Origin of the sequence: Pseudoalteromonas sp. SD03 (genome assembly GCF_040937955.1) — a bacterium.
Taxonomy (GTDB): domain Bacteria; phylum Pseudomonadota; class Gammaproteobacteria; order Enterobacterales; family Alteromonadaceae; genus Pseudoalteromonas; species Pseudoalteromonas tetraodonis.
Genome location: NZ_CP162514.1, coordinates 1,555,492 through 2,016,864 on the forward strand (window position 1 = coordinate 1,555,492; position 461,373 = coordinate 2,016,864).

General features: G+C 40.1%; 424 protein-coding genes, 3 tRNA genes and 5 pseudogenes (2 of these 432 cut by a window edge). 208 read left to right on the forward strand and 224 right to left on the reverse strand.

Translation table 11 applies throughout. The features are described from left to right. On the forward strand, nt 1-92 hold the 3' end of the coding sequence (locus ABZP26_RS07235) for a 50S ribosome-binding protein YggL (protein WP_350606650.1). Its footprint begins 235 nt before the window's first position; 92 of the gene's 327 nt are visible here — the last part of the coding sequence; the start codon falls outside the window, past its left edge; the stop codon is at nt 90-92. A gap of 316 nt (nt 93-408) precedes the next feature. Here ABZP26_RS07235 and ABZP26_RS07240 read toward each other — a convergent pair whose 3' ends face one another. Then, a complete protein-coding gene (locus ABZP26_RS07240; protein ID WP_350606651.1) occupies nt 409-1,590 on the reverse strand; it encodes a PQQ-dependent sugar dehydrogenase in 1,182 nt (393 codons plus the stop codon). Between ABZP26_RS07240 and ABZP26_RS07245 the strand changes: the two genes are divergently transcribed. Beyond that, nucleotides 1,575-2,039, forward strand: a complete 465-nt coding sequence (locus tag ABZP26_RS07245) for a hypothetical protein (protein WP_350606654.1) — start codon at nt 1,575-1,577, stop codon at nt 2,037-2,039. The two genes, ABZP26_RS07240 and ABZP26_RS07245, sit on opposite strands and share 16 nt — an antisense overlap. Before the next feature lie 74 nt (nt 2,040-2,113). On the opposite strand, the gene ABZP26_RS07250 is transcribed toward ABZP26_RS07245, so the two are convergent. Together ABZP26_RS07250 and ABZP26_RS07255 are read right to left on the reverse strand one after the other, a co-directional pair. After that, nucleotides 2,114-3,313 (reverse strand): Nramp family divalent metal transporter, encoded by a 1,200-nt coding sequence (locus ABZP26_RS07250; RefSeq protein WP_350606656.1) that lies wholly within the window; start codon nt 3,311-3,313, stop codon nt 2,114-2,116. Nucleotides 3,314-3,714: 401 nt separating this feature from the next. Beyond that, nucleotides 3,715-4,977, reverse strand: coding sequence for a valine--pyruvate transaminase (locus tag ABZP26_RS07255; protein ID WP_368485547.1), 1,263 nt, complete (start codon nt 4,975-4,977; stop codon nt 3,715-3,717). A gap of 234 nt (nt 4,978-5,211) precedes the next feature. Between ABZP26_RS07255 and ABZP26_RS07260 the strand changes: the two genes are divergently transcribed. The 4 genes from ABZP26_RS07260 (at nt 5,212) to ABZP26_RS07275 (ending at nt 11,498) form a co-directional block, all read left to right on the forward strand. Continuing rightward, entirely contained in the window at nt 5,212-6,225 is a 1,014-nt protein-coding gene (locus ABZP26_RS07260) for an endonuclease/exonuclease/phosphatase family protein (RefSeq protein ID WP_368485548.1), read from the forward strand. A 355-nt stretch (nt 6,226-6,580) separates the two neighbouring features. Beyond that, nucleotides 6,581-7,585: an HlyD family secretion protein gene (locus tag ABZP26_RS07265; protein WP_128583623.1), complete on the forward strand. Its 1,005-nt coding sequence runs from the start codon at nt 6,581-6,583 to the stop codon at nt 7,583-7,585. Beyond that, a complete protein-coding gene (gene rbbA / locus ABZP26_RS07270; protein ID WP_368485549.1) occupies nt 7,585-10,374 on the forward strand; it encodes a ribosome-associated ATPase/putative transporter RbbA in 2,790 nt (929 codons plus the stop codon). Before ABZP26_RS07265 ends, rbbA begins: the two co-directional genes overlap by 1 nt. A 2-nt stretch (nt 10,375-10,376) precedes the next feature. Next, nucleotides 10,377-11,498: an ABC transporter permease gene (locus tag ABZP26_RS07275; protein WP_368485550.1), complete on the forward strand. Its 1,122-nt coding sequence runs from the start codon at nt 10,377-10,379 to the stop codon at nt 11,496-11,498. A 301-nt stretch (nt 11,499-11,799) separates the two neighbouring features. On the opposite strand, the gene ABZP26_RS07280 is transcribed toward ABZP26_RS07275, so the two are convergent. After that, on the reverse strand, nt 11,800-12,972 hold the full coding sequence (locus tag ABZP26_RS07280) for a DUF3103 family protein (RefSeq protein WP_368485551.1): 1,173 nt from the start codon (nt 12,970-12,972) through the stop codon (nt 11,800-11,802). Nucleotides 12,973-13,242: 270 nt separating this feature from the next. On the opposite strand from ABZP26_RS07280, the gene ABZP26_RS07285 reads away from it, so the two are divergent. Then, a complete protein-coding gene (locus tag ABZP26_RS07285; protein WP_138764069.1) occupies nt 13,243-13,662 on the forward strand; it encodes an MAPEG family protein in 420 nt (139 codons plus the stop codon). A 52-nt stretch (nt 13,663-13,714) separates the two neighbouring features. On the opposite strand, the gene yddG is transcribed toward ABZP26_RS07285, so the two are convergent. From yddG to ABZP26_RS07300, 3 genes are all read right to left on the reverse strand, one after another. Continuing rightward, on the reverse strand, nt 13,715-14,617 hold the full coding sequence (gene yddG / locus ABZP26_RS07290; protein ID WP_368485552.1) for an aromatic amino acid DMT transporter YddG: 903 nt from the start codon (nt 14,615-14,617) through the stop codon (nt 13,715-13,717). A 181-nt stretch (nt 14,618-14,798) separates the two neighbouring features. Beyond that, nucleotides 14,799-16,646, reverse strand: coding sequence for an ABC transporter ATP-binding protein (locus ABZP26_RS07295; protein ID WP_090492793.1), 1,848 nt, complete (start codon nt 16,644-16,646; stop codon nt 14,799-14,801). Between the two features lie 110 nt (nt 16,647-16,756). After that, complete coding sequence (locus ABZP26_RS07300) at nt 16,757-17,212, reverse strand: phosphate-starvation-inducible PsiE family protein (protein WP_013464778.1); 456 nt, start codon at nt 17,210-17,212, stop codon at nt 16,757-16,759. Nucleotides 17,213-17,492: 280 nt separating this feature from the next. On the opposite strand from ABZP26_RS07300, the gene ABZP26_RS07305 reads away from it, so the two are divergent. Together ABZP26_RS07305 and ABZP26_RS07310 are read left to right on the forward strand one after the other, a co-directional pair. After that, nucleotides 17,493-18,887 carry a M28 family peptidase gene (locus tag ABZP26_RS07305; RefSeq protein ID WP_368485553.1) on the forward strand — a complete coding sequence of 465 codons (1,395 nt, stop codon included), beginning with the start codon at nt 17,493-17,495 and terminating at the stop codon, nt 18,885-18,887. Between the two features lie 119 nt (nt 18,888-19,006). Further along, nucleotides 19,007-19,453 carry a DUF4826 family protein gene (locus ABZP26_RS07310; RefSeq protein ID WP_290172928.1) on the forward strand — a complete coding sequence of 149 codons (447 nt, stop codon included), beginning with the start codon at nt 19,007-19,009 and terminating at the stop codon, nt 19,451-19,453. A 98-nt stretch (nt 19,454-19,551) separates the two neighbouring features. Here the strand turns inward: ABZP26_RS07310 and ABZP26_RS07315 are convergent, their stop codons facing one another. Genes ABZP26_RS07315 through ABZP26_RS07330 form a run of 4 tightly spaced genes read right to left on the reverse strand, consistent with a single transcriptional unit; the run spans nt 19,552 to nt 22,461 of the window. After that, nucleotides 19,552-20,019, reverse strand: coding sequence for a glycine zipper 2TM domain-containing protein (locus ABZP26_RS07315; protein WP_368485554.1), 468 nt, complete (start codon nt 20,017-20,019; stop codon nt 19,552-19,554). Nucleotides 20,020-20,034: 15 nt separating this feature from the next. Further along, the gene (gene lpoB / locus ABZP26_RS07320; protein WP_350606683.1) at nt 20,035-20,655 is read right to left on the reverse strand and encodes a penicillin-binding protein activator LpoB; all 621 of its coding nucleotides are present in this window, start codon (nt 20,653-20,655) and stop codon (nt 20,035-20,037) included. Nucleotides 20,656-20,662: 7 nt separating this feature from the next. Continuing rightward, entirely contained in the window at nt 20,663-21,088 is a 426-nt protein-coding gene (locus ABZP26_RS07325) for a YcfL family protein (protein ID WP_016899910.1), read from the reverse strand. Nucleotides 21,089-21,096: 8 nt separating this feature from the next. Beyond that, a complete protein-coding gene (locus ABZP26_RS07330; protein WP_335674724.1) occupies nt 21,097-22,461 on the reverse strand; it encodes an adenine DNA methylase in 1,365 nt (454 codons plus the stop codon). Between the two features lie 216 nt (nt 22,462-22,677). Here ABZP26_RS07330 and ABZP26_RS07335 point away from each other — a divergent pair, with 216 nt between their 5' ends. Beyond that, the gene (locus ABZP26_RS07335; protein WP_335674725.1) at nt 22,678-23,553 is read left to right on the forward strand and encodes a DMT family transporter; all 876 of its coding nucleotides are present in this window, start codon (nt 22,678-22,680) and stop codon (nt 23,551-23,553) included. Here ABZP26_RS07335 and ABZP26_RS07340 read toward each other — a convergent pair. From ABZP26_RS07340 to ABZP26_RS07370, 7 genes are all read right to left on the reverse strand, one after another. Beyond that, nucleotides 23,540-24,235: a M15 family metallopeptidase gene (locus tag ABZP26_RS07340; protein WP_350606686.1), complete on the reverse strand. Its 696-nt coding sequence runs from the start codon at nt 24,233-24,235 to the stop codon at nt 23,540-23,542. The two genes, ABZP26_RS07335 and ABZP26_RS07340, sit on opposite strands and share 14 nt — an antisense overlap. After that, the gene (dapE, locus tag ABZP26_RS07345; RefSeq protein WP_350606689.1) at nt 24,235-25,365 is read right to left on the reverse strand and encodes a succinyl-diaminopimelate desuccinylase; all 1,131 of its coding nucleotides are present in this window, start codon (nt 25,363-25,365) and stop codon (nt 24,235-24,237) included. Before dapE ends, ABZP26_RS07340 begins: the two co-directional genes overlap by 1 nt. Further along, on the reverse strand, nt 25,365-25,709 hold the full coding sequence (locus ABZP26_RS07350) for an ArsC family reductase (RefSeq protein WP_013464787.1): 345 nt from the start codon (nt 25,707-25,709) through the stop codon (nt 25,365-25,367). Before ABZP26_RS07350 ends, dapE begins: the two co-directional genes overlap by 1 nt. Before the next feature lie 4 nt (nt 25,710-25,713). Next, nucleotides 25,714-26,211: a PTS glucose transporter subunit IIA gene (locus ABZP26_RS07355; protein ID WP_013464788.1), complete on the reverse strand. Its 498-nt coding sequence runs from the start codon at nt 26,209-26,211 to the stop codon at nt 25,714-25,716. A 3-nt stretch (nt 26,212-26,214) separates the two neighbouring features. Next, nucleotides 26,215-26,601, reverse strand: coding sequence for an ACT domain-containing protein (locus ABZP26_RS07360; protein ID WP_029609972.1), 387 nt, complete (start codon nt 26,599-26,601; stop codon nt 26,215-26,217). Nucleotides 26,602-27,079: 478 nt separating this feature from the next. Beyond that, nucleotides 27,080-29,242, reverse strand: coding sequence for a phosphate acetyltransferase (gene pta / locus ABZP26_RS07365; RefSeq protein ID WP_350606692.1), 2,163 nt, complete (start codon nt 29,240-29,242; stop codon nt 27,080-27,082). 1 nt (nt 29,243) lies between these two features. Continuing rightward, nucleotides 29,244-30,458 (reverse strand): acetate kinase, encoded by a 1,215-nt coding sequence (locus tag ABZP26_RS07370; RefSeq protein WP_350606693.1) that lies wholly within the window; start codon nt 30,456-30,458, stop codon nt 29,244-29,246. A gap of 253 nt (nt 30,459-30,711) precedes the next feature. Between ABZP26_RS07370 and yfbV the strand changes: the two genes are divergently transcribed. Beyond that, entirely contained in the window at nt 30,712-31,158 is a 447-nt protein-coding gene (gene yfbV / locus ABZP26_RS07375) for a terminus macrodomain insulation protein YfbV (protein WP_016899917.1), read from the forward strand. Here the strand turns inward: yfbV and rlmA are convergent. The 3 genes from rlmA to xthA are packed head-to-tail and all read right to left on the reverse strand — an operon-like array spanning nt 31,142 to nt 33,401. Next, nucleotides 31,142-31,945: a 23S rRNA (guanine(745)-N(1))-methyltransferase gene (gene rlmA / locus ABZP26_RS07380; protein ID WP_368485555.1), complete on the reverse strand. Its 804-nt coding sequence runs from the start codon at nt 31,943-31,945 to the stop codon at nt 31,142-31,144. The two genes, yfbV and rlmA, sit on opposite strands and share 17 nt — an antisense overlap. Continuing rightward, entirely contained in the window at nt 31,942-32,589 is a 648-nt protein-coding gene (locus ABZP26_RS07385; protein ID WP_033102502.1) for an energy-coupling factor ABC transporter permease, read from the reverse strand. The genes rlmA and ABZP26_RS07385 overlap by 4 nt, the downstream gene beginning before the upstream one ends. A 5-nt stretch (nt 32,590-32,594) precedes the next feature. After that, entirely contained in the window at nt 32,595-33,401 is an 807-nt protein-coding gene (xthA, locus tag ABZP26_RS07390; protein ID WP_368485556.1) for an exodeoxyribonuclease III, read from the reverse strand. A gap of 240 nt (nt 33,402-33,641) precedes the next feature. Here xthA and ABZP26_RS07395 point away from each other — a divergent pair, with 240 nt between their 5' ends. From ABZP26_RS07395 to rluB, 4 genes are all read left to right on the forward strand, one after another. After that, nucleotides 33,642-34,073 (forward strand): hypothetical protein, encoded by a 432-nt coding sequence (locus tag ABZP26_RS07395; protein ID WP_013464796.1) that lies wholly within the window; start codon nt 33,642-33,644, stop codon nt 34,071-34,073. Nucleotides 34,074-34,275: 202 nt separating this feature from the next. Continuing rightward, nucleotides 34,276-34,797, forward strand: coding sequence for an EF-hand domain-containing protein (locus ABZP26_RS07400; protein WP_028835840.1), 522 nt, complete (start codon nt 34,276-34,278; stop codon nt 34,795-34,797). 151 nt (nt 34,798-34,948) lie between these two features. Further along, complete coding sequence (gene scpB / locus ABZP26_RS07405) at nt 34,949-35,539, forward strand: SMC-Scp complex subunit ScpB (RefSeq protein WP_013464798.1); 591 nt, start codon at nt 34,949-34,951, stop codon at nt 35,537-35,539. After that, a complete protein-coding gene (rluB, locus tag ABZP26_RS07410) occupies nt 35,536-36,405 on the forward strand; it encodes a 23S rRNA pseudouridine(2605) synthase RluB (protein ID WP_008110001.1) in 870 nt (289 codons plus the stop codon). The genes scpB and rluB overlap by 4 nt, the downstream gene beginning before the upstream one ends. Before the next feature lie 61 nt (nt 36,406-36,466). Here rluB and ABZP26_RS07415 read toward each other — a convergent pair whose 3' ends face one another. Continuing rightward, the gene (locus ABZP26_RS07415) at nt 36,467-37,213 is read right to left on the reverse strand and encodes a YciK family oxidoreductase (RefSeq protein WP_028835839.1); all 747 of its coding nucleotides are present in this window, start codon (nt 37,211-37,213) and stop codon (nt 36,467-36,469) included. Nucleotides 37,214-37,420: 207 nt separating this feature from the next. On the opposite strand from ABZP26_RS07415, the gene ABZP26_RS07420 reads away from it, so the two are divergent. Then, nucleotides 37,421-39,856: a VolA/Pla-1 family phospholipase gene (locus tag ABZP26_RS07420; RefSeq protein WP_368485557.1), complete on the forward strand. Its 2,436-nt coding sequence runs from the start codon at nt 37,421-37,423 to the stop codon at nt 39,854-39,856. Nucleotides 39,857-39,956: 100 nt separating this feature from the next. Beyond that, nucleotides 39,957-40,973: a protease SohB gene (sohB, locus tag ABZP26_RS07425; RefSeq protein WP_036956513.1), complete on the forward strand. Its 1,017-nt coding sequence runs from the start codon at nt 39,957-39,959 to the stop codon at nt 40,971-40,973. An 83-nt stretch (nt 40,974-41,056) separates the two neighbouring features. Here sohB and ABZP26_RS07430 read toward each other — a convergent pair whose 3' ends face one another. Beyond that, complete coding sequence (locus ABZP26_RS07430) at nt 41,057-42,388, reverse strand: dicarboxylate/amino acid:cation symporter (protein ID WP_013464802.1); 1,332 nt, start codon at nt 42,386-42,388, stop codon at nt 41,057-41,059. Between the two features lie 185 nt (nt 42,389-42,573). On the opposite strand from ABZP26_RS07430, the gene ABZP26_RS07435 reads away from it, so the two are divergent. Beyond that, the gene (locus tag ABZP26_RS07435; protein WP_138764082.1) at nt 42,574-45,285 is read left to right on the forward strand and encodes an Ig-like domain-containing protein; all 2,712 of its coding nucleotides are present in this window, start codon (nt 42,574-42,576) and stop codon (nt 45,283-45,285) included. Nucleotides 45,286-45,538: 253 nt separating this feature from the next. Continuing rightward, nucleotides 45,539-48,247, forward strand: coding sequence for a type I DNA topoisomerase (topA, locus tag ABZP26_RS07440; RefSeq protein ID WP_138686560.1), 2,709 nt, complete (start codon nt 45,539-45,541; stop codon nt 48,245-48,247). Nucleotides 48,248-48,413: 166 nt separating this feature from the next. On the opposite strand, the gene ABZP26_RS07445 is transcribed toward topA, so the two are convergent. Beyond that, complete coding sequence (locus tag ABZP26_RS07445) at nt 48,414-48,656, reverse strand: hypothetical protein (RefSeq protein ID WP_016899532.1); 243 nt, start codon at nt 48,654-48,656, stop codon at nt 48,414-48,416. A 243-nt stretch (nt 48,657-48,899) separates the two neighbouring features. Here ABZP26_RS07445 and ABZP26_RS07450 point away from each other — a divergent pair, with 243 nt between their 5' ends. Then, nucleotides 48,900-49,454 (forward strand): TIGR00645 family protein, encoded by a 555-nt coding sequence (locus tag ABZP26_RS07450; RefSeq protein WP_016899531.1) that lies wholly within the window; start codon nt 48,900-48,902, stop codon nt 49,452-49,454. 52 nt (nt 49,455-49,506) lie between these two features. Here ABZP26_RS07450 and ABZP26_RS07455 read toward each other — a convergent pair whose 3' ends face one another. Beyond that, nucleotides 49,507-51,147 carry an alpha-glucosidase family protein gene (locus ABZP26_RS07455; RefSeq protein ID WP_016899530.1) on the reverse strand — a complete coding sequence of 547 codons (1,641 nt, stop codon included), beginning with the start codon at nt 51,145-51,147 and terminating at the stop codon, nt 49,507-49,509. A 658-nt stretch (nt 51,148-51,805) separates the two neighbouring features. Here ABZP26_RS07455 and ABZP26_RS07460 point away from each other — a divergent pair. From ABZP26_RS07460 to ABZP26_RS07505, 10 genes are all read left to right on the forward strand, one after another. Further along, a complete protein-coding gene (locus tag ABZP26_RS07460) occupies nt 51,806-54,598 on the forward strand; it encodes a TonB-dependent receptor (RefSeq protein ID WP_016899528.1) in 2,793 nt (930 codons plus the stop codon). 118 nt (nt 54,599-54,716) lie between these two features. Beyond that, the gene (locus ABZP26_RS07465) at nt 54,717-56,210 is read left to right on the forward strand and encodes a tryptophan halogenase family protein (RefSeq protein WP_368485558.1); all 1,494 of its coding nucleotides are present in this window, start codon (nt 54,717-54,719) and stop codon (nt 56,208-56,210) included. 150 nt (nt 56,211-56,360) lie between these two features. Then, a complete protein-coding gene (locus tag ABZP26_RS07470) occupies nt 56,361-58,217 on the forward strand; it encodes an alpha-amylase family protein (RefSeq protein ID WP_368485559.1) in 1,857 nt (618 codons plus the stop codon). Continuing rightward, nucleotides 58,214-59,704, forward strand: a complete 1,491-nt coding sequence (locus tag ABZP26_RS07475) for an MFS transporter (protein WP_368485560.1) — start codon at nt 58,214-58,216, stop codon at nt 59,702-59,704. The genes ABZP26_RS07470 and ABZP26_RS07475 overlap by 4 nt, the downstream gene beginning before the upstream one ends. A 14-nt stretch (nt 59,705-59,718) precedes the next feature. Next, entirely contained in the window at nt 59,719-62,124 is a 2,406-nt protein-coding gene (locus ABZP26_RS07480; protein ID WP_368485561.1) for a glycoside hydrolase family 15 protein, read from the forward strand. A gap of 70 nt (nt 62,125-62,194) precedes the next feature. Then, nucleotides 62,195-63,907, forward strand: coding sequence for an alpha-amylase family glycosyl hydrolase (locus tag ABZP26_RS07485; RefSeq protein WP_368485562.1), 1,713 nt, complete (start codon nt 62,195-62,197; stop codon nt 63,905-63,907). A gap of 499 nt (nt 63,908-64,406) precedes the next feature. Beyond that, nucleotides 64,407-64,892 (forward strand): hypothetical protein, encoded by a 486-nt coding sequence (locus tag ABZP26_RS07490; protein WP_024601772.1) that lies wholly within the window; start codon nt 64,407-64,409, stop codon nt 64,890-64,892. Nucleotides 64,893-65,085: 193 nt separating this feature from the next. Beyond that, nucleotides 65,086-65,649 carry a DUF2971 domain-containing protein gene (locus ABZP26_RS07495; RefSeq protein WP_368485563.1) on the forward strand — a complete coding sequence of 188 codons (564 nt, stop codon included), beginning with the start codon at nt 65,086-65,088 and terminating at the stop codon, nt 65,647-65,649. A gap of 11 nt (nt 65,650-65,660) precedes the next feature. Then, nucleotides 65,661-65,786 carry a hypothetical protein gene (locus ABZP26_RS07500; protein ID WP_268745519.1) on the forward strand — a complete coding sequence of 42 codons (126 nt, stop codon included), beginning with the start codon at nt 65,661-65,663 and terminating at the stop codon, nt 65,784-65,786. Nucleotides 65,787-65,941: 155 nt separating this feature from the next. Next, nucleotides 65,942-66,556, forward strand: a complete 615-nt coding sequence (locus ABZP26_RS07505; RefSeq protein ID WP_024601775.1) for a protein kinase — start codon at nt 65,942-65,944, stop codon at nt 66,554-66,556. Between the two features lie 533 nt (nt 66,557-67,089). On the opposite strand, the pseudogene ABZP26_RS07510 reads toward ABZP26_RS07505, so the two are convergent. The 3 genes and pseudogenes from ABZP26_RS07510 to ABZP26_RS07520 form a co-directional block, all read right to left on the reverse strand. Beyond that, a pseudogene (locus tag ABZP26_RS07510) lies at nt 67,090-67,438 on the reverse strand (transposase); the annotation flags it as partial. A gap of 269 nt (nt 67,439-67,707) precedes the next feature. After that, complete coding sequence (locus tag ABZP26_RS07515; RefSeq protein WP_024601776.1) at nt 67,708-69,615, reverse strand: S9 family peptidase; 1,908 nt, start codon at nt 69,613-69,615, stop codon at nt 67,708-67,710. A 68-nt stretch (nt 69,616-69,683) separates the two neighbouring features. Continuing rightward, nucleotides 69,684-72,866, reverse strand: coding sequence for a TonB-dependent receptor (locus ABZP26_RS07520; protein ID WP_024601777.1), 3,183 nt, complete (start codon nt 72,864-72,866; stop codon nt 69,684-69,686). A 964-nt stretch (nt 72,867-73,830) separates the two neighbouring features. Here ABZP26_RS07520 and ABZP26_RS07525 point away from each other — a divergent pair. From ABZP26_RS07525 to ABZP26_RS07535, 3 genes are all read left to right on the forward strand, one after another. Next, the gene (locus ABZP26_RS07525) at nt 73,831-74,481 is read left to right on the forward strand and encodes a YidC/Oxa1 family membrane protein insertase (RefSeq protein ID WP_368485564.1); all 651 of its coding nucleotides are present in this window, start codon (nt 73,831-73,833) and stop codon (nt 74,479-74,481) included. Nucleotides 74,482-74,508: 27 nt separating this feature from the next. Continuing rightward, nucleotides 74,509-74,934, forward strand: coding sequence for a GNAT family N-acetyltransferase (locus ABZP26_RS07530; RefSeq protein WP_368485565.1), 426 nt, complete (start codon nt 74,509-74,511; stop codon nt 74,932-74,934). A 109-nt stretch (nt 74,935-75,043) separates the two neighbouring features. Next, complete coding sequence (locus ABZP26_RS07535; protein ID WP_058154535.1) at nt 75,044-75,283, forward strand: DUF3955 domain-containing protein; 240 nt, start codon at nt 75,044-75,046, stop codon at nt 75,281-75,283. 9 nt (nt 75,284-75,292) lie between these two features. On the opposite strand, the gene ABZP26_RS07540 is transcribed toward ABZP26_RS07535, so the two are convergent. Further along, nucleotides 75,293-75,925 carry a trimeric intracellular cation channel family protein gene (locus ABZP26_RS07540; RefSeq protein WP_058154536.1) on the reverse strand — a complete coding sequence of 211 codons (633 nt, stop codon included), beginning with the start codon at nt 75,923-75,925 and terminating at the stop codon, nt 75,293-75,295. Nucleotides 75,926-76,210: 285 nt separating this feature from the next. Beyond that, complete coding sequence (locus ABZP26_RS07545; RefSeq protein WP_013464820.1) at nt 76,211-77,227, reverse strand: LacI family DNA-binding transcriptional regulator; 1,017 nt, start codon at nt 77,225-77,227, stop codon at nt 76,211-76,213. A gap of 291 nt (nt 77,228-77,518) precedes the next feature. Between ABZP26_RS07545 and glk the strand changes: the two genes are divergently transcribed. The 6 genes from glk to ABZP26_RS07575 all read left to right on the forward strand — a co-directional run bounded on the left by glk (nt 77,519) and on the right by ABZP26_RS07575 (nt 84,676). Further along, a complete protein-coding gene (gene glk / locus ABZP26_RS07550) occupies nt 77,519-78,517 on the forward strand; it encodes a glucokinase (RefSeq protein WP_016899969.1) in 999 nt (332 codons plus the stop codon). Between the two features lie 29 nt (nt 78,518-78,546). Continuing rightward, on the forward strand, nt 78,547-79,560 hold the full coding sequence (locus tag ABZP26_RS07555) for a LacI family DNA-binding transcriptional regulator (protein ID WP_008110549.1): 1,014 nt from the start codon (nt 78,547-78,549) through the stop codon (nt 79,558-79,560). Between the two features lie 340 nt (nt 79,561-79,900). Further along, nucleotides 79,901-81,751 (forward strand): phosphogluconate dehydratase, encoded by a 1,851-nt coding sequence (gene edd, locus ABZP26_RS07560; RefSeq protein WP_058155483.1) that lies wholly within the window; start codon nt 79,901-79,903, stop codon nt 81,749-81,751. A 33-nt stretch (nt 81,752-81,784) separates the two neighbouring features. Next, nucleotides 81,785-82,417: a bifunctional 4-hydroxy-2-oxoglutarate aldolase/2-dehydro-3-deoxy-phosphogluconate aldolase gene (gene eda / locus ABZP26_RS07565; protein ID WP_013464823.1), complete on the forward strand. Its 633-nt coding sequence runs from the start codon at nt 81,785-81,787 to the stop codon at nt 82,415-82,417. Further along, complete coding sequence (gene gap / locus ABZP26_RS07570; RefSeq protein ID WP_013464824.1) at nt 82,414-83,418, forward strand: type I glyceraldehyde-3-phosphate dehydrogenase; 1,005 nt, start codon at nt 82,414-82,416, stop codon at nt 83,416-83,418. The genes eda and gap overlap by 4 nt, the downstream gene beginning before the upstream one ends. A 133-nt stretch (nt 83,419-83,551) precedes the next feature. Continuing rightward, a complete protein-coding gene (locus ABZP26_RS07575) occupies nt 83,552-84,676 on the forward strand; it encodes a sterol desaturase family protein (protein ID WP_058154537.1) in 1,125 nt (374 codons plus the stop codon). A gap of 45 nt (nt 84,677-84,721) precedes the next feature. Here ABZP26_RS07575 and ABZP26_RS07580 read toward each other — a convergent pair whose 3' ends face one another. From ABZP26_RS07580 to ABZP26_RS07595, 4 genes are all read right to left on the reverse strand, one after another. Further along, on the reverse strand, nt 84,722-85,999 hold the full coding sequence (locus tag ABZP26_RS07580) for a protein kinase (protein WP_368485566.1): 1,278 nt from the start codon (nt 85,997-85,999) through the stop codon (nt 84,722-84,724). Between the two features lie 73 nt (nt 86,000-86,072). Next, nucleotides 86,073-86,786 (reverse strand): YebC/PmpR family DNA-binding transcriptional regulator, encoded by a 714-nt coding sequence (locus ABZP26_RS07585; protein WP_013464827.1) that lies wholly within the window; start codon nt 86,784-86,786, stop codon nt 86,073-86,075. 198 nt (nt 86,787-86,984) lie between these two features. Then, nucleotides 86,985-89,063, reverse strand: a complete 2,079-nt coding sequence (locus ABZP26_RS07590) for a M13 family metallopeptidase (protein WP_024601059.1) — start codon at nt 89,061-89,063, stop codon at nt 86,985-86,987. A 195-nt stretch (nt 89,064-89,258) separates the two neighbouring features. After that, nucleotides 89,259-91,049 carry an ABC transporter ATP-binding protein/permease gene (locus ABZP26_RS07595; RefSeq protein ID WP_028835312.1) on the reverse strand — a complete coding sequence of 597 codons (1,791 nt, stop codon included), beginning with the start codon at nt 91,047-91,049 and terminating at the stop codon, nt 89,259-89,261. Nucleotides 91,050-91,162: 113 nt separating this feature from the next. Here ABZP26_RS07595 and ABZP26_RS07600 point away from each other — a divergent pair, with 113 nt between their 5' ends. From ABZP26_RS07600 to ABZP26_RS07625, 6 genes are all read left to right on the forward strand, one after another. Next, a complete protein-coding gene (locus tag ABZP26_RS07600; protein ID WP_028835311.1) occupies nt 91,163-91,624 on the forward strand; it encodes a hypothetical protein in 462 nt (153 codons plus the stop codon). A 108-nt stretch (nt 91,625-91,732) separates the two neighbouring features. Further along, entirely contained in the window at nt 91,733-93,571 is a 1,839-nt protein-coding gene (secD, locus tag ABZP26_RS07605; RefSeq protein WP_368485567.1) for a protein translocase subunit SecD, read from the forward strand. Next, nucleotides 93,564-94,493: a protein translocase subunit SecF gene (gene secF, locus ABZP26_RS07610; protein ID WP_368485568.1), complete on the forward strand. Its 930-nt coding sequence runs from the start codon at nt 93,564-93,566 to the stop codon at nt 94,491-94,493. Before secD ends, secF begins: the two co-directional genes overlap by 8 nt. A gap of 101 nt (nt 94,494-94,594) precedes the next feature. Further along, nucleotides 94,595-95,071, forward strand: a complete 477-nt coding sequence (locus ABZP26_RS07615) for a GreA/GreB family elongation factor (RefSeq protein ID WP_013464833.1) — start codon at nt 94,595-94,597, stop codon at nt 95,069-95,071. Nucleotides 95,072-95,175: 104 nt separating this feature from the next. Next, nucleotides 95,176-95,634, forward strand: coding sequence for a hypothetical protein (locus ABZP26_RS07620; RefSeq protein WP_368485569.1), 459 nt, complete (start codon nt 95,176-95,178; stop codon nt 95,632-95,634). A 244-nt stretch (nt 95,635-95,878) separates the two neighbouring features. After that, nucleotides 95,879-96,220 carry a hypothetical protein gene (locus ABZP26_RS07625; RefSeq protein WP_231485830.1) on the forward strand — a complete coding sequence of 114 codons (342 nt, stop codon included), beginning with the start codon at nt 95,879-95,881 and terminating at the stop codon, nt 96,218-96,220. Between the two features lie 147 nt (nt 96,221-96,367). On the opposite strand, the gene ABZP26_RS07630 is transcribed toward ABZP26_RS07625, so the two are convergent. Beyond that, the gene (locus ABZP26_RS07630; RefSeq protein ID WP_013464836.1) at nt 96,368-96,703 is read right to left on the reverse strand and encodes a zinc ribbon domain-containing protein YjdM; all 336 of its coding nucleotides are present in this window, start codon (nt 96,701-96,703) and stop codon (nt 96,368-96,370) included. A gap of 315 nt (nt 96,704-97,018) precedes the next feature. Here ABZP26_RS07630 and ABZP26_RS07635 point away from each other — a divergent pair, with 315 nt between their 5' ends. Genes ABZP26_RS07635 through ABZP26_RS07645 form a run of 3 tightly spaced genes read left to right on the forward strand, consistent with a single transcriptional unit; the run spans nt 97,019 to nt 100,087 of the window. Beyond that, nucleotides 97,019-98,413, forward strand: a complete 1,395-nt coding sequence (locus ABZP26_RS07635) for a RimK family protein (RefSeq protein ID WP_028835308.1) — start codon at nt 97,019-97,021, stop codon at nt 98,411-98,413. Further along, entirely contained in the window at nt 98,413-99,558 is a 1,146-nt protein-coding gene (locus ABZP26_RS07640; protein WP_368485570.1) for a peptidase C39 family protein, read from the forward strand. The genes ABZP26_RS07635 and ABZP26_RS07640 overlap by 1 nt, the downstream gene beginning before the upstream one ends. 16 nt (nt 99,559-99,574) lie before the next feature. Continuing rightward, complete coding sequence (locus ABZP26_RS07645) at nt 99,575-100,087, forward strand: MgtC/SapB family protein (RefSeq protein ID WP_013464839.1); 513 nt, start codon at nt 99,575-99,577, stop codon at nt 100,085-100,087. A gap of 12 nt (nt 100,088-100,099) precedes the next feature. Here ABZP26_RS07645 and ABZP26_RS07650 read toward each other — a convergent pair whose 3' ends face one another. Then, entirely contained in the window at nt 100,100-101,329 is a 1,230-nt protein-coding gene (locus tag ABZP26_RS07650; protein ID WP_368485571.1) for an EAL domain-containing protein, read from the reverse strand. A gap of 230 nt (nt 101,330-101,559) precedes the next feature. Between ABZP26_RS07650 and ABZP26_RS07655 the strand changes: the two genes are divergently transcribed. Both ABZP26_RS07655 and ABZP26_RS07660 read left to right on the forward strand, forming a co-directional pair. Beyond that, nucleotides 101,560-102,135 (forward strand): hypothetical protein, encoded by a 576-nt coding sequence (locus tag ABZP26_RS07655; RefSeq protein ID WP_368485572.1) that lies wholly within the window; start codon nt 101,560-101,562, stop codon nt 102,133-102,135. Next, nucleotides 102,128-102,604 (forward strand): GGDEF domain-containing protein, encoded by a 477-nt coding sequence (locus ABZP26_RS07660; RefSeq protein WP_368485573.1) that lies wholly within the window; start codon nt 102,128-102,130, stop codon nt 102,602-102,604. The genes ABZP26_RS07655 and ABZP26_RS07660 overlap by 8 nt, the downstream gene beginning before the upstream one ends. On the opposite strand, the gene ABZP26_RS07665 is transcribed toward ABZP26_RS07660, so the two are convergent. Then, on the reverse strand, nt 102,593-103,603 hold the full coding sequence (locus tag ABZP26_RS07665; protein ID WP_008110511.1) for a GlxA family transcriptional regulator: 1,011 nt from the start codon (nt 103,601-103,603) through the stop codon (nt 102,593-102,595). The two genes, ABZP26_RS07660 and ABZP26_RS07665, sit on opposite strands and share 12 nt — an antisense overlap. A gap of 128 nt (nt 103,604-103,731) precedes the next feature. Here ABZP26_RS07665 and ABZP26_RS07670 point away from each other — a divergent pair, with 128 nt between their 5' ends. The 3 genes from ABZP26_RS07670 to ABZP26_RS07680 all read left to right on the forward strand — a co-directional run bounded on the left by ABZP26_RS07670 (nt 103,732) and on the right by ABZP26_RS07680 (nt 107,807). Further along, nucleotides 103,732-105,639, forward strand: a complete 1,908-nt coding sequence (locus tag ABZP26_RS07670; RefSeq protein ID WP_058154549.1) for a beta-ketoacyl synthase — start codon at nt 103,732-103,734, stop codon at nt 105,637-105,639. A gap of 353 nt (nt 105,640-105,992) precedes the next feature. Then, the gene (locus tag ABZP26_RS07675; RefSeq protein ID WP_368485574.1) at nt 105,993-107,573 is read left to right on the forward strand and encodes a DNRLRE domain-containing protein; all 1,581 of its coding nucleotides are present in this window, start codon (nt 105,993-105,995) and stop codon (nt 107,571-107,573) included. A 12-nt stretch (nt 107,574-107,585) separates the two neighbouring features. Then, complete coding sequence (locus ABZP26_RS07680; protein ID WP_368485615.1) at nt 107,586-107,807, forward strand: family 16 glycosylhydrolase; 222 nt, start codon at nt 107,586-107,588, stop codon at nt 107,805-107,807. A gap of 148 nt (nt 107,808-107,955) precedes the next feature. Here the strand turns inward: ABZP26_RS07680 and ABZP26_RS07685 are convergent, their stop codons facing one another. Together ABZP26_RS07685 and ABZP26_RS07690 are read right to left on the reverse strand one after the other, a co-directional pair. After that, nucleotides 107,956-109,140, reverse strand: coding sequence for a DUF1624 domain-containing protein (locus tag ABZP26_RS07685; RefSeq protein ID WP_020476964.1), 1,185 nt, complete (start codon nt 109,138-109,140; stop codon nt 107,956-107,958). A gap of 126 nt (nt 109,141-109,266) precedes the next feature. After that, nucleotides 109,267-109,683 (reverse strand): MgtC/SapB family protein, encoded by a 417-nt coding sequence (locus tag ABZP26_RS07690; RefSeq protein WP_013464847.1) that lies wholly within the window; start codon nt 109,681-109,683, stop codon nt 109,267-109,269. 271 nt (nt 109,684-109,954) lie between these two features. Here ABZP26_RS07690 and ABZP26_RS07695 point away from each other — a divergent pair, with 271 nt between their 5' ends. Continuing rightward, entirely contained in the window at nt 109,955-110,287 is a 333-nt protein-coding gene (locus ABZP26_RS07695; protein WP_013464848.1) for a hypothetical protein, read from the forward strand. Here ABZP26_RS07695 and fghA read toward each other — a convergent pair. Together fghA and ABZP26_RS07705 are read right to left on the reverse strand one after the other, a co-directional pair. Then, nucleotides 110,241-111,083, reverse strand: coding sequence for an S-formylglutathione hydrolase (fghA, locus tag ABZP26_RS07700; protein WP_013464849.1), 843 nt, complete (start codon nt 111,081-111,083; stop codon nt 110,241-110,243). The two genes, ABZP26_RS07695 and fghA, sit on opposite strands and share 47 nt — an antisense overlap. Nucleotides 111,084-111,149: 66 nt before the next feature. After that, entirely contained in the window at nt 111,150-112,271 is a 1,122-nt protein-coding gene (locus ABZP26_RS07705) for an S-(hydroxymethyl)glutathione dehydrogenase/class III alcohol dehydrogenase (RefSeq protein ID WP_008110499.1), read from the reverse strand. Nucleotides 112,272-112,401: 130 nt separating this feature from the next. Here ABZP26_RS07705 and ABZP26_RS07710 point away from each other — a divergent pair, with 130 nt between their 5' ends. The 7 genes from ABZP26_RS07710 to ABZP26_RS07740 all read left to right on the forward strand — a co-directional run bounded on the left by ABZP26_RS07710 (nt 112,402) and on the right by ABZP26_RS07740 (nt 120,152). Next, nucleotides 112,402-113,274 carry a LysR family transcriptional regulator gene (locus ABZP26_RS07710; RefSeq protein WP_171046528.1) on the forward strand — a complete coding sequence of 291 codons (873 nt, stop codon included), beginning with the start codon at nt 112,402-112,404 and terminating at the stop codon, nt 113,272-113,274. A gap of 136 nt (nt 113,275-113,410) precedes the next feature. After that, nucleotides 113,411-114,628, forward strand: coding sequence for a lipoprotein-releasing ABC transporter permease subunit (locus ABZP26_RS07715; RefSeq protein WP_024601043.1), 1,218 nt, complete (start codon nt 113,411-113,413; stop codon nt 114,626-114,628). Further along, the gene (lolD, locus tag ABZP26_RS07720; protein WP_013464853.1) at nt 114,621-115,319 is read left to right on the forward strand and encodes a lipoprotein-releasing ABC transporter ATP-binding protein LolD; all 699 of its coding nucleotides are present in this window, start codon (nt 114,621-114,623) and stop codon (nt 115,317-115,319) included. Before ABZP26_RS07715 ends, lolD begins: the two co-directional genes overlap by 8 nt. Beyond that, a complete protein-coding gene (locus tag ABZP26_RS07725) occupies nt 115,309-116,553 on the forward strand; it encodes a lipoprotein-releasing ABC transporter permease subunit (RefSeq protein ID WP_368485575.1) in 1,245 nt (414 codons plus the stop codon). Before lolD ends, ABZP26_RS07725 begins: the two co-directional genes overlap by 11 nt. Nucleotides 116,554-116,651: 98 nt before the next feature. Next, nucleotides 116,652-117,125 carry a DUF1456 family protein gene (locus ABZP26_RS07730; RefSeq protein ID WP_368485576.1) on the forward strand — a complete coding sequence of 158 codons (474 nt, stop codon included), beginning with the start codon at nt 116,652-116,654 and terminating at the stop codon, nt 117,123-117,125. Between the two features lie 387 nt (nt 117,126-117,512). Then, the gene (gene gdhA, locus ABZP26_RS07735; protein WP_368485577.1) at nt 117,513-118,865 is read left to right on the forward strand and encodes an NADP-specific glutamate dehydrogenase; all 1,353 of its coding nucleotides are present in this window, start codon (nt 117,513-117,515) and stop codon (nt 118,863-118,865) included. 180 nt (nt 118,866-119,045) lie between these two features. After that, nucleotides 119,046-120,152, forward strand: a complete 1,107-nt coding sequence (locus ABZP26_RS07740) for a GGDEF domain-containing protein (RefSeq protein WP_368485578.1) — start codon at nt 119,046-119,048, stop codon at nt 120,150-120,152. 45 nt (nt 120,153-120,197) lie between these two features. Here ABZP26_RS07740 and ABZP26_RS07745 read toward each other — a convergent pair whose 3' ends face one another. Beyond that, nucleotides 120,198-121,931: an AMP-binding protein gene (locus ABZP26_RS07745; RefSeq protein WP_368485579.1), complete on the reverse strand. Its 1,734-nt coding sequence runs from the start codon at nt 121,929-121,931 to the stop codon at nt 120,198-120,200. Nucleotides 121,932-122,262: 331 nt separating this feature from the next. Further along, nucleotides 122,263-122,709: a DUF3010 family protein gene (locus ABZP26_RS07750; RefSeq protein ID WP_008110482.1), complete on the reverse strand. Its 447-nt coding sequence runs from the start codon at nt 122,707-122,709 to the stop codon at nt 122,263-122,265. Between the two features lie 565 nt (nt 122,710-123,274). Between ABZP26_RS07750 and thrS the strand changes: the two genes are divergently transcribed. The 10 genes from thrS (at nt 123,275) to ABZP26_RS07800 (ending at nt 133,711) form a co-directional block, all read left to right on the forward strand. After that, nucleotides 123,275-125,185, forward strand: a complete 1,911-nt coding sequence (thrS, locus tag ABZP26_RS07755) for a threonine--tRNA ligase (protein WP_024601037.1) — start codon at nt 123,275-123,277, stop codon at nt 125,183-125,185. A gap of 59 nt (nt 125,186-125,244) precedes the next feature. Next, complete coding sequence (gene infC / locus ABZP26_RS07760) at nt 125,245-125,805, forward strand: translation initiation factor IF-3 (RefSeq protein WP_368485580.1); 561 nt, start codon at nt 125,245-125,247, stop codon at nt 125,803-125,805. 212 nt (nt 125,806-126,017) lie between these two features. Continuing rightward, a complete protein-coding gene (rpmI, locus tag ABZP26_RS07765) occupies nt 126,018-126,218 on the forward strand; it encodes a 50S ribosomal protein L35 (RefSeq protein WP_004587840.1) in 201 nt (66 codons plus the stop codon). 15 nt (nt 126,219-126,233) lie between these two features. After that, a complete protein-coding gene (gene rplT / locus ABZP26_RS07770; RefSeq protein ID WP_008110477.1) occupies nt 126,234-126,596 on the forward strand; it encodes a 50S ribosomal protein L20 in 363 nt (120 codons plus the stop codon). 287 nt (nt 126,597-126,883) lie between these two features. After that, nucleotides 126,884-128,701 (forward strand): M14 family metallopeptidase, encoded by a 1,818-nt coding sequence (locus tag ABZP26_RS07775; protein ID WP_368485581.1) that lies wholly within the window; start codon nt 126,884-126,886, stop codon nt 128,699-128,701. Nucleotide 128,702: 1 nt separating this feature from the next. After that, on the forward strand, nt 128,703-129,344 hold the full coding sequence (locus ABZP26_RS07780) for an MBL fold metallo-hydrolase (RefSeq protein WP_128583582.1): 642 nt from the start codon (nt 128,703-128,705) through the stop codon (nt 129,342-129,344). 84 nt (nt 129,345-129,428) lie between these two features. Next, nucleotides 129,429-129,887, forward strand: coding sequence for an Lrp/AsnC family transcriptional regulator (locus tag ABZP26_RS07785; protein WP_008110469.1), 459 nt, complete (start codon nt 129,429-129,431; stop codon nt 129,885-129,887). Between the two features lie 114 nt (nt 129,888-130,001). Beyond that, entirely contained in the window at nt 130,002-131,558 is a 1,557-nt protein-coding gene (locus tag ABZP26_RS07790; RefSeq protein ID WP_008110467.1) for a SulP family inorganic anion transporter, read from the forward strand. 258 nt (nt 131,559-131,816) lie between these two features. Continuing rightward, nucleotides 131,817-132,890, forward strand: a complete 1,074-nt coding sequence (locus ABZP26_RS07795; protein WP_008110465.1) for a sensor histidine kinase — start codon at nt 131,817-131,819, stop codon at nt 132,888-132,890. Then, nucleotides 132,887-133,711 carry a LytTR family DNA-binding domain-containing protein gene (locus ABZP26_RS07800; protein ID WP_008110464.1) on the forward strand — a complete coding sequence of 275 codons (825 nt, stop codon included), beginning with the start codon at nt 132,887-132,889 and terminating at the stop codon, nt 133,709-133,711. The genes ABZP26_RS07795 and ABZP26_RS07800 overlap by 4 nt, the downstream gene beginning before the upstream one ends. A 60-nt stretch (nt 133,712-133,771) precedes the next feature. Here the strand turns inward: ABZP26_RS07800 and pyk are convergent, their stop codons facing one another. After that, nucleotides 133,772-135,208 (reverse strand): pyruvate kinase, encoded by a 1,437-nt coding sequence (gene pyk, locus ABZP26_RS07805; RefSeq protein WP_008112452.1) that lies wholly within the window; start codon nt 135,206-135,208, stop codon nt 133,772-133,774. A 350-nt stretch (nt 135,209-135,558) separates the two neighbouring features. Between pyk and gndA the strand changes: the two genes are divergently transcribed. Further along, nucleotides 135,559-136,932, forward strand: coding sequence for an NADP-dependent phosphogluconate dehydrogenase (gene gndA, locus ABZP26_RS07810; protein ID WP_013464864.1), 1,374 nt, complete (start codon nt 135,559-135,561; stop codon nt 136,930-136,932). A 66-nt stretch (nt 136,933-136,998) separates the two neighbouring features. On the opposite strand, the gene ansA is transcribed toward gndA, so the two are convergent. Continuing rightward, the gene (ansA, locus tag ABZP26_RS07815; RefSeq protein ID WP_008112456.1) at nt 136,999-138,009 is read right to left on the reverse strand and encodes an asparaginase; all 1,011 of its coding nucleotides are present in this window, start codon (nt 138,007-138,009) and stop codon (nt 136,999-137,001) included. A gap of 70 nt (nt 138,010-138,079) precedes the next feature. Then, nucleotides 138,080-139,945, reverse strand: a complete 1,866-nt coding sequence (gene sppA, locus ABZP26_RS07820) for a signal peptide peptidase SppA (protein WP_368485582.1) — start codon at nt 139,943-139,945, stop codon at nt 138,080-138,082. Nucleotides 139,946-140,267: 322 nt separating this feature from the next. Here sppA and ABZP26_RS07825 point away from each other — a divergent pair, with 322 nt between their 5' ends. The 6 genes from ABZP26_RS07825 to ABZP26_RS07850 all read left to right on the forward strand — a co-directional run bounded on the left by ABZP26_RS07825 (nt 140,268) and on the right by ABZP26_RS07850 (nt 145,067). Beyond that, complete coding sequence (locus ABZP26_RS07825; RefSeq protein ID WP_368485583.1) at nt 140,268-142,229, forward strand: FAD-dependent oxidoreductase; 1,962 nt, start codon at nt 140,268-140,270, stop codon at nt 142,227-142,229. A 394-nt stretch (nt 142,230-142,623) separates the two neighbouring features. Next, on the forward strand, nt 142,624-143,172 hold the full coding sequence (locus ABZP26_RS07830; RefSeq protein ID WP_335675053.1) for an NAD(P)H nitroreductase: 549 nt from the start codon (nt 142,624-142,626) through the stop codon (nt 143,170-143,172). A 203-nt stretch (nt 143,173-143,375) separates the two neighbouring features. Next, nucleotides 143,376-143,753, forward strand: a complete 378-nt coding sequence (locus tag ABZP26_RS07835; protein ID WP_368485616.1) for a hypothetical protein — start codon at nt 143,376-143,378, stop codon at nt 143,751-143,753. A 98-nt stretch (nt 143,754-143,851) separates the two neighbouring features. Next, nucleotides 143,852-143,942 (forward strand) — tRNA-Ser (locus ABZP26_RS07840). 114 nt (nt 143,943-144,056) lie between these two features. Continuing rightward, entirely contained in the window at nt 144,057-144,380 is a 324-nt protein-coding gene (locus ABZP26_RS07845) for a hypothetical protein (protein ID WP_013464868.1), read from the forward strand. 69 nt (nt 144,381-144,449) lie between these two features. Beyond that, nucleotides 144,450-145,067, forward strand: coding sequence for an FKBP-type peptidyl-prolyl cis-trans isomerase (locus ABZP26_RS07850; protein ID WP_008112467.1), 618 nt, complete (start codon nt 144,450-144,452; stop codon nt 145,065-145,067). A 78-nt stretch (nt 145,068-145,145) separates the two neighbouring features. On the opposite strand, the gene ABZP26_RS07855 is transcribed toward ABZP26_RS07850, so the two are convergent. Beyond that, nucleotides 145,146-147,536: a TonB-dependent receptor gene (locus tag ABZP26_RS07855; protein ID WP_368485584.1), complete on the reverse strand. Its 2,391-nt coding sequence runs from the start codon at nt 147,534-147,536 to the stop codon at nt 145,146-145,148. Between the two features lie 173 nt (nt 147,537-147,709). Next, entirely contained in the window at nt 147,710-148,099 is a 390-nt protein-coding gene (locus tag ABZP26_RS07860) for a YkgJ family cysteine cluster protein (protein ID WP_008465669.1), read from the reverse strand. A gap of 208 nt (nt 148,100-148,307) precedes the next feature. Between ABZP26_RS07860 and ABZP26_RS07865 the strand changes: the two genes are divergently transcribed. The 3 genes from ABZP26_RS07865 to ABZP26_RS07875 all read left to right on the forward strand — a co-directional run bounded on the left by ABZP26_RS07865 (nt 148,308) and on the right by ABZP26_RS07875 (nt 149,966). Continuing rightward, on the forward strand, nt 148,308-148,733 hold the full coding sequence (locus ABZP26_RS07865) for a tetratricopeptide repeat protein (RefSeq protein WP_008112472.1): 426 nt from the start codon (nt 148,308-148,310) through the stop codon (nt 148,731-148,733). 135 nt (nt 148,734-148,868) lie between these two features. After that, nucleotides 148,869-149,342: a hypothetical protein gene (locus ABZP26_RS07870; protein WP_368485585.1), complete on the forward strand. Its 474-nt coding sequence runs from the start codon at nt 148,869-148,871 to the stop codon at nt 149,340-149,342. Nucleotides 149,343-149,369: 27 nt separating this feature from the next. After that, nucleotides 149,370-149,966, forward strand: coding sequence for a DUF1287 domain-containing protein (locus tag ABZP26_RS07875; RefSeq protein ID WP_368485586.1), 597 nt, complete (start codon nt 149,370-149,372; stop codon nt 149,964-149,966). Between the two features lie 98 nt (nt 149,967-150,064). Here the strand turns inward: ABZP26_RS07875 and yfaE are convergent, their stop codons facing one another. From yfaE to ubiG, 5 genes are all read right to left on the reverse strand, one after another. After that, entirely contained in the window at nt 150,065-150,337 is a 273-nt protein-coding gene (gene yfaE / locus ABZP26_RS07880) for a class I ribonucleotide reductase maintenance protein YfaE (protein WP_013464872.1), read from the reverse strand. Continuing rightward, nucleotides 150,337-151,467, reverse strand: coding sequence for a class Ia ribonucleoside-diphosphate reductase subunit beta (gene nrdB, locus ABZP26_RS07885; RefSeq protein ID WP_013464873.1), 1,131 nt, complete (start codon nt 151,465-151,467; stop codon nt 150,337-150,339). Before nrdB ends, yfaE begins: the two co-directional genes overlap by 1 nt. A 73-nt stretch (nt 151,468-151,540) precedes the next feature. Beyond that, complete coding sequence (gene nrdA / locus ABZP26_RS07890; protein WP_368485587.1) at nt 151,541-153,823, reverse strand: class 1a ribonucleoside-diphosphate reductase subunit alpha; 2,283 nt, start codon at nt 153,821-153,823, stop codon at nt 151,541-151,543. 411 nt (nt 153,824-154,234) lie between these two features. After that, entirely contained in the window at nt 154,235-154,915 is a 681-nt protein-coding gene (locus tag ABZP26_RS07895; RefSeq protein ID WP_368485588.1) for an HAD family hydrolase, read from the reverse strand. Beyond that, nucleotides 154,915-155,625 carry a bifunctional 2-polyprenyl-6-hydroxyphenol methylase/3-demethylubiquinol 3-O-methyltransferase UbiG gene (ubiG, locus tag ABZP26_RS07900; RefSeq protein WP_368485589.1) on the reverse strand — a complete coding sequence of 237 codons (711 nt, stop codon included), beginning with the start codon at nt 155,623-155,625 and terminating at the stop codon, nt 154,915-154,917. Before ubiG ends, ABZP26_RS07895 begins: the two co-directional genes overlap by 1 nt. 178 nt (nt 155,626-155,803) lie before the next feature. On the opposite strand from ubiG, the gene gyrA reads away from it, so the two are divergent. From gyrA to ABZP26_RS07950, 10 genes are all read left to right on the forward strand, one after another. Next, nucleotides 155,804-158,503, forward strand: coding sequence for a DNA topoisomerase (ATP-hydrolyzing) subunit A (gyrA, locus tag ABZP26_RS07905; RefSeq protein ID WP_008465686.1), 2,700 nt, complete (start codon nt 155,804-155,806; stop codon nt 158,501-158,503). A gap of 98 nt (nt 158,504-158,601) precedes the next feature. Next, a complete protein-coding gene (serC, locus tag ABZP26_RS07910; RefSeq protein WP_368485590.1) occupies nt 158,602-159,684 on the forward strand; it encodes a 3-phosphoserine/phosphohydroxythreonine transaminase in 1,083 nt (360 codons plus the stop codon). After that, a complete protein-coding gene (gene aroA, locus ABZP26_RS07915; RefSeq protein WP_368485591.1) occupies nt 159,684-160,961 on the forward strand; it encodes a 3-phosphoshikimate 1-carboxyvinyltransferase in 1,278 nt (425 codons plus the stop codon). The genes serC and aroA overlap by 1 nt, the downstream gene beginning before the upstream one ends. 107 nt (nt 160,962-161,068) lie before the next feature. Next, the gene (gene cmk / locus ABZP26_RS07920; RefSeq protein ID WP_016899929.1) at nt 161,069-161,779 is read left to right on the forward strand and encodes a (d)CMP kinase; all 711 of its coding nucleotides are present in this window, start codon (nt 161,069-161,071) and stop codon (nt 161,777-161,779) included. A gap of 95 nt (nt 161,780-161,874) precedes the next feature. Continuing rightward, nucleotides 161,875-163,542 carry a 30S ribosomal protein S1 gene (gene rpsA / locus ABZP26_RS07925; protein ID WP_002961176.1) on the forward strand — a complete coding sequence of 556 codons (1,668 nt, stop codon included), beginning with the start codon at nt 161,875-161,877 and terminating at the stop codon, nt 163,540-163,542. A 67-nt stretch (nt 163,543-163,609) separates the two neighbouring features. Beyond that, nucleotides 163,610-163,897: an integration host factor subunit beta gene (gene ihfB, locus ABZP26_RS07930; RefSeq protein ID WP_008114744.1), complete on the forward strand. Its 288-nt coding sequence runs from the start codon at nt 163,610-163,612 to the stop codon at nt 163,895-163,897. A 21-nt stretch (nt 163,898-163,918) separates the two neighbouring features. After that, on the forward strand, nt 163,919-164,200 hold the full coding sequence (locus ABZP26_RS07935; protein WP_008114742.1) for a lipopolysaccharide assembly protein LapA domain-containing protein: 282 nt from the start codon (nt 163,919-163,921) through the stop codon (nt 164,198-164,200). A gap of 2 nt (nt 164,201-164,202) precedes the next feature. Next, the gene (lapB, locus tag ABZP26_RS07940; RefSeq protein WP_024600986.1) at nt 164,203-165,339 is read left to right on the forward strand and encodes a lipopolysaccharide assembly protein LapB; all 1,137 of its coding nucleotides are present in this window, start codon (nt 164,203-164,205) and stop codon (nt 165,337-165,339) included. A 33-nt stretch (nt 165,340-165,372) separates the two neighbouring features. Next, a complete protein-coding gene (gene pyrF, locus ABZP26_RS07945; RefSeq protein WP_368485592.1) occupies nt 165,373-166,077 on the forward strand; it encodes an orotidine-5'-phosphate decarboxylase in 705 nt (234 codons plus the stop codon). A gap of 90 nt (nt 166,078-166,167) precedes the next feature. Further along, nucleotides 166,168-166,542 (forward strand): hypothetical protein, encoded by a 375-nt coding sequence (locus tag ABZP26_RS07950; RefSeq protein ID WP_368485593.1) that lies wholly within the window; start codon nt 166,168-166,170, stop codon nt 166,540-166,542. Nucleotides 166,543-166,597: 55 nt separating this feature from the next. On the opposite strand, the gene ABZP26_RS07955 is transcribed toward ABZP26_RS07950, so the two are convergent. Both ABZP26_RS07955 and ABZP26_RS07960 read right to left on the reverse strand, forming a co-directional pair. Further along, nucleotides 166,598-167,428: a S1 RNA-binding domain-containing protein gene (locus ABZP26_RS07955; RefSeq protein WP_010389931.1), complete on the reverse strand. Its 831-nt coding sequence runs from the start codon at nt 167,426-167,428 to the stop codon at nt 166,598-166,600. 2 nt (nt 167,429-167,430) lie between these two features. Next, a complete protein-coding gene (locus tag ABZP26_RS07960; protein WP_368485594.1) occupies nt 167,431-168,753 on the reverse strand; it encodes a DEAD/DEAH box helicase in 1,323 nt (440 codons plus the stop codon). Nucleotides 168,754-168,959: 206 nt separating this feature from the next. Between ABZP26_RS07960 and ABZP26_RS07965 the strand changes: the two genes are divergently transcribed. Beyond that, nucleotides 168,960-169,967, forward strand: coding sequence for a rhodanese-related sulfurtransferase (locus ABZP26_RS07965; protein WP_028835275.1), 1,008 nt, complete (start codon nt 168,960-168,962; stop codon nt 169,965-169,967). A 56-nt stretch (nt 169,968-170,023) separates the two neighbouring features. On the opposite strand, the pseudogene ABZP26_RS07970 reads toward ABZP26_RS07965, so the two are convergent. Then, a pseudogene (locus tag ABZP26_RS07970) lies at nt 170,024-170,420 on the reverse strand (hypothetical protein). 220 nt (nt 170,421-170,640) lie between these two features. On the opposite strand from ABZP26_RS07970, the gene ABZP26_RS07975 reads away from it, so the two are divergent. From ABZP26_RS07975 to ABZP26_RS07990, 4 genes and pseudogenes are all read left to right on the forward strand, one after another. Beyond that, the gene (locus ABZP26_RS07975; protein ID WP_368485595.1) at nt 170,641-171,657 is read left to right on the forward strand and encodes an efflux RND transporter periplasmic adaptor subunit; all 1,017 of its coding nucleotides are present in this window, start codon (nt 170,641-170,643) and stop codon (nt 171,655-171,657) included. A gap of 2 nt (nt 171,658-171,659) precedes the next feature. Next, nucleotides 171,660-174,739 (forward strand): annotated as a pseudogene (locus tag ABZP26_RS07980) (efflux RND transporter permease subunit). An 86-nt stretch (nt 174,740-174,825) separates the two neighbouring features. Next, nucleotides 174,826-176,721, forward strand: coding sequence for a putative nucleotidyltransferase substrate binding domain-containing protein (locus tag ABZP26_RS07985; RefSeq protein WP_016899937.1), 1,896 nt, complete (start codon nt 174,826-174,828; stop codon nt 176,719-176,721). Nucleotides 176,722-176,724: 3 nt separating this feature from the next. Then, nucleotides 176,725-177,426, forward strand: coding sequence for a 3'-5' exonuclease (locus ABZP26_RS07990; RefSeq protein ID WP_013464886.1), 702 nt, complete (start codon nt 176,725-176,727; stop codon nt 177,424-177,426). 78 nt (nt 177,427-177,504) lie between these two features. On the opposite strand, the gene ABZP26_RS07995 is transcribed toward ABZP26_RS07990, so the two are convergent. The 4 genes from ABZP26_RS07995 to pxpB all read right to left on the reverse strand — a co-directional run bounded on the left by ABZP26_RS07995 (nt 177,505) and on the right by pxpB (nt 183,439). After that, on the reverse strand, nt 177,505-179,085 hold the full coding sequence (locus tag ABZP26_RS07995; RefSeq protein ID WP_013464887.1) for a BCCT family transporter: 1,581 nt from the start codon (nt 179,083-179,085) through the stop codon (nt 177,505-177,507). A 799-nt stretch (nt 179,086-179,884) separates the two neighbouring features. Continuing rightward, a complete protein-coding gene (gene asnB, locus ABZP26_RS08000; protein WP_368485596.1) occupies nt 179,885-181,549 on the reverse strand; it encodes an asparagine synthase B in 1,665 nt (554 codons plus the stop codon). A 295-nt stretch (nt 181,550-181,844) separates the two neighbouring features. Then, a complete protein-coding gene (locus ABZP26_RS08005; RefSeq protein ID WP_128583572.1) occupies nt 181,845-182,786 on the reverse strand; it encodes a biotin-dependent carboxyltransferase family protein in 942 nt (313 codons plus the stop codon). After that, a complete protein-coding gene (gene pxpB / locus ABZP26_RS08010) occupies nt 182,783-183,439 on the reverse strand; it encodes a 5-oxoprolinase subunit PxpB (protein ID WP_013464891.1) in 657 nt (218 codons plus the stop codon). Before pxpB ends, ABZP26_RS08005 begins: the two co-directional genes overlap by 4 nt. Before the next feature lie 360 nt (nt 183,440-183,799). Here pxpB and msrA (ABZP26_RS08015) point away from each other — a divergent pair, with 360 nt between their 5' ends. Continuing rightward, on the forward strand, nt 183,800-185,086 hold the full coding sequence (msrA, locus tag ABZP26_RS08015; RefSeq protein ID WP_128583571.1) for a peptide-methionine (S)-S-oxide reductase MsrA: 1,287 nt from the start codon (nt 183,800-183,802) through the stop codon (nt 185,084-185,086). Between the two features lie 642 nt (nt 185,087-185,728). On the opposite strand, the gene ABZP26_RS08020 is transcribed toward msrA (ABZP26_RS08015), so the two are convergent. From ABZP26_RS08020 to ABZP26_RS08060, 9 genes are all read right to left on the reverse strand, one after another. Beyond that, nucleotides 185,729-186,607 (reverse strand): LysR family transcriptional regulator, encoded by an 879-nt coding sequence (locus ABZP26_RS08020; protein ID WP_013464894.1) that lies wholly within the window; start codon nt 186,605-186,607, stop codon nt 185,729-185,731. A gap of 247 nt (nt 186,608-186,854) precedes the next feature. Beyond that, on the reverse strand, nt 186,855-187,511 hold the full coding sequence (locus tag ABZP26_RS08025) for a 3-oxoacid CoA-transferase subunit B (RefSeq protein ID WP_013464895.1): 657 nt from the start codon (nt 187,509-187,511) through the stop codon (nt 186,855-186,857). Between the two features lie 15 nt (nt 187,512-187,526). After that, nucleotides 187,527-188,225: a CoA transferase subunit A gene (locus ABZP26_RS08030; RefSeq protein WP_036956468.1), complete on the reverse strand. Its 699-nt coding sequence runs from the start codon at nt 188,223-188,225 to the stop codon at nt 187,527-187,529. 29 nt (nt 188,226-188,254) lie between these two features. Further along, complete coding sequence (locus ABZP26_RS08035) at nt 188,255-189,151, reverse strand: hydroxymethylglutaryl-CoA lyase (RefSeq protein WP_013464897.1); 897 nt, start codon at nt 189,149-189,151, stop codon at nt 188,255-188,257. Beyond that, entirely contained in the window at nt 189,151-191,142 is a 1,992-nt protein-coding gene (locus tag ABZP26_RS08040) for an acetyl/propionyl/methylcrotonyl-CoA carboxylase subunit alpha (protein ID WP_215522118.1), read from the reverse strand. The genes ABZP26_RS08035 and ABZP26_RS08040 overlap by 1 nt, the downstream gene beginning before the upstream one ends. Nucleotides 191,143-191,150: 8 nt before the next feature. Then, complete coding sequence (locus ABZP26_RS08045; protein WP_016899945.1) at nt 191,151-191,921, reverse strand: enoyl-CoA hydratase/isomerase family protein; 771 nt, start codon at nt 191,919-191,921, stop codon at nt 191,151-191,153. Nucleotides 191,922-191,933: 12 nt separating this feature from the next. After that, the gene (locus ABZP26_RS08050) at nt 191,934-193,541 is read right to left on the reverse strand and encodes a carboxyl transferase domain-containing protein (protein ID WP_033103471.1); all 1,608 of its coding nucleotides are present in this window, start codon (nt 193,539-193,541) and stop codon (nt 191,934-191,936) included. A 10-nt stretch (nt 193,542-193,551) separates the two neighbouring features. Further along, a complete protein-coding gene (locus ABZP26_RS08055; RefSeq protein ID WP_013464901.1) occupies nt 193,552-194,727 on the reverse strand; it encodes an isovaleryl-CoA dehydrogenase in 1,176 nt (391 codons plus the stop codon). 37 nt (nt 194,728-194,764) lie between these two features. After that, nucleotides 194,765-195,199, reverse strand: coding sequence for a MerR family DNA-binding transcriptional regulator (locus ABZP26_RS08060; RefSeq protein WP_008114692.1), 435 nt, complete (start codon nt 195,197-195,199; stop codon nt 194,765-194,767). A gap of 330 nt (nt 195,200-195,529) precedes the next feature. Here ABZP26_RS08060 and ABZP26_RS08065 point away from each other — a divergent pair, with 330 nt between their 5' ends. From ABZP26_RS08065 to ABZP26_RS08110, 10 genes and pseudogenes are all read left to right on the forward strand, one after another. After that, nucleotides 195,530-196,711, forward strand: coding sequence for an acetyl-CoA C-acyltransferase (locus ABZP26_RS08065; protein WP_215522119.1), 1,182 nt, complete (start codon nt 195,530-195,532; stop codon nt 196,709-196,711). Between the two features lie 70 nt (nt 196,712-196,781). Continuing rightward, nucleotides 196,782-198,272, forward strand: coding sequence for a CoA-acylating methylmalonate-semialdehyde dehydrogenase (locus ABZP26_RS08070; protein WP_368485597.1), 1,491 nt, complete (start codon nt 196,782-196,784; stop codon nt 198,270-198,272). A 118-nt stretch (nt 198,273-198,390) separates the two neighbouring features. After that, nucleotides 198,391-199,548, forward strand: coding sequence for an acyl-CoA dehydrogenase family protein (locus ABZP26_RS08075; protein ID WP_368485598.1), 1,158 nt, complete (start codon nt 198,391-198,393; stop codon nt 199,546-199,548). A 10-nt stretch (nt 199,549-199,558) separates the two neighbouring features. Beyond that, entirely contained in the window at nt 199,559-200,338 is a 780-nt protein-coding gene (locus ABZP26_RS08080) for an enoyl-CoA hydratase (protein ID WP_013464905.1), read from the forward strand. After that, nucleotides 200,338-201,495 (forward strand): enoyl-CoA hydratase/isomerase family protein, encoded by a 1,158-nt coding sequence (locus tag ABZP26_RS08085; protein ID WP_368485599.1) that lies wholly within the window; start codon nt 200,338-200,340, stop codon nt 201,493-201,495. The genes ABZP26_RS08080 and ABZP26_RS08085 overlap by 1 nt, the downstream gene beginning before the upstream one ends. A 4-nt stretch (nt 201,496-201,499) precedes the next feature. Next, nucleotides 201,500-202,399: a 3-hydroxyisobutyrate dehydrogenase gene (mmsB, locus tag ABZP26_RS08090; protein ID WP_368485600.1), complete on the forward strand. Its 900-nt coding sequence runs from the start codon at nt 201,500-201,502 to the stop codon at nt 202,397-202,399. A 9-nt stretch (nt 202,400-202,408) separates the two neighbouring features. Continuing rightward, nucleotides 202,409-203,179 (forward strand): SDR family oxidoreductase, encoded by a 771-nt coding sequence (locus ABZP26_RS08095; protein WP_013464908.1) that lies wholly within the window; start codon nt 202,409-202,411, stop codon nt 203,177-203,179. Nucleotides 203,180-203,706: 527 nt separating this feature from the next. Next, a complete protein-coding gene (locus ABZP26_RS08100; RefSeq protein ID WP_058154572.1) occupies nt 203,707-204,990 on the forward strand; it encodes a hypothetical protein in 1,284 nt (427 codons plus the stop codon). Between the two features lie 125 nt (nt 204,991-205,115). Beyond that, nucleotides 205,116-205,340, forward strand: a complete 225-nt coding sequence (locus ABZP26_RS08105; protein WP_058154575.1) for a hypothetical protein — start codon at nt 205,116-205,118, stop codon at nt 205,338-205,340. A 112-nt stretch (nt 205,341-205,452) separates the two neighbouring features. Continuing rightward, nucleotides 205,453-206,566 (forward strand): annotated as a pseudogene (locus tag ABZP26_RS08110) (transposase). Between the two features lie 206 nt (nt 206,567-206,772). On the opposite strand, the pseudogene ABZP26_RS08115 reads toward ABZP26_RS08110, so the two are convergent. Continuing rightward, nucleotides 206,773-206,895 (reverse strand): annotated as a pseudogene (locus ABZP26_RS08115) (IS110 family transposase); the annotation flags it as partial. 349 nt (nt 206,896-207,244) lie between these two features. On the opposite strand from ABZP26_RS08115, the gene ABZP26_RS08120 reads away from it, so the two are divergent. Continuing rightward, the gene (locus ABZP26_RS08120) at nt 207,245-207,607 is read left to right on the forward strand and encodes a hypothetical protein (RefSeq protein WP_232311349.1); all 363 of its coding nucleotides are present in this window, start codon (nt 207,245-207,247) and stop codon (nt 207,605-207,607) included. A gap of 64 nt (nt 207,608-207,671) precedes the next feature. Next, on the forward strand, nt 207,672-208,115 hold the full coding sequence (locus ABZP26_RS08125) for a hypothetical protein (protein WP_058154580.1): 444 nt from the start codon (nt 207,672-207,674) through the stop codon (nt 208,113-208,115). A gap of 144 nt (nt 208,116-208,259) precedes the next feature. Here the strand turns inward: ABZP26_RS08125 and ABZP26_RS08130 are convergent, their stop codons facing one another. Then, entirely contained in the window at nt 208,260-208,472 is a 213-nt protein-coding gene (locus ABZP26_RS08130; RefSeq protein ID WP_368485601.1) for a hypothetical protein, read from the reverse strand. A gap of 447 nt (nt 208,473-208,919) precedes the next feature. Between ABZP26_RS08130 and ABZP26_RS08135 the strand changes: the two genes are divergently transcribed. Continuing rightward, nucleotides 208,920-209,471: a cytochrome b gene (locus ABZP26_RS08135; protein ID WP_058154583.1), complete on the forward strand. Its 552-nt coding sequence runs from the start codon at nt 208,920-208,922 to the stop codon at nt 209,469-209,471. A 49-nt stretch (nt 209,472-209,520) separates the two neighbouring features. Here the strand turns inward: ABZP26_RS08135 and ABZP26_RS08140 are convergent, their stop codons facing one another. Together ABZP26_RS08140 and ABZP26_RS08145 are read right to left on the reverse strand one after the other, a co-directional pair. Next, nucleotides 209,521-211,068 carry a methyl-accepting chemotaxis protein gene (locus ABZP26_RS08140; RefSeq protein WP_058154585.1) on the reverse strand — a complete coding sequence of 516 codons (1,548 nt, stop codon included), beginning with the start codon at nt 211,066-211,068 and terminating at the stop codon, nt 209,521-209,523. Between the two features lie 183 nt (nt 211,069-211,251). Continuing rightward, entirely contained in the window at nt 211,252-212,769 is a 1,518-nt protein-coding gene (locus ABZP26_RS08145; protein ID WP_058154587.1) for a leucyl aminopeptidase, read from the reverse strand. A 240-nt stretch (nt 212,770-213,009) separates the two neighbouring features. Here ABZP26_RS08145 and ABZP26_RS08150 point away from each other — a divergent pair, with 240 nt between their 5' ends. Together ABZP26_RS08150 and ABZP26_RS08155 are read left to right on the forward strand one after the other, a co-directional pair. Beyond that, the gene (locus tag ABZP26_RS08150) at nt 213,010-214,827 is read left to right on the forward strand and encodes a phosphotransferase (RefSeq protein ID WP_058154588.1); all 1,818 of its coding nucleotides are present in this window, start codon (nt 213,010-213,012) and stop codon (nt 214,825-214,827) included. 57 nt (nt 214,828-214,884) lie between these two features. Further along, nucleotides 214,885-215,316, forward strand: coding sequence for a DUF3859 domain-containing protein (locus ABZP26_RS08155; protein ID WP_013464918.1), 432 nt, complete (start codon nt 214,885-214,887; stop codon nt 215,314-215,316). A gap of 63 nt (nt 215,317-215,379) precedes the next feature. Here the strand turns inward: ABZP26_RS08155 and ABZP26_RS08160 are convergent, their stop codons facing one another. The 3 genes from ABZP26_RS08160 to ABZP26_RS08170 form a co-directional block, all read right to left on the reverse strand. Continuing rightward, on the reverse strand, nt 215,380-215,796 hold the full coding sequence (locus ABZP26_RS08160) for a VF530 family DNA-binding protein (protein ID WP_008114664.1): 417 nt from the start codon (nt 215,794-215,796) through the stop codon (nt 215,380-215,382). 72 nt (nt 215,797-215,868) lie between these two features. Further along, complete coding sequence (locus ABZP26_RS08165; protein ID WP_058154590.1) at nt 215,869-216,861, reverse strand: MDR family oxidoreductase; 993 nt, start codon at nt 216,859-216,861, stop codon at nt 215,869-215,871. A 49-nt stretch (nt 216,862-216,910) separates the two neighbouring features. Then, nucleotides 216,911-217,546 (reverse strand): TetR/AcrR family transcriptional regulator, encoded by a 636-nt coding sequence (locus tag ABZP26_RS08170; RefSeq protein ID WP_368484731.1) that lies wholly within the window; start codon nt 217,544-217,546, stop codon nt 216,911-216,913. A 363-nt stretch (nt 217,547-217,909) separates the two neighbouring features. Here ABZP26_RS08170 and rmf point away from each other — a divergent pair, with 363 nt between their 5' ends. Beyond that, nucleotides 217,910-218,080 carry a ribosome modulation factor gene (gene rmf / locus ABZP26_RS08175; RefSeq protein WP_008114656.1) on the forward strand — a complete coding sequence of 57 codons (171 nt, stop codon included), beginning with the start codon at nt 217,910-217,912 and terminating at the stop codon, nt 218,078-218,080. A gap of 63 nt (nt 218,081-218,143) precedes the next feature. Here the strand turns inward: rmf and fabA are convergent, their stop codons facing one another. Next, nucleotides 218,144-218,659: a bifunctional 3-hydroxydecanoyl-ACP dehydratase/trans-2-decenoyl-ACP isomerase gene (fabA, locus tag ABZP26_RS08180; RefSeq protein WP_008114654.1), complete on the reverse strand. Its 516-nt coding sequence runs from the start codon at nt 218,657-218,659 to the stop codon at nt 218,144-218,146. Nucleotides 218,660-218,854: 195 nt separating this feature from the next. Between fabA and ABZP26_RS08185 the strand changes: the two genes are divergently transcribed. Genes ABZP26_RS08185 through ABZP26_RS08195 form a run of 3 tightly spaced genes read left to right on the forward strand, consistent with a single transcriptional unit; the run spans nt 218,855 to nt 220,963 of the window. Beyond that, nucleotides 218,855-219,712, forward strand: coding sequence for a 6-carboxytetrahydropterin synthase (locus tag ABZP26_RS08185; protein ID WP_368484733.1), 858 nt, complete (start codon nt 218,855-218,857; stop codon nt 219,710-219,712). Continuing rightward, nucleotides 219,705-220,523, forward strand: a complete 819-nt coding sequence (locus tag ABZP26_RS08190; RefSeq protein WP_368484734.1) for a M23 family metallopeptidase — start codon at nt 219,705-219,707, stop codon at nt 220,521-220,523. Before ABZP26_RS08185 ends, ABZP26_RS08190 begins: the two co-directional genes overlap by 8 nt. 5 nt (nt 220,524-220,528) lie before the next feature. Further along, nucleotides 220,529-220,963: an acyl-CoA thioesterase gene (locus tag ABZP26_RS08195; RefSeq protein WP_368484735.1), complete on the forward strand. Its 435-nt coding sequence runs from the start codon at nt 220,529-220,531 to the stop codon at nt 220,961-220,963. A 181-nt stretch (nt 220,964-221,144) separates the two neighbouring features. Here the strand turns inward: ABZP26_RS08195 and ABZP26_RS08200 are convergent, their stop codons facing one another. From ABZP26_RS08200 to ABZP26_RS08340, 29 genes are all read right to left on the reverse strand, one after another. After that, entirely contained in the window at nt 221,145-222,467 is a 1,323-nt protein-coding gene (locus ABZP26_RS08200; RefSeq protein WP_368484736.1) for a Na+/H+ antiporter family protein, read from the reverse strand. Further along, the gene (locus tag ABZP26_RS08205; RefSeq protein ID WP_368484737.1) at nt 222,464-224,437 is read right to left on the reverse strand and encodes a DUF3488 and DUF4129 domain-containing transglutaminase family protein; all 1,974 of its coding nucleotides are present in this window, start codon (nt 224,435-224,437) and stop codon (nt 222,464-222,466) included. Before ABZP26_RS08205 ends, ABZP26_RS08200 begins: the two co-directional genes overlap by 4 nt. After that, nucleotides 224,430-225,419 carry a DUF58 domain-containing protein gene (locus ABZP26_RS08210; protein WP_368484738.1) on the reverse strand — a complete coding sequence of 330 codons (990 nt, stop codon included), beginning with the start codon at nt 225,417-225,419 and terminating at the stop codon, nt 224,430-224,432. Before ABZP26_RS08210 ends, ABZP26_RS08205 begins: the two co-directional genes overlap by 8 nt. A gap of 4 nt (nt 225,420-225,423) precedes the next feature. After that, entirely contained in the window at nt 225,424-226,329 is a 906-nt protein-coding gene (locus tag ABZP26_RS08215; RefSeq protein WP_368484739.1) for an AAA family ATPase, read from the reverse strand. Nucleotides 226,330-226,337: 8 nt separating this feature from the next. Further along, entirely contained in the window at nt 226,338-226,721 is a 384-nt protein-coding gene (locus ABZP26_RS08220; protein ID WP_368484740.1) for a response regulator, read from the reverse strand. A 526-nt stretch (nt 226,722-227,247) separates the two neighbouring features. Further along, on the reverse strand, nt 227,248-228,390 hold the full coding sequence (locus ABZP26_RS08225; RefSeq protein WP_368484741.1) for a phage minor head protein: 1,143 nt from the start codon (nt 228,388-228,390) through the stop codon (nt 227,248-227,250). Between the two features lies 1 nt (nt 228,391). Further along, nucleotides 228,392-228,934, reverse strand: a complete 543-nt coding sequence (locus ABZP26_RS08230) for a hypothetical protein (protein ID WP_368484743.1) — start codon at nt 228,932-228,934, stop codon at nt 228,392-228,394. Between the two features lie 2 nt (nt 228,935-228,936). After that, nucleotides 228,937-229,380 (reverse strand): hypothetical protein, encoded by a 444-nt coding sequence (locus ABZP26_RS08235; protein ID WP_368484744.1) that lies wholly within the window; start codon nt 229,378-229,380, stop codon nt 228,937-228,939. Nucleotides 229,381-229,390: 10 nt separating this feature from the next. Beyond that, nucleotides 229,391-230,005, reverse strand: a complete 615-nt coding sequence (locus ABZP26_RS08240; RefSeq protein ID WP_368484746.1) for a DUF3164 family protein — start codon at nt 230,003-230,005, stop codon at nt 229,391-229,393. Next, nucleotides 229,998-231,500 carry a DUF935 family protein gene (locus tag ABZP26_RS08245; RefSeq protein WP_368484747.1) on the reverse strand — a complete coding sequence of 501 codons (1,503 nt, stop codon included), beginning with the start codon at nt 231,498-231,500 and terminating at the stop codon, nt 229,998-230,000. Before ABZP26_RS08245 ends, ABZP26_RS08240 begins: the two co-directional genes overlap by 8 nt. Further along, nucleotides 231,493-233,232: a hypothetical protein gene (locus ABZP26_RS08250; protein ID WP_368484748.1), complete on the reverse strand. Its 1,740-nt coding sequence runs from the start codon at nt 233,230-233,232 to the stop codon at nt 231,493-231,495. Before ABZP26_RS08250 ends, ABZP26_RS08245 begins: the two co-directional genes overlap by 8 nt. Then, nucleotides 233,232-233,738, reverse strand: a complete 507-nt coding sequence (locus ABZP26_RS08255; RefSeq protein WP_076921176.1) for a DUF1804 family protein — start codon at nt 233,736-233,738, stop codon at nt 233,232-233,234. The genes ABZP26_RS08250 and ABZP26_RS08255 overlap by 1 nt, the downstream gene beginning before the upstream one ends. After that, nucleotides 233,738-234,076 (reverse strand): hypothetical protein, encoded by a 339-nt coding sequence (locus ABZP26_RS08260; RefSeq protein WP_055012195.1) that lies wholly within the window; start codon nt 234,074-234,076, stop codon nt 233,738-233,740. Before ABZP26_RS08260 ends, ABZP26_RS08255 begins: the two co-directional genes overlap by 1 nt. A gap of 9 nt (nt 234,077-234,085) precedes the next feature. After that, the gene (locus tag ABZP26_RS08265) at nt 234,086-234,529 is read right to left on the reverse strand and encodes a hypothetical protein (protein WP_368484749.1); all 444 of its coding nucleotides are present in this window, start codon (nt 234,527-234,529) and stop codon (nt 234,086-234,088) included. Further along, entirely contained in the window at nt 234,519-234,773 is a 255-nt protein-coding gene (locus ABZP26_RS08270; protein WP_039036983.1) for a hypothetical protein, read from the reverse strand. Before ABZP26_RS08270 ends, ABZP26_RS08265 begins: the two co-directional genes overlap by 11 nt. A gap of 159 nt (nt 234,774-234,932) precedes the next feature. Next, nucleotides 234,933-235,154: a hypothetical protein gene (locus ABZP26_RS08275; RefSeq protein ID WP_368484750.1), complete on the reverse strand. Its 222-nt coding sequence runs from the start codon at nt 235,152-235,154 to the stop codon at nt 234,933-234,935. Continuing rightward, nucleotides 235,151-235,342, reverse strand: a complete 192-nt coding sequence (locus ABZP26_RS08280; RefSeq protein WP_368484751.1) for a hypothetical protein — start codon at nt 235,340-235,342, stop codon at nt 235,151-235,153. The genes ABZP26_RS08275 and ABZP26_RS08280 overlap by 4 nt, the downstream gene beginning before the upstream one ends. Then, entirely contained in the window at nt 235,329-235,574 is a 246-nt protein-coding gene (locus tag ABZP26_RS08285) for a hypothetical protein (RefSeq protein WP_368484752.1), read from the reverse strand. The genes ABZP26_RS08280 and ABZP26_RS08285 overlap by 14 nt, the downstream gene beginning before the upstream one ends. A gap of 16 nt (nt 235,575-235,590) precedes the next feature. Next, nucleotides 235,591-235,770 carry a hypothetical protein gene (locus ABZP26_RS08290; RefSeq protein ID WP_368484754.1) on the reverse strand — a complete coding sequence of 60 codons (180 nt, stop codon included), beginning with the start codon at nt 235,768-235,770 and terminating at the stop codon, nt 235,591-235,593. Between the two features lie 15 nt (nt 235,771-235,785). Further along, nucleotides 235,786-235,932: a hypothetical protein gene (locus ABZP26_RS08295; RefSeq protein WP_368484755.1), complete on the reverse strand. Its 147-nt coding sequence runs from the start codon at nt 235,930-235,932 to the stop codon at nt 235,786-235,788. A gap of 9 nt (nt 235,933-235,941) precedes the next feature. Next, on the reverse strand, nt 235,942-236,349 hold the full coding sequence (locus ABZP26_RS08300) for a Mor transcription activator family protein (RefSeq protein ID WP_368484756.1): 408 nt from the start codon (nt 236,347-236,349) through the stop codon (nt 235,942-235,944). Beyond that, nucleotides 236,346-236,543, reverse strand: a complete 198-nt coding sequence (locus ABZP26_RS08305; RefSeq protein ID WP_368484757.1) for a hypothetical protein — start codon at nt 236,541-236,543, stop codon at nt 236,346-236,348. Before ABZP26_RS08305 ends, ABZP26_RS08300 begins: the two co-directional genes overlap by 4 nt. Next, on the reverse strand, nt 236,544-236,942 hold the full coding sequence (locus tag ABZP26_RS08310; RefSeq protein ID WP_368484758.1) for a phage protein GemA/Gp16 family protein: 399 nt from the start codon (nt 236,940-236,942) through the stop codon (nt 236,544-236,546). Next, nucleotides 236,939-237,298 carry a hypothetical protein gene (locus tag ABZP26_RS08315; RefSeq protein ID WP_368484759.1) on the reverse strand — a complete coding sequence of 120 codons (360 nt, stop codon included), beginning with the start codon at nt 237,296-237,298 and terminating at the stop codon, nt 236,939-236,941. Before ABZP26_RS08315 ends, ABZP26_RS08310 begins: the two co-directional genes overlap by 4 nt. Nucleotides 237,299-237,334: 36 nt before the next feature. Beyond that, complete coding sequence (locus tag ABZP26_RS08320; protein WP_368484760.1) at nt 237,335-238,579, reverse strand: AAA family ATPase; 1,245 nt, start codon at nt 238,577-238,579, stop codon at nt 237,335-237,337. Then, a complete protein-coding gene (locus ABZP26_RS08325; RefSeq protein WP_368484761.1) occupies nt 238,569-240,233 on the reverse strand; it encodes a Mu transposase C-terminal domain-containing protein in 1,665 nt (554 codons plus the stop codon). The genes ABZP26_RS08320 and ABZP26_RS08325 overlap by 11 nt, the downstream gene beginning before the upstream one ends. A gap of 9 nt (nt 240,234-240,242) precedes the next feature. Further along, nucleotides 240,243-241,163, reverse strand: coding sequence for a hypothetical protein (locus ABZP26_RS08330; RefSeq protein ID WP_368484762.1), 921 nt, complete (start codon nt 241,161-241,163; stop codon nt 240,243-240,245). Nucleotides 241,164-241,179: 16 nt separating this feature from the next. Next, nucleotides 241,180-241,608 carry a hypothetical protein gene (locus tag ABZP26_RS08335; protein WP_182798275.1) on the reverse strand — a complete coding sequence of 143 codons (429 nt, stop codon included), beginning with the start codon at nt 241,606-241,608 and terminating at the stop codon, nt 241,180-241,182. A 41-nt stretch (nt 241,609-241,649) separates the two neighbouring features. Then, on the reverse strand, nt 241,650-241,961 hold the full coding sequence (locus ABZP26_RS08340; RefSeq protein ID WP_182798276.1) for a helix-turn-helix transcriptional regulator: 312 nt from the start codon (nt 241,959-241,961) through the stop codon (nt 241,650-241,652). Nucleotides 241,962-242,106: 145 nt separating this feature from the next. Here ABZP26_RS08340 and ABZP26_RS08345 point away from each other — a divergent pair, with 145 nt between their 5' ends. The 3 genes from ABZP26_RS08345 to ABZP26_RS08355 all read left to right on the forward strand — a co-directional run bounded on the left by ABZP26_RS08345 (nt 242,107) and on the right by ABZP26_RS08355 (nt 245,809). After that, the gene (locus ABZP26_RS08345) at nt 242,107-242,589 is read left to right on the forward strand and encodes a hypothetical protein (protein WP_368484763.1); all 483 of its coding nucleotides are present in this window, start codon (nt 242,107-242,109) and stop codon (nt 242,587-242,589) included. A 17-nt stretch (nt 242,590-242,606) separates the two neighbouring features. Then, the gene (locus ABZP26_RS08350) at nt 242,607-243,095 is read left to right on the forward strand and encodes a hypothetical protein (protein WP_368484764.1); all 489 of its coding nucleotides are present in this window, start codon (nt 242,607-242,609) and stop codon (nt 243,093-243,095) included. 83 nt (nt 243,096-243,178) lie between these two features. Then, nucleotides 243,179-245,809 (forward strand): ATP-binding protein, encoded by a 2,631-nt coding sequence (locus tag ABZP26_RS08355; protein WP_368484765.1) that lies wholly within the window; start codon nt 243,179-243,181, stop codon nt 245,807-245,809. Here the strand turns inward: ABZP26_RS08355 and ABZP26_RS08360 are convergent. Both ABZP26_RS08360 and ABZP26_RS08365 read right to left on the reverse strand, forming a co-directional pair. After that, nucleotides 245,802-246,512: a hypothetical protein gene (locus ABZP26_RS08360; protein WP_368484766.1), complete on the reverse strand. Its 711-nt coding sequence runs from the start codon at nt 246,510-246,512 to the stop codon at nt 245,802-245,804. The genes ABZP26_RS08355 and ABZP26_RS08360 overlap by 8 nt on opposite strands. Before the next feature lie 247 nt (nt 246,513-246,759). Beyond that, complete coding sequence (locus ABZP26_RS08365) at nt 246,760-247,134, reverse strand: hypothetical protein (protein WP_368484767.1); 375 nt, start codon at nt 247,132-247,134, stop codon at nt 246,760-246,762. Nucleotides 247,135-247,269: 135 nt separating this feature from the next. Between ABZP26_RS08365 and ABZP26_RS08370 the strand changes: the two genes are divergently transcribed. The 20 genes from ABZP26_RS08370 (at nt 247,270) to ABZP26_RS08465 (ending at nt 268,160) form a co-directional block, all read left to right on the forward strand. Continuing rightward, nucleotides 247,270-248,196 carry a hypothetical protein gene (locus ABZP26_RS08370; protein WP_368484768.1) on the forward strand — a complete coding sequence of 309 codons (927 nt, stop codon included), beginning with the start codon at nt 247,270-247,272 and terminating at the stop codon, nt 248,194-248,196. Beyond that, nucleotides 248,165-248,686, forward strand: coding sequence for a hypothetical protein (locus ABZP26_RS08375; RefSeq protein WP_368484769.1), 522 nt, complete (start codon nt 248,165-248,167; stop codon nt 248,684-248,686). Before ABZP26_RS08370 ends, ABZP26_RS08375 begins: the two co-directional genes overlap by 32 nt. A gap of 397 nt (nt 248,687-249,083) precedes the next feature. Then, the gene (locus tag ABZP26_RS08380; protein WP_368484770.1) at nt 249,084-250,229 is read left to right on the forward strand and encodes a hypothetical protein; all 1,146 of its coding nucleotides are present in this window, start codon (nt 249,084-249,086) and stop codon (nt 250,227-250,229) included. Between the two features lie 4 nt (nt 250,230-250,233). Then, a complete protein-coding gene (locus ABZP26_RS08385) occupies nt 250,234-250,629 on the forward strand; it encodes a hypothetical protein (RefSeq protein WP_368484771.1) in 396 nt (131 codons plus the stop codon). 41 nt (nt 250,630-250,670) lie between these two features. Then, complete coding sequence (locus ABZP26_RS08390; RefSeq protein ID WP_368484772.1) at nt 250,671-251,606, forward strand: capsid protein; 936 nt, start codon at nt 250,671-250,673, stop codon at nt 251,604-251,606. Between the two features lie 76 nt (nt 251,607-251,682). Further along, nucleotides 251,683-252,150 carry a hypothetical protein gene (locus tag ABZP26_RS08395; RefSeq protein WP_368484773.1) on the forward strand — a complete coding sequence of 156 codons (468 nt, stop codon included), beginning with the start codon at nt 251,683-251,685 and terminating at the stop codon, nt 252,148-252,150. A 1-nt stretch (nt 252,151) separates the two neighbouring features. Beyond that, on the forward strand, nt 252,152-252,574 hold the full coding sequence (locus ABZP26_RS08400; RefSeq protein WP_368484774.1) for a phage virion morphogenesis protein: 423 nt from the start codon (nt 252,152-252,154) through the stop codon (nt 252,572-252,574). A gap of 11 nt (nt 252,575-252,585) precedes the next feature. Continuing rightward, on the forward strand, nt 252,586-253,029 hold the full coding sequence (locus tag ABZP26_RS08405; protein WP_368484775.1) for a hypothetical protein: 444 nt from the start codon (nt 252,586-252,588) through the stop codon (nt 253,027-253,029). Then, nucleotides 253,026-253,229 (forward strand): hypothetical protein, encoded by a 204-nt coding sequence (locus ABZP26_RS08410; protein ID WP_368484776.1) that lies wholly within the window; start codon nt 253,026-253,028, stop codon nt 253,227-253,229. Before ABZP26_RS08405 ends, ABZP26_RS08410 begins: the two co-directional genes overlap by 4 nt. Beyond that, entirely contained in the window at nt 253,226-254,125 is a 900-nt protein-coding gene (locus tag ABZP26_RS08415; protein ID WP_368484777.1) for a hypothetical protein, read from the forward strand. The genes ABZP26_RS08410 and ABZP26_RS08415 overlap by 4 nt, the downstream gene beginning before the upstream one ends. A 37-nt stretch (nt 254,126-254,162) precedes the next feature. Next, complete coding sequence (locus ABZP26_RS08420) at nt 254,163-254,489, forward strand: hypothetical protein (RefSeq protein ID WP_368484778.1); 327 nt, start codon at nt 254,163-254,165, stop codon at nt 254,487-254,489. Nucleotides 254,490-254,509: 20 nt separating this feature from the next. After that, complete coding sequence (locus ABZP26_RS08425) at nt 254,510-254,854, forward strand: hypothetical protein (protein ID WP_368484779.1); 345 nt, start codon at nt 254,510-254,512, stop codon at nt 254,852-254,854. Next, nucleotides 254,814-257,696 carry a tape measure protein gene (locus ABZP26_RS08430; protein ID WP_368484780.1) on the forward strand — a complete coding sequence of 961 codons (2,883 nt, stop codon included), beginning with the start codon at nt 254,814-254,816 and terminating at the stop codon, nt 257,694-257,696. Before ABZP26_RS08425 ends, ABZP26_RS08430 begins: the two co-directional genes overlap by 41 nt. A 56-nt stretch (nt 257,697-257,752) precedes the next feature. Continuing rightward, nucleotides 257,753-258,637, forward strand: coding sequence for a hypothetical protein (locus ABZP26_RS08435; protein ID WP_368484781.1), 885 nt, complete (start codon nt 257,753-257,755; stop codon nt 258,635-258,637). An 83-nt stretch (nt 258,638-258,720) separates the two neighbouring features. After that, nucleotides 258,721-259,326: a hypothetical protein gene (locus ABZP26_RS08440; RefSeq protein ID WP_368484782.1), complete on the forward strand. Its 606-nt coding sequence runs from the start codon at nt 258,721-258,723 to the stop codon at nt 259,324-259,326. Then, nucleotides 259,326-259,916 (forward strand): hypothetical protein, encoded by a 591-nt coding sequence (locus ABZP26_RS08445; RefSeq protein WP_055012157.1) that lies wholly within the window; start codon nt 259,326-259,328, stop codon nt 259,914-259,916. The genes ABZP26_RS08440 and ABZP26_RS08445 overlap by 1 nt, the downstream gene beginning before the upstream one ends. Next, the gene (locus ABZP26_RS08450; RefSeq protein ID WP_368484783.1) at nt 259,900-260,310 is read left to right on the forward strand and encodes a hypothetical protein; all 411 of its coding nucleotides are present in this window, start codon (nt 259,900-259,902) and stop codon (nt 260,308-260,310) included. Before ABZP26_RS08445 ends, ABZP26_RS08450 begins: the two co-directional genes overlap by 17 nt. Continuing rightward, the gene (locus ABZP26_RS08455; protein ID WP_368484784.1) at nt 260,303-266,068 is read left to right on the forward strand and encodes a phage tail protein; all 5,766 of its coding nucleotides are present in this window, start codon (nt 260,303-260,305) and stop codon (nt 266,066-266,068) included. The genes ABZP26_RS08450 and ABZP26_RS08455 overlap by 8 nt, the downstream gene beginning before the upstream one ends. A 25-nt stretch (nt 266,069-266,093) precedes the next feature. Further along, a complete protein-coding gene (locus tag ABZP26_RS08460) occupies nt 266,094-266,591 on the forward strand; it encodes a hypothetical protein (RefSeq protein ID WP_368484785.1) in 498 nt (165 codons plus the stop codon). Between the two features lie 3 nt (nt 266,592-266,594). Next, nucleotides 266,595-268,160, forward strand: coding sequence for a hypothetical protein (locus ABZP26_RS08465; RefSeq protein ID WP_368484786.1), 1,566 nt, complete (start codon nt 266,595-266,597; stop codon nt 268,158-268,160). 763 nt (nt 268,161-268,923) lie between these two features. On the opposite strand, the gene ABZP26_RS08470 is transcribed toward ABZP26_RS08465, so the two are convergent. From ABZP26_RS08470 to ABZP26_RS08495, 6 genes are all read right to left on the reverse strand, one after another. Further along, nucleotides 268,924-269,349: a DUF1090 domain-containing protein gene (locus tag ABZP26_RS08470; RefSeq protein WP_368484788.1), complete on the reverse strand. Its 426-nt coding sequence runs from the start codon at nt 269,347-269,349 to the stop codon at nt 268,924-268,926. A 27-nt stretch (nt 269,350-269,376) separates the two neighbouring features. After that, nucleotides 269,377-270,345 (reverse strand): ATP-dependent 6-phosphofructokinase, encoded by a 969-nt coding sequence (locus tag ABZP26_RS08475; protein ID WP_368484789.1) that lies wholly within the window; start codon nt 270,343-270,345, stop codon nt 269,377-269,379. Nucleotides 270,346-270,536: 191 nt separating this feature from the next. Next, a complete protein-coding gene (locus tag ABZP26_RS08480; protein ID WP_013464932.1) occupies nt 270,537-271,109 on the reverse strand; it encodes a tRNA-(ms[2]io[6]A)-hydroxylase in 573 nt (190 codons plus the stop codon). A 74-nt stretch (nt 271,110-271,183) separates the two neighbouring features. Beyond that, on the reverse strand, nt 271,184-271,816 hold the full coding sequence (locus ABZP26_RS08485) for a sulfotransferase (protein ID WP_368484790.1): 633 nt from the start codon (nt 271,814-271,816) through the stop codon (nt 271,184-271,186). 6 nt (nt 271,817-271,822) lie between these two features. Then, nucleotides 271,823-272,722, reverse strand: coding sequence for a hypothetical protein (locus ABZP26_RS08490; RefSeq protein ID WP_368484791.1), 900 nt, complete (start codon nt 272,720-272,722; stop codon nt 271,823-271,825). 6 nt (nt 272,723-272,728) lie between these two features. Then, entirely contained in the window at nt 272,729-273,097 is a 369-nt protein-coding gene (locus tag ABZP26_RS08495; RefSeq protein ID WP_024602502.1) for an MAPEG family protein, read from the reverse strand. Between the two features lie 120 nt (nt 273,098-273,217). On the opposite strand from ABZP26_RS08495, the gene ABZP26_RS08500 reads away from it, so the two are divergent. Further along, entirely contained in the window at nt 273,218-274,579 is a 1,362-nt protein-coding gene (locus ABZP26_RS08500) for a DUF2254 domain-containing protein (protein ID WP_028835242.1), read from the forward strand. An 86-nt stretch (nt 274,580-274,665) separates the two neighbouring features. On the opposite strand, the gene ABZP26_RS08505 is transcribed toward ABZP26_RS08500, so the two are convergent. The 3 genes from ABZP26_RS08505 to ggt all read right to left on the reverse strand — a co-directional run bounded on the left by ABZP26_RS08505 (nt 274,666) and on the right by ggt (nt 279,331). Continuing rightward, on the reverse strand, nt 274,666-275,376 hold the full coding sequence (locus ABZP26_RS08505) for an SIMPL domain-containing protein (RefSeq protein ID WP_368484792.1): 711 nt from the start codon (nt 275,374-275,376) through the stop codon (nt 274,666-274,668). 113 nt (nt 275,377-275,489) lie between these two features. Continuing rightward, entirely contained in the window at nt 275,490-277,184 is a 1,695-nt protein-coding gene (locus tag ABZP26_RS08510; RefSeq protein ID WP_028835240.1) for an NAD-dependent malic enzyme, read from the reverse strand. Nucleotides 277,185-277,552: 368 nt separating this feature from the next. Continuing rightward, complete coding sequence (gene ggt / locus ABZP26_RS08515) at nt 277,553-279,331, reverse strand: gamma-glutamyltransferase (protein WP_058154608.1); 1,779 nt, start codon at nt 279,329-279,331, stop codon at nt 277,553-277,555. Between the two features lie 97 nt (nt 279,332-279,428). On the opposite strand from ggt, the gene rrtA reads away from it, so the two are divergent. Beyond that, a complete protein-coding gene (gene rrtA / locus ABZP26_RS08520; RefSeq protein ID WP_368484794.1) occupies nt 279,429-280,022 on the forward strand; it encodes a rhombosortase in 594 nt (197 codons plus the stop codon). A 38-nt stretch (nt 280,023-280,060) separates the two neighbouring features. Here the strand turns inward: rrtA and ABZP26_RS08525 are convergent, their stop codons facing one another. The 7 genes from ABZP26_RS08525 to ABZP26_RS08555 form a co-directional block, all read right to left on the reverse strand. Further along, nucleotides 280,061-282,562 carry a prolyl oligopeptidase family serine peptidase gene (locus ABZP26_RS08525; protein ID WP_290208048.1) on the reverse strand — a complete coding sequence of 834 codons (2,502 nt, stop codon included), beginning with the start codon at nt 282,560-282,562 and terminating at the stop codon, nt 280,061-280,063. Between the two features lie 105 nt (nt 282,563-282,667). Next, complete coding sequence (locus ABZP26_RS08530) at nt 282,668-283,837, reverse strand: endonuclease/exonuclease/phosphatase family protein (RefSeq protein ID WP_033103442.1); 1,170 nt, start codon at nt 283,835-283,837, stop codon at nt 282,668-282,670. Next, entirely contained in the window at nt 283,837-284,766 is a 930-nt protein-coding gene (locus tag ABZP26_RS08535) for a YeiH family protein (protein ID WP_368484795.1), read from the reverse strand. Before ABZP26_RS08535 ends, ABZP26_RS08530 begins: the two co-directional genes overlap by 1 nt. A gap of 4 nt (nt 284,767-284,770) precedes the next feature. Continuing rightward, nucleotides 284,771-284,995, reverse strand: coding sequence for a DUF2798 domain-containing protein (locus tag ABZP26_RS08540; RefSeq protein WP_013464944.1), 225 nt, complete (start codon nt 284,993-284,995; stop codon nt 284,771-284,773). A 69-nt stretch (nt 284,996-285,064) separates the two neighbouring features. Next, the gene (locus ABZP26_RS08545) at nt 285,065-286,210 is read right to left on the reverse strand and encodes a 5-(carboxyamino)imidazole ribonucleotide synthase (protein ID WP_368484796.1); all 1,146 of its coding nucleotides are present in this window, start codon (nt 286,208-286,210) and stop codon (nt 285,065-285,067) included. A 2-nt stretch (nt 286,211-286,212) separates the two neighbouring features. Beyond that, complete coding sequence (gene purE / locus ABZP26_RS08550) at nt 286,213-286,695, reverse strand: 5-(carboxyamino)imidazole ribonucleotide mutase (RefSeq protein WP_013464946.1); 483 nt, start codon at nt 286,693-286,695, stop codon at nt 286,213-286,215. A 153-nt stretch (nt 286,696-286,848) separates the two neighbouring features. Then, complete coding sequence (locus tag ABZP26_RS08555; RefSeq protein WP_214552433.1) at nt 286,849-288,435, reverse strand: ABC-F family ATPase; 1,587 nt, start codon at nt 288,433-288,435, stop codon at nt 286,849-286,851. A gap of 618 nt (nt 288,436-289,053) precedes the next feature. Here ABZP26_RS08555 and ABZP26_RS08560 point away from each other — a divergent pair. Next, complete coding sequence (locus ABZP26_RS08560) at nt 289,054-290,262, forward strand: porin (RefSeq protein WP_368484798.1); 1,209 nt, start codon at nt 289,054-289,056, stop codon at nt 290,260-290,262. Between the two features lie 95 nt (nt 290,263-290,357). On the opposite strand, the gene ABZP26_RS08565 is transcribed toward ABZP26_RS08560, so the two are convergent. Next, a complete protein-coding gene (locus ABZP26_RS08565) occupies nt 290,358-290,540 on the reverse strand; it encodes a hypothetical protein (protein ID WP_368484800.1) in 183 nt (60 codons plus the stop codon). Nucleotides 290,541-290,651: 111 nt separating this feature from the next. Here ABZP26_RS08565 and ABZP26_RS08570 point away from each other — a divergent pair, with 111 nt between their 5' ends. Then, a complete protein-coding gene (locus tag ABZP26_RS08570) occupies nt 290,652-291,173 on the forward strand; it encodes a TetR/AcrR family transcriptional regulator (protein WP_028835232.1) in 522 nt (173 codons plus the stop codon). A gap of 333 nt (nt 291,174-291,506) precedes the next feature. On the opposite strand, the gene ABZP26_RS08575 is transcribed toward ABZP26_RS08570, so the two are convergent. Both ABZP26_RS08575 and ABZP26_RS08580 read right to left on the reverse strand, forming a co-directional pair. Beyond that, the gene (locus ABZP26_RS08575; protein WP_368484801.1) at nt 291,507-292,379 is read right to left on the reverse strand and encodes an alpha/beta hydrolase; all 873 of its coding nucleotides are present in this window, start codon (nt 292,377-292,379) and stop codon (nt 291,507-291,509) included. Further along, nucleotides 292,376-292,885: a GNAT family N-acetyltransferase gene (locus ABZP26_RS08580; protein ID WP_290190988.1), complete on the reverse strand. Its 510-nt coding sequence runs from the start codon at nt 292,883-292,885 to the stop codon at nt 292,376-292,378. Before ABZP26_RS08580 ends, ABZP26_RS08575 begins: the two co-directional genes overlap by 4 nt. A 99-nt stretch (nt 292,886-292,984) precedes the next feature. On the opposite strand from ABZP26_RS08580, the gene ABZP26_RS08585 reads away from it, so the two are divergent. Further along, complete coding sequence (locus ABZP26_RS08585) at nt 292,985-293,188, forward strand: hypothetical protein (RefSeq protein WP_013464954.1); 204 nt, start codon at nt 292,985-292,987, stop codon at nt 293,186-293,188. A 15-nt stretch (nt 293,189-293,203) separates the two neighbouring features. Here ABZP26_RS08585 and ABZP26_RS08590 read toward each other — a convergent pair whose 3' ends face one another. The 3 genes from ABZP26_RS08590 to ABZP26_RS08600 all read right to left on the reverse strand — a co-directional run bounded on the left by ABZP26_RS08590 (nt 293,204) and on the right by ABZP26_RS08600 (nt 294,581). Continuing rightward, nucleotides 293,204-293,674, reverse strand: a complete 471-nt coding sequence (locus ABZP26_RS08590; protein ID WP_290190989.1) for a GNAT family N-acetyltransferase — start codon at nt 293,672-293,674, stop codon at nt 293,204-293,206. A 17-nt stretch (nt 293,675-293,691) separates the two neighbouring features. Beyond that, nucleotides 293,692-293,886, reverse strand: a complete 195-nt coding sequence (locus ABZP26_RS08595; protein WP_036956501.1) for a CPXCG motif-containing cysteine-rich protein — start codon at nt 293,884-293,886, stop codon at nt 293,692-293,694. Between the two features lie 95 nt (nt 293,887-293,981). Further along, a complete protein-coding gene (locus ABZP26_RS08600) occupies nt 293,982-294,581 on the reverse strand; it encodes a MepB family protein (protein ID WP_368484802.1) in 600 nt (199 codons plus the stop codon). Between the two features lie 123 nt (nt 294,582-294,704). On the opposite strand from ABZP26_RS08600, the gene msrA (ABZP26_RS08605) reads away from it, so the two are divergent. Further along, nucleotides 294,705-295,301, forward strand: a complete 597-nt coding sequence (msrA, locus tag ABZP26_RS08605; protein WP_090492574.1) for a peptide-methionine (S)-S-oxide reductase MsrA — start codon at nt 294,705-294,707, stop codon at nt 295,299-295,301. Between the two features lie 143 nt (nt 295,302-295,444). Here msrA (ABZP26_RS08605) and ABZP26_RS08610 read toward each other — a convergent pair whose 3' ends face one another. Next, a complete protein-coding gene (locus tag ABZP26_RS08610) occupies nt 295,445-295,612 on the reverse strand; it encodes a hypothetical protein (RefSeq protein WP_167380509.1) in 168 nt (55 codons plus the stop codon). A gap of 394 nt (nt 295,613-296,006) precedes the next feature. On the opposite strand from ABZP26_RS08610, the gene ABZP26_RS08615 reads away from it, so the two are divergent. From ABZP26_RS08615 to bktB, 3 genes are all read left to right on the forward strand, one after another. Continuing rightward, nucleotides 296,007-296,888 carry a LysR family transcriptional regulator gene (locus tag ABZP26_RS08615; RefSeq protein ID WP_033103433.1) on the forward strand — a complete coding sequence of 294 codons (882 nt, stop codon included), beginning with the start codon at nt 296,007-296,009 and terminating at the stop codon, nt 296,886-296,888. A gap of 182 nt (nt 296,889-297,070) precedes the next feature. After that, entirely contained in the window at nt 297,071-298,528 is a 1,458-nt protein-coding gene (locus ABZP26_RS08620) for an aerolysin family beta-barrel pore-forming toxin (protein WP_273179921.1), read from the forward strand. Nucleotides 298,529-298,759: 231 nt separating this feature from the next. Continuing rightward, the gene (gene bktB, locus ABZP26_RS08625; protein ID WP_368484804.1) at nt 298,760-299,953 is read left to right on the forward strand and encodes a beta-ketothiolase BktB; all 1,194 of its coding nucleotides are present in this window, start codon (nt 298,760-298,762) and stop codon (nt 299,951-299,953) included. Nucleotides 299,954-300,193: 240 nt separating this feature from the next. On the opposite strand, the gene ABZP26_RS08630 is transcribed toward bktB, so the two are convergent. From ABZP26_RS08630 to ABZP26_RS08650, 5 genes are all read right to left on the reverse strand, one after another. After that, nucleotides 300,194-300,502 (reverse strand): DUF6419 family natural product biosynthesis protein, encoded by a 309-nt coding sequence (locus ABZP26_RS08630; RefSeq protein WP_368484805.1) that lies wholly within the window; start codon nt 300,500-300,502, stop codon nt 300,194-300,196. A gap of 163 nt (nt 300,503-300,665) precedes the next feature. Then, nucleotides 300,666-301,244 carry a cold shock domain-containing protein gene (locus ABZP26_RS08635; protein WP_368484806.1) on the reverse strand — a complete coding sequence of 193 codons (579 nt, stop codon included), beginning with the start codon at nt 301,242-301,244 and terminating at the stop codon, nt 300,666-300,668. A 113-nt stretch (nt 301,245-301,357) separates the two neighbouring features. Next, complete coding sequence (locus ABZP26_RS08640) at nt 301,358-301,591, reverse strand: hypothetical protein (RefSeq protein WP_368484807.1); 234 nt, start codon at nt 301,589-301,591, stop codon at nt 301,358-301,360. A 72-nt stretch (nt 301,592-301,663) separates the two neighbouring features. After that, nucleotides 301,664-301,972: a hypothetical protein gene (locus ABZP26_RS08645; protein WP_368484808.1), complete on the reverse strand. Its 309-nt coding sequence runs from the start codon at nt 301,970-301,972 to the stop codon at nt 301,664-301,666. A 167-nt stretch (nt 301,973-302,139) separates the two neighbouring features. Further along, a complete protein-coding gene (locus ABZP26_RS08650; protein ID WP_368484810.1) occupies nt 302,140-302,889 on the reverse strand; it encodes a hypothetical protein in 750 nt (249 codons plus the stop codon). Nucleotides 302,890-303,264: 375 nt separating this feature from the next. Between ABZP26_RS08650 and gloA the strand changes: the two genes are divergently transcribed. Then, a complete protein-coding gene (gloA, locus tag ABZP26_RS08655) occupies nt 303,265-303,792 on the forward strand; it encodes a lactoylglutathione lyase (RefSeq protein ID WP_368484811.1) in 528 nt (175 codons plus the stop codon). 73 nt (nt 303,793-303,865) lie between these two features. Here gloA and htpX read toward each other — a convergent pair whose 3' ends face one another. The 5 genes from htpX to bioB all read right to left on the reverse strand — a co-directional run bounded on the left by htpX (nt 303,866) and on the right by bioB (nt 308,636). After that, nucleotides 303,866-304,729, reverse strand: coding sequence for a protease HtpX (gene htpX / locus ABZP26_RS08660; protein WP_368484812.1), 864 nt, complete (start codon nt 304,727-304,729; stop codon nt 303,866-303,868). 139 nt (nt 304,730-304,868) lie between these two features. After that, on the reverse strand, nt 304,869-305,552 hold the full coding sequence (gene bioD, locus ABZP26_RS08665) for a dethiobiotin synthase (RefSeq protein WP_096038438.1): 684 nt from the start codon (nt 305,550-305,552) through the stop codon (nt 304,869-304,871). An 18-nt stretch (nt 305,553-305,570) separates the two neighbouring features. Then, nucleotides 305,571-306,389 carry a methyltransferase domain-containing protein gene (locus ABZP26_RS08670; protein WP_096038439.1) on the reverse strand — a complete coding sequence of 273 codons (819 nt, stop codon included), beginning with the start codon at nt 306,387-306,389 and terminating at the stop codon, nt 305,571-305,573. Beyond that, nucleotides 306,386-307,540 (reverse strand): aminotransferase class I/II-fold pyridoxal phosphate-dependent enzyme, encoded by a 1,155-nt coding sequence (locus ABZP26_RS08675; RefSeq protein WP_368484813.1) that lies wholly within the window; start codon nt 307,538-307,540, stop codon nt 306,386-306,388. Before ABZP26_RS08675 ends, ABZP26_RS08670 begins: the two co-directional genes overlap by 4 nt. Before the next feature lie 55 nt (nt 307,541-307,595). Then, nucleotides 307,596-308,636: a biotin synthase BioB gene (gene bioB / locus ABZP26_RS08680; RefSeq protein WP_368484814.1), complete on the reverse strand. Its 1,041-nt coding sequence runs from the start codon at nt 308,634-308,636 to the stop codon at nt 307,596-307,598. A 95-nt stretch (nt 308,637-308,731) separates the two neighbouring features. Between bioB and bioA the strand changes: the two genes are divergently transcribed. From bioA to ABZP26_RS08705, 5 genes are all read left to right on the forward strand, one after another. Continuing rightward, a complete protein-coding gene (gene bioA, locus ABZP26_RS08685) occupies nt 308,732-310,033 on the forward strand; it encodes an adenosylmethionine--8-amino-7-oxononanoate transaminase (RefSeq protein ID WP_368484815.1) in 1,302 nt (433 codons plus the stop codon). Nucleotides 310,034-310,213: 180 nt separating this feature from the next. Continuing rightward, complete coding sequence (locus tag ABZP26_RS08690) at nt 310,214-311,026, forward strand: hypothetical protein (protein WP_096038914.1); 813 nt, start codon at nt 310,214-310,216, stop codon at nt 311,024-311,026. Further along, entirely contained in the window at nt 311,027-312,073 is a 1,047-nt protein-coding gene (locus ABZP26_RS08695; protein ID WP_033103420.1) for an extracellular solute-binding protein, read from the forward strand. Beyond that, entirely contained in the window at nt 312,073-313,572 is a 1,500-nt protein-coding gene (locus ABZP26_RS08700) for an iron ABC transporter permease (RefSeq protein ID WP_013464979.1), read from the forward strand. The genes ABZP26_RS08695 and ABZP26_RS08700 overlap by 1 nt, the downstream gene beginning before the upstream one ends. A 13-nt stretch (nt 313,573-313,585) precedes the next feature. After that, on the forward strand, nt 313,586-314,596 hold the full coding sequence (locus tag ABZP26_RS08705; protein WP_016900368.1) for an ABC transporter ATP-binding protein: 1,011 nt from the start codon (nt 313,586-313,588) through the stop codon (nt 314,594-314,596). Between the two features lie 57 nt (nt 314,597-314,653). Here the strand turns inward: ABZP26_RS08705 and ABZP26_RS08710 are convergent, their stop codons facing one another. After that, a complete protein-coding gene (locus tag ABZP26_RS08710) occupies nt 314,654-315,088 on the reverse strand; it encodes an AAA family ATPase (RefSeq protein ID WP_013464982.1) in 435 nt (144 codons plus the stop codon). Nucleotides 315,089-315,379: 291 nt separating this feature from the next. Here ABZP26_RS08710 and asnS point away from each other — a divergent pair, with 291 nt between their 5' ends. Further along, entirely contained in the window at nt 315,380-316,777 is a 1,398-nt protein-coding gene (gene asnS, locus ABZP26_RS08715) for an asparagine--tRNA ligase (protein ID WP_013464983.1), read from the forward strand. A gap of 57 nt (nt 316,778-316,834) precedes the next feature. Here asnS and ABZP26_RS08720 read toward each other — a convergent pair whose 3' ends face one another. From ABZP26_RS08720 to ABZP26_RS08730, 3 genes are all read right to left on the reverse strand, one after another. Further along, a complete protein-coding gene (locus ABZP26_RS08720; protein WP_016900370.1) occupies nt 316,835-317,914 on the reverse strand; it encodes an acyltransferase family protein in 1,080 nt (359 codons plus the stop codon). A gap of 187 nt (nt 317,915-318,101) precedes the next feature. Then, the gene (locus ABZP26_RS08725) at nt 318,102-319,028 is read right to left on the reverse strand and encodes an electron transfer flavoprotein subunit alpha/FixB family protein (protein WP_013464985.1); all 927 of its coding nucleotides are present in this window, start codon (nt 319,026-319,028) and stop codon (nt 318,102-318,104) included. After that, nucleotides 319,029-319,778 (reverse strand): electron transfer flavoprotein subunit beta/FixA family protein, encoded by a 750-nt coding sequence (locus ABZP26_RS08730; protein WP_013464986.1) that lies wholly within the window; start codon nt 319,776-319,778, stop codon nt 319,029-319,031. It abuts the gene before it with no gap. 219 nt (nt 319,779-319,997) lie between these two features. Between ABZP26_RS08730 and ABZP26_RS08735 the strand changes: the two genes are divergently transcribed. The 5 genes from ABZP26_RS08735 (at nt 319,998) to ABZP26_RS08755 (ending at nt 325,761) form a co-directional block, all read left to right on the forward strand. Then, on the forward strand, nt 319,998-321,644 hold the full coding sequence (locus ABZP26_RS08735) for an electron transfer flavoprotein-ubiquinone oxidoreductase (RefSeq protein WP_368484816.1): 1,647 nt from the start codon (nt 319,998-320,000) through the stop codon (nt 321,642-321,644). 101 nt (nt 321,645-321,745) lie between these two features. Further along, nucleotides 321,746-322,210 (forward strand): acyl-CoA thioesterase, encoded by a 465-nt coding sequence (locus ABZP26_RS08740; protein ID WP_013464988.1) that lies wholly within the window; start codon nt 321,746-321,748, stop codon nt 322,208-322,210. A 250-nt stretch (nt 322,211-322,460) separates the two neighbouring features. Further along, nucleotides 322,461-323,030 (forward strand): outer membrane beta-barrel protein, encoded by a 570-nt coding sequence (locus tag ABZP26_RS08745; protein ID WP_013464990.1) that lies wholly within the window; start codon nt 322,461-322,463, stop codon nt 323,028-323,030. Nucleotides 323,031-323,202: 172 nt separating this feature from the next. Further along, complete coding sequence (gene tsaA, locus ABZP26_RS08750; protein WP_013464991.1) at nt 323,203-323,907, forward strand: tRNA (N6-threonylcarbamoyladenosine(37)-N6)-methyltransferase TrmO; 705 nt, start codon at nt 323,203-323,205, stop codon at nt 323,905-323,907. A 129-nt stretch (nt 323,908-324,036) separates the two neighbouring features. Further along, a complete protein-coding gene (locus ABZP26_RS08755) occupies nt 324,037-325,761 on the forward strand; it encodes a proline--tRNA ligase (protein ID WP_013464992.1) in 1,725 nt (574 codons plus the stop codon). Between the two features lie 161 nt (nt 325,762-325,922). Here the strand turns inward: ABZP26_RS08755 and ABZP26_RS08760 are convergent, their stop codons facing one another. From ABZP26_RS08760 to ABZP26_RS08770, 3 genes are read right to left on the reverse strand one after another with little or no spacing between them, the layout of a single operon-like run. Then, the gene (locus tag ABZP26_RS08760; protein WP_013464993.1) at nt 325,923-327,131 is read right to left on the reverse strand and encodes an ABC transporter permease; all 1,209 of its coding nucleotides are present in this window, start codon (nt 327,129-327,131) and stop codon (nt 325,923-325,925) included. Further along, complete coding sequence (locus tag ABZP26_RS08765) at nt 327,124-327,912, reverse strand: ABC transporter ATP-binding protein (protein WP_013464994.1); 789 nt, start codon at nt 327,910-327,912, stop codon at nt 327,124-327,126. The genes ABZP26_RS08760 and ABZP26_RS08765 overlap by 8 nt, the downstream gene beginning before the upstream one ends. After that, complete coding sequence (locus tag ABZP26_RS08770; RefSeq protein WP_013464995.1) at nt 327,909-328,721, reverse strand: DUF3025 domain-containing protein; 813 nt, start codon at nt 328,719-328,721, stop codon at nt 327,909-327,911. Before ABZP26_RS08770 ends, ABZP26_RS08765 begins: the two co-directional genes overlap by 4 nt. A 107-nt stretch (nt 328,722-328,828) precedes the next feature. Here ABZP26_RS08770 and ABZP26_RS08775 point away from each other — a divergent pair, with 107 nt between their 5' ends. Both ABZP26_RS08775 and ABZP26_RS08780 read left to right on the forward strand, forming a co-directional pair. Further along, complete coding sequence (locus ABZP26_RS08775; RefSeq protein WP_013464996.1) at nt 328,829-330,457, forward strand: M28 family metallopeptidase; 1,629 nt, start codon at nt 328,829-328,831, stop codon at nt 330,455-330,457. Between the two features lie 85 nt (nt 330,458-330,542). Next, nucleotides 330,543-331,712: a putative manganese transporter gene (locus ABZP26_RS08780; protein WP_013464997.1), complete on the forward strand. Its 1,170-nt coding sequence runs from the start codon at nt 330,543-330,545 to the stop codon at nt 331,710-331,712. An 80-nt stretch (nt 331,713-331,792) separates the two neighbouring features. Here ABZP26_RS08780 and ABZP26_RS08785 read toward each other — a convergent pair whose 3' ends face one another. From ABZP26_RS08785 to seqA, 6 genes are all read right to left on the reverse strand, one after another. Then, nucleotides 331,793-333,361 (reverse strand): dihydrolipoyllysine-residue acetyltransferase, encoded by a 1,569-nt coding sequence (locus ABZP26_RS08785; RefSeq protein WP_013464998.1) that lies wholly within the window; start codon nt 333,359-333,361, stop codon nt 331,793-331,795. An 8-nt stretch (nt 333,362-333,369) separates the two neighbouring features. Continuing rightward, on the reverse strand, nt 333,370-334,347 hold the full coding sequence (locus tag ABZP26_RS08790) for an alpha-ketoacid dehydrogenase subunit beta (RefSeq protein ID WP_013464999.1): 978 nt from the start codon (nt 334,345-334,347) through the stop codon (nt 333,370-333,372). Continuing rightward, complete coding sequence (locus ABZP26_RS08795) at nt 334,347-335,561, reverse strand: thiamine pyrophosphate-dependent dehydrogenase E1 component subunit alpha (protein ID WP_013465000.1); 1,215 nt, start codon at nt 335,559-335,561, stop codon at nt 334,347-334,349. Before ABZP26_RS08795 ends, ABZP26_RS08790 begins: the two co-directional genes overlap by 1 nt. A gap of 265 nt (nt 335,562-335,826) precedes the next feature. Further along, nucleotides 335,827-336,879: a succinylglutamate desuccinylase gene (gene astE, locus ABZP26_RS08800; RefSeq protein WP_013465001.1), complete on the reverse strand. Its 1,053-nt coding sequence runs from the start codon at nt 336,877-336,879 to the stop codon at nt 335,827-335,829. A 79-nt stretch (nt 336,880-336,958) separates the two neighbouring features. Then, nucleotides 336,959-338,596 carry a phosphoglucomutase (alpha-D-glucose-1,6-bisphosphate-dependent) gene (gene pgm, locus ABZP26_RS08805; protein WP_368484817.1) on the reverse strand — a complete coding sequence of 546 codons (1,638 nt, stop codon included), beginning with the start codon at nt 338,594-338,596 and terminating at the stop codon, nt 336,959-336,961. Between the two features lie 9 nt (nt 338,597-338,605). Then, nucleotides 338,606-339,190, reverse strand: a complete 585-nt coding sequence (gene seqA, locus ABZP26_RS08810; protein ID WP_008113782.1) for a replication initiation negative regulator SeqA — start codon at nt 339,188-339,190, stop codon at nt 338,606-338,608. A gap of 489 nt (nt 339,191-339,679) precedes the next feature. Here seqA and ABZP26_RS08815 point away from each other — a divergent pair, with 489 nt between their 5' ends. From ABZP26_RS08815 to fur, 5 genes are all read left to right on the forward strand, one after another. Further along, nucleotides 339,680-340,447 (forward strand): alpha/beta fold hydrolase, encoded by a 768-nt coding sequence (locus ABZP26_RS08815; RefSeq protein WP_013465003.1) that lies wholly within the window; start codon nt 339,680-339,682, stop codon nt 340,445-340,447. 95 nt (nt 340,448-340,542) lie between these two features. Beyond that, the gene (locus tag ABZP26_RS08820; RefSeq protein ID WP_008113777.1) at nt 340,543-340,764 is read left to right on the forward strand and encodes a DUF2788 domain-containing protein; all 222 of its coding nucleotides are present in this window, start codon (nt 340,543-340,545) and stop codon (nt 340,762-340,764) included. 2 nt (nt 340,765-340,766) lie between these two features. Then, on the forward strand, nt 340,767-341,045 hold the full coding sequence (gene ybfE, locus ABZP26_RS08825; RefSeq protein ID WP_008113775.1) for a LexA regulated protein: 279 nt from the start codon (nt 340,767-340,769) through the stop codon (nt 341,043-341,045). A 13-nt stretch (nt 341,046-341,058) separates the two neighbouring features. After that, on the forward strand, nt 341,059-341,586 hold the full coding sequence (gene fldA, locus ABZP26_RS08830) for a flavodoxin FldA (RefSeq protein ID WP_008113772.1): 528 nt from the start codon (nt 341,059-341,061) through the stop codon (nt 341,584-341,586). Between the two features lie 183 nt (nt 341,587-341,769). Continuing rightward, nucleotides 341,770-342,213 (forward strand): ferric iron uptake transcriptional regulator, encoded by a 444-nt coding sequence (fur, locus tag ABZP26_RS08835; RefSeq protein ID WP_013465004.1) that lies wholly within the window; start codon nt 341,770-341,772, stop codon nt 342,211-342,213. Between the two features lie 71 nt (nt 342,214-342,284). Here the strand turns inward: fur and glnS are convergent, their stop codons facing one another. Next, nucleotides 342,285-343,949, reverse strand: a complete 1,665-nt coding sequence (gene glnS / locus ABZP26_RS08840) for a glutamine--tRNA ligase (protein WP_013465005.1) — start codon at nt 343,947-343,949, stop codon at nt 342,285-342,287. A gap of 214 nt (nt 343,950-344,163) precedes the next feature. Between glnS and ABZP26_RS08845 the strand changes: the two genes are divergently transcribed. Then, complete coding sequence (locus ABZP26_RS08845; RefSeq protein WP_013465006.1) at nt 344,164-345,234, forward strand: DUF3083 family protein; 1,071 nt, start codon at nt 344,164-344,166, stop codon at nt 345,232-345,234. A gap of 78 nt (nt 345,235-345,312) precedes the next feature. Here ABZP26_RS08845 and sucD read toward each other — a convergent pair whose 3' ends face one another. From sucD to sdhC, 8 genes are all read right to left on the reverse strand, one after another. After that, nucleotides 345,313-346,185, reverse strand: a complete 873-nt coding sequence (gene sucD, locus ABZP26_RS08850) for a succinate--CoA ligase subunit alpha (RefSeq protein ID WP_013465007.1) — start codon at nt 346,183-346,185, stop codon at nt 345,313-345,315. Then, nucleotides 346,185-347,351 carry an ADP-forming succinate--CoA ligase subunit beta gene (sucC, locus tag ABZP26_RS08855; RefSeq protein ID WP_013465008.1) on the reverse strand — a complete coding sequence of 389 codons (1,167 nt, stop codon included), beginning with the start codon at nt 347,349-347,351 and terminating at the stop codon, nt 346,185-346,187. The genes sucD and sucC overlap by 1 nt, the downstream gene beginning before the upstream one ends. Before the next feature lie 176 nt (nt 347,352-347,527). Continuing rightward, nucleotides 347,528-349,045 carry a 2-oxoglutarate dehydrogenase complex dihydrolipoyllysine-residue succinyltransferase gene (gene odhB, locus ABZP26_RS08860; protein ID WP_013465009.1) on the reverse strand — a complete coding sequence of 506 codons (1,518 nt, stop codon included), beginning with the start codon at nt 349,043-349,045 and terminating at the stop codon, nt 347,528-347,530. Nucleotides 349,046-349,048: 3 nt separating this feature from the next. Next, nucleotides 349,049-351,868, reverse strand: coding sequence for a 2-oxoglutarate dehydrogenase E1 component (sucA, locus tag ABZP26_RS08865; protein ID WP_013465010.1), 2,820 nt, complete (start codon nt 351,866-351,868; stop codon nt 349,049-349,051). Nucleotides 351,869-351,955: 87 nt separating this feature from the next. Beyond that, on the reverse strand, nt 351,956-352,672 hold the full coding sequence (locus ABZP26_RS08870; protein WP_008112091.1) for a succinate dehydrogenase iron-sulfur subunit: 717 nt from the start codon (nt 352,670-352,672) through the stop codon (nt 351,956-351,958). A 10-nt stretch (nt 352,673-352,682) separates the two neighbouring features. Next, complete coding sequence (gene sdhA, locus ABZP26_RS08875) at nt 352,683-354,455, reverse strand: succinate dehydrogenase flavoprotein subunit (RefSeq protein ID WP_013465011.1); 1,773 nt, start codon at nt 354,453-354,455, stop codon at nt 352,683-352,685. Continuing rightward, nucleotides 354,456-354,803, reverse strand: a complete 348-nt coding sequence (sdhD, locus tag ABZP26_RS08880; protein WP_013465012.1) for a succinate dehydrogenase, hydrophobic membrane anchor protein — start codon at nt 354,801-354,803, stop codon at nt 354,456-354,458. Continuing rightward, entirely contained in the window at nt 354,794-355,171 is a 378-nt protein-coding gene (sdhC, locus tag ABZP26_RS08885) for a succinate dehydrogenase, cytochrome b556 subunit (RefSeq protein ID WP_076916082.1), read from the reverse strand. The genes sdhD and sdhC overlap by 10 nt, the downstream gene beginning before the upstream one ends. A gap of 406 nt (nt 355,172-355,577) precedes the next feature. On the opposite strand from sdhC, the gene ABZP26_RS08890 reads away from it, so the two are divergent. The 3 genes from ABZP26_RS08890 to ABZP26_RS08900 all read left to right on the forward strand — a co-directional run bounded on the left by ABZP26_RS08890 (nt 355,578) and on the right by ABZP26_RS08900 (nt 358,631). Continuing rightward, nucleotides 355,578-356,864, forward strand: coding sequence for a citrate synthase (locus ABZP26_RS08890; RefSeq protein WP_013465014.1), 1,287 nt, complete (start codon nt 355,578-355,580; stop codon nt 356,862-356,864). Between the two features lie 111 nt (nt 356,865-356,975). Next, complete coding sequence (locus tag ABZP26_RS08895; RefSeq protein ID WP_368484820.1) at nt 356,976-358,202, forward strand: aminotransferase class V-fold PLP-dependent enzyme; 1,227 nt, start codon at nt 356,976-356,978, stop codon at nt 358,200-358,202. Between the two features lie 12 nt (nt 358,203-358,214). Further along, a complete protein-coding gene (locus ABZP26_RS08900) occupies nt 358,215-358,631 on the forward strand; it encodes a SufE family protein (protein WP_024603040.1) in 417 nt (138 codons plus the stop codon). Nucleotides 358,632-358,667: 36 nt separating this feature from the next. Here ABZP26_RS08900 and tcdA read toward each other — a convergent pair whose 3' ends face one another. From tcdA to ABZP26_RS08935, 7 genes are read right to left on the reverse strand one after another with little or no spacing between them, the layout of a single operon-like run. Further along, nucleotides 358,668-359,465, reverse strand: coding sequence for a tRNA cyclic N6-threonylcarbamoyladenosine(37) synthase TcdA (tcdA, locus tag ABZP26_RS08905; RefSeq protein ID WP_058154675.1), 798 nt, complete (start codon nt 359,463-359,465; stop codon nt 358,668-358,670). After that, complete coding sequence (locus ABZP26_RS08910; protein WP_058154677.1) at nt 359,466-360,146, reverse strand: TIGR01621 family pseudouridine synthase; 681 nt, start codon at nt 360,144-360,146, stop codon at nt 359,466-359,468. It abuts the gene before it with no gap. Beyond that, nucleotides 360,139-360,903, reverse strand: coding sequence for a 3-deoxy-manno-octulosonate cytidylyltransferase (gene kdsB / locus ABZP26_RS08915; RefSeq protein ID WP_058154678.1), 765 nt, complete (start codon nt 360,901-360,903; stop codon nt 360,139-360,141). Before kdsB ends, ABZP26_RS08910 begins: the two co-directional genes overlap by 8 nt. Next, nucleotides 360,891-361,088: a Trm112 family protein gene (locus ABZP26_RS08920; RefSeq protein ID WP_008112074.1), complete on the reverse strand. Its 198-nt coding sequence runs from the start codon at nt 361,086-361,088 to the stop codon at nt 360,891-360,893. The genes kdsB and ABZP26_RS08920 overlap by 13 nt, the downstream gene beginning before the upstream one ends. Next, nucleotides 361,078-362,058: a tetraacyldisaccharide 4'-kinase gene (gene lpxK, locus ABZP26_RS08925; protein WP_064662498.1), complete on the reverse strand. Its 981-nt coding sequence runs from the start codon at nt 362,056-362,058 to the stop codon at nt 361,078-361,080. The genes ABZP26_RS08920 and lpxK overlap by 11 nt, the downstream gene beginning before the upstream one ends. Continuing rightward, nucleotides 362,055-363,800 (reverse strand): lipid A export permease/ATP-binding protein MsbA, encoded by a 1,746-nt coding sequence (gene msbA, locus ABZP26_RS08930; RefSeq protein WP_058154681.1) that lies wholly within the window; start codon nt 363,798-363,800, stop codon nt 362,055-362,057. The genes lpxK and msbA overlap by 4 nt, the downstream gene beginning before the upstream one ends. A 60-nt stretch (nt 363,801-363,860) precedes the next feature. Beyond that, complete coding sequence (locus ABZP26_RS08935) at nt 363,861-366,128, reverse strand: DNA internalization-related competence protein ComEC/Rec2 (protein ID WP_368484821.1); 2,268 nt, start codon at nt 366,126-366,128, stop codon at nt 363,861-363,863. On the opposite strand from ABZP26_RS08935, the gene ABZP26_RS08940 reads away from it, so the two are divergent. Continuing rightward, entirely contained in the window at nt 366,108-366,614 is a 507-nt protein-coding gene (locus ABZP26_RS08940; RefSeq protein WP_215521697.1) for a DUF2062 domain-containing protein, read from the forward strand. The genes ABZP26_RS08935 and ABZP26_RS08940 overlap by 21 nt on opposite strands. Nucleotides 366,615-366,711: 97 nt before the next feature. On the opposite strand, the gene ABZP26_RS08945 is transcribed toward ABZP26_RS08940, so the two are convergent. The 21 genes from ABZP26_RS08945 to ABZP26_RS09045 form a co-directional block, all read right to left on the reverse strand. Continuing rightward, nucleotides 366,712-368,451, reverse strand: coding sequence for a DUF3466 family protein (locus ABZP26_RS08945; RefSeq protein ID WP_368484823.1), 1,740 nt, complete (start codon nt 368,449-368,451; stop codon nt 366,712-366,714). 11 nt (nt 368,452-368,462) lie between these two features. Further along, nucleotides 368,463-370,376, reverse strand: coding sequence for an ABC transporter ATP-binding protein (locus ABZP26_RS08950; RefSeq protein WP_368484825.1), 1,914 nt, complete (start codon nt 370,374-370,376; stop codon nt 368,463-368,465). Nucleotides 370,377-370,391: 15 nt separating this feature from the next. Further along, nucleotides 370,392-370,631 (reverse strand): glutaredoxin family protein, encoded by a 240-nt coding sequence (locus ABZP26_RS08955; RefSeq protein ID WP_036954640.1) that lies wholly within the window; start codon nt 370,629-370,631, stop codon nt 370,392-370,394. Next, the gene (gene rlmKL, locus ABZP26_RS08960; RefSeq protein WP_024603050.1) at nt 370,624-372,741 is read right to left on the reverse strand and encodes a bifunctional 23S rRNA (guanine(2069)-N(7))-methyltransferase RlmK/23S rRNA (guanine(2445)-N(2))-methyltransferase RlmL; all 2,118 of its coding nucleotides are present in this window, start codon (nt 372,739-372,741) and stop codon (nt 370,624-370,626) included. The genes ABZP26_RS08955 and rlmKL overlap by 8 nt, the downstream gene beginning before the upstream one ends. Nucleotides 372,742-372,831: 90 nt before the next feature. Beyond that, nucleotides 372,832-373,362: a cell division protein ZapC gene (locus tag ABZP26_RS08965; protein WP_368484827.1), complete on the reverse strand. Its 531-nt coding sequence runs from the start codon at nt 373,360-373,362 to the stop codon at nt 372,832-372,834. A gap of 131 nt (nt 373,363-373,493) precedes the next feature. Beyond that, the gene (pyrD, locus tag ABZP26_RS08970; RefSeq protein WP_368484828.1) at nt 373,494-374,504 is read right to left on the reverse strand and encodes a quinone-dependent dihydroorotate dehydrogenase; all 1,011 of its coding nucleotides are present in this window, start codon (nt 374,502-374,504) and stop codon (nt 373,494-373,496) included. A 106-nt stretch (nt 374,505-374,610) separates the two neighbouring features. Beyond that, nucleotides 374,611-379,452 (reverse strand): NAD-glutamate dehydrogenase, encoded by a 4,842-nt coding sequence (locus ABZP26_RS08975; protein WP_368484829.1) that lies wholly within the window; start codon nt 379,450-379,452, stop codon nt 374,611-374,613. Nucleotides 379,453-379,662: 210 nt separating this feature from the next. Beyond that, the gene (locus ABZP26_RS08980; protein ID WP_058154688.1) at nt 379,663-381,984 is read right to left on the reverse strand and encodes an RND family transporter; all 2,322 of its coding nucleotides are present in this window, start codon (nt 381,982-381,984) and stop codon (nt 379,663-379,665) included. Beyond that, entirely contained in the window at nt 381,984-382,979 is a 996-nt protein-coding gene (locus ABZP26_RS08985; protein WP_368484830.1) for a WD40/YVTN/BNR-like repeat-containing protein, read from the reverse strand. Before ABZP26_RS08985 ends, ABZP26_RS08980 begins: the two co-directional genes overlap by 1 nt. A gap of 124 nt (nt 382,980-383,103) precedes the next feature. Further along, nucleotides 383,104-384,468 carry a DUF1329 domain-containing protein gene (locus ABZP26_RS08990; RefSeq protein WP_008112052.1) on the reverse strand — a complete coding sequence of 455 codons (1,365 nt, stop codon included), beginning with the start codon at nt 384,466-384,468 and terminating at the stop codon, nt 383,104-383,106. 13 nt (nt 384,469-384,481) lie between these two features. Then, nucleotides 384,482-386,578: a DUF1302 domain-containing protein gene (locus ABZP26_RS08995; RefSeq protein ID WP_028835176.1), complete on the reverse strand. Its 2,097-nt coding sequence runs from the start codon at nt 386,576-386,578 to the stop codon at nt 384,482-384,484. Between the two features lie 253 nt (nt 386,579-386,831). Beyond that, nucleotides 386,832-387,053 (reverse strand): DUF2835 family protein, encoded by a 222-nt coding sequence (locus tag ABZP26_RS09000; RefSeq protein ID WP_016900377.1) that lies wholly within the window; start codon nt 387,051-387,053, stop codon nt 386,832-386,834. A gap of 3 nt (nt 387,054-387,056) precedes the next feature. Further along, entirely contained in the window at nt 387,057-389,651 is a 2,595-nt protein-coding gene (gene pepN / locus ABZP26_RS09005) for an aminopeptidase N (RefSeq protein WP_368484831.1), read from the reverse strand. 51 nt (nt 389,652-389,702) lie between these two features. After that, nucleotides 389,703-391,166, reverse strand: coding sequence for a Na+/H+ antiporter NhaC (nhaC, locus tag ABZP26_RS09010; RefSeq protein WP_028835174.1), 1,464 nt, complete (start codon nt 391,164-391,166; stop codon nt 389,703-389,705). A 178-nt stretch (nt 391,167-391,344) separates the two neighbouring features. After that, a complete protein-coding gene (gene prc / locus ABZP26_RS09015; protein ID WP_368484833.1) occupies nt 391,345-393,369 on the reverse strand; it encodes a carboxy terminal-processing peptidase in 2,025 nt (674 codons plus the stop codon). Between the two features lie 27 nt (nt 393,370-393,396). Then, entirely contained in the window at nt 393,397-394,035 is a 639-nt protein-coding gene (gene proQ, locus ABZP26_RS09020) for an RNA chaperone ProQ (protein ID WP_090492478.1), read from the reverse strand. A 16-nt stretch (nt 394,036-394,051) separates the two neighbouring features. Next, on the reverse strand, nt 394,052-394,330 hold the full coding sequence (locus tag ABZP26_RS09025) for a hypothetical protein (RefSeq protein WP_008112039.1): 279 nt from the start codon (nt 394,328-394,330) through the stop codon (nt 394,052-394,054). Continuing rightward, a complete protein-coding gene (locus ABZP26_RS09030) occupies nt 394,330-394,788 on the reverse strand; it encodes a GAF domain-containing protein (protein WP_368484834.1) in 459 nt (152 codons plus the stop codon). Before ABZP26_RS09030 ends, ABZP26_RS09025 begins: the two co-directional genes overlap by 1 nt. 128 nt (nt 394,789-394,916) lie before the next feature. Beyond that, a complete protein-coding gene (locus ABZP26_RS09035) occupies nt 394,917-395,297 on the reverse strand; it encodes a hypothetical protein (RefSeq protein ID WP_008112036.1) in 381 nt (126 codons plus the stop codon). Between the two features lie 174 nt (nt 395,298-395,471). Next, a tRNA-Ser gene (locus ABZP26_RS09040) sits at nt 395,472-395,562 on the reverse strand. Between the two features lie 51 nt (nt 395,563-395,613). Continuing rightward, nucleotides 395,614-395,704, reverse strand: a tRNA-Ser gene (locus ABZP26_RS09045). Nucleotides 395,705-395,956: 252 nt separating this feature from the next. Here ABZP26_RS09045 and ABZP26_RS09050 point away from each other — a divergent pair. From ABZP26_RS09050 to ABZP26_RS09075, 6 genes are read left to right on the forward strand one after another with little or no spacing between them, the layout of a single operon-like run. Then, nucleotides 395,957-396,622, forward strand: a complete 666-nt coding sequence (locus ABZP26_RS09050) for a Bax inhibitor-1/YccA family protein (protein WP_008112034.1) — start codon at nt 395,957-395,959, stop codon at nt 396,620-396,622. A gap of 55 nt (nt 396,623-396,677) precedes the next feature. After that, on the forward strand, nt 396,678-397,031 hold the full coding sequence (gene tusD, locus ABZP26_RS09055) for a sulfurtransferase complex subunit TusD (protein ID WP_368484836.1): 354 nt from the start codon (nt 396,678-396,680) through the stop codon (nt 397,029-397,031). Further along, a complete protein-coding gene (gene tusC, locus ABZP26_RS09060) occupies nt 397,028-397,384 on the forward strand; it encodes a sulfurtransferase complex subunit TusC (RefSeq protein ID WP_008112028.1) in 357 nt (118 codons plus the stop codon). Before tusD ends, tusC begins: the two co-directional genes overlap by 4 nt. Next, complete coding sequence (locus tag ABZP26_RS09065; RefSeq protein ID WP_368484837.1) at nt 397,381-397,647, forward strand: DsrH/TusB family sulfur metabolism protein; 267 nt, start codon at nt 397,381-397,383, stop codon at nt 397,645-397,647. The genes tusC and ABZP26_RS09065 overlap by 4 nt, the downstream gene beginning before the upstream one ends. Before the next feature lie 3 nt (nt 397,648-397,650). Then, complete coding sequence (locus ABZP26_RS09070; protein WP_008112024.1) at nt 397,651-397,980, forward strand: TusE/DsrC/DsvC family sulfur relay protein; 330 nt, start codon at nt 397,651-397,653, stop codon at nt 397,978-397,980. Next, nucleotides 397,980-398,645 (forward strand): pseudouridine synthase, encoded by a 666-nt coding sequence (locus ABZP26_RS09075; RefSeq protein ID WP_109874582.1) that lies wholly within the window; start codon nt 397,980-397,982, stop codon nt 398,643-398,645. Before ABZP26_RS09070 ends, ABZP26_RS09075 begins: the two co-directional genes overlap by 1 nt. 13 nt (nt 398,646-398,658) lie before the next feature. Here ABZP26_RS09075 and ABZP26_RS09080 read toward each other — a convergent pair whose 3' ends face one another. Beyond that, nucleotides 398,659-399,933 carry a diguanylate cyclase gene (locus tag ABZP26_RS09080; RefSeq protein ID WP_075169159.1) on the reverse strand — a complete coding sequence of 425 codons (1,275 nt, stop codon included), beginning with the start codon at nt 399,931-399,933 and terminating at the stop codon, nt 398,659-398,661. Nucleotides 399,934-400,287: 354 nt separating this feature from the next. Here ABZP26_RS09080 and mnmA point away from each other — a divergent pair, with 354 nt between their 5' ends. From mnmA to ABZP26_RS09105, 5 genes are all read left to right on the forward strand, one after another. Continuing rightward, entirely contained in the window at nt 400,288-401,388 is a 1,101-nt protein-coding gene (mnmA, locus tag ABZP26_RS09085) for a tRNA 2-thiouridine(34) synthase MnmA (RefSeq protein WP_008113585.1), read from the forward strand. Continuing rightward, the gene (gene hflD / locus ABZP26_RS09090; RefSeq protein WP_008113587.1) at nt 401,388-401,990 is read left to right on the forward strand and encodes a high frequency lysogenization protein HflD; all 603 of its coding nucleotides are present in this window, start codon (nt 401,388-401,390) and stop codon (nt 401,988-401,990) included. The genes mnmA and hflD overlap by 1 nt, the downstream gene beginning before the upstream one ends. A 31-nt stretch (nt 401,991-402,021) precedes the next feature. Further along, entirely contained in the window at nt 402,022-403,392 is a 1,371-nt protein-coding gene (purB, locus tag ABZP26_RS09095; RefSeq protein WP_013465045.1) for an adenylosuccinate lyase, read from the forward strand. A gap of 80 nt (nt 403,393-403,472) precedes the next feature. Beyond that, nucleotides 403,473-404,615, forward strand: a complete 1,143-nt coding sequence (locus tag ABZP26_RS09100) for a cupin domain-containing protein (RefSeq protein ID WP_028835166.1) — start codon at nt 403,473-403,475, stop codon at nt 404,613-404,615. Nucleotides 404,616-404,624: 9 nt separating this feature from the next. Continuing rightward, entirely contained in the window at nt 404,625-405,083 is a 459-nt protein-coding gene (locus tag ABZP26_RS09105) for a GNAT family N-acetyltransferase (RefSeq protein ID WP_058154700.1), read from the forward strand. 33 nt (nt 405,084-405,116) lie between these two features. On the opposite strand, the gene ABZP26_RS09110 is transcribed toward ABZP26_RS09105, so the two are convergent. Both ABZP26_RS09110 and ABZP26_RS09115 read right to left on the reverse strand, forming a co-directional pair. Further along, the gene (locus ABZP26_RS09110) at nt 405,117-406,334 is read right to left on the reverse strand and encodes a pyridoxal phosphate-dependent aminotransferase (protein WP_016900382.1); all 1,218 of its coding nucleotides are present in this window, start codon (nt 406,332-406,334) and stop codon (nt 405,117-405,119) included. 128 nt (nt 406,335-406,462) lie between these two features. Next, nucleotides 406,463-406,807, reverse strand: a complete 345-nt coding sequence (locus ABZP26_RS09115) for an Hpt domain-containing protein (protein ID WP_013465049.1) — start codon at nt 406,805-406,807, stop codon at nt 406,463-406,465. Nucleotides 406,808-406,940: 133 nt separating this feature from the next. Between ABZP26_RS09115 and ABZP26_RS09120 the strand changes: the two genes are divergently transcribed. Further along, a complete protein-coding gene (locus ABZP26_RS09120; RefSeq protein WP_368484838.1) occupies nt 406,941-407,534 on the forward strand; it encodes a tRNA-uridine aminocarboxypropyltransferase in 594 nt (197 codons plus the stop codon). 25 nt (nt 407,535-407,559) lie between these two features. Beyond that, nucleotides 407,560-408,345, forward strand: coding sequence for a CLCA_X family protein (locus ABZP26_RS09125; RefSeq protein ID WP_368484839.1), 786 nt, complete (start codon nt 407,560-407,562; stop codon nt 408,343-408,345). A 17-nt stretch (nt 408,346-408,362) separates the two neighbouring features. On the opposite strand, the gene dcd is transcribed toward ABZP26_RS09125, so the two are convergent. Both dcd and apbC read right to left on the reverse strand, forming a co-directional pair. After that, nucleotides 408,363-408,947, reverse strand: coding sequence for a dCTP deaminase (gene dcd, locus ABZP26_RS09130; RefSeq protein WP_013465052.1), 585 nt, complete (start codon nt 408,945-408,947; stop codon nt 408,363-408,365). A 2-nt stretch (nt 408,948-408,949) separates the two neighbouring features. Next, nucleotides 408,950-410,026: an iron-sulfur cluster carrier protein ApbC gene (apbC, locus tag ABZP26_RS09135; RefSeq protein WP_368484840.1), complete on the reverse strand. Its 1,077-nt coding sequence runs from the start codon at nt 410,024-410,026 to the stop codon at nt 408,950-408,952. A gap of 177 nt (nt 410,027-410,203) precedes the next feature. Here apbC and metG point away from each other — a divergent pair, with 177 nt between their 5' ends. Then, nucleotides 410,204-412,228 (forward strand): methionine--tRNA ligase, encoded by a 2,025-nt coding sequence (gene metG, locus ABZP26_RS09140; protein WP_013465054.1) that lies wholly within the window; start codon nt 410,204-410,206, stop codon nt 412,226-412,228. A gap of 112 nt (nt 412,229-412,340) precedes the next feature. On the opposite strand, the gene ABZP26_RS09145 is transcribed toward metG, so the two are convergent. Together ABZP26_RS09145 and ABZP26_RS09150 are read right to left on the reverse strand one after the other, a co-directional pair. Beyond that, nucleotides 412,341-412,982 carry a hypothetical protein gene (locus ABZP26_RS09145; protein WP_368484841.1) on the reverse strand — a complete coding sequence of 214 codons (642 nt, stop codon included), beginning with the start codon at nt 412,980-412,982 and terminating at the stop codon, nt 412,341-412,343. Nucleotides 412,983-413,206: 224 nt separating this feature from the next. Next, nucleotides 413,207-413,380, reverse strand: coding sequence for a hypothetical protein (locus ABZP26_RS09150; protein WP_167380510.1), 174 nt, complete (start codon nt 413,378-413,380; stop codon nt 413,207-413,209). A 135-nt stretch (nt 413,381-413,515) separates the two neighbouring features. Between ABZP26_RS09150 and ABZP26_RS09155 the strand changes: the two genes are divergently transcribed. Continuing rightward, the gene (locus tag ABZP26_RS09155) at nt 413,516-414,058 is read left to right on the forward strand and encodes a DUF3365 domain-containing protein (protein ID WP_368484842.1); all 543 of its coding nucleotides are present in this window, start codon (nt 413,516-413,518) and stop codon (nt 414,056-414,058) included. Between the two features lie 14 nt (nt 414,059-414,072). Here ABZP26_RS09155 and ABZP26_RS09160 read toward each other — a convergent pair whose 3' ends face one another. From ABZP26_RS09160 to ABZP26_RS09170, 3 genes are all read right to left on the reverse strand, one after another. Continuing rightward, entirely contained in the window at nt 414,073-414,594 is a 522-nt protein-coding gene (locus ABZP26_RS09160; RefSeq protein WP_058154708.1) for a DUF2937 family protein, read from the reverse strand. Between the two features lie 91 nt (nt 414,595-414,685). Continuing rightward, nucleotides 414,686-415,165, reverse strand: coding sequence for a nucleoside deaminase (locus tag ABZP26_RS09165; RefSeq protein WP_368484843.1), 480 nt, complete (start codon nt 415,163-415,165; stop codon nt 414,686-414,688). 64 nt (nt 415,166-415,229) lie between these two features. Continuing rightward, a complete protein-coding gene (locus ABZP26_RS09170; protein WP_368484844.1) occupies nt 415,230-415,763 on the reverse strand; it encodes a heme-binding protein in 534 nt (177 codons plus the stop codon). A 240-nt stretch (nt 415,764-416,003) separates the two neighbouring features. Between ABZP26_RS09170 and ABZP26_RS09175 the strand changes: the two genes are divergently transcribed. Continuing rightward, nucleotides 416,004-416,504, forward strand: a complete 501-nt coding sequence (locus ABZP26_RS09175; RefSeq protein ID WP_368484845.1) for a fasciclin domain-containing protein — start codon at nt 416,004-416,006, stop codon at nt 416,502-416,504. A gap of 155 nt (nt 416,505-416,659) precedes the next feature. Next, nucleotides 416,660-417,373: a flagellar brake protein gene (locus ABZP26_RS09180; RefSeq protein ID WP_013465062.1), complete on the forward strand. Its 714-nt coding sequence runs from the start codon at nt 416,660-416,662 to the stop codon at nt 417,371-417,373. Between the two features lie 74 nt (nt 417,374-417,447). Here the strand turns inward: ABZP26_RS09180 and lepB are convergent, their stop codons facing one another. From lepB to aceK, 4 genes are all read right to left on the reverse strand, one after another. Further along, entirely contained in the window at nt 417,448-418,056 is a 609-nt protein-coding gene (lepB, locus tag ABZP26_RS09185) for a signal peptidase I (protein ID WP_368485617.1), read from the reverse strand. A 430-nt stretch (nt 418,057-418,486) separates the two neighbouring features. After that, the gene (locus ABZP26_RS09190) at nt 418,487-418,741 is read right to left on the reverse strand and encodes a DUF2999 family protein (RefSeq protein WP_008113615.1); all 255 of its coding nucleotides are present in this window, start codon (nt 418,739-418,741) and stop codon (nt 418,487-418,489) included. An 86-nt stretch (nt 418,742-418,827) separates the two neighbouring features. Next, complete coding sequence (locus tag ABZP26_RS09195) at nt 418,828-419,790, reverse strand: zinc-binding dehydrogenase (RefSeq protein ID WP_368484846.1); 963 nt, start codon at nt 419,788-419,790, stop codon at nt 418,828-418,830. A gap of 395 nt (nt 419,791-420,185) precedes the next feature. Next, entirely contained in the window at nt 420,186-421,967 is a 1,782-nt protein-coding gene (aceK, locus tag ABZP26_RS09200) for a bifunctional isocitrate dehydrogenase kinase/phosphatase (protein WP_368484847.1), read from the reverse strand. 117 nt (nt 421,968-422,084) lie between these two features. Here aceK and ABZP26_RS09205 point away from each other — a divergent pair, with 117 nt between their 5' ends. Together ABZP26_RS09205 and ABZP26_RS09210 are read left to right on the forward strand one after the other, a co-directional pair. After that, nucleotides 422,085-423,032: a LysR family transcriptional regulator gene (locus ABZP26_RS09205; protein WP_368484848.1), complete on the forward strand. Its 948-nt coding sequence runs from the start codon at nt 422,085-422,087 to the stop codon at nt 423,030-423,032. 109 nt (nt 423,033-423,141) lie between these two features. Next, nucleotides 423,142-423,588 carry a hypothetical protein gene (locus tag ABZP26_RS09210; protein WP_368484849.1) on the forward strand — a complete coding sequence of 149 codons (447 nt, stop codon included), beginning with the start codon at nt 423,142-423,144 and terminating at the stop codon, nt 423,586-423,588. A gap of 11 nt (nt 423,589-423,599) precedes the next feature. Here the strand turns inward: ABZP26_RS09210 and icd are convergent, their stop codons facing one another. From icd to ABZP26_RS09240, 6 genes are all read right to left on the reverse strand, one after another. After that, entirely contained in the window at nt 423,600-424,850 is a 1,251-nt protein-coding gene (icd, locus tag ABZP26_RS09215; RefSeq protein WP_368484850.1) for an NADP-dependent isocitrate dehydrogenase, read from the reverse strand. A 263-nt stretch (nt 424,851-425,113) separates the two neighbouring features. Then, entirely contained in the window at nt 425,114-425,854 is a 741-nt protein-coding gene (locus ABZP26_RS09220) for a glycosyltransferase family 2 protein (RefSeq protein WP_013465070.1), read from the reverse strand. A gap of 97 nt (nt 425,855-425,951) precedes the next feature. Next, on the reverse strand, nt 425,952-428,636 hold the full coding sequence (locus ABZP26_RS09225; RefSeq protein ID WP_368484851.1) for a 7TM diverse intracellular signaling domain-containing protein: 2,685 nt from the start codon (nt 428,634-428,636) through the stop codon (nt 425,952-425,954). 15 nt (nt 428,637-428,651) lie between these two features. After that, nucleotides 428,652-430,922, reverse strand: coding sequence for a TonB-dependent receptor (locus ABZP26_RS09230; protein ID WP_368484852.1), 2,271 nt, complete (start codon nt 430,920-430,922; stop codon nt 428,652-428,654). Nucleotides 430,923-431,009: 87 nt separating this feature from the next. Next, the gene (locus tag ABZP26_RS09235; protein WP_368484853.1) at nt 431,010-433,259 is read right to left on the reverse strand and encodes an NAD(P)-binding protein; all 2,250 of its coding nucleotides are present in this window, start codon (nt 433,257-433,259) and stop codon (nt 431,010-431,012) included. A gap of 20 nt (nt 433,260-433,279) precedes the next feature. Beyond that, nucleotides 433,280-434,215: an acetoacetate decarboxylase gene (locus ABZP26_RS09240; protein WP_368484854.1), complete on the reverse strand. Its 936-nt coding sequence runs from the start codon at nt 434,213-434,215 to the stop codon at nt 433,280-433,282. A gap of 413 nt (nt 434,216-434,628) precedes the next feature. Here ABZP26_RS09240 and ABZP26_RS09245 point away from each other — a divergent pair, with 413 nt between their 5' ends. Further along, a complete protein-coding gene (locus ABZP26_RS09245; protein ID WP_007375427.1) occupies nt 434,629-434,796 on the forward strand; it encodes a hypothetical protein in 168 nt (55 codons plus the stop codon). Nucleotides 434,797-434,918: 122 nt separating this feature from the next. Next, complete coding sequence (locus ABZP26_RS09250; protein WP_036954547.1) at nt 434,919-435,752, forward strand: transporter substrate-binding domain-containing protein; 834 nt, start codon at nt 434,919-434,921, stop codon at nt 435,750-435,752. 50 nt (nt 435,753-435,802) lie between these two features. On the opposite strand, the gene ABZP26_RS09255 is transcribed toward ABZP26_RS09250, so the two are convergent. The 5 genes from ABZP26_RS09255 to ABZP26_RS09275 form a co-directional block, all read right to left on the reverse strand. Continuing rightward, complete coding sequence (locus ABZP26_RS09255; protein ID WP_013465075.1) at nt 435,803-436,384, reverse strand: YceI family protein; 582 nt, start codon at nt 436,382-436,384, stop codon at nt 435,803-435,805. A 1-nt stretch (nt 436,385) separates the two neighbouring features. After that, nucleotides 436,386-436,937, reverse strand: a complete 552-nt coding sequence (locus ABZP26_RS09260; RefSeq protein WP_058154732.1) for a cytochrome b — start codon at nt 436,935-436,937, stop codon at nt 436,386-436,388. Between the two features lie 147 nt (nt 436,938-437,084). Beyond that, nucleotides 437,085-437,927, reverse strand: coding sequence for a ScpA family protein (locus ABZP26_RS09265; RefSeq protein ID WP_368484855.1), 843 nt, complete (start codon nt 437,925-437,927; stop codon nt 437,085-437,087). 2 nt (nt 437,928-437,929) lie between these two features. After that, complete coding sequence (locus ABZP26_RS09270; protein ID WP_013465078.1) at nt 437,930-438,550, reverse strand: L-threonylcarbamoyladenylate synthase; 621 nt, start codon at nt 438,548-438,550, stop codon at nt 437,930-437,932. Then, a complete protein-coding gene (locus ABZP26_RS09275) occupies nt 438,547-439,401 on the reverse strand; it encodes a PHP domain-containing protein (protein WP_368484856.1) in 855 nt (284 codons plus the stop codon). The genes ABZP26_RS09270 and ABZP26_RS09275 overlap by 4 nt, the downstream gene beginning before the upstream one ends. A 443-nt stretch (nt 439,402-439,844) precedes the next feature. Here ABZP26_RS09275 and ABZP26_RS09280 point away from each other — a divergent pair, with 443 nt between their 5' ends. The 6 genes from ABZP26_RS09280 to trpA are packed head-to-tail and all read left to right on the forward strand — an operon-like array spanning nt 439,845 to nt 446,432. Further along, a complete protein-coding gene (locus ABZP26_RS09280) occupies nt 439,845-441,413 on the forward strand; it encodes an anthranilate synthase component 1 (protein ID WP_013465080.1) in 1,569 nt (522 codons plus the stop codon). Nucleotide 441,414: 1 nt separating this feature from the next. Next, nucleotides 441,415-442,017 (forward strand): aminodeoxychorismate/anthranilate synthase component II, encoded by a 603-nt coding sequence (locus tag ABZP26_RS09285; protein WP_028835140.1) that lies wholly within the window; start codon nt 441,415-441,417, stop codon nt 442,015-442,017. Nucleotides 442,018-442,027: 10 nt separating this feature from the next. Continuing rightward, a complete protein-coding gene (trpD, locus tag ABZP26_RS09290; RefSeq protein WP_028835139.1) occupies nt 442,028-443,065 on the forward strand; it encodes an anthranilate phosphoribosyltransferase in 1,038 nt (345 codons plus the stop codon). Continuing rightward, entirely contained in the window at nt 443,058-444,422 is a 1,365-nt protein-coding gene (gene trpCF, locus ABZP26_RS09295; protein WP_368484857.1) for a bifunctional indole-3-glycerol-phosphate synthase TrpC/phosphoribosylanthranilate isomerase TrpF, read from the forward strand. Before trpD ends, trpCF begins: the two co-directional genes overlap by 8 nt. 7 nt (nt 444,423-444,429) lie before the next feature. After that, a complete protein-coding gene (trpB, locus tag ABZP26_RS09300) occupies nt 444,430-445,614 on the forward strand; it encodes a tryptophan synthase subunit beta (RefSeq protein ID WP_010390233.1) in 1,185 nt (394 codons plus the stop codon). Continuing rightward, nucleotides 445,611-446,432 carry a tryptophan synthase subunit alpha gene (trpA, locus tag ABZP26_RS09305; RefSeq protein ID WP_368484858.1) on the forward strand — a complete coding sequence of 274 codons (822 nt, stop codon included), beginning with the start codon at nt 445,611-445,613 and terminating at the stop codon, nt 446,430-446,432. The genes trpB and trpA overlap by 4 nt, the downstream gene beginning before the upstream one ends. A gap of 73 nt (nt 446,433-446,505) precedes the next feature. On the opposite strand, the gene ABZP26_RS09310 is transcribed toward trpA, so the two are convergent. Both ABZP26_RS09310 and ABZP26_RS09315 read right to left on the reverse strand, forming a co-directional pair. Continuing rightward, the gene (locus ABZP26_RS09310) at nt 446,506-447,084 is read right to left on the reverse strand and encodes a type 1 glutamine amidotransferase domain-containing protein (RefSeq protein ID WP_028835136.1); all 579 of its coding nucleotides are present in this window, start codon (nt 447,082-447,084) and stop codon (nt 446,506-446,508) included. A 222-nt stretch (nt 447,085-447,306) separates the two neighbouring features. Continuing rightward, on the reverse strand, nt 447,307-447,576 hold the full coding sequence (locus tag ABZP26_RS09315) for an HU family DNA-binding protein (RefSeq protein ID WP_058154739.1): 270 nt from the start codon (nt 447,574-447,576) through the stop codon (nt 447,307-447,309). Nucleotides 447,577-447,807: 231 nt separating this feature from the next. Between ABZP26_RS09315 and ABZP26_RS09320 the strand changes: the two genes are divergently transcribed. Then, nucleotides 447,808-448,449, forward strand: a complete 642-nt coding sequence (locus ABZP26_RS09320) for a CPBP family intramembrane glutamic endopeptidase (protein WP_024603097.1) — start codon at nt 447,808-447,810, stop codon at nt 448,447-448,449. A gap of 53 nt (nt 448,450-448,502) precedes the next feature. On the opposite strand, the gene ABZP26_RS09325 is transcribed toward ABZP26_RS09320, so the two are convergent. Next, nucleotides 448,503-449,927: a sodium-dependent transporter gene (locus tag ABZP26_RS09325; RefSeq protein ID WP_013465088.1), complete on the reverse strand. Its 1,425-nt coding sequence runs from the start codon at nt 449,925-449,927 to the stop codon at nt 448,503-448,505. 188 nt (nt 449,928-450,115) lie between these two features. On the opposite strand from ABZP26_RS09325, the gene ABZP26_RS09330 reads away from it, so the two are divergent. The 5 genes from ABZP26_RS09330 to ABZP26_RS09350 all read left to right on the forward strand — a co-directional run bounded on the left by ABZP26_RS09330 (nt 450,116) and on the right by ABZP26_RS09350 (nt 453,251). Further along, nucleotides 450,116-450,418, forward strand: coding sequence for a YciI family protein (locus ABZP26_RS09330; RefSeq protein ID WP_016900387.1), 303 nt, complete (start codon nt 450,116-450,118; stop codon nt 450,416-450,418). 163 nt (nt 450,419-450,581) lie between these two features. Further along, nucleotides 450,582-450,842, forward strand: a complete 261-nt coding sequence (locus tag ABZP26_RS09335; RefSeq protein WP_016900388.1) for a PepSY domain-containing protein — start codon at nt 450,582-450,584, stop codon at nt 450,840-450,842. A 3-nt stretch (nt 450,843-450,845) separates the two neighbouring features. Beyond that, nucleotides 450,846-451,520, forward strand: coding sequence for a response regulator transcription factor (locus ABZP26_RS09340; protein ID WP_008109187.1), 675 nt, complete (start codon nt 450,846-450,848; stop codon nt 451,518-451,520). Further along, the gene (locus tag ABZP26_RS09345; protein WP_028835133.1) at nt 451,514-452,851 is read left to right on the forward strand and encodes an ATP-binding protein; all 1,338 of its coding nucleotides are present in this window, start codon (nt 451,514-451,516) and stop codon (nt 452,849-452,851) included. Before ABZP26_RS09340 ends, ABZP26_RS09345 begins: the two co-directional genes overlap by 7 nt. Then, nucleotides 452,838-453,251: a hypothetical protein gene (locus ABZP26_RS09350; protein ID WP_033103343.1), complete on the forward strand. Its 414-nt coding sequence runs from the start codon at nt 452,838-452,840 to the stop codon at nt 453,249-453,251. Before ABZP26_RS09345 ends, ABZP26_RS09350 begins: the two co-directional genes overlap by 14 nt. 119 nt (nt 453,252-453,370) lie before the next feature. Here the strand turns inward: ABZP26_RS09350 and ABZP26_RS09355 are convergent, their stop codons facing one another. The 3 genes from ABZP26_RS09355 to ABZP26_RS09365 form a co-directional block, all read right to left on the reverse strand. Then, nucleotides 453,371-453,721: a VOC family protein gene (locus ABZP26_RS09355; protein ID WP_013465093.1), complete on the reverse strand. Its 351-nt coding sequence runs from the start codon at nt 453,719-453,721 to the stop codon at nt 453,371-453,373. 268 nt (nt 453,722-453,989) lie between these two features. Then, nucleotides 453,990-454,778, reverse strand: coding sequence for a hypothetical protein (locus ABZP26_RS09360; RefSeq protein WP_290191048.1), 789 nt, complete (start codon nt 454,776-454,778; stop codon nt 453,990-453,992). A gap of 139 nt (nt 454,779-454,917) precedes the next feature. Then, nucleotides 454,918-455,577 carry a hypothetical protein gene (locus ABZP26_RS09365; RefSeq protein ID WP_290191049.1) on the reverse strand — a complete coding sequence of 220 codons (660 nt, stop codon included), beginning with the start codon at nt 455,575-455,577 and terminating at the stop codon, nt 454,918-454,920. Between the two features lie 698 nt (nt 455,578-456,275). Here ABZP26_RS09365 and ABZP26_RS09370 point away from each other — a divergent pair. Beyond that, complete coding sequence (locus tag ABZP26_RS09370) at nt 456,276-457,358, forward strand: FAD-dependent oxidoreductase (RefSeq protein WP_058154749.1); 1,083 nt, start codon at nt 456,276-456,278, stop codon at nt 457,356-457,358. Nucleotides 457,359-457,397: 39 nt separating this feature from the next. Here the strand turns inward: ABZP26_RS09370 and ABZP26_RS09375 are convergent, their stop codons facing one another. Beyond that, nucleotides 457,398-458,441, reverse strand: a complete 1,044-nt coding sequence (locus ABZP26_RS09375; RefSeq protein WP_013465095.1) for an AI-2E family transporter — start codon at nt 458,439-458,441, stop codon at nt 457,398-457,400. Between the two features lie 168 nt (nt 458,442-458,609). Between ABZP26_RS09375 and ABZP26_RS09380 the strand changes: the two genes are divergently transcribed. Together ABZP26_RS09380 and ABZP26_RS09385 are read left to right on the forward strand one after the other, a co-directional pair. Beyond that, on the forward strand, nt 458,610-459,500 hold the full coding sequence (locus ABZP26_RS09380) for a TIGR01777 family oxidoreductase (protein ID WP_368484860.1): 891 nt from the start codon (nt 458,610-458,612) through the stop codon (nt 459,498-459,500). 135 nt (nt 459,501-459,635) lie between these two features. Then, nucleotides 459,636-460,814: a GGDEF domain-containing protein gene (locus ABZP26_RS09385; RefSeq protein ID WP_028835127.1), complete on the forward strand. Its 1,179-nt coding sequence runs from the start codon at nt 459,636-459,638 to the stop codon at nt 460,812-460,814. A 62-nt stretch (nt 460,815-460,876) separates the two neighbouring features. Here the strand turns inward: ABZP26_RS09385 and ABZP26_RS09390 are convergent, their stop codons facing one another. Next, on the reverse strand, nt 460,877-461,373 hold the 3' portion of the coding sequence (locus ABZP26_RS09390; protein WP_368484861.1) for a DUF2987 domain-containing protein. It continues 172 nt past the right edge of the window; 497 of the gene's 669 nt are visible here — the last part of the coding sequence; the start codon falls outside the window, past its right edge; the stop codon is at nt 460,877-460,879.

A 461,373-nucleotide genomic window follows, 5' to 3' on the forward strand; every position in this document is an offset into this window, starting at 1 on the left:
ATAGAGCAGACGTTGAGCTTTGGTTAAAGTCTAAAGAAAACATTTCAAATATTGTTGTTAGTCAACTAGTTGATGCAAACTACGCAGTGTAATGATTTATTTAAAGATTATTTGGTTGAAGACCAAAATGAGCAAATATTAACTTCACATATCAGAACTTAAATTTACAAAAGCGACTTAAAAGCCGTTATATTGCATATTAAGCACAGCATGATAAATCGGGTTGCCCCAAGTAAATTCATCATTTTTGTCGGATGGCGTGGCTTCGCCACTTATCCGACCTACGTTAAAAAGTAGGTTGGTTAAGCAGAAGGCGCCACCCAACAGAGTTCTTAAAGTTATTAAAGCGGCTTAATTCAAGCCGCTACTTTCCTCTAAAAGCGCAGCGTCTCTTATCCTCTTTGTAAATTAATTTGCTTTAAACAACATTAACTTTGCCTCTTTTCCATCCGTTAATATCGCTACATTACCTTCAGCAGTGACAAACACATCTCTGAGCCTGCCTGTGGCTTCTGGAAAAATATGAGTCTGGGTGTATTCACCATTCGCTAAATTAATACTGTAGAGCTTTTTATCGACCAATGTAGTAATAAGCACGTGGCGTTGCAGTGAAGGGAAGGCTGTATGCTTAGAGCCATAATATGCCATGCCTGATGGGGCGATTGAGGGCGTCCAATCTACGGCTGGTTTAGCCATTCCAGGGTAATCTCTAAAGGGGGAAATACGTGCTTGTGAATAATCGTCACCGTTGGTTATTACTGGCCAGCCGTAATTGGTGCCAGCTGTTAAATAATTGAGTTCGTCACCGCCAGCGGGGCCGTGTTCGTGGCTAATAATTTGCTGTGTATCGTGATCATAAACCAAGCCTTGCAAGTTACGGTGCCCGAGTGAATAAATGGCATGCGAGTTAGCGTTTTTGTGACTAATAAACGGGTTATCGCTTGGTATTGTGCCGTTTAAGTTTATGCGTAATGTTTTGCCAAGTTGACTGGTAATAACCTGTGCTTGCTCGCGGTAGTCAAAACCATCACCACTTGAAAATAATAAGGTATTATCAGGCAGCACAAGCGCGCGGCCAGAATAATGCTGCGGTGTGCCTTTATCGGTGGCGACTTTATAAATAATTTTTGGCGTTGAAAATTGCGCACCATCAAACGTGGCTTTGGCTATTACTAGCCTGTTTGCATCAAGCTCACCTTGGGCGTAAGTGAATATAATTTCTTTTGATTCACTGTAATTTGGCGAAAGCACTACATCAAGTAAACCACCTTGCCCTGCAACGTATAAGCCCTCGAAGTTTATTTTAACTCGGGTTTGTTGGTTGTTTTTAATGATAACAACATGGCCATCACGCTCGGTGATTAACCAGGTATTGTTTGGGAGTTTAACCATGCTCCACGGTGAATTGAGCCCTGTTGCTAAAGTACTAGCTGTGTATTGCTGTGTTGGTAACTCTGCACTGGCGTGACAAGAAAACGCTAAAAGTGACAGTAGCGTAATACAATATAGAGATTGTTTACCCTGCAAGCCTTTGCTAGTGTAAGGAAAAAGTTTTATTTTAAGTTGAGATAACCATGCAGTTTTTAACACGTATACTCCCGTCATTTTTAGTTTCTTGGTTACTTACATTCACTCTTGCTAGCTTGTTTCATAGTCAATACGTTGTCAATCAATTAGTTAATGTAGGTGTTGTAGTGAGTCTTAATGACCGTGTTAACTTAATCCTTGAAGATTGGCTTGGCTTGCTACCGACCTATGGCGCTATTATTGCTGTAGCACTTGCCATCGCGTTTTTATTAGTTACTTGGTTTATTGCTAAAAAAATGAACAAGCAAGGTACACAACTATTTGTTATTGCTGGTGTGGTGGCGTTTGCAACGGCGTTAATTGCGATTGAATCTATTATGAATATTACTATTATTGCAGGTGCAAGAGGTTGGGGTTTTTATGCGCAATTATGTGCAGGTGCAGTAGGGGGTTATGTATTTGCAAAACTTATTAAGGAAAATAAGCACAAGGCAGCGCATCACGGCTTTTAAGTCAGTATTGGTCTGCAATGTAAAAAGCCGCTATTAATATAGCGGCTTTTGTGTGAATAAATTGCGTCGTGATATCAAAAAATCAAACTAAACAGCTTGTAACCACTTAAGCCAAAAATAAGCACTAACATCGGTAAAGTAAGTAAGTTTACCAACATTGAGTTGGTGTATTTGCCCATTACTGATTTTTGGTTAACCAGCCACACTAGGTAGGTGGTTACAATAGGCAGTAATAGGCCATTAGCTGCTTGGGCAAAAATTATCACGGCAACAGGGTCTAAACCCAGAGATGCTACCGCCGCACCAAATAATAAAATAACAATGGCGACACTTTTAAAGCGGGTGTTATCCATTTTATTTGACCAACCTAACATGCCACATACTGCATATGCACCGGCAAGGGGAGCTGTTATTGCGCTGGTTAAACCTGCTGCAAATAAGCCAATAGCAAAAAAGTAATGGGCAGCATCGCCAAGTAATGGCTCAAGTTGTACCGCCATGTTGGCAGCGCTAATTTGCCCTGCATCTGTGCCATAAAATGCCACTGACGCGGTTGATAAAATTGCCAGCGTGATCACGCCACCTAAGGTGATAGACACACCCGTATCTACATTAGTTTGCTTAATAACTTTTTGCTTATCACTTTTGCTGTCGTGTCTTGCAGCTAAAACACCTGAGTGTAAAAATAAGTTATACGGCACTATGGTGGTGCCCACTAATGCCAATACGGTGGTAATTGAACCCTCAGGCATACTAGGAATAAACCCTGCTAACACATCACTCAGCGAGGGAGCAGCCATAACAAGTGTAGAGATAAACACTAGGCTCATTAAAATCACTAATAAAATAAGCGCGTTTTCAACGACTTTGTGTTTACCGCTGTAAAGTAACACCGCACTTAAAAATGCAATGAGTGGCGTCCAAAGCTGGGCATTAACATGAGGGAATATTTCAATTAATCCCATGCTGGCACCGCTAAGGTTGCCAGCCTCGTAGGCGGCACTACCTACTCCAATGGCGCTGATCACTAAAAATATAGCGAGAGATTTAAATAGGGGCGTTTCAATGTGAGCTCTTAGCGCTTGCGCTAAATCTTGCCCGGTGGCTACGCCAAGGCGCGCCGCCATAGATTGTAATAATATGGTGGCAATAACTGAAAACAGTAATGTCCATATTAGTGCAAAACCAAAGTTTGCACCTGCCACGCTGGCAGTCGTAATAGTCCCTGGTCCAATGAAGGCAGCGGTGACGAGTAGTCCTGGTCCTAATCGCATAATTGACCTTAATAGTACTTTTGTATATTGCTATTTAAAGTTACATCTAACGTTTTATAACGCGATGCCTGTATTATTGCTGCCACTTATATTAAGTGCCTTGCAGCGATAGCCGCCCCTTGGCAAACCCTTTTTTGATGATAATCATATGTTAAAAAAGGTCGCGTAGCATACCAACTTATGTATAAATTTAAAGGGGGTGTGGCGCGTTTGCACAAAATTAGTACAATCAACAAATAAAAGTAATAACTGCTTACCTCAGTTTAGGACTTATTTAACGACTTAAAGAATGACTGAATAACCTTAAATTGTTCACAGGTTTATGCCAATAACTATAGGCACTATAAACGCTTTGCACGCACTGTATTCAAGCAAAGGGTTTGAATGCCCTAAATATCAATTCATGCCATCACGGCTTTAATGGCCTCTAAGCCTTTTCGCAAAGTGCTGGCATCGGTTGCATAATTAATGCGAATACACTGGTGTTTGTGTGCCCAAGCATCATCAATACCAATAAAAAAATTATGCCCGGGAATAATATAAACATCCTGCTCTTTGAGCTTTTGGTAAAGTTGTTCGCTGGTTATTTTTGCCTCTTTAAACCACAGCCACATAAAAAATGCGCCTTCTACTTTGTGTAAGTAAACGGGGAGGTGGGCAAATATTTCATCAAACAAGTTCATTGCTGTTTGTGCTTTTTCTCGATAAAAAGGCAGCACTGAATTTTTACACAGCGGAAGGAGTTCATCTTCATTAATAAGGCGCGTTACTAAACTTGGGCCAAAACTGTTTGGCGATAAAACCATACTGCCATTTATACGGCCAATGGCTTTAATTATGTCATTGTTAGCCACTACAATACCGGTTCGCAAACCCGGTAGGCCAAGCTTTGAAAGTGACATGCATAAAATAGTGTTTGAGTTCCAGGTTAAGTTTGCGTCGGTATAAATACACCCAGGGAATGGGTCGCCGTAGGCGTTATCAATGATCAGTGGGATATTATATTGCTTAGCCAATAAATCGAGATGCTGTACTCCTTCATCAGTAATGACATTGCCTGTTGGGTTAGTCGGGCGCGATACACACAGTGCGCTAATGCTGCTGTCGCTTGCTAATACTTGCTCAACAGCTTTAAGATTAATGGTATATTTAAATTGGTTTGAGCCACTTTCAGTATTTAAAATTTCGATATCGGGCTTTATTGCTACAAACATATCGTCAGTTAAGCCTTGATCTGCATAGCCTACATATTCAGGTGCCAGCGGAAATAAAACCTTTTTATGGCCTCCATCAGGCATACTGCCAGCTAACAGATTAAATAACACAAAAAAATTGGCTTGGCTGCCATTACCAAGCGCTATATTATTTGCGGTTAAATCCCATGAGTATTCACTTTTTAGTTGCTTGGCCAGAGCTGCACGAAATGCATCATTACCCGTAGGGCCATCGTAAAGTCCAAATACGTTGGAAAGTGTATTATTAGCAACAAGCTTTTGTAACTCATTGATAAAAATATTATTAACCTCAGGCACTAAGGCCGGATTACCACCACCGAGCATAACAATATTTGGATTGTTACTGTTTTTAGCATCGCCTAAATCTTCCATTAACTGAGTAATACCATTAGGTTGAGTAAATTTAGTGCCGAAGTTTGAGTAATCCATAATGACCGTGTGCCTTAAAAAATGATAAGTTAGTGTAAATTAACACTATGAATTTGATATTGAAAAATTTTCACCGCTTAGATTACTATAGCCATAACCCGCTATAATCGTTTTTCATATTTTAAGTAGGGCAGCCTTATCAGCAACCTTGAATCACACACTAAAACACTTTTAAACACCACAGCAGACGATTCGGTTATTACTGATACGATTCTTAAAATTGCCACTTTTAACTTGTTTAATTACCTTGAGCCGCCTAATGCCTATTATGAATTTGAACGCATATACACCGCAGAGCAGTGGGCTAGGAAGCAGCGTTGGCTTGTAAATTACTTAACCGAACATCAGCCTGATGTGATTGGTTTTCAAGAAGTATTTAGTATTGAGTCGCTTAAAGAATTAGTTAAAGAGCAAGGTTATGCGTACTTTGCCGTGGTAGATGAGCCCCAGGTAATCGACGACTTTATTTACAAACGCCCTGTTGTGGCAATAGCCGCAAAATACCCAATTGCTGAAGTGGCAAGTGTTGAGCATGACCATGAGCTTGCTGAAACCCTTGGTTTAACTGAGGATTTTACATTTAGCCGAAAGGTGCTTAGAGCTACAATAACCTTACCGCATATCGGCAACACGGATTGTTATGTGGTGCATTTTAAGTCTAAGCGCTCAATGATAGAGCTTGATGAGCAAAACAAAGACCTCACACCCGAAAAAAATATTATCGAGCTATTAAAAGCCGATATAGCAGGGAGTTGGGGCTCAACTATTCAGCGCGGCAGTGAAGCCACATTACTGATGATGGACATCATTGCACGCCGCGAATCTTCACAAAACCCAATGGTTTTAATGGGCGATTTTAACAACGACTTAGCTGATGGCGTTTTAAGCCATTTACTAACAAATACACTGCGCTTTGCCCCCACGTTTGACAGTAAAACTTACCTTGCAAAATATTGCCTTAACGACGCATGGCAGTTATTTGCAAAGTCGCAATTAAATTTGGCTAATCAAAATAATGAAAATACAGTGGATTTAAAGCGAAAGCCTACCCATTATTTTGGCGCGAGCAGCTCAGTGCTTGACTACATTTTGTTGTCTTGCGAGTTTGACTCAAGTTACGACGATAGCTTTTTTGAGGTGAGCCATTACCATACTTACGATCGTCATTTAATTAACCCTGAATTTGAGCGTGATGATTTAAGCACAGATCATGGCGTGGTATTGATTAGCTTAGCATTAAGGTCGTAGCGGGTTTTGTTACTATAAATAGTAAGCTAATCTGCCGCTGACATAATTAATATTAAGGCGCTCAGTTGGTGCCTTGATGTTTTCTCTTTCTTTTATCCTGCTGTTTTAAAAAATCACTAATAATTAGTGCATTAACTCTAATTTATATTGATCCACATCATCTTTATTAACGGTGAGAGTGGTAGATTAGTGACGCTGGATTTTTAAGTTCGTTTAAATCGCTTATTACAACTACCCTTGTTGTACTTACAAAGCAGGGTTGCTTTTATATAACAAATAGCGTGCTGTATCCTAAAAATTTTTACCTTGACTACCCTCACTTACATTACTTTATACATACATGGAGTTTTAGCACATGACAATTAAATCAACGTTCAAATCTTTGAGTAAGCTCGCTGTTTTGGTCATTGTGGGGGGGGCTGGCTGGTATGCTTGGCAAACCTTGCAGCCTACATCATTTGCTGAACAACTCCCTGACAGTGTTGCCTATGGGAATGGGCGAATTGAAGCGACTGAGTACGATATTGCTACAAAATTACCGGGCCGCTTAGTTGACGTTATGGTGCAAGAAGGCGATATGGTTAAAGCGGGTCAAACGCTAGCGGTTATTGACACTGATGATTTAAATGCACAGTTACGTGAAGCTCAGGCGGGACTTCGTGTTGCCAATGAGTCTCGTAAATACGCATTAGCGATTGTAGAGCAGCATAAAAGTGAGCTTAATTTTGCACAAACTGAATTGCGCCGCTCTGCAAAATTATTGGAAAAAGGCCATATTTCAAAAGAAGTGGTAGATCAACAACGAACCACCTCTGCTATTGCGCAAGCTGCTTTAACCGCGGCAAACGTAAAAGTTGTGCAGTCGGATGCTGAAATAGAAGCAGCGCAGGCACGTATTGAGCGATTACAAAGCAACATAGCCGACAGCACGCTCACAGCACCAATCAATGGACGTATATTGTATCGATTAGCTGAGCCTGGCGAAGTGCTTGGCAGTGGTGGCAAGGTTTTATCGTTATTGGATTTAACCGATGTTTATATGAGTATATATTTACCAACAGCGCAAGCGGGCAAGGTAACAATAGGCTCACAAGCGCGCATTGTTATTGATGCTGTTGCCGAGTATACATTGCCGGCTAAAGTGACGTTTGTATCTGCACAGGCGCAATTTACCCCTAAATCGGTAGAAACCCGAAACGAGCGCGATAAACTGATGTTTAGAGTTAAGGTAAAGCTCGATTCGCAGTTATTAAAAGATCATATCAAACAAGTAAAAACAGGGGTGCCAGGGCTTGCTTATGTGTTGTTAGCGCCTGAAAAAAATTGGCCTACGTCATTACAGGTACGAGTGCCTGAATAATGGATAACGACGATAAAAACATTCAACAGCCACCAAGTGAAAGTGTGGTTACGCTTACTAAGGTGAGCCATCGCTATGCTAATAATCGCGTGCTGGACAACATTAGTATTTCATTACCTGCCGGGAAAATGGTCGGGTTTATAGGCCCTGATGGCGTAGGAAAATCAAGCTTGCTGGCACTTATAGCGGGGGCAAGGGCGATTCAAGAGGGGGAGGTTGAGGTATTAAACGGCAATATGCGCAGCAGTGGTTTTCGTAATACGGTGTCGCCACGCATTGCTTACATGCCTCAAGGGCTTGGCAAAAATGTGTATCCAACACTTTCTGTGTTTGAAAATATAGATTTTTTTGGTCGTCTATTTTCTCAAAATAAAGCCGAGCGAAAACAACGAATTAATAATCTTTTAAAAAGTACAGGCTTAGAGGCATTTGCCGATCGCCCCGCAGAAAAGCTCTCTGGTGGGATGAAACAAAAACTCGGTTTGTGCTGCGCACTGATCCATGACCCTCAATTATTAATTTTAGATGAGCCAACTACCGGAGTTGATCCGCTATCGCGTCGTCAATTTTGGCAATTAATAAACAGTATTCGCGCTGAAAATACTCAGATGAGCGTACTGGTTGCGACCGCCTACATGGAAGAAGCCGATGATTTTGATTGGCTAGTTGCTATGGACGATGGAAAAGTAATCGGTACGGGCAGCCCACAAAATCTAAAAGCACAAACTAACAAAGAATCGCTTGATGAGGCGTTTATAGCATTACTTTCTGAAGAAAAACGCCATGATCATCAGCGGTTAGTTGTGCCACCTCGTAAACAAGACTTAAGCACAACCCAGTTCGCTATAGAAGCAAATGGATTATGTAAAACATTTGGTGATTTTACCGCTGTTAACAAGGTGAGCTTGAGTATTGAACAAGGTGAAATTTTTGGCTTTTTAGGCTCAAATGGCTGTGGAAAAACCACCACAATGAAAATGCTTACCGGGTTACAACCGGCAACCAGCGGCGAAGCAAAATTGTTTGGTGAAAAGGTCGATGCCAATAACATAGAAAGCCGCAAACGCGTTGGTTTTATGTCGCAAGCATTTTCGCTTTATAACGAGCTTACAGTGAAGCAAAACTTGGTATTACATGCGCGTTTATTTCACTTAGCCGCAAAGAAAATAGAGCCGCGCGTTAAAGATTTAATTACTCGGTTTAACCTTAAAAAATACAGTGACGATTTTCCTACCGATTTGCCCCTAGGTATTCGCCAGCGTTTATCGCTTGCTGTTGCGGTAGTACATAGCCCTGAAATGCTCATACTTGATGAGCCCACATCGGGGGTAGACCCCGTTGCAAGGGATGACTTTTGGCAGCTACTCATTGAGCTTTCGCGCGAACAAGGCGTGACTATTTTTATTTCGACTCACTTTATGGATGAAGCGGCTCGTTGCGATAGAATTTCGTTAATGCATGCAGGTAAAATACTTGCCAGCGATACGCCAGCTGCACTGTGCCAAGCGCGTAATACCGACACACTAGAAGCTGCCTTTATTGAATATTTAGAAGAGGCGGTAAATGCAGCGGGAGCAAGCTCGGCGATACAAGCATCGATAACGGATAAACCCAAAGCTTTGGCTACAGCGCCCGCTACTCGTAAGAATAACACTAACCCCGCATTTAGTTTGTTGCGGTTATTTGGTTATGCGCATCGCGAAACGCTAGAGTTATGGCGCGATCCTATTCGCCTAACGTTTGCTTTACTGGGCTCGATAATTTTGCTGTTTATTTTAGGTTACGGCATTACATTTGATGTTGAAGATCTAAGCTTTGCGGTACTAGATCAAGACCAATCGCCCGAGAGCCGCAACTACATTCAAAATATGGCAGGTTCACGTTATTTTATTCAAAAAGCAGATATTAAAAGCCCGCAAGAACTTGATAAACGAATGCGCAGTGGCGAGTTAAGCGTGGCCGTTGAAATTCCACCTAACTTTGCTCAGCAATTTAAACGCGGCCGTAAACCTGAAATTGTAGTGTGGATTGATGGTTCTATGCCGTTTAGGGCAGAAACGATTAATGGTTATATGAGCGGCGTGTATTACAGCTATTTAACCAACTTATCTTTGCGCACTTATGCACAAGTACCAAACTTAGTGCCAGCTAATATTGAATCTCGCTATCGTTATAACCAAGATTTTAAAAGCATTGAGGCCATGGTGCCGGCGGTTATTCCACTACTATTGGTGTTTATTCCTGCAATATTGATGGCGCTTGGCGTAGTGCGCGAAAAAGAGTTGGGTTCAATCATAAACTTATATGTCACACCGGTTAACAGGCTGGAATTTATTATTGGCAAACAGCTGCCTTACATTTTAGTGAGTATGATCAGCTTTTTTGGCTTAGTCGCACTTGCTATTACCGTGTTTGGTGTGGCGCTAAAAGGCAGCTTTTGGGCGCTTAGTTTGGCTGCATTATTATACGTTACAGCGACTACGGGGGTGGGGCTGTTAATTTCGGCTTTTACAAAAACACAAATTTCAGCACTGGCAGCCACTACGGTAGTTGTGTTGATGATTGCCGTTAACTTTTGTGGGCTAATTGACCCTGTTTCTTCCTTGGAAGGGTTTGGAGCGATTATTGGCAAACTGTTTCCAACCACCTACTTTTTAGAGGCGTGTCGGGGGGTCTTTAATAAAGCGCTTAATTTTTCTGATTTATCAGCCCAGCTACTGCCTTTATTCGCTTTTATACCCGTGCTGACTCTGGCCAGTGTATTTTTACTTCCAAAGCAGGACAAATAGCCATGCAACGTCGCGGAAACATTATTAATTTAGGTATTAAAGAGTTGCGTAGTTTATGGCGTGATAAGGTTTTACTGCTATTCGTTTTTTTTGCTTTTACTGGGCTGATTTATGTGGTGGCTTCAGCCACGTCGATAGAGTTAAATAATGCGCCGATTGCAGTTGTTGATCACGACCAATCGCAATTATCTAAGCGTATTATTAATGCCTTTTATGAGCCTTACTTTAAAACGCCAGACAGTCTTTCATTAAGCGATGTTGACTCAGCTATGGATAATGGACGTTATACTTTTGTGCTTAATATACCGCCTTATTTTGAGCGTGATGTACTTGCAGCTAAGCAACCTACGATTCAAGTAAATATAGATGCTACGCGTATGTCGCAAGCATTTATTGGTGATAACTATATTCAAACCATTATTAACGGCGAAGTAAATGAGTTTGTGCAAGGTTATCGAACCGTTTATTCACTGCCAATAATGCAATCGGCGCACATTATGTTTAATCCAAACATGACAAGTGTATGGTTTGGTAGCGTGATGGAATTGATGAACGTGATCACAATGATTTCGATTATTTTAACTGGCGCCGCGGTGATCCGTGAACGCGAACACGGCACATTAGAGCATTTATTAGTGATGCCATTAAGCCCCTTTGAAATAGTGATGGCGAAAATTTGGGCTAATGGTTTAGTGATTTTATTACTGACTGCATTTTCATTATTTATTGTGATCGAAGGTTTGTTACAAGTGCCTATTCATGGCTCGCCAGGCTTATTTTTATTTGGCGTTGCTATTCATTTATTTGCGACCACATCGCTGGGTATATTGTTAGGCACACAGGCGCGCACCATGCCGCAACTCGGGTTATTGATGATCTTAATTTTATTACCATTACAAATGCTCTCTGGCGGTGTTACGCCGCGTGAAAGTATGCCTGAGGTAGTGCAAAATATTATGTTATTGGCGCCAACAACGCATTTTGTAAAATTTGCTCAAGCAATTTTATACCGAGGAGCAGGGTGGGATGTAGTTTGGCCTTACTTTTTAGCATTAACTGTTATTGGCAGTGTGTTTTTTATTGTTGCATTAATGCGCTTTCGTAAATCAGTGGCACAAGGTTAGGGTAATATACCAACCTGCATAAATATTTGAACAATTTAACGAATTAAATCACCCTATAACGTTGTTAAAAATTTTTCATTTAGAACAACTAGATATCAAAAATTTTGCCTAGTTATAGAGCAATTTTCTTATCGTTAAAATAGATCCCATATCCAAGCAGATTGGTATTAAATATAACGCGTGTTTTCAAAAAATGACTTTAAGATAAAGCCACCCGTTAACGTTAAAGCGCTAATGGGTGGCTATTGAAGTATGGGGGAGTGATACCATCCGCAATAATAATTAAGCGAATGGGGATGACTTAGTTTAGTCTTGGGTTAATTTCTAAAGGAGACAGCGTAATGGTCGCATTACTGCTTGCTCCTTTATATTCTTGATAGTCTTTGTTTTCAAACAGCGTGTAAAAAACATCAACATAATCGTCATTATTAGTAAACCACTCATCCGGCATTGCTTTAAGTAGTTCATTGGTCAGCTTAGGAATAATGGCATAACCTTGCGCTTGTAAATCAGGAATGCTCGCCATTACTTGCTCTGATATTTCTAATAATTTTATTGCTAGAGTTTTATAGTTGGTGTTGTCATCTTGTTCCATTAAGAGTAAATCAACCGCCTGCCAACGATAACGCTGCCAATGAATTAGCACCTGATTAGGGCTGTAATCGGTTTGATCATGATCTAAATACGGTAAATCAACGATATCTAATATTGGTTCATCTCGGGTGGGGTCGATACCCGTTACAATGGCATAAATTTCAGCACCACCTGAGATCCATGGTTCTTTGTCATCTTCTAAGCGTATTTTTTTCAATACACTGGTTTGCAGGGGTTGTTCATTGCTTAACTGGTTTTTTGGACTAACCGTGCTTTTACTGAATTTGTTAGCAGATAAAATTCCTCTCATTACTGCAATACCCGCATCTTGTACTTTTTGTTGATCTAATTCGACAATAAAGACAGGTTGGGTCGGCATTTGGTCAACACTAAGATAATGAATGTCACCATACTGATCGAACGCTTCAATCTCGCTCCATTGCGTATCGTCACCAGCGGGTGCAAATGCAAATAAAGGGCGTTCGCCTTGCTGCCAAGCGCTAAGCATTTTATCGCTTGCCAAACGCACTTGTAACAAACTACCGGTGTTGTGTGGTAAACCTTTCAGTTGTTGTAACGCGTTGTTTGCTAAACGAGTATTTTGTTGTGTGTGCATACCTAAAGACGGTAGCTGATCCGCATTCAAAACCAGTTTATATTGGCTTAGTGTTTGTTTAAGATCAGCGTTTAATACACTGTAATTAAGCGCTATTTGTTTTGCGAAATTGCGTTTAATGGTGGCTACGTCTTTGTATTGCGCCAACTTAGCCAAGTTTTCACCTTTTTCGATTTCATATTGAGCTGAAAAAGCGGGCGCTGATACACAGTTCAATAGCGCTAAGGTTACCAAGCATTTGGTTATTTTATTCATCATATTCATTTTACCGTTCCGTTATCAGTAACACTATAAAACAACACCTAGAATAAATACTCAAATAAAAATTATAAAATACGTAATTAGTACTGGTTTTAAGTTTCGCTCAGACTCTAAAAAAATACCAAGACGCTGTGATAGAGTAAGTTTTATATAAAGAATGAATCTATTACAAAAAATTATTTTACTAAAAAGTAATTACTATATACATCAGTGGCTTATCTTTGGCTTGATAGTTGCTGTAACTACTACTCTAACAACACAAAGGATTAAACAATGACCGATATAGCACATTCAGCGTTTATAGCATTTTATTTATATTTAATTATGATGTTAGCTCAGTGGGCAGTGGCGACGTTTAGTAAAGCCAAACAGCCTGGGGCTGTACCAGGAAAAATTGATAAAGACCTATCTCATGAGAGTTTTATATTTAGAGCGCATCGCACCTTTCATAACACATTAGAAAACAGTGCGTTATTTATAGGAACGGTTTTATTTGCCTTTGTGATTAATTACCACAGTTCGGTTTTTGCAATTTGTATTTGGCTATATGTGATTGCACGTTTAATTCATATGGCACTGTATTACGCCATTGCCACCGAGAAAAACCCCAGCCCGCGTAGTTACTTCTTTTTGATTGGTGTGATTGCAAACATTGTGATGTTAGTGCTGTTAGGACTGCGATTAGCAAGCTAATTAAATGATTAAAGCGAAAAGCAGACAGCCTCTAGCTTTTCGCTTACTTATTTTATTGGGCTGGCTTTGTTTTTCGGGTTACCATAAAACACATTAATGAGCCTAATGTAACTAATACTACGCCTTGCCAAAATGCGTTGGTGAGCGATAGTGATAAGTAAATAGAGGCAAATAGCGTAGACAATACAGGGATAAAGTAAGACAAGGTGCCTAACAACACTAAGTTACCGCCAATGATTGCTTGGTTCCATAGTGCGTAACCTCCACCAATAACCACCCCTGCCAGCAATAAAGTAAAACTAGAATATACGTTAAACTCAAAGCTGGGTTCATTACTCAGTCCGTAACTTATCCATAAAGAAATTGCCGTGGCTGCAAAAAACACATTAATGGCATTTTTACCCTCGCTAAGTTTAACCGTTACACTGCAATACACAGCCCAAATAAACGCTGCTGCAAACGCCATAGAGTAGGGTAATGGGTTGTCGCTAATATTAGCGGTTAATACAGCCATAGATAAACCACTGTTGCCAGCAATACACCATGCAACGCCTAAAAACGCAATCAGTATGCTCGGGTAGACTAATACGCTTACTTTAGTGCGGTTAATAATAATCGAAAATAAAATGGTTAACGCTGGCCAAAGGTAGTTAATAATTGCCATTTCTAACGCTTGCTGGCGACTATTTGCAAAGCCGAGGGATAACGCTAAACACATTTCGTAAATAACAAATAAGCTGCCACCAAAGACTAAATAGCGTTTTGGGTAATTGCTTAGTCTTGGTACACCCATGACAAACATTAAAAAAATCGCACTGACGCTGTAAATTAAAGCAGCACCGCCAATAGGGCTAAATAACTCTGATAAGTCACGAATAAAGGCAGTTAAACTGCTCCAGAGCAAAATTGCGAGCACCCCAAACAGGGTGTATTTGTGTTTACTTAATAAAGACATAATAAAATTCAAAGCGTGATGATAAAACACGGGGAATGTGGCATTTTATGATTTAAAGAACAAGCATATGTATCAAAATACCGACTAAATGCTTATAAATTATATTTAAGATCAATAGCTAAGGACAGAATGTAGCATTAAGCAGGGCAAGCTTAATATTCAGCTTGCCCTGTTAACCTAATTACTCAACGCCAATAAAGCCGCCGGTTTGATGTGCCCAAAGAGCAGCATAAATGCCGCCTTGAGCAATTAATTCATCGTGACTGCCTTGCTCTACAACGCCGCCTTCATCAAGCACGATAAGTCTGTCCATTTGTGCAATGGTTGATAATCGATGGGCAATGGCGATTACCGTTTTGCCTGTCATTAAATCATCTAAGCTTGCTTGAATAGCCGCTTCTACCTCTGAGTCTAAAGCGCTGGTGGCTTCATCAAGTATGAGGATTGGTGCGTTTTTAAGTAGTACGCGTGCAATAGCAATACGTTGGCGCTGACCGCCTGACAGGGTGACCCCTCGTTCGCCAACTTGCGCATCAAAGCCTTTGTTGCCTTTGCTATCTTCAAGGTCGGTTATAAAATCAAGGGCTTTGGCTTGCTTAGTCGCATCGAGCATTTCGGCTTCTGTGGCATCGGGTCTGCCGTATAAAATGTTATCTTTTACTGAGCGGTGCAGTAGGGATGTATCTTGGGTAACCATAGCAATATAGCGGCGAAGGCTTTCTTGGCTTACATCCGTAATATTTTGGCCATCAATACTAATGCTGCCTTTGTCGGTGTCGTAAAAGCGCAGCAACAAGTTAACTAATGTGGATTTACCCGCGCCAGAACGACCCACTAAGCCGATTTTTTCACCGGGTTTAATGTTTAAGTTTAATCCGTTTATTACGGGGCCACGGTTATTTTCATTCGCGGCTTTACCGTAGTTAAAATGTACATTATTAAAGTCGATTGCCCCTTGGGTGACCTTTAACGTTTCGGCTTCTGGTTTGTCAGCAACCGCAATAGGATTAGAAAGGGTGCGCATGCCATCAGCCACGGTGCCAATGTTTTCAAACAAGCTGCTAATTTCCCACATGATCCATTGGGCCATACCATTAAGCCTTAACGATAAACTCAATGCCACGGCAATCGCTCCTGCACTAATGGCGCTTAACGACCATAAATACAAAGACACTGCTGCTACCGAAAACACTAACAAATAGTTTAAGCTTTGAATAACCACGTTTAAGCTGGTGACCAAGCGCATTTGTTTATAAACAGGCTGTAAAAATACATCCATACTTTGTTTAGCGTATTGTTCTTCGCGTTGGGTGTAAGAAAACAGCTTAATGGTTGAAATATTTGTGTAGCTGTCGACGATACGGCCGGTCATTTCTGAGCGTGCATCAGCTTGTGAACTTGCAATACTTTTTAATCGGGGTACAAAGTAAATTTGCACGCAAATATACAATGCTAACCACACTAATAATGGCAACATTAAACGCCAGTCTGAGGCGGCCACTAAAAACACCATTGAGCCAAAATAAACAGCAATGTACATAAGTACATCAAGTAACTTAGTGACTGACTCACGTACTGCTAATGAGGTTTGTAATACTTTTGTAGCGATACGCCCAGCAAATTCGTTTTGATAAAAGCTGACACTTTGACGCAGTAGATAACGGTGTGCCAACCAACGAATCGACATCGGATAGTTGCCCAATAGCGATTGATGTAAAATAGCCGATCTAAAAAATACGACTACAGGCATGACGACTAAAAGCATTAAACCCATTTTTATTAGCGCGGATTGTTGCTGCGAAAACAGCTCTTCAGGTGTGTACTCGCCAAGCCAGTCAACCAGTTGACCCATATAACTAAATAAAGAGACCTCTAAAATAGCGAGTAATGCGGCACTGAGCGACATAAGCACTAACGACAATTCCATGCCTTTAGTGTAGTGGCGACAAAATGCAAAAAGGGTTTTAGGAGGCTGAGATGGAGAACGCTCTGGGAACGGTTTAGTCATCCGTTCAAATAGTCGATACATATTAACTGCTTAATTAAATATTTATAAAGATGTCCCACTATACCATTGTAAAACACAAAGGCGCAGTGGGAATAAGGTGTACGTCAGTTAACTCAAGTTGAGTTAACCGTTTATAGCTTAGTGTGGCCGGTTTTATTTTTTACCAGCCAATACGATATACCCAGTGCTAAGGTAACTAACGCAAGGCCAACAATTTGCTCTGAGGTCACTAATTTTAAATCGAGGACAATAATTTTACGCGCCACAGCCATCAGTGCGGTAGCAATAACCAGTTCAACGGGCAGCGAGCTAGAGCCCAAATATAACCGAATGTTAGTAAATATTTCTACCGCAATTAGCACCACCATAAAGGCACCAAAGGTTTGCAGAATGTCTTCAATATTTAATAAAAAATAAGGCGGAGAACTTAACCGCATGTATAAAACATACACTACATCAGCAATACTCCAAAAAATAACCAGCACCATGAGCACTGCCAGTATTTTAATTGCAAAGCGAATAGCATGATGTAAATACTGCATCAGGGGATCAACATGATCCTCTGGTAATTCTTCGTGTTTCTTCATGTTATTTCAGCACCTTATTGATTAAATTAGCCTTTATAAAATAATAGCTGATTAATTATGTTTAGCACTATATACGGTCAAAACAGTATAAGTGATTATTTTTATTAAAATAGTGTGCTTGAACAGGGGACTTGTTTGGTGAGGGTTAAATTCTAAGTAAAATTCAAGGTGTTAATAATATGTAATTAAGCGTGTGATTTTTAGTGTCTATCTCAAAAGGTTTGCGGTTATTGGTTTCTGCTGTCATGTTGGTGGCATTCATTATGAGGATAACAATGCTATGTCTAATTTAGGTTTAAAGTTAGTTAATCGACTTATAAAGTATGGTGTGTTGGCATCATTAAGTTCTGTAACGCTTACAAGCTTTGCTGGCGAGTCTACACAACAAGCATCATTGCATAAAATTGCACAAGAAATTTCGGCGCAGCGTATTGAGAGTGATATTCAAACGCTGGTGGGTTTTGGTACGCGACATACGCTATCAGAGACTAAGTCTGATACACGTGGTATTGGCGCGGCAAGGCGTTGGATTAAAAAAGAATTTGAAGCGATTTCGGCACAATGTGGTGGCTGCTTAGAAATAATAGAAGTAAAACAAACCATTTCAGGAGAAAAGCGTATTCCTAACCCTGTAGAAGTGGTTAACATAATTGCGATTCAGCGCGGCGGTACTGAGCCTAATCGTATGGTGATGATGTCGGGTGATATAGACTCGCGTGTTAGTGATGTAATGGATTTTACCAGCGATGCGCCAGGGGCAAATGATAACGCTTCAGGGGTTGCCGGTGTTATTGAGGCAGCGCGTGTTTTATCGAAATATACATTTAATGGCTCGGTTGTTTACGCGGCGCTCTCAGGTGAAGAGCAAGGTTTATTTGGCGGTAAAATTTTAACCGCTTATGCGCAAAAAAATAATTGGCAGGTTCATGGTGTTTTAAATAACGACATGATTGGTAATATTACCGGTATTAATGGCGTAACCGATAACACCACTGCACGCATTTTTTCAGAAGGGACGCGAGTGGTTGAAACCAAAGAGCAAGCGCGTACTCGTCGTTTTACAGGTGGCGAAGTTGACTCAGCGAGTCGTAATTTAGCGCGTTACATAGACACCATTGCCGATAAATACATTGAAAATTTAGACACTATGCTGGTATACAGACTCGACCGATTTGCTCGAGGAGGGCATCATCGCCCATTTAATGATGCGGGCTTTGCGGCTGTACGTATAATGGAAACTAACGAGCATTACGACCGTCAACATCAAGACCTACGCACCGAAAATGGCATAGTGTACGGTGATACCATCGATGGGGTTGATTTTGATTACGCCGCAAAACTCACGTCATTGAATGCGGTGAGCCTAGCGTCAATGTCATGGGCACCAGCGCCACCGAAAGAAGTGAAAATTAGTGGTGCCGTACGCGCCAGTACCACACTTTCTTGGCAACCATCGGATGATAAAAATATTGCCGGTTACAAAATTTACTGGCGCTATACGAGTGAGCCACAATGGCAATACAGCCAATGGGTTGATAATGTTAGCGAGTTTACGCTTAAAAATGTGGTTATTGATAACTACTATTTTGGCGTTGCTAGCGTGAATAAACAGGGTGTTGAATCGCCAGTGGTGTTCCCCGGTGATGTGGGGTCGTTTGATCACAACATAAAATAATCGGTTTGCTTAAAAACCCAGCAAACAGCTGCGAATAAGATGTTAAGTACGCTATTTATGCTTGCGCCTTATTTGTTATGCCCTTAAAGTGTAAACAAAGAAGTAAAAAGGTTATTAAAATGCAGCAACAAGAACATAAACCATTAACACCAGAGCAGCAAGCTGAACTTCAGCAACAAGAAATTCAATGGCAGCGCGAATGTTTTCAAAATGCGCAAAAACATTTAGCTGAAAAAGGCATTATGCCCAAAACATTGCTTGAAAAAGAAAGCCGCTTTTTAGCGCCTTTATGCGCGCTATGGAAATTTAAAGCGCAAAACGGTAAAAGCTACTGGGTGATCACCGGTCGTTTACCAACCGATCACGCTGAAGCATCTGCAGCAAAAGATGCACGCGATGCTATGCGTTATTTTTCACTGCAGTGGCAGTTAAAGGCCGATCAAATTATTACCGCAGGTGCGCGAGATAAAACCCAAGCTGATTTTGCAAATTTACTGATTAACCGTGCTCATGGCTTATATGAAATGCATGAAAACGAGCAGCTGTGGGCAAAAGAACCCGCTTAATAAGTAAAAGTGAATACATTTAAAAAAACCTAACTTTGTGACCTAAGTTAGGTTTTTTGTTGGAACTTTCAGAATTAAGCTCGAAACATAAATAGACTCTAATAAGCGCTATCTACGCGCACTGTGTTGTTGGTTAAATAAATAAGGCGTACATTATCACCTTGGTGAAAACGCATAGCGGGATCGCTATCTTGTACCACCATAAATTGTTCACCACTTTCTACTTGTATAAGTAGTTCAACTAATTGGAGGTTTTCATAGCGTTGTGTCTGTTGCTGATTATGCGCAACATTACCACCAATCACTGATCCTAAAATAGTCGCTACCGTGCGACCGCTGCCACCACCAAACTGGTTACCAATAACACCGCCTAATAGGGCACCGCCAAAGGTTTTCCAACCGTTACTTTTATCGTGAACCAATTGTTGCTCTGTAATGTTGCGCACCGACTTCACTTTACCAAATAGTACTTGCTGTACAGGAACGGCTTTATTGCGTTCGTACTTGGCAAACGTTGGGGTACTTACTACTAATAAAGCGCATAAAATTAAGCTAAGCGTTTTCATAATTCGCTCCTGTTATTACCAACCAAACGTTGATTTTTCACGCGTTTTACGAATTTCAGTTTCGTCAGCCCATTCAACAAGGCCGCTTTGCATATCCATTAAACGCATTGTAAATTTGTAGTACACATCGGCTTTATCTGCATTAGATTTAACAATGCTTGATAGGTTACCGTACAGCATATATTGCGCACCAATTTGCTTACCAAAAGCCACCGCAGTACTTGGGTTGACTAAGGCGTCTTCGTTTTGAAATGTAATTTGCTCACGAACCGCCTCTACACGGGTCATATCAACAAATCTAAATTTGCCGCTACGCAGTAATTGAGTAGAGATTGAGTCGGTGATTGATTCTGTATCTATGTGTTCACTGGTTTTATTTTTAATACGCTCTACAAATACCACAGGGCGTGTATTGGCGGTCATAGTACCAACCACAGGCGAACTAAGCAGAGAGTCGGTCATTTGCGAGGCAACTTTTTGTAAGTCAGTAGAGCCAAAGTTTATATCTGTGGTTTCTACGGCTTGGGCATCACCATAGCTGACAACCGCTTTGTTGGCACAGCCGGTTAGTGTGAGTGCGGCTAAGCCAAAAATTGCATAGCCAGAGAGTGATTTAAATTGTTTATTGATCATCATGGTTTCCTTAATCTTTAAATTCTTGTGCTTCAGTAGACACTTCTCTTACAGCTAAAGAGAAAGTAACGGCATTAGGGCTAGGTGCTAGTCCTGCAAGCTGAGTTTTAGCAAAGCCAAATAATGTTAGGGCTTGCCACGGTGAGTGGTTGCCTTTAATAACAAAGCCATCTTTATCAAACCAGTTAAATTGATACTGTAAGTATTGCGACTTTTTATAGGTACTCGCTAAAGTAACCACTACATCGGTCAGGTTATTTGTTTGACGCGTTTTTACATCACTAATTAAAAGCTTTTTAGCTAATTGCGGGTTATTAACGTTGAGCTGCTCTTTGTAGGCGTTGGTAGTTTGTTCAACTCCAATGCCTGAGGTTACAGGTCGGCTGCTACATGCACTAAGCATAAACAACGCAATAATGGGGAGTATGTATTTCATGATGGCTCCTAAAGTTGCACTACATGGGAGTTAAAATAGTTATTAACAGAGGTTAGGTAGATTAACGTTAACCTTTGCTTACTAACGGTAAAATTTATTGGCGGTTGTGAGCCAACATTTAAGGTATGTTCGCCTGCAGTCACTGCACTGCGGGCAAGACTAATTTGATTGGGTAAGGTAAGCCAGCTGCGGGTATCGGCTTGCTCAGAAGCAAGATTATATAAGTTTGCTAAAATATTCCCCACATCACCGCCACTGCGGGCAAGCTCAGCGCGCAGCTTTTCTTTCGCCACTAAGCGCAATATTTGCCTCGATACGCGCCCAGCAACTTGCTGCTCTAACGTTTTAGCGGCCAGTGCTTCTAAGTGCACTAGCGGGCTTAGTGATAATAAATGGTCATTAATTTTGACGTTGTTAACGGTGCTTACATAAGCATTATTTATATAAATGGGCATGGCGAGACTATAAAAGCGGGCGTCTCCTTGTGAAGTATAAATGGGTAATCGTAATTTAAATTCGTGTTGTTTTGGTATCAGGCCTTGTTCGAATAATATAACCACTTCGCCTTGGTTTTTTTCTAAGCTGTTAACTTCACCAAACTGGCGTTTAAATTGGCTATAGTCATCGGCAAAACCTTGCTGCTTAGCAAGACGCAGTACATCGTGTTGTAAATACGGATTGTTAGGTTGTATTTCGAGCGCTTTTTTATAGTCTATGTAGGCATCATCACCTTGCTTTGCCGTTTCATATAGTAACCCTGATAAATAAAACGTGTACGCATTTTGAAAGCCATTTTTGACCGAGCGAATTAAGTTATCCATATCGGGATAGTGTTGCTGTGCTTGGGCAACCGCATTATCAAATTCGCTTTGATTACTTAATAGTTCATCAACTTGTACTTTATTAGCACGGCGTATTTCAACTAAGGCGCTTTCAATATCATGTTTATAAACATAATTGAGCGCTTTGTAGCTATGCAACATACTCATTTCGTAGGCGGGCGGTGTATAACCAATAGCTGAGTCGTTGGTTAACAGCGCATTACTTTGCTCAAGCCCAGCACTTACTTGTATTTTTGCAGCTTGGCGCTTAGATTGCATTTGTTGATAGACAGTTTCAAAATGAACTTGTGGGTTATCGGGGTTATTGGCTAAATCCGCGATACGGCCTTGTTCTAATTGGCTCAATAAATAATTACTGTGTGTTTTGCTGTTTTTGCTTATTAAGGAGCGTGCACTCTCAATATTATTATTCGTAATGGCTTGCCTAATAGGGGTGGTATTAGTGGCGTAATCATTAAAGAGATCGTCAAAGCCAATGGTGCTGCAACCACTTACAATAAAGCAAAGACTAAAAATTAAAATGTGACGCACGCGCACTCCTTCTTATTTATTCTGTAAGGTTAACATACTGCCAATAAATACAAGTGTGAAAGATTGTAAAAAAGCGTAGTGTATAAACATAGAACAAAAACCCTTAATAAAAACTTTATCATTTAAAAAATAACCATGGTAACGTTTACAACATTGGACGTTAATTTAATCGGTATATAAATACGGTACATATTTATCAATACGTTAGGAATTAATTTGAAAGCAACACTGTTTACTATTATCGCGTTAGTTGCCTTTGCTGCAAATTCGTTATTATGTCGGTTAGCGTTGGCGCAAGGCTACATTGATGCGTGGAATTTTACCGTTATTAGGTTACTGAGCGGGGCAGTGTGTTTGACCATTATTATGCTGCTCTATACTAGGCAGTTAAGTAAAAAAGCGCAGTTAAGTAATCCTATTATTAACGATACTGGCAGTTGGCGAAGCAGTGCTAGCTTATTGATATATGCGCTGTGTTTTTCTGTTGCTTATATCGAGCTTGATACCGGCATGGGGGCGCTTATTTTATTCTCGGCGGTGCAATTTACAATGATTGGCTGGGGCATATATAAACAAGAGCGTTTAAGTGCTGTGCAATGGCTTGCATTTATAGTGGCGTTTGCGGCATTTGTTTACTTAATGCTGCCCTCACAGACAGCCCCACCGCTGATGGCTGCATTATTAATGAGTATAAGTGGCATTGCGTGGGGAATTTACAGTATTCGTGGCAAGGCGTGTGTGTCGCCGCTAAGAGCCACTGCCTTTAATTTTATTCGTAGTTTATTAGTGCTACCTATTTTAATTGTGGTGGGAATGAGCCAGCTTAAAAATATTCGTATCGAAGGGGCATTACTCGCAATAGCCTCAGGTGCCATCGCATCTGGCGTAGGGTACAGTATTTGGTATGTGGCTATGCCACTATTAAAGAGCACGCATGCAGCCATAGTGCAGTTATGCGTGCCCGTTTTGGCGGCTATTGCAGGGGCAGTGTTTTTATCAGAGACATTAACTCTGCAATTTATGCTCCCCAGCAGTATCATTTTACTAGCGGTATTGGTTTTTACTTTAAATAAAAAGACTAAAACTGCTTAGCTGGTGGACTTACATTGATCACAAAGCGTTCATACAATGCAGGTAAGTGGGTTAAAATAGCGTCTTTACCTAATAAATCACTGTGCTTAATGCAGTCGTGCAACACTTCTGGCGTAAGGTGACGAACAAGCTGCGCTGATTGCGCTATGTGGCTAATATGCCAAAGCTCAGGAGCTACCCCGCCCAAGTCGTACTGGTAAGGTCGATAAAATCCAAATTCTGCTAGATGAGTGTCTAGCCATTGGCTTAGTTTAGCAAAAGGCCCACCTTGCTGATATTCATTAGGGCTCAATTGCAAAACATAATCGTCACTCACTGCGCCTTTATCGTAAATATCTAAATCAGTCCCTAAATGATGGCGACTTGCCCCCGGTAGCGCAGAATAAAGCATAATGGCAATGCATTTCTCAATATCACTGAGCGAATTAATATCAACGTGTTGCTGCGCTTTGTTTAATACCGGCCGCTTAGCGGAAAATTTAGCGTTCCAAATAGCTGATTGACGGTTAAAATCCCGAAAACTTGATGCAATACATAAATCAAAGCCTGCTGATGCAGCCGCTGTTTGCAGTGCAATAAAGTCATTTACAATATCGGCATGCAAAAAGTGATTTTGTATGGCAACTAAATGTGCATCACTTTGGCCAGTGATGCATTGTATGAGTTCTTTATTTGCAGTCATTAAGTTAACAGGTGCTCTAATATTTGTTCGTAAATATCGGCCAGCGCGATTAGATCGTCGGTGCTAACACACTCGTCCACTTTATGAATAGTGGCATTACGTGGCCCTAATTCAATAACTTTAGCACCCGTTTGTGCGATAAAACGACCATCTGAGGTGCCACCTGTTGTTTCTAAGTTAGTGGTTAACCCCGTTACCGATTTAATGGCGGCTACGGTGGCATCAACCAATGGGCCGTGATCGGTTAAAAACGGCAAGCCATTCACAATCCAATTGAGTTTATAATTTAAATTGTGTTTTTGTAAAATGGAATTTACTTTTTGTTGTAGTTGTTGATAAGTAACTTCGGTACTAAATCTAAAATTAAATTGTACCTCAAGCTCCCCAGGGATCACATTGCCTGCGCCCGTACCGCCATTAATATTAGAGATTTGAAAGCTGGTGGCTGGAAAAAAGTCATTACCCATATCCCACACAGTTTGGCTTAACTCGGTTAAAGCTGGCGTGGCTAAATGAATTGGGTTTTGTGCTAAATGTGGATAGGCCACATGACCTTGCACGCCTTTTATAGTTAAAAACCCCGTGAGTGAACCACGGCGGCCATTTTTAACCACATCACCAAGTACATCGCGAGAAGAGGGTTCACCTACAAGGCACATATCTATTTTTTCACCGCGCTCCTCTAAAGTATCAATCACGCGGGTAGTGCCGTTAATAAACGGGCCTTCTTCATCTGAGGTAATTAAAAACGAAATGGAACCTTTGTGATCTGGATGCTTAGTCACAAAGCGTTCGGTTGCCACAATCATCGCTGCTAATGAGCCTTTCATGTCGGCAGCGCCACGGCCATGTAATAAGCCGTCTTCAATTAGGCCTGCAAAAGGCGGGTGCTGCCAGTTTTTTTCAGGCCCAGTGGGCACCACATCAGTATGACCGGCAAAACAAAAATGCGGTGATTGCGTGCCTTTTCGTGCCCAAGTATTGAGCGTGTCAGTAAAAAAGAGCGATTCAATATCAAAGCCAATGGCGCTTAGGCGTTCATTCATCATATGTTGGCACCCGGCATCTTCAGGTGTAACCGACTTTCGCTGAATTAAGGCTTGGGCTAGGGTAATTACTGGATGGGTCATTATTTAAAAATCTCATCGTATTGTGCTGCTTTAAAGCCTAAGTGATATTGCCCGTTATTAACAAGTACAGGGCGTTTGATCATCGCCGGTTGTTCAACGAGTAAATCTATGGCGGTTTGTTTGGTTAAGCTTTGTTTTTGCTCATCAGTGAGCGCTCTGTACGTTGTGCCACGTTTATTAACCAATTGTTCCCAATCAATATGTTCTGCAAAGTCGCTTACCATGTCGTTATTAACGCCGTCTTTGCGGTAGTCATGGAAAGTGAATGCGATGTCGTTATCGCTTAGGTATTTTTTTGCTTTTTTAATTGTATCGCAGTTGCTAATGCCATAGAGAGTGATCATAAATCTACTTCTTTTTAATAATAGTTAATAAGGTATCTACACCGGCATTAACTTGCGGGTGAGAATAATGAAAAGTGCCTAAATTATGGCCATTGAGAATTATAAGGCTGGCTAAAATAGGCGAGTCGAGCTCACGTAAATCAAAATAAGCAAGGCGTTGGCCTTTGGTTATTTTGCTGCCGTTAAGCTGAGCAATATGAGTATGCGTAAGTGTTTGTGAATCGGGAACCGCTAGGTTTATTAATACTTTTAAGCCGTTATTGGCTTTTAAAATAAATTCACAACCGGCACTTTTTACCTGCAGTAAGGTGCCATTGAAGGGCGCTAATACTTTATGACTCGATAAACTAACAACAATACCTGGGCCGAGTGTGCCAAAACGAAAAAAGGGTTGTGGATGCTCTTCCATTGGCATCACTTTACCACTGAACGGACTCGTGATTTGTATCGCGTTTCGGCCAATTTTATTTTTAGTTAAATAGCTAACGTCTTCAGATTTCATTATTTATTGAGTTACCACGTTGTAGCCATCGGCTTTAAGGGCTGTAATTGCTTTGGTGACCGTTTGTTTTTTTACTAAAATATAGTCGGTATCGTAGGTCGATATCGAAAAAATGGACACGCCGGCTCTGGCTAATACGCCTGACAGGTTTGCCATAATGCCAGTTAACGAAAACCCTAAAGGACCTATTACTTCCAGTGCTTGCCAATTAGATTCAGTATCTTGGCTATCAATAATAAAGTCGACAGGGCAAACAACTGACAGTTCATCATGCGTTTTTGAGATAAAAAATAACGGTTGTTTTAACAGCGCAGGCGGTATGTCAGCATCAAGGGCTAAACTATGAATAGATAACACGGTGCTGTGTAATTGTAATGTTTGTTTTGACATTAAACGTATCGCCAGCAGCAAAATAATAGCTTTATAGTATAGAGTATTGAAGCTAAATTAAAGGCTCAAGTTTAGGGTCTGTTGACCTTTCAAGGTTAAATTTGCAGCAGTCTGTTTGGTATTTAGGCAAGGCAGCGCCTATGTGGTGTGGTTATTCCCCATAAATAGGCAATAACGCAGCATCAATGCCAAACAGGCGCTGCCCGAAGGGTTCTGCCTAGGAGCGATTTACTCTTTGTTGCTCGGTTTTTACTTAGCCCACTAGGTTACAAACCTCGCGCCGCGATTAAACCGCTCCTAGTTTGAACAAATTGTAATCCGCAAAGGTCAACAGACCCTAGGCAGTGCTATATTTTTATTAGCTAAAAAATAATTGTCCACAATTTCTGTGGATAAGCTTGGGGGTTGTGAGGTATAAATAGCCTAACCAGTTAATTATTAAATAAAAAATGGCTAGGCTATAAAAAGGGCATGTTAATTACAGCCCTTTATTAAGCGCTTCTACTTGCGCCGCCTGAATGGCTGTTAAAGCAATGGTATACACAATATCGTCAACTAACGCGCCACGGCTTAAGTCGTTAACAGGTTTGCGCATCCCTTGTAACATAGGACCAATACTGATCAAATCGGCGCTTCGTTGCACTGCTTTGTAGGTGGTATTACCCGTATTTAAATCAGGGAAAATAAACACGGTTGCTTTACCGGCAACCGGGCTATCTGGCGCTTTTTTAATAGCTACACTTTCCATAATGGCCGCATCGTATTGCAATGGCCCATCGATAATGAGATCAGGACGCTTTTGTTGGGCAATTTTTGTTGCTTCGCGGACTTTTTCTACATCAGCTCCACTGCCCGAATTACCCGTGCTGTAACTTATCATTGCTACACGAGGTTCTATGCCAAATGCGGCAGCAGAATCGGCAGATTGAATTGCAATGTCGGCTAGTTGTTCAGCATTAGGATCAGGGTTAATAGCGCAATCACCATAAACCAAAACCTGATCAGGCAATAGCATAAAGAATACAGAAGACACTAATGATGAACCTGGCGCGGTTTTAATTAACTGTAACGGTGGGCGAATGGTATTGGCAGTGGTGTTTACCGCACCCGATACCAGGCCATCAACTTTACCTTGCTCTAGCATCATAGTACCAAGTACGACGTGATCTTGAAGTTGCTCTTGGGCAACTACTTCGGTAAGACCTTTATTTTTACGAATTTCCACCATAGGTGCTACGTAATCATTTATGATACTGCTTGGCTCAATTACGGTTACATGCTCGTTAAGCTCAATGCCTTGCTGCTCGGCGATACGCAATATTTCATCGCGATCGCCAAGTAAAATTGTTTTAGCTATACCGCGCTGGCCACAAATGGCAGCGGCTTTAATGGTACGAGGCTCGTTACCCTCAGGCAACACAATCGTTTTATCCGCTTTACGGGCTTTATCGGTTAATAAATACCTAAAGGCAGGGGGGGATAACTTGCGGGTTTTTCCCACACTTTTTGCTAATGTGTCCAGCCAATAAGAATCGATATGTGCAGCGTTATGATCTTTTACTTTTTCTATGCGCTGTTCATCATCGCTTGGCACTTCTAGGTTAAAGTTATGCAGTAATAACGAGGTGCGCCAAGTGTCGCCTTCGGTTGCTAAAATAGGCAGCCCTGTTTGCATGGCTTGTTCGCACAGCGCCATGATGCGCGGCTCAGGCTCAAAGCCACCGGTGAGCAAAATAGCGCCTAGTTTAGTACCATTCATAGCAGACAAGCAGGCTGCAACCAATATATCTGAACGATCGCCTGGGGTGACCAATAACGCACCTGGGGTAAAATAATTTAGAATATTTGATACCGTGCGGGCGCAAAAAGTAATGCGTCTTAGTCGACGATGTACCATGTCACCTTCGTTAATAATAGTGGCTTTTAAATAGGCACTTAAATCTTTAACGCGCGGCGCTACCAGCTCAAAATCCCACGGAATGGCACCAAGTAACATAAAAGGATTTTTTCTAAAAATAGGTAAAGAGGCCAGGCGGTTAAGCTCGTTATCAAGCGCTTCTGGCTTGTAAGTATCGACTAAATCAGCGCGAGCGCGACCTTCTTCATCTAGAGGGGCATTTACTTTATTGAAAATACAACCCAGCACACGAGGGTGATCTATGCCACCGTAATTTCCAGCGGCTATTTCAAGTCGGTCTTCAATTTGAGTAATGTTGTAATTGCCAGGGGTAAGTACAAAAACGATATCCGCCCCTAAAGTTTGTGCGATTTCGCGATTAACTCTCCCCGCATACGGTTGGCGACGAGTAGGCACCATGCCTTCAATAATAGCCACTTCATCATCGTTAATTTTACTTTGAAAACGCTCTACAATTTCTTCTAGCAGGTCATCGCCTTTGCCATCGCCAATCATTTGCTCGGCGTAATCCAGCGCAAATGACGTGGGTGGATCAATAGGTGAGCCTTGGGTAACAATTTGTGTTGACTTTTCTGGGCCTGTTTCACCCGCGCGTGGTTGGGCTATAGGTTTAAAAAAATTAACTTTAACAGTTTTTTGTTCCAGCGCCCTTACCAAACCCACCGATACTGAGGTTAAACCAACCCCAGTAGAAACGGGGATCAACATAATACGACGAGCCATATTATAACTCCTTGGTGATGTTTGCGGCATCAAGTGCGATCACCCATTCTTCGTTAGTGGGCATAACAACCGCTTTGCTACGTGAATCAGCTGTACTAATTAACCCAGCTTGGCCAAAACGTGCATCAAGGTTTGCTTGTGGGTCTAAATTAATACCTAAAAAGGCCAATTGTTTAAGTACTTTATCACGGATAATATCGGAATTTTCGCCAATACCGCCGGTAAAAATAACTGCGTCTAGCTGTTGCAGCGGAACCATGTAAGCGGCTATTTGTTTTGCGAGGCGGTAACAAAACATATTAAGTGCCAGCATAGCTTGCTGGTTGCCTGCAATAGCGGCTTCTTCTATGGTGCGACAATCGTTAGACAACTCGCTTATGCCTAATAAACCACTTTTTTGATTGAGTAAGTCATCAATTTGCTGAGCAGTGTAATCGAGTTGCGTGGTTAAAAAGTTAAATAGGCCCGGATCAATGTCGCCACAGCGCGTACCCATAACAAGCCCTTCAAGCGGGGTTAACCCCATACTGGTATCAACACTTTTGCCATTTTTAATCGCACACACTGAACAGCCGTTTCCTAAGTGGGCGCTAATAAAGTTACTGTTTTCAATAGGAAGTGCCAACAACTTCGCAGTTTGTCCTGCCACATAAAAATGGCTGGTGCCATGAAAACCATAGCGCCTAACACCAAAGTCTTTATAAAGCTGATAAGGAAGGGCATAAAGATAAGCGACTTCATCCATCGTTTGATGAAATGCCGTGTCGAACACGGCTACTTGCGGTAAATTTTTAAATGATGCTTGCGCTGATGAAATACCCAGTAAGTTAGCGTGGCCATGCAAAGGTGCTAGCGTAGCTGCTTGCGTGATACCTGCAATAACGCGTTCGTCAATTAATACTGATTGGGTAAAATGCTCACCACCATGCACAACACGATGACCAACAGCAACTAGTTGCTCATCAAGATTGTGATCTTTTATTAAATCAACCAGCGTATCAATGGCATGGGCATGTGCCTGATTAGCAGCAAGTTTAATGGTGGTCTTTTCTCCCTTAAATTTATATTTTATTGAGGGAGCATCTGCACCTAGGCGCTCAGCTAAACCTGAAATAATGTCGTTTCCTGTGTTTGCATCAATAATTGCAAACTTTAAACTTGAGCTTCCACAATTAAGTACCAAAACATGGTTTGTTTTTTTTGGGAGAGTTGGCATAGATTCATTTTCCATTTAAATATTAATCAGTACACTTGGTTGATATATAAGCATTGTAAGCTTAAATGGGTATAGACTAAAGTGTAGTTGACTTTATTAAAAGGGCTTTGTGGAATTCTTTCGATAATTTATGCTTTTTGTGAGTTTTACTAATGAAATTAAGCATTTTTACCGATAAAGTGAGAGTTGTGTTACACTTTTATAAGCAAGATGCTTTTACAAGTGTTAAATGCCGTGATTGTGAGGATTTATAATGCAAAAAAGTGTGATATCACAAGTTCAATTAGGGCGCGCTTATGCTAAAACATGGCCTATGCGTAAAGAGGTCGCGCCATTATTTGCCGAGTTTAAAGTGATCAGAGCAACCGAGCTTGCGATTACAGTAATGCCTATTTTAGCCATGCTAACTTTGTTTTTTCAGCTTAATTATTTAGGCCCTGATTTTTTACCTCAAGCTATTGCCAGTAGTCTATTTTTTATCTCCTTGCCGTTACAAGGGCTTTTATGGCTAGGTAAACGTGCGCAAACAGAATTAGAACCCGCTATGCTGCAATGGTACAACGAGTTGTTTGCAAAAATGATCGCCAACGGTTACGACGCACAAATGGGGAAAAACAAGCCCCGCTATTTGGAGCTTGCTGAATTGTTAAAAGACATGTTTGATAAAATGGATAAAACCTTTACTAAAGAGCAGTTTTAACAAACTGGCTAATATAAAATGACAAGGTAACCTTGTGATGCTGTTTTTGTTCAAGTGCCTGCCAATGCTCGGGTCTGAACTTCCATGCAAAGGGTGTCATCATTATTAAATTTCTTACGTCGCTAAATGTGAGTGACACTTGCTCTGTAATGAGCTGTTGCGATGATTGTTTAAAGCCTGTTGGCGTAGCAACTTCAGTATGCTCATTTACCGTATTATAGATATATTTCTTCAACTCTTTGAGGTGCATAGGCCCAGGGCTTGCCACCACTAAACAGCCATCCTCTTTAACAAGGCGAGAAAGTTCATCGTCAAACAAAGGGGCAAACACGCTAATTAACACATCAGCAAGGTGATCATTAAAGGGCGCGTGGCTTATTGATGCCACGCTAAATTGACATTGTTTGTATCGTTTTGCTGCGTATTTTACCGCCGACTTAGATATATCAACTCCATACACAGTAGCTTGCGTGTTATTTGCTATAGCATGGGTGTAAAACCCCTCGCCACACCCTAAATCAATCACTATATTTGCATTGAGCGGTTTGACTAAATTAGCTAAGGCTGTCTGTAAAAATGCATAATGGCCTTGCTCTAAAAAAGAACGCCTGGCTTGTACCATTTCTAAAGAGTCACCGGGCTGTTTAGAGTTTTTATTTTGCACGGGGAGTAAGTTTACATAGCCTTCTTTGGCAAAATCAAAGCTGTGGTTATTATCACAGCATAATGTTTTTTCATTAAGTGCCAATGGAAGTTTGCAAATAGGGCAATGGTAATGAAGACTCATGAGCCTAAATAGTCCTTATCAAAAAAAGTTTTTACCCAGTGCGGGCGATAGGTGATCATAACAGTTATTGCCATACCGTTTAGCATTGCTTCAGGAAACGCTAAAATAGGACTGAGATAAATGTAGTTTTCTGTTAGCTGATGCCAATTATATTCGCCAATTGCGTAATAAAAAACACCCCCGAGTATAATGTTAACGCAAGCAACGACACCAGCCGTTAAAAAGCTACAAACAAATATATAGATAAAAAAGTGCCGCGCTAAGTAGTGGTAACAAAGCATAAATACAAAGTAGCTTAATAATACTGGAATAAACGCACTTATTAGTAATTTTACCGCAATCAGCTCGAATGCTATTTGTCCAAAAGCAGTTAGCAGGGCTGTTGCTAATACACAACTTAAAATAGCCAGACGCCAGCCTAAAATCAGCGTAACAGCAGTAATGCCCAATATATGAAGATCAAGACCAGGTAAAATACCGGCTTTTATACGCCATAGTAAAGCGAGCACCAGCGCGCAGGCAAACACGCCGGTTTGCCTAGCTGGCGTATTAAATAAATTGGCGTATGTTGATTTATTAACACTTAAAAAGCCAATAGCAATAACACCAATCCACAGTAATGCCTGTAATTGCACGCTTAGCATAATCGTTAATTAAACTCAGACCAAATAGGCGCATGATCTGAAGGCTTGTCGATAGCACGTAATTCGTAATCTATACCGGTGTCGATACAGCGAGCTGCTAAGTCATGCGTTGCCAGAACCACATCAATCCTTAGTCCACGATTTTCAACAAAACCCTTAGAGCGGTAGTCAAACCATGAGTATTGATCGTTAGTTTCTGGGTTTTGCTCCCTAAAGGTGTCTTTAAAGCCCCAGTTTAATAACGTTGCTAGCCATTCACGCTCAACGGGTTGAAATGAACATTTTCCGGTTTTTAACCAGCGTTTTGCGTTTACCTCACCAATACCAATATCTAAATCGGTTGGAGAGATATTAATATCGCCCATTACAATTACATCTTGATCAGGCGTGTAATGACTATTTAGGTGAGTCATTAAGTCTTGATAAAATTGACGTTTATAAGGGAATTTAGTTTCGTGGTTGATATTATCGCCTTGCGGGAAGTAGCCATTCATGACATGCAGGTCACGGCCATTTTCTTGCTCTACGGTAACGCCGATCATTCGCTTTTGCGACTCATCTGTGTCGGTGGAAAAGCCTTTTAATACCGACTTAGGCTCTTTTTTGCATAACATTGCCACACCGTAATGCGCTTTTTGTCCATGAAAATAAACGTGGTAACCCATTTTTTGTACATCGTCTAGCGGAAATGCTTCATCGTGCACTTTTATCTCTTGAAGACCAATAATATCTGGCTGGTGTTTATCAATAATAGCTTGTAACTGATGTAGGCGAGCACGCAGGCCATTGATATTAAAAGAAATCACTTTCATAAAGTTTACCTTCAAATTTATTTTCATTGTTAGCTAAATTGTATCAGTATTTGGAGCGACATAACATGACTGAAACGAGAAAATAGCTGCACAAATGTTGATCAATTTTTGCTTAATGTTTAAACATTGTAAATGCAATATTAAATAATAAAATAAATAAAATATTCAATTGATATGTTAAAAGTTGTCTATATAATGCGCAAAAATCGTTTGTTTAACTCGTTCAAATAGGACTACCTGATGAAAACTCAATTACTTTTAGCCGCCTCTCTTTTTGTTTCTGTAACTGCTACTGCGCAAAGCAATACGTATTACAGCCAAGACAACAAATTAGAATCTAACTTATGTGTAGTAAGCGCCAATGAGGGGTTTTCGGCTGCTCGTAAAATGGCAGCAAAGCACGGTGTATATTTATCGCGTTATTCAAAAAGTATCCTATGTAACGGTCAAGACATCCGTGACATTGCAAAAAAAGAAGCAGCAACTCAATCAGTTGTGTCTAAAGTAGAAGTATTTGCAAAAGATTCACACCAAGAAACACAGTTATGTATGACTGCATTAAAGCAAGGCTTACAACCAGTACGTAAGCAAATTGGTAACTTAAATTCATTAAAGTGTAATGGCCAAAGCGTTACTGATTTTGTTAAGCGTTACCAAAACGCTGCAATCTAAATTACCGTATTAGATATAAATAGCTCGGTTCTTACCGAGCTTTTTTTTTGCAAAAATTACCAGAGTAGCTTGCAAAAATTGCATTATTAAATATCGTAATAGAAGTTGTTCTTGGTTAATTGTTTGATTTTAATGGTTTATTTTTTTTGGCATCGTATTTGTATTACTAGATTTGAAATTTATTAATACAAGGATACGTCTGATGAAAAAATTAACGATAGCTTCTACTGTTTTAGCCGCATTGAGTTTAGCCGCTTGTTCTTCAAATCAAGGTTTAGAAAAAATCGACAGTGATTTTGCAAGCTTAGATAACGACAGCGATGGCTTTATTTCTAAAACAGAAGCCGACGATGATAGTATTTGGCAGCACTTTTCAAATATAGATACAAATATGGATAACCAAATAAGCCGTAATGAATATGATGCTTATATGCAGCTAAATGCTGGGAAAGTTGCTACAGATAGTGAAGTGAGTGAGTCTGCATTTAAGGCTGATATTGCGAAGTTTGATAAAATAGAAAATGACTTTAAAAGCTTAGATAATGATAGCAACGGTTTTATTTCAGTTTCTGAAGCTGACGATGATGATATTTCAAATCATTTTGGTTACATGGACAGCAATAAAGATAAACGAGTAAGTAAAAAAGAGTTTAATAGCTATATCAAAAAGCATGGTGATTCTGTTGCAGAGGACGATGCACTTGAGCAATTTAAAAATAGCTAAATTACATTATTAAATACACTTGATACCAAGCCAGTGTTTTTCACTGGCTTTTTTATACCTATAAAATGTTATTTTATTAATATGTTTTCCTAGTTTGCCGTTGTTCTGTCATAATAGATGGCTGTGTGTTTTTATTAACTTTAGAGTGATTATGGTTGGTCGGCGAATTAGTGATGAACAATTAATTGAAATCATTGAAGCGGCGATTTTTGTGGCAGGCAAACCCGTATCAAAACGTCATCTTAAGGACACGGTTTTAAACGACTTAGCAATTTCTATGGCGCGCATTAATGATGCTGTAGAGGCCATTCAAGTTCACTATCAGACGCGTGGAATACGTTTAGTTGAAGTAGGCAGTGGCTATCGTTTTCAAGCGTGCAGTAGTTTAAGCCCATGGTTGAGTAATTTATGGCAAGAACGTGCCCCTAAATACTCGAGAGCTTTACTCGAAACCCTGTCGTTAATTGCATACAAGCAACCCATTACCCGTGGTGAAATTGAGCAAGTGCGGGGTGTAGCAACTGGCTCAAATATTATTAAAACTCTGCTTGAAAGAGAGTGGATTAAAGTAGTTGGGCATAAAGAAGTACCAGGTAAACCGGCACTTTATGCAACGACTAAACAATTTTTAGATTATTTTTCGATAACGGGACTTCATGATTTACCCGCATTGCCAGAGCAACAGCAAAGTAAAATTACCCAGTTATTAAGTGATCCTTCTGTGAGAGAACCATCCGAATGAGTATACAAGGTGAAAAGTTACAAAAAGTCCTAGCCCGTGCAGGCGTAGGCTCACGCCGTGAAATGGAAAAATACATTGATGCAAATCGTGTGAGTGTAAATGGTAAAGTAGCTAAGTTAGGCGACAGGGTTGAAGAAACCGATTTAATTCGTGTTGACGGCCATACCGTTAAAATAGAAGAAAAAGCAGACAGAATTTGTCGTGTAATTATGTATAACAAACCAGAGGGTGAGTTAAGTACGCGTAAAGACCCTGAAGGCCGTAGAACCGTTTTTGACCGCTTACCTCGTATTGATGGCGATCGCTGGATAGCAGTAGGCCGATTAGACGTTAATACCTCAGGCCTAATGCTGTTTACCAATGACGGTGAATTGGCAAACCGCTTAATGCACCCAAGCTATGAAGTTGAACGCGAATATTCAGCACGTGTATTTGGTGAAGTCACTGACGAAACAATGAAAAACTTACTGCGTGGCGTAGAACTTGAAGATGGCCCCGCAAAGTTCACTGGTATCAAGCCTATGGGCGGTGAAGGTATTAATCGTTGGTATAATGTAACGCTTAACGAAGGTCGTAACCGTGAAGTGCGTCGTTTATGGCAATCACAAGATGTGGAAGTATCACGTCTTATTCGTATTCGTTACGGTAAATTAGAGCTTGATAAGCGTGTACCGCAAGGTGGCTGGATTGAGTATGATTTAGATACGGTTAACTATTTACGTAAAACAGTAAAGCTTGGCAAAGAAACACAAACTAAGCTGTCGGTTATTCCTGAAAAGCGTAAAGACAAGCGCGCTAAAATAAACCAAATTCGCAAGGCGGTTAAAAAGCACAATCAACGTGTAAAACCGACTAAACGTAAGTAATTAAAGCATAAAACAACAAAGCCGCTTTTTATAGCGGCTTTTTTACGTTTAAAACTAAATATTACTTTTTAGCTTGTGCGTCTAACGATTGGCCATTGATATTTTTTGAGTCATCACTCATTAAATACAGGTAAGTTGGCATTAAATCTTCAGGTGTTGCTAGTAAATCACGATCTTCACCTGGGAATGCACTTGCACGCATTGATGTACGTGTTGCGCCTGGATTGATGCAGTTAACACGGATTGGCGTTTTTTCAACTTCACACGCCCATGTTTGCATCATACCCTCTACCGCAAACTTAGAAATAGCGTAAGGTCCCCAAAACTCTCTTCCTTTACGACCTACACCCGATGAGGTAAATACCACTGAAGCACTTTTTGACTTACGCATTACAGGGAACAACGCTTTGGTGATCATCGCTTGTGCTGTTACGTTTACTTTCATTACATTTTCGAATGTTGATGAACAAAAGTGCTCCAACGGCCCTAAAGTACCTAAAATACCAGCGTTATTTAATAGTCCATCAAGGCGGCCAAATTGGCTCTCGATAGTTGCAGCAAGGTCGCGGTAGTTTTGTTTAGTTGCACCTTTTAAGTCCATAGGCACAATCGCTGGCTGTGGGTAGCCTGCATTGACGATTTCGTCATACACACATTCTAGTTTATTAGTTGTTTTTCCTAATAAAATAACGGTTGCACCATGTTTAGCATAAGTAATTGCTGCAACACGGCCGATACCATCACCTGCGCCTGTTATCAAAATTACTTTATCTTTAAGTGCGTTTTCAGTTGCTTGATAGGTATGCATAAAAGTACCAATGTTTAAATTTTTTTTGATTTTAACATAGCAAATCGACAAGTAATCGAATTTATTACAAATTTAGGTGGCGAAACTAGAAAGTTTACGTTAAGTTTAACTGGTCTAATGTCTCATTAATATACTAGCTACATTATTTTAACTTAATTACACTGACTATAAACACACTATAAAAATAAGATTTGTGCGGAGAACACTATGAAAAAAATGCTACTCTCGCTCTCAGTTGCAGCTGCATTAGCAGGCTGTGGCGGCGGAGAAACGTTAGAAGATGTTAAAAACGATTCAGTTACAGTTATTCCAAAAGCTACGGTAAAATTTGACCCTGCAAATGGTGTAATTTCGGTTCCTAATGATTTATTGATGAGCGGTACGCGCGATGGCACATTAAACATTCCTGGTGAGCTAAATGACGAAAATGTTTCTATCCCTCGCGCTGCGTATGCGGATCCGCAACTTGCACTAGGGGCACTTGATGGCTGGTCTACGCAAGTTCCTTTTAAAATAGATTTAACGTTTCCACCGGGCATTAGCCTAGATGAAACGTCTGCAGCTTCACCAGGCTCAGTACGTATTTTTGAAGTGATCATGGGTGCAAGCCTAACAGATGCCGAATGCTCACAAGCACCAGCCGGTGCTGCATGTAAATTAGTGGGCGAATTAACCTTTGGTGTTGATTTTGTTACACAAGGCTCTGGAGACGCGGTTGCAATTATTCCACTTAAGCCATTTAAGGCTGGTAGCTCGTACATTAATGTATTAACGACTGGGCTTAAAGATTCAGAAGGTCGCTCAATTGAGCCATCATCAACATATGCGACTGTTAAACAAGAAGCGCCGTTAGTAACGCCATCACAACTTGCGCTGCAAGGGGCTGTTAACAGCTACGAAAACGTAGTGGTAAGCTCAGGAAATATCACCAAAGACGATATTATTTACTCAGCTGCCATGACAATGCAATCAGCAGGTCCTGTGCTTGGCACAATCAAAAAGATTTTAGCAGCAAGCTTAACAGAGCCAACAATTCCAACGCCTGCGTTGCAAATTCCAACACAGCCTATGGCTAATGTACAACAAGCGTTTGCAATACAAGGTGTAACGGTGCCTGACGTATTCCAAGTAGCACAGTACCAAAAGGGCAGTATTCAGTTACCTATGTATTTAGGTACGCCGAAGGGTAAAGAAATCAGTGATTTAAATGATACTTACTGGCAAGGTATGTGTGATAACGCAGTGGCTATCATGGGTTATAAAGCGCAAGCGGGTGAAGCGTTCCCAACTGATCCTATTAGTGTTAACGATGCAACATGTGCAGCGTTAAGTGATGGACAGCTTCGTGATTTAGGTTTAGATAGCACGCGTCATTTAACCAAGTATAACGTTATTCCTAAAATGCAAAGTATGGCGACTGTGCCAGTACAAATTACTAAGCCTATTTTACCGGTTGTGAATGCATACCGTGCAGGCTTAGGTTTAGAGCCTTTTGCTGCTATGCCAGAAAATGGCTGGCCAGTGGTTATTATGCAACACGGTATTACCACACAAAAAGAAAGCATGTTGACACTAACAGCACAGCTTTCACTTCAAGGCTTTGCAACGGTTGCAATTGACCATCCTCGTCATGGCGAGCGTGGAATAGATGTTGATGTTGATGGCACAGATGACTTTAACGCAACATCAGGCTCTGTACTTAGTTACATGAACCTAAGCTCGTTATTGGTCGCTAGAGACAGCTTACGCCAGTCAAGTGCTGACTTACTTGGTTTACGTTTAGGCTTAAACTTCAGTGGTGATAGTTCACTCAATTCTAGAGATGTATCTTATATTGGCCATTCACTGGGCTCAATTGTAGCGCCTGCATTTATTGCACAAGCGAATAGCCCATTGGCTGATCAAGTAGACCCACTCTTTAAAGTTAATGCTGTTGCATTGGCAAGCGGCGGTGGCGGTATTGCTAGCTTCTTATTAGAGTCAGCCGCGTTTGGTCCATTTATTCAAGGCTCTGTACTTTCTCAAGCTGGAACTGCTGAAGCTGACGAGTTTAATGCATTCTTAAATGCTGGTGCGTTATCAAACTGTGGCGCCTTGTTACCAGACATGCAGGACTTCTTAAGCTGTGGCTTTAATGAATTTGCAGCATCGCTAACGATGGCGGGAGAAGCTGATAAATTGGCTAACATTAAGGGCGTGATGACGCAGTTTGTATTTGCAGCTCAAACCGCATTGGATAGTGGCGACCCGACTAACTATGCAGCAACGGTTAAAGCACTAGAAACACCTGTGTATATGAATGTTGTTGTTGGTGATGGTACTGATAGTAACAAGCCAGACCAAGTTATTCCGCCGATGACTGCTAACAATCCAATTGCAGGTACACTACCTCTAGCTAACTTTATGGGGTTAGAAACAGTGAGTACAACTCAAGCACCAACAGAGATGGGCGCTAGCTATTTAGTTAAATTTAACACAGGTCATCATGGCTCGGTATTGACACCGGCGCAAGATGAAAGACAGTCGTCTACAGCAGCGGGCAGCGCAGCAGCTAATGCAGAAATGCAATTGCAAATTGCAACTTATCTAGCATCGCGTGGACGTTTATTATCTGTATCAGATACTGACATTGTGACTAATTAATAATCAACCACTCAATTAAGTCTAAAAAGCCACTGTATAGTGGCTTTTTTTTATTTTAAAGCATGCTAAATTGGCTGAAATTTATAAACGGAGAACACAGTTGGAATTTTTATACGAGTACGGCTTATTTTTTGCAAAAACCATTACCTTTGTTATTGCTATTGCTGTGATTTTAACCTTAATTGTAAGCTCGGCTGTTAAGCCAAAAGCGAAAAAAGGTGAGATTGAAATTGATGACCTATCAGAGCAGCTGACCAATATAAAAGAAAGCTTTTTAAATAATACGCTAGGTAAAAAAGAGTTAAAAGCCTATCAAAAACAACAAAAAGCAGAGCAAAAAAAAGCGGACAAAGAAGCGCCTAAATCACGACTCTATGTTATTGACTTTAAAGGCAGTATGGACGCACATGAAGTAGAAAGCTTGCGCGAAGAAGTGACCGCGATAATTTCGATAGCGGATGCAAAAAAAGATAAAGTGTTAGTTCGCCTTGAAAGTGGTGGTGGCGTGGTACATGGCTATGGTTTAGCCGCATCACAATTACAACGTTTAAAGTCAGCCGGTATTGAGTTGACTGTATCAATAGATAAAGTCGCCGCCAGTGGTGGTTACATGATGGCTTGTGTGGCTGATCATATTATTGCAGCACCGTTTGCAATTGTTGGCTCTATTGGTGTTATTGCACAAATTCCAAATTTTAATAAAATTTTAAAGAAAAATGATGTCGAGTTTGAGCAAATTACGGCGGGTGAATTTAAACGCACGTTAACTTTATTTGGTGAAAATACCGATAAAGCCCGTGAAAAGTTCCGCGAAGAGATAGAGCAAACTCATGTATTGTTTAAAACTTTTGTGAGCACTCAGCGCCCAAGTTTAAATATGGATTTAGTGGCAACGGGTGAACATTGGTTTGCAACCCAAGCAATTGAAAAAGGGTTAGTCGATACTATTAAAACCAGCGATGATGCGTTGTTAGAGCAACAACAGCAATATCAAATTTATAAAGTGCAATACAAGATTAAAAAAGGATTAAGTGACAAGCTGGCAATGGGTTTGAGCCATGGTGTGAATAAAGCGGGTGTAAGTTTAATGTCAAAGTTTAAGGCGTTAAACCCTTAATAATTTAATCACTTAAACCCAACAAAAAAGCCTTGTTACTTAACGAAGTAGCAAGGCTTTTTTTATGACTATTGTCAGAAATACTAATCAATAGATTTGTGGTAGTCCTCTAAATCTTTTGCTGCATTTGGGTCGTTAAAGATACTTTCATCTAGTTCACCTTCGCTTTTAGCGACGACACACGTAACCATACAGTCACCCGTTACGTTTACTGCTGTACGGGTCATATCAAGCAATCTGTCTACACCAATAATAATGGCGATGCCCTCAACAGGTAAGCCAACTTGGTTAAGTACCATGGCTAGCATAATTAAACCAACACCAGGTACACCCGCCGTACCAACAGAGGCAAGCGTTGCAGTTAGTATCACCATTAAGTAATCAGAAATAGTTAAGTCAACACTAAATACCTGAGCGATAAATACCGTAGCCACACCTTGCATAATTGCGGTGCCATCCATGTTAATGGTTGCACCAAGCGGAATAGTAAACGAAGCGACCGAATTATTAGCGCCAAGCTTTTTAGTTGCCGTTTCAAGTGTAATAGGCATAGTCGCGCTTGAACTTGAGGTACTAAAAGCAAATAAACAAGTGTGCTTCATTTTAGCCAAGAAAGTGAGCGGGTTTAGACCCGTGAGTATTTTTAGCAGTAGGGTGTAGTTTACAAATGCGTGTAGTAATAAGGCTAATACAACCACGCCAAAGTACTTAGCTAAACTCACAATTAAGTTTAGTTCAATGGTAGTGAACAATTTAGCCATTAAGAAAAATACGCCGTAAGGGGCAATGTTCATTAGCAAAGTAACCAGTTTTAAGATAACGGTGTTTAAGTCTTCAAATACAGTAGCGACACGTTTACCTGCTTTTCCGCTAAGTGCCATTGCAATACCGAATAATAGAGCAAACACAATTACTTGTAACATGTTGCCCTTTGCCATTGCTTCAAAAGGGTTGGTAGGGAACATATCAATAATTACGCGAGCTAAAGTAGGCGCTTCTTTGGCATCATAACTTGCTTGAGAGGGTAACCCAATGCCTTCACCTGGGTTAAATAGTAACGCTAAGGTAATCGCGACTGTAATCGCTATTGCCGTTGTAACTAAGTATAAACCAATTGATTTACCGCCTAAACGGCCTAGTTTCTTCGGATCGCTTAAACTGCAGGTACCACATACCAGCGATACAAATACTAAAGGCACAACCAGCATTTTCAAACTGGCTATAAATATTTGCCCACCTACATGGAAAAGGCCATCAACAAAAAAGGCTTTAATTGGCAAAGAGAATAACCCAAGAGGAATTAGGTAATCGTCTTCACCAGCTAATATAGCCTGAAATATAAAGCCTACTGCAACACCAAGCACCATACCAATCATGATGCGAGTAGTTAAACTCATTGAACGGATTTTAGACATATTTCCAATCTATTTTTTATAAATTTGGCATAGACTAACAGCATGTAATTTTTTTTACAGAAAAAACGTCAACTTTTTAAAAATTTTTATCAAAAAAAGGAGTAAAAAACTGAGATTTTAGACTAAGTTATAGGTTAACATTAAGTAAATAAGTTTAACTTAGTAATAGCGCAACGGAGAAACCTATGCCTTTAACTCGTTTGCTCAGCATTATATGGCTCAGCACATTACTCATAGCCTGTGGCGGTGGTGGCTCACTGGAAAAAGAAAGTGGAACCGTTGGCGGTGATACTGGAGGCACCGGTGGAGACGTTGTCGAACAAGCAATTCAAGTTGAACTTGATTTTGAAGATAGAATTGTTACTGCTGATAACCCGCTAGAGGTGGTTGCAACGGTAACCGGAAGTGATGGTCAACCTGTTGTGCGTCAAGAGGTAAGCTTTACCACAACACTGGGTTCTTTTATACCGGCTACAGGTAGCGCTTTAACAAATTCCAGCGGTGTTGCAACTATCGAGCTTAGCGCGGGTAGTGTTGAAGGAGCAGGAACCATTGTTGCAAGTTACGAAGATGCCACAAGTAAACTTGGCTTTTACACGGCAGGTGATGAGCCTCAATCGAATGACTCAACCGCAAATATTGACATTAAAATTTTACAAAACTGCCCTGATAGCTGGTTAAATATAGACAGAGATTCTATAGAGCTTGATCCATCTGAATGTTCTCAAAATAGTAATTTACTCGGGCAACAAGCTATTGTATACGCAAAAATCACCAAACCTGGCAGTAATACGCCAGCAAGTAATGTACTTGTTCAAGCTACAACAACGCTAGGTATTTTATTACCTGAAAGCTTAACGGCTAAAACGGATGCGTTTGGTGTTGCTATTTTGAATTTATTGCCTGGCAGCAGCTCAGGTGTTGGCCAAGTTGAGTTAACCGCTCAGGGCGGCGTTGCGAGTGCTTTATTTGAAATTAACGCTGTTCAAGTAAATGTCAATTTAAGCGCGGGTATTGCAACTGGTGATGTGTTGTCTGCAGGTTCTACTACTATTATTACCGCTCAGATTGTAGATAGCAGCAATAACTTATTCACCACTCCACTTGAAGTACAATTTAACTCGGCATGTGCAGAAGAATCTACTCCTAGAGCCACTATCGATAGTGTGGTAACTAGCATTGGCGGCACGGCAAGCGCAACTTATAAAGCGGATGGTTGTAATGGTATAGATACGATTACAGCAACCGTGGTTACCGGTGGCAACGTTGCCACTAAAACAATTAATATTAATGTAGCTGCCGCTCAAACGGGTTCAATCGCGTTTATGGGTGTGACCAATCAAGTGTTAGCTATTAAAGGAGCTGGCGGTCAGACTCTCACTGAAAACTCAGAGCTTACCTTTAAACTTTTAGATATTAATGGTAACCCTGTTGGTCAAAAGCAGATTGATTTTGCTCTTTCGCAAAACCCCGGCGGCGCGTTGCTAGACAGTGCATTTCAGTTTACCAATAACGAAGGTTTAGTAACTGTAAATGTCCGCTCAGGAAGAGCCGCAGGAGTTTTATCTGTTATTGCATCACATCAAGTTGTGAGTGGCGATACATCACAAAATAATGTGATTTCTATTGTGTCAAATGACATAACCATTACCACTGGTGTGCCAGATCAAGACAGTTTTACGCTTGCAGTGCAAACATTTAATACCGAGTCATTAAATGAAGCCGGGGTGACAACAGACTTAACTGTATTTGCAGCCGATCACTTTAATAATTTTGTTCCTGATAACACGGCAATTTATATAGCCAGCGAAGGTGGTGCAGTAGGCACAATAGATGATCAACAATTTACACCTTTATTACTTTGTCGCACCATAGATGGTGTGTGTAAAGCGCAGTGGCGTAGCCAAAACCCAATTCCTTATCATTACAGCATTTATAAAAACTCTGTGGCTGATAAGTGTGACCGTTTTTTTGGTCAAGCAGCACCTTGTACATTAGGTATCAGAGAGTCACAACTAGACACAAACGGCAATCTACTTACCTATCTTGATAGTAGTGGTAACCCGATATCACTTGCGGATGCGCCAAGTAATGCGCCAATAGATTATCCATTAGGTGGTCGTGTAAGCTTGCTAGCATACTCAGTGGGTGAAGAATCATTTAATGATGTATCTGCTAACGGTGAATTTAATCAAAACGAGTTTGATTCTACATTACAAGATTTACCTGAAGCATTTATAGATTTTAATGAAAACGGTATTTTTGACGGAAATTTACCCGCACCTGCGAACCCTGTAAATTCTAATGGCGGTGAGGATGAGTGGTATGTGGAGCGCTCTGGTGCACTAAATAATGGTCAGTTTGATTCCGGCGATGGCATTTACAATGGCTTGTTATGTAGTGACGAGGCGCTTGCTGCAAATGCATGTACGCGTGAAACAGTAAATGTACGCGATCGTTCAGAGTTAGTGATGTCTGGAAGTACACCTTACATTAGAGCTGTAACGGCTTTAGATGACTGTAGTTTAAGTGATGGTATTCGCTTAGAAGCTTCCGATATGGCGGGTATGTGTGACATAAACCTTATTGATATTAGCAATTCCACACCTTACAGCGCGATTTCAGTGACTATCTTCTTCAGTGATATTCATAATAATCCATTGCCTGCAGGTACTACAGTTACTGTCACTGCCGACAATGGTGTGTTAAGAGGGTTAACAGATTACACCGTTGTGAATACTGCTCAACAAGTGCCTATCTCTGTTTCAGTAAATATTACAAAAGAGGCTGAGCCAAATGATGTTGATTCTGGCTTTTTATACATCGAATTTGTGACCCCTGGTGGAGTGAAAACTCAATATACCGTGATGTCGATTTTAGACGAGCCTAAGGTTTAAAATTAATAAAGCATAGAAAATGCCAACCAATAAGGTTGGCATTTTTGTTTCTATTCTATATATTCCACATCAATTATTCAAAAAGCACTGGTTTGATTAAATTTACAACAGAAATTGTTTGTTTATTCAGTAAATACTGAAAAGTTTGTATTAAAAGCTTGTAAGAACTAGTGTTTGTAGATATACCTATAAATATTCGCGCCGCATGAGTCGGCTAAACACATTTAAAAAACTAGGTTAGAAATAGGCAACTATGGGCAAATCGCTAGTAATTGTAGAGTCACCTGCTAAGGCTAAAACAATTAATAAATACTTAGGTAATGATTTTATCGTTAAGTCCAGTATTGGACACGTACGAGATTTACCTACTTCAGGTTCTGGCAAAAACAAAGCACCAGCAAGCAAAACGCCTGCTGAGGTGCGTAAAATGCCACCTGATGAGAAAGCAGCGTATAAACAGCAACGTGACTATACTAACTTAGTCGCGCGAATGGGTATCGATCCTGAAAAAGGATGGGAGCCACATTACGAAATATTGCCGGGTAAAGAAAAGGTTGTTCAAGAATTACAAAAGCTTGCCCAAAATGCTGATCAAATCTATCTCGCAACGGATTTGGATAGAGAAGGGGAAGCTATTGCTTGGCACCTTCAAGAAATTATTGGTGGCGAGCCAGAAAAATATAAGCGTGTTGTTTTTAACGAAATCACTAAAAATGCAATACAACAAGCATTCGAAACCCCAGGTGAGTTAAACACCGACATGGTTTATGCACAGCAGACCCGTCGCTTCTTAGACCGTGTTGTTGGCTTTATGGTATCGCCCCTATTGTGGGCTAAAGTAGCGCGTGGTTTATCAGCGGGTCGAGTTCAATCTGTTGCAGTGCGTTTATTAGTTGAACGCGAACGTGAAATTAAAGCATTTATTCCTGAAGAATTTTGGGATATTCATGCCGATGTTAAAAATAGCGAGTCTGACCTACGTTTAGAAGTCACTAAACAAGCAGACAAGCCATTTAAGCCAGTAAATGAAGCTCAGGCTAGTGCAGCAGTTAAAAGCCTTGAGAATGCCGAATATAAAGTTGTCAGCGTTGAAGAGAAACCAAGTAAGAGCCGTCCAAGTGCGCCATTTATTACTTCAACAATGCAACAAGCAGCAAGTACCCGATTAGGTTATGGCGTTAAAAAGACCATGATGCTTGCCCAGCGTTTATACGAGGGGGGTTATATTACTTATATGCGTACCGATTCAACTAACTTATCGAAAGATGCGGTTGAAATGTGTCGCGAATACGTAACCAATGAGTTTGGTGCCAAGTATTTACCTGCTGATCCGATTAACTATAGCTCTAAAGGTAATGCACAAGAGGCGCACGAAGCGATTCGTCCTTCTAGCGTATCAGTGCTTTCTGGGCATGTTGAAGGTGTGGATGCCGATGCGAAAAAGCTTTATGAGCTTATTTGGCGTCAGTTTGTGGCCTGTCAAATGGTGCCAGCTGAGTACGATTTAACCACCTTAACGGTCGCTGCCAACGATTTTACATTGAAAGCAAAAGGACGTGTTTTACGTTTTGATGGTTGGACTAAAGTGCAACCGGCAGTACGTAAAAAGAATGAAGAAGATCAATCGCTGCCTGCTGTTAAGCATGGCGAGGTGCTCACGTTAGTTGAGCTTGATCCTAAGCAGCACTTTACTAAGCCACCGGCTCGTTTTAGTGAAGCAAGCTTAGTTAAAGAGCTCGAGAAACGTGGGATTGGTCGTCCATCTACGTATGCCTCTATTATATCAACGATACAAGACCGTGGTTATGTACGAGTAGAAAATCGTCGCTTTTTCGCTGAAAAAATGGGGGAGATTGTCACCGATCGCCTTGTTGAAAACTTTACCGATTTAATGAACTTCGATTTTACCGCTAAAATGGAAGGCCGTTTAGATGATATCGCCGAAGGTGAGCGTGTTTGGACGCAAGTTCTCGATAAATTTTACGCTGATTTTTCAACGCAATTGAATATTGCCAAAGGTGAACCCGATGAAGGCGGTATGCGTCTTAATCAAATGGTAGAAACCGACATTGACTGCCCAACGTGTGGCAGAAAAATGGGTATTCGTACTGCTTCAACGGGCGTATTCTTAGGATGTACTGGTTATAACCTGCCACCTAAAGAGCGCTGTACTACCACTATGAACTTAGTGTCGGGTGATGAAGCGGTTGCAGCTGATGTTGAAGACGTTGAAACAGAAACATTAATGCAAATGAAGCGCTGTCCAATTTGTGAAACAGCGATGGATTCATACCTTATCGATGAAACCCGTAAACTACACGTGTGTGGTAATAACCCAGCGTGTCATGGGCATGTGGTTGAAGAGGGTACGTTTAAAATTAAAGGTTACGACGGCCCTATTATTGAATGTGATAAATGTGGCGCTGATATGGAATTAAAATCAGGTCGATTTGGTAAGTATTTTGGCTGTAACAATGACGAGTGTAAAAATACCCGTAAGTTATTAAAAAATGGCGAAGCCGCTCCACCAAAAGAAGATCCCGTTCATATTCCTGAATTAGAATGTGAAAAGTCTGAAGCCTATTTTGTATTACGTGATGGTGCTGCAGGTATTTTCTTAGCAGCAAATACGTTCCCTAAATCACGAGAAACACGCGCCCCCAAAGTAGAAGAGTTACAGCGTTTTAGAGATCGTATTTCGCCTAAGTTTTACTACTTAGCTGATGCACCAGCTAAAGATCCTGATGGTAATCTTGCTATTGTGCGTTACAGTCGTAAGAATAAATCACAGTATGTAATGACTGAGGTTGATGGCAAAGCAACTGGTTGGACGGCACACTACGAAGGTGGTAAATGGGTAGAAGAGGCAAAGAAAAAAGCCGCGCCTAAAAAGAAAGCCGCCGCTAAAAAAGCGCCTGCTAAAAGTAAAGCGAAAGCAAAAGTAAAAAAAGACGATGAATAATTAATTATTCACCGCTTTAAGTAATAAAAAACCGGAATGCACAGCCTGGACAGTTCCGGTTTTTTTTGTCAAATCAAACCTATCGCAATGGCATTTCTAATCTGTTTTTTTACTTTACAGGATTAAAAAATGTAACCAATTTAGGTTCAATTCACTCAATTATTCATTAAATTTTAACAGCAGTGACTTTGTTATAGCCTTCAGATGTTAGTTCATCATTCACACACTTTAAAACATAGTTATAAAGCTCTTCATTGCTTACGTCGTCTTCTTTAGCCCAACTAACACACATTTCTGTGAATTCTTGAATCGTCTCAGCTGAAGCGTCTGTAGCATCGTTTGCCACTGCATTAGCAGCAGATAAAACGAAAAATGGTGCAACGATTAACGCGAGTAATGCTTTATTCATTTTCTTATTCCTAAAAATGGAGTAACAATCGAGTTATGCATTCATACAATGCCTACATAAAACAAGTGTAACCAAGCCAGAACATCTCTGTTGGTATATTGATTTTTAATCGAATATAAAATAAAGGGAAACGAAATATTTTTATCGTCAAGATGAGCGTATCGCGTAAAAGTGTTTAACCTTAACTAATTGTGTTACAGCTAAATTTAGGCTAATGTCGCGTTTTAATTTTTAGGTGTTCTTATGTCAGAGCCAGATACAAATAATATAAATAAAAAAATACAACCTGTTCATAAAGTAGAGCATGCTCTTGAGTCGTTTATATTCAAAGGACGCTGGTTATTAGCCCCATTTTTTGTCGGTTTACTATTTGCTGTGGTTTTATTACTAATAAAATTTTTTAAACAGCTGTATTTGATGGGGATCGCAACGTTTACTGCCAGTAATCAAGAGTTGTTGGTGGGTATATTAACTTTGGTTGATACCGCTTTGTTAGCTGGACTTTTATTAATTATTATATTCAGTGGCTACGAAAACTTTGTCTCTAAGCTTAATATAGAAAATCATGAGGACCGTCCCGTATGGATGGGAAAAGTAGGGTTTTCTGGTTTAAAAATGAAACTGATTAGTGCAATAGTCGCCATTTCAGCCGTTGAGCTACTAAAGGTGTTTATAAGCTCTGCATCTCATTCAAGTGATGAATTACTCTGGAAAGTGCTCATACACGTTACCTTTGTTGTGTCGGGTGTACTGTTTGCATTTACTGATTACTTAAATAGTAAAACAATTAGCCATTAAAAATGCTAAAAAAACCCGAGCAGTGCTCGGGTTTTTTATAATAATATAAATATTAACTGCAGTGGGCGTAATAACAACCAAATGGCTCAACTGTCAGTGTTTCATTATCAAGCTTTGCGTTGTGATGAGAAAGGTCGCTATGTTCATTTTCAACACTTGCATTAATAGTAAGTTTTGCTTGTGAAGCACTCAAATTGAATACACACAACATTTTTTCATCGTTTAGAGTACGGTAAAACGCTAAGATTGGCTCTTTGGTTTGTAAAAACTCAATATCACCTTCAAGTAATACCGGCTGGTTTTTACGCCATGCCATAAATTCACGGTACGCATTTAATATTGAGTTTGAATCATTCTCTTGTTCAGCAACTGCTTGCAGTCTATGTTGTTGATCAACAGGTAACCACGGTTTTACTTCACTAAAGCCCGCATTGTGAGCATTGGCATGTGAGCTATCAAGGTTTTCCCAAGGCATTGGGGTACGACAACCATCACGGCCTTTAAAGTTTGGCCAAAACGTAATGCCGTATGGGTCTTGTAAATCTTCAAACGCAACACTGGCTTCACCTAGCCCGAGTTCTTCACCTTGATACATACACACGCTACCACGTAACGAGGCCAATAGGGCGGTTAACATCTTACATTGCGCAGGGTTTACTTCACCCGTTTCGCTCCAACGACTTGCAACGCGCTCTACGTCATGGTTACTAAATGCCCAGCAAGGCCAGCCTTCAGTCATACGTTGTTCAAGTGTAGTAACGGTGTTTCTTATATATTCACTCGAGTAGTCATCAGTTAGTAGCTCAAAGCTGTAACCCATGTGCAGTTTATCGCCGCCTTGGGTGTATTCTGCCATGGTGGCTAATGAATCTTCAGATGAAATTTCACCTAGTGACACGGTTCCTGGGTATTTATTGAGCAAGGTGCGAATATCACGCATAAACTCAATGTTTTCTGGCTGTGTGTTGTTGTAGTAGTGATACTGAAAAGCATACGGATTATCTTCACTAAAACCACGGCCCTGACGCTTTTCTTTTGGTTTTGCAGGGTTATCACGAAGCTGTGCGTCATGGTAGCAAAAGTTAATTGCATCTAACCTAAAACCATCAACGCCTTTTTTAAGCCAAAACTCAACATTATCTAATACAGCTTGGCGAACATCAGGGTTATGAAAGTTAAGATCTGGCTGTTCCGTGAAAAAGTTATGTAAGTAGTATTGTCCACGACGCGGCTCCCATTGCCATGCACCGCCACCAAAAATTGATAACCAGTTGTTTGGTGCTGTTCCGTCTTCTTTAGCATCGGCCCATACATACCAATCAGCTTTATCGTTGGTTAAATCTTCACGGCTATCAATAAACCATTGGTGTTGATCTGAGGTGTGACTAAGCACTTGGTCTATAATAATTTTAATATCGCGTTGATGTGCTTGCGCAATGAGCTCATCAAAATCATCTAAGTTACCAAAAAGGGGGTCGATATCGCGATAGTCGCTAATATCATAACCAAAATCTTTCATAGGTGATTTAAAGAAAGGTGAGATCCAGATAGCATCCACCCCTAAGCTTTTAATGTAATCAATGCGATTAATTATCCCTTTTAAGTCACCAATGCCATCGTTGTTGCTATCTTGAAAGCTACGCGGATAAACCTGATAAATAACCGCACCTTTATACCATTGCTTTTGGGCCATGCCTTTCTCCGTTTTCACACTGTCTTTGTGTTGTTCTTTTTTAGAGGTGTTAATCCTCGTTTATTTGAAAAAGCATACTTGAAGCCCGTCATACTGTAAAAAGTCTGCATACGTATGCACCGTTTTAAGGCCATTAAAAGAGGTTAAATCAATCGCTTATTTCATCGATTTTAACGCCGGTTTATTGAATATCTCTTTACCAATTTGGTTTGTTAAATTGTTAATTTATTGTTTGCGTTATTTAGGTGCTTAAAAATAAGGGGGTGCACTAAATTGGTGATTATTAATATTGGTCTTACCAATTGTACATAAATAAATGTTCTCCATAATAATAAATTAGAAAATAAAATAGCGTCGTGTCACTTTATTTATGTTTACTGACACACTTATTTTATCAAAAAATAAATAATGACTATCATTAAAGCTATAAATGCTAATTGCACTAAAATAACTCATAATAAAACAGTCACTTATAAAATAGTGTGTAAATTTAATGTTAACTTAATGCGTGTGGTGTAACTTTGAATACGTATGCATAAAGTTGTTAATAAAATAATACGAGCGTTAATATTCATCCTGACAACAAAATAAGCTCGCAGGCTTAACTATCACTTAAGCAAGTAAGCGGGTATCACATTATGGGTAACGGGAAAACATTATGGCTATGTTCAAACCAAGTATACTAACGCTAGCATTAACTGCTGCCGGACTATCAAGCTTTGCCACCACTGCGGCACAAGAAGAAACAATAAAAAATGATGATGTAGAAATCATCGAAGTAAAAGGTTTTCGCGGTAGTGTTGTTGAATCAATTAATACTAAGCGTTTTTCAACACAGGTGGTTGAGTCAATTTCTGCAGAAGACATTGGTAAACTTCCAGATACATCTATTGCTGAGTCAATTGCACGCTTACCTGGTTTAACAGCCCAGCGTCTTGATGGCCGTGCTAGTCGTGTAAGTGTTCGTGGTTTTAGCGAAAACGAAAGCGCAACCACATTTAATGGTCGTGAGCAAGTATCGATTGGTGACAACCGTGGTGTTGAGTTTGACCTTTACCCATCAGAAATAATGAGCGGCGTAACCGTTTATAAAACACCAAGTGCTAGCATTGAAGCAGAAGGTATTGCCGGTGTAATCGACATGCAAACGGTAAAGCCTTTAAGTAAAGGCGAGCGCGTGATCATGTTTAATGGTCAGTTAGAGCAGTCAGGTTTTGATAAGCTAAACCCTGATGGTGATGATAAAGGCTTTCGTGGCACGGTTTCATACATTGATCAGTTTGCAGATGACACTATAGGTGTTGCATTTGCTTACAACACAATGAGCTCACCAAATCAAGAAAAACGCTGGAATTCTTGGGGATACCCTGAATTCGACGTTGATGGACAGAATTATTCAATCTTAGGCGGCGCTAAACCATTCGTACGTTCATCAACACTTGAACGTGATTCAGCGATGCTAGTAGTGGAAGCTGCACCAAATGATCGTCTAAACATGACGTTTGATGCGTTATATGTAGATTTTAACGATGAAAAAATCTTACGTGGTATTGAAGTACCTTTCGCCTGGGGTCAAGGTAGCATCGACCCGAATAGTGTTACTGTAGATGAACAGTCTGGCTTTATCACCAGTGCAACAACGCAAGGTCAACGCGTTGTAGTTCGCAATGATGTTGAAGAACGTGATGCTGAATTAACGCAATTTGGATTTAATACTAAATATGACATTGACGATTCATGGTCGGTAGAGTTTGATGCGAGCTTATCTGAAGTTGAGCGTAAGGACTGGAGCTTACAAAGTTATTCTGGCACAGGCCGTGGCGATGCAAACGGTATTGCTGACAACATTGGTTACTCACTTGATGGCGGCAATACCGGCGCCAAATTTAGCCACGAGTTAGATTATAGTGATTATGCTTTAATTCAGTTAGGTGGTCCTTTGTCATGGGGAACCAGCTCAGCGCTAAATAATAAGTACGGCTTAAATGATACGGCTTATCAAAACACCGCACAAGATGGCTTTATTAATGCACCTGAAGTTAATGATGAACTACATACTTTAAAACTAGCAGCAAGCAAGCTATTAGAAAACGATTACTTAAGCAAAGTAAGTTTTGGTATGTCATATCGCGACCGCGAGAAGAGTAAAAAGTCTGAAGGGTATTACTTAACATTAAGCGATTTCTCATTAGATAATCCTGGTACGCTTGTCGTTCCAGATCAATATCGCCTCGGAACAGCTAGCTTAGGCTTTATCGGTATGGGGGATATGATTGCCTATGATACCCGTGCACTAGTTGACGATGGATATTATGACTCAATTCAAGAAAGTTTAACGGATATAAAACACACTACGCAGTCGTACACAGTTCAAGAAAAAGTTACGGCTTTTTTTGTTCAAGCTGATATTAATGCTGAAGTAGGTGAACTACCATTAACAGGTAACTTTGGTGTTCGCTATGTTAGAACTGAGCAATCTTCGCAAGGTTTTGCGGCTGTGCCGAATGACGTGACTGGTCTAGTTGACGCCGTTCCTAACAATGTGTCACACGATTATAGTCATGTTTTACCTAGTCTTAATTTATCTTTAGCGCTAGATGAAAATCAAACTGTGCGTTTTGGTGCCGCTAAAACTATCTCACGAGCCCGCCTAGATGAAATGAATGCTTCTGTTAATGCGAGCTACAATTCTGAGCGTCCTGATGAGAATGGCAACTATTGGTCAGTATCTGGTGGTAATCCTACACTTGAACCAAAAGAAGCAACGGGTTTTGATTTTACTTATGAAAACTACTTTAGTGCAGAAGGATACTTCTCAGCGGCTGTATTTTATAAAGACTTAAGCCAATGGATATTTGATGGTGTATACGAAGTTGATATGTCAGGAGTTGCTAACCCTTCAACGGGTGAGATACCAGAGAATAGTACCGGTACTGGATCAGGTAAAGTGAATGGCGGTGGTGGAGATCTTTGGGGCTATGAATTGTCTCTTGCTCTACCGTTTAATATTTTTAGTGATTCATTAGAAGGTTTTGGTTTAATTGCCAGCCATACAGGAATTGAACAAGATATTGAAGATCAAAACGGTAATGAATACGAATTACCTGGTTTGTCGGATAAAATTGAAAGCATAACTTTTTATTATGAAAACTATGGCTTCCAAGCACGTACTAGTATGCGTAAGCGTAGCGACTTTAAAGGTGATATTTACAACGCAGGTTATGAAACTCAGCAAGTGAATATCTTAGGTGAAACAATTTGGGACGTACAAGTTGGTTACGATTTTGGCGAAGCAGGTGTTGAGAGCTTAGATGGCTTAAATGTGACATTCCAAGTACAAAATATCACTGAAGAACCATTCACAACACTAAGTGGTGATAATGCTTTACAAGTGCGTGATTACCAAGATTATGGGCGTAACTTTATTCTTGGATTTAGCTACAAGCTTTAACTGAAATTTAGTTAAGTTATTAGCCCTTGTAATTAGTTTTACAAGGGCTTTTTTATAACTACCTTACCTAAGTTTTATCAAACTTTTTAAATTCTGATTTAAAAAAGTGAGCAATAATATGAAGCCAATAAAACACGTCGTCATTGCAGGCGGTGGTACAGCTGGATGGATAGCCGCTGCACTGTTAAATAAAGTATTAGGTAAAGTAATTAATATTACCCTAATAGAATCAACTCACATTGGCACAGTGGGCGTAGGGGAAGCCACTATACCCCCTATAATGCAGCTAAATAATGCATTGGGTATCAATGAACAACACTTTATAAATGCCACTAACGCGACGATTAAGCTTGGTATTGAGTTTGAAAACTGGAAAAGCTCAGCACACAGTTATATGCATGCGTTTGGCACTTTGGGTAAAAACTTCCCTTTTTGTGACTTTTATAATTTTTGGCTTAAAGGCCAAACGCAAGGCAACAAAGATGATTTTTGGGATTTTTCATTAAATTATCAGGCTGCGAAAAACAACAAATTTGCTCCACTGAATACCATTTCTAACACGTCGTTGCCAGGATTAAGCTACGCGTATCATTTTGACGCCAGTTTGTATGCTGAGTTTTTAAAGCACTTAGCCACAGAGCGGGGGGTAAAACATCTAGATGCTAAAATTAATGAGGTCATGCAGTGCCCAACCAGTGGCAATATTCAGAGCCTAACCCTTGATGATGGCAGCAGTATCAGTGGCGATTTATTTTTAGATTGTACGGGCTTGCGTGCCTTATTGATTGAGCAAACACTCAATACTGGGTTTGTAGATTGGTCGCACTACTTACCCTGCGATAGCGCCATTGCAGTACAAACAGCATCAAATGATGAATTAAAACCTTATACACGTTCAATTGCGCACAGTGCCGGTTGGCAGTGGCAAATTCCATTACAGCACAGAATGGGGAATGGCTTAGTATATTGTAGCCGCTATATATCTGATGACGATGCAAAACAATTATTACTCAATAATCTTCCTGCAGAGCCTATTACTGAACCCCGATTAATTAAGTTTAAAACGGGTCGTCGTTTAAAACAGTGGCATAAAAACGTCGTTGCCATTGGCTTATCGAGTGGGTTTTTAGAGCCACTTGAATCAACCAGTATTCACCTAATACAAAGTGCTGTGACGCGTTTAATTAAGTTATTTCCTCACCATGGGGTTAGTGATGCGTTAGTAACAGAATTTAATAAGCAAAGCATCACCGAAATCGAGCATATTCGTGACTTCATTATTTTGCACTATAAGCTAACTGAGCGGGAAGATACTCCATTTTGGCGTCAATGTAAGCAAATGGAAATTCCGCAATCGTTAGCGTATAAAATGGATTTATTTAAACAAACGGGCAAAGTAGTGCGCGAAAACGATGAGTTATTTGCCGAAGTGGCGTGGCAACAAGTCATGATAGGTCAAGGCCTAATACCTGATGACTATAACAGTATTGTTGATTCGTTAAGCAGTGAACAGCTAACAGATTTATTCTTAACTTTAAAAACACTAATAAATTCAACGGTAGAGCAACTGCCAAGTCACACCGTATTTTTAAGTAGTTTAAAACCAAAATAAGTGCCTTGGCTAGTAACATGCTTAGCAGTTTAATTCTTGGGTTAACAGGGTCTGAATATAGCTGTGAATACGTATGCAGCAACTGTAACCAAACTACAGTTAGCTTTAGTATAAACCAATGACAACACTGAAATAAAAATGACACACACAATGAAAAAAAGATTTTACATACCCTTGCTGCTATCAAGCACATTAGTTGTGCAAGGCTGCAGTGATGATAATGAAAGCACGCAAGCAAAAACGGTTGTAAATAAGACAGAGCCTGTAAAGCCAGTTGTTTATCAAGTGTTTACTCGTTTATTTGGTAATACGCAAACAGCTAATATTCCGTGGGGTACTAAAGAGCAAAATGGCGTGGGTAAGTTTGCTGATTTTAACGATGCTGCGCTTAAAGGTATTAAAGAGTTGGGTACTACGCATGTGTGGTATACCGGCGTTTTACATCATGCCTTAGTGGGTGATTACACCGAATATGGTATTAGTCAGGATGATCCAGATGTGGTTAAAGGGCGTGCAGGCTCGCCCTATGCAATTAAAGATTATTACGATGTAAATCCTGATTTGGCGGTAAATGTAACTAACAGGCTCGAAGAGTTTAGCGCGCTTATTGAACGTACCCACGATCATGATATGAAAGTGATAATAGACATTGTGCCCAATCACGTTGCACGTGATTACTACTCAACGGCTAAGCCTTATGGCGTTAAAGACTTTGGTGAACAAGACGATACCAGCAAAGACTATGATGTTAATAATAACTTTTATTATGTACCTGGTGAGTCATTTCAAGTGCCTTCGAGCGACAGTTATCAAGTGCTTGGCGGAAATTCTCATCCCTTAGCTGATGGTAAATTTAATGAAACACCGGCTAAATGGACAGGAAACGGTGCACGCTCTCCACAGCCTAATATAAACGACTGGTACGAAACAGTAAAAGTAAACTACGGTGTTAAACCCGATGGTAGCCTAGATTTTCCAACTTTACCTAAGGCGCTAGAAAACCAAGACTACCGCGCTCATTACGCCTTTTGGCAAGATAAAGAGTTGCCTAATAGCTGGTATAAATTTAGAAATATTGCGCTTTATTGGTTAGATAAAGGCGTGGATGGCTTTCGCTATGATATGGCTGAAATGGTGCCGGTTGAATTTTGGAGCTTTTTAAATTCATCGATAAAAATGCATAAACCCGATGCATTTTTACTTGCAGAAGTGTACAACCCATTGATGTACCGAACTTATATTCACCAAGGTAAAATGGATTACTTGTATGACAAAGTAGGCTTTTACGACACCTTAAAAGCCATAATGCAAGGCAAGCAAGCCGCAAGTAGTATTTTTAATGCTCAGCAAAAAGTGGCTGACATAGAACAACATATGCTGCACTTTTTAGAAAACCATGACGAGCAACGTATCGCAAGTCCTGATTTTGCCGGCGATGCCGCGTTGGGCAAGCCAGCAATGGTGGTCTCTCACTTAATCAGTCGCTCGCCAAGCTTGCTTTATTTTGGTCAAGATGTGGGTGAAGATGGCTCAGAAAACGCGGGGTTTGGTAGCCCAACTCGCACCAGTATTTTTGACTATATTGGTGTTCCTGCTCACCAAGCGTGGATGAACAACGGTAAATTTGATGGCGGTCAGTTAACAACTGAACAAGCGCAATTACGCCAATATTACATTTCAATTATGGCACTTAACGATTTACCAGCGATTGTTGCCGGCGAAATGGCGCAACTGATGATCACGGGGAGTGACAGCGTGGTTGGTTTTGTGCGTACCTTAGGCCAACAATCATTATGGGTGCTGAGTAACTTTAGCCAAAAATCGCAAACGGTTACCGTTACACTTAGCCCGCACCAAGCTTTAACTCTCAAACCTAATTCAACGTTAAATGACCTGTTAGAGGCGCATAACGGTATTTTGGTTAATCACGATCAACAAAACGCCACCTTTACACTGACCCTTGATGCATTTAGTAGTGCGGTTTTAATTAATAAGGCTGAAAAATGAATAACAATAAAAACAAACCAGATTTAAGTTTTTGGCAAATTTGGAACATGTGCTTTGGCTTTTTAGGCATTCAATTTGGCTTTGCACTGCAAAACGGTAACGTAAGTCGGATTTTTCAAACCCTTGGCGCTAATGTCGACGATATTCCTATTTTGTGGGTAGCAGCACCACTTACCGGTTTAATTGTACAGCCAATTATTGGTTACTGGAGCGATAAAACCTGGGGCAAATTAGGCCGCCGTCGTCCGTTTTTTTTATACGGCGCTATTTTAACCACATTATCGTTATTTATTATGCCAAACTCACCAACACTTTGGATTGCAGCGGGCATGTTATGGATCATGGATGCATCGATTAACGTCACCATGGAACCATTTCGCGCCCTTGTAGGCGATAACCTACCAAACAAACAGCGTGCTACGGGCTATGCAATGCAAAGCTTTTTTATAGGCGTAGGCGCCGTGGTTGCTTCTGCACTGCCTTGGATGATGACAAACTGGTTTGATATTGCCAACACCGCCGCTGCAGGGCAAATTCCTGATTCAGTAAAGTACTCATTTTACTTTGGTGCAGTTGTATTGCTGGTCGCAGTGGGATGGACAATTATAACCACCAAAGAATATTCACCTGAAGAATTGGCCGCATTTAATCAACAAGAGCAAGCTCAAGTTGAACAGACGGTTTGTGCACAAATTAACTTTAGTAAAGGCGGCAGTGTATTTACCGTGCTAGGGCTTGCCGTACTTGGTTTAGTCACGGGATTAAACCTAGAAAAAGAGCTGTACCTATTAGCAGCTGGCTTAGTGAGTTTTGGCGTTATTCAATTTATTGCAGCCGCACTTCAGGCAAAAAACCACACCAGCGGTGGCTTTTACCAAGTCGTTAACGATGTATTCACCATGCCAGAGGCGATGAAACAACTTGCTTGGGTACAGTTTTTTAGCTGGTTTGCTTTATTTGCCATGTGGATTTACACCACCTCAGCGGTAACCAGTTTTCATTATGGTAGCAGCGACACAAGTTCAGCGGCGTATAACAATGGTGCAGACTGGGTGGGTATTTTATTTGCGGCTTACAATGGTTTTGCTGCATTGGCGGCTTTATGTATCCCGATCATCGTTAAGCGTGTTGGTTTAAAACTAGCACATGCACTTAACCTTATTTTAGGTGCGTTAGGTTTGGCGAGCTTTATGTTTATACAAGAACCGAGCTTACTTATTTGGCCAATGATAGGTATTGGTTTTGCGTGGGCGTCTATATTGTCGTTGCCTTACGCCATGTTAAGTACCTCAGTACCGAGTCATAAAATGGGTGTGTATATGGGAATATTTAACTTTTTTATTGTGATTCCACAATTATTAGCCGCCAGTGTACTTGGCCTGATACTTCGTCACTTTTTCCAAAATCAACCTATTTACGCATTGATGCTAGGTGCTGTGTCTTTTGTACTTGCAGCGGTTGCCGTACTGCGTGTTAAACAGTCTTAATTTAAGGGGCTAAAATGAAAAAATATAACCTAATTACCGCGACAATATTGGCCGCAGGCCTTGTAGGTTGTGGCGTGCAAAATACGCAAACCAGTGCAGTAACGCAAACATCAGTGAGTGCGCCAGGCGCACCAGGCGAAGCCCCATTTTGGGCATACGCAGGCAAAACTGGGATAGGCACGTCTTTTGAGCAATACCAAAATGGCCATTACAGTGACGAAGCACCTACAGGTAAAGTGTCAAAAGTATGGTTTTCGATTGCCAAAGGGATGATCACCGAAACCATGTTCGGGCTTATTCATCAAGCGCAAATTAAAGACATGCAATTTGTTGTAGTCGGAAAAGATTTTACAGTCACTGAAGCTGACGATTTAGACGTTACCATTGATTACTTATACAAAGACGATAAAGGCCGCCCGTTATCATTAGTATACAAAGTAGTAAGCAAAGATAAGCAAGGTCGCTTTAGCCTCGAAAAACATATATTTACCGACCCAGACGGTCAAAGCTTATTTGTACGCAGTATTTTTAATACCCAGCTTGACGGTGTAAAAGCATATGTAACAGTTAACCCGTATATAAACAACAACGGCTTAGATGACTTTGCAAAAACCACCGAGCAAGGATTGGTAGCGTGGCAGGGCGATAATTACTTGTCATTGCAAGGTGCACAGCCATTTAAACAAACAAGTGTTGGTTTTACAGGTGTGAGCGATGGTTTAAGCCAGCTTAAAACAACTCAGCAGCTTACCCGAGTTTATAAAACTACCGGTGAAAAATCGGGTAATGTTAGCCTACTTGCAGAGCTGGGTGAAATTGGTAAAAACAGCCAGTTCGATTTAACCCTAAGCTTTGGTAACAACCAGCAATCAAGCTTTAAACAAGGGCAAGCTACGCTAGCCAAAGGTTACCAAGCTGTGCTTGATAATTACAACGGTAAAGGCGAAGCGCTTGGTTGGCAAGACTACCTGCAAAGCCTTGCACCGCTAAACAACATGAGCGAACAAACCGCTGATAACGGCAAGTTACTTTACACCAGTGCTATGGTGTTAAAAGCCCAAGAAGACAAAACTCATGCTGGGGCACTTATTGCCTCTTTATCTAACCCATGGGGTGAAACCGTATCGGCGAAAACCGGCTCTACCGGTTACAAAGCGGTATGGGTGCGCGACTTTTATCAAGTTGCCATGGCATTTATGGCACTAGGCGATACCGCAACAGCCAAAACCGCATTTGAATACCTTGAAAAAGTACAAGTAAACAGCAAAACCCCGGGCAACAAAGGCGACACAGGGTGGTTTTTACAAAAAACACACGTAGATGGCGAACTTGAATGGGTAGGCGTACAGCTAGACCAAACCGCTATGCCTATTATGCTAGCGTGGAAGCTTCATCAGGCAGATTTGTTAAGTGATGCTGAGCTAACTGATTGGTATACCCGCATGTTAAAACCGGCCGCTGACTTTTTGGTAGACGGTGGGCGCGCTAAAATCCTATGGAACGACATGCAAATAACCCCACCTGCGACTCAACAAGAGCGTTGGGAAGAGCAAGAAGGGTATTCGCCATCAACCACTGCTGCTGTTGTTGCCGGTTTAATTACCGCCGCTGATATTGCAAAAATGGCAGGTGATGAGGTGAATGCTAAACGCTACCTTGCAACGGCAAAAAGTTACAACGCCGATATAGAAAGCATGATGTTTACCACCGCAGGTAATTTAGAATCAAACGCATCAGACGGCGAATATTTTATACGTATTGGTCAAGACAAAGACGCCAATTCAAATACTAAAATTAACGCTAATAATGGCCGTGAAGGGTTTAATAAAAAGCAAATACTTGATGGTGGCTTTTTAGAGTTGGTTCGCTATGGCGTACGTGATGCGCTAGCGCCTAGCATAGTAAAAACACTGCCAGAGTATGATGACGAAACCCTAACAGATAACTTACAAGTTAAATACAGCTTTGAGTTTACAGATGGTAGCGGCACATTTGCAGGCTACCGCCGTTATGGTAACGACGGCTACGGTGAAGACGAAGTAACTGGCGCTAATTATGCGCAAGGTGGAAAAAATAGCCCAGGGCAACGTGGGCGAGTTTGGCCATTTTTTACCGGTGAACGAGGTCATTACGAAATTGCCGCCGCGAATGCCAATAATACGTTAGATGCAACTAAACAGCAGGCTATTAAAAATAGCTATGTAAAAGGGCTAGAGCAATTTGCTAACGAAGGTATGATGCTACCAGAACAAGTATGGGATGGCGTAGGCGTTAATAAAGCGGGTTACACTTTAGGCGAGGGTACAAACTCGGCCACACCACTGGCGTGGACACATGCGGAATACGTAAAGCTAGTGCGCTCATTAAGCGACAAACAAGTATGGGATCATTACCCGGTGGTAACTAAAGCACTAAAATAACCGCAAACTAATTAACATAGCCGTAGTAAAATACGGCTATGTTATTTGTTACAATAATAACGAGGCTGAAATGAAAACATTTACCTTGAGCGCATTAGCATTAGCAATCATGCTAACAGGCTGCCAAAGCGCACCATCATTAAATAACAACACGAATAACACCGAAACATCGCTACTAAATACTGAACAACAAGCAAGCCCTTGGTGGGAAAGCGCCATTTTTTACCAAATTTGGCCCCGCAGTTTTTACGACAGCGATGCTGATGGCCATGGCGATTTTAATGGTATGACCCAAAAGCTCCCGTATTTACAAGAGCTCGGCGTAAATGCACTGTGGTTAACCCCCATGTTTGAAGCACCGTCGTATCATGGCTATGATTTTACTGAATTTTACCAAGTAGAAAACGACTACGGCTGCATGGCCGAGTTTGAAGCCTTTATAAAAGCCGCTGATGATAAAGGCATGAAAGTCATACTTGATTTAGTTATAAACCATATATCAAGTAACCATGAATGGTTTCAGCGTTCAGCAAAACAAGAAGCCCCTTATGCTGATTACTTTATTTGGCGCGACGATATGCCAAAAGCAGGAAGTGGTTGGGGGCATGCTTGGAGTAATAACGACCAACCCGACGCAGTATGGCATTGGAATGAAACACGTCAGCAGTATTACTATGGTGCGTTTGGAGCCAGCCAACCTGACTTGAACTTACGCCACCCTGATGTTGTTGCCGAAATGGAAAAAATGGCTAAGTTTTGGCTTGATAAAGGCGTTGCAGGGTTTAGATTAGACGCAGTACGTTTTGCCATGGAAGGTGGCGCAGATGCGCAAGCCGATACCGACGAAACCATTGCATATTGGCAGCACTTTAACCAATACGTAAAAAGCGTTGATCCAGAGGCGTATTTAGTAGGTGAAGCTTGGGCAGACATTCCCGTTGCAGCAAAATACTTTGGCGAAGGTAAAGGCCTCGATCAAGGCTTTGATTTTGAAGTGGGCTATAAAATATTGGGCTTATTAAAACCCGATGCCAGTGGTGAAGCGCAATTTGGCACTATGCAATCTAATCAACAAGTGAATACAGTTGATGCCAATGTGCTCAAACAAAATTTACAACAGCGTATTGATTCAACTGCACCGCTTGATTTTTTTGCACCGTTTTTAACTAATCACGACCAAGAACGTATCGCTTATCAACTTGCAGAGCACGACGATAAAGCAAAACTTGCCGCCGCCATGTTATTTAGCTCTCCGGGTACACCGTATATTTATTACGGTGAAGAAATTGGCCTAACACAAGGTGGCACAGGTCACGATGTGTATAAACGTGCACCTATGCAATGGAATAACAGCAACCAAGCTGGCTTTACTCAAGCTCAAACAAGTTGGGTTGAGCAGGCTGAACTGTTTGGTGATAACTACACCCAGTGGTGGCCAGAATTTTTAGCACAGCAAATTAATGCTGCTGATCGCAATGTAAAAACGCAACAAGCACAATCTGACTCACTGTGGCGTTTATATCAGCACTTAATCGCACTAAAAAAACAGCGCCCAGAGCTGGGTATAAAAGGCAGTTATGAATTAATACAGCATAACAACGGCCTAGTTGAAATAACCCGTGAGTTAAACGGCAGTAAAAGTATGTTTGTGCTTAACTTAACCGCTAACCCGCAAAGCATCAATAGTATTAAACGCGATGATTTAACGCCTAACTGGCAACACGACCTAAATGACGAGCAACTCGCTGGTTACGGTTTGTTGTTACTGAATAACACACTGTAAATAAAACACACACAAAAGGGGCTAACATACGTTAGCCCCTTTAGGTAAAAGTGCTTTTATTGCATTCCCTCCAAGTTATAGCTCATTTTAATGAATCATAAGTAGCTTAACTTCTTCTTACGTCATGGCGCTTATCATGAAAATCACTATAAGATGCAATCCATCACAGGTAGGTATTTACGGTACGTAATGAATACTGATGTACTAACATAGATTCAGCGATGTAATTTAAAAATGGGAGGCGCGTTTTCATGTCATTACCAATGTCGGTGGCTGTATAAACATACAGTGTGGTTGTTTTTCTCTCATATTCAAGAAAATGAGCGATGAGCGCATTTTCTTCTTTGTAATTATATTTAGTAGCAAGAAATAATTATAGCTAGCAATGAGTTAAGTTATTTGTTAAAAAGTAATTAATGAATATATTAGCGTGCGTTGGCAGAAATATACGCGACGAGCGCACTATAAAATTGTTAGTTTTCACGGAAGAATTTCGCATATGAATGAAAATTTGAGAAATAATACACAATGGATTACTAATATTTTAACAAGTATTGGTGTGATAGCAGCTATAGCTTTCTCTTTTTACAACTCTCAATACAAGCCTAACGAAGCTAATTTACAGATATCAGAATCATATCTAAAAGAGTATAGAAAAGTAGTTGCATATAATGGCGGTCAAGGTTTGTGTTTAGATTTCTCGCTGCATTTCCCTAAAGCATTAAAATCAGCTTTGCTATTTTCAAATTACGAAGAAACATCACTTACAAATGTTGAAGTAGCATGTGATCAAAAAAATACTTGTACATCTGCAATTCCGAGAATAAAAACTACTACGTTAGCAGCAGAGTGCAAAAACGGTGTTTGTACTTCATTTGTTGGGGTACTTAAGCCAAATGAGTCTGTTGCCTTTTTATTTGCAAACTTGCCTAGCAATGAAGTCAGTGTTTCTTGTGTCGATCAGCAAGTGTACAGTGAAAACTAACAAAGCGCTTAAGCCTCTCCCTTCGGTCGCTGGGACGCCTATACGCGGGGCGGCTTCGCCATTATGCCTCACGTATCGGCGCCCCTTAGCTTAAAGTTAAGCTGCTTTTTAAGTATGAGGTTTAACTTAATTGAAAGTTTATAAATACCTGCCGTTTTCGAGCGGATCCAAATGCATTTTGACTGACGGGACTATGAAGTTTAGTCATCATTCGGAGTTTAACGATCCATTTGATTGTAAAACTGTATACGATATCGAAAAGTCCATAGTGTACTTAAAATCTCGTCCCGATTTATTTAAAGAGGCGGGAAGACGATTAAAACTCTCTCCTGCTCAAAGATTAAGTAAAAGAAAGCAAATGGAGCATGGTATAAAACGTTCATTGAAGAGCGGTGAATTTCGTGACGGAGTAATTGGAGAAGTTGGAATATGCTGTTTGACTAAAAAGCCAGATAATATATTAATGTGGTCACATTATGCTGAGAATCATGAAGGTTTTGTCGTTGAATTCACCGTTGATGATAGCCCTCAAAATATCTACATGAATAATGTTGAAGAGCTACTTTTTGGTTGGGATGTTGAGTATACCAAAGACATGCCGATAATTACTGCTGGAGAGAGGGGTTTTAACGCCGTCAAAGATGTGTTTCTTATGAAGTCACCGGACTGGAGTTACGAAGCGGAGTATCGAGTTTTATCGATGAAAAAAGTGCAGGGATTCATGCTTTTGACCAGAAGCGAATTTCTAAGGTCATAGCGGGAGTTAAGATGCCTGAGCAAGCATTTGAAGAACTCAATGAACTCGTCAATCAATTGAATGACAAAATTGGTGGTAATGTGGAGTTAGTAAGAGCAAAAATGTCTAAAACAGAATATCGCATCCTAGCAGCTTAACAAACGCTTCAACCGGACAGTCAACGCTCGGCGGCTTTAATTACCAGCAGTTAGCTTTGGTGATTATGGCGTGCTAATTCGAGTTTTGTGGTGGCGTTGTCTGCTAGTTAAGAGGGCGTTAGGTATAAAAGGTTCGGCATAAACTAATAAATATAATGAATAAAATAAATCTTAAAAATAAATTTTCTATATCTGAAAGTCTACTTTACTTCGAAGGAACGATTATCCCTTTTGAAGAAATAGAGTTTTGCAAATGTATTGGAATCGGAGCTAACGGTATTGTGTTTGAAGCTAAGGATATCAACTTAGATCGAAAGATAGCCGTTAAATTCTGGAACAACAGAGGGCGTAGTGATTTCAAGAAAGCCCAAAATGAGGCCAAAAAGCTCGCATCAGTAGATCACCCATATTTTGCAAAAATATTTTCATCTGGAGTCAAATCAGGTTTGTTCTATATCACTATGGAATTTGTAAATGGAGTAAATCTTAAAGAATACCTTTTTAAAGAACCAATAACTATACTTCAAAGGTTTGGTCTTTATTGGCGCTACTCAAACGCACTCGATGCGATTTATAAAAATGAAATTTTACATGGAGATCCTCATACTGGGAATGTAATGGTATATGAAAGTAGTTTTCAAACTCCTAAACCTATAAGTTCTAAAAACTCATACCCTGATGCTTTACCTATTAATTTAGGTTTCAAAGTACTGGATTTAGGTTCTAGTTCTTTTTGGGAAGACCGTGAGAAATTTACCACATTGGATTGATTAACATATGTAACTATTTTATGCCTAACACATATGAGCCTTAACTCTGTCAATAGGCATTAGTGTTCTTTTTGACCGTTTTATCAATTGACGGTCAATTCTAAATCAATAAACAAATTCGTTTACTTCGTCTGTCGATGCGGCTAATAAGCAAGTTGCTTACGGCAAACACATCTAGGGTGCGTTACGCAGTAATTTCTTATTGCGATCTCATCGCAGCCAGGTTTTTCCCATATCCTTTTGGGGTAGCTGGGGCACTAGACATTTATCGGTTAACCTCATCATGGCACTATTCAAGGCGGCTAGTTTCATCATTGTGATCCAGTTAGTTAGGTGCATAACGCAGTTATCAAGTCAGGTGTAAGCGACTTTGTTTATTGTATTAATGCACGCGTACTGAGGGTCTAATCAAGGCAAGTGGCTTTGGTCTGTAGGCATATAATCAGGTTAAACCTTGTTGGTAATTAACTCACCCAATTGATTGATGCTCAGCCTTATATCCAGATAGATGTTCAGCTCACTCAGTACCGTGACTAACTCTTTAAGAATTTTGCTTCATCGAATACCGTCTCTTTTTTAAGCATATAATAGACGCAGCGCCAAGCTTATGTGCAAGCGCAGACAGTGCTTTGGCTTTGCTCATTCGCTTTTGTAGTTTTTCAAGGTATTTGTTGGCGTTTTGATTGTGACGCAGCAGCAATACAGCGGCTTCGGAGAACGCCCATTTCAGCTGTGCATTGCCAATTTTGTTACCTTGGGTGCCATAGGTTTTACCAGTAGATTCCGTTTTTAGTTTTACAAGTCAGCATAAAGCGTGAGCCTTTGTGCGCCAAGAAATCGATTGATATTTCTAATTTCATAAATAGTTCGTCTTGTTATTAAATTAACGATTTATTGCGTGATGGGTGTGTGAAGTATTAAAAAGATAAAACTTATCACAACAAATTGTTATTGAGATGGTTGCCTTTCGATTAGCTACTTGGTTTATTTGTTTTAACATTATTAACATTATTAACATTATTAACATTATTAACATTATTAGCATTATTAACATTATTAACATAAAAAGGTTATATTCAGTCATCTTCTAATAGTAAAGGGGCAAAATTAGCCCCTTTAATTTTTAAAAGAATTAACTTTTGGGTTTTTAGTTATTTAAGACTACATTTATTATCAAACCATGATAATAACTCAGTGTAGAATTCTTTTTTATGTGCATAGAAAAGTGAATCCGAGAAATGGTCAGCATCTTCTAGCTCTATATATTTAAAGTCTTTTTTATACTTTTCCAGCTCAGAAACAAAATCACGACTATGTTTAATTGGTACTCTACTGTCGATATCACCGTGAATAATCAATATAGGAACATTTACTTTATCAACTTGTTCTACAGGAGATACACCAGAAATAGTAGGGCGTTGTAAAATACTTAAAAATCGGTTTTCGTTTAAAGTTGCATTAATTCGACTTAGATCACTAACCCCAGCACCTGCAACAACGCATTGATAAATATTATTTTCACGCATAGAAGCTGCAAAAGCGGCATATCCGCCATAACTCCAACCAAATAGCGCGAGTTTATCTTTTGTAGCTAAGCCTTTTTCGACTAAATACTGTGCGGCATCGTCAAGATCATCTTGTTTCTTAAGACCCCAATTATTATCGCCTGCTATCCAATGCTCAAGCCCATAGCCAGTTGAACCACGATAATTTGGTTGAATTACTACATAACCATGATAAGCGAGCAGCTGAGCCCAATCATCAAAAATAATAGAGTCACGAACCCAAGGTCCACCATGTGGTAAGACAACCGCAGGGTGAGGGCCCTTAGTTGCAGGAATTGTCACATAAGCTTTTATATTTCGCCCATCTCTTGCTTTATAAGAGATATATTTAACAGTTCCTAACTTACTTTTATCAATAAAAGGAAGTCTATCACCAATTTTGGTTAATTTTTGTTTATTTGTCACTATGTAGTAGCTACCAGGATTATCATCAGCAGACACATTTAAAACAAGAACATTATCGTCATCAGAACGACTCATGATTCGAACAAATTTACCTTTGAATAATGAGGCAATAGACTCTTGTAATGCTTGAGCATTGGGATCTATGTAGTAATTTTTAGGTTGTTTGGTGGTGTAGCGAAAGCCCTTAATAGTACCGTCAGAATCAAGTATTACCCCATCAGTATCAACAGATTCAAGGCCAAATTGCCGAGTTGAATATTTAGCCGTTTTAATATTGTAGATATAAATACCGGTGGTGTTTTCTCCTAGATTAGCATTGATATAAACTTCATCAGGGTTGTCTTTTGTGAAGCCTAGTATCTCAAAGTTTTCACGCTTTTTGGGACTAACCTGTTTAATAACTTTCCAATCATCATCACCTTTAACACGCGCATAATGATCTATTGCATTGTCGGATTTATTCCAACCTTGTGCAATTCTGATATCACCATCGTAATCAGAAACAAATGATCCAGATATTTTTTCATTACCACGCATGATAGTAACGCTTCTACCTGTATTTATATTAAAGCGAACTACATCAGGGATGTAATTATTATTAATATCTACTTCGACTAAGACTTCATCTTTGTTGTCTGGGAGCCGATTTATTATTTGAAATTGAACATTTCGTTTGTCTTTAAAAGGTAATAACCAATCACCTTTGCCATCAGCATCTGTAATTGCAAACTTATTAACCCAATATTTCCTGTTTCCGTCTTCCAATATCTGCCTAAACATAACGCCAATTTTTTCGTCGTTTAACCATATGATAGAAGAGATGAGCATTTTATCTGCACCTAATCTAACCGGATCTTTTTCTAGGTTATTAGGATCTCTAATTTCTATTATGTAATCACCATCTTTTGTTGTTGCTCTTAATATGGCAAGGTTTTTACCATTTGGTGATGTGACAACACTTCTTATAGCTGAAGCCATAGAAAATGCATCAATACTCGAAATTTGCTCTGTTGCCTCAACTTGTTTATTAGCATAAGAATTCAAGCTTAGAACAGATAAACCTAATAATATTATTTTCTTTAATTTCATTTTATTCCCTCAAAAAAATGGCCTAAAAAGTAGGCCATTTAAACTAAGTAATTAGGTAGTTACTTGTATTAGAATGAAGCTGTGAAGCTAATATAAGGGCTTCGGCCTGAAGTGTCATAACCAACACCTAATGGGATATTAGTATTAGAGAAAGAACCACTTGGATCTACTTTTGGTGGAGCCTCATTAAATACGTTGCGAACACCAAAATTAACTTTATAAGCATCGTTAGACCATGTTAAGCCCACATTGTGAACAAAATAGTCATCGGTAAAGCCTACAGGACGACACTTAAGTGCATCTCCGTTTGCATCGGTTAAGCCACGACAACCAGCAGTACCTTCTTCAAATTCACCTAAGTCATCTTCATCTTCGCGGCCTTTTCCAATGAAGCGAGTTTCCCAGTTAAATCTAAAATCAGAATACTTAAGTTGAAGACGAGCAGAACCACGCCACTCAGGTGAGTCAGGCTCGCCCATATTATCATCTATAGTACCGAGTACATCGTATACTTGTTCAGTCATGCGCGTAGCTTGTAAGTCTAATGTAATACCTAAGTTTTCTTCTGCTATTACAGTGTCCGTTTCAAAGTAAACATTGTAATCAAAGCCTTTAGAAGAAATTAAGCCAATATTAATAAAGCTAGCATCAACCATATCAATCTGACCGTTAGAATCTCGGCCAATTCTATTACAGAATGCTTCGTTTCCGTCGGCAGAGTAACATTGACCGATACTATAACCAGCACTTGGCTCTGCTATGCTATTTGTAACTTCAATATCAAAACGAGTAAGTGAGAATGTTAAATCAAACTCTTCAGAAAATGGTTGTTCAAAGATTAGACCATACGTTTTTGCAACGGATGTTTCTGGCGTAAGTTCTGTTGTGCCACCTGTTTCTATTTCTGCACTGTAAGTTGCAGTGTAAGAGTCTGTACCATTTTGGCCTAAACCTAATGATGTAGGATCAACACCAGATGCTTGACACGCATTCAAGACAGATGTGTCGCGAGTTTCTTCGGCTGCATTATATGTTGCTGCTGAACCAGGGTTTAATGGATCAATATTTCGTGCATCTTCAGGTACAACACAAGGATCTGCAATTGTATTAAAGCCCGATGTACCATTTAAAAAGCGTTCACGAAGGTTTGGAGCTCTATAAGAAGTCCCTTTTGTTGCTCGAAGCGTAAACCATTCAACAGGACGGTAGATTGTTTTTATGCTGTATGTTGATTCTGCATCATAAAAAGATTCTTCAGAAACACGGCCTGAAGCGGTGAATGTAAGTTCTTCTGCACCTTTAACACCTTTAAGTAATGGAAATTCAAACTCTGTGAAGATTTCTTTAAGATTTCGAGAGCCATCAGCGCCTTGGTCAGCAAAGTAACCCCAAAGCAAGCCTTCAGCAGTTGCTGCATTTGGATTTGATTCAATTTCGTCACGACGGAATTCAACACCAACGATGCCGGCTACGGTCTCATTATTCCAAGGTAAATTGAAGAAGTCTCCACCCATAAATGCATTAAAGACAAACTGATTTACTTTTGTTTCGATATCACGATCGATAAATAAGTATGCAGCTTCCTCTGGTGATAATGTACCACCACCTTCTTGGAAGATACTATCAGCAAATAAGTTAACTGGCACACAGCCATCTGAACCTGTTCCACAGGTAATTGTCCCATCGTCATTAAGTACTGATGTTTCTAAAGAGTAAATAAGACGCTCTTCGTTGATACCAACACGATGGTCGGTTCCTTTCGAAGCACTATAAGATGCTGATGCATCATAATACCAGTTATTTAAGCCAATGTTTTCAAACATGCCTAAGTTACCAGTAACACCGGATACGAGACGATATTGCGATACTTCTACCTGTGTTTGATCACGGTCGCCACGAATATTAATAATTGGCTGTACAGCTTCTGGACCACCAGGGCCTACACCTAGAACACCAAAACAATCTATTCCGTTAACGCCACAAGGGTTATATGGGTTAGATGCTGCAACTTGTTGAAATATCTGAGCTCCAGGGCTAAATATTGGAGACTCACGTTTTGCATATAAACCTTCGTAATAGAAGGTTGTATCATTATCATCTTGGAAGTTATACTCACCATTAAGCATTAATGATACGCGTTCATTTTTGCTTCTGTAATCACCGCTTTTGTAGTAATCAGACTGTTGGAAAGCATATAGAGGGTTTTGAAAGTCAACATCACGGAAACCGTCACCATCTCCGTCAACAAATACACCATCATTAATACCATCACCATCAAAGTCACCTGCAACCCATGATGGGAAAAACCCTTCAAGACTCGCAGGAACTGTTGATTCACTGAAGTTAGGAATCCCTGTGTTTGTAAAACCTGGGGTGTAATAAACACTACCAAAGAACGATGGGACACTAATACGATTTGTAAGAGGGAAAATATCACATGAATCTTCACCGCTAGCAACAGGACCATAACCACTATTTCTAGTAATGATTGAGCCATCTTCAGCTTCCCATATACGTTCTTCACAGCCTTTAACAAAAGGGTTTCCAGATAAAGATTGTGATTGCTGCTCTGAATATTCTACACCTACAGTGATAAAACCATTATCCATGGTTGTACCCCACATCCCTGAAAGTACGGTTTCTTCACCGCCTTCACCTTTAGGTTGTCGGTACGATGCATCAAATGTAAATCCTTCAACATCTTTTTTCAAAATAACGTTTGCTACACCGGCTACGGCATCAGAACCATATACAGTAGAGGCGCCGTCAAATAAGTTTTCAACTCGTTCAACCATAACGCCTGGTATTAAATTTAGATCAGGTGACGTTGGAGCGCCACCCACACCAGCAGGAGCCATACGACGTCCGTTAATTAAAACGAGAGTTCTTTCAGCACCTAAGCCACGAAAACCTATAGTTGCGGCACCTGGACCATTGTCTAATACAAACCCGCCAAATGTGTTATCAATTTGCGTACCTGCTGCTTGGCTAGTTGATTGTAGCATTGAGCCCGCATCAAACAGTCCCATTTCACGCGATAAGTCACCGTTTATGATTTGAATTGGAGATGCATTAGAAAACTCAGCTTTTCTTATTCGTGAACCAGTTACTACAATTCTTTCTGGCGCTTCTTCTTCTAATTCTACATCAGATTTTTTTTCATCTTGCGCAAACACGCTGGGTGCTATAGCAACAGAACCAAGCAATAAAGAATATCTTATTGCATTTGATAAGGTTTTGGTTTTAAACATATTGAATTTCCCTAAGTATTGTTTTTATCTTTTTTAAGGTTACATTTTATTAATGAAGCCAAAACTAATTTACAATTAATATACATTTATGTAAACTTTTTTTTATTAACATATGTCCCTATTATTACAATAGTGAAATATTATTTTTTACAGGGTTGTAATTATGTTGCTATTTAATTAGTGGGGCATATTGAAATGCTTAAAAGTAATATATTAAATGCTCTCAGTTTTAATCTAAGCAATTTTTCAAGAATTTAATTTTTTACAAAACTCAAAATGTACAGTTTTAAACGACTAATTACGATTAAGGCTTTAAATTTGAGTTAATAAACCGAAGGCAAAGATTGGTAATTTTATACTTTTGAGTCAATTGATTGCATTAAAGAGCTTCAGATGAAAGAAGTACTTTGTGATTTCTTAAGAAGAATAGTTAAAATACAATTAAGTAGCCCTCATTTTGTTTGATAGGCACTTGATTTTAGATCAAGCTATAAATCAATATATACAACTTTACAGAGCTAGTCGAAAAGCTTAGATTTTAATGTTAACTCACAGAGTTGATTTACTTATTACTTTGGGAGGTCGAAGGTTAGATACATAGCATAACTCACCAATTTAATTTCTGTACTACGTACAACGATGTAAAACATTTGACATGTAAAGTACTAAATTATAAGTCTCAAACTAACAAGTCATAACACAACACTTAAAACATCATCATCAAAATACTTTAAATGTCTAACCGAAGATAAATAAAATCTTTGCACCTTACAGTCAGTAGGTGTTTAAAAAGCTTTAGGAGCTGGATTGGCTGATCAATCAGTTCTCAAACTTATAAAAAATAGTCTTATTGTATAAATACCATTGAAGACTCCATAAGTAGAAAAATAGTTATCGAAAAACATCTTGACATAATATGTCATGGTAGTTACTTTTAATACATAATATTAAAAGGAAAACTAAAATGGAAATTTGGAATTTATTTACTGCTTTTATTGTGCAATTAATCACCTTTTTTACTCAAGAAGTGGGCGTAAGCCAAGCGGTTGCAATTATTTTGTTTACCGTTATTGGACGATTAGTTTTAATGCCGATTAACCTTGTTGCTATGGTTAACATGGTTAGAAATAAAAAAGCAATTGCCGCACTAAAACCTGAGCTAGATAGCATAAAGAGCAACTATAAAGACCAGCCCAGTGAAATCGCAAAATTAACTATGGCGCTGTATAAAAAGCACAACATTAAGTTTATCGATAAAAAAAGTGTGATTAATATGGCAAGCCAAGGGGTATTTGGCCTTGGAACTTTTCAAGCTCTGCAACAAATTGTATTGAATAGTAAATTCGCTTGGATTACCAGTATTGCAAAGCCTGATATTGCGCTTTCGTTATTAGTGGGGGCTATTACATATTTATCTATGATGATGATGCCAGGTAGCGCAGAACAAACCAGCACCTTATTGTTCCTAATTCCCGCAATTATTTGTGTGGTTACTCTCGTTAATTTTCCTTCTGCAATTGGTTTGTACTGGGCTACATCCAGTAGTACTAGCTTGTTGCAGTCATTATTAGTAAATAAGTATTTTAAAAACCATCAGCCGCAGCATGCTTTGTAAAAGTCGCTAAACAAAGGAATGGCAATAATGAATATGTATTATCAGCCCACAGCCGATTTAATGGTTTCTGCACAGTTAACCTACACCAACATGCGTGAATATTATGAGCAGTATGGCGTTGATTGGCAGCAACTTAAAATATATGAACAAATTTCAGAGCTTGAAAATTGGGATGTTTTGTTAAATGGCGATGTAGTGGGTGTAATGCGCTTGGCTTTCGATGATAAGGGTTGCTATATACGTGACTTACAAGTAGATGCTGCGTTTCAAAATATGGGTATTGGTGCAGCAGCAATTAATGAGTGTGCTCGTTTAGCTGTGCTCCGAGGTGCTATGCAACTTAGGCTTCGGGTTTTTAAAATAAGCCCTGCGCACAAGCTTTACACACGTTCAGGTTTCAGCATAGATAAGGAAGACGACAGATTTTATTATATGTCTAAAAGCTTAGTTTAATGACTGTGACTTTTATTTTAAAAATTAATGTTGCTCAGTCACTGTAGATTAATATTCGCTCATTCAAACTGCTATTCTCACAATTTAATAAAATATTTATGGATAGTTTATGCGCTCTTTTACAAACAAAACAGCCACATTGAGTGTTTGCTTTTTATTGCTTGGCACGGGTTTTATGCTGATAGAGCACAGTCTGTATCAATACGTTGATAATAACGGTGTATTGCATGAAAGCTTATTTTTGCCTTTGAGTATATTGTGTTTTGCTTTGGGGTTATTTTTTGTGGCCAGTTTATTAGCCCGCAAAGTAATAGGGCTCTTTAAAAGCGCTAGGGCAGAGGAGAATTAACCCCTGCCTTTATTGCTCATTTTTCAAATTAGCTGTTTCTAACAAACTAAATGTAGGCAAACGCCATTTAAAGCGCACCGATGCCATGCGTATAAAATACCCAACAACTAGACTTGTAATCACGCTGATATTGTCGTCAATGTTGTAGTGATGGAGTGCTAAGTATAAACACGCGACTATCAGCGCTACGCTTGCGTAAAGTTCATGGTGTAATACGAGTGGTGCTTGGCGACAAATTAAATCACGCAATAATCCACCAAATACGCCGGTAACAATAGCAGCGACCACACAAATACCATAGTGCAAACCCATATTAAGCCCAACTTGGCAGCCGATAATACTAAATGCGGCAAGCCCTAAGGCATCTAAACGCATAAATATGCCTTTAAATTTAACCACCCATTTTGCTAGCCAAGTTGTAACAATACCCGCCACGCATGTGATCAGTAAATATTCTGGGTGTTTAACCCACGTTAACGGGTAATTGCCAAGTAAAATATCGCGTACGCTGCCACCCCCAATGGCTGTGGCACTAGCTACTAGCATAACCCCAAACCAATCCATGTTTCTGCGCCCAGCGCTGAGTGCACCGGTCATGGCTTCTGCTGTAATTCCGATGATGTAAACAATAGTGAGTAGCATGAAATAGTCACTTAAACTTTTAAGAGCAAAAATAAAAGTGCGATTGTAGAGATAAAATAGTGCATTGACGAGTGAAAAATTACATTAAAAACAGTCACTTTCAGATTAAAAAAACTAATGTTATAGCAAGGTGTGAATAGGCTGTTAATCTAAAGAACGCTTTTGGTTTGCTGGTAAAAACAGCAAGGACAAATGACCGCAATTAAGCCAATAAAGCCCAAATAAATATAAGGGTAAGAGGAGGGGGATTTTACTACTTTTTAAAGGGTGGCCCTCCACAGTGAGTTAACTTGAGCCGCGCGCAATTAAACGCGGTGGCAGCAGGGTGCTTTGTACTTGCTCACCACGAATTAATTTGAGTAAGTTTTCAACTAACATTTGCCCCGCTATAGTGGTGTTTTGCTCTATGGTTGTCAGCGGCGGGTTAATGTAACTTGCAATAGAAATATTATCAAAACCTATTACGGCTACATCTTTTGGCACGTTAATATTGGCTTCTTTTAGCGCGCGTATTGCGCCTATGGCAATCAGATCGCTGGCAGCAAAAAGTGCATTAAAAGTAATATTATTAGCAATTAAAGAGCGAGTAGCATGGTAGCCAGATTCTTCGGTAGAAATTGCGTTGGCAATTTTACGATCATTTAAGGTGACACCGTTTTGCTGGAGTTCGTCTTTAAAGCCATTAAAACGGGCAAAAAACTCAGGGCTGTGATCAGAGGCATCGCCAATAAATGCACAATCAGTTCGGTTATGCGCTAGTAAATGCTCAGCGGCAAGTTTACCACCGCCATAATTATCGCAACTTATGGTTAAATCAGGGCGGTTATCAACGCTTGCTCCCCAGCAAACAAATTTAGTGTTTTGTTCAAGCAAGGTATTAAATTTTGGTTGAAAATCAATGTAGTCGCCATAGCCTAATAAGATTATTCCATCTGCTCGATGGCTGTCTTCGTAGTCTGCTTGCCAATCAGCGCTGGCTGATTGAAATGAAACAAGTAAATCGTAACCCTCTTTTGCGCAGGCACGAGTAATACTGCCCAGCATGGCTAAAAAAAACGGATTGATTTGTGATTCATCTGAGGTTGGGTCTTCAAACAACAGCAATGCTAGGGTACTGCTTTGTTGAGTGCGAAGGTTACTGGCGTTTTTGTCTACTTTGTAATTAAGTTTTTTAGCAATATCGTGAACACGTCTTCGTGTTTCGTCATTTACCAGTGGACTATTTCGTAAAGCACGGGAAACTGTAGATTGAGACACCCCAGCATAGTGGGCTATATCAAACGAGGTGGCTTTACCTTTCATCACGATTACTTACTTAAGAGGACAATAAGGGGATATTCTCGTTTATTAGTGATTTTTTTCAAGCTTATTTGTCAATAAAGGCATTTTTTTATTGATTTTTTCATGACACCGGTGTCACAATAAGGGCGTTTTATCATTTTGTTGTCAAAACGTATTAGCTACCTTTATTATTAAAGGTAGCATTTTTTTACAGTGATAGCTGCTTTGAGGTGATAGCTCAAAGTAAATAAGTATCAATGATACCCCATTAAAATAATAAGTACTCATTACTTAAACAAAAGAGATAACACTATGGGTTTACACTCTAGCACACACTTTGATCCTATTCTGGTTGCCGATATTGGCGGCACAAATGCTCGTTTTGCGTTGATCACTGGGTTCGACGAATCAAGTAATCAATTTACCATTGAGCATAATCATACTTTTCCCAGTGCTAACTATGGATCGCTCGAAAGTGCTACCGAGTACTACTTATCAACAGTGTCTCATATAACCCCTAAACGCGCATGCCTTGCAGTAGCAGGCCCTATAAATGCAGGGCAAGTTCATTTAACTAATTTAGGTTGGCACTTTAGCGTTAATGATTTTAAACACCACTTTGACCTTGCTCAATTAAGCGTTATAAATGACTTTGCTGCTTTTGCCTACGCAGCACCGTATTTAGACCCTTCACAAAATGTCACTGTTAAACCTGGTCAAGCGGATGAGTCTGCCAATATAGGTGTAATGGGTCCAGGCACTGGTTTTGGTGCAGCATGCTTAGTTAGAACCGCACATTCGTGCGCGGTGATGAGTTCAGAAGGCGGGCATATTTCGTTAGCAGCCGTTAATCAACTCGACGCTCAACTTATTCAAGAACTTAAAAAAGATCACCCTCATGTATCGGTAGAAACGGTATTTTCGGGCCCTGGCATTGCTCATTTATATAAAGCCATGGCTGCGGTTAAAGGGGTGGCTGCAAAAAATTTAGATGCCGCACAAATTAGCAGCTTAGCCAATAGCGGTGAATGTGAAGTGTGTGATGCAACGCTTAATCAATTTTGTGACTGGATTGGCAGTGTTGCGGGCGATTTAGCATTGGCCTACGGCGCCTTAGGCGGCCTTTATATTGGCGGTGGAATTTTACCACGCATGCAAGCTCGTTTACTTGAAAGTCGTTTTATTGAGCGCTTTTCGCAAAAAGGTATTATGTCGCAGTACACAGGTCAAATTCCGGTGACGTTAGTAACACAAGACAACATCCCATTAATTGGAGCTGCCGCGTGTTTGCATACAAGCCAACAGGATTAATCGCTTTGCATAGGTTTGGAAATAAATAGATGAAAAAAGTCACTATAAACAGCGTTGCCAGTCATGCAGGTGTTTCTAAAAAAACCGTGTCGCGAGTACTCAATAATGAGCCTAATGTCAGTGCAGCTACACGCGAAAAAGTGTTAGCCGTATTTAAAGAGCTAGATTACACCCCAAACCCAATTGCACGCGGCCTTGCACAAAATCGCAGCTTTATCATTGGTTGCATTTACGATAACCCTAGTAAAAGTTATATCACCCGTGTGCAAACAGGCGCACTGGCTGCCTGCCAAGAGAACAACTATAACTTGCTTATTCATCCTTGTGAGCTCAGGGGCGATGCACTCATTAACAATATTGAGCAGTTATTGCAGTCATCACGCCTTGACGGTTTAGTATTAACCCCGCCCTTTTGTGATTTTGGCGAGTTGGTAGATTTTTTAAAGTCGAAAAAAATCCCTTATGCTCGAGTCGCTTCTGCAATTTTAGATGATGATTCTATTTCTGTGACCAGCAATGACGAGCAGGGTGCGTTTGAAATTACCGAGCATTTAATAAACCTAGGACATACGTCTATCGCGTTTATTAAAGGTCACCCAGATCACAGTGCCACTGAGCAGCGTTTTAAAGGTTACAGGCGCGCATTAACAACTCATGGCATTGAATTTAATGAACGCTTAGTTGAAGAGGGTAACTTTAGTTACCATTCAGGAGTAGACAGTGCGCGTAGTATTTTAGATTTATCGCCTCGTCCTACCGCTGTATTTGCATCAAACGACTACATGGCAGCGGCAGTGCTCAAATTAGCCACGCAGCGTAACTTACGTGTACCTGATGATATTTCTATCGCTGGGTTTGATAATGCACCAATAGCGCGCCACATTTGGCCTGGGCTGACCACCATAGCGCAACCTGTAGAAGAAATGACAAAACAAGCCGTTACGCAATTGATCACCCATATTATTGAGCCGCAAGAGTCGCCATATAAAGTGATTTTAGAAGCAAAATTAATCACGCGAGAGTCAACTGCAGCCGTAAAATAAAACCCTTTTTTCACAGTAGCCCGAGTATGAGTGACGCTTACTCGGGCTTTTTTTTGTCTGTACTTTTAATTTTCATTATTTGCTTGCTGGTATTTCACTAAAAATTCACGTTTATTTATTGTACATGTTAAAAAAATTGGCTATTTTTATGACTCAGGGTTGACACCGGTGTCAATGTCATGCGTTAATACCCTGACACCGGTGTCAGGGTTGTTGTGAGAGGCTCCCTGGTAGCGTACCTTTGAACGGGTAAGTCAAAGATGCTCAGTACAGTTATTTTCGTGGAGTCTATAATTGTTACTGAGCCTTTATCCTCTAACGAATAGAGATGAGTAAAATTATGTTGCACCCTCGAATTCAAGAAGTCACAGAACGCGTTATTGAGCGCAGTAAACAAACCCGTCAAGCCTATTTAGATCGTATTTCGCACGCAAAAAAACAAACAAGAGTTCGTGCTGGATTAGGCTGTGGCAATATTGCTCATGTAATGGCTGCGTGTAGCAGCGATGACAAAGCGCGTTTAAAAGCAGACGAGGTGCCAAACCTTGCAATTATCAATTCATATAACGACATGTTATCTGCACATGTGCCTTACAAAGAATACCCCGATTTAATTAAAAGCATTGCCACTAAATTTGACGCCACCGCGCAAGTTGCTGGCGGTGTACCTGCGATGTGTGATGGTGTTACGCAAGGGCGTGATGGCATGGAACTATCGCTTTTTTCTCGTGACGTTATTGCTATGTCTACTGCGGTTTCGTTATCGCATGACGTGTTTGATGGTGTGTTTTGTTTAGGTGTATGTGACAAAATTGTCCCAGGCCTATTAATTGGTGCTTTATCATTTGGTCACTTACCTGTGTATTTTTTACCAGCAGGGCCTATGCAATCAGGTATTCCAAACAAAGACAAAGCCCGTGTTCGTCAAAAGTTTGCACAAGGACTGGTATCTCGTGAAGAGCTACTAGAAGCTGAAAGCGCTTCTTATCACAGTGCGGGTACCTGTACGTTTTATGGTACCGCTAATTCAAATCAAATGTTGATGGAAATAATGGGCTTACACTTACCAGGTAGCTCGTTTATAAACCCATACACAGAACTGCGTGATGGCTTAACCGGTAATGCGGTTGAAACCATGCTTAAGCAGCTTACTGAAAACAAAGATGGCCCGTGTTTAGCGGATGTGATCAGCGAAAAAACTATAATTAACGGCTTAGTTGGCTTGTTATCAACAGGTGGCTCAACCAATCATGCAATCCATATTGTGGCGATTGCTAAAGCGGCTGGTATTCAAGTTACATGGAAAGACATGTCTGATTTATCAGCGGTTGTTCCACTACTGACGCGTATTTACCCAAATGGCTCAGCAGATGTTAATCACTTTCAAGCAGCCGGCGGAATGGGCTTCTTAATGCGTGAATTAGCAGGTGCTGGTTACCTTCATACAGACGTAACCACTATTTTAGGCGAAGGCCTTGCACCTTACATGTGTGAGCCACTACTCGATAAAGACGACAACTTAATTATGAGTGATGCGAATGGCCCAAGTAAAGTTAAATGGGTAGCGTGTCCAGAAAACTCACATGATGAAGAAGTACTTCGCCCAGTAAGTAACCCATTTAGTAAGCAAGGTGGTTTACAGCTACTAACGGGTAACTTAGGTAAAGCGGTTATTAAAGTCTCTGCGGTTGCAGAGTCTCATCAAGTGGTGTCGGCACCGGCTAAAGTATTTAGCTCACAAGGTGAGTTACAAGATGCCTATAGCCGTGGCGAACTTAACCAAGATTTTATTGCTGTACTTAAAGAGCAAGGGCCAAAAGCCAAAGGCATGCCTGAGCTTCATAAGCTCACACCGGTAATGGCAACATTACAAGATCAGGGCTATAAAGTGGCTATTGTTACCGACGGTCGTATGTCGGGCGCATCAGGCAAAGTACCAGCGGCAATCCATTTAGCACCTGAAGCGGTTGAAGGTGGGATTATTGCTAAAATTCATGAAGGCGATATTGTTACTCTAGATGCGCCAAATGGTATTTTAAAACTGCATGTTAGCGATGAAGAGCTTGCACAGCGTGAGCTACAAATTAGCCAAGCAAGCCAAACGTTTGGTACAGGTCGTGAATTATTTACTGGATTTAGAAACATAGTAAGCAGTGCCGATTTAGGTGCAAGTGCTTTTGGACTTGAATAATAATTAGCCATATTGGGTAATGAGGAACAAGTAATGAGTATTGAAAAAATCTTAGCATCGGCACCGGTAGTGCCAGTGGTGGTAATCGAAAAATTAGAAGATGCAGCACCACTTGCAAGAGCGTTATATAACGGTGGCCTAAAAGCACTTGAAATTACACTGCGTACACCCATTGCAGCTGAGGCTGTAAAACTAATGAAAGCAGAAGTGCCCGAAGCTTATGTTGGTACAGGTACTGTGGTTGATAAAGCAAGCTTTAACGCATCAGTAGAAGCGGGTGCTGACTTTATGGTGAGTCCAGGTGTTAGCGATGAATTATTAGCGCTGGCAAAAGAGTCTACTATTCCATTTTTACCCGGTGCAGCGACCCCAAGCGAAGTGATGAACTTAGCTGCTCATGGTTTCAAATTCTTAAAGTTTTTTCCTGCAGAAGCTGCAGGCGGTGCTGCTATGCTTAAATCTATTGGCGGCCCATTACCTGATATTACTTTTTGTCCAACCGGTGGCATTAGTTTAGCAACCGCACCTGATTACTTAGCACTTAACAATGTTATTTGTGTAGGTGGTACGTGGATGTTAGATAAGCAACTTATTGAAAATAAAGACTGGCAAGCTATTGAAACGCTTGCTCGCCAAGCATGTGAAGTTAATAGGAGTCAAAAATGATTAATGTAGCAATTAATGGCTACGGCCGAATTGGTCGTAATGTATTACGTGCATTGTATGAATCAGCGCAAAATAATGAAATTAAAATTGTGGCTATTAACGATTTAGCCCCAGCCAATGTAAATGCTCATCTGACTCAGTTTGACTCAGTACATGGTCGTTTTTCACAGCAAGTAACGCTTAAAGACAACACCATGTTAATTGGCGATGATGTGATCACCTTAACGCAAGAACGCGATCCTGCTAACTTACCGTGGAAAGCACTAAACGTTGACATCGTACTTGAATGTACGGGGTTATTCACGTCACGCGAAGCGGCTAATAAGCATATTGAAGCCGGTGCTAAAAAAGTAGTGGTATCGGCACCTGGTACAGATATGGATGCTACCGTAGTTCATGGTGTAAACAGCGATGTAATTAATGCCGATAGCAATATCATCTCAAACGCGTCGTGTACAACTAACTGTTTAGCACCAGTGGCCAAAGCAATAAACGATACGGTAGGGATTGAACAAGGTAGCATGACTACTATTCACGCTTATACCAACGATCAAAACTTATCTGACGTATACCACCCAGATTTATACCGCGCGCGTAGTGCGACTCAATCTATGATCCCAACTAAAACGGGCGCTGCAAAAGCGGTTGGTTTAGTATTGCCTGAGCTGGCAGGTAAATTAGATGGCATGGCGGTACGTGTACCTACAATTAATGTGTCGTTAGTTGATTTAACGTTTATTGCTAAACGTGACACAAGCATTGAAGAAATTAACCAAGTGGTTAAAGCAGCCTCAGAAGGGCCAATGAAAGGTATTTTAGAGTACAACGAGCTGCCGCTTGTTTCTATCGACTTTAACCATAACCCAGCTTCATCTATTTTTGATGCAACGCAAACACGTGCTGATGGTAAATTAGTTAAAGTAATGGCGTGGTACGACAACGAATGGGGTTTCTCAAACCGCATGTTAGATCAAGTTAAAGCGCTGGGTGCATATTTATAAATTTTCCGTGTAGTTAATTTAGCTTTATCCGGCCAAGCCACGCATTGCGTGGCTTTTTTGTGTTTTAGTTAGCCCAAAATTTGCTAGAATATGCGCACTATAATAGGGACTGCATATTATATTAAGGAAAATAATGCTAAAACACGTCACTAAAAAAATATTTCGCACCAGTCACTTGCAAATTGGTGAGGGTAATATCAGCGGTTATATTGCTTGCTTTTTGGCAATATTAAGTTGCTTGGGAGTGCTTGCATTCCACTTCCCTGAATATTTAACGACTCCAGAATTGCGTAAAAGTTATAGCGTCGAGTTTTTACGTCAACTTATGTTTGTTGCCCTTATTATTTCAGGAAGCCTGGGTTTACTTAATTTTGTACGAAATACTAATAAGCGATTGGGTGCCACTGCGTGGTTTTTTATTGTACTGGCCATTAGCTTTGGCGGCCCGAATGTTGAAGTGAATGACTTTGCAGATAACACTCCTTATATTGGCTTAGATTGGTTTATATTAGACTTATTAGGCTCAACCTTAATTTTTATCTTAATTGAAAAACTACTTCCGCATCGAAAAGAGCAAAAAATACTGCGTAGTGAATGGCGCGGGGATTTAAACCACTTCTTTGTTAACCACTTAATAGTGGGCTTTGTATTACTGGTTACTAATCATTTTGTTCATTATGGTTTTGGCTGGGCGGTGTCGAGCACACTGCAAGCTTACATAGCGCAAATGCCGTTTATACTGCAGCTATTTTTAATTATTTTGGTGGCTGATTTAATGCAGTATTGGACACATCGTGCGTATCACGAAGTCCCCTTTTTATGGCGATTTCATGGTGTCCATCACAGTGCCAAAGAAATGGATTGGCTCGCAGGCTCTCGTCAGCATATTTTAGAAATACTGATCACCCGTAGTTTAGTGTTAACGCCTATATTTGTGCTGGGTTTTTCACAGCAAATTATTAGTTTGTACGTGATTATTGTAGGCTTTCAAGCGGTATTTAATCACGCTAACGTAAATGTAAAATTTGGGTGGTTAAAGTATTTTATGGTTACACCGCAGTTTCATCATTGGCATCACGCATCCGATAAAGCCGCAATTGATAGAAATTACGCAGCCCATTTTTCGTTTTTAGATTACTTGTTTGGTACTGCAGTAAAAGGGCAAGCAGAGTGGCCTAAAGAATATGGGGTTGTGGGTGATTACATGCCTGTAGGTATGCTAAAGCAACAAATTTACCCGTTTAAAAAACAAAAATAGTGATCATTCTAGCTTGCGGCCATAATATTAATGGCCGCATAACCATTATAAAAAGTCAGCTAATGCGCTAAGTGTTGGCCGCTGTGCGATATTTTCGCTCATGCATTGCTGCGCAATATGTTTTAAGTGCATGACTTCAGCGCTTTGCTCTTGGCAGGTTGTGAGTAAATCCTCGATTAAACACCCCAAAGCACGCACTTCTATTAACTGCATTTGTTGACGTTGATAGTCACTGAGCATAGTAAGATCAGTGGCCGCGCCAAAATCCCCAAACAGCACACGCGCGTGCGGGTCAACCATGGTATTGTGCGCATATATATCACCATGGCTTATATTGTGCTGGTGCAAGTGGGCCACAGTGCTAACCATTTGCTGCGTTATGGCATAAATTACTTGGGTAGAGTAGTGGCACTCGCTTTCAAATGTATCTCGAGTACAGGTATTAAGGCTCGGCGGTAAGCCTAGATTTGTAAAGCTTGTATCAATTAACTCCATCACTAAACCAAGCTGTTGCTGTTGTTCAATGTAAGCCAGTACTTTAATTAAGTTTGGATGCTCAAGCGCTTGCAAGCAGCAATTAACTTCATCCAGCGGATAACCATCGCTTGTAATAGTCCCTTTAAATAACTTAACAGCAACCGGCTCTTTATTCGTTGAATAAGCAAGATGGATAATCCCTGATGCGCCTTGGCCTATTACTTTACTGAGCGAGTAGTCACTCAGTGGTTTATTGGCTAAATTTGATTGGGTAAGGCACTGTGATTTATTAAAGCAATTGCCTGCAAATGCAAGCCAAGTCAGCTTTGGTAGTTCAAATAGCCAATCATCAATTTGAGTTAACTGATTTGCAGAGAGCCTAATTAGTTCCAGGTTATGGCAGTTTGCCATGCTTATTGGTAGCTCACTGAGCTGATTACCTGCCAATGCCAGCTTTTTAAGCGCAGTGTATTGGCCAAATGTTGCAGGCAGCTTAGCTATTTTATTATCTGTAAGAATAAGCCATTCAATCGCTTTAGGTAGGCAGTAATCTGCAAATTCAGTGATGTAATTACCTTTAAATGCAACCATGATCAAAGCAGGACACTTAGCAAGTATTTTAGGTATATGTTTAAACTGATTAAACGATAAAAACAGTCGTTTTAATTTTGTTAGGCAGGCAAATTCATCAGGTAAATCAGATAAATTGTTATTAGATAAATCCAAGACTTCGAGGGTATCCGCGAGGGTAAAAATTTCCTCTGGAAAGTGGCTTAGCGCTTCAACTAATTGTAGGTGTTTTGCACCATGTAATTGGCCGCTGCGAAGTTGTGAAAGGGTATTCAAAATTAATAATCCATTTTAAAATCAACAAAAAGGCCAACTAAGTTGGCCTTTAAACACGATTAAGCTTTAACGCTTAAAATTGTGCGTTGTGGTACACGTTTTGTACGTCGTCACAATCTTCAAGCATGGCTAAAAAGCGTTCCATCACTTCTACATCTTCGCCTTCAATAGGGGCTTCTACTTGGGGTACAAAGGCAATTAAGTCTTCGTCAAATTCTGTCACACCCATTTCTTCAAGTGCGGTACGCGTATTGTTGTATTCAGTGTGTGGAGCAAATACGGTCACTTTACCGTTTTCTACTTCTACATCGGTTACATCAACGTCAGCCATCATTAGCGCTTCAAGAACGGTTTCATCGTCGTCACCGTCAAATACAAAAATAGCAAGGTGATCAAATAAGTGTGATACCGAGTTTTGTGCGCCAATTTTAGCGTTTGCTTTAGTAAAACACACACGTACATCAGCAAAGGTACGTTTGTTGTTGTCGGTTAAACAGTCAACAATAATCATGCAATTACCTGGGCCGTAACCTTCGTAGCGCGTAGCTGCATAGTCTTCACCGCCGCCGCCTTTGGCTTTATCAATGGCGCGTTCAATTACGTGAGCCGGTACTTGGTCTTTTTTAGCGCGTTCAATTAAACGACGCAGTGCTAGGTTACCGTCTGGATCAACACCGCCGTTTTTAGCACAAATATAAATCTCTTTACCGTATTTTGAATAAACTTTAGTTTTAGCACCCGCAGTTTTAGCCATTGAATCTTTTTTGTTTTGGTAAGCTCTTCCCATCTGCGTTTCGCCTTAATATGTATAAATAATTGAAAAAATTTGCAAGCCCATATTCTAAAGGTAAATGCCGGGCAGGGCTAGTAAGTATTGAGATTGATTACTAAGTAACGGGGGAAACAGTTATTATGAATGGAAAATAAAACAACCCGCCGAAGCGGGTTGTTTATTCGTTACAAATGATGAACGTTTGTCAGAGTATTACCAAATACGAACACGTTCGTCTTCTGGTAAGTACAACTCATCACCTGGTTTTACATCAAATGCTTTGTACCAAGCGTCGTGGTTACGAGGAGCTTGTGCTCTAAAGCGACCTGGCGCATGCGTACCGCCACGTAATTGGTTTAACATGCTTTGCTCAGTACGTTTTTCTTTCCATACTTGTGCCCACGCTAAGAAGAAACGTTGATCGCCGGTTACACCATCAATCACAGGGGCTTCTTTACCATTTAGGCTTAGTTTGTAAGCATGATAAGCCATGGCTAAACCACCTACATCACCAATATTTTCACCTAAGCTGTTGCGGCCATTTACAAAGTTACCCGGAATTGGCTCATATTTGCTGTACTGAGCCGCCAGTTTGTCGGCTTTAGCATCAAAAGCAGCACGGTCTTCGTCAGTCCACCAGTTACGTTGTATGCCGTTAGCATCTGATTTTGACCCTTGGTCATCAAAGCCATGGCCCATTTCGTGGCCAATCACGGCACCAATACCACCGTAGTTTACCGCAGGATCTGCATTTGGATCGAAAAACGGCGGTTGTAAAATAGCGGCAGGAAATACAATTTCATTAAATGAGCTATTGTAATAAGCATTTACACGTTGTGGTGTCATACCCCAGCGATTGCGGTCGGTCTTTTTCAGCTCTTTTTCAACGCTATCGGCTTGGAAAAACTCACGCATATTTTTTACATTAGCCATTAAATCATTTTTGCTAATGCTTAAGCCTTCGTAAGATTGCCATTCATCTGGGTAACCAATTTTTGGCACAAACGCCGCTAATTTTGCACGCGCATTTACTTTTGTTTCTGCGCCCATCCAATCTAGGTTATCAATACGCTCGCCAAGGGCTGTGCGTAAGTTTTCAACCAGCTCAGACATTTGCTGCTTCGATGACTCAGGGAAGTAACGATCTACATAAATTTTACCAATCGCAAAGCCTAGTGAACTAGTGCCTGACATTTGGCTGATCGCACGTTTCCAGCGCGGACGAGGCTCCTGCTGACCATTTAACTCTTTACCAAAGAAAGCAAAGCTGGTGTTAAATATGTCTTCTGACAACAGCCCAGCGTTACCATTAATTGCATGATATGTTAGGTAGTCTTTCCATACGCTTATATCTTCGTTGTTGATTAAATCAATCATGGCCTTTACAGGTTCAGGCTGCGACACGTTTAGCTGCGGTACTTTGTAACCTGTTTGCGCAAAGTATAAATCCCAATTAAATCCAGGGTACTGAGTACTTAACTCGTCGCGTTTTATTTGGTTTAACGTTATGTCACGATTACGGCGTTTTTCACGTGGCCAATGACCTTCTGCAATTTTTGTCTCTAGCGCTAAAATTGCTTGTGCACGTTCAGTGGTATTTTCAACACCAGCAAATTTAAGCATGTCGGCAATATGTGCAACATACGCTTCACGAGTTTTGACAAAACGCTCTGCATCTTCAAGGTAATATGAACGATCAGGTAAGCCTAAACCACCAGCACCTAACGACATTTCGTATTTATTAGGATCTAAGCGGTTAAACCACATACCACCACCAATTGGGGCGCTAACACCAGTGAGCCATGAATTACCAAAGATTTTTGCTAAGTCATCAGTTGAGTCGACAGCGTTAATATCGTTAAGCAATGGCTTAATGGGAGTCACACCGAGCTTATTTAGCGTGTCGGTATCCATGTACGAATTATAAAAATCAGCAACTAGTTGCTCTTCTGCATTTAAATTTTCACGTGCTGCAATATCTTCAATAATTTCTTTTACACGCTCTTCACTGCGTTCAGCTAACGCAGAAAACGCACCATAGCGTGTTTTATCTGCTGGCATTTCGTAGTTGTCGTACCATGAACCGCTGGCATACATAAAAAAGTCATCGCCTGGTTTTACAGCTTCATTGCGGGCAGTTAAATCAACCCCAAAAGTGCCTAATTCAGCTTGCTCAGTTGCTTGTGGTTTTTCAGCGACTGCTGCGACTTGCTCAGTTTTTGTAGTTTGTGGCTCTGAACAGCCGGTAATAAATGTAGCGGCGAGTGCCGCTGCAATTAAACTTTTTTTCATTACTTTCCCCTATGAATTCACGTTATTTAATTCGTTATATTTTTGTTATAAAAATAGCTATTTGATTGTATTGATAACTTCACTTCAAACAAACCTTTTGAGGTGAATAACCGTACCGGTCGATAAGATGAATAAAATACTATCAAAATAGCAAAAAAACACTCAACTACTTAAATCGTTCTTGAGCGACTTAGTTTATTGCGCCTTTGACTGCTTTTGCTGTAATGCCCACATACGGGCATATTCACCGTTTTGATTTAGTAGTTCTTGGTGTTTGCCTTGTTCAATAATTTCACCAGCTTTTAAAACAATAATTGAGTCTGCGTCGGTTATGGTCGAAAGTCGATGTGCAATAACAATACTGGTGTGATCATTTGCCACTTCTCGCATTGCTTTTAAAATAGCTTGCTCTGCATGAGAGTCGAGCGCGGAAGTTGCTTCATCAAAGATTAAGATGGGTGATTGCTTTAAAATAGCACGGGCAATGGCAATCCGTTGTTTTTCACCCCCTGAGACTTTTAACCCGCGCTCACCCACGAGGGTTTTATCGCCTTTGTCTAAGCTATTTATAAAGTCGGTTAAGTGCGCCATGTTAATTGCTTTATTTATTTCATCTTCAGTTGCTGAGGGTCTGCCATAGGCAATATTCTCACGGATGGTGCTATTAAACAGCACAGTATCTTGGGGGACTATCGCAATGGCTTTACGCAAGCTTGCAAGAGTAACTGTATTAATTGCTTGTTTATCTATGCTAATAGTGCCTGATGACAGCTCATAAAAGCGATACAGTAATCGGGCTAATGAGCTTTTTCCTGCACCACTTGCACCCACAATCGCGACTTTTGAGCCGGCAGCAACATTAAAGCTAATGCTTTTTAAAATAGGCCTTTTACTGTCGTAGTGAAAGCTTACTTTATCAAAGCTAATTTCACCTTGTTTAATGACCAACTCTTTGGCCTCATGAGCATCCGCCACTTTAGGTTGAGTATTAAGCAGGCCGAGCATGTTTTCAAGGTCGGTAAGGGCACGGCGTATTTCGCGATATACAAACCCTAAAAAGTTGAGCGGTAAAAAGAGTTGAATCATATACGCATTGATCATCACAAGTTCACCAATCGTTAACTCGCCCGTGACAACTTCGCTTGCGCCAAGCCACATTAATGCGGTTATTGCACAGGCAATAATGAGTGCTTGCCCTGAATTTAGCGCCAGTAACGAGAGTCTGTTTTTTAATCGTGCTTGTTCCCAGGTTGCTAAAAACGTATCGTAAGTTTTAGCTTCATACTCTTCGTTATTAAAGTATTTAACGGTTTCGTAATTTAATAAGCTGTCGATGGCGCGGGTGTTACTTTGGTTGTCAGCAGCGTTTGACTCACGAATAAAGCGGTTTCGCCATTGGGTAACCGTCACCGTAAAAAAGATATAAATAGCCACAGCAAGTAGGGTGATCAGCGCAAACCAAATAGAAAACAAGGTGCCAAAAATAATCGCCACGGTCATTATTTCAAACAACGTGGGCACAATATTAAACATTAAAAAGCGCATTAAAAAGCTTAAACCACTGGTGCCGCGCTCTATGTCTCGACTTATACCGCCAGTTTGTCTGTCTAAATGAAAGGCTAAATCTAACGAATGCAAATGTTTAAATACTTTAAGGCCAATATCACGCATGGCATGCTCGGTGACTCGAGAAAATACAGCATCGCGTACTTCACCTAAAAACACGCTGGCAAATCGCAGTGCGCCGTACATAACGAGTAATAAGGTTGGGACGAGGAGTAGCGGGTTAATTGATTTATCAACCGCATCAATTATTTCTTTTAAAGCCCATGGCATGAGCAATGTCGCGCCTTTAGCACCCACAAGCGCTAATATGGCAATAAGCACACGCCCTTTAAATTTAGTGATATAAGGCCAAAGAGTTTGAATGCTTTGTTTTAAATTCATGGCATCGGGGCGTTTTACTGAACTTTGTCTGGAGCGCATTGAGGATCTCAGTATTTGTTTTTATATAAATGAAATAGCTTAATGTTGGCTATTGTATTTTAATTAGCTGCCCTTATATACTAGCTATCCTTTATTTTAGTTTTAAATGACAGATGTTTAAATTTCGCGTTTTTTTAGCTACTTGCTTGTTTTTTGCTGCACTCTTTAGTGTGCAAAGCCATGCTATGGGCGTAAAGCACGAATTAAACAGTAACCAAAGCAGTTATAGCCATGTTGTTAATGTCGAAAACTTAACTAACGCTCCCACACCGTTAAAGTCACTAGGTAATTTACAGCATAAAAACTCAAAGCATTCTGAGTTTGCTGCGCATCAACCTAGGCTAACAGCCAATAACTCCTTTTTATTTTTACACAGTGCGCAGGGCGATCCTGAATACGATGTAGTGCATGAGTTTTTTGCGCTAAATGGGTGTAGGCATATTTTTTTGCGACCGCAAGCAGTCACCATAAATCAGCCTTGGTATACCTGGGTATTTAAAAGTAAAAAGTCGCGCTTGAGCGGCTGGAAAGATGCGAATCTGTTATACACCGCTGTAACCACCTACCACGCTTAAAGTTCCTTAATTATCGTTAATTGGTTTTAACGCATCGCGTTTTGACCTTAAGTTTAATTGTGCCTAATAGGTACGTTACTGGGCTATGCCGAGTAATAAGGAACAACTATGTTAAGTTTAAAAAAACAAAAAAAGCCATTTATGGCTAAATTTAAATTAAGCTATGTAGCCATGTTGGTTGTATTGGTTTTACTGGCAATAAGCGCTTTACCTAATTTATACCCGAATAAATCGTGGTTGCATATTAGTGCCGCACCTGAGGTTAAAACACAAGCAATACCAAGTACTGAAAACATAGTGCGCTTTTTAAATAGCCAAGGTTTTGAGGTCAGCCAAGGGGTAGAAAACCAAGCAACAATTAATGTGCTTTTAAATACACCTACGCAAAGTGCCCAAGCTCAAGCGGCTATAAAATCGAATTACCCAAATACACAAGTTAAAATTGTAGAACATGCAACCAGCCCTGTTTGGTTACAAGAGTTTGGTTTATCGCCCATAAAGCTGGGTCTTGATTTAAACGGCGGGGTATTGTTTGTACTTGATGTTGATTTAGATAAAGCCATTGATGAGCAATTACTCAGTGCTTACCAGCAAACGAAAGCCATTATTGTTAAACAAAAAGCCTATGGTGTTAAAGCAAAGCAAACTAACCAAGGCTTTGAAATAAGTGCATTAGAAAATGCAGCCGAAAAGCTAACCTCAGTTATTAACGACCTTAAAAGCCGCTTTGAAAATCTAACTATAACCACATCAACTCATGGCAACTTACAGGTCGTTAAAGTGAGTTATTCTGAGCAAGGGCGCAGCGCATTTGATAAACAAGTCATGAGCCAAACACTCACTACGCTTCGCTCACGCATTGAAGAGTTAGGAATTACCGAGGCGGTTACACAGCGCCAAGGTAAGCAGCGCATTCGCATTGAGCTACCCGGCGTCCAAGACCCAGCCGAGGCAAAACGTATTATTGGTGCTACCGCGTCACTTGGGTTTTATCAACTTAAAGAGATTGGCGGGCAAACATTTAATTTGCAATCGGGTGGGACTATTAAGCTCGACCCTGTGCCTATTTTTACTGGTGAGCATATTAATAATGCCAATATTGGCCGTGATGACTGGGGTAAACCTTTAGTACAACTGAGCCTAGATAGCCAAGGTGGCGATGCTATGTCGGCGTTTTCTAAGGCGAATATAGGCAAGCCGATGGCAACGCTCTATTCAGAGTATTCACAAAATGCTAAAGGTGAAGTGGTTAAAAAAAGCGAAGTCATTAATGTGGCGAATATAGCCCAGCATTTAAGCTCACGCTTTAGTATAACCAATATGCAAAGCCAGCAAGCGGCTGCCGATTTAGCGCTATTACTCCGTGCAGGATCGCTTACGGCGCCAGTGACCATAGTACATGAACAAACTATTGGTCCAAACCTTGGCCAAGACAACATTAACAATGGATTGGCGGCGTTAATGTTAGGCATGGGGTTAACGCTTGCCTTTATGGCGCTGTGGTATCGTCGTTTAGGGCTTATTGCAAATGTTGCGTTAGTTTTAAATTTAACGTCTTTAGTTGGGTTAATGTCATTATTACCTGGGGTGGTTTTAACACTTCCTGGTATTGCAGGTTTGGTGCTAACCATAGGAATGGCGGTTGATACTAACGTGATTATATTTGAACGTATAAAAGAAGAGCGCCGCAAAGGACGCCCTCCATATCAAGCGATACAAGAGGGCTATAAACAGGCAGCGAATACGATTTTAGATGCCAATATTACCACGATGATCACCGCGATTATTTTATATGGCATAGGTTATGGCCCTGTAAAAGGCTTTGCTATAACGCTGGCGCTGGGACTTATCACATCGGTATTTACTGGTGTGTATGTATCGAAATATTTAAGCCAAAGCTTATATTTAAAGCTGGGTAAAAAAGCAGGAGTAAACGCGCATGCTTAATTCTTTTTTAAAATGTGAGGCAGGGTCTCGTATACGTTATACAGGCATGCTGATCAGCGCCATATTTGTGTTGTTGTCGGTATTCACCATTGCACAAAAAGGGCTAAACTTTGGCCTTGATTTTACGGGTGGATACTTAACAGAGTTTACCACCAGCCAAGGTGTTGAACTAAAACAGCTTGAGCAATTTATTGCAAAAAATCATCAGGGTGAATTTGAGCTAACAGCACAGGGCAATAATCATTTTCAACTAACACAAGGCCCCAATAATACAAGCAATAACGATGACTGGAAAACGGCTATAATCCAAAACTCAACTATAAATGCTGAGGTTTTATCATCGGCTTATATTGGCTCTCAAGTGGGTGATGAACTATTTGAACAAGGCTGCTTAGCATTATTTGCTGCGATGGTCGCGGTAATGATTTATTTAGCTGTTCGTTTTGAATGGCGTTTGGCATTAGGCTCTGTGGTGGCTTTATTTCATGACTTAGTGCTGGTGGTTGGCTTATTCTCATGGTTACAAATAGAGTTTAACCTAACTGTTTTAGCCAGTTTGTTGGCGATTATTGGCTACTCACTAAATGACTCAATAATAGTTGGAGATAGGGTGCGCGAGCTGTTGCGCATACCAACAAACATCACACTCAAACCAAGCAGTATTATCAACAGTGCTATTAAAAGCACCTTAACTCGTACGCTTATTACCTCCGGGACTACGCTCGCAACGGTGGCAAGTGTTTGGCTGTTAGCAGGGGCTCCGCTTCAGGGATTTGCAATTGCTCTGTTTGCAGGAATAGTCGTAGGCACGTTATCGTCCATTTGTATTGCTGCAACATTACCCGAGCTACTTGGGTTAAGTGCTAAAAACTACGATAAGCAAGTGGATCAGCAAACGCAGGCATTAATGGATATGCCATAGGCTTAAATCAGCATTGTTGTTACACAGTAAAGGGATAGTGTTAGGTGTAGCAACAATGCTAAAATGGCAAAATTATTTTACCGTATTTAGTGAATTTCCAAATGAATAAAGCCCATGTTACAGAGCACCTGCGTTTTGCCTTAGAAGAGCAGCTTAATACTGCGAAAATTGCAGCTCAAACAGCCCACGATACCGCGACCCACGAAGAAAGCATTGCAGAAACTCAATATGATACGCTCGGGCTTGAAGCTGCGTATTTAGCGCAAGGTCACGCTGATCGGGTGAATGAGTGTTATAAAGAAATACAACTATTTGAAGCCATCTACAACGACGTCGTTACAGGCACAATAGCAGTCAGTTCATTGGTGTGTTTAGAAGATGATGCAGGCACACAAAAATGGTTTTATTTAGGCCCAGCAGCTGGTGGATTAACCGTTGATATTAAAGGCACAACTATTCAAGTACTTACCTCTGGTGCACCATTAGGCCAACAGTTATTAGGTAAACAAGTCGATGATGAAGTTAGTTTAACACTCGGTGATGTAAAACATAGTTACGATGTGGTTAAAGTGCTTTGAATGTAGTATTTATTTGTCTCTTACGCTGAGACGCAGCATCTCGTAGGCCTCTTTGTTAAATAATTGCCTGAAACTTAAAGAATAAAATTAAAGATGAGCCGTTTATGAACTTAGTTTTGGTTAGTGATATATTTGGTAAAACAGCGGCTTTAAAAGCATTAGCTGAAGAACTAAACGCTCAGTCTATTGTCGATCCCTATGGCGGGGTGGATATGGCATTTAACAGTGAACAGCAGGCCTATGAGTATTTTAGTCAGCATACTGGCCTTGATGAGTATGTAGCTATTTTACAAAAAACGATTAAACCACTCGCTGGTAACATCATATTGATTGGTTTTAGTGTTGGCGCATCGGCAATTTGGTCAATGTCTGCACATCCGGCGATTAAAACGATAGCTAAGGGCATTTGTTTTTACAGCTCGCAAATTAGGCACCATACTGAGCTAAACCCGGCATTTGAAATAGAGTTAATTTTTCCTCACTATGAGCAACATTTTGATGTGAAAGCACTTCAGGCTAAGTTGGCAACAAAGCCTAATGTTTCCGCTAAGTGTGTTGATTAATTGCATGGTTTTATGAACCCGCATTCGAATAATTTTAATCAACGCGCTTACGATGAAACATTAACTGTATTATCTAATAAGCTAATATAATAAACTAGTTAAGGAGTGTTTATAACTCGATGTTAGCCGGTTTCACTCAATCACAACTAAGGCATTTATAGCGTGAACTTATAAGATTTGCTTGAGTCTGATAATCATTAACGGATAAGCAGTTAAATAAAGGACATAAATTTAAAGGAATATTATGGAGATAGGGATTTTTACCGTCACAATTACGGGTGTTTTACTCACGGCTTTAATTATAAAGTACTTAACGTTTAGGCCTGAGCGTGTTTTTTCTGATATTGGAGAAAACGTTCTACTTTGCAAAAAACCTCACTGGTTCAATAATAATAAAAGTAGAATGCAGCTTATTCCTAAAGGGGCGATAATTAAAATACAGCTAGCGTCAAATACCGTTACTTTATTTTGTAAAAGTGGCAATGTTATTGATATACCAGTGCCAAACTCAAAGTTTACTGCCGATGTTTTGCAAAGCGCAAAAACACACTTTCACAAAGCAGAAGTAGTAATACTAGACAACTAACACACCACTTTGAGAACTTAATTTAGATTTTCAATTTTTAAAAGGCGATGAAAATCAATTAGTTAAAGTGGATGTCAGTTTGTTAATGCAATAAAGCGCCAAGATTACGCAGGTTATTGCTGTATTTAATTGTTTATTTCAATGGGTTTAGGCTTTTTTAACAAATTTAGCCGTCACCATCATTTCACCTATGCCATCTACTTTACAGTCAAGCTCATGATCTTTTTTATCAAGTACACGTCTTACTAAGGCCTTGGTGCCAATTTTAATAACTTGTGAGCTACCTTTAATTTTTAAATCTTTAGCTACGGTTACTTTGTCGCCATCAGCAAGTAAAGTGCCGTTTGCGTCTTTCACTAAAATAGCGTCTTCGTCATTAGTAACATTCGGGTTCCACTCATAGGCACATTCTGGACAAATAAGCAGCTGTTGGTCTTCGTAAACGTATTCACATTGGCATTTAGGACAAGCGGGAAGAGACATGATGATCACTTTTAGTATTAAATTTTGGCTATTTTAAAACACAAATTAGCAATAAAAAAGTTCATCAAAAATTTTTATCTTTACGCTAAAAATATCTCGTTTGTGCGCATCTAAAAAAGGGCATATAAATCACCTGTCGCTTAAGCAATTTAAGCGCTAACGTTTATAGTAGATATTCGTTAAAGCACCTATCGTATTAAGTGATTTGCTAAATGCTGCACTTAGTGCGATAGGTGTTTCTATTTGCTGTTTTATTCGCTGAGCTAACTGATTAGCAAGGCTGCTTTGTATATTTTGACTTAACTAGGAAAAGTCGTGTTTAAAACCTTAATTGTGGTTGATAACAATGAGCAAACGCTTGCTCTTTCATTTGAAAATGTCATTACCTTTAACACCTATTTGCGTGACTACCCAAAACGCAACGAACCAAAAACCCGCATAATAAATCTATGTGATGCTAGCCAGTATTTAAGTAAAGGCTATTACTGTTCGTTACTTGCTGAGGCGCGCAAGCACCAAGTATTACCGAGTGTAAAAACAATTAACGCGCTTCGAAGCAATCAAGCGTCATTACAAAATATTGGCCATATTGATGGTGCTGTTTATTTTGGTCATGCGGGAAATGATCAACAAGCTAAAGCCGCTAAATCGGTATTTAAACAATATCCGGCACCTATTTTATTTGTTGATGAGCAAGGCCTATTACAACAAGGATCATTAGCGTCCCTAAGCGAGCAGCAATATGCTGCGTTTATTGAAAAGCTAAATGAGTTTACCCAAACGCAATGGCGTATTGGTAAAGTTGAGCGCCGTTTTCGTTGGGATATGGCGATATTGGTTGATCATAACGAAAAAGTACCGCCAAGTGATAAAGATGCAATAGCCCGTTTTATAAAAGCAGCAGCGAAACATGGTATTAACGCAAAAGCACTCAGCTTTGAGGAAATAGACAATATTGCCCAATTTGATGCGTTGTTTATTCGCCAAACAACAGCGATTGATCACCCAACGTACCGCCTTGCAAGTAAAGCGCAAAGCCTAGGTTTAGTGGTGATTGATGATGCGGAGTCTATTTTACGATGCTGTAATAAAGTGTACTTACATGATGCATTCAATTATCAAAAAGTACCGAGTTTAAAAACCGTGGTGGTGGCAGATCAATCAAAAGACACAATTGAGCAATTAGAAGCGTCGTTTACTTATCCGCTGGTATTAAAAATGCCAGAAGGGTCGTTTTCAAAAGGCGTGTATAAAGTTGCTAATCGTGATGAATTAGAAGCTAAGCTTAGTGAATTATTTGCTTTAAGTGCTTTAGTTCTGGCGCAAGAGTACATGTACACAGAATATGATTGGCGTGTAGGGGTACTTAATGGTCGTGCTATTTATGCGTGTCGTTATTTAATGGCGCGTAACCATTGGCAAATATATAACCATGACGCGAAACGGTTTTTCTCGGGTGGCTTTGAAACATTACCTACGTTTGAATTACCTAAAGCTGTACTGGATGCTGCTTTAAAAGCATGTAAAACCGTGGGTAAGGGTTTATACGGTGTGGATGTAAAAGAGCATCAAGGCCGTGCGTATGTGTTGGAAGTAAACGATAACCCAAGTATTGATCACAAAGTAGAAGATGGTTACTTAGGTGATGAGTTATACATGATCATTATGGATGAGTTTAAACAGCGCCTTGAAGCACGAGGTCGCGGCTAATGCTTAACGCATTGTCTGATATAACGATTTTTGCAGGGGCGGATATTAGTATTCGCCCTGCAAGCGCGAGTGATTTAAACGCCTTAGTGGCGCTTGAAAATGCCTGCTTTAGTAACGATAAGCTTAGTGCGCGAAGTTTAAAGCGCTGGCTTAGTGCTAAACATGGGATTTTATTAGTTGCCGAGCACAATGCGCAATTATGTGGTTACGGTTTGGTGTGGTGCCATAAAGGCACGCGGTTAGCGCGTTTGTATTCGTTAGCCGTATTACCGACGATGCAGGGCAAAGGAATCGCTAAAACGCTGCTTAAAGCCCTTGAAAAAGCCACTAGTGAGCGTGGGCGTATTTATTTGCGTTTAGAAGTGGCAGTAAATAACGACAGCGCCATAGGGCTTTATAAAAGTGTAGGGTATCGTGTTTTTGGTCAGTACAGTGATTATTACGATGATCACATTGATGCCTTGCGCATGCAAAAAAACATCCGTCAAACCAGCGAGTTGCAAGTTGAGCGTTTAACGCCATGGTATCAGCAAACTACCGAGTTTACCTGTGGGCCTGCGGCATTATTAATGGCAATGGGCTCGCTTGATAACAGCACAGAGCTGAGTCAGTCACACGAATTAGCTTTATGGCGTGAAGGCACCACCATTTTTATGACCTCGGGACATGGCGGTTGTCATCCGTTTGGTTTGGCACTGGCTGCAAATAAACGGGGATTTAAAAGTGAGGTCATTGTTAATACCTCAGAGCCATTATTTTTAGATGGGGTACGCAGTGATAATAAAAAAACGGTGCTGGCGACAGTACATCAGCAATTTGTTGAAGGCATAGCCTCGGCTAATATTCCTGTTACCTATAAAGATGTTGAACTAACTGATATAGAAACGTGGTTAAACCAAGGTTTTAGTGTGTTACTGTTAATAAGCACTTATCGGTTTGATGGAAAAAAATCACCGCATTGGGTATGTGTTACTCATTTAGATGCGCACTGTGTGTACGTACATGACCCGTTTTGCGAACCAGGTAACGACAATCAATTAGCGATTGACTGTCAATATGTGCCAATTGCACGCAGCGATTTTAGTAAAATGTCGGCTTTTGGTAGTCAAAGGCTTAGAACGGCAGTTGCTATTGGTAAAAAATAATAGATTAGGATTTTAAGTGACATTTTTAGATTTTATCGATGTAGCCCCATACTCGTGGGCAGCTATTGGTACGGCGGCTTTTTGTGGGGCTATTATTGGTATAGAACGGCAATTGCGTGGCAAACCTGTAGGGATCCGTACTTCTGCACTGATCACCTTAGGTACTTACTTGTTTTTATCGACTGCGTTTAATTTACAAGGGGATGTGATTGATCATTCTCGCGTAGTCGGGCAAATAATTACCGGCATCGGCTTTTTAGGCGCAGGCGTAATGCTCGCAAAAGACGGTGCGGTAGTCGGGGTTACCTCTGCTGCCACCATTTGGGTACTGGCTTCCATTGGCGTGATGATAGCAACCGAAAACCTCGGGGCTGCTATTAAGCTCTCGGTGCTTGTGGTGGGTATTTTATACGGCGTTGACGTGCTAGAAGCTAAGTTTAAAAGCTTAAGTAAAGGTGTGCATGCTAAAGTGAAAAGTTATCATAAACGCTATTATCGAAAAGACAGTATTGATACCGAGCGCCACTAATTAGTGGCGTTTTTATGCGGGTAGTGCTTTGTTTTGGAAGCTAAGCGCATCTTCAATTGGTGCGGGGCGGCCAATAAAATAACCTTGTACACTGTCTACATTGAGTATTCTTAACGAGTTTAGTTCTTCTGCGGTTTCGATCCCTTCGGCAACAATGGTGCAGTCGATTGCTTTTGCAAATCCACACAATGCTTTTGCCAGTAAAAATTTACGATCGTCTGTGTTTATATTTTGAGTCAGGCTAATATCTAATTTTATAATATCGGCCTCAAGCTCTAGTATGTGCTGAAATGAGGAAAAGCCAGCGCCTACATCGTCAATGGCCAAGCGCAGACCTTTGTTTCTGAGAGGCCTAAGTGGAGCTCGCATTTTTTCGTAATTAGAAATTGGCGAATGTTCAGTAATTTCTAATACCAGCCTAGTGCAGTCAATCTGTTGTAATGTTCGTTCAAGTGCACCGCTAAGAATGTGCGAAGGCGAGCAATTAATGGCAATGTAAGTTGTATTATTAAACTTTGCCATATTGGCTATTGCATTTTTAATGGCCAGCATTTCTAATGATTCACTTAAACCCACCTTACTCGCTTCCTCAAACCAGATATCAGGGGTTTTATAAGGGGTGGTAAAAAAACGTGCAAGCGATTCAAAACCTACAACTTTATTATTTAGTTGACTATAAATAGGCTGAAAATAGATACTAATATCATTATCGCTAATAATTTGCTCAATAGTTGATTTTGTGTGGTTGTACGATACGCTTTTATCTAAACTCTTTTCAATTAATCCGGTCGCTATTTCTGAAATAATATTTAAAAAAGATAAATCGCGCTCATTTAAGCTCTCATCATGGTGTGATTTATAACAACAAAACGTACCATATAATTTCCCGTTCGACAGGTTGATAGGTACACCTATATATGCCCCTATACCTAATTTTTTTGTAACCGGCATCGCTTTGGTTATTGGGTTTGCTTTGGTATTAGTAATGATAGGGCTAAGCTTGTTGTCGGTGATTTGTTGGCAATACGTTTCATTAATCGGATCGGCATTCCCCACTTTAACAATTTGGTTTTCAGAGGGGTTATCGACCACTTTAAAAACACGCTCATCGTTAATAAATTCAGATATAAAAGCAACATCCATATCTAAATGTTTACGAACCAAAGTGAGTAAGTTAGCTAGTTTAGCCTTAATGGATGCATTGTTGTGTTGTTCGACAAGCAAATTGGTTAATTCATCCATCGGCTATCTCCCTATGTTAATACCACTACACCTAATGAGTAATACTATAATTTATATATAAAAAGATCTAATCAAGGCCTATCAATCTTTGTTCACGCATATTTAAATTTAGGCTAATATTAGCTGTTATAGTAAGTAGGCTTACATATAAGTTGTAGTTATTATCTATTTTCTAATGCTAGGCTGATATGCCTGAAGTTTATGGGAGGTAATAGTTTAGAGGGATATTAATGCATCAGCATTCATTTGATAAAACAGAATCAGTCAGATTAACCGTATTCAAAAATATAAGCTTAATAATTACATTAGTTGCTTTAGTTGTGGCTTACGTTAATGTGTTTATGAGTAAAAATTATGTTTTGGGCTTTATTGAACTTGCATTAGCTTTTTTTTGTATTTATACCTATCACCAAACGAGAACAAACCGCTCTAAATTATGGCATCGCTATGCTGTTATTTATATTTACTTTGCGGTTGTGTTGCTTGCTATCACCGCAATTAACTTAGAGACTGGCATATCGCATTGGGTGTGTACTCTTCCTGTATTGGTTTACTTATTGTTTGGAAAAAAGCATGGCTTTATAAGCAGCTTTAGCTTTTTGATTACGTTGTTACTGCTGTTTTATGTGATCGACAAACGGTTAGTTGAAATAAACTTTAAGCTCATCATTAATCTTTCTCTGACGTATATTATTGTGTGGGGTGTTTCACATGTTTTTGAATCGATGAGAGCCTCTAATCAAGAGGAAATTATTAATTTAGCATTACGCGACAGCTTAACGCAGGCTTATAACCGGCGTGCTTAAAAGCCATTTTCATAACCATATCGACTTTTCTAACCCCTATTGTTTTGCCTTAGCTGATCTGGATTTTTTTAAAAAAGTAAACGATAAATATGGGCACGATGCCGGTGATGCAGTGCTGGTACAATTAACACAGTTATTTAAAAAACATTTAGGCGATGAACATGTTTATCGTTTTGGCGGTGAAGAATTTACATTGGTGGTAAATGACGACATAGAGGTCGCTATAATCACAATGGATAAGCTAAGAACTGACATACAAAATCATCAATTTACTTATATGCAGAGCACGTTAAACATCACTATCAGTATTGGCTTGGTCGGTATTGATGCACATGAGCATACTCACCTGAGTGAAATTTTAAGATTAGCCGATAATTATTTATATTTAGCTAAAAACAACGGTCGAAACTGCGTCGTCAACGGCCTGACTAAAATATCAAACAAGGGCAAAGAAACATTAACCAAATAACTTTCGTCTGACTACTTTTCTGTATTCGCTCGGGGTTTGGCTCAATACCTTTTTAAACACACGGGTTAAATGGCCTTGATCGTTATAACCAACTTCTAACGCGACTTCCTGAATTGATAAGTTCGATGAGGCCAGTAATTCTTTTGCACCTTCAACACGTAGCTGCTGCCAGTACTCTATAGGGCTTTGATTTGTAGCAAGTCGAAACCTGCGTGTAAACGTGCGGTAGCTTAAGCTAAATTGTGCCGCGACTTCTTGTAAATCTAACTCACTAGATAAATTAGTTTTTAACCAAAATTGTATTTGTGCAATAAGTTCATCAGCATGTCGGTTAACGGCGCCTTCTAAATAGCGTTGATCTTCGTAGGGTTTACGTATTTCATGTGAAAAGTTCCGCTCAACATGCTGCGCCGCTTCTTTACCATAGTATTGGCTAATAATATGAACAATAACGTCAGCTAAGGCATTTAAACTGGCTACCGTATACATGCGCTCTGATTGGGTAATAAAAAAATCAGGTTTTAAGCTAACGTTTGGATAATCTTGAGAAAATTGCTTGGCATAATGCCAGTGAGTGGTTGCAGGGTGACCATCAAGTAAACCGGCTTCTGCGAGCAAACAATTGCCGGTACCAACACCAATAATATGGCTTCCCATGGTAAAACTCTCATTGAGCCAATTAACTATTGGTTGATTCGTTTTAACAACAGGGCGTGGATTACGCCAAATACCCGGAACAATGATTAAATCGCAATAGGGGGCGTTATCACTGCTGCAATCAGGCACGATGGCTAAACCTGTTCTGGTTGCAATAGGAGCCATATTTTTAGCAATTAAATGAATATTCAGCGCTCTAAAGTGTTGCTTACTAGTGTGCCCCTTGGCGAACGCTTCACCTGCTCGGAGCATTTCAATTGGCAGGGTTAAACTAGTTACCAGTAGATGCGAGTAAACAGCAATGGCTATATTTAATGGTGGATTTGTTGGATTATTGCTCATTTAAATGCTCCGACCAGTTGTTTCTGGCCTTTTATGCTTAATATTTGGCTATTAAAGCACAAAGATATGTGCGTAATCCATTTAAACTAACTCCATATTCTTATAACACGTTTTTTTAAAGGTAAATTATGACCGCATTACCCGTCATTGTCGGCATGGGAGGCATTAATGCCGCTGGCCGTACTTCTTTTCATCAAGGTTATCGTCGTATCGTGTTAGATAGCTTAGAGTCTCAAGCTCGCCAAGAAACATTTTTAGGCCTCGCGACATTAATGAATTTAGTGAGTGTTGTGAATGGACAACTACAAGACATGCAAGGCAATAATGTTGAGCAAAGCGACATAGAAGCACGTTTTGGTGAGCAAATTATTGCAGGTACATTAATTCGCAAAATTGAAAAACAACATTTTGATGTAGATGCCACACCATGGCAGCAAAAAATGACGTTAACCGCATCGGATGAAAACGCGATTGTGTTTGAAACACGCCGTCGTGATTTACCTTCGCCAGTACCTGAAAGTTGGCACGTAGAAGAGCTTGAAAATAAAAAAGTGAAAGTAACTATTGCAGCTCAATTTGATATTAAACATGATTCTACTCGCGATAATCCAATTAAATCTGCTGGGCAACTACCCACAGGGTTTGATCCGTCAATTATGTACAATAGCCGCTACCAACCTCGTGGTTTACAAGCCACTATTTTTGCTGCCACCGATGCAATAAAATCAACCGGACTTGATTGGCAATACATTATGAATAGTGTTGAGCCTGATAAAATTGGTACCTATTCAGCATCGGTTATTGGCCAAATGGACGATAAAGGCTTAGGTGGGTTAGTCAAAGCGCGCCAGCAGGGTGATCGCGTCAGCACTAAGCAGCTAGCACTGGGTTTAAATACAATGTCGACCGATTTTATCAATGCCTATGTTACGGGCAATGTAGGGACTACTTTTTCTACATCGGGTGCGTGTGCTACTTTTTTATATAACTTGCGCGCAGCAGTAAATGATATACAAGCAGGGCGTACACGTGTTGCAATTGTGGCAAGTGTAGAATGTGCGATTACCCCTGAAGTGGTTGAAGGCTTTGGCAATATGAGTGCGCTGGCTAATATTGAAGGTTTGCGCCGCTTAGATGATTTAAGTAATGACGATGAACCTGATTATCGTAGAAGCAGCCGCCCATTTGGCGAAAACTGTGGCTTTACTTTAGGTGAAGGCGCACAAGTGGCTATATTAATGGATGATGCGCTGGCACTTGAACTAGGTGCAGACATTATGGGCTGTGTGCCTGATGTATTTGTTAACGCCGATGGAGTAAAAAAATCAATTACTTCACCTGGGCCTGGTAACTACATTACCATGGCAAAATCGGCTGCACTTGCCAGTAGCTTACTAGGTAAAGAGGCATTACAGCAACGTAGCTTTATTTTAGCCCATGGTTCAAGCACACCACAAAACCGCGTAACTGAGTCGTTAATTTATCATAAAGTAGCGCAAACATTTGCAATAGATAATTGGAAAGTAACCGCCCCTAAAGCGTATGTTGGCCATACTATAGCACCTGCCAGTGGCGATCAGCTTGCCATTGCCTTAGGTGTATTTAGTCATAATATTATGCCGGGTATTACCACTATAGATAAAGTGGCTGATGATGTTTATGCAGATCATTTAGATATTCGTAACAGTCACTATGATTGTGGTGATATGGATATTGCATTTATAAACTCTAAAGGGTTTGGTGGTAATAATGCAACAGCCACAGTGCTTTCAGCAAAAGTAACGATGCAGATGCTTGCTAAGCGTCATGGCGATGAAATGATGGGGCTTTATACCAGCAAGCATGCAGCGGTAAATGAAGCACAACAGCACTATCAACAACAAGCAGATTTAGGTCAATACGCGCTAGTTTATCGTTTTGGTGATGGGCTGATTGATGAAAATGACATTGTTATTGATGAGCACAGCATTCAGCTGCCAGGCTTTGAAAAAGCAATTATATTCAATACAACAAATTCCTATCAAGATATGTTCTAAGCACACATACTTGTTAGCAAGGCGCTTTTTAAGCGCCTTTTTTAATGTATGAACCCATATTGTAGTTTAACTAATGCGCTAATTAGTTCCTTAACAAAAATATTAAAACTTCACCTCTTTGCAAATACTTCAAATTACTAATCTCTTCTTCCGCATTAAAAATAAAGCACCTTGATAAATTGAAAATATTAGGTTTGTTGCATACAATATAATAATTAATTAGTAGTATGTTATTTATTTTATTAAGTTAAAAAGTGTTGTTTATTATGCATCAAGAACTTTATAAATAGTTACTATAATTTTTGCTCAGATAGGTTAAATACTCAATTTTATTAATTACTTTAGGAGTAGTGATGAAATTAATACCATTAAAACGCTGGCTTATAGGGCAAAAAAGTCTCACTTTATGTACTTTACTCTTTCTGTCTAAACTTAGTTTTGCGTCTATTATTTTATTTGATGACAAACCACGTAATGGTACTTCATTGTGGTCAACCTCATCTAGTGAATCGACTTTAACTAAAATTGGTGAGCCTGTAGCTGATGGCGAAAGAGCTATATTAATGCAGGCACACTACTGGACTCAATCAGGATTACGTATTGCTCAAGTACCTCCTTTTAAAAATTCAATACTTGAGGCAAAAATATACAGAAAATCAGGAAATAAGGGCACTTTAATGTTTCGTCGCGGTAACGATTCATTAAAAATAAATCTTGATGAAACCAATAACGAATTTTGGACATTGGATGGTTTGCCTGGCCATAATAATTTTTCAGACGATACATGGCACACGATTAGAATCAATCTCAATGGCTTTAATCTTGATGTAAATGAGAAAGTCCTGGCTATTGGTATTCAAGGCCCTCTTGGAACAGGTAGATTTTACATGGACTCGGTTTCCTTTGTTGAGGGAGAGCCAGATAATAACATTTCTCCGCCGTTAGCTGGTAATTGGGAGCTGACTTTTGAAGATACTTTTAATTCAACTTTATTAAACCCTAATAATTGGCATGTTGGAAAGCAATATCTAGGAATGAGTGGTATCACAGGTAATGCTGGGCGAGAAACTATTCGCATTGAAAATGAAATGTTACGGTTTGAAGCAGAAAAAAACACATTAAATCAAGGAACCAATCGTTACTTTTATAAAGCCGCTGAGGTAAGTACTTTTCGTAAATTTAGACAAAAATATGGTTACTTTGAAGCCAAAATTAAGTATGACTCAGTACATGGTGCTTGGCCTGCATTTTGGTTACTACCTGACAAAGGCATTTATGGTAACGATACTTATAGGAGGCAGTCATTATTAAAATTTAATCTTGATGATGTATCTACTACTATTTCTTCTGCATTATTAAGATTTAAGATCTCTGAAGCAAACACTCAAAGCAGCATAGCTGTGCATAAAACACTTTCCGCAGATTGGTCCCAAGATACTGTAACTTGGAATACTAAACCGCAGGTCGATCCCTTATGGTTTAGTCATAGCTATGGAGAGGTTACGGGAAACATAATTGAAGTGGATGTTACCAGTTATATAAGAGAGCAAAAAAGTTCTGGTAAAGAGGCGAGCTTTGCATTGATTGACAATTATATGCGTAGCCAGCTTATAAAAATTTTTAGCAGTGAAGCGAATAATATTTCTGATAGGCCCGCTTTAATTGTAAATGAAGAAAGTTTATTCCCGACTGAAGATGCTTTTGTGCGTGGAGGTAATTATGCAGATACTAATTATGGTCAAGAACCATTTCTTTTAATTAAAGACACTTGGGGAGATACCTCACCTACATTCGATCAGGGAATGGAGTTTGATATTATGGAGAGTTTAGGTATCTGGGGGGAAGACATCAGTATCTCAGCTCTGCATTGGGATGGTTACGGTAGCCAACATAAGTCAGTAAATTCCGGCGAGCTTTATCATAATTATTCCTAAGATGGTTTCCATATATATGGCATGCATTGGCAGCCTGGTTATGTCGGTATGTATATAGATGGTGAAAAAGTCTGGGAGCACTATGACGACCGAGTTGGAAGTTTACCTTCTTATATTATTTTATCGTTACAAGTAGGTGGTTGGGATGGTAATGAAAAGAATATCAGTGATGATTTTGAGGCTAACATGCTAGTAGATTTCGTTAGGGTCTGGAGTAATTCAGAGTTCAATTAACAACAAGAGCGAACCAAAGCGTTATCATTTATAAATGTCGATTATGATGCATTAAAAAAAGCACTCAAAAAATTAAATTAATCTATCTGATAAAGTGACGAAACATTTTATCGAGTATTTCCCCCACAATATATTGTGGGGGCGATTACTAAATATATTTAGCAATCAGGCTGTTTTTATTACGATATTTCCAGTTTAAGTAGCGCTTAGAGAGTAAGGCGGTAAGCACAACCACTACAGCTATCATCGCCATGGTCGCAATATAACTCATACCATACCCAGATGGTAAGCCAACAAGGGTTTCACCATAGGTCATATCACTAAAGTTAAAACCAAGAGCAGGTATTAAAAGCCAACTGATAGCATGTAGCAAATACAAGTGAGTGAGGTAGGAAAACATGCTGGTTTTACCTAGTACTTGCAGAAAATTTTGCGAAAAACTAGCCTTTAAGTGGCTCAACAGTTTTAACGCAATTAAACCAAGCCCTACAGTAAGTAACATAAATTGTAACGACAACGGATATTTAGTCGGATTTAAAAACGACATAATAGTCAGCAGTGGATCTGTATGTGTAGAAAACTGTGACATATCACCGTATAAATTAAAGCCGCGTAGTATTGAATATAGTGCTAGGCAGCTCATACCCATAATAAACGCGTAATTCATCACTTTTTTACTATAATGCTGAGATTTATAATATACACCTGCACAATAAGCCAAACACATGAGTCCAACAATAGGCGCAACGGGGTAGGTCGTTCTAATAGAAAAACCAAACGGCAGTGCTAATACATTTTTTTGATGAACGATAGACCACAGTGTATGCGCTATTGTATTAGTTTCAAAGGTAATGCCATCAAGTAAGTTATGACCAAATACCAGTAATAAGCCAGCTATAAATACAGGGTATATACCTGTTAAGCGAAGCAAGCCAAGCACCACAAAGCCCCAGCCAATCGCCCAAATTACTTGAGCATATAACATCGGGAAAAGAGGATTAAAACTCCATGACCATGACACAATTGTAAACTCAAATAAAATAAGCACTAAGCCTCGAACTATTAAAGCGTTAGCAAACTGACGAGTACACGCGTATTTATGCTCTGTAATAGCGGCAGAGAGGCCTGCTAAAAATACAAATAATGGCGCACAGAAATGCGATATAAAGCGTGTGAAAAAAGTAAGCGCATCTGTTCCGGGTATGGTCATGGGATCAGTTACTGAATAATTTAGACAATAATACATGCCGTGATCTATCACCATAAATATGATGATAATGCCGCGTAATAGATCAATATGATGCAAGCGACTTTGCGATAAAGATAATGACATAAATATAATTAACAAGAATGAAAAAAATGAACTTGATTATATGTTATATTATATCAAAAGGCGAGTTTGAAGATTGAATTTAACAGGGTGATCGCATCAGCGCTAAGCAATTAATTATAATTTTCATTATTTAAATTTTTTAACATACCTAAGCGTTATGAAGTTTATTACTGCCAACAAAATAGCTATTTCATAGCGGCTGTACGCAATAGCGATACCAATTAAACCCATATTCCAAATACTCGCAGCTGTTGCTGTTCCAGATGTAGACTGGTTATTTTTTAAAATAGCGCCGCCACCAATAAAACCAATACCTGTAATAATACCTTGTAACATTTTAGATTGCGCCTCTGCGCCCTCCAAAACTGACATAGCAATCAGTGCATAACCACATGATGCGACGGCAACTAAAGGAAACGTTCTTAGACCTGCACCATTATGGCTATGCTCTCTATCATATGCCATTGGCAGGGCAAGTAAATACGCCATGCCAAGATGAATCAAGTTATCAATAATGTCTCTCCACTGTAGATCAATTTCCATTGCTATTTCCACGGATAAATTTTAAATAAGTAGCAAAAATTGAACCAAGGTATTAATTTAAATAAAATCATTGTGTTACCTTTGTTTTATCGAGGGGGATGAGTGGCGTTAGCAATATTTACACAATAAAGTGCGTTTTTACCCAGCAATGAATTTCAGCTGCGTACCACACAAGCAAACTCTATTATGTAAAATTGTGGGGCTTACATATTTTTACAACACTCCCTTTTTAAGTCGTATATAATTTGGCTTATTTGCAACGAGAGTTTACATGCGCATTTTATTAATTATTATCTTTTCAAATGTATTAAGTGGTTGCACAGTAATGGGTATATTTTTGGATGAAACGGCGAGATCCAAGTTAAACATCAATAGCACTAATAGTTTTGTAAAGGATAAAGATAGTTTTAGTTTTAGCAAACTTGGTTACGAAACTGATAAAGCCATAATTGAATTTATAAAAGAAGATAACGGTGTGATTAAAAAATGTAGGCAGGTTACTAAGGTCTTAAAAGAATGTGTAGAAGTAGATAAATCTACTCTACACAGTAATGAATCTAAGCCGATAAAAACTGATGATGAAATAATAAGTGTTGGTCTATAAAGCTATTAATAAAAAAGTAACTATGATCGTAGCCAGCGTGCATTTCGAGCTGCAGCGGATACGCTTTTTTATTAGCGATATCGACCAAATTTTGCGGCTTAAGCTGCTCTTCTAAAAAGTTATCAGCATCACCTTGGCTTACCAGCATAGGTAAATAGTTAGCTTGCTCGGCTTGTTGCATTAATTCGCAAGTATCGTAGTGTGCCCACGTTGTTTTGTCGTCGCCTAAGTAGCCTGTAAATGCTTTTACACCCCACGGACACGCCATAGGATTAACAATAGGACTAAATGCCGAAGAGCTGGTGTACGATTGTGGGTTTTTAAGTGCAATCATCAATGCGCCGTGCCCGCCCATTGAATGACCACTAATTGCTTTTTTATCTGTAACAGGAAAGTGTTGCTCAATTAGTGCCGGTAACTCATTAACAACGTAATCATACATATTAAAATGGGTGTTGTAGGGCGCTTTTGTGGCATTAAGGTAAAACCCAGCACCTTGTGCAAAATCATAGCTGTCTTCGTTTGGCACGTTATCACCACGTGGGCTCGTATCTGGCGCTACAATGGCGATACCCAGCTCCGCTGCTTTTTTAAATGCGCCTGCTTTTTGCATAAAGTTTTCATCGGTACAGGTTAAACCTGATAACCAGTACAGTACCGGCACCTTATTGGTTTCACTGGCGCCTGGCGGTAAAAAAACTGCAAAACGCATAGTACAACGAGTGCTTGAGGCGCTATGGCTGTATTGCTTATGCCATCCGCCAGCTACTTTAGCGGTTGAAATATTTTCTAACATAACAATCCTTAAAAGCCGTTACTTAATAGCAACGGCTTGTGATGGTAATTAAGTGAAATGGGCGTATTAGTAATGAATTACAGTACGAATACTTTTACCTTCATGCATTAAATCAAAGGCATCGTTAATTTCTTCTAGGCTCATGGTATGAGTGATAAAGTCGTTTAGCGCAAATTCACCCGCCATGTAACGCTCCACAATTTCAGGAAGTTGTGAGCGGCCTTTAACACCACCAAATGCGCTACCACGCCATACACGGCCAGTAACAAGTTGGAACGGACGAGTTGAAATTTCTTGGCCAGCACCGGCTACACCAATAATCACAGACTCTCCCCAACCCTTATGACAACACTCAAGCGCAGAGCGCATCACATCAACATTACCAATACATTCAAATGAGTAATCAACACCGCCATCGGTCATCTCAACAATGACTTCTTGAATTGGCTTGTCAAAGTCTTTTGGATTAATTAAGTCGGTAGCACCTAGTTTGGTCGCCAAGTCAAATTTAGAGGTATTAATATCAATACCAATAATACGGCTAGCACCAGCCATTTTAGCGCCAATAATGGCAGATAAACCAATACCGCCTAAACCAAAAATAGCCACGGTATCGCCCGCTTTTACTTTAGCCGTATTTGTTACAGCGCCCATACCGGTAGTAACACCACAGCCTAATAAACAAATTTCTTCTAACGACGCTTCTTTGTTTACTTTAGCCAATGAGATTTCTGGCAATACTGTGTATTCAGAAAATGTAGATGTACCCATATAGTGGTAAATAGGCTCGCCATCTTTGAAAAAGCGAGTGGTGCCATCTGGCATTAAGCCTTTACCTTGCGTTTCGCGAACTGCTGAACACAAGTTTGTTTTACCTGAAGTACACATTTTACATTCACCACATTCTGCGGTGTATAAAGGAATAACGTGATCGCCAACTTCTACACTCGTAACGCCTTCGCCCACAGCGTAAACCACCCCAGCGCCTTCATGACCTAAAATAGCGGGGAAAATACCTTCAGGATCTTCACCTGATAAAGTAAAAGCGTCTGTATGGCATACACCAGTGGCAGTGATTTTTACCATTACTTCGCCTTTTTTAGGCATCATCACATCAACTTCTTCAACGCTTAAAGGCTGATTAGGGCCCCAGGCAATCGCTGCTTTTGATTTTATAAATTCAGACATGTGTATATCCTTTGTAGTGGTTTGAATATGAATTGTAGACCCATACTGTTTGGGTGATGAGGTTATTGTATTTGTTTCTCAGATAATGATAATCTTCAATTTAATAAAACACTTTTACAGTATGGTAATAATTATGCGTTGGGAAGGTATTGATGAGTTTATTGCTGTTGGCGAAGAGGGAAGTTTTACCCAAGCTGCACAGACGTTAGGTTTATCGGTTGCTCATATTAGCCGCCATGTTACAAAGCTAGAACAACGGTTAAATACGCAATTATTAACACGTACCACTCGAAAGGTTGTGTTAACCAAAGAGGGCGAGCAGTTTTTACACCAAGTTAAACATTTACAGCACGCAATGGACGAGGCCACTCAAGGCTTAGCATCGGTACAAACCTCACCTAAAGGTAAAATTAAATTAACAGCACCGGTTATGTATGGTGAAAGTTTTATTATGCCCATTGTGCATTCATTTATGCATGATCACCCAGAGGTAGAAGTAATCGCAACGCTCTCTAACGAGCAAGAAAACTTATTAGAGGGGGGCTTTGATTTAGCCATTCGACTAGGCCATTTAAAAGATTCAAGCTTAAAAGCGCGGCGCTTGAGCTCGCGACGATTTATTATGTGTGCTTCACCTGCATATTTAGCGCGTTTTGGTGAGCCTCACACTTTGGGGGAGCTTAATAATCATCAATGTTTAATTGGCAATAGTAGTTATTGGCGAGTAAATGAAAATAATCGTGATAAACATATTAAGGTAGCAGGGCGATTGCATTGTAATAGCGGCTGGGCACTGGTTGACGGCGCTAAAAAAGGTTTGGGTATTGTTCAGTTGCCAGATTACTATATTGAAAATGAAATTAAATCCGGTCATTTAGTGCCTATATTAACTGCATACCAACCACAACAAGAGGGCGTGTGGGGTCTATATCCGCCACGGCAATTTGTGGCTACTAATGTGCGGGTATTACTTGATTACTTAGTAACAGGGCTGAAAGTTTAGCAGGGTTTACTGGCTTGTTTAAAATATAGCCAAGTATCAGATTTATAAATTATTTCTTACATTTATGGTGTTATTCAATTGCGCTGAGTTCGTGCTACTATAACGCCACACTTTTGGCATTAATGTTTTAATTAATATGTTTCAACCTGTTAGCCTATTTATCGGACTCAGATATAGCCGCTCCTCTAAAGGCAATGCGTTTATTTCGTTCATTTCGTTTTTTTCTATTGCAGGTATAGCGATTGGTTTAATGGCGCTTTTTACGGTCAGCAGTGTAATGAACGGCTTTGAGAGTAGTTTAAAATCAAATATGTTGGGGCTTATTCCACACGTTGAAGTGCAAGCCAAAGATCACTCCAAAGCGCAAATGAATTCGTTAAAATCTGCGCTTGAGCAATCACCGTATGTTGATCATGTTAGTTTGTACCGCCACGGTGAAGCCATATTGCAAACCAATAAAGATCTTCACGGGGTGTTATTACAAGGGCTTTACGACAATAACGGCTCGCTGTATAAAATCACCGACAAAATAGTGCAAGGCAATTGGCAAAGCGTACTAAATAATAATTATAATATTGCAATAAGTCGTTATTTAAGCCGCAAACTTGGCGTTGGCTTAGGTGATAAGTTACGTGTAATTATGCCTAACGCATCTACGTACACCCCACTTGGGCGCATGCCAAGCCAACGTTTATTTAAAATTGCTGCTATCTATGAAACTGGCTCCGAAATAGACATGGGACTGGCATTTACCAGTGGCGTATCACTACAACGGGTTTTAAAACTTAGCAACAATACGGTACCTAATTTAAGCGTGTCACTGCATGAGCCGTTTGCACTTGACCAATTTATGCAAGACAGCCAACACATACTCAATGACTTTAAACTCACCGACTGGAGAAGCAGTCAAGGCACTTTATTTGCCGCCGTTGCGATGGAAAAACGCATCATGTCTATGCTCCTTGGCTTAATTGTGCTGGTGGCGGTATTTAATATTGTATCGGCACTGACCATGATGGTCAGTGAAAAACAAAGCGAAGTAGCAATTTTACAAACATTAGGACTCACACCAAGCCAAGTGCAAACCGTATTTATGGTACAAGGGCTCTATAACGGAGTAATTGGCACGGCCGTGGGTGCTTTTTTAGGTCTTTTATTAAGCTTATATATAAATGAACTGCTGGCTTTGGTTGGTTTAAATTTACTATCGGGAATTTCACTCCCCGTCAAATTTGATGTGGTTAGTTTAAGTGTTATTGCCGTTTTAAGCTTAGCAATGAGCTTTTTAGCGACTTTATATCCAGCACGCCAAGCCGCTAAAGTAAACCCAGCAGAGGTATTACGTTATGAATGATTTAGTAATTAGTTGTGAAAAAATAAGTAAAGTGTACCAAGACGGGCAAAATCAGGTTGAGGTATTAAAAGGGGTTGATTTAGCCCTAACGCAAGGTGAAATGCTGGCAATTGTAGGCAGCTCAGGTTCAGGTAAAAGCACCTTGTTACATATTTTAGGCACCTTAGACACGGCCAGTGCGGGTAGTGCAAAAATAAAAAACCAAGACGTTGCTAAGTTATCTCGCTCGCAGCAAGCGGCTTTCAGAAATAAAAACTTAGGGTTTATTTATCAGTTCCACCATTTATTAATGGAATTTAGTGCGGTTGAAAACGTTGCCATGCCATTACTCATAAAAGGGTTGAGCGCGAAAGAAGCCAAAAAGAAAGCACTTAACATGCTAGATAAGGTAGGCCTTGCACACAGAAGTAGCCATAAGCCTTCGGCTCTTTCTGGTGGTGAACGTCAGCGTGTTGCCATTGCACGCGCTTTAGTGACAGAGCCTGCGCTGGTACTTGCTGATGAGCCAACGGGTAATTTAGATAAGCAAAATGCGATTAAAATTTACGATTTAATTAATGAGTTAAATAAAAGTTTAAACACCAGCTTTGTGGTAGTGACTCATGATTTAGAACTGGCAGATAAGCTGGGTAAAATAGCGTACTTAGATGATGGTAAACTATCAATAAAAGAGTCTAGCCATGTTGCTTAGTGCCTTTATTAGTAAACGCTTTAGAGCCTATTCAGGCCATAAAGATGAAAAAAATGCCTTCGTAAGTTTTATAGCCAAAGCATCCACTATTGGTATTTTACTTGGTGTTGCCGTGTTAATTGTGGCGTTATCGGTGATTAATGGGTTTGAGCAGCAATTAGTGCATCGTTTATTAAGTGTAGTGCCGCAAGTTGAATATGTTGCCCCAAGTAGGCCAATTGCCGATTGGCCCACTAAAGTCGAAAAGTTAAAACAGCAACCACACGTAACAGGCGCAGCCCCATTTATTGCCGTTAATGGTATGGCGCAATTTAAAAGCCAATTAAAAGCGGTTGAGATCCGAGGTGTTGAGCCTTCGTTGGAAGGTGATGTGTCAGCCATTAACCAATTTACACAAGGTAAATTAGTCAGCCAGTTAACAGGTGATGATGTTATTTTAGGCAAGCAAATTGTTAAGCAACTTAATATCGCATTAGGTGATAATGTGACCTTGTTAATCCCGCAAATTAGTGAAAAAGGCCAGTCATTACTCGCCCCAAAACGTGTTACCCTCTCGCTTGCGGGCATTATAGAAATGGGCGGACCAATCGACAGCAGCGCTGCTTTTATTCATCTTAACAAAGCACAACAAACCTTAGGCTATGATCAAAGCCAAGTAACAGGGTTACGCTTGCGTGTTGATGATGTGTTTTCGGCGCATCAAATAGCGCTTCGTGTTGGCCAGACTATTACCGATTATGTGTATATTTCGAGTTGGCTTAGAACGCAAGGTAGCTTGTATCAAGATATTCAAATGGTGCGCACGATTGTTTATATTGTGGTGTTTTTAATTATCGCGGTGGCGAGTTTCAATATTGTGTCTTCACTGGTAATGGAAGTGCGTGAAAAAGAAGGCAATATTGCTATTTTAAAAACCATGGGTGCCAAAGACAGTACCATATTGGCTACTTTTGTCATGCAAGGCTTAACCCAAGCATTTGTGGGTGTACTTTTAGGCTCAATTGTTGGCGTGATTTTAGCAGTTAATATTAGTGAGCTATTTACTTGGCTGAGCTTGTTACTGGGTGAAAACCCGCTAGAAGGTGTGTACTTTATCGAATTTTTGCCCAGTAAATTAGTTTGGCAAGATATTGTGTTGACCGTTATAGCCACCTTTGTGCTTGCGATATTGGCGACGCTATATCCAGCATGGCAAGCAACACGCGTAGATCCGGCAAAGGTATTGGGTAATTAAACACAGTATTTAATAGGGTGCTTAGTGTAACTCTGATAAACTGCGCCGCTACTAAACAGCTTTTGTTTGCTGAGCGCTTATTTACCTTGGGATTTACTTTGACAAATAACGATATTTTACGCCGTATTCGCTACACCTGTGATTTAACTGATTCAGCTATGGTTGATGTTTTCGCCGCAGCAGCGCAGAGCGTAAGCACTGAGCAGGTGATTGCATGGTTAACTAAAGAGGGCGAGCCTGGGTATACCCCAATAAGTGACACTGAATTTGCGGTATTTTTAAATGGTTTTATAAATACCAAGCGTGGCAAGCGTGAAGGTGAGCAGCCAGAGCCTGAAAGTAAATTGAACAACAATATTATTTTTATGAAGCTACGTATTGCTTTAAATATGAAAGCAGAAGACGTGATCGCGACCTTGGCGTTGGTTGATTTTGATTTAAGTAAACATGAGCTAAGCGCATTTTCACGTAAAGTTAAAAACAAGCATTACCGTGTGTGTAACGATCAAATATTGCGTTTATTTTTAACCGGTGTACAGCGTACTTTTCGCCCAGATGGCGAAAAAGCTTAATGCATTTTATGGAGGTTGAATACGACCTCCATTTTGACCTCTCCACATTTACTCAATTATCAGTCTATCCTTCTACAACTTCAGTCTCATAAAGCAGTTTATTTTGTCGCTCTCGTAAAAATGTAGAGTCGTATTTTGTTTTACTATTTTTTTAATACTTTTAACGTGTTATTCATTCAAATGGGTATTTTTAGCATATAAATTCTTTTTTAATGAGTTTTTATACAAAAGAAACAACAATTTAATTCAACATCAAACACGTGCATCCAGTTTATCTATGATGTTAAAGTGTGAAAATAATGATCGGATAATTAATTTCTTCACTAACAATAGCATTGATCATTTTTCCTATTTCAAATTAAAAAATACCTACATGGAAGAATAAATATGAATTATATACACACAACCATTGCGCAGTTAAAACAAACGAGCCCTGCGCAATGTGAGTTTTATCAAGCAGTGGAAGAAGTGCTTGACTCACTTGAACCTGTATTTGCGCAAACAGGTCATTACCAACAACAAGCAATTATTCAAAGAATGGTAGAGCCAGAGCGCCAACTAATGTTTCGTGTGCCTTGGGTTGACGATGAGGGCAATATTCAAGTGAATAAAGGCTACCGTATTGAATTTAATTCGGCGTTAGGGCCTTACAAAGGCGGCTTACGTTTTCACCCGAGTGTAAATGCCAGCATTATAAAGTTTTTAGGCTTTGAACAAATTTTTAAAAATGCACTAACGGGCTTACCAATTGGTGGGGGAAAAGGCGGTGCGAACTTTGATCCTAAAGGACGCTCTGATGGCGAAATTATGCGTTTTTGCCAATCCTTTATGAACGAGCTATACCGCCATATTGGCCCGACTACCGATGTACCTGCCGGCGATATTGGCGTAGGTGCCAGAGAGATTGGCTATATGTTTGGTCAATACAAACGCTTAACAGGGCGTTATGAAGGGGTGCTAACGGGTAAGAGTTTACTTTGGGGTGGATCGCTTGCCCGTAAAGAGGCTACAGGCTATGGCGCTGCCTATTTTGCTAATAATATGCTTGAAGAGCGTAACGATAGCTTATCGGGTAAGCGCTGTTTAATTTCAGGCTCTGGTAATGTGGCTATCTATGCCATGGAAAAGTTATATCAACTTAATGCAACGCCAATTACCTGTAGTGACTCTAAAGGCACTTTATACGATGAGAATGGTATTGATTTAAAGCTGATAAAACAGCTCAAAGAGCAATCAAGAGGGTGTTTAAGTGACTATTTAGATAGTCATTCACAAGCCAAGTATACGCCTCGCGATGACTACCCAGAGGATGGTCATACGGTATGGCGCTACAGTGCGGATGCGGCATTCCCTTGCGCCACGCAAAATGAATTGACCGAAGCGGATGCAAAAGCGCTACTTGATAATGGCTGTAAATTAGTATGTGAAGGAGCCAATATGCCCTCAACCAAAGAAGCGATCGATTGCTTTATTGAAGCAAAAATAGCTTATGGCCCGGGTAAAGCGGCAAATGCCGGTGGGGTGGCAACCAGCCAACTAGAAATGGCGCAAAATGCCAGTATGCAAAGCTGGACGTTTGAAGAAGTTGATGAAAAGCTCAAGCAAATAATGAAAGATATTTTCACAACAGCAAGCGATACCGCAAAAGAATTTGATCAGCCCGGTAATCTATTACTAGGCGCTAACATCGCTGGTTTTAGACGTGTAGCAGATGCAATGATTGAACAAGGCGTTGTATAGTAGCGCCTCGGCTATTTAATTAACTCTCTACTTTTATTCGTTATATCCTGAATAAGAATTGTTCAGGATATAGCAAAAATAATGTATAATATTATTTAATAAGGTAAATTTAACTCGCTAATTAATAACAATAAACTATAGTGTGGATAAGGATCAGTGAGCTTATTAAGGAGAGTGCAGGTGCGACTTATTCCCGCAATTTTTTATTTTTCAAGTGCGACAGAGCACGACTTCCAAAATCAACTTAATAAAAGCTCAATGCGCCTTGCTGATGCATCACTCTACCTTGTAACACTTTTTTTATTGTCTTTTATTTTTATGGCTTGGTTTAATCAACAAGAGCCTGCTAATTCAACCATAACAATTTTACGTGTAGTTATGGTATTGCTATCGATAGTTCTGATTATTATAAATAAAACACTAAGTTCAGAGTACTTACATTCGCGCTTTTTTATTTATGCGGTTTTATTTTGTTTTTTATTTAGTTATTTCTTCTGGGTATATGTTCAGCGTTACGGTGAGTTGAAAGAGGGAGGGCCTATGCTTGTAGCGGCTGCATTTATAGCCATACCGATGCTGCACTTAGGACATAAACTGGTTTTATGGTCAATAATCGGAATTGCCTTGATATTTATTGAGCTTTTTTCTTCTACTTCGATTGTATGGACACTTTATTTTTATTTTAGCATGGTGATTGTATTGGCTATTGTGCAATATCAACTAGATACCTTATTAAGAAAGCAATATAAAGCGGAGTTATTTGAAACGGAAAAAGCCAACACCGATCAGTTAACAGGTATGCATAATCGGCATAGTTTTGATCGGCGCTGTAAAGCATTAATTAACAAGTTAGCGCCATCACAATATTTAGGGTTAGCCATGATTGATGTCGACTATTTTAAAAAATATAACGATAACTACGGCCACTTAGAGGGAGATAACGTACTAATAGCAGTAGCAAACCGATTAAAGCATTGTGACGCTGATATTGTGGTGCGTTTTGGTGGTGAAGAATTCATATTGGTAAAAACATTGCAAGCGAATGAGCTAGATTGGTTAAGTGACTTACCTAAGTGCTTCGCAGACGACCCCATTGCACACCAATATTCACCTTTTAACCGTATTACTGTCTCTGCCGGTATTGCAATTGATCAATACACGACATACAGACCTTCAATAAAATCATTGTTAGCAACAGCTGATGTAGGGGTTTATAAAGCTAAAAATGCAGGACGAAATATCAGTATTACCGATTTTGTTGACCCTAAACAACCTGAAATTGAGTAAGACAATGCAAAGCACTAAGCTGATAGTGCTTCGCATTGAATCGGATTACGAAAATGCAGACTCGGCGAGCTCTTCTTGCATTTGTTCACGCATTTTAAATTTTTGCAATTTGCCGGTTACCGTCATCGGGTAATTTTCAACAAAGCGAATGTATTTAGGTTGTTTAAAGTAGGCGAGTTTATCCTTTAAAAACAGACGAATTGCTTGCTCATCAAGCACTTCACCTTCTTTAGGCTGGATCCAAGCACAGACTTCTTCGCCAAATTTTTCATCACTAATGCCAAAAATAGCGGCGTCTTGTATACCCGGATAGGTGTAAAGCACTTCTTCAATTTCACGCGGATAAATGTTTTCACCACCACGAATAATCATGTCTTTAATTCTGCCAACAATGCTGACAAAGCCCTCACTGTCCATTACCCCTAAATCGCCCGAGTGCAGCCAGCCGTCATTGTCGATAGTGGCTTTGGTTTTCTCTTCATCATTCCAGTAGCAACGCATAATGCCGGCCCCACGGCTACATACTTCACCAGGCTGCCCGATTTTTTGAATGTCACCAACCTCATCAATAATTTTTACTTCGGTGTGTGCAAGTGCTCGGCCAACCGTAGTGACTTGACGCTCAATAGAAGAGTCGGTTTCGGTAATGTTATTAATTGGGCTGCATTCTGTTTGCCCATAGGCAATTACCACCTGATTCATATTCATGAGTGTTTGTACTTTACGCATCACCTGTTCAGGACAAGTTGAGCCTGCCATAACACCCGTTCGCAGTGTACTTAAGTCATACTCGTTAAAGTTATTAAGCTCTAACTCGCTTATAAACATAGTGGGTACACCATGAAGGCCGGTGCATTTTTCTTGTTGTACCACCTCTAATGTGGTTTTTGGATCAAAAGAATCACTTGGATAAATTGCAGCGGCCCCTTTACTGACACACAATAAACTGCCTAATACCATGCCAAAGCAGTGATATAGCGGAACAGGAATACAGAGCTTATCGCGCTCAGTAAAGTGCATAGCTTGTGCGACTAAAAGCGCATTATTCAATATATTTTTATGTGTTAGTGTTGCACCTTTAGGGTTCCCGGTGGTGCCAGAGGTAAATTTAATATTGATATCTTGATTGCAATCGAGGGTTTTAGCCACCGCTTGAAGTTCTAATTTATGTGCATCGGTGGGCATGCTCATAACCTCATTAAATGAGAACATCCCATCGACGGGTTCATCACCAATACAAATTACATTTTTTAACGTGGGTAATTTGGCTGCGGTTAACTCACCTTTGTTACAACGGCTAAGCTCAGGTGCTAAACTTTGCAGCATATTAATATAGTGGCTGCCTTTAAATTCAGTGGCGGTAATAAGCGTAGAACACTCCACACTGTTTAGTGCATATTGCAGTTCACTGGGACGATACGCTGGGTTAATGCATACCATAATGGCACCTATTTTAGCGGTGGCAAATTGTGTTAAGCACCACTGTATATTGTTCGGTGACCAAATACCGACCCGTTCACCAGGTTTTACCCCTAAAGCCAGTAACCCCATAGCAAGTTGATTAATCTGCTGTTGAAATTGCTTATAGCTTAAACGTATATTTTGATGGGCAACGACTACGGCCAGAGCGTCTGGGTTATTGTCGACAATGGTGTCAAAGTAATCGCCTATGGTTTGTTCTACTAATGGTGTGCTCTGAATTCCTTTAAAATAACTGCTTGATAGCGGTATAGTGTTTATTTGCTCTACTTCTTTTATCACTTTTTGTGTCGCTTTCATGACATACTCCATGTTTTTATTTTTGAGAGGCCTGCTGTTTAAATAAACACGAATTGTCGACAAAAGGAAGAGGGTTAGACTAATGTATTATACCAATCGGCAATAATACTAAATCATTTTGAGGGGGCAAATCAGACGCTAGCTGTGTTAAAAATTTCTCATTTAGAACAACTAACTAACGAAATTTTTGCTTTGATATCGACACGATTTTCCTCCCTCAAATTAGATCACTTAGTTAAGCGAGTTGGTATTACTGTTTTTATGTAGAATTTAAAGACAAAAAAACGCGTACTCTCTAGCGAATACGCGTTTTTATAAGGATGTAATTAATTTACATTTCGTCGCTGCGATACGTTTTTTTCATGATGTAAACGTAAGCATTAACAAATGCATTTTCTTGATACTTTTTAAGACCGGTGTCTTCAAACGCGATAGGTATCGGATTACGTTTTACTTGTTCTTTTATTTCGGTGGTTGAAAACACGCGTACATCGAGATTATCGATTAACTGAATAGCGGTTTCCATTTTGAATCCTTTAGCGCTGCCAGCAAACTTACCTTTAGGTTGGCGTTCGCGAATGGCAACCGAATCAATTTGGTAATCTTGCATTAACTTGGCAAAATCAAACTGAAACTTACGCATTACTTCAGTGTCGTTACCGTTACCTAAGGTAAAGCGTGTTTGGCGCACATCACGAATATCAAAAACGTCATTATCTTTACTTAAAATACAAAGTAGTACATCACTACCGGTAATTTCTACACCACATGTTCTCATTGCTAATCTCTACTATAACTTAATTACCCGTTATTATACGCAACACGCATTAAAATGCGAGTTTAAGCACTTACAGTGGTGTTTTTGTTAGCGCTTAACGTCCATTCGTCATTTTGATGTAACAAGGTCTGTTTATCTTTGCGGCTAAATGTGCAGCCCTCCTTTTTTTAGCCAAGACAGCGCTATGGTTTGTTTACTTTAAATAGGTGTGAGCGTTGCTCAATTTTTTACTTAGCGCCAGGTGATAGCTCCCGGGCTTTAACTAAATCGCCCCTAGGTTGAACAAATCCTAATATAGAAAGCCAACAGACTCCTATTAAACGTTATTAATTGCACTTTTATTGTAAAATTGGGTGGTTTTTAATAGCTTAAAACTTGTAATTAATGCTGCAGCACGCGACAATAACTCTCTTGTAGTTGAGCAGACTCAGCATCTACATTAGCCATTTTTGGCGAAAAATAGTCAATGCTTATTCGTAAAAGCGTTGTCGAGTCATTCTCATTTAATTAATTAAAAATACACGTGATACATTGTAGGTGTCACCACTGTATGTAAGGATTTATAATGCCAGTTATTACTCTTCCTGACGGTAGTCAGCGTAGTTTTGAAAACCCTGTAAGCACACTTGATGTAGCAAACGATATAGGCCCAGGTCTTGCTAAAGCCACCATTGCGGGTCGTGTTAATGGCGAACGCGTAGATGCGTGTGATTTAATTAGTGACGATTCTCGTCTTGAGATCATTACCGCAAAAGACGACGATGGTCTAGAGATTATTCGCCACTCGTGTGCGCACTTAATTGGTCATGCTGTTAAACAACTTTTCCCTGATGCAAAAATGGCGATTGGTCCAACAATTGATAACGGTTTTTACTACGATATTGATATGGAACATTCGTTATCTCAAGATGATCTTGATGCCATTGAAAAACGTATGCTACAGCTTGCAAAAACAAACTACGACGTAGTGAAAAAAACCGTTAGCTGGCAAGAAGCGCGCGACACTTTTGCAGCGCGTGGCGAAACATACAAAATTGAAATACTAGACGAAAATATCGCACAAGATGACCGTCCAGGTTTATATCATCACGAAGAATACATCGATATGTGTCGTGGTCCTCATGTGCCAAACATGAAGTTTTGTCAAAACTTCAAAATTATGAAAGTGGCCGGCGCATACTGGCGCGGTGATTCTGAAAACAAAATGCTACAGCGTATTTACGGCACAGCATGGGGCGATAAAAAGCAACTTAAAGCGTATTTAAAGCGTTTAGAAGAGGCTGAGAAGCGCGATCACCGTCGTATCGGTAAAGCACTCGATTTATGGCACTGGCAAGAAGAAGCGCCTGGTATGGTATTTTGGCACAACGATGGTTGGAGCATTTACCGCGAGCTAGAAGATTTTGTGCGTGAAAAATTACGTGAGTACCAATACGAAGAAGTGAAAGGTCCAATGATGATGGATCGCTCTTTGTGGGAAAAATCAGGGCATTGGGAAAAATATTCAGAGGCAATGTTTACCACTGAATCTGAAAAGCGTGAATACGCAATTAAACCAATGAATTGCCCAGGCCACGTACAAATTTTCAACCAAGGTTTAAAATCGTACCGTGACTTACCACTGCGTATGGCAGAGTTTGGTTGTTGTCACCGTAATGAACCATCAGGCGCGCTTCATGGCTTAATGCGTGTACGCGGCTTTACCCAAGATGATGCGCATGTATTTTGTACAGAAGAGCAAATCATGGATGAAGTATCGGCCTGTATTAAAATGGTTTACGATACCTATGAAACATTTGGTTTCGAAAAAATTGTTGTTAAACTTTCAACTCGCCCAGAGCAACGTATTGGCGAAGATGAAATGTGGGACAAAGCAGAGCTTGCACTTGCTGACGCACTTAAAGCAAATGACATTGAATTTGATTATTTACCAGGTGAAGGGGCGTTTTATGGCCCTAAAATTGAATTTACTTTGTACGATTGCTTAGACAGAGCGTGGCAGTGTGGTACAGTGCAACTAGATTTTGCATTACCGGGTCGTTTGGGCGCTACTTATGTAGCTGAAAATAACGAACGTCGCACACCTGTCATGATACACCGCGCTATTTTAGGGTCTATTGAGCGCTTTATCGGTATCTTAACAGAAGAGTACGCTGGTTTATTCCCAACGTGGCTTGCGCCTAAGCAAGTGGTGATTATGAATATCACCGATAAACAAGCACCTTATGTGCAGGAAATTGTACAAAAATTAAATAAACTTGGAATTAGAGCCGCTGCTGACTTGAGAAATGAGAAGATTGGCTTTAAAATCCGAGAACATACACTTAAGCGTATTCCTTACTTACTGGTTGTTGGCGATAAAGAAGTTGAACAACAAGAAGTAGCAGTACGAACTCGCACAGGTGAAGACCTAGGCAAATTTAATGTCGATGATTTTATCGCTAAAATCAGTGAAGAAATCAAAAATCGACAGTAAAAATCGAGCGTGTAGGGCAATCACAAACAGCCAACTACACGCTTATATTATTGATATTCTTGGAGGAACGTACCATTAGAGGCGGCAAGAAAGGGCAACAAACAGCTCAAAAAAATCGTATTAACGAAGAAATTACAGCGCTAGAAGTTCGTTTAATCGACATCGACGGCGAACAAGCTGGAATTCAGTCATTAAAAGACGCGCAAGCTATGGCTGATGCAGCGGGTGTTGATCTTGTAGAGATCAGTCCAAACGCTGAGCCGCCTGTTTGTAAGGTTATGGACTACGGTAAGTTCATCTTTGAAAAAAGCAAAGAACTAAAAGAGCAGAAGAAGAAGCAAAAGCAAATCCAGATTAAAGAAATCAAATTCCGTCCGGGAACGGATGAAGGCGATTATCAGGTTAAGCTGCGCAACTTACGTAAGTTCTTAGAAGCTGGCGATAAAGCTAAGATAACTATCCGCTTCCGTGGTCGTGAAATGGCTCACCAAGAAATTGGTATCGAATTATTAAACCGTATTAAAATCGATTTAGAAGAGTTAGCAGTTGTTGAGTCTTTCCCAAATCGTGTTGAAGGTCGTCAAATGGTTATGATGATGGCACCGGTTGCTAAAAAGTAATAATTAGGCGATAATACGCACCGAATTTAGCTCAGGTTTGCAAGTGATGTGAAAATGTCCACCTGAGTTAACCGGTTTTAAAGTAAAATTGCGGTATTTATATCGGGTTTTCACCGGAACATAGCAGTAAGTTAGGCCTTTAAAGTGGAGCTATAGCAATATATCTCACGCCTTCTTACTAAATTTAAAGCAATACAATTGGAGTTATTGCAATGGCTTACAAGCTAAAAAGTCACAGAGGCGCAGCTAAGCGTTTCAAAAAGACTGCTTCTGGCGGTTTCAAGCGTAAACAAGCGCATCTTCGTCACATTCTGACTAAGAAAACTTCTAAGCGTAAGTTACACCTACGTCCTAAGATGATGGTTCATAAAAATGACCATGGTCTAGTTTCACGTATGTTACCATTCGCTTAATAGGGGTTTTTAGAAATGGCAAGAGTTAAACGCGGCGTTGTCGCACGTGCACGTCACAAAAAAGTTTTAAAACAAGCGAAAGGTTACTACGGAGCACGTTCACGTGTTTACCGCGTAGCTTTCCAGGCTGTTACTAAAGCGGGTCAATACGCTTACCGTGACCGCCGTGCTAAGAAACGTACTTTCCGTCAACTATGGATTGCACGTATCAATGCTGCTTCACGTCAAAATGGTCTGTCTTACAGCCGTTTTATCAATGGTCTTAAAAAGACATCTGTAGAAATCGATCGTAAGATCCTTGCAGATATCGCTGTTTACGACCAAGTTGCATTCGCAGCGCTTGTAGCAAAAGCAAAAGAAGGCCTAGCGGCAGCTTAAGTTTTTGTATAAGTAATGAAAAGGAGCCCATGGCTCCTTTTTTTGTGCCTGTAATTTATTATCTTTTTTATGCGCTTGTAGGCTTTTTCCTTTATTTATTACCGTTGTGTGTTCGTTTTTTTAGGTACTTATTAGCCCTTTTTATTCAGTAGATGTTGATAGCGTGGCTGGGCTGCAACTAAAAATGCCGTTGGCTGTATTTTTTTGTTGAACCACCGCAGTTTTGGCAACTAGAAAAGTTTAATTGCTATAATTTTTCTTAATTAATGGGTTTGTTAGAGAAGTATATGTTTATAAGTTTATTGGTTTTATCTGCAAGTATGGCAAATAGCAATCATTTACCGCCATTATTACCATGGGAAGGTAGTAGTACCTCACTATTGCAACAACAGGGACCCTTAACCACAGACTTTGAAATTTCTGCAGGAGTCTCGTCTCCCAATTATGCTAATACCATGGCATTTGTTGATAGATTAGTGGCGGCGAATCCCACTCAATTTAAATCAAAAACGATTGGCTATAGTAATAGTAAACGAGCAATAAAAATGTTGATTGCCAGCGAACAAGGTTTTTTTAATGCGGGGCAAATGGCCAATAGCACCAAACCAACCGTGCTTATTCAGGCTGGTATTCACGCTGGTGAGATTGATGGTAAAGATGCGATGTTTATGCTGCTTAGAGATATTGCTACGGGTAAACGACGCGATATATTAAAAAAGGTAAACATTTTATTTATCCCAATATTAAACGTTGATGGTCACGAGCGTAGTAGTGCGTTTAATCGTATTAATCAGCGTGGCCCTGTAAAAATGGGTTTTAGAACAAACGCAAATAATCTTAATTTAAATCGTGATTACACTAAGCTTGATACGCCAGAGGTTAAAAGCGTCCTTCAAGTAATTAATGATTATAATCCGAATTTGTATATTGACGTACACGTGACTGATGGGGCTGATTACCAATACGATGTAACCTATGGCTATAACCCAGTATTTGCTAGCGAGTCGCCTGCCATTTCAGATGCGCTTAACCGTTATTTTAAACCAATGATTGATCAAACCCTCACTGAGCAAGGCCATACTCCGGGCCCTTTAGTGTTTGTTATGGATAAACAAGAATTTAAATCAGGGCTGGCCGGTTGGGTTGCCACACCGCGGTTTTCAAACGGGTGGGGTGATTTAAAGTCATTGCCTACCATTTTAGTTGAAAACCATTCTTTAAAGCCATACAAACAACGCGTGTTAGGGACTTATGTGTTTATAGATGGTGCTATTGAAGCATTATCAGCGCATAAAGATAAACTCGCTAATGCAGTAAAAAAAGAACAAGAATTTGTTCCTAAGCAATTAATTGTTAAGCGTGGTTATTCTGAGCAGCCTGATCATATCGCGTTTAAAGGTATTGCTTATTCTAAAAGCCTGAGCCCATTGTCAAATCAACAAGAAGTAAGCTATTTGGGTAAAAAACAGGATTATGACAAGCTGTCTATTTTTTGGCAAAAAGAGGTGCAGCACACGGTTGAAGTACCAAAATCATTTTTTATTCCACCTGTTTACACCGATATAATTGAGAAATTAGCCCTGCATGGGGTGTCAGTTAATAAGCTCAGTGGTGCCAACACTCAGCCATTAAAAATGGCAAAAGTAGCGCAATATAGTTTTGATAAAGCGCCATTTGAAGGGCGTTTTAGAGTGTCGGCTAGTTTTGATTATGTACCAGCTACAAATGTGGATTTAGATGGTTGGTTTGAAGTGAGTACGCAGCAAAAGGCAGGAGAGTTAGCTGTCCACTTGCTACATCCTGAAGCACCAGATTCATTTTTTGCTTGGGGGGAGTTTAATACTATTTTTCAGCGCACTGAATATATGGAAAATTATGCTTTGATACCGTTTGCTGAAAAAATGCTTGCTGATGACCCCAAGTTAGCCCAAGAATTTGATAAAAAAGTAAACCAGGATAAAGACTTTGCTAAGAACGCTGAAGCACGTTTAAATTGGTTATATGAGCATAGCCCATTTTATGATCAAGCTTATTTGAAATACCCAGTTTTAATGTCATACCAAGAGAATATAGTTATTCCAGCACAAAAAGATAAAGAAATATAAGATGAAAATAATCACTATTCCCGTAACCCCGTTTATGCAAAATTGCCGCATTATAGTATGTGAACAAACCCAGCAAGCTGTCGTGGTCGACCCTGGCGGTGATGCTGAAAAAATTAATGCATCACTTAAGCAGCATAATTTATCATTAGCAGCGATTTGGTTAACCCATGGGCATTTAGATCATGTAGGCGCTGCGCATAATTTACGCGAGCAACACAAGGTAAAGATGATTGGGCCTCATGAGGATGAACGTTTTTGGTTCGACAATTTACCGATGCAAGCCACTATGTTTGGCTTTAAACCGATCAACTCCTTCTATCCTGATGAATGGTTAGTCCATGGTGATAGTATCAAGATTGGGCAGCTTGAATTTAAAGTACTTCATTGCCCAGGGCATACGCCAGGGCATGTTGTGTTTTATCAACAAGCACAGAATACGGTTATCGTCGGGGATGTTATTTTCAAAGGTTCAATAGGGCGTACCGACTTTCCTAAAGGCGACAGCAAGCAGCTAATCGACTCTATAATGCAACATATCATGACATTACCATCGAACACTGCAATTTTAAGTGGCCATGGTGACAACACCCATGTTGCTCATGAACAGGCTACTAACCCATTTGTAAGTGGCCAGTTTGGTTGATGTGCATATTTGTTAAAAATAAGCAGACTGCTTTTTAAAAAGGCTGTATAATTTAACCAATTTATTAGATAAATAAGAAATAAAATGTCTCTAAATCACGTAGATCGCCAAATATTGGCACTTTTACAACAAGATGCAAGTTTATCAACTGCTGAGATTGCAGACAAAGTCGGACTTTCTCAGTCTCCTTGTTGGCGTCGTATTGCTAAATTAGAACAAGATGGCTACATCAAAAGTAAAGTCGCATTGCTTGATGAAAAAAAGCTGGGCTTTGATATGTTGGTTTACGCCCATGTACGTTTATCAAACCATGGTAAAAAGAATTTAGCTGAGTTTGAAAAATTAATACTTAGCTATGATGAAGTGACTGAATGTTACACCATGGCTGGCACTATGGACTTTATGTTGCGTATTATTTCTCAAGGCATAGAAGGTTATGAGCACTTTGTACGCGATAACTTGCTTAGCTTAGAATATGTACAAGAGGTTCATTCTAATGTGACCATGACGTGTGTTAAACGAAGCACGGCACTGCCACTTTAAACTTTACTAAGCAGCTAAAAACACACAGGCTGAATTAACTATAATTGTGAAATGAGCGCTAATTTGATAAAATCTAGCGCTTTTTTTGTTAGCGAAATAAAACTGAGGAACTCAATGTTTAACTTACTCAGCAGAGCGCCAAGCTCTGCTAAAAACGATATTCTCTCTGGATTGACAGTGGCACTTGCCTTGATCCCAGAAGCTGTTGCATTTGCCTTTGTTGCAAATGTAGAACCTCTTGTTGGTTTATACGCCGCATTTATTGTGGGCTTAATTACGGCTATTTTTGGTGGTCGTCCGGGTATGATTTCGGGTGCAACCGGTGCATTAGCGGTTGTGATGGTAAGTTTAGTACTTGATCACGGAGTGGAATACCTATTTGCCACTGTGTTGCTGATGGGACTACTACAAATATTGGCTGGGGTATTTAAGCTCGGTAAATTTATTCGTATGGTTCCGCACCCTGTTATGCTCGGTTTCGTTAACGGTTTAGCGATTGTTATATTTTTAGCCCAGCTTGGACAGTTTAAAGTGCCTGATGGTGCTGGCGGTCAAATGTGGATGACGGGCAGTGCGCTTTACATCATGTTAGGTTTAGTGGCGCTAACGATGGCAATTATTCACTTTTTACCAAAATTAACTACCGCGGTGCCTTCATCACTGGTTGCTATTGTTACTGTAACGGGTTTAGTGATTGGTCTTGATTTAGAAGCACGTACGGTACTTGATTTCTTAAAAGGCATGACAGGAAATGAAGCTGCAACCATTGCCGGTGGCTTACCACAGTTTCATATTCCTATGGTCCCTTTTAACCTAGAAACACTACAAATTATCTTTCCATATGCGCTTATTCTTGCAGCAATTGGCTTAATTGAATCGCTGTTAACGCTAAGCTTGATTGACGAAATTACAGAAACCCGTGGCCATTCTAATAAAGAATGTATTGGCCAAGGTGCGGCCAATGTCACATGTGGTTTCTTTGGTGCAATGGGTGGCTGTGCCATGATTGGCCAATCTATGATCAACATTAATTCAGGTGGACGTTCGCGTTTATCAGGTATTAGTGCCGCATTGATGTTACTTGCATTTATTATCTTCGCTTCAAGCTTAATCGAAATGATCCCACTGGCCGCATTAGTTGGGGTTATGTTTATGGTAGTGCTGGGTACGTTTGAATGGGCGAGTTTCAAAATGATGAAACGCGTGCCTTTATCTGATGCTTTTGTGATTGTATTAGTTTCGGGTGTAACGGTTATTACCGACCTTGCGATTGCGGTGTGTGTAGGTGTTATTGTCTCTGCGTTAGTGTTTGCATGGCAGCATGCAAAACATATTTACACAACTAACTATATTGATAAAGAAGGTTCAAAAGTGTACGAGCTACATGGGCCTTTATTTTTTGGTTCGGTTAAAAACTTTGCTGATTTATTTGATGTTAAGAATGACCCTAAAGATGTGATTGTTGAGTTTAAATACAGTCGCGTTGCGGATCATAGTGCGATTGAGGCCATCGACAGCTTAGCTGACAAATACAATAAAGCGGGTAAAAAGCTGCACTTGCGTCACTTAAGTAAAGACTGTACTGAACTACTTCATAAAGCACGTGACTTAGTTGAAGTGAACGTAATTGAAGATCCGACTTATAAAGTTGCTTCAGATAAGCTTGCTTAAAAAATAAAAGTAAACATTGATAAGCGAAAGGTGGATGCCTTTCGCTTTTTTTATGCGTTTTAAACCATCCGCAAGGGGTAATTGCAACACGAGTTTTAATTTGTTTAACGTAACAACTAAACCAGAACTGAGCATCTATCCAGTGTTTATTTAATTTATTGTTTGCGATAGGGCTATTAAAAAGTAAGACAGTTGGTAGTGCTATACCTGACGATAAATCGATATAATAGTGACAAATTTACAAGGTAATAATTAATTTTGAATTGGCAGTCTTTAATTGATAACAGACAACGTTTTTTCTGGCTTTTGCAAATTGCAGGCTGGATAGGTTATGCGTTAGTTAACTATATTGGTTCTAAAGTATTCGAAATGCGTGATATTTACGTATTCGTTATTTTACTAAACGCCTATGCGGGCTGTTTAATGACTGTGCCTCTGCGTTATATTTATCGCAAAATTTGGAATGCCTCACCTTGGGTATTAATTATTGTTGTATTTGGCGCCTCTTATATAACCGGTACATTATGGGCCGTGGTGCAAAAGTTTAACCTGTGGGAAATTTATCGCCACGGATACCGTCCTGAAGAATGGTTTTATTATTTACAACAAGGACTTGATTCTGTTTATATTATTTTGTGTTGGAGTGGTTTGTACTTTGGTGTTAAGTATTACCAGTTATTACAAAGTGAACGTCAAAAAGCCTTAAAAGCAACCACAATGGCGCACGAAGCGCAGTTAAAAATGCTTAGATACCAGCTAAATCCTCATTTTTTGTTTAATACGCTCAATGCAATATCAACCTTAGTTTTGGTAAAAGAAAATAAAGATGCTAACTTGATGGTATCTAAATTGAGTGACTTTTTACGCTATACGCTTAATACTGATCCAATTAAAAAAGTGCCGCTGGAGCAAGAGTTACATGCATTAATGCTCTATTTAGAAATTGAACGTGTACGTTTTGATGAGCGCTTACAAGTTAATGTGGACGTGAGTGAGCAGGCCAAACAAGCGCTAGTGCCAAGCTTAATATTACAACCGATCATCGAAAATGCCATTAAGTACGCCATTGCCCATATGTCAGAAGGTGGTGTTATTGATATAAAAGCGCAAGTTTTTGCTAATGAATTATTACTTGAAGTGGGCGATAATGGGCCTGGCACTGATATTGAAAATGGTCAGTTAGTTAATGCACAAGGCGTAGGGGTGGCAAACACCCGAGACAGATTAAAAACGCTCTACGAAAATAATTACTCGTTTGTATTATCACATAATACGCCAAGTGGGTTAAAAGTTAATCTGCGAGTCCCGTTTGAGAAGGCTGTGAAGAAATGACAAGAATAAAAACGCTTATTGTTGATGATGAACCATTAGCACGTAAAGGTTTAGCCGTCAGGCTTGAAGAGTTTTCTGATATTGAAGTGATCAAACTGTGTAGCTCAGGTTTTGATGCGATTGAAAGTTGTAAAAACGAAAAAATTGATCTTGTCTTTCTTGATATTCAAATGCCTGGTATGAACGGTTTTGAAGTCGCACGTGCTTTAAGTGAAAGCAGTAAAGATTTACCTGCCATTGTGTTTGTTACGGCGTTTGATCACTTTGCTGTTAAAGCATTTGAAATTCATGCTTTAGATTACATTTTAAAACCCGTTGATGATAACAGATTAAAACAGGCGGTAGAAAAAGTGCATACCTATTTAAAAACTCAGCAGGATAACGCCCATAAGAAAAAACTAGCGAGTTTCGTAGCAGGGATAACAGGCAATAACTGCGAAGAAATTTTAAAGAAATTAGCCACAGGCGATACCCTTACAGATCGTCGTTATCCTGAGTCATTGGCCGTAAAAGAGCAGGGCGAAATTGTCAGAGTACCCGTTGCTACAATACAGTGGGTAGATGCGGCAGGTGATTACATGTGTCTGCATTGCCAAGATGGGCAAACGCATATATTACGTAAAACCATGAAAGAGCTTGAACAAGAATTGGATCCAAGCTTATTTGTACGTGTTCATCGCAGCGCGATTGTTAACACCAAACAAATTAGCAAGCTGGTAACTCAGGTTAGTGGTGAATATTTATTAGTGTTAGATAACGGACAAGAGCTTAAAGTAAGTAGAAGTTACCGTGATAAAGTAAAAGCAGCATTAGCTAGCTAACTTTAATAAATAGCATAAAAAACGCGAGCTTTTAGCTCGCGTTTTTTATGCGCGTTACAGTTACGAAACTGTGACTATTTTCATCGTGTTGGTTGCACCAATCGTTTCCATCGCATCACCGTGGGTAATAATCACGGTATCGCCTGCTTGTAATGAGCCTGCGGCTACGAGTGTGCTTAGTGCATCTTTAACCATGCTATCTTTTTCACATTTTGTAGAGTCAAAAAATACAGGGTAAACACCACGATACAGCGCTGTTTGACCTAATGTACTTGCATGACGTGAAAGTGAATAAATAGGCAGTCCAGAGCTAATACGCGACATCAATTTTGCCGTGCTACCTGACTCAGTCAAGGTGATAATCGCTTTAACAGAGTCTAAGTGGTTAGCTGCATACATAGCTGATAAGGCAATTGATTCGGCATTAGAAGAAAAACGGCTGTCTAAACGATGTTTAGAAACGTGTGTTTCTTTTTGTGATTCAGCACCTAGACAAACACGCGCCATAGTAGCAACGGTTTCTTCCGGGTAATCACCAGCGGCTGTTTCAGCAGAAAGCATCACTGCATCTGTGCCATCAAGTACTGCATTGGCAACATCCATAACTTCTGCACGTGTTGGCATAGGGTTATCGATCATCGATTCCATCATCTGCGTAGCGGTTACAACGGTACGGTTCAATGAACGAGCACGACGAATAATGAGTTTTTGTTTACCCATTAGTGCAGCATCACCAATTTCAACACCTAAGTCGCCACGGGCAACCATAACAGCGTCAGACGCTAAAATAATGTCATCAACTGCCTCTTGTGTTTCTACTGCTTCAGCACGCTCAATTTTAGCTAAAAGCTGTGCATTAGAGCCTGCAGCTTCCGCAAGTGAACGCACATAACGCATATCATCGCCACTGCGAGGAAAAGAAACCGCAATGTAATCAACGCCAATTTCAGCAGCAGTGATTAAATCTTCCTTATCTTTTTCCGTAAATGCAGGTGCCGTTAAGCCTCCACCTAAACGGTTAATCCCTTTATTATTAGAAAGTACGCCGCCAACAGTCACAATGGTATGAACTAAGTGACCTTCAACACTTTCTACGGTGAGTTGAATTAAGCCATCGTTTAATAGCAATAAATCACCAGGGGCAACATCTTGTGGTAGCTCTTTGTAGTCAATACCGACGGCGTTAATATCGCCTTGGCCTTTTTCCATTTTGGCATCAAGAATAAATTTTGCACCAACAGATAAGGTCACTTTGCCTTCTTTGAAGGTTGAAACGCGAATTTTTGGGCCTTGTAAGTCAGCGAGAATCGCGATGTGCTTACCAAGTTTAGTTGCAATATCTCGAACAGCTTGTGCACGGTCTTTATGATCTTGTGCAACACCGTGTGAGAAATTTAATCGAACGACATTTGCGCCTGCACGAATAATTTTTTCTAAGTTATTATCTCTATCTGTTGCAGGTCCAAGTGTCGCGACTATTTTTGTACGTCTTAACATTAAATTCTCCTGTGTGCTTTTTTTAAGCAAGTTGACGGTTATTTTGTTTTTAGTGATTACTAATAAAGAGCAATCTTTAGTTTTATGCAATTTTTATAACATTGCGACTATTATATACAAAATGAATATGTCATCATTATGACACCGGTGTCACAGGGCGTCAATGATCTAAAAATTTAAATAGCACTGCTATTTCTTCCCCTGAGAGGGCGGTTGTTTGATATAATTGCGGCGTTTATTTTAACTGTAATAAATGCATGTAGCTTTGCTCATGGCTACGGTCTGAGTATAATGCACGCGGTATTATTTTAATTTACTAACCAAATAGTTGTTACCGAGGAGGGCACTAAATGCAAGTTGCATTAGTAGGGTTAGGCGTTATGGGGAAAAATCTTGCCCTGAACTTGATTGAAAAAGGGATAACGCTTGTCGCTTATGACAAAAACCCAAATGCGGGTGAAGAATTACTAAGTTGTGCTAAATCACAAGGCATGGCTGATAAACTTCACATTGTCTCTGATCTAGGGGATATGGTTAGGCGTTTAGAAGCACCGCGTTCTATTTTATTACTTGTGCCTGCTGGTGAGTTAGTTGATGCGGTTTGCAACGAGCTTATTGAAGCGGGTGTTCAGTGTAGTGATATTATTGTTGATTGTGGTAACAGTAATTATAAAGACGGTATTAACCGTAAGCTCAAATACCAAGATAAGTTTGAATTTGCCACTATGGGTATTTCAGGCGGTGCCGAGGGTGCACGTCACGGTCCAGCTATGATGGCCAGTGGTTCTGAAGGTGGCTGGGAGCGTGTCGAGCCATGGTTTACAAAGGTTGCTGCAAGCTATAAAGGCGAGTCGTGTTTTGCGCGTGTAGGGCAGTCAGCTAGCGGCCATTTTGTAAAAATGGTTCACAATGGAATTGAATACGCACTCATGCAACTGATTGCAGAAATGTATCAGCTATTGCGTCACGGCACTAATCGCTCACCTAAAGAAATTGCAGAGATATTTAACGAATGGTCTCAAGGGCAGCTAAATAGCTATTTACTGTCAATCTCAAGCCATATTTTATCACTTGAAAATTCGCATAATGTGCCGCTTGTAGATTTAATTGACAATAAAGTAGGCGCAAAAGGCACCGGTTTATGGACAGCACAAAACGCCCTTGAATTAGGTATTGCGGTACCGTCGCTAGTGGCTGCTGTACAAGCTCGTCATTTAACTAATGCGTGTAATACCACTGCCGCACAAGAAATGACGTACAGCGCACAAAATACCACGCAAGTTGATATTGATTTAGACGAGCTAAAAGATGCGTTTACCCTTGCGAGCCTATTGGCATACCGTCAAGGACTTGCATTAATTAAAGGCGCTTCACGAACTCATCAATGGAAAGTTGATTTAGCGAAAACGCTACAAACATGGCGTGCAGGGTGTATTATCCGTGCTGATTATCTAGATAGTGTAGCGCAAGGCGTTGAGTTTATTGATACGCTTGAAAAAGAGTCATTAGCGATGCGTAAAGTGACTGGCCAAGCCGTTATGACGGGTCTGGCGTTTCCTGTGCTTAGTGCAACACAAACCTACTTAGCAACGTTAACAACACCAAGTAATGGGCACTTAGTTCAAGCCCAGCGTGATTACTTTGGTGAGCATGGCATTAAAACCCACAGTGGTGAAACGTGTCATTTAACTGACTTAGTTGATATTGACGCAAAAGTTCGTTAATAAAATCTAAGTAATCAAAAAGGACGCTAAGTAGCGTCCTTTTTTGTTATTCGCTTAACTGATTACTTAACGGGTCAGCTCACCACGCAGGTTATCTTGCATTAAATGGCGAATTGTTTCAATTTCTAGGTTTTGACTAAACAAGTAATGCAGCTTAGTTAAGCATGCTTCTAAGGTCATATCGTAACCGCTGATCACGCCTATGTTTAACAGCGCATTACCCGTGGCATAACCGCCCATGTTCACTTGGCCTTTTAAACATTGGGTTAAATTAGTAATAATAACACCCCGTTTACTTGCTTCATCCAGAATATCTAAAAACTCAGGGTCTTGTGGCGCATTGCCTACGCCAAAGCTTAGCAGTACGAGGGCTTTAATATTGCCATTAACTAAGCTTTTTACTACTTCTTTGCTGATCCCTGGGTATAAATACAGCACGCCAATAGCTTGCGGTGTAATAGGGGTAACTTGGAGTTCATTTTCTACATACGGGCTTAATTGCCCTTTGATCAGCTGAATATTAATACCTGAAAGCGCAAGCGGCTCTAAGTTAGGTGAGGCGAATGCATCAAACCCATCTGCATGGGCTTTGGTGGCACGATTACCTCTGAACAACTGATTATTAAAAAATAAGCTGACTTCTGCAATTGGGTAGTTAGCCGCTAAATACATGGCATTAAGTAGGTTAACTTGACCATCAGAGCGTAATTGAGACAGCGGAATTTGTGAGCCGGTCACAATAATAGGTTTAGTTAAGTTTTCAAACATAAACGACAGAGCTGATGCAGTATAGGCCATAGTGTCAGTACCATGCAGTACCACAAAGCCATCGTAATCTTGGTATTTACTTTTTATGTCATCGGCGATGAGTTGCCAATGAGCAGGTGACATATCTGAAGAATCTATAAGCGGGCAGTATTCATGAATATCAAATAATGGCATTTCTTCACGATTAAACTCTGCGTTATTAACCACGGTTTCGGTTAAAAACCCTTCAGCAGGAATATAGCCGCGAATTGATTTTTTCATTCCTATGGTACCGCCAGTGTAAGCGATATAAATGCGTTTACGTTTCATAAAAAAAGCCCAGTAAAAAAACTGGGCTTAGTATAACGCTAACTGCTAATCAATACAGCCTGTTAAGGCACTATTGTGCAACTGTACACTCTAAACAGCGGGCATAAACACCTTGTGGATCGTTATAATCTTTTAGGTTTTCTACTTCACTGCTTAATTGTTTAATAACACTTTGCAGATTAGCTTGGCTGGCTAATACTGCTGTTTTTTGTGTTTCAAGCCCAAGTACTGATTTAACGGCGGCACTGCCGAAAATATCTTGAAGCATTTTTTCTTGTGGGCTAAGCGATTGCTTAATTGTTTTAACGTCATAGTAGTTAAGCTTTGCAAGCTCTGCAGCTGCTTTAATCGCATCTTGTTTATTACCAAGTTTATCAACTAAACCAAGCTCTTGAGCTTGAGAGGCAATCCATACCCGACCTTGGGCAATTTTATCAACTTGCTCTGGGGTCATATTACGTGCCTCAGCAACCACATCTAAAAAGCGTCCATACGCTTCTTCAACACTCATTTGAATAACTTTAGCCATTTTCTCGTTAAGTGGGCGAGTGATTGAAAAACCTGCCAATTCGGTGGTCGCTACGCCATCTGAATACACGCCTATTTTAGCGAGGGTATCTTCAAATGTCATAAAGGTACCAAATACGCCAATTGAACCGGTAATTGTACTCGGCGCTGCCCAAATTTCATTGGCCGCCGAGGCAATCCAATAACCGCCTGATGCAGCTACTGAGCTCATTGATGCAATAACGGGTTTACCAGCAGCTTTAAGTGCAAGTACTTCAGCACGAATTACTTCTGAGGCAAACATGCTGCCACCGCCTGAATCTATTCGTAAAACCACCGCTTTAACCTTGTCATCAAGTCGCGCTTTGCGAAGTAGGGCTGCAGTTGAATCACCACCAATTTCACCAGCACGGCGCTCACCATCAACAATAGTGCCTTTAGCAACCACAACAGCGACTTTTTCAGTCATAGGGTTATCAAACTCAATAGGCGGTTTTACTAAACTTAAGTATTCACCAAAAGAGACTTGTTTAAATGTTTTTCCATCTTCATTTTCTCCAACCAATTCAATTAATTGTTGGCGAATTTGCTGATTGGTTTTTAATGAATCAACCCATTGGTTATCCAGTGCATATTTACCGGCATCACCATTAGCGGCTTGCATTTTAGCTAAATAAACATCCATTGTTTCATCAAAGTTTGACTCATCAAAAGGACGTACAGCACTAACGTCTTGCTTATATTCATTCCATAAAGCACCAAGCCATACACGGTTTGCTTCTTTAGCTGCCTCTGACATATCGTTTCTGATAAACGGTTCAACGGCCGATTTAAAGGTACCTACACGGAATATATGCTGAGTGACTTCTAATTTTTCTAATGCGCCTTTGAAGTAAAGCGGGTACATACCGTAGCCTTCAATAAGCACACTACCATAAGGATGCATCGCAATTTCGTCTGCATGCGCGGCAATGTAATATTGTGCTTGGGTGTAGTAATACCCTGAGGCAATCACTTTTTTACCGGTAGCTTTAAATGTTTCAAGTGCTTGCGTGATTTGTTTGAGCTTATTTAAATGTGCTTTTGGCATTTCTTGTAAATCAAGCAAAATAGCGCTTATACGCGAGTCTTGTGCTGCTTCATTAATTACTTCAACTACATCGTCGAGCAATATTTCACTGGGTGAGTCAGCACTGGCCGTTGCATCATTAATAGCGGCTTCAACAGGATCTATATAGGTTTTTTCTTCGACAATAGGGCCATTAAGGTTAAGTCTAAGAACAGAGCCCTCTTCGACAATAATTTTATCACCGTCACTTGATACCGATACGATAAAAATGACGACCAAAAATAAAAACAATACGTTGAGTATTAAACGACGTGAGAAGTTGATCCCCGTCCATATACCTTTAAATACCTTTGCTATCAAAATAGCTCCTTAAATTGGTACAGCTAAAACGTTACTGCCATCTTAGCGTAGAATATAAATAAATTTAACTGCTAAATCGTAACGAAACATTTATAAATTCAATTACACTTGAGATTAAACACGTGTTTATTTAATAAATAATTACTGAAATTATGGCTGTAGTCACTACTTTTATCACACGCTATTGGTCAAGATAAACGCAGTTAACAGATTTTGAGTTAAAAAATTATTAAGTTTAATCTGCTCATATATTGCTTATTGTTGGTCATTAAAGCAGAATTGACTAAATGCACACAGGTTAGACCAGTTATTGGGGCACAGGATGTTAGAACAAAAATTAGAACTAAAACACACACAATTACGTAACCGTTTAGTAATGGGATCAATGCATACCGGTCTCGAAGAGGGATGGCATAATCGTAAACGCCTACGTGCTTTTTATGAAGCACGTGCTAAAGGTGGCACAGCAATGCTCATTACGGGGGGATATAGCCCTAATCTTCGCGGCAAGTTAACGCCTATTTCATCATCATTTAATAGTTATTATGATGTTTTTAAACACCGCGCTTATACACAAGCTGTTCATCAACATGGTGGTAAAATTTGCCTGCAGTTATTGCATGCTGGGCGCTATGCTTATCATCCATTCAATCAAGCCCCAAGTGCTATAAAAGCACCGATTAACCCTTATAAACCTAAGGCTATGTCTTTAAGTTCAATTAAAAAAACCATTAAAGATTTTGCTCACTCTGCATATTTAGCAGAAAAAGCAGGTTACGACGGCGTAGAGGTGATGGGCTCTGAAGGTTACTTAATTAATGAATTTATGGCACCGCATACAAACAAACGAGACGATGAGTTTGGTGGCAGTCTTGAAAACAGAATGCGTTTAGCTGTTGAGATTGTAAAAGCAGTAAGAGCTAAAGTTTCAGATAAATTTCTAATTATTTTTAGACTGTCTGTTATCGATTTAATTCCGAATGGCTCAACTCCTGAGGAAGTAACACAACAAGCTATTGCACTTGAAAAAGCAGGTGTTGATATTTTTAATACTGGCATTGGTTGGCATGAAGCACGGGTACCGACAATTGCAAGCATGGTACCCCCAGGCGCATTCAAAGAAGCGTCAAAGCGTTTGAAAGATGTTATTAGCGTGCCTGTTATTGCCGTAAACCGCATTAATACACCAGAGATTGCTAATGATATTTTAACGGCGGGTGAAGCTGATTTAATCTCTATGGCGCGCCCTTTACTTGCCGATCCTGAGTTTTTTAATAAATACCAAGCCAAGCGCTCTGACCATATTAATATTTGTATTGGATGTAATCAGGGCTGTTTAGACCACGTATTTAAAGGTAAACGTGCTACGTGCTTAGTTAACCCACAAGCGGGTTTTGAACTTGATTACCCTCTAGAAAAAGCCGCAACAGCTAAAAATGTATTAGTGGTTGGAGCGGGTCCTGCTGGGCTTTCTTCAAGTTGTTACTTAGCGCAAAAAGGTCACAATGTAACGCTTATTGACCAAAAGCAGCATATGGGTGGGCAGTTTAATTTAGCCATGCAAATACCAGGTAAAGAAGACTTTAATCATACATTGGCTTACTTTACCAATGAACTTAAGCGTTTAAACGTCACCATTGAATTAGGCAAAGCATTTGATGATAGTATGCTGAGCCAGTTTGACGATGTGGTTTTTGCCACGGGTGTAAGGCCACGTGAAGCCTCTATAGAATGTAGTGATGACAAACGTGTTTTTGCCTACGATGAAGTCATTCGCGGTGAGGTTGAACTTGGTAATTCGATTGCGATTTTAGGCGCAGGCGGTATCGGTTTTGATATGGTGGCATTTTTAAGTGAACATAAATCACAAAGTATCAGCGACTTTAAAACCCAGTGGGGAATAGAGTGCGATGCTCAGCCTCATAAAGATGAGCGTCAACTTTATATGCTTAAACGCAGTGAAGGGCGCTTTGGTGGTGATTTAGGCAAAACAACCGGTTGGATACATCGTCAAGTTGCTAAACAACATGGCGTTAAGCAAATAGCCAATTGCCAGTACCATCGTTTTGATAAAAACGGCTTAACTATCAGTGTTGCTGGCGAAACACAAGTATTGCCAGTTGATACTGTGATTGCTTGTATTGGCCAAGTGTCTAATGACGAACTATTTAAGGCGCAAGCAGAGAATGCCAAGGTTCATGTTATTGGTGGCGCTAAACTAGCAGCGGCTATTGATGCCAAGCGCGCTATATTCGAAGCCTTACAAGTTGCACGCAGTATCTAATATGCAATTTAAGTAAGTACACGGGTCTGATTATTTTTTAAAGATAGTTAACTTATAATCAGACCCTTATATTGTTGTTTTTTACCTTACCCCATTCCTTGTATAGCTAATAAATACGCTATTACGATTTTTAATTGTGCCTCGGCTACAACGCTTAACTTGCAAAATTAAATTTATAAAGCCCATCATTAGTTCGACCTAATTATTTACACGCAAAAGGCGAGCGTCACTTTGTAATGGCACAAATACACGGCTATTTGGGTTGCGATATTATTTGTGTACTTTTTAACCTAGGTACTTTCTTGATAAGCAAATAATAACAGCGGGGGGCCCATTATATTTTAACCTAAGGGTTTCAATGGTATGCTGTTGTTTTGTCTTTTGAGTAATTATAATGGATGCTATTGAGCTTTTATTAACCCGCCAGTCAGATGCAAAACTGACAGAGCCAGGCCCTAATGAAGAACAACTAAACATTATTCAGCAGGCTGGGCTCAGAGTTCCCGATCATGGCTGTATTGCGCCTTGGCAATATATTATTGTTCAAGGGGATGCACGTCATAAGTTGGGTGAAATTTATTATCAAAGCGCTTTGGCCGAGCAGCAAGCTGAAAAAGTAATTAATCGTGCTAAAGAGTTACCCCTTAGAGCACCCATGATCATTATTGCCATTGCAAAATATCAACAACATCCAAAAGTACCAAGAATAGAACAAGTTCAAAGTGCAGGCTGTGGTGTGCTGGCTATGCAACAAGCTGCATTTGCACAAGGGCTTGGCGGTATTTGGCGCACAGGTTACTTTGCACAAAGCCCCAGTGTTAAAAAAGCGCTTAACTTAAATAATGATGATGAAATAGTGGGTTATTTGTATTTAGGGACGCCAGCAGTTGAGTGTAAAAAGTCACCGCGCCATAAGCCAGAAAACTATTTTAGTTTTTTGTAGCAATAGGATGAACTTTTTATATTCAATATAGTCATAATTCATTAAGTTAATCGTGTTACACTACCGCGGTTAATATTGTAGCTGCGAGAAGCGCACGGAAGCACCATACGCAATAAATCTTCTTCAGTTTGTTTTTTAATCGGTTGTTTTTTGGTAATGTATGGAAAGTCTTACCAATAATAACGATAAAGAAGACGAAAATGATGGGAAATTTATTTTTACGTGAAAAAGAAAACTGGTTTGCTTGGTCAATCTGGGGTGTTGTTGGCGCGCTTGCGACATTTTATGTTGCAATGAATACACAAGCAGCTCACTTTATTGCTGCAACTGCGATGGGTGTCCTAGTACTGCTAACATGGTGGATGCAACAGTCTCGACGATTTGATTTTGGCAGAGCCTTTAAAATATGCTGCTATGTTCTATTATTCACCGTACTACCTTCGTTTGTGTTAGTTGTGATCCCAAGTGATGATTTAAAGCGCTTCGATTTAATATTTCAAAGTATTGCATTTTTAACTGCCAGCTTATTGGTGTGTTTAGTATGTTCTTGGATTGCCCGCAGACCTAAACAATATTACTAGGGTTTATGACTATCCTGATTAATATTTAACTATTTAACCGATTTTGGTAAAATAGGGCTTTACAAGCTAAGCGTATGATCTTATTATGCGCGCCGTACGGAGAGATGGCAGAGTGGTCGAATGCACCGGTCTTGAAAACCGGCAGGGGTTTATAGCCCCTCTAGGGTTCAAATCCCTATCTCTCCACCATTATTTAAAAAACCGCCTTATTGGCGGTTTTTTGCTATCTGGAGCTTTATTATGTCACAGTCCCCGGAGTTATCCTTCTCTAAACGTTTACTCAAGCACATCCTGCTATGGACTGTGTTTGGTTATTGTTACCAAAGTGCCATATCGTTATTACAAAAAATGGCCATTGATGCATACCCAGATAATGCGCTGATGATGACTTTCTTATATGGCATCGGATTTAATCTTTTATCCGGGCATTTAATCACAAAATACGATCATTTTTGGCCAGTGTGGGGTGCGTTTTACATTGGCATTATCGGTTTGGTGGCTGTGCCTCTTTTGTTGATCGGCGTGGTCGGATTGTTGCCGATGAGCTTACTTGTTGGAATTTTGCTCAGTTTACCTGTATGTACCTTTGCTATTGGTTTAATTAAAGAAAAACTCAATAAAAACTAGCCCCAAACGGCTTTTATTTTGTGATAGCATATACGGGTCTTTTAACTAACAAAACGTGAATAACACATTATGTCAGATAATTTTACTACAGATGCTGAAAAAGCAAGTTACGGTATTGGCTTACAAATGGGTGAGCAACTTAAGGCTAACCCTTTTGAAGGTTTAAACTTAAATTCAGTATTTGAAGGCATGAAAGATGCGTATGCAGGCAGTGCTTTTCAAGTAGAGATCCCTGAGATCCAAGCTGCATTTGAGAAAATCAACGAAGAGATCCAAGCTCGTCGTGAAGAAGAAGCTAAAGTATTGGCTGCTGAAGGTATTGCATTTTTAGAAGAAAACGCAAAACGTCCTGAAATTACAGTTACTGAGTCAGGTCTTCAGTACGAAGTACTTGCAACAGGTGAAGGCGAAAAGCCAACTGCGGAGTCTACAGTACGTGTTGATTACCACGGTACTTTAGTAAACGGTACTGTTTTTGATAGCTCATACGAGCGCGGTCAACCTGCTGAATTCCCAGTAGGTGGCGTGATCAAAGGTTGGACTGAAGCATTACAAATGATGCCAGTAGGTACTAAATGGCGTTTATACGTTCCTCATGAGCTTGCTTATGGTGAACGTGGTGCCGGTGCTGCAATCGCACCTTACTCAACTCTAGTATTTGACGTTGAGTTACACGCAATTCTTTAATTAGAATTTAGTTGTAAAAAAACCGCATTCATTATTACGAATGCGGTTTTTTATTGTCTGATTAAAAATGAGCGCGTTTTAAAAGTAGCCTCTAACGCCAAATTGGAAGTTACGTCCAGGAAGAGGTGCCGTATCTTTAATAAATGAACTATGTACAAAACCAAGTTCATCAGTAATGTTATCAACACTTAGGTATAGCTGCGTGTCAACTGCGCCTAAATCAAGTTGATAATTGGCTTGTAAATCAATTAATGTATAGCCATCCGTTGCCGTTTCGTAAGCACTAATATCATTTTGCTCAAAGTAATGGGTTCCTGTTAAGGTAAATTGCGCATTACCTAGGGTATATTGTAGTTCTGAGCCCAATTTATTGGCAGGGATACGTGGTAAATTACCTTCATTATCTTTTAGTTTGGCGCGAGTAGAGTCACCAAATACTTTTACCATGGCGCTGGGGTTTATTTGATAATGTGCATCAAATTCAAAACCATAAAGCTGCGCATCTTTACTGGTAAATTGATAAACATCAATTGCATCGCTGTGTCCATTGGCAGCAGACTCAAAGCCATCCATCTCATCAAACACTAATCCGGTGTTTTGTTGATAATAAAAGTTTTTAATATCGTTATAGAAAAAGTTGACGGTGTAGCCAAAGTCACCGCTAAAACGACGTAAACTAATATCAAGATTGGTTGAGGTCTCTTGTTTAATTTCTTCAGGTTCAAAATGCGCTTCTGCCCCTTCAATATGATAGCCCAAACCAAGCTCATAAGTACCTGTGGCAACATGCACACCATTAGAGAGTAACTCAGCTGAAAGTGGCGCACGCTCTGAATGTGATAAGCTAACGGCTAGGTTGTGACTTGGCATATACTCCCAAATTGCACCGGCTGAGGCACTTACATTAGTAAAGCTTTGGGTGTAGTTAATAGTCTCATCTGCCGATACAGGTTGTTCATCATGGCTGTGCTGATGTGTATCTACATCACTTTTGATATCATAATCTTCTAGGCGGGCGCCAAGCTCTACGGTGACATCGCCAAATGTGCGTTCTTCAAGTAAATATAACGCATGAGTGGTAGTGACACTTGCAGGCGTAAACGCTTCTTCGCCAATTGCATCGTAATCAGATTCACTATAGTGATAGCCAATCATGCCATGCCATTGGCCTAACTGATGCTCTACATTTAAACGTGCTTCAGTGGTTTCGTTACTAAACGTGGTGCCAATCGCGCCATCTTCAATTTCACTGTGAGTGTAGTCGGTGTAGCCAAGACGAAGATTAATCGATTCAATCCAGTTATCATGAAATGCATAGCTTACCAGTCCTTGCCAACGATCTTGCTCTAAATGAGCATAAACGGGAGTTTCTATATGTTCTTCATCCGCATGATCTTCATGATCGCCTTCTTCTTCATGGGCATGACCGTGATCATGTGAATGCCCTGGAATGCCATAGTCTGTTTCAATATTGCCGTATGAAAAGCCAACGGTTAAATGCTCACCGACATAGCTGGTACCAAAGTTCACTGTTTCACTGTCGATAAAAGTATTTTCAACTGAAGTGGCTGTTTCTTCATCGCCCTCAATGTGTACTTCACCTTCTTCATGTTCATCTGGTAGGTTAAAGCGAGGCGTTTGATAGTCATCACCACTGCGTTTGGTGCCATCAAAATGAAAATTAAAGTTATTGCTGCCTGTTTCTAATTTTGCCGCATAGGTGTTCGCATTTGAAACGGTATCGTGTGTGTATTGTGCCGCTCCCGAGAGTGCGTCAATATTATTGGTTGGAATACGGTTATCAACCACATTTACTACACCGCCAATAGCACCAGAGCCATATAGTAGGGTGCTTGGGCCTCGTAGTACTTCAATTTGTTCAGCGGCTAAGCTATCACTTGATGTCGCGTGATCTGGACCGATACGTGATGCATCACTGCTATCTAAACCGTTTTGAGTAATTTTAACACGAGGACCACCTAGGCCACGAATAATCGGACTTGAAGACACAGGACCGAAGTAGCTAGCGTTTACTCCTGGTATTCCTTTAAGTGTTTCACCTAGGGTCGGTTTCGCTTTATTTTTTAGTTCATCCCCTGATAGTACGCTTACAGGTGAAATCATTTCTAAGCTATTTTTATGCAGTGCCGAGGCATACACAACCACAGTTTCAACCGAAGACGGCTTTAATGTAACAGTAATTGTATCGTCTACATTCTCAAGCGATATACGTGAATCGATGTAGTTATCTTTACTAATGTGTAATTGGCTTTTAGCATCTATGTCGATACTAAACTGACCTTGTTCATTGCTTTTCACGCTTTGTGACTTTCCATGAACATGGATAGTTGCATTAGCAATAGGTTGTTTTTTTGAATCTGTTACTGTGCCGTTAATCGTTGCTGCTAGGGCAGAGTGAGAACACAAAACAGACAGTAGCGCTGAGGATATGAGTGTTAACTTTGTCATAATTACTTCGAATCGTGGTTGTTATGTTGTGATATAATATAACACTACAAAATGGCATCATCAACAATGTTATACTATAACTTTTAATTTTGCGTTGAATGGCAAAATAATCGCGTTAAATTTACATTACCAGCTCATTATTACAGATCAGTGCATTTGTTATATTTATTCGCTTAAGAGCGGCTGTCTATCATTAGTATGTCTAATTTTTTTTGTGCTTTGAAAGGATTTTGTTTATCGATTGGTTCAAGCATTTCACAGTCATCGTTTATCATTTCTGAAATTAAACTTGGGTAGTGTCGGCAATCTTGAGGACGGTCATGGTAAATACTGCATGTATATTTATCTTTTTCTTGTGGATATTTTTTACTGCTAAGTACTAAAAATGGGCATTGCGTTAATTGCTCGCCTGTTTTGGGATCAAACCATAACTGATCGTTTTTAACATATTGAAATATTTCTGGGTTGAATAACGCCCACATTTCAATTTCATCCTGATTTGTATCTAAATCTGCCGCACCATATTTAGTGCAGCATTTACCGCATTGATTGCAATTTTGCATAGGGTAGGTATTTACTATTGCGACTTAAATTAAGCGTTAAGTGTAGCACTGTAATATCCAGGTTTTTAAATTAAACCTCTGTTTTTATCGCTTATAATACTTTTGTAACAACGCAGCGCTTAATAATAATGTACTATTAGGGAATATATTTCGAATACGATGCCTTTAATAAGTCAAAAAAGGCGCGTTAATAAGGTAGCGAGTAATTATGAATACTAAAGTATACAAAGCGGTTCACGACTTGGCGGAAAAGCTGATGGCAGCGGCTAATAAAAATGATACTAAACAGTTTGAATCTTTATATGCTGAGCTAAAAGCTATTTGTATTGAAAACGAAAATACAGCGAAAGATCACCCTGTTCAGTGGGAAACATTGGCTGATTTCACCGAAGAGCTAGAAGAAGCTATCGAGACTTACGAAAAAGCGTTACAGAAGTCGATAGAAATTAATAACAAAGATCATATGTCGTCTGTTGCCTTTTCTATGGCTACTTTACAGCTTGAGCTGGGTGATAAAGAAGCGGCAATTAAAAATCTGCAAGATGCTAAAATCAGTGCGAATAAAATTGAAGACAAAGAATTAAAATCAGAGATCCATGAGTTATTAGAATCATTGGTTGAAGAAGAAGGCTAGGCAACTTTATAGCCATTATTAATAATAAGCGTCAGTAATAATACCATTGGCGCTTTTTTATTGATAAAAGCAAATTCTGCGTCATTAAATGTTTATGCTTAAATTAAGTCACTAAGCAAATTTTTTGGAGAAAAAATGCTAGCGCAAATAGAACAATGGATTGATAAAACGAATAGCGAGTATGTTCATCAAAGAATATGCTGTGATACATTTGCTAGCGAATTTGCTGGCTTTTACCCGCATGAATTTTTGAAAACTGCATTTTATGTGGTTGTTGAACACATTCCCAAGCCTGACTTTGCTGGTTTACGTGAAATTGGTTTAAGCGATTTTATTGACATGGATGTAGCAGGGATCACCTATAAAAACACTTATTACATATTACCTCATGTTGCGCGTAATTTAAGAGTGCATTTTCATGATCTGGCTCATGTCGTTCAATGGCGCGAGCTCGGTGCTCACGCTTTTATTATGCGCTACATCAATGAAATCCAAACCTGTGGTTACAATGATGCTCCGCTTGAAAAAATGGCCTATGCACTTGATGCGCACTTTACCAGCAATGGAAATAAATTTAATATTCCTGACTATATTACTCAACAGCTTTAGTTAATAAATATTATAAAAGGAATTTATATGTCGCGCTTTATGCTCTATTTACTAGTTTTATCTGCCTTTAATGTGCAGGCGAGCTCTTTTGATGACGATATCGTCAATGCATTGATCCACAGAACAACGCAACAAGTAACTTACGATGGCGCCTATCATAGGCTTGAATACCCTGGTGGCGATGTGCCCGATAATATTGGTGTGTGTACTGATGTTATAATTCGATCCTATCGACAGCTTGGTATTGATTTGCAAAAGTTAGTACATGAAGACATGCAGGCCAATTTTCGCGCATATCCTTCTAAGCGTATTTGGGGATTAACCAAGCCAGATAAAAACATTGATCATCGACGTGTACCTAACTTACAGGTTTACTTTGAGCGCCATGCTCAAGTGTTAACTAAATCGCTTAATGCAGCAGATTATAAAACCGGTGACATAGTCACTTGGATGCTGCCAGGCAATTTACCGCACATAGGTATGGTCGTTAATCAAATAGCGCAGGACAGTGGTCACCCGCTTATTGTGCACAATATTGGTCGCGGACCTGAAATGAGCGATATGCTTTTTGCCTATACAATTACGGGTCATTACCGATTTGTACCTGCTGCTTATTCAGAGTAAATAACACGGCTATAATCGTGATTACTTGAGTAATAATTGCAGCAAACAGGTAAGTGAATAAAGCGAGCTGTTTGGCATTATACTGTGTTGTTTGCTAGTTACTTTAAATTAATACTGATATCACCATTGGGCTTGCAGCAACACAACAGTATTTCACCATCACGCACAAAGGCTAACGGTTCTTCATTGTAATTGACTTCACCAGAGACAAGCGTAGCACGACACGCACCACAATATCCCTCACGGCACTGGTAAGCAGCATCAATTTTATTCGATTCTAAGCAGTGTAAAAGAGAAGGGCAGCCAGCGGTAAAATCTAAGCACTGGCTGTTATCTGCAAGCGTGACACTTGCAGTGGTTCTATCAGTCATTATAAATCAAAGTCACCAAATTCAGCTGCATCAACCTGTGAATCAATTTGACCTACAAGGTATGAGCTAATTTCCGCTTCTTGTGGAGCAACTTGCACGTTATCAGAAACAAGCCATGAGTTGATCCATGGAATAGGGTTACTGTTATTATCAAACTGTGCTGGTAAACCAATAGCAGTCATGCGTGCATTGGTAATGTATTCAACATACTGACATAAAATATGTTTATTTAAGCCAATCATTGAACCATCTTTAAACAGGTACTCGGCCCATTCTTTTTCTTGCTCTGCAGCGTCAACAAACATTTTGATTGCTTCTTCACGGCACTGTGCAGCAACAATTGCCATTTCAGGGTCGTCTTTGCCATCTTGCATAATATTTAAAATATGCTGAGTGCCTGAAAGGTGAAGCGCTTCATCACGGGCAATAAGCTTAATAATTTTAGCATTGCCTTCCATTAGCTCACGCTCGGCAAACGCAAATGAACACGCAAAGCTGACATAAAAGCGAATAGCTTCAAGAATGTTCACTGACATCATCGCCAGATACAATTTCTTTTTCAGCTCAAATAAATTAACCACAACGGTTTCACCATTAATGTCATGTTTGCCTTCACCGTACAGGTTGTAAAGCGACACTGAATTAATTAAATCGTCGTAATAAGTGGTTACGGCATCGGCACGTTCACTAATTTTGTCATTGCTAACAATGTCGTCAAAAATGAGTTCAGGGGCTTGAGTTACATTACGAATAATATGTGTGTATGAACGGCTGTGAATGGTTTCACTAAACGCCCATGTTTCAATCCATGTTTCAAGCTCAGGAATTGACACAATTGGCAATAGTGCAACGTTAGGCGAACGGCCTTGAACACTATCAAGCAAAGTTTGGTATTTTAAGTTACTTAAAAAGATATGCTTTTCGTGATCAGGAAGCGCTTGAAAGTCTAAACGGTCTTTACTTACGTCAACTTCTTCAGGACGCCAAAAGAAAGACAATTGTTTTTCAATCAGCTTTTCAAAAATAGGGTATTTTTGTTGATCGTAACGTGACACGTTAACGGTTTGACCAAAAAACATTGGCTCTTGCATTTGGTTATTATGATTTCTGCTAAAAGTAGTATAAGACATGTTTATCACTCAAAAAACTATCACTAAAACTATCAGGACAAAGCGGGCAAGGCGCCCGCTTTAAGTTTAACTATTAAATTTTACACGCGCCGCCTGCACAATCGTCATCTTCCACTTCTGGAGCGTCTTCTTGTGCATCTGAGGCGCCATCACGGGTGTTATGGTAGTACAGCGTTTTAACACCTAGCTTGTAGGCACCAAGTAAGTCTTTTAATAAGACTTTCATAGGTACTCTACCGCCTTCGTATTTATTTGGATCATAATTAGTATTTGCTGAAATCGTTTGGTCGATAAATTTCTGCATTATTCCTACTAATTGTAAGTAACCATCGTTTGATGGGATATCCCACAGTAACTCATAGCTATCTTTAAGGCGTTCGTATTCAGGGACAACTTGTTTTAAAATACCGTCTTTACTTGCTTTAACACTAATATGGCCACGCGGTGGCTCAATGCCATTGGTTGCATTAGATATTTGCGATGATGTTTCTGATGGCATTAATGCGCTCAGTGTTGAGTTACGCATACCGTGCTCTTTAATACTGGCACGTAACGCGTCCCAATCAAGATGAAGTGGTTCATCACAAATTTTATCTAAATCACGCTTGTACGTATCCGTTGGCATAATACCTTGTGAGTACGTTGTTTCGTTAAATTTAGGACAGGCACCACGTTCTTTTGCCAGCTCATTAGACGCTTTCATTAGGTAGTACTGAATTGCTTCAAATGTTCTGTGCGTAAGCGCATTTGCGCTGCCATCTGAATAACGCTTACCGTTTTTAGCTAGGTAGTATGCGTAGTTAATAACGCCTATGCCTAGCGTACGACGTCCCATAGTTGCATTTTTAGCTGCAGGTACTGGGTAGTCTTGGAAATCAAGTAAGTTATCAAGTGCGCGTACTGCAAGCTCGGCTAACTCTTCTAGTTCATCTAAAGACTCAATGGCACCTAAGTTAAACGCAGATAATGTACAAAGTGCAATTTCACCTTCTTCATCATTCACGTTGCTAAGAGGCTTAGTCGGTAACGCAATTTCTAAACACAAGTTAGATTGACGGATCGGAGCCACTTTTGAGATAAACGGGCTGTGTGTATTACAGTGGTCAACGTTCTGTAAGTAAATACGACCCGTGCTAGCACGTTCTTGAGCAAACATAGAGAACAGCTCAATCGCTTTAATTCGTTTTTTACGAATTGACTCGTCTTGCTCATATTTTACATATAGCGCGTCAAACTCGTCTTGGTCTTCAAAAAATGCATCGTAAAGGCCAGGCACGTCAGAGGGGCTGAATAACGTAATGTAATCGTCTTTAATTAAACGTGAGTACATGAGTTTATTAAACTGTACGCCGTAATCTAAGTGACGTACGCGGTTATCATCAACGCCACGGTTGTTTTTAAGCACTAATAAGTTTTCAACTTCTAAATGCCAAAGCGGGTAGAAAAGGGTTGCTGCGCCACCACGTACACCGCCTTGCGAACAGCTTTTAACCGCTGTTTGAAAGTGCTTATAAAACGGAATACAGCCAGTGTGATACGCTTCACCGTTACGAATAGGGCTACCTAATGCACGAATACGACCAGCATTAATACCAATACCAGCACGTTGAGAGACGTATTTAACAATTGCTGATGATGTAGCGTTAATTGAGTCTAAGCTATCGCCACACTCAATAAGTACACATGAGCTAAACTGGCGTGTTGGTGTACGTACGCCCGACATAATTGGCGTAGGTAAAGAAATTTTAAATAATGAAACCGCATCATAAAAACGTTTAATGTAATCAATGCGCGTTTCACGAGGGTAATCAGAGAATAAGCTTGCAGCCACTAAGATATATAAAAACTGCGCGCTTTCATAAATCTCACCCGTTACACGGTTTTGGACAAGGTATTTACCTTCAAGTTGCTTTACCGCTGCGTAGCTAAAGTTAAGATCGCGAGAATGATCTAAGTACGCATCTAGCTCATCTAATTCTTGCTCTGTGTAATCAACAAGTAAATGTGCATCGTAGCGTTTTTGTTCAACCATGTTAGTAACATGGTCAAAAAGACGCGGTGGCTCAAACTGGCCATAGGCTTTTTTACGTAAATGGAATACAGCTAAACGAGCAGCAAGATACTGATAATCAGGTGATTCTTTTGAGATCTGATCCGCAGCGGCTTTAATAATCGTTTCGTGGATGTCTTTAGTACGAATACCGTCATAAAATTGAATATGCGATTTAAGTTCAACTTGTGAAACCGAAACGTTATTTAAACCTTCGGCGGCCCATTCAATAACGCGATGGATCTTATCAAGATCGAGTGGCTCTTTACGACCGTCACGTTTGCTTACAGATAACTGTTGGTTCATAGCTTTGCCTGTATTCCTTGGGAATTAAATATTTTTGACCAATGCGTGCACCTAAAAAAGCGCAGTGCCTATTCGTTTATTGTTATTTTCACCGGTTTGGTGAATTTAATTGAATAACATTTAGCCACAATATCTGGTGTTGTTCAAATTAGAGATCACAAGATAGTGTGGTCTGGTATCTTTTGCAAGGGACAGAAACCGCTCTCATTGTGGATAACGTTGGGATAACGTAATTGTGTTAGTAGGCATTAACCTTTGATCAATCGGTTAAGTTGAAATTTGTAAAAATCAACTAAGGAAAGATTAAATTTACGCTTTTTTAAAATAAATTTTGTCTGCTTTTTTTATCATCAAGCTTTGCGTAAAAACTAACACAATCACAATATGTAGTGTTTATTAATTAACATGGCACTATATGTGGTTAAATGCATCTATAGGACTGTGCCAATTAAAATCCGCATTCCAAGCCAATGCCTCGTCAACACTCGGTACATATCCCCATAGTGCGGTTGCGGTGTGCATATTGGCTGCTTTACCTGCTTGAATGTCACGCTGCGCATCACCTATATATAAGCAACGCGAAGGATCAACACTCATTTGCTCAGCGCAATACAGTAAAGGAAGGGGTGAGGGCTTAGATTCAGCTAAGGTATCACCGCTTATCACAATACGTGCATTTTTTAATGCAGGAATCGCCTTGACTAAAGGATCAGTTAAAAATCCGGGCTTATTAGTCATAATTCCCCAGGGTATTGCTTTGTTATCAAGTGCGATTAGTAATTGCTCTATTCCTACAAAACATCGAGTATGGGTGGCAATATTGGCAGCGTATTGCGTGACTAGCTCATTTAAAAGTTGCTCTTGCGGCTGTTGTGCCCAGCTTTCTTTAAAACCAGCAGCCAATAAAGCGGCAGCACCGTTTGAAGCCGCGGGGCGATATATATCACTGTCCACTTGGGGCTGTTGATGATTTTGCAGCACGGTGTTTAGTGCGGCGCCTAAATCATCAGCGGTATCGAGTAAAGTGCCATCTAAGTCAAACAGCAATGCTTGATATTCCATTGGGACAATGGGGGTTTGAGAGCTTGCCATTACGCTAACTTCTCAAAATGCAGCATATAATTTACGCTTACATCATCATTCATTGTGTATTGCTTAGAAAGCGGGTTGTAACTTAAACCAGCACTGGCACGTACTTTTAAGCCAGCTTGCTCTGCCCATGCAATTAATTGTGCAGGTTTAATAAACTTTTTATGGTCATGGGTACCCTCTGGGACCATTTTTAACAGTTTTTCTGCACCGACAATAGCGTATAAGTAAGCTTTTGGGGTTTTATTAAGAGTAGAGAAAAAAACATCAGCCCCAAGTTTTGCTAATTTAGCCACCGCATGAATAATAGAAGCAGGGTCGGGGACGTGCTCTAACATTTCCATACAAGTGATCACATCAAAGCGCTCAGGGTGCTCATCTGCAAACTGCTCTGCAGGTACTTTTATATACTCAACGGGGACACTTGTTTCTAAGCTGTGTAACTTAGCTACGGTTAAAGGCTCTTGGCCCATATCGATGCCTGTTACGTTTGCGCCCATTCGCGCCATGCTGTGACTTAAAATGCCACCACCACATCCTACATCTAGGGTTTCTTTATCAAATAATCCTTTGGTTTTGTCTGCGATGAAATCTAATCGTAATGGATTAATTTCGTGAAGCGGCTTAAATTCGCCTTCTAAATCCCACCAACGTTCTGCGATGGCTTCAAACTTTGCTATTTCTGCGTTATCTACATTTTGATGTTCGGTCATAAAATACTTCCTCGTCAATCTGAGGCCATTATATAGGCCTAAATTGATAAATCGCAAAGTTTTGCGCCTGTAAATTAAAATTAATTGTGATAGCATGGTTACTTAGAAATAATAACAAACACTCTTAATACCTAATACTGGGTTGTTAAGAGCTGATACTGAAGGAATGTGATATCAAATGACTGATCTCGCCAATGAAATTCTGCCAGTCAATATTGAAGACGAGTTAAAAAACTCCTACTTAGATTACGCCATGAGTGTAATTGTAGGACGTGCATTACCAGACGTGCGTGACGGTTTAAAACCTGTTCACCGTCGCGTTTTGTTTGCAATGAACGAGCTTAGTAATGACTGGAACAAGCCTTACAAAAAATCGGCCCGTGTGGTCGGTGACGTAATCGGTAAATACCACCCACACGGCGACAGTGCAGTTTATGACACCATCGTACGTATGGCTCAGCCATTCTCACTGCGTTACATGCTAGTAGATGGTCAGGGTAACTTTGGTTCGGTTGATGGTGATTCAGCAGCGGCAATGCGTTATACAGAAGTACGTATGGCAAAAATGTCGCACGAATTATTAGCCGATCTTGAAAAAGAAACGGTTGATTTTGTGCCTAACTACGATGGCACAGAGCAAATTCCTGATGTGTTACCCACTAAAATACCTAACCTGTTAGTTAATGGTTCATCGGGTATTGCGGTTGGTATGGCAACAAATATTCCGCCACATAACTTAACAGAAGTCGTGAATGGCTGTTTAGCGCTTATTCAAAACCCTGAATTGACCATTACTGAGTTAATGGATTACATTCCTGGGCCTGATTTCCCAACTGCGGCGATTATTAACGGTAAAAAAGGCATTGAACAAGCTTATCAAACCGGTCGTGGTAAAGTGTACATGCGTGCGCGTGCTGACATCGAAACCGATGAAAAGACGGGTCGCGAAACCATTATTGTTCATGAAATCCCTTACCAAGTTAACAAAGCACGTTTGATTGAAAAAATCGCCGAGCTAGTTAAAGATAAAAAAATTGAAGGGATCAGCGCATTACGTGATGAATCAGATAAAGACGGTATGCGTATCGTTATCGAGATCAAACGTGGTGACGTAGGTGAAGTTATTTTAAACAACCTTTATTCACAAACTCAGTTACAAACAGTGTTTGGTATGAATATGGTTGCGTTAATTAATAACCAACCTAAGTGTTTCAACTTAAAAGAAATGCTTGAAGAATTTATTATCCACCGCCGTGAAGTTGTTACCCGTCGTACGGTATTTGATTTACGCAAAGCCCGCGACCGTGCGCATACGCTAGAAGGTTTAGCGATTGCACTGGCTAACATTGACCCAATTATCGAACTTATCCGTAAGTCGCCAACACCTGCTGAGGCAAAAGTTGCATTAACAGCGCGTCCATGGGAATTAGGTAATGTTAAAGCCATGCTTGATAAAGCAGGCGAAGACAACGTAGCACGCCCAGATTGGTTAGCAAGCGAGCTTGGTATTCGTGATGGTCAGTACTATATTTCTGAGCAACAAGCTCAAGCAATATTAGACTTACGTTTACATAAACTTACTGGTCTTGAACACGAAAAAATTCTTACCGAATATCAATCATTACTTGAGTTGATTGCTGAGTTATTATTCATTTTGGCAAATCCAGAGCGTTTAATGGAAGTTATTCGTGATGAGCTCGTTGAAATTAAAGAGCAATATGGTGATGAGCGCCGCACTGAAATAAATGCTGCAGCACACGATATAAGCCTTGAAGATTTAATTAACGAAGAAAACGTAGTTGTTACGCTTTCACATGAAGGGTACGTTAAGTATCAAGCATTAACTGATTACGAAGCGCAGCGTCGTGGTGGTAAAGGCAAGTCAGCAACTAAGATGAAAGATGAAGATTTCATTGAACGTTTATTGGTTGCCAACACTCACGATACTATTCTTTGTTTCTCTACAGCGGGTCGTTTATATTGGCTTAAAGTATACCAGTTGCCACTTGCCAGTCGTGCAGCACGCGGTAAGCCAATTGTTAACTTATTACCACTTGAAGCAGATGAACGTATTACTGCAATCCTGCCAGTACGCGATTATGAAGATGATAAGTACATCTTTATGGCGACAGCATTTGGTACGGTTAAGAAAACGCCATTAACGGCATACAGTCGTCAACGTGCAAGCGGAATTATTGCGGTTAACTTAAACGAAGGTGATAGTTTAATCGGTGTTGATATTACCGATGGCAGCAACGAAATTATGTTGTTCACTGATGCGGGTAAAGTTGTTCGCTTTAAAGAGGCTGAAGAAACAGCTGTCGTTGATGAAAATGGTAACCCAGTACTAGACGAAGAAGGCAAACCTGAAATCCGTTTCAAAGGTGTACGTCCTATGGGCCGTACTGCAACGGGTGTTCGTGGTATTAAGATGCCAGACGATCAGCGTGTTGTATCACTTATTGTACCAAAGAATGATGGTGCAATATTAACAGTGACAGAAAATGGCTACGGCAAGCGTACCCAACTTGAAGATTACCCATCTAAGAGTCGTGCAACTCAAGGTGTTGTATCAATCAAAGTGAGTGAGCGTAACGGTGCTGTTGTTGGTGCTGTACAGGTTGATGACAACGACGAAATAATGATTATTTCGAATCGTGGAACCTTAGTGCGTACTCGCGTTAATGAAGTTTCTACGGTTGGACGTAACACCCAAGGTGTTATTTTGATCAGAACTATTGACGAAGAGCAAGTAGTTGGTTTACAACGTATAGAAGAAATTGAAGTGACTGAAAGTGACTTGGTTGATATCGAAGACGTTGAAACAGTAGATACAGTTATTGATGAAGTGGCGGATGACAATCCTCCTTCAGAATAATTAGATTGAAAAAAGCGGCCTTGGCCGCTTTTTTTATGTGGTTGAAAAAAATTAAATTAGTTTAATTCAAGTTAAATTACTGGAATGAGGAAAAGGTAATGAGTATATATAATTTTTGTGCAGGCCCTGCAATGTTACCACCGGCTGTTATGCAAAAAGCGCAAAAAGAGTTTTTAAACTGGCAAGGTCTTGGTGTATCGGTGATGGAAATAAGTCATCGTAGTCATGAATTTTTAGCATTAACCGCTAAATGTGAAGCCAGCCTGCGTCGTTTAATGAATATCAGTGACGAGTTTGAAGTGCTATTTATGCACGGTGGTGGTCGAGGTCAATTCAGTGCCGTACCTTTAAACCTTCATGTTAACGGTAAAAAAGCAGTTTATTGTGAAAATGGCGTTTGGTCAAAAAGTGCAACCAGCGAAGCCGATAAGTTTACAAATACACACGCTGTTGATGTGCGCAATGATGATAACGGCCTGTTTTCTATTAAGCAGGTAGCCGATTGGGTTTTACCTGCTGATGCGGCTTACATTCACTATTGCCCGAATGAAACCGTAGACGGCCTTGAAATATTTGATGTACCCAGTCATCCAACGGCGCCGATTGTGGCCGATATGTCGTCGACTATTTTATCGCGCGAAATTGAAGTTAATAAATTTGATTTAATCTACGCGGGTGCACAAAAAAATATCGGTCCGTCGGGCATTGCTATTGTGATTGTTCGCAAAACGCTACTTGAGCGTGAAGGGCTCGCCAAGCCGGGTATTTTAGATTACGCCCTTGAAGCAAAACAAGGCAGCATGTTTAACACCCCACCGACTTTTGCTTGGTATTTAGCGGCAGAAGTATTTGCATGGCTTGAGCAAACCGGGGGTGTAAAAGCCATGGAAGCTCATAATATTGCCAAAGCGCAGCTGCTTTATGATTTTATTGATGGTTCAGATTTTTATACCAATAAAGTAGCGAAGCATTGCCGTTCACGTATGAATGTGCCTTTTTGGCTGGTTGATGAAAGCTTAAATGATAAGTTTGTTAAAGAGTCAAAAGAAGCGGGCTTGTTAGCGCTTGAAGGTCATCGTATTGTTGGCGGGATGCGCGCCAGTATTTATAACGCGATGCCATTGGAAGGTGTACAAGCCTTAGTTGACTTTATGGCTAACTTCGCCAAGGAGAATAGTTAATGGAGCAACTTTTCTTAGCCCCTATTTCACAAGTGAATGGCAGTGTGACATTACCGGGCTCAAAGAGTTTATCAAACCGAATTTTATTATTAGCAGCATTATCTAACGGCACCACGGTTGTTGAAAACTTACTCGATAGCGATGATATTCGCCATATGCTGGGTGCGTTAAAGCACTTGGGCGTTAATGTAACGCTTAATACTGAACGCACCGTAGCAACCGTAGAGGGCGTGAGTGGCGTGTTTAATACGCCAACTGAGCCGTTGTTTTTAGGTAATGCAGGTACAGCGTATCGACCATTAACGGCAGTACTGAGTGCGATTGCTGGTGAGTATGAGTTAATTGGTGAGCCGCGCATGGAAGAGCGACCAATTGGTCATTTAGTTGATGCCTTACAAGCCTTGGGTGGTAATGTAAGTTATTTAAAAAATAAAGATTACCCACCACTTAAAATTATCGGTGGGAAAATAGCCGGTGGTGAAGTCGAAATTGACGGCAGTATTTCAAGTCAATTTTTAACGGCGCTGCTCATGGCTGCGCCGTTATTTAAAGGCGATACATACATTAAAATTAAAGGTACCTTAGTCTCTAAGCCTTATATTGATATTACTCTGGATGTGATGGCGCGCTTTGGTGTAACTGTTGAGCATGATAATTACACCACGTTCTTCGTTAAAGGTGCTCAGCAATACCAAGCGGTTGAGCGCATAATGGTTGAAGGTGATGCTTCATCGGCTTCTTATTTTATTGCTGCTGCAGCAATTGCCGGTGGCGAAATAGAAATTAAAGGCGTTGGCGCTAAATCAGTTCAAGGTGATATTGGCTTTGCTAAAGTGATGGAGCAGGTTGGTGCCAAAATTGATTGGTATGACGAGCATTTAGTTGTTCGTAAAGGCGAGCTTAACGGTATCGATATAGATGCTAATGCGATACCTGATGCTGCAATGACCTTGGCGACTGTTGCCTTGTTTGCTAAAGGGCCAACCGCTATTCGTAATATTTATAACTGGCGGGTAAAAGAAACTGACCGTTTACATGCAATGGCCACCGAGCTTAGAAAAGTAGGGGCTGAAGTGGTTGAAGGGCACAACTTTATTGAGATCACACCGCCAAAGCAATTTAATAATGTGGCTGTAGATACCTACGACGATCACCGTATTGCCATGTGCTTTGCAATGGTAGCGGTAGGGGGTAAGCCCATAACGATTAACGATCCGGCCTGTACTTATAAGACATTCCCAACATTTTTCAAAGTGTTAGCATCTGTCAGTAAATAGGCTATTTATAAGTATTTATAAAAAGTTACATACTAAAAGCGGATAATCTTTATTAATTGGCGTATAATGTGGCGGTTTATTTTGGTGTGCATTGAAGGAGGTTTTAAATGCCGGCGTTATTAATGCCCGTAATCACCGTAGATGGCCCAAGTGGTTCTGGTAAAGGAACTGTTTGTCGCCTATTGGCTGAAAAATTAGGCTGGGATGTGTTAGATAGCGGAGCAATTTATCGCGTACTATCACTTGCAGCACTTCATCACCAAATTGCGTTAGATAACGAAGAAGCACTTGTCCCACTAGCTGCAAATCTTGATGTGCAGTTTTTGATAGACAGTGACACTAATGCAGGAAAGATTATTTTAGAAGGCGAAGATGTCACAACCACTATTCGAAATGAAGAAGTGGGTGCTGCAGCGTCTAAAGTGGCCGCATTACCGCGTGTTCGAGAAGCGTTGCTTCGCCGCCAGCGTGCGTTTAGAACAGAAAACGGTTTAATTGCCGATGGCCGCGATATGGGCACTGTGGTATTTCCAGATGCGCCATTAAAGATATTTCTAACCGCAAGTGCAGAAGAACGTGCTCGCAGACGTTTTGTTGAGTTGAATGAGCGCGGGCTTGATGTTACACTAAGTGGTCTATTACAGGACATTCAAGCACGTGATGATCGCGATATGAATCGCGCCGTTGCGCCGCTTGTACCTGCAGAGGATGCGATTGAGCTTGATACTAGCGAACTCAACGCACAGCAAGTCTTTGATAAAGTTATAACTTTATTAGATGCGAGCATCTCAGAAGGTAAGCTTCCTAAACGAAGCTAAATACATTTTATGCACCAGCAGGATGCTAGTGCTATTTTAACAACCCCATGCAGCATGGTTGCTTATTGGTATTAATATATGAGACGTATATTCGTATGTCAGAAAATTTTGCGCAGTTATTTGAAGAAAGCTTAAAGGGTTTTGAAGCAGAGCAAGGCTCTATCGTTAAAGGTACAGTAATCTCAATCGAGAACAACATTGTACTTGTAGATGCTGGTCTTAAATCAGAAAGTGCTATCCCTGCAGAGCAGTTCAAAAATGCTGCTGGTGAACTAGAAGTTGCTGTTGGCGACGAAGTAGATGTTGCACTAGATGCAATCGAAGACGGTTTCGGTGAAACTATCCTTTCTCGTGAGAAAGCGAAGCGTCACGAAGCGTGGATCCGTCTTGAGAAAGCATGTGAAGAGCAAGAGACTGTTACTGGTGTTATCAACGGTAAAGTTAAAGGCGGTTTCACTGTTGAAGTTGATTCAATCCGTGCTTTCCTACCTGGTTCACTTGTTGATGTTCGTCCAGTACGTGACACAACTCACCTTGAAGGCAAAGAGCTTGAATTTAAAGTAATCAAGCTTGATCAAAAACGTAACAACGTTGTTGTTTCACGTCGTGCAGTTATCGAATCAGAAAACTCACAAGAACGTGAAGAGCTTCTTGCTAACCTTGTTGAAGGTCAAGAAGTTAAAGGTATCGTTAAGAACCTTACTGACTACGGTGCATTCGTTGACCTTGGTGGTGTTGATGGTCTACTACACATTACTGATATGGCGTGGAAGCGTGTTAAACACCCTTCAGAAATCGTTAATGTTGGCGACGAAATCGCAGTTAAAGTTCTTAAATTCGACAAAGATAAAACTCGTGTATCTCTAGGCCTTAAACAGCTTGGCGAAGATCCATGGGCAGCTATCGCTGGTCGTTACCCAGAAGGTTCTAAACTTTCTGGCCGTGTAACTAACCTTACTGATTACGGTTGCTTCGTAGAAATCGAAGAAGGCGTTGAAGGTCTAGTACACGTTTCTGAAATGGATTGGACTAACAAGAATATCCACCCTTCAAAAGTTGTATCATTAGGTGACACTGTTGAAGTTATGGTTCTTGAAATCGACGAAGAACGTCGTCGTATTTCTCTTGGTCTTAAGCAATGTATTGCTAATCCTTGGCAGGAATTTGCTCGTCTACAAAACAAAGGCGACCAAGTTACTGGTAAGATTAAATCAATCACTGACTTCGGTATCTTTATCGGTCTTGACGGTGGTATTGATGGTCTTGTACACCTTTCAGACATTTCTTGGAATACACCTGGCGAAGAAGCTGTACGTGAATTCAAGAAAGGCGACGAAATCACTGCTATCGTATTGCAAGTTGACCCAGAGCGTGAACGTATCTCTCTAGGTGTTAAGCAAATCGAAGCTGACCCATTCAATAACTACCTTGATGCAAACAAAAAAGGTGCTATTGTTAAAGGTAAAGTGACTGAAGTTGATGCGAAAGGCGCAACTGTTGAACTTATCGAAGGCGTTGAAGGTTACATCCGTGTAGCTGATATCGCTCAAGAGCGCGTTGAAGATGCAACTACTGTTGTTTCTGTAGGCGACGAGATTGAAGTTAAATACGTTGGTGTTGATCGTAAGAACCGCACTTTAAGCTTATCTGTTAAAGCTCTTTTCGAAGCAGAAGAGAAAGAAGTACTAGAGAAGCTTAAGAAAGAAGAGCCAGTGTTTGAAAACGCAATGGCAGCTGCTTTCGCAAATGCACAAAAAGACTAATTAATTATAGTCTTTTAATTGGAAGGGCAGTTTATGCCCTTCCACTATTTCTTTTTAAGGAAACGCTATGACTAAGTCAGAACTGATAGAAACACTTGCTGAACAACATTCACATATTCCTGTGAAAGATGTTGAGAACGCTGTTAAAGAAATTCTTGAACAAATGGCCGGCTCATTATCTTCTTCAGATCGTATTGAGATCCGAGGTTTTGGAAGTTTCTCTTTGCATTACCGTGCGCCTCGTACAGGCCGTAACCCTAAAACAGGTGAAACTGTAGAGTTAGATGGTAAGCATGTACCTCATTTTAAACCAGGCAAAGAACTACGTGACCGTGTAAACGAGAGCATTGCTTAGTAAACTTATTGGAGTAGTTACTTGTTCAAGGTATTAAAAATTATTCTGGCGGCACTTTTTTTAATTGGTGCGTTTGTATTGGGTTCTCAAAATCCACAATTAACACAAATTAACTACATAATAGCCAGTAATACATTACCTTTAGCCGTTATAATAAGTATCTGCTTTTTGCTAGGTGTTGTAGTGGGTTGTTTTGTGAGTTTTAAATTGTTCACGCAATTAAAGTGGCAAAATTACCGTTTAAAAAAGCAATTAACGCCTGAAAAAGATAATAAAAAGCGTATTGCCAACAAAGACACCTAATTATGATTGAGCTGTTGTTTTTACTGCTTCCCGTTGCTGCCGGTTATGGTTGGATCATGGGGAAAAACAGTGCTAAAAATCAGGCTCATCAATTTAATCGTCAAATTACTTCTGAATACAGTAAAGGGTTAAAGTTTTTACTGGATAGAGAAGAAGATCAGGGGCTTGAGCACTTAATTAATTTGCTCGAAGTAGCTGCTGACTCTGTTGAACATTATTCTACTTTAGCCACCATGTTTCGCCGTCGTGGTGAGCTCGACCGCGCAATAAAAATTCATGAACTGCTGCTAAAACACCCAAGTCTTAACGAAAAACAAGCCGCTAATAGCCGTTTAGAACTAGCCGAAGATTATATTATGGCTGGCTTATTAGACAGCGCAGAAGAACATTTAATATGGCTGGTAAAAAATAGCCATGCAGATGCACTCGATCCGATAATTTCTTTATATTCACAAACCCGTGAATGGGAAAAAGGCATTAATATGTTTGAAGCGCATACTGAGCTTTTTTCAAAAGAACAACACTTTAAAGCCATCGCTAATTTTTACTGTGAGCATGCCATTGCCAGTAATAACCCACAACTTATGCGCAAAGCCATTAGCTTAAACTTTAAAACAATTAGGCCTTTATATGAGCTTGGACTGTCAGCTTATACCAAAGAAGATTACGTAAAAGCAATTTACTATTGGCGAGAACTAATCTGCCAATTTACTTTTTTTGCGCCATTGTTTATTGAAAAGTTAGCTCACAGCTATAAGCAATTAAAATTAACTCACCAATTTCATGAACTCATTACTGAGTTATTAGAAAAAGGTGGGGTGATGATAAAAATACAGCATTGCCAAGCCTTGCTTGAGCAAGGACACACTGAACAAGCCTTTGAATTTTTAACTGATAATTTAAAACGTCAACCCACTATTCGTGGCTTTAGTTTTTTATTACAGTTAATGAGTACAGAAAATAAAAATACAAAAGATGTGCTTAATCAAATCGATAAACTTGTTACTTCGTACATTGCCACTAAGCCTGACTTTCAATGTCAGCATTGTGGCTTTACTAGCTACACCATTTATTGGAATTGCCCTTCATGTAAACACTGGGAAACCATTGTGCCTAGCAGAGGCTTAGACGGATTTTAATCTTTATACTTTTCGCTCACTAGTAGGATAGTTATGTCTTTCGAAAAATCAAAAAAAATTCTTATCGCGCTTGATTATGATGATCAGCAAACTGCTTTAGCATTTGTAAAACAGTTATCACCAGATACTTGTCGATTAAAAGTGGGCAAAGAAATGTTTACTTATTTTGGTCCTGCATTTGTTAAAGAATTGGTCGATTTAGGTTTTGATGTATTTTTAGATTTAAAGTTTCACGATATTCCAAATACCGTTGCTAAAGCGGTGACTGCTGCGGCTAAAATGGGTGTATGGATGGTCAATGTGCATGCATCGGGCGGTTATGAAATGATGCATAAAGCTAAACAAGCACTTGAGCAGTTTGGCGACAAAGCGCCATTACTGATTGCGGTAACTGTATTAACCAGCATGGACGAAGCTGAACTTGAGCGTTTAGGTATAACCAAATCACCCCAAGAGCAAGTTATGCATTTAGCTAAATTAACAAAGCAAGCAGGACTTGACGGTGTTGTTTGTTCCGCGCAAGAAGCGCAAAGTTTAAAGGCTGCTTTAGGGAAAGAGTTTAAATTAGTTACGCCAGGTATTCGCCCAGCGGGCAGTGATGCGGGCGATCAAAAACGTATTATGACACCTAAAGAAGCGATTGAAGCGGGTAGTGACTATTTAGTGATTGGGCGTCCGATCACCCAGGCACAAGACCCTGTAAAAGTACTAAATGATGTAAATGAATCAATAGCTTAAATTAAAAATTAGCATAATTGAGAGCAGTTCCTTACAACTGCTTTGCTTTGTGCTACATTTAAATTATGGGTGTGCAGTGAGGGATTTGCTTTGCGTATAATAATATTTTTAGTTGTAATTATCATTAGTGGCTTTGCTGTAAATAAATATGTTTTTTCAACTAAAATGTATGATGATGTTTCAAACGTTACTGACTTGGTATCTGGTTACCCCGTTGATTTATTCAAGTTTAAAAAAATTGCTCAAAATTATGCCCAGCATCTGTGTTACACCAATGAAGGTGTGTTAGCAGGAATAGATGTTAGCAGCAGAGACTGTGTTGCGACACATGATGAAATGCAAAAAGAGTGTACAGAAAAAGTTTTTAGACTAGCGCCGTTAAATCTAGATTCTAAAAAAGAATTAATTGAATACTCAAATGAATATTCTCGCTGTACCTTACCTTATAAAAATATTAGGTTATAAATTTCAGATACTAAAAAGCCACTTAGGTTTAAAACTTAAGTGGCTTTTTATTTAATTATTTTAAACGAATAGACTTAGCTTCAATATCAATTAAGCCTTGTTTAAATAAACCGCCAATGGCTTTTTTGTAATTTGCTTTGCTGGTCGAAAACACTTTTTTAATTAATTCAGGTTCAGACTTATCGCCTATGGCTAATATACCACCCTCATCCTTTAGTTTTTCCATTATTTTTTCACCAAGCTCGCTTACTTTACCCATGCCTGGTTTTTCAAGTATGACGTCAATTTTTCCGTCTTCACGTACTTTTTGAATAAATCCTTTTAGCTTTTGACCAACAAACAGGTTTTTAAACACCATGTTGTAAAACACGACGCCAAAATGGGATTCTTCAATAAGCACCTTGTAACCAATATCAGTTTTGCCTGCTACAATTAAGTCAACTTCTTGTAAGTGACTATACTGAGGCTCATCTTTTGATAAAAAACGGTTAAAGTTAGTTGAGGCACAAATACGCTGACTGGCGTTATCAAGATATAAACGCACTAAATATGAGTAGCCTTCTTGCATACGTGGTTTTTGTTCATTAAACGGTGCAAGTACGTCTTTTTCTAAGCCCCAATCTAAAAACGCGCCTATGCTGTTTATTTCTTTTACACGCAGTAGGGCATATTCACCCACTTGAGCATGCGGCTTTTTAGTTGTGGCTGTTGGCAGGTTTGCATTATCTAAAAAAGTGAATACGCTGATGCTATCGCCGGCTTCAAGCTCATGTTTTATTTCATGTTTAGGTAAAAAAACTTCACCTAAGTCGTGCCCATCTAAATAGGCACCTTCGTTGCTGACTTCTTTAACAAAAAGGGTTTGGGTGGTTCCTAGGTAACTCATAATTATTCCTGCTCAGGCTTTTTTTTACGACGCATCGGGGTATCACCATCAATATTAATAGGTGCTTTAATTGGGGCCGCTGGCTTTTTCGGTTTTGCTTTTCGTTTTGGCTGTGGCTTATTCGCGGTCACTGCTTTTTTAGTCGGTTTAATTGGCGCTACTTTTTTCTCTTTAATACCTTTAAATTTCGCTTTTAAACCCTCAACAGCAGCAAACGATAATTCATCATTTAAAAATGATTTTATTGCCAAGTAACTTGCCCAATCTTTAGGGCCCACAAGTGATAATGCGTTACCTTTAAAACCAGCACGACCAGTACGACCAATACGATGAACATATTCTTCTGCGTGTTTTGGTAAATCAAAGTTAATAACATGGGTAACACTGAGTAAATCTAAACCGCGCGAAGCAACATCTGTAGTAATTAATATTTTAAAGTTTTCACGGCTAAACGCATCCATAATATCAAGGCGCTTACTTTGAGTTAAATCCCCAGCTAATGCGACAGATTTAAAGCCTTTACTATTTAATGATTCACTTAAACGGCTGGTATCAGCTCGTGTGGCAGTAAATATAATGCACTGGCCAACGTTATCTTGATTTAAAAAGTGCTCAAGCAGTGCTTCTTTATGATCAAGATGGTCAGCTAAATACAGTGTTTGTTTAATATCACTGTGTTGCTCATTGGCTGCACTGAGCATAATTTGTTTTGGTTTTTTTAATAAATTACGCGATAACGCATCAACTTGAGCATGATCTAATGTCGCCGAAAACAATAAAGTTTGACGAAGACGATGATCGGCCAGTTCATTAATTAATTTAAGTTGATCGGTAAAACCTAAATCTAAAATACGGTCAGCTTCATCAAATATAAGTAACTCTAGGCCACTTAATTGTAATGAACGTTGCTTTAAATGATCGGCTAAACGCCCAGGTGTGGCGACCACAAAGTGAGGGTCGTTACGCAGTGCTTTAATTTGGTCGTTAAAATTTTCGCCACCGAGGATTTTAACGGCCTTTATGTTGGTACCGGCAATAAGTAATCGAAGTTGAGTAAAAACTTGGGTCGCAAGCTCACGAGTTGGAGCAACAATAAGTACACGAGGATCACGTTTACTGAGTGCTTTTTGTTTCATTACACGCTGCACAGCCGGTAATAAAAACGCTAAAGTTTTGCCTGACCCAGTTTTTGACTGAGCGAAAATGTCATGTCCCGCCAGTGCCGTTGGCACAGCATGAGCTTGAATATCGGTAGGCTGGGTGATCCCTTGGTGCGCTAATTGTGTTTCTAGGCGAGTATCAATCCCAAGATCAGTAAAGTGCAATGTATGTTTCTCCAATATGAGCAAGTCTGTATAAATTTATCCGCGCATTATAGCCCACTGAGCTACTGCGCTAACAGTAAAAAGCGCATTATCATCCATTTTTTTGCATTTAAATAAAAAAAGCGTAAAATACGCGCCCCATATGCGCCGGATTTACGATTCGGTAAACCGCCCCTTGCGGGTTTTAAAAGCAAAATAGGAATACCATGACTGCTGTCCATAAAGACAATGTAACCAGCGAACACTTTGTTGTATGCGCTCTGTATAAATTTGTTTCTCTGCCGGATTTTGAAGCACTTCGCCAACCTTTACTTAATGTAATGGAGCAAAACGAAGTACGAGGCACTTTATTAATTGCCGCAGAGGGGATTAACGGTACTGTCTCTGCAAAACGTGAAGGCATAGATAATTTACTTGCGTGGTTAGACACCCAACCAAATTTAGACAACATTGTTACCAAAGAATCATTTGATGACGAATGCCCGTTTTACCGTACAAAAGTTAAGCTAAAAAAAGAAATTGTGACTATGGGTGTTGAAGGCGTAGACCCATTAAAAGTAGTGGGCAGTTATGTTAAGCCACATGAATGGAATGCCCTTATTTCTGATCCAGAGGTGATCCTTGTTGATACCCGTAATGATTACGAAATTGAAATTGGTACGTTTCAAAACGCAGTAGACCCAAACACTAAAACGTTCCGTGAATTTCCTCAGTGGGCCAAAGAAAACCTAGACCCATCAAAACATAAAAAAGTAGCCATGTTTTGTACTGGTGGTATTCGCTGTGAAAAATCAACAGCCTATATGAAAGAGCAAGGTTTTGATGAGGTATATCACCTTGAAGGCGGCATATTAAAATACCTAGAAGAAGTGCCAAAAGAAGAAACCATGTGGGAAGGCGAGTGTTTTGTATTTGATAACCGTGTAGCGGTAAATCATGACTTACAAAAAGGCTCATACGATCAATGTCATGCATGTCGCATGCCTATCACAGAAGAAGAAAAGCAAAAGCCAGAATACATGGAAGGGGTGTCGTGTCACCACTGTATTGACAATGTAACCGATGAACAACGCGCTCGCTTTGCAGAGCGCCAAAAGCAAATAGAGCTTGCTCAAGCGCGCGGTGAAGGCCACATTGGTAACGAAGCACAAGCTGTTTTACAACAACGTAAAGAAGCTAAAAAAGCGCAAAAAGACGCACAGCGAAATAAATAAGCGGTACTTTTTGTTTGTACGTTATTAATAAAAACCTCAGTTTCAACTGAGGTTTTTTATTTTAAACTCTTTTCACAATTGCTTGTATCTGTAGTAGAGAGCGTGACCTTGTTGGCAGCATTGACGAGCACACATTTTGTGTTTTTATCGAGCTTTTAGATTATACTGATACGCGGTGTTGCCCCCTTCAAATAAAGCAGTAAATAATCCACCGACTAATCCACCAACAATGGCGCCGCCAATCATTTCTTCTTTATTGCCATCTAAGCTATCTACAAAGCCAAACCCCGCACCAGCAGCTATTCCAGTTCCCACTTCTGAGGAGAGTGTTACTTTTTGTATTGATTCAACAGACGCATAATAACGTTTAACAACTTGATTTTGATCTGCCCGATCAATCCCTGGTGATGCACAGCCTGATAGCAAGATCACCATAATTAAACTCTTTTTCATAAATGTGCCTTTATTAAAAATATTGATGAGCTAAATCATAGTCATAAATGTAATTTAAATATGTGTGGATTTTGTATGCAGCTGTAAAAATATGTAGAGTGGCTAGCATGCTTAATTTCAGCTTATTGTTTTGCTAATTTATCGTACTTAGCTATTTATTGATCATAGAGCTGTTAAACTGCGTAACATAATGCAAATAATAATTAATTAGGGTGATCCTTTGAAATCGCGAATTCTTTTTACCAGCGTGTTTTTTTCTTTAATGTCGTTAAGTTTATCTGTAAAGAGTGCCAATGTCGTGGTGGAGCAGGTAGCGATGGAACGTGCTAAAGAGCAAGTTCAGGCTGTCGGTAATGCCGAAGCAATTCATTCGGTTATTTTATATCCGGCTGTGGGCGATAAAGTAACGGCGGTGCATTTTAAACCGGGTGATAGCGTAAAGGCCGGTGATGTGTTACTTGAACTTGATTCACGCAGACAAAAAGCAGCACTTGAAGAGGCAAAAATAAAACTTGCTGACACCCAAAGAACCCTCGCACGTTTAAAGCAAAGCCAAGCAAAAGGGGCTGTGCCACAAAGTGATGTGGATGATGCAAAAACAGTTGTTGAATTAGCAAAAGTGACCCTTACCCAAGCAGAAACAGAATTTGAAGACCGCCAAGTTCGTGCGCCTTTTAACGGCACTATGGGACTTACCGACGTTGAAGTGGGTGACAGAATTACTCCCCAAACGGCGATTGCAAGTATTGATGATACGCGTGCTTTATATATAAATTTTAACGCCCCAGAATCGGCCGTTTATATGCTGCGCAATAAAGGCAATGTAAAAGTATTCCCTTGGCAGTCACAAAATGCTGTAAACGCAAAAATTGCTTATCTAGATTCACGAATAGACCCACAAACCCGCACCTTACGTGTAAAAGCGCAGCTTGAAAACCCGCAGCAAAAGTTCTTACCTGGCATGAGTTTTCGTGTTCATATTGAAGTAGAAGGGCAACGTTTTGCTGCTGTACCTGAGGCGGCATTACTGTGGGGAGCAACAGGCCCTTACGTTTGGACAAGTGTTAATAAAAAAGCCACTCGAATTGATGTGAAAATTGAACAGCGCCTTGCTGGTCGTTTATTAGTTTCGGGGGCTTTAAAAGAACAAGATAACTTAGTGGTAGAGGGCGTACAACGCTTACGTGCGAACCAAGAGCTAAGCTTCTCAGCGCCAATCGCTAATACGCAGGAGTAGCCATGAAACAGCAACCTATGATGCAAGACTTGCCATCAATGGCTATTCGCCGCCCAGTGCTTATTGTGGTTCTGAATTTACTGATTATTATTGCCGGAATTGCCGCCATAGCAGGCGTAGAAGTTCGAGAGCTTCCAGATGTAGACAGACCCCGTATTACTGTATCAGCCTCGTTCCCTGGTGGTTCACCTGAAACCGTTGATACCGAAGTTACCAGTAAACTTGAAGGTGCCGTGGCCCGTGTGAGCGGTGTTAAATCGATTCGTGCGCAAAGTGAAGAAGGTAATTCACGTATTGTGGTTGAATTTAGACCGGGTGTTAACCTTGACGACGCTGCAAATGAAACGCGTGAGTCAGTTGCTCGAGTGCAAAGAGAGCTCCCTGAAGAGGTAGAGCGCGTTTCTATTATTAAGGCTGATAACGACGCTGAAGCGGTGGTTTCATTAACAGTATCAAGTGAAAGTTTATCGTTAGAGGCATTAACAGAGCGGGTTGATGTTGATTTAGCGCCGCAGTTTTTAACTATTCCTGGTGTTGCCGACGTACGATTAAACGGCGATAGAGAACGTGTGCTCAGGGTTCGCATTGATCCATTAAAGCTCAGCAGTTTTAACTTAACGATTCCAGATGTTGCCGATGTACTTAGGCAAGCCCCCTTTGATGTGCCTGCAGGGAGTTTAAAATCAAACGATCAGCAAATAATAGTGCGCGCTGATGCAACGTCTGTTACCCCCGCACAGGTGGGCGACATTATAATTCAGGGCGATACTCGTATTAGCGATATTGCTGCCGTGTACTTTGGTCCTGCCGATCCGCGCTCTATGGTAAGACTTAATGGTAAACCTGTTATTGGTATGGAAATTATTCGCCAAGCACAGTCCAACACTATCGAAATTTCTGATGAAGTACTCAACCTTATAGAGGGGATGCGTGAGCGCTTTCCTGAGATGGAGTTTACGCTAACATCAGATGACGCGCAGTTTATTAGAAGCTCAGTAGATGAAGTGATTAACTCATTGGTTCTAACGGTACTGCTAGTGATCATCACCTTATGGGTGTTTATTGGTTCATGGCGTGCAACATTAGTCCCAGCATTTGCCATTCCTGTTGCGCTTATAGGTTCATTAGCTCTGATATGGGCACTTGGGTTTTCAATTAATATTTTAACCTTATTAGCACTGGTATTAGCGACAGGCTTAATTGTTGATGATGCAATTGTAGTGAGTGAAAATATTCAACGCCAGCGAGGGTTAGGCCTTGGAAGGCGTGCCGCAGCGGTTGTTGGTACCCGTGAAGTATTTTTTGCCGTTATTGCCACCACTGCAGTATTAGCGGCTGTGTTTGTACCCATCGCATTTTTACCCTCTACAGCAGGGCGTTTATTTAGGGAGTTTGGTGGCGTACTAGCTGGTGCGGTAATTATATCTAGCTTTGTTGCGTTATCGTTAGTGCCGGCGCTCACCTCTAAACTAAAGCTTAAGCAAGGTGGTTTTCATCCCTTTGCGAAATTTGGTAACGTGCTTGCCAATATTTATACCAAAACAATTCATAAAGTACTGGATCATGCGTGGGTTACCTTTATTGTTTGTTTATTAGTTGCAGGCGGTTCGGGTGCTTTGTATATGAGTTTAGATAACGAACTGCTCCCTACTGAAGACCGCGGTAAAATTAGAATATTTGCCCGCGGACCTGATGGCGTAGGGTTAAACTTTATGGATAGACAAGCCATTAAAATGGAAGATACCTTATTGCCTTTCGTTGAAAGTGGTGAAATTGAGTCTATCTACACTGTGGTTGGGCAATGGGATCCCAATATTGTGTTTATTACTGTGCCATTAAAGCATTGGGATGAACGTAACTTTAGCCAACAAGAAATTATTAATAAAATTCGCCAGCCTTTAGGCAACATCCCAGGCGCACCAGCTTACCCTGGTGGGGCAAATAGCTTAAATTTACGTGGCCAAGGTGGCGGCATAGAAATCGCTTTACTGGGACAAGATTACCTTGAAATATTTAAGGCTGCACAGCAGTTCTCAGCTGATCTTGAAAAAGCCGTGCCAGAAGTTGCGCCGGTAAGAGTATCGTATCAGCCATCGCAGCCGCAATTGCGTGTTAATATTGACAGACGACGCGCAGAAGAACTTGGCGTGTCTTTAAGTGATATCGCAATTACGTTAAAAGCCGCTATTAATGGTGACGATATCGCTGATTTAAACATTGGCGATCAATCTATTCCTATTATGCTACAGGCACAAAATCAAACTATTAACGACCCAAGTGATTTAGCAAACTTGTTTATTAGAGCTCGTAATAATCAATTGGTACCGCTCAGTAGTGTCGCTAACATTTCAGAGGAAGGGGTTGCCGCCGAGCTTGAGCGTCATGCTCAGCGCCGTGCCATAGGCTCAGTATGGAGCTGCCTGAAGGCTTAACAATTGCCACCCTAGTGGAGCAAATAAAGCAAGTGTCTGAGCAATCATTACCAGCAGGTATTACCCTTGCGTTTAAAGGGGAAGCACTGACATTTGAAGAAACCTCCAACGAAGTATTAATGACCTACGTATTGGCATTTTTAATTGTGTTTTTAGTACTTGCGGCGCAATTTGAAAATGTTAACAGTGCAATCGTGGTAATGATCACTGTACCATTTGGGATTACATCGGCCATTTTAGCGCTGTATTTAACCGGTACCTCACTGAATATTTACTCGCAAATAGGCCTAGTGATGTTAATTGGGTTAATCGCTAAAAATGCAATTTTATTGGTCGAGTTTGCTGATCAATTAAGAGATCAGGGGCTGAGTGTTCGAAAAGCGGTTGAACAAGCTGCATTGGTACGTTTAAGACCAATCACCATGACCTTAATATCGACCTTACTCGGTGCGTTACCCCTAATTATGTCAACTGGTGCCGGAGCAGAAGCACGTAATGCCATTGGCTGGGTGGTATTTGGTGGACTTGCGTTAGCGGTATTGTTTACGCTTTACTTAACACCGGTGATTTATTTAGGATTAGCCCGCTTTACCAGTCCTCGTGGCGATGAGTCAAAGCAATTAGCCCAAGAGCTGGAGCAACTTGACTAACTAATTACGCTAATTGGCTATTTTTCTTTGAAAAAATAGCCAATTAAGCCCACAATTCAACTAGATTAAAGCCACAAGGATCACCCATGCAGGCCGAGCAAGTTGAAATAGCCCAATTTTTAGTTGAACACCCCCCTTTTGATACGCTTGAGAGCGAGGCACTAAACGAACTAGCAATGCAAATTGAAGTTGCTTATTTTCGTGCGCAAACTGATATTTTACATTTAGGCCAAGATATTAGTGACTTATATATTATTCGTAGTGGCTCGGTTGAAATTTCACGTCGTAATGGCGAGCTCTATAATCGTTTAGCCACAGGCGGCATTTTTGGCCAAATGGGCCTATTGATGAACCGCAAAGTGCGCTTTCCGGCTCGAGCCCTAGAAGACACCTTAACCTATTGTATTAACGTTAATACCTTCAACGAATATTGTGATAAATACGAAACCTTTGCCGATTTTTTTGAAGTGGATGGTAACGTACGTTTGCACCAAGCCATTGTAGAGCAAGCCGACAGCAATGATTTAACCACCGCGAAAGTGAAGTCATTATTACACCGTGATGTGGTCACAGTAACAATGCAAACTGCTATTCAAGACGTCGCATTTTTAATGACGCAAGAATCGGTCTCTTCAGTGTTAGTTACCGACATAGAAAAACAAATAAGCGACGACCCAGAAGAAGACGACGGTCAAGTTGTTGGGATCATAACCGACAGAGATATTCGCACTAAGGTGGTTGCCCAAGGGTTAACATATGATACACCCGCCAAAGAAGTAATGACATCAAGCTTAGTACTACTTGATAGCAACGCCTATGTGTTTGAAGCCGTATTAGCCATGCTAAGAGATAACTTACATCATTTACCTGTGGTACATAAAAAACGGCCTATTGGGGTAATATCGCTGTCTGACATTTTACGTTATGAATCACAAAGTAGCTTACTGTTAGTACGCGGTATTTTAGCGCAGCAATCAGTTGATGACTTAGTTCATTACGCGCGCCAATTACCTAATGTATTTGTACGTATGGTTAATGAAGATGCAAATTCGCATATGATCGGAACCGCTATGGCGGTCATAGGGCGTACCTTTAAACAGCGTTTGTTAGCACTGGCCGAAGAAAAATTTGGCGAGCCGCCTATTCCTTATTGTTTTATAGCCTTAGGCTCAATGGCCCGCGACGAGCAGCTAATTGTGACTGATCAAGATAATGCTCTCATTTTGGATAATAGTTTTGATGAGGCACTGCACGATGAGTATTTTCAAAACCTATCAGATTTTGTATGTGATGGTTTAGCTAAATGTGGCTATACCTATTGTGACGGTGAAATTATGGCGTCGTTTAAAAAATGGCGTATGACCCGTACACAATGGAAAGAAAAATTTGCTAGTTGGATGGCCGAGCCGAAACCGCAAGCACTGCTTAATAGTTCGATATTTTTTGACTTAGATGGTGTATGGGGCAAGCTAAAATGGGCCGATGAGCTTAAAACGCTGGTGGCCAAAGAAAGCAAAGTAAACAAACGCTTTTTAGCGAACCTTGCTGCCAATGCGCGCAATAGAACGCCGCCACTAGGATTCTTTAACGGTTTTGTGCTTGAGCATAATGGCCAGCATAAGCGGTCAATGAACTTAAAACGCCGTGGTACGGCGCCGCTATCTGATGTGGTGCGCGTGCACGCCTTAGCGGTTGGCTCACGTAAACAAAACTCCTTTGAGCGCTTAGAAGATATTATAGAGGCAAATTTACTGCCTAAAGGTAAAGCACAAGATTTACGTGATGCGTTTGAGTATATTGCCACAGTACGTATTCGTCATCAGGCGTGGCAAATAGAGCAGGGTGAAGCCCCAGATAACGATCTAGACCCCCATTTACTTTCACCCTTTGAGCAAAGTAATTTAAAAGAAGCCTTTGCTATTTTAGAAAAAGCGCAAAGCTTTTTAAAATTTAGCTATTCTGCGCACCCGGGTGTGAAATAAGTTATGGCTAAATCACCGTTAGATTGGTCACAGCGCTACGAGCAGTTATTGCAAACTGCGCAAAACCCGTTACTTAAAGACTTTTATCAACAAGCGTTTACCAATCAGGCTGCTCCACTTAAAGATGTCCCTTTTGTGGCGCTCGACTTTGAAACAACCGGCCTTGATGCGAATAGCGATGATATTGTTAGTGTGGGGCTGGTGCCTTTTAATGTAAATCGTATTTATTGTAAAGAGAGCCGTCACTGGGTGGTGCAACCACGACGAGATTTAAGTGAAGAGTCAATAGTTATTCATGGAATTACTCATTCAGAAGTGGATGAAGCCCCTGATCTTAATCGAATTTTAGCGCCACTGCTTGATGCCCTTAAAGGCAAAGTGGTGGTGGTACATTATGCTGCAATAGAACGTCATTTTTTTTATAACGCGCTACTTATGCGTATAAAAGAGGGCATTGAGTTTGCACTAGTTGATACGATGGAAATAGAAAGGCGGGCGCTTAAAGCGCGGCAGGGGTTATTAGGCAGGCTGTTTAATTCAAAGCTAGGATCACTTAGGTTAAGTGATACACGGGAGCGTTATTCATTGCCACTGTATCAAAACCATAATGCGCTTACTGATGCACTAGCCACTGCCGAGCTGCTGCAAGCGCAGCTGAGTTACCACTATAGATCAGACACGCCAGTGAGTGAAATTTGGCTTTAGCTATTGAAGCATTACTGTTAAAAATAGAGCACAAAAAAAGCCGCAATTTGCGGCTTTTTTATTATGGAATGTGTTGTGTTATTTAACTGGGCGAGGCTCAGTTCGTAAACCTAAAATTAAGCTTACACACATCAATAACAATACAATGGTAAATGGCAGACCGGTTGATATAGCCCCCGCTTGCAGTGCTTCAATCGCTTGAGTGCCACCAATCCAAAGTAATGCAGCAGCGATAGCACCCTCAACAGACGCCCAAAAAATACGCTGTGGTACCGGCGCATCAATCTTACCACCTGCTGTGATTGAATCGATTACAAGTGACCCTGAATCAGAAGAAGTAATAAAGAATACCAGTACTAAAACAATAGCAATGAAAGATAAAACGTTCGCCATTGGCATTTCATCAAGCATTTGGAACATCGCCATAGGCACACTTGTTAAACCGTCAGTTCCTAGGGCACCAATTCCATTAACTACTTGGTCAATTGCGATGCCGCCATAAATAGACATCCATAAGATAGTGACTGCTGTAGGAATAAGTAGTACAGCGGTTAAAAACTCACGAATTGTACGACCACGTGAAACACGGGCAATAAACATACCTACAAACGGTGACCACGAAATCCACCAAGCCCAATAAAATACTGTCCATCCATGCATCCATGTTTCATCTTCACGACCATGTGGGTTACTTAACGGAATAATGTTTTCTACATAGCCCATTACCGTGTTTGGTATATTACCCATAGATACAGCAAAACCAACTAAACATACAAATACCAGTAGCACTAAAGCAATAAGCATATTGACGTTACTTAGTAGCTTAACGCCACCATCAATGCCTCGAATAACTGAGACAATGGCTAATAACGTCACCCCTGTAATAACCAGAATTTGTGAACCTACGCCACCTTCAAGGCCAAATACGTGGTTAATACCCGCTGAAGCTTGTTGAGCACCTAATCCTAAAGACGTTGCCAAACCAAATAAGGTCGCAAGCACAGCTAAAATATCGATTATATGCCCCGGCCAGCCCCATGCTTTATCACCTAAAATAGGGTAAAAAATTGAGCGTATAGAAAGCGGTAAGCCTTTATTGTATGTGAAAAACGCTAAAGAAAGCGCGACAACCGCATAAATGGCCCAAGGATGAAGACCCCAGTGGAACATAGTTGCGCCCATTGCAAGCTTTGCTGCTTCTGGGGTGTTGGCAGCCACATTAAGCGGTGTTTCATACCAGCCGGTGTAATAAGCCACCGGTTCAGCAACTCCCCAAAACATTAAGCCAATACCCATACCTGCTGCAAATAACATTGCCAGCCAAGAAATACGAGAGTGAGATGGTTTAGCATCGTCGCCGCCTAAACGGATATTGCCGTAAGGCGAAAAAATTAAAACTAAACAAAAAATAACAAAGAAGTTAGCAGCCCACATAAACAGGCCGTCAAAATTATTAATAATATCGGTTTTAATACCATCTAGCGTTGTTTTAGCAACTTCGGCATCAGATACTAATACGGCAATTAAAAACAGCGCTATTAACCCTGCACTTATTCCGAATACAGGGTTATGTATATCAAACCCCCATTTTTGCACGTTGTCTTGACCTACGGTGTAGTCCGTATTGTCAATACTGTACTTGTCATGATTCTCGCTCATGCAATACCTCATTGGTTAATGAAACAGGCTGGCTTAATGCCAGTTTTTTATAGTTCACTGTATTCGTCTTATTAGATTCTTTGCCAAAGCTAACAACACGAATAATTAGAAGACTAACTAATTTAATTGCCCATCATACCTTTACTGCTAGGGGAGTTAAATATTAAATACGAAAGAATTAACACTTTGCTAAAATTTTGAGCTGACTTTGTCTTTTTATTGTACATGTCTGGTCGCTAAGAAAATGAAAACTAACGCGTTAGCACTTTATTTTATAGTCGTAAATAGCAATGAATGCAAAAGCTAAGTTAATGAATATTCATATTAATAGGGCGTATAAACAGATAAATCACTTAATTTGATACGCTAAAAGCGTACTCTGATTTTTAAAACTAAGAGTAATTTGTTAAATGGGCTTTTTTATGACTTTTTAATTACATTTTTATAGCTTTAGATTTTTAGCCAAGGGGAGGTTAATAGAATCAGCAATGAAAATAGCGATGTTAAAGTAGTTTTTATAAAAAGGTGGCATACTTATTTTGCAGTTTAAACTAATTTGCTTTCTCATTTATTTTGAGTCTTAACAGCTTAACTCACGAAGAGGGTAAAGAGACGCTGCGCTTTTAGAGAAGTAACAAAGCCACATAATTAAACAAAAATGATGAGGCAGAATGGCTTTTACTTTCTCATTTTCTTCTCATTCACTTCTCTCAGTGCAATAAGCATTTTAAGAAAATTACGCACAAAGACACCAAAAAAAGCTGCAGCTTTAACACTGCAGCTTAGGATGGTTAAATTTTCATTTGTACGCTTCGTTATGAACGCCCGCGGCGCGCCCTGATGGGTCGGCATTATTTTGAAATGTTGCATCCCATGCGAGTGCTTCTGGGGTTGAACACGCAACTGATTTACCATGTGGTACACACTTAGCCGAGGCATCGCCTGGGAAGTGCGACTCAAAAATACTGCGGTAAAAATACGCTTCTTTAGAGTCTGGCGTGTTAATTGGGTATTTAAATTTGGCATTCGCCAATTCTTGATCCGTTACTTGCTCATTAACAAATTCTTTTAAGGTATCTATCCAGCTGTAGCCAACGCCATCAGAGAATTGCTCTTTTTGACGCCATAACACTTCATCTGGGAGGTAACCGTCAAAGCCTGCACGTAAAATGTGTTTTTCAATTTTGCCGTCTTTACACATTTTAGCTTCAGGGTTAATGCGCATTGCCACATCAACAAACTCTTTATCTAAAAATGGTACGCGTGCTTCAACACCCCAAGCCGCCATTGATTTATTGGCACGTAAACAGTCAAACATATGGAGCTTTGAAACTTTACGGTTCAGCTCTTCATGAAATTCTTGTGCATTAGGCGCTTTATGAAAATATAAATAACCGCCAAATAATTCATCTGCACCTTCACCTGAGAGCACCATTTTTATACCCATGGCTTTAATTTGACGGGCCATTAAGTACATTGGGGTTGATGCACGAATGGTGGTTACATCGTAAGTTTCAATGTGGTAAATCACTTCTTTAAGTGCATCAATACCTTGTTGAATAGTAAAGATAATAGGGTGGTGAATAGTCCCTATCATATCAGCTACTTTTTGCGCTGCGGCTAAATCGGGGGAGCCTTCTAAACCCACCGAAAAGGAATGCAGTTTAGGCCACCAAGCATCGCTTTCATCGTTATCTTCAATACGTTTTGCAGCAAAGCGCTGGGTAATAGCGGAAATAACCGATGAATCTAAGCCACCCGATAGCAATACGCCATAGGGTACGTCACACATAAGCTGGCGCTTAACCGCCGCTTCCAATGCATCTTTTACATCTTCTGCTTTGGCATCGTTGTTTTTAACAGCGTCGAAGCGTTGCCAATCACGTTTATAGTAAGGGGTTAATTTGCCGTCTTTGCTGTACAGGTAATGCCCCGGCGGAAACTCTTCAATGTGCTTACAAATAGGTGACAGCGCTTTGAGCTCTGACGCTACATAAAAGTTACCGTGCTCATCGTGACCTGTGTACAGTGGAATAATACCAATGTGATCGCGACCAATTAAGTACGCGTCTTGCTCTTCGTCATATAAACAAAAAGCAAAAATACCATTTAAGTCATCTAAAAATGCCGGCCCTTTTTGTTTATACAGGGCTAAAATCACTTCACAATCTGACTGGGTTTGAAAATCAAAGTCGACCTCTAAATTAGCGGCCAGCTCTTTGTGGTTATAAATTTCGCCATTAACCGCTAAAATATGGGTTTTTTCTGGGTTGTAAAGGGGTTGAGCACCGCTTGATACGCCAACAATGGCTAAGCGCTCATGCACTAAAATTGCTTTATCAGATGAATACACACCAGACCAATCAGGCCCACGATGACGTAACAGTTTAGACATTTCGATTGCCTGAGTGCGTAACTGGCTGGGATCCGATTTAATATCGAGTACACCAAAAATTGAACACATAATTTTTCCTCATTCCTATTAAGTGCCTACGATAGCGAGTTTGCTAAAGACTAACCTTGTTTTATCAGAAATAAATAACTAAGTCACACGGCTTTTTTAAATTAATAAGAATAATTTATGCACCAAACAAGTTACTGGTGCACCAACATGGTGAGGTTGATAGTGTGATAGCAACTGATTGTACAATTTTTAATTTAAAACAGGCAGGGATAAGCATTTAATGCTCATGAAAATTTATATTTGCACCAAGTGGGTGCAAATATAATCATTAAGAAAACAGCGTTATCGCATTATGTTAATTAGCCCAATAGCGATTTAAACTCAGTTTAAGCTGAGATAGATGCGCATCGAGTTTATTTTTTGCCGCGGTTGCTTGTTCAAGCGTTACAAATTCAAAAGTAATAGAATCGGCGGTTCTAAACTGAGCAAACTGATGTAAATCCGCCTCTATTACATGGCCTATCAATGGGTAGCCCCCCGTTGTTTGTGCATCATTTAATAGCACAATTGGGTTGCCATCGGGTGGGAGTTGCACGCTTCCCGGTGCTACCGCGAGTGAGTGCAGTGAGAGCGAGTGTTGCATTATTTGGCTATTATTATGATCTAAGCGTACTCCCATTCGATTACTATTCGGGTTAATAGTAAATGAGGTGGTACAGAAAGCGTTTATACACTCAGGTGTAAGTAGTTCATGATGTGGGCCTTGATGTAGCCGAATAACTTTTCGTTTAGGCGGTGTTAATGCACCTTTATTGCATAGCCAAGGCTGAGTATATGGGGTTATTTTTATAATATCGTCGCTTTGTAATGCTCGGCCATTAAAACCACCAATGGCTGCCCCTAAGTCGGTTGATTTAGAACCCATAACTTCAGGGCATTCAATTCCACCTTTTACGGCAATGTAAGCTCTGGAGCCACCGCGTCCTGTATCAAATTTAAGTGTTTGTTTTGCTTTTACCGGATAACTCCACCCGGGGTAAACGGCTTGAGCGTCAAGTTTAGCGTTTAAGTCGGCTCCATGCAGAGCAATGACGGTATCGCACTCAAATTGCAATTCACATAACCCAACGGTGAGTTCAAGTACGGCATCGTTATCGTGATTATTTACTAAGCGATTGGCAATAATGTGCGCATAGGCGTCTAAGCTACCCGAGCGGCTAACCCCTAAATGACGAAAACCCACACGGCCTAAATCTTGGATTGTAAGCTGTATACCGGGTTTGATTACTTTAATCATTGTTTACTCCTTTTAACAGGCACAAATTCAAGGGTGTCACCGGGTTTAAATAAACAAGGGTTTGAGGCGGTTGCATCAAATAAACAGGCATCAGTATGAGCAATAATATGCCAGCCACCAGGTGAGTTTTCAGGATAAATGCCTGTTTGGTCTGCCCCAATCGCAATCGCGCCTTTAGGAACACTGACTCGTGGGTTATCACGCCTTGGGGTAAACAGTTGAGAATTGAGCCCATGTAAATAAGGAAAACCGGGCACAAAACCTAAAAACAACACATGGTAAATTTCTTTACTGTGTAAATTAATTACCTCATCTATTGTTAGCTTGTGATAATTAGCCACATAGTTTAAATCCTCACCTTGGTAATAGGTGTCTATTTTATGATGCTGACTTTCAAAGGCGTAATCATCAACCTCATCCCATAGTTTTGTTAAGGTGTTTTGCCATTGATGTAAATTACTGGCTGATTTTAAATACAAGGTTAATGAGTTCATCCCGGGGACTAAATCTATAAACTCATTGGTGTTTTTACAATACTGTGACAGCGCCCAGAGTTTTTTTTGCGTCGCAAGTATGTGTTGTTCGCTGTAGTGAGAAACATCAAAAAGCAGACTAGAATTTGTTAATATTTTTATACTTGGCAAAGTGCTCATACAGATAACTTATTAATATTGTTTGTATTTAAGCTATCACAGTCGTTGTGCTATTACGATATTAATAGACAAACTCGGATCGATTAAATTCCCGTCTTCGTAAAGTTTTATTGCGTGTGAAATTTATTCTTGAGTTTACAGGTCTGCTTTAGGGTCTGTTGACCTTTGCGGATTAAAATCGCTCCTAGGCAGAACCCGAAGGGCAGCGCCTGTTTGGCATTGATGCTCCGTTATCGCCTATTTATGGGGAATAACCACACCACATAGGCTCTGCCTTGCCTAAACACCAAACAAACTGCTGCAAATTTAACCTTGAAAGGTCAACAGACCCTAGAGTAACTAAAACTAAGAGGTCATCGTATGTTTAAGCGGGTAATACTATCGGCGTTTGCCATTGTGGGCTTACTAAGTGCAATGAGTGCTATATCGTCAGATGAAATAATCAAACCAACTGATTTAGATGCAACCATGCATGTTGAAAAAATAGTGCTGGGTTCGGGCTGTTTTTGGGGTGCAGAAAAACGCTACGAAGCACTTAATGGTGTGTTAGACGCTGAATCGGGTTACGCCGATGGCCGGGGGTTTAAGCCAACCTATAGAAATATCACTAAGTTATCCCGTCGCTTTGATGAAGATAATTACGCCGAAGTGGTGCAGGTTACCTTTAATAGTAATATTATTTCAGCAAGAGAGTTGTTGCAAAATTACTATGAGAGCCACGATCCAACGCAAAAGAATCGTCAAGGTAATGATGTAGGCACGCAATATCGCTCTATTATTTTAACCACTACCGATCAGCAAGCGAGCATCGCAAAAGCGGTCACGAGTGAGTATCAGCAATTATTAAGTAAAGCCGATTATGGAAAAATAGTGACGCAAATAAAGCCACTTGAGCGCTTTTATTCGGCTGAAGAGTATCATCAAAATTACCTTGAAAAAAATCCAAACGGCTATTGCCCTGATCATTCAACCGGTGTTGTATTTACTCAAAGTGATAAACCGAAGGTAGATAATACTGCATTATTAAATGGCAAACAGATTGTTATTTTAGACTCGCAAAGTTATTGCCCTTACTGCGAAAAGTTTAAAGCGGCCGTTGCCAATGATTATAAAGGCACAATTCCAATGACTTTCCGCCATGCTGATCAGCTTGATGGGTTAACGATTAAATCGGCGACATGGGCTACACCTACCATATTATTTTTAGAAAATGGGGTTGAGGTCTATTCTCGCCAAGGCTACATGAACCCAGAGCAATTTTATGAAGCATTAGGTGCGTTTAAGCTTGGCAACAGTGAAGCTTATAAGGTGGCTTTTAATGCTAAAACCGACAGCCCTTACTGCAAAGAATATGATATTTTTAAAAACACGCCCGATGGCATCTTTATTGATAAACTAAGCGGTGAGCCATTATTTGATACCCGCGATAGATTTAACTCAGGCACCGGTTGGCTTTCATTTACCCACCCAATAAAAGACAGTGTAACCCAACATGAAGATAATAGCTGGGGAATGCAGCGCATTGAGCTTAAGTCTAAAAGTACCGGTATTCACTTAGGGCATTTATTTCCGGGTGAGGGGCCTAGAGGGCAAGATAGATATTGTATTAATGCGACTGTTTTAGAATTTGTAGCCAGAAAACAGTAAATTTTAAGCAAAAAAAAGCAGCGATGATTAAGTAGATACTTAACGGTCGCTGCATTTCAATTGACAACATCTTCACACACAATAAAGATTCGGGGGTTTGTATTAGTACAAAACTAACTCTGGCTTATTGTTGTTGATGAGAATGAAAATAAAAACAACCCAAGCTCAGTCACCACCGGACTTGAGTTGTTTTTTACACTGACAACATCTTCACACACAATAAAGATTCTTAAGTTTATTGGCGGGTGCAAGGGTAAAAATAAAAACAACTCAAGCTAAGTCACCACCGAACTTGAGCTGTTTTTTACACTGACAACATCTTCACACACAATAAAGATTCTTTTTTACTAGCTCGTTGTTACAAACTAATGAAATCTGATTTTGGTAACACGTTTTATATTTTTTAGCGTGTTGCCGTTTGGTTGAGTTAACTTTAGAGCTTTTACTCAATTTCGACAAGCGATAAAAACAAAACTAATAAGTGAAAAAAACTAACTTATGGGGTTTTAGATTTTTCCAATATGTAAAGTACTGATAAATAGACGCTTTTGATTTTTTCCGGTAGGGGGATTTTAAAAATAAAAGTTGCACACTTTAAAATTAGCTAATAAGCGCTCAACAAGAAGCGCTTAATTGAATGTGCTATTTAGTTTGCCTAAAGGTGTTAATCACCCATTTCGCAAACAAATCGAGAGGGTGATTAGCGGTACTTGAGCCATGCTGAACTAAATAATATTTGTCTTTTGTTGTTAGTGGTTGCTCAAACAGTTTGTAAAGCCATTGCTCATCCAGCCAGCTTTGGCTTATTGGTAAAGGAATAAGCGCGATGCCCATACCTTGCTGTGCAGCGCGTGCAACGCCAAACATACTGTCTATTTGAATAATTTGTGCAGGGGAAAAGTCATCAATACCGACTTTTTCAGCCCATTGATGCCATGCCCAAGGCCGTGCTTTATGAACAATAAGCGGCACTTGATTGAGTGCCTGGCAGTGATCGTTTTGCCACTGATCGAGCAGCTTTTTATTACACGCTGGAATATATTCTAAATTAAATAACTCAGTAGCCAGCCCATCAAGCGGTTTACTTGAAGATAAAATGATTGATAAATCACTTTGGCGAGTCAGCTCTTTGCGCGTTTTAAGGGTGTCCATGTGTAAATTAATATTAGGATGCTCACTCGTCCACTCACTGAGTTTTGGCATTAGCAATTCACTGGCAAAAAACTCGGGCAGGGTAATGGTTAAATTTACATTTTGTTGTAACTGACTAAATTCGGTAATGGTGCTTTCCAGCATATTTATAATGGGGTAAATCGCTTCAAAAAAGTTTTTTCCAGCTGGCGTTAAGCTTATGGAACGGGTTTGCCTTTGAAATAAATCAATGCCCAGCTGCTCTTCTAGCTGCTTTATTTGATGGCTGACCGCCGATGGCGTTAAATACAGCTCTTTGGCGGCATGTTTAAAACTTAAGCTTTTTGCGGCAAAACAAAAAGAGCGAAGGCCGCGAATAGGTGTTTGCATGGTATCCAATATAAAGTTATTTCAATCACCTTATTACAGGCAATTATTAAACCAAAAATAAAAGTTAACTATATCAGTTATTTAATTTTTTTATTAGGGCGAATTCACCTAAGGGGTGCGTTAAATTCTCACTATAGTGCAAAAACTAAAATAAAGGCAAAAAAAATCCCTCTTGCGAGGGATTTTGGGTAACTCAGCGCCATTGGCACTGGGAATGAGGTCGGTACAGGGTGAAATTGTGAGTAGTTTAAAACACCATCTCAGGAATATCACCGTCAACAAGCAATTTACCTGCCGTTTTACTAATAATTTCATCAACTGATACGCCTGGTGCGCGTTCTAGCAAATGAAATGCGCCGTCTTTAACTTCTAATACGGCTAAATCGGTTACTATTTTTTTAACACAGTTAACGCCCGTCAGCGGTAACGTACAGCTTTCTAATAATTTAGAATCGCCGTGTTTACTGGCATGGGTCATAGTAACAATAATGTTTTTTGCACCAGCAACTAAATCCATTGCTCCGCCCATGCCTTTTATTAATTTTTTAGGGATCATCCATGAGGCTATAGACCCGTTTTGGTCTACCTCAAATGCGCCCAGAACCGTTAAGTCTACATGACCACCCCGTATCATGGCAAAACTATCTGCACTATTAAATATAGCTGCACCGGTAGCTGCCGTCACGGTTTCTTTACCCGCGTTGATCATATCTGCATCTACAGTGTCTTTGGTTGGGTATTCACCCATACCTAATAGGCCATTTTCGGACTGTAGCATAACTTCTATGCCATCGGGTACATAGTTTGCGACGAGTGTCGGAATACCTATGCCTAAATTAACATAGTAGCCATCTTGTAGCTCTTGAGCGACGCGCATTGCGACTTGTTCACGTGATAATGCCATTTTAAGTGCTCCTGCTTAATCTCGTGTGGTAACACGTTCAATGCGTTTTTCAAAGTTGCCCTTGATCACGCGATTTACAAAAATGCCAGGGGTATGAATTTGACTTGGCTCTAGCTCACCGGGTTCAACAATCTCTTCCACTTCGGCAACGGTAATTTTACCTGCGGTTGCGGCCATTGGGTTAAAGTTCATTGCGGTATGGCGAAATACTAAATTACCGTAACGGTCTGCTTTCCATGCTTTTACAATGGCAAATTTACCCGTGATTGACTCTTCTAAAATATAAGGGCGACCATTAAATTCTTTTACTTCTTTACCCTCAGCTACTGGCGTACCGTAACCCGTGGCGGTATAAAAAGCAGGAATACCGGCACCACCAGCACGCATTTTTTCTGCTAGAGTCCCTTGCGGTGTTAGCTCTACATCAATTTCGCCATTCAGTAGTTGTTGCTCAAAAAGAGCATTTTCGCCCACATAAGAGGCAACCACTTTTTTAATTTGTTTGTCTTGTAATAAAAGTCCTAAACCAAAGTCATCAACGCCGCAATTGTTCGATACGACCGTTAACTCTTTGGTTTGCATTTTTTTAATTTGGGCTATTAATCCCTCGGGAATACCGCATAAACCAAAACCACCAGCGATGATAGTATCGCCGTCTTTTAAACCTTCCATTGCAGCTTCGTAACTCGAAACTACTTTATCAAAACCGGCCATGAGTGACTCCTCATTCTATGCTATTGCAATTATTGTGTGTGTAATGCCACTGAAACTTTACTAACAGGCTGTTTATTAAGCGCATTAGTAATTTGCCAACCTGCTTGTGCAAGCCTTTTTAAATCAATTCCATGTTCAATGCCAAGCCCTTGCAGTAAGTAAACAACATCTTCGGTGGCAACATTTCCTGACGCACCCTTAGCGTAAGGGCAGCCACCAAGGCCAGCAACGGCAGCGTCAACCGTTGAAATACCTAGGCTTAAGGCAGCGTAAATATTTGTGAGCGCCTGTCCATAGGTATCATGAAAATGTACTGCAAGCTTACTTTTATCAATATGCTTGAGCAGCAATGTAAGCAGCTCAGTCACTTTACCTGCGGTGCCGACACCAATAGTATCGCCAAGGCTCACTTCATAGCAGCCAAGTGCTAATAACTTTTGTGCCACGTTTAAAACAACCTGAGGGTCAACGTCTCCCTCATAAGGGCAGCCTAAAACACAGCTTACATAGCCTCGAACGCGTATATTATTCGCTTTAGCAAAAGTCATTACCTCGCTAAAACGATCAATACTTTGCGCTATTGAACAATTTATATTTTTTTGACAAAACGCTTCGCTGGCCGCCGTAAATATAGCAAATTCTTTAATACCAACAGCATGCGCAGCTTGTGCGCCTTTTAAATTTGGCGTTAAGGCACTTAAATTAATCTCTGGAAGATCAAGGGCACTGATCACTTCGCTTGAGTCTGCCATTTGTGGCACCCATTTTGGGGATACGAACGCACCAGCTTCTATGTCTTTTAATCCCGCGGCGGCGAGGGCATTAATAAGTGTTACTTTATCTTCAGTGCTGACGGTTTTTTCATTTTGTAAACCATCACGTGCACCCACTTCAACAATACGAACTTTGTTTGCAAAGGCACTCATTAAGCACCTTCCTGTACAGTCGTATCTTCAACAATGGCTAACAGTGCGCCGTGTGAAACTAGTTCACCTTCACCAAAGCAGTAACTCTGTAATATGCCGTCATGCGGTGCATTAAGTGTATATTCCATTTTCATGGCTTCAATAATAACAACGGCATCACCTTTGGTGATAGTGCTACCTAATTCAATTAAATGTTTTACTACCGTGCCATTGAGTGGCGCAGCGAGCGGCAGCGCGTCATTTTCGTGTGAACTAATATAATGTTTATCAACACATTCAAACTTAGTTTGCAGTGCTTTATTCATTACAGTAATTTCATTATCAGTTATGTTGACATGCGCACTGTGCTTTTCACCGTTAATAAATACGCAGCACTCACCATAATTTAACGTCCCTTGAACACTGTATACGCCCGTACTGTGTGTCACATTGTAACCCTGCGCAGTTTTGATAGCGCTTAGCGGTAAATCTACAAATGGGATTTTAATTGCCTGCGGTGCATTTAAAGTAAACCCACTCAGTTGTTGCCAAGGGCTGGCACTATTGTTTTGTGCTTGGCGCGTGTTTAACGACTCTAAATAGGCAAAAGCGGCAATAAGCTGGCTTGATAGCAATAATGACTCATCAACTGCAGCGAGTGAATCACCTTGCTCAGCAATAAAGTGTGTACTTGGCGCGCCTTGTTTAAAACTTGCGTGGCAAGCTAAGTTATGTAAAAAGCCAATATTTGTACTAAAGCCTGCTAAATGAAATTGCTCAAGCGCCTGTTGCAAACGAGAAAGCGCTTGTTCGCGATTATCATCATGAACAATTAACTTTGCAATCATTGGGTCGTAGTAGGGGCTTATTTCATCACCTTGGGCAATCCCGGTATCTATGCGAACAAATTCACTATTAACGGGGACATGTAGCGCTTCAATGGTGCCTGAGCACGGAATAAAGTCATTTGCAGGGTCTTCGGCGTAAATACGCGCTTCAAAGCTATGGCCTTGCAGTTGAATATCAGATTGCTTTAACGGCAGTGTTTGCCCGCCCGCTATATTAATTTGCCAGTTCACTAAATCAACGCCGGTTACCATTTCGGTCACTGGGTGCTCTACTTGCAGGCGAGTGTTCATTTCCATAAAGAAAAATTCATTACCGCAAAGTAAAAACTCAACAGTACCCGCACCACGGTAATTAATGGCTAATGCACAGCGAACAGCCGCTTCGCCCATTTCTTTACGCAGCGCGTCAGATAAACCTGGAGCAGGGGCTTCTTCAATCACCTTTTGGTGTCGGCGTTGCAACGAACAGTCACGATCACCCAAATAAACACAGTTACCGTGATTATCTGCAAATACTTGTACTTCAACATGGCGAGGTTGATTAACGTAGCGCTCTAATAGCACTAAATCGTTACCAAAACCGGCAATGGCTTCACGTTGAGCGCCTTCAAGTGCAGCTATAAAGTCTTTCGGCTTTTCTACCACTCGCATCCCTTTACCGCCACCGCCAAAGGCCGCTTTGATAAGAACAGGGTAACCAATTTTTTCAGCCTCAGATTGCAAAAAAACAGGGTCTTGTTTATCACCATAGTAACCAGGTACTAAAGGAACGTTTGCCGCGGCCATTATTTCTTTAGCACGGGTTTTTGAACCCATTGCTTCAATACTCGTTGCTGGTGGGCCAATAAAAGCAATGTTATTTGCTTCACAGGCTTTAGCAAATTCACTGTTTTCTGATAAAAAGCCGTAGCCTGGATGAATGCAATCAGCGCCACTGGTTTTAGCAACCTGCAAAATTTTATCTGCGACTAGGTATGAATCTTTACTTGGGGCGGCACCAATATGGTAGGCTTCGTCGGCCATTTTTGCATGTTGCGCGTTTTTATCTGCATCTGAATACACCGCAACCGTGGTTAAGCCCATTTGCTTTGCGGTGCGCATAATACGACAGGCAATTTCGCCACGGTTAGCAATCAGAATTTTTTGTAATTGTACTGTGTTCATAATGCGTCCTAGAGTTGCCATTGGGGAGGGCGTTTATCAAAAAAGGCGCTCAGTCCTTCTTGGCCTTCAGTTGATACACGAATTTTAGCTATACGCTCTGCAGTCAGTGCAATTAGCTCCTCGTTTATCTCTTTATTGGCAACATCGTTAATAAGTGCTTTTGCGGCTTTAACGGCAATAGGGCCGTTATCAATCAAGGTTTGCAGCAAATTATCGAGGGCTGTTTCTAAGTTCCCAGTAATTTGATGCACTAAACCCAGTTGCTTTGCTGTGTGGGCATCAAACACTTCTGCAGTTAAAAAATATCTGCGTGCAGCACGCTCACCAATGGCCTTAATCACATAAGGGCTGATCACGGCAGGTATTAGCCCAAGTTTAACTTCACTTAAACAAAATTGTGCATCGTCTTTACTAAGCGCAATATCACAGCAGGCAATTAAGCCTAATGCCCCACCAAAGGCGGCACCTTGTACCGCACAAATTGTAGGATGCGGGCTCTGTGCTAATACTTGCATAAGTTTAGCCAGTTGCATTGAATCAGCTAGGTTATCGTTATAGTTATTATCTGCCATCGATTTCATCCAGGCTAAGTCGGCACCGGCTGAAAAATGTTTACCTTCGGTTTTGAGTACTAAGGCACGAATATCGAGCGTATTAGCATGTTCAATACATTGAATAAGCTCATGGATAACGTCGCTATTAAACGCATTACGTTTTTCTGGGCGGCTTAAAACGAGTACAGCCACATTAGATTTTGTTATTTGTAGTGTTACTGACATTGTGCGCTCCGGTTACATTCTAAATACGCCAAACTTAGACTCACGCTGTGGTGCATTTTTAGCTGCAGTTAATGCAAGCCCCAACACATTACGTGTATCGACAGGGTCTATAATGCCATCGTCCCATAAGCGGGCACTGGCATAATAAGGATGACCTTGTTGTTCGTATTGACTAATAATTGGCTTTTTAAAATCGCTAACTTCTTGCTCGCTCATGCTTTCGCCTTTACGGGCTAATCCATCTTGTTTAACTTGTGCCATAACACCGGCAGCTTGCTCACCACCCATGACTGAAATACGGGCATTTGGCCACATCCACATCATGGTCGGTTCAAATGCACGGCCACACATACCATAATTGCCGGCGCCATAAGAGCCGCCAATAAGCACGGTGAATTTTGGAACATCAGCACACGACACCGCCATCACCATTTTAGCGCCATGTTTAGCAATGCCTTCGGCTTCGTATTTTTTACCGACCATAAAGCCAGTAATGTTTTGTAAAAATACCAATGGAATATTGCGCTGGGCACACAGCTGAATAAAGTGCGCGCCTTTTTGCGCTGACTCACTAAATAAAATACCGTTGTTAGCCACTATGCCCACAGGGTTGCCATAAATGCTGGCAAAGCCTGTCACCAGTGTTTCGCCAAAGTAACGTTTAAATTCATCAAAAGACGAGTCATCTACAGTGCGGGCTATTACTTCACGCACATCAAATGGCTTTTTAAGATCAGTACCAACAATGCCGTAAAGCTCGTTAATATCGTATCGTGGAGCTTTTACGTCAGCTAATAATGGGGCGGTAGGGCGTGTGTAATTAATTCGCTCTATACATTGGCGTGCAATTGATAATGCATGCGCATCATTTTCTGCGTAATGATCGGCCACACCCGATGTTTTACAATGAACATCGGCGCCGCCAAGCTCTTCTGCGGTGACTTCTTCACCGGTTGCCGCTTTTACCAGTGGTGGGCCTGCTAAAAATATAGTGCCTTGCTCTTTTACAATAATACTTTCATCGGCCATAGCGGGCACATAAGCACCGCCTGCGGTACATAAGCCCATAACCACTGCAATTTGAGGAATGCCTTTACCCGACATACGTGCTTGATTGTAAAAAATACGCCCAAAGTGCAGTTTGTCTGGAAATACATCGTCTTGCTCTGGCAGGTTGGCACCGCCAGAATCAACTAAGTAAATACACGGTAAGTGGCAACGCTCAGCAATATCTTGTGCGCGTAAATGCTTTTTAACAGTAAGCGGGAAATAGGTGCCACCTTTAACTGTCGCGTCGTTTGCAATCACCATACATTCAACGCCTTTCACGCGACCAATACCTGCAACCACACCGGCACAAGGTATCTCTTGTTCATACACACCAAATGCAGCAAATTGCGATATTTCTAAAAAGGGTGAGCCTTCATCTAATAAAGTACTGATACGGTCACGAACAAACAGCTTTCCTCTGCTTTCATGGCGCTCTTTAAGTGCAGCGCCACCACCTAAGCTAATATTGGCAACTTTATCGCGTAAATCATCCACCAGCGCCGACATATTTTTGTGGTTTTGCACAAAACTAGGATCGTGGGGATTAACGCTCGATTTTAAAATCGTCATAAATTAATCCTTAACGGCTTTCAGTAAATAATTCACGGCCAATCAACATGCGGCGTATTTCTGAAGTGCCTGCGCCAATTTCGTATAATTTCGCATCACGCAGTAAGCGACCTGTTGCGTATTCGTTTATGTAGCCATTGCCGCCTAAAATTTGGATTGCATCAAGGGCCATTTTAGTTGCAAGCTCTGCAGCGTATAAAATTGCGCCAGCTGCGTCTTTACGGGTGGTTTCGCCGCGATCACAAGCTTTTGCTACTGTGTACACATAAGAGCGGGCTGCATTCATTTGTGTATACATATCGGCAATTTTGCCTTGAATTAACTGAAATTGACCAATCGGGCTGTCAAACTGCTTACGCTCATGAATGTAAGGCACCACAATGTCCATACATGCTTGCATAATTCCTAACGGGCCTGCAGCTAAAACAACTCGCTCGTAATCAAGGCCGCTCATAAGTACCTTAACGCCTTCGTTTAAGTTACCTAAAATGTTTTCTTCGGGTACTTCGCAGTTATCAAAGACCAGTTCACAGGTGTTTGATCCGCGCATACCGAGTTTGTCGAGTTTTTGTGCGGTAGAAAACCCTGGGAATGTTTTCTCAACAATAAAGGCGGTAATACCTTTCGCACCGGCATTTAAATCTGTTTTTGCGTAAATAACCAGAGTATCAGCGTCAGGGCCATTGGTGATCCACATTTTATTGCCGTTTAAAATGTACTTATCGCCTTTTTTCTCGGCTTTAAGTTTCATTGATACAACATCAGAGCCTGCGTTAGGCTCACTCATGGCCAAGGCACCAATGTGTTCACCGCTAATAAGTTTAGGTAAATATTTTTCTTTTTGTGCTTGTGAGCCATTACGGTTTATTTGATTAACACACAGGTTTGAATGCGCACCATAGCTTAAGCCAATAGAGGCACTTGCACGGCTAATTTCTTCCATGGCAATAACGTGCTCTAAATAACCTAAACCCGCACCACCAAATTCTTCATCAACGGTCATGCCTAAAACGCCCATTTCACCCATTTGCGGCCAAAGTTGATTGGGAAACGCATTATCAAGATCTGTTTTTTCAGCTAGTGGGGCAATTTCTTGACTTGCGAAGCTATTAACATGACTGCGGATCATGTCCGCTGTTTCGCCAAGACCAAAATTCATTTCTTTATATAGTGAAATAGTGCTCATGATTCATTCCTGTGTGTTTGATGACGTTTATAATGTTTTATTCATCTATTTTGCTAAGCGTGTCGCGACAACGACGTTCTGCGGTAACCAACTCCATTAGTACAACTTTAATGTCGTCCATTTGTTGAGATAGGTCGGCCTTTTTTTCGCTAATGAGGTCAAGCATAGTAACTAACTGTTTAGCGCTTGATTTGTCTGCATCATAAAGTTCAAACAAACGACCGGTTTCAGCCAAAGTAAACCCTAAACGTTTACCACGTAGTATTAACTTTAGGCGCACTTTATCGCGCTTTGAGTAAATACGAGTTTGGCCATTGCGCTCTGGCGATATAAGCCCTTGGTCTTCGTAAAAGCGAATAGAGCGCGTGGTAATATCAAATTCTTTCGCTAATTCGCTGATACTAAAAGTTTGTTCGTTTTTAGCCGGCTCATTGGCTGAATTTGCAAAGTTTGTTTGATTATCTGATTTCATTGTAATGTTTACCTCATTCGAATATCACCAATATAAGTGAAGTTTACGTAAAGGTAAAGTGCGATCTGGTTGTTATACTTTAGACGTACAAAATAAATGCGGATTTACAGTAGAAGTTGAGTGTTTATAAACGTTATAAGCCATTTATGGAGGTTGTAATACATTTTCAGCAAGCTTACTTTACAGTTTTTACACTAATTAGAAAGTTGATTTTAGATTTACGTTGGCGTAAACGTAAATTTTATGTATGCTCGTATTTATCAGATTAGTTTAAACATTAAGCTAAACATAATAAAACATGTTTGCGGTAATTGAAAATGGAGCCTTTTTATGTCTTTTGAAAGCGTTGTAATTGTAGCAGCAAAACGCACCCCAATGGGTGGATTTATGGGCGCACTAAGTGATGCGCAGTCTACCGAACTAGGTGCTACAGCTATTGCAGGTGCACTTGCTCAAACGGGTTTAAGCAATGATGCAATTGATGAAGTGATTATGGGCTGTGTATTGCCTGCAGGCTTAGGGCAAGCACCTGCACGTCAGGCTATGCTTAAAGCGGGGCTTGCACTTAGCACCGGTGCTACCACTATTAATAAAGTATGTGGCTCGGGTTTAAAAGCAGCGATGTTAGCGAATGATTTAATTAAGGCGGGTTCTATTGAATCAGCAATCGCTGGTGGTATGGAAAGCATGACCAATGCGCCTTATTTTATTCCTAAAGCACGTGGCGGCATGCGTATGGGCCATGGTGAAATAAAAGATCATATGATGAGCGATGGCCTTGAAGATGCTTATGACAATAAAGCAATGGGTTGTTTTGCTCAAGACACGGCTGATGAATACGGTATTGGCCGTGAGCAAATGGACGCGTTTGCACTGGGTTCGTTAAGTAAAGCAAACGCAGCCATAGAAAATGGTAGCTTTGACAACGAAATCGCCCCTCATACTATTAAAACCCGTAAAGGCGATGTAACAGTTTCAATTGATGAACAACCTGGTAATGCCCGCCCTGAAAAAATCCCAAGTTTACGTGCAGCATTTAAAAAAGACGGCACCATTACTGCGGCAAACTCATCATCAATTTCAGATGGTGGCGCAGCACTGATTTTAATGAGCGAATCAAAAGCAAAAGCAGAGGGTTTAACGCCACTGTGCAAAATTGTTGCTCACAGCACGCATTCTCAAAAACCCAGTGAATTTACCGTAGCGCCTGTTGGTGCAATGAACAGTGTGCTTGAAAAAGCAGGGTGGACAACCGCAGATGTTGACCTATGGGAAATTAACGAAGCGTTTGCCATGGTTACCATGCTAGCTATTAACGAGTTAAAGCTTGATGAGAACAAAGTTAATGTTAACGGTGGAGCCTGTGCATTGGGTCATCCTATTGGTGCCAGCGGTGCGCGTATTTTAGTAACACTTATCCATGCACTTAAAAACCGGGGTCTTAAAAAGGGCGTAGCCTCTTTATGTATTGGTGGCGGTGAAGCCGTTGCCATGGCCGTAGAAGCACTTTAACTAATAATAAAGCCGCAGCAACTATAACAAAAACGCTGCGGTACCCAATTTAATCAATAGGATTTTAATCATGCACCAAGTACCCTTACTCATTAACGGCGAATTTATTCAATCAACTTCAAATGAATTAATTGATGTTGTAAATCCTGCTAATCAAGAAGTGTTAGCGCAAGTACCTTGTGCTACAGACGCTGAAATGGACGCGGCTATTGCCTCTGCAAGCGAAACGTTTAAAACGTGGAAAGACGTTCCTATTACAGAACGTGCGCGCATTATGATGAAATACGCGGCGCTGTTAAAAGAAAACCATGATGAATTAGCCACTATTATTTGTCATGAGCTAGGTAAAACATTTGAAGATGCCAAAGGCGATGTGTGGCGTGGTATTGAAGTAGTTGAGCAAGCTGCTAATGCACCATCATTAATGATGGGCGAGACGATGGAAAACGTAGCGCGTAAAATCGATACCTATTCATACATGCAACCACTGGGTGTATGTGCAGGTATTACGCCATTTAACTTTCCGGCCATGATCCCTCTTTGGATGTTCCCACTGGCAATTGTGTGCGGTAACACCTTTATTTTAAAGCCCTCTGAGCAAGACCCACTTACGCCAATGCGTTTAGCTGAGCTATTTATTGAAGCCGGTGCGCCAAAGGGTGTTTTACAAGTTGTGCATGGTACTAAACCACAAGTTGACCGTTTATTAGAAGACAAAGCGGTTCGTGCTATTTCGTTTGTTGGCTCGTGTGGTGTGGGTGCATACATTTATTCTAAAGGCACACAACACCTAAAACGTGTGCAAGCCTGTGTGGGCGCAAAAAACCACATGGTGATTATGCCTGATGCAAGCAAGTCTCACGTAGTTAATAACTTAGTAGGCGCATCAGTTGGTGCGGCAGGCCAGCGTTGTATGGGTATTTCAGTGGCGGTATTTGTTGGCCAAGCAAAAGACTGGGTTGATGAAATTAAAGCTGGCTTTGAAGGTGTACGCCCAGGTGTTTGGGATGATGCAGACGCTGCATATGGCCCGCAAACATCACCAGCTGCAAAAGCGCGTATTTTATCATTGATTGCCGATGGTAAAGCACAAGGCGCAACCAGTTTAATTGATGGCTCTGATTTTACTGTTGAAGGGTTTGAGCAAGGTAACTGGGTAGGCCCAACGTTATTTACTGATGTAACCAAAGAGATGAATCTTTACAAAGAAGAGATTTTTGGCCCAGTACTGGCGTGTATGTTTGTAGATACGCTTGAAGAAGCCATCGCCCTTATTAACGAAAGCCCTTACGGTAACGGTACTTCATTATTTACATCAAGTGGTGCAGCTGCACGTAAGTTCCAACACGAAATTGAAGTAGGTCAAGTGGGTATTAATGTGCCTATTCCTGTGCCTTTACCATTTTTCTCGTTCACGGGTTGGAAAGGCTCATTTTATGGCGATACGCATACATACGGTAAACAAGGTATTCGTTTTTACACAGAAACCAAAACCATTACTTCTCGTTGGTTTGAGGATGACATTGCCTCAGGTCCAAACATGAGTATTAATCTTAAATAATATTGCACTGAATAATTAATAAAAAAGAGGGGCACAACACACAGTGTTGTCGCTCCTCACTAATTACTCCCGTTATGGGATGCACCGACAACAAACAAAACACAACAAGAGGTCTACCATGGACTTTAACTTATCTGAAGATCAACAAGCCTTTGCGCAAACCGCTCGCCAATTCGCAGAGTCTGAACTAGCACCACACGCTGCCAAGTGGGACCGCGAACATATTTTTCCTAAAGACACAATTAAAGCCGCTGGTGAGCTAGGTTTTTGTGGTTTATACACCCCAGAAGAAGCCGGTGGCTTAGGTTTATCTCGCTTAGATTCAAGCATTATTTTTGAACAGCTGGCGATGGGCTGTACCGCAACAACGGCCATGTTAACTATTCATAATATGGCAACCTGGATGATAGCCAGTTTTGCGACCGATACCGTAAAAGAGCAATATGTTGAACAATTAGTAATGGGTGAGTTGTTAGCCTCTTACTGTTTAACTGAGCCAGGCTCTGGCTCTGATGCTGCGTCATTAAAAACTAAAGCAGTTCGCGATGGCGATGAGTATGTTATTAACGGCTCAAAAATGTTTATTTCTGGCGCCGGTGAAACAGAAATTTTAGTTGTAATGGCACGTACAGGGGCTGATGGCCCAAGTGGCATTTCAGCGTTTGTTGTACCAGCAGATGCACAAGGCGTTGAATACGGTAAAGCAGAAGAAAAAATGGGGTGGAATGCACAGCCCACACGTTTAATTAGCTTTGAAGATGTGCGTATTCCAGCCGCAAACTTATTAGGCCAAGAAGGTGAAGGCTTTAAATTTGCAATGCAAGGTTTAGACGGCGGCCGTATTAATATTGCCACTTGCTCTATTGGTACAGCACAAGCGGCACTTAATACCGCACGTGAGTATTTAAAAGAGCGTACCCAATTTGGTAAGCCATTGGCTGCGTTTCAAGCGCTACAATTTAAAATTGCTGATATGAATACCGAGCTTGTAGCAGCACGCCAAATGGTGCGCTTAGCGGCGTTTAAACTCGATACTAACGACAGTGAAAAAACCACTTATTGTGCTATGGCTAAACGCTTTGCAACCGATGTAGGTTTTACTGTTTGTAATGACGCGCTGCAAATTCACGGTGGCTACGGTTACATAAAAGAATACCCGCTTGAGCGCCATGTTAGAGATGTACGTGTTCATCAAATTCTTGAGGGCACTAACGAAATTATGCGTGTGATTATTGCGCGTCGTATTTTAGCCGAATCAGCCAGCGAAGTTTTATAAGGAGATTAGTATGTCAAATCCTAGCATTGAATTAACTATTGAAGGTCATGTAGCTATTTTAACCATGTCGAATCCGCCAGCGAATACCTGGACGAAAGACACCTTAGTGGCGCTTAAAGACACGGTTAACCAATTAAATACCAATAAAAATATTTATGCGTTAGTACTGACTGGTGAAGGCGAGAAGTTTTTTAGCGCCGGTGCCGACCTCAATGTATTTGCCAGTGGCGATAAAGGTGTAGCTGCAGATATGTCACGTGTATTTGGTGAAGCGTTTGAAGCGCTAACTAATTTTAGAGGTGTGTCGGTTGCAGCCATTAATGGCTATGCAATGGGTGGCGGCCTTGAAGTAGCGCTTGCTTGTGATATTCGTATTGCAGAAGAGCAAGCACAAATGGCGTTACCTGAAGCAAAAGTGGGTTTATTACCGTGTGCTGGTGGAACGCAAAACTTAGCATGGCTCGTAGGTGAAGGCTGGGCAAAACGCATGATTTTATGCGGTGAGCGCTTAAAAGCCGATAAAGCCCTGCAAATTGGTTTAGTAGAAGAAGTGGTTGCACAAGGTGAAAGTTTTGCCGCAGCATTAAAACTGGCAAACCAAGTAGCAGAGCAAAGTCCATCGTCGGTTGCTGCATGTAAAACCTTGATTCAAAAAGGGCGTCATCAACCAATGGCGAATACATTGCCACTGGAGCGTGAACTGTTTGTTGGTTTATTTGATACCGAAGATCAGCAAGAGGGCGTGAACGCCTTTTTAGAAAAACGTAAAGCTATTTGGGTGAATGGCTAATGACAGAACTTACTCGTTTAAATTCAGCTGATGCTGCCGTGGTATTTGAAACGGCAACCACAGACAATGGCCGACTCATTGGTTTTGCAACCTTAAATGCGCCTAAATCGTTAAATGCCCTTAATTTTGAAATGATCAGCTTACTCGAGCCGCAACTACAGCAATGGGACAAAGACGATAACATTGCATTAGTGGTTCTTAAAGGCGCTGGTGAAAAAGCATTTTGTGCCGGTGGCGATGTAGTGAGCTTACACAAAGCAATGAGTGAGGGAAAACCGAGCTCACTGGTTGAAGAATTTTTTACTCAAGAGTATCAGCTCGATTACCTAATTCACTGTTACAACAAACCCATTTTAGTGTGGGGTAACGGGATTGTAATGGGCGGCGGTTTAGGTTTAATGGCCGGTGCCAGTCATCGCGTAGTGACTGAAACATCACGCATTGCCATGCCAGAGCAAACTATTGGGCTTTACCCTGATGTAGGCGGCAGTTATTTTTTACATAAAATGCCCGCCCATGTTGGTTTGTTTTTAGGGCTGACCTCGGCATCTATAAATTGTGAAGACGCTAAGCTTGTATCGCTTGCCGATCACTTTGTAAATGCCGACAAGTACCCAGAGCTTGTTGAAGCATTACTCAATACTAAATGGGGTAAAACAGCAAGTTTAAATCACGACAAGCTAAGTACCTTGCTTATTGAGTTAGATAACAACTCTAGCCGTATGCCAAAAGGCAATTTAAAAGCAAACTTAAGCTTGATTCAAAAGCTTGGCGAGTTTGACACGTTACAGCAGCAGGTAGATTACATTTTAAATCTAAACACTGATGATAAATGGCTACAACGCGCACAAAAATCGTTGGCGCATGGTTGCCCATTAAGTTGTGCCTTAGTAAGTGAGCAGCTCAAACATAGCAAAGGTAAAAACTTAGCTGAGTGTTTTAAAATGGAATTGGGCATGTCGGTTCGTGCCGGTGAAGTGGGCGAGTTTCAAGAAGGTGTACGTGCCTTACTAATCGATAAAGATGGTGCGCCACAGTGGCAGTTTAAATCGTTAGCTGATGTACCAAAAGAAGTAGTAGAGAGCTTTTTTGCAAACCGCTTTGGCGAGCAACATCCGCTAGAGCCGTACTTTTCACAACTAAATTTACAAGGGTAAAGCGATGAGTAAACTTAATATAGGATTTATTGGTTTAGGAAACATGGGCGGCCCAATGGCAGCAAACTTAGTTAAAGCAGGCCACAGTGTGCGCGTGTTTGACTTAAGTGCAGAGGCCGTAAAAGAGCTTGTGAATCATGGGGCTAGTGCGGCGCAAAGCGCCAGTGACTGTGCTCACGAGGCTGATGTGCTAATTAGCATGCTACCGGCAAGCAAACATGTTAAATCACTTTATTTAGGCACAGACGAGCAATCGGGTTTAATTAAAGTACTGAGTAAAAGTACCTTAGTGATTGATTGTTCAACTATAGATGCACAATCAGCACGTGACGTTGGCCATGCCCTAAGTGAGCAAAGTATTGCGTTTGTTGATGCACCGGTATCGGGTGGTGTAGCAGGTGCAACAGCAGGAACGCTTACGTTTATCGTTGGTGGTGAGCAAGCTGCATTCGATAAAGCCAATACTGTATTAGTCGATATGGGTAAAAACATATTCCATGCTGGTGATATTGGTGCTGGGCAAGTTGCCAAAATATGTAACAATATGCTGTTGAGTATTTTAATGGCAGGCACCAGTGAAGCCATTCAAATGGGCATTAATAACGGCCTCGACGCAAAAGTACTCAGCGACATAATGAGCGCAAGCTCGGGTCGAAACTGGACGTTAGAACTTTATAACCCCTGCCCAGGCGTTATGGAAACCGCACCAGCTAGTAACGACTATAAACCTGGCTTTATGGTCGATTTAATGGCTAAAGACTTAGGCCTTGCTATGGAAGCAGCGCAACAAAGTAATTCACTGACGCCAATGGGCTCAATGGCTAAAAATTTATACACTATGATGCAGCATCAAGGTGCAGGCAGCGATGATTTTAGTGCCATTTTTAAATTGTTTTCGAAGTAGGAAAGTATTGTGGAAATAAAAAATAATACCGTAGTTATAACCGGTGGCGCACAAGGCTTAGGTTTTGCAATGGCGCAAAAGTTTGCCTTAATGGGCGCTAATATTGCGTTAATTGATATGGCACAAGCCCAGTTAAATGAAGCAACCGAGCAGCTATCTGCATTAGCAGGCGTAACGGGTACTATAAAAGGCTACAGCGCCAATGTAACCGTTGAGAGCGAAGTTGAAGACGTTTTTAATACCATTAACAGTGACTTTGGTCACATTGGGGTATTAATTAATAACGCCGGCATTTTACGCGATGGTATGTTTATAAAAGCCAAAGACGGCAAAGTGGTTAAAAAAATGTCGCTTGAACAATTTCAATCAGTGATTGACGTTAACCTAACAGGCGTATTTTTAGCAGGGCGCGAAGCGGCAAGCCACATGATTGAATCAGGCAAAGGCGGCGTAATTGTAAACATGTCGAGCGTAGCGCGTGCGGGTAATATTGGCCAAACAAATTACGCCGCATCAAAAGCGGGTGTTGTGGCATTAACCACTACATGGGCTAAAGAGCTTGGCCGCTTTGGTATTCGCGTTGGCGCCATTGCCCCAGGTGTTATTAGCACCGCCATGACCGATGTAATGAAGCCAGAAGCCAAACAGCGCATGCTTGCTGTAACGCCCGTAGGGCGCTTAGGTGAAACCGCTGAAATAGCCCATACTGCTCAGTATATTATCGAAAACGACTTTTTTACTGGTCGAGTAGTAGAGATAGACGGCGGCATACGTTTATAACTTTGTTAGATCTAGTTTAATTATTGAAAGCACAGCTCTTTGGGCTGTGCTTTTTTGTTTTAAATAATGTCGTTTTTTATTTTTTAAAAAATAGCAATACTTCAACCTGTGAAAGCACGACGGGAAGTTTCTGATTGCGGTTGCTTTTAACAAAATTTAAATCTAATGAAAGCTCATTTTTTATAATATGCTTATATAAAAATAAGCGATTGCGTTTAATGCGGTTGATTGTGTTCTCGCTGCCACTCTTTTAGTGTCTACTAGGGGATTTAGTTTTCATTTTAAATATCGATATCTGTGATTATATACAGTGCTGGTGTTTTTCTTCTTAAGTTAAGAAATGAGGATGTTTTCCTCTTTTTTGCAGATTATTTAAATAACAGCCTGACTTAAAATTTAAAGCTGGCAATGTGTTACAGGTTTTGTTACTAATGTTAAAAAATAATAAAGAGGACTTGCATTGCTCATGAAAAGAGGAAAGTGTCCTTAGATAAAGTGTTACATTGCAATCATAGAATGGAGTTCAAATGTCTCAATGGGATGATAAATTCAAAAATCATGCGATACATGCCACTTTAGATAATTTAGAGGAGCGCTTATCTGATGAAACTCTTAAAACGGATGACTTATCAGTTCTTGAGCATATTGACAGAATTGCTCAACTTAAATTATATGCAGAAACCTGTCTTGAGAATCTAATTCCAGCATTAGTTAATCATGGGCATCTTAATAACACCAATAGTTATATCCAGAGTTTAATCTCTGAACTTAACAATTATATTGCGAATAAAAACGTTGCACACTTAAATAACACCTCATCGCATATTGATAATGCAATGGCTCAACTTATTGCGCTTCCAATGCAGAGCCTTCCTATTTCTAAACAATCGTTTACCAAATCACTGCTTCAATTTAAATCGTTAGCTGAAGAGTCACTATCAGAAATAAAAGAATCAAAAGATAATTTGGATGCATCTATTACCACTATTTCTGAAGATGCTGTTAATCAAAAATCAAATTTAGAGAATTTGGTTTCAGAAATTCAGAGTCATAGCGAAAAGATTGAAACCTCATTAAGCAGCTTCACTGAAAGGTTTGAGAATACAGAAACTGATTTCACAAATAAATTTGATTCAACCGTTAGTGAAATTGAAGAAAAATATGAAAGTTATACTCAAGAGTTCAATTCTCAACTAGATGATAAAATTGAAAGCACGGAAGGTATACTTCAAGAAAAAATAGGCGAACAAAATGAGACATTCTCAGCTCAACTAGAATCACAAAAAACAGATGCACAAAGCGTACTTGACGTACTTGAAGAAAAGAAGGAAGAAGCATCTAATTTACTTCAAATCATTGGGAATATTGGAATCACTGGTAACTACCAGAATATTGCTAATATTGAAAAAGCAGCCGCAGATAAATGGCGTAATATTGCCTTATGGTTAATGATTTCAATGGTCGCTGTTATTGGCTTTACTATATTTATTTCTGCTACAAATGGTTTTGATTGGAAACTTGCGCTATTTAGAATCGGTGCGGCTTTAGCTTTAGCAATTCCAGCAGCATATGCAGCTAAAGAATCGGCAAAACATAGATTGCTGGAGAATCATAATAGACGCTCAGAGCTTGAACTTGCCTCTTTAGATCCATATTTAGAAAAACTACCTGAAGATACAAGAAATAAAGTGAAAGAGGAGCTAACTAAAAAATTCTTCGGCTTAAATAATTCTCAAGAGAAAAAAGTAGAAGAACCAGTTTCAAATGTAGCTATCCTCGATTTATTAAAGACAGCGATTAGTAAGAAGTAGAGCAATGTAACAAGTCGTTTAAAAGGACAAAAACAGTTGGCTTTTGCTCCTTCGTAGCTAATTTTAGCCAACAATTTTTTGCCTCTTAATGAGGCATTAGCCATAAAGCAAAGAAAGGATTAATCATGCCTAATAAGAAAATCGAAGTTACTGAATATAATTATTCTGAGAAACTAGAAACATCCTACTTTAACAGTCCTGCTGAAAACGCTTCCATCAATTGCACTAACCCTGAATGTAATAATCCTAATGTTTTGGTTAAATTTGATGTTGCACAATTTAGTTGCAGCGGTAAAGAAAAAATTGGTAGAAATTGTATGAGGTTATTCCAAGTACAATCAGTTGATTAGTGCGTTTAACCAAAGGGGTTACCCATAAAAACAAACTTGACACCCACTCTTTTTTTAGTTTGGCGAACTAAGTACTAGGCTTTCATCAGTGTGAAAAAAAGCAGGGTGTCTTATGGCAATCGCAAGAAAGCGTCAAGTAAGTTTGGTTGATACAAAGTACTACCACTGTATATCACGTTGCGTACGCCGTGCATTTTATGTGGAGAAGACCATTTTACGGGTCAATCTTACGAGCATCGCAGAGTGTGGGTTGAAGACAAACTGCTTGAGCTAGCGAAGATATTTTGTATTGACGTCTATGCTTATGCTGTTATGAGTAACCAGCAAAATGTTGGAACATTTTACAACAGCGCAGCTGGCCCGGAGGGCGGAAGGCAGGATGCCTGAAGTACACGCATTTAGTGTTGTATGTAGATGATAAGAAAGCTAATAGGTTAAATGACAAAGCGATTGTTATTCGCTGGCACAAGCTGTGCAAAGGCACCGTACTTACGCAAAGGTACATACAAGGTGAAAAGCTAAGCAAAGCCGAACTTATCTTTTTTAATCTAACAGTAAAGGAATACCGAGAGCGCTTATCAAGTATTAGCTGGTTTATGCGGTCGTTAAATGAAGACATTGCGCGCAGAGCTAATAAAGAAGATAACTGCACTGGCAGGTTTTATTCGCTGCCATCCATGGCGCTCACCCTTCGGGCTGCCTAACGGCATTCAAATTTATTCCCTATAAATTTATGGGAAGGTCGCTTTAAATCACAAGCACTCCTTGATGAAGCGGCGCTTGCCGCGTGTATTGCATACGTCGATTTAAACCCTATTAGGGCTAAGATGGCTATCACTCCAGAAGAGTCTCACCATACCAGTGTACAAAAACGCTTAATATACGCAAAAGAAGGCAAGCAGCCAAAACAACTACTTCGCTTTGCAGGTATGCCGCGTCAAATTATGCCAAAAGGGCTGCCGTTTGAGCTCAAGTCGTACCTCGAACTTGTTGAGCTAACAGGACGAATAATGCGAGAAGATAAACGCGGCCATATTGATAACACCCAACTTCCTTTACTGGAAAGACTCAATATATCTCCTGAAAACTGGTTAAAACTCACCACACAATTTAAACGCGTATTTCACGGCGCAGTTGGCCGGCCGACCTCACAAGCAAGTTATTGTGAAAATTTGAATCGAAAACGGCGAGCCAATACAAGTAATTGTGAAAAGCTATTAGCATAAACTTTAAATTACTCAGTAGAAAGGTTGAAACTGCATCATGCAGTTATTTTTATGCGTGGAATTTAGATTTAAGAGTAATAATTGCTTATTTACTGGATGAAACGAAAGTAACGTAGTCGTAAAGCATAAATTATTAACCTATAAAATAAATATAAGAACTTAGCTTTTGCTTGTTAAATTAAAGTGGGTGTCATGTTTGTTGTTTTTTTGGAAGAAGAAAATCGACCAAGGTGAACAGGTTGAGCGCCTCTATGTTCTTCAATATAGGCGACTTCATTGAATTCTTTATGTGTATCAAGACCGATAAAAAGTATGCTATGTTTATTCATGTTAGCCTCTGCTGTTTAGTTATTTGACAAACTAATTATGGCTCTGGCTTTGAATTAAGCTAACCCACGAAAAGCGGAGGCTAACACCGTGTGGGAGTCATTATGTCTATGCATCTAGGTAGATTGAGCAATGGAAGCGAGACCTAACAAATCTGAAGAGTTATTCCTCAGTCTTGGATACAATCGGTTTTACGACTTGTACGATGAGATCATGGAGGATAATTTCTGGGAAAAAGAAAGTTGCTATAGGTTTGGCAAGGTATCGAGTATCTTTGCAGTTTACTCGGAGCTTTTATCCTACGAACCATTCAAGCATGTGCTTGAAGCGATAAAGATACAGCGACCTCCGATGGAATCCGAGATTGGAGGCCCACTGTTTAAGTTCGTACGTAACATACTCGCTCATTTCCCCTTATTTGAAACGTGGGATGAGGTGTGGGCAAGTAAAGAGCTAGTTAATTGGCAGAAAGAAGGCCTGACGATTGACCGCTTCCTTAAGAAGTATGCAGGTCACGGTGAAGTGAAGTATCGCTTTTGGGAAGAAGATAAAAAACGCATGACTTATATGAGCATTCGTTTTCCTGAAGAATACGGTAATAACAAAATACATCTTAAAGATATGATCGAAGAAAAAGACGGGGTGAAATTTTCACTCATTATGATGCGCCAAATACTTAATACACAAGTAGAGTCAGTTGGTGAAAATGTATAACAAACAAAGGCAGTCGGACTCGTTCCTCGCTCGCTGCTTTGGGCGTTAAGCTTCTCGGAGAGTTATGGACAGTATTCAACTACAGAGTAAAACGAAGGCGCTTAAAGGAAGCATTGAGGCGTACTGGTTCGAAAACGAAAATATTGGCTTAGAAAATACGCAGTTTCATCGTATAAGTATTCCTTTAGAGCCTTTTGATTCAGGCTTAGATTACGAAGAACAACCAGTGAAAACCGAAATAATATTGGACTGGTATAAGTTGGGTATCTCATCTCCAGATGACTTAGATGGCCTGAATTTGAAGCACGAGTCATATCCTGATGCAGAAGGTTCAATATATGTTGGTACTGCTCATAATTGGTGTGACGTTAAAAAGTTAGAAATTTTCAAAAATGAAGATGCTAGCTTTTGTGTAGTTGGCGAAATTTATGTCGAATTCGAAAATGAAGGTGTGGGAAAAAACGAGCTATTTAAATTTGAAACTAATGTTGTATTCAGCAAAGCTTAACAAGTGTATGCACACGACAAAAACTGCGTCGCTCCGTTTGTGTATGGGCTTCGCCCATTTTACACAAACATCACTGTGGTCGTCTGCATATTTTAAGCCTGAATATTGTTGAATTGCAGCGGGGTTAGCTAAGTGAAGTTTAAATTATGTATCTATTAAAGCGTCGACTAACCAGTACCAATTAAATGTTGATTCGACAACAAGCCCTTTTAAGTTGTCTTTATAAGGACTTAAAAAAGATAAAATGACAGACATGTCATTATTTAAACGCTTAACGGTAAGTGTTTCACCTTGTTCATTAATGATAGCAATAACACAATTATTTGAATGCAAGTCAATTCCACCATATAGTTTCATACCAAGCTCCTCGGTTTCAGTTTATGTTTTGGTCAACACAACTGTATCGAAAAACCCGAGGAGCTTTCTATATGATTATCAAATCTTGACTTCAGACATCAAAAGAGCCAATTCTACAAGCATTCGCTACTCTATTAGCTGAACTCGATACTCTTTCAATTGCAGCGGTTTAATACGTTTAAACACGAATGATTTTTTAAAACGGTAACGTAAAGTTGCCGTTTTTTTATGTCTGCTATTTAATTTTAATAGTACATAAGTTTATTTTAAGTTTAATAAAGTACGCTAAATTTCTAGCTAACAAATAAACAATATGATTAAGAAGTAACGCATTTTATGTTTTAGATCAGTAAAGCATGCGTGATTATACGCTAGGCTATTATTGCAAATTTATTACGCATAAAGTGAGCACATTACTCAATGCGTTTCTTCACTAAAAGAGGCCTTATGAATTTTAAAAACACAACAACTCATTACAATACACTCTCTATAGCCTTACACTGGCTTATGTTTATTTTAATAGTCACTGTTTACGGCAGTATAGAGTTACGTGAATTATTTGATAAAGGCACTGAAACCCGTGATGCCTTTAAAATGTGGCATTTTATGTTGGGTTTATCGGTTTTAGCTTTAGTCAGCGTGAGGGTAGTTGCGCGTGTAGTGGGCGGCTCGGTACCAGCCATACACCCTGAGCCTGCAAAGTGGCAAGATAAGTTAGCTAAATTTGTACACCTTGCGCTGTATGTGTTTATGTTTGCTATGCCTATAGCTGGTTGGTTAATTTTGAGTTTAGCAGGTAAACCTGTGCCATTTTTTGGTTTAGAGCTGCCTCCATTGGCAAGTGAAAACAAAGAGCTGGGTAAAACCATTAAAGAAATACACGAAACTGCGGGCGAAGTGGGGTATTACGTAATAGGCTTACATGCGGCGGCTGCATTATTTCATCATTACATTTTGGCTGATAATACCTTTAAACGTATGCTGTTTTCTAAAAAATAAACACATCACTTACAAAAAGGGAGACCATATGTCTCCCTTTTTATATTAATTAATGACTTGTACTCTTAAACCCTATTCTAAACCCGCCCCAATGTTTACCGTTTACATAAATTGGCACCGAGAGGTCATGCAGTATTTCACCGGTATCACGTTTATAGGTTTGTAATAAAAAGCTTTCGGTGTGGCTACCACAGCGAATTCCTGTCGGGTCATTAAAAATACGTTTAGTACGGTTGTTTACTAAATCTTTTTCAAAGTTACCGGTTAGAGCTTGGCTATAGCGTTTGTTATGAGTAGGAAAGTAGCCCTTTGTATCAACGGCTCCTGCAAAAATAATGTCTTTATTTTCCAGTATTGGTTCTTGTATAGCCGGCAATGATTGATCTGTAAGTTTATCGTAATCGGTTGTGTACTTGGTTGGATTGGTATTTTCGATGGGTTTATAGTTTTGCGAAAAAAGTTGTTGCTGGGTTATTTTTCCGCTTTGGATCCAACCCTCAAAACATTCGCCAATTGCTTTACTGGCGTGTTTAGCTGATGTCAGAATTGGTTTAAAGAATGCGTCATACTCTATGTTTTCAAGCTCTCTAAATATTGATTCTGATCCCAGCGATAAAGAAGACGCTTGCTGAGAAATTGTACTGCCTTTTTTAGTAACTTCGCCCAATAAACTACTAATACTAGTGACTGAGCTATTTATTTGTGTGGTTGCATGCTGAAATGCAGAAACAGACTGATGCATACTATCAAGCGCGGTAGATGAGGCACCAATATCTTGGTTAATTGTTAAAAAGGATTGAGTCACGTTTTCAAGCTCTGATTTTACAGAAATACTTTGCTGTGAAACCTGCTTCATATCTTCATTGGTTTTTATACTGTTGGCGTTGATGTCTGTGAGCATGTCAGCAATTTGTTTGGTTGCTTCATTGGTTTTATTTGCAAGGTTGCGCACTTCGTCGGCAACAACCGCAAAACCACGACCTTGCTCACCTGCGCGAGCGGCCTCTATGGCTGCATTTAAGGCAAGTAGGTTGGTTTGCTCTGCAATGTTTTGAATAACTTGGGTAATGCTTTGTATATCACTGGCACTTTTTAATAATAAATCTAATTGCTGGGCCACTTTATCTATAGAGCCTGATAACGAATCAATTTGGCTGGTGGCCGTTTGTAAGCGGCTATCGGCAGAGCTTGAGGCTTGCGCTGTTTGTACCATTGCTTGATTAATAGTGGTCATGCTGTCACTGAGTTCAGTACTATTTTGTGAAAGCTCGTGTGTGGCACGCCCGACAGTTTCACTCTCGTTATAACAAGCGTCTATTTCTTTAGATAAGCTATCAACATAAAATGACACTTCAGCTGCGCCTATGGCATTTTTTGAGGTGGCTTTGGTAATGTTTTGTGCAATTTTGTTATTGAACGACTGCACGGCACCTAGTGACGAATTGTTATTTGCTGATTCAGATTTTGCTGGTTTTATATAAAAAATTGCAGATAACAGCACTATAATTGCTGCAGCAGTGGTGGAGAGCTGTTCAAAATAGAAAAGAAAACAAATGCTTAAATAAAAAATGCTGTAGAGCAGGTAGGTTATTTTCATTCCTTTGACCTCGTTACTAATTGTTCCTTCTATCTTTGACTATAAATCAAACAAAATCAAATAATAAACACACTTTTAAGGATTTATTAATAGTGATGTATTGAGCTCTATAAAACTGTTTTCGTACAAAAAGCGCCAAAGTAGTAAACCTACTTTGGCGCTTTTATTAGTATTAATAAACAATTAGTTAGCTAATAACCATTCGCTTAATAAGCGAACACCAAACCCCGTTCCCCCTGGTGAAAGCTCATCTTTACCTTTTTTCACTAAGGCATTACCTGCGATATCGATATGCACCCAACGGGTATCGCCAGCAAAATGCTCTAAGAAAGTGGCAGCAGTGGTTGCACCTGGGCCACCTGAACCCACATTTGTTAAATCAGCTATGTCAGACTCCAACATATCTTTATACCCTAAAGGTAGGCGCCATAGGTTTTCGTTTACTTGTTTACCGGCTACCGTTAGTTGAGATACTAGCGTATCGTCATCTGAGAACACTGCCGCGTATTCATTGCCTACAGCACGGATTTTTGAACCGGTGAGTGTTGCAACATCAATCATAATTTCTGGTTTGTAGTGCTCACGTGCATACCACATAGCATCACTTAATACTAAGCGTCCTTCGGCGTCGGTATTTAAAATTTCAACACTTAAGCCCTCTGCGGTGCGAACAACATCACCTGGGGCTACAGCGAACTGCGATACCATATTCGCAGCCATGCCCATAACGGCTACTACGTTTTTGTCAGCTTTAGCTAACGCCATTGCTTTAACTGTACCAAGCACTGCAGCAGCACCGGCCATGTCTGACTTCATACGTGCAATAGATGCACCGGTTTTAATGCTGTAACCACCTGAGTCAAACGTAATGCCTTTACCAACAAGGGCAATAGGGGCATCGTCAGACCCTTTATAATGGGCAACCACTAAACGGGCACCTTGCTGGCTACCTCGACCAACAGCTTCTAATGCACCCATACCAAGTTCTTTTATTTCTTTAGGCTCCAATACTTTGATGGTTACGCCCAAAGATGCTAATTCTTTTGCCGCATTAGCAAAGTCAACAGGTGTCATTTCGGTAGCGACTTCAGATGTTAAATCGCGGGCTAAAAAAACACCGGCTTGAATACTTTCTAATTGGGTGTAAAGCTTGCGAGTTTGCTTAGTGTTATCAACATCAAAGGTATAGCTAACTGTTTCAGTGTTTGGTTCTTTTTTATAGTTTTCAAAACGATGATCGCGTAAGTTTGCACCATGGGCAAAGTTAGCAGCAAGTAATGCATTGTCACTTACACCGGCTACATCTTCAAATACAACGCTGGCAGTGCCAACTTTGGCTTTAACTAGTTGAGCGTGAATATTACCGCCTAACTTAGCTGCTTTTGCTTTATCAAGCTCGCTAGTTTTACCAGTACCTACGACTAAAACGCGGCTGTAGTTACTTTTACTTGGCGCAACAAGTTGTGCCACTTTAGCGTAATCGCCGGTAAAATTTTCTATATCAATAACGCGTTGCAATTGGCCATCGAACTGCTTGTCGAGTGCTTTAAATTGGCTGTTGTTTCCATCTTGGCTATAAAATACAACCAGCGTATTTGCATCGTTGTCTACTTTTGTAGAAAAGTTAAAGTCTGCGGCTTGAGCATTCATGCACATACTCAGAGCAAGCGCGATTGAAGAGGCTTTTATAATACGTTTCATTTTTTTAACCTAAGAATAATATAAAGGTGTGTTTTACCCTATTTACGATGCTGTGGTTAAGTAGGATACGGCGAAATAGCAAATAACAGCGATATATGTCTAAATCATGACTAAATATCATGACATAACGGCTTGATAAACATATTGTGATGCTTAAAGGTTTAATTAACACAATGCTCGCGTTACTATCAAATATAAAGGTAACACTGCGCTTTTAACAACTAACCTAGAGAACCCGCATTGAAAGCTAAAGAAATTCGCAATTTTTATATCAACGAAGAGCAGTCGGTTTATTTGCTGTCACACCGTGATGCAAAAAAACATCGTCAGTGGCTTAATATTTGTATTAAACAGCTCACTTTGCTTGGGTATAAAAAGGTAGAAATGATTGGCTCAGGGGCATTTGGGTTTGTATTTGCAGGGGATGATGAACATGGCCTGCCTTGGGTGTTTAAGTTTTCTAGAATTACGCTCGCGCAAAGTGTACGTGATCGCCTTGAAGATGAAGCGTATATGCTTTCGCAAATCAAAAATCCCTTAGTGCCAACATTTTATGGTTTTGAGCGAATAAAAAAACAAGGTATTTTGATGATGGCGCGCGCCATTGGTGAAGACCTTGAAAAAGTATCACTAAAGCAAGGGCGCTTACCGGCCGCCAAAATAATGAGCTTAGCGGTTAAATTAAGAAATGTGTTGCTTGATTTACGTCGTCATAAAAATGGTTTAAGCCCGCAGCCTATTGTACATGGTGATATTAAACCCTCTAACTTGGTGTGGGATGAAAATGAAAAGCAGCTATCCTTGGTTGACTGGGGAAGCTCTGTTTATGCCCAAGTAGATGAACAAGGAAACCCAATTGCCAGTAATTTTATGGATTTAATGTCCGGCGATTTAAGTACCACTAACGCACGAATGGGTGATGTTTATTTTATAGGTGATGCGCAAATGTCGGGTGAAAAGTCGTCCCCTCGTTTTGATGAGCAAGGGGTTGCATCAACGCTATATGCACTTGCCTCAGCGCAGTCTTGCCGATTTGGTGCTCAGGCTATACCGGCCAGTAGTTTAATGTTACCTAAGGAGCTGGCAAACGTTATTGATGGCATGCTTTCAAAAGAACGGTTGGTAAGGGACAAAGCGGGTGACTATTTTATGCGTAACATAGAAACCATGGCAAAAGCGTATTTACCACAACTACCAAAAACAGAAACTAAAGCGGCAATTCCGTTTTGGTTTAGCCAAGACCCCGAACCCGAAACCGTAGTTTATAGCTCTAGAAAACAATTTTTACGCCAAGCCGATCATAAACAACAACTTTTAGATGTTAACGATGCTCAGCTTGATAGGTATTATAAAGAGTTTTTATTTGATACTGGGGATACCGAAAAAGCGTTTTTAGCCTCTATTAGCCGCTTAGCTAAATATCCTGTAGTAGGAGGGCTCAGCTTTCATTGGAAAGATGAATCTTTGTATGTTGAATCGTCACTCATTATGCATGACGAGACCCTCGCAACCGCATTCACCGATGCAGTAAACAACACAGTAATGTTAGCCCAGGCTATTAGCCAAAAAGGCTTATTTAAGTGTTGTTTATTTGATGCCCGTAAAACGATTCAACTAGAGCGCGATGGCACCGGTGCATTTAAATTTAACCAGTTACCTGAGCTTGATTATGAAGTGGTTAATGTAAAAGCCAGCGAGGTAACCCGTCCGCATTCATATTTTGAAGATGGTAAAGACCCCGATGAGCAACTGCAACTACCTAAAAAGGTGATTAAATGTGTATTTGAGCTAAACCAGATACATCATACCGGCTGTATTATTTTTGAAGCGCTGCCAGATAGGATGAAAATTCATCATTACTACAGATTACTTGATGCCAGTAAAGAAGTTGAATTTAAACGTTTACTAAATAAGCTTATGCAATACGCGGTAAATATTACCGACGTGGGGGTGGCTGGTTTTATGAAGTTGCCGTATAAAAATACTCGCGAGTTTAGTTTATGCGAGCAGCAACCCAGCAACTACTACCCTAAAAATCCAAAACAACTACTTAATTAATAAACCGCTCGCTTAAGCTGGTGGCTTAAAAATTGAAAGTAAAAAATAGAAAGTTCAATGGCAAAATCTAAACCACAAATTACATTACAAAGTTTCGGCATATATAGTCACTGGGACAAAGACAGTAAATCACTACCGCAAATTACTCAATTCACTACGCAAGTCAAAGCAGAACTTGATGTAGAATTTGGTCTGATAGTTAATATTAAAAAAGCCAAAGGCGAAAAACTACATTTTTGTATTTACCACCCAGGTATTATAGATACCAATGGCGAAGTGATGCTGCCTTTTGAGGGCACTGTATATGTTAAAGATAACGACTGGTCGTTTTATTTAGGCGATACGGTATGGGAGCCTATAGAAGATAAAATAGGTGACTGGCGTATGACCCTATCTTTAGCGGGGAAAGTCATTGCGGATAAAACATTTAATCTTATCAATGAAAAAACCAAAACTGAAGACGACTTTTGGAAATACCGCGGTTATTAATTACTACAGTTTGCAGTAACGCAAGAGCTAACGTTTATTGTTAACTCTTGCCTAAAAGGTGTATTAGTTACCCCACGGGTTACTTGAATTTGAACGTTGCTTACGGGTACGCGCACGTTGTTTTGCTGCTTTTTTTTCTTGAATACGTTTTGCATCAGAAAAGCTTAACTCGCAAGGCTCACCTGGTTTATCGCCTTCAGGAATAATGCGGTCGCGTGGAGGCAGTTCGTATTGTACGTCATCTGGGCGAGGTAAGTTTTTAAGGCGGTACAAATAGAAATTATCTACTTTTTGTTGTGCCCACTCGGTTTTACGCAAAAATTTAACTGCAGATTTAATGTCTGGATTATTTTTAAAGCAGTTAAGTTGTAAGTAGGCATGCAGAAGTTCCCACCCATATTGCTCAACCAGTTCTTCAACCACTTGCTCTAATTTAACGCCTTGCAGTGGGTTATTACTGAAAAGTTCTTGGTTGCTCATAGGTGTTCTCTCGTTATTAAAAAATCAGCGAACATTATAAATTTAATAACGAGAGTTTAGTAGCAAAAATGCTTAACTTTGACAATTAACCACTACACGACCACGAATTTGGCCTTGCATTAGTTGCTCGGCGCTTTCAATGACTTGATCAAGATTTATTTCAGTTGAAATTTTATCCAAGTAATCGGCATTAACTAATGAAGCTAAACGTTCCCAAGCTTCAACACGATCCGCTTTAGGGCGCATAACGCTATCAATACCCATTAATGAAACCCCACGTAAAATAAATGGTGCAACCGAGGCCGGTAAGTCCATACCTTGAGCAAGCCCGCAAGCAGTAACAACCCCCCCATATTTAAGTGATGCACAAATATTTGCAAGTGTGTGACTACCTACAGAATCAATAGCTGCAGCAAAGCGTTCTTTTTGCAAAGGTTTACCAGGGTTAGAAAACTCATTTCTATCAATTACATTAGTTGCTCCTAATGATTTTAAATAGTCTGCTTGCTCCATACGACCTGTTGCAGCGGTGACTTGATAACCTAGCTGGCTTAGTAAATAAATAGCAAAACTGCCTACGCCACCATTAGCACCGGTCACTAAGATTTCACCTGACTCGGGAGTAACGCCTTGCTTTTCTAGTGCAATAACACTGAGCATTGCCGTATAACCGGCAGTACCAATTTGCATAGCTTGTTTAGGTGATAAGTTAGCGGGTAGGGGAATTAACCAATCACTGCTCAGTGCCGCTTTTTGAGATAAGCCACCCCAGTGCTTTTCGCCAACACCAAAACCATTTAAAATAACGTGGTCGCCACTTTTAAATTCAGCACTGTCGCTGCTAGTCACTGTACCCACTAAATCAATCCCCGGCACCATAGGAAAGCTACGTACAACAGGGCCTTTACCCGTGATGGCTAAGCCATCTTTATAATTTAAGGTACTGTAAAGCACATCAATTAATACATTTTCGTTTGGCAGATCGTCACTGTTTATGGTGCTTAGGGCTGCAGTGTAGTTGTCGTCTTGCTTATCTATAACAATAGCTTTAATAGAATTGCTCATTAGATTTCCTTTTAGACCGATCGTCTTTAAATTGGTAATAAAAAATGCATTAACTGAGTAATGCGCGTAAAAACATTTCTGTGTATAAAGTAAGTGGCTTACTTGATTGGGTTAGTTTAGCTCGCATTACTGCGCCTTCCCAACCCACCCAAAAATATTCACTCATTTGTTCGGTATTAATGTGTGGATTAATAGTTTGTTGCTGCTGGGCTAAATCTAAACATCGTTTTAATTGTTGTTGCCAAGCGATGTAGCTTTGCATTAAACGGGTTTTAAAGTCGTCACTTAAATGATTAAGCTCTTGATTTAAGTTACCCACCAAGCACCCGCGTTTGTAATCATATTTTTGCATTCCAGCAATTGCGCTTTGTGTGAAATTAACAATGCGCTCAAGTGCGGGGACTTCAGATTGCTCTAGGTAAAATTTAAGTTTATTTATAAAAAAATCGTCGTAGGCATCAACAAGAGCCAAGCCATAGGCTTCTTTACTTTTAAAGTAATGATAAAAAGAGCCTTTTGGTACTTTTGCTTTTTTTAATATGGTATCGAGCCCGGTGGCACTAAAGCCAAACTCAGTTAAGGTTTCTAAGCCCATACGAATGAGCAGCGCTTTTGTATCGGCACTGTCTCTGGCTATTTTGGGTGGGCGGCCACGCCTAGTTGCAACTGCTGGTGTTTTGTTCATGCTTCATATTAGACCGATCGGTTTTAATTAATCAAGCTTTTATTTGGAATGTTTTTAAAACAGCTCTGACGTTCATTTTTTGATTACAAATTAATTGGGAACTTAAGGGTATATTGTTAGTCACAAATATGACACTTATGTGTTTTGAACCGATGTACCGGAACATTTTAATAAAGTTAAATTGGTTAAAGTTGATCAATAAAATTATTTTTAAATTAATTTATCATTGCATCAGCAGCTTAGTTAAAGTCAAACAAATTAATTGTATTTTGTGTTTGAATTTAACATTTTTGTTGGCTATTTATTAAATGTAGATGAATTTAATGCTACAAAAATATAAATATAAAGGTGAGGATTTTACCGATGAAGAGACAGAAAAGAGATCGTTTAGAAAGAGCTCATTCTCAAGGTTTTAAAGCTGGTTTAGCTGGTCGCTCAAAAGAGCACTGCCCTTATCAACAAGTTGATCCTAAGTCTGAGTGGCTTGGTGGTTGGCGCGAGGCAATAGAAAATCGCAATATGTATAAAACATAAACTCACAACGAATTTAAGCAAAAAAGCCTCTAGTTAGAGGCTTTTTTGTTGCGTGCGTTAAAATTAAAACGCGCTAGTGTCTTGGAATAAGCCCACTTTTAAATCTTTTGCTTCGTATATAACGCGGCCGTCTACTTCAACAGTGCCATCAGCCATGCCCATAAACAACTTACGTTTAATAACGCGTTTCATATCGAGACGGTAAGTTACTTTTTTTGCCGTTGGTAGAATTTGGCCAGTAAATTTCACTTCGCCTACACCTAATGCGCGGCCAAGACCAGGGCCACCAGACCAGCCTAAGAAAAACCCAACCAGTTGCCACATTGCATCTAAGCCTAAACAACCCGGCATTACAGGGTCGCCTTTAAAGTGGCAGTCAAAAAACCAAAGGCTAGGGTCAATATCTAGCTCAGCAATAATTTGGCCTTTACCGTGCTCACCACCATCATCGGTGATAGAGATGATACGATCCATCATTAACATGTTGTCACTTGGTAAACGACAATTTCCTTCACCAAACATTTCACCTTGACCACAAAGGATCAAATCTTCTTTTGTATAGCTATTTTTAGGTTCCATAACACTTTATCTTTGCTTAGAAATTGCCCCGTACTTTAGCGTACACTTGTACGCTAAACAACTCGGAGCAGTTAAAAAATGGTTTAAATATAGCCAATCAGACAATGCAACTGATTTTAGTATGATTAAACCGCGCAATTACTAACAGAAATCATTATAATTAGGGCTGACTTTTAATCAGTTTAAAGGAAATTTATGACCCTTTTTGTTAACTCACTCACTGTGATTGATTTTTCTTACTTATGCAATAAACGCGGTGCAGTTGGCGAAAGTTGGATTGTTGATTTGACTTTACATGGCAAACTAAATGAAGAGTCTATGGTTTTAGACTTTGGCTTAGTTAAAAAGCAAATAAAAGGCATTATTGATGAGTGTATTGATCACCGTTTAGCTGTTCCAAATAACCTAAACGGTAGCATTAATGAATTTGCTGATCATAAAACATTAGATTGTACATTTGGTGAGAATAAGCACCTTGCAATGAGTGCGCCTCATCAAGCTTTTTGCCTGATAGATACCGATAAGATAACCATTGAGTCGGTTACAGAGTATTTAGTTGCCACAATACTGCCACAGCTTCCTGATAATATTGAAAAAATTGAACTGGTATTAAAGCCTGAGCACAACCAAAGTTTTTACTACCACTACAGCCATGGCCTTAAAAAGCATGATGGTAATTGCCAGCGCATTATTCATGGCCATCGTTCACAAATTGGTATAAGCCTTGGCGGTATCTCTATGCCTCGTTTACAAAAACAGTGGGCTGATAAATGGCAAGATATTTACTTAGCTACCAGCGAAGATCAAATCAGCTCCTCTGAATTAAAACATATTATCGCCAAAGAGGATGACGTGTGTTTTGCATATACAGCCGCGCAAGGTTATTTTGAAATGGCTATTAGCGAATCGCGTTGCGACATTTTACCCATAGATACCACAGTAGAATGTATTGCTGAGTATATTGCCGGCCAAGTAAAACTGCAGCATCCAGAAAAAGACGTAAAAATTACCGCTTATGAAGGCGTTGGCAAAGGGTCAATTAGTTATGCTTAAATCCTTATTAGTTTCGGCGTTAATTGCATCATTTAGTTTTAGTGCTTTGGCAGTTGAACTAAAAGGGCATTTAACTCAAGGCGGCTTGGTTACAGGGCAATTAAATAACGCAAAATCGGTTAGCTTAAATGATAATCCATTAAAGCTATCTGATACTGGCTTATTTGTATTTGGTTTTGGTCGTGATGCAAAACCAAACCACACTTTATCATGGGTTGATAAAAGTGGAAAAAACCACAGCCAAGATTTAGTTATAACCCTTCGTGACTACAACATCGATAAAATAACCGGTGTTGCAAAAAAATATGTATCGCCACCAAAAGCGGTCAGTGAACGTATTAGCCGTGAAGCGGTCGCGGTAAGAAAAGCGCGCGCTGTTAACTCTGACCTAGAGTACTTTTTACAGCCTGTGCTCAGGCCTGCTGAGGGCCGTATTTCAGGTGTTTATGGAAGCCAGCGTTACTTTAATGGTGAACCACGCAGACCACACTTTGGTTTAGACATAGCAAATAAAACAGGCTCTCCTGTGTATGCGCCGATCAGCGGTACCGTGGTATTTGCTGAACCAGATTTATATTACTCAGGTGGCACATTAATTTTAGATCATGGCCACGGTGTTACCTCGACTTACATTCATCTAAGCAAGCTAGATGTGAAAGTGGGGGATAAAATTACACAAGGTATGAAAGTGGCTGAAATAGGTGCTACGGGCCGTGTAACTGGCCCACATTTAGATTGGCGATTTAATTGGCAAGGTGAACGCCTTGACCCTGCATTATTGATGCAAGACACATTAGCAAACAAAAAGTAGAGATTATGACTCAAGTAGAGCGCGAAGCAATTATTGCGCAGCGTATAAAAGATTCGACCACATCGGTTACAAAAGCGGTATTTCCTGGGCGTACTAATCACCACAATACGCTATTTGGTGGTGATGCATTAGCGTGGATGGATGAGGTTGCTTTTATAGCAGCTACCCGTTTTTGCCGTAAGCCATTAGTGACTATTTCATCTGACAGAGTAGATTTTAAAGAGGCTATTCCGGCAGGTTCATTTGCTGAATTAATCTCAAAAGTGTCGCATGTAGGGAAAACCAGTTTAAAAGTAGATGTTGAAATATTCCTAGAAACTATGCACAAAGATAATAAGCATTCTGCCATTACGGGTAGTTTTACCTTTGTTGCCGTGGATGATAACCACAGACCAACACCGGTAGTATGCGATAAAATGCTACATGGCTTTGAGTTATAACGCTAAATAGTAAATTAATATAAGCACCTAGTTTGGTGCTTATATTAAAACCCATTAAGAACACATCATACTTTATTTCTTGGTGCTACAAACTTAGCATTAGTGTTTGTTTGGATAATGAGTAAAAAGAGGGTGTAAATTTCAAAATAAAAAGGCGTACACAAAGCACACCTTTTAAAAATTAAAGTACCATGGCGGCTATCCAGCCGAATACCAATAGCGGTAAATTAAAGTGAATGAAGGTTGGTACCACTGAATCCCAAATATGATCGTGCTGACCATCAGCATTAAGGCCGGAAGTTGGCCCTAAGGTGGAGTCGGAGGCAGGGGAGCCGGCATCACCTAATGCGCCAGCAGTACCAACAAGTGCAGTGGTTGCCATAACCGAAAAGTTTAGCTCTAAACATAAAGGAACAAATAAGGTGGCAATAATAGGCACCGTTGAAAACGAGCTGCCAATTCCCATCGTTATAAATAAGCCGACTAATAAAATTACAGCCGCAGCCATCGGCTTATTACCATCAAAAATTGCGGCGCTACTGTGAACTAAGCTGGCTACGTGTCCGGTTTCTTTCATGACCGCGGCAAAACCTTGTGCTGAGATCATAATAAAACCAATCATGGCCATCATTGCCACGCCTTTACTAAATACGTCGCCGTTTTCTTCCCACTTAACCACACCAAATACACTAAATATAACTACGCCAACTAGGCCGCCTAATATCATAGAGCCACTGGCATTTTGAGCAATTAACGACGCAACAACAGCAAATAAACCAACCATCATTACTTTTTTGGGGTTATCAATTTCTGTTTGTTTACTCTCAACGGTAAGGGCGGTATTTGTATATTCTCGGCGTTTTCTATAAGTAATAAACAGCGCAATTAACAACCCCACGAACATGCCAATAGCAGGAATAATCATCGCCAAAGGTACGCTGGTATTGACTATTTCAAGGCCATTATCCACTAGGTTTTTATGTAATATTGAGTATAAATAAATTCCACCAAACCCATAAGGGAGTACCATATACGAGGTGGCTAAACCAAAGGTTAAAATACAAGCAATGGCGCGTCTGTCTAATCGCAATTTGTTAAACACCACTAATAGCGGCGGAATTAGAATAGGAATAAACGCAATATGAACAGGGACTAAATTTTGTGATGAAATAGCACAAATCAAAATAATAAACAGGATAAAATAGCTGAGCAGGCTTTCGCTTGAGCCAGTTTGTGCGTTAACTTTTGCCAATAACTTCGCGGCTAAAATACGTGTTAGGCCTGACTTAGAAATTGCCACGGCAAATGCGCCCAACATAGCATAACTTAAAGCAATCTCGGCACCTGACGATAACCCTGAATTAAATGCATCGATGCTTTCTTTCAATCCCATGCCAGCGGTTAATCCGGCAACCAGTGCACTTATCGTCATTGCAACAATCACATTTACACGGACTAAAGTGAGTCCAAGCATTAAAATAACGCCGATAATAACTGCGTTCATAGATTTCTCTGTTTTGTAGATTTAATTAATTTTATCAGATCTTTAGCCTGATTTTTACGTTCTTTAGTAAATGGATGCCTTGCATAGCGCACTTGCTTAAATAACTCACAAAAAGCGGTTATTTGTTGCTCTGCATGGGGCGCTTGATTGCTAATGTGTTCTAAAGTTTGGGTTGGCGTGGCATTTTCAGGATAGCTAATCGCGTGTTTATTAGCCCAACAAATAATTTCATAATACTCATTGACCAGTGGCGGTTGTTTTGTTGAGGCTTTAGGTCTGTTTAAATAAATAAAGTAAGCCGTAAAGCTCAAAATTAAAATAATAATAACCCCAAGTGGCACCAGCCAAATAAACTTATTACCAAATAAGGTAGCAAATAAATCTTGTTGTTTGTCTTTATCAAACCCAAGCACCCAACTAGACCATTGATAATCTAAGTTTTCTAATTCAAGTCTAAGCCAATTAATGGCGGCATAGTTACTTAAACTAACGAGTCCAAAGCTAATATTATTTTTAAATTCGTCATTAAGGGTGGTACTTTGTGACAAGGAGCCGTTTAACCGCTCGGGTGCGACAACCGCTGTGGCATCAAATACTTTCCAACCGGCACCGGTATATACTTCAACCCAGGCATGCGCATCGTATTGACGAATAGTCATATAATCACTGTTTTTATTTAGCTCGCCTCCTAAATAGCCACTGACAACACGCGCAGGAATACCTGCACTTCTAAAAATAAAGGCGGCGGCACTGGCATAATGCCCGCAAAAACCGCGTTTATTATCAAACATAAACTGATCGAGCGTATTTTCGCCGCGCATGGGGGTGGGTGTAAGTGTATAGCTAAATTCATTTTTTGAAAAATAGCTTAAAAGTCGATTAAAAAATTCATCGGCATTGGCGCTATTATTTTTTAATTGTTGCGCTAACTGCTGAGATTTTTGATTATTACTAACAGTTAATTGGCTATAAAACCGCTGTTGGGACTTATTAAGCGATGTACTAGATAACGGTTCACTATTAACTGCATATTGTAAAACCTTGGATTTATATTGTTGTTTTCGTAATAAACCTAAAGTATTGGCAATAACATTGGGGCTTTCACTGCTTGAAAAACCAAGCCCATATAGCCAATCTGAAATAGCAGGCTCAGCTATAACCGTATACTGAGCCTCATTTTCACTCGTGCTTTTTTTAGCGGGTAATATCAACGCTTGCTTTAAAAAGGAGGATGTTTTCCACACTGCACCATCAAATTCATCATGTACAATAGCGCGCCAATAATAGGGCGTAGGGGGTGGTGTACCATTAAATTTTGCTCTAAATACCAGTTCATCAGAATTTGATAACTTTGCTATATCAAACGGATCGACTTGTTCAGATAATCCTGTTTGTGCCATTTTTGGACCAGGTAGTTGCCAAAATGCCGGAAGTTTAGGTAAAAATAATAAAAGTATTACGGCTAAAGGAAAGGCCAGTAGCATAATTTTAGCACTTTGTTTTGAAGAGAGTTTTAAGCTATGACTAGACTCTAATAACCCTAGCACCGCAAAGTTTAAAATATAGAAGGTGCTTATAACTAAGGTAGTAAAAATGGTTTGGCTAAACAAATATACCGCTGAGAGTGAAAAGAACGTAAGGGTAATGATCAATTGGTAATGCTGTTTTGATTTTGCCTGCAATAATTTAAAAACACACGACAATAACAGCATGGCTACAAACAATACAACGGTATCTTTAAAGCCTATGCTGCTTAGCATAATAATTAATGCAATGGCGGCCAATCCATTAGCAAACCACGCGTTGGGTTTCTGCTTTTGTTTAACTGTTAAATAAACATTCCAGCCACATAACACGCTAAGCATTGCAATAAAGGGCAGGGGTAAGTGCTCTGTAAAAAAACTGACTAGCCCTAAATAAATAAACGATAGAGCAAAGTTAATAACGCGATGGTTTTTAATCTCATTCATTATCATTACCGACTTGGCTTAACGCTTGTAAACAGCGCTGATGATGCAGCTTGCCTGAATTGGTGGTGATTAATTTATTAGGAAGTTTTAAAGAATAATTAATATCACTTTCAAATGCTTGGCAAACTAAAAAACAGAGTTGCCCTAAACGCTGTTCGGTATCGCCCGTGACTAAGTTAAAATCGAATTGTGCTTCCGCTGATTTAAAATCACTAAATTGTTTTACAAGTAATTGCTGTGTTTTTGCATAGTGCTTCCATGATATTCGCTGTAACCCCATTTCTGGCAAATGAGTAATTAAACTTTCAAATTCATCATCACCTTTATGTTTTTCAGTGCCTTCATCGGTATTATTTGCAACTAAGTTTTGGTGTTTTTGATTTGTTGTTTTAATTATTGACGGATAAACATACACTGCTTTATTCGGTTGTATATAACTCCACACACTGACTAAACCAAAGGGGTAATTACTGGCAATTTTTATTGGCTTTAACTTGTAACAGCCTCGCTTGGTGTAAGGTAATGATAATTGGCATTTTATTACTTCATTTTTAACGCGCGTAATGTAACACGCATTTTTTAAATCCTTGGGGTAACTCAATGTAATGGATTGGCAAGGATCATCGGCTTCTATTTGCCAAACTAGCTGTGGTGTCTGAGGCGCAAAACTGTCAATGGCGTATTTAAAGCTGACAGTTAAACCTCTGGCATTACTGTAGCCCAATAACAATGCAAAAAATATAATCACAAACATTAAATAAGCCATAAACAGAATTAAATTATTTTGATAATTAATCCCCATTACAAAATTTAATGATGCAACAACGCTAAAGTAAACGCCAAGCGTGGATGGTAAAACATAAATAGTATTATGTTTTAAGGTGATGCTATTTTTTTTGTGCTTATTTTTTAATAAGGCAGTTAAAATCGCGCTTTTTATATCGTCAATAAAAGTAGGGCGCTTAAATTTATAAATACGCATTTACCTAAACGGGCACTAAAACATGTTTTAAAATGGCCGCTATTTGTGTATCGCCCGCATCACTATGTAAACCTAATCGATGCTGACACACACTTGAAAAAACAGCCTGTACATCTTCGGGTAGTACATAATCACGGCCTTCAATATAAGCCCACGCTTTGGCCGATTTAGCCAGTGCCATACTGGCTCTTGGGGAAAGCGAAGTCGTTAATGTTTGAGACTCACGAGTATAAGTCACTAACTCAATTATATAATCAACCACCGGCGAACTTAGCGTGATATTTGATATAGCATCTTGAATTTGCTTAAGTTGATGTTGTTCAATTCGCTGCGGTAACTGCGAATAGTCACGTTTTTGATTATTTAACAGTAACCGTTTTTCTGCATCTTTAGGTGGAAACCCTAAACTTATTCGCATTAAAAAACGATCTAGTTGTGATTCTGGTAACGGGTATGTACCTGCCTGATATAATGGATTTTGAGTCGCAATTACAAAAAATGGAGTAGGGAGCAGGTACTTGTCTCCATCTACTGTTACTTGATGTTCTTCCATCGCCTCCAATAAAGCACTTTGTGTTTTAGGACCCGCGCGATTTATTTCATCAGCGAGCACCACTTGGCTGAAAATTGGGCCTTTATGAAATGAAAAACTATGTTCATTATTATTAAATATATTGGTGCCAATAATATCAGCGGGCAATAAATCGCTGGTAAATTGTATACGCTGATACGATAACCCCAGTACTGCAGCTAATGCATGCGACAAAGTGGTTTTTCCCATGCCGGGTAAGTCTTCAATTAGTAAATGGCCTTCACTAAATAAACAGGCTAACGCTAATTTTATTTGTTGTTGTTTACCAAATATAACGGTAGATAGGTCATCAATTATTGTCGTAACAATGTGCTGCATAATTTCCTTTAATCTATGAGTTCTAAACGTTTCATTACCGCATCAACTTTTTGCGCGTTAAAGGGCTTAGCTATAAATTCTTTTGCGCCTAGCTCCCAGGTATTTTGCACTGTTTCAAAGCTATTGTGGCCTGAACACATAACAACATGTGCATGAGGGTGTTCGTTGTTAATCGACTCTAAAATTTCAATGCTTTCAGAATCAGGTAAATCAACATCTAAGAATATAACGTTGGGTGATTTTTCAATAAGCAGAGGTTTAGCACAATTAAAATTATCGCACTCAATAATGTCATCAAAACCTAAACCGGCTAATACTTGGCTTAAATCAACGCGGATCTGTTTAACATCATCAATAATTAAAATTGGTTCGAGTGGGCGTACAAATTCCATATGAATACTTCAATGTTTTTTACGGCTTGTGCTTTAATATTAAGCTAAGCATTAAGGAACCTCAAGGTGATAACTATGAATAACCATAATAGTTGTTTAAAGTCACTTAATGTCCGATACCGTCTAGTATTGGACTTAGTGAGCTTAAAGCTTTTAAAATAGAGCGCTGCTTATATATAGATATATTACCACCTATAATTTATATTATGTTAAATAGCATATATATGTACTTAAGCAAACTAACTGTAAGGGGTTGTTCATTTCTAGAATAATGATGATATGAGGATTTTCGCCCTCGTCTTTTGGAAAAGCCCATTATTACTGGGGTTAGCTAATCCTGAGCGGAAAATTAGTTAAATTTGAATTACGCTTGGTTTTAGACGAAACCTGTTCAAACTGACTCATTACCCAATCATTCCTGCTCATTATACGTTTAGAATTAGATCATTTCTGATCGTTTAACTTTCCTTTAAATACACTTTAAACGCCTTTTAAACGCTGTTTAAATATTTTGAGCTGCCGATATTTAAAGTTTTTCGGCAGCTATTATTGTATTGAACGTTGGGCCTAGCTCTACTGTGATCATAAAACCTTGGTACGATATTTTTACTTGGTTGCCTATATAAGCAAACGTATTTGGATTTTGAACAGCGTTCATTAGTTCGTGTATTTGTTCAATTGCTAATTGGCCAGTTAAGAGCTTTTCAATTTGAGCGCTGCTCACTGTAACAGTGCTACTATATATAGGTGCGTTTTTACGTGATAACTCGTTTAGTAAATTTACTGGCAAGTGCCCTAGCGTAAATTGCTGGCCATCGGCTCCTGATTTTTTAAGTGCCAACTTTGCTGCTTGCAAGTTTACCTGCTTTATATAGTACTGCTTAGATTTTAAAACCGCTTCGTTAAATTGTGGTACCGCCAGTTGTTGTAAATCCTTTGACAGATTTATGACTGACTTACCCGCTGCAATGTCTGCACCTAACCATGCTTTCCCTGGATTATAATCCCAACCTAAATCAATGCCTGGTAACTTACTTAGCTCTTCACCTGTTGATGGATCAACAACATTAAATGACTCCATAAACTTATCTACTTTTTCAGGCTTGGTAACAGATAATCCCATACGTGCTATATCGCGCGCATTAAGTGACACCACTTTACATCTGCAGTTATAACCATTCGGTGGATAATGTGTATCCCAAAAAGGATGATCCACAGGCAATAAAATATAATTCCATTTACCGTGTTCAGGTCTTACGCGGCTATCACCAGCAGTTAAGTATAATAAATAAGGCCTACGCTGTTTTATACGTTCTTGTTGTTGCCAACGGCCAGCTGCAAGCGCGGTGTTTTTATTGTTTTGATAAATAACTTTTGTGCGCCAGCCCCGCTTGCCATTGTATGACCAACCTTGATCACTCACTATTTTGTCAAAGCGTTTTCTAAAGTCCGATATAGTTTCGCCATCACTAATCGCTTTATCTACTGCTTTATATAGCTCGTTTATAATTTCGATTTGAGTTGCACCGGCAACAGTAAATGCCTTGGCGTGAATTAAGCCTTGTAAATCTTTATATGATTCACTTGTTAGCTTAATTTTGTCTTTAAAGTGAGAAATGGCTTCCTTGAATTTTACAAGGTCGCCATATTGTGGAGCTGGTAAGGTCATATTATTGCTCTTTTAGTGACTGTTGAATGTCCTGAATTTCATTTCTGCGTGAATTATCACGGCTATTACCAAAGAAGAAATTCAATATTGACGCCACAACGGTGCCTAAAATAAAGCCTAAAATGGTGTCTGCAAAGCGTGTGGCGGTATCAGGAATGGTTAAAAACGTTATACAGCCTATGTATATAACCGTTGCAACAGACCAAAACCACGCATAATAATAAATGAAGCGCTTAGAAAACTTATCATCTTGATTAAGTGCCTGTATTTGCATGTTGCGGGCGCTTTGAGTGTTTTTAAACGCTAAATCATCAAGCTCTTTTTCACGGTTTAATATGGTTTGTCTGAGCTCTTGTTGTAATGCACTCGATTGCTGAATACGGTTCATAGCCTCTTGTGGTGAACCGCAATTAGTGAGTGTTTGCGCCATATCAACAACTTTAGACGCGACCTTTGATCCATTGTCGCCCCCTATCCAACTGCCTATTTTTTTATCCAAGCCAGTAAGCTTTGCAAGGCCAAGTGCTATTGTAATTGGGTCCATAGTTATACCTTTATATAGTCATCAAATGATTTGCCGCCAATTTTAATAAGCTCTAAACCTTCGAGCTTTTTATACTGACGAACGAGGCTTTTAGCGGTTGTAAAATCGCATGTGTGGTATTCAGTTACTTCATAAAGCTCTGGCATTTCTTTTTTTGCACGGCGCTTACCCCATATTTTTTCAAAACTTTTAATTGATTTAGCTGTATATTTTGCGCGGGTTCGTTTACGCCACACATCAGGAATACATGCAGGGCGCTCGTTGTCTTTAGAGTACCAGCCGCCTTTAATTACACCGTCTACGTAAACCACTAAGCTTGTTTTCGATTCTGATACTCGACTTCGCGTTACAGTAACTTCAAACTCACCATATTTGAAAATAACGGAGCTAAAAAGCCCAGCTAAGTGCTTTTCTATCTCTACCCACTGCTCTTTTGTAATGGCCATAAGCGCCCCGCTACAGTTTTGCTATATCGAGTGAAATTGCTTGTTCAATGCCGTTATCATCTTGCTTGTAAAAGCGGATGAAGCGGGTTGAGTCAACCACGCCAACGGATTCCGCAATAATGTTCATGGCTTTAGCCCATTTGCCTGAATCGTCAGTAATTTCGAGTTTACGCAGCGCTAAAATGCGTTGCGGGTTAAGTGAACCTTGCTTATCGGTATTGAACGTTTTGCTAACAATAGCCTTAATGTTTTGATTGCCGCCTTCGGTCCATTCATCTAGGCATTGATCAATTAATTGTTTAGCAAGGGTAAGTTCTGGGCCAAGTTCAATGCGTTCTTGCGTTTGCAGAGTTACTTTTAATTGGCTGTCAAAGGTGCGTAACATCACATTGCCTTTTTTACCGCCTAAGTTAACGCCATGTTCTTGAGCTAATAGCTCTATAAAGTCGTCGGCCTCAGCCATTAAACTTTGTTTAAACTCTGCCAGTGCTTCTTGCATTTTAATCGCTTTATCAATGGCTTTTTTAACAAACTCGTCTTTGATTAAATCGGTTTGTTTGATGTTAGCAATGGCGACTAAATTGCCTTTGCCGTCTTTTAAATACCCGTCAGGAACATTATTCATTGTCTATCTCCACAGTTTTAGAATTAGCCTCGTTCATGCCTGCCATAAACTCATACTCCATTGCTGATTGGGCTACTTGCACCAGCGTAGAGTCTGAAATATCGGGGAATTGTGAGGTGATTTTTTGTTTAAGTTCATCCAGGTCTTTTGATGCCTGAGCAAAATTAAAAAGCTGTTTAATGGTGTCGTCTGTTGCGTGATCAAACACATCTAACTCGTTGGTAAGCTCTACGCTTTCAGTTGGCTTTTTGGAAAACTCGGTTTTAGCAGGTGTTGCAATGCCATGGCCTTCGTCGGGCACATCAAGTACTGCTTCACCGTCTTTTGGTTTAGGTACACCGAGCTCTTGATAAGCCCAGTCTTCACCAACTGGGACAATACGGGCGGTTTCGCGCACGCGGGTTACGGTGTCGGTGTTAATTTCGCGTTTGTCTTTAAAGATGAATTTTGGCGGTTCGCCACCATCAAAATTTACCGTATGAAGCGAATTTAAAAGCTGATTGCGATATGACGCTACAAGCGCCCTGTCTGAGCGTTGGTTGTCGCCTGCACGTTTTGCATGAGTTTCGCTGGCAGCACGTGCGCCGCCATTTTTTTGCTCTGTTGCTAAGGTTTGACTGGTTAAAGCTTTGCTTATTTCAGCATTACAAAAGTTAACCAAGCGCTCGGGCACTGGCTCGCCAGATAGCTTGCTTTCGATGATTTCAATGCTGGTGTCATCGGGTATGGCGGCTATGCCGTCTTGAACAAGCCTAGCTAGCCCATCAAGTAAGTTATTTATGTCTGAATCTTTACTGCCTATTGGGTATTTACCTACAGGAAATGGAATACCAAAGCGCTCGCACAGCTGTACAAAAAACTTAAAGCCGCCATGCTTAAACGTCCATGGCCAAAAACAACTACTTAATAATGCAATACCATACGGGTTTTCGGCACTTGGCATATGGCGAACACACGACCAACGACGAGAATCGACTATTTCGCCCTGTGGGTTTTCACTGGTTTTTACTAATAGCTCGTGATCACTATTAAACGCAAAGCGGCTGTTACGCCATGTTTCTACGTATTCGGGTTGCCAATGGTCTTTGTTTTTAATGTACTTGCCCAAGTGGGTAACACTAAAACCGTTTAAAATGGCGCTGTAATTGTGCCAGTCCATATCGGCCCATTCGGTATGTGGGCATGGTTTACGGGCAAAAAAGGCTTTAGCTAACTCATAACTTTTTAAACTGGCTGCGTCGTCACCGCCTGGTACAAGCTCAGTGTTAAAGCTAAATAAGCCACTGCGCAGTGAGCGCAACTCTCCAATAACGTGCGCATCACGGGCTATTTCTTCATAAATAGCGGTGTTTTTACCCGCACGGCGCAGTATTGGATCTGGATTTGGTAGCTCAGTAATAAGCGCTGTTAGGCTTGGGTCTAAGCGGTTTTGGTCAAACATACGGTTAAGCGCAGCGTATGCTTTTGATGTAATACGTGGCTTGCTTTTAAACATGATAGCCCCTTATTTGTTTTGTCACTTTACGGCTATTTACACGAGGAACGCCGCCTGCCCCTGTACTGGCTATCATCCATAAAATAGCCAGGGCACAACTTAAATCGTAGTGATGGGTTGTTTGCTTTTCTGGCCAGTTTTCAAGCTCGTCGAGCAGTAAGCGACACCGTGAATGAAAGGCAATTTGTGCCGGCGTATTGGTTACATAAGTTTCAAGTGAGCCTATACGTTCCTCTGCAGATATGGTGGCAGTAACACCACGTAAAGGCAGTGCTATACCTTGCTCTAAGCCTGTAGTAATAAATTGGCTACGCATAAAATCAAAGGCATTGTTATTTTCAAAGCCCCATACGCGGCAGTTATATTCTTTTTGGGCGCGAATTAAGTCGTTAAGTAAACGGCTAGTACCACGAACCTTACGGCTTTCGTATTCAACGTGCAGCTTTTGTAAATCTTGGGAATAAAAACCCACTAATATAGCACTGGGATCGGCTTTTTCTGTTTTGCCCATACTTGGGTCGCACGCGCCATAGGGTATCCATTCGTTTAAGCGGTCTACCCAAAAATCAAACTGGTAAAATATGGCTTCTTCGTCACTTTTGGCAATGCCTTGCATTTCACGGTTAAACTCACGTTTATTAGCCGCCCACATACACATTAAATCGTAGAGTGTACGCACACTTGGCCAACTGGTTTGGGCACCTTTAAGCATTTGCTTTTTACGCTTTAACCAAAATTTAAACGAGGGTTTTTGCTCAGTTGAAACAGCCTCACCCTTTGCTGCAGCGCGTTTTTCAAAGCGTTTGTCGTCATGCACCATTAAATCGCGGCACTCTTCCCATAAATCCATACGCTCAGGCATTTGTTTAATGGCTTTAAAGCGGTGAACAATATGCCCTGGTGCTTCTTCGGCTCGGCTGATTGGGTCGTCATTATTTAAAACGGTGTTTACACCTAAAAATTTAACGGTGCCATCGGGTGGGCCAAGGTATTGCACGGCTGCTTCTAAAAAGCGCCAACGGTTATCACGTTCTGTGGGCGATTTAGCCTCGGCATCGGTAATAATGTCATCAGATAGCAGTAGCTTAGGGCGGCTGGCACCATGGAACGTACCGCGTACTGACTGCTCAGCACCACGGCTTTCAAAGCGCACGCCTTGCGCTGTTACAAACTCGCCTAACTTCCATACAGGGGATTTTTGGCACACTTCGGGAAAGTCTAAAGCCAAGTTATTATTGTTAAGCAACTCAGTTTTAACTACCTCGAGTGTTTTGGTTGGCATTTTTGTTTCAGCACCAAACAAAATTACAAAATCAATAAATTGCTTTATTTTGGCAAGGCCCAGGTCTTGGCAAATTTCAGGGTCTTGCAATAGCGCCAGCACCGCTACATACACAGGGGCAATTTTTACCCCAAGGGTACTTTTGCCTTCACCACGCGGGGCTACAAACCAGTTTTTCCAGCCATTTTTAAGCTTGAGTGCTTCGGGAAACCAGTTCATAAAATAGCTTTGGAACTCAGACGCTGTTTGATCGTCATCAAGCCACATATGATGCGGAAAATACGTATAAACAAAAAACTCAAAATCGCCGCCAAGTACACGTTTTCGGCGTGATTTTATTGCAGCGGGGCTTGGGTCTATGTTGCGCTCTTTTGCTTCAATATCGCGGCGTAACGAACCGGTTATTTGTTCTATTTCAGCTAAAAACTCGCGTGAATTCATATCGGCCATTAGTCGTCTAACTCCGTATCGAGCTTAGGACCAAACGCGGTAAGTATTTCAACAAATTCGGGCGCAAAGTCAGGGTATTTGGTTGACACAAACTTAGCCAAAATTTTAAGCACTTCGGTGGCAATGGTACGCTTTTCAAGCTTTTTATTCCCGCCCGACACTTTCATTACCTTGCTCATCATATCGGTAAGTGAGCTCAATATTTTTGTGCGTTGGTCAAGTGGCAGTGCTGCGCCTTCGGCTGATTTTAAAAGCTCAAAGGTTTCGTTTACTTGAATGGTAAACTCTTCAATAAAGTCGGTGGTAAACTCCCCTGCTGTGCCTTCGCTACGGCGGCTTGCTGCACGGGCTAAGTCCCAATCGTCACCATTGTCTTTAGCTTCCATTTTCCAGCGTCGTGCGGTGCCATCGGCCACACTGTGCTTAATAGCGGCAACACTTAACGCAAGCAGCTCGGTTACATAGCTGTGGCGTACGGCGTTTTTCTTTTCAGCTGGGTGTGCCATTAGCCCGCCATCCCATTTTTTACAGCATAGGCAATAAGCGACACAGCCAAACCCGCAGTGCCACCCATGGCAGCGACTTTAACGCGTTGGTTTGTTAGTTTTTCTTCAACCTTGCTTAAGCGGTCATCTTGCTTATTAATGGCTGCAATTTGGCGTTTTTCGCTTTTTTCTATATCAAGCTTTAAGCCATCGGTTATTTCTTTTTGACGCGCTTCGCTTTTTTCAATGCTTTGATGAATATCGGCTTTTATATCTTTTAGGTCATTTAAAATAGCGGCTTGGCTGCCCTGTATTTCACCAATGGCCTGAAAAAGTAAGTTTTCTTGCTCTTGATTCATGGGTGTTCCTTACGGGTTAAATACTTTAATGCCCGTCCAGGTAGGCGTGCGCACATCAAAATGAAACCAGCTCACTTGCCCTTCAATGGCGGTGATATATGGGAATTCTTGTGGGTGGGTTAATACGTAGTCACGTACTTGTTGAGCAGTGTAGTTTTTAAAGCTGCAGTCGAATGCTTTGCCTAGCTTATGTTGGCTGCGTTTAGCACCTATTGTGCAATCAAGTGGGCGGTAGCCACGGTATTGATTTGCGCCGCCAAAATACCAGTTGTTTACGGTGCATGGGCCAAACGTGTCGCGTAGTTTTTGCAGCATGCGCAATGCGCGGTCATCAAATAAATGAATTAAAAATAATGGGGTATCGTTAAATAGTTCAAACGTGGCTTTAGGTACCAACTCTTGAAATATAAAACTAGGGGCAGTAGGAACGGCCACTCTTTGTTTAAGAGCCATGCTGTTGAGTCCTTATTTTGTTGGTTAAACGTTGTTTTACTAGGACGTAACAGGCAGGTAAGCGGGTATTACGCACCGGCTTTTTATTCGCTGGGTTTAGCAGCTCTTTCACGCGGGTACGCAATGCGGGCAGGTCTTTTAACGGGCAACGGCGAGAAATTGCAATTTGCTCGGCTTTAGAACTGGCCTTAATAATTTGTTGAGCTAATAACTCAATAAATGGCGCATGCACTGTATTTGTCATGCTGGTAGTAAATCAATTTAGGGGATTGGGTAACACTGTAAAGTTGTTTGCGGCTGGGGGTTTTAGAGCTAGCTTATTAGGTTAAATTAAAAAGGCTTGCCAATACAAGGGGGCAAGCCAATTTAATTTAAATAAGGTTTAAACATGGTTTAAATACAATTATATTTTTTTGAAACTGGCGTCCCAGTCGCTGTAATCAGTATCGATAAAATCACTAGGTGAGCGTGTTACTTTAAGCTGCACTTGTATTTCTTCTTTACCACTTAATAATACCCCTAATGACACTTCATTGTCTGCGTAATCACCAGCAAACATATCACTTAACAGCTCTTCGATATTATCAACTGCTTTGCCTGCTATTTCTCTTGCTCCACTCATCATTTACCTTTAATTTCTCTAAATGCTTCGCGGTATTCGTCCATCATGCCTGTCGTGTTTAGGCCAAATAACTTGCGTTGGTTGATATACCGGTTAAGCAGGTTTAAACCGTATTCGTACTGCCACTGCTTAGGTTTAGCGCCGCCGCTAAGTTGCAACGCAGTGAGCAGTACAAAGTTATTGCTTTGCATTGTTTAAATGCGGTGGTATTTGAGTACGTACCTTATGGTGATCAGACATTTTCAAGAATATACAATCACACCGCCAACAGGTTGATAGCGTTTCCCATTCCTGATCAATGCCAGGGCGTGTAGTTAATAATTGCGTGTTACAGCTAGGGCAATCAAATGCAAGTATCGGTACTCCGCGCTTAATTAAACGTATAAAGTGATGCTGACATTGGGCTTTTAATTCAGTGTTCATAGCCTTTATAGCTCCTCTAAATAGCTTCAAGGTGATTGATGCTTACACCACCGCTTTTACCGCTGATTTTGACAACCATTTCACCGCAAATTTCCCAGCATTCACTTATAACTTCATGTTCAGAGAAAATGCTTTTGTTTGTAATGATTGGGTAATATTTTACTTTTGTGCCTTTTTTAATTAATTCATGTGCCATGTTATTCCCCTAATACTATTCATCTAAAGCTATTTCAAACTCTTCGGCGCAATGCTGACAACATGCTACTTCTGCCCGAAGTTCAGATTGATGCACTTCTGTTTCTTCTTCACAGTTTGGGCATTTTGCTAAAACATAAAATGTTGTTATTTTTCCTTGCATATTTATCCCCTACAAACTTAAATTTAATTGTGTTTCGTGCGCCCGTTCGTCTTGGTATGCACTGTAAATGCTGCTTACTTGCTGGCGGGTTATTTTAAAACGCTTAACCAGCTGCTGAATGTTGCAGGCTTTGGTGTCTAGCGCTTCACAAATTTGTTGATTACGAATTTGCATAAGCACTTTGTGCAACATGGGTATTTGGTAGCTTGAGCCTACATTGGCATTTATTAGCTCTTGCACGAAGGCTTTACCAAATACCTTTACTACTTCGTGATTCTCGGTTGGCTTTTCAGGAATATAAAACATTTGCCCTTGTTGCTCGGTAAGTACGGCAATGGTTTGTTCAACCCCTAAGTGTTTAACAATGCGACGTAGGCCGTGGGGTAATGCCCGTAAATCTATGCTTGATTCGCTCATGATTGCTCCTCAAATAAATAATCTAAGCCGTGCTCACGATCTATTCGGCGTTGCTCTTGATAGGCTTCTACATCACGGCGAGCACGGCATTTTTGCTTGTCTTTTTCTTTTACATTACGGTAGCGTTTTTCCTCTGTATAAGCGGCCTTACGCGGGTTAATAGTAAAGTTTTGGTACTCTTGGTAATTAGCCATTTACGCCCCCTGCTTTGCTTTATGGCGTGCAAGCCATTGCTTAAGTACTTCAATAATATGCGGCCATTGCTGGGCGCTTTGGCTTAGCTTTTTACCTTGTAAGTGCTTTTCACAAAACGCATCGCAGGCCTGTTTTGAATCAATGTTTACCGCACCTGCGCGGCTCAATTGGCCCCACAGGCTGTAAATCATTTTTAGTTGTGCGGGTAACTGTGTTTTACCCGCATTTGGGTTCATAGCACGGTAACGTGCAAGCAGTTGCTGTTGCTCAAGCTTGGTTAGTCCTGTGCAGGTATTAACACGGCCATCGCAAATGTACGACACATTAAGTTGGTGGGTATCTTGGTCGATACCCGCCGCCTTTTGTGCAATTTTGATTTGCTGGATCAAGTTGCTCACGCTATGTCCTCCAGGGCTTCAATTTCAAAGTGTGGCGCTTGGCCTATGCCAATAATTTTAATGCCCCAGTCTTTCATGCCGCTGGTATAAACCAGCGGAAAATCACGATAGATATTATTAAAACGTCTTGCTGTGTGGGCATGAGAGTTAATTTCATGCACATGGTGAATACTAAATAACTTGTCGGCAGCAAGGGTTGCAAAGGCCGCTTTAATGTTGCCATCGCATTTATCTATGAGCTCGCCTTGTGGGTCTTTTTTAGCCAGCAGGCTAAGCATTAATGCGTTTGTAACCAACGAGCTAAATGCTAAATGCGCTGTGTAACGTGATGTGTTTAATTTTATTGAAAATGCCATGATTAAATCCTTATTTAAATTATGTTTAAACGGCGTTTAAACCGCTGGTTTATTAAGTACTGATGAAAAAATGCCATTAACTAACAGCTTGTCTACGGCGGTGTCTGGGTTTTTGTTGGTGTGGTTAAGCAAGTGCGGTAGCAGGTTTTCAACCAGCTCACGGGCGTTACCTTCAACGCGTTTGTGCAGCCATTGCCACCATTTTGCATCGTCTTGAGCGAGTTTTACGGTGCCTTCGGTGAGTTCTAAAAACAGGGTGCGTATATCTTCAACGGTTATTTGGCCGATAGGTTTAGGCCAAAAGCACACGCGGCTTGCAATGAGTTCGTAGCGCTCTTGGGTTTGCAGTTTGTCTACTAGTTGAATGTTGCCAACCAGGGTTACGCCTACAATAGCTTGGTCGCTTATGGTGCGCAGTGGGTCGAGCGAGTTAGGTTTGCATTTGTCGGCTTCGTCTAAAATTATTAAACGGTCGGTATCGCGCAGTGCTTGAATAATTTTTTGCATGTTTTTATACGCGCTTGGGCAGCGTGATAAGCCCAGGGCTAACGTTAGTTGCTCAAGCACTTGGGTGCTGCTGGTTTGCTCACTGCCAGCAATTAAAATGGCTTCTTTGTTGTGGCGGCAATACTCCGCAATACCCTTGGTTTTACCCAGCCCTGCTTGGCCTGCAAACACACTAAAGCGTTTACGTTGGCGAGCTTGGTCGCAGGCCATAGCAATAAGCTTAGATGTACTGGTAGGAATAAAGCGCACATCACCGTACACAATGCTTATTTGTTTACGCTCAGTAAGCTCGCCGCTAATTTTGCCTTGCTCTACCTCTGCAGGGCAAATAAGCGCCCAAATGTCATGCAAGTGCTTAGTAGGCTTGGCGTTGTATTTACCGTTAATGAGTTGGCTTATTGATGCAGGGCTTTTACCCATGCTCACCGCAATACTGGCGCTGGTGATGTTTTGGTCGCGTATTTCGGGTGATTGCAAACGCAAGCAAATACGCGCTGCCAGTTCACGATCGGCTTTGTTGTACGACTTATTAAAGCCATTACGTTTTTCAATATCGGTAATAGCGGCTTCACCAAATAGCTTATGCCACATAGCCACAATGATTTTTTCAGGGTTAATGGTGCATTTATTTGCTAGTACTTCTTTAACTGATTGCAGGGCAAAGCCACAGTTAAGTTCTTCGGCTGTCATGCCTGTGGTGCTTAACTCTTGGTTAATTAACTCAACACGCAGCGTTTGCTCAGGCGTGTATGGGTGTGGTTGGCTATAGCTCATAGGTTGTTTCCTTGCGTAAATTAGGTTGATCAAGTAATTCGTTTAGGTCGATTTCGTGCTGCGGCTGTGTTGGCGTTACATCAAAATCAAAAATGTTTACGGGTGATTGTTGTGCTTCAATACCCTTAATAGGTGCAGCAAACTTAGTTACAGACTCAACATCAATAATGCGTGTACTGGCTTCTTGGGCGCGCACTTCTTGTAAATGTACTTGTAAGCGTTTTTCGCGGCCTGTAAGGCGTTTTTGCTGGGCTTGCTCAATACGTGACGTAGGCACTGCGTGCGATTTAGTTTTTAAGTTAGCGAACATTAAAAACTCACCGTTTAGCTTATAAAGCTTGGTGTAGCTGTCGTCGTGTAGGTCGTAGGCGGCAACAAGCTCTTGGCCATTAAACTGGTGTAAAAAGTCGGCACTGTAATCACGTTGGTGCAAGCGAAAACGGCCACGACGAATGTTGACGGTTTCGCGTGGTAGCATTACAAAGTCGCCCTCTACTGGGGGCACGCGCTCTATGTTTTCGTCCCATACTTGCTGGCGGGTTTTGCCCTTAACTTCAGGGTGCTCACTGTTATGGTAGTCGTTTAAAAAGGCTTTAAACTCAGCTATCCACTCGTCTACCGTAGGCAGTTTTCGTTTGCCTTGTTTAGCCTCTTTAAGTACCAGTTGCTTATGGCGGTCGTCGTGGTCGCGCCCGCAATAGGTGCTAAAGCGTTTACCTACGCGGTCTTCCATGTGTAAAAAAAACCGCTCAATCCACTTAACACGAGCGTTGCCTGGTATGGCAAAAATAACGTCTATTTCAAACTGGGCGTAAAAGCCAGTTGTATCGTCGTTCATGAGTTTGTTTTTGTAGCCTGAGCCGTTATCTAGGTAAAACATGGCAGGCACGTTGTTATGCACTTTAATAGCGCGACTTATTGCTGCTAGCGTATCGAGTGTGCTTTCGGCATAGCCAAGTTCCCAGCCCACAATGCAGCGGCTTGCTACGTCTTGAAACGCGGTTAACTCAGCACGGTAAGGCTTACCTGTTTTAGGGTGCGCTAGGTATACGTCGAGCGTGTGGCCATCGCCGTTATACATAACGCCTGGCTTAATATTATTAGTAGAGCGCAACAAATGATCTTTATGTTTTTCACGGTACAGTTTTGCACCCATACGATACGGGCTTTGTGGGCCAAGCTCGTGCGGCAGTGCATTAATAAAGCGGCGCACTTGATGATGCTCGGCTTTATAACCCTCTTTATTTAGTTGGTCGCTCACTTGTGCAAAGCTTGGGCTGTTTGGGCTGTGATAAAGCTCAAGGCAGCGTGCAAGCCAGCTATATTGTGTTTGCGCTTTGCCTTTATGGTTTGGCAATAAGCTGTTAATGCCGTTGTCTTTGTAGGCATTACACCAGTTATAAATGGTTGCGCGCCCTGGTAACTTACCCAGTGCATCAATAGCGGTTGCAAGTGTGGCCATTGCTGTATTTGCGCGGTACGCGGTTACAAGCGCTTCAAACGCTTTAGGTATGCCGCACTCTTGCGTTAATAAATGGCGAACTATTACCGCCCTACTCTGGGCTTTTTTACGGGCTGTTTCGCTGGCATTTTGCCAACTTAGTTCCAAGCCTGTGCTTGGCAACTTATTGTATTTTTGTACTGCAGGATGCATTGTTCTCTCCTACTCGCGGGTTTTAATACGGTCGTTAAACATGGCGAGCATGTATTCACGGTTTGCTTGAGCGTCTTGCCATTCGTCTTCGGCAAATTGTGGTATGCACTCAGCACCGGCTAAATGCTCAGGGCCAAACTCGCCGCTTAAGCGGTTGAGCATGTGGGTAATGCGTTGTTGTATGCCTAACCATAAATGCCACGTGGTTTGTGCCGCACCTATGCGGTGGTTTAAATCAAGGTCACGGGCGTTACATAGCTGCTCAATCATGGCTATAAACTCTTCGAGCGACTCGTTAACAACGGCATTATGTGCAAACGATTTTTGTCGCACCTGTGCAACTAGCATAGGTAGCTCGTACATTTGTTTAGGGGCCTTGGTTAAGCGCTCAGTTTCAAGGGCGTTTATAAGCGTGGCTGTTTGCTCTTCAAGGTCGGTGTGCTTGTCTTTTAGTTTGCGAATTTCTTTACGGAACTCACGCACTGATAAATCGTTAAGCGTTTCAAGGTCGTCGTCATCAAGCGATTCAACGGTTTCAACCGGTAAGCGCGCCATTTCAATCAGTTTGCTTTTGTTCATGTTTAAAAGCGCAGACGTCTGCACTTTTGAATCTGGCAGCGCTAAAAACATTTTTGATACCGCTATTGCGTTAAATGCGTTGCGACGAGGAATACCTAGTTCTTTTAACTTTTTATCGAATTCACCATATTGAATATGTGACTTAATACTTAAATAAAGTAGCCCGCGTTTTGCTGTATCAACTAGCGCTTGCTCTTCCATACGCACAAGCAATTGCCATGCTTCGTCAACTGAATCTGGCATTACTAGTTGTATGTGCCCTGCCATCTTTTCGATTTTGGCACTGAGTTGTTGTTGCTCTTCGGCACTAAAAACCTGAATTTCAGACGGTACTTGGTCTTTGATAGTCATTGTTTTGGCCTAAAAATTAATTGCTTGAGGTGTTTGGTAAAAGTGTGTTTTGAATTTCACGCTGTTGTTGTGTGTGCTTTTCAATTTCCATTTGTAACTCAGCGTGTTTTTGCAGTAACTGTGAACGTTGATCAATGGCTTTAAACAATAGCGGCTCAAGCAATACGTTTAGTGGCTCAATGCTTTTGATTGCCCACAAAAGTGCTGGCAATTGGTGTGCAGGTAGATATTTTTCAGTGCCTGGGGCTAGGTATTTATTTAACAGTGTTTCGTTTATTACAACGTCATCGACTTTTAATGCATTGTTCATGCGGTTAACAATACCTTGGCGTGTTAAACCACTTGTGCGGGCAGCAGCATTTACAGCGTAAAGGAACTGGTGGTATACATCGCAGCTTGGCGCTTCGTCTTGATTAAATATTGACTCTAAATCAGTAAGTTTCATGGTAATTATTCCCTGTAAAATTATTTGTGTTAGCCACGATGTTAGGTAAAGCTAGATTCTGGGATAGGCTGATTATTGCGAATAGCATTAATAACTTGCTGTTTTCTGGCAGCTCGGTCTTGACGGCCTCTTGCTTGGTGATCTTGGTAGGTATCGCCGAATACTTCTTCGATAGACATGTTTAGTGCAGAGCAAATTGCATCAGCAACTGGCTTTGATTTGTTGTTACGTTTTGCAATTGAGTAAACGTGTGCTCTTGTTACGTTTAGCCCCTCTGCTAGGTCTGACAATAGAATGTCTTTTTTGAGAAGTTTTTTGCGTATATCTTCAAATACTAAACCGTTAGAATTCATGCTAAGTTATCCTATGTAAAGTTAGTTGCATACATATGTAATGTTTTGTTGTTATTTAATCTGAATCATTACATTTGTATTGTCAAGTGACCTTAAACATTATTTTTGTATTCTTTTAACATTACATATGTATTGACAAGTTAACATGACAACTGATACCTTAAAAAAAGTTGATATAGAAACAGCTGCTAAAAAGCTTAAAAATGAATTTGGTGTTACTAGTGAAAGAGCACTTTCTTTAGCTATGGGGCTTTCTCAGTCTGCATTTTTAAATGCAATGAATAGAGGAACCTTGCCATATGAAGGGATTGTTAAGTCATGCATAGAGCGTGGTATTTCTCTTGACAATATTTTCGGATTGGAGCCAAAAGCAGAGAGGACTTATCAACTAAAAGAGCCAACTCCAAAATTTATACATAGCGAAGAGTTTAAAAATGAAGTAATTCATATAGACACGCTTGTAGAGTCAATAATGGATGAGGTTGTAATTAAAGATAATCTCCCAGTTGAACGATTACTTGCTGTACGTAAATCACTTAGGCCAATACTTGTTGATGCTGCAATTGAATACGATTGTGATCACGCTATTGTCAATGCTATTGCGAGGAGTAGTTTAAAACTGGTTTAATTTTCTAAGGATATGAGATGAAAACCTTATATAAAAGTTTCTTAATCAGTGCTGCACTGGCAGTTTCTTTTTCTGCTACTGCGCTTGAACCTATGAAAGAACGAGCCCAAGTGAAACATATTAACTCTACTCTATTAATGCCTGATGGTAGTGATATGAATGTTGATATGAGCCTGGATTGTGGATCAAAATTTAATAATACAGGCATTATCATTACCACCGAGCAAGGTGCTAAGTTCTTAGCCAATGCATACTCTAAGCTTTACAGCTTTGCAGCAGGTGAAAAAGTAAGACAAGCTTGGCAAATGAAAGCCAACCCTGATGACCCCCGAAAACCAACTATGTTATTAATTAATGAATTTGGCGCATTGGAATGGCCTGATAATTCTTCTAAGTTAATTAAATCAAAAAACTTTAGTAATTACTCTGCCCGGTCAATTAATATTGGCCCTAAAGTATTGCAATTGTGCGGTACGCGCAGTCACCACCCAACCGAGTTACAATAATAATTATTAATGGAGGCTAGGGCTAAATCGCCCTAGTTTTGCATATGGAACACTCATTTATTAAGTCCATAATTTGCTCAATAATGCTTTTTACAAGCACAGCAGGCGCTACTGAACTTGCTGGCTATAGCTTTGGCATAGCGCAAGATAAGAATGGTTTTATTTATCAAGCTAGTCAACAAGGTGGTTTTAGATTAGATGGGCAAACTCATACCCCATTAGCTGATTTATATAACGTACCTAACAATTGGTTAGAAGATGTTAGGTACATTAAAGATAAAAACCAACTTTTATTAGCGTATGGTGATTTGGGTTTATATCAAGTTGACCTAACTACTAATACAACCACCCGACTGATAAATAGCGGGTGTTGGCGTGTAGGTTTAATAAATGATGTGATCTACTGTTTGCGTAGCCATAAGCTTAGTAGCTTTGAGTATCAAAATGGTGTGCTCACCCCTTTAAAACTATTACCTGACGGTTTACGAGTGAATGCGATTGCTGACGGCTACATTGATACTGATGATGGTCTTTTTGCAATCGACGGTAATACTGCAAAATTGATTGATGCTACACCCGCCACCTATACCAAAATTAGTAACAATCAATATGGGCTTATAGCGTGGCGAGATAAAACCCTTTATTACTATGATGCATTTGGTAAGCAAAAATCAACGCCTTGGCCTACATATCCAAAGTCGCTTTATGCTAATGGTAATACTGTTTATATAGAAAAAAATGGTGCTGTAGTACATTTAAATTTAATGGATTTTTCAGTTATCAATGAAAAAGTAAATATGATTAAATCACCTGTGCGTCGTATATTTAAGGATAATTCAGACAATTTGTGGTTTATATCAAGTAACGATGTACAAATAAAACCAGCTACGATAAATCAATTAAGTTTACCCTACTCATCTGACTACAATATCAAAAAACATTTCCGCAATGGATTTTTTGTTGGTACTGAGCGCGGTGTTTTGAGTCACACAAGCCAGGGCTTTAATATTGTTGGGAGCCCTGCTGACTATGGTTATGTGATCACTGATATTGCAGTGATTGGCGATAGTTTGTTTATTGCGTCAAATAAAGGGCTGACCGAGTACAATTATAAAAACAATGAAACAGTAAAAATTTACGATAAATATGTAATTGCTTTGACTGTTAAGTCTGGTGAATTATATGTTTCAACCAGTTTCGAGGGTGTGTTTACATATAAGAACGATATTTTTGCAACGCTACATGACGTAAATTCACTTTTGCATAACAACGAAATCCTAGACGTTAAGTTTATAGACAATGATATGTATGTGCTTTCAGCCGAGGGTTTTTACATAAAAGATAAACTGCAACGTATTGGCTACCATGGAAATGAGATTGGTATTGTTGTGGATGCAGTAAAACTTAATGGCTCTGTTTATATAGCGACGTTTGGGAATGGCCTTTACAAGTTTGCTAATGGAGAATTACAACGTTTAAACAGCCCGCAAAGCATTATTGATTTACAGGAATTTAATAGCCAGTTATACATTGGTACCATCGATGGTGTTTATAAATTTACTAAAACAGATTATTCGTTAGTGCCAGGAACTGCTGGCCTAAACGTTACACCAAACTCAATGATGCTAGAAAATGAAAGTGATTTAACGTTTGGTACGCAATACGGGATCACAACAATTAAACTCGTTAATAAAGTTATGACTAATCAACCTCGAGTAACTGCTGTTAAAACTGAGAATAAGTATTTCGTGAATCAGACAAGCCACACTTTTGATGCTATCAGCCAAACCAGTTTATACCTATCTGATCTTAACTTTATTGGCAATACTGAGTTTGCCTACGCTATAGATGATAACTGGATTGATAGTGGTTCTGGAATTATTAATTTTCATAATATTAGACCAGGTAACTATACATTAAAGTTTAAAAGCCGTTTAAACGGTGGAAGTTGGGTTGAGGGTGAAAGTTTAAACCTAGAATTTATTGGGAAGTGGTATGAGTCGAACGTAGTTACTTTGCTACTCTTTGTATTACCTGCGTTAGTAATTATGTTTATTATCTTGTTTGCTGTATTGCTGTTAAAAGCTAACTACGGCGTACATAAAAAACTATATGACATGATTGGCTCATGCAAAATGAACCTAGCGCTTACTAAGTTGCTAAAAGCCAAGAGTGCTTGCAGTAGCCCTGATTTAAATAAAATGGCGGATGGACTTGTTTATTTAGATGAAGCCGTTGACGTAATTGTACCATTGGCCCATGGCAATGCTGCGCTTGGTAAACGTAGTATTCAACAGGGGTTAGCTGCTTTACAAGCTGCATTGCAATTTGAATGCACTGGGCTTAATTTTGAATACACAATATCTTTTAGCGACAGTGTTACATTAGACGCAGGGTTAGAAAGAGATATATACGCGCTTGTTTACCACTCAGTACGTAATTCAATTGATCATGGTAAAGCTAGTCAGGTTGAAGTGTTTGTTGAGCAGGTTCGTAGCCAAGTACATGTAACTGTTATAGACGATGGTAAGGGCTGTAGTTTATATGTTCGTACATTTAAATACGGCTTAGGTTTATATGTAATGCGTGATGTAGCAAAGCGCTATAATACTAAACTCAGATTTAAAAGTAGCAAAGCTGGTACCAGTATCGCGATAGGTTTCCCGCTTTGCGTAAAAAGCGTAATTAGCAGAAATGAAAAAGCCCCTAGTTAGGGGCTTGTTGTTTTAGTTTTTGCCTTAGGGCGTCATCAACGCGATCTTCCCAATCTCCACACCACCCTTCACTTATTGCTTGTTCGCATAAAGCAATAACATCATCCCAACGCTTTTCTTTTTTATAGATAATGGCAAGTTGCCTATACCCTGCATGGCTGGGGATGTGAAATGGCGTGTTTTCGATTGTTAAGTGACGCATAGATTTGTATTTTTTAGAGCTAATAGCAATAAAGCTTAAGTGATCACGTTTCATTTGTTGTACCGTGGCAGCAGCAATATCAATTTGTTTTAACGCATATTCTTTTGCTAACTCGTAGTAGCCCTCTTTTTTTCTGTCTTTGTAGTAAAGCTCCATCATTCGACCATATAAAAAATGCTGATCTACTTCTGAGGTTGATAAGTGAATATTAGACTCAGCTTCTTGAAGTATTTTTAGGGCTAATGGTCGGTCACCTTCTTTGGCTATAAACCACCCTCCCACTTCTTTTAAAAACTTCACTGTGCTGCTTGATGAATGGGTGTAATTACCTTTATCAATATTACTGTCACTCATAGGTGAATATTGGTTACGTATACGCTGGCGTTCTGATGCTGTTAATTTTTCTAGCCACCACTTTTGTAGTCGATGGTATTTGATCATGCCTTGTGGAGTACGTTCGCTAGGTTTTGGTTTATTTGACTCAGGAAAAATGCTTTCCATACTTAGGTTTCCTTTTTTGTTTTTAATCCTAAGGCTTAAATTAACCACGCCGTTTTTATATGTAAAGGTTTTTAAACGCTCTGTTTTTACCCGTTGCTCTTTGTAAACGCTAAAACCCATTAACTCCTGTAAGCGATTTTAAGCGCTCTATTGATTTTTGTGGCTACATTGCCATGCGTGAAAACCGTTTAAACGCGCTCAATCGAATTTAAACACGGTTTAAACATGGTTTAACTTGTATTTAAAGTTATGGTTTTATGTTTTGGTGGTTAAGCCATGCTTTATGAAACTGCTTTTTGATTGGACTGAACTCTAGATTTAAATCTGTTGCCATATTGAGGTTGTACTTAAGTGTTAAACGAATGTACTCGGGTTCGGTAATAACTTGATCAACATATGCCTGGTTAAGGTCGGCTACAAACTCTCTACTTGGGTTTGACTTCAATTTATTGGTAAGTGCAACGTAGAGTTGCGGCATGGCCTCATCGGGGTTTGATGAAAGGTACTTATCTGGGTTGTTGATATATAAATACACACCTATTCCAATACCAGTCAAAAGAAAGTATGCAGCTATAGTGATGAGTGTTTTATTTAAGGTTTTTAAATGAGCTTGTTTTAGCATAACCATTCCTTGGTTGTTTAGTAGTGATACTTAACTATAAAGCAATTTCAATTTAATGCTAATTGGATTTTAAAGGTTAATTTTTAAGTGTATTATGATTAAAACAAATAATAATACGTATAAGGAAATCAAATTGTGGTTAAAGAATATCTTATTTTACGCTATTCGTTAGTTGAAGAAGCGCAAAAAGCACTTAATGTAAAAGCTATTCCAACGGTTAAAGGACATGCAATTTTACCTGCAATAAAAAGTGACAGAGAATTTAAATCAGCTGGGGCCCTTTATAGTGTACTTGGATTTAAAGAGCTCGTTCCGTCTTTTGGATATGACTTTCCCAGTGAACGATTTTACTGTGGAAAAATAGCTAAGCTTAAAAAGCAACAAACAGGCGAAAAAGTGCCAGGTGACATTGTTGAAGTTGTGCATGACAATTGGATTCCATTATCAGTTGTAATTGATATTCAAACACAGCACATATTTGTCAGAAAGGATTGGCGTTACGGTGACCCTGAGCATATTGCGAGGTCATTGCAGTCGGCTTTTACAGATCCAATACTTGCTACTTTTAACCATCGTATCTTTATTGAAGGTAAATCAGAGTCAGCTAAGTTTTGGAATATTGTAGACTCGAAGAGTAAAATTTATAGGCTAGAATTTAAGTTAATATCTCCAAATATTTTAGATACAAACCAAAAAGCAAGAGATGCAGTTGAAGCATTGCAAGATATATTTGGACAAGATGAGATAGACATTACTTTAAAAAATGACTCAGGTGATTTGAAAGTACCCGAAGTACTAGTGTCAAACTACTTAGAGTATATTGCAGAGGGTGAAGGCAGCTGGGGTGTTGTTACAGAAGGTGAAAGGGGCGGTAAAAAGGCGCATAGAAGTAACGAAAATATTGATACAGTAAACCTACCATCTGTTGAAAATGAGAGTCAAACAGATGATTCTCAAATGGAGTTAGGTGAAAAAGCTGATTCTGTGCATACCTTAAATTATAAAGAGTCAAATTTAGGTGCTGAAGTTTATGCGACAATTAAACATATGGGTAAAAGTTAAAAAACCATTATTAATTGGTTTATATATTTTGGTGTCTTTAATTCTATGTTTCGCTGTTCTTCACATAACTAACGGGGCTGCAAAAAAGTTATTTGATACTGTATTGGCCGTTTTCCCTTTTTTTGTTACTGCTGCAAGCGCACTAACATGGGCGTTGTTTAACTACATTGAAGGTGTGTTAAAAGATGTTAGTGAAATAAAGGGGGCTCGAAAAAAGATAGATAACGCTATAAATTTACTAACTGATTTAAAAAAAGAAGTCATTAGCAATGCTGCTTTTATCATTTTATTATTGATTTTAGATGCTGTGTTTAATGGCCTTTCTAGTTTGTATGGGGAGGATTCAAACCTTTCACAGTGGCTATTTTTGTCTGTGAGGGGAGCGATTATCTCCTTAGCAATTTATGCTGCATATGATCAATTCCAAGGTTTTAGAACAGCACAACAATTTAGATTAGTGATTAATCAGGGTAAGAATAAAAAGCAGTAGTAAATATTTATATGTACAGTTAGATAAAACCCGCATTTAGCGGGTTTTTTTTGTGTCTTTTTTATGCGCACATTTATTTGAGCAGTAAAATTCGCCGTTTAACTTAATGGGTGTGTACAGTGGGCTATTGCAGGACTTACAAAGTGAGAACGCCTGGGCGTGGGCATCAAATTAGCAGTTTGAGCATTGGCCGTCAAGAAACGTTATTTCGCCTTGAGTTAGAGGGTTGTTACATAAATTGCAGTGCGCCATAAAATATTCCTTGCAGTGTGGTTGATACCCGCTTAGCCTATATAGGTTACCCCATTGTTAACGCTGTAAAGTCTTTTCCAGCGGTTCAATTGCCACTCCCCGCATACACTGGGTGCCACTTAGTTAGTTTATTGGCACTTGGAACATGGCAAACAAAACAACCCCAAACACCTCATTTAATTGGTTTGAAGTTTTTAGAGCAGGTACACAAACCGACTCTAAAGGCGTTGAGCACACATTTAGCGACGCTGATTTAAACAGCGTAGTCGCTAACTTTAAACCTAAAAGCGCACCACTGGTTATTGGCCACCCTAAAATGGACGACCCTGCGTGGGGTTGGGCCAGTGAGCTAAAAGCAGAAGGTGGCTCTTTGTTTGCTAAAGCAGAAGATGTGTGTGCTGAATTTGCTCAAGCGGTACAAAGCAAGCGATACCCTAACCGCTCGGTTAAGCTTGAAAAGGTAGCTAATGGCTACCAACTTGCCCACATTGGTTATTTAGGGGGCAAGCCCCCTGCCGTTGACGGTTTAGCCTGGCAGTTTAACCAAAGTGATGACGCCGATACCCTAACCCTAGAATTTGCTGCCGGTGATATTGACAACATATCGCTTCGCACATCAAACACCCTTACCCGCCTAATGGGCAATTTACGTAACTTTATAACTGACCGTTTTGGCAGTGAAGCGGCTGATAAAGTTGTGCCCGACTACGAAAGCGAATGGTTAAAAGAAGAAACCATTATTGCTGAGCACGAACGTGCCAAGGTGAATAGTGGCGAGGGAGCCGAATTTAGTAAAGGCGATGATGACGCCACACCACCCACCCATGAGGACCATGCAATGGATGAAAAAGAAAGAAAGGCGCTGCAAGACCAGATTGATGCAGCTAACGCTAAAAACGCACAGCTTGAATTCGCGCAGCGTGTTGCAGCAGCTAACACCTTTATTAACACCGAAATTAATGGCGGCAAAGCCCCGCGCTTAACAAACACAGAGGGTGTGGCTGAGTTTATGGCCAAGCTTGACGATGGCGACACCACCTTTGAGTTTGCTGCCGCAGACGGTAAAAGCCAGGAACTTAAACCTGCAGCGTGGTTTGAGGGCTTTTTAAAAGGTTTGCCTGAACAAACGGGTTTAACTCACGAGTTTAACAAGGACGATAAAGACGGCGAAGTGACTGACGACAGTGCAGAAACACTCGCAGCAAAAGCGCTGGAATTTCAACAATCACAATCTAGCAAAGGCATTGAAATTAGTATAACTGCCGCGTTAGACCACATTAAAAAGGCATAAAACCATGGCACAACCAGGATTTATAAGAAACTTTAGTGCTGAAGACGTTATACCGGCTAACCGCTTAGTGGTTGTATCGGCTGCGGCTGACTTTCATGTTGGGTTAGCGGTTGATGCCAGCGCAATGTATGCCGGTGTAACAGAGCAAGGCACTGACGAGCATTTACGTGTTGATGTAGTAATGACACAAAGCGCGCCTGTTGAGTTTGGTGAAGCGTTAATTGCAGGCACCCCAATTGTTGCTGATAGCGAAGGTAAAGCCGTTGAGTTTGACCCTGCTAACTTTGTGGGCCAAACCGAAGTATACGTTGCAGGTTGGGTAATGGAAGACGGCGAAGCTGGAGTGATTGGCGACGTGTTTTTAAACCCGCATGTAGTAGCAACAATTCCAAGCGCTTAAGGCGCTTGGGTTAACTTAATTATTAATAGTGAGGATTTGCCATGAGTAATGGTATGCCATTTACCCCCGATGTTGAGCAAACGGCCATAGCCATTGCTTATCGTAATAGAGCGTTAGTTGCAGACACACTTGCGCCCTATTCACCCGTTGGTTTACGTAACTATAAGTGGACCGAGTATAAAAAAGGCGAAAAGTTTACCGTTGTAGACGATAAAATTGGCCGTAAGTCATCGCCGAATCAAGTTGAGTTTAGTGTTGAAGAGAAAACCGGCTCAGTGGTTGATCATGGTTTATCTGATGTGGTGCCGAATGACGATGTTACCAATGCGCCAGCAAACTACAACCCGCGTACTCATGCAGCGGAGAGCTTAACTGACTTAGTTTTGCTGAACCGTGAAATACGTGTGGCAACTATGTATAACAAAGCCGCTAACTTTGGGAGTACTCAATCGTTAGCTGCAGCAGGCCAAAAACGTTTAGATGACCCTGCACTTGATATTTTACCGTTTTTTTTAGAAATGCTAGATGCACCACTTATGCGCCCTAATGCAATGACATTATCGCAAAGCGTGGCAACTAAACTGCGTACACACCCTAAGTTACTTAAAGCGTTTAATGGCACTAGTGGCGACCAGGGCTTAGTGCCGTGGAGCTACATTAAAGAAGTGCTAGAGCTTGAGCATATAACCGTTGGCCAAGCGCGCCTAAACACGGCTAAAAAAGGCCAAGCCGTTAACTTACAAAAGGTTTGGCAAGATACCCTGTCGTTTACGTATCACGACCCGCTAGCGTCGTTTAACAACAACCGCATGACCTTTGCACTCACTGCACGTTATGGCTCGCGTACATCGGGCAACCGTGACGTAGCTGCGGGCATAAATGGTGGGGTTGAAATTATGGTAGGCGAATCGGTGCAAGAGCAAATTATTGCAAAAGACTGCGGTATTTTGCTGACCAACGTGCTGACGCCAGCATAATTAATTATTGTTGTTCCCTGTGTAAAGGCCCCAGTACCGACTTGCTCGGGGCCTTTTTTTACTAACTGAGGTGCCCATGTTTACGACAGAACAAGCAGTTATAGATAAAGTTGGCATTAATACGCTGTTGCAATTTGCGACTGCTAAGTTTGCTGCGGTTGGAAGCCGCCCAACGCGAGACGATGTTGAAGCAGCGCTTTTAAGCGAAACGTACAACGAGTTGCAAGAGCAAATTAATGCCTGGTATGTACAAGCACAAAAAAATGTAAATGCGGTTATAGCAGGCTATGTAGCACGGTTTGCATTAAACCAAGACGATATAAACAACTCGGTATTGCCAGGCATAGCTAACGATTTAATGCATTGTGAGTTAGCCCCTAACATTGCTGACGAAAACCTTAAAACCCTAAAAAGTAACGCCATGGCAATGCTCGATAAGGTTAGTAAAGGTGTGATCCAAATTAAGGAAGATGCGCCTGCAGGCGTAAGAACTGGGATGCGAACTAAACCTGCAGGCTCTCAATTTAATTGGCCAGGGTATTAAATTGGCGGGTGTATTTATACACATAACGGGTAATGCCCTGCCGCGCTTAACCCAAATTGCAAATACAAGTGGTGAACCCGCTGATGTATTGGATGATATTGGTGCATTTTTAGACATGGACGTTACAACCCGATTTTTACGTGAAGTAACACCCGAAGGCCGTAAATGGGAGCAATCGCAAGCAGCAAAAGACCGTGGCGGTTTAACACTAACCGATGAGCGCAACCTTGCAGGCTCTGTTACGCACAACGTAAACGGTAATACGCTTGAGCATGGCTTAGGTGAAAAGTACTCAGCAATACATCACTTTGGTGGTGAAACGGGCCGCAATAAAAACGTTAAGTTACCCGCACGGCCAATTATTGGTATAGCTGCTGTGCAAGAAACTGAGATTAACGACATTATTACTGATTGGTTAATTTAAAGAGCATTTAAATGGCATTTAACTTTGATTTAAACAACATAGAAACCCTGCTAAGTAACACAGTGATTAATGCAACAGTAGGGTTTGCTAGCGACTTTAACCATGTGCGCGAGCATGCTGTACACAGTGCCCAGTTGTTTGTATTGCCGCTGGCCGATGACAACACCAACACTAATGAAGTACACGGCCTTGACGAATACCAAATTAAAGATGTGTTTGCAGTGATGATTGTAATCCCCTGCTCTGCAGGTAATGCCCACAGCGATATGCAAATAAAGCAATTACGCAGTGATGTTAAAGCTGCTGTAGCAGGTTGCCAGTTCGCAGGTTGGAACCCTATAAAGCTTGATAAGGGCCGCACAATTGAGCTTAGCAAGCAAACTAATAACTTAATTTACCAGTGCCAGTTTAGTGTAACTGGCCTACATACCGTAACTGTGAAGGTGATGCCATGAGCAAACAGACCGAGCCGCAATCGAGTAAACCCGCTGAACAACAGGCTGACGTGAACATAAAGCCTAAAATGTCCCGCGCGATGACGATTGCCCAAAACGTTAACCAGGCTTTAGCTAAAGCAAAAGGTAACAGAGATGAAATAGCCGGCGCTTTTAACTTAAAAAGCGGTGAGCTAATTAAAGTGGAGAATAAATCATGAGTAGCTGGCGATTTAAAGACAAACTCATTTTAGCCGATGCCCTGGGCACAACCTTAACGGGCCTGCATGCCATTTATGCCAGTGACGTTGAATTATCGCTTGAAAGCGAAAGTGAAAAAGACGAGCTAGAAACCAGCTACAGCGGTGCCAGTATGGAAACCTTTTATGGTGAGCATATAAGCCTTAACTTTAAAACCCCACTTGCCATGAGCGGCACAGCTGGTAACGAACCTGCCTTTGCCCCGCTGCTACTTGCTTGCGGCATGGTGCAAGTTGCGGATGCAACAAGCGTTACCTTTACAAAAGGGGCCGCTGTTGCAGTTACATGTTTAGTACGCTTTGGTAAAAATACCCACAACATTAGCGAAATGAAAGGCAACGTGAGCTTTGCGCTTGAAAAAGGTAAGCCCATGCTTAACTGGCAGTTTAAAGGCTTGTTTAGTGCGCCGGTTGCAAGTACTGCCGCCCCTGCGGTTGATTGGGATCGTTGGGTACGCCCTGAAGTACTTGGCGTAAGTAATAGCAGTGATTTTAAGCTTAATGATATTAAACGTACGCTGCACAAAATTACCATTGATTTAGGTAATAACGTGGTGTTTGACCGCGCCATTAACCACGAAGAAATAATGATAACCGGTCATGAAAGCAGCGCTAATTTTACGCTAACAGCTGAAGAACTGGCCACCTTTAACCCGTTTGATGACGTTGCTAAAGTGCAAATGTTTGAGTTTACCCATGGCACAGCCACAGGTAAAAAAGTAACGATTATTGGCCGTTACCAAATGCCGTGGCCTAAGTACACCAGCCTGGACTCAGAATTAACTGGTTATGAGTTTGACGGCAAGCTAGTGCCCAGTGGTGCAGGCTATGACGAACTAACGATAGTGTTTGAGTAAGTTAGTTATTCATAAATAACAAATTAGGACAGCAAAAATGAAATTAAAACTATTAAACGCGTTAAAAAATGCGGTTATAAGCGCCCCGCTTAATTTTGAATTTGGTGGGCTACCTTTTAAGTTTACGGCAAAAATTAAACTGGTACCTGAAAACGAGCTTAAAACACTGACTGAAACACAAGGCACGACTGATGGCGAAATAGTACGCGAGCTGTTAGTGGGTTGGGATGACTTTATTGATGACGGTAAAGAGGTGCCATTTGATAAAAGTACCCTTGAAGAGCTGCTTGTTTATAGTGGACTAACTGCCCGCTTAAGTGTTGAGTGTATTAACGCTCAGTACCGTATCACTGAAAAAAACTAGCCGATGTTGCTAGGTGGTTTTTGGGCGACCTAGCAGCAGACAGTAAAACTCTTGATGACGACGAAGCCCATTTTGGCGCACCTAAACAGGTTGTGCCACACGATGAGGAAACATTGTTTGTATTGCCCCAGAACCATACGGCTGTAATTGCATTAACCACTGCCAGTAGCCAGTGGCAACGGGATAACGACGGGGTAGAAATTGCCCTTGACTATGCCAGGGCTGATATAGCCTGGCGCTATGCAAATATAACCCTTAACACCGACGATTTTGCAAAACTGCAAACCCTAGAGCGCACCATAATTGGACTAATAAGGCGACCCGATGAGCAACAACTTGAATTTGGCGTTACGCTTATCCTATGACGGTAAAGCAGTTACCACCGGTGCGCGCCAAAACGTAAACGAACTAAACCGCATACCCCAAGCAGTACAGCGCCAGGTTGCGGCTAACCAGCAATTAGGCGCAAGCCAAGCCCGCATTATGCAACAGCAAGGCGCTATGACCCGTCAACTCGGGTTAATGAATAGCGCCTATGCACAAATAGGCGCAACCCTCACGACTTTAGTGGGTATTGGTACCGCGACTATGTTTGTGCGTGACACAGGTGCTGCACAATTGCTAGATACCAGGTTAAAGGGATTAACGGGCTCAGCTGAAAACTATGTCAAAGTACAAGAGTATTTATTTGCTACATCTGATCGCTTAAATACCGGTTACACCACCCTTGCCGACTCTTACAGTAAAATTTTAACCCTGCAAGAGGTTGGCGTTGTTACTCAAACCCAAGGTAAAGCGATTTTAGAGGGCATGGCTAACGCCGCTGCTAAAACAGGTGCGAGCAATGTGCAGCTTGGGCAGAGTTTGTTTGGTATGACCCAAGGGATGACTGCCGGCGTTTTACGTGCAGAAGAGCTAAACCAAGTAACCGAGCCTATGCCAGGGCTTTTACAAAAACTCGATAAAGCAGCGGGTAAAGCCGCCGGCGGTTTTAGGCAAATGGTGAACGATGGCCAAGTAACCAGCCAGATGTTTAAAAACTATCTGATCAAAGCGCTTAACGATTATGCCGGTGCGGCCGAGGCCACTGAGGGTAAAATAAACGCCAACTTTGCTGAAATGGGTAACGAGTACCAACGCTTAATACGCAAATACGAAGAACCAGTAAACTTTGCTGTTACCAGCGTGGTTGACTCAATTACCGATACCATGGCGTATTTACGTGAAAACGAAGAGGCTGTGAATAATTTAGTGGTGGCAACCGGTGCATTAGCTACGGTACTTACAGGCCATTTAGTTGCAGGATTAAGTGCCAGTGCTTCGGGTTATGTTACTAGCGTTGCTGCCAAGAACCGCGCATTAATTGCGGATGCAGCCCTTGCAAAACAAAACCAAGCTAATGCAGCTTTAGAGCTACAACGCGCTGCACAAATGAAAGCATATGCACAGCATACATTGGCTGTGGCTAATACCACCAACTTACGTACTGCAGCTGTTTCCCGCTTGGCTGCTGCTAATACGCGCTATACAGCAACACAAGCTGCGGCCACTACCGCTACCAACATTTATACTGCTGCCGCTGGGCGTGCAACGTTAGCCGCACGTGGCCTTAGCACAGTAATGGGCTTGTTAGGTGGACCCGTCGGATTACTGGTAACGGCTGGGCTTGGCCTTGCTTATTTTGCAAGCCAGGGCGATGACGCTACCGACTCAGTTAATAAACTAAAAGAAGCCAGTAAAGACCTAAACCCGTATGCCAATTTAACAAGTAGCCAGGCACAAGGTTTGTTGTTAATGGCACAGGGCCGCATTAAAAATGCGATTCAAATGGCCGATGAAGCAAGGGAACGTTTTAATAACCCGTTTTTAAAAGGCAAGTTTTCTGACGTTGAAGCTGCACAACAGCGCGTTACTGATTTAAAAAATGAAATTGTGGCGCTACAACAAGTGCTTGCCATTAAAGAAACAGAAAAGCCTAAGCCTGCCCCTGTTAGCTCAAGCGCCCTGCCCGATAACATTAAGCGTTTAGAAGTAAGCCTAATGGGCGAAGAAGCCCGCTTAAAAGACAGCTACGAAAAACGTAAGCAAATGGTCATTGTTGCTCGTGAGAACGATACGGCTAACAAAGTTAAATACGACGCCATTTTAAAACAACTTGATGTTAAATACGGTGAAGACCTAAAAGCAATTACACTAAAACGTGAAACCGAAAAAACACGTATACAAAACCAAGCTGAAGAAAAACGTAAAAACGATTTACAGCGTGATTTAGAAAACCGTATTGCTACCGTTAAAGGCTTTGCTGGGCGTGAAGCACTTGCCGCTTATAATAACGAACTAAGTGTAGAACAAGCACGCCAACAAGCACGGGTTGATGCCAAGCGACGCTCACAATTAGGTTTAGCGGCCAATGATGAAAGTGGCGAGCTTAAATATAACGCAGATAACCAAATTCGTGAGTTAGAGCGCCAATCTGAACTTAATGCTGCAAATGGCTACCATAGCCAACGTGAAGCGAGTGAAGCCGCACACCAAGAACGGTTGATGCAAATTAAAACACGCCACACAGGTGCTTTACAAAGCAACATTTTAGCGTTTGCTAACTTTGAGAAAAAAACAGAAGCTGAAAAATCTAACGCCATTGTTGGCTTGGGTGCCACTACTTTTAAAGCAATGGCTGGACAAAGTAAAACAGCATTTAAAGCCTATAAAGCGTTTGCAATTGCGCAAGCTGTTATAAATACCTACCAAGGTGCAACAGCGGCTTATACGTCTTTGGCTCCTATTCCTATTGTTGGCCCAGTACTGGGTGGTGTTGCAGCTGCGGCAGCGGTTATGATGGGTTTACAACAAGTTCGCCAAATAAAAGCCCAACAGCCAGCGGGTATTGCCCACGGTGGCTTAGATTATGTGCCGAATGAATCTACCTATGTATTACAACGTGGCGAGCGTGTATTAAGCCCTAAACAAAATACTGAAATTAGCCAAATGGCACGGCGTTACAACGCAGGTGGTGCGGCTAATGATGGTGGCGGCTCTGGTGGTGTAAATATACATATAACCAACCAAATTACCGTGCAAGGTGGTGCTAATGAGCAAACATCGCAAGCGGTTGGCCAAGACATAGCCCGCCAGGTGGTGGGTGTTGTAGTGGCTAATATACAAAGTAATGGTGCAATTATTCGTGCAGTACGTGGTGCTGCTTAGTTGTTAAGTGCTTGAGATTGGTGTAAAAAGGAGTTTTAAAAAGCAAGGGAATGTTTGTGAGTAATAATCTTAAAAAAACAACAAACAAAATTTTGAAACAGTTAATTAAAAACCCCGTAATATATTTTATCTTTATAGCAATATTTGGTTGTAGTATTTTTGTTTTTGAGTTCTTCAGTATATTTAATTTTAATTTAAATACCCCTATTGAAAGATGGGTCGCAACTGCTACATATTTCAGTAATGTTTTTTCCCCTATCCTATTATTCGTATCTATACTCCTGCTGTATAGAACTTGGAAGGATTCAAAAGAAGCTTTAGAAGTTCAAAAATTAGAACTCATAGAGACAAGGATTGTTTTAAAAGAGCAATCTGATACACAAAGTTATAGTGTATTCAAAGAAACGCTATTCCAAGTTATTGATCAAATTAAAAAGTTAAATGATAAAAAGTGTAAATTAAAACATGATGAAAGAAAATGGAGTATCATTACAGATGATAATTTTGATTTCAGAAGTATAAAAGAATCAGATATGCCATTTGAGACTTTTTTACAAGCCTACTTTTTTGAGATGAGATCAAAACCGCTGGAAAATGATGAGCTTTCCTTAAGTTTTAAAAGGTTAATTTTTGAAGGTACAAATGTCTATATAGAAAAAATAAAAACGATAGCTTTACTATTGAGCAACATAGAAGGCAACAGATATAAGTCTATATTAGAAATCTCTATTTTTAATAAGTTAACAATATTTACATGGTTAATGTTTGTTGAAATATCATTTCATCTATACAAGCAACCCAATAAGGGCGAAGAAATTGAGGCTGAGCTTGTTTTTGCAGTGATTGCTGGTTTAATATGTAGGCAGCTTAAAGACGTTTATTGGATTGATGCACTTTCTGATGAAGTGCTACTTGAATTAAAAGCTCGTAAACTACTATAACTATGTAAACCCCTTTCCAGCCGAAAGCTTACCCCTTAAATTTTATACTCGTTACCAGTGTTTTATTATGAAACTTGGTAACGATGCAACCACTCCCCTTACCCAAACGGCCTAAGATTTCTAACTTTACGTTAGTGCCCAATAGCCAAACTCATTTAAACAAAGCCAATAACGCCACTGAGGTTTATGACCTTGAAGGTGCTTACTGGGAATTTGAAATTGAACTTGCCAATGTGCCAGAGCGCGATGCCCTCGCCCTTGATGGCTTTATTGCCAGCCTACGCGGGCAAGTGGGCACGTTTACGTTAATCGATTACCGCCGTGAGCAGCTAGATAAAGACTTTACGGGCTATGTGCGTGGTGCAAACCAAGACGGTAATATTTTAAATTTATATGCGCTACCCGCTAACCAAACCTTACTGGTTGCCGGCGAACGTATGCAAGTTGGCGTTGGCCAAAACACTGAACTTAAAATATTAACGGCTGACCTGGTAAGTGACTCAGTTGGCCAAGCGACGGCTATTTTTGAGTCTCCTGTACGAAAAATACCTGCAGAAAATACCCTTATTACATTTAAGCAACCAGCTGGGTTGTTTCGACTTGCTGATAATAAGCAAGGGCTTGCTAGTGCGCAGTATAAAAACGGCATAGTTACCAGCTGGAAAATTAAAGGGCGTGAGGCGTTTTAATGGAGAGCTTAAACTCAGGGTTACTTGCGGATTTAGCCACCAGTGGCCGTGCTCGTTTTTTTGTGCGACTCGCGCTTAAAAGTGGCGATGTATTGCTGCACACAGGTGTAGGCGAGCGACGCTTTGCTAACTTAACTTGGCACGGCGTGGGTATGCTTGGCACTGTGAGTGAAATACCCGCTAATGATAACAACGACAGCGCCCGCATACGTTTAACCCTACACACTCAAGACCAAGCAATTTTAGCCGAAGTGGCCGAGAACGACCCGATAAGCCAGGCCTGCGAGATTTACCTTGTTACTGTTGATGAACATTACCGTGTTAGCCAAAGCCAGTTACTTGAAAGCGGCTACATTGTGGCATGTGATGTAGAGCGCGGCGATGTATCGCAAGTGCAGCTTAGTGTTGCAGGTGAAAGTGAGCGCTGGAAAGACGCACGGCTACACCAGCGTTGGAATGATGCGACCCAAAAAGCCCTTTACCCGGGCGATGTGTTTTTTAGTGAGCAAGCCACGACCAACAAACAAAACCTTCCTGATACACAACCTGGTAAATACATAGGAGGCAACCGCTATGAACGCCAGCGCTAAACTTGCTGCTTTTATAAACCGCCGCAACTGTGAACCCTTTAAATGGGGTAAAAACGATTGCTGCTTATTGGTAGCCGATTGGGTGCTATTTGCAACCGGTAACGATGTGGCTGATGATTTTAGGGGTAAATACCGCACTAAAAGTGGTGCATTTAAACAACTGTTTAAACGTGGTTTAAACGATGTTGAAAGCGTGTTTAAAGACCGTTTAAACCCCGCTATACCTATTAACTATGCTCGACGTGGTGACTTGGCTTTAGTTGAGTTTAAAGACGAATATGTAGGCGGGATTGTAACCGTTAATGCGGTGGTATGTGTTGGCGAAAATGGCTTAGTGACGTTACCAATGGACACAGTAAAAGCGGTTTACCCATTGGAGCCGCGAAATGTCTAAGGTAGTTGATACGGTTGTAAATGTTGTAGACAGCATATTTGAAGTAACAGGGCTGGGTGCGCTTTGGGACTCACTATCGCCTGATGTGCCTGAAAAAGATTTAGCCACGCTTGGCCAAGGCTTACAAAAAGGCATAGACCAACCCCGCCGTATTACATTTGGTCGTGACCGCGTTGGCGGTGTTATTGCCCACCAAGCGGAAGTTGAAAAAGGCGGTAAAAAATGGATGCAGTTAATTGTATTGATTAATGGCGCCCCTATTGATGCCCTTGAAGAAATTTACATTGCTGATAAAAAGCTCACTGATTACCCACGAGAAAGTTGGGATTACTCTTTAAGCGATGGCCGCCAAACCACAGCTAACGCAAAAGCGGTGGCTAAAATGGCGGGATGGACGAGTAAACATGTTGGCTTTGGCCAAAGCTATGTTTTTATTGAAATGGAAAATAATCGTGAAGTGTTTGAAGATGGCATAAACGATATGGGCTTTTTAATACGGGGTACCCGTGTATGGGACCCACGAGATACAGCCCAAAACCCTGACGATGAAAGTACCTGGCTTTGGAGCCAAAACGCCGTACTGTGCGCCCTGCACTATGTGCGTTTTTATGGAGCCCATGAGGTTCCTTTTGAACGTTTACCGTTACAGTGGTGGATTGCTGCCATTAACGTGTGTGATGAAGATGCCGAATTTACCGACGTTGAGGGCGTTGTTACCACCGAGCCGCGCTACACAACCAATGGTAGCTTTACATTTAGCTCAAAGCCACTTGAAGTGTTAGGTCAGCTAGAAGCGTGTTTTGCGGGTAAAATATTTAGGCAAATGGGCCAGTGGTATGTACGTGTTGGCGCCTGGTATGGCGAACCGACCTACACCATAAATGCTGATGATGTTCACGGTAATATTAAAATTAAATGGCATGCTGATTTACGAGAGCGCGCTAATGTTGTGCGTGCTACGTTTACAGACCCCGAACAAAACTACGACCGTACTGACGCGCCGCCTGTTGTGTCTGCGGGGTATCAGGCTATTGATAATCAAATATTAGAAAAGTCTATATCACTCCCCTTTGTGCGCAGTAGTACTACAGCACAACGCCTGGCGACAATACATTTAGAACAAACACGTTTAGGCGAAATAGAGTTACCCCTCAAACACAAAGGCTTGGCTGCAGCTGTTGGCCGTACTGTGTACTTAAACTTACCTGGCGAATCGATTAATAATAAGGTTTACCGTGTAACAGAGCGCCGCTTTAGATTAGATGGTGGCGTGACCTTAATGTGTGTTGAAGACGGCCCCGATTTATGGGCTGATAACATAATACCTGGTGCGCAGGATTTAACACCAAACAGTGACTATTTAGTGGGCAAACCACAGCCTGTTTTTGATGTACGGGTAACAGTGGATGGTGATGCTAACGGTATTATAAAGTGGAATCACCCTACTCCGCTTGCAGTGAACGAATACGATGTTGAGTTTATTAATACTGCTGCTAACGAGTCGGTATTTAAAACATCGGTAACATACACCCAAGTAACAATCCCTAATTTGCAGCTGGGAGAATACACCGCGCGCATTAGCGCTAAAAACATATTTGGACAGCGCTCACAGCTTGTTGCTGTGCAATTTAGTGTGCTGACCCCTACCTTGCCGACTGTGTATGTAACTGTTGATTATAACCAAATTACATTAACCGCTAATATTGCCGCAGCAGGCATTGGCACCGCGTTTGAATGGGAGTTTTTGGGGACAGCTGAACAACCGCAAAGCGGCGAACGTGTGTTGGCACAGATTTATAACCGTATTGGTTTAAAAAGTGAAACTGAATATAAATTTAGAGTGCGCAGCGTTAATCACCTGGGCGCAAGTGACTGGGTTAATGTAACAGCCACTACGACCACCGTTGATTTAACCAAGTACATTAATAATGTTGAATTAACCCAGCTAAGCGAAGATGCACAAACTTTAATTGAGGATATGAACCAGCAAGTTGATCGCTTGCGACCTGACACTGAAAACAATCTGCCCGATGTACTTGAACAAACCGTTAGTGATTTAAACCTTGAAAAGCGCCACCGCCAAGATATTGAAAAAGGCGTACTCGATTTATCAGCTAATTACACCAATTGGCGCCAAGAATACGAGCGCAGACAATTAGGTAACGAGCGCTTAATTGATGCCGTGGTATACGTTGATCCTGAAAACGGCTTAATCGTTAACCGTGCGTTTTCATACACCGATGACGCCTTTAACGAGGCTAACTTATTAATTGATGGTGTAAACGCAAGCATAGCATTACAAGCTAACCGCATTACCCAAAGTGATACCCGTTTAGCACAAGCCGAGTCTGAGCTTGAAGTGCAAGCAGGCAAAATAAGTCAACGTGCCACGTTTACAGAAATGCGTACCGAAATAGCCGGTGCCATTGAAGCATTAACCCCTGCGTATAGCTGGCACTTCAACACCTCAACTGAGGGCTTTACGGGCGATGTAACATACAGCGCACTTGGGTATGTAACACTTAATACCACAGCTTACACCCCCGCCATTAGCTTTATTGCTGATGAAAACCCCATGCTACGAATTCGCTTTAGAAAACACGCTAATACACCGTGGTTAGGTAATATTTACCTAGGCGAATCACAGCTATTAGTAAACGTGCTAGAGCCAGAAACAGAAAGCTGGGAAACACGAAACATCGACCTAAGCACCGAAGATGGCTACACCGGTGAAGTTACAAGCTTAAAGTTTGACTTAGGCCATGTTGATGTTGATTTTATTGAAATAGGCAAACGTGGTGTAAACGACTTAGCGCTCAATGATATAACTGCCCGCGCCACCATGCTAGAAAACGACATAGACGCCGCCACGGGGGTAATGGCGCAGTATGCAACCACTAAGTGGGTTGATGAATTTGGCTATCAAACAGAGTCAAATGTAAACCAAATACTCGACACATTTAACAGCACGTATCGAGTTAGCGCGACACTTCAACAGCTAACCGATAACGACACCCTTGAAAAAGCAAACGCAGCGCAGCAGTTTATTAACGGCGCCGAGGCGTACATTAAAACGCAAATTACCGCGTTTAATGCCGCTGAGGGTGGTATTGATGCTAAGTTTTCAAACGTTGAGCAAAACTTAGACGCCATTAGCGGCACTATCAGCGATAACATAGTGCAAGTGCGTGGGCTTGAGCTAGAGCTTAAAAACGCAAACTTAAATGATGTGATTGCCGCCGCTAACCAGCTCATTCAAGGTAATGAACTTGCACAGCAAGGCGTAAAGTTAGCCGTTGCACAGCGCAACTTAAAAGCCAATGCCACCGACATAGAGGCCGTTGCCCAAGAGTCACTAGAGCTAAGTGCCCTGCTAGGCCAAAACCAATCACAAATACAGGCATTAAACACAGCGTTTGTAAACGAACAGCAAGCCACGGTCGCGCGCGACGAACGCTACCAAGCAACGTTTGACAATGTAACCGCCCGTTTTAGCGATGTAACTACGGCCATTGCAACTATTGACCAAGCAAACACCGTTCGCGATCAAGAGTTTGAATCCTTTGTTGCCGATACGGTATCAAGCTTTGACGAAGTGGCCGAAACCTTTGCAAGCCAAAACCAAGCTTACACAACGCTTGAGCAAACACTGACCTCAAAAATTAACACCGATACCGCCGAGGCGAAAACTCAAGCAATCGCCACAGCGCAAGAGTACACCCGTACTGCAGTGGGTTACTGTTTAGATGCCCAAGGCAACATCACTAACAGTAACGATGCTGTGCAATGTGTTGCTGATGGTGGTTCGTGGGTTAATGGCCCATTGGCTGAATTTATTGCCAACATGCAAATAAGTGACGGCGCCAATAGCGCCAGCATTAAGCAACTACGACAAGTATTTAAAACGGTAGATGGCCAGCTAGTTGCCCGTGGCGGCTGGCAGTTAGATAACAATGGTCGTGCTGTGGGCGTGGTAGGTTATAACGATGGCAAAGTGGGTAACTTAGACTTGGTTGGCGATGTAATTCGCCAAGGCTTTATGGTTGGCAATACCTTTGTACCCACGTCATACCTCGACAACACCGACCCAGCCAACCCTGTGCATAACTTTAAGGGGCGGTTAATTTTAGGTGATGGCCATACAGTTGAAAGCCTTGAAGATATAAAAGCGCAGGATGGTAAAGACTCAGGCAGCATTAACCTTGCTGACCACTCAGAGGAATGGGTAATTGGTCGCCGTGGCTCACAAGGCCCATTCATTCAAAATGGGTCGGATAATGAAAATACTATTATTGCCGATACAGGCCCATTAGGTACCGTCGAATCAATATGGTATGCACAAGCGGGCGATAATAGCGGTGATGGTGGTTGGAATATGAATGATATTCCAATTAACCATGAAAAAACCTATCGCTTTTCAGTGTGGATGAAGCAAGAGATTGGCATTGCTAACAGCTTGTATTTAGGGTGTGATGACTGCTTAACTTTAGCCGGTGCTACGAATACCAACCCTTATTTTTGGTCGGGTGATTTACCCCAGATAAATAAGTGGTATTTAGTTGTTGGCGTATTGCATTCATCTAAAAAAACCAGTGGTACTATCTCGGGTTTGTCAGGGGTATATGACCCAGCAACCGGTAAACGGGTATTGGTCGGTACGGATTTTAAGAGTATTGCTAATCGCAATGTGCAAACTCACCGTGCTTATCGTTATTACGTAACGAACCAAAGTCATACGGCTAAATTTGCGCGCCCACGTTTAGAAGTGATGGACGGCGGCGAGCCCTCAGTATTTAGCTTGCTGGGCACCCTTACAACCACTGACCCTGGCACCCGAGGCGCAGGGCGTTATGATATGGGTACCGCAACGGGTGCTTGGTCGGATACTACAGCAAACAATATTGTACCTAATGGTGTGCCTGTAACGGGTGATGTCGTGACGATATTTAAGGCAAGCGATCCTAAAGTACAAACCACTAAACGCTATACCGGTTCAACGTGGCAATCCTATGCGCTACACATCCATGGCAGCGCCTTAATTGAGGATACCTTGGACGGTAGCGTATTACGTGCGGGTACCCGTATCGAATCGCCGCGCATTGACATGATAGGTACCAACTTTTTAAAAGTGGAGTTTGTGAACGGGTTTGGCCCCGATAATTTATGGTATTGGTATGGGCCAAAAGTTTTAGTGAATGGCCTACCCAACCTGAATGCGCTAACAAAAGCGAACGCTACAGAGTGGAAAGATGTATATGGGAACTCATTCACCCGAGGCACATTTGTAGCTGGTTCACTAGAAACCAGTGCCTCTACGTCACAACTAATCAGTACACCATCAAGAGAGATTGAATTTACCAGCAACGGTCGATTAATCCATCTTGCGGTGAGCTATTCATATAGTCGCTATTCTATTGGGCCGACTAATGGCGCACCAAACACGGTTTATTGTCCAAGTAGCCCCGTCATGACACCTGTAAGTGGCACGGTTTACTTAGAGCGTTGGACGGGTTCGTCATGGGTTGTTGTTCAACAGAAAAACTTTTCAGGAACCTATGATTGTACTAATGGGTTTTACGAAAGTGAACCTGGCTCATCCAATGACCCCTACAGAGCGACGACAAACTCTAATACCAGTTTTACAGCCACCGAAACGCGTAGTGCGGGATATGTTAAGTACCGCGTTAGAGCGGTTGTAAATAACTTTATATCAACGACGCAAACAGGCCAATACCTATCAATTGCGGCTAGCGAATAGCCGCAAAGACTAAAGAGGATTAACCATGGCAACGTATACCGCCAATCAAGTAAGCATAAATAACGGCTCAAAGCTCGTTACTATTAACAGTAATGAAAGCCCTGAAAGCGTAAGCCAAGGGGATTTTATTCAAATAGCCAATTACCCACTGGCTGAAATAAACCGCACATTTTTAGACGCAAACAGCAAGCATATTATTGAGCTGGTTAAAGTTTGGAAACACAGCGACCAAATAAGCCAGCCCGCCATTGTGGTACCCACAACAGTAGATTTTAAAGCCACGGTTGATGCACTAAAAAAAGCAAATATTTTAGTCAACGACAACACCCAAGCTATGCAAGATTGGCAAACAAAGCTAGGCGAGGTCACGTTTAGAAATATTGATGAAACGCAAACAACAATTAAAACATTAAAACAAATGGAAAGCGATTTTAATGAACTTATGGCGCGCCTTGAGGCACAGCCAGAGCCCCAACCCAACAATAACGCTGCTTGGTTTGATGCAGATAGCACCTGGAGATAAATAATGGCTAACAAAGTAAAAATTACAATGAAAAACGTACCTGAAGGGCTTGACTCAATGTACCTAAAGATTGAAGAAACCGCTATATCTGAGGGGGTGCGTAATGTTTTATTCTCAGGTGTTAAACCTGTAAATGGCAATGTTGTAGAAATAGATATAGGCAATGCGGGCACTGTCGGCGCGGGTGTAATTTTTTCAGCAGATAACTTCACAAACGCGGTGCAGCCATTTAAAGCGATGAGTGGTTATAGTGTTATTGAGGGTACCGAAACATCAGAACCAATGTACTTTACATATAATGCTGTATCAGGAAACAGAAAAGGTAAAGTTGTTTTCCCAGATATAACCTTAACTGGTGATTTTAGAATAAGTTACACCGGTACGAATATAGGCTCACCTATTGGCAACCAAACAAGCTTTGATAATGTAATACGTGAAGATTTTGAAACTATACGTTTCGGTAACAACCGCCACATTATAGATACAACTTTCCTTGACGTGCTAAAAGGTGGTTTAGAGTGTGAGTATATTTACAAATACGTTATAGAAAGAATATCAAATGTTCTTACCATTAGGGTTTATAACCCTATAACCGACGCGATAATCACACAAAGTTCACCTTTTAGTGACGCTATAGGTGATTTATACTTGAACTCAATATTTGGCATTGCCACAAGTCAGCTAGGCGGTGGTGCAGTAGACTTAATCATTGAAGATTTAACAGATCCAGCATCAACTAAAAACAGACACTACCCACTTAAAGAGGAATTTGGGAATGATATTGCTGTTGATTTAATTAGCGGCCAAAATGGAGCATGGTCTGAGCGGGTCGAGGGTAACACGGTTGAATACTTAATAACGCCCTCAGGCTATACATTGTCAAAGTTTACAAGATTAAATCATCACGATTTTGACCCCGCAACACAGCAAGTTATGGCAACGTTTTCAGCATCTATTTTAAGAACTGCGCTTTTAGAAAATGAAGCGCTTATGCAATTTTTGTTTGCACAACAAGGTATTGATTTAGATTTTCATATGTATGCACGTGGTGGGGAAACTATACAAATAGCGATAGATAAAGTTCCTGAATATTTGGCAGACTTGGGTTCAAAAGGTTACACGCCAAGCAATGTAAAAGCACCAGTCCACATTGGCGGCAATGACGTAAGTAATTCACTGCCTTACGACCAGAATAAAGATACCCATGATGGCATTATAAATATGCGAAGTAGGCTTGAGCAGTATTATAATTTAATATCGGCAGAGGGTTACGATATTATTTGGCTTCCGATTTCTTGGCGAAATTATTATGCAGTCATGCCACCAGAGTCTAACGGGTCATTGCCTTACAATGAAAATGTAGTCATACCTTTTATAAGAGATATTGTTGGCGAATCATCTTATGCAAATGGGGCTGTTAAATATGATTTTTATAACTTTATAAAAGAGGAGTTCGCTAAAAACCCTGCATTCTTTAGTGATACCGTTCACCCATCAACTGACATTGGCGGGCCAATAATGCGAAATAAATTTTTAGAGTGGTGGAGCCCTTTATTTTCAAAGTTCTAAAAGAGGGTTTATTAGTTATTAAATAAAAGCCTGCGCTTACCACGGGGTTAACTAACCCACTGGTTTGCTCAATTAGTGAAGTGAGCGAAGTTAACGCCCATTTCACCCCGCCGGATGAGGTGCCAGAATGAATAAAATAGCTATAACATCAGCAATAACCTTAGTTTTTTTTAATTTTAGTTGTATTCTTTTTAGGTGGTTTCGAACCCAAACCAGCCGAGCCTGTAGAAGTAAAACCGTTTAAAACAGCTACGGGAAATTTTGTTATTGAGCAAGACGCTAACTTGCCCACATTGGGCAGGCACCAAACCGTTGGCGGTGTGTGCTTTATAAAGCTGCAGCGTTACCCTGTGTGTATGCAGCATGAAATGCGCCACTGTATCGAGGGTGATTGGCATAAGGGGGTGAAGTCTAGTAAAGATTGTTACGAGTAATCCCGCCTTAACTAAAACCAACTTTTATATTTTAAAAGGGGTTTAAACATCATTTAAATCCTTTTTATTTTATAATCCATTTAAATATGCCCTTAAACATCATTCAACTCTCAACTATCAGCTTAAACAGAGCAAAATACCCCCTATTTAACATAATTTACTTATTCTAAAATCTAGCGTTTTTTTTTCTAAATTCCTGCGGCGGCTTACACTAACTATCGGCAATTACGTCACTTATAAACATGGTATTTTAGCCCTTTTATTCGCACATTATTTATTTATAGTAATATGCTCTACTTTATTAAATATAAAAACGCTGTAATGACATTTTAATCAATCAAACTATTTAGCTCATCAATTAATTGCTTAAGCTGTTTAGTTTTGTCGTTTAGCTTTTGCTGATACTTTTCAACTTTGTCATGCTTACCTTGGCGCTTAGCTTTTTTAAGATCGGTTTTATATTCTTCAATTTCGCTATTGGTATCATCTATTTTTTGTTGCAACTCTGCTTTTAATCCATCATGAGTACAATATGCGTTTATATTATTGAGTGCTTTATTAAGACCTGCAGCTTGGTGTGAATTACCTTGGCGTTTTGCAGTTAATAACTGGTGGTTAACTTCACAGGCTTTTTTCGCACACCCCGTTAAATCTGCACAATCATCTTTGGCCAATACGACTGTTGAACCGGCAAATAAAAAACTTATTGCAATACCTTTAATAATCGTCATTTTAGAGTTTTTATTATCTCGCATTGGTCATTATTCCTCTTTAATTCATTGTTAGCGGCAAAATACAGATAACAGCCCTTGCAGCTCTTCATTTATAACATGTTGTTTTACAACATCTTGCATAGGAGTATTTGATATTTTGTTATTTAAAATACCCACCATTTTAGCGCTTTCTCCAGCACATAAAGCCTTAACACTGTGTACGCCTAATCTTATTGCTAACATACGATCCGCTGCAGATGGATTACCGCCGCGTTGTAAGTGCCCTAGCTTAGTTACGCGCAAATCTATACTGGGATTAACGGCACTTATTTTCTCACATATATGTTCAACGCCAATTTCATCACCTTCAGATACCACCACAATAAAAGCATGCTCACTGTGATAATCGCTAATTTTATCCACTAAATAAGTTATGTCTTCATCACTTTCAGGTATTAATATCGAATCGGCGCCAGAGGTTAAACCGGCATAAGTGCCAATATAACCAGAATCACGTCCCATTACTTCAATAACAAACACCCTATTATGTGATTCTGCAGTATCTCTAATATTATCAATACATTGCATTGATGTGTTTACTGCGGTATCAAACCCTAAGGTGTAATCTGTACCCGCAATATCATTATCAATAGTGCCTGGAATGCCTATATACGGTATGTCAGTAATTTGTGATAACCATAAACACCCTCTAAAGGAGCCATCTCCACCTATCACAATTAAAGCGTCAATATTATTATGTTCAATTGTGGCTAGTGCTTGATTTCTACCGGCATCACCTCTAAATCTTTCACTACGCGCTGTTTTTAACACAGTACCACCTAAGTGCATGGTTTGTTGTAGGTTTTTGCAATCAAGTGTCACTAAGTCATTATCAATTAAACCCTCAAACCCTTTTCGAACGCCCGACACTTTTATTCCATGTTGTTGAGCGGTTTTTACTATGGCAAATAATGCGGTGTTCATCCCAGGCGCATCGCCCCCTGAGGTTAGCACGGCTATATGTTTAATTGGTTGCATCGGTTCACATCCTTCGACAAGCTAAACTTTAATAATTCATAATAGCTGTTTATTAGTAGGCTGTGTAAAGTAAGCGCAGTAAAGTTGATCTACTTAGGGTTTATTTGATTGTTTAATTAGTATGAAGGGAGCAGTTATAAATTGAAAAGTTGGTATGTTGCTTTTGCTTTTAAAACAACATACCGTAATTTTTAATGAAGAGCCGCTGTAAAAGGAATGTTTTTACAAATTTCGGCTTCTATTGTTAGTAGCTCGTCTAAGCGTTCGTCAACTTCTTGCTTATCAAAGTATTCGTAGGCGAGTTCCACAAATAAATTTTTATGTTTTTCTTCTGATTTAGCAATTGCGACATAAAAATCTTTTTCTTTTCCTTCAGGTAGTGCCTCGGCAACTAAAGAAAAACGTTCATGTCCCCTCGCCTCAATTACCCCACCTACTAATAGTCTGTCCATTAAAAAACCGTCACGACCATGCCTAAAGTGTGCACGAATTTGTTTAATGTATGGATCTTTTTTATCATCACCCAAATTAGTATCGCGTTCAATTAATAGTTTAAGCACTTGTTTAAAATGAATTAACTCTTCAAGAGCTAAGTCAGTCATGGCTTTAACTAATTTACGCTTATCCGGATAATGTGAAAGCATTGACATAGCCATGCCAGATGCTTTTTTCTCAGCAGCAGCGTGGTCTTGTAAAAAGGTTTCGAAGTCAGCTAAAACAACTTCGGTCCATTCAAATGGCGTGTGGTATTTTAATTCAAACATAGGGATACAACTTATAAAATAATGCGTGGATTTTAGCGTATTTAAAAATAAAAATCTTTGATCGCGATTTAAATTTAACTTTCATAAGGCAAAAACTTATCAATTCGCCCTTTCGACGTTGACTCAATTTTTAATGGGTGCTTTATATCATTCCATGCAGTGACTTTACCGCCCATGTTCATTTTTTCAAAACCAGCTAAGCTGCTGATAATATTTAAAAACTCACATAGCTTATTAAAACTCTCGGGGTTTGCTATATCAATGGCTAAAAAATCATTAGGCCGGTCAGCAAAATAAGCATTAGCACTATTAAAATGAGTGTTATAACAATTAGTTAAATATTCATCCTGATTAATGTTTTCGAGTGAAAAATCACTAAACGTATTTAAATAACAGCGCTTTAAATGAATATTAAAGCCGCCATCGGCACGCGTTAAATTAGTATGCATACGCAGTAAAAGCTGTTTGATTGAAGGCAACCACGCGCTAAGTTCTCGCTTTAAATATACAAATTTAGAACCTGGGTAATATTTATCTAATGTTTGATAATCGTTAAATACAGGTGTGTCTGCGATAGCCACCGCATTTTCAAAACAAGCGTTAGTGTAAGCAGTATGGGCAGTAGGTATACCAAAATCTAAAAATGCATTACATACGCTAGTCGTCCCAGTGCGTGGTAAACCAATAATAAATATTTTTTGTGTCATGGCGTTTTAAATGTCTTTTTCTGAAAACCAAAGTGATGCATCATTAAGGGGTGTTAATGCGGGTAACTGATTGTTTTTTAATTTAATGATGATTTTATTTTTTATATCTGCATGCTCAATCGCACTGCGATGATAAGCCTTAAACAAGCGATCAAACTCACCGTTTTTACGCATAATAGCTAAGCCTTTCTCAACCGCTTGCGCTATTTCGGGCTTTTCTTTACTAAAAAAGAAGTAGATTGCACTTGGATATTGCAACAATAAGTGTGGCACTATCGTGAGGTTAGCACCGGCTTCATCTTTAAAGGTATTGAGCTCAGTTTCAACCTCTAACACAGAACGAGGAAATACATCACCTCGGCCTTTTATCAACATATTAAATAACGAACTATATTCGATTGATGTAGATACAGTTAAGCCGTTATCCTGCAGTATTTGTGTGTCAGGCCAATCATGCCCTTGAATAAAATGTATACTTTTAAAGTCGCTCAGGGTATTGATGTTTAATAAGGTATTCACTTTATCCTGTGTAGTTACCAAAACACGCCACCCATATAACCCCTTAAATATAGGCACTCTAACGGGTAGTAATCGTTGCTCACGCTGTTTAGAGGTCATGGTCCAAGCGACGTTTATTTCATCATTATGAAGAATTTGCTTTAACGAGCGGCTCTGTGGCATCGAAATACTTGAGGGTTGTAATGTAAAATTTTCTCCGCTGAATTGCAGAGCTGTTCTTAATAGTACTAACGGGTAAAAAATTTCATCTTCACCACTGCGCATTGTTTTGGGGTATACAACATGCAAACTAGAAACGGTGTTTTTGCTATTATTTTCTATTGCCCATGCAAATGATGTCAGCGAACTGAAAAAATAAACACATGTAAAAACAATAGCTAACCGCATAATCGTTTATCTACTTAAAAGTAATAACACCGCGCTTACTATCACAATAGCAAAGGTGATCATCATGCTCAATCCACGTGCCTTTAAATTATTGTTAATAATGGCAGAACCATGAACAACACGGCTGATAAATAATAAACCGCCTAGCGCATGCACATAATGACTAGCTAACCCTTGATACTCCAATAAAAAAACTAAAATTAAGCTAATGGGCACGTACTCAATAAAATTACCATGCGCTCGGGTTGCACGTTCAAGCGCGGTATTACTGCCATTACCTAACGAAATCCCTTCGGCTTTACGTATTTTTATAACATTAACACTCAAATAAATATAATAAAGGGCCAATAAGGCCGCATAGCTAGATATGATCACAGTATAGTCCATTTAATTTTTCAGCAATAATAACACATAAGTTAAGCGGTAAATCAGTAGTTTTATCATGAACTATGCTAGAGTAATTTATACATTGGAATAGTAATAAGTAAGGATAATATGTATTTAAGAACAAAAATCACCAATCACTATCGTGAAATAATAAACAGTATTGGCTTTTATCCCTCACTCCTGTCTGTTGCGTTTTTAATTTTTGCTGTACTCACTATGTCTGTTGAGTATTTAGCCCCTATTGAGCAATTTAAATCATTAATCTCATTTGTATTAGTAGACAGTGCAGAAAACGCACGAACCATATTAAGCACCTTAGCTGGCAGTATTATTTCGTTAACCGTATTTAGTTTTTCTATGGTGATGGTGGTTTTAAATGCGGCCAGCGCTAGCTTGTCACCCAGAGTCGTTCCTGGGCTTATTACCCGTAAATCGCATCAAATGGTATTAGGGTTTTATTTAGGCAGTATTATTTATTCTATTATAATGCTCATTAATATTAATAAGTTAGATAACGGAAATACGGCAATACCCTCATTAGGGGTGCTCTTTGCATTAATTTTTGGTTTGATTTCTTTGGGCTTGTTCGTTTTTTTTATTCACTCTATTTCAAAAGCAATTCAGGTTGATAACGTATTAAATGGTTTATTTAGACAAACCAAACAAGAGATCCAAGACATCATCAACAAACAAGGCGATAACCCCGTTGATAACTTTCCTGAATTTTCAAATTGGCATTCAATAAAAAGTACTACTGAGGGTTACTACAAAGGGGTTCACACAAATAAGCTGTGTGCTATTTTGGCTGAAGAAAAAATAGAACTTTTTATTACCGTTAAGCAAGGTTACTTTACCGTTAAAGGCTACCCGTTCTTAAAGTGTAATAAAGACATTTGTGAAAACGAAGAGTTAATAGAGAAAATTTTAGACTGCTTTATTTTTTATATAGAAGAATACATTAGCGATCATTACCGTTATGGATTAACCCAAATTTCTGAAATTGCGGTAAAAGCAATGAGCCCAGGGATTAACGATCCGGGCACAGCGGTTAAAGCTATTGATATGCTGAGTATTTTATTGATTGCTCGCCTAAAGATTAATGCGATTAACTACGCATGTTATCAACCAGAAGAAGCCCCTTTGCTCTATTTTCATGAAACCAGTTTTGATGAATTACTGCATGATAACTTCACTCCTTTGCGTAATTATGCCAAAGCAGATGCCTATGTAATGACCAACGTTATTGAAGCATTTAAAAATATTTTGTTTATTGCCAACGAGGATGTTGAAGCTCGAAACAGTGTGTTTAATTATTTAGGTGCCATTGTTGATGATATTAATCAGCACATTTGTAATGAGTATGACCGACGAGAAATTAGAAATATGCTACAAGCAATAGTGCGAATTAGTGAGTTACAAGGTAAGCAGTTGGTGGCACGTTTTGAGCAGCACCGACCTATTAGCGAGTAAGCTCTGTAGAGCTATTTATTCTGCCGAGGGGCAAAGAGCTATCGCTCCTCGGCAGCGCCTATTTGGCATTGAAAGATCATCAAACCCTAATCTATATAATAAATTGCATAGCTTGACGCGCTAATTGTAATTTCACCCGCATGATAGGCATCTGGGACATAATTACCAGGTGCACTGTCTGCCATCATTACTTTTTCACTGCGCATGTACGGTGTAGATGGCATATCAAGCGGGGTTAAAGACGCGCTATATAAGCCTTTTAACTCTACATCAAAGTCGTCACTTAGCTCTTTTGCCGCGGCTTTGGCTTGTTTAATTGCCATTTTTTGTGCTTTTTTATGCAGCTCATCGTAGTTGCTAGCTAAAAATTGAGTCTGTCTAATTTCATTAATGCCATTATTAACTAAGCTTTGTAGTAATTCAGGGTATTTATTAATTGCAGAGAGTTTAATAGTGAGCGTTCTTGATACTTTAAAGCCAGTAAACTCTTGTTTACCTGTTTCACGATTATATTGGTTATCACGGTATATAGAAATTTGACCGGCATTAATATCCGCATCATCTACCCCCAGTTTTTTTACTAAACTTATTGCACTGGCCATAGTGGTATCGGTTTGTTTTTTTGCTGCAATTAAGTCTTTATCTATTTCAGTAATGCCCACCGTTAATAAAACATGATCCGGCATCGTCGTTAGTGAAGCTTCACCTTTAACATAAATATGCGGCTCTTCTGGGGCGTTGCTCGCATAAGCTGATGTACTGAGTAATGCGGCGGTTAAAATCGAAAGCGTTTTCATAAGTCTATCCTTTTAAATTTGATTGCCTCAGTTAACACCTTATGCGGTTAATTAAAGATGAACAAGCATAAAAAAAACAGGCAAAAGCCTGTTTTTTTTAATCTCTACTGTAATTAAATGCTGCAACGTTTGTAGTTACGGTATTTTGGTAACCAGTAGTTTTTGTCGATGGCTGCCCACAGCGCATCGTCTGAAATTTCAAGGGCTACGCCCTCTTCAATTGCTTTTTTAGCCACTGCAAACGCAATACGTTTACTAAGCGTTTCAATTTCAGTCAGTGCCGGTAGTAAGCTGCCTTTACCTGTATTAGCTAAAGGTGACGACTCAGCCAACATTTCGCTCGACATTATTAGCATCGCATCGGTAATACGCGTCGCTTTAGCGGCAATAACACCTAAGCCAATACCTGGGAATATGTAACTGTTATTACATTGTGGAATTGGGTAAGTCACACCGTTATAAACAACTGGGTCGAATGGGCTGCCAGTTGCAACAATTGCTTTGCCATCGGTCCATTTAATTACATCTTCTGGGTAGGCTTCTACTTGTTTAGATGGGTTACTTAACGGGAAAATAATTGGCGATTCACATTTAGCATGCATAGCGCGAATGACTTGTTCGGTAAATAAACCAGGTTGGCCAGATACACCAATTAAAATATCTGGTTCAGCACAGTGCATTACATCTAATAATGACGCGTATTCGCCGCTGTAAGTCCAATCTGCTAGGCAGCTAGTTGGTTGTGCAAGCATTTGTTGAAAGTCGCGTAAGCCTTGCATACCATCTGTTAATAAGCCAAAACGGTCAACCATAAAGACTTGGCTACGTGCCTGTGCTTCACTAATACCCTCAGCAACCATAGTGCTAACAATTTGTTCAGCAATACCACAGCCTGCAGAGCCTGCGCCTACAAAAACAACTTTTTGAGTTGATAATTTAGCACCTTTAACACGACATGCTGCTAATAAAGACCCCACAGTGACCGACGCAGTACCTTGAATGTCATCATTAAAGCTACAAATTTCATTACGGTAACGCTTTAATAATGGCATTGCATTAGGCTGAGCAAAATCTTCAAACTGCAGTAACACATTTGGCCAGCGACGTTTAACTGCTTTAATGAATAAGTCTAAAAACTCATCGTATTCGTCTTGTGCAATACGTTTATGGCGAGCACCCATGTACATTGGGTCGTTTAATAATTTTTCGTTATTGGTTCCCACATCGAGCATAACCGGTAACGTATAGGCTGGGCTAATACCGCCACACGCGGTATACAAAGAAAGTTTACCAATTGGAATGCCCATACCGCCAATACCTTGGTCGCCAAGGCCTAAAATACGCTCACCGTCGGTAACAACAATCACTTTTACTTTGCCTTTTGTGGCATTACGTAAAATATCGTCAATGTGAAAGCGATCTTCATAGGAAATAAATAAACCACGGGCACTGCGATAAATATCAGAAAACTTTTCACACGCATCACCCACCGTTGGGGTGTAGATAATAGGCATCATTTCTTCAATATGATCGCGCACTAAGCGGTAATAAAGCGTTTCGTTGTTATCTTGAATGGCGCGTAAATAAATGTGCTTATTTAAGTTGTCGTTAAAACTTGAGTACTGCTGGTAACAACGCTCAACTTGCTCTTCTATTGTTTCGTAACGAGGAGGAAGTAAACCAGCAAGATTAAAGTTTTCACGTTCTTTTTGGCTAAAAGCACTTCCTTTATTCAATAACGGGGTTTCAATTAGGCCTGGGCCAGAATAAGGAATATAAAGATAATTTGGATCGGTATTTGTAGTCATATTTCCAAGCTTTACTGAATCTTAAGTAATGATCTGCCATTATCATTGTTAAAGGCTAAATTGCAATGACATTTAAGCTTGTCAGACCATTGAAAATTTACAAATACAAGCGCTACTTTAGTATAAAGCCACTCATATTTGGTGAATATGTTAGCTGGCTGTTGTGAGTTTATAAAAATTAAAACGAGCATTAGACCAGCGTTTGCTGTGTGCAATGATTACAACAGTGTCAGTTATTTTTAGATTTGCTAATTTTTTACGTTAGTTAACATACTATTTTCAATCAAATAATCATTAACTATTAAGCTGTTACATAAATAACAGCAGGTAATACATTAGCTGCAAACCTGCTGTTGATTATACATGTTTTAGAATTTAAATGAGGCTTTATTATTACTTAAATCCGATAAAGCCATCCCTTCCCTGCGAGGATCGGCGGCGCCATACAAACGGTTATTTTTAACTTCTACCGCATGCAGCCCAGAGTTTAAGTCAATCACGCGCACATCATGGCCGCGCTTTTTAAGCTTTGGTACCACCGCTTCAAGTGCAGTGCCTTTTTCAATGCTGGTGTAGTCGTTGCGATTAGTGGTACGCGGTAAATTAATGGCTTGTTGCGCGTTCAAATTCCAATCTAAAACGCCAATAACAACTTGCGCTACATAATCAATAATACGACTACCGCCAGGAGAGCCAACCACTAAACGTAAGCTCCCATCTTGATTAAATACCATCACGGGTGACATTGAGCTGCGCGGACGTTTATGGGCTTCTACTCTGTTAGCCACTAACTTGCCATTTTTACGCGGCGAAAGTGAAAAATCAGTCAGCTGATTATTTAAAATGAAGCCATTAACCATGACCGTCGAACCAAACGCCATTTCTATAGAGCTGGTCATCGAAACAGCATTGCCTTTGCTATCAACAATCGAGACATGTGACGTAGACGGAAGTTCAAAAGAGTCATCATTTGCGTAGCTTAAGTAATCAACTGGATCACCAGGAAATGCTTTTTGATCTTTTTCAGTGATTAATTTTGCGCGGGTGGCGATATAGTCTTTGTTTAATAACTCCTCGGTAGGGACTTGGGTAAAATCAGGATCGCCAATGTATTTATTTCGATCGGCAAACGCAATGCGCGATGCTTGGCTAAAGTAATGAATAGCCTCTGCGCTATTAGCTTTAATATTGGCCATATCTTTATGTTCAAGCAAGCCTAAAATTTGTAGCACCGCTACACCGCCACTACTAGGTGGTGCCATAGAGCACACTTTGTAAACGCGGTATTTAATACATACAGGGGCGCGCTCTTTGCTGGTGTAGTTAGCAAGATCTTGCTCAGATAATTTACCCGGTGCAATTTTTGATTTCTGCACTGCACTTACCATGGCTTTTGCATTATCACCTTTATAAAAAGCGTCAATCCCTTGTGAGGCAATGTCTTTGTATAAATTAGCAAGCGGCTGATTTTTTTTAATACTGCCTACTTTGATCACTTCACCATTGGGAAAAAAATACTCATTTATGACCGGCATACTCATAACACCCGGGTTTAACTGCCTAACGAGTAAACCATGTAATCGTGGAGATACTTCAAACCCTTGTTCAGCTAGCGCAATAGCTGGCTTAAATAACGTTGCCCATGGCAAGTTACCATATTGTTTATGGGCACTGGCAAACGCATGTAAAATACCTGGTACACCCACCGAGCGACCACCTACAACTGCTTCAATCCATTTAACAGCTTTGCCATGTTCATTTAAAAACAGGTTTTCATCGGCATTACTGGGGGCTGTTTCGCGACCATCAAAACTGGTGAGTTTATTGTTAGCTTTGTTGTAATACATCATAAACGTACCACCACCAATGCCTGATGATTGCGGCTCAACTAATGTAAGCACTAATTGGGTGGCAATTGCGGCATCAACGGCGCTTCCGCCTTGGGCTAAAATGGCCTTACCCGCTTGTGAGGCATAAGGATTTGCAGCCGCAACCATGTATTTATCGCCAGGTACTAACTGCTTTTGTACTACCCCTGTGGCGGCTTCTGGTTCACGGGTTTCAATTTGGCTTGCTTGCTGTGCAAATAAAGGAAAAGACAGTGCACTTAAAGAGAGAGCAAATAAAGAGTTGAGCTTAAAATTCATAATTACTGATTAAACTTAAATTGCATGGAAGATAATTGGCATCTTAAAGTTAAACAGGCACAATATGCAAAAATAAATATAAAAAAATGATCATTAAATGCTTAATTTACCCCTTCAGCCGCGTTATGTTTTACCCCCCTTGTGTTTAATTGTATTAAGTACGCTCTTATCATGGCTTGGTATGAACAATGAGCTTGAGTTTAATCGCCCATTAATTGAACAAGGCCAACTATGGCGCTTATTTACGAGTCAATTTGTACATGCTAACTGGGTACACCTAGGTTTAAATTGTGCTGGTATCGCGCTTATTTGGTTATTGCACGGTGAATATACTACACCTAAGCAATACAGCTTTAATATTGCACTCCTTGCGCTTTGGTGTGGCTTGGGTGTTTATTGGTTTTGTCCAACAATCATTATTTATACAGGGCTGAGTGCGCTATTGCATGGCGTGATCGTGTGGGGGGCCATAAAAGATGTCACCGTCGGGCTAAAATCAGGTTATATCTTGTTTATTGGTGTATGGATAAAACTTATTCTTGAGCAAGTTAATGGTCCAAGCGCAGAAATAGGTCAACTCATTCAATCAACGGTGGCCGTTGATGCGCATTTAATTGGTGCAATTGGTGGGGTTATATTAGCTGTGCCGCTGGTTGTAAAACACATCAAAAACGATACTAAACACAGTTAAAAAAACGCCACATAAGTGGCGTTTTTATTTTTAGTCGATTAAAGCGTTTCTTTAAACAGTTTATAAATTCGACGGTATTCATCTAACCAGCTCGAAGGCTGAACAAAACCATGCGGTTCTACTGGGAAGATTGCTGTTTCAAAGTTTTCTTTTTCAAGTTCTATTAAACGCTGTACTAAACGTACTGAATCTTGAAAGAACACGTTATCATCAACCATAGGCGCATTTATTAATAAATGCTTTTTAAGCCCTTCTGCATAATAAATAGGTGAACTACGCTCATAGGCAATCGGGTCAACATCAGGGTGATTCAAAATGTTAGCCGTATAACCTGTGTTGTAATGAGCCCAATCAGTCACTGGACGAAGCGCTGCGCCTGATTGAAACAAGTCTGGTGCGGTAAATAACGCCATGAAGGTCATAAACCCACCATAAGAGCCACCGTAAGTCCCTACCGCTTGGGTATTAACATTGGCATTATCCGCCATCCATTTTACGCCATCGGCTAGATCTTGTGTTTCAGGTGTTCCCATTTGGCGATAAATAGCCGTTCGCCAATCACGACCATAGCCTTTAGATGCGCGGTAATCCATATCCATTACTACATAACCTTCATCTGCTAGTAATGAATGGAACATAAATTCACGGAAGTAGCCAGACCACCCCATGTGTGAATTTTGCAAGTACCCTGCACCGTGGTTAAAAATAACCGCTTTGCGGGTTTTACCTGTTTCACCCTCTTGGTAATCAGCGGGGTAATAGACTTTGGCGTATATGGGCTGATCTGTATGACTTGATGGCACAGCAACAATTTTAGGCGCTGTGAGTTTTTTAGCTAAAAACGCATCAGATACCGTATTGGTTAAACGAGTCGCGGTTGTGTTTGCTTTAGCCTCTGCCACATAAAGTTCAGTCGGCATAGTGATTTTAGAATGTCTAAGTAATAACTTAGATTGATCAGGGCTTAAGGTGTAATCCGTCATACCGTTTAAGTCGGTTACTTGCTCACTAACACCTGTTTGTGGATTAACGCGGTATATTTCGTAAAGACCCGGATGCTCAATATTCGCTTTATAATAAATAGCACTATTGTCATCAGTAAGGGTTAAGTCAGACACTTCAAACTGACCTTGTGTTAAAGCCGTAGCCTTGCCATTTAAAGGTTTTTTATAAAGCTGACTGTACCCCGACTCTTCCGATAAATAATACAGCGTGGTTGAGTCATTTAACCAACCAAAGTCGTTAAACGCATACGCAATCCACGCATCGTCATGTAAACGGTGTTGAGATACGAGTTTGTTATTTTCAAAATCAACGGTAGCCAACCAACGATCTTTGTTATCCCATGCTTCAAGCATAATCGCAACTTGGCTGCCATCATCGTTCCAGCTGATAGGCGATTGATCCCATCCCCAGTCTGAAATTACATTAATGCCACGCGGTTGCTTCTTAGACTTATACGTTTTCCCTTCACGGGCATAGTTTTCTTTTTTAACCTCAGCGAGTACATCTTCATCAAAACCAGGCAAGGTATTAAACCCTAAAGTAGTTTGGCTTTGATCTGCAAGGTTAATATAAACAATTTCAGAAGTTTGCTCTTTAGCGTCAGCCACACGACGGCGAACTTTTTTAGGCTCTATAGTCGCATCATCAGTGATGTAGTTAGGCATAATGTCGCCTTCACCACGCCATGAACTTTTTTCTTGAACAACCACAATTAACGCGTCGCCATTTGGAGAAAGCTGGGCCTCATCAACCGTGTTGCCATCGCCTAAATAGTAATGCGTGTTGGCAATTGAGCTATTTTGGGTTTTAACTTGCTCATTTCGCGCATACTTGTCTTGTTTGTTTTTATGCTGCAGTGCAATGTAATCAATCAGCTTATGTTGTTCTTTGGCAATATAAGTTGTTGGCTCTTTTATACCTTGTGGTTTGTCAGCCAGTTTTAAATTAGCAATTTCACGGGTTAAACCTGTGGTTAAATCTACTTTAAAAAAGATATTACCTTGGCGATACGCTAAGTTACCATCGTTTAAAAATTGTGGTTTTGACTCGGTGGCTGAGCTTTGCGTAATTTGCTTAATTACGCCTGACTGTACGTTTTTAATAAATATGTTGCCTTCAAACACATAAGCTTGAAGTGATTTATCGTTAGAAAAAACAGCTTTACTTGAGCCTACGCTGTGAAGCTGATTTAAAGCCACTTGCTCTGCTGTTTGAGCGTTTACAGCTTGAGTGAATAAATCTCTTAGCTCACTACCTTGTTGTTTTCGCGCGTAAATAACAGTACTTGAGTCAGCACTCCAAAATGCACCTTGCGGTTGGCGTCCAATCCAATCAGGGTGAGCCATCGCTTGTTCAAGCGTAATTTTTGAGACACCCATGTCTGCAGGTGTGTTAACAACACTTGCAACCTTGGTATTTGTTTGAATAGCTGAGTCATTAGAAGTTGTGGCGGTTGCTGTACAGCCCGCTAACATAACACTTGACGCAACAGCCATTGCAACAAGTGTTTTAGAAGATGAAAATTTAAAAATCATAGTGCTTCTTGACGGTTATTATAATTAACCGTATTTAAGCAGAAGCACCTTTATAATTGCAATTATTTAAGATAAACAACGCTGATATCGGGGTGAGTAACCCGTTTATTCAACCGTTAAATCAAGCCATACCATACGGTGGTCACTTGATGCGTTTCTATCTTTGATTAAACGGTACAATTCGCTTTGTTTTTTCGGCCAAAATACGCCACCATCTTTAATGGTTAGTCCATAATTTGAAGGCAGAACGTAATCAACGCGTGCCTGCCAATTAGCAGTATAATTTTTAGCATAAGCTTGTGGGTATTGCTCTTTAGCGCCCTCACTGGTTGGAATAAAACCGGCATTAATCATCGGGCTTTTAAGTAACTGATCTGTTGTATTTGTGCGCTTTTTATCGCCCTCAGGGGCGGCATTTAGGTCACCTAAAATCACAAAGCGTGATTTTGCTGCAAGACCGCCCTTTTTACCGTTATCGTCATACAGGTAACTTTCGTTATTAACGTAATCAGCAATTAATCTAATTTCATCATGATTACGAATGCCGTTTCTGTCTTCATCACCATCAAACACAGGCGGCGTAGGATGCGAGGCTAACATGTGAACTACTTTATCATTTACTTTTACCGGTATATCCCAAAACGATTTAGAGCTTAAACGTAAAGCATTCCATTCTTCTTCGTTATACCAATTTGTATTGGTTTTTGGATCTACCGGCATTTTCACATTCGGTAAATCTTTGTGCTTAAACGTTTGCAGGGTTCTGATGTTGTCAAAATCAATGGGGTAACGAGACAAAAACGCCATTGCGTAGTGGCCTTCAAAAAATCCAAAACCTTGCGCATCGCCCATCACACCATTTTTTTTGCCATCGTTGTCTAAATCAAACTCTGTGGCTAAGCCTGTGTTAACTGGTGCAATGTAAACATAAGGATAATCGATAGCCGCTTGATCATTTTGTCCTACATTTAAGTAATGGGTTTTAAAGTATTCTATCCCTTGTGATTTAGGGACGTAGTCAAATTCATTTAAAAGCACTACATCTGGACGAACGCGTTGAATTATTTCAGCAATATTTTTAATTTGCTGGTGGTCAGAGCGCAGCGCGTTAACTAAGGCATCGCTTTTTACTTTTTCATTTTTAGCGGTGTAATTGGTTGCATCCATACTGACATTAAACGTTGCGACCCGTAATGACTCTGCGTGAACATAGCTTGCTGAAACCAGTGACAATAAAAAGCCACCAATAATTTTAATACCGAGATCATGTCTCATTATATGAATCCATCTATAATTAATAATAAAATAACACTGCTAACCACGATCCAAAGAATCACAGCCATTAAAAACGGTTTAATTCCCGCTTGCTTTAGTACCGATAACGACAAACCACTGCCAATTAAAAACAGTGTCATCACTAGTATTTGCTTCGCTGCAATGTTTATCAACTCCCAATAAGATGAAAGCGACGGCACATAGGTATTAATTAATGCGGCTAATAAAAAGCCTACAATAAATAATGGAATACTCGCCTTTTCATCTGAGCGCATAAACACACCCGCAAGCGTAGTGTATGGAATAATCCACATAGCACGAGTAAGCTTCACTGTTGTTGCTATGCTCAGTGCCACTGCACCATAAGTAGCCGATGCACCTACCACGCTGCTGGTATCATGAATTGCAAGTGCAGCCCATAATCCAAACTGCTCTTGGGTTAATTCAAAATAGTGCCCAATTGCAGGGAATAATAATAACCCTACACCATTGAGTAAAAATACGATACCCAGCGCCACAGCCACTTCATGATCTTTGGCTTTTATAACCGGTGCCATGGCCGCAATAGCGCTACCACCACAAATAGCGGTTCCAAAGGAAATTAACACGCCTGTGTTACGATTAAGTTTAAACACTTGAGTTAAAATTTCGCCAAGTCCAATTATGGCAGTAATACTGACAATTGTTAACACTAAAGAGCTGCGACCAACCTCAATTACCTGATTAAAATCAACAGCAAACCCCAGCCCCATAACCGCCAACTTTAGCATCCATTTACTGGCCTTTTGTGATAACTCAGCAAACGGGTTACCCAAGGTAATCGAAAATAACGCCCCCATAACCAAGGCACTACCAGCGCCAATAAATGGAGTGATGCACAAAGCCAGTAATATTATAAATACAGGTTTATGTAATTTAGCGATAATCATAACGTTAAGCGCGAATGAGTTTATTAGTCAGTTTATGGACAACGGGGGCAACAAATATAACCGTTGGAAAGGCAATACAAAAGGCAAATAACCACGCTTTAAGCCAGATAGATACGATGTTATCGACCATACCAACATTAAATAGAGAAATAACTAACGACATAAAACCTGACATGAAAAGTGCCATAAAAAAGGCAAACACAATAGTACGAAACTTTGGATGGATCATTGAAAAGAACCTTTAGAAGGTAAAGCGATATATTGAAGTTAAGTTCAATTTATCGCTTTGTTTTTTAACTTATAATAACGATTTGCTGGTAGCTAATACACCGGGGTAATCTTGCTCTGGTAAACACATTGCGAGTTCACCAAGGCGTTCACCTAATTGCTGTAAATTATCAGCAGATACATTAATGTGGCCCATTTTGCGACCAGGTTTTACACTTTTACCGTACCAATGGCTGGTTACATCTGCTGTTTTTAACACATCAGTAGGTATTTGTGCTTGGCCTAATACATTTATCATAGCAGTCGGTTGCTTAAGTTGCGTACTACCTAGAGGTAAGCCGGCAACAGCACGCATATGGTTTTCAAATTGCGAGCAATGAGCACCTTGTTGCGTCCAATGGCCTGAGTTATGAACTCGCGGCGCAATTTCATTAACCAGTAATGTACCTTGCACATCAAAAAACTCAATGGCGAGTACACCCACATAATTAAGCTCATTCGCAATTCGGGTAAATGCCGTGATTGCTTGTTGTTCTAGTTGGCTATTATTGTTTTTACCTGCAACCGAAAGCGTTAACACACCCTCGGTGTGCTCGTTTTCAGTTAATGGATAAATAGCAACATGGCCGTGTTTATCGCGCGCACCAATAATAGAGACTTCACGATCAAACGGGATCATTTTTTCTGCAATTATGGTGTGCGGAGCGTGCTCAGTGCCTGATGCAATAAAATCAGCCATTTCAGCCCAAATCTGTTCAATTTGATCGTCTGATTTTAAGCGCCATTGGCCTTTACCATCGTAACCCGCTTGGCATGTTTTAATGACTAATGGCTTACCAAGTGTTTGAACCGCGAGTTCAAGATGCGCTTTTTCAGTAATTAATTGATATGGCGCGCATGCGACCGCAGTTTTATCTAGGAGCGCTTTTTCAAGCGCACGGTCGCCACCGGTTTTAATGGCTTGTTTGCCCGGATAAAACTTATTGCTATTACAACACTGTGTAAGTACATCATCTGGAATATGTTCAAACTCGGCCGTAATAGCATCAGCGTTTTCTATCGCTTGTTCGAGCGTTGTTGGGTACACTTCATTGGTAAGCGGATGTACAATCTTTGCGCTGCCTACATCATAAGCAACCACATTTAAATTAAGCGGTGCACCAGCTAAGCTCATCATTCGTGCTAGCTGCCCTGCCCCTAAAATTAAAATATTCATGATCACTCTGCAGGATTTGGGTTAGCTAAAACAGTCTCAGTTTGTTCTTTACGGAACGCTTCGATTTTTGCGAATATTTCTGGATTTTGACATCCTAAAATTTGTGCCGCTAATAAACCTGCGTTTGCAGCACCGGGCTCACCAATAGCAAGAGTACCTACCGCAACACCTTTTGGCATTTGGCATATAGATAACAGAGAGTCTACACCGTTTAGCGCTTTAGATTTAACGGGTACGCCTAAAACTGGCAGAGATGTAAACGCTGCCGCCATTCCCGGTAAGTGCGCCGCGCCACCTGCGCCTGCAATAATAACTTTAATACCGCGTTCTGCGGCTGAACTTGCGTAATCGGCAAGTAATTGAGGAGTGCGGTGGGCAGAAACCACTTTAGTTTCATACTCAATGCCAAATTTTTCTAGCATAAGAGCGGCGTGTTCCATGGTTGGCCAATCTGATTTAGAACCCATAATAATGCCAACAGTCATAAATACTCCTCAGTAATGTATTTTAAAAATAGCGGACTTATGTCCGGTTTTATGGCGGGTATTATATACTTAAATGCTGCACTAATGCGACCAGCAGGCAATAAAAAAGCCATGTTAAACATGGCTTTTTTTAAACAGCGAAACAATCAGCAATTAAGCTTCTTTACTCGCTAAATATTCTGAGTAGTTACCTCTAAAGTCGATAACTTTACCGTCTTTAATTTCCCAAATACGGGTGGCAACTGATGATACAAACTGACGGTCGTGTGACACAAACATCAAGGTACCTTCATACGCTTCAAGTGCTAAGTTAAGCGCTTCAATTGATTCCATATCCATGTGGTTGGTTGGCTCATCCATTAATAAGATATTTGGTTTATGCATCATGATTTTACCAAACAGCATACGACCTTGCTCACCACCAGATATTACTTTTACTGATTTTTTTATATCGTTTTGTGAAAACAACATACGACCCAAGAAGCTACGCACTACTTGCTCATCGTCGCCCTCTTGTTGCCATTGCTCCATCCACTCAAACAAATTCATGTCTTTTTCAAACTCATCGGCATGATCTTGTGCATAGTAGCCAATGTTTGCATTTTCAGACCATTTAAACTCACCGCTTTTAGGCGCTAAACGTCCTGCTAAAGTGTTTAATAATGTTGTTTTACCCACACCATTTTCACCAATAATAGCAATGCGTTCACCTACTTCAACTAGGCCTTCTAATCCTGAGAATAAAGTTTCTTCAAAGCCTTGCGATAAGCTAGTCATTTCTAGTGCGTTACGGAATAACTGCTTTTCTTGTTCAAAACGAATAAATGGCGACTGACGTGACGACGCTTTTACTTCGTCTAATTGAATTTTATCAATTCGTTTTGCACGTGAAGTGGCTTGCTTTGCCTTTGATGCGTTGGCAGAAAAACGCGATACAAACTGTTGAAGCTCTGCAATTTGGCTTTTCTTTTTAGCGTTTTCACTTAATAAACGTTCGCGTGCTTGAGTAGCTGCAAACATGTATTCATCGTAGTTGCCCGGGTAAATACGTAGCTCACCGTAGTCAATATCGGCCATGTGCGTACATACCGAATTTAAAAAGTGACGGTCATGCGAGATGATGATCATGGTACAGTCACGTTGATTCAATACATCTTCAAGCCACTTAATTGTATAAATGTCCAAGTTATTAGTAGGCTCATCGAGCAGCATGATATCAGGGTCTGAAAACAACACTTGAGCTAGAAGTACACGAAGTTTAAAACCTGGTGCAATTTCTGACATAGGTCCGTAGTGCTGCTCTGTAGCAATACCCACACCTAATAGTAACTCACCCGCTTTAGATTCAGCCGAGTAACCGTCCATTTCAGCAAATTCAGTTTCAAGATCGGCTACTTTCATGCCGTCTTCTTCACTCATTTCAGGTAGGCTATATATACGGTCACGTTCTTGTTTGATATCCCACAATTCTTTATGACCCATAATCACGGTATCAATAACAGAATATTCTTCGTAGGCGAATTGATCTTGGTTTAGTTTAGCAACGCGCTCATTTGGATCAGTACTTACGTTACCCGAAGATGGTTCTAATTCACCACTAAGGATTTTCATAAAGGTCGACTTACCGCAACCATTAGCACCAATTAAACCATAACGGTTTGATTCGCCAAATTTAGCTGAGATATTTTCAAATAACGGTTTAGCACCAAATTGCATGGTGATGTTAGCTGTACTAATAATAGCGCTACCCTCCAAGGGAGACTGAAGTATTTAAATTGCGCGCAGTTTAAACCAAATCACCGTTTTTTTCTATGAAAGTTTATAGCACCAAACTCAAAGTAAACGGTGGCTGTTTATTAACTATAAAAGCAATTAAATAGCCAAAGTACTGGGCGAGTAAATGTGCTGAAAAGGTGAGTAAAACTCATTATTGTACTGTTGATGCAGTAAAAAAATGTTTAATAAAAAAACAACTAGCATAAAACCTTTTATAAATTATTTAATCGCGTTTACAGGCAACTTGGTCGCATTTTACTTTTATTAACAATTAATACGGCTATATTAACGTCTTTTATAGTATTAGAGTTTTAGCTCTACCCATGCCGACAGGCACAACTATGAAAAAAATTCAACATCCCCTCTCCTGCATTTAAGCCTAATGTCTTATTCCAAAATTAAATGGCAGTTTATACGGCTACAAAATAAAAACAGCATTAACTTAAAATGAACAAGCTGCGTGTTTTGTGCTAATTGTCATTGATAATTTTTCACTTTTGAGCCTTTTATTGCTTTGCTAGTCTGCACGACTTCGAATTTAGTAATTATAAAAACGTCTTTAATTTAGGCAAGGCACACACAATGAAAAGAAAATTAGTATCGCTAGCAATTGCGGGTATTTTAGCTGCTCCAAGTGTTTCAGCAGTAGAAGTGTTTAAGGATGAAAAAAATACAGTCGCAGTAGGCGGATATATTGATGCGCGAGTGATAAATACTCAAGGTCAAAACGAAATCGTCAATGGTGCCTCACGAATTAATTTTGATTTTAAACGCCAACTAAAAAACGGCTGGGAAGCAATGGCTTTAGTTGAATGGGGTGTCAACCCTGTTGGCAGTAGCGATATTGTATACAACAACCGTTTTGAATCTATTCAGGATGAGTTTTTATATAATCGTTTAGGTTATGCAGGACTTAAACACGATAAATACGGCCAAATTACGATTGGTAAACAATGGGGTGCGTGGTTTGATGTTGTGTATGCAACAAACTACAGCTATGTATGGGATGGTAACGCTGCCGGTGTTTACACTTACAACAAAGACGATGGTGCAGTAAATGGTACTGGTCGTGGTGATAAAACACTGCAATACCGTAATAGCTACAACGACTTTGACTTTAGTGTTCAAACTCAGTTAAAAAATAGCGCTTTTTATACTTGTGATGTAAGTAATATTACAGAATCACAATGCCAAGCAAATTTTGAGTCTGGAGATGCTGCTGCACAACAAGTTGAATTTAACTATACGTTTGGCGGTGCAGTAACCTATAACGTGACTGATAAGCTAAAACTGACCGCGGGTATTAACCGCGGCGAGTTTGAATTAACGTATGGCGACGGAACAACCCGCTCTGTTGACGATTTAATTTATGGTGCAGGTGTTATTTGGGGCAATATTGATGCGCCAGGCTTGTATGTAGCCGCTAATATCAACAAAAACGAAAACCACGATACAGATAACATAGGTCGTTTAATTAAAGATGCGATTGGTATTGAAACATTTGTGTCGTATCGCTTTGATAACGATTTTAGACCATTTATTGCCTATAACTTATTTGATGCAGGTGATGACTACGTAATTCAACCAAACTTTAATGCCGATCCTAACGATGTATTTAAGCGTCAGTTTGCAGTTATTGGTGTGCATTACTTAATTGACCAAGACACACAACTTTATGTAGAAGCACGTAAAGACTTTGGTGATTTTGAAAGTAATAATAAACAGCAGCAAGCGCTAATGGAGCAATATGAAGATGACGGTATTGCTTTTGGTTTTAGATACGTTCTTTAATATCAGTTGAGCTTTCAAGCTTAAAATCACAAAGCTAAACTTAAAGCCCTGCAAAATAGCAGGGCTTTTTTCGATTTGTTTAGTTGAAGCTTGAGCTATTTTTTCTTAAATGCTTTTTTTAACGCACGCGTCCCCTCTGTTGGCCCTAGAATAAGCCATAAAAAAGCAACCCCTCCTGGGACTAAAACTGCTTTTAATATTGGCCCTAGCAAATAAAAATAAAAATAAATTAGTGGAATAAAAAGTACATAACCAATAACACGTTTGATAAACTTCATGTAACATCCTTATAAAAATGAGCATGCTCACAATATTAATTGAGCGCGCTCAACTAATCAAATAATGGTTTAGCCCTTTTATTTAACAAACAAGTAAAGCATTGAAATATAATGAGTAAAAAAGAAAAGACACGCGATAAAATTTTAGCTTCAGCATGGGAATTATTTTTGCTGCAAGGTTACGATCACACATCAACAAGAGAAATAGCGGTTGCAGCCAATGTTGCTGTAGGTACAGTGTTTAGTCATTTTGAAAATAAAATTGATTTATTGATGGCCGGTATGCAACAACAAATAGCCGTTATTATTAACCAAGCAAAGCAGTTAGATACGCAGCACTCCCCTCGCTTAAAGTTACGTCATTACGCTCATCCGCTTTATTCTTTTTATTGTGAAAATAGTGAATTTAGTAAGCTATTAATTAGCGACATCATTTGGAGAACGTCTTTTTTTAAAGCGCAGATGGATGAATTTAAACAACTGCTTTTTAGTGAACAACCGAAGTTTGATGAAACAAAAGCAAGCGTAATGATGGACTGTTATTTTATGACCTTAATCGATGGGTTAAACGATCCCTTACCAAATGCTGAAAATATGCTTAGACAGTTAAGTAATAAAATAGCGCTTTTGTAATTAAGTCCTAAACGTATAGATCGGTGCTGATATAAATAAAGCACCGCCCACCTTTTTTGTTATTTAAATTCTTTATTTAACGATCCAGATAGCCAAACTCAATAAGCGTTATAAACCCACCACTCCACTTATGAGTAAATCGATAATTTATATTACGCCATTGCTAAGATTACATTTAAACACAATTTAGTATGATGTGTTCTTACATGTATTACCTTACATCCTCCAGCCATTTACACCATAAAATAATTTATAGCAAAACGGCTTAACTGTACATATATACAGTTAAGCCGTTTTGCTAGTACTACTCTTAATTAAAGTTCAACAATATTATTAATTAATAAATTCATCATAGGCCATTAAAGCCCCCGTAATACTCAATGCTGGATTATCATTATGCTTTGCATCAGGGTTTACTTTACTGCCCCACACTAACCAGTTACTAGTATGGCTGACTAAACTTTGCTCCAAGTTATTATACGCCTCAAGCATTAATTTATGCTCAGCCCCGCCAACAGTAAAATATAATAAGGCGGGTCTATAGTAGCTCTGTGTTTTAACTTGTAAAAAGGTATTAAGATGATTTACTACGGTCATATCGTCATACCAAGCCGCAGGGCTAAATGCAAAGTAACCATTAAATAGCGATGGTTTGGTATGCAGCGTATATAAAGTAAAACTGCCCCCTGCCGAAAATCCCGTTAATATACGGTTTTCAGTTAACCTGTAGTTAGCCTCTAAATAAGTAAGTAGCTCTTGCTCTATAAAAGCTAAAAACAAATCAGCTTTACCAAAAATTTCTGGCGAAGTTTCATGTTTAGGTCGAGGATTTGTATTTACGTCCTTCCTGGCATAAGGTGGTACAAGATCACGATTTCGGGTATCAGTAAAAAACTGATTAGGTATAGCAACTAAAATAGCCTCATTTAATATACTTTCAGGATTTAATGCTTTTAGCGCTTTATCCCAATTAGCTAAATTAAAATTACCATCTGTTTTTATAATAAGTGGATACGCTTTATTTTTATCAAAATCATCGGGGAACCTTATAAATACCTTACGAGACTCATTAAGCACTTTCGAATCTAAGGTTACATCAACAAAGTCTGAAACATTATTTTGATAATAACTAAACCCAGTTATTGCAAACCCAAATACACTAACAGCAAACAATACATTTAAAATAATCGCTTTTTTAATTCTCATGCGCCATCCATTTTAGTTAATTGCTTATGCCATACACCGTTATTAAGTTGCTGCTTTAATACAAAGCCAAGTTTAGTAAGCAAGTTATAACAGCGTACGTTTTTACCATGAATTTCTGCATATAAGTGCTCAATGTTTATAGAGCTATGCACTTCACTGACAAAGCCTTTAAGTACTTCTTGCATTAAGCCTTGCTGCCAATAAAAAGGATCGAGTTCGAAGCCCAAATAAGCACTTTGGGTTTGGCTATTTATGTTATATAAACCACAGGTACCAATTAGGTCACCAGATATATTATGTTCAATCGCAAGCCGAACACCTTCACCTTGGTAATAACTCGAGATATCATCTTGAATTAACTGCTTAATATGCTGTTTATTTAGCGGGGTTTTATAATCGTTAAACTCATAAACGAGTGGATTATTTAAAATTGTTAATAGCGCTGCGCCGTGTTTGTGGGTAATTAAACGTAAGGTAACGCGGGGTAATTTTATAGTTTTAAACATGCCTACGCCAAATAAAGTAAACGCGCTTTAAATAGCACTTTATAGAGCGTCATTATTAACTTACCATACCGTATTCACAAGCATTAATTGAGATAAACTATGAGTGACAATTTTAAAGTAATACAACCAACTACTACTGTTTACTGCCCAAAACGTGGTGAAGGTTGGACCCTTACCGGCATTACTAATATTAACGAGTTTACGTCGGTTATGTTTGATGGTGTGCGTTACACCTTACCAGCGAGAGAAATTGTAGAGCAGTTGCTGCCTAACCAATTAGCGCGTGAACAGCAAAATAGCTAAATTAAACAAAATTTATCACTTAACCATATGTACACAGTTTTCTGGTAATGGGCTTAAGTCATGATTTTCTGGGGTATTAGCAGCAACTTTAAAGCCTAGCTTTTTATAAGCCGATACTGCTGCTCGGTTGTATTTATAAATAAACAATGAGCAATCATTAACATTTAAGTTTAATTGCCCATGTTTACATAATGCTTTAATTAGGGAGGCTGCAATTCCCTCCCCCCTTCGTATAGGGTTTACTATTAAACGCGCCAAATGACATTTGTTTTTTTGTTGATAATATTGCCCAAAAGCGAGTAATACGTTTTGTTGTCCAACCAATACAAAAGAAGTCGAGACATCAAGGTTTAAGTCTTCAATAAAAGTCTGCGCCGTAAATGGGTACCTAAAGTAAGGGCCAGCCCATTGAGTTATGTCATGTTGATCATTAAACCAACTCATTAGCTCGATAATATGCGTATTATTAAGTGGTTGTAATGTCATTCGCCTTGTTGATTCCTTCAAAACGCATCATCTTCACTGTATACATTTACATTAAGTTCGTCGTTATCTTCAAATACAACAAACGAAATCGGCTTACAACACACTTGGCAGTCTTCTATGTATTGCTCATCAATATCAGCCACATCAATTAATACTTCTATGGTTTCGCCGCAGTAAGGACAACTAATTGACTTTTCGGTTAACTGGTTCATGATTTCCCCTTTCAAATTTACATAAGGTTATAATTTCACTTTAGTAAACAACCTTATATATGACAATGCTCGTAAAGTGACTTAAATATTCAAATTTAAACAGCGTTAGCTAAAATATTGTTTAACTTAATTAAATCAACTAAGCCATGTAGGTTCTGATTTAAAAAATAATCGCATTGCCAACGCTGAGTGACTTTAGCAGAATTACTAAATGCGCCAGTCCCTTTTAATGCCCTACTTTCGCTCCAAGGCGGAAATACTCTAAAAGCCGTTTTGCCTTTTTGGTTTCTACCTGTGACGATGCCTTTTTTAACTAACAACTCAACCGGAAATAAAAAGAAACCGCTTTGTGTATTTGCTACTTGGTTGTTACTAGTGGTTAATCCATCACTTGAAACCGCTACTAATAAATAGTCAAACTCATTGGCCAATGGAATTGGTTTAGAATTACTCAAATCCGCTGGGCGTTTCCATAGTGCTAAAAAAGCGCCAGGTCTGTCGGGTGTAATTTTAGCTTTTCTGTAAATTATACGTTTTTGGTTTAAAGTAAATGCATAGCCATGGTATTGGGCATTTTGATTATGAGGTATCAACTCATCAGCGTTTGGTAGTTTATACCCTGAGGGAGCAAAGTTGTTTTGTAAAATGATTAATAATTCATCATGCAAATGATCATTCGTCATTAAACTTTTCATATCTCGCATCCGTTTTATATAAAGTGAGTTCAAACCCTTAAGCAACTTTGTAATGAAAGAGTTTTTAAAGTTAGCGGGTCTTACTATACAAGTATTTATACATAACTAAAGGTGAACATTTTTATGAAACACACATTAGCGCTAGTATTGACCTCTATGGGGATTTTGTTTAGCTCATTAACATACGCTAAAACCGAACAAGCTATTTTAGCCGGTGGCTGTTTTTGGTGTATGGAAAGTGACTTTGAAAAACTCGAAGGTGTAACCGATGTGATCTCAGGGTTTACTGGTGGTGAACTTAAAAATCCAACCTACAATGGTAATCACCAAGGCCACTACGAAGCTGTGCTGGTTACCTACAACACTAATGTATTAAGCTATCAAGATATTTTAAACCATTACTGGGTGAATATTGATCCTTTTGACGCAAAAGGTCAGTTTTGTGATAAAGGCCCAAGCTACCGTAGTGCGATTTTTGTTGCTAATGAGCAACAGCGACAATTAGCTAAGCAATCTAAACAGGCGGTAGTTAACGAATTTCCTGAGCAAACGGTAGTAACCCCTATTCTCGATGCTAAAACCTTTTACCCGATAAAAGGCGATGAAAGTTATCACCAAGATTATTACAAAAATAATCCTATTCGTTATAACACCTATCGCTGGCGTTGTGGCCGTGATAGTCGCCTAGAAGACATTTGGGGCGATAGAGTTACCCACTGAGTTTAAAAAACCAAAAGGCTGCAAAAAATGCAGCCTTTCTAATATTTAAGCAAAGTAATAGCAGACTAATTATTTATTCTATGCTCAAAGCTGCAAGCCCACTTAAACAATTCATTTTTTAAGACGGTTAAATAGGCTTCCTATCATGACGATTTCTTTTTTATAGGAAACACCTTAAACCAAAATGCCATTTCAAAAACAAAGCCCGCAATAATAAAAATAAATAAGCCAGTAGTGCTACCATAAGAATAACAGGCAATAGCAGCAATAATTAATGCAGCTAAAATCAACCATTTTATAAACACATTCATCTTTAATACCTTCGGTTCTGTTGATTTATCGTGGCAAATTCCATTTAGGTAATCAGATCCTATGCATCATGATTATTCACCAAAAAAGTGTGTCTAGCGTAATTACTCGTTTATTGTTTGTCTATTAAAACGTATCGTAAAATGTTACGCATTGTTTCTACTGAGTTTTTATTTTAAAAAACGCGTTATTTGCAGAATCTTTAATTACTAATACCTCAAGTAAGTACACCTTCGCTCACAATAATTTATTAAATATTCTAATACAAAGGTAAATTTCTTGTTGCCACAAAAGGGACTAATGAGTACTTTAATTAAATAATTAGTTTTATAACTTTAACTAATTATTAAGTACTAAATACAATTTCATGTCTTAAATTAATACAGGAGATTTACCTTGCTTGATATCATAGCGCTTTTTATAAAAGTAAATCATTACAAAACATTTAATGAAGCGTCAGTAAAGTTAAATATTCCTTTACCCACTTTACAAAGAAAAATAAAAAAACTTGAAGAAGACTTATCGTTAGCGTTGTTTTATCGTGAAAAAGGAAGTTTGCGATTAACAGAACCTGGAAAGAGTTTTTATAGCCACTGCCTAGCCCATGTAGAAGGTTTACAAACTACGCTGTGCAATTTTAAGAATTTCAGTGAAAATAAAGTGAGTAAAATTAAACTAATAGCGCCGCAAAACTTTATAAAGAGTGTGTACTTCTCAGGCGTTATAAATCAATTCACATTACTTTATCCAAATATTAAAATTCATATGATGCTATCGGATGAACGCCTTGATTTAAAAGCTACCGAGTTTGATTTAGCCATTAGAATTGGAAAACTAGATAGCTCTCAAAATATATGTAAAGTTATTAACCAAATGAGTTTTGTTTTAGCTTGTTCATCGAGTTTAATTGAGCAATATGGCATACCAAGTAATTTTGACGATTTAGCTAAACTACCCCACATATCGTGCTCGCCATTCGAAAACTGGTCCTTTAAAACAAATAAAAATGAACAGGTAATTTTTAAACCTCAACCTAACTTTATTTCTAACGATATAGAAATGTGTGCCTTAGCTGCTATTGAAGGAAGAGGTGTATATTATGGCCCTAAATATTGTTTATTACCGCATATAAAAGACGAAAGCTTGGTTGAAGTATTAACGCAATTCAAACCCATAAAGCGAGATGTAAACCTGATATGGCCTGATAAATTAATTCCAAAAAGCACACGCTATTTAATTGATTTTTTAGAGCACTCTCTCAAAGGAATCAAAATGTAGCTACCGCAGCATTAATAATTTAATTAATTTTTGTAATGTTTAAGCAACTAATATTTTTGAAAAATCAACTTTCATATAACACTCTATAAAAATAAAGCGAGTTCTTTAGAATCAAAATCGGTCCAAAATTAGATTATTTAATTAGGACCTCATTTAAATATAATTTTAAAGGATGTAACTTAATGAAAAAAATATTACCCCTATTGCTGTTGTCGCATACAAGTTTTGTAAGTGCTAATACAACTGCAATTTATCCAGATCAACTTAAAAATGAAAGCTTAGGTGCTGGAGTTTGCTCAACTGATAATAGACTAATTACAAAGGCTGAAGCGCAAACCTACAGAAATGAACTTACTAACAAAATGGGTAAGTGGCAAATAACGGGATTAGCTAATGGCTGGGTTATTATGGGTTCTGGCTACGCAGGTGAAATAAAACAAGGGACTGCTGCAAATTCTTGGTGCTACCCTAACGATCCTATTAATGAGATCCCTACATTAAGTCCCGTAAAAGTATCGCCAGGCAGTCAAAGCCAAATTGAATGGGACTTAGTGAATCAAAAAGAGGGGTTTATAAAACCCCTTTCATACCTTGCCCATACAATGGGATTTGCGTGGGTTGGTGGAAATCGCTCTAGCTATGTGGGTGATGACATGGAGGTAACCAAAACGGGCTCAGGGTGGAAAATACAAGGTTACAATGGTGGCAGTTGTGATGGTTATCGATGTGATGAAAAGTCAGCTATTACCGTATCTAACTTTGAATATGTGATGGATAACGAGTCATATAAAATAACAGGTGATATTGTTGCTGCCGACAAAGAACTAATAAAAACGTTAACAGTCCCTGCAGTGAATGACACGTCAGCAGCTCAAATGTCAGTGGTTACAATTGAATACGATGCGGCAACCAACTGGTCTAAAACCAATGATTACAGTATTTCTGAGTCTGTTACATTATCTAATACATGGAAGTCTCCCTCTGTTACTGGCGGATCAGACACTTCGCTATCAGTCACAATCGCAGCGGAGCAAGCATGGGGAACAAGTAATGGCGGCTCAGAAGCTGAGCGAGTAGTTGTACAGGCAAGAACCAATGTACCAGCATACACACAGCTTAATGCAAAGGTCGATTTGTTTAAATCATCAATATCGTATCCTTATGCATTCGATGCTGATATTACCTATGATCTATCTATAAATGGCTTTATGCGATGGGGAGGCAATGCTTTATTAACCCACCCAGAAAACAGACCTAACGACACTGCTAATTTTGTAATTGGCCGTTGGTCAGGTCAAGATAAAAGCATTGAGTATCAATGGGAACACCGCTATATACCAGGTGAGAATAAAAAATGGGATTGGCCTTGGATGATACAACAAACAAGCTTATCAACAATGCAATACTATTTAAGCCATGTTTTAAGACCTAAAAAAACAACCCTAACAGGCCACTTTTATGCACAAAGCCAATTTGCGGGCAGTGTTTACTTTGGTGACGAAACCCCAATTGTCACTAACCAAAGAAGTAAGCGAAGTGTTTCATCTAGTGAGTACTCTAGTGCAGAAAAGTTAAAAAAAGAGTTTGAAGATGCGGGTTTTAAAAATGTCGTTGTTAATATTGAAATGATTGATTTATAAACACCTGTGGGCTCTCATAATGAGAGCCCTATTTCATAAATTTAAACAAAAATATTATTACTACTCACCTACTTTACTATTCCCTTTATTAAAATACATATACAGCTGAACCAACCTCGCCTTTAGTTTATTGAGAAATTATGCTTTGATGCATTAATAAAACTATTAATCACATTAGTCTATTAACATACACCAGCACAAAGTGATTATAAAAATAATAAGAGAACAACAATGGCACAAAATACAAACAACAGCGTAGTAATACTCAGTGCGGTTCGTACCGCTATCGGCAGCTTTGGTGGCAGTCTCAAAGATTTTAGCCCAGCTGAGCTTGGCACTTTGTGCGCAAAAGAAGCCCTAAATCGGTCTAAACTTATCCCTAACCAAGTAGGTTCATGTGTGGTAGGCAAAGTTATTCATAACGGCCCTAAAGACGCTTACCTATCCAGAGTCATTGGTCTCGATGCTGGGTTGCCTATAAGCAGCCACGCTGTAACGCTTAATCGCTTATGTGGCTCTGGCCTTGAAGCCATTATTCAAGCGGCACAACAAATTCAATTAGGTGATGTAGATGCAGCCCTTGCTGGCGGAGCAGAAAGCATGAGTAGCTCTGCCTATACCCTTGAAAGTAATCGCTGGGGGCAAAAAATGGGTAATAGCACTATGGTCGATGAGCTCACCACGACCTTACAAGACCCATGGGATAATAACCCGATGGGAATAACTGCTGAAAACATTACAAAAAAATATTCAATTAGCCGTCAGCAGCAAGACGAGTACACAGCAAACAGCCATCATAAAGCCGCAAAAGCCATTGCTGCAGGCCATTTTAAACAGCAAATAGTACCTTTAGAAATCAAGTCGCGAAAAGGGACGCACATTTTTGACACCGACGAACATGTTCGCGCCGATACCACAGCCGAAAAACTTGCCACCTTAAAGCCCTACTTTAAAAAAGATGGCACCGTTACCGCAGCAAGCTCATCCGGTATAAACGATGGTGCGGCCATGTTAGTACTCATGTCTGAGCAAAAAGCCAATGAGCAAGGCTTAAAACCGCTCGCTCGTTTAGTGGGTTATGCTAGAGCAGGCGTTGATCCTACTTTAATGGGTATCGGCCCTATTCCTGCAGTACAACAGGTATTTGAAAAAACCGGCTTAACCATTGACGATATGGATGTAATTGAGTCTAACGAGGCCTTTGCAGTACAAGCTCTGTGCGTTGCAAACGAGTTAAATTTCCCTCCCCATAAAGTAAACCCGAATGGCGGCGCCATTGCTTTAGGGCACCCTGTTGGCGCAACGGGCGCCATACTAACCACCAAATGCTTGTATGAACTCAAACGAATTCAAGGCAAGTTTGGGTTAGTCACAATGTGTATTGGCGGCGGGCAAGGCATTGCAGCCATTTTTGAAGCGCTTTGATTCTAAGTTTATAACAACTATTTGATATCACAGTAGGTTTAAGTATAAAGGCTTTATTCACAAAGAGTACTAAGAGACGCTTTGCTTTTAGAGGAAATAAAAACGTGGAAGTTATATTCTTTCGTACTCCCCCTCTTGAGTTTCTCTTTGTGAAAATCGATTTTAAGGCTTTTTTCACTTAGAGAGATAAAAGTTGCGTCAACTTATAGGTTAACCATCAAACATGAGAAAAACTCTCGTCTACAAAACGTGTTTTATAGTTAACTTTCTTACGCCTACTAAAACACCACCAAATGAGATTAAAAATAATATTGGCAAAAACAGTAATGTTTCTGTGTTTTCTATATTTATAGCTGGGCTGCCAATAACTGCCAGCGTATTAATTAACAGCAGTATTAAACTTGATTGCAGGTAGCCCTTGTAACCAATAGCTCCTGCAAACAACAGCATAATAAATGATCCTGATATCGCAGGCGTAAAAGGTGCAGCGGCGAGTAACATGCAAACAAACGAAAATATGACAGCACAACCAATTATTATTTTAAACATAACATCCTCCATGGTGTTTAACAGTTAATTCAATATAGCTTAACTTAAAGCACCTTATCGTGCCTTTTTTCCACCAGCTATTTATAGCTGTATTATCAAAAATCGTATTCCACCTAACAGGTTTCAACTAACTTTTTGATTTATCAATAACCCCAATATAAAACTACTTATTTCCAAACTGCCGCTCACAGGGCTCGCCATCTCTATCACCGTCCATTTTAGTATTTGGGCAATGTTGAATAAAAAATAACGCCTCTGCATAGGAGGTCATTTGGCTACAATGTTGGCGGCCATCACAGCGAAATGTTGGTGGTGTTTTAGTAGGTGAGTTTGAACTAGCGGGCATAAATGACTCTAAATTAGCATTAGTCACTACAGGTGTTTGCTTGGTATTTAAAAAACCGGTTTTATACACACTAAAACCAATACTAAAAATAATGGCAAGCGTTATAAGTTTCATTAACGGTGAGTTTTTACGTGACGTTTTGCTTATTTTAATCGGCCTTGTTGAGGCCTTTATTTGTGGTTGTGCTAATACGCCCTCAATACGGCAATTTACTGCTTTGGTTTTGCCGTTAGGCTCAGTTGCAACCTCAAAATAGATAATGTCACCTACTTTAGGTTTTCGGCTCATATGTTTGAGCGACGATATGTGTATAAAGGTATCGTGTTGCAGTGTAGTTGATTTAATAAAGCCAAAGCCTTTATCGTCATTCCACGATTTTAATAATCCTTTGTTCATCCTTGAGTCGCCTAGTTTATTATTTTTAATTTTACAGCCGTTTTAAAAGAGGCTTAAAACCAAGCAAACCTTGGTGAGCCCACCAACAACCTCACTTTTCCATATTAACTAACTCATTTTGCAAAAAAGCGTATTTTTGCTTCTTTTAATGTGCTTAAAAATACAGAAAACGCACAAATCCCGCCACACATAAACGCTATTTGAAAGCTAGATAGCGAAGAAAAACTAAATTGCTGAGAATACATGTACTGCCCTAACAACTGTGCAAAGGTAGCCACACCTAAAATAACCAAAAATGGACATACAACTAGCGTAAACCAAAACCAAATACGTTTAATACCTTTCATAAAAAATCCTTTTCTTTTAAATTTAACTTAGAGATTAATTAGCTTATAAGCTACCAGCATTTTAAAAGCAGCTTATAAGGTTGCCACATGAGTTTGATGTCTGAAGTCAAGATTTGACCCCATTTGGTTTTTATAAGAGTCACGAATATTCATTAACCTTACGTCAGATGTTGAGTAAGGTGTGCGAGTCAAAATACCTGCATCATTTAGAAAATCAAAATCACTACATTCAAATAACACCATAGATGTTAAAGGAACTTCGATTTTATCCCAATACAGTAAGTACTTTCGCAATTCATCTTGATCTACTGCTGCTTCAAAGTAAGTACTACCGTTTGGCAGAAAGTGAAAATCTGGTGATATGACGATTCCTCGTTCCATGCTAATTCCTTATTTATTCGCCTAACGCCCAATTAAGGGGTGAACAACGCCTCCACCCTAACCTAACGCATTGTGCCATAAACACTAAAACTGAAGTAGAAGCAAAAGTGCCAAGCGTTGTGAATCCCTCTTAAATTGCTTGTTATACAAATTATTTCGACATTACTTCAGAACGGTATATCCATATCAAACTCAAACGTCTCATCTCTGTTTGGGTTGGTTCTCCAGTGTAAGTGAGATAACCCTAGAGAACTCACAAGCATACAAACTACTGAAAGTAAGAAAACCTTTATGTCATCTTTAATACGCTTATAAAAAGAGTTCAGTGATTCATAGTCAAAAAGTTCTAAGTCACGAAATTCTACAATTGCTAATTCTTTTACTTCTTGAGTGATTTTCGAAGAATGCTTCAGAGCATTGTTAACAACACGCAACTGATTAATTGGCACATAATTGTCAGCCTCACTTATTTTGACGTTTCTTGAGTTATACTCTTTTTTCAAAGATTTCCAATTGAATAAAGATTTTTTGTCAACGTTATCAAAAGCTAAAGACAGCAAGCTCTTAAGCGTAATTTCCAACTGTTTGAATGAGTAGATCACTTGCATTTCCACTAAAGCAAATACTTGATCAGCAATGTATTCACTGTGAGCTTGTGATGCTTGGCAGTCTAAAAGCAAGTCATGATACTCATCGATACTAAATTCAACGTACTCATCAGTAGCTTGGTTTTTTGCGTCGTAATCCGACTTCCAGTCATCGTAACGTTTTTCAGCTGTATCCAACTCCCGCTTAAGTACAGCGTACTCCTCATTCATTTGCGTATTCAACGAGGCTATTGTGAGATCGAACAGGTTTTCGCCGCATTCAGCCGAATGAAATAACTCATCAACCAGTTTTTGTTCTGTGCTATACACCGAAACTCCTCATTTGTATAACAGCTTATTGAATACCATTTTGGGGGGTTATAACACCCCAAAGCAGCGTATATTACATTGTTCAATAATTCCACTAAACAACTTCAATGTAAACAAGTAATTACGTAGGCTATAAAAATGACTATTGTTAAAGTATACCAAAACGACTTTTAATAATGTTATGAGACAAAAATAAATACTGTATAAGTAAACAGTATCGCTAAATATGCCATTTTCCGCTTACAAAGCACCCAACTAACTGGCTGGTAATTTAGCAAGGTGGTTTTAATTTTTGCTGCTGTTTATTATGATGAGCGTACACCCTGCCTTTTTAAATCCATTAAGGTTTTAAAGTTATTTTTTAAGGATTATTTCATGTCTAGCTATAACGAATCTCCAGAGCAAATTGCACAAGCCACTGAGGGCTATGTAATGCAGCAAACTATGTTGCGTATTAAAGATCCAAAACCGTCGCTGGCATTTTATGAAAACGTATTGGGCATGAAGTTGTTAGGTAAGTTCGACTTTCCTGGTATGGAGTTTACCTTGTACTTTTTAGGCTACGAACAAGACATGCCAAAAGGCGATGATAAACAAAAAACGCAGTGGGTGTTTCGCCGCCCTGCACTCATTGAGCTTACCCATAACTGGGGCACTGAAAACGACGACAGCTTTAGCGGTTATCACAGTGGTAATGAAGAACCAAAAGGCTTTGGCCATATTGGTATAAGCGTACCCGATGTATACGCAGCCTGTGAGCGCTTTGCTAAGTATGATGTGGAGTTTGTAAAACAGCCAGACGGTGGTTCAATGAAAGGCCTTGCCTTTATTAAAGACCCTGATGGTTACTGGATTGAAATACTCTCGCCAGAGGGCATTACTGACATTATTCAATCGCAATAAAAAACATTAAAAATAAAAAAGCCTGCAAATGCAGGCTTTTTGTTTACAAGTACTGTGAAAAACTTGAATTTTTTTAACGACGTAGTGCGTCTATACGTGCGTCAAGCGGTGGGTGAGATGAAAACAACTCAGCCATGCCTTTACCACTGGCAATACCAAACGCCATCATTGAGCCTTCTAATTGCGATGGGTGGTTTTGCTTTAATCGCTCAAGGGCTGAACGCATTTTGTTTGCGCCTACCAACTGAGCTGCACCGTTGTCGGCTGCAAACTCACGTTTGCGGCTGTAATGGGCAACCACTATGCTTGCCAGTACGCCAAATAATATTTGGAATAACATATCGAATAAGAAGTAAGTCCAGCTGCTGCCGCCCTCTTCTTCATCGCTATTTATAAAATTATCTACAATGCCCGCCAGCACTTTAGCGGCAAAAATAACAAAGGTATTAACCACACCTTGAATAAGCGTTAGCGTTACCATGTCGCCATTAGCCACGTGCGATACTTCGTGGGCAAGCACTGCCTCGGCTTGCTCTTGGGTCATGTTGTGTAATAAACCTGTGCTTACCGCCACCAGCGAATTATTTTTACTCGGGCCCGTTGCAAACGCGTTCATTTCTGGGCTGTCGTAAATCGCCACTTCTGGCATGTTAATACCGGCTTTTTTAGCTTGAGCAGCCACAGTGCTTACCAGCCATTGTTCGGTTTCGGTACGAGGTTGGGTGATCACTTGCGCACCGGTTGATTTTTTTGCGATCCATTTCGACATAAATAACGAAATAAACGATCCACCAAAACCAAATACAGTCGCAATTAGTAAAATTCCGCCAAGGCTACGATGGCTTAAGCCCAGCGCGCTCATTATTATTGAAAGCACCACACCTAATACCAACATAACCGCGAGGTTAGTTAATAAAAACAAAAATACACGTTTCATACGAGTTCTCCAAAAATAACATTTATTGCTGAGCGATTTACTATGTTTGATCGGCTTTGAGCAATCACTGCGTTATGACACACTATGTCATAACGTCAGCGCTATTCTGTGACAAACTATGTCACAACACAAGGGTTATTTATGGATTTATCGATAATTTTTCAAGCAGGGTTTTATAAATTTGTAATTTAGGGGTTTGCTCGGTATAGGGGCTTATAGCAAGCAGTGGAAATGGTAAACGTGTTTTCAGTGAATCTAGGTTTGCTTGGTATTCATCCATAGTGGCATCAACTTGGTTTGCAATCCACCCTACACAATTAATCCCTAAGCTTTGCATGTGTGCAGCAGTGAGTAAAGCATGATTAATACAGCCTAGTTTCATCCCCACCACTAATATTACGGGTAGTTGCTCTACTTTTACCCAGTCGTATAAATATTCGTTGTTATTAATTGGTAATGCCCAGCCGCCCGCGCCTTCGGTTAACAGGTAATCGGCACCTTGCTGCTTAACATGTTGATAAGCCGTGCTGAGCTTTTCTACTGTTATGTTTAGTCCCGCTTGATCTGCAGCAATGTGCGGAGCTATTGGCGGCGCAAATGCAAATGGGTTAATTATGTCGTATTTAGCACTGACTGTGGCACTTTCCATTAGCATTAGTGCATCTGCGTTTACGAGCTGCTCAAACGCCATTTCACACCCAGAGGCAATCGGCTTAAAACCTATTGCGCGTTTTTTATGTTGCGCGAGTAACTTTAACAGCAAACTGGTTACATGAGTTTTACCGGCGTCGGTATCGGTACCGGTAATAAAAAACTGGTTCATGGCATGGCCTTATTATTTTTACTGGGCTTTTTCTAATGATAACAATACTACATGGTAAGATACATGGGCTTTATTGTTTATAATCGGATAGGCATCACATACTTTTTGCAGCGCTGATTTGGTTAATAAACCACGACGACTTGTTGCATGATTTTGTGTGGTGGCACCAATGGCTTTAATCGATTTTATAGCCGCTAATGCACTGCTGTGTTGATCGGTATAAATGACTTTTTTTGATGCGTTTATCTTAAACCCGGCCTTTTCGACCGATTGGTTTATATTATTATGGCTTGCAAACTGATTAATATGATTATGTGAATCAAGCACTGCAAAGGCGGTTTTGATCTCGTTTAATGACCCTGCAACAACCGTACTAATATAGGCTTGCCCGCCTGGTTTTAATGCTTGGTAAAGCGAGTGCATTAAGGCTTCTAAATTAGCAGACCACTGCAGCGCAAAATTACTAAATAGCACGTCAATACTGTTAGCTTGCAGCGGTAAATTATCCATGTCGGCGCACAGTTTTGGGGTGTTTAAATTACTGCTTTTTAGCATGTTAAAACTCAAATCTATGGCAACAACTTGGCCAAATAATGTCCTTAAAGCCTGAGTATTAACAAGCGGCCCTGCGCCTAGGTCAACACAGAGCTTATTAGGGTTTGCACTAATGAGTTTAAATAAATCATTTGCCGCTTGTTTTTGCACATTAGCATGCTGGCTATACTTGTTTGCTGCTTTTGAAAAGTTATGCGCTGTGGTTTTTTTTAAAGCCCGAGTCGCTAAATACACAGTTGTAGGGCTAAGTGGCTTAGTTTTAATTGCCTGCGGGCTTATCATGAAATAACCTTTTGTAAACCACCAACGAGTTGTTTTATATCCTCATGGGTGTGGGCTGCACTTAAGGTAATACGCAAACGCGAGGTATTGTGTAAAACAGTTGGCGGGCGAATAGCCGTTAGCCAAATGCCCTGCTGCTTTAGTTGCTCACTGGCTTTTAACGTTTGCTCGGCGCAGCCTAAAACAATTGGTTGAATCGCGGTGTTAGAGTCCATTAACGCAATGTGCTGCTCTTTTGCTAAGCATTTAAATAGCGCAATATTAGCGTTTAATTTAGCTCGCCTGTCGTTGGCGTCTCTTATGCTTTTAATACGCGCCAAAGTATGAGAGGCAATAAACGGCGACATAGCGGTTGAGTAGGTATAAACACGATTAAACTGCAGCATGTAATCTATAAAATGCTGCGAACCTAATACGCACGCCCCACTACTAGCAACCGCTTTACCAAAGGTGATCACTAAAATATCGGGCAAGGTGTCAGCTGCAATTAAGGCTTCACAACTGCCTAGCCCCGATTTTCCTAAAGCACCAAAACCATGGGCATCGTCTATCATTAGCCAGGCGTTATGCTGCTTTGCTAAGGTAAATAGCGCTTTAATTGGCGCGGTATCACCATCCATGGAGAACACACCCTCAGACACAATGAGCTTATTGCGCGCTTTTGATTTTTCTAGCCGTGAGCGTAAATGGTTTATATCGTTATGGTTAAAGCGTATTAACGCGGCGTTGGCGTGTAATGCGCCATCAATTAAACTGGCGTGATTGAGTTTATCTTGAAAAATCGCACTGTGTTGCGCTGTCGCTTTATCTTGAAACAAGGCTTTAATCACACTGCTATTTGCGCTAAAGCCCGAATTAAACAACATGCCTGCTTCATAACCCAAAGCACTACATAAAGCTTGCTCAAGCGCTTGCTGTGGTTGTTGATAACCCGTCACTAATGCTGAACTGTGGCTACCGAGTAATGGCGCACTGGTTAACTCCACCGGCGAATCGCCAAACCCTAAATAATCGTTACTCGCAAAGTTAAGGTAGGTTTTATCATTAACCGTAATAGTGCGCGCCGTTGCGCTTTGCACTACATAGCGTTTACGCAAGAGCTGCTGTGCTTTGCGTTCATCTAAATGGGTGTTTATAAATTCAAATGACATAAATGCTTTAACCTTCAACGCGATACTTTAAACCATTAGCATAGTACTGAGCACTTTACGCTTCGTAAAACAATTCTGAGGTTGCTTTATCAGCCACTTGCGATGACAAAGACGCAGCAACGGCTTCATCAGAATAATCGTGGCGTGTTTCTGGGTTCATCCCGAGTTTTTTAATTAATTGCATGTCGGCATCGGCTTCTGGGTTTTCGGTAGTTAGAAGTTTATCGCCATAAAATATAGAGTTTGCACCGGCAAAAAAGCACATTGACTGCATTTGCTCGTTCATAGCAGTGCGTCCTGCTGATAAACGTACGTAACTATTGGGCATCATAATACGTGCTGTGGCTATGGTACGAATAAACTCAAACTGGTCTAAGTCATCAACGTTTTCAAGCGGTGTTCCTTTTACCTTTACTAGCATATTAATTGGCACACTTTCGGGCTGCTGGGGTAAATTAGCCAACTGCATTAATAAGCCATAGCGGTCGCTTGCTTGCTCACCCATACCGACAATACCGCCGGAGCAGACTTTCATACCAGCGTCTCGCACATTGCCTATAGTATCAAGGCGGTCTTGAAAGGTACGAGTTGATATAATTTGCTCATAGTATTCAGGTGAAGTGTCGAGGTTGTGGTTATAGTAATCAAGCCCTGCACTGCGCAGTTCATGGGCTTTTTCGTTATTTAACATGCCTAAAGTCATACAGGTTTCAAGGCCAAGGGCTTTTACTTCTTTTACCATTTGCGAAATGTATGGCATGTCTCTGTCTTTTGGATCTGACCATGCAGCCCCCATACAAAAACGAGTGGCGCCTTTTTGTTTTGCTAACCGTGCTTGCTCTACCACTTTTTCTACTTCTATTAAGCGCTCGCGTTCTAAATCAGTTTTGTAATGCCCCGATTGCGGGCAATATTTACAGTCTTCTGGGCAGGCACCGGTTTTAATAGATAACAACGTAGAAATTTGTACTTCGTTTGGATTAAAATTAGCGCGATGCACAGAGGCGGCTTTAAATAATAAATCGTTAAATGGCATTTCAAATAAGGCTTTCACCTCACTGTGGGTCCAATCGTGTCGAACTGTTGCAAGCTCCATAATACTCTCTTTTATTTTTTGCTCTTGGTGTTATTGGCTTAGAATACGTATTGCCGTACCATTGTCAACGAAGCCCACTTAGTTAAAGTTTACATATGATTAATAAACAAACGATAGACCTTGATTTTGATCGTCAGCACATTTGGCACCCCTACACCTCAATGACTCAACCTATTCCGGTTTACCCCGTAACGAATGCAAGTCACAACCTTATTCACTTAGAAACGGGCGAACAACTCATTGACGGTATGGCCTCATGGTGGAGTGCTATTCACGGCTATAACCATCCGGTTTTAAATGAAGCGATGCACGCCCAGATAGATAAAATGAGCCATGTAATGTTTGGTGGCATAACCCACCAACCGGCAGTAGAGCTCTGTAAAAAGCTGGTAGCGATAACGCCAGAGGGATTAACAAAGGTGTTTTTAGCCGACAGTGGCTCAGTAAGTGTTGAAGTAGCCATAAAAATGGCGCTGCAATATTGGTTAAGCCAAGGGGTTACAACAAAACAAAAATTAATGACCCCGTTTAAAGGCTACCATGGCGATACGTTTGCAGCGATGAGTGTGTGCGATCCTATTAATTCTATGCATAGTTTGTACGCTGGTTTTTTGCCTGAGCATATTTTTGTGCCTGCCCCTATTAGCCAATTTAATAGTGCGTTTAATCAAGCTGAGGCCGATGAACTCGAAAGCTATTTTTTAAAGCACCACCAGCAAGTCGCCGCGTTTATTATTGAACCTATTGTGCAAAACGCCGGGGGGATGAATTTTTATCATCGTGAGTATTTAGCCTGTGTGCGTAAGCTCTGCACTCAATATGATGTGCTGCTTATTTGCGATGAAATTGCCACCGGATTTGGCCGCACCGGCAAATTGTTTGCTGTAGAGCATGCCAATATAGAGCCCGATATACTGTGTATAGGTAAAGCGCTGACTGGTGGCGCAATGACCCTTTCAGCAACCATAACTAGCGACAAAATAGCCACAGGAATCAGCGAAGGAGAAGCTGGGGTTTTGATGCACGGACCTACATTTATGGGAAATCCGCTGGCCTGCGCTGTTGCTTGCGCCAGTATTGATTTATTACTAAGCCAAAACTGGCAACACTGTATCAGCGAAATAAATACTCAATTACAGCAGCTGCATAAATGCCAAGCGCTCAGCGCCGTAGCGAATGTACGTACTTTAGGAGCTATTGGCGTAGTAGAGCTTACAGAAGAGGCTGGTAGCATTGATGTCGCTAAAATTCAGACTTATTTTGTATCTCAAGGAGTATGGATACGCCCCTTTGGTAAGCTAATTTATCTAATGCCACCGTATATAAGTGACAAAAACAGTATTCGCGCTTTATGTGATGCTATTTATAACGCCATAAAAGGTAAACATTACGTATAGATAGGTTAACTATTATTAAGGGTTACGTTAAAATTTATGCAAATAATTAGTTTGCTGCCTATTCGTCCCAAAACATTGGTATTTTTAGCCCTGACCTGTCATTTAGTGTGTTGATCTGAGTGATCTTTAGGGATATGATAATGCCTATCATTTACAATAACATTTATGGACTCACTTGCTATGAAAATATTACTTAAGCCTGCCAAGACATTAAGTGCAAGTTTTTTACTCGCCTCTGCGATTTTTGCACAACCTGTATTTGCTAATGGCCCTATTGGTGAGCATGTTAATCACCTTCAAGCTAATTTAAAAACTTACAATGAAGACGTTGAATGGATGATCTCTAAAGTCGATACCATGGTAAGCGATTACGAGAAAAAAGGCGCAAAAGCAGTCAATAGTGATGATTTGGTTGAGTACTGGGAATCAGTTAAATTCCACAGCGCAATAGAAACTAATTACGTGCCTGTCTATGCCTCTATTTGGCAAGGTTTGTATGGCATAAAAATGGCTATCGATAATAAAAAACCAGCGTCAGAAGTACGCAAACAACAACAAGCAATGAATAATGCCCTATGGCAAGGATTAGGCGCAGTTAAACTGGCGGCTAAGTTTCAACAAAAAGGGTTATTAGATAGCGTAAAAGCTACAGCAACTAAAGAAATGACGCAAAGTGCGACTATCGACGAAATTAAACATAAATTAGACCGAGTGGTCGCTAAATACGCAGAACGTTTAAGCGATGAAGCCACCAACATAGTGCACGATACTTACCTACATTTATTTGAAGGTGTTGAAGGTACACTAATTGAACAAGACGCGAAGTTAGTAGAAGTTCTAGAAAAAGACTTTAACGTAACACTTCCACAAGCAATTTCTAATAATAAAAGTGTTGATGAAGTTCGTGATGTGGTTGTTGATATGCAAACCAAACTAAGCCGCGCTCAAACGCTGATTGAAAAAGCAGAAAAAGCACGTAAGGATGTATTTTAAGTGAAACGCAGAACCTTTATTCAAGGCTTAGCTGCGTTAGGGGTAGCGGGTGCTTTACCGCTATCGCTTTCACGCGCTTTTGCCGCTGATATTGCTATTGCAAACCCCGTGTCTGTTGATACATTGCCTAAATTAAAAGGTGCATTGACGCTTTATTTAGGCCGTGGTGAAGGTGGCTTATACGAAAACGTATTACAAGCCATTCAAAAAAAGAACCCTGATCTTGACCTTGCCATTCGTCGCGGCCCTACCGCAGCGCTTGCCAACACCATTGTTGCCGAAGCAAATGCAGGGGTAAAACGTGCCGACTTATTTTGGGCAGTCGACTCTGGGGCAATTGGTTTAGTTACCGATGCCGGCCTTGCCAAGCCCATGCCGAGTGATTTATCAGCGCAATTACAGCCACAATTTAGATACGATGAATGGGCACCTGTTACTGGCCGTATTCGTACTTTGCCTTTTAATACTGAGCGTTTAACCAAAGAGCAAATTCCAACAAGCATTATGGAAATAGCCGACAGTGATTTAAGTATTGGTTGGGCGCCTGCTTATGCTTCTTTTCAATCGTTTATAACTGCTATGCGACTTTTAGAAGGTGATGATAAAACAGCTAAGTGGCTCAAAAAAGTTAAAAAACGTTCTAAAACCTACGCAGGTGAACTCGGTGTGGTAATGGGCGTTGAACGTGGTGAAGTAGACATTGGTTTTGCTAATCATTACTACACGCTGCGCTTAAAATCAGGTAAGCCAGATGCAAAACTTGATTTAGCCTTTACGCAAAATGATGCTGGGTGTTTAGTTAACGCTTCAGGTATTTTATCGTTATCTGAAGACCCACTGGCAATCAACTTTATGCGCTATTTACTTAGCATTGAAGTGCAAAGTTATTTAGCAAGCGAAGCCTATGAAATCCCACTAGTTAATGGCATTACTCAACCCGATGGATTGCCAAAATTAACCAGTATTTCGCCACCTAAAATTGATTTAACCCAGTTGGCTGATTTACGCCCAACTATAGATTTAATGCGCAGCAGCGGCGTTTTATAATGCGAATACCTACATCTTACCCAATGGCGCTGCTTGCAGCGCTAGTGACCCTGACTCCTATTTTTGTTTTAATTACGCTTGCCTCTGACGCAAGCTCTTTTTTTGATAGCCATAATTTAACTATTTTAGGCAATACCCTGTCGTTAATGGGATTAACTGTATTAGGTTCAATTTTAATTGGTGTGCCCTTGGCATTCATTAGCGCCTATGTGCAGTTACCGTTTAAAAAGTTTTGGCTGGTGGTGTTTGCAGCCCCGCTTGCTATTCCCAGTTACATTGGCGCTTTTACGCTTTATGCTGCATTTGGTCCCGGCGGTGAAATAAACAACTTACTTGGTTTTGAAACCCCTTCTATGTATGGGTTAACGGGAGCCGCCATTGTCATGACCTTGTATACTTTTCCGTTTGTTATGATGACTACCCGTTCGTCTTTACTTAGTTTAGATGCCAGTATGGTCAACGCTGCTCGCACACTGGGTATGTCGATGACGCAAAGCGTATTTAAAGTTATTTTACCCCGCGTAATAAATGGCATTGCTGCAGGGTCATTATTGGTTGCGCTGTATACCTTATCTGACTTTGGTACTCCCGCAATGATGCGCTTAGATACGTTTACCCGTGTTATTTATGTGGAATACAATGCTTTTGCCTTAAGCCGTGCGGCTATGTTGTCACTGCAACTGATGGTGATTGTTGGCTTTTTATTAATGATTGAATCACAGATAAAAACCGCCTCAGAGCGTCAAGGTCGTTCGCTTATTTTATTCCCTAAAAAATGGCAACTAGGCGCTATGTTTGCCACCTTTGCGCCTATTTTATTACTCGCTATTGGCCTACCTTTAGCAGTATTTACTTTGTGGTTAGTGCGTGATGGCTTTAGCTCGTTTGATTTTAGTATTGCCTGGCATTCAACTTACGCTTCAGCCATTGCCGCTATTGTTACAGTTATTGTTGCCATTCCGGTTGCCCATGCGGCTTTAAGTGGTAAGGCCGGTAAAGTAATGGAACGCGTTACTTACTTTGGTTTTGGTATTCCGGGTATTGTTATGGGCACAGCGCTTGTGTATGGCGGCTTACAACTACCGTTTTTATATCAAACGCTGGGCTTATTGATTATTGCTTATATGCTACGTTTTTTACCACTTGCGGTAGGTTCTGTGCGTACCAGCACCGAGCATCTTGACCCAAGCTTGGTAAAATCAGCGCGGGTATTAGGCGCAAGCCCGCGCGAAGCCTTTACGCGTATTACTTTACCCCTGACTATGCGTGGTATTATTGCAGGTGGCGCCTTGGTCTTTTTAGAGTCAATGCGCGAATTAGAAGCCACACTTTTATTAGGCCCCACTGGCTTTGAAACGCTATCTACCTACTTATGGCGTGTTTACGAAGCCGGTTATTTTGGCCGTGCCGCTATTCCTGGCTTATTGTTGGTGGTGATTTCTGCGGGTGCTTTAGCTATTATGATGTCTGGCGAAAAACGCAACCAGTTTGAACATTAAGGATTTATAAAAAATGCTATCTGTAAGTCAGTTGTCTATAGATTATGGCAGTAATCGTGTTGTTAGCGATTTAAATTTCACCTTAGGTGAAAGCGAAATATTAATGCTTGTTGGTCCAACAGGTTGCGGAAAAAGTACTATTTTACAAGCGTTAGCGGGGCTTTTGCCAATTAGCGAGGGTGAAATTAAAGTGGCTAAATGGACAGCGACACCAAAGCATACTGTGGCGCCTGAAAAACGCAGCGTAGGTATGGTGTTTCAAGACTTTGCGTTGTTCCCTCATTTAACAGTTGAACAAAACGTATGTTTTAAACTTAAAGACAGCAGCCCTGCCGATCACTGGCTAAAACTTCTTGGTTTAGATGCATTTAGGCATAAAAAACCAGCCACACTGTCAGGCGGGCAAAAGCAACGCGTAGCATTAGCGCGTACCCTTGCCCACCAACCTGACTTTGTATTACTTGATGAGCCGTTATCTAACCTTGATGCTGCCTTAAAAGATATGTTGCGTTGGGATATCCGTAACGCATTAAAAGAAGCTGGTGTACCGGCAATTTGGGTAACGCACGATCAAGAAGAAGCGCTTTCGGTGGGCGATCGTGTGGGTGTTTTAAAAGGCGGTAAAATACAACAAATTGACACCCCAGAGCAGTGTTTTAGTACCCCAAACAACCGCTTTGTGGCCCGCTTTTTAGGTGAAGCCAGCTTTATAAAAGGAACCCTAAATAACGGCCAAGCGCTTACCGATATTGGTAATGTACCTGCAAACGGCGTTGATTGTGACACTGGAGAGGTAGATGTTTTACTTCGTCCAGATGATGTATTATTAGTACAAAGCAGTATTGGTAATAATGGTGAAGTAATTTGGGTACGCTTTGAAGGCGGTAGCCGTTTATGCGCGGTTAAACTTGCATGCGAAACCGTGGTAACTAGCCGAGTAAGCCATGAAGTGGTTGTACACCCAGGTGACAAGGTACATGTTTCGCTCAGTACATCTCACCCATTGGCGGCATTTAAAAGCTAGCGCGTAATAACACGAGTAGTTTTATGAAAAAGCCCTAATTTTGGGCTTTTCTTATAATTACCACTCAAACATGTAGGCCATTTTACTAATGGTTTTAAGCGGTATGTTATGGCTGTTGCGCTTGGCATATAAGTGCTGCATTGATTTGTCTTTTACTTCACCAACAATCACTTCTTTTACTTGATACCCTAAAGCTATCGCTGCTTGCGAATAGGCAATGAATTCCCATTTTTTAATGTTAGTGTTATCAACAATAACCAGTTCAATACCTTGTGCTAACGCGTTAATAAAACGTGCTAGGTTTAGGTTATGATATTGCGATAATTTAAACTTATCGAAATGATATTCACCCTGCTCGTTTACAAAGTAATCATCTGTTGAGCAAATAAAATAATTGCTTTCATCTGCGCCCGATAATTCGTCAGCGAGATTTTGCGCATAATATGACTTACCACTGCCTGGCAGTCCTCGTAAAATAAAAACTTGTTTCATAGCATCCATTTTTTATTAATGGTAAACGTAAATTTGGTTTGTTTACTAATAATGCCACAAATTGATGAATTTTCAGAGTAACAAATGGTAATAGTGGCCATTTAACACTAAAAACTGGTTAAAAAAACCGCGCATGACTAAAAACTTTTAAAGAGTTGCCCACAACAGTTTTTTTATTTTACTTTACTAGGTATTATACAAGGTTCAAGTGCAGTGACCTTACATACATAAATGCATGAGTAACGCACAATTAATTTATATAGTTAGGCAACTTATATCATTGGAGTGAAGATGAGCCATTTAGCGATTTCAGAGCTATTAAAAGGCAATGTTGCGGTAGACAGCCAAGTAACCATTAAAGGCTGGATCCGTACACGCCGCGATTCAAAAGCAGGAATATCATTTTTAGCCGTTCATGACGGTTCGTGTTTTGATCCTATTCAAGCGGTAGTTCCTAATTCACTGAATAATTATGATGAAGTTACAAGCTTAACAGCAGGCTGTTCTGTGTCGGTTACCGGTGTATTAGTACAATCAGCAGGACAAGGGCAATCTTTCGAAATTCAAGCTAACTCAGTGACTGTGTTAGGTTGGGTTGAAAATCCAGATACTTACCCAATGTCGGCTAAGCGCCACAGCATTGAGTATTTACGTGAGCACGCTCACCTTCGCCCGCGCACCAACATGATTGGCGCAGTAACGCGTGTACGTAACTGCTTAGCACAAGCGATTCATCGTTTTTATCATGAGCAAGGCTTTTACTGGATCAGTACACCAATCATCACAGCCAGTGACTGTGAAGGTGCGGGTGAAATGTTCCGCGTATCAACCCTTGATATGCAAAACCTGCCAATGACAGATAAAGGCGAAATTGATTACAGCGAAGACTTTTTTGGTAAAGAAGCATTCCTAACGGTATCTGGCCAGCTAAACGGTGAAACATATGCATCTGCTATGTCAAAAATTTACACCTTTGGTCCTACGTTCCGTGCAGAGAATTCAAATACATCTCGCCACTTAGCTGAATTTTGGATGGTAGAGCCAGAAGTTGCGTTTGCTGATTTAGAAGATATCGCAAAATTGGCTGAAAACATGCTTAAGTACGTGTTTAAAGCCGTACTTGAAGAACGCCGTGACGACATGGAGTTTTTTGCTCAACGTATCGAAAAAACAGCCATTAGCCGTTTAGAAGAATTTGTTGAAAAAGACTTCGCACAAGTTGATTACACAGACGCTGTAGAGATTCTAAAAGCGTGTGGCAAGAAATTTGAGTACGCTGTTGAATGGGGTGTAGATTTACAGTCTGAGCACGAGCGCTACCTAGCAGAAGAACACTTTAAAGCACCGGTTGTTATTAAAAACTACCCGCGCGATATTAAAGCATTTTACATGCGTCAAAACGAAGACGGCAAAACTGTTGCGGCTATGGACGTAGTAGCACCTGGCATTGGTGAGATCATTGGTGGTTCACAACGTGAAGAGCGTCTTGATGTATTAGATGCACGCCTTGACGAAATGGGCTTAAATAAAGAAGACTACAGCTGGTACCGCGACCTACGTAAATACGGTAGCGTGCCACACTCTGGCTTTGGTTTAGGGTTTGAGCGCTTAGTTGCTTATGTTACCGGTATGGGTAACGTACGTGATGTAATTGCATTCCCTCGTACTAAAGGCAGCGCAACGTACTAAGCCACGCTTTGTAACGTTAAATAAAAAAACCAACCTAAGGGTTGGTTTTTTATTGTCCTAAATCTTTATAAATATCTTTCGCTTATAAAGCATATTTGAAATTAACCAAAAGCCAATAACATGTAATAAAGCAAAGGTGAACGATGCCAATTTAGCACTCATAACTAAAGCGAGTTGCTCATACATCCAATCCCCCAAGTTTAGCTCGCCAATATTAACCAGTGAATAGCTCAGTACCCACACACCCGATAACACATAAATAAACAACGGATTCGAGCCATATACAATTAATGGATTAACAAGACGTTCGGGTTTTACTATGTCGCAAAGCCACACAAAAAAGGCCAGTACAATACAGGCAATCCCTGAGGTGTAAATAACAAAGGTGCTGGTCCAAAGCGATTTATTAATTGGCATAATCAGCGAGCCTAATTGCCCTAAAGCGATACCAACAACCCCAATGACCAACAAACGCTTAATACTTGTCCATTGACTGCTAGAGCTGGTAAGTAAACGGGTAACCTCAAAGCCAAATAAAACACTTACTACACTTGGTAAGGTGCTCAAAAGCCCTTCTGGATCAAACGCTAATCCTTTACCTTGCCACAAATGCGATTCACCTAATACCGCTATATCAACCGTTCTAACTAAGTTATTCTCTAGTGTATACGCATTATTAGGACCAACACTTAAAAGCAGTAACCAATATGCAATTAAAATAACAACCGATAAGCTGATCACCCCTCGCCTGTTGAGTAACAATACACAGATAGACGCTAAAATATAGGCAATGCCTATTCGCTGTAATACGCCCAGTATTCTTAAGTTTTCAATGCTCGTGGTAAAGGGATACATATTTAACGCTAAGCCAATAGCAAAAATAATTGCTCCTCGTTTTATCAGCCGTAACACTTGGCTTGCATTAGCTGTGCTGTTGGTTTTTTTAAATGAAAAAAACATCGCAGAGCCAATAATAAACATGAAAAACGGAAAAATTACATCCGTTGGTGTACACCCATGCCAATCGGCATGAAGTAAAGGGGCATACACGTGGGACCACGAACCCGGTGTATTTACCAGTATCATTAATGCGATGGTTAACCCTCGCATAGCATCAAGCGCTTTATACCTTGTCATTTTGGCTCCTATTTAATAATTTGTATGACTACAAATGACAACGCTGTCACTTTGTTATAAAAAAAAGCCAAGCGCAAGTAATTTAGATAAGTGGCGTTATTGAATTAAAAAAGCCGCAGAATCAAGAATGAAACGGCGGCTTTAAATCAGAATATTTAACTTTATATAATGCTGTGGTTATTAAACTTTATAAAGCTTGTTCAAGTTCAGGTAATACATCAAATAAATCAGCAACTAAACCGTAATCAGCCACTTGGAAAATAGGCGCATCTGGGTCTTTATTAATGGCCACAATAATTTTTGAGTCTTTCATGCCTGCTAAATGCTGAATGGCACCACTTATACCTACGGCAATATATAAATTAGGCGCTACAATTTTACCTGTTTGACCTACCTGCATGTCGTTAGGAACAAAGCCTGCGTCAACCGCTGCACGTGAAGCGCCAATTGCAGCTCCCAGTTTATCGGCAATACCATTAAGTAGCGCAAAGTTTTCACCATTTTGCATGCCTCGACCACCTGAAATAACCACATCAGCTGCGGTGAGCTCTGGGCGTTCAGATTCAGTTTGCTCAACACTTACAAAGCTACTTAACTGTGAATCAGAGACCGTATCTAAGGTTGTGACATTAGCTGGTGCTTGTTCGCCTTGTAAATCAAAGCTACTTGCACGCACGGTGATCACTTTTTTATTATCGAGTGATTTAACCGTTGCTATGGCATTTCCCGCATAGATTGGGCGTTTAAACGTGTCTGCGTCAATAACATCAATAATTTCTGAAATTTGTGCAACATCTAATAATGCGGCAACACGCGGCATAAAGTTTTTACCTGTCGTTGTGGCACTTGCCACAATATGGCTGTAGTTATCTGCAAGTGATAACACTAAATCTGTCATGCTCTCAGCGAGTTGATGTTCGTACACCGCGTTATCTGCAAGTAATACACTTGCAACACCCTCAATGCTCGCAAGTGACTCACTCATCGCACCTAAATTTATGCCAGCTAACAATACATCGACATCAAGACCTAATTTTTTAGCGGCATTAATGGTTTTTGAGGTTTCTGGTTTTAAGGCACCGTTATCGTGCTCTGCAATTACAAGAGTTTTCATTTAAATCACCTTTGCCTCTGTTTTAAGTTTTTCTACAAGCTGTGCAACGTCTTCAACAATAATGCCGCCGCTGCGTTTTGCTGGTTCTTCTACACGAACGACTTCAATACGCGGTGTTAAATCGACACCTAACGAATCAGCCGCAATAACTTCTAGCGGTTTACGTTTAGCTTTCATAATATTAGGTAGCGACGCATAACGAGGCTCGTTTAAACGTAAATCGGTGGTTACAATCGCGGGTAAATTAAGTGCAACAGTTTGCAAACCGCCATCAACTTCGCGGGTTACATTCACTTTGCCATTTTCAATAACAACTTTTGAAGCAAATGTACCTTGGCCGCGATTAGTTAATGCTGCTAGCATTTGGCCCGTTTGATTATTATCAGAATCGATAGATTGCTTGCCTAAAATAACCAGCTCAGGAGATTCTTGCTCAACCACTTTAGCAAGTAACTTTGCAATATGGAGAGATTCTAGGTTTTGCTCGGTTTCAACATGAATCGCTTTATCAGCGCCAAGGGCAAGTGCTGTGCGTAATTGCTCTTGTGATGCTTTAGCGCCAATAGTCACAACAACTACTTCGCTTGCAGTACCCGCTTCTTTTAAACGAATTGCTTCTTCTACCGCAATTTCACAAAATGGGTTCATTGCCATTTTTACGTTTGTTAAATCAACACCGCTGTTATCAGGTTTAACGCGAGCTTTTACGTTGTAATCAATCACTCTTTTTATTGGTACGAGAACTTTCATAGGGACTCCATAATTATTTAAACCTATAAGCTAACGTATACGTCAACCTATTTATTTTATGAAATCAGACTACTTCCTGTTGACGTAAACGTCAACCTAAAATAACCTTAAACTATTCACAACCTGTAACGTTTAATTTGCATCACAAAATAACAGGTTGCTTAGCTTACTTTTTGCCTACAGGGCAAAAGTGAGTCCGTCATAGATAAAGAGGTTATTATGATTGAACGCGAAACCATGGAATTTGATGTTGTTGTTGTAGGGGCAGGCCCTGCTGGGCTTTCAACAGCAATTAAACTCGCACAGCAAGCACAAGAAAAACAACAAGAGTGCATGATTTGTGTGGTTGAAAAAGGCTCTGAAGTGGGCGCGCATGTATTATCGGGTGCTGTTTTTGAAACCAAAGCATTGGATGAGCTACTGCCAAACTGGCAAGAATTGGGCGCGCCTGTTACGACTAAAGTCCAAAGCGATGAAATTTATTGGTTTAATAACGGACAAAAAGCAACCTCTATCCCTCATTTTGCAACCCCAAACACATTTCATAATAACGGTAACTACATTGTTTCTATGGGGAATGTATGTCGTTGGCTTGCTGAACAAGCAGAAAGCTTAGGCGTTGAAATTTTTCCAGGCTTTAGTGCTCATTCACTTATTATTGAAGATGATGTTGTTAAAGGCATTATTACCGGTGATATGGGGCTGGATAAAAACGGCGACGAAAAAGACGGTTACATGCCGGGTATGGAGTTACGTGCTAAATACACGGTATTTGCTGAGGGCTGTCGCGGCCATTTAGGTAAGCAACTGATCAATCAGTTTGCTTTAGACGATGAAAGCTCGCCACAGCATTACGGTTTAGGCTTTAAAGAAATTTGGCAAGTGGATGAATCTAAACACCAGCTTGGTAAAGTATTTCACGGAACCGGTTGGCCATTGAGTGGCGATACTGGCGGTGGTGCTTTTATGTATCATAGCGAAAACAACCAAGTGGTGGTTGGTTTAATTGTTGATTTAAATTATTCAAATCCACATTTAAGCCCATTTGATGAGTTTCAGCGCTTAAAACACCACCCGGTATTTAAAAACACCCTCGAAGGGGGTGAGCGTATTGCTTATGGTGCGCGCGCCATTGCCAAAGGCGGTTTACACTCTTTGCCTAAAATGCATTTCCCGGGTGGCTTGTTAGTGGGCTGTGATGCAGGCACGCTTAATTTTGCAAAAATTAAAGGTAATCATACGGCTATGAAGTCAGGCATGATAGCCGCTGAGGTCATTTTTAATGCGCTACAAAACAATTTAGCTAACACTGATTTAACCCAGTACACTGCTGAGTTTAAAAAATCATGGGCGTATAAAGAGCTGTATCAATCTCGTAACTTTGGCCCTGCAATGCATACATTAGGTAAATTTGCAGGCGGTGCATACAACACCCTTGATCAAAACATATTTAAGGGTGCCCTACCGTTTAGTTTTAAAGATAACGTACCCGATCACGCCACTTTAAAAGACGCTGATCAAGCTGAAAAGATTGCCTATCCGAAGCCTGATGGCAAACTCAGCTTTGATAAGCTTTCTTCGGTATTTTTATCAAACACTAATCATGAAGAATCGCAGCCGTGTCATTTAAAACTCAAAGATGCATCAATTCCGATTAAGGTAAATTTAGTTAAATTTGATGAACCTGCACAGCGATACTGCCCTGCCGGCGTTTATGAAGTACAAGAAGTCGAAGGCGAGCAAGCCTTTGTGATCAATGCGCAAAACTGTGTGCATTGTAAAACCTGTGATATTAAAGATCCAAGCCAAAATATCACCTGGGTCACTCCTGAAGGTGCTGGCGGTCCTAACTACCCCAATATGTAACAACCTTTCTAAAGAAATTATAAACTTATCCTAAATTGCAGGGGCTTCGGCCCCTTTTTTGCGCTATGCTGTTAAGTAATATGAATAAATGAGAGTGTGTTATGGCGTCGTCGAATGTAATTTTTCGTTTTTTAGCAGAGCCTACCGATGTAAATTTTGGTGGAAAGGTGCATGGTGGTGTGGTCATGAAGTGGATTGACCAAGCAGGCTATGCCTGTGCTGCAGGTTGGAGCGGTCATTACTGCGTAACCGTATCGGTTGCGGGCGTTAAGTTTAGCCGTCCTATTTTGGTTGGCCAAATTGTTGAAGTGGAAGCCAAAATTGCACACACTGGTAAAACCAGTATGCAAATTTTCATTCAAGTACGCTGTGGCGACCCTAAAACCCAAAACTTAGTTGAAACTAATCATTGTGTAATAAGTTTTGTTGCTATGGATGAGACGGGTTACCCTGTTGCCGTTCCTGAATTCACATCTGTTACTGACGAAGATAAAAAGCTAGAAAATTACGCCATTAAAATGAAACAAATAGCGATAGAAACAGAAAACTTACTTTATCAAGTCTAATTCGGTACCTTTTGCAGGTATGTATAAACTACAACAAGCTGTAAATTCTACAATTTTTATTTTTTTACAAATTAACAGTACGCTTAACAGTTGAATGTTTTGCGTACTAAAACCACCAAAAAAGTTCAATAAACACACTTTAAGAGCAAATATTAAACAAAAAAATTATTGGCATGTTCACTGCAATTAGTAAATCGACGTTTGATGAATCTATCGAACATTAGATTTTATTTTTTAAAGGAGCTATACAATGATTAAAACACTTTCTCTTTCTGCACTTGCTTTAGCAACACTGGGTTTTAATTCAGCAGCACAGGCTGATGTTACCGACATGGACTCTCCACGTATTTATACGGGTATTGGTTACGGCCAATATTCATTTCAGTTTGAAGATAGCGAAAACGACACCGATTTCGATGACGACGCGCAAATGTTAAAAGGTTATATCGGCACTCAATTTAATGAACATTTAAGCCTTGAACTTGCCTATCAAAATTTTGATGAAGTGAGTGACATAGACAGTAAAGCAGAAATTGATGGGGTATCACTAGCAGCGCGTTTTGCAGCGCCAATCACTGAAGATTTTTCTGTTTATGCAAAAGGCGGTTGGTTTGAATGGGATGCTGATTTAACTCAAGAACTACCAGTAGGCAGCGTTAGCGTATCACAAGACGGTGGTGACGTATTTTATGGTGCAGGTATTGAATATGCTTTCACAACCAATATGCAAGTGCGTTTAGAGTATGAGCGTTACGAATTAGATGATGATATTGATCCAGAAATGGACGTTGCGTCAGTATCTTTCCAATATATGTTTTAATAACAACTCAATAGTTGCAATGTAAGGGTAAGGCTAGGTTTAGCCTTGCCCTTTTTTATTCCACATTTAAACCAATCAGTCTAAACTCTCTTTATGCTGATTATATTAAGCTAATGCCACCAATGGTAATTACAGGTAGAATACCCACCTATTTTATTTGTTAGCGAGCATTATGAGCGATTATCAGATTTCGGCTATTGGCCATATTCAATCACCGTATAAACAAAAGTTTGCCATTCCTAGACAACCTCGATTAGTGCCAGAAGCAAAAGCTAAACTTATTTTTGCTCCAGATTTTAATCGTGAAGAATTTGTTCGTGGTTTAGATGAATTTAGCCACATTTGGCTGTTATTTCGTTTTCATGAAACCGCGGATAAAGGCTATTCAGCAATGGTGCGCCCGCCGCGCCTTGGTGGCAATGAACGTAAAGGCGTTTTTGCCACACGCGCTACATTCAGACCTAACGCTATAGGGATGAGTGCTGTTAAGTTAGAGGGAATTGAATACAAAAATGGGCAGTTAGCGTTATTGCTCGCCGGTATTGATTTACTTGATGGTACACCTATTGTTGATATTAAGCCTTATTTGCCCTATTCAGACGCTTTACCTGATGCAAGCGCTGGATTTGCCGATACGCGTCCAGAAACTCAAATGAGTGTTGAATTTAGTGAGCAAGCTTTGGAATTTATAAATAAACAAAGCCACTATCCTGAGCTACAAGCATTTATCAGCAATGTGCTAAAACAAGATCCTCGCCCAGCGTATAAAAAGCAAAAACAAGGCATGCAAAGTTATGGTATGAATTTGTATGAATACAACATTACCTGGCAAGTGACTGACTCTCATCATCTGGTTACTCATATAGAGCCCAGTTAAACTAACTTTAAAACCCTGCTATGGCTATAAAATGCGATAAAAAATCACTTAGCGCTTTAGTGTCAATGCATCCGCTGGTAAACTGAGCGCCTTAATTAAAAGAACATATTACTCTATTTCGGAAAAAACATGCGTACTAGTCAATATATACTCGCTACACTTAAAGAAACGCCATCAGATGCGGAAATTGTATCGCATCAATTAATGCTTAGAGCCGGAATGATCCGTCGCGTCGCTTCGGGTTTATACACTTGGCTACCCTCTGGTTTACGTGTGCTTAGAAAAGTAGAAAACATTGTACGCGAAGAAATGGATAAAGCAGGCGCAATTGAAATGCTAATGCCAGTAATTCAACCGGCTGACTTATGGGAAGAATCGGGCCGCTGGAGTGAGTTTGGTCCAGAGCTTATGCGCTTTACCGATCGTCACAATCGTGAATTTGCTATGGGTCCTACCCATGAAGAAGTGATCACCGATTTTGTCCGCAAAGAAATTAACAGCTACAAGCAACTGCCTATTACTTTGTACCAAGTACAAACTAAAGTACGTGACGAACGTCGTCCGCGCTTTGGTGTTATGCGTGCTCGTGAATTTACTATGAAAGATGCCTACTCATTCCATTTAACCGATGAATGTTTAGATGCAACTTATCAAGTTATGCACAAAGCCTACTGTAATATTTTTGAACGTTTAGGCCTTGATTTCCGCCCTGTTATTGCTGATACCGGCTCTATAGGCGGTAGTGTATCGCATGAGTTTCACGTACTTGCTGAATCTGGCGAAGACGCTATTGCCTTTAGTGATGCTAGTGACTACGCCGCTAATATTGAAAAAGCAGAAGCGCTAGCGCCAACTGAATCGCGCCCACAAGCAAGCAAAGAGCTAAAAGCATTCCCAACGCCTGATGCTAAAACAATTAATGAGCTGAAAAAACACTATGGTGTAAAACCACATCGCGGTGTTAAAACACTGATTGTTTATGGCGCCCCTGATGAAGACGGAAAACGTGGCTTAGTTGCACTAGTACTGCGTGGCGATCACGAGCTTAATGAACTTAAAGCTGAAAAACACCCACTGGTTGCTGCACCATTAGAAATGGCAACCGAGGCAGATATTGTGGCTGCCATTGGCGCAAAACCGGGTTCTTTAGGCCCTGTTGGCTTAAACATGCCAATTATTGTTGATAGAACCGCGAATGTAATGGCTGATTTTGTAGCTGGTGCCAACAAAGACGATGAGCACTTTAGTGGTATTAACTGGGATCGCGACGTAACAGACTACGAGGTTGCTGATATCCGTAATATTGTTGAGGGCGATCCTAGCCCGTGTGGTCAAGGCACGTTGCAAATTAAGCGCGGTATTGAAGTTGGTCATATTTTCCAACTAGGTACTAAGTACTCAGAAGCAATGAAAGCAGGTGTATTAAGCGAATCGGGTAAAAACCAAACAATGACTATGGGTTGTTATGGTATTGGTGTATCGCGCGTAGTTGCCGCTGCCATTGAGCAAAATAATGACCAATACGGTATTACCTGGCCTAAAGCCATCGCCCCTTTCGATTTAGCAATTGTGCCAATGAATATGCATAAATCGCATCGCATCCCTGATATTGCTAATAATCTATATCAAGGTTTGAAAGATGCAGGTTTAGATGTGCTATTTGATGACCGTAAAGAGCGCCCTGGTGTTATGTTTAACGACATGGAATTACTCGGTGTACCTTACACACTTGTAATTGGTGAGCGTAACCTTGATGAAAACAAGGTAGAACTTAAAAACCGCCGCACTGGTGAAAAGCTAATGATAGATATTGATAGCGCGATTGAAACAATCAAAAATCAATTTAATGCATAAGCTTAAAATTAATTAAAAAACCGCTGTATGGTTTTTTCATACAGCGGTTTTTTATTAATTTCTGTAAGCCAAGCTCGATTTTTTAAGTACTCATTTCAGCACTAAAACCTAGTAATAATTAATAAAAAAGGTCGCTCTGCGACCTTTTTTATACTTATGAATTATCTAAACAACACATCTTCACGATTAAACCATTTCACACAAAATGCCAGGAGTGCCCCAGCGATGATTGCTGTTGCTAGGAATATCAATCCCACTAGCGTGTAATCAACGGTGCCTTTAACAATTTCTTTAATCGCTAAGGCGACGTTAGTCACGGGAATAAACGCCGTTTTAGAAGTCAGTTCCATGTTAGGCATTATTGAAATAATAATCGGGAAAAACACGACCATGCTTAATGGCGTCATGTAATTTTGCGCTTCTTTAAACGAGCGTGCATAGATTGATATTGCCAGAGCTAATGCAGAAAAGGTTGCAGCTATAGGCAATAATAAGACAAAAATCATTAGTAAGTCTGTGATAGCCAATGTACTAAAAGCGGCTTTAATAAATTCAAGATCAGCAAAAGCCAGCGCTAAGGCTATCCAACACCCCATACTAATTACGGTTATAGTGGTTGATGCAATTGACGTGGTTAGTAGAGTAATGAATTTACCCAATACTAGCTCGGTACGAGTAATAGGTGTAAGTAATAAGGTTTCTAAGGTACCTCGTTCTTTTTCACCGGCCCCTAAATCAATAGCAGGATACGTTGCGCCTACCAGTACTAACGGAATAAGTAGATAAGGTAAAAACCCACCCACTTTTTCACCTAGGTTTTCACGCTTATCGGCAGTGTCTACTTTAACTACATTAACTGGCTTTAAAATAGATTCTTGTGCGCTTTTATCTATACCAAAGCTCAATAATTTACTTTCTTGTAAAGTATCGCTGTACTCTTTAGCAAGCTCTTTGACACGCTCAAATAAGAAGTTAATTGATTTTGAATCATTAAATACAACTTGCCATTCGCTTTGCTTTTGCTCATTTAATGTTTGCACTGCATCACTTGGCAGGTATATTCCCATGTCGATATCGCCGGCGTTTACACCAGCTTTTAGCTCCTCAATACTGTTGAAGGTTTTATCACCTTTATATAACTCAAAGCTTTTGTGATAAAACACTTTATCAGTAAATTCTGGTGCATAGTCGCCATTGATAATCACATAGGTATTTACTTTTTGTTCAGCATCAAGCGCAGCTTGCGAGGATATAAACGCAACCACAGCAAATAACAACGGGAAAACCACAATAGGAAATACCACCACGAACAATAAGGTTTTTTTATCGCGTAGTAGCTCTGTTAATTCCTTTTTAAATACTTCAAACATCATGTTTCTCCGTTAATATGTTCATAAACGCTTGATTTAATTCTTCACTGTTGCCTGCCTGTTTAAATTCAGCAAGCGTGCCATCAAAACAACTAACGCCTTCATTAATTACCGCAACGCGGTCACATAAAAGTGCTACTTCATCTAAATGATGCGTAGAAAAAATAACAGGAATACCTTGTGCTTTTAAGCCTTTAATAAAGTTGATCACCGTTTGGGTGGTCATAATATCGAGGCCGGTAGTTGGCTCATCGAGAATAACAACGTCTGGGTGGTGTACCACAGCACGCGCTATATTGGCTTTTTGCTTCATGCCGGTTGATAGGTTCTCAGCGCGTTTATCAATAAATTTATGCATATCAAGTAAGGTAAATAATTCTTCACAGCGTGCCTTAATAGCCTGCTTGCTCATGCCGTGCAGTTTTGCAAAGTACTCTATGTTTTCTTTTACCGTTAAACGACCATATAAACCAGTAGAGCCAGATAAAAAACCAATACACTTGCGCCCAATGAGTGGCTTTTTAATTATGTCGTTTCCTGCAATAGTAATACTGCCATCATCCGGTTTTAAAGCGGTAGAGATCATTCTTAACGTCGTGGTTTTGCCCGCGCCATTCGGTCCTAATAGCCCTAGTACTTCGCCTTTTGCACAGCTAAAGCTGACATTTTTAACCGAGTGAAAATAATCTTTATCTTCACGGGGGTCTATATCATCTATTTTATTTTTTTTATGATCTTTAGTGAGCTTAAACTTCTTTTTAAGCGCGGTAACTTCTATCATTTTCGTGTCCTTCGTTTCGGTCTAAAATAGTCCGTGTTATCGTAAAATGATGGATTGTTATTCTCATCAAACCAACCAGGAACACCTAATAAAGGTAAAGGTGAAAGCTGTTTGTTATCGGCTAAACAATCATCAGTTTTAATCATCTCATAAAGGCGCTGATCTAGGTACTGGTATTGAGTTACTAAATCTTTACAAAATATTTCATCCGGTACATTTACAAATAAGGCTTTGCCAGTCAGTCCAATATAAGGTTTGGTTAACATTTCATAATTAGCATGGCCAAACATGAAAGGCGCAATGGTTTTACCCCACTGTACTTTGTGCTCTACAAATGCAGTCTTCCATTGATGATCTCTTAACCACTCTTTCCACTGTGATTCGCTGACAGCTAGCACAACCCCACACTCGTCAAACAAGGTCAGTGCGTTACGGTGTTTACTTCGTTGTTTTAATCCATGCAACGCTATTTCATCAACATGACGCTGATTAATAAGGGCTTTTGTTTTTGGAAATAAGCACCAAATAAAACCACCAAACAGATCATGCCAGTTTTGTTGTCGGGTGGGCACGTCCCCTGTTTCAAAAATGACTTGTTCATAATAGCGCTCAGCAAAATCAACCTTGGCATCATCGACAAAACGAATTGGCAGATTATTAGCATTGATGGCGTTTAAATACGGGGTAAAGTACGCAGGCTCAGGCCAGTCTGTTTGCTGATCTATTTTAAACAGCTGACGAAGGTGCTCAAATGCACCTCCATTTATACTCGTTACTTGAAATTGTTCTGGGGGAGTAAAACGCTTCATTGTTACCTTTACTGTACATTTTTATCAGCAACAGTTTACCGCAAAAACTGGTTCTAATTAACAGAAGTTCATATACTAATGCCACTTAGAACAAAAAAAGAGCCAATATGAAACGTTATTTTTCTTTGACCCTAATAACAACGGCAATTTTAGCCGGCTGTGCAACAACAAGTATTACATCTGATGATGTCGCTAAAGGCTACAACAGCATTCAAGCGGATGAAATTGCTAAGCATGTAAAAGTGTTAGCTTCTGATGAATTTGGTGGACGTGCTCCTTCATCTGAAGGTGAAAAGCTTACGCTTGATTACTTAACAAAAGAATTTACTGCTTTAGGCTTTGAGCCGGGTAATGGCGACAGCTTTTTCCAAGAAGTGCCGCTTGTATCGTTAGAAGCAGACTCTGATATGGTGCTTAATATTGGCGGTAAAGACTACCAATACAAAAAAGACATGGTTATGGGTAGTAGCCGTATTAGTGCGCAAGAAGGAATTGAAAACTCGGAGCTTGTATTTGTGGGCTACGGTGTTAACGCACCTGAATATAACTGGAATGATTACGAAGGCCTAGATGTTAAAGGTAAAACCGTTGTTATGCTGGTAAACGATCCGGGTTTTGCAACTAAAGATCCTGCTTTATTCACCGGCGATGCAATGACCTATTACGGGCGTTGGACTTACAAATACGAAGAAGCAAGCCGTCAAGGTGCTGCTGGTGCTATTATTATTCATGAAACTGCTCCAGCGTCTTACCCTTGGTCTGTGGTTGAGAACTCATGGAGTGGCGAGCAATTTGGTTTCGTAAAAGAAAACAATAATATGGACCGTGTTGCTGTTGAAGGTTGGGTTACTGTTGATGTTGCAAAAGAGCTTTTTTCTAAAGCAGGCCTTAATTTTGAAACCGCCAAAGCAAACGCTGCCAAAGGTGCTTACCATGTTGATATGGGCGATTTAACAGCCACTGTGAATGTAAAAAACACCATCAAAAAATCGGTATCTTATAACTTCATTGCCACTCTTCCTGGTAGTAAAACACCCGATGAGCATATTATTTACTCTGCGCATTGGGATCATTTAGGAACGGATAAAAATCGTAAAGGCGATCAAATTTATAATGGTGCCCACGATAATGCGACAGGTACAGCCGGTATGATAGAAGTTGCCGAAGCCTTTACCAAACTAGGTAAACGCCCTGACCGTTCAATGACCTTTTTAGCGGTAACCGCTGAAGAGCAAGGTTTATTAGGCTCGAAATATTATGCCGCGAATCCAGTTATTCCAGCTAATAAAACCGTTGCAAATATTAATATGGACAGCTTAAACCTATTAGGTAAAGTAAAAGATATTAGTGTGGTGGGTATTGGTAAATCACAAATGGATGAGCTATTAGCAACTGCGGCCAAAGAGCAAGGCAGAACAGTATCGGGCGACCCTAAACCATCTTCAGGTGGCTACTACCGCTCAGATCACTTTGCCTTTGCTAATATGGGTGTTCCTGCCATGTATGCCGGTGGCGGTACACAAGCGTTTGACGATGAAACTGCAAATTACCGTAAGCGTATGAGCTTAGTACTGCGTGGTTGTTACCATCAACCTTGTGATAGATACCGCGATGAGTGGGATTTATCAGGTGCGGTTCAAGATTTACAATTATTTTATAAAGTAGGTTTTGATATTTCACAACAAACTCAGTGGCCTACGTGGAATGAAAACTCAGAGTTTCAACGTAAAAAGTAACTACTGCGGCAACACTTAAATGATATTGATTATCATTTAATGAAATAGTACAGTGCGATCTCATTCTTTAATTAGGTCGTACTGTATGTTTTTAACATCCCATTTAGGAGTTATTTCGCCAGCTGCAAAACGTGTTTTTCATCAAAATAAACGCCTAATTTTACCTCTGTTAATTTTAGTCTGTTTAGCCCTGCCCGATTTACGCACCATAACAATTACTGCACTCAGTGATGCTTTTTTTCAAGTGAGTGTGTTTGTTGCTGCGACCTTATTTATTTACTACTACGCGATTGATCATTTACCCCAACTAGAGCTTCGTTACCTAAATGCTAAGTCACCGGTATTAGAGGTCAGCTTTGCTGCTTTTTTAGGCATGTTACCAGGCTGTGGTGGCGCGATTATTGTGGTGACTCAATTTACAAAAGGCCAAGCTAGCTTTGGCGCAATTGTGGCTGTATTAACGGCGACTATGGGTGATGCCGCGTTTTTATTATTAGCGACTCGCCCTACCGAGGGTTTAACCATCATGGCAATAGGGTTTGTGGTTGGTTCTGTAACGGGTTTAATCGTCAACACACTTCATAAAACAGGCTACTTATGCCCAACTGATCAAAAGCACACACCACAGATTACCCTTTTACCGACGAAGATAATTACGCTCAGTAAGCCTATTTGGTACATCGCTATTATTCCGGGGTTACTCATTGCCTTTTTACTCGCTTTTAATATTGATTTGAGCCAATTTGGGCAGTACACCACATTCACTGTTACTCATTTTGGCGCATTAATGGCGTTGTTTGTCGTATTTATGTGGGCGTTATCTTCAAAAGGTGAAAGCTATAAAGAAGTAACCTCAGAAGATGATATATGCAGTCCACCTTCAAAACTCACAAAAGTACTGCAAGATACTCATTTTGTAACCGCGTGGGTGGTTGCCTCCTTTATATTATTTGAACTACTGGTAACAGTGTTTGGCCTTGACTTAAAAACATGGTTTTTAAATTATGCTTATATGGCCCCGCTCATAGCGGTATTAATTGGTTTTTTACCTGGCTGTGGCCCGCAAATAATTGTTACCACTTTATATATTCAAGGGGTTATTCCGTTTAGCGCATTAGCGGCCAATGCCATTTCCAACGATGGCGATGCGCTTTTCCCAGCCATTGCCATGACACCTAAAGCGGCTATTATTGCTACAATTTATACCGCCATACCGGCATTAATGGTTGGTTATGGCCTGTATTTTCTGAGCTAAATCAGTCTAGCTTTTATTTATTTAGTTATAAAAAAACCAGCTAGTTGCTGGTTTTTTAATTTATAAATGAATATAAAGACTTAGCGCATAGCCATCATCATTTTAGCTGGCTGCTCTAAGTATTCTTTCCATAAATTATTAAAGCGCGCGATAGTGCCGCCATCAATTACACGGTGATCCCCTGACCAACTTACTTGCATAATTGCACGCGATACCACTTGCCCTTGCTCGTCAAAGCGCGGAAGGTGCTGTAATTTACCTAAGGCAACAATCGCCACTTCTGGCTTATTAATAATTGGTGTAGCTATAGTGCCACCAATTGCACCAATATTAGAAATACTAATAGTACCGCCTTTTAAATCATCTGGTGCTACGCGGCCTTCTCGAGCTGAGTCAGTTAATTGCGTTAAATTATTAGCCACCTCTACAATACTCTTAGTTTGGCAGGCTTTAATATTTGGTACTAATAAGCCCACTTTAGAGTCCACTGCAACCCCAATATTGTGATCATCATAGTAGGTAATTTCACTGCAATCATCATTTACTTTTGAGTTAAGTACCGGGAATTCAGTCATTGCCAAAGATAATGCCTTAATAAAAAACGGCATCATCGTAAGTTTAACGCCCTGTGCTTTATATTGCTCTTTAAGATCAGTTCGAAGTGCAATTAAATCAGTTAGATCAATTTCGTCACTGTAAGTAAAGTGCGGAATCGTTGAAACTGAAGCCACCATTTGTTTTGCCATGGCCGCTTTAATGCCTTTAATTACTTCTGTTCGCGTTCCACCCGCGCTAGTTGCGTGTTCAGTACTAAGAGTGTTTTTACTCTGGGTAGTTTGTGGCTTGTTAAGCTCAGAGGTATCCATGCCAGATGGCACTTCATTTTTTATAAACGCTTCAATATCTTGTTTATAAATACGGCCATTTTTACCACTACCTGGTACGCAGGTTAAATCAACGTCAAGCTCACGCGCTTTACGCCTAACCGCCGGTGATGCAACCGCTTTTTCGTTAACTATTGCAGTTTGCGTTTGCTTAGCAGGTGCGTCTGACGTTGCGTTACTTTGTGCTTTTACAACTGCTTGGTTAACATCAACGTCTTCTTTTGCGACTTGCCCTGCAACCGTCATTTGAAATAATGGGCTATGCACCTTCGCAATTTCACCTTTTTGATAATACAGCTTTTGCACTGTACCGGTGTATTTAGCTGGTATTTGTACTAATGCTTTATCGGTCATTACATCACAAACGGCTTGATCTTCTTCTATTTCATCGCCCTCTGCAACTAACCATTCAACAATTTCACACTCAACAATACCTTCACCAATGTCGGGTAAAATAAAGTCTTCTAAGTGTTCACGAGTACTTGTTGGTGAAGAAGCTGTTTGAGTCTCTTCACTAGGCGCTTCACCGGCAACATCCATTGCAAATAACGGCGCATGTACTTTAGCAATATCGCCTTTTTTACAATGCAGCTTAGTGATCACCCCATCGTGTACCGCTGGAATTTGCACTAAGGCTTTATCTGTCATCACATCACAAATAGGCTGATCTTCTTTTACAGTGTCGCCCTCTTGTACCAGCCATTCGACTACTTCGCATTCAACTATGCCTTCACCAATGTCAGGTAATATAAAATCTTTAGCCATGGAAACCCCTAAAAGTTCACTGATTGTTTAATTGCGGCCATTACTTTTAATGCATCTGGAACATATTCTTTTTCGAGCGCCAGCGGGTATGGCGTATCTAGGCCACAAACACGTAAAATAGGCGACTCTAAATGCAGAAAACACTCTTGAGCGATGGTTGCGGCTATTTCTGCGCCAAAACCGTTAGTAATAGGTGCTTCATGACTAACAATAAGACGGCCTGTTTTAGTCACTGATTTAGCAATCGTTTCAACATCCCATGGTAAAATACTGCGAAGGTCAATCACTTCACAGCTAATGCCCTGTTCACTGGCTTGCTTTGCCGCTGCTTCTATAATTTCCATTTGTGCACCCCACGCTAATAAAGTAACGTCAGTACCCTCTTGAACCACTTCAGCTTTACCAAGTTCAATGCTGTAATCTTCCTCAGGCACTTCACCAGTTGAAGCACGGTATAAACGTTTGGGCTCAAAAAATAGCACTGGGTTGTCGTCTTTAATACACGCACGCAGTAAGCCTTTAGCTTGGTACGGGTTACGCGGCACGACAATTTTTAACCCTGGCGTGTGAGCAAAGTACGCTTCTGGCGATTGCGAGTGATACAAACCACCAGCAATACCGCCACCGTAAGGTGTACGAATCGTTAGATTACCCACATTAAACTCATTACCACTACGATAACGAAACTTAGCCGATTCATTCACAATTTGATCAAACGCAGGAAAGATGTAATCAGCAAATTGAATCTCTGCCAATGCAGGTGCACCAAAGGCTGCCAAACCATTTGCAAAGCCTAAAATACCTTGCTCTGTGAGCGGGGTATTGAATACGCGATGCTTACCGTACTTTTCTTGTAACCCTGATGTTGCTCTAAAAACACCGCCAAAATAACCCACGTCTTCACCAAAAATACACGCTTGAGGATGTTCATTCATGGTGATATCTAAAGCAGAATTAATTGCATGTAGCATGTTCATTTTAGCCATTACTTAATTCTCCCTGCTGTTGTTGGGTAGGCGTCTGGATGTGCTTTTATATGCGTTTTAAGTTCATCATATTGACGTTGTAAAGATGGAATTGGCGTATCGTAAACATCTGAAATTAGCTCTTCTAACGCCGGCTTATCAATTACTTCAGCGCGTTTTAGTGCCGCTAAAATATCATCACGAATTGTTTCTTTCGCTTTGATATCTTCTGCGTCATCTAACCAATTTTGTTTTACTAACCATTTTCTAAAGCGCTCAATTGGGCATGTTTTATAGTTTGCTTCTTCATCTTTTGAACGGTAACCGCTTGGATCATCTGATGTTGAATGCGCACCTAAACGATACGCTATCGATTCAATTAATACCGGTTCACCTTGTGTTGCAGCAATTTTGCGGGCTTTTTTAGTAGCCGCGTAAACGGCGAGCGCATCACTGCCATCAACACGAATAGTTTTAATACCATAACCCACACCACGCGATGCAATCCCATCGCCTTTAAATTGCTCATCGGCTGGGGTTGAAATAGCATAACCATTGTTACGTGCAAAAAAGATAACCGGTGCTTTATGTACTGCAGCCATATTTAAGCCTGCATGAAAATCACCTTCTGAAGCAGCCCCTTCACCAAAATAACAAATAGTAACGTTATCAATAGTACTTGCTAGTTCACCTGTTTTAGCATCAATGTGTTTTACTTTTTGACCATATGCGTAACCCGTAGCCTGTGGAATTTGTGTTCCCAAAGGTGATGAAATGGTCATGTAGTTAAGTGCTTTAGAGCCATAATGGATCGGCATTTGACGGCCTTTACCTAAATCTAATTCATTAGAAAACATTTGGTTCATAAATTGATCAAGGGTAAATCCACGGTAGTGCAAGGCTGCTTGTTCACGGTATTGCGCCATGATCATGTCATCTTGTTCAAGGGCTGCAGCAGAGGCTGTTACCGCCGCTTCTTCCCCTAAACATTGCATGTAAAAGCTGACGCGGCCTTGGCGTTGAGCACCCTGCATACGTTCATCCAATAAACGAATAAAACGCATGGTTTCGTATAATTTAATAGCGGTGTGTTTAGAAATATCAGGTGCAGGAGCACTAGGATGAATGTCGCCGTCCTCAGTTAAAATACTCAGGGTTGGAATATTAAGTGCGTGGCCGTCAATAAACTCAAGCTCATGATTAATATTCAGCGATACGTTATTGGGATTACTCATAACCTACCTTCTTTTGTTGTCGGTATCACAGCGCCCCTTTGGATTATTATTATGGGTGATAGTTGCTGAATAAACTTTGCAACATCTGCACTGTATTTAATTAAAGCTGCCAACACTTTACGTTAACGTAAAGTGTTATTCAACAAAACTGTGACCAAAGAAAAGTAAATAATGAGCAAAAAACTGGCAAGTTAACTATACATAAAATTAACCACTTATTAATCAGTTGGTTAAACTTTCATAACAAGTGGTCTGATGTGTTGATTTAGCTAAAGCGGCTATCCACTTGCATAGGGACTACCGTGAGTAATGCACGTTGCCCAATGGCAACCTGTGCGTTAGGAAAAATAATTGCTTCCCCTTCTACGTCGGCATATATGGCATTATCGCCATCGGTGGCTAAAAGCTCACCCTTTGCAAACCCTGTAAAATTCTCGGCATCGTCAGAAAACGGAAAACTAAAGTTTTGCTCTGTGCGGTTAATAGTTCGATGAACAGAAAACAACTCAAAGTCGCTTGCATTAAATTCTGGGTATTTTACTTCTTTTTGGCTAATTAATGCAGTTAGAGTTTGTTTTGTTTTTGCAAAGCGTGACATGTCGTTTTCACCAAAGGGTTTCACTTGCCCAAGCTCTACAGTAAATGAGTCAGCCCCATGCACAAACGACGAATAGTAGCTAAACGTGGTAGCAGGCGACTTCATCATCAATACTGTATTTACACCACAGCTTAATAAGAACTGCAGTTGCGACTTTTTCCAAGGCTTGCCATGTAAGAATGGGTAAACAGCAAATTTTTCGTTTTTAGAACCGCGAATAGCGGTATGTAAATCATAATGACAGCGATACGTACCCTGCTCTGAACGCGCATAAAAATCGCTAACATATTGCTCAAGTTTATCAGCGCGAACGCGTTCGTCGTTCATCGCAATGCCATCAACAGTGTGGTGGCCGTTAAACAAGCGGTTTAAGTTCTCTTCTACAAATCGTTTACCAATATTAATTGACTGAGGATTACCAAAAATAAATAAAACACGTTGTTGTAATTCAAGTTGCCCACTAATAATGTGTTTAATGAGTTCATCGCAAATTTCAATGGGGGCTGTTTCATTGCCATGAATGGCACTGGATAGCACCACATTTTTTGAAGTTATACAATCTGGTTCAAACTCAATTACTCCGGTATCGTGTATGGTAACCTGAGTATTGTTATTAAGCGTAAATTGACCTGCCTCTAAATGCCATTCATGGTTACGCGAAAGCGTTAAAAAATCACCATCTTGTTTTAATTGATTAATATATTCTGCAGTGGCTGACATAACGATAAAAGCCCTTTTTTTAAAATTATAGATACAAAAACGGCTGATAAAATCAGCCGTTTTTAGTTGTAATTGCATATTAGCTAATCACTGAATCAACCAGTTTTTTAGCTTCTTTTTCTAATAAAGCTAAGTGCTCTTCGCCTTTAAATGATTCTAAGTAAATTTTATAAATATCTTCCGTACCTGACGGACGCGCCGCAAACCAGCCGCTTTCAGTTACCACTTTTAGCCCACCAATAGCTGCATTATTACCTGGCGCATGAGTTAGCTTTTGTAAAATAGGCTCACCCGCTAAGGTATCTGCTTTTACGTCATCAGCACTGGTTGCTTTTAATCGCGACTTTTGCTCAGGCGTTGCTGGCGCATCTAGGCGTTTATAAAGTGGCGCACCAAATTCTTGCTCTAGTTCTTTATACAGCGCAGACGGTGTTTTACCTGTAACTGCAAGAATTTCAGCGGCGAGTAAGCCCATGATAAAGCCATCTTTATCTGTACACCAAACCGTGCCATCAAAACGTAAGAAAGCCGCACCAGCGCTTTCTTCACCACCAAAGGCCAATTTGCCTTTGTTTAAACCCTCAACAAACCATTTAAAGCCAACGGGTACTTCTTTTACTTTACGCTTGTTGCGCTCAGTTACCTTGTCAATCATTGAGCTAGAAACAAGGGTTTTACCGATTTCAACACTGGCATCCCAATCACGATGCGTTAGTAAATAGTCAATCGCTACGGCTAAAAAGTGATTAGGATTCATTAACCCATCTGGTGTTACTATGCCGTGACGGTCATAATCAGGGTCATTACCAATCGATAAATCAAAATCATCTTTAAGCGCAATTAAATTAGCCATTGAATAAGGTGATGAGCAATCCATACGAATTTTGCCATCTTTATCAAGCGGCATAAATGCAAAACGTGGATCAACACTGTCATTAACGACCGTTAAATCTAAATTATATTTTTGCGCAATCACTGGCCAAAAGTTAATGCCTGAGCCACCTAATGGATCAATACCAATCTTGATGCCTGCATCGCTAATCGCTTTTAAATTAATAATGTTTTTTAAATCATCAATATAAGGCGTCATTAAATCTTCGTAGCGAATAAAACCAGAACGTGAAGCTTTAGCAAAAGGAAACAGTTCTACTTCAACTAAGTCTTCTAATAATAATTGATTGGCTCTGTCTTCAATCCATTTTGTAACGTCTGTGTCTGCAGGACCGCCATTGGGCGGGTTATATTTAAAACCGCCATCTTCTGGTGGATTATGAGATGGAGTCACTACAATGCCATCGGCAAGCTCATTAGGATGATTTTTATTATAACTAACAATAGCATGGCTAATAACTGGCGTTGGAGTAAAGTCACCATTTTCTTGGGTGATAACTTGGACTTCATTAGCAACCAACACTTCAATTGCTGAGTTAAAGGCCGCCTCGCTCAGTGCGTGGGTATCTTTACCTAAAAATAACGGACCAAATATATCGTTCTGTTTTCTGTAATCACAAATAGCTTGGGTAATTGATAATATGTGCGATTCGTTAAATTTTACATCGTAGGCACAGCCTCGATGCCCTGAGGTGCCAAATGCAACACAGTGCTCGGGGTTTTGCTCTAAGTCAGGCTCATTTAAATAATACGCAGACACTAACTTTGGTACATTCACTAAAGCCGATTGTGGTGCAGTTTTACCTGCGCCGGAATGAATTGCCATGGTCTTTCCTTAAAGATAATCACGAATTTTTTCAGCTTGCTCGTTGCTGTAGCCTAAACTAAGTGCAACTTCATGCAGCATCATTTTTTTACGCGTGGTATTAGAATTGGTCATCACCCAATATTCACTGTCAGTGATATTTTTTGGGTTCATACTACTACCGCTATTCACTAAGTCTTCTTTACTGGTCGCGAAGTAAACACGATCTCGACCTTTAATATCTAGCACCGCAGAGAAGTCTGTTTTATGCGTTCGATAAAATGCACTTAAAATAAATAAAAAACGACCTACAACGCCTTTTTGCATCGCCAATTCTTCTTTATTTAAAATATTAAATACGTTTGCATTTTTTTTATTTACCGGCGGTTTTGCCACTTGGGTTGGCTGTTCAACGTCTGCTATAGGTTGTTCAAGTGATGAATTAGACACACTAACGGTTTCATTTTTATGATCAGTGTCTAGTTTAGTGGTGTTAATTTTTTCGCCGTTGAGATTTAATAAACGACGTAAAATAGTGGATGCACTCTCACCAATACTCTGTGTATTGCTTGCAATGTACTGATATAACTCGTCGTCTATGTCGATTTGTTTCATGTTCTTCCTGTCATTACGGGTCACATTTTTCTTTCGATATGATTATACCCAAATCACCTCAAGATGCGAGTTTCAGTTGGAATTAAAAGCGATTTAGGCAAGGCATTGATTGCAAACAATAGTCGTTCTATTGCTAAAACCAATAACGCAGTATAAATCGCTTTTAAACCAACCCTCTGGGCGTTTCACAGGAACTTACTCTCATCGTTGTTAATTTTTAAAAGGGATCACCATTGTTGCAAACTAACGCCTTGATATTAAGCCCCGGTGAAACGCTGAATTCTGTATCTTGTGATGGTTTGGGTATATACCCAATCCAGTTAGAAATGCGAGTTACAACCAACGCGACCCTAAACATAGTTGTAATTAATAATTACTAAATAATCAGGAAGCTAGGTATTTTTGAGTCCAACATACAAATAATATCTGTATTTTTTGCTTTTTAGGGTAATGCTCGGCAAACTATGCGCAAAATTGAAGGAGGCGTCTATGCAATTAAATTACAAACAAATTGGTCAAGGTCCAAATGTTATTTTGATCCATGGACTGTTTGGCTCTTTAGAAAACCTTAATGTGATTGCAAAACCATTAAGCGAGCATTTTTGTGTAACCAACGTTGATTTACGTAATCATGGCCTTTCGCCCCACAGCGATGAAATGGATTATACTGCAATGGCTAATGATGTTGTTGAATTAATGACGGCATTAAACATACAAAAAGCGCATCTGGTTGGGCACTCTATGGGCGGCAAAGTGGCGATGCAAATAGCACTGAGCCATACTGATTTAGTCGATAAACTAGTGGTTCTTGATATTGCGCCTGTGAGCTACCCTGCGCGCCATACTCAAATACTTGAGGCTTTAAATGCAGTTAAAAATGCAGATATTAGTGATAGAAAGCAAGCTGATTTAGTAATGCAACCGTATATAGAGGAGTTAGGTGTACGTCAGTTTTTATTAAAAAGCTTATATAAAAATGATGATGGGCACTTTGTTTGGCGCTTTAATTTACCTGTGCTCGATAATAAATATTCAACTATTACCGCAAACATTAATGCAAATAATTCTTGTTTGTGCGAAACTCTGTTTATTAAAGGTAATGACTCTGACTACATTTTAACCGAGCATCGCGAAGCGATTAATGCGCTGTTTAAAAACGTCAGTGCAAAAATCATTCATGGTGCGGGTCATTGGTTACATGCCCAAAAACCACAGGCTGTAAACAAAGCAATCAATGATTTTTTAACTGCAGTTTAATGTTATTTTTATGGCGTGTTTTTGATTTATCACACTAAATAATTAAAGATTTATGTGCTATAGTACGCGCCGTTTAATTTAAAGGTTATACGTCGATGGTCAGTCAGTTTATTAACGAATTTGATACCTTAGGGTTGTATTTTGGCTTAGCAGGTATTTTTATTTTTATCGGCTTGGCAATTAAAGACGTACTGAAAAGCGGCAATGTGCCTAAATTTGGTCGTTATATTGTGTGGCTGGTACTCTTTTTAGGTTGCTCTGGCTTTATTGCCAAAGGACTTATTCAGGTATTTTGGCAAGGTGCGGGTGTAGGTTAAGCATGGCCAAGTCAGAAACAGATAGAACAACGCTTGATTTATTTGAATACGAGAAACGTCCAGGTAGACCTAAAACTAATCCCCTTCCTCGGGATATGCAGTTAAAGGTTAATAAACGTAATCAAATAAAAAGAGATAAGGCACGTGGTTTAAAGCGTGTTGAATTTAAAGTTTCGTCACAGCTGTATCAGGCACTGAGTGATATGGCAGATGCACAAAATATTAGCCGCAGTGCGTTGATCGAAACAATTTTACAAGAAAGATTGGCTATTGATAGATAAAAGGTTTAAATCCATGGCAAGTGTAGGCATTTTTTTCGGAAGTGACACAGGTAACACAGAACACGTAGCAAAAATGATCCAAAAAGAATTGGGTAAAAAGCTCGTTGCTGTGCATGACATTGCAAAAAGCTCTAAAGAAGAGATTGCTGAGTTTGATCTGATCTTATTCGGTATTCCAACTTGGTATTATGGTGAAGCACAATGTGATTGGGATGATTTCTTTCCTGAGCTTGAAGAAGTAAGCTTTGAAGGTAAACTAGTGGCTATTTTTGGCTGTGGCGACCAAGAAGACTATGCAGAATACTTCTTAGATGCTATGGGCATGATCAACGATATCGTAACAGAACGTGGCGCTATTGTTGTTGGCCATTGGCCAACAGACAGTTATGATTTTGAAGCATCAAAAGGCATGGCTGATGACAAACATTTTGTTGGTTTAGGTATTGATGAAGACCGTCAGCCAGAATTGACTGAGCAGCGTGTTAAGCAGTGGTGTGCTCAGGTATATGATGAAATGTGCTTAAGTGAGTTAGCAGATTAATCCCCCCCTTTTAAATGCTAACTGTTTAAAATATTATCAAACAGTTAGCATTTTCCGCGTTAATATTGATATAGATCAATTGTTCTTTGCACTTCCTGCTAAGGCACGTTATCCTAACTGTTATTGTGACGAGTACATCTTGCAAGATGTCTAGTATAACTAAATAAAATTGAGACAGATTTAATGACTGATCATAACTTGGAACTTAAAAAAGCCGGGCTAAAGGTAACTTTACCGCGTATTAAAATTTTAGAGATTCTTCAATCTCCAGATAACCAACACATAAGCGCTGAAGATGTTTACAAGGTTTTATTAGATCTAGGCGAAGAAATTGGTCTTGCGACTGTTTACCGTGTTTTAAACCAATTTGATGATGCAGGAATTGTAAGCCGTCACCACTTTGAAGGCGGTAAGTCAGTATTTGAACTTTCTGGCAGCACTCACCATGACCACTTAGTGTGTTTAAAATGTGGCAAGGTTGTTGAGTTTGAAGATGATTTAATTGAACGTCGTCAACTCGAAATAGCTGAAGAAAACGGTATTAAGCTGACCAATCACTCTCTTTACCTATATGGCGAATGTGAAGATAAAGACGCGTGTAAAGCGTTTGCGCAAAGCAATAGTTAAAAGCCTATTTAGTTTAATAAAAAAAACCTGCTATTAAGCAGGTTTTTTTATAACTAGAAAATAGAGCAGTATTATTTGTGCTCTATTTTAGCCCACGAATCACGTAAGCCTACCGTTTGGTTAAATACCAGGTTTTCTGATTTAGTATCACGTGAGAAATAACCGGTACGCTCAAACTGAAAACCTTGTGCAGGTACAGAATTAGCCAATGAAGGTTCAAGTTTAGCATTAGAAATAACCACTAATGAGTCTGGGTTTAACGTGCTTTCAAAGTCCTCTGCGGCTGCAGGGTTAGGCACACTGAATAAACGGTCATATAAACGTACTTCAGCTGTCACTGACTCAGGCGCTGATACCCAATGAATAACCCCTTTTACTTTACGACCATCGCTTGGATTTTTACCCAATGTTTCAGGATCGTAAGTACAGTAAATAGTGGTAATTTCACCATTGTCGTCTTTTTCAACACGCTCTGCCTTAATCACATAAGCACCACGTAAGCGTACTTCTTTATCAAGCACTAAACGTTTAAACTTATTGTTCGCTTCTTCACGGAAATCTTCGCGTTCGATAAAAATTTCACGCGTGAAAGGCACTTCACGGCGACCCATTTCTTCTTTATTTGGGTGATTAGCCACAGAAAGCGTTTCTACTTTATCGGCTTCATAATTCTCAATCACAATTTTCACTGGATCAAGTACAGCCATTGCACGCGGAGCATTTTCGTTTAAGTCATCACGGATACACGCTTCAAGCATGCCCATTTCAACCATATTTTCCTGCTTAGTAATACCGATACGCTGACAGAATTCACGCACAGATGCCGGTGTATAACCACGACGACGCAGACCCGCAATGGTTGGCATACGCGGATCATCCCACCCTTCTACGTGCTTATTAACCACTAAGTCATTAAGCTTACGCTTTGACATAATTGTGTATTCAAGGTTTAAACGTGAAAACTCAATTTGTTGCGGGTGACATTCAAGGCTGATGTTATCCAATACCCAGTCATATAAACGACGGTTATCTTGGAACTCTAGCGTACATAATGAATGAGTAATGCCTTCAAGTGCATCAGAAATACAATGCGTGAAGTCGTACATTGGGTAAATGCACCACTTATCCGCTGTTTGATGATGATTAGCAAAACGTATACGGTATATAATTGGATCGCGCAGCACCATAAATGAGCTGGCCATATCTATTTTAGCGCGAAGGACACATTCACCTTCTTTAAATTCACCGTTACGCATTTTTTCAAATAATGCGAGGTTTTCTTCAGGTGATGTTTCGCGGTATGGGCTGTTTTTACCAGGCTCTTTTAATGTACCACGGTATTCGCGAGCTTGATCTGCAGTTAAGAAACAAACATACGCTAAGCCTTTATTAATAAGCTCTACCGCATAACCATAAAGTAGATCAAAATAGTTTGACGAATACTTAATCTCACCATCCCAATTAAACCCTAACCACTGTACGTCTTCTTTAATTGAATTAACGTAGTTAATATCTTCTTTTTCTGGGTTTGTATCGTCAAAACGAAGGTTACATAAACCGTTATAGTCTTTGGCGATACCAAAATTTAAGCAAATTGATTTTGCATGGCCAATATGTAAAAAGCCATTAGGTTCAGGTGGGAAACGGGTATGCGTTGTGGCATGTTTTCCACTTGCTAAATCTTCATCAATTCGGGTTCTAATAAAGTTATTTGGGCGATTCTCGATTTCCGCCATAGGATTATAAACCTCTGTATATTGCGTGATAACAAAACTACTGCATTATTACAAAAACCAACCTTAACATACAGTAATAGATGCGGGTTTATGCAGTTATTACCAAAGTTTGTTAGATAAGGGATAGTTTATGAGCAAAATTTGTTTTAGCGCAATATTAAAGTCATTAAAGCGATTTATAGTAAACGAATAACCCCAACTTAAAGGAACGAAGATGGCCTCATTAAATCAACACCGCATATATATTCCAAGTAATGCACGTGCAAATCATTACTTATTAGCCGAAATTACACCTAATGAAGATTTTTATAAAAACTTCAGTAATATTAATGCTTGCTATGAACGAATTGCGCGTCAGTTATTTGCATCATGTGATGAATATGAACTGCATAATGTCCATTTACTCGCAAATGATAAACTCCCCGTGGTGAGATTTCATGATGAGTCTTACCAACTTGAAACCGATAAGCAAATGTTGTTTTTTTATAACCCTCGTTACCATGAAGCGCATAAACTTCATCACACAGAAAATCAGCAAAGTAAAAAAATACGCCTATTGTTTTTAGCTACTGGCGAAGATATACGTGCCCACTCAGCGCAATTTCATACCAATGTACAAAAAGTATTGAGTCATTTACAAGATCAGTTATTTTTAGACCAGCCAAGCTTTAAACTGCGCGATCATCAACATTTAACCTATGACTTATTCGCTAAAGAAAAAGGTAATAAAGAAAGCTATGGTTATAAACTAAGAAGTTTGTACCCTCGTTATCAATCCAGACAATGCGCAATACCTAGTAGCCATGCTGAAATGACTTACGTCACCTTCTCTATTCCCGTGTCACGTAATATTAAGACGCAATTTCAAACACAAATTAATAGCCAAACTTATAAGCCGTTTTATAACCACTTTTCGCAGTTATTTACTCAACTTTGTGAAGATAATAAACTCACCCATGCAGCGATGGTTGCCAATGGGGCAATGCCAATAATTCGTAATAGTGAAGTAGATAGAAATGAGGGAAATGGTGAGTTACAAAAAATTAGTTTTGATATAGAAGATTCAGCGCCGCAAATTAAAGTATTTTTTGATGAAAATAAACTCGTAGAGACGCTACATTTTGTGATTGTTGCCGCCGCACATAACAAACATGAGATTGGCTATGGTCGCTTTATGAACCAAGTAGAGAAAACCGTTCATGCATTCTGTGATGAATTAGCTATTAATAAGCAGCGCCAAGATTTATCTCTGCGATTTTTTCAACATATTAGTTACCCGTTTTAAGATTAAGGGTAATACGCTCTAGTCATAGATAACAAAAAGGCTCGCAATTGCGAGCCTTTTTTAAAGAATAACCGCTGATTACCAGCCTGTTTTTTCTTTAAGTGCTTTACCAATATCAGCCAGTGAACGTACAGTTTTTACGCCCGCAGCTTCTAATGCAGCAAATTTCTCATCAGCAGTACCTTTACCGCCTGCGATGATTGCGCCAGCGTGACCCATACGTTTACCTTCTGGTGCAGTAACACCAGCAATGTAAGAAACAACAGGTTTAGTTACGTTAGCTTTGATGTACTCTGCAGCTTCTTCTTCTGCAGTACCACCAATTTCACCAATCATTACGATTGCTTCAGTTTGGTCGTCTTTTTCGAACATTTCTAAAACGTCGATAAAGTTAGTACCTGGGATTGGGTCGCCACCAATACCAACACACGTAGACTGACCAAAACCAGCATCTGTAGTTTGCTTAACCGCTTCGTACGTTAAAGTACCAGAGCGAGAAACAATACCTACTTTACCAGGCTTGTGGATGTGACCAGGCATGATACCAATCTTAGTCTCACCAGGAGTGATAACACCTGGACAGTTAGGACCGATCATACGTGTACCTGTTTGATCTAGTTTAACTTTAACGTCAACCATATCAAGTGTAGGAATACCTTCAGTGATACAAACAATTAGGTCGATGCCCGCGTCGATTGCTTCTAAGATTGCATCTTTACAAAAAGGTGCTGGTACGTAGATAACTGATGCAGTTGCGCCAGTTGCTTCTACAGCGTCACGTACTGTGTTAAATACTGGAAGACCAAGGTGCGTTTGACCGCCTTTACCTGGGCTTACACCACCAACCATTTGTGTACCGTACTCAAGCGCTTGCTCTGAGTGGAAAGTACCTTGACCACCAGTGAAACCTTGACAGATAACTTTTGTATCTTTATTGATTAATACAGACATTATTTGCCCTCCGCAGCAGCAACAACTTTTTCAGCCGCGTCTGTTAATGATTCAGCAGCGATGATGTTTAGATCAGACTTAGCAAGTACTTCACGACCCAGCTCAGCGTTAGTACCTTCTAAACGTACAACTACTGGTACGTTTACGCCAACTTCTTTAACTGCACCAATGATGCCTTCTGCAATCATGTCACAACGAACGATACCGCCGAAGATGTTAACTAAAACAGCTTTAACGTTGTCATCTGAAAGGATAATTTTGAATGCTTCAGATACACGTTCTTTCGTTGCGCCGCCACCAACATCTAGGAAGTTAGCTGGCTTGCCACCGTGTAGGTTTACGATGTCCATAGTACCCATTGCTAGGCCTGCACCGTTAACCATACAACCTACGTTACCATCAAGGGCTACGTAGTTAAGCTCGAAGCTTGCTGCGTGAGCTTCACGCGCATCTTCTTGAGATGGATCGTGCATTTCACGGATTTTAGGTTGACGGTAAAGTGCATTACCATCGATACCGATTTTACCATCTAGACAGTGAAGGTTACCTTCATCTGTGATTACTAGCGGGTTGATTTCAAGTAATGCGAAATCGAAATCGTTGAACATATTACCAAGACCCATGAAGATCTTAACAAACTGTTTCATTTGCGTTGGGTTAAGACCCAATTTAAAACCAAGCTCACGTGCTTGGTAAGCTTGAGGACCTACTAATGGATCGATCTCAGCTTTGTGGATAAGTTCTGGTGTTTCTTCAGCAACAGTTTCAATTTCAACGCCGCCTTCAGTAGACGCCATGAACACAACTTTACGAGAAGCACGGTCAACAACAGCACCTAGGTACAGTTCGTTAGCGATGTCAGTACAGCTTTCTACTAAAATTTTAGCAACTGGCTGGCCTTTCTCGTCTGTTTGGTAAGTAACTAGGTTTTTACCTAACCAGTTAGCTGCAAACGCTTTAACTTCGTCGATAGTTTTAACTAGCTTTACACCGCCAGCTTTACCACGTCCACCTGCGTGAACCTGAGTTTTAACAACCCACATATCGCCGCCAATCTTTTCAGCAGCTGCTGCAGCTTCTTCAGGTGTATCGCAAGCGAAACCTTGAGAAACTGGTAAACCATATTCGGCAAAAAGTTGTTTTGCCTGATACTCATGCAAATTCATGATGCTTTATCCAATTTTTTATATTAAAAGAGTTGAATATTTATGCAAATAAACAACTATCCCAAATTGCGTGCCTAGTATAGATCTCATGGCGCTACATGAAAACCCCAGTATGACCATAGGCACAAAAAAAAAGCTGTGATTTTAACTCACAGCTTATATTTCATACTACTTAATTAAACATCCAGCAGTAAACGTGTTGGATCTTCAAGTAACTCTTTAATTGTTACTAAGAAACCAACTGATTCTTTACCATCGATTTGGCGGTGATCGTAAGATAACGCTAAGTACATCATAGGTAAGATTTCAACTTTACCGTTTACAGCCATTGGACGATCTTGGATTTTGTGCATACCCAAAATTGAAGACTGCGGTAAGTTAATAATTGGAGTAGATAGTAACGAACCGAATACACCACCGTTGGTGATAGTGAAGTTACCGCCGGTCATATCGTCAAGCGTTAGCTTACCATCACGACCTTTAAGCGCTAGCTCACGAATACCCTTTTCGATTTCTGCAACAGATAGCTTGTCACAGTCTTTAAGTACAGGTGTTACTAAGCCACGAGGTGTAGAAACAGCAATGCTGATGTCGAAATAGTTGTGGTAAACAATATCATCGCCGTCAATTGATGCATTTACATCTGGGAAACGCTTTAACGCTTCAGTCACTGCTTTCACGTAGAAAGACATGAAACCTAAACGGATACCGTGGCGCTTTTCAAATACTTCTTGGTACTGCTTACGAAGATCCATGATTGGCTTCATGTTAACTTCGTTAAATGTAGTTAACATTGCAGTTGAGTTTTTCGCTTCAAGAAGACGATTCGCAATGGTTTTACGTAAACGTGTCATAGGCACACGTTTTTGCGTGCGGTCACCCATAGGTGCTGCTGGCGCTGCTTCTGCTTTTGCTGCTGGCGCAGGTGATTTCAAGAATTGATCAACATCTTCTTTAGTCACACGACCATTTTTACCTGAACCTTTGATTTTTGATGCATCAAGGCCTTTCTCAGCAATTAAACGACGAACTGATGGCGTTAACACATCTGAACTGTCGCTTGAGCTTTCTTCTTTGGCTGCTGGTGCATCCGCTTTTGCGTCAGATTTAGCGGGTGCAGCGCCTGCTTTTACTTTACCAATTACTTGCTCACCAAGAACAGTATCGCCTTCGTCATGAATGATTTCACCCATAACGCCGTCTTCTTGGGCAACCACTTCAAGTACAACTTTATCTGTTTCAATATCAACCAAGTTTTGGTCGCGTGTTACCGCGTCACCTGGTTGAACATGCCAAGTAGCAATTGTTGCATCTGCAACTGATTCTGGAAGTACAGGTACTTTAATATCCACTTCTTTACCTTCTGATGCTGGTGCTGATTGCGCCGCCGGCGCGTCTTCTGATTTTTCTGATGCTGAGCTATCTTCTTTTGGCTCTTTACTTGGTGATGCTTCTTGCGCATCACCAATTAAACCGATCACTTGGTCACCAAGTACCGTAGCACCTTCTTCTTGTGAAATTTCAGTGATCACACCGTCATTTTGTGCAACCACTTCTAAAACCACTTTGTCTGTTTCAATATCTACTAAGTTTTGGTCACGGCTTACTTTGTCGCCAACACTTACATGCCATGTAGCAACGGAAGCATCTGCAACCGACTCAGGAAGAACAGGAACTTTAATTTCTGTGCTCATTGCTTATCCTTTCTTTTCTATAGTAAGCGCGTCGGCAACGAGCGCTTGTTGTTCTTTAGTATGTACTGACATATATCCACATGCAGGAGATGCTGATGCCTTACGGCCTGCATATTTCAATTTTGCACCTTGTGGAATTGCATCAACAAAGTGATGTTGTGAACAGTACCAAGCGCCTTGGTTTTGCGGCTCTTCCTGACACCACACAAAATCAGTAACGTGTTGGTAACGTTCAATAATTGCTTTCATTTCGTCATGTGGGAACGGGTAAAGCTGCTCAACACGAACAATTGCAATATTGTCTTGCTCAAGTTTACGACGCTCTTGTAATAGTTCGTAGTAAACTTTGCCGCTACAAAATACAACACGTTCTACTTTCTTAGCATCAATCTCATCAATTTCATCAATGATGTTGTGGAATACACCCTCAGAAAGCTCTTCTAGCGATGACGTTGCAAGTGGATGACGTAGCAATGATTTAGGTGTCATTACAATCAGTGGACGACGCAGTGGTCTAACTGATTGACGACGTAACATTGCGTACACTTGCGCCGGTGTTGATGGCACACATACTTGCATGTTGTGATCAGCACAAAGCTGTAAAAAGCGTTCTAGACGAGCCGAGCTGTGCTCTGGACCCTGACCTTCATAGCCATGAGGTAACAAACACGTTAAGCCACATAAGCGACCCCACTTTTGCTCACCTGAACTTAAGAACTGGTCAAATACCACTTGTGCACCATTAGCGAAATCACCAAATTGTGCTTCCCACAATACTAATGAAGTCGGCTCTGCAGTTGCATAACCATATTCAAATGCTAATACCGCTTCTTCAGACAGTACCGAATCAAAAACTTCAAACGTACCTTGGTCTTCACTAAGGTTCTGTAATGGTAAATACGTTGCACCATCTTTTTGACTATGAACAACCGCATGACGGTGGAAGAAGGTACCACGGCCTGAATCTTGTCCAGTTAGACGAATATCAGTGCCTTCAGCTGCAATAGTTGCATACGCTAAAGTTTCTGCCATACCCCAATCAAGTGGTTTTTCGCCAGCAGCCATTGCTTTACGATCATCGTATATTTTTTTAACACGAGATTGTGCTTTGTACTCTTCTGGGTAACTTGCAACTATGTTACCAAGTTCTTTAAGCTTTTCTACCGAAACGCTAGCATCGTAATCAACACTCCATTCATGGCCTACATACTTAGCCCAATCTGAAGAGTGTGATGTTTCTGGCTGTATTTCTTCAACAACACAGTTGCCATCGTCTAAACCATTACGGTAATCATCAGCAAGCGCTTTCACTTCATCTTCTGTGAAAGAACCTTCAGAAATCAGCTGATCCGCGTAGATTAAACGAGGTACTGGGTGTTTTTTAATTTTTTGGTACATGATTGGCTGTGTAGCGTTAGGCTCATCAGCCTCGTTATGACCATGGCGACGGTAACAAACAAGGTCAATCACAACGTCACGTTTAAACTGATTTCTAAAATCAAGCGCGAGTTGAGTTACAAAAGCAACCGCTTCAGGATCATCAGAATTTACGTGGAAAATTGGCGATTGAACCATTTTTGCGATATCAGTACAGTAATCAGTTGAGCGTACATCGTCTTTTTTACTTGTTGTAAAACCAACTTGGTTATTAACAACAATACGGATACTACCGCCACAACTAAATGCATTAGTTTGCGATAAGTTAAACGTTTCTTGAACAACACCCTGACCTGCAATTGCTGAGTCGCCGTGGATAGTGATTGGAAGTGCTTTGCTGCCTGTTTTGTCATTAAGACGATCAAGACGTGCACGCACAGAGCCCATAACCACCGGATTTACGATTTCTAAATGCGACGGGTTAAACGCAAGTGCCATGTGCACGTTGCCACCTTTAGTCTCGAAATCTGATGAATAACCCATGTGGTATTTAACATCACCTGAGCTTAACGTTTCTTTGTGCTTGCCAGCAAACTCATCAAAAAGTTCTGATGGATTTTTGCCTAGCACATTAACGAGAACATTTAAGCGACCACGGTGGGCCATACCAATAACGGCTTCTTTTTGGCCACTTTCACCGGCACGGTGAATAAGCTCTTTTAACATAGGCACTAACGCATCGCCACCTTCAAGTGAGAAACGCTTAGCACCCGGGAACTTAGCCCCTAAATATTTTTCAAGACCATCAGCCGCTGTTAATCCCTTGAGGATTCGTAGCTTTTCATTTTTATCAAATTTTGGCCTAGACTGAACAGACTCTAAACGCTGTTGTAACCAACGCTTTTCTTCTGTTGATGTGATGTGCATATACTCGGCGCCAATAGAACCACAGTAAGTGGTTTTTAGTGCTTGGTATAACTCACCTAAAGGCATAGTATCGCGGCCAACGGCAAACGATCCTACGTTAAATTCGCGGTCAAAGTCAGCATCCGATAAGTCGTGGTACTCTAGCTCTAAATCTCGTACACGTTCTCGTTGCCAAATACCTAGTGGATCTAGGTTTGCATTTTGGTGTCCACGAAAACGGAAAGCATTAATAAGTTGCAGTACTTTAACCTGTTTAAGGTCGCCACCACTGCCCTCTGCTACCACTACTTCTCTATGCTTGTTTTTAGCAAGCGCCGCAAATTGTGAACGAACTTCTGAATGTTTTACTTCAACATCCACACCATCTACTTTTGGTAACTGTTCGAACACTTCTCGCCATTCTTCTGGCACCGAAGTCGCATCGTCTAAATACGCTTCATAAAGCTCTTCAACATAAGCAACGTTACCGCCGTTTAAATGTGAAGATTCTAGCCATGCCTTCATCACACCTTCGTGCATTTATAAGCCCTTTTTTTTAGCGCAGAAATTAATAGTTATATAACAAGATGGCTAATAAATTATTAGCCATCTTTCGTCTACTAGAAATTAAACCGAGCGGTTTAATAACATAGATTTTATTTGTCCAATTGCTTTGGTCGGATTAAGACCCTTAGGACAAACGCTAACACAGTTCATGATACTGTGGCAACGGAACACACTGAATGCATCGTCTAAGTCAGCTAAACGCTCTTCTGTTGCTGTGTCTCGGCTATCAGCTAAGAAACGGTAAGCATGAAGAAGGCCTGCTGGACCTATAAACTTATCTGGATTCCACCAGAAAGAAGGACACGATGTAGAACAACATGCACATAAAATACACTCGTAAAGCCCATCTAATTTATCACGTTCTTCGATAGATTGAAGACGTTCACCTGCAGCAGGCTCATCATTAATTAGATACGGTTTTACTTTTTCGTATTGAGTGTAGAACTGACTCATGTCAATAACAAGGTCTCGAACAACAGGAAGTCCAGGTAATGGACGCACTACGATTTTACCTTTGCCATTTTTTTGCAGCGTAGATAAAGGAGTAATACATGCTAAACCGTTCTTACCATTCATGTTTACGCCGTCTGAACCACACACGCCTTCACGGCATGAACGACGAAACGATAGTGTAGGATCTTGCTCTTTTAATAGTAAAAGTGCATCCAATACCATCATGTCTTGGCCTTCCTCAGTTTGCAAAGTGTAATCTTGCATACGAGGTGCGTTATCAACATCCGGATTGTAACGATAAACTGAAAATTGTACTTGTGCCATCGTCTCGCTCCTAGTAGGTACGTGCTTTAGGTGGGAAAGCTTCACGTGTTTTAGGCTCGTAGTTTACTTTACGCTTGCTCATTTCATCCGTTACCGGATTAAATACTGAGTGACATAACCAGTTTTCGTCATCACGATCTGGGAAGTCAAAGCGAGAGTGTGCGCCACGGCTTTCAGTACGGAAGTTTGCAGCTACTGCAGTTGAGTAAGCTGTTTCCATTAAGTTGTCTAGTTCTAAACATTCAATACGCATGGTGTTAAAGTCTGATGATTTGTCATCAAGACGCGCGTGCTGTAAACGTTCACGGATTTCTTTAAGTTCAGTAAGACCTGTAGCCATTGAGTCACCTTCACGGAATACCGAGAAGTTAAGCTGCATACATTGTTGTAGGTCTTTCTTGATTTGAACTGGGTCTTCGCCTTGACCAGCTGTTGAGTTTTCCCAACGGTTAAAGCGCGCAAGAGACGCTTCTAGGTCAGACTCTGAAGCCGCTTTAGAAATTTCAACGTCATTTAGGTATTTACCTAAGAAGTTACCTGCTGCACGGCCAAATACAACTAAGTCAAGTAATGAGTTACCACCTAAGCGGTTAGCACCATGTACAGATACACACGCAATCTCACCAACAGCAAATAAACCTTGTACTACTTTTTCGTTGCCAGCAGCATCGATATTAAGTACTTGACCATTTACGTTTGTTGGCACACCACCCATCATGTAGTGACATGTTGGGATAACTGGAATCGGTTCTTTTGCAGGGTCAACGTGAGCAAATGTTTTAGCAAGATCACATACACCTGGAAGACGTAAGTTAAGCGTTTCTTCGCCTAAGTGGTCAAGTTTCAACTTAAGGTGAGGACCCCAAGGACCATCACAACCACGACCTTCACGAATTTCTGTCATCATTGAACGAGCAACAACGTCACGAGACGCTAAATCTTTAGCATTTGGTGCGTAACGTTCCATGAAGCGTTCGCCATCTTTATTTAAAAGATAACCACCTTCACCACGACAACCTTCAGTTACTAGCGTACCAGCGCCAGCTATACCTGTCGGGTGGAACTGCCACATTTCCATGTCTTGCATAGAAATACCAGCACGTGCAGCCATACCAACACCGTCACCGGTATTAATGTGAGCATTGGTTGTTGATGCGAAAATACGACCTGCACCACCTGTCGCTAACACAACTGCTTTTGATTTGAAGAAGGTGATTTCACCTGTTTCAATTTCAATCGCTGTACAGCCTACTACATCGCCATTATCGTTTTTAACTAAATCAAGTGCATACCATTCTGAGAATACATTGGTTTTGTTTTTAACGTTTTGTTGATAAAGAAGGTGTAATAATGCATGGCCCGTACGGTCAGCTGCTGCTGCAGTACGCGCAGCCTGTTCACCACCAAAGTTTTTCGATTGACCACCGAAAGGACGTTGGTAAACACGGCCATTTTCAAAACGCGAAAATGGTAAGCCCATGTTTTCTAATTCAGTAATAGCTTCTGGGCCAGTTTGACACATGTATTCGATAGCGTCTTGGTCACCGATAAAATCGGAACCTTTAACGGTATCATACATATGCCATTCCCAGTTATCTTCATGCGAGTTACCTAACGCGACTGTAATACCGCCTTGAGCAGATACAGTGTGTGAGCGTGTCGGGAAAACTTTAGAGATTAGCGCACATGTTTTGCCAGATTCAGTAATAGCAAGAGCAGCGCGCATACCTGCACCACCGGCACCAATTACTACGGCGTCAAATTCACGAACAGAATATTTCACTTAAACACCCCATAAAACGATTAAACCCACAGCTACGTAAGCAACAGCCATTAGGTTTAGTACAAAGCCTAAAAAAGCACGCAATTTAGCGTTCTTTACATAGTCGGTAAGAACCTGCCAAAGGCCGATACGGGTATGAACCATAATGCAAACTAGGGTGATTAACGTTGCCCCTTTCATTGCTAGGTTTGAGAATAGGCCTGTCCAGGCTTCATATGTGACTTCTGGCATTGCTAAAAAATAGCCAATAATAAAGATTGCATACGCGCTGATTATTAATGCCGTTGTGCGTAAAGATACAAAATCTTGTACGCCATCACGTTTAAGAGTTGCTTGATTTAAGACCATATCCACACCCCTGCCAATACAGCAAACACAACGCCAAGTGCCATCGCAATTTTAGCGCTAGTATTGCCTGATTCAAGTTCTTCCCAATGCCCCATATCCATAATAATGTGACGGATACCACCGATAAGGTGATAACCCAATACAGAAAGGGTGCCCCAAGCTATAAATTTGGCAATGAATCCGTTAAACAGACTCTTGACGAATTCAAAACCTTCAGCTGAAGAAAGAGACTCTGACCAAGCCCAAATGACAAACGTTAAAGCAAAAAATAATGCAACACCGGTGACGCGGTGAAAAATTGAAGCTTTAGCCGTTGCCGGCATAGATATAGTTGTTAGATCTAGATTTACAGGTCTTTGCTTTTTCACAGTTACTTGCCCATCTTGCCCGCAGTGGGGCTCATCTACTTGTTTTTCTAAAACCCACCAAATGTTTCTGGTGGAACTATCAAAATAAACGTATTGATACTAATAAAGTTCACTTTTTATGAAAATTATTATGTAAAAAAAAGTTTACCCAAATACAAATTGGTTAAAAACCTCCGTTAGTATATATAGCCGGAGACTCTTTTACAATTCTTGTTTACTTTGAGTCGTTTGCGAATTAGCCAATGGTATAATATTCAATCTATACCGAATATTTATTATACATATGTGCATAATACTTATAAAAATTGACTTTATACCCCTCTTTCACGTTAAAATGTAAAGATGTGCTTAGAATAGATTTTAGAATATAAAAATCAGAATAGTTATCTTAATAGGAGATACATAGATGGCAGATAAGAAAGCCACGGTCCATATTGATGGGCTAGATCCAATCGAACTTCCAATTTATCAAGGTACTGCTGGCCAAGATGTAATTGACGTACGTACACTCGGCTCACATGGTCACTTTACTTATGACCCAGGTTTCATGTCGACTGGTTCTTGTGAATCTACCATCACATACATCGATGGTGGCAAGGGTGTTTTATTACACCGTGGTTACCCAATCGAACAGTTAGCAGAAAGCTCTAACTACGTTGAGTTATGCTACTTACTATTAAACGGTGAGTTACCAACTAAAGAGCAATACGATGATTTCGCTACAAAAATCACTCGTAGCACTATGCTAGATGAAAAAATCGCAAACTTCTTCCAAGGTTTCCGTTTTGACGCTCACCCTATGGCGATGCTATGTGGTGTGGTTGGTGCTTTATCTTCTTTCTACCATGAAGATCTGGATATCACTGATGCAGTTCAACGTAAAACAAGCGCTATTAAATTAGTTGCTAAGTTACCAACAATTGCAGCAATGGCGTACAAAACAAACATCGGTCAACCATTTGTATATCCACGCAATGACTTAAGCTATGCAGAAAACTTCTTACACATGATGTTCTCTGTGCCTGCTGAAGAATACAAAGTAAACCCTGTCACAGCTAAAGCAATGGATAAAATCTTCATGCTTCATGCTGACCATGAGCAAAACGCATCAACCTCTACAGTACGTTTAGCAGGTTCTTCTGGTGCTAACCCTTATGCATGTATTGCTGCGGGTATTGCATCACTTTGGGGCCCTGCTCACGGCGGTGCTAACGAAGCATGTTTAAACATGTTAGAAGAAATTGGCTCAGTTGATCGCATTGACGAATACGTAGCAAAAGCTAAAGATAAAGCGGACCCGTTCCGTCTTATGGGCTTTGGACACCGTGTTTACAAAAACTTCGATCCTCGTGCAACAGTAATGCGTCAAACATGTCATGAAGTGTTAGCAGAGCTAAACATTCAAGATCCATTACTTGATATCGCAATGAAACTAGAGCAAATTGCACTTGAAGACCCGTACTTTGTTGAGAAGAAACTTTACCCTAATGTAGATTTCTACTCAGGTATTATCTTAAAAGCAATCGGCATCCCTACCAGCATGTTCACTGTAATCTTTGCAATGGCACGTACTGTAGGTTGGATCTCACACTGGGACGAGATGCTTTCTCAACCTGGTCATAAGATCAGCCGTCCACGTCAGCTTTACACAGGTGAAACACACCGTGATTACAAAGCAACTGACAAGCGCTAAGCATTAAGTTAGTTTAAAAGGCCGCCTCTGCGGCCTTTTTTATTACCTGCTACTTGAGAATTATCTTAAACAGATTACAATTCCTGCCCACTTGATTAACTTTATGAGCCTATGTCTGTGTCCTCGTTTGATCCTAAAAAAATCCGTAATGACTTTCCTACTCTAAATCAGACAATCAATGGCTACCCTTTGGTTTATTTAGACTCAGCAGCAACAACACAAAAACCACAATGCGTGATTGACGCTACCACAGAGTTTTACACAATACAGAATGCAAATGTTCACCGCGGACGTCATACGCTGAGTGAGCAAGCTACAGCGGCTTATGAGCAAGTACGTCAACGCGTTGCCGATTATTTTCAGGTAACCAGTAGCGAAATTGTCTGGACCAAAGGCGCCACTGAAGCGATTAACTTAGTTGCTCATGGTTTAAGAAATACATTAACAGCTGCTGACACTATTTTAATTAGCCCAATCGAACACCACGCTAATATCGTGCCGTGGCAAGAACTGGCAGCGCAAACCGGGGCAACATTAAAAACTTTACCACTTAATGCAGATGCTACGTTTGATATAGCACAGTGTTGTGAAGTGATTAAGCGCACCAACCCTGCACTACTGGCTATTACTCACGCTTCTAATGCGCTAGGCAATATTACTGATTTAGTCCCCTTAATAGCCTCAGCTAAGGCGGTAGGCGCGCTAACCTTAGTCGATGGCGCACAAGGGGCGCTGCATTTAAGACCGAATTTAAAAAAGCTCGATTGTGATTTTTACGTGTTTTCTGCTCATAAAATGGTGGGGCCAACAGGGCTAGGCGGTTTATATGGCCGTTATACAGCCCTTAATGCACTATCGCCTTATCAAACAGGCGGTGAAATGATTGAAAAAGTAACCTTAACGCACAGTACTTATCGTAATGCACCGGCTAAATTTGAAGCAGGAACGCCAAATATAGCCGGTGTTTTAGGTTTTGGCGCTGCACTTGAGTATTTAATGGCGCTTGATCTGCAAACATTACAGCACTATGAACAGCAGTTGTTTATTTATGCAGCGAACGCATTGAGCAAAATAGACGGTATTATTATCTACAGCGACCTCAAATCGAATATTGGCACACTTTGCTTTAATTATAAAAATGAACATCCTTATGATCTGTCAACTTTACTTGACGGCTATGGTATTGCTGTACGAAGTGGTCATCATTGTACCCAACCTTTAATGAGTCATTTAAACCTAAATGGTTCACTGAGAGCGAGTTTTGCTTTTTATAATACGACTAAAGATGTAGACCAATTTATTGCCGCACTCAAAGAATGCATTGCTTTATTAGACTAATTTGGATAAATAATGACACACACATATCAACTCGTAACTAAAAGTATTCAAAGCAGTAGTAGCTGGCAACAAAAGTACCGTGAAATTATGTTACTCGGTAAAACGCTGCCACCTTTAGCCGATATATTAAAAACAGATGATGCGTTAGTGCCAGGCTGTGAGAGTAAAGTATGGATGTTTGTTGAGTTTGACCTAACCGAGAATGCACTGGTTGTAATTGGTGACTCTGATACTCGCATAGTAAAAGGCTTATTGGCGTTAATTTTAGCCCTGTATAACGGTTTAACACCCGAAGAAGTGTTAGCAGTAAATGCTTATGATGAATTTGAAAAGCTTGGCTTAATCAGTCATTTGAGTGCGTCTAGGGGTAATGGAGTAAAAGCCATGGTTGAAACAATACAAACCATGGCCAAACAAAAAGCGCTTTAAGCGCTTTTTAAATACTATTAAACCAAAACACTTTATCTAAGTATTTAGACGCGCACGCTTGTCTAAGTATTTTCGAACCGCTTTAGCGGCAACAAAAAAACCAAAACTACCGGTGATCATCGTCACTGAGCCAAAGCCATTATTACAATCCATGTTCATACTGCCATCAGCATTTTGCTTCGCATGACACACACTGCCGTCACTACCTGGGTAAACAAGCTGTTCAGTGGAATATACACAGTCAATATTAAATTTACGTTTTGGGTTTGAACTGAAATTATATTGTTTACGCAAAATGTAACGCACTTTTGCAAGTAATGGATCTTGAGTGGTTTTTGCCACATCGCCAAAGGTAATTTGACTCGGATCGGTTTGACCACCTGCACCGCCAGTTGTAATTATAGGCATTTTATTACGTTTACAGTGAGCTATTAACGCCGCTTTTTCTTTAACCGCATCAATACAATCTATTACATAATCAAAACCTTGAATATGTTCTTGAATATTATCAAGGCTAATAAAGTCATCAATCACATTCACCACACACTCAGGGTTGATAAGCTTGCAGCGAGTTTTCATCGAATCAACTTTAGCTTCCCCTATTGTGCCTGTTAAGGCATGAATTTGACGATTTACATTAGTTGCACAAATATCATCTAAATCAATTAAGGTGATTTTACCTACGCCGGTACGCGCTAGTGCTTCAGCAGTCCAACTGCCTACACCACCAATACCCACAACACAAAAATGTGCTTGCTGTAACCACTCAAATTGCTGTTGACCATACAGTCGTTTAATACCACCAAAGCGGATATCAGTTACTTGTTCACTCATTTACCAATCCAGTTTCCACGGCGTTTGCCAAGAATTAAAATCTTGATGTTTTATCAATTGCGCATACTCTTCACCAGATTCTGGCAACAGGGTATGTTGTATTTTTTGCCCTTTCCATAAAAAATCCAGCGCAAATGCATGTAAATAGGTACGCTCTGCAGGGCTGCCTGCATAACTCGCATCACCCATTATGGGGGCACCCAAACTCTTTAAAGCAACTCTGAGCTGATGGGTTTTACCCGAATAGGGTTTTAATAGGTAAGCTCTAAAACCACTTTTAAAACTAAATGAATAAAACCGCGTAATTGCGGGATTTATTTGCGAGTTTAATAGTTTAAAAGTACCCCGACGTGACTTCGCCATGTCTCCTTTAACCCAACCTTGCTTTTTTTTAGGCTTAGAATCACTTACAGCTAAATAAAATTTATTAATAGTATGCTCAGTAAACATCTGGGTAAACTTTGCCGCAGCGTCTTTATGCCGCGCTAATATGATCAGCCCTGAAGTCACTTTGTCTAGACGGTGAACCGCAAACAATTTTTCGTTTAGTTGTTGCTCAGCAAGAAACACAAAACCAGGGCTTTCTTCTGAATGAAAATTAAGCCCTGCAGGTTTAGTTATAATATAAAAATCATCGTGCGTGTATTGCACTTTTAACACAGGCGTATCTGCTTTATTCACGCGCTTTACTTTGAATATGCGCAACGACTTTAGCTAAATCCTCTGGTGTATCAACCCCAGCATGAGGGGTAACCACCGCTTGCTCTATTTTAATCGCATAGCCATGGTAAAGCACCCTTAGCTGCTCTAGTGATTCTAAAACTTCTAATGGTGATACCGATAATTGAATATATTGCTTTATAAAGCCAGCGCGATACGCGTAAATACCCACATGGCGTTGAAAAGGCGCTAAATTAAGTGGTTGCTGCTCTGCCATCATGGCACTTCTATCAAATGGAATGCTGGCTCTTGAAAAATATAAGGCATTTTTATTAATATCGCTGACCACTTTAACCGCATTAGGGTTAAAGACCTCATCACGCTCTTCAATGGCAACACTGAGGGTTGCCATTGGCGCGGTTGATTGCGCTAATAATGTAGCCACTTGTGACACGTTATCAGGGGATAATAATGGTTCATCGCCCTGCACATTAACCACGATAGTATCTTCTGATAAATTTAGTAAATCAACGACTTCTGCTAACCGTTCAGTCCCTGATTGATGATCTTCTCGAGTCATCAATACATCATTGGTAAAGTGTTTAGCCGCATCAAATACTTTTTGATGATCGGTGGCAATAACCACTTTACTCGCTCCCGACAAACACGCTTTTTCATAGACATGTTGGATCATTGGCTTGCCACAAATATCAGCAAGTGGTTTACCTGGCAAACGAGTAGAAGCGTAACGCGCAGGAATAACAACTACGAATTCCACTTTTCTACCTCTTCAAGAGACAATTCTCGGGCTTCATTTTCAAGTAATACCGGAATATCATCGCGTACAGGATAAGCAAGCTTTGCAGCTGTACTGATCAGCTCTTGGTTTTCTTTATCAAAGCGCAACTTACCTTTACACACGGGGCAAGCAATAATTTCGAGTAACTTCGTATCAAAGGCCATGATGGATCCCTTTTTCTTTTAATAGTAAATTTAATGTGTTTATTACCGCCGCTGTTGGTTGAGCATCAACAGGCAGGTAATACCAATTAGGTTTTGCAAAATCACGGCATTTAACCGCATCTTTTTCTGTCATTAATACACAGTCATCGCCAAATTGAGCGAAATCATCAGCGCTATAAGCATAATGATCGCGAAAATGATGTGTAGACAGTAATTTAATACCTTGTGCTTGCAGTGAAGCCTCAAAACGACCTGGGTTACCAATAGCACTCACCGCATGCGCAGCCTTTAAAGGCGTCGCTATATCCGTGTTATCGGCAACGCGTTTAATAACCGATGGCTGCAAGCGATAACTAAACTCATCCTCAGAGCCATTTTCAATTACTACGTCTACGCTCTTTAATCGAGAGACGGTTTCGCGCAGTGGCCCTGCGGGCATTAGCAAACCATTACCAAATTTTCTTTCGCTATCAACAATACAACATTCTATGCTGCGTGCCATTTTGTAATGCTGCATGCCATCATCAGAAATGATCACATCAAGCTTAAAGTTTGCGTTGAGCTTTTCTATATTGTGTTGCCTATTAGGGCCAACCACTAATGGGCACTGTAAACGATTAAATAAAAGTACCGGCTCATCCCCAGCCTCTAAAGTAGTCGTTTGTGCAGTAACCAATAACGGGTAATGAGTTGCTTGCCCGCCGTAACCTCGACTAATTAAACCAACAGATAAACCTTTAGCAGTTAAATAATCATAAAGCCACAATACAAACGGCGTTTTACCATTACCGCCAACGCTTATATTACCAACCACAATAACCGGTGTTTTGCTGATAAACGATTTAAAAATGCCGAACTTATAGCAATATCTACGTAGCAAAGAAATACAGCCAAAAATAGCGGACAGTGGTAATAGCAATAACGTAATTAAGCTAAAAGGTTTATACCAGCTTTGCTCTATTTTACTCACCCTTGCTCACCAAACTGCATTTTGCATAACGCAGAATAAGTGCCATCGTTAGCAAGTAAGTCTGTATGGGTACCACTTTCAATAACTTGACCACTGTCTATTACATAAATGCGGTCACTATTTTCAATAGTCGATAACCTATGCGCAATTACAATAGACGTTTTGTCTTTCATTAATGTATCGAGGGCATGTTGAATGAGTTTTTCTGATTCAGTATCCAGCGCCGAGGTCGCTTCATCTAAAATTAAAATTGGTGCATCTTTTAATATTGCGCGAGCAATCGCGATACGTTGACGCTGACCACCTGAAAGCATCACCCCATTCTCACCAACCATAGTGTTAAGTTGTTCCGGTAAATCTTCAACAAACTCCCAGACATGAGCTTGTTTAGCCACAGCATGAAGCTCTTCCATCGATACATCGCGTTGGAGGCCATAACAAATATTATTTGCAATCGTGTCATTAAAAAGTACCACTTGTTGCGATACTAAAGCAAATTGACGACGTAAATCGGTGAGCTTATATTCATTTAAAGCAATACCATCCAGTAATATTTCACTGGGCGCTTCTAAATCATAATAGCGAGGTAGTAAGTTTGATATGGTGGATTTACCCGAGCCTGAGCGACCAACAAGCGCAATGCTCTCGCCCGCTTTAATAGTCATAGACAAATTATTTAATACCGGCTCGTCTTTAGTTGGGTATTTAAAGGTGACATTTTTTACCTCAATATGACCTTTAACTTTGTCAACCGATAAGGTGCCCGTGTCTTTTTCTATTTCTTCATCTAGCACTAAAAATACACTCTGCGCAGCTGAAATACCGCGTTGTAAATCGCTGTTCACATTGGCAAGCTGTTTTAACGGGCGTAGTAACATCATCATCGAAGAAATGAGCACTACAAAATCCCCAGAGCTAATACTGTCTATCATTGAGGGCATAGACACCACCCATAAAATAACGGCCATTGCACTGGCGGCTAAAATTTGAATGATAGAGACACTTAACGCCTTAGTCGCATCCATTTTGATACGTTGCTGGCGATTATGATTATTAATTTTAGAAAATTGATCGATTTCTTGAGTTTGACCACCAAAGCCGTGGATCACTTTGTGACCACTGAGCATTTGCTCTGAGCTGCGGGTAACTTGCCCCATCGCAGACTGAATATTTTTAGATATATGACGAAAACGTTTAGATACCACCGCCACTATAATAGCCACTAATGGAATAATAACTAAAAAGATTAACGATAATTGCCAGCTGGTATAAAACATAACTGCAAGTAAAAACACCACAAAAGCGCCTTCACGAACTACAATAAGCAGTGCTTTGGTAATCGCTTGCTGTACTTGCTCTGTATCAAAGGTAATTTTTGAAATAAGGTCGCCAGTCGAGTTTTTATCATGAAACGATACTGGCAAATGTAATATATGCTCAAATAGTTCTTGGCGAAGCGCACGCACTACCTGCGAACCAACATAGCTTAAACAGTACGATGACATAAAATTAAATACGCCACGCCCGATCACCAACGCAATAACCACAAATGGCGCATAAGTAAGTACCTGACTATTACGCTCATTTAAACCTTCATCGATAAACGGCTTCATCAGTTGGATGAATAATGCATCCATACCTGAATAACCTATCATTCCAATAATTGCGACGATGGCAACCGACTTATAGGCACCAACGTAAGAAACAAGCCGTTTATAAATTTGTGTAGTACTTTGATCCATAACACTCTCTAAAACCACTGACAGCCTCTATTGTATCCTTAGCAACAGCAAAACAAAACGTCAATCTTTGATAAACCAATAACTTTCCTGCGCCCTCGCTGTAGTAAGCTCAAGGTGCTTAGCATAAAAATCAACCCTAACTTGTCCTACATCACCGGTGCTATATTGTTTGGCGTTTATTTTATTGTAACGCTCAACTACCGCTTTACTTGGAAATTGCCACTGACCTTGATAGGCACTTGAATGAATCACAATCGTTGGGTTTACTGCATTAATAAACTCGTCACTCGAGGAGCTGTCACTGCCGTGGTGTGGGCTTATCAAAACGGTACTTTGTAAATCATCTTTCTTTTTAATTAATTGCGACTCTCGCGTCTTTGATATGTCACCGGTAAGTAGCACACTATAGTTTGCAGCTGAGATTTTAACGATACAGGAATTATCATTACTATTATTAAATTCCTCTTTAGCAAAAGTTTGAATACTCAATCCATTAAAATCGAGTGTTGTTGCTATACAGTCGTTATATACACCATTTGGATGAAAATAATCAAAACTCCATGCATAACCGGCCGCTTTAAAATGCGCAACACCTCCGGCATGATCGTTATCTTGATGACTGACAATCGCGGTACTTACCGTTAGATTATGGGCGTCAATATAGGGTAGTAATACACTAGGCACACGACTAAAGCGATTAAAGTAACTCGGGCCAAAATCATAAATAAACGCATGCTTATCTTTTTTTATCAGTACCATAAGGCCATGGCCTACATCAAATACGTTCAACTGCCAAAGGCTAGATTGCGTAAAGTAATAATTAGAGAGTAGAGTCAAAAGCGGAATACACGCCAGTACGCGAAGCTCAATAAAATAAAGTAAAGGAACTACACTATAAAGCAGCACCACAGTGGTTATACTTACCTGACCAACATTAAGCCAACGTATGTGCTGCGGTATCGCCAGCAACATTTGATAAATATAGGTCAGTGGAAAATCATACAACACAATAAACGCATGCCAGTCGGTTAATAACCCCAGCAACACACTTAAAAATAAAGCAGGCATTAATACAAAAGATAAAATGGGAATAGCGACAAGATTTAAAACTAAACCTGCTAAACTCACGCCATTAAAAAAGTATAATGACAGCGGTAATAAGCCAATAAATAATCCCAGTTGAATAACAAAAAGAGTGCGAATATTGGCTAACAATGAATGACCTCGCAGCGGAAACTGTTTTAAAACCATAAAAATAATACATACCGCTAAAAAGGAAAAATACAGGCCAGGATTAAGCAAACTAAATGGATTAACCGCTAGAATAATAAACAACGCATATAAAATACTTCGCCATCTAAGCGCTTGCTTCGCTAAATAATAAAGCAACAAATAACAACCCAACATAATTAAGGCGCGGGTTGCCGAAATAATGAAATCACTCAAGTAAACATAAATAAAAGCGGCAACAAAGCCAGCAGCGCTATAAAAAATAGCAATATTTAATGATTGATTTAGTTCAGGCTTAATCAACTTAAGTAAACAGCGCACTGCAAAATAACAAAAGCCGAAAACCAAAGAGATATGTAATCCAGAAATAGCCAGTAAATGACTTAACCCAAGACTTTGCATTAATTGTTTATGCTCAAAGGTCATTAACGACTTGTCTCCAGTTAAGAGCACATAATATAGCCAATTAAGTTCAGCACTACTTACGAGCTTTTTGACATAAGTCCGGTAAGACGCGATATGATTATTGTGTGGGCGGTTGTAAATCGCTAACTGCTTATTTAATACTGTACCTTTAAACGCTATTTTTTGTGTAAAGGCATAGAGTTGACTGTCGAACACAGTAAAATTTTTAATCCCCCTAAAATTTTTTAACCTAACTTGAGCAGTAAAAGCATCACCTGGCTGAATAGGTTGTGTTGAATTAATACTTAATAAGGCATTAGGTGCTCTAAACTGACTATATTCGCTATCTTCCAAACGGGTTATTTTCACTTTTACGTATTGTGGAGGGGTTGAAGAAATGACCTCTTCGACAACAACATTGACAGAATATGCGTATTTTTCGTGCTGATTAGGTAATTCAAATGAATAAAACAAGATAAAATGTGCTGCTACACAGCAAATACCGAAAATAAAGCCTAACAATACAGTTAAAAACGGCTTAAAATACGTGCTCACAATGAGGATTGAAATTGTGATAACTGTAAATTCAAGGGTTTGGTAATAAAATACGGTAACAACAACTCCGATAACAAACCCAAGACTCATCCACACAGAAGTAAATGGTTGCTTTAAATGGCTAAAAAAACGATCCAACGGTTTTTACCCGATCCAAATAAAATTAGACATCACAAATCGCTAAGAATATTTGGCCGTCTTTTACATGATGCTAACCTTTGGCATTTAAATAGACGTTCGGCACGAGGTGCTTTTGCTGTTGGGCTCTTTTTTGCTTTCATCCCTGTTCCTTTTCAAATGGTGCTCGCGGCTGCCGCAGCGATAATTTTGAGAGTTAATTTACCCATTTCTGTTGCGCTAGTATGGATCACTAATCCACTGACTATGCCGCCAATTTTTTACGGCTCCTACCTTGTTGGTACATTAGTACTTAATCAACCAGAACAACACTTTGCGTTCGAAGCCAGTTGGGCATGGTTTATAGAAAGCTTAACGACAATTGGCCCTGCATTCTTAGTCGGTTCTTTGGTATGCGCCTCTATCGCCAGTATTATTGGCTACTTTGGAATAGATCTAATGTGGCGCCGCTCTGTAAGGCGGGCATGGGGAATGAGAAATAATTAGCCTCTCTTCCTTTAAATGCTTACATTACTATAGACAAAAAAAACCCAACTTAACAAGTTGGGTTTTTTAGTCGTTCTGTTTAACGATTTAAGCTCATTTAAAATCTAAATACACGTCTTAAACCAACAAGTGGTAGTAATAATAAACCAAACCAAGAAAAACTCGCTGAACTGCGTTCGTAAAATTCAGCATCTGGGGCTTTACAATTCTCAACTTCACCATTAGGGATAGGCGAAAGTTTTACCGCAACGGCTACACTTTCATACTCAATATTACCATCTACATCGGTAACAACTCCGCCCAATGAATTTCGTTTTTCAACTGTTTTAGTCGCAACACCAAATACTTCGTTGTTTTCATTAATCGATTTAGCTTCTACCATTTTATAGCTGAAACTGGTTTCACCATCACTGTCATAACAAGGCAGCAATTTATTTAGGTTAGTGATCTTGTCATCGCCAATTTTATAAATAAAGGCTTCTGAACGGCGGGTGTTCTCAGATTCACCAATTTCACCTTCACCAACAATGTAGCCTTGATTATTAATGTCATTTGCATATGAGCTTGAGCTTATAAAGTAATCTTCAGGAAACACGGTCGTGTTTGTATTTATATCATGGTAAAAAAGTTTGTTTCTTAGCGTGCCTTCTATTCGCTTGGTCGCATAACCTACAACAATATCGTTATCGTTGATAGCAAATGCTTTACCACTTTGCCAGTCATCTCTTTGTTCAATAAAATCAACTACTTCACCATCTTTAAAGTAAACTGGCATCGTTAAAATTGTGGAATCTCTATCAAAGTAACGGGTATTAGAAAAACCGGCCGCAACGCCATTTTTATTAACCGCTAATGCATTACTAATAAATGGGTTACTGTCTTCATCTTCTTTTGGTGTCAGCGCTAAACCTAACAATTCTGTTGAGGTTACATTATAGGCACTGTCTAGTGTCCACTTAACCGCTGTTTTATTAAATAAACCACGTGTGTTACGACTATTAATTGATTCAATACACGTCATTACAGGTTCATCAAGACCATCACAATTATCAGCAATTAAGGTTTGTCTCTCTGTAGGGATACTCACTGATACATTACCAACAACAACGTAACCCGTGTCAGTGGCAACAATATCAGACGCTTTACTCGTCCCACCATGTTCAGTAAATTCTGGAACAAGCGGCACTTCTACACCGCCTTCAGAAATTAAAATACCACGTTCTATAAACTCTCGGGTAAACCAAGTTTCTTCTTCAGTTTCACCATCTGGTGTAAAAGTGATTTTATCAAACGGTGCACTGCCCCAACCTACGGTCGTACCGTCCTGTGCAACAGCATTATAAAAGTTGCTAGTCGAGCGCGTTAATCCATCATAATCAACCGAAGCCACATCAAACAAAGATTGCTCTGTAATTACACCACTGTTGTAATTTGTAGCAACAATTGAGCTAATTTTTTGATATTCAAAGTTAGCAGATAAGTTTGACAAAAAACGAACCATAAAAGTATGCGCATCAGCATTGGTATAAATAGCGTCGTTGTTTTCGATGTCATCAAGTGTAAACGTAATTTCTTTGTCACTTAGTTCAAATGAATTTACTTCATTAGTATAAGCGTTCTTAATTAAACTATCGGTAAAATCAATATAACTAATATCAATTGGGATATTGTATAAGCCATTAGCAAGCCCAATGACATGTCCGTTTTCACTCACATCGGTAACATAAGTATGTTTTGCGTTTTCAAAGTTACCTAACTCCGTTAACGCATAGGTAGCACTTAATGCCGATGTACTCAGTGTTGCTAAAACACTGGCCGCGAGTAATTTATATTTCATTTTATTCCTTACTACTGATTCTTTAATTCTTCAAGTTCTTCCCAACGCTCAAAAGCGGCTTCAAGGTCAGACTCGAGTTGGGCTAAATGGTTCAATTCCTTAGCTGTTACATCACTGTCTTGCTTGAAAAAGTCTTCGTGACTTACTCGTTCTTGTTGTTTTTCAAGCTCAGCTTCAAGTTGTTCCATTTTATTAGGTAGTTGCTCTAGTTCAAGTTTTAATTTGTAAGAGAGTTTATTTGCTTTGTTATTACTTTTAACGGGTGCCGGCTCAGATTTTTCAACCTTTTTAACTGGCTGCTGTTGCTGCTGCTTTTGCTGCTCTGCTAAATAGTTGGTATAGGCTTCATAATCGCTGTAACCGCCAACGATATCTGTTACCTTGCCGTTACCCTCAAAGGCCCATACACTCGAACACGTATTATCAATAAACTCACGGTCATGGCTAACTATCAGCACAGTACCTTGGTATTGATTGATGATATCTTCTAGTAACTCTAACGTTTCTATGTCTAAGTCGTTGGTAGGCTCATCAAGAACCAATATATTTGATGGCTTTAAGAATAACTTAGCCAGAAGTAATCTATTTTTTTCACCACCTGAGAGCGCTTTTACGGGGGTACGAGCACGTGCTGGCGGGAACAAAAAGTCTTGTAAATAACCTAATACATGACGAGAACGCCCGCCCATCATGACCTCTTGCTTACCCTCAGCTACGTTATCTTGAACGGACGCTTCTTCATCAAGCTTTTCACGGTATTGATCAAAATAAGCAAACTCTAAATTAACACCTTGCTTTATTTCGCCACTGTCTGCTTTTAAATCTCCAAATAGAAGCTTTAATAAGGTCGTTTTACCAATACCGTTAGGGCCTACTAATCCAATACGATCACCACGCATAACCAAAGTAGAGAAGTCATCAGCAATTATTTTATCTTTAAATGCATGGTTTAAGTGTTTTGCTTCAAACACTAATTTACCTGAACGATCAGCCGTTTCAATATTGAAATCGGTTTTGCCTACTTGATCAACGCGTTTTTTACGCTCATTACGTAATTGTTTAAGCTCACGAACTCGCCCTTCGTTACGCGTACGGCGCGCTTTAACACCTTGGCGGATCCACGCTTCTTCTTCTGCTAAACGCTTATCGAACAATGCATTTTGCGTTTCTTCCACTTTTAAATCATGCGCTTTTTGTTCTAAGTAAGTGGCATAATCACCTGGATAAGAAATTAGTTTACCGCGATCTAAATCTAAAATACGTGTTGCAACGGCGCGAATAAAAGCACGGTCATGCGATATAAATACAATCCCGCCTTTAAACTCTTTTAAAAATTGCTCTAACCACATTACACTTGTCATATCTAAGTGGTTGGTAGGCTCATCGAGTAATAATAAATCAGGCTCGCTCACTAGCGCACGCGCAAGTGCAACTTTACGTAACCAACCACCAGAAAGTGATTCTAGTTTTGCATCGGGGGTTAATTCTAGTTGGGTTAAAACCAGTTGAATACGGCTATCAAAACGCCAGCCATCAGCTGCTTCTAACTTATTTGATAAGCGCTCTAGTTTGTTGAGTAACTGATCAGTACAATCTGTTTGCAATTGTGTACTTACATGATGAAAATCAATCAGTAAGTTAGCAATTTCAGGCATACCTTGGGCAACATAATCAAATACAGTGCCGCTTGCGCCTTTAGGCGGATCTTGTTCTAAACGCGATATTTTTAAACTACCGACTTGGTTTATTTCGCCGTCATCGAGTATTACTTGGCCATCTAAGACTTTTAGAAGCGTTGATTTTCCTGCACCGTTACGCCCTACAATACACACACGTTCACCGCTTTCTATAACCGCATCGGCATTATCTAATAATGGGTGCGTACCGTAGGCTAATTGTGCTTTTGAAATTCTAATTAAATCCATAATTAATCTTTACTCTTATTCTGCTTGCGCTAAAAACTGCTGCGCCTGAGGTGCAGTAAAAGGCCAAAATAATTGCTGGCCTTGTTGATTTTTTAAAACCGGAATACTGATTTGATATTCTAAAATTAAGGAGTTATCGCTCATAATATCAATAAGTTGTAATTCATCAGCTGATGAAAGTAACGGTTTTAACAGTTGCTCAGCTTGCTCACACAAGTGGCAACCGTCTGTGTGATATAAAACCCACTTAGCCATGTTTAATTAACCAGCTATTATGAATTTTTTTATTACGTTTAAAATCGGGAGATAAGGTTTTTTCTGAAATATTTTCCGCTTTTAAGCCTAAGCCCATTAACCCTACTTCGTCCATCACAAAGCCGCGTTTATTGTTAGAAAATATAAGCGTACCCGATGGGCTCAATATTTTTTTAACCCAAGTTAACAGCTTAATGTGATCATTTTGTACATCAAACGCATCTTTCATTCGCTTAGAGTTAGAGAATGTTGGAGGGTCTAAAAAGATCAAGTCGTATTGGCCTTGTGCATGCTCTAGCCATTTTAAACAGTCGGCTTGCTCAAACCGATAACGTGTATTGCTAATATCGTTAAGTGCAAAGTTATCTTGCCCCCATTTTAGGTAGGTTTTAGATAAATCAACGGTAGTAATTGCTTTTGCACCGCCTAATGCAGCATGAACCGACGCTGTTCCCGTGTAGGCAAACAAATTTAAAAAGCGTTTATCTTTTGCATTTTCTTGAATGTAACGACGCGCAAGACGGTGATCTAAAAATAGTCCGGTGTCTAAGTAATCAAATAAGTTAACTTTAAACTTAGCACCAAACTCCTCTACCACCATGGTTCTGTTTTGCTTAGCCATCGGGGTATATTGTTCTTCACCTTTTTGCTTTTTACGTACTTTTACCGCAATGTTTTCAGGTGCAATATCCAGTTGTTGCGCTGTTAAGCTAATAACATCTTGCAAGCGTTTTTCTGAGGTTTTTTCATCAATTTCTTTTGGTGCTGCGTATTCAAAAATAACCGCTGAATCACCATAAATATCAACCGCAACGTTATATTCAGGAATATCCGCATCATACACGCGATAGGCATGTACTTGATTTTGTTTAAGCCAATTTTTTAAGCCTTGCTTATTCTTTTTCAAGCGATTAGCAAAAGCCATTGAGCCTTCAAAGTTTAAAGCCGGTTTGTCATCCGTGGTAAGACTCACTTGCTTGTCATCAAGTTGATACAAGTTTAATTCAACATCAAGTGGACCATTTTTAAATTTATAACGTTTTTGCTTCACCAATTTAAGCAGTTTAAACAAGCTTTCATCCATGCCTAATAAAGCTAGTTTCCAGTGGTTGAAGTGTTTTTTAAAGCCAACACCTAAACTGCGATGTAAGTTAACCAGCTCAGCCATAGAGCCAATTCGCTCACCATAAGGTAAATTAGAAATAACAACACCCGGCAATTTAGCAACCGCAGTCAATTTAGTTGCATCGCTTTGTTTAAACTTAATTACCGTATCAAGTTCTGCGCGCTGCGCATTGGCAATGGCTTTATCAAGGACATTTGCGTCGTAATCATGGCCAATCAACCACAATTTAGGATCGGTAATATTTGCTAAAAGCTGCTCTTTAAGTTCTTTAAACTTTGCTACTCTAAAGCTAGGTAAACGTTCAAACGCAAAGCCTTCACGAAATAGACCTGGCGCTTCATTACGCGCCATTCCAGCGGCTTCAATTAAAATAGTTCCAGCACCACAACAGGGATCAAATAAAGGCTGATTAACATTTTCAAGCCAGCCACTGCGCTTAATAATTGCTGCAGCTAAATGTTCTTTAATTGGTGCTTTACCTTGACCTTGACGGTAACCACGCTCTGATAAACGCGGGCCTGAATAATCAATATAAAGTGAAACACCATGGCGATTTAAACGTGCAACCACTCGTACATTCGCATCTTGCTTATCAACATTTGGGCGCTGTTCATACAGATCATTAAAATAATCAACAATCGCATCTTTAATCACTAACCCTGAAAACTGGGTATTTTTAAGCGAGTCGTTTGTGCCATTAAAGTCAACAGCAAAGGTTTGCGTAGGCCCAAACCACTCTTGCCAAGGTTGTAAGCGTGCAAATTTATACAAGCTGTCTTTGTCATTTACGCCTTCTTTTTCTTCAATAAGCATAAGTACACGCGTAGCAAAGCGTGTTGATAAACACACCTTTTGCGCTAGCAATGAGTCAGCCTCAAAGCGAACAGAACCCACAGTTTGTTTTGACACCGTAGCGCCAAGCTCTGTAAGTTCATCAACCAATAAATTTTCGATTCCGATAGAAGTAAGTGCGATAAATTGCAAAGTAAAAACCCTTAATAGCTAATTGCGCGGGATTATAACATAGGTTTGCGTACAAATACGCCATAAACACGGTGGGAAAACTAAATTAGATTAAGCGGTTTGACTATCGTACTGTGAGGTAATAAGCGGGTGAACACGGTTGTTTAATACGCGGATCACTTCAAACTGTGAGAGTGATAAATTATCGTCAAGCGCAAAGGTTTCGCTTAAATTAATACACACAGAAGCATCAGGGCAATGCTCCACAATTAAAAACTCGCCAGTTTGAGATTCAGAGCTCAAGTTGATAACGGCTTCAGTACTAGGTGTTGTACCCGTGTAGGGTTTAAAAAACCAACTTTTAGCTAAAACGGGCTTTAATTGAAACTTAACCGCGGTGGCATTGAGCGCTATTTGACATAATTGCGCAGGATTCCATAAGTTAAACTGCTCGAGGTAATAATATACCTGCTCATAAAAAGCGGCGTCTTCTAAACTAAAGTGAGGGTTTTTAAAGGTGCAATCTGTTAATTGCCTTAGTTTATAAGGGGTGCATAGTTGCATATCGTCATTTAAATCAAGTAGTAAGCGGTTTTTTTCAGCACACGCTATCCACTGCCATTGCTTTGACGCTTGTAACATTTGCTCCTCCCTACTTAGTACTTAAAAAAATAAAATAAGACAATAAGCTTAGAGTATAGCTGCTTTTGACCATTTTTAAAACGTCTTTTTAGAACATTTATCGAACGATCAAAAGCTTACATAACTGATCCTTATAAGTCGTTAATGATCGACTTGACCAATTGTGGTCCTTTATAAATAAATCCAGTGTAAACTTGAATCAAATCAGCCCCTGCGTTCATCTTCTCTTTAGCCGATTGAACGTCATCAATACCGCCTACACCAATGATAGGTAATTGATTATTAGTTAAACGTTTTAGTTCAGAAACAATATGAGTTGAACGCTCTCTTACCGGAGCACCCGATAACCCCCCTGCTTCATCAGCATACTGCTGACCTTGCACTAGGCTACGCTCAAGGGTGGTATTTGTGGCAATCACACCATCAATTTTATTCGTTAATAATGATTCGCTCACTTGTTCAATTTGAATAGGATCTAAGTCTGGCGCAATTTTAACCAGCATAGGTACATTTTTATTATGCTTGGCAATTAAATCTAACTGTTCATTTTTTAAACTTTGCAATAGGTCATCTAATGCTGCGCCATATTGTAAGTCACGCAATCCTGGTGTGTTAGGTGATGAAATATTGACGGTTATGTAAGATGCATACTCAAACACTTTTCGCATACAGTGAATGTAATCATCTTTGCCTTGTTCATTCGGCGTATCTTTATTTTTACCAATATTAATACCTAAAATGCCATCATACTTTGCTGCTTTTACGTTATTTACTAGATTATCAACGCCTTTATTATTAAAGCCCATGCGATTAATAATTGCATTCGACTGTGGCAATCTAAACATACGAGGCTTATCGTTACCTGCTTGTGGACGCGGTGTTACTGTGCCTACTTCGACAAAACCAAACCCCATTTGGGCGAATGCATCAATACACTCGGCATTTTTATCAAGACCAGCGGCAAGCCCTACGGGATTTTTAAATTCGAGGCCTAAAAAGTTCACAGGCTTATTTACCACGCTTTGTGACCACGCGGCACTTAACGGTGTATTAGCAAAGCGACGTAAGTTATTAAGAGCAAAATCATGGGCCCACTCCGCATCACGGGTAAACATAAAACGGCGAGCTAAATCGTAAAACATGAATATAATCCTCTTAAAGTTGTAGACAAAAAAATACCTCAGACAAGGCTGAGGTATTATATAACAAAAAACTGTTTAACGATTAATTTTAATCAGTTGCAGTTTATTACTTTGCAGAGGTATCACAGTTGTGGCCTAGTAACATAAGCTCTCTAAGTGCAACTGAGAATTTTGCAAAGTCATGACTTTGCGATGTTTTAAATTCAGTTAGCATCTGTTTCCAGCGCTGTAATAACAGATCTTGGCTATCCATCCACTGTTCAATTTGGCCATCAACATCACTACTATCACCTTCAAAGCTGTTTAACACTACTTCAGATAATGTACGTTGTTGCCAATCTAACTCTTCACGATATGAAGCACGCGCAAGTGCTTGCCAATGGTTTGAAACAGGTTGATTAGTAATTTGGTCTAAGAACCAATGTAGCCCCATTTGCGCACCAAGTTTGAAGTAAGTGTGCGATACCATGTCGATTTTACGATTAGAGTTTTGCGCAATTTGTGTCAAGTCCATTACAGAGAACAAGCTTGATAACGATACAATACGCTGAGCAATCTCAACCGGAACACCGCTTTGCGTTAGTTCTTCACGTGCACTTTCTATACGATCGCTTTCTGCTTTCACGATGTATTTAGTTAAGTTTTCACTTAAATCGGCAAATGTTGGTGCAAATGCTTCAATTGATTGCTCAATGGTTTGTGCTTTCGTACGGTGACGTAAGAACCAACGAGTTGCACGACGAACAGTACGACGTAACTGGTACAACATTTCTGTTTGTACGTTAGACGGTATCTTGTTATCTAAGTCACTAATTGATAACCAAGTGTCACGCATTTGGAATATTTCACTTGCGATTGAATAACATAATGCAATCTCAGCTTCGTTTGCACCTGTTTCTTCATTCATACGCACCATAAAGTTTAAGCCCATATCGTTAACAATATTATTTGCTAACTTAGTGGCAATGATCTCTTTGCGTAGTGGGTGATTATTCATAGCATCGTTAAACTTCTCACGTAATGGACGTGGGAATGATTTAACCAATAACTGACGATAGTAAGGGTTTTCGGTAATTTCGTCGGTTACTAATGACTCTTTAAGAACCATTTTCGCATAAGAGACCAACACTGAAAGCTCAGGACGTGTTAAATCTCTGCCTGCGGCAGCACGCTCTGCTAACTCCTCATCCGTCGGAATAAACTCAATCGTACGGTCTAACTTGCCCTCTTTTTCAAGCGCATGAATAAAACGAATTTTTTCTTTAAGCGTTGAAGTCCCTTTTGATTGGGTAATCGATAAAGTGTGTGTTTGACGATAACAGTCTTTAAGCACTAATTCAGATACTTCGTCGGTCATTGAGTAAAGTAACTCATCACGTTGCTTACGTGTTAAATCACCTTCGGCAACTAAACCATTAAGTAAGATTTTAATGTTTACTTCGTTATCTGAACACGTAACACCGCCTACGTTATCGATAAAGTCAGTATTAACACGGCCACCTTTAGCTGCAAATTCAATACGACCTAACTGGGTTGCCCCTAAGTTACCGCCCTCGCCAAAGACTTTAGCGCCAAGGTCTTTACCATTAATGCGCAGTGCATCGTTTGCACGGTCCCCTACATCCGCATCTGTTTCTTTAGAGTGCTTAATGTATGTACCAATACCGCCATTCCACAATAAATCAAACTCCATCATAAGTGAGGCTTTGATCAATTCATTAGGCGTCATGCTGGCTTTTTTAGTGCCCAACATTTTTTTCATTTCTGGGCTTAGCGTAATCGACTTAGCTGCACGAGAGAACACACCACCGCCGCTTGAAATTAACTCTTTGTTGTAATCTTCCCATGATGAACGTGGCAAATTAAATAAACGCTCGCGCTCTGGGTAAGAAGCAGCTGCATCGGGGTTTGGATCCACAAAAATATGTAAGTGGTTAAACGCCACTTGCAAACGAATGTGCTTTGATAACAACATACCATTACCAAATACATCACCGGCCATGTCACCAATGGCAACGGCAGTAAAGTCTGTGGTTTGACAGTTAATATCCATTTCACGGAAATGACGCTTAACAGACTCCCATGCACCACGCGCAGTAATACCCATTTTCTTATGGTCGTAACCTACTGAACCACCTGATGCAAACGCATCACCTAGCCAGAAGTTATATTCGATTGCGATACCATTCGCGATATCAGAGAAAGTCGCAGTTCCTTTGTCCGCTGCAACCACTAGGTATGCATCGTCTTCATCATGACGAGTAACATCAACAGCAGGTACAACTTCGCCGCGCTCAATATTATCTGTGATATCTAATAAGCCACGAATGAAGATTTTGTAACATTCTTGGCCTTCTTTGATAAACGCTTCGCGCTCACTAGGTAGTTGTTTACATACAAAGCCACCTTTTGAACCAACCGGTACAATTACGGTATTTTTAACCTGCTGCGCTTTTACCAAGCCCAAAACTTCAGTACGGAAGTCTTCACGACGGTCTGACCAACGAAGGCCGCCACGCGCAACTTTACCAAAGCGTAAATGCACACCTTCAACACGCGGCGAGTAAACGAAAATCTCAAACGCAGGAACAGGCAGTGGTACTTCTGGAATTAAACTTGGTTGAATTTTAAGTGAAATGTATGACTTAAACTTACCTTCAGCATCTTTTTGGAAGTAGTTTGTACGCAGCGTTGCAACAATCATATCAACGTATAAACGGATAATACGGTCATCATCAAGATTCGCTACGTTTTCTAACTCTGCATAAATTTCTAAGCCTAGTTTTTCAAGTGTTTTAGCACTTGCAGGACTTTTAACTGAGAATTTTTTAGCAAATAAATTAACGATTTTAGCCGCGATGTGTGGGTAATTAGCAAAGGTGCTTTCGATGTACGTTTGCGAGAAAGTAACCCCAATTTGGCGCATGTATTTAGCGTACGCACGTAAAATTGATGCTTCGCGACCGGTTAACCCACCCATTAACACTAAACGGTTAAAACCATCGTTTTCTAAACGATTTGCCCACACACTGGTTAGTGCGGCACGAAAACGTGCGGAAATTTTATCAAAATCGGCCATCCCTTTGCTATCAATCAGCATTGAGAAGTCCATGATCCAATTAATGCCACCATCACTGGTTTTAACTGAGTAAGGTGTTTCACCTACAACACGTAAACCAAAGTTTTCCAGCATTGGCATCACATCTGATAAGTGAATTGGCTCATCTTTGTGGAATAAGCTTAAACGAACAATATTGCTGCTCGCCTCTTCTTGTGGACGATAAAACAACATCTCAAGTTTGTTGTCATCGTTTAGCATTTCTAGCTTTTCAATATCAACAACAGCGGCACTTGGTAATACTTCTTCTTTGTATGAACGTGCAAAAGCGTTGCAGTATTTACGGTTTAATTCGTTACCACGTGCTTCACCAGCAGATTCGAGTAAGGCTGATTGGAGTTTATCTTCCCAGGTACGAGCGGCTTCAATTAGATTATTTTCTATGTCTTTCACGTTATATTCAATATTGTTATCGGTCACACGAACGGTGTAATGAGTACGCGCCAGTGTTGACTCTGAGAAATAGGTAGTAAATTCGACTTTAACGTCAGAATTAAATGCATTCGCTAAAATAGCCTGCGTTTCGCGGCGCAGCGCCGTGTTATAACGTTCACGTGGTACATACACCATACAAGATAGGAAGCGACCGTATGCATCTTTGCGAACAAATAAACGACACATATCGCGTTCTTGAATTTGTAACACGCCCATAGCAACTTCAAGTAGCTCATGTTCGCGAGCTTGCACTAATTCGTCACGTGGGTAGGTTTCTAAGATGTTTAATACCGCTTTGTATGCATGTGTACCCTTAGCAAAATCACACATATCCATAATGCGATTAATCTTGCTTTTAAGAACCGGGACATCAGCAGCGCTGTTGTTATAAAAGTTAGATGAGAATAAACCTATAAAACGGTCTTCACCAATCACATTACCTTTGTCATCAAAACGCTTAACACCCACATAATCAATATAGGCTGGGCGATGAACTCGAGATAATGAATTGGTTTTTGTTAAAATTAATAAGTTACTACTACGTGCTTCTTGACGAGCCACTTCAGGTAACTCAGAAAGCAAACGTGTATGCTCAGCATCTGAGTTTTTCATTAACCCTAAGCTGGTATCCATTTTACCTTTTAATTGATAATCACCTTGGACTGGCGAAAGCTCATATTGGCGGTAACCCATTAATGTAAAGTTGTCTTTTACTAGCCAATCTAAGAACTCAACGGTTTCATTTATTTCGTTATCATTTTTATCTTTGTGGCTTTTAGGTAAGCTTTTACTAACTGCGATTAGTTTTTCGCGAATAGGCTGCCAATCTTCAACCGCAACCGATACATCAACGAGTACAGATTCAAGTTCTTTTTTGAAAGACTCAATAACAGTAGCATCTGTTTGACGGTCAATTTCTATGAAGAATACTGTTTTTGTTGATGTTGATTCTTGCTCTGCTTTTAAGCTTGATAACCCTGATATTTTATCGTTTTTATCACGTTGAATTTTCAGTGGGCTATGTAGAAGTAAGTGAGAGGCAATGTTTTCTCGTGTCATGGCCATACGCACAGAGTCAACTAAAAATGGCATATCTTTAGCAATGATCTCTACAATGGTATGCGATGACTGCCAGCCATCTTTTGCCACTTCAGGGTTGAAAACGCGAATAACTGCGTCATCTGATGTATTTTTTTCTAGCGAATTCCAAAGGCTAAGTGCAGCACCATATAAGTCACTGTCGTTGCGATTTGCCAAATCCTCTTTAGACATATTGCTGTACAAGGCTTTGGCGAATTTCTCAACGAGTAACACATTATCAGCGCGAACTTTTTTCTGGATAAGCTTACAGACGTTATCTAAAATAACCGAGGCTTGGCCTTCATTTCGTGTCATTGTATGTTCCTTAATCTATCACTGCTAGTTTAGCAGAGTATTTGTACAGCCATTTATTAGCGTGGAGTCAGTTAAATTCTAACCCTTTTGAAACTAATAAACAGCCTTTTCGATGAAAACATTTTAAGCATTTCAGCTATTTGGTCATCTATTCACAAAATATAGATATAAATGGCCATTACTGGCCATTTTGGAGCAAATTTATTCACCTTATTTTTTCTGGTCAGTCCAGAGCAAGCTGCCAATTGCAGGTAAAAGTAACACTGCGCCCAACATATTTACTAAAAACATGAAGGTAAGCAGAATTCCCATATCAACTTGGAACTTCAAATCAGAAAAAATCCACGTACTTACACCAATCGCTAATGTAATACCGGTAAATAACACCGCACTACCACGTTCAACTAATGCATTACGATAAGCAATACTCAATGGTACGTTTTGTTTTAACTGCCCCATCATCGATGACAAAATATAAATACCATAATCAACACCAATACCTACACCCAGAGCAATCACTGGTAACGTTGAAACAGTCAGACCAATCTCAAGCTGTACCATCAGTGCTTGTGCAAGGGTTGATACTATGTACAAGGGTAATACCACCGCAATTGTTGCTTTTACACTCTTAAAACTAAGTAAGCATAAAATAATAACCGCACCGTATACATACAACATCATAGGTATTTGCGCTGCTGAAACAGACTCATTCGTTGCAGCCATAACACCAACTGGCCCTGACGCTAATTTAAAGGCAAGTTTATCTGTGCCCTCTTCATCGGCAAATTGTTTTACTTTTGCAATCACGTTATCAATTGTTTGTGCTTTGTGATCGTCTAAAAATATAATCACCGGCATTACCGAACAATCACCGTTTAATAACCCTGTACTGGTTTCTACACGTGACGTTGATTGCACTAAACTGGCAGAATTGCGCGGCAAACTTTGCCACTTTAAATTGCCCTCGTTGTAACCGGCATTGACCGATTGTGCCACTGAACTCAGGCTCACTGCTGACTGCACGCCCGCTAAGTTTTCAACTTTATATTGAAAACGCGATATACGTTCCATTACATCGTGCTCTGTACAGGCCGCAGGGTATGCTTCCACAATCACTTTTAAAATGTCAGACGAAATGGTGTATTTGTCCGATATTAAAAAGGTATCTTGGTTGTAACGTGCATCTTGGTGCAACGATGGCGCACCTGCGTGTAAATCACCTATACGCATTTTATCTGCTTGCCAATAACCCAATGCAAATAAAACCAAGGTAAAACCTATGATCATTTTTGCTGTTTTAGGGTCAGTTGCTTTAACTAATAAATCGCGCATTGCATCGAGTATATTCGGTTTGTTGGCATCACCCGATTGAATATGGATGCTGTTTTCAAAACGCATATACGATGCCCATACAGGCAATAAAATAAGATTAGTAAATATAATAACAGCCACCCCTAAACTTGCTGTAATAGCCAGTTCACGAATGATGCCGATATCTATAGTTAAAAGTGTTAAAAAGCCAACCGTATCTGATAACAACGCAATCCCACCTGGCACCAGCAAAGCTCTAAAGCTAGATTGACAACACACGGCGGTCGTTTTGCCCTCAGTGACTTTTTTACCAATGGCGTTGATCATCTGCACACCGTGGCTTACACCAATTGCAAAGACTAAAAAGGGAACTAAAATTGACATAGGATCAAGGCCAAAGCCTAAACTAGACAATAAGCCTAACTGCCAAATAACGGCAATAATAGAACACACAATTGGTAAAATAGTGAGTTTCAAGCTGCCACAAAACAGCCATACCATGACGAATGTAAACGCAATCGCGATGGCAAAAAATAAAACAACCCCTTTTGCACCTTCAGCGATATCGCCAGCCATTTTTGCAAAACCGATAATATGAATACTGATATTATCAGTACTTAAAGGTTCACGAATCTCGGTTTCTAATTTTTTTGCAAACGCGAGGGTGTCTAATTTTTCTTGTGTTTGCGGATCAGTCTCTAACAGTTGGGCGGTGACCATGGCACACGAATAATCGCTTGCTATCATACGACCAACTACTTTTGCCTTTTCAATGTTTTCTTTTACAACGCCTAACCCTTGCTTGTCTGCTTTAAAGTTAGCTGGAATGATAGGGCCACCAGCAAAGCCGTCTTCAACGACTTCAACAAAACGAGCACTGGGTGAAAAGATAGAATTTACTAAAGGACGATTTACCCCAGGAATAAAATAAAGCTGATCGTGCACTGCTTTTAATTGAGTAAAAAATTCAGGATTGAAAATATCTCCGCTGTCGTCACATACAGAAATTAAAATACTATTTGCACCACCGAACTGTTTCTCATGTTTAGTGTATACCTTCATGTATTCATGATTGAGCGGGATATTTTTATTAAATGACGCATCAAGCTGAATCTGTGTTGCTTTAAAAACCAACAAACAGGTAATTAGCACAAAACTTATGAGTACTACTGTGCGGTGCCTAAAAATCGCTTTTTCTAAGAAATCTAAAATTGCTTGCATTAAGGGGTCAACTCCTTCACTTTAATGCCATTTTCTGTCGCCATAATAAGTCTATCTTTAACAATTACACCATCAAGTATTGCTTTACCATCGGCCAATTGCTCGTATGACAGCTCATCATCTTTTAGATGAAAAATAACACCGCTATTAGCCAGTAATAGCCATTGTTTATTGTTGTAGTTGATAATGCTATTAATAGTGGCGGTTTTGTCATTTTCTAAATGCTGCCATTGTCCACTGTCGGTTTTATTTACGAAAATATTACCGCGTAGCCCCGCGACGATTTGTTGCGATGAATCAAAAGCAAAACCAAAAAACGAGCCAGGGTAAATTTCATCTATCCGTTGCCAAGTTTGGCCATCGTCATCACTTTTTGCCATTAAGCCCATCTCTCCCACTAGCATTAAACCCGTGCTAGTCGTTTCTATGCGGTTAAAATGTGGCAAAATAGACGAAGTTTCTATTTCATACCCTTCGGGATCGGTTTCTTTTAAATCGTTTAAGTACGCTCTATCTTCACTAGATAACAGTGAATCTAAAAACCGTTTTTGCCAATGTTCGCCGCCATCACTGGTTTGATAAAACATACCGTAGGCGCCCACGGCATAACCATGTAAATCGTCTTTAAAATAAATATCTAAACAGGGTTTATCAAGTAAGGGCTTTGCTTGTTGTAACTGCCAGTTTTCACCACCGTCGGTGGTATTTATAATTGTGGCGTCATGTCCACATGCCCAGCCGTGAGAATCATTAGTAAATTCAACCGCCGTTAGTAATACTTGTGTAGGCACTGATTGTGCTTGTTGCCAATTGTTACCATCAACACTTTTAATTACCGTACCGTGTTTACCCACAGCAATGAGCCCTGCTGAGGTTTGTGTGATATCGGTAAGGAGTGTTTTATCTGCATTAATCGCGCTAATCGCACTTAAAGGTGCGTCTTGTGCAAAACTCGCACCGCTTAGGATCAGGCTGGCATAAACCAAATACTTCATAAATTAAATTCGCCTTGAACTGAGGATTTGTTTGTCTGTTATAAAGAGGAAAACCTGTGCGTTAATAGACAAACGCGATGTGAAAGAAAAAAGGCACCTAGGAAACTAGGTGCCTGCTTTTATACTATCTGCCAGCGCGACGTAAAGCGCTCGATGTGAACTCATTATCATTAAATGACTGAGAAAAATCATACATCTTTTCTTGGTTATCTAAACCAATGGCTAAGTAGCGACGTGAGTTAAGGTCGTGGTAAACCTCAAGCGTACTCCACTGAGTCGGTACTTCGTAGTAGTTAAGGCCATAAGCCATTGCTACACGATACAGTTGGTCGCGATTATCGTAGATATCGGTAACATGTACTTGCCAGCTGTCTTCATCAATGTAGAACACACGTTTTTTATAAATATGGCGCGTGTCATCTTTTAAGTTTGCTTCAACAACCCACACACGGTGTTTTTCATAACGTGTATGCTCTGGGTTGATGTGGCCCGGCTTTAAAATATCATCATAGGTTAGCTTATCACTATGAAGCTTGTAGCTATTGTATGGGATGTAAAGCTCTTGCTTGCCTTTTAGCGTCCAGTTATAACGATTTGGTGAGCCGTTAAACATGTCAAAATCATCGGTAGTACGTAAGCTATCTGCTGCTGTACCCGGAGCATCATACGCTACATTAGGTGCACGACGAACACGACGCTGACCTGAATTATACGTCCACGCTTGACGTGGTGTTAATATTTGATCCATGGTTTCATGTACTAACAATGCCGTACCTGCCAAACGTGCTGGCTCTGTCACTTGCTGTTTAAACTTAAACAAAATATTAGAGTCTTGTAGTTCAGCCGGCGTTGCACTTGGATCAGAATATTTAACTAATAGTTGCTCATCAAAGCCAACATAGTTGTACGACCCCGATGCTGTTGGCGCTGCTTGACCACCAAAGCGCTCAATTGATTGACCACGATAGCGAAGTAAATGGTTCCAAATTGCTTCTAAACCTGTTTTAGGAATTGGAAATGGAATACCAATTGCTGTGTTCTTAATCCCGTTACCACCTTCAACTAATTCAGCTGTAGTAGCAAATTTCTTTGTCGCATCGTATACAAACTGTGGGTATGACGCTGAACGACGTGTTTTGTAAATAGGCATTTTAAACGTATCTGGGTACGCTTCAAATAATGCTATTTGCCCTGGGCTTAAATTTTCTTTGTACTTATCAATATTGCTTTTATCTATAGTAAACAATACTTCATCAGTTGCGTAAGGGTCTAAGTGGTGCATACCCGGCTCATAACCTGCTGGTGCAGCAGTAATACCGCCGTTCCAAGCTGGGATTGAACCATCTGCATTAGCTGCTTTTTCTGCCCCAATTGGGCTTAGGTCTTTACCTAGACGCGCAGCTTCTTCTGGACTAATTTTAGCCAGTGCTGTGTGACTTGCAAACAAACTACAAAACGCTGTAGCAATGAGGGTAGGTTTTTTAATCATAATAATGTTACCCCTAGATAGAATATTTTAAGTTAAAAGAAACGTAATCTCGGTCAGAGAAAGTGTTGGTGTCGCCACCACCCCAAAATGAGTTGTAACTTACATCTAAAGACCATGCATTTTGGTAATTAAAGCTCATAGTAGCACCTAGTGACTTACGATCTTCAATGAACAAGAACATTGGATCAGGCGTATTACCATTAACATCATGCGAGAACACAAAACGGGGTGAGAAGTTAATACCATTGTAAATATTAAAGTAATCACCTTTGGCAATTAAGCGATAACCCCAAGACGACGCCGTAGCAAACGATTTTTGCTCAGGACCATTTGATAAAGCCATATGCAATGCAGAATAGTCTGAACTACCTGGGCCTTGCATAATACCGCTTCGACCAGTACCAGAAACATTTAAACGCATTTCATCGTATTCAGGCATATTGTTGATGCGAACACCACCAATTTCACCGACAACTGCCCAGCTATCAGCACCTAATGAAGGGCCGAATAAATGCGTTGCCGTAAACTGTAGCTGTGAAGTATTACGTTCAATGTAACCTTTAGCCAGCTCGCCTGGACCTACAACACTTGCAGCATCACCTTTACTCATTTGCGAAATACCCGCAAATTCAGGGCGTAAGCCGGCAATCGCTAATTGCTCAGGCATAGCTGCATAAAGTAATTCTACGTCATCGATTTGCAGTGGTTCGTCTTCACGGAAAGTGAATTCACCTGCAAACGCGGTTTCACCCAGCGAGGTATTAAAACTCAAACCATATAGTTTAATATCTTCAGGGTATTCGTTTGTCGCTTTAGCAAATGCTTTTAAGTCAGAGACGTTATCAGAGGTAATTTCAGTGGTGGCAATCATGGCTAAATCTTGTTGCAATGATGCTTGCGTGAAATTAGATACGCGGCCCGAAATAAGTGGACGGCGGCTGTGATAATTTACATGGTAAAGTGCCACTTCTGTATCGTTCCACTCTGGCAAAAACATACCTAAGCGCAGACCATATTGACCGCCATCATCAGGCTCTGTTTTTCCATCATAGCCTTTACCTTTAAGGGCAACCTTAGTCGGGTACGCTAAGTACATATTGGCCAGTAATTGTTGTCCAGCTGCACTTGATGGATCAATACCTTGGCTCGCAGCCACTTGGCCATAAGTTGCCATCAGGTTATTCAAGTTATCTGTTAAAAACGCTAAGTCAATATCAGGGTTTGAGGTGAAACCAAGCTGTACATTTTGTTGATAACCGTTTTCAGCCGCAAAATCATTGGTAGAAAAATAAGTCCCTGCTGCAGGTAAACGTGTTTCATGCCATTGATACTGATAAAAGCCCTCTAAGGTCATGTTTTCTGTAAGCCCTAATGAGGCCCACAACATACCAACCGGAATAAACGCTTCTTTTAGTTCAGCACCTGGTGCTTTTAATCGGTCAATATCAACCGGATTTACGTTAATACCATGAGAGATTAATGTACTTTCCCCCCAGTTAACCACTTGTTGACCAACTCGAATAGAAAGCGGGTTTTTGCCTTCATTTAAATCAAAGTTTGCCCACACATACGCATCAAGTAAACGAATGTCAGCACAGCTTTGCTCTTTAGTATCATCATCATCACACGGATCTACACCCTGACCAGATGTTGGATTAACGTAGGCACGATCGCCGTCCATTAATTCAAAATCATAAAAATACATAAAACGAGTAAATAAGCCGTAGTTATCTTTACTTATTGATAGGTCATGCGTGCCTTTTAATAGCTTTGAAAAAGTTTCGCCGCTATCAAAGTTTAAATCGCCTGCATCACCATTATTTGAGTAAGAGCCCGGTTGAGCCCAGACATCTTGAGATGAATAAATTGTATTGATTGCTGGGTTATAACCTGTCCAATCAAATGATGGGTTATTACTTTTACCAATGAGGTTAAAGTCACGGTCTTCTACGCGAATACTTTGCCCATAAGAAAAAGTAGAGTCGAAAGCGATATCAAAACCGCCTACCTCAAATGTTGCAGCCTGTGTCTGTGCTGCTGATAAACCGATAGCCGCAGCTGTTAAGCCGAGTACTATTTTATTTTTAACAAAAAGCGATCTTCTTATCATTTTGGTTCCCCCCTGTCGCGGGTATTTTTTGTGTGATCAAGTTATTGTTTTTAGTGTAATCGTAACGATAGAAGCGAATTAAACAAATTACAAATGGTCGCCTTCAATCAGTTATAAGTTTTTTATTTGTTTAACGTTTACGTATTGGTAAGACGTCATACCAGATAATTTATACACGTAAATTAACAATAGAACAAATCGAAATTAACAAAAAGGCAATATTTGTGTATATCTATATCACAAAAAACAACAGCTAGGCTACTCGTTCGAGACGGATGAACTTGTTTTCATTACTTAAAATAAGTCTAAACCGACCACGAATACCTAAACTAGACATGAAGGGCCGAAGATAATGCGCAGCAAAACGAATTGTTTTGCCGCTATCAGCTGTTACTTGAATTGAGCTATACCGGCCATGGTAATAATCCATACACTCGTTATAGCTCAAATTTATATAAAAATAATGTTCTATCATGATTTATTGTAAAGCTTTTTCAACCTTTTCAAATAAATCATCGCTTAAACCTTCTAAATTCGAAAGGCGCTCTAATTGCGCTTTCATTGCACTGGCACGGGTTTCATCATAGCGGCGCCATGACATAAACGGCGTTAACATACGTGATGCATTTTGCGGGTTAATCGCATTAAGCTTAATTAATAAATCGCCAAGTAATGTATAACCTTGACCATCTAAGCGATGAAATTGTGCGGTATTAAAGTGCGAAAAACTCCCCACTAATGCACGAACTCGATTCGGATTTGAAAAATCAAAACATGGATGTGTATACAAGGCCTTAATTTTCTCAATGGCATCATCAGCGCTATTCATTGCTTGTAAAGCAAACCATTTATCCATTACTAGCACATCATGGCGCCATTGGCTGTCAAAATGCGCAAGTAATTGATTTGATAATGGGTGCGCAGCTTTAACTACACTGCTCAAAGCGCCAAGCACATTAGTCATATTTGTTGATGCTGCTGCCTGCTCAATTAAGCTTGCCGCCTTAGCACTATCTGTTTTTGCTAAATAGTGCAAGCAAAGTTGTTTTAAAGCGCGAATAGCCACCGCTTTGGCACTCACACTACCATCATCGGTGATTGCCTGATAACAACTTAAAAACTCAGTATGTAGTTGTTTGGCAATTTGTTGTTCGAATAGCTCAATATTGGCAATAATGTCATCAACCGGAATAACGTCAAACTCCGCAGCTAAAGTATCAAAACTAGGCAGTTTTAAGAGTTCAGCAATCAGCGCTAAATCACCCTCTCGTTGCGATATTAGCACCCTAAGTGCATCAATAACGGCATCGCTTAGTGGTGCATTACTAGCTGAAATAACGTTTGCCTTGAGTGCATTAATAAACAATTGTTGTTGTGCATCCCAGCGTGAAAAGTCACTGCGTGCAAAACGCATAATATGTAATAAATCAGCTTCAGTGATCTGTTGATTCAAAATACACGGTGCTGAAAAATCTTCTAGCAATACGGCGGTTGGACTGTGTTCAATATTATCAAAATGAAATGTTTGTTTAGCTTGAGTAACATTTAATACGCTATCAACCTTTTTACCTTGGTATTGCAATGCAATACCTTGGCCTTGCTGATCTAAAAGTTCAATCGCAAAAGGAATATGTAACATCGCATTATCAGGCTGATTCAGGGGCGCAAGTTGCTCTATAGTGAGCGTGAAGATTTGTGCACTTTCATCATACGCTTTGGTAACGTTTAAACGTGGTGTCCCACACTGATTATACCAACGCTTAAATTGTGATAAATCAATTGATGATGCATCACTCATTGCCGCAACAAAATCATCGCAGGTAACCGCTTGGCCATCATGACGCTGAAAATACAGTGTCATGCCTTTTTGAAAATTTTCCTCACCCAACAATGTATGCATCATACGAATAACTTCAGCCCCTTTGTCATACACTGTAACGGTGTAAAAGTTATTCATTTCGATGACTTTTTCTGGGCGTATTGGGTGTGCCATTGGGCCGGCATCTTCGCTAAATTGATGAGTGCGCATCACTTTTACCGCGTCAATTCTATTTAGCGCACGAGAGCCTAAATCACTGCTAAACTCTTGATCTCTAAATACCGTTAAACCTTCTTTTAAAGACAGCTGAAACCAATCACGACAAGTTACACGATTTCCGGTCCAGTTATGAAAGTACTCGTGGCCAACAATAGACTCAATGGTGTGGTAATCTTTATCGGTTGCCGTTTCTTGATTTGCCAGCACGCATTTGCTGTTGAAAATGTTTAACCCTTTATTTTCCATTGCTCCCATATTGAAGAAATCAACGGCAACAATCATATAAATATCAAGGTCATACTCTAAATTAAAACGTGACTCATCCCAAGCCATCGCTTTTTTAAGCGACGTCATAGCATGCTCTGTTTTAGGTAAGTTTCCTTTATCGACAAATAACGCTAGGGTGACATCCTTACCATTGCGGGTAGTGTATTTATCGTGTAAAACATCAAAGTCCCCTGCCACTAGAGCAAACAAATAACTCGGCTTTTTGAACGGATCTTGCCATTTTACAAAATGGCGTCCATCTTGCGTTTCACCACTGTCCACTTGGTTACCATTAGAGAGCAAATGCGGAAATGCCGTATCGGCAATAATAGTGACATCAAAAGTTGAAAGTACATCAGGACGATCCATGTAGTAGGTTATTTTTCTAAACCCTTGCGCTTCACATTGAGTACAATAAGCGCCTCCCGATAAGTACAATCCCTCAAGTGATGTGTTTGTTTGCGGTGAAGTTTGCGTCACTATGCTTAACTGACATTCATCAGGCAGATTATTAATGATTAATTGCTGATTTATAATTTTATAATCTGTGAGCTCTGCACCGTCAATCGATAAAGAGATCAAAGTTAAGTCAATGCCATCTAATACCAGGGGGGCATTTGAATCACCCACGCGTTTAAGCGTTAATAAAGCATTTACTTGAGTCGTTAATGGCTGTAAGTCGAAAGTTAGCTCAGTATGTTCGATTGAAAAATCGGGGGCTTTATAGTCTTTTAAATATTCTGCTTGAGGTTTTTGTAGTTCAGTCATGATCACTCCAAAAAAAATAGCCCCTTTTAGTGATAAAAGGAGCTACTTAAATTAAGCCGTTTGCTTAGGCTTGATACGAAGTATCTTAATACCTAAGTAAGCATAAATAACGGCTAAGAAAGGATTTATAAGGTTGAAAAATGCATAAAGTGCATAATCAAACGGATTGATTAATAGGACACTTTGCATATACGCACCACAGGTATTCCATGGTATGAGCGGGCTGGTAATTGTGCCACCATCTTCTAGTGTGCGTGACAAATTAACCGGCTTTAACCCGCGCTTTTTATATTCTTCTTTAAACATACGCCCGGGTACAACAATAGCAATATACTGATCGGCTGCGATAATATTTGTACCAATACAGGTAGCAATAGTTGAAGCAATTAATGAACCGGTACTTTTTGCGATTTTAAGAATACTTTTAACAAATATATCAAGTAGACCCGTTTTTTCCATAATCGCACCAAACATAAGTGCCGTCATGATCAACCATGTGGTTGTTAGCATGCCTGACATGCCACCGCCACTGAGCAAAGAGTCCATTTTTTCATCACCGGTACTAATAGTAAAACCGTCAAAAAAGGTGGTCCAAACCAGTTTAAAGTAACCAACAAACTCACCTTGAGTCATATCTATTTGATTAGCAATTAAATCAGATTGAAATAACAATGCCCATACAGCCCCTATTACAGCACCAATAGAAATAGCCGGAAACGCTGGCATTTTTCTTATTGCTAAAACTAGTAACACGATTAAAGGCACCAACATTTCTAAACCAATATTAAAGTTTTGTTGAAGAATTGATGTTATTTCATCAATTTGACCCGACTCGCCTGCCGCGGTGGCATTGAAGCCCATAAATACAAAAATGATTAATGCAATCACAAAGCTTGGAACAGTTGTCCATAACATATGGTGAATGTGTTCAAATAAATCAGCACCAGCAACAGCCGGTGCTAAATTGGTTGTTTCTGACAATGGGCTAAGCTTGTCGCCAAAGTAAGCGCCTGATATAACTGCACCGGCGGTAACTGTCGGCTCTAGGCCAAGTCCAGAAGCAACGCCAAGTAATGCGACACCTATGGTCGCTGCCGTGGTCCACGAACTACCAATACTCATTGCTACAATGCCACAAATTAAACAACTCGCGGCGTAAAACCAGCTAGGGTTGATAATTTGTAAGCCGTAATAAATTAAGGTCGGAACCGTTCCTGATAATAACCAAGTTCCGATAAGTGCCCCTACCATGAGTAAAATTAAAATAGCGCTAAGAGATAAGGTAATTCCCTCAATCATTGCATCTTCTAATTTTTTCCATGTGTAGCCATTTTTTAAACCAATCAGTGCTGCAGCAAAAGTTGCAAACAGTAATGCAATTTGATTCGGGCCTGATGATGAATCATCGCCAAATAAGTACACGGCGGCACCTAACAAACAAATTAATACAGCAATTGGAATGAGTGCATCAAAAAGTGTGGCACTTTTAAGTGGTTTTTCTTCAATGGGCTTCAAAATATAGACTCCTACACACATTCGATGCATGTTGATTATTTTTATTAGCACGTACGCGCATTTATTGAGCAGTGTTGATCTAGCTCAACTTTTGGTAATCCGCGATTATAACAATTTAGCAAATTATCGATAGTAAAAAAGGCGCCTAAGCGCCTTTTTTTAACTAGCAAAGCCTTAATTAGCGCTTAGCCATACGACCGTATCTAATATAATCTTGCGTTATTAGTGCCGCTTCTTCAAGGAATGGGTCGAGCTTTTCAATCACCTCTGGTACATCGTCAAGGTTTTCTACTGGCTCTTTACCTAAACGTTTTAAACGCTCGTTAGTACGAGCTAATGCACGTGCCTCATTTTCTTCTTTTTCTTTAATACGTTTTTTCTCAACTAAAGAAATAGTTTTACGATCTTTTTCTTCGTTGTAACGGGTAATATCTTCAAACACATAATTAAATTCAGGCTCTGTTTTAATTCGCTCATCATGTTGTTTTTCAAGATGACTGATGACCGGATCTAAACGCCCTATTTGTTTATACTGTGCTTTTACTATGCTATCCCATGGCAATGCATTGTCTTGTTTGCTTTCGCCCCACTCAGCTGGGTCAATGGCAGATGGGAACGTAATATCTGGGATCACACCTTTATGCTGCGTACTGCCGCCATTTATACGGTAAAACTTAGCAATGGTGTATTGCACACTGCCTAGCGGGTTATCGTATAAATCATAAGCGCGTGCGAGGCCTTTATGCTGCTGCACAGTGCCTTTACCAAAGGTTTGTTCACCTATGATAACTGCGCGGCCATAGTCTTGCATTGCCGCTGCAAATATTTCAGATGCAGACGCGCTGTATCTATCAACAAGTACCGTCAGTGGGCCATCGTAATAGGTAATGCCATCACGGTCTTTTTGCTCTTCAATGCGATTATTTAATGTATGAATTTGTACCACTGGGCCTTGATCAAAAAACAAGCCTGACAGCTGCGTCGCTTCATATAGCGAACCACCGCCATTTTGACGTAGGTCTATAATAATACCGTCAACTTTTTGCTCTTTTAATTTAGCAAGTTCTACTTTTACATCTTTAGAAAGGTTGTTGTAAAAGCCAGGGATTTCGATTACCCCTATTTTACTAGTCAGATCTGAATAGCTGGCTTCAAATACTTCTGATTTTGCTGCTCGGTCTTCCAGACGAATTTTATCACGGGTTATCTCAACTACCTTTGGCGTACCGTGAGCATCAGCACCCTTTAAATATTGTAAACGTACTTTAGTGCCTTTAGGACCTTTTATAAGATCAACCACGTCATCCAAACGCCAACCAATAACATCAACAAACTCTTCGCCCTCTTGAGCCACACCAATAATGCGATCATCGGCTTTAATCTGCTCAGATTTGTCTGCAGGGCCTCCTGGAACTAGACTACGAATAACTGTGTAGTCTTCATCAGGCGTTAATACTGCGCCAATCCCCTCAAGCTCTAAGTCCATGTCCATTTTAAATTGTTCAGCACGACGAGGTGACAAGTATGAAGTATGCGCTTCAATACTGCGTGCTAGCGAGTTCATTACAATTTGAAATGCGTCTTCAGATTTTGACTGAACAAGGCGTTTTTCTGCGTTTTTATAGCGCTTAGTCAACACCTCTTTAATGCCTGGCCAATCTTTGCCAGTCATTTTTAAACGCAGTGCATCATATTTTACCCGTTCGCGCCAAATTTCATCAAGCTCAGCTTGGGTAGTTGCCCACGGTGCATCTTCGCGGTCATAAAAATATTCATCTTCCTCGTCAAACGTCATTTCGTTTTCAAGTAGCGACAGTGAAAATTCATAACGTTCAAAACGGCGTTTAAGGCTTAAGTTGAAAATATCAAACGTAAACCCTAACTGACCGCTAAGAAGCGCGTTATCAAAACGGTTACGATATTGCTCAAATGAGTCTACATCGCTTTTTAAAAACACGCTTTTATTAAAATCAAGGGATTCGATGTAACGATCAAATACTTTACTCGAAAGCTCATCGTTAAATCGAACGGGTGTGTAATGTGAACGAGTAAATAGATTAGCCACTCGTTTGCTGGCTGTACCGTGCTGACTTTCTTGTTTTAACAAGGGTAAGTCTTCTAATGTTACCGGCTCTACTGCAGCAAATAGCGAACCTGAAAACAGCACAGCAACTAACGGAATGAGCGTAAACTTTTTACTCATACACAACTCCTTAATTTTTTTCGCAACTTAAATAATGTATAAGCTGTCGGCTTTGGTTTTTACTTGCATACCTGTCACTAGTTCAACGTGAACATCGTCTTTGTTTACTTCAGTGATTACTGCATTAACAAGTGCTTGGCCAAGTTTAACTTTAACCTTGTTATTAACCTTGACCTCGCCTGCAGGTAAAGGTTCAACTTTTCCTGAACGCTTAGGCGCAGCGGCTTTGGTAGGTTTTGCTGCAGCTGATGGATTTTTAGCTGAATGCGCTGGCTTCTTCTTAAAAGATTTTGCATCTGAGTCTTGACGTGGGCGTTGCTGCTTTTTGCGCTTTGCCATTTTAGCACGGCTTTCTTCCAACGCTTTTTGTGCGTGGTCGATATGCTCTTGCTCAACTTTCTCGCCTTGATTTCCGTCAAGATCAATACGGAACTCAGATTTAGTAACCGCTTCAAGATAGCGCCAGTTAGATGTGTATTTTCTAAGTGCTTGGCGTACTTGTGTTTTACTAACTTTTTCAGACCCTTCAATACGCTCAGCGATATCTTTAAAGATACCTACTTTAAGCGGCTGAATGCCTTCTTTTTGTTTAAAACATTGTGGAAATTCTTGGTATAAGAACTCCAATACTTCATTAATATCTTTTAGCTTGTTTGTGGTTTCCATTTTAGAACCTATTTAATCACATCTTTTCATCAAGGGCAGAATCAACATAGTGGATGCTCCAATCAACTAACTCTTCAAAGTCAGTTTCAATCACAGCCATATCACCACGTAAATGTTCCCAAATACCATTTATAATTTCATCAATTGAATCACAGTCTAAATCATCAGGTAGACGATCCCAGGCCATGTGAATCAAATCATTGAGCGTTTCCGCTACATGTTCTTCTTCACCTTCCCAATCACCTACATCTTGAACGGCGAATAGGTAATCTTGAACATTTAGCAAATCTTTCATTACAGGCTAGCCTCTAAGCATTTTACAAGTGCTTCAAGCCCTGCTTGGTCATCAGTATCAAATCGGCCAATACTTGGGCTATCTATATCAAGTACCGCAAATACACGGCCGTTTTTCATGATAGGTACAACTATCTCAGAATTTGACGCCGCATCACAGGCTATATGACCGTCAAACGCATGCACATCTGAAATTAACTGGGTTTGCTCGGTTGCCGCAGCAGTGCCACATACCCCTTTCCCTACCGGAATACGAATACAAGCTGGATTGCCTTGAAATGGACCAAGTACCAATTCTGTCGTTGAATCCATAAAATAAAAGCCCGCCCAATTCACATCTTCTAAAGAAGTAAATAACAGCGCGCTAATATTTGCCATATTGGCAATTATGTTTGATTCACCGCCTATCAGCGATTCAGTTTGCTTAACTAATGACTGGTAAAAATCGTGCTTTTGCATACCAAACTACTTCTTATTAAACATACAGTAGCTAAAGGTACTCTTTGTCACTAAAAATTGAAACCTTTTGCGGGTAAAAAAAAGGAAATTACATGGTTTTACGACACACTTGATTAAATATTCTGCAATTAGCTTTGTACCGATTTACGCAAGCCAAATAAAAACAGTCCTGCAGCAAATCCCGACATCACACTATTGATTAAAAATATCTCGCCAGTAGTCGCACTAAGCAGATAGCTAAAAATAGCGCCACCCAGTAAGCCAAGAGTTAATACCCCAGAATAATTCACCTTAGAATACTTAAACATAAGTAAGTAGCCTGGCACCACAAACGCAGCCATCGTTAACCCTACTATGTGGGCATTAGCAATGGCCGTCATCAATAGCCCTAAAAAGATAGACACCGCGTCACCACGCATAGTCAATGCGTAATATATTCCTAGCATACTGCCGATTATAACAGGAGATAATAATGAAAGAGCGACGCTTTTAGCAAGTTGATGTTTCATAGTAAGAACCTTAAATACACAAGCATAAATCTTATTTCTTAGCATGCCCTAAGAGCTGTAGCTTATAAATAGAGACTATGGTCGTATTTTTTAACTAAATATACTTGGTTTTGAGGTTAGGTATAGCGAAAATTAGACACAAAAAAGCCCGCTAATAAGCGGGCTTTAATATAATGGTGGAGAGATAGGGATTTGAACCCTAGAGGGGCTATAAACCCCTGCCGGTTTTCAAGACCGGTGCATTCGACCACTCTGCCATCTCTCCGAAAGTGCATAAACTACAAGTAAGCGTATACTCATAATTATTTTAATAAGGTGGTGGAGAGATAGGGATTTGAACCCTAGAGGGGCTATAAACCCCTGCCGGTTTTCAAGACCGGTGCATTCGACCACTCTGCCATCTCTCCGCACGGCCTGAATAATAGGGAAACCCATGGGCTTTGTGAAGCTTTTTTTTCAATTATTTGTTCAAGTGATTAAAAAACAACTAATTTGTTTAAACATAAAGCAAAAAGATCGATTCCTATACGCCGAGTGAACTTTTATTTAAATTTAGTTGTCTATTGATCTACAAAGGTTTGCCCAAACATATAAGAGTTGGTAATCTAATTTTAGTTAAATTACAGGAACTACTTAGTTTCACTTACAGGAGCTCTACAATGGCATTTAATCAATCGTACAATACTGCAAAGCCGGTAATGTCGACCATTGAAACAAACAAAGTGCTTAAAAACACTTATTTTCTACTTGCAATGACACTTGCATTTAGTGCCGTCACCGCCGGCATTTCAATGGCACTGCAATTACCTTATTTCATGGGACTAGTGTTCACTCTGGTTTCGTTTGGCCTTCTTTTTGTTGTAAACAAAAAAGCCGACACAGCATCTGGTGTATTTTGGGTGTTTGCGTTTACAGGATTAATGGGAGCTGGTTTAGGCCCACTCCTTAATCACTATGCACAATTACCTAATGGCCCTATGCTAATTATGCAAGCGCTAGGTTCTACGGCGTTAATCTTCTTTGGTTTATCTGCTTATGCACTTAACACTAAAAAAGATTTCTCGTTCATGGGTGGTTTTTTAACTGTGGGCTTAATTGTGGTTATCGTGGCAAGTATTGTAAATATTTTCCTAGGTAGCTCTTTAATGTTTATGGTACTAAACGCAGCCGTGGTACTAATCATGTCTGGCCTAATTTTGTTCGATACGAGCAGAATCATCAATGGCGGCGAAACGAATTATATCCGCGCAACGGTTTCTTTATACCTGAGTGTGTACAACTTATTTACGTCTTTACTTGCGTTACTTGGCGCAAATAATGACTAATTAAATAGTTCTGTTAAAATAGCCCCTTTATTGGGGCTTTTTTATTGGAATAGTTTTGGCACGCTTTGTACTTTCTTTACATACTCCACCATCGGATCACGATACCACACAGCGAATTGTTAAATTTGCTCACGCCTGTTTAGCACAAGGGCATAGTGTTGATGCAATATTTTTATACCAAAATGGTATCTATCATGCTTCTACTCATTTTGAGCTTGCCTCAGATGAGCTCAATTTATCCTCACTTTGGCAGCAGCTAGCCGACAAAAATATTAATTTAATGCTGTGCGTTACCGCAGCTGAAAAGCGTGGCTTAGATATGCAAAATACTGGTGTATTCGCTGTAGCAGGCCTCGCTGAATTTGCTATGTTAGCCAGTGAAGCAGATAAATGGATACAATTTAAATGATTAATGTACTCGTTATTAGTCAATCAAGTCCATTTGATGACATGCATATTCGCGATGCACTCGATATGACGCTTATTTTTGCCGCAGTTGATCAAAATATAAGTTGGTTGTTTAGCGGTCCTGCGGTGTTAGCTCTTAAAAAAAATCAAAGCCCGAATAGTTTGGGGCTTAAAGATTTTTTTAAAAATATTAAAACCCTAGAAATATATGATGTTGATAATATCTACGTGTGTGAGAAGTCACTCATTGACTACGGTTTAAGTAAAAATGAGCTACTTATTGAAGTAAAAACCGTTAACTTTAATGCCCAAAAACAGTTAATTCAAAATCAGCAGCACGTGGTAACGCTATGAGCACTTTACATATATTTTCAAAACCACTGAATTACTACAGTGCAAACAGTCTCGATAATCTGATTATGCTCACAGACAGTGTTTTACTCGTGGGTGACGCTTGCTTTGCAAAAGGGCAATATAGACAATTTGCTGACTCACTTTATATTTTAAAAGATGATGCAGAAGCTCGAGATATATCATTAAATATGAACGACAAAGCAATTAGCTATGATGAGTTTGTTACCCTCAGTTTAACTGCAAAACAATCAATTACTTGGTGATTTATGTTGGAATTTAATAATCAAACAATAGACACAGATAAGCAAGGTTACCTGCTAGATCATACTGATTGGTCAAAAGAGTTAGCCGATGTTATTGCACAACATGAAAGCATTATATTAACCGAGCAGCATTGGGAAGTTGTTAACTTTGTGCGCGCATTTTATCTAGAATACAACACCAGTCCAGCCATTAGAATGTTAGTCAAAGCCATGGCTAAAGCACTCGGTGAGGATAAAGGGAACAGCATGTACTTATACAAACTTTTTCCTAAAGGGCCAGCCAAACAAGCAACTAAAATTGCGGGTTTACCTAAACCTGCACGGTGTATTTAATGAAGCATAAAACTGAACATTCGCCCTCCTCAAAGGGTAAGCGCAATACAGGCCGTACTTACTCTCGAAGTGGTATCAATAAAAGGACAGTAAAAAGACCAATAAAACCGGCAATAGCGCAGAGCGATAAAAAAGTCATTTTATTTAATAAACCTTATGATGTTCTTTGCCAGTTCACTGACGATCAAAATAGGCAAACATTGGCTGATTTTATTCCTATAAAAGATGTTTACGCAGCAGGTCGTTTAGACAGGGACAGCGAAGGGTTGTTGTTATTAACAAACTGTGGAAAGTTACAAAATACGCTCACAGCGCCTGGTAAAAAAACCAACAAAACCTATTGGGTTCAGGTTGAAGGGATCCCAACACAAGCGTCTATCGATGCTTTAAATAAAGGTGTCGAACTCAAAGATGGCATCACCTTACCCGCTGAAGTAACTTTAATGGATGAACCAGCGCTTTGGGCAAGGACTCCTCCAGTGCGAGAGCGTAAATCAATACCTACATCATGGCTAAGTATTACAATTAACGAAGGCAGAAACCGTCAAGTTAGACGTATGACAGCTCATGTTGGCCATCCTACTTTGCGTTTAATTCGCTACAGTATCGGTAAATACACGCTAGAGGGAATAAATAGCGGAGAATTCAAAGATATTGATAATTAACCATCAAGTTGCGTTAATTATCTGTAGCTAAAGCAATACAATTTCTTCCTTGTTTTTTCGCGTAATAAAGTGCGTTATCTGCTTGTTTAAAAAATTGTGCATGATCGCTATCGTGTTCATGCTCTATGGTGTTTATTCCCATACTGACAGACAATATACCTGTAAAGCTGTCTTTGTGGGGAATGGCCATTTTTTCAATCGATTTTTGTATTTGTTCGGCAATAAATAATGCCCCTTGCTTACCTGTTTGAGGTAACAGCACGACAAACTCTTCTCCTCCGAATCGCGCTACAAAATCTTCTGGCCTGCAGACGGTTTCAGCTAATTTTTGCGCAACTTGAAATAAACATTTATCTCCTTCGAGATGACCATATCGGTCGTTATACTTTTTAAAATTATCGATATCAATAATGATCATTGAAAGCTCACGATGCTCGTTCGATAACTTGTTAAATTCAGACGTTAGTTTTTCATCAAAGCGCCGCCTGTTGGCTATTTTAGTGAGTGAGTCTAAAAACGCCATATCACTGAGTATTTCTTGAGTTTTTAAACGCTCAGTAGCATCGTTGAATATAGCAATAAATTCTCCTTCAACACTGATACCAGAAACTTGCATCACAATTTCACTGCCATCTTTACAAGAAATCCTGTAATCATTAGCTGGAATATCATCATTATTTTGATTGGCTTGCTCAAGTGACTCCTGCCATAACGTTTGTGCAAATGTTCTGTAATCTTTTTCAGGGTAGGCTAATTTCCACCAAACATTAAGATTAGGTACGTCTTGTAACGTGTAACCAAATACATCAATAAAACGTTGGTTCACTTTTAAAATATCACCAGTTACCATACAAACATCACATACCGGTAAGGGTAGAATCGTGAATAACCGCGCATAATGACTCAACTCATGCTTGCGCATAGGGTGTTGGGTAGTGCTTATAACATTATAGTCTTGTTCTTTGTTTTCACGTTCAAGCGATACATTCATTGAAGCGACAAAATGCCACTCTACCCACCATTTCTCTAACTGGCTTAAAATTGCCTTTTGTGATGATTTTAAAGAGCCTAAAGAGGATTCTATAAGCCTAAACAGCTCAACAATCGGATTAGGCTCTTGATAAAGATAGGGAGCTGGCACAGTTATAATGTCATAAAATAACTTATAAGCTGATTCTTTGAATTGCTGTAGTGAATAATCGTCTTCAAAAGTAAGATTTGACACCGTTTTTTCGGACGCATCCAGCACAAACGACTTAACCAAATGTGATTGCGAGGCGTAATTCATATATTCATTCCATTGATTATATTTTAGGTTATTTAAGTATTTACGTGTTTAGATACTAATTAAGATATGGTAGGTAATCTCAAATGTAAAGTTTTGTTAATGAAGAATAGCGCTACGTAATTAAATACGACAAAAGCAACTTACAAAGTATGAAGCCATCAATATAATTCATCCCTTTTCACTAGCCTAAAAATGAGTAAATTACACACCAAACTACGCCTTACTAACCATTGGATGGAAAAAGTTACAACAAAATCTATTCAATCCCCCATCCTCTCTTTAAGCACCAACAAAATACATGCTATAATCGCGGCCTTTCCAAGTTAACAGTAATCTGTATAAGCGAAATTATTCATGAGCGAAAATAGTCACATTAAAGTCATCGTTGGTATGTCCGGCGGTGTTGATTCTTCTGTATCTGCATATTTATTAAAACAGCAAGGCTACCAAGTAGAAGGCTTGTTTATGAAGAACTGGGAAGAAGATGACAATGATGAATATTGCGCTGCTGCTGAAGATTTAAAAGATGCACAAGCTGTATGTGACAAGTTAGGCATTGAACTTCATACCGTTAATTTTGCTGCTGAATACTGGGACAACGTATTCGAATACTTTTTAGCAGAGTACAAAGCCGGTCGCACACCTAACCCAGACATCATGTGTAACAAAGAAATTAAATTTAAAGCCTTTTTAGAATTTGCGGCTCAAGCACTTGGTGCTGACTTTATAGCAACGGGCCACTACGTACGTCGTGAGCTCAGAGATGATAAATATGTTATGTGCCGTGGCCTAGATGATAATAAAGACCAAAGCTACTTTTTGTACACATTGAGTCATGAACACATCGCGCAAACGCTGTTCCCTGTCGGAGATATTGCCAAGCCAGAAGTGCGCCGTATTGCTGAAGAGCAAGATTTAATTACCCACGATAAAAAAGACAGTACTGGTATTTGTTTTATTGGTGAGCGTAAATTTAAAGATTTCTTACAAAAATTCTTACCTGCCCAACCTGGTGTTATTGAAGACACAGATGGTAACAACGTTGGTGAACATGAAGGTTTAATGTACCACACCTTAGGTCAGCGCAAAGGCTTGTTAATTGGTGGCATGAAAGAAGGTTCAGGCGAACCTTGGTATGTTGTAGACAAAGACGTTGAGCGTAATGTATTGATTGTTGGCCAAGGTAAAAATCACCCTCGCCTTTACAGTAATGGCCTAAATGCCAACCAATTACACTGGGTAGATCGTGTTGGTCCTCAAGGTACTACTCGTTGCACCGTAAAAACACGCTACCGTCAAGAAGACCTAAGCTGTACCTTGTTAGTCGGTGAAGATGGTATGGCACGCGTATTATTTGATGAGCCACAAAAAGCGGTAACCCCAGGACAATCTGCCGTATTTTACGCTAATGAAGTGTGTTTAGGTGGTGGTATTATTGACTCGGTGATCAAATAATGAATCAACATCAAGTCATGGCGCTTGCAGCCATGTGTCAAGTGGCTAAGCAAGTTCAGAAGGTTGCCCAATATGGTCGCGCTGATGAACAAGATTTATCGATTTTATTATCAAGTATTGTGCAAACCTCGCCAGCTTCCCCAGAAGATGTTTATCAAGGTGAACATAACTTACGTGATGGCTATAAAACATTGATGGCACAACTGAGTGCCGGTGCTCAAAAAGATGTAGAAATAGTCAAATATGTGGGTGGTTTAATGCAGTTAGAGCGTGCGCTTAGTGCTAACAGTAAAAGCCTCAATGAATTAGGTAAACGTATTGATGATATTCATCGTCGTTTAGATCATTTTGCTATTACCGATGACAGTGTTGTTGCCGGTTTAGCAGATATATACTCGTCGGTGCTAAGCCCCCTTGGGCACCGAATTCAGGTTTATGGTAAACCCGAGTTATTAAAACAGCAGCTCACGCAAAATAAAATCCGCGCATTACTTTTAGCCGGAATTCGCAGTGCAGTATTATGGCGACAAATGGGCGGCAAACGTCGTCATTTCTTTTTTGCGAAAAGAAAAATTCTCGCCATAGCTAAAACAAAAATTTAATTATCGTTCAAACTAAAATTTAGGAGTTATTATGGAGCTTTCAGCGTTAACGGCTATCTCTCCGGTTGATGGTCGCTACGGCAGCAAAACCACTGAACTACGCAGTATTTTTAGCGAATTTGGATTAATCAAATACCGCGTAACCGTTGAAGTGCGTTGGTTGCAAGCGTTAGCTGCAGCAAGCGAGATTAAAGAAGTCCCCGCTTTTAGCGACGAAGCAAATGCGCTGTTGAATGCAATTGTAGATAACTTCTGTGAAGCTGATGCTCAGCGAGTTAAAGACATCGAACGCACAACAAACCATGATGTTAAAGCCGTAGAGTATTTACTAAAAGAAAAAGTAGCTGATAATGCTGAGCTACACGCAATTAACGAATTTATTCACTTTGCCTGTACTTCTGAAGATATTAATAATCTATCTCATGGTTTAATGTTAACTGAAGCGCGTAACCACGTCGTTTTACCTTATTGTGATGAGTTATTAAGCGCCATTAAAGAAAAAGCAATTGAGTACAAAGCCATTCCAATGATGACTCGTACACATGGACAGCCTGCAACGCCTTCGACTATGGGTAAAGAGTTTGCAAATGTTTACATGCGTTTAAAGCGTCAACGTGACCAAATTGCACAAGTAGAAATGCTAGGTAAAGTAAACGGTGCTGTGGGTAACTACAATGCACACCTAAGTGCGTACCCTGACTACGATTGGCATACCCACGCCGATAAGTTTGTAACTAGCCTAGGTTTAACACTCAACCCGTTTACCACGCAAATTGAACCGCATGATTACATAGCAGAGCTTTTTGATGCAATTGCACGCTTTAATACCATTTTGCTCGATTTTGACCGCGACATGTGGGGCTACATTGCACTTAATCACTTTAAGCAAAAAACCATTGCCGGTGAAATTGGCTCATCAACTATGCCACACAAAGTGAACCCGATTGATTTTGAAAACTCAGAAGGTAATTTAGGCTTAGCCAATGCTATCTTTGGTCATTTAGCACAAAAACTACCTGTGTCTCGCTGGCAACGTGATTTAACTGACTCTACCGTATTACGTAACTTAGGTGTAGGTATGGGTTATGCGGTAATTGCATACCAATCAACCCTTAAAGGTGTAAGCAAACTTGAAGTAAACGAGCAACGTTTGGCAGATGAGCTTGACCAAAACTGGGAGCTGCTCGCTGAGCCAATTCAAACCGTTATGCGTAAATACGGTATTGAAAAACCATATGAAAAGCTAAAAGATTTAACCCGTGGTAAACGTGTAAATCAAGAAATTATGGCTGATTTCATCGATGGTTTAGACCTTCCAGAAGCTGCAAAAATTGAAATGAAAAAACTAACGCCGGCTAACTACATTGGTCGCGCTGTTGAGTTTATTGATGATTTAGTTTAATCACTCAAATCTACTAATATAAAGCGAAAGGTACCTGCCTTTCGCTTTTTTCATTTAGGTCTTAACGTTATAGGCATTCTATGTATCAATTAAAAATAAATGAATTATCAGAGCAAGCGTTTTTAAGTCAATATTGGCAAAAAAAACCACTGTTGATCAAAGCTGGTTTTAAAGATTTTCAAGACCCACTTGATGCGAATGAACTCGCAGGCCTTGCTATGGAAGACAGCATAGAATCGCGCATTATTACTAACCACAATCAACAATGGCAATCGCATCAGGGACCATTTGACGATTTTGAAATACTCACTGATCAGCACTCGACACTACTCGTGCAAGCAGTGGATCATTGGCACCCAGAAGCTGCTCAGTTACTTGAACCTTTTCGCTTTATACCTAATTGGCGCATAGATGATTTGATGATCAGCTACTCAACCCCAGGTGGCGGTGTTGGCCCACACCTAGACCAATACGATGTATTTATTATTCAAGGTGAAGGTAAGCGCCATTGGCGGGTAGGATTACCCGACCCAACACTAAAACAATTTGCTCAAAATAAAACATTACTGCAAGTTGAAGCTTTTAGTGCAGTAATTGATTGTATTTTGGAGCCCGGTGATATTTTATATATACCACCCGGTTGTCCTCATGAAGGCTATGCGGTTGAAAATGCACTCAACTATTCAGTCGGTTTTAGAGCACCTAATCAACAAGATTTACTTTCAAGTTTTGCTGATCATATTATCGACACAGAAAGCGGCCAAAAAAGGTATACCGACCATACCCTCGCCCTACGTGATTCCAAAGGTGAGCTAACCCAAAGCGAAGTCGATAAAGTAAAAACGTTAATGCAAGCATTGCTAGAAGACGAGAGTTTATTTAAACACTGGTTAGGTAATACCCTTAGCCAACCTAAGCATGATATGGACTTAGCCCCTGAAGAAGACCCATTTAGTGTCGAACAAATACAACAACTGCTTGAGAACCAAGTAACATTTGAGCGTTTAGGGGGCACACGTGCTATTTATCAATGTATGGATACAGAGTTACTTCTAAGTATCAATGGCGAAAACTACGCTTTACCCTTATCTGATTTAGAAGCGGTAAAACAGCTTACTGATTTTATTGAATTTGATAGCAGCGTGCTTAATGCAACCACACCTAGCCTAGATTTTATCGAAACTTTTACTACACTGGTTAATGAGGGTATTTGGTTTAGCTAGGAGGAGGTCATGGTTTATACCGTTGACAAAGTTGATTGGCAAAGTGAAAAAAGTCAACTGCAACATATAAGGGAGCGAGTGTTTGTATATGAGTTACATATTCCTAAACGTATTGAGTTTGATAACTTAGATGCACTCGCTCAACATATTCTGGTCACCGATAATATGCACTCACCTGTTGCCACAGGTCGATTATGTAATGATGGTTTAATTGGAAGAATCGCCGTATTGCCGCAGCATCGCAACCGCAATGTTTATAAGTCACTGCTTAATTTCATTGTTAAATTAGCAGCGGAGCAAGGTATTGAAGCAATCAGTATTAATTGTATTTTAAACGAAGTAGAACGATTCAAAAATAATGGGTTTATTGTGCAAGGCCACGTCTTTATGGAAGCAGGTATCCCAAGGCAACGTATGCAGTGCCCTATTGCATGCTTTGAAACACGACCATTTACTTTAGTGCATTAACGAAAAAACGAGCCACTTGGCTCGTTTTTTTCTTTATTCTTGTCGGTAATCTTTGAAAAAACGCTGCATTTTCATCATTGCACTCGATAAATCATCTTTATTAGGTAAAAACACCAATCTAAAATGATCAGGCTCTGGCCAGTTAAAGGCGCGCCCATGTACTAACAATATTTTTTCTGCTTTTAACAAATCAAACATCATTTGTTCATCGCTTTTAATATTGAATTTAGCGGTATCCACTTTAGGGAAAGCATAAAGCGCCCCTTTAGGCTTTTTACAACTAATTCCATCAATCGCATTTAAGCCGCGCCAAGCAATATCACGTTGCACATATAAACGCCCACCGGGGTCAATTAAGCTATCAATTGACTGAACGCCACCCAATGCTTGCTGAATTGCATATTGTGCGGGCACATTGGCACAAAGACGCATTGAGGCAAGAATATCTAAGCCTTTAATTAAATCTGTCATTAATGCGGTGCGACCACTTAACACCATCCAGCCCATTCTCAGCCCAGCAGCACGGTATGTTTTAGCTAAGCCATTAAAGGTGATGATAGGGAGATCATCGCATAATGAACCAATAGAAGTATGGGTAACGCCGTCGTATAGAATTTTCTCGTATATTTCATCGCTTAACAGCAAAAGCTTGTGCTCTCGAGCAATATTGATCAACTCTTCAAGTAAAGCGTCACTGTACACAGCCCCAGTTGGGTTGTTGGGATTAATCAGCACTAATGCTTTGGTTTTAGAGGTGATTTTACTCTTAATATCATCAATGTCAGGAAACCAATCTTGCTCTTCATCACACAAGTAATGAACCGGATTACCACCTGCTAATTTTACCGAGGCTGTCCAAAGCGGATAGTCTGGAGCGGGAATTAACACTTCATCATCATTATTCAACAGTGCTTGAGTAACCATTTGGATAAGCTCACTCACACCGTTGCCAATGTAAATATTATCAACGTCTAAATTGTGTAAGCCACGCTGTTGGTAGTGCTGATAAATAGCAACACGCGCAGAATAAAGACCTTTAGAGTCACAGTATCCTTGAGCTGAATATAAATTACGAATGATATCGCGATGCATATCTTCAGGCATATCAAAGCCAAATGCGGCGGGGTTACCTATATTAAGCTTTAATACCTTTTGGCCCTCATCCTCCATTTTTTTAGCTTGCACTAAAACGGGACCTCGGATGTCATAACAGACGCCGTCTAATTTATGACTCTTTTTTATTTCTGACATTGTTACCTCTAAAGAGCAAGTTAGCCATTAGACTAACGCAGTAAAGCCGTGAATTACTAGGAAAATTAAGCGCTTAAAACTGAAAAAAATTCACGTTAACACTCTTTTTTATTACTATTGAAACGCGTTTAGCGCCCAGCTAACCATGCATTTAGTTTTGCTTGTGAACCAGTAACTTGCGCCATTAATCCATCGGCTGCATTAACAGCCTGCTCGTCATTCCCATTATTTAAATTATATTCAATTAAACGAGCAACTTCGGCTAAACTAGCCGCACCAAATTGAGCGGCGTTTGATTTAAGGCTATGAGAGTGGCGAATAGCAGCCTCTTTATCTTGCCCAAGCGCAGCAATTGCTTCGTTCCCCAATCGCTCAAATTCCGCACAACAAAATTCCAACGTATCTGGAAATTGTTCACCTAATAGCGATTCCATACTTTCTAAAGCGGATTCGTCAATATTGATCTCTGTCATATTCATGCCCTTCAATACGGTCCATCGATTTTCTTCTTATCTCTTACTCTATATCTAAGCACAAAAAAAAACCAACTTTATTAGTGCAAAAATGTATAATTACGGCAAATGTACCAACGAAATAGTGTATTCAATGGCACGTCCTCTTTGTAAACAGTGTAACTTTTCGCTAAGCACTTGTATTTGCAGCGCAATTACCTGTGTTAATAACCAAACACAGGTTATTATTTTGCAGCACCCCAGTGAAGCAAAAGTTAGCAAAAATACGGCGCAGCTATTAGCTTTAGGTTTAACCCACTGTAAAATTATTAGAGGCGAAAATAATCAAGACTTCGCCTGTTTACAGAACCTGCCTATTGAATCGAGCGTATTACTCTACCCAAGCGAGAGCGCCGTAAAATTAGACCGACCGAATAGTAAAGAAAATCTACAAGAGATTACGCATTTAATTGTGATTGATGGTACATGGAATAAAGCCTTTAAAATTTTGCAATTAACCCCGTTATTACAACAGTTTAAAACGGTAAGCTTTAGCCATATTCCCACCAACCGTTATGCTATTCGTAAAGCCCCTAGAGCAGATAGTTTATCGACACTAGAAGCAGTAGCACATAGTTTATGGCTCATAGAAGCACTAAACCCTGCGCCCTTGTATGGTTTATTAGAGGAATTAATAAAAAAACAAACCCAACACATGCCCGCTCACGTAAAAGCACGTTACTTGTAATGTATGAGCTGAAATAAAATAACCGATGCGTAATACCACATCTCGATTAAAACGCGGATTTTCTCGCCAAGGCCCCGACTATCGTTTTGACGATCAAGTCGATTTTAGTGATATAAGAACCACTTTTGGTTTTCGTTCTATGGTGGTTGGTAAATGGGTTACTAAAGAAGAGCGCTTTATTAGTGCCAACTTAATTTATGATGCGCTGGCTGATTTAGCGCAGATTTTGCATTTACCACCCACTGCCATTGGCCTGCGTGGCAAACTTAATTTCGCTTTTGGTCACGGTGGACAAAAAGGCGTGCAAGCACATTATAATGCGTATGACCAAACCTTAGCACTGGCTAAAAATGTAGGCGGTGGCGCTTTAGCCCATGAATGGTTTCATGCTTTTGATCATCATATTAGTGAGCATTTGTTTAAATCAAAAACCCGCTTTGGTTTCGCTTCTAAGTTATGGTTATCACACTCTCCCGACTTAAGCCATCCACTTAATGATGCACTTAATCAATTTTATAAACAGGTGTTTTTAGAGCAAAGCGGTGAACATGCCAATGAATTTGTAAATAAATGCATTGCGTTTGATAAAGCGCATAATCAGCAGTATATGAGTATGCCAGAGGAGCTTGCTGCTCGGTGTTTTGAAGCCTGTATCAACGAGCATCAAACAATCAAAAACAGTTTCTTAGTCGGCGGTTTGAGTAATAATAACTTAATTTATCCTGAGCTAAAGCACACGTTACTCGCCAATGAAGCGCTTAACCATTATTTTCAACTATTAGGTTATGCGCTTCATCAACTAGAAAAATAAGCTATTGTTTAGCTTAGTTATTTATCGTCACTGATACGGCTTGCTACCGCACTATTCTGATCTTTATATTTTGCATCAATGCGGGTGTTATAAGGGCTTTCACACGGACCGGTAAGTGTTTCAAAACTCATTGCGCCAATTTTCATCATAGGTCTGAGCGCAAGCGGTAACTTACCCGAGTTATAAAACTCTAAAACAATATTACCACTCCAACCAGGATCGATTCTGTGTGCTGTAACATGCACCATTAAACCCAAACGTGCCAGCGATGAACGCCCGTCTAACCAACCAACAATGTCTGCAGGTAGGGTTACTTTTTCATAGGTTATTGCCAACGCAAGCTCGCCAGGATGTAGAAAAAACGCTTCGCCTTCAGCTAATACAATTTCGTCGCTCATGATTGATTCTAACGCTTTATTAAGCTGATCTTTTGGACCACTTAAATCAACATAAGCGGCATTATGGGCATGAAATGTTCTAAACTTATTACCTAAGCGAAGATCAGCGGTAACCCCTGAAATCATTTCACTCGTTGGCGCGGGCTCGATAACAATGCGCCCATCGTTTAAGTATTCTTTAATATGTGTATCTGAAAGTCTCATTTTTAATCTTCCGTAATCACAACGTCAATCGCGTTGTGATGTTGTTGATAGTAAAGCGTGCTGGCAATCAATCGTGCGGCCGCGCTGTAAGTTTTGCTAATAACCGCATCTGTATCATCGGCAATCAACTTACCTTGCTCAGAGGATTCTCTGATATCAATCGCAAGCGGAATATGCGAAAGCACAGGCACACCATGCTTAAGGGCTAATTTTTGTGCACCGTCTTTACCAAATACATGGTTTGCCTCGCCGCAATGCCCACAAATGTAATGGCTCATATTTTCAATCAAACCGAGCACTGGCACATTTACTTTATTAAACATAGCAATACCCTTTTGCGCATCAGCAAGCGCTAAGTCTTGTGGCGTCGTGACAATCACGGTGCCACTGGCTGGCACTTTTTGGCTCATGGTTAATTGAATATCACCGGTACCTGGCGGCATATCTACAATTAAATAATCAAGTTCACCCCAATCGGTTTCATTTAAAAGTTGACTAAGCGCGCCTGAGGCCATTGGGCCGCGCCATACGGTGGCATCATCGCTGGGGACTAAAAAACCGATAGATTGCGCTTTAATACCATTGGCATCAAACGGTTGTAATTGTTTATTGTCTTTTGTAACCGGCTCACTGCCAACTAATCCTAACAACATAGGAATTGACGGACCGTAAATGTCGGCATCTAGTATACCTACTTTTGCGCCTTCATTTTTAAGCGAGCCCGCAAGATTTACAGCCGTAGTAGATTTACCCACCCCACCTTTGCCTGAGGCGACTAAAACAATATGTTTAATGGCTTTAAATTTCGCAGCCTCTTTAAGGTGAACACTAGCCGTTACGTTTACATCAACCTTTAAACGCTCAGTCAAAAATTGAGCCACATGCGGCATTTCAGATTGCGCCGCAAAAGGGAGATTGAGTTTAACCGTAATTGATTTATCAGTGTTTTGAGTGATATCAGCAATGAAATCTTGCTCAATACCCACAGCGAAAGCGGCACTGCGATAGGCCGCTAGAGCAGAAATAATCGGTTGTTTTTGCACCGATTTTGCAGAGAATAGTTTCGACAGTCCAAACATAGCAATAAAATAGCGTTTCTTTGATGAAAAGTGCCACGGAATTATGTAACATTCAGGGCATTAACACCAGTCAATTAGTAAATATCGATAAGCAGTGTGCTCTGTTATCACTTTGCTTATCGATAATGTAATAATTTTCATCTGTTCCTGACTAGGAACGCTTAATTCGGAATGATTATGGCACAGCGAAAGATCCTGATTACTAGCGCATTACCTTATGCCAATGGCCCTACCCATTTAGGGCATTTATTAGAGTATATTCAAACTGATATTTGGTCGCGTTTTCAAAAACTACAAGGCCACGAAGCGTACTATGTGTGCGCCGATGATGCTCATGGCACACCTATTATGCTTAATGCGCAAAAGCAAGGGATCACGCCTGAGGAAATGGTAAAAAACGTTAGCATTGAGCGCCAACGCGACTTTGCTGATTTTAATATCAAATTTGATAATTACCACAGTACCCATAGCCAAGAAAATAAAGAATTTAGTGAGCTTATTTATAATCGCCTTAACGATGCAGGTCATATTAAAAAGCACACTATTTCACAGTTATTCGATCCAGAAAAAGGCATTTTTCTGCCAGATCGCTTTGTCACTGGCACGTGTCCTACCTGTAAATCAGAAGATCAGAACGGGGATAGCTGTGATGCCTGTGGCGCAACCTACAGCCCAACCGAGCTGATTAACCCACGCTCTGTTATGTCGGGTGCTGAGCCTATCTTAAAAGATTCTGAGCATTACTTTTTTGATTTACCCGCCTTTGAAGACATGCTTAAAGAGTGGCTACATTCAGGCACAATTCAACAAGAAATGGCCAACAAGTTAGATGAGTGGTTTGCCGATGGTCTCCAGCAATGGGACATTAGCCGTGATGCACCTTATTTTGGTTTTGAAATTCCAAACGCACCGGGTAAATACTTTTACGTATGGCTAGATGCGCCTATTGGTTATATGGCGAGCTTTAAAAACTTATGTGATAAACAGGGCATCGACTTTGATGCATTTTGGCAAGAAGGTTCAGACGCTGAACTTTATCACTTTATTGGTAAAGACATCATCTATTTCCACAGCCTATTTTGGCCTGCTATGTTAGAAGGCGCTCAATTTAGAAAGCCAACTAACGTATTCGCCCATGGTTTTGTTACGGTCAATGGCGCAAAAATGTCTAAATCAAAAGGCACGTTTATTAAAGCGCGTACTTATTTAGATAACCTAGACCCAGAATTTTTACGTTACTACTACGCAGCTAAACTTAATAGTGGCATTACCGATTTAGATTTAAACCTTGAAGATTTTGCACAACGTGTAAACTCAGACTTAGTGGGTAAAGTAGTGAATATTGCCAGTCGTTGTGCCGGTTTTATTACTAAAAAGTTCGACGGTAAGCTGAGCAATACAGTTATGCAACCTCAATTGCTTGCAGAATTCCAGAACGCATCAGCGACAATCACCGAATATTACGAGAACCGTGAATACAGCCGTGCAATTCGTGAAATCATGGCACTTGCTGATAAAGCAAACCAGTTCATTGATAATGCCGCGCCTTGGGTGCTTATTAAAGATGAGTCAAAGCAAGAAGAAGCGCATCAGGTTTGTTCACTAGGACTTAACCTATTTCGCGTGTTGATCACTTACTTAAAACCAGTGCTACCTGGCATGGCAAGTAATGTTGAAGCCTTTTTAAATGATGAATTATCTTGGCAGGGTGCGCAAACAGCGCTAGTAAACCACCCTATCAATAAATTTAAGCCGTTAATGCAACGTGTAGAAATGGATAAAGTGAATAAAATGGTTGAAGAATCAAAAGAAAGTTTAGTTGCTGAAAAAGACAAAATCGATCCTAATAGCCCGCTTGCGAAAGAGCCTATTAGCGAAGAGATTGAGTTTGATGACTTTGCAAAGGTAGACCTGCGTGTTGCTAAAATTGCCAAAGCAGAGCACGTAGAAGGCGCTGACAAGCTGCTTAAATTAACCCTTGATTTAGGCGGTGAAACTCGCCAAGTGTTTGCTGGAATTAAATCGGCTTACGCACCAGAAGACATTGAAGGTAAATTAACGGTAATGGTTGCTAACCTTAAACCACGTAAAATGCGTTTTGGAATGTCTGAAGGTATGGTACTTGCTGCAGGCCCTGGTGGTAAAGAAATTTACATTCTTAACCCAGACGACGGCTCTGAGCCGGGTATGCGCGTAATGTAATTATTATCGCTTAAAGCCGCTAATATTTAGCGGCTTTTTTTTCATCTGTTATTTAGCTATTCTAATGAGAATTTTTAACGCCGCTATTCTCTTGTTTGCTACCTGAAAATCATTAAGCATTATTGCGATTTTGTATTACTGCAACAACTTTTGCTAAGTGAATCACCAAGCTTTGCGAGCTAATATACACAAACCAGTTTACATAGCGCACTTGAGGATAAAAGCCTTGCCCCTGATTACCATAAATCCAAAAAGCACCAATAATGGCATCAGCCAATGCAGCAAGGAAAAGCCCTAAGCTCACCCACACTATTGATTTGGGTGCGTTAATCCCACCATAGGCAACAACTAATACCAGACCCATAAGCCCAACAGCCGTTATCACTAAACTATAGACCCCAGTCATAGCTAAAATAGTATCTCCTACCCCCTCAAGATACATAGAAGAGAGCGACGCACTACTTAGCACCAACACAACAACAAAAAAAAGTGCACTTTTTATAAGCGACACCCGACGTTTTATATTAAAAGCTAACACACAGGCTATAAATAAAAGGCTGTAACCAGGTGCAAAAAATAAGATTGAATCCACTAAGTAATCATGTTTTATCAAGGTACTATAGCGATAATAGTGTTGGGGTAAATTAAAATTAATCACATCACCCGCGATACACAACATAAAAGCGCCACTGCCTAAAAGAGCAATAAAGCGTAATTGTTGGTCTTTAAAACGTTTAAATACCCAAGCTGACATCGTTACACTATTAAACATAAGTAAGCAGAGGGAACTCAGTGACAACAGCATTAAAACACGTTTATTTTCAGGCGCAAGTAGCCCTATTAACATCACAGCTAAAGCGCACAGCCAAGCTATAAAAGTAATAATTTGATGCGGATGTTTTATAGATAACGGATTAATTGCACTATCCAACCTTTAAAATTAATAACGTTAACTTAGCAAGTTTTTATCGTCCAAGGCTATTTTTTGTTTTGCATGTGCTGTATTTCTTTTTGTGTTTTAAGCCGACATTGCGCTAACTGTTCGAGTCGAATTGCTTTAATAGCGGCTAATGGATCTTGTGCATTAAGTCCACCAGCATCATGGTTATTTTGTTGGTTTATTACTTTATTCTCACCGTGCTTATTGTGCATATCTTTTCTCTTGGAACTGTTTATCGATTTTAGGCGCGGTACCTTAAGTAAAAAAGTGCTTTAACGCTAAACGATTTACTTGAAAAACACCTGACACCCTGTATATTAGAACCTTCTAATGTTTAGAGGTGTATTATGCGCATTATTTTGCTTTTTTCCAGTTTATTTATTTCATCCGCTGCTTTTGCTAGCAATACCGACGAGGCACGACAAACCATCAAAGCATTTTCAAGTGATTTAAAACAGGTACTGGTTAGTACTATGAAACAAAGCGGCCCACTAGCGGCAATAAGTGTATGTAATACAGCTGCACCCGCTATCGCTTCACAACACAGCAATAGTCCTTGGCAAATTAGCCGCAGTGCTTTGAAAACTCGTAACTCAGATAATCAACCCGATGCATGGCTCAAAAATGTTTTATTAAACTTTGAACAACGAAAGCTCAATGGCGAGCCGGTAGCAAGCATAGAATATCAAGAGCAAAGACCGGATGGCTGGTATTTTGTAAAAGCGATTCCTACTCAAAAAGCGTGTTTAGCGTGTCATGGCAGTCAGATTGACCCCACAGTTTCTAAAAAAATAGCGACTTTATACCCTAATGATCAGGCAACTGATTTTAAACTGGGTGACATTCGTGGCGCATTTGTTGTTAAAAGGGCCAGTGAAAATTACCAATGATAATTCATTGACGATCAGCTATTAAATTTTACCGCATCGGATGCAATACGCTTTTTACGCCTAACATATAAAGTATGTGGCAGCATAAGTAATTGATTTAATAAAATAGCTAATACCAATGCAAACAACACTGCACTCGCGGTTAAAGGGATACCTAACTTAAAGTTATCAAGTGTATTTTGTAATCTGTCAACGCGCTCAGGGGAGAACATATACAGCATTTTTTGCACTAAATTACCTTGTTCAAAAATAGCCATCCCTTTTTTTAAATCGGCAAATTGCAGTAATGTTTGCTGTTTTTGATTTGCATCGGCTCTGACACTCGGTTCAGTGTTTGCTAAATGGCGGTTTATCATCGCTTGCGTGCTAGAAAAGTTATATTGCTTGGCCGTTTTTGCATAGCCGTCGACTTGCCATTTTGTTGCATGGTATAAGCCCGCTAAATGTTGTTGGTAATGATCACTCAGCTGCGGTAGTTGCAATGAAACAATAAAAGCGCAAGCAAATATTAACTTATCGAACAGGTTAACGATCATAATAATCCCTTGTGCTGCGTTTAATAAAAGTGACTACCGTTAACTATAGCAGGTAGTCGCTTTAGTCTAAATACCATGCGCTGCTGTGCTGTTAATCTGCTTGGTGGAATTGACGATGTAGGGCGTGAACCTGCTCAACAAGTGCTGGTACGGGCCCATAAACAGCGACATTTGGAGCAACCGCTTCAATAGGTAACGGGTTAACTGGCGACTTAGTCATTTTGAGCTCGCTAAGCCAGCTAGTTAATTGCGCAGATGAACTCACATACATAATTCGCCCTAAGCCAACCCAGGCGTGTGCTGCGGCGCACATAGGGCAATGTTCCCCTGAGGTATACACAGTAGCCCCAGCGCGTTGCTCAGGGGTCATATTGTTGGCTGCCCAACGAGCAATTTCAAACTCAGGATGACGTGTATGATCGCCACCCGCAACACGGTTGCGATCTTCCATACATACATTTCCTTCAGCATCAACAAGCACAGAGCCAAACGGTTCATCTCCTGCTTCTAACGCCTCTTTAGCTAGCGCTACGGTGCGTTTTAAGTGCGCTAAATCAGTCTCATTCATCATGTGTGCACTCCTTTAACTGTCATCATAACTTTATCTGTTAGCCATATTTTTAATAGTCTGAATGTTACTCTTTTTCTAACCATAACGCTTTGATCCCCGCTTTAGCAACACGTACATCCTCACTGCCATGAGCACCGCCAACTCCCACAGCCCCCACCACAGTATCGTTTATATAAATAGGCACCCCGCCATCCAATATTAAAATGTTTTCATCTAAATAACGAAGGTCTGCTGGAATAGTGCCCTCTTTTATGCCTTTTGCTATAACTGCGGTTTCTCGCTTTTGCGAATTGGCGGTATAGGCTTTTTTATAACTGGCACGAATAGTATGAACACCGGCACGATGATCGCGAAGTACTGCCAGCGTTTGCCCAGATGCATCCACAACGGTTATTGATACAGCTAAATTGTCTTTGTGCGCCGCTGCAGACGCTGCATTGACTATACGCTGTGCCATTTCACCCGTTAATTGTGCCACCATAGCCACATTTTCAAGCTGTTGATTATGAGTATTTATCTGCATTTCAGTTTGTCCAGCAACAGACGCTAATGAAGAAAGTGATGCAATGAGCGCTGTAAAAATAGCCCGTTTTTTCATGGTTTATTTCCTATTGTTAATTAATGACGTTATATCGCTGAACTGGATATAAAAAATTGAAAATAAACAGACCGTGTTTACTCATAAAAGCTTTCACTAGGAGGGTTAATAGCAGGCTTTGCTTTTTATTAAATACCTTTATTGGGATAAGGCAATGACTCACCCTTTTTTAAAATGATCGTAAGCTAGCAACCCGGCGTAACATTTAACCGACATCTAATCAATTTAAAGGAAAGTAACATGTTTAAGAAAATAGCGTCTGTTCTGACTTTTGTATTAGCAAGTTTAGCCCTATCTACAGCAGCTCATGCCGATCACCATGGTATGAAAAAAGATATCGTTGATGTAGCTGCTGCCAATGGTTCTTTTTCAACACTCGTTGCAGCTGTCAAAGCGGCAGGCCTCGTTGATACGTTAAAAGGAAATGGCCCTTTTACTGTATTTGCGCCAACTGATGAAGCATTTGCTAAACTACCAGCAGGTACCGTTGAAAACCTTCTTAAGAGCGAAAATAAAGACAAGTTAACTGCAATTCTTACCTACCATGTGATATCAGGAAAAGTAATGGCTGCAGACGTTGTAAAATTAGACAGTGCAGCGACCGTACAAGGTCAGTCTGTGAATGTAACCATCAATGACGGCTCTGTTATGATCAACAATGCCAACGTAGTAATGGCAGATGTAAAAGCGAGCAACGGCGTGATTCATGTCATTGATACTGTTTTGTTGCCAAAAGAGTAACAATCTAATCTCCACAGCGGAGTAAAATACTAACTCCGCTCACTATTACAAGCACAAAGTATTATTTTCTTTTACTAAATGCCCTCTTTTATACTAGTGATTTTTACACTATATTAAAAGATAATTAAGCGTCTGTTAATATTGAGAAAGTGTTTGTGGAAACAAATAAAAATAATACTACTGTTGAAGATAAACCAACTGAAGATCAAAAGAAGTTTTTCCTCGATTTACTCCCGGGAAAGCTAATTGATATACAATTTAACAATCCCATTCAGGTTCGCTTTAAACTCACTTTAATCGGCTACGACACCGGTAAATATTTAATATTAAAATACCCTGCTCAAGCAGGTAAAAATGATTACAGCGACATTTTAGTTGAAGGTAATGGGGCTATTGTACGTTATATCATTGAAGACGAACGGGGCGAATGTGTTGCTTTTTCAACCAGCATATTAGCGATTTCATTTCGCCCTGAACGATTAATTTATTTAGCTTACCCTAAAAAAATTGAAAGCCGCCAATTACGTGAAACTAGCAGGTTGCCTACACACATTCCGGCTAAAATTAGTTTACATAAAGGCGATATTGATGCTGATAATAAAAGCTTATTGCACGGTTTAATTATTGATATTTCTCCGAGTGGTTGTCGCTTTGCTATTCACGTAAGCTCTGGATTTGTTGCACTAAAAAAACGTCAAGTTTTTGTGCATATACTTTCTCCATTAGACAACGAGCCTGTTATTATTACGTCTTACATTAGGAATAACCAAATGAAAGGCAACCGCCTTAGCGTTGGTATAGAGTTTGATGCTTCAGAGCAAGTTAAGCTTAACAAGCTGTTAGAAGCTTACTCGATTGATATTGATTAATGCCTTAAATAATCCTACCTGCAAAAACAGCAATGGCTAACCAATCTTGCTTAGCCATTGTAATAGTTAGTTTTTTATTCTAAACGCTTCAAAAACCGGTCACTTCTTGGCAAGTAGTAATCATCATAATCAAGCGAGACAATCACTCGCTCTGCCCGACCCAGCAACTCATCACGTGGAATTAATCCAATAACCCGTGAGTCCGCACTGTTATCGCGGTTATCACCCATAACCAGATAATGATCTGCTGCTATTGGTGTTGCCGGAAACTGCACTAAGCTTGCTGCCGATTTGGTAAGCCGTATGGTATGAGCATGCCCCTTTAAGTGCTCAGTTTTATCTAGCCACCGAATACTCTCGTTTAAAGTGCTATAACTTACTTTCTCGCCATTAATGGTCAATTCGTTATTTTGCAATGAAACTATATCACCTGGTGTGCCAATAACGCGTTTTATTAAACGGTTATCCGCCACTTTAGAATCAAATACAATAATATCGCCGGTTTGTGGTTCTGCCAGTCTTAACAGGGATACATGCGTAAATGGTATACGTAAATCATACGCCATTTTATCGGTAAGGATTCGGTCGCCTTCTTCAATAGTCGGTTTCATTGAACCTGTTGGTACTTCGTACCAATCGGCGACGGCACTACGAAACACACTCATTAAAATAATAAAAACAATAGGGCCTGTTGACCTTTGCGGATTGGAATTTGTTCAAACAAGGGGCGATTTAATCGCGGCGCGAGGTTTGTAACCTAGTGGGCTAAGTAAAAACCGAGTAACAAAGAGTTAATCGCCCCTTGGAAGAACCCTTTGGGCAATACCTGTTTGGCATTGATGCTACGTTATCGCCTATTTATGGGGAATAACCACACCACATAGGCTCTGCCTTGCTTAAATACCAAACAGACTACTGCAAATTCAACCTTGAAAGGTTAACAGGCCCTTAAGAACGGTTATTTTTCCAAAATTTATAAAGTCGCTTCATGTTTTGTCCCTGCTATAGGTTAAGTATTTATTTGACTGTATAAATGCAGAGCCGTTCAAATGAGTGTGTAACAAAACATGTTTAGGGATAGAGACATGCATAAAACATGTCTCTAAAGATAGTTTACTGCTGGTTTAACTTGTCTTTCGCTTCTTGTACTTTTGCAAAATCTAAACCTAATTCATCCGTTGCTTCTTTAATTAAATGAGGTTGGGTCATTACTACCGCCATCAATTGCTGAAGTTTTTCAGGTGGTATGCCCAGCTCTTGTACTAAAGCCATAGCCATCATTGGGTTTTGGGTAAATGCTTCAAATAATGCCGCTACTTTTTCATCGCTGACATTGTGCTCTTTTAATATTGCAATAATTGGATTCATTATTAACCTTAAAATCGAAATAGTTTGTTAAAGTATATGGCCTCATACAGGGATTAACAATATTAATCCCTGTGGCATTACTTGTTTCACTCTACCAACAATACAACTTTACCTGAGTTTTCATTACCCTCTAAAATGGCATGTGCCTCACTAGCTTGTTGCCATGGCATGATTTTATAAATATTAAAGTCATATTTCTGATTGGCAATATCATCATAAAAGCGCGCTACAAATGCATCTCTTAACGCGCGCTTAAACGCGATACTGCGATTACGTAATGTCGAGGCATGAAACGAAATGCGCTTTTGTAATAAGCGTGCAAAATCGACTTCGGCAAAGCGACTATCTAAAAATGCGAGCATCACAATCTGACAATCCATTGCGGCCACTTTGGCATTTTTATTCAAATAGCGGCCAGAAACCGGATCGACTATGGCGTTTGCACTTAAGTTATGTGCCTTCATATATTCAACAAAATCAGTGGTTTTATAATTAATCACATGGTCAGCACCCAAGCTTTTAGCGTGTTCACATTTTTCATCAGACCCTGCTGTTATTACCACCTGTGCACCGGCACTTTTTGCCATTTGAATAGCCGCTCCGCCTACGCCACTGGCACCGGCATGAATAAGCGCCGTTTGCCCTGATTGTAGTTTTCCTAACTCAAAGAGTGCGCCAAAGGCAGTTAAATACACTTCACTAATAGCAGCACCTTGTGCCATAGAAATATTATCTGGCAATTCCATTAATTGCTGCGCATCGACCGCGACATATTCACTGTACGCACCACCGGCACATAGAGTAAAAATACGCTTATCTTGCCATTTAAGGTCTACCTCACTGCCAAGCTCACACACGGTACCTGCACATTCGAGTCCTAGAATAGGGCTATCCCCTTCAGGAGCAGGATACTTACCTTGGCGCTGCATACAATCGGCGCGGTTAACGCCAATCGCTGCTACTTTTACCAATACTTCATTACTGCTAATCTGCGGCTTGTCGGTTTGTTCAAACGTCAATTGCTGATCTTGATGTGAAATGTACTGCATAAATCTCCTCGTATTTTATTCTATTTGATTTTCGCCATACTTCGGCTTCAACTAACTCGTTATTTTCTGTGTAATATATTTAAAGTGTGTAGTGATTAGTAATTTTATTGATGTAACCTCGGGGTTTTAGCACTGGCAAACACAAAGCCTGACAAAAAAGCGAAGCCAACTAATTTAAACTCATAATACTCCTTTTGGAGTTAACAGCGCCTTAAGCACAAAAATTCAGTGCTGATTTAATCAGTTTATTGGCCTTTGTCGACTAACCTTTGTTCAATTTAGACCGAACTCGTTGGGCAGTACATGTTCTGCATTTATGCTGCGTTATTAGCAATTGCTGGGGAAGCATTGCCTAAAAACACAACTTCAAATTTAACCTTGAAAGATAAACAAAACTATAAATTATTAAAGCGCCAGCTTTGTTTATAAGGATATACATCAGGAAGCTGACCTTGCTCAATACCTTGCTGAGTCATTTGCCAGTACTTTGCCGTAAATAAATCACTATGATAATGATTAAAATGGCTAAAGGCACTGCTGCTTGCACTAAAAAACACCTTAAATTGACTCGGGAATATATCATTTTGGTCTATATCAAAATAAGAATGTGAGCTTATTTCCTCTAACGCGTTGTCAGTATTTGGCACTTCTCTAAAATTACAATCAGTAAGAGGGCAAATTTCATCGTAATCATAAAATACCACTCGCCCCCAACGTGTCACACCAAAGTTTTTCATTAGCATGTCACCGGCAAAAATATTAGCACTGGCAAGCTCTTTAATCGCTTTACCATAATCAACCATCACCTGCTGCAGTGATTTACTGGTACATTGACCGATATATAAATTAAGCGGTGTCATTTTTCGCTCAACATAGACATGTTTGAGTATTAACGCTTTACCCGAAATAATTAAGCTATCACCAATGTGTTTTTTCATTTGTGTAAGCAATTCATTACTAAAACGACTTAAATCAAAGGCTAGGTATCTAAATTCATGAGTATCAACTAATCGCCCTACTCTATCAGCCTGTTTTACAAAGTTATATTTATCTTTTACCTGCTGTTTTGTCGCCGTTTTTGGTGCACTAAATTTATCTTTTATTACTTTGTACACATAGTCTAGGCCATCAATTGTAAAAACAAGCATGACCATACCTGGTGTACCTGGCGCTAAATGATATTTATATTGCTCGGGGCTACTTTTAGTCGTGTCCACCTTATAGCGATAAAATTCTGTTTTCGCATGTTTAATAAAACCTATCGCATTAAACAATTCAAACCGTTGTTTGTGAGGCATTAACACACTTAAGTAATCTACATACCTTGCAGGTTGGTCGGTATCTACCATAAAGTACGTGCGCGCAAAGCCAAATAACAAGCTAAGCTGATCAGCGCCCATCATCACAGCATCAATTGTAAGCCCGTCAGGGGTATTTAAAATGGCTATTGCAAAGGGCATATTATCGCCATTTTTAGCAATACAACGTCCTATTACATAACACGCTTTATTTCGGTAAAAGTGTGAATTGGCGTACTCAATATAGCCGTCATTTAAACTTATTAGCTCATACACTTGTCTGCATTGTTGCTGCGCCCCTTGGGTTAACGTTGCTTGTAGTTTAGCTAAGTCCTCGTTTAAATTTTTAAATGGCACTCTAAACACTTGTTCATTAACTAAGGTTTTAACTGCTCTGTCAAACCCTTCTTTTAAGGAAATACGACTCACAAGCCCTTCATAAGAACGTGGTTGCCCCCGGTACTTTGCTTTTAAAACAAATAAATGCACCGTACGAATTTTTTTATCATCCCAAATAGCGCCAAAAGTAGAATTAAAAAACGTATGTGCAATTGGCTGGTTTTCATGCTCTTTAACCATTTCGCCATAAATATTTTTTGCACGTTGCCATGTTTGTGGACAGTTTAGTTCATCATAGGCAATCACTTTAACGGCCTCACTCACCTGCTTTACTTGACGCTCATACACTTGCAAGCGCGCTCGCATTGCCGCTTGCACCTCATGATATTGGCGTTGTTCAAAGCGACTTTGTGCCCCTAAGGTAATATTTAAAAACTGTGCAAACATAGCTTCAAAGCCAGCAAATACAGCGCGTGCTAACTTAGTGGCTATGAGTTCTTGTATAGGATTGTGGGTAGACGTTAACGACGTGCTAGGCATAGTATAGGCGCTTCTATTTTTAGCAATTATGCTGATTATTTTTTATTAGAGGTTTACACCTTAGCAAGCACGCTTTAATTTAGATAATTAATACAGCAAATAAATAAAATTGATCATATGAATATAAGAAATGTCGATCTCAACCTACTCGTCTATTTAAATGTATTAATAGATGAAAAAAGTGTGTCTAAAGCGGCCAATAAACTCGCATTAACACAACCGGCTATGAGCAATGCGTTAAAACGCCTAAGAGATTTATTTGACGATCCTTTGCTGGTACGAGCTGCGGGCTCCATGACCCCAACAGCTAAAGCCCTTGCCCTTAAGCCCGAAATTGAATCGCTGTTAAAAATGGCAGAAGAGATCACGCAGCCCAGTGAGCAGTTTAATCCGGCTACTGCCAACGTGACGTTTCGTATTATGGCAAACGATTATTTAGAATCGACGCTAATTGCTCCCTTTATTTGCGAGCAGCTAGCTAAAAATCCGGGCATTGACTTCGATGTACTTAGCCCCAGCGACGTTAACCTGCAGGATATGGAAAAAGGCACTATCGATTTGGCAATAAACCGTTTTAATGGTCTGCCGCGCTCTTTTCATCAAGCTACTGTATGGCGAGATAACTACTGTTGTTTAACCCATCCACATAATCCATTTTTAAACGATGCAAACTTAGACCAATACTTAAAAAGTGAACATATTTGGGTTAATCGAGCCGGCTGGGGCCCCGAACCCGCTGTGACCAATAAATCAGGTAAACAAAAATTAGGCTGGGTCGATGAGGCATTATGGCAATTAGAACAAACACGTAAAATAAGAGTGTTTACCCGTCATTACATGATTGCCAGTTTACTGTGTCAATCTGAGCAACTCATTGCAACCCTTCCGCGTCGTCAAGCAAAGCTTTTAACTAGCCATACTAATTTAGTGATTAGCCCTGTGCCATTTCAAATCGTCCCCATAGAAATAAAAATGATATGGAGCCCGTTATTACACCATACACCAGCGCACCAATGGCTTAGACGCGAGTTGTTGGCGTTTGCAAATACAGTGATTGATAGGTAAAGAATTAAAATATTGATCAAATCAATATCAGTTATTGAAAACAACAATTTCATTAATATTACACTTAGCGCTACAGTGAAGTTAAGCCAACAAACTAAGAGTAATAATTATGCAAACATCAGCAAGCTTCACACAACAAGACGGATTATTCATTGATGCAAATTTACATCAATTCATTGAACAACAATTGTGTCGTAAAACAACACTTCAAACGCAACACATTTACCAAGCGTTAGCCACGTTAGTTGATGAGTTTGGGTGTGCATGTCGTAAAACAAAACACCAAGAAAACGACATTCTCGACGTGAATACTTTATTAAATGCATATCAACGTAAAAGTCATCCACATTGTCATTTAGATGCACAAACAACCGCAGCCGTTCTAGATGAATACTGTTGCCAAGTGCCTGCAATTATTGTGGTTGCTTTAATGGATACGCTTAGTGGCACACTCTGTGATGAGCCAAGCGCCCATAAACTTTACCACAGAGCTGCAGAGCTGACAGAGCGTCCATGCGTTCATCGCGAGCAAACAGCTAACGCCTCTGCAGCGTAAAATGCTGCCCTTTAAAAGTGCTCGATAACCTTGTTGGCAAATTGTTTGCAACTTAAGGTTGTCGAGTTATGATTTGATTGAGCTAAATCAAATGTAACCTGTCCACTGGCAAATGTGCTTTCAAGCGCGTTTTCAATTAAACAAGCAGCCTCACTCCATCCCATAAACTTAAGCATTAACACCGCACTCAATAAGCTACTGCTCGGATTTGCCTTATCTTGTCCTGCTATGCGCTCAAATGTACCATGTGTGGGTTCAAAAAACGCAACTTCGGTATTTAAGTTTGCCGCCGGCATAATCCCTACTCCACCGACTTGTGCACTGAGCATATCGGCTAAAAAGTCTCCGTTTTGATTAGTGGTGGCCACCACATCAAATTGAGCAGGATCCATTAAACACTGCTGAAGCATATTATCGGCAATTACTTCTTTAATAACCAGCGGCGGTAAATCAGCACGTTGTATTTCAAGCCAGCGCCCGTTTTGATGCTCAATGGCAGCATATTCACGTTTGGCCAGTGCAAATCCCCAGCGCTTAAATGCGCCATCGGTGAACTTAAGTACATTACCTTTGTGAACTAAAGTGAGTGATTCACTATTATTTTTTAGGGCATAATTAATTGCATAGCGTATTAATCGCTCTGATCCCTCTTTAGAGATATTTTTAATACCTAAACCACACTCTTGGGTAAAACGAAGCCGAGTTACGCCCATTTCTTCACATAAAAAATCGAGCATTTTTTCACTTTCAACACTGCCCGCTTGCCACTCAATTCCTGAGTACACATCTTCACTGCTATCACGCAGCACGGTAATATGCGTGGTAAATGGGTTTTTTAATGGTGACGGTAATGCACTAAATCCTTTAATGGTTCGCATATTTACATACAAATCCATTTCATGACGAAGCGCGACATTGAGCGAGCGAAATCCGCCTCCAAGCGGTGTTGTTAAAGGGCCTTTAATCGCGATTTTACAATCTCGTACTGCATTAATCGTTTCTTGAGGGAACCAATCACCGTCATAAAGCTTGGCAGCTTGCTCACCATTGTAAACTTGCATCCAATGAATTTTGCGTCTTGCGCCATAACTATGCTCTATGGCGGCATCCACTACTTTTCGCATCACTGGCATGACATCGAGGCCGACGCCATCACCATCAATATAAGCAATAATAGGGTGTTCGGGTATATGCCACTGTCCTTGTTCATCAATAAGTATATGTTCACCATTTTCTGGCACAGTAATATGTTGATATTGCATTGTTAACACCTAGAAAAACATCCTCTTTTCATTAAAGCATGTTCGTTAATAGGTGTCTGTAATTGCATTTTTATAATTGATATCACCGCAGCGAATAACTGCACGGTATTCACTATTAGTAAAAATAAGGGAACGATTTTTTAACCAAGGTGGCATCAGGCATTTTATTTAACACCCGACCAAATAGAACATTACTGAGTAGAGCATAACTGCAGATTAATTTTAACCACCGGATGATTATAAAATTAACCTGCTAAGTGAGATTACTTATAATAGGCAAATAAGTATTTATTAAAGCTATATTGACTTTGTATAACCGCAATAACAAATCCTGCTTTACCATCTAAAAAGCCACGTCTTAAAAAATAATGGCGGATAAAAGCAAAAAAAGCGGAACTACTTGCCTTCAAGAGTGATGGTTTTTTACCCTTTTTTTCCATTTGCTCTGCACCTATGTGCGCATAATGGTTTCTTTTATTCATATAGCCAAAAATATCTTCATGCTGAAAATGTAATATATTTTCTTTCAGCTCAATTGGTTTACAATCAAGCATTACAACAGACTCATGCACTAAGTTTTGGTTATAACCTGTTATTTTTTTATTGTAAATACGCGCAATACGATCAGGATACCAGCCGCTGTGTCGAATAAATTGGCCACAAAAATACGTTAAACGGTTAAGCTTTAAAATATTTTTCTCATTGCATTTTGCCAATGTCGTTATTATTTCTTCCTTTAAACGCTCACTGACAACTTCATCACAGTCAATTGCAAAAATCCAATCGTTAGTTGCTAATGCTTCTGCTCTACGTCTTTGCTCACCAAACCCTTGCCAGTCATCACGCACAAATACTTTATCTGTGTATTTATTTGCAATAGCACGTGTTTCATCAGTGCTACCTGAATCAAGTACAATGATTTCATCTGCCCACTTTACTGACTCTAAACAACGCTCAATTTTATCCTTTTCATTTTTACATATAATACAAACAGATAGCTTCACAAAATTTCCTTTTTAATAACACTGTATTTTAAAAATTATCTTCCTATTATAAACAGATCATAACAACATAGGAAACAAGGCTTTAAAAAGTATGGTTTTAAGCTTCTAAAATAACGTCAATTGTATTGAGTAAAGCCTCTACTTGATGTCTATCAAGCACGGCGTTAGCGGATTTTAATCGTTTTTCAAACTCAACAGCTTGTTGATACAGTGCTTGGCATTCAAACATCCCTGCCGTTCCCTTAATCATATGTACGCTGCGTGCAAAACCGATTATATCACCCTGCTTAAATTGCGACTGTAATGTGTGTTTTTGTTTTTTTAATCCTTTAATGTATTCTTGCTTGAGCAGAGCAAACTCATCATCAGGCAGCTTAATATTTTCGCATATATCAATATCAAGATAACTTGCGATTTTACTACTAAAACACCGTCTATCGATGGGTTTGGCAATATGATCGGTAAAACCTTGTTTTAAATAACGATCTACTTCATGCTTCATCGTGTTCGCAGTAAGCGCCACAATCGGTGTTGTTACTCCTGTTGCTTGCATAATACTAATTGCTTGTTCACCATCCATAATTGGCATTTGAATATCTAATAAAATTAAATCAAATTGTTCATCAAGTGTCGCTTGCGCGGCATCTCGGCCATTTTCTACTGTCACCACGGTTAAACCCATTCGTTCTAAAATCCGCTTAATCAGCTGTCGGTTTTCTGGGTGATCTTCAGCCACGAGTACCCTACCAATCAAATTTCGCTGGTTACTATTTAAAGGGATCTCTTTGTTTTGTGACTTACAGATATCGTCAAATGCGTAAACCCATTTTGTATGTTCCGTTGTATGCAGTGCCATAGAAAAACAAAACTCACTGCCGCTACCGAGTACAGAATAAACCGTAATATCGCCATCTAGTTTAGTTGCTAAGCTTTTTGATATGTTTAATCCAAGTCCAGTGCCACCGTATTTACGAGAAATCGACGAGTCAGCTTGATGAAAGGGAGTAAATAGGTCTTTTTGCTCACTGTCGGTCATACCAATTCCCGTATCTTTCACTTTAATAATTAGTTGTTTTTTATTACAGCTAACCGTTAGCTTTATATAACCTTGGCTGGTAAATTTAAGCGCATTGGTTGCTAAATTTAATAATATTTGTCGCAATCGAGTTGGATCTGAGACTATCCAATCAGGTAGCGGAAATTGATAATCAACTTTAAATTTTAAGCCTTTATCACGAATTTGTTTTCCTAATAACGATTCGATTTCAGCAATAGTGGCAAACAAGTCCGTTTCAACTAGCTCTATCTCTAGACGATTAGCCTCAATTTTTGACATATCCAAAATGTCATTAATTAAGCCAAGAACATGACGACTATTTTGCAAAATCACCCGAATGCCATGGTTTCTCTCATGAGGCTGTATATCACCTAAAATAATACCATCAGCATAACCAATGATTGATGTCATTGGGGTGCGAATTTCGTGGCTCATATTGGCTAAAAATCGACTTTTAGCTTCACTTGCATCACGAAGTTCTTCAGCTAATTGTTGTAACTCTTGAGTACGCAACTGTACTTTGTGTTCTAAATTTTTAGTCAATTCAACATTCTCATGGTGTAAAATGCTAAATTTATTTGCCACGGCAAAAGCAAGTAGCACTGCATCGAGTGCGGTACCAATGAGCCCAAGTAAATAGAGATCTATCTTTATAGGTTCAATTAGCCCTAAATTAGTTAAATTGCCGACCATATTAGGAATGGCCATCGCCAAATACGCTAAAACAAAATAGCGAGCGGGCTTAAAGCCACTTAACCAACTTCGTATACCAACAATCATACCCAGGCACAAAGTAGCCCCCGTTACTAAAGTAGCCCATATAAAGCCAAAACCTGGCCAAATGATTGTAAATGGAGTACCTGCGGTAGCAATAATGCCCAAGTAAATTGAAAACCGTGATAATTGAGGAGACGTTTCCTTTAATTTAAGTAAGCTGTTAAAAAATAGGATATTTGTGATGGGAATTAAGGTAAAACCTAGCCAATGAAAATGGGCGTTGTAAAAACCAAAAATTTGATCTGGTATATGAAAAAACTGACTCCAAGCTAATACCCAGCACGCGGTAAACAGGGCGTAATGCAAATGGGTTTTATCTCTATCACCCAAGTAAATAAGAAAATTGTATAAACCTAATGCAATACCAACCCCAAAGCACAGCAGCATAATCATGTTATATGATGTTTTTTTCACAAAAAAATCATCATAAGGTGAAAGCACTAATTTAGGTGGGGTGTAAAAGTATTCACTTTGAAATTTTGCAATTAACATATAGGGACGATTAGGCGTCAGCTCAATTCTATTACCATAATGAAATGCAAACTCATTAGGGTAAATGCCACCCGTTGTATAACGATTTATTGGCTCATCAAAATTCGACATATCATAAATACGCGTCTCAATTTTTGAAAGCAGCGTGTTATAGGGATATAACACAAGTTCATTTAAATCAGTTTTGTTTTCCAGCTTAATCACAAACCAAAAACTACCACCAAAAAACGATGTTCTCGATTGTGGTTGCTTTTTTTCAAGCCACGTTTCTATATCGCTATGGTCTCGGGGAAAAGCGCCATCAGTGACTTGAAATACACTGCCTTGATTAAGCAAATCAGTATCTTGTTGTTTCAAAGTATAAGCAAAAGGCTCAAGTGCATTTGCCACTGCTAAATTGCTAAAGCATATAAATACACAATATATAAATAGCTTTAGAGCTGCCTTTATTGGCATACTTTGCACCTTAAATTAAAACTGATAACTAATATCCAAGCCAAAACGCCGGCCTTCACCCTTAAAATCTTCAAGCATGCCAAGAAAAGAACTTAAATCAAATTTTAAGTGACTGTATTGAGTACCAAACAGGTTTTTACCCCAAATGGCAACCCCCCAGTTATCGTGTTGATAGTGTATATTGGCGTTAAAAATACTATAGCTGTCTTGCATCGCATAGGGGTTTTGATTCTGATCAAAATAGTAATCGGATTGATAATCAACTAATAATTGAGTAGTTAGTGGGTGATTAGCCACCTCAAAAGTGTATTCAATACCCGCACTGAGATTCCATTTTGAGGTAAACGGCAAACGATTATTAGTTAACGCATTCCCTAGTGGATCAACATATTCTTCAAACTCTGCATGAGGTATATAACCCATAGCAAACTTAACATTCAAATTATCGGTCAGCCAATACTCAAGATCAGCTTCTAAGCCGTAAATAATGGAGTCAGCCACATTTTCTAATAATTGAATTGGCGGGCTCTGCTCAGATGTTGAAGGCTGATTCATAAAGACTTGTTGATCATTATAATCATAATAAAATGCAGCCCAGTTAAATCGAATACCCTGCTGTGGCCACCAGGACTTTGATCCGATTTCATGTGAGTTTAACCGCTCTTTTTGATAGTCAGCGAGTTGGGCCTGTTCAACCGATGATAAAAATCCACCGTTATAGCCTCCGCTTTTGGCGCCATTAGCAAAACGATAATAGGCGTAAGTTGAATCATCGACTTTAAAGTTCACTCCTAACTGCCCTGAAATGCCATTATCTGACTGCTCTCCTTGAACACGATAAAATGGAACCTTAACCCCTGTTAAATCGTCAGCATCTATTAAAACGTTAAGCTGAGATACTGAGTCGTAGTCTAACGATTCATAAGAGTAACGAAGCCCTGCAGTGATCAACCAATCTTGGTTTAATTGATAATCGAGTTGCGTAAACGCAGCCATACTCTTTGTGTTTATTTTATTATTATAAAAAAAAGTAGCGGTTAAATCTGTCGATAAAACTCCCCGATAGTCGCGTAAAATATCATTTACATTATCTTGAACAATAGACTCATCAGCATAATATATTCCCGTCGTTAAAAAATGCTCACCCAACTGAGATTGCAATCGCAATTCTTGCGTCACCAAATCAGTATTTAACCCTAAGTTGCCCTCACATAACTGTGCGGGAGAGCCATCACAATTAAAAGCATGGTCCCGTTTTAATTTGTTATAACTGCTTAAAAAAACAAGCTCATTGTGTGTGTCTAATTGCCAATTAGCATGGGCACTAACCCCCTTACCATCGGTTTTATGTGGCGAATTATTATTAACGCTTACAGTATAAAAATCATCACTGGCATCATTAAAGCCAAAATTATCAAAACAATTGGTTGAACCCGCTTGTGCTGGCGAGCATCGCTCTCCTTTTAGTGGATTAGCAACAATTCCAATACTGCCAACCGGCTGTACTATGCCATCCCAATCGGCAATATGCCCTTTTATCAATAGCTGTACCGTGTCAAAATCAGCTAAAAAGGAAACTCGGCCATTCGTTTGTCGCATGCCAGCTTTCGGTGAGTCGGCAAAAATATTGTTAGTGGAATAATCATAATCTTGATGATTAAGCGCTATACGAACGGCAGTGTTTTCACTAAGTGCTGAATTAAACATAGCATCAACACTGGTCGCATTGTTATTAGCAATGCCAGTGCTTAAATAACCACTTTGTTCAAACTCAGGGCGTTTAGAGCGGATTAAAATAGCGCCCCCAGTAGAGTTGCGACCAAATAAAGTGCCTTGAGGACCACGCAAAATATCAATTTGTTCAATATCAAATAAATTAACAATTTGGTTACTTGCAGAGCCAACAGCAATGTCATCAACATACATCGCCACAGGGGATGTATTCGCCGTATTGTAATCAACTAGCCCTACACCACGAATGTTAACCGCTGGCGGTGTGCCTTCCGCTGCGTTTTGACTAATTTTTAGATTAGGAGCAAATACAGACAACTCTGTCGAATCTTTAACGTGTTGTACTTGAAGATCATTACCTTTAATGGTGCTTACAGAAATGCCAACTTCTTCAATTTTTTGCGCTCTTTTTTGCGCATAAACTTCTATGATTTCCATATTACGCGCATTCGCACTTTCATCATCTACAAGTACTTTCGCCTGCAGTGGCAGTAAGAAGCCTGGTAAGCATATCAACCCTATTTTCTTATTGAGAAGCTTGCCTTTATTTTTCATTTCTTGTGACCTTTACGCTAGACAAATGTAAACAGCATGTTTAATTATATACTAATCAATCGATAATACGGTTATATGAATAATATTTTAATGTTTGAGGGCTGCAAATGCATCTTCGCCACTAATGTGTTGTGGGTAACCCACCATTGCTCTTGCTGTTTGCATACCAGCCATGACAGCCGCTTCAACACAACCGGCATTAACGCCTGTTTTTATCCAGTCACCGGTAATAAAAAGATTGGTAAATTGTGTTTCATCAGTTGCCAGACGATATTGACTTGAGCCCGCAACTGACAAAACATAGCGCTCACTGGGATCCACATTTACTCGCCAGTATTGAGCATTTAATCGTTCATCCCCTGATAACTGAGAGCCATGCAAAACAGACCAGTCAAATTGATTATTTTGATACGCTATTGGCCAAATAGCCTGTATGTTATTTTCTAGCATACCTTTAAGATTAGCTTTTACTTGCGATTTTGCTTGAAAAACAAATTGATGTTCACTTTGTGGCGGGTAATAGTCACAAGGAAAAACACTGCAAAAGTAAGCAATGTTTTTAGGAGAACAATCGATAGGCCATTGTTCTTTGTCGATTAAATTCATCATCGCAGCCCATGTATCAAATGGTTCGCTAAAGCCACTGAGAATGGGGCCTTCTTTGCTAGGTGGCCTATATTGCCAACCTAATTGCTCGTCAGTCTTACTAAGCCACAATTGGGCTGCCTGCGTTGCCACCGTTTTAACTTGCTTTGCTTGAGCTGCAAAATTTGTATCCAATGCAAGTAAAGAAGGACATACATGTTCAAGTGAGGCAACAGATACGCCAAGAATAATCCTGTCAAAGTCACCTTTGTAGCGTAATTCTTTTATTGGTAGGGGCTGCCCAAAATGGTTTTCATACTGAGCTGGCCAGTTAGACCAAAAAGATTCTAAATTAATATTATGCTGTTTTAATAGTGCAGCTTGTTCACTATTAATTTGCGCATAAAGCGGCTCACTTGGCCAACAAGGTAGTTTTTTCACATCAACAAGTGGTTGATATTCAGCGCCTGATTTCAAAGTAACTTGTTGCTGTAACTTAATTATCTCAACAAAACGTTCACCCTGCTCATTTAGGCTGGGTTCCAGGTTTTGCAATTGATGGAAATACTCAAACTTAACCCCTCTTTTTTTTAGTAGCTCATACAGTGGAGCAAAAATGACATCGCCCATCCCCGCTTGCATTTTCCACATGACGCCACCGCGATAACACAGCGCAATACGTAACATAGCCAGTGATGCAACACCGGCTTCAACATTAGGCTTACTGATGTCTCCATCAGCGTAAGCAAATACTAAATCATAAAATCCCCGTATTGGCGCAGAGTTAGCGCTGTACTGCTCATTTGCCCCATTTCTTATCAGCCACTGTCTAAAATCAAATTTGTTTATGACCCCAAACCCATCTCGATATACTTTGTCTTTGACCAGGCCAACCAACATTGCAATAGCAAGGTCTGCACAAATATATAATCGTCTAAGCTGCGCATTATTGTCTAATAACTCAATCATTTCGCTATTTAGCCAACGCTTTAGTTTTCTAACTATATACCAAATGACAAGGCCATCTTTTTTCTCTTGTACTTGGGGTTTTAATGTATTGTCAGCGTGAGCAAACTGATTTAATTTACTTATTAATAAGCTGGGAGTAGAGGCTATTTCACTCGAGTATTGTTTTATATCATCAGCAAAGTGTTGCCAAGTTTCCTCTGTATCATCAACCAAGTCCGCTATTTGTTGATGTAAATGGCGTAATAAAGACTGATCACGAGATTTTTTTGTGCTCAAATTTATATTTTTATTGGCTTTTTTTGCGGCTAATTGTAAATCCAGTATCCACTTTTTTAGCCAAGCTAGGGTCATTTTAATAAAGTCCCATGGCGTAATATCCAAACTACCCTCCGCAGGATTTCCAGGTAATAAGGGGAAATCTATTGGCCATGTTTGCCATTGATCATTAATATATTCTTCTAGTGCTATAAAACTATGCGGCTTTAATGCTTGCTGCCATGTAGATAAAGGTGAATCGACTGGGCGTTGTAACTGAGTGTAAACCGTTTCTATTGTTTTAAAGCTATTTACATAAGCACCAAACCATACATGCAAGCCATGCTCTTCAATACGCTGCCCACGAGCCGCATTACGGCCACTTGCGCCTTTACCACCTAAACGCCAACCTTGTTGGTATACAGTAATAGTTCGATGCTGTTGCCAATCACGCTGCTCAGTTAAATACAGTGCAGCAGTCATAGCCGATACACCGCCACCAATTATCACAATTTTTTCTTGGTTCATGGTAAATCCTTCTAAGCAATTTAAATTTTAGTTGCGGCTAACTGGTCAAAATCCATTTGAACATAAAATGGTAAGTGCAGCGCTTGGCTACCTAACTTCAGACCAAACATATCGGCAAGGGGGAAACTATCTAATTTATTAAGATGTAAAGTAAACTCAGGTTTCAGAAATTTAAAGCGATGTATTTTTTTAATCATAGAGGGTGAGTGCATTACGCTTTGGTATACCGCTGAATCACTACTGCCATCGGGAAATTGCTTAAACAATATTTGATCCATTTGTGGATTAACAAACCCACTCAATAGCTGCTTTAATAATGACAAATCAATGCCTAAATGTTTACGAGAAAACAAATTTGCTACTTGCTCGCCAAAATCATCTAGGACAGAGAAAAAGTCATTTTCGTGCCCCTGAGAGTTTATTGTAATTGTAAATAACTCATGCATTTGCAGCTTTGATTCAGGCGAAAAATGATCAAAGCATTCTAAAGATAGTGAAAAATTCGAAAGCTCAGTTACACACTCGGGCATAATGTAATCACATAAATATTTATTATAGCCCCACGTTTCGCGACCATTTATGAGTGCATAAATGTTATTAACGCAGATAAATGCTGGATACCAATATAAGTAGCTTATATCCTCATTTTCAACTTTAGCGACAGGCAACCAGATGATAATATCTGTTTCTTGCATCCAACCATGCTGAGCGAAAGGCGGTGTCATTGAGGCTATTTTTTCAATATCTGTAAATGTAATAAGCGCAAACTCGCCAAGTATTTTAAAACGAATATTTCCTTTAACGCCTACGTTTAGCGTTGAATCAATATATCTTTGTGATTTAGCTAATTCTACCTCAGCAAAAAAACCATACATATTCGCATTGTGCATACGACAAGGCGGCTTTGCTATTGGATTAGATAAAAAATGTTGATATGGCGTAGATAGTGAGCTCATTTGACCCCCTCAGTTAAAAACTGAGTATAGTCAGATATATTAGGGTCTGTTGACCTTTGCGAATTAATATTTATGGCTATATGTGAATTCCACTCGATTCAAAGTATTTTAATAAATTGCTTGCAAAGTAAAATGTTGTGAAGTAGTATCGCTGCTTGGCTATAAAAAGCCCTAGCGGTTAACCTCTTTACCCTGATCCAGTAAGTCCCGCAAAACGTATATTCAAAAGCTAAGTTATTGTACGGCGAGAACCCCTATTAATACCTTGATGATTTATTTTTAATATCATCGTAAAAGTGTCATAAAGATCGTCAACACTGTAATGAAGCTAAACACAATTAGATTATTTATCATCTGTAATGTGCTTTAAGAAAAAGCCCAGAATAAATAACAAAAATAAAGTGAGTTTTATTATGTCATACAAATATAACGGATCTATGATCCAAATAGCACATCCAGTGCAATCAATTTCGGTTAACAAACATCGTGTAATCTTTAGCGATACACAAGGTTTGAAAAATGCATTGTTTCAAAAAGCAAGTGATGCACGTCAATTTGTAAAGTGGCTCAAAGCCAGCTAATTATCATTGATAAGTTAAACACTTATAAATAAATCTAAATGCCAGCGTGAAGCTGGCATTTTACTTTTTGGTGTATTATTGACTACACTTAAATCCTTGTTTATTTATTCGTTGTAGTGCCAATGCGGTTTTCGTGGTTAATACTGTTAGTCTGTGTATTTTTAAGCACAAAGTGTAATGCCAGAACAATAAAATGGTTAACACATGATTTTGCGCCCTACTACATTATAAGCGGGCCGAACAAATCACAAGGTCGTGACGAAAGTATTATTTCGCTTTTAGAACAGCAGCTGCCGCATATTACCTTTGAAAGAGTGATCATCCCCTCAGGTAAAGTGATTCAGGAACTCGCAAACCTGCAGTCTAATGCCTGTGCTTTGTCGCTCTATAAGAATAAATACCGCGAAGAGCGTGTTTATTTCACACATCAAAGCTCTACAGCAGGGCTTTCGCCATCAATTGCCATGCATACCAAGCTAAGTAGTGCGCTTGAGATTGAAGACGCTAAACCGGTGTCATTAACCAATTTATTAGTTAATAAAAAGCTTACCTTAGGTGTATCTATGAATCGCTCCTATGGCAGTGAAATTGATAAAATAATCAACACCACACCCGGTATAAATCTGGTCATTCGACCAACCCGCGATACCCTCAGTACGTTAACATATATGCTTAACCTTAAAAGAATTGATATTTTATTAGGTTACCCAAGTGAACATTATTATTTAGCAAAAACAATGGGCTTTACTGATAATTTAACCCAGCGGATGCTCACTGAAGCACCAGAAATAAGTTACGGTTACATTGGCTGTACTAAAAACGAGCAAGGTGCAGAAGATATTGCTACGCTTAATCAACAACTCAAACTGATTAAGCAGACTGAAGACTATAAACAGATATTAACTCGGTGGTTACCAAGTCATTTAAAACCCAAATTAGAAGCACATTTACAATAATAAAAAGCTAAGCGTGTTACTAATTAGCGCTTAGCTTTTTTAAAATAGTCTTACTGGCGAATACCTTCAATAAATAAACCAATATCAACATGGGTAGATGCTGGGCCTAAGTTATAGTCAATACCGTAGTCGGCCAATTTTAAGCTAGTTTCTCCTTCAAAACCAACACGGTAACCACCCCATGGATCTTTACCTTCACCTATTTTATCTATTTCAAAGGTAATTGTCTTCGTAACACCGTGTAGAGTAAAGTCACCGGTTACTGTGGCTTCTTCACCGTCTTCGTCAAACTTAATCGCTGTACTCTTAAAGCTTGCCTGTGGGTATTTGCTTACGTTTAAAAAGTCACTACCACGTAAGTGTTTATCACGTTCTGCGTGATTTGAATCTAGGCTTGCCGTATCAATATTTACACTAATTTGAGACGCATTTGGATTTTTAGCATCGTAGTTAAATTTGCCATCAAAGGTATTAAAACGCCCGTGCAGCCAGCTGTAGCCTAAATGTTTAATCTTAAAGTTTACAAAAGCATGCGCACCTTTTGTGTCAATAACATAATCTGCGGCATTCGCAGTGGTCGCTGTCATAAACATCGCTGCTGATAACGCTGAAGTTAAAAATAATTTTTTCATTTTAATCATCCTTTTGTAATCTGATCATTCTAATTAATGTTTTATCTTTATCGATAAAGTGATGTTTTAGCGCACCTAACACGTGCAATACTACAAATCCAATTAATAAGCATGCGCTATAGAAATGGATTTGCCCGGCTATATCAGCCTGAGAATCAAACGCAAAGTCGATAGCTTTTACATAAAAAAAGCCAAATACTTCTATGGGTCGTCCATCAGCCGTCGAAATTAAATACCCTGACACCATAATGATCAGTAAAAACAGATACATTAAAATATGTGCTGTTTGGGCTAATTGATTTAACTGCTTGTTACTGCCAATCGGACTTGGTTTAACACTAAAGTGTCGCCATAACAGCCTAAAAACAAAAACCGCTGCTAAGCTAAGGCCAATGCTTTTGTGTAGGTCTAATGATCCTTTATACCAACTATCATAATAAGTCAGCTCAACCATATATAAACCTAAACCAAACAGACCAAACACGGTCAGCGCCATTAGCCAGTGTAAAAATATAGCCACCACGCCATAGCTGGTTTTTGAGTTTTTAAACATTCCCTACTGCCAATCTCTTATTTAGTAATAACACTACGATATAATGATTAAGTGGTGATTAAAATAGCATATGCAAACACTCATCGTGCGTATACGCACAGTAAAATGTATAAGGTTAATATAATTGCAAATGACGTTGAGAAGGGATTAGCTAGCAGCTGACTCGTTAAGAGACACGTATATTTGGCTATCAGGTTCAACCTGTAAGCAGGCAATCAGGCCCTCTTTTATTAGTTCTAACATAGCGATAAAACTAACAACAACCCCACTGCGTCCCTCTTCAAAGGTAAATAATTGAGTAAACGCAACAGGCGCTTTTGATTGGGATAAGGTATTTAAAATCAAGCTCATGCGCTCACGCGTTGAAAGGGTTTCAGCGCTAATTAAATGATGCTCGAATGTTTTTGCACGCGCCATGACATCGCTTAGCGCTAACAATAAATCTTTGACTGCCAGTTCAGGTAATGGCTGGTTTTTTTCTGCTAGTTCTGGCACGCTTGCCTGCGCTATAAAGATATCGCGGCCAACACGAGGTAGGCTGTCTATGTTTTCGGCCGCTTTTTTAAATTGTTCGTACTCTTGTAGACGTTTTATAAGCTCGGCGCGGGGATCGTCTTCTTCTTCTAACTCTTCATGAACAGGCAGTAACAGCCTAGATTTAATTTGGGCCAGCAATGCCGCCATTACTAAATATTCACCCGCGAGTTCTAGCTGGAACTCGCTCATCATTTCAACATATTTTACATACTGCTCAGTAATGCTAAAAATAGACAACTCAAGAACATCTAGCTTATGCTTTTTAATTAGATAAAGCAGCAGATCCAAAGGCCCTTCAAAGGTCTCTAAAATAACTTCAAGCGCATCAGGCGGGATATATAAATCTTCGGGTTTATCAACAACGGCTTTACCATGTAAAAAAGCCAGAGGCAGCTTTTGCTGCACTGGCATATCAGGTATTGGCGTTGATGATAGCGTCTCAGACTGTTTCATTGTTATTCAAATGGCGTTGTATCACCGCAACCAACACGAAGAATTTGAATATCATCTTCTGATAAATCAATCACTGTGGTCGCCTGCTCAGGTAAATACCCACCATGAATAATTAAATCCACATGTTTATCAAGGCGCTCTAAAATGTCATCGGGATCAGCTTGAGTAAACTCTTCGCCCGGTAAAATAAGTGAGCACGACATTAAGGGCTCACCCAGCTCAGCTAATAAAGCACACGCTATTGGGTGCTCTATAACACGTATGCCTATGGTTTTTTTCTTGTCGTTTAATAACCGCTTAGGCACTTCTTTTGTACCTTTAAAAATAAACGTGTAAGGCCCTGGGGTATTATTTTTAATAAGCCTAAACATTTGGTTATCAACACGCGCATAAGTAGACAGCTCAGATAAATCACGGCATACCAAAGTAAAATTGTGATGTTTTTCAATACCACGAATACGTTCAATGCGCTCTTTAGCTTGCTTATTACCTAAATTACAGCCTATCGCGTATCCTGAATCTGTAGGATACACAACTACGCCGCCTTGTTTAATAATATCAACAGCTTGAGAAATTAATCTAGGCTGTGGATTATCTGGATGTATATGAAATAATTGACTCATAATGCAACTCCTTCGTGCTTTTCCCATGTTTGCCAAACCCCTTGGCAATCTTTAGGTAAGTATAAATTTTTTCCAAGTTCTAAATAGCTAGTCGGAAAATGAAAATCAGAGCCTTGTGAGCAAAGTAGCTCGTATTCTTGGCTCAATAGCCCTAAAAACTGACGTTCACTTGGCGCCTGCTGCGGCTGAGCAACTTCCATTGCATCTCCGCCTACTGATTTAAATTCCACTAACAATTTACGTAGCCATTTGTTCGACATTTTATAGCTACTTGGGTGCGCTAAAACGGCCACCCCACCTGCGGCATGAATCGCCGCAATAGCTGTTTGCATATCACACCAATTACTTGGCACGTAACCGGTTTTACCTCGCCCTAAATACTTTTTAAATACCCCAGGAAAGTTTTTAGCTACACCACGCTCAATCAATGCTCTGGCAAAGTGAGCGCGAGTAATTTGTGCATTTTCGGCCAGCTCGCGAGCTTGTTGGTAAATACCATCGAATCCGTTTTTATTTAGTCGATGGCCAATCTCTATCGCGCGGGTTTCGCGTTTTTGCTGCTGCTCGCTCAGTAACGTATGCAAGGTACTATCGTTGGTATCAATATTTAGTCCAACAATATGAATTTCAAAACTTTCCCACTTGGTTGATATTTCAACCCCGTTAATAAGTTTAAGCGGCAAGTTTTCACGTTTGATAAAAGCCTGTGCAGGTTCAATAGCAGCCACCGTATCGTGATCGGTAATAGCAAATACATCAATATTTTTATCGACTGCTCGCGCTAATAATTCCTCAACGGTTAAGTGGCCGTCTGAGTGCGTGGTGTGACTATGTAGGTCGTATTTTATCAAATGAAAACTACTTAAATTTAGGGTTTAACGGTGTTTCACCCAGTATAACAAGTTTTTAACTAAATTGTTTTAAATAAACACTTGACACAAAAGCAGTTGATACGTTTTACTGTAGCCACTTTTAGACATTAAAGAATTAACAACAATGAAAAATACAATTCACAACATCATTTGGTGGTGGCACTCTTAAAATCAAGGGTGATGAATTGTCGTGTCTAAACAAAAAATTCTAACCCGCTACCATGCGGGTTTTTTTATCACTAAATTTTGCAATACAAGATTAACAGGAATTAAAAACATGAATAACGTAAACACTCTTACACATCATTGGTGGTGGCGCCTGGCATAGCGGGACGGTAATGGTCTATCTATAATTTAGACATCGTTATTCAAACCCCGCACTGCTTAGCATTGCGGGGTTTTATTTTTTTAGGGGATGAGGTTTGATTTTTAGTCATATAACAACAACACCAGGTGAAGTGACCAGCATAACGCAAGTACGAGACTACATAAGTAGTCCACTTGCATTGTATGCAGCACTTGATAAACCTAACTCACTATTACTTGAATCTGCAGAGATAGATTCTAAAGATAGCGTAAAAAGCTTAATACTCGTTGATTGTGCACTGCGTATTGTCTGCCAAGGCAATCAAGTGAGCGTAACAGCACAATCAAATAATGGTCAGCAGTTACTCAGTTATTTACAAGCTAATGTAAAAAACTGCGCATCACAGTTATCCGATACCACATTAACACTGGAGTATCACCCAGTAGATGACACCATTGACCAAGCCAGTAAGCTGATTGCAGATAACGCTTTTAGTGCATTACGCAGCTGTTTAAATAGCATTAAAAGTACCACCAACAATCCATTCTCGGTGTTTTTAGGCGGCGTATTTGCCTACGACATGGTGGCTAATTTTGAACAACTCACCGATGTACCCGACGGGGAAAACACCTGTCCAGACTATGTTTTTTATTTAGCAGAAACACTGGTTGTTATTGATCATCAAAAACAAACAACGGAATTAATTGGTAACGTATTTAATGGCCCTGATGTACATGCAAACTGCTTTGAAGTAGGCAAACAATTAGAGCGTTTGAATACATTATGCGACCATGCTGCTGACTTTAACGCACCAAGCCAAACTGGCGACTGCCCAGTGAGTGTTGATATTAGTGATGAGCAATACTGCCAGCAAGTAATTAAGCTCAAGCAACACATAGTCGATGGCGATATTTTTCAAGTGGTGCCTTCTCGTACCTTCTCACTACCCTGCCCTGACTCTTTACATGCCTACAGCCAGCTAAAAAAACAAAACCCTAGTCCGTACATGTTTTATATGCGCGATGAAGATTTCTCATTATTTGGCGCATCTCCTGAGTCCGCGCTTAAATACGAAGTTCAATCTCAACAGGTCGAGGTTTATCCGATTGCCGGCACACGCCCTCGCGGCAAATTTGCTAATGGACAAATCAACCCTGATTTAGATAGCCGTATTGAGCTTGAGCTTAGAAACGATCAAAAAGAACGTGCAGAGCATTTAATGCTGGTTGATTTAGCGCGTAATGATGTGGCCCGCATTAGCGTGCCGGGTACGCGCCATGCCAAAGAGCTATTAAAAGTAGACCGTTACTCACAAGTAATGCACTTAGTGTCGCGCGTGGTGGGGAAATTAAAACCCGAACTAGATGCCCTACATGCTTATCAAGCCTGTATGAACATGGGCACATTAGTGGGCGCGCCAAAGGTAAGAGCTGCAGAGCTTGTGCGCCAAACCGAAGGAAAACGCCGCGGCAGTTATGGCGGCGCAGTTGGCTATTTAACTGGTGATGGTGCAATGGATAGCTGTATTGTTATTCGTGCAGCCTTTGTTAAAAATAATATTGCTTATGTGCAAGCTGGCGCTGGGGTTGTGTTTGATTCAGACCCAATGTCAGAGGCTAACGAAACCCGCGCTAAAGCACAGGCGGTGATCACCGCGATTAAATCGACATATGAGGCTGTATAAAATGAGTGAAGCACACCCTATTAAAATTTACTTTTTAGATAACTTTGACTCATTTAGCTATAACCTTGTTGATGAACTAACAATGCTAGGTGCTGAGTTAGTTGTTTACAGAAATAACATTAGCGCTGAAGTAATATTCAACAAAATGCAGGCAGAGCATAAGCAGGTATTACTGGTTTTATCGCCAGGCCCAGGGGCACCCAGTGATGCGGGTTGCCTAATGGAGTTGATTAGCTTGTGCAAAGGTAAATTCCCGATGCTGGGCATTTGTTTAGGCCAACAAGCACTAACACAAAGTTATGGCGGAGTAATCGGTCATGCTGGTGAAACCGTACATGGTAAGTCATCAATTATTGAGTTAGACGATCACCCGGTATTTAACGGGATGGGCAGCACTATGCCAGTGGCGCGTTATCACTCATTAATGGCCAAAAAAGTGCCTGATAACTTAGCGGTTATTGCAAAGTATCAAGATATTCCAATGGCTATTTATCATCATCAAGACACTGCGCTGGGTTATCAATTCCACCCAGAATCTATTTTAACGCCCAATGGCGCTATGCTGCTACAGCAAAGCGTTGCCTATTTAACGCGTGCCAAATAAAGGGAACATTATGACTACACAATTACAAAACTCGCTTAATGTTCAACAGGCTATTGAGCACGTTATTGCCAAGCAATCATTGAGCTATGCACAAGCAAAAACACTTTTTGATCAAATAATGCAAGGGAATATGAGCGATATTGAGCTCTCTGCACTGTTAATTAGCCTTAAAATGAAAGGTGAAATAAGCGATGAAATCGCCGGTGCCGCGGCCTCAATGCGTGAAAACGCCGTGGCATTTATAACCAATAAAACTCAACTTGCCGATAGCTGTGGTACCGGTGGCGATGGTTCGAACACTATTAATATCAGTACAACCGCGGCAATTGTGGCAGCCGCTGCCGGTGTTAATATGGTAAAACATGGCAATCGCAGTGTATCGAGTAACTCAGGGTCTGCTGATTTACTCAAAGCCTTGGGGATCAATATTGATATGACTCCCACACAAGCGGCTAAATGCCTTGAACATACAAATTTTACCTTTTTATTTGCACCGCACTATCACAGCGGCGTGCGCCATGCGATGAACGTACGAACCACTTTAAAAACCCGTACTATTTTTAATATTCTTGGGCCGCTAGCTAATCCCGCTGCTCCAGATGTTCAATTACTGGGGGTATACGATGAATCTTTGTGCCTACCTATGGCGCAAACTCTTCATACTCTGGGCACTAAACGCGCTATGATAGTTCACGGCTCTGGCACCGACGAAATTGCCTTGCATGGCCCAACACAGGTTGTTGAGCTGGATAACGGCAAAATCACCCAATACACACTCAACCCTAGTGATTTTGACCTTGCAAACTATTCACTTGAACAATTAGCCGGTGAAGGCCCACAATACAATGCAAACGCCAGCCTTGCCATTTTACAGGGCAAAGGTAGCGAGGCACATAACGCCGCTATTATTGTTAACGTTGCTGCATTGCTGTACTTAACTGGCCAAGCACAATCGTTAAAACAAGGTGCACAAATAACACACTCATTATTACGTTCAGGCAAGGCCATGGACACACTAAATGCAATTATTGAGGTAAGTCATGGCTAATGTATTAGACAAAATTATTGCCGATAAAAAAATAGAACTCATTGAACGCAAAGCGGCACGCCCACTTGAGAGCTTTAAGCATCAAGCTGAACCGACTGAGCGTAGCTTTTATCAAGCGTTAGCAGCACCTGGCACGCAGTTTATTTTAGAGTGCAAAAAAGCATCGCCTTCTAAAGGGTTAATTCGTCAGCCGTTTGATTTAACAGAAATCACCCAAGCGTATAAGCAGTATGCCACTTGTATGAGTGTATTAACTGACGAAAAGTACTTTCAGGGTAGCTTTGATTACCTTGAGTTTGTGCGCAGCCAAGTAGAGCAGCCACTTATTTGTAAAGACTTTTTTATTGATGAATACCAAGTCTATATGGCACGTATTTATGGTGGTGACGCTATTTTACTGATGCTATCAGTGCTTAACGATGAGCAGTATAAAGCGCTTCATGCCGTCGCCGATTCGTTAAATATGTCGGTACTAACTGAGGTGAGTAACGAAGAAGAAGTGCATCGTGCACTGGCACTCAATGCACAAATAATTGGGATTAATAATCGTGACTTGCGCGATTTAAGCACCGACTTAGCCACAACCGAGCGACTACGTAAGCTTATTCCTAACGATAAAGTGGTTATTTCAGAGTCAGGTATTTATACCCATCAAGATGTAAAGCGTTTAGCGCCTTTATGTAATGGATTCTTAATTGGCAGCTCATTAATGGCTGAGGCTGATTTATTACAAGCGTGTCGCCGCGTAATCCTAGGCGAAAACAAGGTTTGTGGATTAACCCGTAATCAAGATGCCATTGCGGCTTACGACAACGGTGCCCTTTATGGCGGATTAATTTTTTATCCAAAATCACCGCGCTTTGTCGATTTAGATTGCGCCAAAGAAATCAGCCAAAGTGCCCCTTTAAAATTTGTTGGGGTGTTTGTTAATGCCGCCATAGCAGAGGTTACTGAGCACGCTAAACAACTAAAACTGTCTGCTGTTCAATTACATGGACAAGAAGATGCACATTACATTGCATCGTTACGTAATGAACTACCACGTCATTGTGAAATATGGAAAGCACAGGCCATCAAAGATGCTTTGCCTCAACCGATTATAGGAGCCGATCGCCATTTATACGACACTCACAGTGATTCACAGGCTGGCGGCACAGGCAAAACATTTGATTGGTCGGTACTTCGCGATGCAACGACCCCATTTATGCTTGCTGGCGGCTTAAACCCAGACAATATTAGCGATGCACTTTTTCAAGGTGCTCTTGGGCTTGATTTAAATTCAGGTGTTGAAGAGTCTCCAGGTAAAAAGTGTGCAAACAAACTACATCATGCTTTTACAAGTATCAGAAATTATTGAGGTTAAAATGCAAAATCCAGCTTATTTTGGCGAGTTTGGCGGTATGTTTGTACCCGAACTGCTTGTCCCTGCGCTTAAGCAGTTAGAAAACGAATTTAATAAAGCACAAAAAGATCCTGAATTTCAGGCAGAACTAAGTAAATTACTTAACGAGTATGCAGGTCGTCCTACCCCGCTTACTTTAACGCGTAACTTAGTTAAAAACCCAAAAGTAAAACTGTACTTAAAGCGTGAAGATTTACTCCACGGTGGTGCGCACAAAACAAACCAAGTTTTAGGCCAAGCTCTGCTTACCAAACGTATGGGTAAAAAAGAAGTCATAGCTGAAACAGGCGCCGGCCAGCACGGCGTTGCAACGGCACTTGCCTGTGCGTTACTTGGACTAAAATGCCGCATTTATATGGGTGCAAAAGATGTTGAACGCCAACAACCAAATGTATTTAGAATGAAACTCATGGGCGCTGAAGTTATTCCGGTAACTGCAGGCTCGGGTACATTAAAAGATGCGGTTAACGAGGCACTGCGTGATTGGTCTGCCAATTATCAAGAGGCTCATTACCTTTTAGGTACTGCAGCGGGTCCTCACCCATTCCCGACTATTGTACGTGAATATCAAAAAATTATTGGTGAAGAAGCAAAACAACAAGTACTTAAAGCCGAAGGCCGTTTGCCTGATGCGGTTATTGCGTGTGTAGGCGGTGGGTCTAACGCAATTGGTATGTTTACCGATTTTATTGATGAGCCAAGCGTTAAACTCATTGGCGTTGAACCTGCAGGTAAAGGGTTAGACACGCACGAACATGGCGCGACTATCTGTAAAGGAACAAAAGGTATTTTGCACGGTACTTACACTTATATTATGCAAAATACAGATGGCCAAATTGAAGAGTCTTACTCTGTATCGGCGGGACTAGATTACCCCGCAGTTGGCCCTCAACATGCCTTTTTGCACGAAACTGGCCGTGCTCAATATGTCGGTATTACCGACACCAAAGCACTTGATGCCTTTCAAGCATTAGCTAAACACGAAGGGATTATTCCTGCGCTTGAATCAAGTCATGCGCTAGCCTATGCCCTCGAATATGCAGAAGAGCAAACGCAAGACAGTATCATTGTTATTAATTTAAGTGGTCGTGGAGACAAAGACTTAGCCCACGTACACAAGGTATTATCAGAGGAAGGTCAACTATGAGCCACGTAAAAACTGACCGTTATGGACAAATGTTTGCCGCGCTTAAAGAGCAAAACCAGGGTGCTTTTGTACCGTTTGTAACCATTGGCGATCCAGGTAAAGCGCAAAGCATCGAAATTATTAAAAGCTTAATTGATGGCGGTGCTGACGGGCTTGAATTAGGTATTCCTTTTTCCGACCCGATTGCCGATGGCCCTGTCATTCAAAAAGCCAATATTCGTGCCTTAAACGTGCATATTAATACGCAAGACTGCTTTGATATTATTAAAGAGATCCGTGAATATAACGCCGACATTCCAATTGGTTTGTTATTATATTCAAACTTAATATTTAAACGTGGCTTAGAAAAGTTTTACACCGATGCAAAAGCAGTGGGTGTTGACTCTATTTTAGTGGCTGATGTGCCATTACATGAGTCTAAAATGTTTAGAAAAGCCGCCATGGCCAATGGTATCGACCCGATTTTTATCGCTACACCGAACGCCAGTGACGATACCCTGCGTGAATGTGCATCATACGGCCGTGGCTACACCTACTTGCTTTCTCGTTCTGGGGTAACAGGTACAGACACAAAAGCACAAATGCCAGCAACCCATGTGGTTACGCGCTTACAAGAGTACCACAGTGCACCTGCATTATTAGGCTTTGGTATTTCGACGCCTGAAGATGTAAAAGCGGCACTTAAAGCCGGTGCTGCGGGGGCTATTTCGGGCTCTGCTGTGGTAAAAATTATTGAAGCAAACTTAGATGATTTAGATGCGATGACCTCGCAGCTAAAAACATTTGTAAGCGATATGAAAGCCGCTACTGCGCTTTAATAGCGAGCTGTGTTTTATCATTATCAATAAAAAAGGGCATGTAATATGCCCTTTTCTATTTAAAAGCCCAGAGCTAGTGCGCTTGGTGCTTACCTTCGAGTATTTCTTCAATAAATTTTGCATTAAATGCATCTAAATCTGCAGGGCTGCGGCTAGTGACTAAGCCGTTATCAACACACACTTCTTGATCTACCCAGTGAGCTCCGGCGTTAATTAAATCGCTTTTAATACTAGGGAAGGAAGTCACCTTTTTATCTCTGAGCTTATTAATTTCAGCTAATAACCACGGCGCGTGGCAAATAGCGGCCACGGGTTTGTTTTTCTTAGCTCCAAAAAAGCCATCAACAAACGCTTTGGCATCTGTATTTTGACGTAAGCTATCGGGATTAAACAAACCACCCGGCAATAAAAGTGCATCGTAGTCAGCGGCATTGGCATCGGCAGCTAATTTATCAACGGTTACTTTTTCACCCCAATTATCTTTATTCCAACCTGTGATCTGCCCTTCTTTAATAGACACCACCTCTATATCGGCGCCCGCCTCTATTAATGCGCTTTGCGGCGAAAGTAGCTCACTTTGTTCAAATCCATCGGTGGCTAAAATGGCAATTTTTTTACCTTGTAAACGGGTGCTGCTATGTAAATTACTCATTAAATACTCCTTATCTTATTTTTTGATACACAGAGAGGTTTGCATATCACATACCAAAAATAACATACTGATAATATTGGCGTTTTATATAAAGAGATGAGAGTGCTATGTAAATTATTTACAGTGGTTGCAGATACTACACAGCCACTTAGTAATAATAAAAATAGCCTGCAAGGTACATGCTTTGTTTGAATAACAAAACTCCCTTACAGGCATTGACAATTAAAGGCTGTCTTTTAACGCTTTGGCTGGCTTAAATACGGCTTTATTAGCCCCTTCTATTTCTATTGCTTCGCCTGTTTGTGGATTACGACCCGTACGGGCTGGGTAATAACTTAATGCAAAAGTGCCAAAACCAGATATTTGTACCTGATCGCCTTCAGACAATGATTTGGTAATCACCTTTTGTAAGCTGGTTAACGCTAATTGCGCCTCTTTTTTTGTTAACTCGCTCGTGTGTGCCATGGCTGTAACAAGTTCTGCCTTATTCATTTTTTGCTCCTAAATACACGCGCTGGCTTTAGCCAACTAGCGTGGCAATACAATGATGTAAAAATAAAAGCAGGCAGGCTAAGGGTTGCAAGGGGGTAAGTCAACCTTAACCGAGGGCTAAGGGCCTTAGTGAAAGTCATTGGGTTTAAATATAATCAGCTTGGCTGTTTTATAGTCATAAAGATGACTTAATCGCTTGCTAAGGTGAAATAAAAATCACCGTGAGCAAACGTGAACGCTAATCAATACCGCTGGTTTGAATTTACCTTTATTTTTATCATCCTGCCTTTAATTGGCTTTAATATTCGCCAGTATTTATCTAACTGGCTTATTCCAGCACTGATCATTTTAATGAGTGTGTGCTGTATGCTGCTGCTAAACGACATTCACTTTAAGCGCTTTAGATTAACCAGTATGGGGCAGTTTTCTGCTGTGAAGCGCCGTATGTTTAGCTTTTTCTTTATTGGCGCATTATTTTCAGGGGTGTTTTATAACCTACTCTACCAAGGACACTGGTTTACTTTACCGCGTGAAAACCTCACCGATTGGCTGATGCTATTGCTGCTCTACCCTTTATTGTCGGTGATCCCGCAAGAGTTAATATTTAGAACGTATTTTTTTCATCGCTATAAGCGCATTATGCCCAGTAAATGGTTGCGCATTATTATTAGCGCCAGTGTATTTGCATTGGCACATATTATTTACGCCAATTGGATAGCTGTTAGTTTAGCGTTTGTCGGTGGCTTGCTGTTTGCCTATACCTACGCACAAAGTCGCTCAACTTTTGCCTGTGTTATTGAGCACAGCTTATGGGGCATTTGGATGTTTACATTGGGGATTGGTGACTACTTAGATTCGGGTGCACTGAATTAACTAACCGCAACAAAAAGCCGCGATAAGCGCGGCTTTATTAAATTAAGTTTTAATTAAAAACCAAAAATACTGATATTAAAAAACTTGGTCGCAACGGTGTTTACAAAAATAAGCAGTAAAATCGCTGGGATAAATGTTTGTAATGAAAAGTTAACGTACTTTTCCATAAAGCTATTCGCATAATTAGGCGAACCTTGTCTTAGCTCTTCACTTAAACGAACTTTCTTCCATTTATACATTACAAACAAACATACCATTAAACCATTGAGTGGTAAAATAGTGTCGTAGAATACGTCATATACAATATCAAAAAAGCTCTTGTTACCACTGCCGTAGCTAGTAAAGGTAGTTAGGCTGTCAATCATACCAAACGACATAATACACATAATGGTTAACACACCGGTTGATAAGGTAAGTATGCCTAGCGCTTTTTTACGGCTAATGCCTTTACGGTCACTTAGTGTGGCAGTCGGCACTTCTACAATTGATACCAACGATGTAATTGCAGCAAAAAATACCAGCAAAAAGAAAATAAACGCCACGGCTGATGCGCCAAAGTAGCCAATATCGTGTTGTAACGCTAATAAGATTTTTGGTAAGTACACAAAAATCATTGAAACTGACGAGTCAGATAACTTTGTCGGATCGGTATTTGGGTCAAAGCTAAAAATAGCCGGTAACACCATCAAGCCTGCAACAAAGGCAACTAATGAGTCGGTAATGGCAACCATTTTCGCACTGCCCACAATGTCATCTTTTTTAGAAATGTAAGAGGCATACGTAATTAAAATACCCATACCTAACGACAATGAGAAAAACGCTTGGCTCAATGCGCCATTAAGAACACTGGCATTCATTTTACTAAAATCAGGAATAATATAGTACTTCACACCCGCCATTGCGTTATCAAGGGTGAGTACGTAACCCACTAATATGATAAGCATGACAAATAACGCCGGCATCAAAAATTTAGCCGCTTTTTCTATGCCATCTTTTACGCCACCGACCAATATTAAGTTAACAATCACCACAACCAGTGCCATGTAGCCAAACACCGTGTAGCTGTTAATAAACTCATCAAAGTGCCCAGGGTTTGCCAACTTATCCAAATTACCAAATGCGGTTTGGCTTAAGTAACCAAAAATCCACACCGTGATCACCATGTAAAAAACGGCAATCATAAATGGCGTTAACACGGCTAAAAAGCCAGCAAACTTCCATTTTTTGTCGTTATTAGCTAACGCCTTGTATGCACCAAGAGGATCTTTTTGTGCGTGGCGACCCATAGCCATTTCGGCCATCATGACGGGTAAACAAATGAATGCGACGAACAAAGCATAGACGAGCAAAAATGCACCACCGCCATTCTTAGTCGCAGAAACTGGAAAGCCTACTAAGTTACCAATGCCCACAGCAGAACCCGCCGCTGCTAATATAAATCCTAAGCGGGAGCTAAAGTGCTCTCTATTTTCACTCATGTAATAACCTTGTTATTATTTATCTTATCCAAGGGACTCTACCAGTGTTACACAACGCTTTTCAAGCAATTACCGCGTAAAAAAACATTCTTGCTGTAAACATCGCCATAAACACTTTTAATTCACCATTTATCAACGCTATGCTAGTATGCAGTTAATTAAATTTAACAAGTTTTGAGAGTATTTTTATGTTGTATATGATTTATTCAACGGACGTCCAGAACAGCTTAGAGCACAGAAAAGCCGCTCGCCCTGCTCATTTAGCACGTTTACAAACGCTAGAAAACGAAGGCCGACTATTAACAGCCGGACCCCTTCCAGCGGTTGATAGTGAAGACCCTCAAGATGCGGGCTTTACTGGCTCTTTAGTGATTGCTGAATTTAACTCTTTAGAAGATGCCAGAGAATGGGCCGCAGATGATCCTTATGTTGCGGGTGGCGTATATGAAAACTCAATCGTTAAACCATTCAAAAAAGTGTTCCCTGCTTAACATTAATGTGAGTTCCCCTGTTTAACTGCAACCAGTAATTCAGGGTTTGTTCACTCATTTTTAATTAGACTTTGTCTTATAAAAATTTAAATACCCAATAGAGTAATTAAATTTTAGTGGCTTAGTTTTTTAGGCTAAGCAGGTATGTTCTAGGAGTTTCGTAATGCGTGTATTATTAACACTCAATTTAATTGCTGTTTTTTGTTTGGCTAATGTTGCCCATGCAAATAATACTAACAGCACACCCGATAAAATTGAGATAAGCAAAAAGAAAGCAGTAATACTTGCAAAACAAACCACAGACGGTACAACATTAAAAATTTCAGAAGAAACACAATTTTATACAGTACGAATTTTAAAAGCTGACGGCCACGTCGTCGATTTGAAGATAAACAAAAAAACTGGCGAAGTGAAAAAGGATTAACCAATGCGAATTTTAGTAATAGAAGATGATTTACATTTGGCAGATAATCTGCGCAATGCATTAGAAAAAGAGCGTTACAGTGTTGATTTATGTCACGATGGCGAAGCAGGCCTTTTTCATATAACAGAATACCCTTTAGACATGGCAGTGGTTGATTTAGGCCTGCCTAAAATAGATGGCATAGAGCTTATAAACAAAGCTCGCGCCCAAGGGATCACTATCCCTATTTTAATTTTAACGGCGCGCGATCGCTGGCAAGACAAAGTTGAAGGCCTCGATGCGGGCGCTGACGACTACCTAACTAAGCCATTTCATGTTGAAGAACTCATTGCTCGCTGTAATGCGCTTATTCGTCGAAGTGCAGGTAAAGCAAACCCAGAAATGACAGCCGGCCCTATTAAAATTCATACGCGTTCACAACAAGTGTGGGTAAACGACAAAGAGCTAAGCTTAACCGCATACGAATATAAAGTACTTGAATACTTAATGGTTAACCCGCAAAAAGTAATTTCAAAGTCTGAGTTAACAGAACATATTTATGACCAAGATTTCGATCTTGATTCAAACGTCATTGAAGTGTTTGTATTGCGTTTACGTAAAAAGCTCGACCCTGACGGTGTGCTTAACCCAGTAGAAACACTACGTGGGCGTGGTTACAGGCTTAAAAGCCAGTGGTAGCACCGCAAATTTCGTTAAAAATAAGGCAAGGATTTATCCTTGTCTTTGTTTTATTAGTTGCCTTACCTATTTTGTTTTACTCCATAGGTAAGGCGTATTACGCGTCACTTGTTGATGCCACCGAAAAAAACCTCGAAGCGCACCTGTATTCACTCATCTCCGAGGTTGATTTTACCGAGCGCGGTATTATCATGCCCAGCTCTATCTTAACGCCCGAACTCAATAACCTAAACTCAGACACCTACGCCATGATATACCGTGACGATGTGCCTATTTGGCATTCTGAGTCAGCGGTTAACGTTAATTTTGTACCTCAGTATATAGAACCCAAAGCCGGTGCTGCAGACTTTAGACGCGTGGTTTATAACAACACCGCCTATTGGCAGTTAAGCTTAACGGTCATTCTTAATAATATTGACCAATCAGAGCAAGCACGATTTATTTTATTAAAACGCAACGACGCCCTACTGCGTTTAATGGACGGGTTTAAACAAACCTTAGTCGATTGGATGTTTATAATGGGGATTGCTATAGCAGGGTTAATGGCTATTGGTTTTATTTGGAGTGCAAGGCCGCTGCAGCGCCTAGATAAAGAAATAAAAGCTATTGAATCAGGCGATATTCAAGAAATTAAAGGCTTATACCCCGTTGAACTACAAACAATAAAAGCCGACCTCAACCTATTATTAGAGTCGCAGCAACGCCAAAAAGAGCGCTACCGCGCCTCACTCAGCGATTTAGCACATGCACTTAAAACGCCGTTAGCTGTATTAAAATCAAGCCCACTAGCCAATGATGCCGATGCACAAGAACAACTCGACAGAATTAATGTGATGATCGAGCACCAATTAAAACGTGCTGCTACTGGGGCTTCCGATACATGGAAAAAGCAAACCCCCATCAAACCGGTTATCGACTCTATTTTAAGTGCGATGGGTAAAGTTTATCGCGATAAAGACATCATATTTAATTGCAAAGTGAGTGATAAAGATTACTTTTTAGGCGATAAAACCGATTTAATGGAGTTATTAGGTAACTTAATAGATAATGCCTGCAAAGCCTGTCGCTCCCAAGTAAGTATTGACGTTTCACAAGCTAAAACACTTAGCATTAGTATTTGTGATGACGGCCCGGGTATTCAACCAGACAAACGCGAGTCATTGCTTCAACGCGGTACTCGCCTTGATACTTACGAAAGTGGCCATGGTGTTGGCATGGCGATTGTATCTGACTTGGTGAAGTCGTATCACGGGTTGTTAACTATTTCTCAGTCGCAACGTTTGGGCGGCGCAAAATTTATTCTCGAGTTTAATTACCATGAAAAAAAATAACTATATCCTTTTTTTTACTCTAGCTCTGTTATTTGCTTGGGCTGTTCCAAGCGTTGCAGCGCCGCTTGAATGCACACTTGAAAAAAACGCCCTACCCGAACAAATCAAAGCATATACACAATGTTTAGATGCCAAACTAAATAGAGTACAGCAAGAACAAGATAGCTGGATCCAAAAGCGTACCTTTGAACTATCTGCATTAGAAAGCGAAACCGGCAACACCCAAATTTTGTCATTATTTAAGCTAAGCATTAACGCTAAAGACAACTACATTCAAAGAAGCTGCCAATGGCGCTACATGCTAAAACAACCTAATGCACAACAAGCTGTAGTAACTTATAAAGAGTGTGAAATAGCCATGACCGAGCAATTTATTCAGCAGCTTAAAACGGCTCTTTAATTAGCTCATAGGTAAGCGATGTGTGCTGTGGCTTGGTAATTAAGTGAATAGTTTATTGGTGTTTTGGGAAGTGCAGCCTTAAAGACTGCATTTTTGTAGTTATATAGTTTGAAATGTGATTACTCTGACCATACCGCAAATTCATTTCCATTAGGGTCGCTAAAGTGAAATCGTCTACCACCGGGAAATGAAAATGTAGGCTTAATTATTTTGCCTCCAGCTTTTTCAATTTTATTTTGAGTCGCTTCAAGGTCATTACTGTATAACACAATTAACGGGCTTCCGTTTTTAGTAGAAACAACTAAATCAGATTTAAAGAAACCACCATCAACCCCTTGCGCGGTAAAACTACAATATTCTGGGCCATAATCTACAAATGACCAGCCAAACACCGTACTGAAGAAAGCCTTTGTAGCTGCAATATTTTGTGCAGGAATTTCAATATAGTTAATTTTATTATTTTGAGTCATTGTAGTTTTTACCCTTATTATCACTTATCTTATTTGTGGCTTGTGCTAGCAATAAATAAAGATAGCAGTAATGCTCGACTGTACTTAAACCAGAACAAATCTCAGTGTTATTAGGTATCATATTTTTGATAGGGTTTTAAATATATTTTGGGTAAATGCAGTCCTAAGACTTCATTTTATTTTTTCATTCCAGCTATATTATTATAATAATCGCGTCATTATTTAAATTACGACAACAAAACAGAGATTCATATCAAATTTGAAATATTTACCACTGCCCATTGTGGCAGCCTTTTTGATTACAATACACAAAGTTGCCTGTTGTTTTTTCATCAACTAATGTCCAATTTGCTGTAATTTTAACGTCGTTTTTGACATATGTTACCTCTGCAGAGCAATTTGGGTACTCAGTAAATGTTGTACTTGATATATCGGTGCCGCCTAGGCTTCGCCCTTGATAATATTCAGTTCCATCATCACTTCTAGACCAAGATACCTCGGCTTTAGAACCATCCTCGTTAAACAATGTCATATTACCATTCCAGTAATTTGGAAGTTCAGATGAGAGAAGCAGCTTTATTCTTTTAGCACCAGTTTCAGCATTGGTTACGTATTGTGTCATTGTATATTGGGTATCACTTTTCCATTCAGTTTCCATACTAATAAGCCGCCCTCCATGAATATTCCTTTCATAATTACACTTATTATTAATTGCATATTCCTCATTGCACAACGCTAATTGTAAAACAGGAAAAACCGTTTGCATTGAAGCAGCAATAATGCCCATGGACGCAAACGAATATGACATAATTTCTTTAACAGGAACGCTCTTCATCTTTTGTCTAAACCCTTCATCATAAGCAGTAAATGAATTCAGACCGACAAAAATGTCTACTCTTTCTTCTCCTCTTTGTAGTCGGCTTTTTTTATCTTTTTCACTCTCAACACTAACACAAGATTTGCTAATATTCTGATTCTGTAGTGATGTTGCATAGCTATTAAATGTAACTAAGATCAGGCTAAAGCCTAGCGCTGTTTTAAACTGTTTCATTGTCATTTAATTAATTCCTTTTAAATATTTAATTCACAGGCAAGGGCAAGCTATAATAATGTACAAAAAATTATAGGTTAAAATGGAACGAAAACAGTCAACTATATTTTTGCTTTTTTAACAGCTTGATATACGCTTTTACGCACTACTCAACCTGTGCTTTTTCCCACCATGGTTTGGAAAAATCGACTTTATCCTCTGGAATAACCATTGGGTGTTTTCTCAAATAATACGCCCAGAAAGCTTTTTCATATTTTGGGTTATAAATTTTAAAATTCCCTTGGGCTTGATACTCTTCTAAAAGTTTACGGTAGGCTCCTACAGGTTCATGAGGGTTTCCCTGTTGGAAAATAACTGTGCCTCCATACGTTTCATAAAGATACTTACTAATTTTGTAAGTTTTAACGACGTCTCTATTTGCCTTAAATGAAGCTTCTTTCATCTCAGAAGTTAATGTCTCAGCTGATGGCTTTGAGCTTAAACGATGCATGGCTTCAGTAAAACTTCCTACTTCTTCGGCTGTTGGTTCTAAATTATGTTCATCAGATAACTTTTGGATAATTCGTTTCCAAATTATTGACGTTAATTTATTTGCTCGCATTTTATCAAGCACATCATCTTCTGATAAATCAGGATAAGATCGCTTATATCCTTTTAAAAACCTCAAATCTATTTCTAGATCAGTCCCGTGTATTGTATCCCCTAATATCTGGGCTACTTTTGCTGAGCTATCCTCTTGAGCAAACGCATTCAAAGAAAGCGTTAATAAAAAAGAACACACAATAACCATAAACTTATTTTTCATAATCTACTTCTATGTTTGGTAATACATGATTAAGCTAAAAAGTGCTTTTCATTTTTATCCGCTTAAAGCTTTTGTTAGCCATCAATTGAAAAGTACTAATGTTAATAGGGAGGTAATCGAATACGCCTCATTTAAGTTAATATCTCGAAGTTTAAATAAATCGGTAAACAATCGATTCCATATATTTCGAAAAATTTATGCAAAAACTAGCATCATTGTTATAAGCATTACAAATAAGAACAGTGATTTAAACAACGAAGATTCAAAGAACAAATCAATAAAAACGGTGTTCGATTCAGAGTGTGGTTCATAATATATTAATTCGTTGACAGTTATCGCTAGCAGTGCCACGAATGTTGCTACTGCGTTAAATGTTGTTGTGATTTCCTTTTTCATAGACCTTCCTTTGTTTAAGTATGGCAGACAATTTTATAGTCGGTGACTCTCGTATATTTATACCAGCGCTGCGCTTATTTTTTCTACTACATATAGTTTTAACAAATTAGCTAACACATTGCTATCATTAAGTTTTATTCTTTTAAGCAGTGCTAATTAGCATACTATATGCGCGTCGCTCATTTTCTGAGTATGATTGCACACTAAAGCTTACTCACTTAGCCCATAAAACGTTTTGACAAATCTGCATAAAAACCACAAACTACCTACCAGTAGATTGATTTAGCTAAAGTGATTTTAAAATGCATAAACCTGTGGTTATTATTGGTGGTGGCTTAGCGGGCTTATATGCCGCTTACAGCCTAAAAAAACGAAATATTCCGTTTTTATTATTAGAGGCCAAAGCCAATTTGGGCGGTCGTATTTCGTCTCACTTTTTGGCAGCCAACAACACCATTGGCCACGATTTAGGCCCTACCTGGATATTTCCGCACCAGCCTAATATTCAACAGTTAGTTGCTGCTTTAAACATCCCTGTGTTTGAGCAATACACCCAAGGCGATGTGTTGTATCAAGCATCGCATACTGCCCCTGCTCAGCAAATTGCAGGCGCAGGTGAAATGCAGCTATTTAGAATTCAAAACGGTATGAACGAGCTTATTAATGCGCTTTATCAGCAGCTTGACCCAAACACCCTTAAATTAGAACACGCTGTTAGCGAAGTGAAAAAGCTTTCCGATGGCTGGCATATTAGCGCTAATTACCAAGGGAGTACGCAGTACTTTACTTGCGATCAGTTACTGTTGGCGTTACCCCCTAGAATGATCAGCCAGCATTTAACCCCGCATTTATGGGCTGATAATGTTTTAGCCCAGCGTTTAGCGTCAGTGCCGACGTGGATGGCAGGCCAAGCAAAGTTTGTTGCCACTTTTGAGCACGCTTTTTGGCGAGATAAGAACTTATCGGGGCAATGTTTTAGCCGTGTTGGCCCGTTAGTAGAAATTCATGATGCCTCAGCAAGTGATCATGCTCACCCTGCTCTATTTGGCTTTATTGGTGTGCCTTACTTGCAGCGAAGTCAAGTAACTCGCGAGCAATTAACCCAAGCTTGCCTTGATCAGCTTGGTTATTTTTATGGTGAGCAGGCTTATACTGCCACTCATTGCACATTAAAAGATTGGGCTGAGGATGAATTTGTGGCCAACAAGGATGACCAACTAGGTGTATCGCAGCATCCTGAATTTAATTTTTCAGAGCTTGGCGAGCAGCTTAAACAGTTAAAAGTGCATTTTGTGGGCAGTGAGTTTGCAAAGCAGGAGGCTGGCTATTTAGAGGGGGCTATAAACGCCGTAGATAGCGCCTTAGCTAATTTAATAAATACTTAATAATGTTAAAGGCGTGCTTAGCCACGCCTTTGTAAGATATTAGTCTTCTGATTTAATGACGGTTTCTTCACCTGTGCCAAGCATGGTTGCTAACCAACGCCCTTCGTCACTGGCTTCTAGCGCTATTTTTACAATCATGGTTAACGGCACCGATAACAACATACCCACAGAGCCTAATAGCCAGCCCCAAAATATTAACGATAAAAACACCACTAACGTAGAAAGCCCTAAACCTTTACCCATGTATTTAGGCTCAACAATATTACCCATTACGGTGTTTATAGTTAAATAACCCGCGCCAACAAGCCCTGCCACTAAGGGGCCTTGAGTAATAAGCGCCAGTAACAGTGCTGGCACAGCCGCTATGATTGAACCAATGTTAGGAATGTAATTAAGCATAAATGCCAATACGCCCCAAAGTACAAAGTAATCAACATCGAGTATCCACAAGTAAAAACCAGCAATTACACCGGTGGCTAAACTTACTAGGGTTTTAATGGCCAAATAAGAGTTAATAGAGTCTAAAAAGCGGTCAATTTGCTTAATTTTGCTGTCGGGGTCGTCTAGTGCTAAATGAATTTTTTTGCCAAGTATGGGCCCTTCAAACAGCATAAAAACAACCGTTAAAATAATTAAAAACATATTGGCCATTACGCTACCTAAGCCGGTTAACATATTGGTGGCAACATCAACCATTTTACCGGGGTCGAACATAGACAAAATTTGTTCTTTATTAATTAAAATATTGTATTGCGAAGCCATATCAACCAGCCATACAAATTCTTCTTTTAACTGTGCTTTGTATTCTGGTAACTGCTTTGAAAAATCGTTAACCGACTGCCCCACTAAACCGCCTAAGCTAACACCTAAGCCCATAATAATAAGCACTACAAGCACCACCGCTATGCCTTTTGGAATACGGTAGCGAGCAAAAAAATTAATGAGTGGGCTACAAATAATGGCGATGAATGCTGCCAAAATAAACGGAATAACAATAGCACTTGCGGCTTTAATGCCCGCTAATACAATGACCAACGCTGCAAAAATAATTAAGCTTTTATTTACCCCAGTTAAACTTGCCAATACTCTTATCCTATTGCTGTTATTTGGCTTCAGTGTAAGGCAAAACCCAATAGAATGAAATATTTATGGGTGATCATAATAATGATTAGTACGTATAAATTTGCAAATCGATGAGCTGGGGAGTATAAATTTTAAACATCCCGCTTTATTTATAATTTTGGAGTTGCAATGCATATATTTTTTACAGGCGCCACGGGCTTAATTGGTAGGCACCTTTGCCCTTTCTTGTTGCACCACCACGACATTACGGTATTGAGTAGAAACCCAACCAAAGCTAAAGTATTGTTAAGCCACAGAGTAAATGCTGTTAGCAGCTTAGAAGATGTAGATTTTAATACGGTCGATATTGTCATTAATTTAGCCGGCGAACCTATCGTTAATAAACGCTGGAGTGATAAACAAAAAGCAAAAATACGCGATAGCCGAATTATTATTACCCAAGCCATAAGCGATGCAATTAATCAGTGTCATACACCGCCACATACGTTTATTTCAGGCAGTGCAATAGGCTATTATGGTCGCCAAGGTAAAACCCAAGTTGATGAAAACAACACAGAAGCCCACGATGAATTTAGTCACCAACTTTGTAGGGATTGGGAACTCGCTGCATTAAAAGCTGAGTCTGACGATACCCGTGTTTGCTTACTTCGCACAGGTATTGTACTGGCTAAAAAAGGCGGCGCACTTGGAAAAATGTTGCCTGCATTTAAGCTTTGTTTAGGCGGGCCAATTGGCAATGGCGAGCAAGGTATGTCGTGGATCCACATTGATGACATGGTGCAGCTCATTTTATTTTTGATTCGTAATCAAGATATCTCTGGTGCTGTAAATGCCACTGCCCCGCATCCGGTAAGCAATAAACAATTTAGCCAATCATTGGGTAAAGCATTGTCACGCCCTGCCTTTATGCCCATGCCTGCAGCTGTGCTCAATGTTTTAATGGGAGAAATGGCAGATCTACTCACAACCGGCCAATTTGTGGTGCCTAAAAAAGCATTAGAAAATAATTACCGTTTTCACTTTTCTGAAATCGATGCCGCATTAAAAAGTTTAGTTTAACGACTGGTCTTAAAGGGTTAAGTTTGTACCAAGGGAGTATAAAGTTAATACTTTTTACTCCCTTGCTATTTTAGTGTTACTAACTAATAATGAGTTAAGCGTTATTTCTTATTCAGCTAAAAGAGCAACTAAAACATGCTTCATTTACCCACATTAATTAGCCTCTGTTTTATTCTTAACTTGTTTATTGCAGTATTCTTTTTTTCAGTGTATTCATATAAAAAACAACCTAGCTTTTTATTTTTTGCTACTGCCTGCTGCTCGTTTATAACCGCTATTGCCCTAATTGGTTTAAGAGGGGTGATTGACTATCCACTTTTAACTTACTTTTTTGCTTACCTGTTTATTATTTTAACCCCACTCCTGCTTATTTTAGGGTTAATACCACAAAGTACGGTGCCTGCAGTAAAGCTAACGCCTTTATATTATGCCTGTGCTATATGTTGCACATTGCTACTTGCTGTGTATCTCATTGATGCGGGGCAAATTATTACCAGTATCATTACTGCCGTACTATTTAGCTACGCGGCCTATTTAATGATCAAAACCCCCAGTGTTGCTAAAGTACAGCAACGACTACTAATTGCCTGCTTTTCACTACACAGTGTAGTAATGCTGTTGCAAGTTGTACTCCTTGTTTTACCCTACTTTAGCCAAATTAGTCAGGCGAAATTAGCCGCAGGGTTACAACTATTATTGGTCTCGCATTTATTTTTAACCACAGCCAGTGCGTTAATTCTGCCGTTTATTGCTTTTGCCAATGAAGAATCAAAACTAATAAACTTAGCGAATCACGATCCGCTCACACAATTATTAAACAGGCGAGGCTTTTTCCGCCTATGTAAAAAAATAACCCACACTGCACCGCTTAACAGCAGAGTGTCGTTAATTATGCTCGACATCGATCTTTTTAAACAAGTGAACGACCAATATGGCCATGAAACTGGCGACGAAGCAATAAAGTGGATTGCACAACATATTAACGAATTGTTTTTTGAAGCAGGCATTACCGCTCGAATTGGCGGAGAAGAGTTTGCTATTTTCCTTAACCAAAAAAATCTTACTCAAGCAAGGCAGTTAGCCCAAAAGCTATGCAGAAGTATTGATCAATATCCCTTTTATTTTAACGGTAATAGTATTGCATTGTCTGTTAGTGCTGGAGTAAGTAGCGCACTTATTCGCGATTTAAATATGCAAGAGCTGCTATTGCAAGCTGATAAACGCCTTTACCTTGCTAAAGAAACGGGCCGAAATAAAGTTGTTACTCATGATGAAAAAAGCGCACTCATGAATAGCCCCTCTGCCATTATTTAATTTAGCGATAAAAAAGCGGGGTCAAACCTGACCCCGCTTTATAATCAAACCAATTAATTTTATTACTTACTGATCCAAGGCGTTACTTTAATTACCTCGTTTATATCAGCCAATACTTTGGTGTCGTTTTGCCAGCTGTCTATTACTTCAAAATAACAAACTGATTTTTCGCATGTTATGCGCTCATCATCAAATTGTTTAGGCGCGTTAAAAGTAACAACCACCCCTTTTTGCTCAGGCAGTAAAAACCACATTAGTTTGCTAACAAAAAAGCCCGACAAGTCTGTTAAAAGCGCTTCAAGCTCATTATTAATGGTTAATAATGATTGCTTTGAAAAGGTTAGCCCTTCTAGCTCGTTGGCCTCTATTTGAAGCTTTAACTGACAATCATGAACCGGATTTTTAGGCTGAACCACAATCACCGCTTTGTCAGTATCGAGCTGCTTATCATACGGTAATAACAGTTGCGCTTTGTCAGTGTAATTAAGCGGGTACTCATTTTTTTCAGTTAAAATAGTCCCGCTTTTGATACTACATACTTCGTTAGTACCAATATCGC

Excerpts from the sequence above, each read along its gene's own strand:
- ABZP26_RS07245 (WP_350606654.1), top strand. The coding sequence starts at position 1,575 with ATGCAGTTTTTAACACGTATACTCCCGTCATTTTTAGTTTCTTGGTTA.
- ABZP26_RS07250 (WP_350606656.1), bottom strand. The coding sequence starts at position 3,313 with ATGCGATTAGGACCAGGACTACTCGTCACCGCTGCCTTCATTGGACCA.
- ABZP26_RS07255 (WP_368485547.1), bottom strand. The coding sequence starts at position 4,977 with ATGGATTACTCAAACTTCGGCACTAAATTTACTCAACCTAATGGTATT.
- ABZP26_RS07265 (WP_128583623.1), top strand. The coding sequence starts at position 6,581 with ATGACAATTAAATCAACGTTCAAATCTTTGAGTAAGCTCGCTGTTTTG.
- rbbA (WP_368485549.1), top strand. The coding sequence starts at position 7,585 with ATGGATAACGACGATAAAAACATTCAACAGCCACCAAGTGAAAGTGTG.
- ABZP26_RS07275 (WP_368485550.1), top strand. The coding sequence starts at position 10,377 with ATGCAACGTCGCGGAAACATTATTAATTTAGGTATTAAAGAGTTGCGT.
- ABZP26_RS07280 (WP_368485551.1), bottom strand. The coding sequence starts at position 12,972 with ATGAATATGATGAATAAAATAACCAAATGCTTGGTAACCTTAGCGCTA.
- ABZP26_RS07285 (WP_138764069.1), top strand. The coding sequence starts at position 13,243 with ATGACCGATATAGCACATTCAGCGTTTATAGCATTTTATTTATATTTA.
- yddG (WP_368485552.1), bottom strand. The coding sequence starts at position 14,617 with ATGTCTTTATTAAGTAAACACAAATACACCCTGTTTGGGGTGCTCGCA.
- ABZP26_RS07295 (WP_090492793.1), bottom strand. The coding sequence starts at position 16,646 with ATGTATCGACTATTTGAACGGATGACTAAACCGTTCCCAGAGCGTTCT.
- ABZP26_RS07300 (WP_013464778.1), bottom strand. The coding sequence starts at position 17,212 with ATGAAGAAACACGAAGAATTACCAGAGGATCATGTTGATCCCCTGATG.
- ABZP26_RS07305 (WP_368485553.1), top strand. The coding sequence starts at position 17,493 with ATGTCTAATTTAGGTTTAAAGTTAGTTAATCGACTTATAAAGTATGGT.
- ABZP26_RS07310 (WP_290172928.1), top strand. The coding sequence starts at position 19,007 with ATGCAGCAACAAGAACATAAACCATTAACACCAGAGCAGCAAGCTGAA.
- ABZP26_RS07315 (WP_368485554.1), bottom strand. The coding sequence starts at position 20,019 with ATGAAAACGCTTAGCTTAATTTTATGCGCTTTATTAGTAGTAAGTACC.
- lpoB (WP_350606683.1), bottom strand. The coding sequence starts at position 20,655 with ATGATGATCAATAAACAATTTAAATCACTCTCTGGCTATGCAATTTTT.
- ABZP26_RS07325 (WP_016899910.1), bottom strand. The coding sequence starts at position 21,088 with ATGAAATACATACTCCCCATTATTGCGTTGTTTATGCTTAGTGCATGT.
- ABZP26_RS07340 (WP_350606686.1), bottom strand. The coding sequence starts at position 24,235 with ATGACTGCAAATAAAGAACTCATACAATGCATCACTGGCCAAAGTGAT.
- dapE (WP_350606689.1), bottom strand. The coding sequence starts at position 25,365 with ATGACCCATCCAGTAATTACCCTAGCCCAAGCCTTAATTCAGCGAAAG.
- ABZP26_RS07350 (WP_013464787.1), bottom strand. The coding sequence starts at position 25,709 with ATGATCACTCTCTATGGCATTAGCAACTGCGATACAATTAAAAAAGCA.
- ABZP26_RS07355 (WP_013464788.1), bottom strand. The coding sequence starts at position 26,211 with ATGAAATCTGAAGACGTTAGCTATTTAACTAAAAATAAAATTGGCCGA.
- ABZP26_RS07360 (WP_029609972.1), bottom strand. The coding sequence starts at position 26,601 with ATGTCAAAACAAACATTACAATTACACAGCACCGTGTTATCTATTCAT.
- pta (WP_350606692.1), bottom strand. The coding sequence starts at position 29,242 with ATGGCTCGTCGTATTATGTTGATCCCCGTTTCTACTGGGGTTGGTTTA.
- ABZP26_RS07370 (WP_350606693.1), bottom strand. The coding sequence starts at position 30,458 with ATGCCAACTCTCCCAAAAAAAACAAACCATGTTTTGGTACTTAATTGT.
- yfbV (WP_016899917.1), top strand. The coding sequence starts at position 30,712 with ATGCAAAAAAGTGTGATATCACAAGTTCAATTAGGGCGCGCTTATGCT.
- rlmA (WP_368485555.1), bottom strand. The coding sequence starts at position 31,945 with ATGAGTCTTCATTACCATTGCCCTATTTGCAAACTTCCATTGGCACTT.
- ABZP26_RS07385 (WP_033102502.1), bottom strand. The coding sequence starts at position 32,589 with ATGCTAAGCGTGCAATTACAGGCATTACTGTGGATTGGTGTTATTGCT.
- xthA (WP_368485556.1), bottom strand. The coding sequence starts at position 33,401 with ATGAAAGTGATTTCTTTTAATATCAATGGCCTGCGTGCTCGCCTACAT.
- ABZP26_RS07395 (WP_013464796.1), top strand. The coding sequence starts at position 33,642 with ATGAAAACTCAATTACTTTTAGCCGCCTCTCTTTTTGTTTCTGTAACT.
- ABZP26_RS07400 (WP_028835840.1), top strand. The coding sequence starts at position 34,276 with ATGAAAAAATTAACGATAGCTTCTACTGTTTTAGCCGCATTGAGTTTA.
- scpB (WP_013464798.1), top strand. The coding sequence starts at position 34,949 with ATGGTTGGTCGGCGAATTAGTGATGAACAATTAATTGAAATCATTGAA.
- rluB (WP_008110001.1), top strand. The coding sequence starts at position 35,536 with ATGAGTATACAAGGTGAAAAGTTACAAAAAGTCCTAGCCCGTGCAGGC.
- ABZP26_RS07415 (WP_028835839.1), bottom strand. The coding sequence starts at position 37,213 with ATGCATACCTATCAAGCAACTGAAAACGCACTTAAAGATAAAGTAATT.
- ABZP26_RS07420 (WP_368485557.1), top strand. The coding sequence starts at position 37,421 with ATGAAAAAAATGCTACTCTCGCTCTCAGTTGCAGCTGCATTAGCAGGC.
- ABZP26_RS07430 (WP_013464802.1), bottom strand. The coding sequence starts at position 42,388 with ATGTCTAAAATCCGTTCAATGAGTTTAACTACTCGCATCATGATTGGT.
- ABZP26_RS07435 (WP_138764082.1), top strand. The coding sequence starts at position 42,574 with ATGCCTTTAACTCGTTTGCTCAGCATTATATGGCTCAGCACATTACTC.
- topA (WP_138686560.1), top strand. The coding sequence starts at position 45,539 with ATGGGCAAATCGCTAGTAATTGTAGAGTCACCTGCTAAGGCTAAAACA.
- ABZP26_RS07445 (WP_016899532.1), bottom strand. The coding sequence starts at position 48,656 with ATGAATAAAGCATTACTCGCGTTAATCGTTGCACCATTTTTCGTTTTA.
- ABZP26_RS07450 (WP_016899531.1), top strand. The coding sequence starts at position 48,900 with ATGTCAGAGCCAGATACAAATAATATAAATAAAAAAATACAACCTGTT.
- ABZP26_RS07455 (WP_016899530.1), bottom strand. The coding sequence starts at position 51,147 with ATGGCCCAAAAGCAATGGTATAAAGGTGCGGTTATTTATCAGGTTTAT.
- ABZP26_RS07460 (WP_016899528.1), top strand. The coding sequence starts at position 51,806 with ATGGCTATGTTCAAACCAAGTATACTAACGCTAGCATTAACTGCTGCC.
- ABZP26_RS07465 (WP_368485558.1), top strand. The coding sequence starts at position 54,717 with ATGAAGCCAATAAAACACGTCGTCATTGCAGGCGGTGGTACAGCTGGA.
- ABZP26_RS07470 (WP_368485559.1), top strand. The coding sequence starts at position 56,361 with ATGAAAAAAAGATTTTACATACCCTTGCTGCTATCAAGCACATTAGTT.
- ABZP26_RS07475 (WP_368485560.1), top strand. The coding sequence starts at position 58,214 with ATGAATAACAATAAAAACAAACCAGATTTAAGTTTTTGGCAAATTTGG.
- ABZP26_RS07480 (WP_368485561.1), top strand. The coding sequence starts at position 59,719 with ATGAAAAAATATAACCTAATTACCGCGACAATATTGGCCGCAGGCCTT.
- ABZP26_RS07485 (WP_368485562.1), top strand. The coding sequence starts at position 62,195 with ATGAAAACATTTACCTTGAGCGCATTAGCATTAGCAATCATGCTAACA.
- ABZP26_RS07490 (WP_024601772.1), top strand. The coding sequence starts at position 64,407 with ATGAATGAAAATTTGAGAAATAATACACAATGGATTACTAATATTTTA.
- ABZP26_RS07495 (WP_368485563.1), top strand. The coding sequence starts at position 65,086 with ATGAAGTTTAGTCATCATTCGGAGTTTAACGATCCATTTGATTGTAAA.
- ABZP26_RS07500 (WP_268745519.1), top strand. The coding sequence starts at position 65,661 with ATGCCTGAGCAAGCATTTGAAGAACTCAATGAACTCGTCAATCAATTG.
- ABZP26_RS07505 (WP_024601775.1), top strand. The coding sequence starts at position 65,942 with ATGAATAAAATAAATCTTAAAAATAAATTTTCTATATCTGAAAGTCTA.
- ABZP26_RS07515 (WP_024601776.1), bottom strand. The coding sequence starts at position 69,615 with ATGAAATTAAAGAAAATAATATTATTAGGTTTATCTGTTCTAAGCTTG.
- ABZP26_RS07520 (WP_024601777.1), bottom strand. The coding sequence starts at position 72,866 with ATGTTTAAAACCAAAACCTTATCAAATGCAATAAGATATTCTTTATTG.
- ABZP26_RS07525 (WP_368485564.1), top strand. The coding sequence starts at position 73,831 with ATGGAAATTTGGAATTTATTTACTGCTTTTATTGTGCAATTAATCACC.
- ABZP26_RS07530 (WP_368485565.1), top strand. The coding sequence starts at position 74,509 with ATGAATATGTATTATCAGCCCACAGCCGATTTAATGGTTTCTGCACAG.
- ABZP26_RS07535 (WP_058154535.1), top strand. The coding sequence starts at position 75,044 with ATGCGCTCTTTTACAAACAAAACAGCCACATTGAGTGTTTGCTTTTTA.
- ABZP26_RS07540 (WP_058154536.1), bottom strand. The coding sequence starts at position 75,925 with ATGCTACTCACTATTGTTTACATCATCGGAATTACAGCAGAAGCCATG.
- ABZP26_RS07545 (WP_013464820.1), bottom strand. The coding sequence starts at position 77,227 with ATGAAAGGTAAAGCCACCTCGTTTGATATAGCCCACTATGCTGGGGTG.
- glk (WP_016899969.1), top strand. The coding sequence starts at position 77,519 with ATGGGTTTACACTCTAGCACACACTTTGATCCTATTCTGGTTGCCGAT.
- ABZP26_RS07555 (WP_008110549.1), top strand. The coding sequence starts at position 78,547 with ATGAAAAAAGTCACTATAAACAGCGTTGCCAGTCATGCAGGTGTTTCT.
- edd (WP_058155483.1), top strand. The coding sequence starts at position 79,901 with ATGTTGCACCCTCGAATTCAAGAAGTCACAGAACGCGTTATTGAGCGC.
- eda (WP_013464823.1), top strand. The coding sequence starts at position 81,785 with ATGAGTATTGAAAAAATCTTAGCATCGGCACCGGTAGTGCCAGTGGTG.
- gap (WP_013464824.1), top strand. The coding sequence starts at position 82,414 with ATGATTAATGTAGCAATTAATGGCTACGGCCGAATTGGTCGTAATGTA.
- ABZP26_RS07575 (WP_058154537.1), top strand. The coding sequence starts at position 83,552 with ATGCTAAAACACGTCACTAAAAAAATATTTCGCACCAGTCACTTGCAA.
- ABZP26_RS07585 (WP_013464827.1), bottom strand. The coding sequence starts at position 86,786 with ATGGGAAGAGCTTACCAAAACAAAAAAGATTCAATGGCTAAAACTGCG.
- ABZP26_RS07590 (WP_024601059.1), bottom strand. The coding sequence starts at position 89,063 with ATGAAAAAAAGTTTAATTGCAGCGGCACTCGCCGCTACATTTATTACC.
- ABZP26_RS07595 (WP_028835312.1), bottom strand. The coding sequence starts at position 91,049 with ATGCGCTCCAGACAAAGTTCAGTAAAACGCCCCGATGCCATGAATTTA.
- ABZP26_RS07600 (WP_028835311.1), top strand. The coding sequence starts at position 91,163 with ATGTTTAAATTTCGCGTTTTTTTAGCTACTTGCTTGTTTTTTGCTGCA.
- secD (WP_368485567.1), top strand. The coding sequence starts at position 91,733 with ATGTTAAGTTTAAAAAAACAAAAAAAGCCATTTATGGCTAAATTTAAA.
- secF (WP_368485568.1), top strand. The coding sequence starts at position 93,564 with ATGCTTAATTCTTTTTTAAAATGTGAGGCAGGGTCTCGTATACGTTAT.
- ABZP26_RS07615 (WP_013464833.1), top strand. The coding sequence starts at position 94,595 with ATGAATAAAGCCCATGTTACAGAGCACCTGCGTTTTGCCTTAGAAGAG.
- ABZP26_RS07620 (WP_368485569.1), top strand. The coding sequence starts at position 95,176 with ATGAACTTAGTTTTGGTTAGTGATATATTTGGTAAAACAGCGGCTTTA.
- ABZP26_RS07625 (WP_231485830.1), top strand. The coding sequence starts at position 95,879 with ATGGAGATAGGGATTTTTACCGTCACAATTACGGGTGTTTTACTCACG.
- ABZP26_RS07630 (WP_013464836.1), bottom strand. The coding sequence starts at position 96,703 with ATGTCTCTTCCCGCTTGTCCTAAATGCCAATGTGAATACGTTTACGAA.
- ABZP26_RS07640 (WP_368485570.1), top strand. The coding sequence starts at position 98,413 with ATGCTTAACGCATTGTCTGATATAACGATTTTTGCAGGGGCGGATATT.
- ABZP26_RS07650 (WP_368485571.1), bottom strand. The coding sequence starts at position 101,329 with ATGGATGAATTAACCAATTTGCTTGTCGAACAACACAACAATGCATCC.
- ABZP26_RS07655 (WP_368485572.1), top strand. The coding sequence starts at position 101,560 with ATGCATCAGCATTCATTTGATAAAACAGAATCAGTCAGATTAACCGTA.
- ABZP26_RS07665 (WP_008110511.1), bottom strand. The coding sequence starts at position 103,603 with ATGAGCAATAATCCAACAAATCCACCATTAAATATAGCCATTGCTGTT.
- ABZP26_RS07670 (WP_058154549.1), top strand. The coding sequence starts at position 103,732 with ATGACCGCATTACCCGTCATTGTCGGCATGGGAGGCATTAATGCCGCT.
- ABZP26_RS07675 (WP_368485574.1), top strand. The coding sequence starts at position 105,993 with ATGAAATTAATACCATTAAAACGCTGGCTTATAGGGCAAAAAAGTCTC.
- ABZP26_RS07685 (WP_020476964.1), bottom strand. The coding sequence starts at position 109,140 with ATGTCATTATCTTTATCGCAAAGTCGCTTGCATCATATTGATCTATTA.
- ABZP26_RS07690 (WP_013464847.1), bottom strand. The coding sequence starts at position 109,683 with ATGGAAATTGATCTACAGTGGAGAGACATTATTGATAACTTGATTCAT.
- ABZP26_RS07695 (WP_013464848.1), top strand. The coding sequence starts at position 109,955 with ATGCGCATTTTATTAATTATTATCTTTTCAAATGTATTAAGTGGTTGC.
- fghA (WP_013464849.1), bottom strand. The coding sequence starts at position 111,083 with ATGTTAGAAAATATTTCAACCGCTAAAGTAGCTGGCGGATGGCATAAG.
- ABZP26_RS07705 (WP_008110499.1), bottom strand. The coding sequence starts at position 112,271 with ATGTCTGAATTTATAAAATCAAAAGCAGCGATTGCCTGGGGCCCTAAT.
- ABZP26_RS07715 (WP_024601043.1), top strand. The coding sequence starts at position 113,411 with ATGTTTCAACCTGTTAGCCTATTTATCGGACTCAGATATAGCCGCTCC.
- lolD (WP_013464853.1), top strand. The coding sequence starts at position 114,621 with ATGAATGATTTAGTAATTAGTTGTGAAAAAATAAGTAAAGTGTACCAA.
- ABZP26_RS07725 (WP_368485575.1), top strand. The coding sequence starts at position 115,309 with ATGTTGCTTAGTGCCTTTATTAGTAAACGCTTTAGAGCCTATTCAGGC.
- gdhA (WP_368485577.1), top strand. The coding sequence starts at position 117,513 with ATGAATTATATACACACAACCATTGCGCAGTTAAAACAAACGAGCCCT.
- ABZP26_RS07745 (WP_368485579.1), bottom strand. The coding sequence starts at position 121,931 with ATGAAAGCGACACAAAAAGTGATAAAAGAAGTAGAGCAAATAAACACT.
- ABZP26_RS07750 (WP_008110482.1), bottom strand. The coding sequence starts at position 122,709 with ATGAGAACATGTGGTGTAGAAATTACCGGTAGTGATGTACTACTTTGT.
- thrS (WP_024601037.1), top strand. The coding sequence starts at position 123,275 with ATGCCAGTTATTACTCTTCCTGACGGTAGTCAGCGTAGTTTTGAAAAC.
- rpmI (WP_004587840.1), top strand. The coding sequence starts at position 126,018 with ATGGCTTACAAGCTAAAAAGTCACAGAGGCGCAGCTAAGCGTTTCAAA.
- rplT (WP_008110477.1), top strand. The coding sequence starts at position 126,234 with ATGGCAAGAGTTAAACGCGGCGTTGTCGCACGTGCACGTCACAAAAAA.
- ABZP26_RS07775 (WP_368485581.1), top strand. The coding sequence starts at position 126,884 with ATGTTTATAAGTTTATTGGTTTTATCTGCAAGTATGGCAAATAGCAAT.
- ABZP26_RS07780 (WP_128583582.1), top strand. The coding sequence starts at position 128,703 with ATGAAAATAATCACTATTCCCGTAACCCCGTTTATGCAAAATTGCCGC.
- ABZP26_RS07785 (WP_008110469.1), top strand. The coding sequence starts at position 129,429 with ATGTCTCTAAATCACGTAGATCGCCAAATATTGGCACTTTTACAACAA.
- ABZP26_RS07790 (WP_008110467.1), top strand. The coding sequence starts at position 130,002 with ATGTTTAACTTACTCAGCAGAGCGCCAAGCTCTGCTAAAAACGATATT.
- ABZP26_RS07800 (WP_008110464.1), top strand. The coding sequence starts at position 132,887 with ATGACAAGAATAAAAACGCTTATTGTTGATGATGAACCATTAGCACGT.
- pyk (WP_008112452.1), bottom strand. The coding sequence starts at position 135,208 with ATGTTAAGACGTACAAAAATAGTCGCGACACTTGGACCTGCAACAGAT.
- gndA (WP_013464864.1), top strand. The coding sequence starts at position 135,559 with ATGCAAGTTGCATTAGTAGGGTTAGGCGTTATGGGGAAAAATCTTGCC.
- ansA (WP_008112456.1), bottom strand. The coding sequence starts at position 138,009 with ATGAAACGTAAACGCATTTATATCGCTTACACTGGCGGTACCATAGGA.
- ABZP26_RS07825 (WP_368485583.1), top strand. The coding sequence starts at position 140,268 with ATGTTAGAACAAAAATTAGAACTAAAACACACACAATTACGTAACCGT.
- ABZP26_RS07830 (WP_335675053.1), top strand. The coding sequence starts at position 142,624 with ATGGATGCTATTGAGCTTTTATTAACCCGCCAGTCAGATGCAAAACTG.
- ABZP26_RS07835 (WP_368485616.1), top strand. The coding sequence starts at position 143,376 with ATGGGAAATTTATTTTTACGTGAAAAAGAAAACTGGTTTGCTTGGTCA.
- ABZP26_RS07850 (WP_008112467.1), top strand. The coding sequence starts at position 144,450 with ATGTCAGATAATTTTACTACAGATGCTGAAAAAGCAAGTTACGGTATT.
- ABZP26_RS07855 (WP_368485584.1), bottom strand. The coding sequence starts at position 147,536 with ATGACAAAGTTAACACTCATATCCTCAGCGCTACTGTCTGTTTTGTGT.
- ABZP26_RS07860 (WP_008465669.1), bottom strand. The coding sequence starts at position 148,099 with ATGCAAAATTGCAATCAATGCGGTAAATGCTGCACTAAATATGGTGCG.
- ABZP26_RS07865 (WP_008112472.1), top strand. The coding sequence starts at position 148,308 with ATGAATACTAAAGTATACAAAGCGGTTCACGACTTGGCGGAAAAGCTG.
- ABZP26_RS07870 (WP_368485585.1), top strand. The coding sequence starts at position 148,869 with ATGCTAGCGCAAATAGAACAATGGATTGATAAAACGAATAGCGAGTAT.
- ABZP26_RS07875 (WP_368485586.1), top strand. The coding sequence starts at position 149,370 with ATGTCGCGCTTTATGCTCTATTTACTAGTTTTATCTGCCTTTAATGTG.
- yfaE (WP_013464872.1), bottom strand. The coding sequence starts at position 150,337 with ATGACTGATAGAACCACTGCAAGTGTCACGCTTGCAGATAACAGCCAG.
- nrdB (WP_013464873.1), bottom strand. The coding sequence starts at position 151,467 with ATGTCTTATACTACTTTTAGCAGAAATCATAATAACCAAATGCAAGAG.
- nrdA (WP_368485587.1), bottom strand. The coding sequence starts at position 153,823 with ATGAACCAACAGTTATCTGTAAGCAAACGTGACGGTCGTAAAGAGCCA.
- ABZP26_RS07895 (WP_368485588.1), bottom strand. The coding sequence starts at position 154,915 with ATGGCAAGCTCTCAAACCCCCATTGTCCCAATGGAATATCAAGCATTG.
- ubiG (WP_368485589.1), bottom strand. The coding sequence starts at position 155,625 with ATGACCGAACATCAAAATGTAGATAACGCAGAAATAGCAAAGTTTGAA.
- gyrA (WP_008465686.1), top strand. The coding sequence starts at position 155,804 with ATGACTGATCTCGCCAATGAAATTCTGCCAGTCAATATTGAAGACGAG.
- serC (WP_368485590.1), top strand. The coding sequence starts at position 158,602 with ATGAGTATATATAATTTTTGTGCAGGCCCTGCAATGTTACCACCGGCT.
- aroA (WP_368485591.1), top strand. The coding sequence starts at position 159,684 with ATGGAGCAACTTTTCTTAGCCCCTATTTCACAAGTGAATGGCAGTGTG.
- cmk (WP_016899929.1), top strand. The coding sequence starts at position 161,069 with ATGCCGGCGTTATTAATGCCCGTAATCACCGTAGATGGCCCAAGTGGT.
- rpsA (WP_002961176.1), top strand. The coding sequence starts at position 161,875 with ATGTCAGAAAATTTTGCGCAGTTATTTGAAGAAAGCTTAAAGGGTTTT.
- ihfB (WP_008114744.1), top strand. The coding sequence starts at position 163,610 with ATGACTAAGTCAGAACTGATAGAAACACTTGCTGAACAACATTCACAT.
- lapB (WP_024600986.1), top strand. The coding sequence starts at position 164,203 with ATGATTGAGCTGTTGTTTTTACTGCTTCCCGTTGCTGCCGGTTATGGT.
- pyrF (WP_368485592.1), top strand. The coding sequence starts at position 165,373 with ATGTCTTTCGAAAAATCAAAAAAAATTCTTATCGCGCTTGATTATGAT.
- ABZP26_RS07955 (WP_010389931.1), bottom strand. The coding sequence starts at position 167,428 with ATGAGTTACCTAGGAACCACCCAAACCCTTTTTGTTAAAGAAGTCAGC.
- ABZP26_RS07965 (WP_028835275.1), top strand. The coding sequence starts at position 168,960 with ATGACTGCTGTCCATAAAGACAATGTAACCAGCGAACACTTTGTTGTA.
- ABZP26_RS07985 (WP_016899937.1), top strand. The coding sequence starts at position 174,826 with ATGCAGGCCGAGCAAGTTGAAATAGCCCAATTTTTAGTTGAACACCCC.
- ABZP26_RS07990 (WP_013464886.1), top strand. The coding sequence starts at position 176,725 with ATGGCTAAATCACCGTTAGATTGGTCACAGCGCTACGAGCAGTTATTG.
- ABZP26_RS07995 (WP_013464887.1), bottom strand. The coding sequence starts at position 179,085 with ATGAGCGAGAATCATGACAAGTACAGTATTGACAATACGGACTACACC.
- asnB (WP_368485596.1), bottom strand. The coding sequence starts at position 181,549 with ATGTGTTCAATTTTTGGTGTACTCGATATTAAATCGGATCCCAGCCAG.
- ABZP26_RS08005 (WP_128583572.1), bottom strand. The coding sequence starts at position 182,786 with ATGATTAAAGTAATCAAACCCGGTATACAGCTTACAATCCAAGATTTA.
- pxpB (WP_013464891.1), bottom strand. The coding sequence starts at position 183,439 with ATGAGCACTTTGCCAAGTATAAAAATATTAACAAATTCTAGTCTGCTT.
- msrA (WP_128583571.1), top strand. The coding sequence starts at position 183,800 with ATGTTTAAGCGGGTAATACTATCGGCGTTTGCCATTGTGGGCTTACTA.
- ABZP26_RS08020 (WP_013464894.1), bottom strand. The coding sequence starts at position 186,607 with ATGCAAACACCTATTCGCGGCCTTCGCTCTTTTTGTTTTGCCGCAAAA.
- ABZP26_RS08025 (WP_013464895.1), bottom strand. The coding sequence starts at position 187,511 with ATGGCATTATCACGTGAACAAGTCGCAATGCGCGTCGCTCAAGAGCTA.
- ABZP26_RS08030 (WP_036956468.1), bottom strand. The coding sequence starts at position 188,225 with ATGGCCGGTTTTGATAAAGTAGTTTCGAGTTACGAAGCTGCAATGGAA.
- ABZP26_RS08035 (WP_013464897.1), bottom strand. The coding sequence starts at position 189,151 with ATGAGTGCCTTTGCAAACAAAGTTCGTATTGTTGAAGTGGGTGCACGT.
- ABZP26_RS08040 (WP_215522118.1), bottom strand. The coding sequence starts at position 191,142 with ATGAACACAGTACAATTACAAAAAATTCTGATTGCTAACCGTGGCGAA.
- ABZP26_RS08045 (WP_016899945.1), bottom strand. The coding sequence starts at position 191,921 with ATGTCAGTAACACTACAAATAACAAAATCTAATGTGGCTGTACTCGTT.
- ABZP26_RS08050 (WP_033103471.1), bottom strand. The coding sequence starts at position 193,541 with ATGACGATTTTAAAATCGAGCGTTAATCCCCACGATCCTAGTTTTGTG.
- ABZP26_RS08055 (WP_013464901.1), bottom strand. The coding sequence starts at position 194,727 with ATGAGCACTATTTCACTATATAAAGAAATGAATTTTGGTCTTGGCGAA.
- ABZP26_RS08060 (WP_008114692.1), bottom strand. The coding sequence starts at position 195,199 with ATGAAATCAGATAATCAAACAAACTTTGCAAATTCAGCCAATGAGCCG.
- ABZP26_RS08065 (WP_215522119.1), top strand. The coding sequence starts at position 195,530 with ATGTCTTTTGAAAGCGTTGTAATTGTAGCAGCAAAACGCACCCCAATG.
- ABZP26_RS08070 (WP_368485597.1), top strand. The coding sequence starts at position 196,782 with ATGCACCAAGTACCCTTACTCATTAACGGCGAATTTATTCAATCAACT.
- ABZP26_RS08075 (WP_368485598.1), top strand. The coding sequence starts at position 198,391 with ATGGACTTTAACTTATCTGAAGATCAACAAGCCTTTGCGCAAACCGCT.
- ABZP26_RS08080 (WP_013464905.1), top strand. The coding sequence starts at position 199,559 with ATGTCAAATCCTAGCATTGAATTAACTATTGAAGGTCATGTAGCTATT.
- ABZP26_RS08085 (WP_368485599.1), top strand. The coding sequence starts at position 200,338 with ATGACAGAACTTACTCGTTTAAATTCAGCTGATGCTGCCGTGGTATTT.
- mmsB (WP_368485600.1), top strand. The coding sequence starts at position 201,500 with ATGAGTAAACTTAATATAGGATTTATTGGTTTAGGAAACATGGGCGGC.
- ABZP26_RS08100 (WP_058154572.1), top strand. The coding sequence starts at position 203,707 with ATGTCTCAATGGGATGATAAATTCAAAAATCATGCGATACATGCCACT.
- ABZP26_RS08105 (WP_058154575.1), top strand. The coding sequence starts at position 205,116 with ATGCCTAATAAGAAAATCGAAGTTACTGAATATAATTATTCTGAGAAA.
- ABZP26_RS08120 (WP_232311349.1), top strand. The coding sequence starts at position 207,245 with ATGGAATCCGAGATTGGAGGCCCACTGTTTAAGTTCGTACGTAACATA.
- ABZP26_RS08125 (WP_058154580.1), top strand. The coding sequence starts at position 207,672 with ATGGACAGTATTCAACTACAGAGTAAAACGAAGGCGCTTAAAGGAAGC.
- ABZP26_RS08130 (WP_368485601.1), bottom strand. The coding sequence starts at position 208,472 with ATGAAACTATATGGTGGAATTGACTTGCATTCAAATAATTGTGTTATT.
- ABZP26_RS08135 (WP_058154583.1), top strand. The coding sequence starts at position 208,920 with ATGAATTTTAAAAACACAACAACTCATTACAATACACTCTCTATAGCC.
- ABZP26_RS08140 (WP_058154585.1), bottom strand. The coding sequence starts at position 211,068 with ATGAAAATAACCTACCTGCTCTACAGCATTTTTTATTTAAGCATTTGT.
- ABZP26_RS08145 (WP_058154587.1), bottom strand. The coding sequence starts at position 212,769 with ATGAAACGTATTATAAAAGCCTCTTCAATCGCGCTTGCTCTGAGTATG.
- ABZP26_RS08155 (WP_013464918.1), top strand. The coding sequence starts at position 214,885 with ATGGCAAAATCTAAACCACAAATTACATTACAAAGTTTCGGCATATAT.
- ABZP26_RS08160 (WP_008114664.1), bottom strand. The coding sequence starts at position 215,796 with ATGAGCAACCAAGAACTTTTCAGTAATAACCCACTGCAAGGCGTTAAA.
- ABZP26_RS08165 (WP_058154590.1), bottom strand. The coding sequence starts at position 216,861 with ATGAGCAATTCTATTAAAGCTATTGTTATAGATAAGCAAGACGACAAC.
- ABZP26_RS08170 (WP_368484731.1), bottom strand. The coding sequence starts at position 217,546 with ATGAACAAAACACCAGCAGTTGCAACTAGGCGTGGCCGCCCACCCAAA.
- rmf (WP_008114656.1), top strand. The coding sequence starts at position 217,910 with ATGAAGAGACAGAAAAGAGATCGTTTAGAAAGAGCTCATTCTCAAGGT.
- fabA (WP_008114654.1), bottom strand. The coding sequence starts at position 218,659 with ATGGAACCTAAAAATAGCTATACAAAAGAAGATTTGATCCTTTGTGGT.
- ABZP26_RS08185 (WP_368484733.1), top strand. The coding sequence starts at position 218,855 with ATGACCCTTTTTGTTAACTCACTCACTGTGATTGATTTTTCTTACTTA.
- ABZP26_RS08190 (WP_368484734.1), top strand. The coding sequence starts at position 219,705 with ATGCTTAAATCCTTATTAGTTTCGGCGTTAATTGCATCATTTAGTTTT.
- ABZP26_RS08195 (WP_368484735.1), top strand. The coding sequence starts at position 220,529 with ATGACTCAAGTAGAGCGCGAAGCAATTATTGCGCAGCGTATAAAAGAT.
- ABZP26_RS08200 (WP_368484736.1), bottom strand. The coding sequence starts at position 222,467 with ATGAACGCAGTTATTATCGGCGTTATTTTAATGCTTGGACTCACTTTA.
- ABZP26_RS08205 (WP_368484737.1), bottom strand. The coding sequence starts at position 224,437 with ATGAATGAGATTAAAAACCATCGCGTTATTAACTTTGCTCTATCGTTT.
- ABZP26_RS08210 (WP_368484738.1), bottom strand. The coding sequence starts at position 225,419 with ATGCGTATTTATAAATTTAAGCGCCCTACTTTTATTGACGATATAAAA.
- ABZP26_RS08215 (WP_368484739.1), bottom strand. The coding sequence starts at position 226,329 with ATGCAGCACATTGTTACGACAATAATTGATGACCTATCTACCGTTATA.
- ABZP26_RS08220 (WP_368484740.1), bottom strand. The coding sequence starts at position 226,721 with ATGGAATTTGTACGCCCACTCGAACCAATTTTAATTATTGATGATGTT.
- ABZP26_RS08225 (WP_368484741.1), bottom strand. The coding sequence starts at position 228,390 with ATGACCTTACCAGCTCCACAATATGGCGACCTTGTAAAATTCAAGGAA.
- ABZP26_RS08230 (WP_368484743.1), bottom strand. The coding sequence starts at position 228,934 with ATGGACCCAATTACAATAGCACTTGGCCTTGCAAAGCTTACTGGCTTG.
- ABZP26_RS08235 (WP_368484744.1), bottom strand. The coding sequence starts at position 229,380 with ATGGCCATTACAAAAGAGCAGTGGGTAGAGATAGAAAAGCACTTAGCT.
- ABZP26_RS08240 (WP_368484746.1), bottom strand. The coding sequence starts at position 230,005 with ATGAATAATGTTCCTGACGGGTATTTAAAAGACGGCAAAGGCAATTTA.
- ABZP26_RS08245 (WP_368484747.1), bottom strand. The coding sequence starts at position 231,500 with ATGTTTAAAAGCAAGCCACGTATTACATCAAAAGCATACGCTGCGCTT.
- ABZP26_RS08250 (WP_368484748.1), bottom strand. The coding sequence starts at position 233,232 with ATGGCCGATATGAATTCACGCGAGTTTTTAGCTGAAATAGAACAAATA.
- ABZP26_RS08255 (WP_076921176.1), bottom strand. The coding sequence starts at position 233,738 with ATGGCACACCCAGCTGAAAAGAAAAACGCCGTACGCCACAGCTATGTA.
- ABZP26_RS08260 (WP_055012195.1), bottom strand. The coding sequence starts at position 234,076 with ATGAATCAAGAGCAAGAAAACTTACTTTTTCAGGCCATTGGTGAAATA.
- ABZP26_RS08265 (WP_368484749.1), bottom strand. The coding sequence starts at position 234,529 with ATGGCTCTTAAACAAAGAGTGGCCGTTCCTACTGCCCCTAGTTTTATA.
- ABZP26_RS08270 (WP_039036983.1), bottom strand. The coding sequence starts at position 234,773 with ATGACAAATACAGTGCATGCGCCATTTATTGAGTTATTAGCTCAACAA.
- ABZP26_RS08275 (WP_368484750.1), bottom strand. The coding sequence starts at position 235,154 with ATGATGAGTGGAGCAAGAGAAATAGCAGGCAAAGCAGTTGATAATATC.
- ABZP26_RS08280 (WP_368484751.1), bottom strand. The coding sequence starts at position 235,342 with ATGCAAAGCAATAACTTTGTACTGCTCACTGCGTTGCAACTTAGCGGC.
- ABZP26_RS08285 (WP_368484752.1), bottom strand. The coding sequence starts at position 235,574 with ATGAACACTGAATTAAAAGCCCAATGTCAGCATCACTTTATACGTTTA.
- ABZP26_RS08290 (WP_368484754.1), bottom strand. The coding sequence starts at position 235,770 with ATGGCACATGAATTAATTAAAAAAGGCACAAAAGTAAAATATTACCCA.
- ABZP26_RS08295 (WP_368484755.1), bottom strand. The coding sequence starts at position 235,932 with ATGCAAGGAAAAATAACAACATTTTATGTTTTAGCAAAATGCCCAAAC.
- ABZP26_RS08300 (WP_368484756.1), bottom strand. The coding sequence starts at position 236,349 with ATGAGCGAATCAAGCATAGATTTACGGGCATTACCCCACGGCCTACGT.
- ABZP26_RS08305 (WP_368484757.1), bottom strand. The coding sequence starts at position 236,543 with ATGGCTAATTACCAAGAGTACCAAAACTTTACTATTAACCCGCGTAAG.
- ABZP26_RS08315 (WP_368484759.1), bottom strand. The coding sequence starts at position 237,298 with ATGGCATTTTCAATAAAATTAAACACATCACGTTACACAGCGCATTTA.
- ABZP26_RS08320 (WP_368484760.1), bottom strand. The coding sequence starts at position 238,579 with ATGAGCTATAGCCAACCACACCCATACACGCCTGAGCAAACGCTGCGT.
- ABZP26_RS08325 (WP_368484761.1), bottom strand. The coding sequence starts at position 240,233 with ATGCATCCTGCAGTACAAAAATACAATAAGTTGCCAAGCACAGGCTTG.
- ABZP26_RS08330 (WP_368484762.1), bottom strand. The coding sequence starts at position 241,163 with ATGACTATCAAAGACCAAGTACCGTCTGAAATTCAGGTTTTTAGTGCC.
- ABZP26_RS08335 (WP_182798275.1), bottom strand. The coding sequence starts at position 241,608 with ATGAAACTTACTGATTTAGAGTCAATATTTAATCAAGACGAAGCGCCA.
- ABZP26_RS08340 (WP_182798276.1), bottom strand. The coding sequence starts at position 241,961 with ATGAATTCTAACGGTTTAGTATTTGAAGATATACGCAAAAAACTTCTC.
- ABZP26_RS08345 (WP_368484763.1), top strand. The coding sequence starts at position 242,107 with ATGACAACTGATACCTTAAAAAAAGTTGATATAGAAACAGCTGCTAAA.
- ABZP26_RS08350 (WP_368484764.1), top strand. The coding sequence starts at position 242,607 with ATGAAAACCTTATATAAAAGTTTCTTAATCAGTGCTGCACTGGCAGTT.
- ABZP26_RS08355 (WP_368484765.1), top strand. The coding sequence starts at position 243,179 with ATGCTTTTTACAAGCACAGCAGGCGCTACTGAACTTGCTGGCTATAGC.
- ABZP26_RS08360 (WP_368484766.1), bottom strand. The coding sequence starts at position 246,512 with ATGGAAAGCATTTTTCCTGAGTCAAATAAACCAAAACCTAGCGAACGT.
- ABZP26_RS08365 (WP_368484767.1), bottom strand. The coding sequence starts at position 247,134 with ATGCTAAAACAAGCTCATTTAAAAACCTTAAATAAAACACTCATCACT.
- ABZP26_RS08375 (WP_368484769.1), top strand. The coding sequence starts at position 248,165 with ATGCGACAATTAAACATATGGGTAAAAGTTAAAAAACCATTATTAATT.
- ABZP26_RS08380 (WP_368484770.1), top strand. The coding sequence starts at position 249,084 with ATGGCAAACAAAACAACCCCAAACACCTCATTTAATTGGTTTGAAGTT.
- ABZP26_RS08385 (WP_368484771.1), top strand. The coding sequence starts at position 250,234 with ATGGCACAACCAGGATTTATAAGAAACTTTAGTGCTGAAGACGTTATA.
- ABZP26_RS08390 (WP_368484772.1), top strand. The coding sequence starts at position 250,671 with ATGAGTAATGGTATGCCATTTACCCCCGATGTTGAGCAAACGGCCATA.
- ABZP26_RS08395 (WP_368484773.1), top strand. The coding sequence starts at position 251,683 with ATGTTTACGACAGAACAAGCAGTTATAGATAAAGTTGGCATTAATACG.
- ABZP26_RS08405 (WP_368484775.1), top strand. The coding sequence starts at position 252,586 with ATGGCATTTAACTTTGATTTAAACAACATAGAAACCCTGCTAAGTAAC.
- ABZP26_RS08410 (WP_368484776.1), top strand. The coding sequence starts at position 253,026 with ATGAGCAAACAGACCGAGCCGCAATCGAGTAAACCCGCTGAACAACAG.
- ABZP26_RS08415 (WP_368484777.1), top strand. The coding sequence starts at position 253,226 with ATGAGTAGCTGGCGATTTAAAGACAAACTCATTTTAGCCGATGCCCTG.
- ABZP26_RS08420 (WP_368484778.1), top strand. The coding sequence starts at position 254,163 with ATGAAATTAAAACTATTAAACGCGTTAAAAAATGCGGTTATAAGCGCC.
- ABZP26_RS08430 (WP_368484780.1), top strand. The coding sequence starts at position 254,814 with ATGAGCAACAACTTGAATTTGGCGTTACGCTTATCCTATGACGGTAAA.
- ABZP26_RS08440 (WP_368484782.1), top strand. The coding sequence starts at position 258,721 with ATGCAACCACTCCCCTTACCCAAACGGCCTAAGATTTCTAACTTTACG.
- ABZP26_RS08445 (WP_055012157.1), top strand. The coding sequence starts at position 259,326 with ATGGAGAGCTTAAACTCAGGGTTACTTGCGGATTTAGCCACCAGTGGC.
- ABZP26_RS08450 (WP_368484783.1), top strand. The coding sequence starts at position 259,900 with ATGAACGCCAGCGCTAAACTTGCTGCTTTTATAAACCGCCGCAACTGT.
- ABZP26_RS08455 (WP_368484784.1), top strand. The coding sequence starts at position 260,303 with ATGTCTAAGGTAGTTGATACGGTTGTAAATGTTGTAGACAGCATATTT.
- ABZP26_RS08460 (WP_368484785.1), top strand. The coding sequence starts at position 266,094 with ATGGCAACGTATACCGCCAATCAAGTAAGCATAAATAACGGCTCAAAG.
- ABZP26_RS08465 (WP_368484786.1), top strand. The coding sequence starts at position 266,595 with ATGGCTAACAAAGTAAAAATTACAATGAAAAACGTACCTGAAGGGCTT.
- ABZP26_RS08470 (WP_368484788.1), bottom strand. The coding sequence starts at position 269,349 with ATGCGAGATAATAAAAACTCTAAAATGACGATTATTAAAGGTATTGCA.
- ABZP26_RS08475 (WP_368484789.1), bottom strand. The coding sequence starts at position 270,345 with ATGCAACCAATTAAACATATAGCCGTGCTAACCTCAGGGGGCGATGCG.
- ABZP26_RS08480 (WP_013464932.1), bottom strand. The coding sequence starts at position 271,109 with ATGTTTGAATTAAAATACCACACGCCATTTGAATGGACCGAAGTTGTT.
- ABZP26_RS08485 (WP_368484790.1), bottom strand. The coding sequence starts at position 271,816 with ATGACACAAAAAATATTTATTATTGGTTTACCACGCACTGGGACGACT.
- ABZP26_RS08490 (WP_368484791.1), bottom strand. The coding sequence starts at position 272,722 with ATGCGGTTAGCTATTGTTTTTACATGTGTTTATTTTTTCAGTTCGCTG.
- ABZP26_RS08500 (WP_028835242.1), top strand. The coding sequence starts at position 273,218 with ATGTATTTAAGAACAAAAATCACCAATCACTATCGTGAAATAATAAAC.
- ABZP26_RS08505 (WP_368484792.1), bottom strand. The coding sequence starts at position 275,376 with ATGAAAACGCTTTCGATTTTAACCGCCGCATTACTCAGTACATCAGCT.
- ABZP26_RS08510 (WP_028835240.1), bottom strand. The coding sequence starts at position 277,184 with ATGACTACAAATACCGATCCAAATTATCTTTATATTCCTTATTCTGGC.
- ggt (WP_058154608.1), bottom strand. The coding sequence starts at position 279,331 with ATGAATTTTAAGCTCAACTCTTTATTTGCTCTCTCTTTAAGTGCACTG.
- rrtA (WP_368484794.1), top strand. The coding sequence starts at position 279,429 with ATGCTTAATTTACCCCTTCAGCCGCGTTATGTTTTACCCCCCTTGTGT.
- ABZP26_RS08525 (WP_290208048.1), bottom strand. The coding sequence starts at position 282,562 with ATGATTTTTAAATTTTCATCTTCTAAAACACTTGTTGCAATGGCTGTT.
- ABZP26_RS08530 (WP_033103442.1), bottom strand. The coding sequence starts at position 283,837 with ATGAGACATGATCTCGGTATTAAAATTATTGGTGGCTTTTTATTGTCA.
- ABZP26_RS08535 (WP_368484795.1), bottom strand. The coding sequence starts at position 284,766 with ATGATTATCGCTAAATTACATAAACCTGTATTTATAATATTACTGGCT.
- ABZP26_RS08540 (WP_013464944.1), bottom strand. The coding sequence starts at position 284,995 with ATGATCCATCCAAAGTTTCGTACTATTGTGTTTGCCTTTTTTATGGCA.
- ABZP26_RS08545 (WP_368484796.1), bottom strand. The coding sequence starts at position 286,210 with ATGAATATTTTAATTTTAGGGGCAGGGCAGCTAGCACGAATGATGAGC.
- purE (WP_013464946.1), bottom strand. The coding sequence starts at position 286,695 with ATGACTGTTGGCATTATTATGGGTTCTAAATCAGATTGGCCAACCATG.
- ABZP26_RS08560 (WP_368484798.1), top strand. The coding sequence starts at position 289,054 with ATGAAAAGAAAATTAGTATCGCTAGCAATTGCGGGTATTTTAGCTGCT.
- ABZP26_RS08565 (WP_368484800.1), bottom strand. The coding sequence starts at position 290,540 with ATGAAGTTTATCAAACGTGTTATTGGTTATGTACTTTTTATTCCACTA.
- ABZP26_RS08570 (WP_028835232.1), top strand. The coding sequence starts at position 290,652 with ATGAGTAAAAAAGAAAAGACACGCGATAAAATTTTAGCTTCAGCATGG.
- ABZP26_RS08575 (WP_368484801.1), bottom strand. The coding sequence starts at position 292,379 with ATGAGAATTAAAAAAGCGATTATTTTAAATGTATTGTTTGCTGTTAGT.
- ABZP26_RS08580 (WP_290190988.1), bottom strand. The coding sequence starts at position 292,885 with ATGTTTAAAACTATAAAATTACCCCGCGTTACCTTACGTTTAATTACC.
- ABZP26_RS08585 (WP_013464954.1), top strand. The coding sequence starts at position 292,985 with ATGAGTGACAATTTTAAAGTAATACAACCAACTACTACTGTTTACTGC.
- ABZP26_RS08590 (WP_290190989.1), bottom strand. The coding sequence starts at position 293,674 with ATGACATTACAACCACTTAATAATACGCATATTATCGAGCTAATGAGT.
- ABZP26_RS08595 (WP_036956501.1), bottom strand. The coding sequence starts at position 293,886 with ATGAACCAGTTAACCGAAAAGTCAATTAGTTGTCCTTACTGCGGCGAA.
- ABZP26_RS08600 (WP_368484802.1), bottom strand. The coding sequence starts at position 294,581 with ATGAAAAGTTTAATGACGAATGATCATTTGCATGATGAATTATTAATC.
- msrA (WP_090492574.1), top strand. The coding sequence starts at position 294,705 with ATGAAACACACATTAGCGCTAGTATTGACCTCTATGGGGATTTTGTTT.
- ABZP26_RS08610 (WP_167380509.1), bottom strand. The coding sequence starts at position 295,612 with ATGAATGTGTTTATAAAATGGTTGATTTTAGCTGCATTAATTATTGCT.
- ABZP26_RS08620 (WP_273179921.1), top strand. The coding sequence starts at position 297,071 with ATGAAAAAAATATTACCCCTATTGCTGTTGTCGCATACAAGTTTTGTA.
- bktB (WP_368484804.1), top strand. The coding sequence starts at position 298,760 with ATGGCACAAAATACAAACAACAGCGTAGTAATACTCAGTGCGGTTCGT.
- ABZP26_RS08630 (WP_368484805.1), bottom strand. The coding sequence starts at position 300,502 with ATGTTTAAAATAATAATTGGTTGTGCTGTCATATTTTCGTTTGTTTGC.
- ABZP26_RS08635 (WP_368484806.1), bottom strand. The coding sequence starts at position 301,244 with ATGAACAAAGGATTATTAAAATCGTGGAATGACGATAAAGGCTTTGGC.
- ABZP26_RS08640 (WP_368484807.1), bottom strand. The coding sequence starts at position 301,591 with ATGAAAGGTATTAAACGTATTTGGTTTTGGTTTACGCTAGTTGTATGT.
- ABZP26_RS08645 (WP_368484808.1), bottom strand. The coding sequence starts at position 301,972 with ATGGAACGAGGAATCGTCATATCACCAGATTTTCACTTTCTGCCAAAC.
- gloA (WP_368484811.1), top strand. The coding sequence starts at position 303,265 with ATGTCTAGCTATAACGAATCTCCAGAGCAAATTGCACAAGCCACTGAG.
- htpX (WP_368484812.1), bottom strand. The coding sequence starts at position 304,729 with ATGAAACGTGTATTTTTGTTTTTATTAACTAACCTCGCGGTTATGTTG.
- bioD (WP_096038438.1), bottom strand. The coding sequence starts at position 305,552 with ATGAACCAGTTTTTTATTACCGGTACCGATACCGACGCCGGTAAAACT.
- ABZP26_RS08670 (WP_096038439.1), bottom strand. The coding sequence starts at position 306,389 with ATGATAAGCCCGCAGGCAATTAAAACTAAGCCACTTAGCCCTACAACT.
- ABZP26_RS08675 (WP_368484813.1), bottom strand. The coding sequence starts at position 307,540 with ATGTCATTTGAATTTATAAACACCCATTTAGATGAACGCAAAGCACAG.
- bioB (WP_368484814.1), bottom strand. The coding sequence starts at position 308,636 with ATGGAGCTTGCAACAGTTCGACACGATTGGACCCACAGTGAGGTGAAA.
- bioA (WP_368484815.1), top strand. The coding sequence starts at position 308,732 with ATGATTAATAAACAAACGATAGACCTTGATTTTGATCGTCAGCACATT.
- ABZP26_RS08690 (WP_096038914.1), top strand. The coding sequence starts at position 310,214 with ATGAAAATATTACTTAAGCCTGCCAAGACATTAAGTGCAAGTTTTTTA.
- ABZP26_RS08700 (WP_013464979.1), top strand. The coding sequence starts at position 312,073 with ATGCGAATACCTACATCTTACCCAATGGCGCTGCTTGCAGCGCTAGTG.
- ABZP26_RS08705 (WP_016900368.1), top strand. The coding sequence starts at position 313,586 with ATGCTATCTGTAAGTCAGTTGTCTATAGATTATGGCAGTAATCGTGTT.
- ABZP26_RS08710 (WP_013464982.1), bottom strand. The coding sequence starts at position 315,088 with ATGAAACAAGTTTTTATTTTACGAGGACTGCCAGGCAGTGGTAAGTCA.
- asnS (WP_013464983.1), top strand. The coding sequence starts at position 315,380 with ATGAGCCATTTAGCGATTTCAGAGCTATTAAAAGGCAATGTTGCGGTA.
- ABZP26_RS08720 (WP_016900370.1), bottom strand. The coding sequence starts at position 317,914 with ATGACAAGGTATAAAGCGCTTGATGCTATGCGAGGGTTAACCATCGCA.
- ABZP26_RS08725 (WP_013464985.1), bottom strand. The coding sequence starts at position 319,028 with ATGAAAACTCTTGTAATTGCAGAGCACGATAACGGTGCCTTAAAACCA.
- ABZP26_RS08730 (WP_013464986.1), bottom strand. The coding sequence starts at position 319,778 with ATGAAAGTTCTCGTACCAATAAAAAGAGTGATTGATTACAACGTAAAA.
- ABZP26_RS08735 (WP_368484816.1), top strand. The coding sequence starts at position 319,998 with ATGATTGAACGCGAAACCATGGAATTTGATGTTGTTGTTGTAGGGGCA.
- ABZP26_RS08740 (WP_013464988.1), top strand. The coding sequence starts at position 321,746 with ATGGCGTCGTCGAATGTAATTTTTCGTTTTTTAGCAGAGCCTACCGAT.
- ABZP26_RS08745 (WP_013464990.1), top strand. The coding sequence starts at position 322,461 with ATGATTAAAACACTTTCTCTTTCTGCACTTGCTTTAGCAACACTGGGT.
- tsaA (WP_013464991.1), top strand. The coding sequence starts at position 323,203 with ATGAGCGATTATCAGATTTCGGCTATTGGCCATATTCAATCACCGTAT.
- ABZP26_RS08755 (WP_013464992.1), top strand. The coding sequence starts at position 324,037 with ATGCGTACTAGTCAATATATACTCGCTACACTTAAAGAAACGCCATCA.
- ABZP26_RS08760 (WP_013464993.1), bottom strand. The coding sequence starts at position 327,131 with ATGTTTGAAGTATTTAAAAAGGAATTAACAGAGCTACTACGCGATAAA.
- ABZP26_RS08765 (WP_013464994.1), bottom strand. The coding sequence starts at position 327,912 with ATGATAGAAGTTACCGCGCTTAAAAAGAAGTTTAAGCTCACTAAAGAT.
- ABZP26_RS08770 (WP_013464995.1), bottom strand. The coding sequence starts at position 328,721 with ATGAAGCGTTTTACTCCCCCAGAACAATTTCAAGTAACGAGTATAAAT.
- ABZP26_RS08775 (WP_013464996.1), top strand. The coding sequence starts at position 328,829 with ATGAAACGTTATTTTTCTTTGACCCTAATAACAACGGCAATTTTAGCC.
- ABZP26_RS08780 (WP_013464997.1), top strand. The coding sequence starts at position 330,543 with ATGTTTTTAACATCCCATTTAGGAGTTATTTCGCCAGCTGCAAAACGT.
- ABZP26_RS08785 (WP_013464998.1), bottom strand. The coding sequence starts at position 333,361 with ATGGCTAAAGATTTTATATTACCTGACATTGGTGAAGGCATAGTTGAA.
- ABZP26_RS08790 (WP_013464999.1), bottom strand. The coding sequence starts at position 334,347 with ATGGCTAAAATGAACATGCTACATGCAATTAATTCTGCTTTAGATATC.
- ABZP26_RS08795 (WP_013465000.1), bottom strand. The coding sequence starts at position 335,561 with ATGAGTAATCCCAATAACGTATCGCTGAATATTAATCATGAGCTTGAG.
- astE (WP_013465001.1), bottom strand. The coding sequence starts at position 336,879 with ATGTCAGCCACTGCAGAATATATTAATCAATTAAAACAAGATGGTGAT.
- pgm (WP_368484817.1), bottom strand. The coding sequence starts at position 338,596 with ATGGCAATTCATTCCGGCGCAGGTAAAACTGCACCACAATCGGCTTTA.
- seqA (WP_008113782.1), bottom strand. The coding sequence starts at position 339,190 with ATGAAACAAATCGACATAGACGACGAGTTATATCAGTACATTGCAAGC.
- ABZP26_RS08815 (WP_013465003.1), top strand. The coding sequence starts at position 339,680 with ATGCAATTAAATTACAAACAAATTGGTCAAGGTCCAAATGTTATTTTG.
- ABZP26_RS08820 (WP_008113777.1), top strand. The coding sequence starts at position 340,543 with ATGGTCAGTCAGTTTATTAACGAATTTGATACCTTAGGGTTGTATTTT.
- ybfE (WP_008113775.1), top strand. The coding sequence starts at position 340,767 with ATGGCCAAGTCAGAAACAGATAGAACAACGCTTGATTTATTTGAATAC.
- fldA (WP_008113772.1), top strand. The coding sequence starts at position 341,059 with ATGGCAAGTGTAGGCATTTTTTTCGGAAGTGACACAGGTAACACAGAA.
- fur (WP_013465004.1), top strand. The coding sequence starts at position 341,770 with ATGACTGATCATAACTTGGAACTTAAAAAAGCCGGGCTAAAGGTAACT.
- glnS (WP_013465005.1), bottom strand. The coding sequence starts at position 343,949 with ATGGCGGAAATCGAGAATCGCCCAAATAACTTTATTAGAACCCGAATT.
- ABZP26_RS08845 (WP_013465006.1), top strand. The coding sequence starts at position 344,164 with ATGGCCTCATTAAATCAACACCGCATATATATTCCAAGTAATGCACGT.
- sucD (WP_013465007.1), bottom strand. The coding sequence starts at position 346,185 with ATGTCTGTATTAATCAATAAAGATACAAAAGTTATCTGTCAAGGTTTC.
- sucC (WP_013465008.1), bottom strand. The coding sequence starts at position 347,351 with ATGAATTTGCATGAGTATCAGGCAAAACAACTTTTTGCCGAATATGGT.
- odhB (WP_013465009.1), bottom strand. The coding sequence starts at position 349,045 with ATGAGCACAGAAATTAAAGTTCCTGTTCTTCCTGAGTCGGTTGCAGAT.
- sucA (WP_013465010.1), bottom strand. The coding sequence starts at position 351,868 with ATGCACGAAGGTGTGATGAAGGCATGGCTAGAATCTTCACATTTAAAC.
- ABZP26_RS08870 (WP_008112091.1), bottom strand. The coding sequence starts at position 352,672 with ATGGCACAAGTACAATTTTCAGTTTATCGTTACAATCCGGATGTTGAT.
- sdhD (WP_013465012.1), bottom strand. The coding sequence starts at position 354,803 with ATGGTCTTAAATCAAGCAACTCTTAAACGTGATGGCGTACAAGATTTT.
- ABZP26_RS08890 (WP_013465014.1), top strand. The coding sequence starts at position 355,578 with ATGGCAGATAAGAAAGCCACGGTCCATATTGATGGGCTAGATCCAATC.
- ABZP26_RS08895 (WP_368484820.1), top strand. The coding sequence starts at position 356,976 with ATGTCTGTGTCCTCGTTTGATCCTAAAAAAATCCGTAATGACTTTCCT.
- ABZP26_RS08900 (WP_024603040.1), top strand. The coding sequence starts at position 358,215 with ATGACACACACATATCAACTCGTAACTAAAAGTATTCAAAGCAGTAGT.
- tcdA (WP_058154675.1), bottom strand. The coding sequence starts at position 359,465 with ATGAGTGAACAAGTAACTGATATCCGCTTTGGTGGTATTAAACGACTG.
- ABZP26_RS08920 (WP_008112074.1), bottom strand. The coding sequence starts at position 361,088 with ATGGCCTTTGATACGAAGTTACTCGAAATTATTGCTTGCCCCGTGTGT.
- msbA (WP_058154681.1), bottom strand. The coding sequence starts at position 363,800 with ATGGATCAAAGTACTACACAAATTTATAAACGGCTTGTTTCTTACGTT.
- ABZP26_RS08940 (WP_215521697.1), top strand. The coding sequence starts at position 366,108 with ATGGCTAAAAAAACGATCCAACGGTTTTTACCCGATCCAAATAAAATT.
- ABZP26_RS08945 (WP_368484823.1), bottom strand. The coding sequence starts at position 368,451 with ATGAAATATAAATTACTCGCGGCCAGTGTTTTAGCAACACTGAGTACA.
- ABZP26_RS08950 (WP_368484825.1), bottom strand. The coding sequence starts at position 370,376 with ATGGATTTAATTAGAATTTCAAAAGCACAATTAGCCTACGGTACGCAC.
- ABZP26_RS08955 (WP_036954640.1), bottom strand. The coding sequence starts at position 370,631 with ATGGCTAAGTGGGTTTTATATCACACAGACGGTTGCCACTTGTGTGAG.
- ABZP26_RS08965 (WP_368484827.1), bottom strand. The coding sequence starts at position 373,362 with ATGTTACAAGCGTCAAAGCAATGGCAGTGGATAGCGTGTGCTGAAAAA.
- pyrD (WP_368484828.1), bottom strand. The coding sequence starts at position 374,504 with ATGTTTTACGATTTAGCTCGCCGTTTTATGTTTACCCGTGATGCGGAG.
- ABZP26_RS08975 (WP_368484829.1), bottom strand. The coding sequence starts at position 379,452 with ATGACACGAAATGAAGGCCAAGCCTCGGTTATTTTAGATAACGTCTGT.
- ABZP26_RS08980 (WP_058154688.1), bottom strand. The coding sequence starts at position 381,984 with ATGCAAGCAATTTTAGATTTCTTAGAAAAAGCGATTTTTAGGCACCGC.
- ABZP26_RS08985 (WP_368484830.1), bottom strand. The coding sequence starts at position 382,979 with ATGAAGTATTTGGTTTATGCCAGCCTGATCCTAAGCGGTGCGAGTTTT.
- ABZP26_RS08990 (WP_008112052.1), bottom strand. The coding sequence starts at position 384,468 with ATGATTAAAAAACCTACCCTCATTGCTACAGCGTTTTGTAGTTTGTTT.
- ABZP26_RS08995 (WP_028835176.1), bottom strand. The coding sequence starts at position 386,578 with ATGATAAGAAGATCGCTTTTTGTTAAAAATAAAATAGTACTCGGCTTA.
- ABZP26_RS09000 (WP_016900377.1), bottom strand. The coding sequence starts at position 387,053 with ATGATAGAACATTATTTTTATATAAATTTGAGCTATAACGAGTGTATG.
- pepN (WP_368484831.1), bottom strand. The coding sequence starts at position 389,651 with ATGACTGAACTACAAAAACCTCAAGCAGAATATTTAAAAGACTATAAA.
- prc (WP_368484833.1), bottom strand. The coding sequence starts at position 393,369 with ATGAGTAAAAAGTTTACGCTCATTCCGTTAGTTGCTGTGCTGTTTTCA.
- proQ (WP_090492478.1), bottom strand. The coding sequence starts at position 394,035 with ATGGAAACCACAAACAAGCTAAAAGATATTAATGAAGTATTGGAGTTC.
- ABZP26_RS09025 (WP_008112039.1), bottom strand. The coding sequence starts at position 394,330 with ATGAAAGATTTGCTAAATGTTCAAGATTACCTATTCGCCGTTCAAGAT.
- ABZP26_RS09030 (WP_368484834.1), bottom strand. The coding sequence starts at position 394,788 with ATGCAAAAGCACGATTTTTACCAGTCATTAGTTAAGCAAACTGAATCG.
- ABZP26_RS09035 (WP_008112036.1), bottom strand. The coding sequence starts at position 395,297 with ATGAAACATCAACTTGCTAAAAGCGTCGCTCTTTCATTATTATCTCCT.
- ABZP26_RS09050 (WP_008112034.1), top strand. The coding sequence starts at position 395,957 with ATGGCATTTAATCAATCGTACAATACTGCAAAGCCGGTAATGTCGACC.
- tusC (WP_008112028.1), top strand. The coding sequence starts at position 397,028 with ATGATTAATGTACTCGTTATTAGTCAATCAAGTCCATTTGATGACATG.
- ABZP26_RS09065 (WP_368484837.1), top strand. The coding sequence starts at position 397,381 with ATGAGCACTTTACATATATTTTCAAAACCACTGAATTACTACAGTGCA.
- ABZP26_RS09070 (WP_008112024.1), top strand. The coding sequence starts at position 397,651 with ATGTTGGAATTTAATAATCAAACAATAGACACAGATAAGCAAGGTTAC.
- ABZP26_RS09075 (WP_109874582.1), top strand. The coding sequence starts at position 397,980 with ATGAAGCATAAAACTGAACATTCGCCCTCCTCAAAGGGTAAGCGCAAT.
- ABZP26_RS09080 (WP_075169159.1), bottom strand. The coding sequence starts at position 399,933 with ATGAATTACGCCTCGCAATCACATTTGGTTAAGTCGTTTGTGCTGGAT.
- mnmA (WP_008113585.1), top strand. The coding sequence starts at position 400,288 with ATGAGCGAAAATAGTCACATTAAAGTCATCGTTGGTATGTCCGGCGGT.
- hflD (WP_008113587.1), top strand. The coding sequence starts at position 401,388 with ATGAATCAACATCAAGTCATGGCGCTTGCAGCCATGTGTCAAGTGGCT.
- purB (WP_013465045.1), top strand. The coding sequence starts at position 402,022 with ATGGAGCTTTCAGCGTTAACGGCTATCTCTCCGGTTGATGGTCGCTAC.
- ABZP26_RS09100 (WP_028835166.1), top strand. The coding sequence starts at position 403,473 with ATGTATCAATTAAAAATAAATGAATTATCAGAGCAAGCGTTTTTAAGT.
- ABZP26_RS09105 (WP_058154700.1), top strand. The coding sequence starts at position 404,625 with ATGGTTTATACCGTTGACAAAGTTGATTGGCAAAGTGAAAAAAGTCAA.
- ABZP26_RS09110 (WP_016900382.1), bottom strand. The coding sequence starts at position 406,334 with ATGTCAGAAATAAAAAAGAGTCATAAATTAGACGGCGTCTGTTATGAC.
- ABZP26_RS09115 (WP_013465049.1), bottom strand. The coding sequence starts at position 406,807 with ATGACAGAGATCAATATTGACGAATCCGCTTTAGAAAGTATGGAATCG.
- ABZP26_RS09120 (WP_368484838.1), top strand. The coding sequence starts at position 406,941 with ATGGCACGTCCTCTTTGTAAACAGTGTAACTTTTCGCTAAGCACTTGT.
- ABZP26_RS09125 (WP_368484839.1), top strand. The coding sequence starts at position 407,560 with ATGCGTAATACCACATCTCGATTAAAACGCGGATTTTCTCGCCAAGGC.
- dcd (WP_013465052.1), bottom strand. The coding sequence starts at position 408,947 with ATGAGACTTTCAGATACACATATTAAAGAATACTTAAACGATGGGCGC.
- apbC (WP_368484840.1), bottom strand. The coding sequence starts at position 410,026 with ATGTTTGGACTGTCGAAACTATTCTCTGCAAAATCGGTGCAAAAACAA.
- metG (WP_013465054.1), top strand. The coding sequence starts at position 410,204 with ATGGCACAGCGAAAGATCCTGATTACTAGCGCATTACCTTATGCCAAT.
- ABZP26_RS09145 (WP_368484841.1), bottom strand. The coding sequence starts at position 412,982 with ATGTCAGCTTGGGTATTTAAACGTTTTAAAGACCAACAATTACGCTTT.
- ABZP26_RS09150 (WP_167380510.1), bottom strand. The coding sequence starts at position 413,380 with ATGCACAATAAGCACGGTGAGAATAAAGTAATAAACCAACAAAATAAC.
- ABZP26_RS09155 (WP_368484842.1), top strand. The coding sequence starts at position 413,516 with ATGCGCATTATTTTGCTTTTTTCCAGTTTATTTATTTCATCCGCTGCT.
- ABZP26_RS09160 (WP_058154708.1), bottom strand. The coding sequence starts at position 414,594 with ATGATCGTTAACCTGTTCGATAAGTTAATATTTGCTTGCGCTTTTATT.
- ABZP26_RS09165 (WP_368484843.1), bottom strand. The coding sequence starts at position 415,165 with ATGATGAATGAGACTGATTTAGCGCACTTAAAACGCACCGTAGCGCTA.
- ABZP26_RS09170 (WP_368484844.1), bottom strand. The coding sequence starts at position 415,763 with ATGAAAAAACGGGCTATTTTTACAGCGCTCATTGCATCACTTTCTTCA.
- ABZP26_RS09175 (WP_368484845.1), top strand. The coding sequence starts at position 416,004 with ATGTTTAAGAAAATAGCGTCTGTTCTGACTTTTGTATTAGCAAGTTTA.
- ABZP26_RS09190 (WP_008113615.1), bottom strand. The coding sequence starts at position 418,741 with ATGAATCCAATTATTGCAATATTAAAAGAGCACAATGTCAGCGATGAA.
- ABZP26_RS09195 (WP_368484846.1), bottom strand. The coding sequence starts at position 419,790 with ATGCAGTACATTTCACATCAAGATCAGCAATTGACGTTTGAACAAACC.
- aceK (WP_368484847.1), bottom strand. The coding sequence starts at position 421,967 with ATGCCTAGCACGTCGTTAACGTCTACCCACAATCCTATACAAGAACTC.
- ABZP26_RS09205 (WP_368484848.1), top strand. The coding sequence starts at position 422,085 with ATGAATATAAGAAATGTCGATCTCAACCTACTCGTCTATTTAAATGTA.
- ABZP26_RS09210 (WP_368484849.1), top strand. The coding sequence starts at position 423,142 with ATGCAAACATCAGCAAGCTTCACACAACAAGACGGATTATTCATTGAT.
- icd (WP_368484850.1), bottom strand. The coding sequence starts at position 424,850 with ATGCAATATCAACATATTACTGTGCCAGAAAATGGTGAACATATACTT.
- ABZP26_RS09225 (WP_368484851.1), bottom strand. The coding sequence starts at position 428,636 with ATGCCAATAAAGGCAGCTCTAAAGCTATTTATATATTGTGTATTTATA.
- ABZP26_RS09230 (WP_368484852.1), bottom strand. The coding sequence starts at position 430,922 with ATGAAAAATAAAGGCAAGCTTCTCAATAAGAAAATAGGGTTGATATGC.
- ABZP26_RS09235 (WP_368484853.1), bottom strand. The coding sequence starts at position 433,259 with ATGAACCAAGAAAAAATTGTGATAATTGGTGGCGGTGTATCGGCTATG.
- ABZP26_RS09240 (WP_368484854.1), bottom strand. The coding sequence starts at position 434,215 with ATGAGCTCACTATCTACGCCATATCAACATTTTTTATCTAATCCAATA.
- ABZP26_RS09245 (WP_007375427.1), top strand. The coding sequence starts at position 434,629 with ATGTCATACAAATATAACGGATCTATGATCCAAATAGCACATCCAGTG.
- ABZP26_RS09250 (WP_036954547.1), top strand. The coding sequence starts at position 434,919 with ATGCGGTTTTCGTGGTTAATACTGTTAGTCTGTGTATTTTTAAGCACA.
- ABZP26_RS09255 (WP_013465075.1), bottom strand. The coding sequence starts at position 436,384 with ATGAAAAAATTATTTTTAACTTCAGCGTTATCAGCAGCGATGTTTATG.
- ABZP26_RS09260 (WP_058154732.1), bottom strand. The coding sequence starts at position 436,937 with ATGTTTAAAAACTCAAAAACCAGCTATGGCGTGGTGGCTATATTTTTA.
- ABZP26_RS09265 (WP_368484855.1), bottom strand. The coding sequence starts at position 437,927 with ATGAAACAGTCTGAGACGCTATCATCAACGCCAATACCTGATATGCCA.
- ABZP26_RS09270 (WP_013465078.1), bottom strand. The coding sequence starts at position 438,550 with ATGAGTCAATTATTTCATATACATCCAGATAATCCACAGCCTAGATTA.
- ABZP26_RS09285 (WP_028835140.1), top strand. The coding sequence starts at position 441,415 with ATGAGTGAAGCACACCCTATTAAAATTTACTTTTTAGATAACTTTGAC.
- trpD (WP_028835139.1), top strand. The coding sequence starts at position 442,028 with ATGACTACACAATTACAAAACTCGCTTAATGTTCAACAGGCTATTGAG.
- trpCF (WP_368484857.1), top strand. The coding sequence starts at position 443,058 with ATGGCTAATGTATTAGACAAAATTATTGCCGATAAAAAAATAGAACTC.
- trpB (WP_010390233.1), top strand. The coding sequence starts at position 444,430 with ATGCAAAATCCAGCTTATTTTGGCGAGTTTGGCGGTATGTTTGTACCC.
- trpA (WP_368484858.1), top strand. The coding sequence starts at position 445,611 with ATGAGCCACGTAAAAACTGACCGTTATGGACAAATGTTTGCCGCGCTT.
- ABZP26_RS09310 (WP_028835136.1), bottom strand. The coding sequence starts at position 447,084 with ATGAGTAATTTACATAGCAGCACCCGTTTACAAGGTAAAAAAATTGCC.
- ABZP26_RS09315 (WP_058154739.1), bottom strand. The coding sequence starts at position 447,576 with ATGAATAAGGCAGAACTTGTTACAGCCATGGCACACACGAGCGAGTTA.
- ABZP26_RS09325 (WP_013465088.1), bottom strand. The coding sequence starts at position 449,927 with ATGAGTGAAAATAGAGAGCACTTTAGCTCCCGCTTAGGATTTATATTA.
- ABZP26_RS09330 (WP_016900387.1), top strand. The coding sequence starts at position 450,116 with ATGTTGTATATGATTTATTCAACGGACGTCCAGAACAGCTTAGAGCAC.
- ABZP26_RS09335 (WP_016900388.1), top strand. The coding sequence starts at position 450,582 with ATGCGTGTATTATTAACACTCAATTTAATTGCTGTTTTTTGTTTGGCT.
- ABZP26_RS09340 (WP_008109187.1), top strand. The coding sequence starts at position 450,846 with ATGCGAATTTTAGTAATAGAAGATGATTTACATTTGGCAGATAATCTG.
- ABZP26_RS09350 (WP_033103343.1), top strand. The coding sequence starts at position 452,838 with ATGAAAAAAAATAACTATATCCTTTTTTTTACTCTAGCTCTGTTATTT.
- ABZP26_RS09355 (WP_013465093.1), bottom strand. The coding sequence starts at position 453,721 with ATGACTCAAAATAATAAAATTAACTATATTGAAATTCCTGCACAAAAT.
- ABZP26_RS09360 (WP_290191048.1), bottom strand. The coding sequence starts at position 454,778 with ATGACAATGAAACAGTTTAAAACAGCGCTAGGCTTTAGCCTGATCTTA.
- ABZP26_RS09365 (WP_290191049.1), bottom strand. The coding sequence starts at position 455,577 with ATGAAAAATAAGTTTATGGTTATTGTGTGTTCTTTTTTATTAACGCTT.
- ABZP26_RS09370 (WP_058154749.1), top strand. The coding sequence starts at position 456,276 with ATGCATAAACCTGTGGTTATTATTGGTGGTGGCTTAGCGGGCTTATAT.
- ABZP26_RS09380 (WP_368484860.1), top strand. The coding sequence starts at position 458,610 with ATGCATATATTTTTTACAGGCGCCACGGGCTTAATTGGTAGGCACCTT.
- ABZP26_RS09385 (WP_028835127.1), top strand. The coding sequence starts at position 459,636 with ATGCTTCATTTACCCACATTAATTAGCCTCTGTTTTATTCTTAACTTG.